412 protein-coding genes, 4 tRNA genes and 7 pseudogenes (2 of these 423 only partly in view) are annotated in these 461,373 nt (G+C 50.7%); 274 read left to right on the top strand and 149 right to left on the bottom strand.

Going from position 1 to position 461,373, the window contains the following annotated elements:
* From Q9L42_RS17625 to Q9L42_RS17610, 4 genes are all read left to right on the top strand, one after another.
* Positions 1-1,156, top strand: partial view of a CpaF family protein gene (locus Q9L42_RS17625; RefSeq protein ID WP_349431517.1) — the 3' portion only. It extends 251 nt beyond the left edge of the window; 1,156 of the gene's 1,407 nt are visible here — the last part of the coding sequence; its start codon lies off the left edge, out of view; its stop codon occupies positions 1,154-1,156.
* 11 nt (positions 1,157-1,167) lie between these two features.
* Positions 1,168-2,142 (top strand): type II secretion system F family protein, encoded by a 975-nt coding sequence (locus tag Q9L42_RS17620; RefSeq protein ID WP_305907114.1) that lies wholly within the window; start codon positions 1,168-1,170, stop codon positions 2,140-2,142.
* Between the two features lie 8 nt (positions 2,143-2,150).
* Positions 2,151-3,122, top strand: coding sequence for a type II secretion system F family protein (locus Q9L42_RS17615; RefSeq protein WP_305907115.1), 972 nt, complete (start codon positions 2,151-2,153; stop codon positions 3,120-3,122).
* Between the two features lie 108 nt (positions 3,123-3,230).
* Positions 3,231-5,039 carry a tetratricopeptide repeat protein gene (locus Q9L42_RS17610; RefSeq protein ID WP_349431516.1) on the top strand — a complete coding sequence of 603 codons (1,809 nt, stop codon included), beginning with the start codon at positions 3,231-3,233 and terminating at the stop codon, positions 5,037-5,039.
* 445 nt (positions 5,040-5,484) lie between these two features.
* On the opposite strand, the gene Q9L42_RS17605 is transcribed toward Q9L42_RS17610, so the two are convergent.
* The 3 genes from Q9L42_RS17605 to Q9L42_RS17595 all read right to left on the bottom strand — a co-directional run bounded on the left by Q9L42_RS17605 (position 5,485) and on the right by Q9L42_RS17595 (position 8,835).
* Positions 5,485-6,744 (bottom strand): IS4 family transposase, encoded by a 1,260-nt coding sequence (locus Q9L42_RS17605; RefSeq protein WP_432648835.1) that lies wholly within the window; start codon positions 6,742-6,744, stop codon positions 5,485-5,487.
* 234 nt (positions 6,745-6,978) lie between these two features.
* Positions 6,979-8,298, bottom strand: coding sequence for an IS4 family transposase (locus Q9L42_RS17600; RefSeq protein ID WP_305907120.1), 1,320 nt, complete (start codon positions 8,296-8,298; stop codon positions 6,979-6,981).
* A gap of 36 nt (positions 8,299-8,334) precedes the next feature.
* Entirely contained in the window at positions 8,335-8,835 is a 501-nt protein-coding gene (locus Q9L42_RS17595) for a creatininase family protein (protein WP_305907121.1), read from the bottom strand.
* Positions 8,836-9,104: 269 nt separating this feature from the next.
* Between Q9L42_RS17595 and Q9L42_RS17590 the strand changes: the two genes are divergently transcribed.
* A complete protein-coding gene (locus tag Q9L42_RS17590; RefSeq protein WP_305907123.1) occupies positions 9,105-10,289 on the top strand; it encodes an acyltransferase family protein in 1,185 nt (394 codons plus the stop codon).
* 70 nt (positions 10,290-10,359) lie between these two features.
* Positions 10,360-10,539 (top strand): hypothetical protein, encoded by a 180-nt coding sequence (locus Q9L42_RS17585; protein WP_305907124.1) that lies wholly within the window; start codon positions 10,360-10,362, stop codon positions 10,537-10,539.
* Between the two features lie 154 nt (positions 10,540-10,693).
* On the opposite strand, the gene Q9L42_RS17580 is transcribed toward Q9L42_RS17585, so the two are convergent.
* On the bottom strand, positions 10,694-11,707 hold the full coding sequence (locus Q9L42_RS17580; protein WP_305907125.1) for an IS110 family transposase: 1,014 nt from the start codon (positions 11,705-11,707) through the stop codon (positions 10,694-10,696).
* A 314-nt stretch (positions 11,708-12,021) separates the two neighbouring features.
* On the opposite strand from Q9L42_RS17580, the gene Q9L42_RS17575 reads away from it, so the two are divergent.
* Together Q9L42_RS17575 and Q9L42_RS17570 are read left to right on the top strand one after the other, a co-directional pair.
* Entirely contained in the window at positions 12,022-12,924 is a 903-nt protein-coding gene (locus Q9L42_RS17575) for an IS4 family transposase (RefSeq protein WP_432648858.1), read from the top strand.
* 194 nt (positions 12,925-13,118) lie between these two features.
* Positions 13,119-14,744, top strand: a complete 1,626-nt coding sequence (locus Q9L42_RS17570) for an IS66 family transposase (protein WP_349431515.1) — start codon at positions 13,119-13,121, stop codon at positions 14,742-14,744.
* Positions 14,745-14,798: 54 nt separating this feature from the next.
* On the opposite strand, the gene Q9L42_RS17565 is transcribed toward Q9L42_RS17570, so the two are convergent.
* From Q9L42_RS17565 to Q9L42_RS21550, 5 genes and pseudogenes are all read right to left on the bottom strand, one after another.
* Complete coding sequence (locus Q9L42_RS17565) at positions 14,799-16,574, bottom strand: creatininase family protein (RefSeq protein WP_349431514.1); 1,776 nt, start codon at positions 16,572-16,574, stop codon at positions 14,799-14,801.
* A 65-nt stretch (positions 16,575-16,639) separates the two neighbouring features.
* Complete coding sequence (locus Q9L42_RS17560) at positions 16,640-17,272, bottom strand: methyltransferase domain-containing protein (RefSeq protein WP_305907129.1); 633 nt, start codon at positions 17,270-17,272, stop codon at positions 16,640-16,642.
* Positions 17,269-18,282: a glycosyltransferase gene (locus Q9L42_RS17555; protein WP_305907130.1), complete on the bottom strand. Its 1,014-nt coding sequence runs from the start codon at positions 18,280-18,282 to the stop codon at positions 17,269-17,271. Before Q9L42_RS17555 ends, Q9L42_RS17560 begins: the two co-directional genes overlap by 4 nt.
* Positions 18,279-19,880, bottom strand: a complete 1,602-nt coding sequence (locus Q9L42_RS17550; RefSeq protein ID WP_349431513.1) for a hypothetical protein — start codon at positions 19,878-19,880, stop codon at positions 18,279-18,281. The genes Q9L42_RS17555 and Q9L42_RS17550 overlap by 4 nt, the downstream gene beginning before the upstream one ends.
* 69 nt (positions 19,881-19,949) lie before the next feature.
* Positions 19,950-20,168, bottom strand: a pseudogene (locus Q9L42_RS21550) (transposase); the annotation flags it as partial.
* A gap of 363 nt (positions 20,169-20,531) precedes the next feature.
* Here Q9L42_RS21550 and Q9L42_RS17545 point away from each other — a divergent pair.
* The 12 genes from Q9L42_RS17545 (at position 20,532) to Q9L42_RS17490 (ending at position 33,428) form a co-directional block, all read left to right on the top strand.
* Positions 20,532-21,638 carry a glycosyltransferase family 2 protein gene (locus tag Q9L42_RS17545; RefSeq protein ID WP_349431512.1) on the top strand — a complete coding sequence of 369 codons (1,107 nt, stop codon included), beginning with the start codon at positions 20,532-20,534 and terminating at the stop codon, positions 21,636-21,638.
* A gap of 351 nt (positions 21,639-21,989) precedes the next feature.
* Positions 21,990-23,516, top strand: a complete 1,527-nt coding sequence (locus tag Q9L42_RS17540) for a hypothetical protein (RefSeq protein WP_349431511.1) — start codon at positions 21,990-21,992, stop codon at positions 23,514-23,516.
* 79 nt (positions 23,517-23,595) lie between these two features.
* Positions 23,596-23,766, top strand: coding sequence for a Flp family type IVb pilin (locus Q9L42_RS17535; RefSeq protein WP_305907138.1), 171 nt, complete (start codon positions 23,596-23,598; stop codon positions 23,764-23,766).
* Positions 23,767-24,545: 779 nt separating this feature from the next.
* Entirely contained in the window at positions 24,546-25,835 is a 1,290-nt protein-coding gene (locus tag Q9L42_RS17530) for an ATP-binding protein (protein WP_305907139.1), read from the top strand.
* Positions 25,832-26,581 carry a Flp pilus assembly protein CpaB gene (gene cpaB, locus Q9L42_RS17525; RefSeq protein ID WP_305907140.1) on the top strand — a complete coding sequence of 250 codons (750 nt, stop codon included), beginning with the start codon at positions 25,832-25,834 and terminating at the stop codon, positions 26,579-26,581. Before Q9L42_RS17530 ends, cpaB begins: the two co-directional genes overlap by 4 nt.
* 69 nt (positions 26,582-26,650) lie before the next feature.
* The gene (locus tag Q9L42_RS17520) at positions 26,651-28,159 is read left to right on the top strand and encodes a type II and III secretion system protein family protein (protein WP_349431510.1); all 1,509 of its coding nucleotides are present in this window, start codon (positions 26,651-26,653) and stop codon (positions 28,157-28,159) included.
* Positions 28,159-28,455, top strand: coding sequence for a hypothetical protein (locus tag Q9L42_RS17515; protein WP_305907143.1), 297 nt, complete (start codon positions 28,159-28,161; stop codon positions 28,453-28,455). Before Q9L42_RS17520 ends, Q9L42_RS17515 begins: the two co-directional genes overlap by 1 nt.
* Positions 28,456-28,506: 51 nt before the next feature.
* On the top strand, positions 28,507-29,928 hold the full coding sequence (locus Q9L42_RS17510; protein WP_305907144.1) for a TadE/TadG family type IV pilus assembly protein: 1,422 nt from the start codon (positions 28,507-28,509) through the stop codon (positions 29,926-29,928).
* On the top strand, positions 29,928-30,422 hold the full coding sequence (locus Q9L42_RS17505; protein ID WP_349431509.1) for a TadE/TadG family type IV pilus assembly protein: 495 nt from the start codon (positions 29,928-29,930) through the stop codon (positions 30,420-30,422). Before Q9L42_RS17510 ends, Q9L42_RS17505 begins: the two co-directional genes overlap by 1 nt.
* 26 nt (positions 30,423-30,448) lie before the next feature.
* A complete protein-coding gene (locus tag Q9L42_RS17500; protein WP_349431508.1) occupies positions 30,449-30,943 on the top strand; it encodes a TadE/TadG family type IV pilus assembly protein in 495 nt (164 codons plus the stop codon).
* Positions 30,944-31,309: 366 nt separating this feature from the next.
* A complete protein-coding gene (locus Q9L42_RS17495; protein WP_305907147.1) occupies positions 31,310-32,383 on the top strand; it encodes an AAA family ATPase in 1,074 nt (357 codons plus the stop codon).
* A 253-nt stretch (positions 32,384-32,636) separates the two neighbouring features.
* Positions 32,637-33,428, top strand: coding sequence for a flagellar basal body-associated FliL family protein (locus tag Q9L42_RS17490; protein WP_349431507.1), 792 nt, complete (start codon positions 32,637-32,639; stop codon positions 33,426-33,428).
* Here the strand turns inward: Q9L42_RS17490 and Q9L42_RS17485 are convergent.
* Entirely contained in the window at positions 33,417-33,836 is a 420-nt protein-coding gene (locus tag Q9L42_RS17485) for an HIT domain-containing protein (RefSeq protein WP_305907150.1), read from the bottom strand. The genes Q9L42_RS17490 and Q9L42_RS17485 overlap by 12 nt on opposite strands.
* 1,000 nt (positions 33,837-34,836) lie before the next feature.
* Here Q9L42_RS17485 and Q9L42_RS17480 point away from each other — a divergent pair.
* Positions 34,837-35,883 carry a hypothetical protein gene (locus Q9L42_RS17480; RefSeq protein ID WP_305907152.1) on the top strand — a complete coding sequence of 349 codons (1,047 nt, stop codon included), beginning with the start codon at positions 34,837-34,839 and terminating at the stop codon, positions 35,881-35,883.
* A complete protein-coding gene (locus tag Q9L42_RS17475) occupies positions 35,880-36,128 on the top strand; it encodes a Rho-binding antiterminator (protein ID WP_305907153.1) in 249 nt (82 codons plus the stop codon). Before Q9L42_RS17480 ends, Q9L42_RS17475 begins: the two co-directional genes overlap by 4 nt.
* 677 nt (positions 36,129-36,805) lie before the next feature.
* Here the strand turns inward: Q9L42_RS17475 and Q9L42_RS17470 are convergent.
* From Q9L42_RS17470 to Q9L42_RS17460, 3 genes are read right to left on the bottom strand one after another with little or no spacing between them, the layout of a single operon-like run.
* The gene (locus Q9L42_RS17470; RefSeq protein ID WP_305907154.1) at positions 36,806-37,012 is read right to left on the bottom strand and encodes a dodecin; all 207 of its coding nucleotides are present in this window, start codon (positions 37,010-37,012) and stop codon (positions 36,806-36,808) included.
* Positions 37,005-37,688 (bottom strand): N-acetylmuramate alpha-1-phosphate uridylyltransferase MurU, encoded by a 684-nt coding sequence (gene murU, locus Q9L42_RS17465; protein WP_305907155.1) that lies wholly within the window; start codon positions 37,686-37,688, stop codon positions 37,005-37,007. Before murU ends, Q9L42_RS17470 begins: the two co-directional genes overlap by 8 nt.
* The gene (locus Q9L42_RS17460) at positions 37,685-38,686 is read right to left on the bottom strand and encodes an aminoglycoside phosphotransferase family protein (protein WP_349431506.1); all 1,002 of its coding nucleotides are present in this window, start codon (positions 38,684-38,686) and stop codon (positions 37,685-37,687) included. Before Q9L42_RS17460 ends, murU begins: the two co-directional genes overlap by 4 nt.
* A gap of 93 nt (positions 38,687-38,779) precedes the next feature.
* Between Q9L42_RS17460 and Q9L42_RS17455 the strand changes: the two genes are divergently transcribed.
* From Q9L42_RS17455 to Q9L42_RS17445, 3 genes are read left to right on the top strand one after another with little or no spacing between them, the layout of a single operon-like run.
* Complete coding sequence (locus Q9L42_RS17455) at positions 38,780-41,380, top strand: LPS-assembly protein LptD (RefSeq protein WP_349431505.1); 2,601 nt, start codon at positions 38,780-38,782, stop codon at positions 41,378-41,380.
* Between the two features lie 14 nt (positions 41,381-41,394).
* Positions 41,395-42,681 carry a peptidylprolyl isomerase gene (locus Q9L42_RS17450; RefSeq protein WP_305907157.1) on the top strand — a complete coding sequence of 429 codons (1,287 nt, stop codon included), beginning with the start codon at positions 41,395-41,397 and terminating at the stop codon, positions 42,679-42,681.
* Positions 42,682-42,695: 14 nt separating this feature from the next.
* On the top strand, positions 42,696-43,211 hold the full coding sequence (locus Q9L42_RS17445) for a DbpA RNA binding domain-containing protein (protein WP_305907158.1): 516 nt from the start codon (positions 42,696-42,698) through the stop codon (positions 43,209-43,211).
* Positions 43,212-44,172: 961 nt separating this feature from the next.
* Here the strand turns inward: Q9L42_RS17445 and Q9L42_RS17440 are convergent.
* Genes Q9L42_RS17440 through Q9L42_RS17425 form a run of 4 tightly spaced genes read right to left on the bottom strand, consistent with a single transcriptional unit; the run spans position 44,173 to position 50,325 of the window.
* Entirely contained in the window at positions 44,173-44,817 is a 645-nt protein-coding gene (locus Q9L42_RS17440) for an MBL fold metallo-hydrolase (RefSeq protein WP_305907159.1), read from the bottom strand.
* A gap of 9 nt (positions 44,818-44,826) precedes the next feature.
* Positions 44,827-46,266 carry a dihydrolipoyl dehydrogenase gene (gene lpdA / locus Q9L42_RS17435; protein ID WP_305907160.1) on the bottom strand — a complete coding sequence of 480 codons (1,440 nt, stop codon included), beginning with the start codon at positions 46,264-46,266 and terminating at the stop codon, positions 44,827-44,829.
* Between the two features lie 7 nt (positions 46,267-46,273).
* Complete coding sequence (gene odhB / locus Q9L42_RS17430; RefSeq protein ID WP_349431504.1) at positions 46,274-47,497, bottom strand: 2-oxoglutarate dehydrogenase complex dihydrolipoyllysine-residue succinyltransferase; 1,224 nt, start codon at positions 47,495-47,497, stop codon at positions 46,274-46,276.
* On the bottom strand, positions 47,497-50,325 hold the full coding sequence (locus tag Q9L42_RS17425) for a 2-oxoglutarate dehydrogenase E1 component (protein WP_305907161.1): 2,829 nt from the start codon (positions 50,323-50,325) through the stop codon (positions 47,497-47,499). Before Q9L42_RS17425 ends, odhB begins: the two co-directional genes overlap by 1 nt.
* A 144-nt stretch (positions 50,326-50,469) precedes the next feature.
* Here Q9L42_RS17425 and Q9L42_RS17420 point away from each other — a divergent pair, with 144 nt between their 5' ends.
* Entirely contained in the window at positions 50,470-51,186 is a 717-nt protein-coding gene (locus tag Q9L42_RS17420) for a DUF2914 domain-containing protein (RefSeq protein ID WP_305907162.1), read from the top strand.
* A 66-nt stretch (positions 51,187-51,252) separates the two neighbouring features.
* Positions 51,253-51,567 (top strand): H-NS histone family protein, encoded by a 315-nt coding sequence (locus Q9L42_RS17415; protein WP_305907163.1) that lies wholly within the window; start codon positions 51,253-51,255, stop codon positions 51,565-51,567.
* A gap of 258 nt (positions 51,568-51,825) precedes the next feature.
* Here the strand turns inward: Q9L42_RS17415 and Q9L42_RS17410 are convergent, their stop codons facing one another.
* The 4 genes from Q9L42_RS17410 to Q9L42_RS17395 form a co-directional block, all read right to left on the bottom strand.
* Positions 51,826-52,716 (bottom strand): carbon-nitrogen hydrolase, encoded by an 891-nt coding sequence (locus Q9L42_RS17410; protein ID WP_349431503.1) that lies wholly within the window; start codon positions 52,714-52,716, stop codon positions 51,826-51,828.
* A complete protein-coding gene (locus Q9L42_RS17405; protein ID WP_305907164.1) occupies positions 52,713-53,735 on the bottom strand; it encodes an agmatine deiminase family protein in 1,023 nt (340 codons plus the stop codon). Before Q9L42_RS17405 ends, Q9L42_RS17410 begins: the two co-directional genes overlap by 4 nt.
* Positions 53,732-55,411, bottom strand: coding sequence for a DNA repair protein RecN (gene recN / locus Q9L42_RS17400; protein ID WP_305907165.1), 1,680 nt, complete (start codon positions 55,409-55,411; stop codon positions 53,732-53,734). Before recN ends, Q9L42_RS17405 begins: the two co-directional genes overlap by 4 nt.
* A gap of 345 nt (positions 55,412-55,756) precedes the next feature.
* Positions 55,757-56,644, bottom strand: a complete 888-nt coding sequence (locus tag Q9L42_RS17395) for an NAD(+) kinase (RefSeq protein WP_305907166.1) — start codon at positions 56,642-56,644, stop codon at positions 55,757-55,759.
* A 94-nt stretch (positions 56,645-56,738) separates the two neighbouring features.
* On the opposite strand from Q9L42_RS17395, the gene Q9L42_RS17390 reads away from it, so the two are divergent.
* The 9 genes from Q9L42_RS17390 (at position 56,739) to greA (ending at position 68,905) form a co-directional block, all read left to right on the top strand.
* Positions 56,739-57,371, top strand: coding sequence for a DUF3047 domain-containing protein (locus Q9L42_RS17390; RefSeq protein WP_305910158.1), 633 nt, complete (start codon positions 56,739-56,741; stop codon positions 57,369-57,371).
* A 502-nt stretch (positions 57,372-57,873) separates the two neighbouring features.
* Entirely contained in the window at positions 57,874-58,914 is a 1,041-nt protein-coding gene (hrcA, locus tag Q9L42_RS17385) for a heat-inducible transcriptional repressor HrcA (protein WP_305907168.1), read from the top strand.
* Between the two features lie 54 nt (positions 58,915-58,968).
* Positions 58,969-59,637 (top strand): nucleotide exchange factor GrpE, encoded by a 669-nt coding sequence (gene grpE / locus Q9L42_RS17380; RefSeq protein ID WP_349431502.1) that lies wholly within the window; start codon positions 58,969-58,971, stop codon positions 59,635-59,637.
* Positions 59,638-59,705: 68 nt separating this feature from the next.
* Complete coding sequence (dnaK, locus tag Q9L42_RS17375) at positions 59,706-61,646, top strand: molecular chaperone DnaK (protein WP_349431501.1); 1,941 nt, start codon at positions 59,706-59,708, stop codon at positions 61,644-61,646.
* Positions 61,647-61,740: 94 nt separating this feature from the next.
* Positions 61,741-62,877, top strand: coding sequence for a molecular chaperone DnaJ (gene dnaJ / locus Q9L42_RS17370; protein ID WP_349431500.1), 1,137 nt, complete (start codon positions 61,741-61,743; stop codon positions 62,875-62,877).
* A 2-nt stretch (positions 62,878-62,879) separates the two neighbouring features.
* Complete coding sequence (gene dapB, locus Q9L42_RS17365; protein WP_349431499.1) at positions 62,880-63,686, top strand: 4-hydroxy-tetrahydrodipicolinate reductase; 807 nt, start codon at positions 62,880-62,882, stop codon at positions 63,684-63,686.
* A 318-nt stretch (positions 63,687-64,004) separates the two neighbouring features.
* Positions 64,005-65,135, top strand: coding sequence for a glutamine-hydrolyzing carbamoyl-phosphate synthase small subunit (gene carA / locus Q9L42_RS17360; protein ID WP_305907170.1), 1,131 nt, complete (start codon positions 64,005-64,007; stop codon positions 65,133-65,135).
* A gap of 25 nt (positions 65,136-65,160) precedes the next feature.
* Positions 65,161-68,376, top strand: coding sequence for a carbamoyl-phosphate synthase large subunit (gene carB, locus Q9L42_RS17355; protein WP_349431498.1), 3,216 nt, complete (start codon positions 65,161-65,163; stop codon positions 68,374-68,376).
* A gap of 52 nt (positions 68,377-68,428) precedes the next feature.
* A complete protein-coding gene (gene greA, locus Q9L42_RS17350) occupies positions 68,429-68,905 on the top strand; it encodes a transcription elongation factor GreA (protein ID WP_305907171.1) in 477 nt (158 codons plus the stop codon).
* A gap of 44 nt (positions 68,906-68,949) precedes the next feature.
* On the opposite strand, the gene yhbY is transcribed toward greA, so the two are convergent.
* Positions 68,950-69,216: a ribosome assembly RNA-binding protein YhbY gene (gene yhbY / locus Q9L42_RS17345; RefSeq protein ID WP_305907172.1), complete on the bottom strand. Its 267-nt coding sequence runs from the start codon at positions 69,214-69,216 to the stop codon at positions 68,950-68,952.
* Positions 69,217-69,263: 47 nt separating this feature from the next.
* Between yhbY and rlmE the strand changes: the two genes are divergently transcribed.
* The 20 genes from rlmE (at position 69,264) to Q9L42_RS17245 (ending at position 84,299) form a co-directional block, all read left to right on the top strand.
* On the top strand, positions 69,264-69,884 hold the full coding sequence (rlmE, locus tag Q9L42_RS17340) for a 23S rRNA (uridine(2552)-2'-O)-methyltransferase RlmE (protein ID WP_305910159.1): 621 nt from the start codon (positions 69,264-69,266) through the stop codon (positions 69,882-69,884).
* Positions 69,885-70,053: 169 nt separating this feature from the next.
* Positions 70,054-71,973, top strand: coding sequence for an ATP-dependent zinc metalloprotease FtsH (ftsH, locus tag Q9L42_RS17335; protein ID WP_305907173.1), 1,920 nt, complete (start codon positions 70,054-70,056; stop codon positions 71,971-71,973).
* 72 nt (positions 71,974-72,045) lie between these two features.
* Positions 72,046-73,386, top strand: a complete 1,341-nt coding sequence (gene glmM / locus Q9L42_RS17330; protein WP_305907174.1) for a phosphoglucosamine mutase — start codon at positions 72,046-72,048, stop codon at positions 73,384-73,386.
* A 55-nt stretch (positions 73,387-73,441) separates the two neighbouring features.
* A complete protein-coding gene (gene tpiA, locus Q9L42_RS17325; RefSeq protein WP_305907175.1) occupies positions 73,442-74,188 on the top strand; it encodes a triose-phosphate isomerase in 747 nt (248 codons plus the stop codon).
* Positions 74,189-74,211: 23 nt separating this feature from the next.
* The gene (gene secG, locus Q9L42_RS17320; RefSeq protein ID WP_305907176.1) at positions 74,212-74,595 is read left to right on the top strand and encodes a preprotein translocase subunit SecG; all 384 of its coding nucleotides are present in this window, start codon (positions 74,212-74,214) and stop codon (positions 74,593-74,595) included.
* A gap of 26 nt (positions 74,596-74,621) precedes the next feature.
* Positions 74,622-74,706 (top strand) — tRNA-Leu (locus Q9L42_RS17315).
* Positions 74,707-74,935: 229 nt separating this feature from the next.
* Positions 74,936-76,117, top strand: coding sequence for a tyrosine-type recombinase/integrase (locus Q9L42_RS17310; protein WP_349431496.1), 1,182 nt, complete (start codon positions 74,936-74,938; stop codon positions 76,115-76,117).
* A gap of 97 nt (positions 76,118-76,214) precedes the next feature.
* On the top strand, positions 76,215-77,006 hold the full coding sequence (locus Q9L42_RS17305) for a hypothetical protein (protein WP_349431495.1): 792 nt from the start codon (positions 76,215-76,217) through the stop codon (positions 77,004-77,006).
* 103 nt (positions 77,007-77,109) lie between these two features.
* Positions 77,110-77,328, top strand: coding sequence for a helix-turn-helix transcriptional regulator (locus tag Q9L42_RS17300; protein WP_305907178.1), 219 nt, complete (start codon positions 77,110-77,112; stop codon positions 77,326-77,328).
* Positions 77,328-77,816: a hypothetical protein gene (locus Q9L42_RS17295; protein ID WP_349431494.1), complete on the top strand. Its 489-nt coding sequence runs from the start codon at positions 77,328-77,330 to the stop codon at positions 77,814-77,816. Before Q9L42_RS17300 ends, Q9L42_RS17295 begins: the two co-directional genes overlap by 1 nt.
* A gap of 3 nt (positions 77,817-77,819) precedes the next feature.
* On the top strand, positions 77,820-78,044 hold the full coding sequence (locus Q9L42_RS17290; protein WP_305907180.1) for a hypothetical protein: 225 nt from the start codon (positions 77,820-77,822) through the stop codon (positions 78,042-78,044).
* Complete coding sequence (locus Q9L42_RS17285) at positions 78,041-78,379, top strand: hypothetical protein (RefSeq protein WP_305907181.1); 339 nt, start codon at positions 78,041-78,043, stop codon at positions 78,377-78,379. The genes Q9L42_RS17290 and Q9L42_RS17285 overlap by 4 nt, the downstream gene beginning before the upstream one ends.
* Positions 78,376-78,816, top strand: a complete 441-nt coding sequence (locus Q9L42_RS17280; RefSeq protein WP_305907182.1) for a hypothetical protein — start codon at positions 78,376-78,378, stop codon at positions 78,814-78,816. Before Q9L42_RS17285 ends, Q9L42_RS17280 begins: the two co-directional genes overlap by 4 nt.
* A gap of 82 nt (positions 78,817-78,898) precedes the next feature.
* Positions 78,899-79,819 (top strand): toprim domain-containing protein, encoded by a 921-nt coding sequence (locus Q9L42_RS17275; protein ID WP_305907183.1) that lies wholly within the window; start codon positions 78,899-78,901, stop codon positions 79,817-79,819.
* Positions 79,816-81,240: a DUF3987 domain-containing protein gene (locus Q9L42_RS17270; protein ID WP_305907184.1), complete on the top strand. Its 1,425-nt coding sequence runs from the start codon at positions 79,816-79,818 to the stop codon at positions 81,238-81,240. The genes Q9L42_RS17275 and Q9L42_RS17270 overlap by 4 nt, the downstream gene beginning before the upstream one ends.
* 690 nt (positions 81,241-81,930) lie before the next feature.
* Complete coding sequence (locus tag Q9L42_RS17265) at positions 81,931-82,356, top strand: hypothetical protein (RefSeq protein WP_305907185.1); 426 nt, start codon at positions 81,931-81,933, stop codon at positions 82,354-82,356.
* Between the two features lie 85 nt (positions 82,357-82,441).
* A complete protein-coding gene (locus Q9L42_RS17260; RefSeq protein WP_349431493.1) occupies positions 82,442-82,936 on the top strand; it encodes a hypothetical protein in 495 nt (164 codons plus the stop codon).
* 11 nt (positions 82,937-82,947) lie between these two features.
* Positions 82,948-83,451, top strand: a complete 504-nt coding sequence (locus tag Q9L42_RS17255; RefSeq protein ID WP_305907187.1) for a hypothetical protein — start codon at positions 82,948-82,950, stop codon at positions 83,449-83,451.
* A 21-nt stretch (positions 83,452-83,472) separates the two neighbouring features.
* Entirely contained in the window at positions 83,473-84,114 is a 642-nt protein-coding gene (locus Q9L42_RS17250) for a head decoration protein (RefSeq protein ID WP_305907188.1), read from the top strand.
* A 20-nt stretch (positions 84,115-84,134) separates the two neighbouring features.
* The gene (locus tag Q9L42_RS17245) at positions 84,135-84,299 is read left to right on the top strand and encodes a hypothetical protein (protein WP_305907189.1); all 165 of its coding nucleotides are present in this window, start codon (positions 84,135-84,137) and stop codon (positions 84,297-84,299) included.
* A gap of 1,614 nt (positions 84,300-85,913) precedes the next feature.
* Here the strand turns inward: Q9L42_RS17245 and Q9L42_RS17240 are convergent.
* The 10 genes from Q9L42_RS17240 to Q9L42_RS17200 form a co-directional block, all read right to left on the bottom strand.
* Positions 85,914-86,456, bottom strand: a complete 543-nt coding sequence (locus tag Q9L42_RS17240) for a FlgO family outer membrane protein (protein WP_305907190.1) — start codon at positions 86,454-86,456, stop codon at positions 85,914-85,916.
* A 1-nt stretch (position 86,457) separates the two neighbouring features.
* Complete coding sequence (locus tag Q9L42_RS17235) at positions 86,458-87,120, bottom strand: hypothetical protein (protein ID WP_349431492.1); 663 nt, start codon at positions 87,118-87,120, stop codon at positions 86,458-86,460.
* 388 nt (positions 87,121-87,508) lie between these two features.
* Entirely contained in the window at positions 87,509-87,943 is a 435-nt protein-coding gene (locus Q9L42_RS21545; protein WP_349431147.1) for an IS66 family transposase, read from the bottom strand.
* Positions 87,937-88,320 carry an IS66 family transposase gene (locus tag Q9L42_RS21540; protein WP_432648905.1) on the bottom strand — a complete coding sequence of 128 codons (384 nt, stop codon included), beginning with the start codon at positions 88,318-88,320 and terminating at the stop codon, positions 87,937-87,939. The genes Q9L42_RS21545 and Q9L42_RS21540 overlap by 7 nt, the downstream gene beginning before the upstream one ends.
* A gap of 23 nt (positions 88,321-88,343) precedes the next feature.
* The gene (locus Q9L42_RS17225; protein WP_349431491.1) at positions 88,344-89,078 is read right to left on the bottom strand and encodes a DUF6444 domain-containing protein; all 735 of its coding nucleotides are present in this window, start codon (positions 89,076-89,078) and stop codon (positions 88,344-88,346) included.
* Between the two features lie 468 nt (positions 89,079-89,546).
* Positions 89,547-90,218 (bottom strand): respiratory nitrate reductase subunit gamma, encoded by a 672-nt coding sequence (gene narI, locus Q9L42_RS17220; protein ID WP_305907193.1) that lies wholly within the window; start codon positions 90,216-90,218, stop codon positions 89,547-89,549.
* A gap of 15 nt (positions 90,219-90,233) precedes the next feature.
* On the bottom strand, positions 90,234-90,944 hold the full coding sequence (narJ, locus tag Q9L42_RS17215; protein WP_305907194.1) for a nitrate reductase molybdenum cofactor assembly chaperone: 711 nt from the start codon (positions 90,942-90,944) through the stop codon (positions 90,234-90,236).
* 9 nt (positions 90,945-90,953) lie between these two features.
* Positions 90,954-92,510, bottom strand: a complete 1,557-nt coding sequence (gene narH, locus Q9L42_RS17210) for a nitrate reductase subunit beta (RefSeq protein WP_305907195.1) — start codon at positions 92,508-92,510, stop codon at positions 90,954-90,956.
* On the bottom strand, positions 92,511-96,251 hold the full coding sequence (locus Q9L42_RS17205) for a nitrate reductase subunit alpha (RefSeq protein ID WP_349431490.1): 3,741 nt from the start codon (positions 96,249-96,251) through the stop codon (positions 92,511-92,513).
* 79 nt (positions 96,252-96,330) lie between these two features.
* Positions 96,331-99,009 (bottom strand): nitrate/nitrite transporter, encoded by a 2,679-nt coding sequence (locus Q9L42_RS17200; protein ID WP_305907198.1) that lies wholly within the window; start codon positions 99,007-99,009, stop codon positions 96,331-96,333.
* Between the two features lie 221 nt (positions 99,010-99,230).
* Between Q9L42_RS17200 and Q9L42_RS17195 the strand changes: the two genes are divergently transcribed.
* Both Q9L42_RS17195 and Q9L42_RS17190 read left to right on the top strand, forming a co-directional pair.
* On the top strand, positions 99,231-99,449 hold the full coding sequence (locus tag Q9L42_RS17195) for a hypothetical protein (protein ID WP_305907199.1): 219 nt from the start codon (positions 99,231-99,233) through the stop codon (positions 99,447-99,449).
* Between the two features lie 484 nt (positions 99,450-99,933).
* Positions 99,934-101,133 carry an IS4 family transposase gene (locus Q9L42_RS17190; protein WP_305907200.1) on the top strand — a complete coding sequence of 400 codons (1,200 nt, stop codon included), beginning with the start codon at positions 99,934-99,936 and terminating at the stop codon, positions 101,131-101,133.
* A 384-nt stretch (positions 101,134-101,517) separates the two neighbouring features.
* Here the strand turns inward: Q9L42_RS17190 and Q9L42_RS17185 are convergent.
* Positions 101,518-101,605, bottom strand: a tRNA-Ser gene (locus Q9L42_RS17185).
* Positions 101,606-101,913: 308 nt separating this feature from the next.
* Between Q9L42_RS17185 and Q9L42_RS17180 the strand changes: the two genes are divergently transcribed.
* The 4 genes from Q9L42_RS17180 (at position 101,914) to Q9L42_RS17165 (ending at position 105,974) form a co-directional block, all read left to right on the top strand.
* The gene (locus Q9L42_RS17180; RefSeq protein ID WP_349431489.1) at positions 101,914-102,804 is read left to right on the top strand and encodes a LysR family transcriptional regulator; all 891 of its coding nucleotides are present in this window, start codon (positions 101,914-101,916) and stop codon (positions 102,802-102,804) included.
* Positions 102,805-102,848: 44 nt separating this feature from the next.
* Positions 102,849-104,111 carry a sulfite dehydrogenase gene (soxC, locus tag Q9L42_RS17175; protein ID WP_305907202.1) on the top strand — a complete coding sequence of 421 codons (1,263 nt, stop codon included), beginning with the start codon at positions 102,849-102,851 and terminating at the stop codon, positions 104,109-104,111.
* A gap of 497 nt (positions 104,112-104,608) precedes the next feature.
* Positions 104,609-105,151: a c-type cytochrome gene (locus Q9L42_RS17170; protein ID WP_305907203.1), complete on the top strand. Its 543-nt coding sequence runs from the start codon at positions 104,609-104,611 to the stop codon at positions 105,149-105,151.
* Positions 105,152-105,167: 16 nt separating this feature from the next.
* Positions 105,168-105,974, top strand: a complete 807-nt coding sequence (locus Q9L42_RS17165) for a response regulator (protein WP_349431488.1) — start codon at positions 105,168-105,170, stop codon at positions 105,972-105,974.
* An 11-nt stretch (positions 105,975-105,985) separates the two neighbouring features.
* Here the strand turns inward: Q9L42_RS17165 and Q9L42_RS17160 are convergent, their stop codons facing one another.
* Entirely contained in the window at positions 105,986-106,420 is a 435-nt protein-coding gene (locus tag Q9L42_RS17160) for an NUDIX hydrolase (protein WP_305907205.1), read from the bottom strand.
* A 2-nt stretch (positions 106,421-106,422) separates the two neighbouring features.
* Entirely contained in the window at positions 106,423-108,054 is a 1,632-nt protein-coding gene (gene nadB, locus Q9L42_RS17155) for an L-aspartate oxidase (RefSeq protein WP_305910161.1), read from the bottom strand.
* A gap of 161 nt (positions 108,055-108,215) precedes the next feature.
* On the opposite strand from nadB, the gene rpoE reads away from it, so the two are divergent.
* From rpoE to Q9L42_RS17135, 4 genes are all read left to right on the top strand, one after another.
* Entirely contained in the window at positions 108,216-108,806 is a 591-nt protein-coding gene (rpoE, locus tag Q9L42_RS17150; RefSeq protein ID WP_305907206.1) for an RNA polymerase sigma factor RpoE, read from the top strand.
* An 11-nt stretch (positions 108,807-108,817) separates the two neighbouring features.
* Positions 108,818-109,414 carry a sigma-E factor negative regulatory protein gene (locus tag Q9L42_RS17145; RefSeq protein WP_349431487.1) on the top strand — a complete coding sequence of 199 codons (597 nt, stop codon included), beginning with the start codon at positions 108,818-108,820 and terminating at the stop codon, positions 109,412-109,414.
* 2 nt (positions 109,415-109,416) lie between these two features.
* Complete coding sequence (locus tag Q9L42_RS17140) at positions 109,417-110,355, top strand: MucB/RseB C-terminal domain-containing protein (protein ID WP_305907209.1); 939 nt, start codon at positions 109,417-109,419, stop codon at positions 110,353-110,355.
* Between the two features lie 88 nt (positions 110,356-110,443).
* Positions 110,444-111,841 (top strand): DegQ family serine endoprotease, encoded by a 1,398-nt coding sequence (locus Q9L42_RS17135; RefSeq protein WP_349431486.1) that lies wholly within the window; start codon positions 110,444-110,446, stop codon positions 111,839-111,841.
* A gap of 37 nt (positions 111,842-111,878) precedes the next feature.
* On the opposite strand, the gene Q9L42_RS17130 is transcribed toward Q9L42_RS17135, so the two are convergent.
* Positions 111,879-113,828, bottom strand: coding sequence for a helix-hairpin-helix domain-containing protein (locus tag Q9L42_RS17130; RefSeq protein ID WP_349431485.1), 1,950 nt, complete (start codon positions 113,826-113,828; stop codon positions 111,879-111,881).
* A gap of 295 nt (positions 113,829-114,123) precedes the next feature.
* Between Q9L42_RS17130 and Q9L42_RS17125 the strand changes: the two genes are divergently transcribed.
* Both Q9L42_RS17125 and Q9L42_RS17120 read left to right on the top strand, forming a co-directional pair.
* Positions 114,124-115,257 carry a sensor domain-containing diguanylate cyclase gene (locus tag Q9L42_RS17125; RefSeq protein ID WP_349431484.1) on the top strand — a complete coding sequence of 378 codons (1,134 nt, stop codon included), beginning with the start codon at positions 114,124-114,126 and terminating at the stop codon, positions 115,255-115,257.
* A 581-nt stretch (positions 115,258-115,838) separates the two neighbouring features.
* Positions 115,839-116,621: a pentapeptide repeat-containing protein gene (locus tag Q9L42_RS17120; protein WP_349431483.1), complete on the top strand. Its 783-nt coding sequence runs from the start codon at positions 115,839-115,841 to the stop codon at positions 116,619-116,621.
* A gap of 939 nt (positions 116,622-117,560) precedes the next feature.
* Here Q9L42_RS17120 and Q9L42_RS17115 read toward each other — a convergent pair.
* Complete coding sequence (locus Q9L42_RS17115) at positions 117,561-118,139, bottom strand: Maf family protein (protein WP_305907213.1); 579 nt, start codon at positions 118,137-118,139, stop codon at positions 117,561-117,563.
* A gap of 49 nt (positions 118,140-118,188) precedes the next feature.
* Between Q9L42_RS17115 and Q9L42_RS17110 the strand changes: the two genes are divergently transcribed.
* The 16 genes from Q9L42_RS17110 to Q9L42_RS17035 all read left to right on the top strand — a co-directional run bounded on the left by Q9L42_RS17110 (position 118,189) and on the right by Q9L42_RS17035 (position 133,757).
* Positions 118,189-118,716 carry a YceD family protein gene (locus Q9L42_RS17110; RefSeq protein ID WP_349431482.1) on the top strand — a complete coding sequence of 176 codons (528 nt, stop codon included), beginning with the start codon at positions 118,189-118,191 and terminating at the stop codon, positions 118,714-118,716.
* Entirely contained in the window at positions 118,716-118,898 is a 183-nt protein-coding gene (gene rpmF / locus Q9L42_RS17105) for a 50S ribosomal protein L32 (RefSeq protein WP_305907215.1), read from the top strand. Before Q9L42_RS17110 ends, rpmF begins: the two co-directional genes overlap by 1 nt.
* 82 nt (positions 118,899-118,980) lie before the next feature.
* Complete coding sequence (plsX, locus tag Q9L42_RS17100) at positions 118,981-120,009, top strand: phosphate acyltransferase PlsX (protein ID WP_305907216.1); 1,029 nt, start codon at positions 118,981-118,983, stop codon at positions 120,007-120,009.
* Positions 120,006-120,974 carry a beta-ketoacyl-ACP synthase III gene (locus Q9L42_RS17095; protein ID WP_305907217.1) on the top strand — a complete coding sequence of 323 codons (969 nt, stop codon included), beginning with the start codon at positions 120,006-120,008 and terminating at the stop codon, positions 120,972-120,974. The genes plsX and Q9L42_RS17095 overlap by 4 nt, the downstream gene beginning before the upstream one ends.
* A gap of 53 nt (positions 120,975-121,027) precedes the next feature.
* The gene (fabD, locus tag Q9L42_RS17090) at positions 121,028-121,978 is read left to right on the top strand and encodes an ACP S-malonyltransferase (protein ID WP_305907218.1); all 951 of its coding nucleotides are present in this window, start codon (positions 121,028-121,030) and stop codon (positions 121,976-121,978) included.
* Positions 121,971-122,699: a 3-oxoacyl-ACP reductase FabG gene (gene fabG, locus Q9L42_RS17085; RefSeq protein WP_305907219.1), complete on the top strand. Its 729-nt coding sequence runs from the start codon at positions 121,971-121,973 to the stop codon at positions 122,697-122,699. The genes fabD and fabG overlap by 8 nt, the downstream gene beginning before the upstream one ends.
* Positions 122,700-122,843: 144 nt before the next feature.
* Positions 122,844-123,074 (top strand): acyl carrier protein, encoded by a 231-nt coding sequence (acpP, locus tag Q9L42_RS17080; RefSeq protein WP_305907220.1) that lies wholly within the window; start codon positions 122,844-122,846, stop codon positions 123,072-123,074.
* A gap of 89 nt (positions 123,075-123,163) precedes the next feature.
* Positions 123,164-124,408 (top strand): beta-ketoacyl-ACP synthase II, encoded by a 1,245-nt coding sequence (gene fabF / locus Q9L42_RS17075; protein ID WP_305907221.1) that lies wholly within the window; start codon positions 123,164-123,166, stop codon positions 124,406-124,408.
* Positions 124,409-124,429: 21 nt separating this feature from the next.
* Entirely contained in the window at positions 124,430-125,260 is an 831-nt protein-coding gene (gene pabC, locus Q9L42_RS17070) for an aminodeoxychorismate lyase (RefSeq protein ID WP_305907222.1), read from the top strand.
* Between the two features lie 167 nt (positions 125,261-125,427).
* Complete coding sequence (mltG, locus tag Q9L42_RS17065) at positions 125,428-126,426, top strand: endolytic transglycosylase MltG (RefSeq protein WP_349431481.1); 999 nt, start codon at positions 125,428-125,430, stop codon at positions 126,424-126,426.
* Positions 126,423-127,043: a dTMP kinase gene (gene tmk / locus Q9L42_RS17060; protein ID WP_305907224.1), complete on the top strand. Its 621-nt coding sequence runs from the start codon at positions 126,423-126,425 to the stop codon at positions 127,041-127,043. Before mltG ends, tmk begins: the two co-directional genes overlap by 4 nt.
* Positions 127,043-128,023 carry a DNA polymerase III subunit delta' gene (holB, locus tag Q9L42_RS17055; protein ID WP_349431480.1) on the top strand — a complete coding sequence of 327 codons (981 nt, stop codon included), beginning with the start codon at positions 127,043-127,045 and terminating at the stop codon, positions 128,021-128,023. The genes tmk and holB overlap by 1 nt, the downstream gene beginning before the upstream one ends.
* 4 nt (positions 128,024-128,027) lie before the next feature.
* Positions 128,028-128,378, top strand: a complete 351-nt coding sequence (locus Q9L42_RS17050) for a PilZ domain-containing protein (protein ID WP_305907226.1) — start codon at positions 128,028-128,030, stop codon at positions 128,376-128,378.
* A gap of 26 nt (positions 128,379-128,404) precedes the next feature.
* Positions 128,405-129,211 (top strand): TatD family hydrolase, encoded by an 807-nt coding sequence (locus Q9L42_RS17045; RefSeq protein WP_305907227.1) that lies wholly within the window; start codon positions 128,405-128,407, stop codon positions 129,209-129,211.
* Positions 129,212-130,284: 1,073 nt separating this feature from the next.
* Positions 130,285-133,149 (top strand): bifunctional diguanylate cyclase/phosphodiesterase, encoded by a 2,865-nt coding sequence (locus tag Q9L42_RS17040; RefSeq protein WP_349431479.1) that lies wholly within the window; start codon positions 130,285-130,287, stop codon positions 133,147-133,149.
* Positions 133,150-133,175: 26 nt separating this feature from the next.
* On the top strand, positions 133,176-133,757 hold the full coding sequence (locus Q9L42_RS17035) for an N-acyl amino acid synthase FeeM domain-containing protein (RefSeq protein WP_305907230.1): 582 nt from the start codon (positions 133,176-133,178) through the stop codon (positions 133,755-133,757).
* Between the two features lie 340 nt (positions 133,758-134,097).
* On the opposite strand, the gene Q9L42_RS17030 is transcribed toward Q9L42_RS17035, so the two are convergent.
* From Q9L42_RS17030 to Q9L42_RS17020, 3 genes are all read right to left on the bottom strand, one after another.
* Positions 134,098-135,315, bottom strand: coding sequence for a hypothetical protein (locus Q9L42_RS17030; protein ID WP_349431478.1), 1,218 nt, complete (start codon positions 135,313-135,315; stop codon positions 134,098-134,100).
* A 1-nt stretch (position 135,316) separates the two neighbouring features.
* On the bottom strand, positions 135,317-135,781 hold the full coding sequence (locus Q9L42_RS17025; protein ID WP_349431477.1) for a hypothetical protein: 465 nt from the start codon (positions 135,779-135,781) through the stop codon (positions 135,317-135,319).
* An 86-nt stretch (positions 135,782-135,867) separates the two neighbouring features.
* Positions 135,868-136,995 (bottom strand): aminotransferase class V-fold PLP-dependent enzyme, encoded by a 1,128-nt coding sequence (locus tag Q9L42_RS17020; protein ID WP_305907234.1) that lies wholly within the window; start codon positions 136,993-136,995, stop codon positions 135,868-135,870.
* 562 nt (positions 136,996-137,557) lie between these two features.
* Here Q9L42_RS17020 and galU point away from each other — a divergent pair.
* Complete coding sequence (galU, locus tag Q9L42_RS17015; protein ID WP_305907236.1) at positions 137,558-138,439, top strand: UTP--glucose-1-phosphate uridylyltransferase GalU; 882 nt, start codon at positions 137,558-137,560, stop codon at positions 138,437-138,439.
* A 536-nt stretch (positions 138,440-138,975) separates the two neighbouring features.
* On the opposite strand, the gene Q9L42_RS17010 is transcribed toward galU, so the two are convergent.
* Together Q9L42_RS17010 and Q9L42_RS17005 are read right to left on the bottom strand one after the other, a co-directional pair.
* The gene (locus tag Q9L42_RS17010) at positions 138,976-139,950 is read right to left on the bottom strand and encodes a DMT family transporter (protein WP_349431476.1); all 975 of its coding nucleotides are present in this window, start codon (positions 139,948-139,950) and stop codon (positions 138,976-138,978) included.
* Positions 139,951-139,966: 16 nt separating this feature from the next.
* Positions 139,967-141,255, bottom strand: a pseudogene (locus Q9L42_RS17005) (transposase).
* A gap of 306 nt (positions 141,256-141,561) precedes the next feature.
* On the opposite strand from Q9L42_RS17005, the gene Q9L42_RS17000 reads away from it, so the two are divergent.
* The 5 genes from Q9L42_RS17000 to Q9L42_RS16980 are packed head-to-tail and all read left to right on the top strand — an operon-like array spanning position 141,562 to position 147,508.
* On the top strand, positions 141,562-142,695 hold the full coding sequence (locus Q9L42_RS17000; protein WP_305907239.1) for a Glu/Leu/Phe/Val family dehydrogenase: 1,134 nt from the start codon (positions 141,562-141,564) through the stop codon (positions 142,693-142,695).
* A 29-nt stretch (positions 142,696-142,724) separates the two neighbouring features.
* The gene (locus Q9L42_RS16995; protein WP_305907240.1) at positions 142,725-143,636 is read left to right on the top strand and encodes a 2-oxoacid:acceptor oxidoreductase family protein; all 912 of its coding nucleotides are present in this window, start codon (positions 142,725-142,727) and stop codon (positions 143,634-143,636) included.
* Positions 143,633-144,880, top strand: a complete 1,248-nt coding sequence (locus Q9L42_RS16990) for a hypothetical protein (RefSeq protein WP_349431475.1) — start codon at positions 143,633-143,635, stop codon at positions 144,878-144,880. Before Q9L42_RS16995 ends, Q9L42_RS16990 begins: the two co-directional genes overlap by 4 nt.
* A complete protein-coding gene (locus Q9L42_RS16985) occupies positions 144,877-145,797 on the top strand; it encodes a thiamine pyrophosphate-dependent enzyme (RefSeq protein WP_305907242.1) in 921 nt (306 codons plus the stop codon). Before Q9L42_RS16990 ends, Q9L42_RS16985 begins: the two co-directional genes overlap by 4 nt.
* Entirely contained in the window at positions 145,730-147,508 is a 1,779-nt protein-coding gene (locus tag Q9L42_RS16980; protein ID WP_305907243.1) for an AMP-binding protein, read from the top strand. Before Q9L42_RS16985 ends, Q9L42_RS16980 begins: the two co-directional genes overlap by 68 nt.
* A 25-nt stretch (positions 147,509-147,533) precedes the next feature.
* On the opposite strand, the gene Q9L42_RS16975 is transcribed toward Q9L42_RS16980, so the two are convergent.
* Positions 147,534-147,755, bottom strand: a complete 222-nt coding sequence (locus Q9L42_RS16975; protein WP_305907244.1) for a hypothetical protein — start codon at positions 147,753-147,755, stop codon at positions 147,534-147,536.
* A gap of 94 nt (positions 147,756-147,849) precedes the next feature.
* Here Q9L42_RS16975 and Q9L42_RS16970 point away from each other — a divergent pair, with 94 nt between their 5' ends.
* The gene (locus tag Q9L42_RS16970; protein WP_305907245.1) at positions 147,850-148,431 is read left to right on the top strand and encodes a hypothetical protein; all 582 of its coding nucleotides are present in this window, start codon (positions 147,850-147,852) and stop codon (positions 148,429-148,431) included.
* Positions 148,432-148,445: 14 nt separating this feature from the next.
* Positions 148,446-149,099, top strand: a complete 654-nt coding sequence (locus Q9L42_RS16965) for an SOS response-associated peptidase (protein WP_305907246.1) — start codon at positions 148,446-148,448, stop codon at positions 149,097-149,099.
* A gap of 146 nt (positions 149,100-149,245) precedes the next feature.
* Here Q9L42_RS16965 and Q9L42_RS16960 read toward each other — a convergent pair whose 3' ends face one another.
* Positions 149,246-149,611 carry a DUF6164 family protein gene (locus tag Q9L42_RS16960; protein WP_305907247.1) on the bottom strand — a complete coding sequence of 122 codons (366 nt, stop codon included), beginning with the start codon at positions 149,609-149,611 and terminating at the stop codon, positions 149,246-149,248.
* A 698-nt stretch (positions 149,612-150,309) separates the two neighbouring features.
* Here Q9L42_RS16960 and Q9L42_RS16955 point away from each other — a divergent pair.
* The 8 genes from Q9L42_RS16955 to Q9L42_RS16920 all read left to right on the top strand — a co-directional run bounded on the left by Q9L42_RS16955 (position 150,310) and on the right by Q9L42_RS16920 (position 156,713).
* Positions 150,310-151,221 carry a hypothetical protein gene (locus Q9L42_RS16955; RefSeq protein ID WP_305907249.1) on the top strand — a complete coding sequence of 304 codons (912 nt, stop codon included), beginning with the start codon at positions 150,310-150,312 and terminating at the stop codon, positions 151,219-151,221.
* Positions 151,222-151,227: 6 nt separating this feature from the next.
* Complete coding sequence (locus tag Q9L42_RS16950; protein ID WP_305907250.1) at positions 151,228-151,548, top strand: hypothetical protein; 321 nt, start codon at positions 151,228-151,230, stop codon at positions 151,546-151,548.
* Between the two features lie 164 nt (positions 151,549-151,712).
* Complete coding sequence (locus Q9L42_RS16945; RefSeq protein WP_305907251.1) at positions 151,713-153,008, top strand: esterase; 1,296 nt, start codon at positions 151,713-151,715, stop codon at positions 153,006-153,008.
* Between the two features lie 111 nt (positions 153,009-153,119).
* The gene (locus Q9L42_RS16940) at positions 153,120-153,614 is read left to right on the top strand and encodes a cation transporter (RefSeq protein WP_305907252.1); all 495 of its coding nucleotides are present in this window, start codon (positions 153,120-153,122) and stop codon (positions 153,612-153,614) included.
* Complete coding sequence (locus tag Q9L42_RS16935) at positions 153,611-153,817, top strand: SlyX family protein (RefSeq protein WP_305907253.1); 207 nt, start codon at positions 153,611-153,613, stop codon at positions 153,815-153,817. Before Q9L42_RS16940 ends, Q9L42_RS16935 begins: the two co-directional genes overlap by 4 nt.
* Positions 153,818-154,037: 220 nt before the next feature.
* Positions 154,038-154,430: a hypothetical protein gene (locus tag Q9L42_RS16930; RefSeq protein ID WP_305907254.1), complete on the top strand. Its 393-nt coding sequence runs from the start codon at positions 154,038-154,040 to the stop codon at positions 154,428-154,430.
* 964 nt (positions 154,431-155,394) lie between these two features.
* Positions 155,395-156,402, top strand: a complete 1,008-nt coding sequence (gene ltrA, locus Q9L42_RS16925; RefSeq protein ID WP_349431474.1) for a group II intron reverse transcriptase/maturase — start codon at positions 155,395-155,397, stop codon at positions 156,400-156,402.
* A complete protein-coding gene (locus Q9L42_RS16920) occupies positions 156,399-156,713 on the top strand; it encodes a hypothetical protein (protein ID WP_349431473.1) in 315 nt (104 codons plus the stop codon). The genes ltrA (Q9L42_RS16925) and Q9L42_RS16920 overlap by 4 nt, the downstream gene beginning before the upstream one ends.
* 270 nt (positions 156,714-156,983) lie before the next feature.
* On the opposite strand, the gene ppdK is transcribed toward Q9L42_RS16920, so the two are convergent.
* Entirely contained in the window at positions 156,984-159,728 is a 2,745-nt protein-coding gene (ppdK, locus tag Q9L42_RS16915; RefSeq protein WP_349431472.1) for a pyruvate, phosphate dikinase, read from the bottom strand.
* A 122-nt stretch (positions 159,729-159,850) separates the two neighbouring features.
* The gene (locus Q9L42_RS16910) at positions 159,851-160,783 is read right to left on the bottom strand and encodes a histone deacetylase family protein (protein ID WP_305907256.1); all 933 of its coding nucleotides are present in this window, start codon (positions 160,781-160,783) and stop codon (positions 159,851-159,853) included.
* Between the two features lie 109 nt (positions 160,784-160,892).
* Here Q9L42_RS16910 and Q9L42_RS16905 point away from each other — a divergent pair, with 109 nt between their 5' ends.
* From Q9L42_RS16905 to Q9L42_RS16890, 4 genes are all read left to right on the top strand, one after another.
* Complete coding sequence (locus Q9L42_RS16905) at positions 160,893-162,074, top strand: NAD(P)/FAD-dependent oxidoreductase (protein ID WP_349431471.1); 1,182 nt, start codon at positions 160,893-160,895, stop codon at positions 162,072-162,074.
* 78 nt (positions 162,075-162,152) lie between these two features.
* On the top strand, positions 162,153-164,489 hold the full coding sequence (locus Q9L42_RS16900) for a caspase family protein (protein WP_349431470.1): 2,337 nt from the start codon (positions 162,153-162,155) through the stop codon (positions 164,487-164,489).
* Positions 164,490-165,355: 866 nt separating this feature from the next.
* Positions 165,356-166,669, top strand: coding sequence for a group II intron reverse transcriptase/maturase (gene ltrA / locus Q9L42_RS16895; protein WP_305906644.1), 1,314 nt, complete (start codon positions 165,356-165,358; stop codon positions 166,667-166,669).
* A 627-nt stretch (positions 166,670-167,296) separates the two neighbouring features.
* Entirely contained in the window at positions 167,297-168,727 is a 1,431-nt protein-coding gene (locus tag Q9L42_RS16890; RefSeq protein WP_349431469.1) for a serine/threonine-protein kinase, read from the top strand.
* A 4-nt stretch (positions 168,728-168,731) separates the two neighbouring features.
* On the opposite strand, the gene Q9L42_RS16885 is transcribed toward Q9L42_RS16890, so the two are convergent.
* Positions 168,732-169,619 carry a GGDEF domain-containing protein gene (locus Q9L42_RS16885; RefSeq protein ID WP_305907260.1) on the bottom strand — a complete coding sequence of 296 codons (888 nt, stop codon included), beginning with the start codon at positions 169,617-169,619 and terminating at the stop codon, positions 168,732-168,734.
* Between the two features lie 290 nt (positions 169,620-169,909).
* On the opposite strand from Q9L42_RS16885, the gene Q9L42_RS16880 reads away from it, so the two are divergent.
* The 4 genes from Q9L42_RS16880 (at position 169,910) to Q9L42_RS16865 (ending at position 173,663) form a co-directional block, all read left to right on the top strand.
* Entirely contained in the window at positions 169,910-170,467 is a 558-nt protein-coding gene (locus Q9L42_RS16880; protein WP_349431468.1) for an ATP-dependent zinc protease family protein, read from the top strand.
* A gap of 126 nt (positions 170,468-170,593) precedes the next feature.
* The gene (locus Q9L42_RS16875; RefSeq protein WP_349431467.1) at positions 170,594-172,114 is read left to right on the top strand and encodes an inactive transglutaminase family protein; all 1,521 of its coding nucleotides are present in this window, start codon (positions 170,594-170,596) and stop codon (positions 172,112-172,114) included.
* A gap of 2 nt (positions 172,115-172,116) precedes the next feature.
* Complete coding sequence (locus Q9L42_RS16870; protein WP_349431466.1) at positions 172,117-173,073, top strand: alpha-L-glutamate ligase-like protein; 957 nt, start codon at positions 172,117-172,119, stop codon at positions 173,071-173,073.
* 62 nt (positions 173,074-173,135) lie between these two features.
* Positions 173,136-173,663 (top strand): MBL fold metallo-hydrolase RNA specificity domain-containing protein, encoded by a 528-nt coding sequence (locus tag Q9L42_RS16865; RefSeq protein WP_349431465.1) that lies wholly within the window; start codon positions 173,136-173,138, stop codon positions 173,661-173,663.
* 31 nt (positions 173,664-173,694) lie between these two features.
* On the opposite strand, the gene sufT is transcribed toward Q9L42_RS16865, so the two are convergent.
* The 5 genes from sufT to Q9L42_RS16840 are packed head-to-tail and all read right to left on the bottom strand — an operon-like array spanning position 173,695 to position 177,736.
* The gene (sufT, locus tag Q9L42_RS16860; protein WP_305907266.1) at positions 173,695-174,243 is read right to left on the bottom strand and encodes a putative Fe-S cluster assembly protein SufT; all 549 of its coding nucleotides are present in this window, start codon (positions 174,241-174,243) and stop codon (positions 173,695-173,697) included.
* 5 nt (positions 174,244-174,248) lie between these two features.
* A complete protein-coding gene (locus Q9L42_RS16855; protein WP_305907267.1) occupies positions 174,249-174,980 on the bottom strand; it encodes an SDR family NAD(P)-dependent oxidoreductase in 732 nt (243 codons plus the stop codon).
* Complete coding sequence (locus Q9L42_RS16850) at positions 174,971-175,648, bottom strand: HAD family hydrolase (RefSeq protein WP_305907268.1); 678 nt, start codon at positions 175,646-175,648, stop codon at positions 174,971-174,973. The genes Q9L42_RS16855 and Q9L42_RS16850 overlap by 10 nt, the downstream gene beginning before the upstream one ends.
* A gap of 2 nt (positions 175,649-175,650) precedes the next feature.
* Positions 175,651-176,361, bottom strand: coding sequence for a bifunctional 2-polyprenyl-6-hydroxyphenol methylase/3-demethylubiquinol 3-O-methyltransferase UbiG (gene ubiG / locus Q9L42_RS16845; protein WP_349431464.1), 711 nt, complete (start codon positions 176,359-176,361; stop codon positions 175,651-175,653).
* Positions 176,362-176,413: 52 nt separating this feature from the next.
* Entirely contained in the window at positions 176,414-177,736 is a 1,323-nt protein-coding gene (locus Q9L42_RS16840; protein WP_305907269.1) for a TRZ/ATZ family hydrolase, read from the bottom strand.
* Positions 177,737-178,286: 550 nt separating this feature from the next.
* Here Q9L42_RS16840 and mtnA point away from each other — a divergent pair.
* The 3 genes from mtnA to Q9L42_RS16825 all read left to right on the top strand — a co-directional run bounded on the left by mtnA (position 178,287) and on the right by Q9L42_RS16825 (position 180,436).
* Positions 178,287-179,327 carry an S-methyl-5-thioribose-1-phosphate isomerase gene (gene mtnA / locus Q9L42_RS16835; protein WP_349431463.1) on the top strand — a complete coding sequence of 347 codons (1,041 nt, stop codon included), beginning with the start codon at positions 178,287-178,289 and terminating at the stop codon, positions 179,325-179,327.
* On the top strand, positions 179,324-180,049 hold the full coding sequence (cysZ, locus tag Q9L42_RS16830; protein ID WP_349431462.1) for a sulfate transporter CysZ: 726 nt from the start codon (positions 179,324-179,326) through the stop codon (positions 180,047-180,049). The genes mtnA and cysZ overlap by 4 nt, the downstream gene beginning before the upstream one ends.
* Before the next feature lie 75 nt (positions 180,050-180,124).
* Positions 180,125-180,436 (top strand): hypothetical protein, encoded by a 312-nt coding sequence (locus Q9L42_RS16825; RefSeq protein ID WP_305907270.1) that lies wholly within the window; start codon positions 180,125-180,127, stop codon positions 180,434-180,436.
* 40 nt (positions 180,437-180,476) lie between these two features.
* Here Q9L42_RS16825 and pyrC read toward each other — a convergent pair whose 3' ends face one another.
* Positions 180,477-181,511, bottom strand: coding sequence for a dihydroorotase (pyrC, locus tag Q9L42_RS16820; protein WP_349431461.1), 1,035 nt, complete (start codon positions 181,509-181,511; stop codon positions 180,477-180,479).
* Positions 181,512-181,618: 107 nt separating this feature from the next.
* Between pyrC and Q9L42_RS16815 the strand changes: the two genes are divergently transcribed.
* The 11 genes from Q9L42_RS16815 to Q9L42_RS16765 all read left to right on the top strand — a co-directional run bounded on the left by Q9L42_RS16815 (position 181,619) and on the right by Q9L42_RS16765 (position 190,715).
* Positions 181,619-181,888: an FmdB family zinc ribbon protein gene (locus Q9L42_RS16815; RefSeq protein WP_305907271.1), complete on the top strand. Its 270-nt coding sequence runs from the start codon at positions 181,619-181,621 to the stop codon at positions 181,886-181,888.
* Between the two features lie 65 nt (positions 181,889-181,953).
* Positions 181,954-183,747: an aspartate--tRNA ligase gene (aspS, locus tag Q9L42_RS16810; RefSeq protein WP_305907272.1), complete on the top strand. Its 1,794-nt coding sequence runs from the start codon at positions 181,954-181,956 to the stop codon at positions 183,745-183,747.
* A 306-nt stretch (positions 183,748-184,053) separates the two neighbouring features.
* Positions 184,054-185,154 (top strand): quinolinate synthase NadA, encoded by a 1,101-nt coding sequence (gene nadA / locus Q9L42_RS16805; protein ID WP_305907273.1) that lies wholly within the window; start codon positions 184,054-184,056, stop codon positions 185,152-185,154.
* A gap of 17 nt (positions 185,155-185,171) precedes the next feature.
* Positions 185,172-185,435 carry a hypothetical protein gene (locus Q9L42_RS16800; protein WP_305907274.1) on the top strand — a complete coding sequence of 88 codons (264 nt, stop codon included), beginning with the start codon at positions 185,172-185,174 and terminating at the stop codon, positions 185,433-185,435.
* A 162-nt stretch (positions 185,436-185,597) separates the two neighbouring features.
* Positions 185,598-186,188, top strand: coding sequence for a GNAT family N-acetyltransferase (locus Q9L42_RS16795; protein ID WP_305907275.1), 591 nt, complete (start codon positions 185,598-185,600; stop codon positions 186,186-186,188).
* Positions 186,189-187,289: a histone deacetylase family protein gene (locus Q9L42_RS16790; RefSeq protein ID WP_349431460.1), complete on the top strand. Its 1,101-nt coding sequence runs from the start codon at positions 186,189-186,191 to the stop codon at positions 187,287-187,289.
* 344 nt (positions 187,290-187,633) lie between these two features.
* Positions 187,634-187,828: a type II toxin-antitoxin system VapB family antitoxin gene (locus Q9L42_RS16785; protein WP_305907277.1), complete on the top strand. Its 195-nt coding sequence runs from the start codon at positions 187,634-187,636 to the stop codon at positions 187,826-187,828.
* Positions 187,828-188,208, top strand: coding sequence for a PIN domain-containing protein (locus tag Q9L42_RS16780; RefSeq protein ID WP_305907278.1), 381 nt, complete (start codon positions 187,828-187,830; stop codon positions 188,206-188,208). Before Q9L42_RS16785 ends, Q9L42_RS16780 begins: the two co-directional genes overlap by 1 nt.
* A gap of 592 nt (positions 188,209-188,800) precedes the next feature.
* The gene (locus Q9L42_RS16775; protein ID WP_305907279.1) at positions 188,801-189,490 is read left to right on the top strand and encodes an IS4 family transposase; all 690 of its coding nucleotides are present in this window, start codon (positions 188,801-188,803) and stop codon (positions 189,488-189,490) included.
* Positions 189,457-189,999 carry a transposase gene (locus Q9L42_RS16770; RefSeq protein ID WP_305907280.1) on the top strand — a complete coding sequence of 181 codons (543 nt, stop codon included), beginning with the start codon at positions 189,457-189,459 and terminating at the stop codon, positions 189,997-189,999. Before Q9L42_RS16775 ends, Q9L42_RS16770 begins: the two co-directional genes overlap by 34 nt.
* A gap of 53 nt (positions 190,000-190,052) precedes the next feature.
* Positions 190,053-190,715 carry a hypothetical protein gene (locus tag Q9L42_RS16765; RefSeq protein ID WP_349431459.1) on the top strand — a complete coding sequence of 221 codons (663 nt, stop codon included), beginning with the start codon at positions 190,053-190,055 and terminating at the stop codon, positions 190,713-190,715.
* A gap of 481 nt (positions 190,716-191,196) precedes the next feature.
* On the opposite strand, the gene Q9L42_RS16760 is transcribed toward Q9L42_RS16765, so the two are convergent.
* From Q9L42_RS16760 to ylqF, 3 genes are all read right to left on the bottom strand, one after another.
* Positions 191,197-192,048, bottom strand: a complete 852-nt coding sequence (locus tag Q9L42_RS16760) for a helix-hairpin-helix domain-containing protein (RefSeq protein ID WP_305907281.1) — start codon at positions 192,046-192,048, stop codon at positions 191,197-191,199.
* Between the two features lie 34 nt (positions 192,049-192,082).
* Positions 192,083-192,397 (bottom strand): DUF504 domain-containing protein, encoded by a 315-nt coding sequence (locus Q9L42_RS16755; protein WP_349431458.1) that lies wholly within the window; start codon positions 192,395-192,397, stop codon positions 192,083-192,085.
* Between the two features lie 218 nt (positions 192,398-192,615).
* Positions 192,616-193,536: a ribosome biogenesis GTPase YlqF gene (gene ylqF, locus Q9L42_RS16750; RefSeq protein WP_349431457.1), complete on the bottom strand. Its 921-nt coding sequence runs from the start codon at positions 193,534-193,536 to the stop codon at positions 192,616-192,618.
* 109 nt (positions 193,537-193,645) lie between these two features.
* On the opposite strand from ylqF, the gene Q9L42_RS16745 reads away from it, so the two are divergent.
* From Q9L42_RS16745 to Q9L42_RS16665, 16 genes and pseudogenes are all read left to right on the top strand, one after another.
* Positions 193,646-194,779: a methyltransferase gene (locus Q9L42_RS16745; RefSeq protein ID WP_305907284.1), complete on the top strand. Its 1,134-nt coding sequence runs from the start codon at positions 193,646-193,648 to the stop codon at positions 194,777-194,779.
* Positions 194,780-194,855: 76 nt separating this feature from the next.
* Positions 194,856-199,691, top strand: coding sequence for an NAD-glutamate dehydrogenase (locus Q9L42_RS16740; protein ID WP_349431456.1), 4,836 nt, complete (start codon positions 194,856-194,858; stop codon positions 199,689-199,691).
* Between the two features lie 940 nt (positions 199,692-200,631).
* Positions 200,632-201,117, top strand: a complete 486-nt coding sequence (locus Q9L42_RS16735; protein ID WP_349431455.1) for a hypothetical protein — start codon at positions 200,632-200,634, stop codon at positions 201,115-201,117.
* Positions 201,021-201,532 (top strand): annotated as a pseudogene (locus Q9L42_RS21535) (reverse transcriptase domain-containing protein). The gene Q9L42_RS16735 and the pseudogene Q9L42_RS21535 overlap by 97 nt, the downstream one beginning before the upstream one ends.
* The gene (locus tag Q9L42_RS16720) at positions 201,529-201,942 is read left to right on the top strand and encodes a group II intron maturase-specific domain-containing protein (protein WP_349431453.1); all 414 of its coding nucleotides are present in this window, start codon (positions 201,529-201,531) and stop codon (positions 201,940-201,942) included. The pseudogene Q9L42_RS21535 and the gene Q9L42_RS16720 overlap by 4 nt, the downstream one beginning before the upstream one ends.
* A gap of 253 nt (positions 201,943-202,195) precedes the next feature.
* A complete protein-coding gene (locus Q9L42_RS16715) occupies positions 202,196-203,659 on the top strand; it encodes an NAD(P)H-hydrate dehydratase (protein WP_349431452.1) in 1,464 nt (487 codons plus the stop codon).
* A 362-nt stretch (positions 203,660-204,021) separates the two neighbouring features.
* Positions 204,022-204,489: a tRNA (adenosine(37)-N6)-threonylcarbamoyltransferase complex ATPase subunit type 1 TsaE gene (gene tsaE, locus Q9L42_RS16710; RefSeq protein WP_305907285.1), complete on the top strand. Its 468-nt coding sequence runs from the start codon at positions 204,022-204,024 to the stop codon at positions 204,487-204,489.
* Between the two features lie 33 nt (positions 204,490-204,522).
* On the top strand, positions 204,523-205,863 hold the full coding sequence (locus Q9L42_RS16705) for an N-acetylmuramoyl-L-alanine amidase (protein WP_349431451.1): 1,341 nt from the start codon (positions 204,523-204,525) through the stop codon (positions 205,861-205,863).
* Positions 205,864-205,940: 77 nt separating this feature from the next.
* On the top strand, positions 205,941-207,749 hold the full coding sequence (gene mutL, locus Q9L42_RS16700; RefSeq protein ID WP_349431450.1) for a DNA mismatch repair endonuclease MutL: 1,809 nt from the start codon (positions 205,941-205,943) through the stop codon (positions 207,747-207,749).
* Between the two features lies 1 nt (position 207,750).
* A complete protein-coding gene (gene miaA, locus Q9L42_RS16695) occupies positions 207,751-208,683 on the top strand; it encodes a tRNA (adenosine(37)-N6)-dimethylallyltransferase MiaA (RefSeq protein ID WP_349431449.1) in 933 nt (310 codons plus the stop codon).
* Between the two features lie 141 nt (positions 208,684-208,824).
* On the top strand, positions 208,825-209,064 hold the full coding sequence (gene hfq / locus Q9L42_RS16690) for an RNA chaperone Hfq (protein WP_305907287.1): 240 nt from the start codon (positions 208,825-208,827) through the stop codon (positions 209,062-209,064).
* 26 nt (positions 209,065-209,090) lie between these two features.
* Entirely contained in the window at positions 209,091-210,356 is a 1,266-nt protein-coding gene (gene hflX, locus Q9L42_RS16685; protein ID WP_305907288.1) for a ribosome rescue GTPase HflX, read from the top strand.
* A gap of 155 nt (positions 210,357-210,511) precedes the next feature.
* Positions 210,512-211,702 carry an FtsH protease activity modulator HflK gene (gene hflK / locus Q9L42_RS16680; protein WP_305907289.1) on the top strand — a complete coding sequence of 397 codons (1,191 nt, stop codon included), beginning with the start codon at positions 210,512-210,514 and terminating at the stop codon, positions 211,700-211,702.
* A 1-nt stretch (position 211,703) separates the two neighbouring features.
* On the top strand, positions 211,704-212,561 hold the full coding sequence (gene hflC / locus Q9L42_RS16675; protein WP_305907290.1) for a protease modulator HflC: 858 nt from the start codon (positions 211,704-211,706) through the stop codon (positions 212,559-212,561).
* A 90-nt stretch (positions 212,562-212,651) separates the two neighbouring features.
* Positions 212,652-213,842, top strand: a complete 1,191-nt coding sequence (locus tag Q9L42_RS16670) for an ATP phosphoribosyltransferase regulatory subunit (RefSeq protein ID WP_349431448.1) — start codon at positions 212,652-212,654, stop codon at positions 213,840-213,842.
* A gap of 13 nt (positions 213,843-213,855) precedes the next feature.
* Positions 213,856-215,154, top strand: a complete 1,299-nt coding sequence (locus Q9L42_RS16665) for an adenylosuccinate synthase (RefSeq protein ID WP_349431447.1) — start codon at positions 213,856-213,858, stop codon at positions 215,152-215,154.
* Positions 215,155-215,280: 126 nt separating this feature from the next.
* On the opposite strand, the gene Q9L42_RS16660 is transcribed toward Q9L42_RS16665, so the two are convergent.
* Positions 215,281-216,294 carry a formylglycine-generating enzyme family protein gene (locus tag Q9L42_RS16660; RefSeq protein ID WP_349431446.1) on the bottom strand — a complete coding sequence of 338 codons (1,014 nt, stop codon included), beginning with the start codon at positions 216,292-216,294 and terminating at the stop codon, positions 215,281-215,283.
* 302 nt (positions 216,295-216,596) lie between these two features.
* Here Q9L42_RS16660 and Q9L42_RS16655 point away from each other — a divergent pair, with 302 nt between their 5' ends.
* Positions 216,597-218,570 (top strand): GumC family protein, encoded by a 1,974-nt coding sequence (locus tag Q9L42_RS16655; protein ID WP_349431445.1) that lies wholly within the window; start codon positions 216,597-216,599, stop codon positions 218,568-218,570.
* On the opposite strand, the gene Q9L42_RS16650 is transcribed toward Q9L42_RS16655, so the two are convergent.
* The 3 genes from Q9L42_RS16650 to Q9L42_RS16640 all read right to left on the bottom strand — a co-directional run bounded on the left by Q9L42_RS16650 (position 218,564) and on the right by Q9L42_RS16640 (position 221,688).
* Positions 218,564-219,262, bottom strand: coding sequence for a hypothetical protein (locus Q9L42_RS16650; protein ID WP_305907296.1), 699 nt, complete (start codon positions 219,260-219,262; stop codon positions 218,564-218,566). The two genes, Q9L42_RS16655 and Q9L42_RS16650, sit on opposite strands and share 7 nt — an antisense overlap.
* 259 nt (positions 219,263-219,521) lie before the next feature.
* On the bottom strand, positions 219,522-221,186 hold the full coding sequence (ettA, locus tag Q9L42_RS16645) for an energy-dependent translational throttle protein EttA (protein ID WP_349431444.1): 1,665 nt from the start codon (positions 221,184-221,186) through the stop codon (positions 219,522-219,524).
* Between the two features lie 40 nt (positions 221,187-221,226).
* Positions 221,227-221,688, bottom strand: coding sequence for an SRPBCC family protein (locus Q9L42_RS16640; RefSeq protein WP_305907298.1), 462 nt, complete (start codon positions 221,686-221,688; stop codon positions 221,227-221,229).
* Positions 221,689-222,229: 541 nt separating this feature from the next.
* Here Q9L42_RS16640 and cydD point away from each other — a divergent pair.
* The 6 genes from cydD to Q9L42_RS16610 are packed head-to-tail and all read left to right on the top strand — an operon-like array spanning position 222,230 to position 228,320.
* Positions 222,230-223,936 carry a thiol reductant ABC exporter subunit CydD gene (gene cydD / locus Q9L42_RS16635; RefSeq protein ID WP_349431443.1) on the top strand — a complete coding sequence of 569 codons (1,707 nt, stop codon included), beginning with the start codon at positions 222,230-222,232 and terminating at the stop codon, positions 223,934-223,936.
* Entirely contained in the window at positions 223,933-225,612 is a 1,680-nt protein-coding gene (gene cydC, locus Q9L42_RS16630; RefSeq protein ID WP_349431442.1) for a thiol reductant ABC exporter subunit CydC, read from the top strand. Before cydD ends, cydC begins: the two co-directional genes overlap by 4 nt.
* Before the next feature lie 19 nt (positions 225,613-225,631).
* On the top strand, positions 225,632-226,042 hold the full coding sequence (locus Q9L42_RS16625) for a hypothetical protein (protein WP_305907302.1): 411 nt from the start codon (positions 225,632-225,634) through the stop codon (positions 226,040-226,042).
* 27 nt (positions 226,043-226,069) lie between these two features.
* Positions 226,070-226,990, top strand: coding sequence for an SAM-dependent methyltransferase (locus Q9L42_RS16620; RefSeq protein WP_305907303.1), 921 nt, complete (start codon positions 226,070-226,072; stop codon positions 226,988-226,990).
* A gap of 8 nt (positions 226,991-226,998) precedes the next feature.
* The gene (locus Q9L42_RS16615) at positions 226,999-227,928 is read left to right on the top strand and encodes a bile acid:sodium symporter family protein (RefSeq protein ID WP_349431441.1); all 930 of its coding nucleotides are present in this window, start codon (positions 226,999-227,001) and stop codon (positions 227,926-227,928) included.
* Positions 227,929-227,951: 23 nt separating this feature from the next.
* Positions 227,952-228,320 carry a hypothetical protein gene (locus Q9L42_RS16610; protein WP_349431440.1) on the top strand — a complete coding sequence of 123 codons (369 nt, stop codon included), beginning with the start codon at positions 227,952-227,954 and terminating at the stop codon, positions 228,318-228,320.
* Between the two features lie 42 nt (positions 228,321-228,362).
* On the opposite strand, the gene Q9L42_RS16605 is transcribed toward Q9L42_RS16610, so the two are convergent.
* The 6 genes from Q9L42_RS16605 to queF all read right to left on the bottom strand — a co-directional run bounded on the left by Q9L42_RS16605 (position 228,363) and on the right by queF (position 232,421).
* Positions 228,363-228,926, bottom strand: a complete 564-nt coding sequence (locus Q9L42_RS16605) for a YqaA family protein (protein WP_349431439.1) — start codon at positions 228,924-228,926, stop codon at positions 228,363-228,365.
* Between the two features lie 530 nt (positions 228,927-229,456).
* Positions 229,457-230,131: a hypothetical protein gene (locus Q9L42_RS16600; RefSeq protein WP_349431438.1), complete on the bottom strand. Its 675-nt coding sequence runs from the start codon at positions 230,129-230,131 to the stop codon at positions 229,457-229,459.
* 310 nt (positions 230,132-230,441) lie between these two features.
* The gene (locus Q9L42_RS16595) at positions 230,442-230,660 is read right to left on the bottom strand and encodes a hypothetical protein (RefSeq protein ID WP_349431437.1); all 219 of its coding nucleotides are present in this window, start codon (positions 230,658-230,660) and stop codon (positions 230,442-230,444) included.
* 217 nt (positions 230,661-230,877) lie between these two features.
* Positions 230,878-231,738: an archaetidylserine decarboxylase gene (gene asd, locus Q9L42_RS16590; protein WP_305907310.1), complete on the bottom strand. Its 861-nt coding sequence runs from the start codon at positions 231,736-231,738 to the stop codon at positions 230,878-230,880.
* The gene (locus Q9L42_RS16585) at positions 231,735-232,025 is read right to left on the bottom strand and encodes an EscU/YscU/HrcU family type III secretion system export apparatus switch protein (RefSeq protein WP_305907311.1); all 291 of its coding nucleotides are present in this window, start codon (positions 232,023-232,025) and stop codon (positions 231,735-231,737) included. Before Q9L42_RS16585 ends, asd begins: the two co-directional genes overlap by 4 nt.
* A 6-nt stretch (positions 232,026-232,031) precedes the next feature.
* Complete coding sequence (gene queF, locus Q9L42_RS16580) at positions 232,032-232,421, bottom strand: preQ(1) synthase (RefSeq protein ID WP_305907312.1); 390 nt, start codon at positions 232,419-232,421, stop codon at positions 232,032-232,034.
* A gap of 250 nt (positions 232,422-232,671) precedes the next feature.
* Here queF and smc point away from each other — a divergent pair, with 250 nt between their 5' ends.
* The 9 genes from smc (at position 232,672) to pdxJ (ending at position 243,514) form a co-directional block, all read left to right on the top strand.
* Positions 232,672-236,175: a chromosome segregation protein SMC gene (smc, locus tag Q9L42_RS16575; RefSeq protein ID WP_349431436.1), complete on the top strand. Its 3,504-nt coding sequence runs from the start codon at positions 232,672-232,674 to the stop codon at positions 236,173-236,175.
* Complete coding sequence (locus Q9L42_RS16570) at positions 236,175-236,873, top strand: cell division protein ZipA C-terminal FtsZ-binding domain-containing protein (RefSeq protein WP_305907313.1); 699 nt, start codon at positions 236,175-236,177, stop codon at positions 236,871-236,873. Before smc ends, Q9L42_RS16570 begins: the two co-directional genes overlap by 1 nt.
* 482 nt (positions 236,874-237,355) lie before the next feature.
* Positions 237,356-239,155 carry a translation elongation factor 4 gene (lepA, locus tag Q9L42_RS16565; RefSeq protein ID WP_305907314.1) on the top strand — a complete coding sequence of 600 codons (1,800 nt, stop codon included), beginning with the start codon at positions 237,356-237,358 and terminating at the stop codon, positions 239,153-239,155.
* 62 nt (positions 239,156-239,217) lie between these two features.
* The gene (gene lepB, locus Q9L42_RS16560; protein ID WP_349431435.1) at positions 239,218-239,997 is read left to right on the top strand and encodes a signal peptidase I; all 780 of its coding nucleotides are present in this window, start codon (positions 239,218-239,220) and stop codon (positions 239,995-239,997) included.
* A 43-nt stretch (positions 239,998-240,040) separates the two neighbouring features.
* A complete protein-coding gene (locus tag Q9L42_RS16555) occupies positions 240,041-240,418 on the top strand; it encodes a DUF4845 domain-containing protein (RefSeq protein ID WP_305907316.1) in 378 nt (125 codons plus the stop codon).
* A complete protein-coding gene (gene rnc, locus Q9L42_RS16550; RefSeq protein WP_305907317.1) occupies positions 240,415-241,098 on the top strand; it encodes a ribonuclease III in 684 nt (227 codons plus the stop codon). The genes Q9L42_RS16555 and rnc overlap by 4 nt, the downstream gene beginning before the upstream one ends.
* Positions 241,095-241,982 carry a GTPase Era gene (gene era / locus Q9L42_RS16545; RefSeq protein ID WP_305907318.1) on the top strand — a complete coding sequence of 296 codons (888 nt, stop codon included), beginning with the start codon at positions 241,095-241,097 and terminating at the stop codon, positions 241,980-241,982. The genes rnc and era overlap by 4 nt, the downstream gene beginning before the upstream one ends.
* A 9-nt stretch (positions 241,983-241,991) precedes the next feature.
* On the top strand, positions 241,992-242,699 hold the full coding sequence (gene recO / locus Q9L42_RS16540; protein ID WP_349431434.1) for a DNA repair protein RecO: 708 nt from the start codon (positions 241,992-241,994) through the stop codon (positions 242,697-242,699).
* A 71-nt stretch (positions 242,700-242,770) separates the two neighbouring features.
* Entirely contained in the window at positions 242,771-243,514 is a 744-nt protein-coding gene (gene pdxJ, locus Q9L42_RS16535; protein ID WP_305907319.1) for a pyridoxine 5'-phosphate synthase, read from the top strand.
* Positions 243,515-243,781: 267 nt separating this feature from the next.
* Here pdxJ and Q9L42_RS16530 read toward each other — a convergent pair whose 3' ends face one another.
* A complete protein-coding gene (locus tag Q9L42_RS16530) occupies positions 243,782-244,741 on the bottom strand; it encodes a sigma-54 interaction domain-containing protein (RefSeq protein WP_305907320.1) in 960 nt (319 codons plus the stop codon).
* Between the two features lie 16 nt (positions 244,742-244,757).
* Positions 244,758-245,474 (bottom strand): sulfite exporter TauE/SafE family protein, encoded by a 717-nt coding sequence (locus tag Q9L42_RS16525; protein ID WP_349431433.1) that lies wholly within the window; start codon positions 245,472-245,474, stop codon positions 244,758-244,760.
* 218 nt (positions 245,475-245,692) lie between these two features.
* On the opposite strand from Q9L42_RS16525, the gene Q9L42_RS16520 reads away from it, so the two are divergent.
* The 11 genes from Q9L42_RS16520 (at position 245,693) to Q9L42_RS16470 (ending at position 255,627) form a co-directional block, all read left to right on the top strand.
* Complete coding sequence (locus Q9L42_RS16520; RefSeq protein ID WP_305907321.1) at positions 245,693-247,744, top strand: TonB-dependent receptor; 2,052 nt, start codon at positions 245,693-245,695, stop codon at positions 247,742-247,744.
* A gap of 110 nt (positions 247,745-247,854) precedes the next feature.
* Positions 247,855-247,931, top strand: a tRNA-Val gene (locus tag Q9L42_RS16515).
* Between the two features lie 56 nt (positions 247,932-247,987).
* Positions 247,988-249,895 carry a threonine--tRNA ligase gene (thrS, locus tag Q9L42_RS16510; RefSeq protein ID WP_305907322.1) on the top strand — a complete coding sequence of 636 codons (1,908 nt, stop codon included), beginning with the start codon at positions 247,988-247,990 and terminating at the stop codon, positions 249,893-249,895.
* 22 nt (positions 249,896-249,917) lie between these two features.
* A complete protein-coding gene (gene infC / locus Q9L42_RS16505; protein ID WP_305910167.1) occupies positions 249,918-250,442 on the top strand; it encodes a translation initiation factor IF-3 in 525 nt (174 codons plus the stop codon).
* Positions 250,443-250,679: 237 nt separating this feature from the next.
* Positions 250,680-250,877, top strand: coding sequence for a 50S ribosomal protein L35 (rpmI, locus tag Q9L42_RS16500; protein WP_305907323.1), 198 nt, complete (start codon positions 250,680-250,682; stop codon positions 250,875-250,877).
* A gap of 24 nt (positions 250,878-250,901) precedes the next feature.
* The gene (gene rplT / locus Q9L42_RS16495; RefSeq protein WP_305907324.1) at positions 250,902-251,264 is read left to right on the top strand and encodes a 50S ribosomal protein L20; all 363 of its coding nucleotides are present in this window, start codon (positions 250,902-250,904) and stop codon (positions 251,262-251,264) included.
* A 142-nt stretch (positions 251,265-251,406) separates the two neighbouring features.
* Positions 251,407-252,426, top strand: a complete 1,020-nt coding sequence (pheS, locus tag Q9L42_RS16490; RefSeq protein ID WP_305907325.1) for a phenylalanine--tRNA ligase subunit alpha — start codon at positions 251,407-251,409, stop codon at positions 252,424-252,426.
* Positions 252,427-252,440: 14 nt separating this feature from the next.
* Positions 252,441-254,816, top strand: a complete 2,376-nt coding sequence (gene pheT / locus Q9L42_RS16485; protein ID WP_305907326.1) for a phenylalanine--tRNA ligase subunit beta — start codon at positions 252,441-252,443, stop codon at positions 254,814-254,816.
* 4 nt (positions 254,817-254,820) lie between these two features.
* The gene (gene ihfA, locus Q9L42_RS16480) at positions 254,821-255,117 is read left to right on the top strand and encodes an integration host factor subunit alpha (RefSeq protein ID WP_349431432.1); all 297 of its coding nucleotides are present in this window, start codon (positions 254,821-254,823) and stop codon (positions 255,115-255,117) included.
* Positions 255,101-255,454, top strand: a complete 354-nt coding sequence (locus Q9L42_RS16475) for a MerR family transcriptional regulator (protein WP_305907327.1) — start codon at positions 255,101-255,103, stop codon at positions 255,452-255,454. Before ihfA ends, Q9L42_RS16475 begins: the two co-directional genes overlap by 17 nt.
* 96 nt (positions 255,455-255,550) lie before the next feature.
* Positions 255,551-255,627, top strand: a tRNA-Pro gene (locus tag Q9L42_RS16470).
* Between the two features lie 206 nt (positions 255,628-255,833).
* On the opposite strand, the gene Q9L42_RS16465 is transcribed toward Q9L42_RS16470, so the two are convergent.
* From Q9L42_RS16465 to Q9L42_RS16450, 4 genes are all read right to left on the bottom strand, one after another.
* A complete protein-coding gene (locus Q9L42_RS16465) occupies positions 255,834-256,265 on the bottom strand; it encodes a YqaA family protein (RefSeq protein ID WP_349431430.1) in 432 nt (143 codons plus the stop codon).
* Positions 256,262-256,927, bottom strand: coding sequence for a gamma-glutamyl-gamma-aminobutyrate hydrolase family protein (locus Q9L42_RS16460; protein WP_305907329.1), 666 nt, complete (start codon positions 256,925-256,927; stop codon positions 256,262-256,264). Before Q9L42_RS16460 ends, Q9L42_RS16465 begins: the two co-directional genes overlap by 4 nt.
* The gene (locus Q9L42_RS16455; protein ID WP_349431429.1) at positions 256,900-257,889 is read right to left on the bottom strand and encodes an amidoligase family protein; all 990 of its coding nucleotides are present in this window, start codon (positions 257,887-257,889) and stop codon (positions 256,900-256,902) included. Before Q9L42_RS16455 ends, Q9L42_RS16460 begins: the two co-directional genes overlap by 28 nt.
* 141 nt (positions 257,890-258,030) lie before the next feature.
* The gene (locus Q9L42_RS16450; protein ID WP_305907331.1) at positions 258,031-258,318 is read right to left on the bottom strand and encodes a hypothetical protein; all 288 of its coding nucleotides are present in this window, start codon (positions 258,316-258,318) and stop codon (positions 258,031-258,033) included.
* 428 nt (positions 258,319-258,746) lie between these two features.
* Between Q9L42_RS16450 and Q9L42_RS16445 the strand changes: the two genes are divergently transcribed.
* Together Q9L42_RS16445 and Q9L42_RS16440 are read left to right on the top strand one after the other, a co-directional pair.
* Positions 258,747-259,985: a hypothetical protein gene (locus tag Q9L42_RS16445; protein WP_305907332.1), complete on the top strand. Its 1,239-nt coding sequence runs from the start codon at positions 258,747-258,749 to the stop codon at positions 259,983-259,985.
* A gap of 12 nt (positions 259,986-259,997) precedes the next feature.
* On the top strand, positions 259,998-260,822 hold the full coding sequence (locus Q9L42_RS16440; RefSeq protein WP_305907333.1) for a mechanosensitive ion channel family protein: 825 nt from the start codon (positions 259,998-260,000) through the stop codon (positions 260,820-260,822).
* 13 nt (positions 260,823-260,835) lie between these two features.
* Here Q9L42_RS16440 and tssJ read toward each other — a convergent pair whose 3' ends face one another.
* On the bottom strand, positions 260,836-261,333 hold the full coding sequence (gene tssJ, locus Q9L42_RS16435) for a type VI secretion system lipoprotein TssJ (protein WP_305907334.1): 498 nt from the start codon (positions 261,331-261,333) through the stop codon (positions 260,836-260,838).
* A 670-nt stretch (positions 261,334-262,003) separates the two neighbouring features.
* Between tssJ and tagH the strand changes: the two genes are divergently transcribed.
* From tagH to Q9L42_RS16310, 25 genes are all read left to right on the top strand, one after another.
* A complete protein-coding gene (gene tagH / locus Q9L42_RS16430; RefSeq protein ID WP_349431428.1) occupies positions 262,004-263,395 on the top strand; it encodes a type VI secretion system-associated FHA domain protein TagH in 1,392 nt (463 codons plus the stop codon).
* A 13-nt stretch (positions 263,396-263,408) separates the two neighbouring features.
* The gene (tssK, locus tag Q9L42_RS16425; RefSeq protein ID WP_305907337.1) at positions 263,409-264,746 is read left to right on the top strand and encodes a type VI secretion system baseplate subunit TssK; all 1,338 of its coding nucleotides are present in this window, start codon (positions 263,409-263,411) and stop codon (positions 264,744-264,746) included.
* Positions 264,747-264,752: 6 nt separating this feature from the next.
* The gene (icmH, locus tag Q9L42_RS16420) at positions 264,753-266,087 is read left to right on the top strand and encodes a type IVB secretion system protein IcmH/DotU (protein ID WP_349431427.1); all 1,335 of its coding nucleotides are present in this window, start codon (positions 264,753-264,755) and stop codon (positions 266,085-266,087) included.
* Between the two features lie 10 nt (positions 266,088-266,097).
* A complete protein-coding gene (tssM, locus tag Q9L42_RS16415) occupies positions 266,098-269,658 on the top strand; it encodes a type VI secretion system membrane subunit TssM (RefSeq protein ID WP_349431426.1) in 3,561 nt (1,186 codons plus the stop codon).
* Positions 269,640-271,220, top strand: a complete 1,581-nt coding sequence (tagF, locus tag Q9L42_RS16410; protein WP_349431425.1) for a type VI secretion system-associated protein TagF — start codon at positions 269,640-269,642, stop codon at positions 271,218-271,220. The genes tssM and tagF overlap by 19 nt, the downstream gene beginning before the upstream one ends.
* A gap of 322 nt (positions 271,221-271,542) precedes the next feature.
* Positions 271,543-272,607, top strand: a complete 1,065-nt coding sequence (gene tssA, locus Q9L42_RS16405; RefSeq protein ID WP_305907343.1) for a type VI secretion system protein TssA — start codon at positions 271,543-271,545, stop codon at positions 272,605-272,607.
* A 79-nt stretch (positions 272,608-272,686) separates the two neighbouring features.
* Positions 272,687-273,217, top strand: a complete 531-nt coding sequence (gene tssB / locus Q9L42_RS16400) for a type VI secretion system contractile sheath small subunit (RefSeq protein ID WP_349431424.1) — start codon at positions 272,687-272,689, stop codon at positions 273,215-273,217.
* Between the two features lie 3 nt (positions 273,218-273,220).
* Positions 273,221-274,711, top strand: a complete 1,491-nt coding sequence (tssC, locus tag Q9L42_RS16395; RefSeq protein WP_305907345.1) for a type VI secretion system contractile sheath large subunit — start codon at positions 273,221-273,223, stop codon at positions 274,709-274,711.
* A 67-nt stretch (positions 274,712-274,778) separates the two neighbouring features.
* On the top strand, positions 274,779-275,261 hold the full coding sequence (locus Q9L42_RS16390) for an Hcp family type VI secretion system effector (protein WP_305907346.1): 483 nt from the start codon (positions 274,779-274,781) through the stop codon (positions 275,259-275,261).
* Between the two features lie 66 nt (positions 275,262-275,327).
* A complete protein-coding gene (locus Q9L42_RS16385) occupies positions 275,328-276,125 on the top strand; it encodes a type VI secretion system accessory protein TagJ (RefSeq protein WP_349431423.1) in 798 nt (265 codons plus the stop codon).
* A 5-nt stretch (positions 276,126-276,130) separates the two neighbouring features.
* The gene (tssE, locus tag Q9L42_RS16380; RefSeq protein WP_305907348.1) at positions 276,131-276,634 is read left to right on the top strand and encodes a type VI secretion system baseplate subunit TssE; all 504 of its coding nucleotides are present in this window, start codon (positions 276,131-276,133) and stop codon (positions 276,632-276,634) included.
* A 2-nt stretch (positions 276,635-276,636) separates the two neighbouring features.
* Positions 276,637-278,514: a type VI secretion system baseplate subunit TssF gene (gene tssF / locus Q9L42_RS16375; protein ID WP_305907349.1), complete on the top strand. Its 1,878-nt coding sequence runs from the start codon at positions 276,637-276,639 to the stop codon at positions 278,512-278,514.
* Complete coding sequence (tssG, locus tag Q9L42_RS16370) at positions 278,514-279,497, top strand: type VI secretion system baseplate subunit TssG (protein ID WP_349431422.1); 984 nt, start codon at positions 278,514-278,516, stop codon at positions 279,495-279,497. Before tssF ends, tssG begins: the two co-directional genes overlap by 1 nt.
* A gap of 492 nt (positions 279,498-279,989) precedes the next feature.
* A complete protein-coding gene (tssH, locus tag Q9L42_RS16365; RefSeq protein ID WP_305907352.1) occupies positions 279,990-282,725 on the top strand; it encodes a type VI secretion system ATPase TssH in 2,736 nt (911 codons plus the stop codon).
* A 444-nt stretch (positions 282,726-283,169) separates the two neighbouring features.
* Entirely contained in the window at positions 283,170-283,487 is a 318-nt protein-coding gene (locus Q9L42_RS16360) for a hypothetical protein (protein ID WP_349431421.1), read from the top strand.
* Positions 283,488-283,592: 105 nt separating this feature from the next.
* A complete protein-coding gene (locus Q9L42_RS16355) occupies positions 283,593-284,195 on the top strand; it encodes a hypothetical protein (RefSeq protein WP_305907354.1) in 603 nt (200 codons plus the stop codon).
* Between the two features lie 23 nt (positions 284,196-284,218).
* Complete coding sequence (locus tag Q9L42_RS16350; protein ID WP_305907355.1) at positions 284,219-286,099, top strand: type VI secretion system Vgr family protein; 1,881 nt, start codon at positions 284,219-284,221, stop codon at positions 286,097-286,099.
* Positions 286,100-286,672: 573 nt separating this feature from the next.
* Positions 286,673-287,254 (top strand): DUF6931 family protein, encoded by a 582-nt coding sequence (locus Q9L42_RS16345; protein WP_349431420.1) that lies wholly within the window; start codon positions 286,673-286,675, stop codon positions 287,252-287,254.
* An 18-nt stretch (positions 287,255-287,272) separates the two neighbouring features.
* Entirely contained in the window at positions 287,273-287,566 is a 294-nt protein-coding gene (locus tag Q9L42_RS16340; protein WP_305907357.1) for a PAAR domain-containing protein, read from the top strand.
* Positions 287,567-287,754: 188 nt separating this feature from the next.
* Complete coding sequence (locus tag Q9L42_RS16335) at positions 287,755-289,011, top strand: glutamate-5-semialdehyde dehydrogenase (protein WP_349431419.1); 1,257 nt, start codon at positions 287,755-287,757, stop codon at positions 289,009-289,011.
* On the top strand, positions 289,011-289,631 hold the full coding sequence (nadD, locus tag Q9L42_RS16330) for a nicotinate-nucleotide adenylyltransferase (protein ID WP_305907358.1): 621 nt from the start codon (positions 289,011-289,013) through the stop codon (positions 289,629-289,631). Before Q9L42_RS16335 ends, nadD begins: the two co-directional genes overlap by 1 nt.
* Before the next feature lie 14 nt (positions 289,632-289,645).
* The gene (gene rsfS / locus Q9L42_RS16325) at positions 289,646-289,993 is read left to right on the top strand and encodes a ribosome silencing factor (RefSeq protein ID WP_305907359.1); all 348 of its coding nucleotides are present in this window, start codon (positions 289,646-289,648) and stop codon (positions 289,991-289,993) included.
* A 222-nt stretch (positions 289,994-290,215) separates the two neighbouring features.
* Positions 290,216-290,905: a hypothetical protein gene (locus tag Q9L42_RS16320; protein ID WP_305907360.1), complete on the top strand. Its 690-nt coding sequence runs from the start codon at positions 290,216-290,218 to the stop codon at positions 290,903-290,905.
* An 8-nt stretch (positions 290,906-290,913) separates the two neighbouring features.
* Positions 290,914-292,095, top strand: coding sequence for a flagella assembly protein FlgT middle domain-containing protein (locus Q9L42_RS16315; protein WP_305907361.1), 1,182 nt, complete (start codon positions 290,914-290,916; stop codon positions 292,093-292,095).
* Positions 292,096-292,117: 22 nt separating this feature from the next.
* Complete coding sequence (locus Q9L42_RS16310; protein ID WP_349431418.1) at positions 292,118-292,702, top strand: lipase family alpha/beta hydrolase; 585 nt, start codon at positions 292,118-292,120, stop codon at positions 292,700-292,702.
* Positions 292,703-293,171: 469 nt separating this feature from the next.
* Here the strand turns inward: Q9L42_RS16310 and Q9L42_RS16305 are convergent, their stop codons facing one another.
* The gene (locus tag Q9L42_RS16305) at positions 293,172-294,353 is read right to left on the bottom strand and encodes a pyridoxal phosphate-dependent aminotransferase (protein WP_305907363.1); all 1,182 of its coding nucleotides are present in this window, start codon (positions 294,351-294,353) and stop codon (positions 293,172-293,174) included.
* Positions 294,354-294,446: 93 nt separating this feature from the next.
* On the opposite strand from Q9L42_RS16305, the gene uvrB reads away from it, so the two are divergent.
* From uvrB to Q9L42_RS16275, 6 genes are all read left to right on the top strand, one after another.
* On the top strand, positions 294,447-296,453 hold the full coding sequence (uvrB, locus tag Q9L42_RS16300) for an excinuclease ABC subunit UvrB (RefSeq protein WP_349431417.1): 2,007 nt from the start codon (positions 294,447-294,449) through the stop codon (positions 296,451-296,453).
* A 271-nt stretch (positions 296,454-296,724) separates the two neighbouring features.
* The gene (locus tag Q9L42_RS16295; protein WP_305907364.1) at positions 296,725-297,168 is read left to right on the top strand and encodes a PGPGW domain-containing protein; all 444 of its coding nucleotides are present in this window, start codon (positions 296,725-296,727) and stop codon (positions 297,166-297,168) included.
* 405 nt (positions 297,169-297,573) lie between these two features.
* Positions 297,574-298,086: a DUF3465 domain-containing protein gene (locus Q9L42_RS16290; protein ID WP_305907365.1), complete on the top strand. Its 513-nt coding sequence runs from the start codon at positions 297,574-297,576 to the stop codon at positions 298,084-298,086.
* An 88-nt stretch (positions 298,087-298,174) separates the two neighbouring features.
* Complete coding sequence (locus Q9L42_RS16285) at positions 298,175-298,534, top strand: hypothetical protein (protein ID WP_305907366.1); 360 nt, start codon at positions 298,175-298,177, stop codon at positions 298,532-298,534.
* Positions 298,535-298,987: 453 nt separating this feature from the next.
* Positions 298,988-299,320 (top strand): hypothetical protein, encoded by a 333-nt coding sequence (locus Q9L42_RS16280; protein ID WP_349431416.1) that lies wholly within the window; start codon positions 298,988-298,990, stop codon positions 299,318-299,320.
* Positions 299,232-299,999, top strand: a complete 768-nt coding sequence (locus Q9L42_RS16275; protein ID WP_349431415.1) for an IS110 family transposase — start codon at positions 299,232-299,234, stop codon at positions 299,997-299,999. Before Q9L42_RS16280 ends, Q9L42_RS16275 begins: the two co-directional genes overlap by 89 nt.
* Positions 300,000-300,617: 618 nt before the next feature.
* Here the strand turns inward: Q9L42_RS16275 and Q9L42_RS16270 are convergent.
* Positions 300,618-301,274 (bottom strand): hypothetical protein, encoded by a 657-nt coding sequence (locus Q9L42_RS16270; RefSeq protein ID WP_305907367.1) that lies wholly within the window; start codon positions 301,272-301,274, stop codon positions 300,618-300,620.
* A 377-nt stretch (positions 301,275-301,651) separates the two neighbouring features.
* Here Q9L42_RS16270 and Q9L42_RS16265 point away from each other — a divergent pair.
* Both Q9L42_RS16265 and Q9L42_RS16260 read left to right on the top strand, forming a co-directional pair.
* Positions 301,652-303,266, top strand: a pseudogene (locus tag Q9L42_RS16265) (ISNCY family transposase).
* A gap of 262 nt (positions 303,267-303,528) precedes the next feature.
* Positions 303,529-304,254, top strand: coding sequence for a glutathione S-transferase family protein (locus tag Q9L42_RS16260; protein ID WP_349431414.1), 726 nt, complete (start codon positions 303,529-303,531; stop codon positions 304,252-304,254).
* 26 nt (positions 304,255-304,280) lie between these two features.
* On the opposite strand, the gene def is transcribed toward Q9L42_RS16260, so the two are convergent.
* Positions 304,281-304,808, bottom strand: a complete 528-nt coding sequence (gene def / locus Q9L42_RS16255) for a peptide deformylase (protein ID WP_305907369.1) — start codon at positions 304,806-304,808, stop codon at positions 304,281-304,283.
* A 192-nt stretch (positions 304,809-305,000) separates the two neighbouring features.
* On the opposite strand from def, the gene Q9L42_RS16250 reads away from it, so the two are divergent.
* The 5 genes from Q9L42_RS16250 (at position 305,001) to Q9L42_RS16230 (ending at position 308,522) form a co-directional block, all read left to right on the top strand.
* A complete protein-coding gene (locus Q9L42_RS16250; RefSeq protein WP_305907370.1) occupies positions 305,001-305,618 on the top strand; it encodes a methylthioribulose 1-phosphate dehydratase in 618 nt (205 codons plus the stop codon).
* Positions 305,615-306,175 (top strand): 1,2-dihydroxy-3-keto-5-methylthiopentene dioxygenase, encoded by a 561-nt coding sequence (locus Q9L42_RS16245; RefSeq protein WP_305907371.1) that lies wholly within the window; start codon positions 305,615-305,617, stop codon positions 306,173-306,175. The genes Q9L42_RS16250 and Q9L42_RS16245 overlap by 4 nt, the downstream gene beginning before the upstream one ends.
* Positions 306,172-306,870, top strand: coding sequence for an acireductone synthase (mtnC, locus tag Q9L42_RS16240; protein ID WP_305907372.1), 699 nt, complete (start codon positions 306,172-306,174; stop codon positions 306,868-306,870). The genes Q9L42_RS16245 and mtnC overlap by 4 nt, the downstream gene beginning before the upstream one ends.
* Before the next feature lie 347 nt (positions 306,871-307,217).
* A complete protein-coding gene (locus tag Q9L42_RS16235; protein WP_305907373.1) occupies positions 307,218-307,706 on the top strand; it encodes a cytochrome P460 family protein in 489 nt (162 codons plus the stop codon).
* Positions 307,707-308,153: 447 nt separating this feature from the next.
* Positions 308,154-308,522: a group I truncated hemoglobin gene (locus Q9L42_RS16230; protein WP_349431413.1), complete on the top strand. Its 369-nt coding sequence runs from the start codon at positions 308,154-308,156 to the stop codon at positions 308,520-308,522.
* Between the two features lie 100 nt (positions 308,523-308,622).
* Here Q9L42_RS16230 and gloB read toward each other — a convergent pair whose 3' ends face one another.
* The 9 genes from gloB to Q9L42_RS16185 all read right to left on the bottom strand — a co-directional run bounded on the left by gloB (position 308,623) and on the right by Q9L42_RS16185 (position 321,257).
* Complete coding sequence (gene gloB, locus Q9L42_RS16225) at positions 308,623-309,387, bottom strand: hydroxyacylglutathione hydrolase (protein ID WP_349431412.1); 765 nt, start codon at positions 309,385-309,387, stop codon at positions 308,623-308,625.
* A gap of 121 nt (positions 309,388-309,508) precedes the next feature.
* Positions 309,509-311,371 carry a 1-deoxy-D-xylulose-5-phosphate synthase gene (dxs, locus tag Q9L42_RS16220; RefSeq protein ID WP_305907374.1) on the bottom strand — a complete coding sequence of 621 codons (1,863 nt, stop codon included), beginning with the start codon at positions 311,369-311,371 and terminating at the stop codon, positions 309,509-309,511.
* Positions 311,372-311,373: 2 nt separating this feature from the next.
* Entirely contained in the window at positions 311,374-313,005 is a 1,632-nt protein-coding gene (locus Q9L42_RS16215) for a copper resistance D family protein (RefSeq protein WP_305907375.1), read from the bottom strand.
* A gap of 5 nt (positions 313,006-313,010) precedes the next feature.
* The gene (locus Q9L42_RS16210; RefSeq protein ID WP_305907376.1) at positions 313,011-313,388 is read right to left on the bottom strand and encodes a copper resistance CopC family protein; all 378 of its coding nucleotides are present in this window, start codon (positions 313,386-313,388) and stop codon (positions 313,011-313,013) included.
* A 69-nt stretch (positions 313,389-313,457) separates the two neighbouring features.
* Positions 313,458-314,846 carry an aspartate aminotransferase family protein gene (locus Q9L42_RS16205; protein ID WP_305907377.1) on the bottom strand — a complete coding sequence of 463 codons (1,389 nt, stop codon included), beginning with the start codon at positions 314,844-314,846 and terminating at the stop codon, positions 313,458-313,460.
* Positions 314,847-314,862: 16 nt separating this feature from the next.
* The gene (locus tag Q9L42_RS16200) at positions 314,863-317,469 is read right to left on the bottom strand and encodes an MMPL family transporter (RefSeq protein WP_349431411.1); all 2,607 of its coding nucleotides are present in this window, start codon (positions 317,467-317,469) and stop codon (positions 314,863-314,865) included.
* A gap of 6 nt (positions 317,470-317,475) precedes the next feature.
* Positions 317,476-318,198, bottom strand: a complete 723-nt coding sequence (locus Q9L42_RS16195; protein WP_305907379.1) for a phosphorylase — start codon at positions 318,196-318,198, stop codon at positions 317,476-317,478.
* Positions 318,195-320,150 (bottom strand): squalene--hopene cyclase, encoded by a 1,956-nt coding sequence (shc, locus tag Q9L42_RS16190; protein WP_305907380.1) that lies wholly within the window; start codon positions 320,148-320,150, stop codon positions 318,195-318,197. Before shc ends, Q9L42_RS16195 begins: the two co-directional genes overlap by 4 nt.
* A 12-nt stretch (positions 320,151-320,162) precedes the next feature.
* Positions 320,163-321,257 carry a phytoene/squalene synthase family protein gene (locus Q9L42_RS16185; RefSeq protein WP_305907381.1) on the bottom strand — a complete coding sequence of 365 codons (1,095 nt, stop codon included), beginning with the start codon at positions 321,255-321,257 and terminating at the stop codon, positions 320,163-320,165.
* Between the two features lie 480 nt (positions 321,258-321,737).
* Between Q9L42_RS16185 and hpnH the strand changes: the two genes are divergently transcribed.
* From hpnH to Q9L42_RS16165, 4 genes are read left to right on the top strand one after another with little or no spacing between them, the layout of a single operon-like run.
* Positions 321,738-322,835, top strand: coding sequence for an adenosyl-hopene transferase HpnH (gene hpnH / locus Q9L42_RS16180; protein ID WP_305907382.1), 1,098 nt, complete (start codon positions 321,738-321,740; stop codon positions 322,833-322,835).
* Complete coding sequence (locus Q9L42_RS16175; protein ID WP_305907383.1) at positions 322,835-323,959, top strand: glycosyltransferase; 1,125 nt, start codon at positions 322,835-322,837, stop codon at positions 323,957-323,959. Before hpnH ends, Q9L42_RS16175 begins: the two co-directional genes overlap by 1 nt.
* Positions 323,960-323,996: 37 nt before the next feature.
* Positions 323,997-324,620 (top strand): ABC transporter substrate-binding protein, encoded by a 624-nt coding sequence (locus Q9L42_RS16170; RefSeq protein WP_349431410.1) that lies wholly within the window; start codon positions 323,997-323,999, stop codon positions 324,618-324,620.
* A 17-nt stretch (positions 324,621-324,637) separates the two neighbouring features.
* Complete coding sequence (locus tag Q9L42_RS16165; protein WP_432648855.1) at positions 324,638-325,783, top strand: MlaA family lipoprotein; 1,146 nt, start codon at positions 324,638-324,640, stop codon at positions 325,781-325,783.
* Positions 325,784-325,955: 172 nt separating this feature from the next.
* Here the strand turns inward: Q9L42_RS16165 and Q9L42_RS16160 are convergent, their stop codons facing one another.
* The 4 genes from Q9L42_RS16160 to Q9L42_RS16145 are packed head-to-tail and all read right to left on the bottom strand — an operon-like array spanning position 325,956 to position 328,240.
* A complete protein-coding gene (locus Q9L42_RS16160; protein ID WP_349431409.1) occupies positions 325,956-326,366 on the bottom strand; it encodes a CBS domain-containing protein in 411 nt (136 codons plus the stop codon).
* Positions 326,363-326,713, bottom strand: coding sequence for a P-II family nitrogen regulator (locus Q9L42_RS16155; protein ID WP_305907384.1), 351 nt, complete (start codon positions 326,711-326,713; stop codon positions 326,363-326,365). The genes Q9L42_RS16160 and Q9L42_RS16155 overlap by 4 nt, the downstream gene beginning before the upstream one ends.
* A gap of 16 nt (positions 326,714-326,729) precedes the next feature.
* Positions 326,730-327,509 (bottom strand): DUF1538 domain-containing protein, encoded by a 780-nt coding sequence (locus tag Q9L42_RS16150; RefSeq protein WP_349431408.1) that lies wholly within the window; start codon positions 327,507-327,509, stop codon positions 326,730-326,732.
* Entirely contained in the window at positions 327,506-328,240 is a 735-nt protein-coding gene (locus Q9L42_RS16145) for a DUF1538 domain-containing protein (protein WP_305907385.1), read from the bottom strand. Before Q9L42_RS16145 ends, Q9L42_RS16150 begins: the two co-directional genes overlap by 4 nt.
* Before the next feature lie 1,031 nt (positions 328,241-329,271).
* Between Q9L42_RS16145 and Q9L42_RS16140 the strand changes: the two genes are divergently transcribed.
* From Q9L42_RS16140 to Q9L42_RS16135, 3 genes are all read left to right on the top strand, one after another.
* Positions 329,272-329,490, top strand: a complete 219-nt coding sequence (locus Q9L42_RS16140; protein WP_305907387.1) for a hypothetical protein — start codon at positions 329,272-329,274, stop codon at positions 329,488-329,490.
* Positions 329,451-329,585: a universal stress protein gene (locus tag Q9L42_RS21530; protein WP_432648854.1), complete on the top strand. Its 135-nt coding sequence runs from the start codon at positions 329,451-329,453 to the stop codon at positions 329,583-329,585. Before Q9L42_RS16140 ends, Q9L42_RS21530 begins: the two co-directional genes overlap by 40 nt.
* Positions 329,586-330,063: 478 nt before the next feature.
* Complete coding sequence (locus Q9L42_RS16135; protein ID WP_349431407.1) at positions 330,064-330,357, top strand: hypothetical protein; 294 nt, start codon at positions 330,064-330,066, stop codon at positions 330,355-330,357.
* Positions 330,358-330,433: 76 nt separating this feature from the next.
* Here Q9L42_RS16135 and Q9L42_RS16130 read toward each other — a convergent pair whose 3' ends face one another.
* The 5 genes from Q9L42_RS16130 to Q9L42_RS16110 all read right to left on the bottom strand — a co-directional run bounded on the left by Q9L42_RS16130 (position 330,434) and on the right by Q9L42_RS16110 (position 334,729).
* Complete coding sequence (locus Q9L42_RS16130) at positions 330,434-330,733, bottom strand: DUF1488 family protein (RefSeq protein WP_305907389.1); 300 nt, start codon at positions 330,731-330,733, stop codon at positions 330,434-330,436.
* A gap of 311 nt (positions 330,734-331,044) precedes the next feature.
* Positions 331,045-331,560 carry an adenine phosphoribosyltransferase gene (locus Q9L42_RS16125; protein ID WP_305907390.1) on the bottom strand — a complete coding sequence of 172 codons (516 nt, stop codon included), beginning with the start codon at positions 331,558-331,560 and terminating at the stop codon, positions 331,045-331,047.
* Positions 331,561-331,673: 113 nt separating this feature from the next.
* Complete coding sequence (gene dxs / locus Q9L42_RS16120; protein WP_305907391.1) at positions 331,674-333,536, bottom strand: 1-deoxy-D-xylulose-5-phosphate synthase; 1,863 nt, start codon at positions 333,534-333,536, stop codon at positions 331,674-331,676.
* Between the two features lie 70 nt (positions 333,537-333,606).
* Positions 333,607-334,503: a (2E,6E)-farnesyl diphosphate synthase gene (ispA, locus tag Q9L42_RS16115; RefSeq protein ID WP_305907392.1), complete on the bottom strand. Its 897-nt coding sequence runs from the start codon at positions 334,501-334,503 to the stop codon at positions 333,607-333,609.
* Complete coding sequence (locus tag Q9L42_RS16110) at positions 334,496-334,729, bottom strand: exodeoxyribonuclease VII small subunit (protein WP_349431405.1); 234 nt, start codon at positions 334,727-334,729, stop codon at positions 334,496-334,498. The genes ispA and Q9L42_RS16110 overlap by 8 nt, the downstream gene beginning before the upstream one ends.
* A gap of 112 nt (positions 334,730-334,841) precedes the next feature.
* Between Q9L42_RS16110 and parE the strand changes: the two genes are divergently transcribed.
* A complete protein-coding gene (gene parE, locus Q9L42_RS16105; RefSeq protein ID WP_349431404.1) occupies positions 334,842-336,731 on the top strand; it encodes a DNA topoisomerase IV subunit B in 1,890 nt (629 codons plus the stop codon).
* A 534-nt stretch (positions 336,732-337,265) separates the two neighbouring features.
* Here parE and Q9L42_RS21525 read toward each other — a convergent pair.
* A complete protein-coding gene (locus Q9L42_RS21525; protein ID WP_432648853.1) occupies positions 337,266-337,643 on the bottom strand; it encodes a cell wall hydrolase in 378 nt (125 codons plus the stop codon).
* 85 nt (positions 337,644-337,728) lie between these two features.
* Between Q9L42_RS21525 and Q9L42_RS16100 the strand changes: the two genes are divergently transcribed.
* Both Q9L42_RS16100 and tnpC read left to right on the top strand, forming a co-directional pair.
* Positions 337,729-338,274 carry a DUF6444 domain-containing protein gene (locus Q9L42_RS16100; protein ID WP_349431337.1) on the top strand — a complete coding sequence of 182 codons (546 nt, stop codon included), beginning with the start codon at positions 337,729-337,731 and terminating at the stop codon, positions 338,272-338,274.
* A 168-nt stretch (positions 338,275-338,442) separates the two neighbouring features.
* Positions 338,443-339,297 (top strand): IS66 family transposase, encoded by an 855-nt coding sequence (tnpC, locus tag Q9L42_RS16095; protein WP_349432745.1) that lies wholly within the window; start codon positions 338,443-338,445, stop codon positions 339,295-339,297.
* Here tnpC and Q9L42_RS16090 read toward each other — a convergent pair whose 3' ends face one another.
* Positions 339,298-339,651, bottom strand: a complete 354-nt coding sequence (locus Q9L42_RS16090) for a hypothetical protein (protein ID WP_305907393.1) — start codon at positions 339,649-339,651, stop codon at positions 339,298-339,300.
* A 685-nt stretch (positions 339,652-340,336) separates the two neighbouring features.
* Complete coding sequence (locus tag Q9L42_RS16085) at positions 340,337-342,163, bottom strand: cyclic nucleotide-binding domain-containing protein (RefSeq protein WP_305907394.1); 1,827 nt, start codon at positions 342,161-342,163, stop codon at positions 340,337-340,339.
* Between the two features lie 230 nt (positions 342,164-342,393).
* On the opposite strand from Q9L42_RS16085, the gene Q9L42_RS16080 reads away from it, so the two are divergent.
* The 8 genes from Q9L42_RS16080 to Q9L42_RS16045 all read left to right on the top strand — a co-directional run bounded on the left by Q9L42_RS16080 (position 342,394) and on the right by Q9L42_RS16045 (position 351,360).
* Positions 342,394-343,233 carry a CvfB family protein gene (locus Q9L42_RS16080; protein WP_305907395.1) on the top strand — a complete coding sequence of 280 codons (840 nt, stop codon included), beginning with the start codon at positions 342,394-342,396 and terminating at the stop codon, positions 343,231-343,233.
* Positions 343,230-343,727: an acyl-CoA thioesterase gene (locus tag Q9L42_RS16075; protein ID WP_305907396.1), complete on the top strand. Its 498-nt coding sequence runs from the start codon at positions 343,230-343,232 to the stop codon at positions 343,725-343,727. Before Q9L42_RS16080 ends, Q9L42_RS16075 begins: the two co-directional genes overlap by 4 nt.
* Before the next feature lie 2 nt (positions 343,728-343,729).
* The gene (gene parC, locus Q9L42_RS16070; protein ID WP_349431403.1) at positions 343,730-345,967 is read left to right on the top strand and encodes a DNA topoisomerase IV subunit A; all 2,238 of its coding nucleotides are present in this window, start codon (positions 343,730-343,732) and stop codon (positions 345,965-345,967) included.
* Between the two features lie 118 nt (positions 345,968-346,085).
* A complete protein-coding gene (locus Q9L42_RS16065) occupies positions 346,086-346,808 on the top strand; it encodes a DUF445 family protein (protein WP_349431402.1) in 723 nt (240 codons plus the stop codon).
* 10 nt (positions 346,809-346,818) lie between these two features.
* Positions 346,819-347,589, top strand: coding sequence for an alpha/beta fold hydrolase (locus tag Q9L42_RS16060; protein WP_305907397.1), 771 nt, complete (start codon positions 346,819-346,821; stop codon positions 347,587-347,589).
* A 56-nt stretch (positions 347,590-347,645) separates the two neighbouring features.
* Complete coding sequence (locus tag Q9L42_RS16055) at positions 347,646-348,803, top strand: OmpA family protein (protein WP_349431401.1); 1,158 nt, start codon at positions 347,646-347,648, stop codon at positions 348,801-348,803.
* Between the two features lie 462 nt (positions 348,804-349,265).
* Positions 349,266-350,474: an argininosuccinate synthase gene (locus Q9L42_RS16050; RefSeq protein WP_305907400.1), complete on the top strand. Its 1,209-nt coding sequence runs from the start codon at positions 349,266-349,268 to the stop codon at positions 350,472-350,474.
* Positions 350,475-350,862: 388 nt separating this feature from the next.
* Complete coding sequence (locus tag Q9L42_RS16045; RefSeq protein ID WP_305907401.1) at positions 350,863-351,360, top strand: hypothetical protein; 498 nt, start codon at positions 350,863-350,865, stop codon at positions 351,358-351,360.
* Positions 351,361-351,447: 87 nt separating this feature from the next.
* Here the strand turns inward: Q9L42_RS16045 and Q9L42_RS16040 are convergent, their stop codons facing one another.
* The 5 genes from Q9L42_RS16040 to Q9L42_RS16025 form a co-directional block, all read right to left on the bottom strand.
* Complete coding sequence (locus tag Q9L42_RS16040) at positions 351,448-351,783, bottom strand: c-type cytochrome (RefSeq protein WP_305907402.1); 336 nt, start codon at positions 351,781-351,783, stop codon at positions 351,448-351,450.
* A 182-nt stretch (positions 351,784-351,965) separates the two neighbouring features.
* Positions 351,966-352,931, bottom strand: a complete 966-nt coding sequence (locus Q9L42_RS16035) for a WD40 repeat domain-containing protein (protein WP_349431400.1) — start codon at positions 352,929-352,931, stop codon at positions 351,966-351,968.
* A gap of 536 nt (positions 352,932-353,467) precedes the next feature.
* Entirely contained in the window at positions 353,468-353,791 is a 324-nt protein-coding gene (locus Q9L42_RS21520; RefSeq protein WP_432648851.1) for a transposase, read from the bottom strand.
* A 23-nt stretch (positions 353,792-353,814) separates the two neighbouring features.
* A complete protein-coding gene (locus Q9L42_RS16030) occupies positions 353,815-354,213 on the bottom strand; it encodes a hypothetical protein (RefSeq protein ID WP_349431399.1) in 399 nt (132 codons plus the stop codon).
* Positions 354,194-354,691, bottom strand: a complete 498-nt coding sequence (locus tag Q9L42_RS16025; protein WP_349431252.1) for a helix-turn-helix domain-containing protein — start codon at positions 354,689-354,691, stop codon at positions 354,194-354,196. Before Q9L42_RS16025 ends, Q9L42_RS16030 begins: the two co-directional genes overlap by 20 nt.
* A 71-nt stretch (positions 354,692-354,762) precedes the next feature.
* On the opposite strand from Q9L42_RS16025, the gene Q9L42_RS16020 reads away from it, so the two are divergent.
* Positions 354,763-355,377, top strand: a complete 615-nt coding sequence (locus tag Q9L42_RS16020; RefSeq protein WP_349431398.1) for an IS110 family transposase — start codon at positions 354,763-354,765, stop codon at positions 355,375-355,377.
* Entirely contained in the window at positions 355,374-355,727 is a 354-nt protein-coding gene (locus Q9L42_RS16015) for a transposase (RefSeq protein WP_349431397.1), read from the top strand. Before Q9L42_RS16020 ends, Q9L42_RS16015 begins: the two co-directional genes overlap by 4 nt.
* A 461-nt stretch (positions 355,728-356,188) precedes the next feature.
* Here Q9L42_RS16015 and cysG read toward each other — a convergent pair whose 3' ends face one another.
* Positions 356,189-357,634 carry a siroheme synthase CysG gene (gene cysG / locus Q9L42_RS16010; RefSeq protein WP_349431396.1) on the bottom strand — a complete coding sequence of 482 codons (1,446 nt, stop codon included), beginning with the start codon at positions 357,632-357,634 and terminating at the stop codon, positions 356,189-356,191.
* Between the two features lie 83 nt (positions 357,635-357,717).
* Between cysG and Q9L42_RS16005 the strand changes: the two genes are divergently transcribed.
* The 5 genes and pseudogenes from Q9L42_RS16005 to Q9L42_RS15990 all read left to right on the top strand — a co-directional run bounded on the left by Q9L42_RS16005 (position 357,718) and on the right by Q9L42_RS15990 (position 365,349).
* Complete coding sequence (locus tag Q9L42_RS16005) at positions 357,718-357,948, top strand: sulfurtransferase TusA family protein (protein ID WP_305907405.1); 231 nt, start codon at positions 357,718-357,720, stop codon at positions 357,946-357,948.
* A 444-nt stretch (positions 357,949-358,392) separates the two neighbouring features.
* On the top strand, positions 358,393-362,310 hold the full coding sequence (locus Q9L42_RS16000) for an FAD/FMN-binding oxidoreductase (RefSeq protein WP_349431395.1): 3,918 nt from the start codon (positions 358,393-358,395) through the stop codon (positions 362,308-362,310).
* A gap of 357 nt (positions 362,311-362,667) precedes the next feature.
* Positions 362,668-362,912 (top strand): annotated as a pseudogene (locus tag Q9L42_RS21515) (DUF4160 domain-containing protein).
* Complete coding sequence (locus Q9L42_RS15995; protein WP_305907407.1) at positions 362,909-363,118, top strand: DUF2442 domain-containing protein; 210 nt, start codon at positions 362,909-362,911, stop codon at positions 363,116-363,118. Before Q9L42_RS21515 ends, Q9L42_RS15995 begins: the two are co-directional and overlap by 4 nt.
* Before the next feature lie 890 nt (positions 363,119-364,008).
* Positions 364,009-365,349 (top strand): c-type cytochrome, encoded by a 1,341-nt coding sequence (locus tag Q9L42_RS15990; RefSeq protein WP_305907409.1) that lies wholly within the window; start codon positions 364,009-364,011, stop codon positions 365,347-365,349.
* A gap of 221 nt (positions 365,350-365,570) precedes the next feature.
* Here Q9L42_RS15990 and Q9L42_RS15985 read toward each other — a convergent pair.
* The 3 genes and pseudogenes from Q9L42_RS15985 to Q9L42_RS15975 all read right to left on the bottom strand — a co-directional run bounded on the left by Q9L42_RS15985 (position 365,571) and on the right by Q9L42_RS15975 (position 367,278).
* A pseudogene (locus Q9L42_RS15985) lies at positions 365,571-366,523 on the bottom strand (IS1595 family transposase).
* A gap of 145 nt (positions 366,524-366,668) precedes the next feature.
* The gene (locus tag Q9L42_RS15980; protein WP_305907410.1) at positions 366,669-367,013 is read right to left on the bottom strand and encodes a hypothetical protein; all 345 of its coding nucleotides are present in this window, start codon (positions 367,011-367,013) and stop codon (positions 366,669-366,671) included.
* Entirely contained in the window at positions 367,006-367,278 is a 273-nt protein-coding gene (locus Q9L42_RS15975; protein WP_305907411.1) for a toxin-antitoxin system TumE family protein, read from the bottom strand. The genes Q9L42_RS15980 and Q9L42_RS15975 overlap by 8 nt, the downstream gene beginning before the upstream one ends.
* A 53-nt stretch (positions 367,279-367,331) precedes the next feature.
* Here Q9L42_RS15975 and Q9L42_RS15970 point away from each other — a divergent pair, with 53 nt between their 5' ends.
* The 3 genes from Q9L42_RS15970 (at position 367,332) to Q9L42_RS15960 (ending at position 371,191) form a co-directional block, all read left to right on the top strand.
* Complete coding sequence (locus Q9L42_RS15970) at positions 367,332-367,475, top strand: hypothetical protein (RefSeq protein WP_305907412.1); 144 nt, start codon at positions 367,332-367,334, stop codon at positions 367,473-367,475.
* A 363-nt stretch (positions 367,476-367,838) separates the two neighbouring features.
* Positions 367,839-369,155 carry an ATP-grasp domain-containing protein gene (locus Q9L42_RS15965; protein WP_305907413.1) on the top strand — a complete coding sequence of 439 codons (1,317 nt, stop codon included), beginning with the start codon at positions 367,839-367,841 and terminating at the stop codon, positions 369,153-369,155.
* Between the two features lie 2 nt (positions 369,156-369,157).
* Positions 369,158-371,191 (top strand): CocE/NonD family hydrolase, encoded by a 2,034-nt coding sequence (locus Q9L42_RS15960; RefSeq protein WP_349431394.1) that lies wholly within the window; start codon positions 369,158-369,160, stop codon positions 371,189-371,191.
* A gap of 38 nt (positions 371,192-371,229) precedes the next feature.
* Here Q9L42_RS15960 and Q9L42_RS15955 read toward each other — a convergent pair whose 3' ends face one another.
* A complete protein-coding gene (locus Q9L42_RS15955; RefSeq protein WP_305907417.1) occupies positions 371,230-371,433 on the bottom strand; it encodes a (2Fe-2S)-binding protein in 204 nt (67 codons plus the stop codon).
* Positions 371,434-371,457: 24 nt separating this feature from the next.
* Entirely contained in the window at positions 371,458-372,114 is a 657-nt protein-coding gene (locus Q9L42_RS15950; RefSeq protein WP_305907418.1) for an HAD family hydrolase, read from the bottom strand.
* A gap of 237 nt (positions 372,115-372,351) precedes the next feature.
* Here Q9L42_RS15950 and Q9L42_RS15945 point away from each other — a divergent pair, with 237 nt between their 5' ends.
* Positions 372,352-372,876 (top strand): RNA pyrophosphohydrolase, encoded by a 525-nt coding sequence (locus Q9L42_RS15945; RefSeq protein WP_305907419.1) that lies wholly within the window; start codon positions 372,352-372,354, stop codon positions 372,874-372,876.
* Between the two features lie 365 nt (positions 372,877-373,241).
* Here the strand turns inward: Q9L42_RS15945 and cpdA are convergent, their stop codons facing one another.
* From cpdA to Q9L42_RS15915, 6 genes are read right to left on the bottom strand one after another with little or no spacing between them, the layout of a single operon-like run.
* Positions 373,242-374,033 (bottom strand): 3',5'-cyclic-AMP phosphodiesterase, encoded by a 792-nt coding sequence (cpdA, locus tag Q9L42_RS15940; protein WP_305907421.1) that lies wholly within the window; start codon positions 374,031-374,033, stop codon positions 373,242-373,244.
* Positions 374,034-375,368: an amino-acid N-acetyltransferase gene (gene argA / locus Q9L42_RS15935; RefSeq protein ID WP_349432764.1), complete on the bottom strand. Its 1,335-nt coding sequence runs from the start codon at positions 375,366-375,368 to the stop codon at positions 374,034-374,036. It abuts the gene before it with no gap.
* Between the two features lie 40 nt (positions 375,369-375,408).
* The gene (ilvD, locus tag Q9L42_RS15930) at positions 375,409-377,106 is read right to left on the bottom strand and encodes a dihydroxy-acid dehydratase (protein WP_305907422.1); all 1,698 of its coding nucleotides are present in this window, start codon (positions 377,104-377,106) and stop codon (positions 375,409-375,411) included.
* 41 nt (positions 377,107-377,147) lie between these two features.
* Positions 377,148-377,819 (bottom strand): TIGR04211 family SH3 domain-containing protein, encoded by a 672-nt coding sequence (locus Q9L42_RS15925; RefSeq protein WP_349431393.1) that lies wholly within the window; start codon positions 377,817-377,819, stop codon positions 377,148-377,150.
* 46 nt (positions 377,820-377,865) lie between these two features.
* Entirely contained in the window at positions 377,866-378,771 is a 906-nt protein-coding gene (argF, locus tag Q9L42_RS15920) for an ornithine carbamoyltransferase (RefSeq protein ID WP_305907424.1), read from the bottom strand.
* Positions 378,772-378,776: 5 nt separating this feature from the next.
* Complete coding sequence (locus Q9L42_RS15915) at positions 378,777-379,949, bottom strand: acetylornithine transaminase (RefSeq protein WP_305907425.1); 1,173 nt, start codon at positions 379,947-379,949, stop codon at positions 378,777-378,779.
* 199 nt (positions 379,950-380,148) lie between these two features.
* On the opposite strand from Q9L42_RS15915, the gene grxD reads away from it, so the two are divergent.
* Entirely contained in the window at positions 380,149-380,469 is a 321-nt protein-coding gene (grxD, locus tag Q9L42_RS15910) for a Grx4 family monothiol glutaredoxin (protein ID WP_305907426.1), read from the top strand.
* Positions 380,470-380,518: 49 nt separating this feature from the next.
* On the opposite strand, the gene rnt is transcribed toward grxD, so the two are convergent.
* Complete coding sequence (gene rnt / locus Q9L42_RS15905) at positions 380,519-381,145, bottom strand: ribonuclease T (protein WP_349431392.1); 627 nt, start codon at positions 381,143-381,145, stop codon at positions 380,519-380,521.
* Between the two features lie 93 nt (positions 381,146-381,238).
* Here rnt and Q9L42_RS15900 point away from each other — a divergent pair, with 93 nt between their 5' ends.
* On the top strand, positions 381,239-382,003 hold the full coding sequence (locus Q9L42_RS15900) for an MlaA family lipoprotein (protein ID WP_349431391.1): 765 nt from the start codon (positions 381,239-381,241) through the stop codon (positions 382,001-382,003).
* Positions 382,004-382,392: 389 nt separating this feature from the next.
* On the opposite strand, the gene Q9L42_RS15895 is transcribed toward Q9L42_RS15900, so the two are convergent.
* The 6 genes from Q9L42_RS15895 to Q9L42_RS15870 all read right to left on the bottom strand — a co-directional run bounded on the left by Q9L42_RS15895 (position 382,393) and on the right by Q9L42_RS15870 (position 389,999).
* Positions 382,393-383,781, bottom strand: a complete 1,389-nt coding sequence (locus Q9L42_RS15895) for an IS4 family transposase (RefSeq protein WP_305906436.1) — start codon at positions 383,779-383,781, stop codon at positions 382,393-382,395.
* Between the two features lie 153 nt (positions 383,782-383,934).
* Entirely contained in the window at positions 383,935-385,227 is a 1,293-nt protein-coding gene (mtaB, locus tag Q9L42_RS15890; RefSeq protein WP_305907427.1) for a tRNA (N(6)-L-threonylcarbamoyladenosine(37)-C(2))-methylthiotransferase MtaB, read from the bottom strand.
* A gap of 9 nt (positions 385,228-385,236) precedes the next feature.
* Positions 385,237-386,466 (bottom strand): nucleoside recognition domain-containing protein, encoded by a 1,230-nt coding sequence (locus Q9L42_RS15885; RefSeq protein WP_305907428.1) that lies wholly within the window; start codon positions 386,464-386,466, stop codon positions 385,237-385,239.
* Positions 386,467-386,771: 305 nt separating this feature from the next.
* Positions 386,772-388,133 (bottom strand): adenylosuccinate lyase, encoded by a 1,362-nt coding sequence (purB, locus tag Q9L42_RS15880; RefSeq protein WP_349431390.1) that lies wholly within the window; start codon positions 388,131-388,133, stop codon positions 386,772-386,774.
* 305 nt (positions 388,134-388,438) lie between these two features.
* Positions 388,439-389,545, bottom strand: a complete 1,107-nt coding sequence (mnmA, locus tag Q9L42_RS15875; protein ID WP_305907429.1) for a tRNA 2-thiouridine(34) synthase MnmA — start codon at positions 389,543-389,545, stop codon at positions 388,439-388,441.
* Positions 389,538-389,999, bottom strand: a complete 462-nt coding sequence (locus Q9L42_RS15870) for an NUDIX hydrolase (RefSeq protein ID WP_305910172.1) — start codon at positions 389,997-389,999, stop codon at positions 389,538-389,540. Before Q9L42_RS15870 ends, mnmA begins: the two co-directional genes overlap by 8 nt.
* Before the next feature lie 173 nt (positions 390,000-390,172).
* Here Q9L42_RS15870 and clpS point away from each other — a divergent pair, with 173 nt between their 5' ends.
* On the top strand, positions 390,173-390,496 hold the full coding sequence (clpS, locus tag Q9L42_RS15865; protein WP_305910173.1) for an ATP-dependent Clp protease adapter ClpS: 324 nt from the start codon (positions 390,173-390,175) through the stop codon (positions 390,494-390,496).
* An 11-nt stretch (positions 390,497-390,507) separates the two neighbouring features.
* The gene (gene clpA, locus Q9L42_RS15860; protein WP_305907430.1) at positions 390,508-392,781 is read left to right on the top strand and encodes an ATP-dependent Clp protease ATP-binding subunit ClpA; all 2,274 of its coding nucleotides are present in this window, start codon (positions 390,508-390,510) and stop codon (positions 392,779-392,781) included.
* A gap of 41 nt (positions 392,782-392,822) precedes the next feature.
* Here the strand turns inward: clpA and infA are convergent, their stop codons facing one another.
* The gene (gene infA / locus Q9L42_RS15855) at positions 392,823-393,041 is read right to left on the bottom strand and encodes a translation initiation factor IF-1 (RefSeq protein ID WP_305907431.1); all 219 of its coding nucleotides are present in this window, start codon (positions 393,039-393,041) and stop codon (positions 392,823-392,825) included.
* Between the two features lie 217 nt (positions 393,042-393,258).
* On the opposite strand from infA, the gene Q9L42_RS15850 reads away from it, so the two are divergent.
* Both Q9L42_RS15850 and Q9L42_RS15845 read left to right on the top strand, forming a co-directional pair.
* Positions 393,259-393,483 (top strand): hypothetical protein, encoded by a 225-nt coding sequence (locus tag Q9L42_RS15850; protein WP_305907432.1) that lies wholly within the window; start codon positions 393,259-393,261, stop codon positions 393,481-393,483.
* A gap of 490 nt (positions 393,484-393,973) precedes the next feature.
* Positions 393,974-394,387 (top strand): CopD family protein, encoded by a 414-nt coding sequence (locus Q9L42_RS15845; protein WP_305907433.1) that lies wholly within the window; start codon positions 393,974-393,976, stop codon positions 394,385-394,387.
* A 45-nt stretch (positions 394,388-394,432) separates the two neighbouring features.
* Here Q9L42_RS15845 and Q9L42_RS15840 read toward each other — a convergent pair whose 3' ends face one another.
* A complete protein-coding gene (locus tag Q9L42_RS15840) occupies positions 394,433-394,885 on the bottom strand; it encodes a DUF2231 domain-containing protein (protein WP_349431388.1) in 453 nt (150 codons plus the stop codon).
* Between Q9L42_RS15840 and coxB the strand changes: the two genes are divergently transcribed.
* The 6 genes from coxB (at position 394,817) to fae (ending at position 401,767) form a co-directional block, all read left to right on the top strand.
* Positions 394,817-395,626, top strand: a complete 810-nt coding sequence (coxB, locus tag Q9L42_RS15835; RefSeq protein WP_349431387.1) for a cytochrome c oxidase subunit II — start codon at positions 394,817-394,819, stop codon at positions 395,624-395,626. The two genes, Q9L42_RS15840 and coxB, sit on opposite strands and share 69 nt — an antisense overlap.
* Positions 395,619-398,135 carry a cytochrome c oxidase subunit I gene (ctaD, locus tag Q9L42_RS15830; protein ID WP_305907437.1) on the top strand — a complete coding sequence of 839 codons (2,517 nt, stop codon included), beginning with the start codon at positions 395,619-395,621 and terminating at the stop codon, positions 398,133-398,135. The genes coxB and ctaD overlap by 8 nt, the downstream gene beginning before the upstream one ends.
* Positions 398,135-398,488 (top strand): hypothetical protein, encoded by a 354-nt coding sequence (locus tag Q9L42_RS15825; protein WP_349431386.1) that lies wholly within the window; start codon positions 398,135-398,137, stop codon positions 398,486-398,488. Before ctaD ends, Q9L42_RS15825 begins: the two co-directional genes overlap by 1 nt.
* Complete coding sequence (locus Q9L42_RS15820) at positions 398,479-399,285, top strand: cytochrome c oxidase assembly protein (RefSeq protein ID WP_349431385.1); 807 nt, start codon at positions 398,479-398,481, stop codon at positions 399,283-399,285. The genes Q9L42_RS15825 and Q9L42_RS15820 overlap by 10 nt, the downstream gene beginning before the upstream one ends.
* A 402-nt stretch (positions 399,286-399,687) precedes the next feature.
* Positions 399,688-400,887 (top strand): NAD(P)/FAD-dependent oxidoreductase, encoded by a 1,200-nt coding sequence (locus Q9L42_RS15815; RefSeq protein WP_349431384.1) that lies wholly within the window; start codon positions 399,688-399,690, stop codon positions 400,885-400,887.
* Positions 400,888-401,248: 361 nt separating this feature from the next.
* Positions 401,249-401,767, top strand: coding sequence for a formaldehyde-activating enzyme (fae, locus tag Q9L42_RS15810; protein ID WP_305907442.1), 519 nt, complete (start codon positions 401,249-401,251; stop codon positions 401,765-401,767).
* Positions 401,768-402,067: 300 nt separating this feature from the next.
* Here fae and Q9L42_RS15805 read toward each other — a convergent pair whose 3' ends face one another.
* The 6 genes from Q9L42_RS15805 to Q9L42_RS15780 all read right to left on the bottom strand — a co-directional run bounded on the left by Q9L42_RS15805 (position 402,068) and on the right by Q9L42_RS15780 (position 409,549).
* A complete protein-coding gene (locus Q9L42_RS15805) occupies positions 402,068-404,002 on the bottom strand; it encodes an aconitate hydratase (RefSeq protein WP_305907443.1) in 1,935 nt (644 codons plus the stop codon).
* Positions 404,003-404,938: 936 nt separating this feature from the next.
* Complete coding sequence (locus Q9L42_RS15800) at positions 404,939-406,222, bottom strand: dicarboxylate/amino acid:cation symporter (protein ID WP_349431383.1); 1,284 nt, start codon at positions 406,220-406,222, stop codon at positions 404,939-404,941.
* Between the two features lie 111 nt (positions 406,223-406,333).
* Positions 406,334-407,065 carry a (5-formylfuran-3-yl)methyl phosphate synthase gene (locus Q9L42_RS15795; RefSeq protein WP_349431382.1) on the bottom strand — a complete coding sequence of 244 codons (732 nt, stop codon included), beginning with the start codon at positions 407,063-407,065 and terminating at the stop codon, positions 406,334-406,336.
* Positions 407,062-407,628, bottom strand: a complete 567-nt coding sequence (locus tag Q9L42_RS15790; protein WP_305907446.1) for a DUF447 domain-containing protein — start codon at positions 407,626-407,628, stop codon at positions 407,062-407,064. The genes Q9L42_RS15795 and Q9L42_RS15790 overlap by 4 nt, the downstream gene beginning before the upstream one ends.
* Positions 407,625-409,013: a DUF6513 domain-containing protein gene (locus Q9L42_RS15785; RefSeq protein ID WP_349431381.1), complete on the bottom strand. Its 1,389-nt coding sequence runs from the start codon at positions 409,011-409,013 to the stop codon at positions 407,625-407,627. The genes Q9L42_RS15790 and Q9L42_RS15785 overlap by 4 nt, the downstream gene beginning before the upstream one ends.
* A complete protein-coding gene (locus Q9L42_RS15780; protein WP_305907447.1) occupies positions 409,010-409,549 on the bottom strand; it encodes a flavoprotein in 540 nt (179 codons plus the stop codon). Before Q9L42_RS15780 ends, Q9L42_RS15785 begins: the two co-directional genes overlap by 4 nt.
* Before the next feature lie 81 nt (positions 409,550-409,630).
* Here Q9L42_RS15780 and folP point away from each other — a divergent pair, with 81 nt between their 5' ends.
* The 5 genes from folP to Q9L42_RS15755 all read left to right on the top strand — a co-directional run bounded on the left by folP (position 409,631) and on the right by Q9L42_RS15755 (position 415,647).
* Entirely contained in the window at positions 409,631-410,455 is an 825-nt protein-coding gene (gene folP, locus Q9L42_RS15775; RefSeq protein ID WP_305907448.1) for a dihydropteroate synthase, read from the top strand.
* 4 nt (positions 410,456-410,459) lie between these two features.
* Positions 410,460-411,353 carry a 1-aminocyclopropane-1-carboxylate deaminase/D-cysteine desulfhydrase gene (locus tag Q9L42_RS15770; RefSeq protein ID WP_305907449.1) on the top strand — a complete coding sequence of 298 codons (894 nt, stop codon included), beginning with the start codon at positions 410,460-410,462 and terminating at the stop codon, positions 411,351-411,353.
* A 118-nt stretch (positions 411,354-411,471) separates the two neighbouring features.
* Entirely contained in the window at positions 411,472-413,574 is a 2,103-nt protein-coding gene (gene ppk1 / locus Q9L42_RS15765; RefSeq protein WP_305907450.1) for a polyphosphate kinase 1, read from the top strand.
* Between the two features lie 4 nt (positions 413,575-413,578).
* Positions 413,579-413,974 (top strand): DUF4405 domain-containing protein, encoded by a 396-nt coding sequence (locus tag Q9L42_RS15760; protein ID WP_305907451.1) that lies wholly within the window; start codon positions 413,579-413,581, stop codon positions 413,972-413,974.
* 473 nt (positions 413,975-414,447) lie between these two features.
* Positions 414,448-415,647, top strand: coding sequence for an IS4 family transposase (locus Q9L42_RS15755; protein WP_305907452.1), 1,200 nt, complete (start codon positions 414,448-414,450; stop codon positions 415,645-415,647).
* Between the two features lie 402 nt (positions 415,648-416,049).
* On the opposite strand, the gene Q9L42_RS15750 is transcribed toward Q9L42_RS15755, so the two are convergent.
* The 3 genes from Q9L42_RS15750 to Q9L42_RS15740 all read right to left on the bottom strand — a co-directional run bounded on the left by Q9L42_RS15750 (position 416,050) and on the right by Q9L42_RS15740 (position 420,749).
* A complete protein-coding gene (locus tag Q9L42_RS15750; RefSeq protein ID WP_349431380.1) occupies positions 416,050-418,410 on the bottom strand; it encodes a xanthine dehydrogenase family protein molybdopterin-binding subunit in 2,361 nt (786 codons plus the stop codon).
* Positions 418,407-418,874, bottom strand: a complete 468-nt coding sequence (locus Q9L42_RS15745; RefSeq protein WP_305907454.1) for a (2Fe-2S)-binding protein — start codon at positions 418,872-418,874, stop codon at positions 418,407-418,409. The genes Q9L42_RS15750 and Q9L42_RS15745 overlap by 4 nt, the downstream gene beginning before the upstream one ends.
* Positions 418,875-420,191: 1,317 nt before the next feature.
* A complete protein-coding gene (locus tag Q9L42_RS15740; RefSeq protein WP_305907455.1) occupies positions 420,192-420,749 on the bottom strand; it encodes a carbohydrate porin in 558 nt (185 codons plus the stop codon).
* A 622-nt stretch (positions 420,750-421,371) separates the two neighbouring features.
* On the opposite strand from Q9L42_RS15740, the gene Q9L42_RS15735 reads away from it, so the two are divergent.
* On the top strand, positions 421,372-421,617 hold the full coding sequence (locus Q9L42_RS15735; protein ID WP_349431379.1) for a hypothetical protein: 246 nt from the start codon (positions 421,372-421,374) through the stop codon (positions 421,615-421,617).
* A gap of 203 nt (positions 421,618-421,820) precedes the next feature.
* Here Q9L42_RS15735 and Q9L42_RS15730 read toward each other — a convergent pair whose 3' ends face one another.
* A complete protein-coding gene (locus Q9L42_RS15730) occupies positions 421,821-423,602 on the bottom strand; it encodes a glycoside hydrolase family 15 protein (RefSeq protein ID WP_305907456.1) in 1,782 nt (593 codons plus the stop codon).
* 400 nt (positions 423,603-424,002) lie between these two features.
* On the opposite strand from Q9L42_RS15730, the gene Q9L42_RS15725 reads away from it, so the two are divergent.
* Positions 424,003-424,719: a Crp/Fnr family transcriptional regulator gene (locus Q9L42_RS15725; RefSeq protein WP_349431378.1), complete on the top strand. Its 717-nt coding sequence runs from the start codon at positions 424,003-424,005 to the stop codon at positions 424,717-424,719.
* Positions 424,720-424,737: 18 nt separating this feature from the next.
* On the opposite strand, the gene Q9L42_RS15720 is transcribed toward Q9L42_RS15725, so the two are convergent.
* Together Q9L42_RS15720 and otsB are read right to left on the bottom strand one after the other, a co-directional pair.
* Entirely contained in the window at positions 424,738-427,155 is a 2,418-nt protein-coding gene (locus Q9L42_RS15720; RefSeq protein WP_349431377.1) for a glycoside hydrolase family 65 protein, read from the bottom strand.
* Positions 427,148-428,725 (bottom strand): trehalose-phosphatase, encoded by a 1,578-nt coding sequence (gene otsB / locus Q9L42_RS15715; protein ID WP_305907459.1) that lies wholly within the window; start codon positions 428,723-428,725, stop codon positions 427,148-427,150. The genes Q9L42_RS15720 and otsB overlap by 8 nt, the downstream gene beginning before the upstream one ends.
* Positions 428,726-428,944: 219 nt before the next feature.
* On the opposite strand from otsB, the gene ftsH (Q9L42_RS15710) reads away from it, so the two are divergent.
* From ftsH (Q9L42_RS15710) to Q9L42_RS15690, 5 genes are all read left to right on the top strand, one after another.
* Complete coding sequence (gene ftsH, locus Q9L42_RS15710) at positions 428,945-430,834, top strand: ATP-dependent zinc metalloprotease FtsH (protein ID WP_349431376.1); 1,890 nt, start codon at positions 428,945-428,947, stop codon at positions 430,832-430,834.
* A 247-nt stretch (positions 430,835-431,081) separates the two neighbouring features.
* On the top strand, positions 431,082-432,182 hold the full coding sequence (amrS, locus tag Q9L42_RS15705; RefSeq protein WP_349431375.1) for an AmmeMemoRadiSam system radical SAM enzyme: 1,101 nt from the start codon (positions 431,082-431,084) through the stop codon (positions 432,180-432,182).
* A gap of 653 nt (positions 432,183-432,835) precedes the next feature.
* Positions 432,836-433,156 carry a hypothetical protein gene (locus tag Q9L42_RS15700; protein ID WP_305907463.1) on the top strand — a complete coding sequence of 107 codons (321 nt, stop codon included), beginning with the start codon at positions 432,836-432,838 and terminating at the stop codon, positions 433,154-433,156.
* 73 nt (positions 433,157-433,229) lie between these two features.
* On the top strand, positions 433,230-433,730 hold the full coding sequence (locus Q9L42_RS15695) for a BCAM0308 family protein (protein WP_305907464.1): 501 nt from the start codon (positions 433,230-433,232) through the stop codon (positions 433,728-433,730).
* A 133-nt stretch (positions 433,731-433,863) separates the two neighbouring features.
* On the top strand, positions 433,864-435,252 hold the full coding sequence (locus tag Q9L42_RS15690; RefSeq protein WP_305907465.1) for an MBL fold metallo-hydrolase RNA specificity domain-containing protein: 1,389 nt from the start codon (positions 433,864-433,866) through the stop codon (positions 435,250-435,252).
* A gap of 454 nt (positions 435,253-435,706) precedes the next feature.
* Here Q9L42_RS15690 and Q9L42_RS15685 read toward each other — a convergent pair whose 3' ends face one another.
* Complete coding sequence (locus Q9L42_RS15685) at positions 435,707-436,126, bottom strand: CheR family methyltransferase (RefSeq protein ID WP_305907466.1); 420 nt, start codon at positions 436,124-436,126, stop codon at positions 435,707-435,709.
* A gap of 174 nt (positions 436,127-436,300) precedes the next feature.
* Between Q9L42_RS15685 and Q9L42_RS15680 the strand changes: the two genes are divergently transcribed.
* The 3 genes and pseudogenes from Q9L42_RS15680 to Q9L42_RS15670 all read left to right on the top strand — a co-directional run bounded on the left by Q9L42_RS15680 (position 436,301) and on the right by Q9L42_RS15670 (position 438,628).
* Positions 436,301-437,074 (top strand): thiopurine S-methyltransferase, encoded by a 774-nt coding sequence (locus Q9L42_RS15680; RefSeq protein WP_305907467.1) that lies wholly within the window; start codon positions 436,301-436,303, stop codon positions 437,072-437,074.
* 41 nt (positions 437,075-437,115) lie between these two features.
* Positions 437,116-437,681: pseudogene (locus Q9L42_RS15675) on the top strand (YceI family protein).
* A gap of 89 nt (positions 437,682-437,770) precedes the next feature.
* Entirely contained in the window at positions 437,771-438,628 is an 858-nt protein-coding gene (locus Q9L42_RS15670; protein ID WP_305907470.1) for a pirin family protein, read from the top strand.
* Between the two features lie 402 nt (positions 438,629-439,030).
* On the opposite strand, the gene Q9L42_RS15665 is transcribed toward Q9L42_RS15670, so the two are convergent.
* The 3 genes from Q9L42_RS15665 to Q9L42_RS15655 all read right to left on the bottom strand — a co-directional run bounded on the left by Q9L42_RS15665 (position 439,031) and on the right by Q9L42_RS15655 (position 441,455).
* Positions 439,031-439,561 carry a transposase gene (locus tag Q9L42_RS15665; RefSeq protein WP_432648850.1) on the bottom strand — a complete coding sequence of 177 codons (531 nt, stop codon included), beginning with the start codon at positions 439,559-439,561 and terminating at the stop codon, positions 439,031-439,033.
* Positions 439,562-439,792: 231 nt separating this feature from the next.
* Complete coding sequence (locus tag Q9L42_RS15660; protein WP_349431374.1) at positions 439,793-440,854, bottom strand: alkene reductase; 1,062 nt, start codon at positions 440,852-440,854, stop codon at positions 439,793-439,795.
* A gap of 97 nt (positions 440,855-440,951) precedes the next feature.
* The gene (locus Q9L42_RS15655; protein WP_305907472.1) at positions 440,952-441,455 is read right to left on the bottom strand and encodes a hypothetical protein; all 504 of its coding nucleotides are present in this window, start codon (positions 441,453-441,455) and stop codon (positions 440,952-440,954) included.
* A gap of 876 nt (positions 441,456-442,331) precedes the next feature.
* Here Q9L42_RS15655 and Q9L42_RS15650 point away from each other — a divergent pair.
* A complete protein-coding gene (locus Q9L42_RS15650) occupies positions 442,332-442,712 on the top strand; it encodes a type II toxin-antitoxin system death-on-curing family toxin (protein ID WP_349432762.1) in 381 nt (126 codons plus the stop codon).
* A 427-nt stretch (positions 442,713-443,139) separates the two neighbouring features.
* Positions 443,140-443,322, top strand: coding sequence for a hypothetical protein (locus tag Q9L42_RS15645; protein WP_305907473.1), 183 nt, complete (start codon positions 443,140-443,142; stop codon positions 443,320-443,322).
* A 67-nt stretch (positions 443,323-443,389) separates the two neighbouring features.
* On the opposite strand, the gene modC is transcribed toward Q9L42_RS15645, so the two are convergent.
* From modC to Q9L42_RS15615, 6 genes are all read right to left on the bottom strand, one after another.
* On the bottom strand, positions 443,390-444,472 hold the full coding sequence (modC, locus tag Q9L42_RS15640; protein ID WP_349431373.1) for a molybdenum ABC transporter ATP-binding protein: 1,083 nt from the start codon (positions 444,470-444,472) through the stop codon (positions 443,390-443,392).
* 116 nt (positions 444,473-444,588) lie between these two features.
* Positions 444,589-444,912, bottom strand: a complete 324-nt coding sequence (locus tag Q9L42_RS15635) for a hypothetical protein (protein WP_349431372.1) — start codon at positions 444,910-444,912, stop codon at positions 444,589-444,591.
* A gap of 280 nt (positions 444,913-445,192) precedes the next feature.
* Entirely contained in the window at positions 445,193-445,873 is a 681-nt protein-coding gene (gene modB, locus Q9L42_RS15630; protein WP_305907475.1) for a molybdate ABC transporter permease subunit, read from the bottom strand.
* Between the two features lie 16 nt (positions 445,874-445,889).
* On the bottom strand, positions 445,890-446,642 hold the full coding sequence (gene modA / locus Q9L42_RS15625; RefSeq protein WP_305907476.1) for a molybdate ABC transporter substrate-binding protein: 753 nt from the start codon (positions 446,640-446,642) through the stop codon (positions 445,890-445,892).
* A 29-nt stretch (positions 446,643-446,671) separates the two neighbouring features.
* On the bottom strand, positions 446,672-447,451 hold the full coding sequence (locus Q9L42_RS15620; protein WP_305907477.1) for a TOBE domain-containing protein: 780 nt from the start codon (positions 447,449-447,451) through the stop codon (positions 446,672-446,674).
* A 212-nt stretch (positions 447,452-447,663) separates the two neighbouring features.
* Entirely contained in the window at positions 447,664-448,023 is a 360-nt protein-coding gene (locus Q9L42_RS15615; protein WP_305907478.1) for a HesB/IscA family protein, read from the bottom strand.
* A gap of 184 nt (positions 448,024-448,207) precedes the next feature.
* Between Q9L42_RS15615 and Q9L42_RS15610 the strand changes: the two genes are divergently transcribed.
* Entirely contained in the window at positions 448,208-448,426 is a 219-nt protein-coding gene (locus Q9L42_RS15610; RefSeq protein WP_305907479.1) for a nitrogen fixation protein NifZ, read from the top strand.
* Positions 448,427-448,441: 15 nt separating this feature from the next.
* Here the strand turns inward: Q9L42_RS15610 and Q9L42_RS15605 are convergent, their stop codons facing one another.
* Entirely contained in the window at positions 448,442-449,191 is a 750-nt protein-coding gene (locus Q9L42_RS15605; RefSeq protein ID WP_305906955.1) for a transposase, read from the bottom strand.
* Positions 449,172-449,669, bottom strand: a complete 498-nt coding sequence (locus tag Q9L42_RS15600; RefSeq protein WP_349431252.1) for a helix-turn-helix domain-containing protein — start codon at positions 449,667-449,669, stop codon at positions 449,172-449,174. The genes Q9L42_RS15605 and Q9L42_RS15600 overlap by 20 nt, the downstream gene beginning before the upstream one ends.
* Positions 449,670-449,782: 113 nt before the next feature.
* Here Q9L42_RS15600 and Q9L42_RS15595 point away from each other — a divergent pair, with 113 nt between their 5' ends.
* The 9 genes from Q9L42_RS15595 to Q9L42_RS15555 all read left to right on the top strand — a co-directional run bounded on the left by Q9L42_RS15595 (position 449,783) and on the right by Q9L42_RS15555 (position 459,533).
* Positions 449,783-451,366 (top strand): nitroreductase family protein, encoded by a 1,584-nt coding sequence (locus tag Q9L42_RS15595; protein ID WP_305907480.1) that lies wholly within the window; start codon positions 449,783-449,785, stop codon positions 451,364-451,366.
* A 1,162-nt stretch (positions 451,367-452,528) separates the two neighbouring features.
* On the top strand, positions 452,529-453,530 hold the full coding sequence (gene dusA, locus Q9L42_RS15590; RefSeq protein WP_305910176.1) for a tRNA dihydrouridine(20/20a) synthase DusA: 1,002 nt from the start codon (positions 452,529-452,531) through the stop codon (positions 453,528-453,530).
* 42 nt (positions 453,531-453,572) lie between these two features.
* Positions 453,573-454,118, top strand: coding sequence for a GTP cyclohydrolase I FolE (gene folE / locus Q9L42_RS15585; protein WP_305910177.1), 546 nt, complete (start codon positions 453,573-453,575; stop codon positions 454,116-454,118).
* A 3-nt stretch (positions 454,119-454,121) separates the two neighbouring features.
* Positions 454,122-455,102: a ferrochelatase gene (hemH, locus tag Q9L42_RS15580; RefSeq protein ID WP_305907483.1), complete on the top strand. Its 981-nt coding sequence runs from the start codon at positions 454,122-454,124 to the stop codon at positions 455,100-455,102.
* Entirely contained in the window at positions 455,099-455,290 is a 192-nt protein-coding gene (locus Q9L42_RS15575) for a hypothetical protein (RefSeq protein WP_305907484.1), read from the top strand. The genes hemH and Q9L42_RS15575 overlap by 4 nt, the downstream gene beginning before the upstream one ends.
* Before the next feature lies 1 nt (position 455,291).
* Positions 455,292-456,887: a MutS-related protein gene (locus Q9L42_RS15570; protein WP_349431371.1), complete on the top strand. Its 1,596-nt coding sequence runs from the start codon at positions 455,292-455,294 to the stop codon at positions 456,885-456,887.
* Positions 456,884-458,089: a formate-dependent phosphoribosylglycinamide formyltransferase gene (purT, locus tag Q9L42_RS15565; protein ID WP_305907485.1), complete on the top strand. Its 1,206-nt coding sequence runs from the start codon at positions 456,884-456,886 to the stop codon at positions 458,087-458,089. Before Q9L42_RS15570 ends, purT begins: the two co-directional genes overlap by 4 nt.
* A gap of 2 nt (positions 458,090-458,091) precedes the next feature.
* Positions 458,092-458,664, top strand: coding sequence for a lytic transglycosylase domain-containing protein (locus tag Q9L42_RS15560; RefSeq protein ID WP_305907486.1), 573 nt, complete (start codon positions 458,092-458,094; stop codon positions 458,662-458,664).
* Positions 458,665-458,669: 5 nt separating this feature from the next.
* Positions 458,670-459,533: an HDOD domain-containing protein gene (locus Q9L42_RS15555; protein ID WP_305907487.1), complete on the top strand. Its 864-nt coding sequence runs from the start codon at positions 458,670-458,672 to the stop codon at positions 459,531-459,533.
* A 538-nt stretch (positions 459,534-460,071) separates the two neighbouring features.
* Here the strand turns inward: Q9L42_RS15555 and Q9L42_RS15550 are convergent.
* Together Q9L42_RS15550 and Q9L42_RS15545 are read right to left on the bottom strand one after the other, a co-directional pair.
* Positions 460,072-460,458, bottom strand: coding sequence for a hypothetical protein (locus Q9L42_RS15550; RefSeq protein WP_305907488.1), 387 nt, complete (start codon positions 460,456-460,458; stop codon positions 460,072-460,074).
* A gap of 209 nt (positions 460,459-460,667) precedes the next feature.
* Positions 460,668-461,120, bottom strand: a complete 453-nt coding sequence (locus tag Q9L42_RS15545) for a DUF302 domain-containing protein (protein ID WP_349431370.1) — start codon at positions 461,118-461,120, stop codon at positions 460,668-460,670.
* Between the two features lie 29 nt (positions 461,121-461,149).
* On the opposite strand from Q9L42_RS15545, the gene mobA reads away from it, so the two are divergent.
* Positions 461,150-461,373: the 5' portion of a molybdenum cofactor guanylyltransferase MobA gene (gene mobA, locus Q9L42_RS15540; protein WP_305907490.1), read on the top strand. Its footprint extends 436 nt past the window's final position; 224 of the gene's 660 nt are visible here — the first part of the coding sequence; the start codon lies at positions 461,150-461,152; the stop codon falls past the right edge of the window.

Raw genomic sequence — 461,373 nt, 5'->3', positions numbered from 1 at the left:
GCGCTTGATCGATGAGGAGCCGGTACCCATTGCCGCGCAACGACGGCAACTGATTGTCAATGAGGTCATTAACGATATTCTCGGCTTAGGGCCGCTGGAACACTTGTTATATGAACCGTCGATAGCCGATATTCTGGTCAATGGCCACAATTCCATATATATAGAACGTTTTGGCACGTTAGAAAAAACCCCCGTTACCTTTAAAGATGACGAGCATTTATTAAAAATTATCGACCGAATCGTCACCCAGGTCGGGCGCCGAATAGACGAGTCATCGCCGTTGGTCGATGCGCGCTTGAAGGATGGCTCTAGGGTGAATGCAATTATTCCGCCGTTGGCCATCGACGGCCCCTCATTATCCATTCGTCGTTTTACCCAGGATAAAATGCAATTAGAAGACATGGTGGCGATCGGCAGTTTGAGCGAGGCGATGGCCGAGGTGTTCGCCAATATGTTGAAAGTCAGGCTGAATATTATCGTCTCTGGCGGGACGGGCACCGGTAAGACGACCATGCTCAACGCGCTTTCAAACAACATTCCTAAAAAAGAACGGGTGGTGACGATCGAAGACTCCGCCGAATTACAGCTCCGGATGGACAATCTGGTGCGTCTGGAAACGAGGCCGGCGAATATCGAAGGCAAAGGCGAAGTCAATCAGCGCGACTTGGTCAAGAATGCCTTGAGGATGCGGCCGGACCGAATCATCCTCGGCGAGGTCAGGGGCGAGGAATCGTTCGATATGCTGCAGGCGATGAATACCGGGCATGATGGTTCGTTGACGACGGTGCACGCCAACTCGCCTCGGGATGCGCTGGCGCGGGTGGAGAATATGGTGACGATGGCGGGCTTCGACTTACCGGTCAAGACCATCCGCTCGCAAATTTCATCGGCCATCAATGTGGTGATTCAGTTGGAGCGCATGGAAGACGGCAAGCGGCGAGTCGTCAGTGTCAGCGAAATCAACAGCATGGAAGGGGACATCATCACGATGTCGGAAATATTCAGATTTGAACGCACGGGACTCGATGAACATGGCAATGTCCTCGGTAATTTTATTTCTACCGGTATAGTGCCGAGATTCCATGAGCGGATGAAAAAACGCGGCATGAATGTCAGCATGGACGTTTATAGCGATCAGAGTATGCAGACTATTTAAGGCAAAAAATTATGGATCAAAAGACGTTAATTATCTTCTTGCTGCTGATTGCCGGCGCGGTGTTCTTATTGTCGCAGCTTATTTTAGTGCCCTCGTTTGGCACGCGCTCCGTCGAAAGTCGCTTGATTAAAAGGCGCCTGAAGAATATGACCGAGGCGGGGCGGGCTGGAGAGTATTCGCTGGTTCGGAAAAAATATTTACGCGAATTATCGACGCTGGAACGCATACTGGAGAGCCTGCCGGGAACGGATCGGGTTCAGGATTTGTTGGAGCAGGCGGGTAAAACCTATCCCGCTTATCGGGTGATACTCGCGATGATTGGGTTGGCGATTATCGTCGGGATCATTACCTGGATTTTTACAACCAATATCATTGCCGCTCCGCTGGCGGGTTTATTCGCCGGCTTCGTGCCCTATATGAAGTTAAAAAGCGATCGCAAAAAACGCTTGGATTTGTTCGAAGAACAGTTGCCGGAGGCGTTGGACATGATGACCCGGGCCTTGCGGGCCGGTTATCCCTTCAATGAAGCGATGCATTATATCGCAGAGGAAATGGAAGAGCCTATCGCACATGAATTCGGCATTACCTTTGAAGAAATCAATTATGGCCGCGATGTCAGACAGGCGTTTAACTATTTGTTGATGCGGGTGCCGAGCACCAATCTGGTGGCGGCGACCACCGCCATTCTGATTCAGCGGGAAACCGGCGGCAACTTAGCCGAATTGCTCGGCAAAATCAGCGGCATACTGCGGCAACGTTTCCGATTTCAACGACGCGTGAAAACGATTACCGCAGAGTCGAGAATGTCGGCCTGGGTGCTGTCGCTGTTGCCTTTCTTTGTGTTTCTGGTGATTACCTTAAGAACACCTGATTATGTCAAGCCGTTATTCGATACAGAGATGGGGAACCTTATCTTGGGCGGAGGACTGGTGTTGCAGGTGATCGGCGCCTTGTGGGTCAGGAAACAGATCAATTTTGATATTTAGGCGGGATTATGGGGCAAATTACACAATTTTTTGAACAGCTGACGCAATTCATCATCGGCGTCACCGGCGACCCGGTGATCGGTCGTTACGTGGTGATCGGCTTGTTCGCCTTGTCGGTTTTCGCACTGGTGTTGGCTTTTTATTTTTTAATCTTTGGCATGTACAACCCGGTCAGGACCAGGCTGCATGCCGTTACCGGCACCCAGCAAGAAGGCCACTTTTTCCGCAATACCACCGAGCAGCTCGGGGGGTATTTTGTCATCAGGGACAGAGCCGGCGAGAAAATGTCTTACGATCGCGAGCGATTGTTGCATGCCGGTTATCATAAAAAGAACAGCCTTTCGCATTACTACGGCGTCAAGATTCTATTGACATTATTTTTGCCGGTGCTTGTGTTTGTCGTGTGTTCTTTTTTTCCGAAAATTCAAGGCAATGTTCTATTGATGATGGTGGCGGCGGGTTTCATGTTGGGTTTCATCGGCCCCAGCTTTTATCTGGACAACAAGGTAAATGCCCGTCAACGCATCATTCGCAATTCCTTTCCGGATGTGGTCGATCAGTTGATTGTATGCACCGAGGCAGGGTTGGGGCTGGATGCCGGCTTGCAAAGGGTCGCCAGGGATTCGGCGCTGAGCAATGAAGAGATGGGCTATGAGTTAGGACTGGTGAATGCCGAATTGCGCGCCGGTGTCGATAGAGAGCGGGCCTTGAGAAACCTGGTGAGCAGAACCGGGGTAGAGGATATCCGGGGATTGGTTTCCGCCCTGTCGCAAAGCATGCGCTTCGGCACCAGCATCGGCGATACCTTGCGGGTCTTCGCCGATGAACTGAGAGATAAGCGGATGCAAAAAGCCGAAGAAGAGGCCGCGAAACTGGCGGTCAAGATGCTGTTTCCGCTGGCGTTTTGTTTTTTTCCCGGGATTTTTATCGTAATTCTCGGGCCGGCCGTTATTTCTATCTACAAAGCCCTGGGGATTTAGGCTTAAATTGACCTTATGATAAACATCAATAAATTTTGCCTGTTTGCCATCGTTGCCGTTGCAATGGCGGGTTGTACGCAAAACGTCCGTCATCCTCCCGAAGCCGGTTTGAAAAAATCAGGCGATATATTAACGCTGTTGGACCCGGAAACCAAGACCGAACAACAGGCATTGGCAAAGGCGGAAAATGCGCTTAGGGAAGGCAACACAGAAGTCGCGCGTTTTTATTTTGCCAAGGCCTTACAGTTCAATAACAAAAATGTCCATGCGCTGGAGCAAATCGCGGCGATACATGGACGTAACGGAAATCATGAGTTAGCGGCTAAAATTTACAAACAAATTTTAGCGATCGATAGCTCGAATCAATCGGCTAATGAAAAACTCGGTCTTTATGCCTTAAAAAATGGCCGGGTGGAGAGCGCCAAACAATTTTTATCCAAGGCGGTGCTAAAAACCGATACACACTGGCGATCCCATAATGGTTTAGGCATCATCGCCGACTTGGACAAAGACTATGTTTCGGCAATTTATCATTATCAGGCGGCCTTGAACGTTCAGCCGAATAATCCGCTATTGTTGAATAATCTTGGCTATTCCTATTATCTTTCCGGAAATCTTGCCAAAGCCAAAGAGTTTTTCAATTATGCGTTGAGGTTCGATCATCAGTATGAAAGAGCCATTCACAATCTGGCCTTGATCGAGATCAAGCATAACGCCTTTGCCAATGCCTATGCATTGTTTAACCGTGTCATGAAGCCTTATGAGGCGTGGAATAATATCGGTTATCTCTGCATGATCAATGAGCAATATGGCCCCGCGGAAAAGTTCCTGCGAAGGGCGATTAGCGAATCCCCGGTTTATTTTCCCAAGGCGCATGAAAACTTGAAGACCCTGGTGTCTTTAAAAAAAAGCCTAAAAGAGAATAGCGATCAAATTTCATCCACCAGCGATTCGTTGTCTAAACAGCAGAATGTTCAGGTTGTTACCGGGACAGCTCATAAGCGTAGCGCTGGTAAAAGCAAAGCCAAGGCGGTGAGCGCAAGGAAAGAAGTTGTTTCTTTAAAAATGTTGAAGAAAGAAAAACTTCCGGCTAATAAAAAGCCTGTCAAATCCACGGTAAAGACGCTAACAACACAATCGTCAATCAAGGAAACAGTAAGTCAGCGCTCGGTTGAAGTAGGGGCTAAGCAAATATCCGCGGAGAAAAAAAGCGATGATTCACCGGTAACAAAATCACCCCAGCCTCTACCTGCTTCAGCGATAAAACAGGCGCAAGCCCAGTCAGTCCCGGACATACCGGTAAAGAGTGGCGAGTCAACGACTAATGCCGTTGGCAAGGATAGTGATTTAGAAAATAAGTCACAAAAGACGCAGGCGGCCCCGGTGAAAAAAATAAATAATGAAATGATAGCGGAAGCAGAGTATGAAAAATCGGCGGATGGGCTCAATGAGGAGGCGTTGAACAGCGATAGTGTTAGCAAACAAGAGAGTTCTTCGGTTCCCGGCATAACAGGCAAAAGCAGTGCGCATAAAAAAGAGAACCGGATTAGTAAAGCCGAAAATCAGGAGCCAACAACGGTCGAAAGGCCGATAATAGAACGTGACCATGATCGACAGGCTGCGCCAGTGAATGAAGCTGAAGCGAAAAATTCGACGAGCGAGTCTGTCGCTCCTGATTCGGCGCCGAATCCGCTGATTAAACCCGAAATAGTTCAGTTTAGTTCCACGACGAAAAATTCAGAATCCCAGGCGACGGAAGCAAAGCAAGATAAAGAAGAGTTGGAGAGGGGGTTGACCAGTGATTCAGCACAAGCAGGTCCAGTTGAAAACATGGCTATGGGCGATAAAAAGGCCGTATCGATCAAGGCGAAGCCAATAGCGCAGGATAAGCAAGAGAGCGTAAAACTTACGGAATAGAATAAATGGAACAGAGAGTTGGTATTCTAAGAATCATGTAGGAGCGGCGCCCTCGCCGCGAACAAATAAACGGGAAAATTCGCTCTTCCCTGACGGAAAAGCGAATTTATGAAGTTTTTAATACAAAGACTTGACGCCTTTTAATTTATTCCTCTTCTGATTTTCCGAGTCTTACATAAATCAAGCCTAACTCGCAAGCAATTACGACTAAAATAAGTGATTCTAGACTTATGTTCATATTGCAGACCTCAATTTTATTATTAAAAGGAAATTTAATTAAAGCATGTTGATTAAAATAGGTCAAAAAAAATCAAGGAAAGAGTGAATTAGATAATAAAATGTCGATATTTTGGCCGCGAGAATTAATATTACTTAATTCTAAAGGAATAAGTTTTTAAATTGTCGCTGACATAGAAGTGGTCTAGGCCACACGATTACCCACATCTCACCCCGAAGCGAAAACAGCCTTTCCAATCTCCAGGCCAACGGCATAATGCCTCACTTTTTCCATCCCTTCCCAAATCGCCTTAGGGCCGGGTTGACCATCGCTCTTTCGCCCCAGAAAACCACCAAAACCGGCAATAATCCGGATCATGTCGTTTAACGACGGTGTCGTTTCGGGTGGCTGACTGCGATGCTTGACAATCCAGGCCGCTTGCCATTCTTCGGGGTCGAACACCACATCACAAGGTAAATCGGGGCACTGTTGCCCCAATGTGACAACGTGTAATATACGCCAAGCAATGATCAAATAAATCATCAAAGCGCGTTGCAACCGGTCAATTTCAGACAATTGCAACTTTTCGACTCGGCAACCGGTTTTGAGAATCCGAAAGAAGATTTCAATCAACCATCGACGCCGATACCAATCGACCTGTTCCGCCGCCTGTTCCAAGGTGTCTATCAACCGGTTGGTGAGCAAGCGCCAAACAATCGGTTCAACGCCTTCTGGCGGATTGTCTTCTTGCGCTAAAATGATCGTGACCGATAAGTCGGAATCCGTTTTGCGTTTGCGTTTCAACGTCACTCGTTGTGCGTAGAGGCTTTGCCTGACCTGACGCGCTTTGCGCTCACCATTCGCTTCCAGGGTAAACTCAATTTGACCCAGCGGCGAACTCGCCGCTACGCTATCCCACAGCTTATCGTCTTCATCGGCCAGCTTGCGGTTGTGTCGCGCCCGGATTAAATAATCGGCGGCATGGTGACGACGCTGGGCTTCTTCCAGCAAGTCTCTCAGGTCGCCCTCTCGATCCGCCACATAAACAAAACGCGTGCCGGGTGTTTGTTCGGCCAGGTCGGCAAGCCTGCCATAGCCTTCTATCCAACGCAGACTCTCTTTGATGTCCGGTTCATCCTTCGGTTTGCGCGACCACATCCAGGCGTCGGTTACCCCCAGTGCTTGACCGTCTGGCGTCACGAGCAAGGTGGGATGCACATAAAAACCTTGTCGCGCTTCGTAGTTTAAGCGACCCAACCCGGCAATTCCCGGTTGACTACTGAAGTCCAATTCGGTCGTATCTTGAAGGCCCAACACAACGGGATGGGCTTGCGCTCTTTCCAGGCTACGATCCGCATGTCCTTTGAGAATATCCAAAGGCTCAATCGCTTCATTACCCAGCAAACGATAGGCGGCCTTCGTTTCGCCCCAACCCATCGCCGCTAATGGCAAACTCGCCTGTGGTTGTACGGCTAATTGCTCTGTCAATTTGATCAACCTATTCGTTCTCCGTGCATCGCCCAAATCGACGCCCCCAATTCCTGTGCTACCCAACTCATCTTAATTCAGACAAAAACATCTATTTTATCGAATGTTTCCAATTTGTGGGTAATCGTGTGGGTCTAGGCTTACAGGGTTACTATTTTGGCTTTACGAATCGATTAACTTTAGCTAATGACTCTTTTCTCGTATCTGTTTTACCGCATCCCTTTATACATAAACCTAGGTTTCCCTCACAGCGCGTATTCCCATGGCGAAGTCCATGACACGCTGCAATCCTTGCCAGAGTGATTTGGCGCCAGGCTCACCATCGCCTTTGCGCCCCAAGAATCCACCAAAACTCGCAATCAGTCGAATCGCTTCATTGAGCTTGGGTGGATCTGGTGGCAAGGGTTTACGGGCCACTAACCAAGCCGCTTGCCATTCTTCTCGATCAAACACCACTTCGCAGTCCAACTCCGGACATTCCCGCCCTAAGCGCATCAAGTAACCAATTCGCCAGGCAATAATCATAAACAAAGCCAATGCCAATTCGATCCGTGAAATGGCCGATAACTGCAAGGCTTCCACTTGGCAGCCGTTCTTGAGGATATTAAAGAACATTTCAATCTCCCAACGGCAGCGATACCAGTCCACATATTCTGCCGCTTCGGATAGCGTGTTCGCGGCACGGTTCGTCAGCAATCGCCATTCCAAGGGCTTTTCACCCGCCGGCGGATCGATTTCTTTGGCTAAAATCGCGGTCGCCTCGAACGTTCCTCCATTTTCGGCGGGAAAACTGATGCGCAGTGTTCGCATCTGTTGGACAATCTTTCGCCCTTGGCGGCCAGCGCGTGGTGGTAGGTAAAAACTCAGCTCGCCGAGGGTATCGGTTTTGGCGACTTTATCCCATAGCTTGTCCGTTTCTCCGGTCAACTTACGGTTATGCTTCGCTCGAATCAGCCAATCCGCCGGATTGCCAAGCGCATCCGCTCGTTGCATTAAAGCCAAGATATCGGCCTCTCGATCCGCCACGTACACCAAGCGGGTCTCCGGCAACTCGGTCGCTCGTTCGGCTATCCGTTCGTAGCCCTCGATCCAGCGTAAACTCTCCAAAATACCGGGGCGTTCACCTTGTTCATCTTTCGCTTCGCGCGCCCACATCCAAGCATCCAGGACGCCTAAGGGTAAACGCTCTGGCGTCACCGCATAGGTCGGATGCACATACATTCCGCGTTGCGCTTCATACGATAACGGGCCCAACCCTTGCGTTTGGCGACCGTTGAAATCCAACTCCGTGGTATCTTGTAAACATAACACCACCGGTTGCGCACGCATCCGCGTGAACGAGCAGTCTATATGCGGCTGCAGAATATCGCGCCAATCGATCTCTTCTTGAGCAAAGAAGCGATAGGCGGCTATGGTTTCCGCCCAGCCGCCACAGGCCCCAGGAATACTGGTCGCCGGCTTTGCGGCAAACTGTTGAAGCAGTTTGATTGAACGTGCATTCAACCGTTGATCTCCAAGATCGATCCGTGATAATTCTTCCTTTGCCCATCCCATGGTGATTCACTGCTCCTCATGCAAAAAATTAAAAATTCAGATCATACCGTTTTTAGTGACTTGTGTATAACGGGATGGTTTTACCGCGGCCTCTACTTTAAGTTTTAATAAATACCGTCCTAAAATCGCATTCGCTTTGCTTGCATCGCCATTAGCTCCGGTTTTAAGGAAAGTCGACTGAGAATAATCCTGCAATGCGAACGTTCTAACTCCGTCCGGAAAAATAGCCAAAAGCTCTGAGGTGTCTCGAATGCCTGCATGGCCGCCTATTTGTTTTGCCGAAAAGCCATGATTGCTTAGGTATTCAATTTGATGATTATTGTTATAGTAATCATCAATGTGTAAGACGCGAATGTCTTCTTTTTGCCATAATGCATTTAATTTAGCCGCTACTAGCGCTTGCATCGGCTGATTGCCGCCGCTATCTCCAATAAAAGCTATCGTTTTAAAACCATGTTGTTTCAAGCTTCTTACCGTAAATTCAAGCGTTTGCGAAAAAACCTTATCCGATACCGATAATGTTCCGGAAAAACGCATATGCTCATCGGGAGGGGGGTGGTACGGAAACATTGAAAATTTAGCCGTTACAGTAAGAGGTAAAATTATATATCCATCTGTGAAAAAATGTCACTCCGACTAAGGATTATCTGCTGTCAATTGACTTTTTGACAACGGGGAGGACACAGGAATTCTGGATATAAAGTCATATTTGGACTTTGGTCTTTTCGCGATACTCAAGGATTGCAATTCATTCAACCGAGTTCGTGTGTCATTTGACACCATAGAGTGGGATTTAAGAACAGACCTTGATCCAGAGTTTGTATGCAACAAAAGCCAGTGTTCGGTCGCGCAATAAGGCACCGCAGCCGACGCGAAAAAGCCGAGCGGCTGAGCGAGACGTTAAACATCAAAGAAGCGGGGTACTGTATTTGAAATCATCAACAGGAAAATATTATATTGGACTAGACCATGTGAGAGCTCTTGCTGCTTTTATGGTATTTACATGGCACTTCATCCATGTAAATAATGGTCATAATGCTCCACCGCCGACATTTCCATTGTCGCTATTAACAGAAGGGCATACTGGAGTAGCCTTATTTATGGCTTTGAGTGGTTATTTGTTTGCAAAGCTATTGGATGGAAAAAGTATTATATATACTCAGTTCATATGGAATCGCTTTTTACGTCTTGCCCCTCTGCTATTAATTATAATATTCATTGTTGGGCTAAAAAATTATTTCGCGGGTCAGGATATATACTCTTATGCAAAAAGTATTTTGGCTGGATTTATAAGGCCTTTGCTACCGAATGGCGGCTGGTCAATCACTGCCGAGTTTCACTTCTATTTGATTTTTCCGCTTCTGTTATTTTTGACTAGTAGATGGAAATATTCTCTGCTGCTTGTTCTTATGCTTGCTGTTACTATGAGAGCTTTTCTCCATCATGAACTTGGTCAAATACAAACTCTTTCATACTGGACAATCATAGGTCGTGTCGATCAATTCGTATTAGGTATTTTAGCCTTTCAATTCAGGAATAGTATTGCCAACAAACACCTTGTAGTATTTTTCTGTTTTTTTATATTTGCATACTTCTATTGGTACTTTGACTCTATGGGTGGGTTCTATAAAAGTCCTTCATATCCATCTCCAAGCTCAATATGGATTTACATGCCAACGATTGAGGGCTTTACTTATGCTTTGTTAATCGCCTGGTATGATAATTCTTTTAGACACTCTACTGGGAAAATATCGCGGTTTATTGCTCTCATTGGGACATATTCATATTCAATATATTTACTTCATTTTTTTGTTGTGTTCCGAATGTCAAAAGCAATTAATGCTCATATTATTGATCTATCTAATATTAACTTAGCTATACTATTTTCTATTTTATGTTTTCTAGTGATGGTGCCAATTGGTTATATCAGTTATAGATTTATTGAAACACCTTTCTTACGTTTTCGCAAAGTATATTGTCGCTCTCTGTAAGAACCTAGCATAAAGCCAGCAATTCCCATATATGGACTCCTCTCCAATTGCAAGCCAAGATTGTTCAAAAATGATGTTTCCAACAGAGATCGAGATTGCCGCCATCCATATATTCGGCCTCTTGATGAAGGTATTTATCGACCTTCGGGCCCTGATGAAGCTATCCGCGCGCTTTTATCTCTATCAATTTGCCGATTTCAAGAAATCTTTGGGAATAACGGATTTTAAAAGCGCCGGTCTGACCTGTTGAATGTCATCACTTTGAGAGTCTTGCCTCCGCAATTTGGTTGAACTCGTTTACTACAGTGTTGTTAGGGTTATCCACGCTTTGTCCACATGCGTAGAGCCCTTCAATCGTGCTCGGAGCTTGTGGGCAAAGGGTGGATAACCCGGTTTTCATCGGCTTAGGCCATTTGTGGCACGTAATCGCCGCCACGCGTTGCCAGCGCCCAAATGATCCGGGCGTTCTTGTTGGCCAAAGCCACGGCCGCTTTGTTGAAGCCTCGCCGTTCAATCAAGCCTTTGAGCCACAGGCTCAAGGGGTCACTCTTGTCACCGCAGTATTTCAGCACCGCTCTTGCCCCGTGAATCAAGGATGTGCGCAATTGGCGGTTGCCGCGTTTACTGATGCCCAGTAATACCTGCTTATCGCCGCTGCTGTGCTGCCTTGGCACCACGCCCAAGCTAGCTGCATAATCTCGGCTCGAATCATAACCCTTGCCATCGCCGACGTCAGCCGTGGCCAAAATGGCGGTCAAAGGACCGATACCCGGTATGTCAAGCAATCGTCGGGCTAAGGCATTGTTTTGGCATACTGCCGTAATTTCCCGGTCCAGAGCCCGGATCGCTTCGTCCAAGGCTTTCAGCGCTTGATACTGCTCGGCAAACAGCTTCCGGCTCAGCGTGCTGAGGTCATTTTCCCCGTCCTCCAGAATACTGGGCAGTTGTTTTCTGAACTGATTCACGCTACGCGGCAGCACGATGCCTCGTTCAGCCAGATAACCGCGCATTTGATTGACCAAGGCCGTGCGTTCGTCCACCTTACCTCGCCGGACACCTTGCAGCATGGCTAAGTCTTGCTGCTCAATGCCTTTGATCGCCACGCTGCGTTTGTTCGGCTGGCAGGCCGCCGTGTAAATCGCCTCGGCGTCGTTGTAATCGTTTTTATTGCCAACCACGAATGCCTTCACGAAGCGAGTATTCAACAGCACTACTTCGTGGCCCAGGGCCTGAAATGCCCGGGCCCAATAATGGGCACCGCCGCAGGCTTCCATCGCGATCACGCTCACCGGCATCTGAGCCACAAAGGCCAACAGTTCCGACCGTTTCAATTTCTTTTTCTTTGCTTTGCCGTCTTGCATCATGAACATATGAAACACTAGTTTTGCAATATCTAAACCCACTACGTTAAGATTCATCTCGAACTCCTCTTTGCTCTGTTTAATTTATTGTAGGTGCATTGTGACACCGTTGGAGGGTGGAGAGGAGTCCATGTCATCAGTTTGGCGTTCAAAAAGGGCATGGGGTGTGTTTGGCGAGGATGTCGGCAGCAAGGATGCTGCCGTCAAGCCCCCAGGGATGGGTATACGGCGCTCCTCGACGGACACACCCCATGCCCTAAACACAGCAAAAATGCTCAAACTGAGAATTGCTGGCATAAAGCATCCCGTTATACACAAGTCACTAAAAACGGTATGATCTGAATTTTTTGCATGAGGAGCAGTGAATCACCATGGGATGGGCAAAGGAAGAATTATCACGGATCGATCTTGGAGATCAACGGTTGAATGCACGTTCAATCAAACTGCTTCAACAGTTTGCCGCAAAGCCGGCGGCCAGTATTCCTGGGGCCTGTGGCGGCTGGGCGGAAACCATAGCCGCCTATCGCTTCTTTGCTCAAGAAGAGATCGATTGGCGCGATATTCTGCAGCCGCATATAGACTGCTCGTTCACGCGGATGCGTGCGCAACCGGTGGTGTTATGTTTACAAGATACCACGGAGTTGGATTTCAACGGTCGCCAAACGCAAGGGTTGGGCCCGTTATCGTATGAAGCGCAACGCGGAATGTATGTGCATCCGACCTATGCGGTGACGCCAGAGCGTTTACCCTTAGGCGTCCTGGATGCTTGGATGTGGGCGCGCGAAGCGAAAGATGAACAAGGTGAACGCCCCGGTATTTTGGAGAGTTTACGCTGGATCGAGGGCTACGAACGGATAGCCGAACGAGCGACCGAGTTGCCGGAGACCCGCTTGGTGTACGTGGCGGATCGAGAGGCCGATATCTTGGCTTTAATGCAACGAGCGGATGCGCTTGGCAATCCGGCGGATTGGCTGATTCGAGCGAAGCATAACCGTAAGTTGACCGGAGAAACGGACAAGCTATGGGATAAAGTCGCCAAAACCGATACCCTCGGCGAGCTGAGTTTTTACCTACCACCACGCGCTGGCCGCCAAGGGCGAAAGATTGTCCAACAGATGCGAACACTGCGCATCAGTTTTCCCGCCGAAAATGGAGGAACGTTCGAGGCGACCGCGATTTTAGCCAAAGAAGTCGATCCGCCGGCGGGTGAAAAGCCCTTGGAATGGCGATTGCTGACGAACCGTGCCGCGAACGTAAGCGTTCACGGGGTTTAATACCAACATGACGTACACAGCTAAAACAGAAGCATCAATATATTGAATTTGAAGCTGTCTTTTGAACCTTGAAACTTGTTTCCTAGTAATTAAACCTCATGTAAATCAATCAGTTAATCCCGGGAGCGGTAACTTCTCAAAAAGTCGAGGCAACTTCTCGCAAAATAAGCAACATTATGCGATGCTAGCACCCTATGAGTAAACGTCTAAGCCTCCCAGAGATTCCGGATTCCGAACGCACCCCATTAGTGGATGCGTTGCTGGGCATCATCGAATCTTTGTCAGAAACAGTCCAGCGCCAGGACGAAGAAATCGGCTGCTTGAAAGACGAAATAGCCATCTTGAAGGGCGAAAAAGCGCGTCCAAAATTCAAGCCGAGTGGCATGGCGCAAGAAACCGATGGCAAACCGACGTCGGAAACCGGCAAGGACAAGAAAAAACGGGCGGGCTCGAAGAAACGGAGTAAGACGCAACAGCTGGTTATCCATGAAGAACAAGTGATTCGCCCGCCCGATCTGGCCTCTGGCTCGCGTTTTAAGGGCTATCGGGACACTGTCGTCCAAGATTTGCTGCTCGAATCCCGTAATACCCGTTACCGACTCGAATGCTGGCAAACGCCGGAAGGCCAATTCGTGAGCGGTGAATTACCGCCCGAGGTGGACGGGCATTTTGGCCCGCATTTACAGGCGACCGTCAAATACCTGCATCACCACAGTCGCATTCCGCAGCCGCTGTTAAGGGAGATGCTGCTGGAATGGGGCATCGACATTTCGGTCGGTCAAATCGATGCGCTGTTGACAGGACAGCAGGCGCGTTTCCAGTTGGAGAAAGAGGAATTGCTCAGGGCTGGGCTTGAAGTTTCGCCGGCCATCACGGTGGATGACACAGGGCACCGCCATCAAGGCCAAAACGGCTACACCACCCACATAGGCAACGACGATTTTGCCTGGTTTGCCAGTACAGCGCATAAAAACCGTCTGAATTTTCTGACCCTGCTGCGAGCCGGCGAAACCCAGCGCACAATCACCCTGGAAGGCCTGGCCTACATGCAACAGCAAGGCTTACCGCAGGAACTGATCGAGCGTTTAGCAACGCATGCAGTCCAAGACTTTGCCGATGAAACCGCCTGGCAAGCGCATCTGGCCGCATTAGGCATCGACAAAGAACGCCACCAACGGATCGCCAGCGAAGGCATACAGTGCGGCTGCCTGTTACAAAACGACCTGTGGCGGCGACTGGTGATCGTCAGCGATGATGCCGGCCAATTCCATGTGCCGGGACTCCTGCATGCCTTATGTTGGGTCCATAGCGAGCGCTTGATCCACAAATTGATTCCGCTCAACGAGCCGCACCGCCAAGCCCAAGCCTTAGTGCGTGGCCAACTGTGGGAACTTTACCGTGACCTCAAACAGTATGCCATGGCGCCGGATGCCGCTCAAAAAAGCGCATTGGGCGCCCGGTTTGACGCTATTTTTACCCAGAAAACCGACTTTGCCACATTAAATAGCCTACTCAAGCGGCTATACCGCAATAAAGCCGAGTTGCTGCAAGTGCTCGATTATCCGCAGACACCGCTCCACACCAATGGTAGCGAACGGGATATTCGCGAACAAGTCATTCGGAAGAAAATCAGTGGCGGTACCCGCAGTGATTTGGGGCGACAGTGTCGAGACACGTTTTTGAGCCTCAAAAAGACCTGCCGAAAACTGGGTATCTCGTTTTGGCAATATCTATTGGACCGGACCAAGGGAACGAATACGATTCCGCCACTACCCGAACTGATACGTCAACGCGCGGCCGCTCGTGCCATGAGTTATTGAGAAGTTACCGGGAGCGCTTGCGATACAATTTGGTTAACCGGACACTAGTGATATTTAATGACTCTTTTCTCGTATCTGTTTTACCGCGGCCTCTATTTTAAGTTTTAATAAATACCGTCCTAAAATCGCATTCGCTTTGCTTGCATCGCCATTAGCTCCGGTTTTAAGGAAAGTCGACTGAGAATAATCCTGCAATGCGAACGTTCTAACTCCGTCCGGAAAAATAGCCAAAAGCTCTGAGGTGTCTCGAATGCCTGCATGGCCGCCTATTTGTTTTGCCGAAAAGCCATGATTGCTTAGGTATTCAATTTGATGATTATTGTTATAGTAATCATCAATGTGTAAGACGCGAATGTCTTCTTTTTGCCATAATGCATTTAATTTAGCCGCTACTAGCGCTTGCATCGGCTGATTGCCGCCGCTATCTCCAATAAAAACTATCGTTTTAAAACCATGTTGTTTCAAACTTCTTACCGTAAATTCAAGCGTTTGCGAAAAAACCTTATCCGATACCGATAATGTTCCGGAAAAACGCATATGCTCATCGGGAGGGGTGATGGTGCCCTCTGGGACATACGTTAAAACGGGGGCAACCAAGGTATCTCCCAGTTGTTCGGCAATTTTTCCAGCTGTATATTTCACGATGTAATTGTGCTTGCCGAGCACCATATGTGGGCCGTTTTGCTCCGTTCCGCCTGTCGGGATTAACACGGTATTCGTTCCGGAGTTGATTGCTTTTTGGATCTCCTTCCAAGTCATGTCTTCCATGAAAACGTCTCCAGGAGCTTCCAATGGCTTTGCGCTTCGTAAATTTAAATAAACTGAGGGAAAAACAATCGATAAAAAAACTAAAACGGAAAGATAGCGTTTTGGTTCAAGGAACATTGAGAGTCGAAATGAGCTGGCAAGATTCTTAAAAGGCATTAAATAAAGGCTCCAAAAGCTGGAAAATTGTTTATTTTCATGGCCTCCCAGGCCAAATAACAGAATTTCCCGTTGTTTAGGAATATACAAAGATCTAAATAAGGCATCCCAGATTGCAAAAATAAAACCAAAGTTTTTATCAAAGTGAGTCGGGTTGGCGCTATGATGAATTTGATGTTGAGCCGGGCTGATCAGCAGTTTGCTGAAGAAGGGGCCATAACTGAGCCAAATATGTGAATGTCTTAAGTTATATCCAAATAAATAAAATAAGATTAAAACCACGCTGGAACCGGCAATATTTACAAAATTAAAATTCTCGCCAATGAAAAAAAAGATAGTACCTAGAGCTAAACCATTTAAAATACCGACAGTGCTTGCGGTGAAAATGTTATCAACAGGGTGCATCCTATAGACGGTGATTGGCGTCATGACTTCCGCGGAATGGTGAACCTTATGGAATTCCCATAGCCAAGGAAGCTTATGTTGGCAATAATGGCTAATAAATAAGGCGAAATCACCAATAAGGGTTAATATAACGACAATAATAACGTCTTTGTAGGCAATATTGCTAAAGATCCCTTTATAGTGGAAAAGTGACGCCGTTAATAGATTTTGTGTATGACCAGAAATGATTATGGAAGTTGAAGAAAAAAAGACCCCCATGAACATAGCTTGAAACAATGTATTGGCGTAAAAGAAGAAATAATCATTAATGGCGGAAGGATGTAAGATGACTTTTTTGGGGAAGAGAAACGCAAAAGGACTTAAGATGACTCCAGTATGCTTGTTTTTATAAGAAACATATAAAAAGTATGCAACCGTGATAGATGAAAGAATGTATAGCCAGTACAGTCTATCGTTAACGGAAAGAAATGACTGAAAAGGGGAGGCTAGATTGTCAAGCATTGATAGATGTTACATATGATAAGAGATCATTGATTCATTATTTAAGATGATTTTATAAGCTAAGTCTACAATTTTTTTGCTCTTACAAACATCTGTTTTCCCATAGGTTTAATAGGAAGTTTTAGGTATAACTTAATTAAGAATGGTATCACAGGAATCTTTGATTTTATTGTTAAAGGTAGGAATCGAGGTTTACAATAAATAACTTTAAATCCATTAGATTCCAAAAAATCAACTAAACTTCTATCTGAATAAATTGATATATGGGTATAATCGTCAAAATATTCACGATAAGCAAAGCGAAAATTTGGTTGAAGGATATTCAAGGTGCCATGTTTGCTTAATTTATTGTGAAGATTTTCAAGAACTAACGAAAACTCATCTTGTGTTAAATGTTCGAATAAATTGCTGGCAAATACAAAATCTATAGATTGATCTTCTATAAAATCAAGATTGGCTGCATTTCCAATATGATATTCTATCTCTGGTTTAACAAAATTTGGAAAATCCTTCCATTTGTCAATAGCAATACGACGTTTGCATTGAATATTGTTAATAAAATGGCCGTAACCTGCTCCTAGCTCTAGTACAGAAGCATCTTCTGAAACTAAATTCTGAAAATATGATTCACAAAGTGTTTTCCAGAGCAGTTCTCTACGGTCATCGTAGGCTAAACGTGTATTGTGATATCCTGTCATTTTTCTCTCCAGCCAAATAGAATTCCAAGTATCATATTAGATCCTACCTTCATTGCTCGATAGTTATTTATATTACCTCCTTTGCTTGCACCTATTCGGTTATGAAAAGTTATTGGGCATTCAACTATTTTTATTCCATTAGTCAGTGCGGTATCTAAAAAATGAGCATTAAATTCGAGGTTTATGTTTTTATTAAGAAGCGGCAATAGATGTGTGAGGGTGCTTTTTCTACATAACTTATATGTTGTTCCAACATCGGTAAAAGTGCCTTTACTAAGATGTTTTATCTCAAGAAGTTTGCCGACGAAAAAATTTCCGTAATACATGAAAGTAGTCAGCTGAGTGTTTTTTGCTCTAAGTTGCTCGCAAATTCTTGTTCCATTAACTATCTCGGCATGAGGTAAGTAAGCTAGAAATTTATCAATGTCATAAGAGCGAAACGTCATATCTCCTTCACATAATAATATGAGGTCGGTGTCATCAAATTTACAGCCTTCTTTCAATGCACGCCAGACGCAATGACCATACCCTTGCTCATATTCTTTAAATACTAATGCCCCAGCTTCTAAGGCAACTTTTGATGTATTATCAGTGCTGTTATTGTCGATCACTATGACTCGATTGACATTGGGGTGGTTATAAAAGTCTTTTACAGCTAAGGCAATACTTGATTCATCATTATAAGCAGTAAGAACTACAGTAAGTGAATTATTTTTTAAAGGGGCCCATTTTATCCCATTTTTATTGCGTTTTTTTGGTAGAAATAAAAACAGGTCGACGATAATTAAAATTAGACCCAAAACAACAGGGGAGCCGCTATACCATATGGTTCTATCTATAACCCATAATAAATGACCAGAAGGGTCAAAAAAAATACGAAAGAATCCAAGTAGAACGCCAAATATATATAATAAAAGTCCAAGGCTGGAAATTAAAAGGCCATAAAGACAAAATGGAAATCTATAAAATTTATCTAAATAGATATTTAAAGTATTGTTATTTATTTTCATTTTTTTCGATAAAAGTACCAGAACTTTGATTCAGCTATAAGCTTGAACTTTTTTTTAATTGAAGGCTGGTATATTTTGTAGAAACCATCGTAAAAGATATTTGGTGATGCTGGTCTTTTCGGTACCATTAAAATATCAGAAGTTCCAAAAAACTTATTTTCAGAAGGGTGGTATTTGTCACTTATAGTGTAGTTAAATGCGGCCGCTGCAATACCACCTTTGGCTGGCTGTCTTCCTAAAGCATACGAGAATGGATTAAACATTTCCATTGCTAATACTTTTTCATTAGGTTTGCTGTTTTTTTTAATTAAGTCTATGCCATCGTTAATATATTCAGTATATAAAGAGCCATTGGTTTTTGGCTCTGTGTTATTGTCAAATAGAATAAGTGAAGAAATTCTTGATTCAGAAAACCTTTTTGTGGAAAAGGTCTCTGGGTCTTTTGACTTTTGTAAAGCGCCATAGCTTAAGCCAGATATGTCAAATCCAAAGAAAATTAGGAAGAATATGATTTCAGGAGTAATAAGATGTAACTTAATTGTACTGAAGTAGCTAGGGCTTTTGTTTTTATTAGGGGGTGGTAATGTGTTTATGTTATTATACAGTAGTAAGGAAAAAATAATGCTGAGAGGTAGAGTTAAGTATTGTTGGTTGCTTGATATAATTAATATGTCTACGAATAAAATAACTAGACAAAAATAAATTATATTGAAGCTAAGTGAATATGATTTGTTTGGCTCAGCATGATGTGATTTTATTCCTAGTAAAATTATAAAAAATATAACTGGAAGGTTGTATAATATTTTAATGAGAATGATATTTATAAAAACGCTGTTTGATCTAGCGCCTGCTGCTATTTTTAAATCATTAAGTATAGCTATAATATCATATTGAATAAAATATAGAAGAAAAATAGTGGTGATTGTGAAACTTGCAATGATTCCAAGTAAATAAGGTCTTGATATATTTTTAGATAACAATGAAAAAAGTGTAAGAATGATAGCGGCTCCAAAATAGCTGGCTTTTAAAAATAAAGCAATTGCTATAGCTATCCCAGATGATGCTCCAACTATTAATAAATCTTTATAATTTTCTTTGTTTTCTTTGAAGCAATATATGTCTATTAAAATAAGAGCAAGCAAGGTATAGCCATATCTGTTATATACCATTGCATGACTCGACATTTTAAAGTTAACGCCCAGTGGAAAGGGTGCGACTGCTAAACATACGAGATAAAGACAAAGTAGAATTCGTACCGCTGGTACCAATCTATTCCCACATAACCAATAACTCCATAAGCCTATTATCAATCCATATAGTGCGCTCCCATAACCAACAGCATCAATAGAGCCTCCAGAAATCTTCATTCCCAGAGCCGTGATCAAAAATGTAACTGGACCCCATGCGCTCGTGAAGTCGACATGTGGCGATTGTCCATTATAAACCCTCCATCCATTATCCAGTAGAAAGAAAATATCATGACCAAAAATATGAGTGGGTACAGTGCCTACAAAGAATGTTAATGAAATAATTAATGCTAAAAAAAATAGAAAATATGAATGTTTCCTGTTATTTATAATTAAATTCAATAAATTCATAATAAGATTATTTTAATTAAAATGTATATATAAGCGCCGACCAAAAAAGACAACATTGATTATGTTTCAATCACTCTCCTGGGCAGCCTTAGCTAATTCCTTTTTTAACCGTTTCAACTCTTCATAAAGATGTTCATCGGTTCTTTCGGCGACTGTAATAGGTTTCGAATATTTGTTGATCCAGCAATATAACGTATTCGGATTTGCGCCTAAGTCTTTAGCAGTTTGGGCGATGGATTGATTTGATTCAATCGCTAACTTGACTGTTGGCTCTTTAAATTCTGAGCTAAGTCCTTCGAAATAAGTTTAATTGGTATAAATCATCTTCCATGATAACTGGGTTCCGGAAATTCATGCCGGAACGACGTAGCCAATGACATGCAAACTTTTGTCAGGCCACTTCACTTATAGGTGTTAGGTTTCGTCTTTTTTCGTTCATTTGGGAGACGCTGTTTTTCTTCCGGTTTATTTATGTGCTGTATCCTGTTTAGTGTAGTCGCTCCAGGGCATGATTGCGTTTTTTCTTGTTTTTGCTGTTTTTCTTGTCGTTTGGAATTGCATTAAAGGAAATTTATAACTTAAGGCGGTGCTGTATAAATGCTCTGGTATGATATGAAATCATATCATACCAATCACTGAGATTTATTAAGCATGAAGACTGTCATAATTATTCCCACCTGGAATGAACAAAAGAATATAAGCCGCTTGATTGAAGAACTTCAGCAACAGTTCCTCAATATCGCGCACGATATGCACATTCTTGTTGTTGATGATAATTCCCCTGATGGAACCGCAGAAACCGTTAAACAACTTCAGTCTATGTACCCCAATATCCACTTGTTACGAGGTCGTAAACAAGGTCTAGGTGCTGCTTATGTTCGTGGGATGACTCATGCGTTGAATGTACTAAAAGCCGATGTTGTTTTCGAAATGGATGCTGATTTTTCACACAAGCCATCTGATGTGCCTCGGCTTCATCAGGCGCTAGATGAGGGGGCTGATTTTGTTATTGGCAGTCGCTATGTGGAAGGGGGAAGCATACCCGATGAATGGGGGTGGCACCGTAGAATGAATTCTCGCTATGGGAATATTGTGGCTAGATATTTGGCAGGTCTTTATCAAGTACGCGATTGTACTGCCGGTTTTCGCGCTATTCGGTCAACATTGCTAAAAAAAATTGATCTTTCTAATTTGAAAGTACAAGGCTATGCTTTCCAAGTTGCTTTATTGTTTGAGGCGCTCATCCATAAGGCAAAAATAAAGGAAATTCCTGTAGAGTTTGTTGATCGTATTCATGGGGAATCAAAGCTTGGCATGTCCGATATCATTGAATTTATTATCAATGCTTGGTGGTTGAGGTTTAGGGCTTCTGCCACGTTTTTGAAATTTCTAATTACCGGGGCCTCGGGCGTTATTGTCAATCTTGGCATGTTTACAGCGCTACTTTATTTTGGCGTCAACAAATATATTGCCTCACCGATTGCCATTGAAACTTCGATATTGTCAAACTTTGCCTTAAATAATGGCTGGACTTTTCGTTCGCGGCAAACTAAAGATACCCTTCAAATTCGAGGTCTCAAGTTTAATTTTGTGTCGTTGCTGGCGCTTAGCCTAAGCTATAGCACCTTTGTCTTTCTTTCATTTATGTTTCCAACATGGCCGCCTCAGCTAAATCAGTTCATCGGCATTATGCCAGCCACTTTAGTTAATTATTTTTTAAATTCATATTGGACCTTTAAAAACATGGAGGAGCTATGATTATTTATGATCTTTAAGTTGAGACGAGGGGCTATAATCTCATCTTTATACATAAATTGCGGGATGTCTTGAATTTGTGTAGATTGAGCTAAATAAAATGAAGCCCAACAAATTGAGGTGCGCCGGAAATGTCGGGCTTTGCTGTCGCTCAGCTCGATCTACGGCATAATTGTGTATAACGCAAGGGCTATAACCTTTGAACTTAGTTGTTCATCTAAATCCATGATAACTGGATTCCGGCAATCCATGCCGGAATGCCGAAGCGCCTAAGGCAGTCATATTTATTTCTAAGCTCTTAGGCATCTAGATGATGCAGTATCAATAAATAATAAATTTTTAAATAGTTAAGATATGGTAGAAAAGCAGAAAGATAACTTGCACTTGCTGGTTTGGGGGGTTTTGTCGTTAATGATTGCGTTGTCAGCTGTAAAACTTGGCGTCATTGATGACACTTATTGGCATGTTAAAGTAGGAGAGTGGATTCTGCAGCATCATGAAATACCCTCTACGGGTATATTTTCATATAGCAATGCAGAAACACCTTGGACTTCGCATGAATGGCTAGCTGCCGTATTTCTGCATCTAATTTTTCACAACAGTGGCTGGGCTGGGCTTTATACGGCCATGATAATCAGTCTTTTCCTTTCGATGGTGCTGTTACTACAATTTTTATTAAAGCGCCTCAATACCGTCCAAAGCCTAATTTTTGTATTGTTTGCATTCTTATTGGTGGCATTTCATACATCACCAAGGCCGCACTTGTTTGTGATGCCTGTCATGATCTATTGGAGCATCCAGTTGGTCGAGGCGAGTGAAAAACAAAGTTCTCCCCCCTTTTTCATGTTGCCGTTAATGATCTTTTGGGTTAATTTTCATGGAAGTTTTATAGTAGGTATAGCATTTAGTGTTTTCTTTGCGGTGGAAGCTATTTTTAACGCTAGCATAGAAAAAAGAAAAGTCTTGATTCTGCAATGGAGTTGCTTTACTTTTATTTGCATTATCTGCGCGATGATTAGCCCGCATGGAATCAACGGTCTTCTGTTGCCGTTTCAGTTGGCTGACCAAGGCGTGGCGTTAAGTAGAATAGTTGAATGGCTGTCGCCTAATTTTCATAAATTTCAGCCATTGGAAGTGTGGCTGCTGACATTTTTAGCGATCGCCTTATGGCGAGGCATCAAGCTACCTTTATTTCGACTTGTTTTCATGCTGGGATTGATTCATTTGTCTCTGAAGCATGTTCGTCATGCAAGCGATTTGTTGTCGGTGTTGTCGCCCTTGATATTGGCTACTCCATTAGCGAAACAATTAGAAGTTCAATCGGACCTTAACTTTCGAGAATTGGGTTTTAGAGGCTGGAAGGCTTGGTTATTTATTGGGGGGAGTTTTGCGGGAATATTCTTTTATTTAGCTGAAGTTAGGAAGATAGAAAGTGATCAGGCGATGCAAGTGCAAAAAGTTCTTAAAACGCTTAAGAGGGAGCAGGATGTTTTGGGTAACGCTTTAAATGATTATAATGTTTCACAATTTATGATATATGCCGGTTATTCAACCCTCATCGATACCCGTGCAGAGCTCTATGGTGATAAATTTATTAAAGCATATTTTGAGGCCATGTCGCTAGGTGAAGATGCGACGAAATTGGAATCAATTCTCAAAGAGTATCAAATTAAATGGACATTACTTTTGACGTCGTCACCGGCTAACACTTACTTTGGCTTGCAACCGCAATGGTTAAAACTCTACAAAGATAAGTATATTACAATATTTATACATCAATCAGTAAAATTAAGCTCAGAATCGATAGCTGCAATCAGGTCATTGGAAATTCGGGCTTTAGAAACTCAGAAAAATGAAGACTTAGAAATTGTTTATCATTAAATATAGGAGAGTCAAAAATTCCTTGCTATACTTAGATCTGCATACATGAAGTATTTCTTATAAAACTTTGGAGGTCGATATGAAAAAACTTATCACAAACAAAAAACAACGAGGCGCTACCATGGTCGAATATGCCATTATGGTTGCCCTTATCGCCATCGTTTCAATTACAATTATTACTAGTTTAGGTCAAGAAGTTAGTACAACATTTAGCACTGTTGAAAGTTCTCTCTCTAATGCTAACGGCTAACGAGGGCAAATGAGATTGGGCGGGGCTAGAAATTCTGACTCCGTCCATTTTCTGTAATTGTTGGTTGCGTTTGTTTGTCAAGGTCAAGATGGTTGGCAGGCATCGTTTCTGATAGACGATGCTTTACCGTTAAGATATCAAGATCCTTTTCACCTGCTTTCAGCAAGTTCAATTCAATATCAGTTAATGGGTTTTTTCATAAAAACCAAACAGTTGCATAAGATATCTAGCATGATGGCTGGTTTCCGGTAACCCATGCCGGAATGACGAAGTCCATCTAAGGCGGTCTGACTTTTTTCTAGACACTTAACAGTAACGTTAACAACATCGCAATAAAACATCCGTGCGGTACTTGATCCCGTCAACATGTCCTTTTGAAATTCATCTCAGTTCATCGCTGTGTCCATTTTACCCTCCGGGTCAGCCGCAGCGAGCGAAACCAATTTACGATGGGGTTCAAGTTTTTTATTAGTCTCTATGTTAAGCCAATGTCTTAGGCTTCTTTGTTGAGTACAGAAGACCGTTTTATAATGAGAAACAATTTGACTCTCTCGTTGGGTGTTTGTCATTAATGGATTACATAAACAAGAAATAGAGTTGTCTAATTGTTTGATCAGAAAATCTTTGTTGCTTAAATTCTAATATTGGCTCATTAAGGAAATGCATTACGACTCATCATTGAATTCCAGCCTATTATTTTCAATTATCATGCAGACAAATTGGGCTTTCTGTACTATCTTAAAATATAATTAAAAAAATTGAGTCAAACGGAATCGCCTATGCCCATTTACAACTCTATAGCGCCTCGACCTCGCAATCCGGCGGAAACCGGTTTGTCCGAGGAATTCGTCAGGGATTTGCTGTGCAAGCACCTGTATTTCAATGGCGTTATGGACCTCCATCAATTAACGGAAAGCATAAAACTGTCCGGCACGTTGCTGGAACAAGCGCTGGATTTCTTAAGAAAAGAGCATAAAGTGGAGGTGTTGGCGCCGGTCAAAGGCAATAGCGAGCGCTATAATTTGACCGACAAGGGCAAAGTGGAAGCCTTATCGGCCAGTAATAAAAGCGGTTATGTGGGGCCGGCTCCTGTTCCTCTCGAACAATATAATCGCGTCGTCGCGTCGCAATCGGTGCAGAACTGTAAGATCACGCATGATCAGGTTCAAGCCCAATTTAAAGAGGTTACCATCAACCCCAGACTGCTGGATCAGTTGGGTTCCGCGATGCACTCGGGGCGCGCGATCATGATTTATGGTCATGCCGGCACCGGTAAAACCTATATTTGTAAACAATTGACCAAGTTACTGGGCGAATCCATATTGATTCCCTATGCGATCACCATTGGTGAGAGCGTGATACAGATGTTCGATCCGGTGGTGCATTTCCCGATTAAAAAAGAAAGCACTAGCACCAGCGCGCTGCTGCATGAGGGACATGATCCACGCTATGTCGAATGTGAAAGGCCGGTGGCGATCAGCGGCGGTGAGTTGACGTTGGATATGTTGGAAATCGATCACAACCGAAATACCCGCCTTTCCACGGCGCCATTGCAGCTGAAAGCGAACAATGGCATGTACATCATCGATGATCTCGGCCGACAACGGGTTTCTCCGCTCGAATTGTTCAATCGCTGGATCGTGCCCTTAGAAGAAAAGCATGATTATTTAAGCCTCGATACCGGCAAACGGGTTCAATTTCCTTTCGACGTCATTTTGATTTTTTCGTCCAATATTAATCCTGTCGATCTGGCCGATGAGGCTTTTTTGCGTCGTTTAGGCTATAAAATAAAATTTTCGCCAGTCAGCGAGTCAGAATATAGAGAGATTTGGCATCAGTATATGCAAGAACTCAACGTGGCATGTTCCGATGATCTTTTGGCAAGATTATTTGCCCGCTATAGGCAAGATAATAAGCCCATGTTGCCTTGCCATCCCCGGGATTTATTGGGAATCGTCAAGGATCAGTGTCAATATGTCGGCGATGAAAATATGGCCACCGCCGAACGACTGGATATAGCTTGGGACACATATTTTATTAATTTGGAAAATGCAAGGGTGGATATATGAACAGTCGATTTGCAGTAATGCTGATTATCGCCGTCGTCATGGCGGGCGGGGCGGCTTGGTTGGCAAAACGTTGGGTCGATTCGCAGACCGGTAATGTTGAAGTCGCTCAGCCCGACACGACCTCGGTGGTGGTGGCCGCAGCCAGAATTCCGTTTGCGACGCGCATCGAGGCGACTCATATCAAATTGACGGAATGGCCTAAGGATAATGTACCCGAGGGCGTCTTTACCGAGTTGGAGCCGGTGATAGGCAAAGTCACCCAGCGCGACTTTTACGCCAATGAACTTTTATTGCAACCCCAGGTGACCGATCATGTCGGCGGCAGCACCCTATCCGCCATCATCGAGCAAGGCAAGCGCGCGATGAGTGTGCGAGTCAATGATGTCGTCGGGGTGGCGGGTTTTATTTTGCCCGGCAACCGGGCCGATATAATCGCCACGCGTAGAGGGGGAAGCACGTACACGCTGCTTAGAAATATCAAGGTATTGGCCATCGACCAAACGGCGTCGCGGGATCAAGACAAGCCGGCCGTGGTCAGAGCGCTCACCCTGGAAGTGACTCCGCAACAAGCGGAAACCTTGGTGCAAGCGATGAAAACAGGCACGTTGCAGTTTACCCTCAGAAATCCGATGGATGATACTGAAGTTAACTTGGCCATCAAAGAAGACACGCCCGCTCCAGCTGTTAAACGTAAGGTGGTCCGTTATTCGGCGCCGGCAAAATTTAAGGTCATTCGTTGGCCTTGATGACATGCGCATTTTGCTAGAGCAGATGGCTAAATTAATTATCCAAATTCAAGTAAGGGATCGTTTACTATGAACATCGAATTCAAGAAGCCCATTAATTTCCTCGTGATGATGTCGGCTTTTCTATGGCAAGGGCAGGCGTCGGCTTATGACCATTCCATCGAGCCGATTAGCTATCAGGTTCCGATCAATAAATCCAGAATCATCCCCTTGGACAGTAGCGATAGAGGCGTCACCTCCAGCAAGCCGGAAATCGCCAAATTGAGAATGGAGCTGATCAGAGGTGGACGAAAGCTGTTGGTTTATGGCGAGCAAATGGGCACCACCAATTTGATGATTCTGGACGCTAATCAAAATGTGACCAAAGTATTCGATATCGAGGTGACGCATGATCTAGAAGGCTTGAAGCAGAAACTCTACGAATTGATGCCGAATGAACGCATCGAGGTTCGTAGCGCGCAAAAATGTATCGTGCTGAGTGGCGAAGTCTCCAACCTGGTCAATATGGATTTCGCGATGAAGATTGCCCAAGGCTATGCGATGCCCTCGTTACAAGGCGGTGGCGGTGGCGGTGGAACCCGCGGCGGCTGCACCAATTCTTCCGGCGGCGGTGGCGGCGGTGGCGGCGGTGGCGGCGGTGGCGGCGGTGGTGGCGGCAGCAACCAGGCCAGACAATTCGTGGTCAACATGATGCATGTCGGCGGCGAACAGCAGGTGATGCTGGAAGTCAAGATCGCCGAAGTGCAGCGCACTATCGCACGGGAATTGGCGATCAACACTAGCGCCAGTAAGACCGGTGGTAATGACGGCACGTTTTTTTGGGATGTGCTTTCCGTCGGGGCGGGGCTTTTCACCGGTTCCTATGTCGCCGGGGAGGCAATGTTCAGTTGGGATTTGCTTTTCAGCCGTGACTCGGATATCGCCACGATATTGGCCGAACCCAATCTAACGACGATAAGTGGCCGAAAAGCGGCATTCCTGTCCGGCGGGGAGTTTCCGTATGCGGCCGATTGTAGTCTAGGCAATTGTGAGGTGGACTTCAAAAAATTCGGTGTCGGACTGGAATTTACTCCTATTGTGTTGGATGCCAATCGGATCAGCTTGAAAACGCATGTTTCGGTCAGTTCATTGACCAATGATGCCGCCATCGTGACCGAAGTCGAAAGCGTAACGCCGAGTTTGTCGACTCGCGAAGCCGATACGACGTTGGAGCTGGCCGATGGGCAGACCATGTCGATTGCCGGTTTGATCAGCGAGCAAAACGATCATACTCAGCAGCATACCCCGGGCTTGGCCGATCTGCCGTTGCTGGGTTCGCTGTTTCGCAATCGACAGTCGTTCAATGAGAAAAAAGAATTGGTGATACTGGTGACGCCTCATCTGGCGAGGCCAATTCCGCGTCACCAAATCCGCCTGCCGACCGATAATTATGTACAGCCCGACGATATCGATTTCTATTTGCTGGGACGAATGGAAGGCCGGGCAACTGAAAAAACGCGTTCGGCGCCGACCTATAATCCATCATCCGGCGGAACGGTAGGGCAGTTCGGTCACCAAATCAATGCGGAGGGCATGTAATGAACAGTCAATCACTAGTGTTAGTCGGCACAGTCAGCATCATTTTGGCGGCCTGCGGCGATGCCAATCACCGGCCCGTTGAGATGGACCGCAATTTTGGTCAATCGGTCAGGCAATTGACACGGGCCCAGATCGCAAATCCGGATGCGGCCGAACATCCGCTTCCGGATTCGCCGCGCAAGATGGACGGCGAGTCGGGCACCAATACGATGCAAGGCTATCGGGATGCTTATGGCCAACAGGTTATTTCTCAGCCGGTGATCATCGATGTGGGCGGCTCATCGAGCGGAAATTAATGCGCTTATCGTTTAATCCAAAAACACGAGCTTTCTCGAAAGGTGGCTGCTATGAACGCGAGGATTAATAAAATTCCTAAGAAGGAAAAGGGCGCGGTGCTGGTTTTTACCGCGCTCGCCCTTGTGCTTTTGGTGGCGATGGCCGGCCTGGCCATCGATATCAGTCATGCCTATGTCAATAAAACCCGCTTGCAAAACCTGGCCGATGCGTTGGCTCTGAGTGCGGCAATCTCGCTGGCCAAACAGGAAAGCAGCAGCACGATACCGGATGTCGAAACGTTCGCGGAAAACTTTGCTAGGAACAATACCTTTCCCGCCTTTACCGGTAGTGACGGCAATGGCGAGGTTGCATCGGGAATCAGCGGTGCCGAGTTGGCTTTCACCTTTTCGAAAAAAACGCCGATAAGTGCTAATGCGGCTGATTGGGGGGCTGCAGGTGCTGTTGATGATGCGATATTCGCCCGGGTGGTCGTCAGTCCGATGTCGATCGGCACCTGGTTCATGAGTGTGTTGAGTATCATGATACCCGGCGATTTCAGTCAAATGACCGTCGCCGCCACCGCCGTCGCCGGGACGGCGCCGATCGCGCCTTGCGATCTGACTCCAATCATGATGTGCACCGACAATCCTTCGGCGCCGGACACGGACTGTTCCGATGGTGAGTGTTATGGTTATACGATGGATAATCTCTATTGCATGTCTGCGGAAATAAGTTCGGGGACAGGAGGTGCGCCTAGTCGTTGTGCGGCGACTCACAATTCACAGTACGGGGCGGGCAATATCGGATTAGCTAATTTTGGTTCGGCTTTTCCGGATGCAGGTTTGGATAATGGCGCCAATACCGTCAAAAAATGTCTGGCGGGCGCCCCTGAATGTAAGAAGCTTTGTGAAGTGCCTAGTCCAGGCACGATTCCCTCTAAAACGGGTGTTGATTGGGGGCCACTCCGAGAAGGCCTGGGAAGTCTTTTTAATGAGGATAGCCCTGATTTGGGATATACATCCGATAAACTGACAGGCCTCGGCACGACGACCTCTCCCACGACCGAAGATACTTATCTCGACTATAGCGATCTTGAGGCTGAATTTGGCGCCTCCTATGTCGTACCTACTGCGGGTATTTCCTTGTCCGGTACTGGCTTGGTTGATCCGTACGCTAAATACGAGAGTTTGAAGGGGCAGGGCACGGTAGACAGTGATATATCGCCCGATGCTGAATATGGTAAGCGGATTTTAGGCGTGCCATTTGTCGATTGCACTGAATTTGGAACGGGCGGCACCGCCGATTTACCGGTGAAAGGCTACGGTTGTTTTTATCTTTCCGCGTTGCCGGAAAAAAATGGCAGCGAGGTGTTTATCTTAGGTCAGTTTGTCGGCGATGAAGTTTGCAGGGCGACCGGAGATCTAACATCGGTCGACGATTTCGGTTTTTATAAAGTGATCTTGTATAAAGACCCTATGGGTGGGCATTCGTGATGTCGATGGTTGTGTTAGATAAGCTTCACAACCAAAAAGGCGCGGCCTTAATAGAGTTCGCTATCATATTGCCGTTGCTTATGCTGTTGGTGATAGGTGTGGTGGAATTTGGCTTCGCCTTTTATCATCTCGATATCTTAAACAAGTCGGTGCAGGACGGTGCGCGCTATTTTGCCGATCCGAAACAGGCTAGAAACGGCGTTATAGACGACGCAATCGATGTGACAGGTAGCAATCAGGATAACGTCGATGCGACGACCAACCTGATCATCTACGGCTCGACAGATGCCTCGACCGATTCATTATTGCCTAATGTCGCCAATTACACGCCTGTACCTTCGATAACAACCGATGCGACCTATACCGATCATATCTTCGTGACCGCCAGTTATGATCATCAATTGATTCTGGGCGGTCTGCTGAGCAACTTGACCAATGGGACGGTGCCGGCGACTATGACGTTAACGGCATCAACTGCGATGAGGGTTGAATGATGAGGAAACTGCAACGGGGTGCATCGATGGTCGAATTCGCGTTGATCGCGCTGGTGTTTTTCACCCTCATCTTTGGCATCATCGAGTTCGCCCGGGTGATGTTTGTTTATAATACTCTGGTCGAAGCGACACGGCGGGGCGCCCGGGTCGCCGCCGTCTGTCCGGTGTCCGCCGGGGGGATACTTCAAGCCCAGCGGGTCACGATTTTCGATGACCCCGCCGGCGGCGGCAATCCTTTGCTAGGTTTGACAACGGCAGATGTCGATGTGAAGTACTATGAGGATGATATGACGGAAGTCGCTGCGCCGATCGGAAATATAATCTCGGAAGATTATGATAAAATTGATTTTGTACAAGTGGAGATCCTTCCTACATTTACTCATACGTTAATAATACCGTTAATTGGCAACACATTTTCGGTGCCTCCGGTTGTGACGAAACTGCCCAGCGAAAGCCTGGGCCGGGTTTCTCCGGAGAATCCGGTGACGCAACGATGCTGCTACGGGGTGTGCGTCAGTTAATAAATAACCGCAATCGCTAAGCAATATTTGTTGTTTCCGATCTTCCAGAAAACAAGGCATTCCTTCTGAAAATTAGAATTTTTTAGTTAATTTTGAACGGGTTTAGAGTTTTCATTTGTCAGCTATACTAGCTTTAATAACGAGTGTTTGACGTAGGTTGGGTCAGCGTAGCGTAACCCAACAGTCTTAGCGCTCGCTTAAGCGAGATTTCAAATCTCTTAATGATTTTTATTGTCAATGAACATTTATTAAATGATGCATACGAATCCCATATCAATACAAATACTGGGAAGTAATCAGGCTAAGATTACACAATACCACTCAATGGTTTCTAATTTTATCCATCAGGACATTGAGCAGCATTGTGTGGATGGCAATAAATCAACCAGTTATGTGAATGACAGGGAACTGCCGAAGATTTTGATCTTGCTGCTCGATGAAGCCACGCTTCCGGTGCTCTATGAACTGACTGCGTTACCCAGCATAACGCGTCCCATGCTGTTGATTATTTCGGCAAAAAACGACAATCATCAGATGCGGTTGGCGATGCAGGCGGGCGCGCGTGATTTTTTCACCGACCCGGTCGATTCAGATGAATTGCATAAGGCATTGGAGCAGATTATTCATGATTGCCAACGAACCGGAGCCAAGAAGGGAACGTTGACGACCTTGATCAATGCCAAGGGCGGCTCGGGCGCCAGTGTGATCGCCTGTAATTTGGCGCATATCGCGTCGATAGCCTCCGATGAATCGGTTGTTTTAATGGATATGGATTTTCAGTTTGGCACCCAATCGTTAAACCTGGATTTGCATCCCCAGCATACTGTCGTCGAAGCCTTGACCGAAATCAACGATCTCGATTTCGACGCCATCGATGGTTATATGACGCGGACCCAAAGCGGTTTGCGTCTGCTGTCGACGTTACAGCAGCAAATCGTCTTACCGGGCGATATTCCGGTTGAAAACTTGGATAAAATGTTATCGCTTTGCGCCGAGCGTTATAACAGGGTCTTTATCGATCTGCCTCGCCATATCGATTTGTTAACGGCTTCGGTCTTGGATAAGTCGGATCAGATTGCCATTGTGATTCAACAAAGTTTGGCGCATTTGCGTGACGCGAAACGTTTGGTGCAGATCTTGAAGCTGGAATTGAATGTCAGCGACAAAAATATCATCATCGTCGTTAATCGCTTTAATCCAAAAGCTAATTTACAAATTAAAGATATTAAATCCACGTTGAATTGTTCCAGGGTATATTTGATTCCGAATGATTATGACCGGGTGGCGAATGCTTGCAACTTGGGCGTGCCTCTATTCGATTATTCCCCTAAGGCGCCGATTACCAGAGCGATGATTAAATTGGCCAGCCACCTGGATGTCGATATCAAGGAAAAGTACAAAGAGCATAGTTTCTTTAAGCGGCTAGTCAGCTTTTTCTGAAAGTGATTTGTAGGGTGTGCTGACGATAGGAAGCGCACCTTGTTTCTGGAGCCGCCGTAGGGTGGATTCGCCGCCAGGCAATCCACCTGGATACGCACAATGCCAATTTTGCCCCGGCGCGTGTTTTGGTGGCTTGCTTCGCGAAGCCACCCTACATTGGTGACGTTGGCATCGCAACCGTAGGGTGGATTCGCCGCTAGGCAATCCGCCTGGATGCGCATAATGCCAATTTTGCCTCCGGTGGCGGGGTTTGGTGGCTTGCTTCGCGAAGCCACCCTACATTGGTGACGTTGGCATCGCAACCGTCGGCTGGCCCGCCGTAGGGTGGATTCGCCGCCAGGCAATCCGCCTGGATGTGCACAATGCCAATTTTGCCCCGGTGGCGGGGTTTGGTGGCTTGCTTCGCGAAGCCACCCTACGTTGCGAAGCCGCCCTACGCGTCTACATTGGCATCGCAACCGTAGGGTGGATTCGCCGCCAGGCAATCCGCCTGGATACGCACAATGCCAATTTTGCCTCCGGTGGCGGGGTTTGGTGGCTTGCTTCGCGAAGCCACCCTACGTTGGCCACGTTGGCATCGCAACCGTCGGGTGGATTCGGCGCGAAAGGCGATGACTGTATTGTTTTAATTTCAAGAGGAGTCTCGGTGCGAGTTTTTGTTTTGTGGTTTTGTTTATTGACGTTCTCTTCCTTCGCTTATGCCGAGGAGGCCGCGGAGCAGGAAAAGGCGTCGGAAATGGCGTATCTGGAAATGAAGCCTAAGTTCACCGTCAATCTGGCGGAGCGCAGAAAATATCTGATGATCAATGTGCAATTGCTGATCGAAGGCGAGCGCTATATTGAAAAGGTGAAAAAACACATGCCTTTGTTGAGGCATGAATTGATTATGTTATATAGCGGTCTGCCCGCCGATCAGCTGCAAACCATGGAGCAACGCGAGGCGCTGCGGTTGAAAACGAAAAGACGGATCGTGAACGCCTTGGATAAATATGAAAACAGCGATGGCTTTCGCGATGTCTTTTTTACCGAGTTCCTAGTCAATTAAGGCGGCTTTCATGGCCAGTTTGATCACAGAGATCTGTTCTTTTAGTTGTTTTTTACCGTAGGGTATCGCATCGAATTGTCCCCAAACCGGAGCCGGCCAGGCACGGTCGTTCCGGTATCTGACGATGTGATGAATATGTAGTTGAGGGACCATGTTGCCGATGGCGGCAATATTCATCTTATCGGCATTGTAAATTTCGGCCAGCGTTTTGCTGAGTAAACAGGATTCCTGTTGTAATTGCTGTTGATCGGTTGGCGAAAGCTGATAAATTTCGCTGATATCTTCTCTTTCCGGCACCAATATGCACCAGGGATATTGGCTGTCATTCATCAACAAAAGGCGCGACAAACTAAGCCGGCCTATTTCTATGCAGTCCTGTTCCAGGCGGGGATGTAGTTGGAAATTCATGACGGCTCTTTTTATTGTGTCGTTCCGGTCATGATAAATTAACAACCTTATTAGCGCAATTATAGGGTTAATCATTCAGGGCGACGCGAAAAGCGGAGTGCATTGAATGCTTTTGGTGGATCCGCTTGCGCTTGATCCACCCTACAGGGCTACAGGGCGTGTAGGGTGTGCTGACGATAGGAAGCGCACCATGTTTCTCAACGCCGGACGGAGTTTGCAACTCCGTCCGCAACCTTTCATCGTAGGCCTCTGCTTCGCGAAGCCGCCCTACGCGAATTTATGTGGCCCAAGCCCCGAATATCGCCGATTGATGGATTCGCCGCCAGGCAATCCGTCTGGTACGCACGACATCAATTTTCCTGATTAGCAAGTTTCTTCAGCTAAAGCCCAAAGATCAGCATATCCCTAGCAGGACGGGGTTCGCAAGCCATGCGCGTCAAGCTAAAAACGGCCAACCCACATCACGCTCTTTCCCAAGCTCCAGCTTGGGAAAGACACCCCGGAAGCTCCAGCTTCCTGAGACCGACACAACCTCCGCACATTCTCAATCAACCCTGACTCGCTCGTTCAATCTTTCTTGATTGTCGGGAAGCTAGAGCTTCCTGAACAGGTTACCCAAGCTGGAGCTTGGGTAACAGCATAAACATGTGTTTGGCGGAGCCGCTGCGCTTGATCCACCCTATCGGTGCGGGTAGGGTGTGCTGACGCGAGGAAGCGCACCATGTTTCTCAACGCCGGACGGAGTTTGCAACTCCGTCCGCAACCTTTCATCGTAGGCCTCTGCTTCGCGAAGCCGCCCTACATTCGCTACGTTGGAATTGCAGCCGTTTTTGATGCGCTTCGCGCTGTTCAGCACGTATTACGAAGGTAAGGCGGCGGTTTGCGTAACATAGCCTCCCTTAAGGCTTGTTTTATGTTGGACGATTTAGTTAATTATTGACCTATATTCGGTTAAACTCTTCTATCGGTCCAATATAACTATAAAAACAAAGGTCTTGATATGTCAGCGCAAAGTTTTTCCATTCAGCGGGATATTAATGAGAACAAACTGGCGGTCTCGTTTCGGCTGTTGATGGGTTTGTATCTCATCATCCCCTTATGTTTGTTGATTAAGTGGGTCGATGGCTGGTTTTGGGGCGGCTATTTGCTGACCCATCTTCCCAGCAGTCCGACCCATTATCTGTTGTTTCAGATTTTATTCGGAACGCCGCATATCGTCGCCAGCGCAATTCTTCTGGCGAGCAACAGCGAATATGTTCACTTTTACAAAAACAAAATATTGGCGATGACGGCCTTTATTATTGTTTTTTTCGGCATAGGCAGTTTGTTTATTCCCTATAAGGTGCTGTATTTAATTACCGCCAGTTGGACGGTTTATCATGTCTTGAAACAGCAGCATGGCATCGGCAAAGGCGTCTGCCGATTGCCTGCATGGGCCTTTTATCTGTTGCTGTGGCTAAGCGTCGCGGCCGGAATTTTTATTTATGTCGGTATTTTTCTGAAGAACAGTCTCGATGCCCAGCAGTCGGAATGGATCAGGCAGATTGCCGCGACGTTGACGGCGCTGCTGGTCGTCGCATCGATTGCCAGTCAGCGTCAGGTGCAGACAACCTTCGGAAAGTTTTTCATGTGGGGGAATACGCTGTTGATCGTTAGCAGTTTTTATCTCTACACTCAGCAGTATTATTTCCTGGCGATTCTGATTCCGCGGCTGGTTCATGATGCGACCGCCTATATTTTCTATGTCACCCATGATTACAATAAACATCACCGGCAGCCAAGGAATTGGTTGTATCAATATGCGGCGCGCTGTAATGTCCATGTTTTCATCGTGCTGCCGGTGCTGTCGTTTTTGTTGGCTTTTTTGTTGCAGGCCTATGGCGATGAGCTGGTCAATTTCATCACGCAAACATTGTTCGGCACCGAGATTTATAAGGCGATCACGCTGGGGTTGTTAGGTTATCTGGCCTTGATGCATTATTACACCGAATCCTTTGTCTGGTCTGCCGGCTCCCCGCTTAGGCAATACATCCGTTTCAAGTTATGAGTAAGCTGATTTCCTGCCAGTTACATGATTACATCGAAATAGCCTGTATGTATCATTATCGGATCAGGCTGACGCTAAAAAACAGGGAAGTAATCGAGGGGCGGGCGCTAGACACCTGCGTCGATGCCGATAAGCGCGAATATTTGTTGCTCGATGACGGCGAAAAACGCCAGGTCGAGTTGAACAAGTTAGCAGGAATGGAGGTGCTTTCCGCTAATCCGGCGTTTAAGAAGGTGGATTTCTAGTTTTTTGGCGGATCCATTACGGCTGCGGCCAACGTAGGGCGGCTTCGCGAAATATTGCGGACGGAGTTACAAACTCCGTCCAGCTTAGGGTTGAACAAGTTGACCCTCGTTCCCACGCTCCTGCGTCCTAAGCGGGGCGGGTTATTCAACCCGCCCCGAACGTTTCGGTTTTTAGTTTGGCATAGGCTTGAAAGATTCAGGCCGGGGCTACAAACCCCGGCCTGCTCAGGTTACAAACTCCGTCCAGCTTAGGGTATGGGTTCCCACGGAGGACCGTGGGAACCAGGAAACGGTGGGTCTAACCGACGTTTGGGATGAACGCGTAGGGCGGCTTCGCGAAGCAAGCCGCCAAACATCGCCACCGGGGCAAAAATTCCCAAAGCCGGACGGAGTTTGCAACTCCGTCCGCAACCTTTTACCGATTGCCTGGCGGCGAATCCCTACATTGTTGTCTTGATGTCGCCCTGTAGGGTGGGACAAGCAATACAATTCCATGTTTCGGCATGGATTTTTACGGGGCTTATAGGTGGATCCGCTTGCGCTTGATCCACTCTACGGATGCGGGTAGGGTGTGCTGACGATAGGAAGCGCACCTTGTTTCGATGCGCTTCACGTTGTTTAGCACTTAAGGTGAGGCGGCGGTTGGGGCCTGCCGCCGGGGCGACAGGCCGTTTCCATTATTCGATGGTGAAGCCGACCTTGATGGTGACCTGCCAGTGTGCCACTTTGCCGTCTTCGATATGACCGCGAGTTTCGACGACTTCAAACCAGCGCATGTTCTTGATCGTTAGCGCGGCTTTCTCTACGGCATTTTCGATGGCTTGTTGTATGCCGGCGCTGGAAGAACCTGTTAATTCGATTTTTTTATAAACATGTTCAGACATGGCGTGTTCCTCGGTGTTGATAATGATTGTCCAGTTCCTTCAGGCGTTCGGGCGTGCCGACATCCATCCAGAAACCGTGGTGTTTTACGCCGCTGATGCGGCGGTCTTGCATAAAGCGTCTTAATAGCGGGCCCAGCTTGTATTCGCCGGGAACGATTCCGGCAAAGAGTTCCGCTTTGTAAAGGCCGATGCCGCTGAAGGTCAGCATGTTCTCCCCCTGTTCCGATAGATGGCCGTCATTCGCCAGATGAAAATCGCCATCGCGATGATGAGGCGGATTGTCGACTAGGACCAGATGGGCCAGATCAAAACGTTGCCGTCTTAGTGAGGATAAAGGAAAATCGCAGGCGATGTCACCATTGACGACTAAAAAAGCTTGTTTTCCCAGCAGAGGCAATGCATTGATAATGCCGCCGGCCGTTTCCAGTCCCTTTTCTCCTTCGTCACTGTAGGCGATGTTCGCCCCCAAGGCGTGGCCGTTGCCGAAATAATCCTTGATCTGCTGACCAAGATGGGCAAGGTTGATGACGATGTCGGGGTAACCGGCGGCGACCAGGTTTTCTATCGTGTATTGAATCAACGGCTTATTGGCGACTGGAAGCAGCGGTTTTGGGGTGAAATCGGTGAGCGGACGCATTCGTTCGCCGCGTCCGGCGGCCAGTATCATCGCCTTCATAGTCTGTCCGGGTAAATCGGCAAAACTCGATCTTGCAAAAATTGGTAAAAATCCGCCAGTTCCGGATAAATCCGGCTGATCTGCACGATATAGCTCATTGTGCGGGGGATGTCGGCCAAATAGGTGGATTTGTCGTCGCGTAGGTTCAGACGGGCAAAAATACCGACGGCTTTCAGGTGGCGCTGAAGACCCATCAGATCAAACCAGCGTCGGAAGGTGTCGAGATCGGCGTCGATGAGTTCGGCGTCATCGAGGCGTCGATAATAGCGTTGCATCCATTGTTCGACTTGCTCCGGGGGCCAGCTGATATAGCAGTCGCGCAATAATGACACGAGGTCATAGGTGATCGGGCCGATGACGGCGTCCTGAAAATCAATGACGCCGGGGGAATGCCGTTTCAGCACCATCAGGTTGCGGGAGTGGAAATCGCGATGCACGCAGACGCGCGGTTGCGCCTGCGCCGAGTCGATTAATGTTGTGGTCAATGAGTTTTTTAGAGGGGCTGGCAGGGCAATGGCAAGCAGCTCGCCAAGAAACCATTGTTGAAAAATCTCCAGTTCGCGTTGCAACAGGTCGGCACTGTATTCCGGCAACTGAGCATAGGCTAAATCAGATTGTGTCTGTAGTTTGAACAGGCTGTCGAACGCCGACTGATAGAGTATATCGGCGCTTTCCAGCGTGAGTTGATCGAGAAAACTGCGGGAGCCTAAGTCTTCTAACAGCAGAAAGCCCTCGGCCAGGTTTTGCTGATAGATTGCCGGAACGTGTATGTTCATTTTTTTCAACAAACCGGCGATGCGTATGAAAGGCTCGGTATTTTCCTTGTCCGGTGGCGCGTCCATGACGATATGTTGGCCGCCTGCGTGTTTGACGCGAAAATAACGCCTGAAGCTGGCATCACTGGAAGCGGGTTCGAAGCTATTAATCTCGAAGCGTAGTTCTTCGTTGAGCCAGTCCATAATCGCATCCGCGCGGATATCTGATGATGCCGGGAACATTATTTATTATTCAGTTAGTAAACTAAGGTAAAATACAAAACTGCATTTTATTCGATTTCTGACCCGTTAAGCCACTATAACCCTAACGCTTTTATGCATTTCCGTTTCTTTTTTGTTTTTTTTCTTTGTCTTTTTGCCAGGTCGGTTATTGCAGAAGACAATGTTTGGGATTGTGAAAAAAACAAAGCGGGCGAATGGTCATGCGTCAGTCAGGGGCAAAAAGAACCGGTCGAGACTCAACCGGCGCCCGACATGCCGGTGCCTCAGCCTTTGGCCGAGAGCGAGCCGGCGGCTGAAAAAGCGCGTCCGGTTTTCATGAAGCCGCCGCGCACCGTCGCCAAACGTCCGGGTTGGACGTGTAGCGCCAATGAACAGGATGAAACCTGGAATTGCAGCCTGATTGGGGCCGATCCGAAGGGTAGGGCCAGAGTCGTCGAACATGCCGAACATGACGCCGGCTTGCTGGACCCTGCCTATGATTTCTCGGAGGAGGAAATCTTTAAAGCCCTGCAAGCGCAGCTGCCCTATGATCCCTGGCAGAATTGTCTGGGCCCTTCCGTTTCCCAGCCGGCCTTGGTTGGCGATAAAGACCTGCGCAATACCGCGCCGATGGATGTGCATGCCGATTATTCGGAGGTTTTCGATAAGGAAATCACCAGCTTCTTCGGCAATGTCGATATTACCCGCGCCGATCAACATGTGCAGGCCGATATGGCCAGTTATGATACCGTCTCCGAAACGATGGACGCGCAGGGCCATGTTTTTTATTCCGAAAATGAAATTTCTCTCTACAGCGAAACCGCGCTGTTGAATCTGGCCACCGATGAAGCGCGATTGCGTGAGGCCTTGTTCATTTCGCCGTCCGGCCCGATTCGTGGCAGCGCCGATGTCGTCTACCGGGACAGCAAGGTCTTGTCGAGATACACGGAAGCATCGTTCACCAGTTGTCGGCCCGGTAATCAGGATTGGGTCGTTCATGCCGATCGCTTGAAGATGAACCGGGCCACCGGGCAGGCGTCGGCCAAGCACGCTTGGCTGGAATTCAAGGGCCTGCCGGTGCTCTATACGCCCTATATCTCATTTCCTCTGGATGATCGCCGTCTATCCGGCATCTTGCCGCCAAGCTTCGGCAGCACCGAGAAAAACGGCTTCGATTTAGAGGTGCCTTATTACTGGAATATCGCACCGAATTACGATGCCACCATCACGCCTCGTTATATGACCAAGCGCGGCGGCATGTTGCGCACTCAGTTTCGTTATCTGACCGAAATCTCCCGCGGCAATATCGGCCTCGAATATATGCCCTATGACAGCTTGAGGGAAGAGTCGCGTTATTCCGCCAGCGTGCAGGCGCAATCGAATTTCGGTTATGGCGTCTCCTCCAATCTGGATCTGAATTACGTGTCCGATGACGATTATTTCAATGACTTGAACAACGCTCTCGGCTTTTCCGACACCCGTCATGTCAGAAGCCTGGCTGATCTGCGCTATAATCAGAGTTGGATGTCGTTTGTCGCCCGCCTGGAAAATTATCAGACCATCGACCGCAGTATCCCGCCCGGCGCCCGACCCTATCAGAAATATCCTCAGCTGCAACTGAATTTGCATCATGAGATGGACGATTTCCCGTTGAATTTGGCGATGGAAAATCAATATACCTATTTTTACCGCAGCGGACGGGTCAGCGGTCAGCGTCTCAACCTGAAACCGTCGATCAGTTTTCCGTGGCAGACCGCGGGCGCTTTTTTCACTCCCAAATTCTCGCTGCAACACACTCAATATGCGCTTGAAGACCAGCTCCCCGGCAGGGCGGAGGATATTAGCCGCACTTTGCCGATCGTGTCGGTGGACGGCGGCCTGTTTTTTGAGCGCGATTTCGATTTCGGCGATAGCTCCTATCTGCATACCCTGGAGCCGCGCGCCTTCTATTTGTATATCCCACATGAGGACCAAAGCGATATCCCGCTGTTCGATACCTCGCTCTACGATTTGAATTTTTTCAGCTTGTTCCGGGACAATCGCTTCAACGGTCCTGACAGAGTGCAGGATGCCAATCAGGTGACGCTGGCGTTGACGTCGCGTTTGATCGACAGCGACAGCGGCCGCGAACGCTTGAAGCTCAGCGTCGGGGAAATTTTCTATTTCCGTGATCGGGAAGTGCTGCTGCGCGGCAACACGCCGGAAACCAACAGTCTGTCTAATTTGATCGCCGAGCTCAGCGGCCAGTTGACCGATCATCTGTCTTTCTCGTCATCCGTGCAGTGGAATCCCGATGTAAACGATATTACCAGGGGACAGGGAACTATTCGTTATCGGAATCAGCCTGAACAAATTATTAATCTCGGATACCGTTATCGCCGGGATAACCCGAACCTGGAGGCGACCATCATCCAAAGCGATATGTCGTTCCGTTGGCCGCTTTATGATAATTGGTTTGCCGTCGGGCGCTGGCAGTATTCATTGAAATTCAATCAGACCGTGGAAAGCTTTCTGGGACTGGAGAAGGAAAGTTGCTGTTGGCGTTTTCGCGTGATCGGCAGGCGTTTTGTCAACAATATCAGTAATTCCGAGGAAGCCAAGGCGGAGAATGGCGTGTTCGTTCAGCTGGAGCTGAAAGGGTTGGCCAGCTTCGGCGACAAGGTCGATAACTTCCTGGAAAAAAACCTGTATGGCTATCGTAAGCCGGAAAATTAAAGTTTAAGCGAACTATGAAGAAAATTTATCTACTGGCCATGTTGCTGTTGTTATCGTTTAGCGTATTCAGCGTCAGGGCCGAATTATTGGACAGAATCGTCGCCGTCGTTGAGGACGACATTATTCTCGATCGGGAACTGTCCGAAGAAGTCTATGCGATTGCGCAAAAATTGCGCGCCAACAATGTCATGGTGCCGCCCGAATTCGTACTCCGTAAACAAGTGTTGGAGCGCCTGATTATCGATAGGCTGCAGCGTCAGATGGCGGAAAGATCGGGGATTCGGGTCAGCGATGAAATGTTGCGCAGTTCCGTCGTCGATATCGCCGCCCGCAATAATATGACGGTCGAACAGTTTCGCCAAGAGTTGGAAAATCAAGGCATGAGCTTTGCAAAATTCCAGGAAAGCATACGCAGTGAAATCATTATCAACCAGCTGAGGGCGAGGGAAATCGGCTCCCGCATCAAGGTGACGGACAGAGAGGTCGCCCATTACCTGGAAACGCAAGGACGGGTCGGTCAGGAAAAGATCAAATACCGACTTGGACATATTCTCATTTCAGTGCCGGAAGCGGCTTCGGCGACGGTAATCCAGAAAGCGCGCGACAAGGCTAATCAGGTGGTCAAGGATCTGCGTAACGACGAGAATTTCAAACAAATGGCGTTGACCGTTTCGGATGGCGGCAATGCGCTTAACGGCGGTGATTTGGGCTGGCGCACCTTGGGACAGATCCCGACCTTGTTTGTGGAAACGGTGAGTAAAATGAGTCGCGAAGACGTTTCGGAACCGATACGCAGTCCCAGCGGCTTTCATATCATTAAAATGCTGGAGATGGAGGGGCTTAACAAGCATATCGTGACTAAGACCAAAGTGCGGCATATTCTGATCAAAACCAATGAACTGATCGATGATGAGGAGGCCCAAAAACGGTTGTTGGCGCTGAAGCAACGGATTGCCGATGGCGATAATTTCGCGACCTTGGCGAAAGCGCATTCCGATGATAAGGGCTCGGCGATTAACGGCGGTGATCTCGATTGGGTTGGGCCTGGCGCGCTAGTGCCTCCATTTGAGGCGGCGATGAATAAGTTGTCGATTAATGAAATCAGTGAGCCGGTGCAAACGCAGTTCGGTTGGCATTTGATTCAGGTATTGGATCGCGAGAACCGCGACGACAGTGCGGAATTTAAGAAGCAGCAGGTGCGCGAGGAGATCCGCAAGCGTAAGATCGAAGAAGAAACCGAATTATGGCTCAGACGTATGCGTGACGAAGCATTTGTCGATATAAACCTGGATCGTTTGTAGGACATCGAATAGACATGCAGGCAAAAGTTAGAAAAGAACAAAAATTTAAAAAACGGCTGCAAAAGGTATTGGAGTCGGAAAACCTGCAACTGCAGCGCGAATTAATCCAGCGGATATCGGCAGAGCTTGATTTGACGATGCTTGATTGCGCTGCGGCGTTAGTTTATTTGAGCCAGCCTAACCTGTATCAATCTATTGGTAAAGCCGCGGCCAGGAGCGATACTGATTTGGAAATACCGTTGACCGCGCCGAAAAACAGAACGGTGCGTTATCGTCTGGATATAGGGCATAAACATCAAGTCAGGCTCGATGATATCAAGAACATTCTGGTGGCGGAATCCGGCGTCGAAAGAAAGCGGATAGGTCGAGTCGATATTCGACATCATTACACCATTGTCGAATTGCCGGAAGGCATGCCGGCCGATATTTTTCAATTATTGGCCGAGGTGGAAATAAGACAGCAAAAGCTGAAAATCAAACGACTGAGACCGCAGCGCAAGTTCCGTCAGCCTCGCAAGCAAGAGCATTGAGGCCTACGATGAAAGGTTGCGGACGGCGTTGAGAAACATGGTGCGCTTCCTCGCGTCAGCACACCCTACCCGCACCGGTAGGGCGGATCAAGCGCAGCGGCTCCGCCAATCACATGTTTCCGGGGGTAAAAATTGACCTGATTAGCAAGATGCTTCAGCTTGCCGAAGCCACGTGACCGAGCAGGGGCCAGTCGTAGTCGCAAAAACTAAAATATGCTGTTACCCAAGCTCCAGCTTGGGTAACCTGTTCAGGAAGCTCTAGCTTCCCGACAATCAAGAAAGATTGAACGAGCGAGTCAGGGTTGATTGAGAATGTGCGGAGGTCGTGTCGGTCTCAGGAAGCTGGAGCTTCCGGGGTGTCTTTCCCAAGCTGGAGCTTGGGAAAGAGCGTGATGTGGGTTGGCCGTTTTTAGCTTGACGCGCATGGCTTGCGAACCCCGTCCTGCTAGGGATATGCTGATCTTTGGGCTTTAGCTGAAGAAACTTGCTAATCAGGAAAATTGATGTCGTGCGTACCAGACGGATTGCCTGGCGGCGAATCCACCCACCGGCGATATTCGGTCTTGGGCCACACAAATTCGCGTAGGGCGGCTTCGCGAAGCAGAGGCCTACGATGAAAGGTTGCGGACGGAGTTGCAAACTCCGTCCGGCGTTGAGCATTCACACGACGGTGGCGATGTCGTAGGGCGGTTTCGCGCAGCAAACCGCCAAATCCCGCCTCCGGTGCAAAAGGGGCGTTGTCCGTATCCAGGCGGATTGCCTAGCGGCGAATCCACGATTGTGATGGCTGGTAGGGCGGCTTCGCGAAGCAGAGGCCTACGATGAAAGGTTGCGGACGGTGTTGCAAACTCCGTCCGGCGTTGAGCATACCGGGGCTTAAAGTGGCAAAGTATGGGTTCCCACGGAGGACCGTGGGAACCAGTTTTGAAACATTACTTCCACGGAGGACCTTATGTTGAGATTAATCCCGGTTGCCGACGAAAGGGTTCGTACGCATTTCCTCGCCGAAGGTCGACATCGGTCCATGGCCGGGGATGAAGGCGACATCCTCACCCAGCGGCCAGAGTTTATGCTGAATCGATGCAATCAGAGTTTGGAAATCGCCTTTCGGAAAGTCGGTGCGGCCTATCGAACCGTTGAATAAGACGTCGCCGACCACCGCCAGACGGGCGCTTGGGCTGAAGAAAACAATATGGCCGGGGGTATGACCGGGACAGTGCAGAACCTGCAGCGTTTCATTGCCGACTTCAACGCTATCGCCATCGTTCAGCCAGCGGTCCGGGATAAAACTATCGCAATGCGGAAAGCCGAAGGAACGGCATTGTTCCGGCAGCGAATCTATCCAGAAGGCGTCCTCGGCTTGCGGGCCGTATATCGGCAGAGTTAGTTTGTCGGCCAGTTCGGCAACGCCGCCGACATGGTCGAGATGGCCATGGGTGACTAGAATGGATTCCAACGTGACATTTTCCTTGGCCGCCTTTTGTAAGATAAGTTCAAGTTCGCCGCCGGGGTCGACGACGGCGGCTTTGCCGGTTTGTTCGCAGATCAGCAGCGAACAGTTTTGTTGATAGGGCGTGACTGGAATAATGGAATATCTAAGACTCATATCTTTGGGTTAATAACCTGGCGGCAAATGCAGGGCGCGGTCGGCCAATGCCAAAGCGGCTTCATGCAGGGTTTCCGACATAGTCGGGTGGGCGTGTATCGTTCTGGCCAGGTCTTCGGCGCTGGCGGAAAACTCCATCGCTAGCACCGCTTCGGCGATCAGATCGGAGGCGCGTACGCCGATGATGTGTACGCCCAAGATAATATCGGTATCGGCCTGGGTGATAATTTTGACCATGCCCTCGGGTTTATCCAAGGATTGCGCTCGGGCCGAGGCCTTAAAGGGAAAAATGCCGACCCTGTAGTTTTCGCCGATGGCTTTTAGGGCCTGTTCGGTTTGTCCGACCCAGGCGATTTCCGGATCGGTATAGATGACATTGGGGATGATGGCATAATTGATGGAGTTGTGTTGTTCGGCAATCTGTTCGGCAACAAAAACGCCTTCTTCCAGGCCTTTATGCGCCAACATCGGTCCCAGCAGCGTCAGGTCGCCGATCGCATAGACTCCGGGTAAGGAGGTGCTGCAGTTTTCATCGACATGCACGAAGCCATTTTCGTCCAGCAGCAAATCGACTTCCGCTGCCGTCAGGTTATCCGAATTGGGTTGCCGCCCGGAGGCGACGATCAGTTTATCGAGCTGCAGACTATGTGTGCCTTCGTGATCCTGGTATTCGAGTTTGACGCGGCCATCCTTGACAAGGGTGGAAACGACTCTAGCGCCGAGACGGATATCGAGACCCTGTTGATTGCAAATCAGATAGGCTTCCTGGGCGATTTGCTGGTCGGCTGCGGTCAAGAAAGATTCCTGCGCTTCCAGCACCACTACCTTGGCGCCCAGTTTATTCCAGATGCCGGCCAGTTCCAGACCGATGATGCCGGCGCCGATGATGCCGAGCTTCTTCGGCACCGATCTCAGATTCAAGGCTTGGGAGGAATCGATGATCAAATCATGGTGTTGAGCCGCGCAGGGCAGTCCTATGGGTTTCGAGCCGGTCGCCAGTATGATGTTATCCGCTTCGACAACATAACGCGGCTGCTCGTTCAACGGGTTGATTTCGACCTGTTTAGCAGACAGTAATTTGCCATGGGCATGGATGCATTCGATCTCGAGGTGATCGAAAATATCCTTGATTTGGCGGCTCAATTTTGCCGTGGTCTGGTTTTTTCGCTCTACCATCTTGCCGACGTCCAGCGTCAAGTTATCGAATTTGATGCCGTGTGATTTGATATCCCCGCGCAGCAATTGATAAATTTTCGCCGACTCCAATAAGGCCATCGAGGAAATGCAGCCGGCGTTAATGAAAGTGCCTCCGAGTCTGGCGTCGCCATTATGGTTGCGCCAATTGTCCACGCAAGCGGTTTTCAGGCCCAATTGCGCGCAACGAATCGCGGCCACGTAACCCGCGGGTCCGGCACCGATAACTATGACATCATAATGGGCTGTAGACATAAGCTTTCTATATATTTAGTAACAGGTGGGCGGGGGCTTCCAGGCATTCCTTGATAGTTCCTAGGAACTGCACCGCTTCTTTGCCGTCGACGAGGCGATGATCATAGGATAGCGCCAGGTACATAATCGGACGAATGACGATTTCGCCGTCTTCGACGACAGGGCGCTCCTTGATGGCATGCATGCCCAAGATCGCGCATTGCGGCGGGTTTAGAATCGGCGTGGACAACATGGATCCGAAAATACCGCCATTGGTGATCGTGAAGGTGCCGCCGGTCAAATCGTCGACGCTCAGCGAGCCTTCGCGCGCCTTGTTGCCATATTCGGCGATGCATTTTTCGATGCCGGCGAAGTCCAGCTGGTCGGCGTCCCGCAGGACCGGCACGATCAGGCCGCGAGGCGTGGTGACGGCGATGCCGATATCGTAATAGCCGTGATAAATAATATCGTTGTCGTCAATCGAAGCATTGATCGCCGGAAAACGCCTCAACGCCTCGATCGAGGCCTTGACAAAGAAAGACATGAAGCCGAGTTTGACCTCGTGTTTTTGTTCGAAGCGCGCTTTGTATTGGTGTCTCAGGTCGATGACGGCCTGCATGTTGACTTCGTTGAAGGTGGTCAGCATGGCGGCATTCTGCTGGGCTTGCAACAAGCGCTCGGCGATCTTTGCCCGCAAGCGCGTCATCGGCACGCGTTGTTCCGGACGCAAGCTGGAGACGGCAGTCGATGGCTGCGGGCTTTTTTTCTGCTCCGTTTTTGTCGTTTCCTTGGCTTTTTCTTCGCCTTTGGTTTTTTCAGTACTGCCGGCTTGTTTTTCCAAGTATTCGAGCACATCGCTCTTCAGGATGCGGCCATGTTTGCCGGAACCCAGTATCGCGCTCGGGTCGAGTTGATTCTCCTGGATCAGACGGCGCACCGCCGGACTCAGAGGAATGTCGTCGACATGGGTCTCGCTGATTTGCATGCTTTCGGCGGGCGCTTTTTCCGGTTTTTCCTTTTCTTCCAGCAAGGCCAGCAAATCGCCGCCGATCACCGTCGAGCCGTTGGTTTTTAATATCTTGCTCAAGATGCCGGACACCGGCGCCGGAACTTCGAGCACGACCTTGTCGGTTTCCAAATCAACCAGATTGTCATCTTTGTCGACCCAATCGCCGGGTTGTTTATGCCAGCTGACCAGGGTTGCATCGGAGACTGATTCGGGAAGTTCCGGCACCAAAATTTCAAAGCTCATTATTGTTTACCTTTGTTTTGTCCGTATAAGGCCGCATGCACGACGGCTCTTTGTTCTTTGATATGGGTTCTGAAGTTGCCGACCGCGGGCGCCGCCGACGGGGCCCTCCCTGCATAGGTAATGGTGATGTCTTTTTCCAGGTTATTGTAGAAGTGATGTTTGCTTTGATACCAGGCTCCCTGGTTTTTCGGCTCTTCCTGACACCAGACGATCGATTCGAGATTCGGATATTTTTTCAATTCTTTTCTGAAAAGTTTATCGGGAAAAGGGTATAGCTGTTCGATACGGACGATGGCGATATGTTTCAGCTCATCCTGACGCCGCACTTCCAGCAAGTCATAATAAATTTTTCCGGCGCATAAGATCAAGCGGCTGACTTCGGCCGGCTTGATGTCGTCCTGCTCTCCAATGACCGTTAGGAAGCGGCCATTGGTCAAGTCTTCCAGCGTGGAGACGGCCAATTTATGCCGCAGCAGGCTTTTCGGGCTCATGACGATCAACGGTTTGCGGTATTGTCTGATCAGCTGTCGTCTGAGCAGGTGGAAGATCTGCGCCGGCGTGGTCGGATAACAGACCTGAATGTTATGGTCTGCGCACAGTTGCAGGAAACGCTCTAGACGGGCCGATGAATGCTCGGGCCCTTGGCCCTCAAAACCATGCGGCAGCAACATGACCAGGCCGCTCAAGCGGCCCCATTTGGTTTCGCCGGAGCTGATGAACTGATCGATGACGACTTGCGCACCGTTGGCGAAGTCGCCGAACTGCGCTTCCCAGACCACCAGCTTATTCGGCTCCGTCGAGCTGTAGCCATATTCGAAACCGAGTACGCCGGCTTCCGAGAGTAAAGAATCGAAGATTTGCGCCCGGGCTTGGTTTTTGTCCAGATGCTGAAGGGGGATATAGGATTCGCCATTGATTTGATTGTGCAGGATGGCGTGACGATGGGAAAACGTGCCGCGCCCGACATCCTGTCCGGTCAGGCGGACTTCGTGGTTTTCCAGTAACAAGGTGGCGTAGGCCAAGTTTTCGGCGAAGCCCCAGTCCAGGGGCAGGGCGCCGGCCGCCATTTTATTACGGTTTTCCATGACCTTGGCAACCCGGGGGTGCATTTCGAAGCCGGCGGGCAAGCATTGCATCTTATCGTTGCAATAACGGATACGCTCCAAGGCCACTCGAGTATCGGCGGGACTGTCCCAATCGCTGTGCAGAAAAATATCCCATTGTTGCGAATATGAATACATTTCACTGCCCAGAATCGGTCTGGAAACGACTTGCTGTTGGTCCAGCTTTTGTTGATAATCGGTTTCCATCGCTTGGGCGTCTTGTTCGCTGATGATGCCCGCCTCAATCAGTTTTTGCGCATAGAGTTGGCGTGTGCTGGAATGATGTTTGATTTGTTTGTACATCATCGGTTGAGTCGTCGACGGTTCGTCGGCTTCGTTATGGCCCAGTCGGCGGTAACAGATCAGGTCGATGACGACGTCCTTGTGAAACTGCATGCGATAATCCAATGCCATTTGGGTGACATATAACACCGCCTCCGGATCATCGCCGTTCACATGAAAGACAGGCGCCTGAATCATGTTGGCGACATCGGTGCAATAGAGGGTGGATCGGGCGTCGAACGGATGGCTGGTAGTGAAGCCAATCTGGTTGTTGATGACGATATGCACCGTGCCGCCGGTGGAAAAGGCTCGGGTTTCCGACATGTTCAGGGTTTCCATGACGATGCCCTGGCCGGCGAAGGCGGCGTCACCGTGGATCAGCACCGGTATCACGGTATCGATACTGCCTTTGCCGCGCCGGTCCTGTCGAGCCTTGACCGAGCCTTCAACCACCGGGTTAATGATTTCCAAATGGGACGGATTGAAGGCCAAGGTGATATGTATCGGTCCGCCCGGCGTGGCGATATTGGAGGAAAAACCCAGATGATACTTGACGTCGCCGGTCAAAACGCCGGGCGAGGACACATGGGTGCCTTCGAATTCCCCGAATAAAGCGGCCGGACTCTTGCCCAGGATGTTGACCAACACATTGAGGCGGCCGCGATGGGCCATGCCTATCACGACTTCCTTGGCATTGTTTTCGCCGGAACGTTGAATCAATTCGTCCAATATCGGGATCAGGCTTTCCCCGCCTTCCAGGGAAAAACGTTTCTGCCCGACATATTTACGATGCAGGTGCTTTTCGATGCCTTCCGCCGATGTGAGCTGTTTCAGCAGCCATTGTTGTTTCTCGGGATTGTCGGCCAATCCCGGCTTGCTGCTTTCCAGCTTGTTTTTAATCCAGCGCTTCGATTCGGTATCGACGATATGCATGTATTCGGCGCCGATACTGCCGCAATAAATTTCTTTAAGCGTTTTAATAATTTCCCGTAGCGGCAGGCGGTCAACCCCATATAGGGTGCCGGCGTCAAACAGCGTGTCCATATCGGGTTCCGCTAAGCCGTAATAGGCCGGCTCCAGATCGGACGGAATCTGAATGTCTTTATTCAGCGGATTGTTCGCCGCGATCTGATGGCCCCTGACCCGGTAATGGTTGATCAGGCGGGCGACGGCCGATTGTTTCTTGACGCTTTCTTCGGTGAAGCCTTGTAACTTGGCCAGTCTTCCGGGAGAGCTGATGGCTAATTGCTCAAAGCGTTCGACAATCGGGCTATGGGGAATGTCGACCTTGCTTTTGTCTTGAATCTTGCTGAATTTCTCTCGCCAGCTTTCCGGAACCGAGTCGGGGTTTTCCAGATATTGCTCGTACAAATCTTCGATATAGACGGCATTGTTGCCGTACAACGCGGAAGAATCTCGAAACAGTTTAAGAAGGTTGCTCATGTAAAGTTCCAGTTTTTCAGCAAGTCTTAACCCGTATCTTAGGGCTAAAATGATATATTACCAAGTCCAATCAGGCGGATAAATTGGAAAATTATTTTTCTCGGCGTACAGACGCCGGCGAAGCGATTAGTTTGCAGGAAAAAAATGACAAAAAATAAAGTTGTTGTAAAGATTAATTACGATAAAACCGAGGACGACAAGGCGGTGATGCAGCCTAAAATGATCACCGAATGGCATGTCGGCAGAATTGTCGGCGCCATTGTTTTTTTACTGGTGATTTTAGTCGGGGGAGGGTACTTATTATTAGCGCCGGAGCAGGCTGAACAGAATCAATTTGAACAAGATAAGCCGATCAAGCCCGTTTCCACAGCAAAGTCGGCGGCGAAAAAGTCGCCGCTTATTGAGGCGCCTCCGGAGAAGAAAGAGCGTAGTGCACCGGTCAAAGATATTCGCCATGTTGATGAAGAAAAAGACGAGATTGCGGACGTTGATAATAAAACGGTTAAAGCGATTGTTAAGTCCTCTATATATGATTCGCGTGTTTCGCGGGCATTACTGACGGATACTTTAATTAATAAAGAGCCTGGCGGTAAAATATCTCAATCTATTGTGGCCGATAAAAATAAGGCGGTTGCCGTTATTTATTTCACTGAAATAAATAACATGAAAGGTGAGTCGTTATTTCATCAGTGGTTTCGCAATGATAAATTGATATTCAAAAGGAAAATAAAAATTTTGGGTAACCGCTGGCGGGCATCGACTAGCAAACTGATAACTTTTTCACAAAAAGGAAAATGGCTTGTTAAACTAGTCGATTCAAAGGGCCATATATTTAGCGAAATTAAATTTGAAGTTATTTAATGCTTGTTATTTTATTTGGAATTGGTGTTATAATAATCCAGTATTTTTATTGATAAGAGGATGATTATGACCGAGTATGAGGAGCTTTCTGAAACTGAGTTGCAAAAAGTTATTCAAAATGCCGAGAAAGCGTTAAAAGAAAAACAGGCCAGTAAGCGGAAAGAAGTCATAGCCAAAATCAATGAGCTGGCTGCTTCAATCGGTGTTACTGTGGATATTCGCGAGGAAAAGGAAAAACCAGCCCGTAAAGGCAAGAAGGTGGCGCCTAAGTACCGAAATCCGAATGATCCGTCACAAACATGGACCGGCAGAGGTGTTGCGCCTAAATGGATGCAGGCCCTGTTAAACTCAGGAAGAGATAAGTCTGAGTTTTTAATTTAACAAACACGCCAACTATTCAGATAAAATTCTTATCGGTCCTCAGTGAGGAATCGTGCAATTAGAGATACGCTGAATAGCTGCAAGGCTTGTTATAAAAGGCAGGGTTTTCCTGCCTTTTTTTATGCGTTTGATGATTCTTAATGTCCTTCGTTATGAGATGTGGGCTGTGCTGACGATAGGAAGCGCACCCGTGTTCGGCGTGCTTTACGTTTCAGTGCATCTCATGGATCCAGGAAACGAAGGCGGCGCGAATAGGCATTAATCGATAAAACGCCGGCTTAAATCGGTAAATTCATCGATTCTACGATCTCTCAGAAAAGGCCAGATATTTCTGACCTGGGTGCTTCTTTCTGTGTCGAGTTGATAAATTAATAAGGTATCATCGTGAGAACCGGCGTGCGTCAGTATTTCTCCCTGAGGGCCGGCAATAAAACTATTCCCCCAGAATTCAATTCCGCCATTATTATCCGGATCCGGCGCCGGTTCGAAACCGATTCTGTTACAAGATATCAGCGGTAAACCGTTGGCGACGGCATGGCCGCGCTGCACGGTAATCCAGGCGTTTTTCTGCCGTTCTTTTTCATCATCGCTATCGTTGCGGTCCCAACCAATCGCGGTCGGGTAAATTAATATCTCGGCGCCGGACAGCGCCATTAAACGGGCCGCTTCCGGATACCATTGATCCCAGCAGATCAATACCCCTAATTTGCCGATTGACGTATTAATCGGTTTAAATCCCAAATCGCCCGGCGTAAAGTAAAACTTTTCATAATAGCCGGGGTCGTCCGGTATATGCATTTTCCGATATTTACCGGCGATACTGCCGTCTTTATCGAATACCACGGCGGTATTGTGATAAAGCCCGGGGGCGCGGCGTTCAAATATCGTCGAAACTATGACGATATTGTTTTTTTTGGCGACCTCGCTTAATATCTCTGTCGCCGGACCGGGAATGCTTTGCGCCTGCTTGAATACCTCGGTGTCCTCGGTTTGACAAAAATAGGGGCCGAGATGTAGTTCCGGCAACACGACGAGGTCGGCTTTTTTTGCGGCGGCCTGTTCGATTTGCTGTATCGAATAGTTTAGATTGGATTCCTGGTCCAGCCCGCAAGGCTGCTGAACCGCGCTGACGGTTAGAAGGGTGCTCATAGTTTTAAATCCACGATAGCGGGAAACTGCATGGTCATGCAATGCAGGCTTCCGTATTGATGAATCAAGGGGCGACAGGGGGTGGCAATGATGTCATGCTCGGGAAAGCATTCGGTCAACCTAGCTAAGGCCACGTCGTCCATGGGATCATCATAGACAGGCGCCATCACGGCGCCGTTGATGATCAGGAAGTTGGCGTAATTGCCGGGCAGACGTTGTCCGTCGTCGTCATAAATGGCTTGCGGCAGTGGCAGGGGGGCCAGTTGGTAAGGTTCGCCCGCGCATGTTCTGAACGACCGTAATTGGGTTTCCATTTGCTTCAGGCTGGCGTAATGCGGATCTGCGCTATCTTCGCAGGCGCTATAGGCGATGGTGTCCGCGCTGCAGAAACGCGCCAGGGTATCGATATGGGCGTCGGTGTCGTCGCCGGCCAGGTTGCTTTGTTGCAGCCACAAAATGCGTTCGGCGCCTAGTGTTTTTTCCAGTTGCCGGGAAATGGCTTGCTGGTCCATGCCGGGGTTTCGGTTGGGGTTGAGCAGGCAATTAGCCGTCGTCAGTAAGGTTCCTTGGCCGTCGGATTCCAGGCTGCCGCCTTCCAGGACAAAGTCGATGTCGCTGGTGGGCAGGCCTTGGAAAATGGCGTGTTTCAGCAGATTTCGGTTTAGCGCGTTGTCGGCGCCATGTTCGTATTTGTTGCCCCAGCCGTTGAAGCGGAAATTCAACAGTCTGGCTTGGCCTTGATCTTCTATCGTTAAAAAAACGGTATCGCGCAGCCAGATGTCGTTATAGTCGGCCTGAATGAAGGAGATGGCTTCGGCGTCGGACAGTAAAGAATTGATATGTTGTCGGTGCCGAAGATCTTTGCAGACGATCAGCAGCGGTTGAAAACGGCTGATCGTTTCGGCGATGAAACGGTAACTGTTTTCGACGGCCTGCAAATTGACAAAATCGCCGTCGGGATGCGGCCAGGCGATGATGACGGCGGATTGAGGTTCCCATTCTGCTGGAAAACGGATCATCGATGTTGATCTCCTAGATTAAGCATTTCCTCGGCATGGGCCAAGGTGTTATCGGTCATGTTGACGCCGCCCAGCATGCGCGCGATTTCGGCGACGCGCTCCTCTCGATTGAGGGCCCTGACGCTGGAGGAGGTCATGTTCTTGCTGTTGTTTTTGGCGACGAATAAATGATGATGCGCCTGCGCCGCGACTTGAGGGAGATGGGTCACGCACATGACTTGGCGACGATCGCTGAGGCGGCGCATTTTTTGGCCGACGATCTCGGCAATGCCGCCGCCGATGCCGGAATCGACTTCGTCAAAAATCATCGTCGGCGTGGTTTTGTCTGTGCTGGTGGTGACTTGTATCGCCAGGCTGATGCGCGACAATTCGCCGCCGGATGCGACTTTGGCCAGCGGCTTGGCGGGCAGGCCGGGATTGGCGCTGACCAGAAATTCGATGTTATCGTTTCCGTACGACGTCGGTTTGTCGTTTTGCTGCGGTTTGATGTCGACGATGAATTCACCGTGCGGCATGCCTAATTCCTGGATCATCGCGGAAATTTTATCGGCCAGTTCGACGCCATGACGTTTTCGCTTCTGACTGAGCTTATCGGCCAGCTCGGCGTATTCTTGCAACAGTTGCTCGCAGTGTTCCTGCAGTTTGTCGATGCGTTCACTGCTATGAGTGAGGTTGTCGAGCTCTTCAGCAATCTGCATGGCGACCTCGGGCAGTTTTTCGGCGTCGACATGATGTTTGCGGCTCAGGTTCAGAATGATGCCGATTTGTTCGTCCAGCCAGCTTAGCCGTTGCGGATCGGCTTCCTGGGCTTCCAGGTAACGGCGCAACTGTTGTGAGGCTTCGGCGATTTGAATTTGGGATTCGTTCAGCAATTCGGCGACTTCGCCGAGGTCGGATGAATATTGACTTAATTCGGTCAATTCGTGAATGCTGTGACTTAGCATCTGGATCATCGACTGCTGTTCGTTTTCGTAAAGCAGATCCAGCTGTTGCTGGCCGACGCTCAATATCTGGCCTAGATTGGCCAAGGTGTTATGTTCCTCTGAAAGGGCTTGATAATTGAAATTTTCCAGGTCGAGTTGCTGCAGTTCATCCAGTTGATAGCGGAGCAGTTCTTCACGCTCAGTCTGGTCCTCGCTGGCCTTGACGAGGGCGTTGAGTTCCCGATTCAGCTGCTTCCAGGTCTGATAAACCGTATTGATTTGTTCGAGCAACGCCTGATTGCCGGCGTAGCTGTCGAGCAAGCGGCGTTGTTCCTCGCCGTTCAGCAGCGTCAGGTGAGCATGTTGGCCGTGAATTTCCACCAATAAACGACTCAAACCCTGCAGCGTCTGCAAGGTCACCGGGCGGTTGTTGATATAGGCTTTGGAGCGACCATCCTGATTGATGATGCGACGAATCAGGCAGTGTTGCTCGTCATCCAGTTCATTGTCTTCCAGCCACTTTTGCGCCAGCGGCGCGTCGCCCAGGCCGAATTCGATATTGATTTCGGCGCGCTTGCTGTGCGGGCGGATATAGCCGGCGTCGGCGCGGTCTCCCAGGGCCAGTCCCAGCGCGGTCAGCAGTATCGATTTGCCGGCCCCGGTTTCGCCGGTCAGCACCGACATGCCGGTTTCCAGATCCAAATCCAGCTTGTCGACGACGGCCAGGTCGTTGATGTTGATATTAAGTAGCATAATCAATTAAGGTGAAGCGGGTTATATGAACGGATTGTTGTAATTATTCACCCAGCACCTAAATTAACGAAGATTATTAATCATAGCCAATAACCTAGGGTATTTAGGTGCTGGGAAATCAATGACCTACTGCCTAAAACCCGAAAGATACTGAATAGTTACGGATTGTTTTTATCATGTCGTCGGCACAGCAGGCTTTGTCTACTCGTTATCCTACTACAGGCCATTAGTCGTATTATAGCGGTCGCAGTTCAAAATTTAGCCGCCGGCGTCGATTGCAGGCTGTGGCAATGCCTGCTCGTCTGAGGATGAGGGTGCCGTGGATGGGCGGTATTAATAGCCGGTTTAAATGTGGTAATCTCGGCTCCAATTCAGTTTGCCTCTGAGTATGTGGAAGAAGTCGTGGTCCTCGGGGTGGAGAATTGTAATCGGTTTTACTTCCTTTTTAATCATAATTTTATCGCTAATCAAGACTTCCGGAATTTCCAGATGGTCGCAGGTGACTAGCGCATTGATTTGTTTGGCCTGGCTGAAGCGGATTTCTATTTCCGAATCATCGTCGATCACTAACGGGCGGTTGGATAAGGTATGCGGATTCAGGGGCACCAACACCAAGGCGTTCAATGACGGGTGGATGATGGGGCCGCCGGCGGATAGGGAATAGGCGGTTGAGCCGGTCGGTGTCGATACAATCAGGCCGTCGGAGCGTTGAGTATTCAGATAAACGCCATCGATGGTGGTGATGATTTCAATCATGCTAGGGGTGACCCAACGATGCACAACGACTTCATTGACGGCCGTTTGTTGATGGATGACTTCGCCGTCTCGAATGATTTTGGCTCGCAATAGATAGCGATTTTCCTCGCGATATTTTCCTGCCAATATCGGCCCGAGTTTGGCGGACAATTGCTCCGGTGAAATGTCGACTAAAAAACCCAGCCTGCCCAGGTTGACGCCGATTAACGGGACGCCATAGGCGACAATGGCTCTTGCCGCGGCTAGGAAAGTACCGTCGCCGCCCACCGCAATGATGACGTCGCAATGTTGCCCCAGTTCTTCCATAGGGCAGCGTCGAATTGCCGGCTCGTGAATGAAATCGCCGCTGCGTTGATCGATATATACGGTGTAATGTTTGTTTTTCAGAAGTTGGTAAAGATTGTTCAGTGTTTCCGCAATGCTTGGATCGCTGGGTTTGCCGATAATGCCGATGGTCTGAAAAGAGTTTTTTTGCATCGCTTGCTGTGATGAAAGGATCGATGATCAATTATACAAAAAAAAGGGAATTGTTTTTTATAAAGACGAAAGTGGGGGGTTAAGCGTGAAAATAATGATTTTGATGGGGGTGTTACTCAGTTTCGGGATGGCGGGCGCCAATGAGAAGGTTGAGGTTGGGCGTTTTTCTGCTGGCGACCTATCCGGCTGGGAGAGTAAGCGCTTCGAGGGGGACACTCGATATCGGCTGATCGACATCGATGGCCTGTCGGTTTTAAAGGCTGAAAGCCAGGCGTCCGCGTCCGGCTTATATAAGAAGCAGCGTATCGATCTCTTTAAAACGCCTTATTTGAATTGGCGATGGCGAATAATGCGGCGTTTGTCGAAGAGAGATGAATTGGAGAAGTCCGGCGATGATTATGTTGCTCGCGTCTATGTGGTGGTCAGCGGTGGTTGGGCTTTCTGGAAAACCCGGGCGATTAATTATGTCTGGTCCGGCAATCAAGCAAAAGGGATGGTATGGCCCAATGCGTTTGCCGGCGATCATGCGATGATGATGGCGTTGCGTGATCGCCGGGACAGCGTCGCCGTTTGGTATCGAGAGCGTCGTAATGTGTTGGAAGATTTGCAGCGTCTGTTTGGCGAACGGATTCGTTATGTGGATGCGGTTGCGCTGATGACCGATAGCGATAATGGCGGCGGTCAGGCGGAAAGTCTTTACGGCGATATTTATTTTTCCGAGCGATAAGCGTGCGACCGGATAATGTAGGGCGGCTTCGCGAAATATTGCGGACGGAGTTACAAACTCCGTCCAGCTTTGAGAATTCATTCGGCGGTTGCCATGCGTGACCCTCGTTCCCACGCTCCTGCGTGGGAATGCATACCAGGCTTAAGGTGGCACAAAGTATGGGTTCCCACGGAGGACCGTGGGAACCAGGAACCGGTGCGCTTCCTATCGTCAGCACCCCCCCTACCCGCACCGGTAGGGTGGATCAAGCGCAGCGGATCCGCCAACGTAGGGCGGCTTCGCGAAGCAAGCCGCCAAAACCCGCTACCGTGGCAGAATCCCAAAGCGGGACGGAGTTTGCAACCTTTTCCGAAAAAACCGGTGCGCTTCCTATCGTCAGCACACCCTGCCCGCACCGGTGGGGTGTTGCGCCAGGGCGGTTGACATTAAATTGAGTTGCTGATAGTTTTGCGGCTAGCACTCTCCGGTGAAGAGTGCTAATTATTAAACCTTGGGTGTCAGCGTGAGAAATAATCAGGATTTAAACGAAAGATCCCTTCATTTACTAAAAGCGTTAGTCGAACGTTATATTCAGGAGGGTCAGCCGGTAGGCTCGCGGGTGCTGTCAAAGGATTCTGAGTTAAAGCTCAGTCCGGCCACGATACGTAATGTGATGGCGGATCTGGAAGACTTGGGGTTGATACACTCGCCGCATACTTCGGCGGGACGCGTGCCGACCGTCCGGGGTTATCGGCTTTTTGTCGATTCCTTGATCACCGTCAAGCCGCTCGAGTCTCAATTGTTGGAGTATTTGTCCGAAGGCCTGGAGCATGAAGATGAGGATTCGGCGGCGCTGCTCGAGAAAGCCTCGAAATTATTGTCGGACGTCACCCATATGGCGGGCATTGTCACGTTGCCGCGGCGCGAAGTCGTCAGTTTGCGTCATATCGAGTTTTTGCCTTTATCGAAGACGCGGGTATTAGTGATTCTTGTCACCAACGATCAGCAGGTTCATAACAAAATCATCAATACCGATAAGGAATTTAGCGCCGCGGAACTGCAGCAGGCTAGCAATTACCTGAATTCGATTTATTCGGGCCGCAGCATCAGCGAGGTGCGTCAGGCGCTGCTGAAGGAATTGGAGCAGGATCAGAAAAGGGTCAATCAAGGCATGATCGATGCGGTCAACATGGCGCAATTGGCATTTGATCACAAGCCCCAGGAAGATTATGTGTTGAGCGGGCAGACCAATTTGATGGGCTTTTCCGAATTGTCCAATATGGAGCGGCTGAAGCAATTATTCGACGCCTTCAATCAAAAACGCAGCATCATACATCTGTTGGATAAATGCCAGCATGCCGATGGCGTGCAAATTTTCATTGGCGAGGAGGCCGGCTATCAGGCATTCGAGCCCTGCAGTCTAGTGACTTCGCCTTATATGGTAAACAAAGAGGTAGTGGGCGTATTAGGAGTGATCGGTCCGACCCGTATGGCCTATGAAAAAGTGATTCCTTTTGTCGATATGACTGCAAAATTATTGGGTGCGGCCTTGAATCCGAAATGATAATCCCCATCTTAAAAAACATCTTGAAAAAACATTAATAGCCGGGAGTAATAAATGACTAAAGAACAGGGGCAGCCTGAAGCTCAATCAGACAGCGAGCTGATTGAGGAAGTTCTTGAGCAAACCAATAACAGCGCAGCGGAAGAACGCGTCGTTGAGGCGGGGGAAGCCGAGCAAAAGGGAAAGCAAGCGGAGCAACCGGAAGCGACGATAGATGAGTTGCGTAAGCAGTTGGCGGCGGCGGAAAAAAAGGCCGAAGAAAACTGGGATAAATTAATGCGCGTTCAGGCCGAGATGGAAAATCTGAAGCGTAGGACACGCATCGATGTCGAGAATGCGCATAAGTTCGCATTGGAGAAATTCACCAAGGAATTGTTAAGCGTTATCGATAGTCTGGAGCTCGGCATACAAGCGGCCTCCGGCGACAGCCCGGAAGTGGTCAAGCTCAGAGAAGGCAGCGAATTGACGATGAAGCAATTCGAAGCGGTCTTTGCAAAATTCAATATCGAAGCCATCGATCCCCTCGGTGAGCCGTTCGATCCGGAAAAACATCAGGCGATGAGCATGATGCCGTCCGCCGACGTAGAACCGAATACCGTATTAAATGTTTTTCAGAAAGGTTACATGCTCAATGGGCGCTTGATTCGTCCAGCCATGGTGGTTGTTTCTAAGGCGGAAGACAAGCCGGAAGGCGATTCGACAAAAATTGATGAGCAGGCTTGAAATTAAAGCAACTAACCGCATATCTGTATTAACTTTATTAAAACAAACAATCAAGTCTGGAGAATTTAATGGGTAAAATAATTGGAATTGATTTAGGCACCACGAACTCTTGTGTTGCCATTCTTGAGCATGGGACGGCGCGGGTTATCGAAAACAGTGAGGGTGCGCGTACAACGCCTTCGATCATTGCCTTCACCAACGACAACGAAGTCTTGGTGGGTCAATCGGCAAAGCGTCAGGCGGTCACCAATCCCGACAACACCTTGTTTGCCATCAAGCGTCTGATCGGTCGCCGTTTCAAAGACGACGCGGTGCAAAAAGACATCAAGATGGTGCCTTATAAGATCATCGAGGCGGAAAACGGTGACGCCTGGGTCGAATGTCATGGTAAAAAAATGGCGGCGCCCGAAGTCTCTTCCCGTGTGTTGATGAAACTGAAAAAAGATGCGGAAGCGTATCTGGGTGAAGAAGTCAAAGAGGCCGTGATTACCGTACCGGCTTACTTTAATGATTCCCAGCGTCAAGCCACCAAGGACGCCGGTCGTATCGCGGGTCTGGATGTCAAACGCATCATCAACGAGCCGACTGCGGCGGCGTTGGCGTTCGGTATGGACAAGCCAAAAGGCGACAGCACGATCGCCGTTTATGACCTCGGCGGCGGCACCTTTGACATTTCCATTATCGAGATTGCCGAAGTCGAAGGCGAGCATCAGTTTGAAGTGCTGTCGACCAATGGCGATACTTTCTTGGGGGGTGAAGATTTTGACTTGCGAATCATCGATTATCTGGCCGAAGAGTTCAAAAAAGAAAACGGCATCGACCTGCACAGCGATCCTTTGGCGCTGCAGCGTTTGAAGGAAGCGGCGGAAAAAGCCAAAATCGAATTGTCATCTTCGACCCAAACCGATGTCAACTTGCCTTATGTGACCGCCGACGCCACCGGTCCGAAACACCTGAACGTCAAATTGAGTCGGGCGAAGCTGGAAGCCTTGGTAGAGGACTTGATCGATAAAACCAGACATCCATGTGAGCAAGCTCTGAAGGATGCCGGTTTGTCCACGTCGGAAATCAGTGACGTGATTCTGGTGGGGGGGCAGACTCGTATGCCTAAGGTGCAGGAGTTCGTTAAAGGGTTTTTCGGTAAAGAACCACGTAAAGACGTTAACCCCGATGAGGCGGTGGCGTTGGGGGCGGCGATTCAGGCCGGCGTTTTGGGTGGCGATGTCAAAGACGTACTGTTGTTGGATGTGACTCCGCTGTCGTTGGGTATCGAAACGATGGGCGGCGTGATGACCAAGTTGATCGAAAAAAACACCACGATTCCGACCAATGCTTCGCAGGTGTTCTCGACTGCCGAAGACAATCAGACCGCGGTGACGGTGCATGTGTTGCAGGGCGAGCGTGAAGTTGCGGCCGGCAATAAATCATTGGGTCGTTTTGATCTCGCCGATATTCCACCGGCGCCGCGCGGCATTCCGCAAATCGAAGTCTCTTTCGATATCGACGCCAACGGCATCTTGAACGTGTCGGCGAAAGACAAGGCGACCGGAAAACATCAGTCCATCGTGATCAAGGCTTCCAGCGGTTTGTCGGATGACGAAGTCGAACGCATGGTTAAAGATGCTGAGGCGCATGCCGATGAAGACAAGAAGGTGACCGAATTGGTTGCCGCCCGTAACTCGGCGGAAGGCATGATCCATGCAACGGAAAAATCGTTGGAGGAACTGGGCGACCAGGTTCCTGGCGATGAAAAGTCTGCGATCGAAGCGGCGATCAACGAGTTGAAGGAAGCCGTTAAAGGTAACGATAAAGAGGCTATCGAAGCGAAAACGACGGCGTTGACCGAGCTGTCAGGCAAACTGGCTGAGCGCATTTATGCGCAGAAAGGCGGCGCCGAAGGTGCGGCTCAGGCCGGAGCGGAAGCAGAGCAAACGTCTCAGCATTCTGCGGCCGATGACGGTGTCGTCGATGCGGAGTTTGAAGAAGTCAAAGATGACGATAAAAAATAATTAATAATTTGCGGGGCTGTTCATATCAGCCCCTTTTTTTCCTTTAGACAGGATATAAGAAAACCGCCGGTTATTGCTGGCGGTTATTTACGTTATGGCAAAAGAAGATTTTTACAAACTGTTGGGTGTTGATAAAAACGCCAGCGATGCCGAGATCAAGAAAAGTTATCGGCGCATGGCGATGAAGTATCATCCGGACAGGAATAAGGACAATTCGGAGCAAGCTGAAAAAAAATTCAAACAAATCAAAGAAGCATACGAAGTATTATCAGATCCGAAGAAGCGTTCGGCTTATGATCAGTTCGGTCACGCCGGCGTCGATCAGTCGATGGGCGGCGGTCATGGTTTTGGCGGCGCCGAGAGTTTCAGCGACATTTTCGGCGATGTATTCGGCGATATCTTTGGCGGCGCTGGCGGTCGTCAACGCAGCAACGTGCAACGGGGTTCGGATCTTCGCTACAACCTGGAATTGACGCTGGAAGAAGCCGTTGGCGGCGCCGAAGCGACCGTGAAAGTGCCGGTGTTGGTGGCGTGTGATGAGTGTGGCGGCAGCGGTGCGCAAAAAGGCTCCAGTCCGGTAACCTGTTCAACCTGTCACGGCCAGGGTCAGGTCAGAATGCAACAAGGTTTTTTCTCTGTGCAGCAAACTTGTCCGACCTGTCGTGGCGCCGGTAAGATCATCAAAGACCCGTGCCGTAAATGCTACGGTCAAGGGCGGGTGCAGGAAACTAAAACCCTGTCGGTCAAGGTGCCGGCCGGTGTGGATACCGGCGATCGTATTCGTTTGGCCGGAGAGGGTGAGGCGGGCGTCAACGGCGGGCCGGCCGGCGATCTGTATGTTCAGGTCCAGGTCAAGGATCATCCGATTTTTACTCGCGATGGCGCCAATCTTTATTGCGAAGTCCCTATCAGCTTTCCGACGGCATGTCTGGGCGGCGAGCTGCAGGTGCCGACCTTGGACGGCAAGGTCAAGTTGAAGATACCGGCGGAAACTCAGACCGGTAAGCTGTTTCGGTTGCGCGGCAAAGGCGTGAAGCAGGTGCGTGGCGGCGCGGTCGGCGATTTGTTATGTCGTGTGCAAATCGAAACGCCGGTGAAGCTGACCAAGGAGCAGAAAGAGTTGGTGGAGAAACTGCGCGACACTTTATCCGGCGGCGGCAAAAAACACAGTCCCCAGGAGCATTCTTGGACCGATGGCGTAAAAAGCTTTTTTGATAAATTGACGGGATAATCATGATACGAATAGCGGTGGTCGGGGCGTCCGGCAGAATGGGCTTATGTTTAATCAAGGCGGCCATGATGTCGAAACAGACGGAATTGACGGCGGCGATCTCTCGCCCTGAGAGCGCGGCGATCGGCTGTGATGCCGGTGAGTTGGCGGGAGTCGCCAATGTCGGCGTCAAAGTGGTCGAGGATCTGGCGGCGGTCACCGATCAGTTTGACGTGCTGATAGACTTTACTCGCCCGGAGGCCTCGCTGGAATATATCGAGCTTTGCCGGCAAGCGGGTAAAAAAGTAGTGATCGGCACCACCGGTTATAGCGAGGCGCAAAAGGATGTGATCAGGCGAGCGGCGAAGGACATTGCCGTGGTGCTGGCGCCGAATATGAGCGTCGGCGTTAATTTATCTCTGAAGCTGCTGGAGATGACCGCCAAGGTCATGGGAGATTATACCGATATCGAGGTGATCGAAGCGCACCACAGGCATAAAGTCGATGCGCCGTCCGGCACGGCATTGAGAATGGGGGAAGTGGTCGCGGAAACGCTGGGACGAGATTTGAAGGATTGCGCGGTCTACGGCCGCGAGGGCGATACCGGTGAGCGTGATCGTAAAACCATCGGTTTTTCCACGATACGCGCCGGCGATATCGTCGGCGAGCACACCGTGATGTTCGCCGATGAGGGGGAGCGGGTCGAAATCACTCATAAAGCCAGCAGTCGAATGACTTTCGCCAATGGCGCGGTTAGAGCGGCCGTTTGGCTAGCCGACAAAGACAAGGGGTTGTATGACATGCAGGACGTGCTGGGTCTGAAAGGCTAGTATCCAGCCGACGGTTGCGATGTAACGCGTAGGGCGGCTTCGCGAAGCAAGCCGCCAAACCCCGCCACCGGGGCAAAATTGCAAAGCCGGACGGAGTTTGCAACTCCGTCCGCAACCTTTCACCGATTGCCTGGCGGCTAATCCACCCGTCAAAAACCTGGAATGCTTATCTTGCATAATCGATGAATCTTCCAAGAAATAGTAAATTGTTAATGAATTTCTAGCCATAATTTCGTAAAATTACAATTATTTTTGTCTACTACAACGGGATCGGCCTGAGAGGCTTATCCCGTTTTGCACATTTAAAGGTGGCTAATCTTGAACAATCCTGCATTGCTGGTATTGGAAGACGGCACGGTATTTCACGGCGTGTCGATAGGCGCGGACGGCTATTCCGTTGGCGAAGTGGTTTTTAATACTTCATTGACCGGGTATCAGGAAATCCTCAGCGATCCCTCCTATGCCCGTCAAATTGTGACGTTGACATATCCGCATATCGGTAATGTCGGCGCCAATAGCGAAGATAACGAGTCGAATAGTGTGTACGCCAGTGGCTTGGTGATTCGTGATTTGCCGCTTCTGGCCAGCAACTGGCGCTCTGAAAAAACCTTGTCCGAATATCTACAGGACAACGACGTCGTGGCGATTGCCGATATAGACACGCGCAAGCTGACCCGTATTTTACGGGACAAAGGCGCGCAACGAGGTTGTGTCATGGCCGGTGGCAGCATCGACATAGAGCGAGCGACGCAGGCGATACAGGAGTTTGCCGGTTTGAAAGGCATGGACTTGGCCAAGGAAGTGACGACTGCGGAGGTTTACGAGTGGAATGAAGATATTTGGCGTCTGGGGCAGGGCTATGGCGTCGCCGAAAATCCAAGCAAGCATGTTGTGGCTTACGATTTTGGGGTTAAGCGCAATATTCTCAGGTTGTTAGCCAATCGGGGCTGTCGAGTCACGGTGGTGCCGGCGACTACCGACGCGGCCGATGTGTTGGCGATGAATCCGGATGGTGTGTTTCTGTCCAACGGTCCCGGCGACCCCGAACCCTGTGTCTATGCGATTGAGGCGATAAGGACCATCCTGGAAAAGAAAATCCCCGTGTTCGGCATTTGTCTGGGACATCAGTTGTTGGCCTTGGCCAGCGGCGCGAAAACCGAAAAAATGAAATTCGGCCATCATGGCGCTAATCACCCGGTGCAGCAAAGATCGACCGGGCGAGTCATGATCAGCAGCCAGAATCACGGTTTTGCGGTCAATGAGAATTCGCTGCCAAACAATGTCAAAGCGACTTATCATTCTTTATTCGATGGCAGCCTACAAGGCATCGAGCGCACCGATTGTCCGGCGATGAGCTTTCAGGGGCACCCCGAAGCCAGTCCCGGGCCGCACGATGTAGAAGCCCTATTTGACGATTTCATCGCGATGATGAATCAGGCCGCCCAATAACTCCGCAGAATAAAGCTTACCCAATATGCCAAAAAGAACTGACATAAAATCCATTTTATTATTAGGCGCCGGCCCTATCGTGATCGGCCAGGCCTGTGAATTCGATTATTCCGGGACGCAAGCCTGTAAGGCGCTGCGCGAGGAAGGTTATCGAGTGATTCTGGTCAACTCCAATCCGGCCACGATCATGACTGATCCGGATATGGCGGATGCGATTTATATCGAGCCGATAGACTGGCAAACCGTCGAAAAAATTATCGAAAAAGAGCGTCCCGATGCCGTTTTACCGACCATGGGTGGACAGACGGCGCTGAATTGCGCATTAGATCTGGACGCCAATGGCGTGTTGGCTAAATACGACGTCGAGATGATCGGGGCGAGCAAGGAGGCGATCAGAAAGGCGGAAGATCGCGACCTGTTCAATCAGGCGATGCGAAAAATCGGCTACGATGTCGCCAAATCCAAGGTGGCCCACTCTATGGAGGAAGCCTTCGCGGCGCAGAAAGAAGTTGGTTATCCGACCATTATTCGTCCTTCGTTTACGATGGGCGGCAGCGGTGGAGGCATCGCCTATAACAAGGAAGAGTTCATCGAGATTTGCGAACGCGGCCTGTATTTGTCGCCGACCAATGAGTTATTGATCGAAGAATCGGTGTTGGGCTGGAAAGAATTTGAAATGGAGGTGGTGCGCGACTCGAAAGATAATTGCATCATCGTTTGCTCGATCGAGAACTTCGATCCGATGGGTGTTCATACCGGCGATTCGATCACCGTGGCGCCGGCGCAATCGTTGACCGATAAGGAATATCAGATTTTGCGGAATTTATCGCTGGACGTGTTGCGTGAAATCGGCGTCGACACCGGCGGCTCCAATGTGCAGGTGGCGATCAATCCGCACGACGGTCGATTGGTGGTGATCGAAATGAATCCGCGAGTATCGCGTTCTTCGGCATTGGCGTCTAAGGCGACCGGTTTTCCGATTGCCAAGGTGGCGGCGAAACTGGCTGTCGGTTATACCCTGGATGAATTGCGCAACGAAATCACCGGCGGCGCGACCCCGGCTTCTTTCGAACCGACCATCGATTATGTCGTCACCAAGGTGCCGCGCTTCGCCTTCGAGAAATTTCCTCAAGCCGACGATCGCTTGACCACGCAAATGAAGTCGGTCGGCGAGGTGATGGCGATAGGGCGAACTTTTCAGGAATCGCTGCAGAAGGCGCTGCGCGGATTGGAAATCGGCGTCGACGGATTGGATGAGATTGCTGATCTGGAGGAAGAAAACAGTCAGGACATTATTCAACGTGAATTGCGCCATCCGGGCCCGCATAGACTGTGGTACCTGGCCGACGCCTTTCGCGCCGGCATGAGCTTTGCCGATATACACGAGGCCTGTAAAATCGATCCCTGGTTCTTGTCCCAGGTCGAAGACCTGGTGCTAACCGAGAACACCCTGGCCAGCAAGACCTTGGCGACGTTGGAAGACGGCGAGTTGCTGCGCCTCAAGCGCAAGGGTTTTTCCGACGCACGCTTGGCCAAATTGTTGGATACCAAGGAAACGGAAGTGCGTAATGTAAGGCACAAACAGCATATCCGGCCGGTGTTCAAGCGCATTGATAGCTGCGCCGCCGAATTTGCCTCCGATACCGCTTATCTATATTCCACTTATGAAGAGGAATGCGAGGCAAAAGCCACCGATAAGGATAAGATTATCATCCTGGGCGGCGGCCCGAATAGGATCGGTCAGGGCATCGAATTCGATTATTGCTGTGTGCATGCGGCATTGGCCTTGCGTGAAGATGGTTTTGAAACCATCATGATCAATTGCAACCCAGAAACGGTTTCCACCGATTTCGATACTTCCGACCGGCTTTATTTTGAACCGCTGACGCTGGAAGATGTGCTGGAAATCATTGATCTGGAGCAACCCAAGGGCGTGATCGTCCAGTACGGCGGGCAAACGCCGCTGAAACTCGCGCGAGCGCTGGAAGCCGCCGGAGCGCCGATTATCGGCACCTCCCCTGACTCTATCGACCTGGCGGAAGACCGTGAACGCTTTCAGAAGTTGTTGGAGCGACTCGATCTACAACAGCCGCCAAATGCGACGGCGCGTTCGGTCGAGCAGGCGGTTAATTCGGCCAAGGAGCTGGGGTATCCGTTAGTGGTCAGACCGTCCTATGTATTGGGCGGGCGGGCGATGGAAATCGTCATTAACGAGGAAGGTTTGCGCCGATACATGAAAGAGGCGGTGACGGTGTCGAATGATTCGCCGGTGTTGCTCGATCGCTTCCTCGATGATGCGGTGGAAATGGATGTCGATGCGATCTATGATGGCGAAACGGTGTTGATCGGGGGCTTGATGGAACATATTGAGCAGGCCGGCGTCCATTCCGGTGACTCGGCCTGTTCCATTCCGCCCTATGATTTGCCGCAGGCCATTCAGGATCAACTGCGCGAGCAGGTTGCTAAGATGGCCGAAGCCTTGGGGGTGCGTGGTTTAATGAACACTCAATTCGCTATACAGGGTGAAACCATTTATGTTCTGGAGGTCAATCCGAGGGCGTCGCGGACAGCGCCGTTTGTCTCCAAGGCGACCGGCTATCCGTTGGCTAAGATCGCCGCGCGTTGTATGGTGGGGATCTCGTTGAAAGAGCAGGGCGTTACCGAAGAACGCGTCCCCGAGTATTATTCGGTCAAGGAAGCGGTGTTTCCGTTTGTTAAATTTCCGGGCGTCGATCCGCTGTTGGGGCCGGAAATGAAATCAACCGGCGAGGTGATGGGCATCGGCAAGACTTTTGGCGAAGCCTTCGCCAAGTCTCAACGCGCCGCCGGCATCGATCTGAGTCTGAGCGGCAAGGTGTTGATGAGCATTCGCGATACCGACAAGCCGAAGATCGCCGAAATCGCACAGATGCTGATCGATAAAGATTATCAGATCGTCGCAACCCGAGGGACGGCGAGAGTCTTGAGGGAGGCCGGTATTCCTTGTGAAGAGGTTTTCAAGGTCAATGCCGGGCGTCCGAATACCGTGGATATGATCAAAAACGATCAGATACAGTTGATCGTCAATACCACCGAAGGCATCAAGTCGATCGCCGATTCGTTCACGATGAGAAGAGAAGCCCTGCAACATCGCGTGACTTATTACACCACGATCGCGGGCGCGAAGGCGGCCTGTTATGCATTGGGTGAATTAAGCGCCGGCGATGTAAATTGTTTGCAGGATTTGCATGATACCTTTTAGACTTGATCTTCACTGATTAGACAACAGCTAAAAAGAAATTTTGGAGTAGTTAATGAATAAAGTGCCTCTGACCGTAACCGGTGCAAATAAATTGCGTGAGGAATTGGATGAGCTGAAATCGGTGGTTCGTCCAAGAATTATCGCGGCCATTGCAGAAGCGCGCGAACACGGTGATTTGAAAGAAAATGCCGAATATCATGCGGCCCGTGAACAGCAAAGTTTTACCGAAGGGCGCATCGCCGAGATTGAAGCTAAATTATCCAACGCCAATATTATCGATGTGACCAAGATGGACGCCAACGGCAAGGTGATTTTTGGCGCAACGGTTGAAATCGAAGACCTGGACACCGAAAAGGTGGTCACTTATCAAATCGTCGGTGAGGATGAGGCGAATATCAAAGAGGGGCGCATTTCGGTCGGTTCGCCGATTGCCAGGGCGCTGATCGGTAAGGAAGTGGAGGATGTCGTGACCGTCAAGGCGCCGGGAGGTGATGTCGAATATGAGATCCTGTCGATTAAATATATATAAAGCGCCCTGAGTCCGGTTGGAAAAAGGGCGATTTTCGCCCTTTTTTATTGGTCGGGGTTTGCCCGATAGATGACGATGATTTGGCCGATGGTTTGCACCAAGTCGGCGCCGGTTGACGCGCATATTTTCTCGCTAATCTGCTGACGATCTGCTCTCTCGGCGCGGATTTTTACCTTGATCAGTTCATGAGCGTCCAGAGCCAGTTCAATTTCATTCAAGACCGCATCGCTAAGCCCGGCTTGGCCGATGAGGATGACGGGTTTTAATGGATGGGCCTGGGCTTTCAGTTTCTTTTTGTCCGCAGAATTCACTCTGTTTCCTTAAAATTAAAAAATAACGCAATTTTACACCACAACAAATTATGGCGCGAAGTAAAAGTAGTCGACAATGGATGCAGGAACATTTCCAGGATGAATATGTCAAAAAAGCTCAGATCCAGGGATACCGCTCACGCGCAGTATTCAAGCTGATGGAGATTCAGGACAAGGATAAGATCATACGGCCGGGTATGAATGTGGTAGACCTAGGCGCCGCACCGGGAGGCTGGTCGGAATATGTCAGGAAGATTCTCGCTAAAAAAGACAAGGTCATTGCGCTGGACTTATTGGCGATTGAGCCGATCGAAGGGGTCGAGTTTATTCAAGGCGATTTTCGGGAAGATGAGGTGCTCGATGAATTGTATCGCGTGTTGGATGGCGAACCGGTGGATTTGCTGTTATCAGACATGGCGCCGAATATGAGCGGCAACAAGGCGATGGATCAGCCCAGAGCAATTTACCTAGGCGAGCTGGCCTTGGATACCGCGCAAACCGTCTTGACCAAGGGCGGTACTATGTTGATCAAGATGTTTCAGGGCGCTGGTTTCGACGCTTATCTCAATGACGTTAAAAAATACTTCAATAGTGTGACCATTCGGAAGCCGAAAGCCTCCAGGGCGAGGAGCAATGAGGTTTATATTTTGGCGAAAGGGTTTAAATAAACCGAATAGCCCTTATATTTAACTAAAGGGTGATTGTAATGAGTGACGGGGGCGGAATTGATGAGGCGTGACAAGCCAATTAAACGATCAGGGCCTACATTTCCTGATACAATTACTAGGATTTTTATAGTGAAGACTGTTCCGGTCTGGAGCGTGTAACTTGAATGATATGATTAAAAATATAGTGTTATGGGTTGTCATAGCTGTCGTTTTGATGTCCGTATTCAATAACTTTGGGGCGAGGTCGAATCTAGCCGATTCTGCATTGTCCTATACTCAGTTTCTGTCGTCGGTGAAATCCGGTCAGGTACAGCAGGTTGTTATTGATGAAAATTCGATTAAAGGCAAAATGCAGACTGGCGAGAAATTCAAGACTTATGCGCCGAATGATCCGCATTTAGTCGATGATCTGCTTGCCAATGGCGTTGAAATCAAGGCTCAGCCTCCGGAAGAGCCGTCGATGTTGATGCAGATTTTTGTTTCTTTTGGGCCGATACTGCTGTTGATTGCGGTCTGGGTGTTTTTTATGCGTCAGATGCAGGGCGGCGCTGGCGGCGGCCGTGGCGGCGCTATGGGCTTCGGCAAAAGCAAGGCTCGGATGCTGGAGCAGGATCAGAATAAGATTACCTTCGCCGACGTCGCCGGTTGTGATGAAGCCAAGGAAGAAGTTGAGGAAATGGTCGATTTTCTGAAAGATCCGGCTAAATATCAGAAATTGGGTGGCAAGGTGCCGCGTGGCGCATTGATGGTGGGGCCGCCGGGCACCGGTAAGACCTTGCTGGCTCGTGCGATTGCCGGCGAAGCGAGAGTACCGTTTTTTACGATTTCGGGTTCCGATTTCGTCGAAATGTTTGTCGGCGTCGGCGCCTCGCGGGTGCGCGACATGTTCGAGCAGGCCAAGAAACACGCGCCCTGCATCATCTTCATCGACGAGATCGACGCGGTCGGTCGTTCCCGCGGCGCCGGTTTAGGCGGCGGCAATGATGAGCGCGAGCAGACTCTGAATCAATTGTTGGTTGAGATGGACGGCTTCGAGGGGCATGAAGGCATTATCGTGATCGCGGCCACTAACCGCGCCGACGTGCTGGATAAGGCGTTGTTGCGTCCCGGTCGTTTTGACCGTCAGGTCACGGTCGGTCTGCCGGATGTGAAGGGTCGTGAGCAGATCTTGAAGGTGCATATGAAAAAAGTGCCGTCTGCCGACGATGTGGAAATCAAGTATATTGCGCAAGGTACGCCCGGGTTTTCCGGCGCCGACTTGGCCAACCTGGTCAATGAGGCGGCATTGTTCGCAGCGCGTCTAAACAAGCGCTTGGTTAGCATGGTGGACTTGGAAAAAGCCAAGGACAAACTGATCATGGGCGCGGAACTCCGCTCGATGGTGATGAGCGAGAAAGAAAAGAAAATGACCGCTTATCATGAGGCGGGGCATGCCATCGTTGGGCGTCTGGTGCCCGACCATGATCCGGTTTACAAGGTCAGTATCATGCCGCGCGGGCGCGCCTTGGGTATCACGATGTTCTTGCCGGAAACCGATCAATACAGCGCCAGTAAGCGTAAATTGGATAGCATGATATCCAGTCTGTATGGCGGGCGTATCGCCGAAGAGCTCATCTTTGGTTGGGAAGAGGTGTCTACCGGCGCTTCCAACGATATTGAAAGAGCCACCGAGTTGGCCAGAAATATGGTTACTAAATGGGGCCTGTCGCAACGCCTGGGGCCTCTGGCTTATAGCGAGGAAGAAGGCGAGGTGTTTTTGGGGCGTTCCGTGACTCAGCATAAAACGGTTGCCGAAGAAACTTCTCATACCATCGATGAGGAAATTCGCTCCATCATAGACAGGAACTATGAGCGGGCGGAAAAGATTCTGAAGGACAATGAGGATATACTTCATGCGATGGCCGCGGCTTTGATGAAGTACGAAACCATCGATAAGTTCCAGATCGAAGACTTGATGACGAGAAAGCCTGTCAGAGAGCCTCAGGGCTGGGACGATACGCCACCGAGGAGCGGTGGCGTGAAGGCCGACGACGATAATAAGGCCGATGGAAAAGAGGCGCCAATCGCCGGTGCGACCGAGCAGAGCTAAACTCTGTTAAAATGAAAAGGAGAGGCTTTGAGTCTCTCCTTTTTTTTGGTTTGAAGAAAGATGGATTGATCGATGGCAAAAAAATATTTCGGTACAGACGGTATCAGGGGTAAGGTAGGTTCATATCCGATTACTGCGGATTTTATGCTGAAACTGGGTTGGGCAACCGGCCGCGTCTTTGCGAAAGAGGGGAGCGGCTTCGTCTTGGTCGGCAAGGATACCCGTATATCCGGTTACATGTTTGAGTCGGCGTTGGAAGCCGGCTTGTCGGCAGCCGGCGTGGACACCCGCATGCTGGGGCCAATGCCGACCCCCGGCATTGCTTATTTGACTCGGACCCTGCGCGCTAAGGCGGGTATCGTGATTAGCGCCTCCCATAACCCTTATTACGATAACGGCATTAAGTTTTTTTCCGTCGATGGTACTAAGTTGCCGGACGGGTTGGAATATCAGATCGAAAAATACCTCGATTCGCCGATGACGACCGTTGAATCGGCCCATTTGGGCAAGGTCAAGCGGGTCGGTGATGCGGCGGGTCGCTACATAGAATTTTGCAAGGCGACCGTACCTACCAGGCTGGATTTCAAGGGCATGAGGATCGTTATCGATTGTGCCCATGGCGCGACTTATCATATCGCACCGCATGTCTTTAGCGAGGTAGGGGCCGAAGTCGTCGCCATCGGCGCCGATCCGGATGGTTTGAATATCAATGACGAGTGCGGCGCCACTAAACCTGAGAACTTGGTTGCTAAGGTGCGGGAGTACCGTGCCGATCTCGGTATAGCCTTGGATGGCGATGGAGACCGCCTGATCATGGTGGATCATAAGGGGGAGATCGTCGATGGGGATGAATTGATTTATATCATCGCCAAATCGCGCCTCAAGGCCGGAAAATTGGCCGGGCCGGTCGTAGGTACGCTGATGACTAATTTGGGCATGGAGCACGCTCTGAATAAGGAAGGGGTCAAATTGTTGCGCGCCAAGGTCGGGGACCGCTATGTGATGGAAATGCTGGTCGAGCAAAATGGTATCTTGGGCGGTGAAGGTTCCGGTCATATCATTTGTTTGGACAGAACGACCACCGGAGACGGTATCGTTGCCGCGTTGCAGGTGCTGGCGGAAATGCGTTATAGCGGTAAAAGCCTGCATGAGCTCAAGTCCGGCATGGAAAAATATCCCCAGGTTTTGCTCAATGTGCGGGTCGAAAGAAAGGTTGATCTCGATAAGCTCGATAGCGTGAAAAAAGCGGTCGGCGCCGTTGAGAAGAGTTTGGGGAGCAATGGTCGAGTGTTGTTGCGAGCATCGGGCACCGAGCCTTTAATCAGGGTGATGGTTGAAGGGGTCAATGAAGATGAGGTCAAGAGGTACGCCAATCAGTTGGCTGATGACGTCAGGAAGGCAATCGTTGCTTGAATTGCATGACGGTAACCTATATCATACCGAGTTTTATTTTTGCCTGGAGTAAGTGATGCGACAATCTTTGGTTATGGGAAATTGGAAAATGAATGGTTCTCGCGCGGAGAGCCTGGCGCTTGCGCAGTCTATCGTTGCCGGTTTGGAATCGGGTGATCAGGGTGTTGCGGTTTGTGTTCCATTTGTCTATTTATCCGATGTGCGCAGCGTTATCGAATCCACTCCACTGGCTCTGGGCGCGCAAAATGTGGCCGACCAAGAAAAAGGCGCTTATACCGGCGAAGTTTCGGCGGCTATGTTGAAAGATTGTGGTTGCACCTATGCTTTGGTTGGACACTCCGAGCGACGCTCTTACTACGGCGATAGCGATCAGTCGGTCGCGGCAAGATTCTGTCAGGCGCAGAAACAAGGTATAATACCAGTATTATGTGTCGGAGAAACTCTGGAAGAGCGCGAACAGGACAAAACCTTTGCCGTTATCGACAAGCAATTGGATGCCGTCATCGATATGGCGGGAATTGACGCCTTAGCGAACTCTGTGATCGCTTACGAGCCGGTTTGGGCGATAGGCACCGGTAAAACAGCGAGCGATGATCAGGCTCAGGAAGTCCATAAATATATTCGTCAGCGTATTGCTGAGAAAAGTCAGGAAATAGCCGATAAGATCCAGATTTTATACGGCGGTAGCGTTAAGCCTGATAATGCCAAAGCGTTGTTTGCGATGCCTGATATCGATGGTGGGTTGATTGGTGGCGCTTCTCTAGATGCTGACTCCTTTTTGAGCATTTATCGCTCGATTTAATTTATAGCGGTTATAAAAAACATATGTATCAGGTTATTATTGTTGTCCATGTTTTATTGGGCTTAGGTGTGGTCGGTTTGGTTTTAATGCAGCAAGGCAAGGGCGCCGATGCTGGCGCGGCTTTTGGTAGCGCTTCCTCTGGCTCGGTGTTTGGTGCTCAGGGTGCGGCTTCGTTTTTATCGAGAACGACAGCGGTCTTTGCAACATTATTCTTTGCGACCAGTCTGGGTTTGGCGGTATTAGGCGGTTATCAGGAAGAGCAAACCGACATCATGGATGCCCCGGCAGTCGAAGATGTTAAAGCTGACGTGCCTTTAGTGGAAGGTGGTGCGGCGCCAGTTGCTCAGGAAGAAGTGCCTCAGCAAGTGGTTAATGAAGCTAAGGAATCTGCCAAAGGCGGCGAATAATTGATACAGACAGGTAAAGAAAAAAAGCCGATGTGGTGAAATTGGTAGACACGCCATCTTGAGGGGGTGGTGACTTAGGTCGTGCCGGTTCAAGTCCGGCCATCGGCACCAGATGCAAGTCCGGGAAGCCCGGAAAAAACCCAGAAAGCCCAGAGTTATCAAGACTTTGGGCTTTTTTATGTCCGTTAGTGTCCGGTAAAAACCACTGGCAGCCGGGCATTTTTGATGGTATTTTTGATGGTATCGAGAGTATAAATTTTTACGATACCATCAAAATCGTTAAAAGCCTATTAATAACAATGGGTTGCAGCGTTTAAAATTTTAAAGGCGATACCATCAAATGTTGACGAATACAGCTATCAAGAACGCCAAGCCGAAAGAGAAGCCTTATAAGCTCACTGACGAGAAAGGGCTTTATCTGCTCATAAATCCCACTGGCAGCAAGTTGTTTAGGTTTAATTACCGCATTCAAGGCAAGCAAAAAACCATGTCCATCGGGGGGTATCCCGATGTAACGCTTGCCAAGGCCAGAGAGAAGCGCGACGAAGCAAGGAAACAAATTGCTGACGGTATCGACCCCATGCAGGAAAAGAAAACCGATAGTAACTTGTTTATCGATTTGGCTATGCTGTGGTTTAAGGCAAAACAAAGAATCATCGAGCCGATGACGCACAAGAAAAAACTTCGACGCTTTGAACTGCATGTGTTTCCGGTTATTGGGCAAACCCCGGTTAAAGACGTGAAGTCGCCGGATGTGTTCAACGTGGTAAGGCCATTGGTCGAAAAACACAAAATAGATTCGGCACACCGTATCCGGGCCGAAATAAGCGAAATTTACGCCTATGCCATAGCGCACGGCTTAACTGGGTACGACCCGGCGCAAGCGGTCGCCAAACAAATACCAGCGCATAAGGCGAAACATCGCACGGCATTGACCGAACCCAAGGACGTGGGTCAGCTTATGCGGGCAATTTATGCCTATAGCGGAACGTTTGTGGTTCAGCAAGCTTTAAGAATTTCACCGTTATTGTTCCAGCGCCCTGGAGAAATCAGGGCAATGGAGTGGGCTGATATCGACTTTACAGCAAAGGAATGGCGATATCTGGTCACAAAAACGAAGATTCAGCACATTGTCCCGCTTTCCGATCAGGCTATCACGATTTTGCGCGAGATCGAGCCGCTTACCGGGGCCGGGAGGTATGTTTTCCCTTCCAGCCGTAACGATGGCCGTCCCATGTCCGATAATGCGGTTAGAACGGCGCTACGGGCGATGGGTTACACCAATGACGATGTAACGCCGCACGGGTTCAGAACAACGGCAAGTACACTATTGAACGAACAAGGCTGGAGTCCTGACGCGATCGAGCGGCAATTATCACACATGCCAAGGGATCAGGTGCGGGCGGCCTATAACCGGGCGCAATACCTGGACGAACGCCGCCGCATGATGCAAGCCTGGGCCGATTACCTGGACGGCCTTAAAAACGGCGCTGAGGTGATACCGATCAGGAAACAGGTATAATCATATTGCCGGGCTAGGTTTAGCGGCTGAAACGCTGGATTCATCACCCAGCTTGCCCGGTTTCCTTTCAGTGATGATGCACTTTGATGGGGTGCGTATGAGTTCCAGATTGCCTAAAAGGGCGCATTCTGTATTGGCCGATTCTGAAAAACATTTCATGAAGCGTGATGGTCCTGTGGTTAAGCGTTTGCTTGATTGTCAGGATTCAGGTTTTATCAAGGCTTTCTGGCATATAGATAAAAATATCAAAAAATCTCAGGGTTCAGAGGGGTTATATTGGGCTATTTTTCTGCAAATATTGGTTGAATGTTCAAGCGATTATGCACGGGAAAAGAAAAAAGAAATTAGTGATGCTAAGAATGAATATGATGAAAAACTGGCGGAAATATCAAAGACGGCGGATAGCTTATCGAGACAAATAAAAGCGGCTCAATTGTTGGGCTCAAAATATGGCTTTTTCGAGAGTGCAGATTGCTGTCCATTTGAATTAATAAAGAATGCGGCTGATAATCAAGCGGATTCTGAAACTCGCCATAGGTTTAATGATCGGATAGCTGGTGGAGTTAATGAGGCTATAAAGGGAATTGAATTTAAATACTTCCCAGATATTCCAAATATCATCGATGAAATATCCCGCCAGTATTCAATGGGTTTTAAGGTTTCAGATGACGCGATGACGCCAAAAAAAGCCGGTAAAATCAATTTTTTCTGCGAGCATTTTTTTAAGGTTATTGACCATCAAATTGAAATAAGGCAATTGCCTTCAACAATCCTTAATATTACAGAACAGGAATTAGCGGATGTTTTGCAGGTTTCGCTAGGAGATGAATCAATTTGTGTTCAAGATGTGAAAAACTTCAAACAAAGTCAAAAAAAGAAAAAAGTTTAAATATGAGTCGTTTTTTCTAAACGTATTCATACCGACAAAAAATAACCTGTCATTCAAAATACACTCACGTTCAACTAAAGCCGTTAAAGGCAAGGTGTTTTACATGAGTGTTCATCAATTACCCAGTACGGGTTATCTTCGATTGCCGCAAATAATCGGCGATCCAAAAAAAGGCATTCCTGCCGTTATTCCTGTTTCAAAAACAAGCTGGTATGAAGGCGTAAAAGCCGGTCGTTACCCAGCGCCGGTGAAGCTATCGCCGCGCTGTTCCGCCTGGCGGGTGGAAGATATTAAACGCCTCATCGATGAGGTGTCCGCGTGATGTTGGCATTGACAGCGAACAAAACGGCGGCTAAGATTAACCCGCACTCGCAAAAAACGAGTGCCGGGATTGAGACCCCGGAAATTACAGGCCAAAAGGCCGCGATTCATGCGGTTTTTTATTGCCCATCAAAAATTAAAGCGGGATTCATCCGCTTAAAATCTGTCATGGTGGGCTGCATTGGGCAGGCTTCGGCCTGGCCGGTTCCTGTATCCGGTAGTCTCAACCCAGTGCAGCCCGCCTCCCAACGATTGAGACCAATGAGAGGCGGTTACATCCTCAATACAGGAGCTACCGTCATGGTTAATCACACCCAAAATCCGCCCAAACCTCAGGGCAACATTCAATCAAAATTCGACCTTTTCAAACACGTCAACGGCGTTAAGACGTTAGTCTGTCGCGGCCTATCTTCGTCGCAAATCCAAGCCTTATTGCCAGAACTGCAAGGCCGTTATGGCTTGAAGTTCATCGGCATGATGGAGGGTTGAATCATGGCTATATCAACCACAGAAACACAAGCCAAGGAATTGGCGTTAATCGATGTATGCCTGGAGATCGGCGACATTGCCGGGTCAAACTGCCATTACACCGCCGGATTAAACCGCCGTATTGAGCAAACCGGGAAATCGGTCGAGCAATTGACCGTTGCCGAATTGCTGCAACTGCATCGGGAATTCAACACCCAGTTCAATGCCATTTATGGGGGTGAATCATGAACCCTATCACCATTGAAGCACCCAGAAAGCGATCACTTGATGAGATTCTAGCCAGGCAGGCCCAAGAGCGCGGCCTCGATCCAATGCCCTTGGAAACGGATTTATTGCTGAAACGCGTCAAGGACGGCGGCCACAGTGGGCAATTTCTAGCTGATGCCTTTATTAGCGCCTACCGCACCGATCAACCTTTCAACCATTCCCTGGGTGAACTGATCCGCCTGGATGCGGAAGGCTTCCGCCTGTTCCATGAGATATTGCATATCCGCCATGTTTCCCGCTGGCTTGATTCCGAGTATTACGAGATCGAGCAGCAAATCAAGGAGGTGATGCCGTGAATATTAGCGCCACTAGAAAATTATTCCCCGCCGCTGTTTTTGCCTACCAGGTCAAGATGGATAAAGGTAACGAGATTGGTATTGCGTTGTCGCCGATGTATGCAACAGAGGCCCAAGCAAACACGGTTTTGCAGAAAATCAAGAAAATACGACCAGGCGCCTATGTCGCGGGTATGACTTTTTTGTTTTCATCGATCGATGAGCCAGGAAGGGCCGCGATATTAGCAAGTATTCAGCAGCCCATCGGTGATGTGCGCGGTCATGCGAAACCTATTGCTTGGCTAGGTCTCGGTGAGAAAACAGGTAAGGGCAGAAAAGGTGATGCCGTGTTTGTGGTGGATGACTTCAAGCCCAGCGTTAATGCGGCAGAAGCGGCCAAGCTGCACGGCAAGGCCGAGCGGTTTATCCGTAGGCAACAAAAAACCCGACTTAATTGACCAGATTAAGCCGGGTTCATATCCCAAAAAACTACAAAGCAATTGTAACGGATTTTGAACCCGGCGAAAAGGAGTTTTAAAAATGACTGATTCTAATGAGGCCTGTCGCGGCGTTACGTGCGCGGAGACAGGCGTAATCGATAAAAGCGGCCTGGAGAATGTTATCGAGCAGATGCTTGCCGTAGGCCTAACAGGGCTGACTGAGCGTGATCTTATTGTGGACGGTGCGTTGCATCGTTTCCGGCCAGACTGGGAACCGAAGAAAAACAAAAAGCGGGCCTGGTACGTTCTTTTTCCATTCAGACTGGATGATGGAAAAGAGTTAGTTGCCGGGTCGTTCGGCTGGTTTAAAGGGGCTGAAACTTTTTCCTACAATGTCGGATTGCAGGCTATTCGGACTTTTTCAAAAGAAGAACGCCGGCGATATGCCGCAGAACAGGAACGCAAGCGTATTGAAGCGGAGCAAGAGCGACAAAGCCAGATCGAGGAAACGGCACAACGGGCGGCGGAGATTTGGGCAAAGTTGCCGTGTCGTGGACGATCAGCCTATCTTCAGCGTAAAAAAGTGGCGGCGTTCAATACGCGCTTTACGCGGGGATCCATCGTTTTGCCGGTTTATGGTTTTGATAAAAAGCTGACCGGATTACAGTTCATCGATGGCGATGGCAATAAAAAATTTCTAACTGGAACTGTAAAAAAAGGGCGTTTTTGCATTCTGGGTGAGCGTATCAAGTCAAATGATTTTCTAGCAATTGTGGAAGGGTACGCGACCGGAGCCAGTATTAGAATGGCAACAGGGTGGATCGTATTCATTGCCTTCGATGCCGGAAATTTACGGCCTGTCGCTGTCGCCGTGCGTGAACGCTATCCGTTGGCGAAAATTGTTTTATGCGCGGATGACGATATCGATAATCAAGATAATCCTGGGAGAACCAAAGCGACTGACGCGGCGCGCGCGGTTGGCGGGATTGTGATCTATCCCACCTGGAGATCAGCGACATGACAAGACAAGTGAAATCTGTCGATTTTAACGATGTGCTTGTTGAAAAAGGAATTGATGCAACCAAGGACATAATCTTAGATCAGGTGGCGGAAGTGGGACACGATGCACAGATAGATCAGGAGATTGAAAAACAGAATGCTTTGTTAAACCCGCCGCCAGTGCTGGCGGCGGCGGCTTATCACGGTTTTTTAAAGGACATTGTGGAGGTGGCAACCGCTCATAGTGAGGCGTCCCAGGTGGCGGTTGCGTCGAATGTGATTGCGTTATTTTGCGCTTCAATTGGCCGTGTCGCTTATCAGGACATCGGTGATGGATTATGCCATGCAAGGCCATTTTTTCTGCATGTGGGTAAAACCGGCAAGGCGAGAAAAGGCACGGCGGAGCATACGCCACGGCGAATTTTTCAAGAAGTTGGGCAACTATTGGGCGATGGTTTCCCAAGTCTTAAACGTCACGACGGCGGCTTATCGACCGGAGAAGGCTTGGGTTGGGTGATTCGTGATCCAATCGAAGGCAAGGGCGGCGATAACATTGATGATGGCGTGAGCGACAAGCGGTTGATGGTTGTTGAGGCTGAGTTTGCCGGAGCAATGGCGGCGGCTTCACGAGAGAAAAACAACTTATCGGCCATTATCCGCACGACGTGGGACGGTCGGACGATCAGCCCGCTAGTGAAGAATGCGAAATGGTCGGCAACAGATCCGCATGTAGTCCTAACGGGGCATATTACGGCGCCGGAATTGATAGAGAAAATGACGGCGGTTGATGCGCAATCCGGTTTCATGAATCGATTCATCATTTTGCACGTAGCTAGGCCGAAACTCGTTCCTTTACCGAAGCGAACGCCAAACGAAGAAATCAAACGCTTGGCGGTCAAGATTGCCGAAGCGGTGGAATATGCAACCAATGGCGATGTTACGAAACCGGGCCGTCTTGAAGTCAGGTTATCGCCCGATGCGGCGCGATATTGGACGCACCATTACCCAGAGATTACCAAAGATCATGACGGCATTGTCGGCGCGTTGCTGGTGCGGTCCGAAATCTATACCAGAATGTTGGCAATGATCTTTGCCTTGTTCGATCAGAAAAGCACTATTGAACGCGTACATATCGATGCGGCGTTGGCCTGGGTGAACTATTGGCAAGCATCGGTTCGTTACATATTTCAGACACTAGCGGCCAAAGCCGAATCTGAAAAGCTTAATGAAACGTCAAAAACATTGCTGGAGTTTATAACCAAAAACGATGGATGTACTCGGACGGCGATTACGAGCAGCTTCAGAAATAAGTTATCAGCGGCGGAGATTACCACTGCATTAAATGTGTTGCTGAACTCTGCACCGCCATTGATTAAGCAGGAAACCAAGCCAAGACCTGATGGAAAAGCCGGAAAGGGAACCACTGTTTTTTATACGGTGTAACAAATATTAGAAATCCGCGTAGAACTTTAAGAACTTAGTAACTTAGAGAGTTTACAAGGCTTACAGCTAGTAACTTAGCAGAAACTTAGGCAGAAACTTAGCTTTTATTTAAACAGGCATTTTCCTAAGTTCTTGCTAAGTTACCTAAGTTTCTTCGGCTGTAGGCCGCGTCATACCTCTAAGTTACCTAAATTACCTAAGTTCTGGCCTAAATATAAATAGAAAGTTTGGTTTGATTAAATCCAATTGGTGAAACATGACACTGATACAGAAATTAGGCTTTGCTCATTATTCAGACTATTGGTTGCATAGAAACCATAAGCCAAGAGCAGCAATAGAAATGAAACACACTAAAGCTCTGGGAAGAATAAAAACGACTGAGGTTAGTTATGGATCGGCGGCTGGTCATGCTCTCGACTGCAAGACCAATTAGCCGGGGACCCTGTACCTATATGCCACCCTAGCGGGTAATTCGAACCCCGGTTTTTTTGAATTTTTGTGGCTCTATAGTCTCGGCAGCAAGATACGGTTATGCTCTGTATCCCTTGTTAATCAAGGCATTAGATAGTTTTTATAAATATTAACCGAGAGTGTTTTCTCGGGCTAATTATTCTAATGATGTCGTTTTTCTCAAATTTTATTAATAAGGTGTTCATACAGATGAACGCCTAAGATATTAGGAAATAGCAAATGATTGATAAGGTCCAAAGCCTATTGAGGTCAATTGACCAGGGTAAACCGCTTAGTCCTGATGTGGCCGTCTGGCTTAAGCAAGGCATTGAACGGAAAATTAAGGTCGGTTACTCGCTGGATTCAACGTTAGGGTTATCTAGCCTCTATTATCAATTCCGGCGCGAAAAAAGAAACCGGCATATCAAGGCGGCCTGGACTTCCATTAACGACAATGATTTAACGGAATGGGGTAGATCGGAAAGGCTTGCCGAAATATTAAGAAATTTTGAGGCGGGGCGCTGGGAAAATATCAAATATGACAAGGAGCCACCAAAAAACCTGCCTGATACGCAGCGCCATTTATTTTGGGCGCTTAAGGCTGGTATCAAGATGCCGCATTCAGATAAAGGGCTGCACGATATTGTGAAGAAAGAAAGCGCCTAATTTTTCACTAATGCCGATATATGATGGTTGTGAATATCTTCCCTACGGGGCGATCCGAGAAAACAACTTAAAACAGGTGTCAATAGTGGCTAAGTACAACATTGCGAAGCTTAAGAAGCTGCAAAGAGAAGCGAAATCTCTACACGCTGAATATATGGCGTTATCTGACGAATATTTGCATTTTAAAGAGAATGTAGCGGAGCTGAGAAGAAATATTCAAGAGCATGATGGTTCTGCGGAGATAAATCAAAACAAACTTGAATATTTGGTCCGGACCGGGAAATTAAAAAAAGACGTTTTAAAACCGGGTTCAATCAGGTTTTTAGACTTCCCTTTAGAAAGCTTGCTCAATGCCTACGAGTTTCATCCAATTAACAATACCTTGGCAAAGGTCACGCTAGAAAGATACCTGGCGGCCGTCGAAGAACTAAACGAGCTATATGCCTACCGAGAAGAGGTTTTAAAAAAACATCAATTAATCCTTGGCTTACGTCAACGCTGTGAAGATTTTCTGAAAGAAAACGGCGTTAATATAGGCGGGACAGGCACTCACGGCTTAATCATTTCAGGCGGGATATAAGGGCGGTCAATATGGCAAATTTCAATGCAACAACAGCGATCTATGACGTTAAAAAGATTCGGGATCAAATAACCGAATTGCAAGACGAAAAACAATGGTTGGAGACAGCCAACCCCAACAAGGAAGACCTTATAAGCCGGTTTAACGCAAAAGTGGATTCTTACGCAGACGACGCCGGCCTTGTTCGTCGGCTGTTTGCCGATGTGGATATATTTACAACGGGCTTAAGAGGCCTCGGCGATGGAATCCAGGGGGTTAATCTTAGCGAGATGCTATGCAGCTTATTTGGCGAAGAAATCAAAAAAAACGTTGCTCAAAGAATCAGCGCCTTAGATTATGAAGCAGGCCCACCTAACGCTGAACGGAAATCATTGATTGCAAAAATTAATGCCGAGCTGGATAAATTGGAAACGAATGAAGAGCGCCTTATTCATCAAGCCGAATCTATCGGGATGAATATCCCGAGGAGAGAAAATGTTAGGCCGGAAATCTTCCTAGAATTCGCGGCAAATTAAAGTTTTTGGGGAGTGGTAAAGATGGCTATTTTGACAGAGAAAAACCGTGCCGGTGAGTTTCTTTTAAGCGAAGTTGACCCAACTTTTAGAGAGGCAATAACTTTGATTGCCGGGCAAAACCTGAAGGCTGGCGCCATACTGGGCAGAATTGAGACCGGGGCGGCCTCATCATCAGCTGACGGCGGCAATACCGGCGATGGGACGCTTAGCGCCGTTTCCCTTGTAGAGGGTATCCAAGCGGGTGATTATGTTCTGACAGTTACCACGTCGGCGGTTGATGGCGGTGAATTTCAAGTGACTGACCCACAAGGCGACGTGATTGGGATCGGTGCCGTAGGCGCTGCATTTACCGGCGGCGGGCTTTCGTTCACTTTATCCGATGGAACGATTGATTTTGTTGTGGGTGACCGTTTTATCATCACTGTGGCTGAGGGTTCCCTGAAATACACCCAGCTTAATCCCGCCGGGATCGATGGCAGCCAGTACGCGGCGGCCATTTTATATGATGATGTGGACGCTTCTTTAGCTGATTCTGAAGCCATAGCAATAGAACGGTTGGCTGTTGCTAATGACAGCTTGCTGGTTTGGCCGGCCGGCATATCGGCTGATGAAAAGGCGGGCGCGATCGGACATCTTAAAAGCAATCATTTAATGATTCGATAATACTTAGGAGCGAAATTGTAATGAACGATACCGAAATCAATGCCTTTTTAGACAAGATCGAGCATTATTTAGAAGTTTATGACGCCAGATACCGGCAACAAGGAAAATCAACCGATCTTGGGAAAATCGATTTTGTTAAGTTGCTGATCGATGAGGAGCGTTACCAGGCTTCAATTGCCCCATAGCTGAGGCTTGGTAGAGTTTTTGTAAAACAGCCTGTGCTCGCTGGCTGTGTTGCTTTGAGCCGGTTTTTACCGGCTCTTTTTTTGTTTGAGGGTTCTACACCAGTCGTTGACCCACTGACACATAGACCCACTGTCACATAGACTCGGTTGGGCCGTTGGATCTATCGGCGGTAACGGCGATGGCCGCGTGATTGGGCAGGCTGAGCCTATTATTTACTAACAGGAAACATTACCTATATCAAGAATCATGCCGGCCTGTATCCTATGAATATAAAGGCCTGTATGAAGTTGGCATGAAATCATGCTAGGGAATCGATTGTTTCCATATAGTGTGCTAATAGACTGGATGCCGGTAAAGTCAGACTGACTTAGGACGGAGCCAGGGGCGTCTTTGCGGCAACAGCATGTGGGTTAAGGCCGTCTGCCGAACGGTGTTATGTTAGAGGGGGTGTGGATAAGGTTAATTTCTTGATGGTATATTTGATGGTATCTTATGAATTTTGATTTTATAAGATATTGTATTTATAGATTTAATTAATCCTATTCAAGACAGGCCATCGCACCAATTTAAAGTTCGGAGTGATCCGGTAAAATTTAAAAACCCGCAAGTCATAAGGCTTAGCGGGTTTTTTTATTGGTTAAAAGTTTCGTTATTCTAAGAGTCTGGGCAAAAAGTGCGCGTTATTGGTGTAAATAGAAACTCTCTCAAAAACGCTTTATTACCGTGTGCATGAAAAATGAGCCAGCATCGTCAAAATTTTGCATTTATGGGGTGTGGGGAGGCAAAAGAAAATATGGCTATTAGCCCTATGACAGATCGGCTATTTGGTCTATAAGACACTGGCCTGCATCCAGGGCTCCCTCATTAAAAAATATCTGAACCAACACATTGGTTAATATTGCGTCATCCCTCTGGTCGGGGCGGGTTATTTAACCCGCCCCAAACGTTTAACTTACTCTAGTCACGGTTGAATCGTTCAGGACCTCGTTGACCTGCATTTCGCAGCGACATGCGGACTACTTGCGCCGCGGCTCTGCATCGTAGGGCGGCTTCGCGAAAACCCCGCACCGGAGGCAAAATTGGCCGTTGTGCGTATCCAGTCGGATTGCCTGTCGGCGAATCCACGGCTGCGATGTCAATGTAAAGCCGATCGTCGTCCAGCGTCGTCTTCCTGCGTAGGATGTGCTGAACAACGTGAAGCGCATCGAAACAAGGTGCGCTTCCTGACGTCAGCACACCCTACCCGCACCCGGTAGCCAACGTAGGGCGGCTTCGCGAAGCAAGCCGCCAAAACCCCGCACCGGAGGCAAAATTGGCCGTTGTGCGTATCCAGTCGGAAAAAGGGGACAAGGAAAAAGGGGACAGCGGAAAAAGGGGACAGGCTGCTTTTATATCAAAACAAATTGGTTAAGATATGTAATAGCGTCAGCTGGAAAGCGCCGCGGAAGACCCAGAAAAAGAGTGGAGCATGAGAAAAGTAGCCTGTCCCCTTTTCTCCTGTCCCCTTTTCTCCGCATCCGCTATGACGGCAGGCACCTTGAGGCGCCCACCGAAGGTGATTGAGAATAGGTGTAGAGAGAGTGTAGAGCTTGAAATATTTTAGGCAACAAGTGCTATTGTTTCAGCATCATGCTTGTATTAGGGTCGAGTGGAATACTGAAGTCTACAGAAGCAATAACAAGATTTGATGCTACGTCGACGACTTTAGCCGTAACAAAGACCGTGTCAATGCCGGCAGCGTAAGAGCCGACAACCACGGCGTTAGCTTGATGTTTATTGCTAATGCTTTTGACTTGTCTTGATAGGAGAAACTCTCCGCCTTTTTCAGTAATATAGATATTTTTCCTTAAAAGCAGTTCAACTACATTATATTCATAGTTTGTGAATTGTGTAACAAACTGTTGGCTAAGTATGCGACCTAACGCCGTTGAGCGCGTCAAGTCGTTGACATCTACAAAGCTTGCAACGATGATTGAGCTTCCTCTACCCAGTCTATTTTGGGCTTGTTTAATTAACGCTTGCGCAGCAAGCTTTCCATGGGAAACGGTTAACCTATCTTTCGGCAGTTGGCTATATGGGGTTGGCTTTGGTGATGAAGAGCAGCCTAAAAATATTAGGCTGGCAAAGCAACAAATAATTATTTTTCTATATTTCATTTTAGTCTCCTACTACGTCAAAATTTATTGAGGAATTTCCAGTAGTAGGGGAGGTACCTAAATAATTCATGCTATTTTTGGTTTCTATGTAATAAATATTCGAATTAGATGAAACGACAAGATTGTCCTTATGTGCCTGAGTGGTTACAACAACTTCTGTAATCGAGCTCAAGTTTTTTAATAGTTGATCTTTTATTGCATAGAAAGGGGCTTTGACGACTTCGGTTGCCTCTGCAGTAACATAATAAACAAAAGTGGAGAGTGGGAGAAAAGTATCCGGTCTTGATGAGGATTTGTTATGAGTCACCACATTTATTTTATAGGAGATGGTTGTGGCTGATGGGATGGGGTCTTTGATAACTGCGGCATTATTTTTGACTAGGTTGCTAGTTAAGAGGTCGTAATATGTTTCGGAGAAAACAGTCGCGAAGTTTGGTTTTTTTATCATCACTGGCCCTTTAACCCGCTGTAGCAAATTCTTCGCTTCATTCTCGGCTAATAAATTCCAGTGGGATGCGGAAGCTGATTTAATTTGTTGGCTTTTTTTGATAGTAAGGGCGTCTGTAGAAATTCCATCGGGTCGCTCATATTTTCCTGCCGGTTGATAAGCGCACCCTGATAATGTGTAAGTCAGGGTAAGACACATTATTGTTTTTATTTTCATGATATTTCCTTCGATCAATTGATAAAGTTGTTATGCAGTTTTCTCGCATCATGCCGGATTTCAGTATACAGGCTAAGTGTTTTTAATAGAAGTCGTCCTAAGATCACGTATGTAAGCAAATACTTTCTTTATATAAATTAAGTGAAAAGGGGACAGGCTGCTTTTATATCAAAATAAATGGCTATGTCACCGTTAGATATTGAAAATTTTTTATTTTTTGTGAAAAGTCTTATTTAATGCGGAACATGGCATTTGCTCAAAGCCGCATGAATTAAGGATTCCACATTTAACGGTGACATAGCCTAATTTAAAGGGCGGTACACTTTTCGATAGCCGACTTCATTGAGATACGACTCATTTTAGACCGTACCTACCGCTCCATTTGTAATTATTCAGACACCCTAACAATTGGCAAGGCCGGTACCGGCAAGCCTGACCGCTGACTTGCGATCACTTGTGCCAAATAAATCCACGGTGACTGATTTCTTTTGCGGCAGGTTTCAATGACGCTGATTAAAATAGCGAACACACGCGTCCCATTTTCCGAGCGCGTGCCATAGCAAATGCCGCGTAAAATAACCCAGTGGCGCAACGCTCGCTCCGCTTCATTATTCGTTAAGGGCTGATGCGGTTGATCCAGAACTTGAAAAATAGCTGTCCAGTCATTTAGCATTTCCGTGGCTAATGCTGCTGTTTTCTTATGTTCATGGGTTTTCATTTGTATACACATCTGCTGATAGAGCAGTAATTGCAGGCGATAAGTTTCAGAAAGTGGCGTATCAGGTGGTGTTATTCGCGCTTTGCGTACCGCACCTATCAACACAGCCAGTAAATCGTGCGTTTGTTGACCAAAAGCTGGGCGTCTCTGTTTAAGCTTTCATTGAGCCCTTTCGCTTTACGCAGAAGATGAGCCCAGCAACGTAACCGACTCAGATATTTGCGATAAACCGTGTAGCCATCGCTCATTAACCAACCATTAAAGTCGTCGCCTAAAAGATTTTCCAATAATTCAGCGCTACGCGTAGCAATCCAATAGGCTGTGACGCGATTCGTACTGAACACCCATAACCAAAGAAAAGTCGTGTGCTCCATCCAGGAGGTTTCGTCTACATGCAGCAATTCGCTGTTAATGATTTCTTGTGCAAACTCATCTTCAAGCGGCATAGCCGCTGCGCCACTTTCATGTAGGGTATTATTGATGGTGCCAACACTTAATTTAATACCTAACCAGTCATATAAAATTCCTGAATACGCTCACGCGATAGGCGCATACGGTAGGCAAGACAAACAATCATTGCTGCCAGTCCAGGCCCCACTAAACGCCATTCAGTTCGGCTAATACCCGGCAATTGAGCATGACTGCTACGACTGACTTCTTTGCGCGTGATATGTCCATTGGCGCACACTACTTCATAGAGAGTGTGCTTGGTATGGGTGACTAGAATGCCTGGATGCTCAACATCGCCCCATTCGACATTGATTGTTTCATACGCGGCATAGGCGATAGCATGACGCGGCTCTAATGTTTGATGGCAGCAGGCACATATTTCAGGGTAATGATCTTGATAGTGGGTAATGGCTAGCTTTTGTGTTCGGCCAAAGCCTTGTGCGCCTGGTTGTTTGCCGGGTTTGCGGGGTTCTTGATGTTCATTGTTAGGATCAGCGGACTGTTGCTGATCTTTTTTAGAAGGCGACGGGGGGGTGACGGTGTCTTCCGTTTCAGCAGACTTATCGATCTCCGTTTGTTCTTGATCGTTTGTATTATCTGTAGCTGCTTTATCCCAAGGCGCTTCGCTGCTAGGTGGACGAGAGCTGTTGCGCGAATTTTGGCTTAAGCGCTCACGCGCTTCTTTTAGGTCGTTAAGTAACTTAATCGATAGGTAACGTAATTCCTCTTCCGGTAAATTGAGAAGCTCGTCTTCATCGATTTGGCTTAGGTCCTGGTTACTGAGTTGCATGGGATAAATACTAAGGCTTCTTAATGGATTTGTACAATGTTCTTGTGTCGGTTTGTCAATTATTTTGTATTTTCAGCTAGGGTGTGTGAATACTTACCTCCATTTTGCAATCACTTTCCTGATCTTTAAGTGAACAACCGGAATCTTTACTGTATATGACGAGGGCTCAACAATGACCGATACAAAGGAAAAACCAATCAAACCCAAGAACCGAACAACAGCTCATCTCACAATACTTCTTTCGGATACGGGCACGGGGAAATTACCGACGATTTTAGCGCGTTACTCAGCGTTTTCGGTTTCGATAATTTTTCGACCAAACTGAATCGGAAAGCACTCAAGATTGTCCGCCGCCAACCCCTGAATCAACCATTTTCCATGAACAAGAAACAGGTTTTAGAAAGACTTGGCGAAACGCAGACAGCAGGGTGACTTGTTATTTCCTGCTGCTATGAGGGTTATGGCCGATCAACGTTTACGCACAACCTGATAGGGGCGATTGAAATAGCCTAGCGGTACGCTCCAGATATGCACCAAACGGCTGAATGGAAACACCAAAAAAAGGGTGATACCAAAAAACAAATGCAGTTTAAACAGGAAATTGATATCGGCAATCACATCGGCCGCGCCGCTTCTAAACGTGACGATGCGTTGCGCCCATTCCGACAGCAGCAACATACTGGAGCCGTCGTAGTGATAAATAGACACCGGTAAGGTAAGCAGGCCCAATACCAATTGAAAACCGATCAGCAGCAGGATGAAAATATCCATGCGACTGCTGGTCGCGCGCACCCTGGGGTCGGTCAAGCGGCGGCGGATTAACGGATAAATCCCGGCCAGGCAGATACCGCCGAAGATACCGCCGGCGATTACCGCCAATATTTGCTTGGCAGAGGTGGAAATACCTAAGCTGTGATAGACAGCCGGCGGCGTCAACAGACCGATGAAATGTCCGAAAAATAACAGTAAAATTCCGATATGAAACAAATTATTGCCGCGACGAAAAGCATCGTCAGAGCTTAATAATTGACTGGAACCGGTACGCCAGCTAAATTGGTCGCGCTCGAAACGCGCCAGACTGCCGAGTAAAAACACCGTCATCGCGATGTAAGGGTAATAGCCGAACAAGAGCGTATTCATTGAGGTAGTCCTTCTTCAGAGAGAGCGATTTCGCGGCGACTTCAAAATTTGATCGCGCGGCGTGATAGTAATCGGATTGACGGTTCCGGTTTGGGTTTGGCAAGGTTCGCCAGCCGCCATGAAGCTGACGGCTTCTTCCTCCCAGATGGCATCCATATTAACCAGCGACTCGTCTTCGCCTTCCACGGCGGCCTGTCGCCGGATATCGGCAATATCTTCCGGCTCGCCGGCAATATCCGCCAAGGCATCGAAAATGACATGAAACCTGCTGCCGCGCTCCGCTAGGCGGGCGCCTAAAAGGCTAAGCACCGGCATGGCATCGCGCAGCAGTTGCAGGGCTTGTTCGCGCGAGGCGAGTTGAGTCAGAAACTCCAAGAATAACGGAATGAAATCCGGCAGTTCCCGGGCACTCAATTCGAAACCATGGGTTCGATAGAGTTCAAGCAGATCGATCATGGCCTGGCCGCGATCCCGCGATTCGCCATGGACATGTTCGAAAATATGCAGCGATAAGAATCGGCCGCGGTCGAACAACGCCACATAACGCTCCTGCAGGTCCAGTAAATCGGCGCCGCGATAGGAATCGATCAGGGACTGGACCGCTTTTTTGTGGACGTTGGACAGATGCGTTTCGCGTTCGATAATCTCCGCCATTTCACCGAGCGCATCCAGTGTCTCTTGTTGCGGATAAGTGAGCAACACCGACAGAATTTTAAAAGTATGCATAATGATCTCCTATTTGACCGGTTCTACTTTCACCGGAATTTTGATCGGGACCTTACCGCGCTGTTTCCATTTGTCGCCACCGAACAGATTGACCTTGTCGTCCCCGGAACAGCCGTTGCCGAAACTGAAGCCACAGCCGCCTTGTTCGCTGTAGGCATCGAATGCGGACCCTGCATATTCGCGGTGGCTGGTCGGAATGACGAAACGGTCCTCGTAGCCGGCGATGGCCATGTAACGGTACATGTCTTCGACCTGCGCCTGCGTTAAGCCAACCTGCTCCAGCACCTCGGTATTGATTTGGCCATCAACGGTTCTGCCGCGCATATAGACGCGCATCGCCAGCATGCGTTCCAGCGCCAGCGCCACCGGTTCTTCCTTGCCGGCAGTCAACAGATTGGCGAGATAACGTACCGGTATGCGCAATGAACGGACGTCCGGAATATTGTCGTTCATACCGATTGTGTCGTTTTCAGCCGCAGCTTGAATGGGAGACAGCGGCGGCACATACCAAACCATCGGCAGGGTCCGGAATTCCGGATGCAACGGAAACGCGACTTTCCAATCCAACGCCATTTTGTAGACCGGCGAGGCCTGGGCGGCGGTCAGCCAGGACTCCGGTATGCCTTCCTTGCGCGCCTCGGTTAACACGGCTTCGTCGAAAGGGTCCAGGAACACATCTAGTTGTTGCTGATATAAATCCTGTTCCGACTCGCAGCCGGCCGCCGCTTCGATGCGGTCGGCATCGTACAGCAGTACGCCTAAATAGCGGATGCGGCCAACGCAGGTTTCCGAGCATACGGTGGGTTCGCCGGCTTCGATCCGCGGATAGCAGAAGACGCATTTTTCCGATTTACCAGTTTCCCAGTTGTAATAAATCTTTTTGTAGGGGCAAGCGGACACGCACATCCGCCAGCCGCGGCATTTATCCTGGTCGATCAAAACGATGCCGTCCTCTTCGCGTTTGTATATCGATCCGCTGGGACAGGCGGCGACGCAGGTCGGATTAAGACAATGCTCACACAGCCTCGGTAAATACATCATGAAGGTGTTTTCGAATTCGCCGTACATATCCTTTTGCACTTGCTCGAAATTGACATCGCGGGACCGCGATTCGAATTCGGTGCCGAGAATTTCCTCCCAGTTCGGGCCACCTTCGATTTTTTCCATGCGTTCGCCGGTGATCACCGAATAAGGTCTGGCCGTCGGCGCCGTTTTCGATGTCGGTGCATTTTGCAAATGACTATAATCGAAATCGAAGGGTTCGTAATAATCTTCAATGCCCGGCATGTTGGGATTGGCGAAAATATTGGCCAGGGATTTCAGCTTGCCGCCCTGTTTCGGCTCGATCTTACCGTTGATTTTGCGTACCCAGCCGCCGTTCCATTTTTCCTGATTTTCCCATTGCTTGGGAAAACCGATTCCGGGTTTGGTTTCCACGTTGTTGAACCAGGCGTACTCGGCGCCGGTTCGCGAGGTCCAGACGTTCTTGCAGGTGATGGAACAGGTGTGACAGCCGATGCATTTGTCCAGGTTCAGGACCATGCCGATTTGTGCGCGAATTTTCATTTATGCATCCTCTCCCTGTTCGGGGCTTCGACTGGGTTCATCCATCCAATCGACTTTGTTGGTTTTGCGGACAATGACGAATTCATCGCGATTCGAACCGACGGTGCCATAGTAGTTGAAACCGTAACTTTGCTGGGCATAGCCACCGATCATATGGGTCGGTTTCAGCGTCACCCGGGTGACCGAATTATGGATGCCGCCGCGACGACCGGTAATTTCCGAACCCGGCGTATTGAGGGTTTTTTCCTGGGCGTGATACATCAGGGTCATGCCTTCCGGCACCCGTTGACTGACCACTGCCCGCGCCGTCAATGCGCCGTTGACATTGAACGCTTCGATCCAATCGTTGTCTTTGATATTCGCTTTGGCGGCATCGATTTCGCTGATCCAGACGATAGGCCCGCCGCGTGACAAGGTCAACATCAGCAAATTATCGGTGTAAGTGCTATGGATGCCCCATTTCTGGTGAGGGGTCAGGAAATTCAATACCACTTCGGGATTGCCGTTGGGTTTCTTTTCCAGCATCGGTTCGATCGTACGGGTGTCGACCGGCGGTTTATAGACGCATAAGGTCTCGCCGAACGCGCGCATCCAGGCGTGGTCCTGAAAGAACTGCTGGCGTCCGGTCAAGGTGCGCCAGGGGATACGTTCATGCACATTGGTGTAGCCTGCGTTGTAACAGACTTTTTCGGATTCCACGCCACTCCAGGTGGGCGAGGAAATAATCTTGCGCGGCTGCGCCTGAATGTCGTGGAAGCGAATTTTGTCATCTTCGCGCGGCAACGCCAGAGGAGTGTGGTCGAGCCCGGTGACCTTACCGAGCGCCGCCCAGGCTTTGACCGCGACCTGGCCGTTGGTTTCCGGCGCCAGCGAGAGTATCACTTCGGCTGCGTCGATGTCCGAGTCGATGCGCGGCAGGCCTTGGCTGATGCCTTCTTCGGTCACGCGATGATTCAGGTCGCCCAGAAACTCGACTTCGTCTTCGGTATTCCAGGCAATGCCTTTGCCGCCGTTGCCGACTTGGGTCATCAGCGGGCCCAGTGCCGTGAACATCTTATAGGTATTGGGATAGTCGCGTTCGACGACCACCAGGTTCGGCAGGGTTTTACCGGGGACCGGTTCGCACTGGCCTTTTTTCCAGTCCTTGACAGCCATTGCTTGAGCAAGTTCTCCCGGAGTATCGTGCAGGGTGGGAACGGCGACAATGTCCTTTTCGATGCCGAGATGGCCGGCCGTCAACTCCGAGAATTTGCGCGCGATGCCCTTGTAAATTTCCCAGTCCGAGCGCGATTCCCAGGCCGGATCGACGGCTTTGGACAAGGGATGAATGAAGGGGTGCATGTCCGATGTATTTAGATCGTTTTTTTCATACCAGGTCGCCGTCGGGAGAACGATATCGGAATAGAGGCAGGTAGTGGACATCCTGAAATCCAGCGTCACCAAAAGATCGAGCTTGCCTTCCGCGCCTTCGTCGCGCCAAACCACTTCGGACGGTTTGTCGCCGCCTTCGGCGCCCAAGTCCTTGCCTTGAAGGCCATGCTGGGTACCCAATAAATACTTAAGGAAATATTCATGGCCTTTGCCGGACGAGCCGAGCAGGTTGGAACGCCAGACGAATAGGTTGCGCGGAAAGTTGTGCGGATGATCCGGGTCTTCGCAGGACATTTTCAGACTGCCGTCCTTCAAGCCGGCCACGACGAAATCGACCGGCTTTTGTCCGGCTTTTTCGGCCGCTTTAGTGATTTCCAGCGGGTTGGTCTGCAGTTGCGGCGCCGATGGCAGCCAACCCATGCGTTCGGCGCGGACGTTATAATCGATCAGGCTGCCCGGCCAATCCTTGGGGTCGGCCAGCGGCGACAGGATTTCGTTGATTTTGAGCTTCTCGTAACGCCACTGGCTGGTGTGATTATAGAAAAACGAGGTGCCGTTCATATGCCGGGGCGGACGTTTCCAGTCCAGGCCGAAAGCCAGCGGCAGCCAGCCCGTTTGGGGGCGCAATTTTTCCTGACCGACATAATGCGCCCAACCGCCGCCGGATTGCCCGATACAACCGCACAGCATCAGTAGGTTGATGATGCCCCGGTAATTCATGTCCATGTGATACCAGTGATTGATGCCGGCGCCGAGAATCACCATCGATCGGCCTTTGGTTTTCTCCGCATTGGCGGCGAATTCGCGGGCTACCGCGATGACATTTTGGCGTTTGACACCGGTGATTTTTTCCTGCCAGGCCGGCGTATAAGGGACATCGGCATCGTAGGAATCGGTGACATTGGCGTCGCCCAGGCCGCGATCGATACCGTAATTGGCGATCAGTAAATCGAATACCGTGGTAGCCAGTACCTCGGTGCCGTCGGCCAGGGTGATTGTTTTGACCGGGACATGGCGTTGTTGAATGGGATCGTGCGCTGAATGGGTGAAATGCGGATGCTGCGAGCCGCCAAAGTAAGGAAAGCCGACCGCGGCGACATTATCTTTGATTTCGTTTAAACTCAAACGCAATCTGACCTCGGTCCCGGCCGATTTTTGTTCGATATTCCAGCGCCCGCTTTCGCCCCAGCGGAAACCGATGGAGCCGTCGGGCGGTACGATCTGACCGTTGATTTCATCGTAAGCGACGGGTTTCCAGTCCGGGTTGTTCTCTTGCCCGAGCGACCCTAAAAAATCCGAGGCTCTCAAGAAACGGTCCTGCACATAGTAACCGTCTTGTTCTTTCAGCTGCACCAAAAACGGCAAATCGGTATTTTCCCGGACATACTCAGTGAAATAGTCGCTTTGTTTTTGGATGTAGAATTCTTTAAGAATTACATGGCCCAGTGCCATCGCTAAGGCGGAATCGGTGCCTTGTTTGGGATGCAGCCATAAGTCGGCGAATTTGCTGGCTTCGGAATAATCCGGTGTGACCACCACGACCTTGGCGCCTTTGTAGCGGGCTTCGGTCATGAAATGGGCATCCGGGGTGCGAGTCTGCGGCACGTTGGAGCCCCACATCATGATGAAGCCGGCGTTGTACCAATCCGCCGATTCCGGCACGTCGGTCTGCTCGCCCCAGGTTTGCGGCGAGGACGGCGGCAGGTCGCAGTACCAGTCGTAGAAGCTCAGGTTGACGCCGCCGATCAACGACAGATAACGGCTACCGGCGGCATAGGACACCATCGACATGGCCGGAATCGGAGAAAATCCGACAATACGATCCGGACCGAACTTTTTGGCGGTATAAACATTGGCGGCGGCAATGATTTCGTTGACTTCCGCCCAGTCGGCGCGAATCAGGCCGCCCATGCCGCGCTTGCTTTTGTATTCCTTGGCTTTGGACGGATTCTCGACAATGGAGGCCCAGGCCTCGACCGGCTCCAGAGTTTTTCTGGCTTCGCGCCATAAGCGCACCAGGCGGCTCCGAATCATCGGATATTTGAGCCGGTTGGCGCTGTATAAATACCAGGAATAACTGGCCCCGCGCGGACAGCCGCGCGGTTCGTGATTGGGTAGATCGGGGCGGGTGTGAGGATAATCGGTTTGCTGCATTTCCCAGGTAACCAGGCCGTTTTTGACATAGATTTTCCAACTGCAGGAACCGGTGCAATTGACGCCGTGGGTCGAACGGACGATTTTGTCGTGTTGCCAGCGTTGGCGGTAGCTGTCTTCCCAACTTCGATCTTCATTGGTGACGACGCCATGATCGCCGGAATAGGTGTCTACTGTTTTCTTGAAAAACATCAAGCGGTCGAGGAAATGGCTCATTATGTGTACCTATTATCGTAGGCTAGCGTGAGAAAACTTATCGGATTACCTGGCGTTAACCCGATTCTTGAAAACCATATCAACACGGCATCAGCGCATTTTTGCGGGCGTAATACCACCAGGTGATGCCGATACAGCTCAGATAAAAACCGATAAAGCACCAGAAAGCGGCATCCGTTGTACCGGTCAAGCTGATCGATGTGCCGTAACTTTTCGGTATGAAGAAAGCGCCGTAGGCGGCAATGGCCGAGCTGAACCCCAAGACGGCAGCGGACTCCTTGGCGGCATTGCGCCGGGCCTGGTTGATGAAGGCTTCGGCTTGACCCTCGGCTTCACGCAAGCGTTCGGTCATGAAGATGACCGGAATCATCCGGAACGTGGAGCCATTTCCAATGCCGGTGGTCAGAAACAACAGCATGAACATCATGAAGAAGCCGGCAAAACTGCCCGCCGTCCCGTCGTGCGGCATGAAATGCAAAACACCGAACACTGTAGCGGTCATGACGATAAAATTCCATAAGGTTACCCGGGCGCCGCCCAGTTTATCGGCCATCCAACCGCCGACAGGCCGGCTCAGCGCACCGACCAGTGGCCCTAAAAAAGCGAACTGGGTGGGGTTCTGTTCAGGAAACAAGATTTTGATCAACATGGGGAAACCGGCCGAATAACCGATGAACGAACCGAAGGTGCCGGTATAAAGCCAGCACATCAGCCAGTTGTGTTTACGTTTGAAAATGACGGCCTGATCTTTGAACGAAGCTTTGGCCGAGGCAATGTCGTTCATGCCGAACCAGGCGGCCAGTGTGGTAAGCAGAATAAATGGCACCCAGATAAAACCGGCATTTTGTAACCAGATCGATTTCGTCACACCGTCTTTAACCCATACTTGCGGCTCGCCGCCTAGACTACCGAAAATGCCCGACGCAATCACCAAAGGCACGACGAATTGCACGGTACTGACGCCAAGATTACCCAAGCCGGCATTCAATCCCAGCGCCGTACCTTTTTGCGCCTGTGGATAGAAAAAACTGATGTTGGCCATGCTGGAAGCGAAATTGCCGCCACCAAAGCCGCATAACAAGGCCAAAACCACCATTAATAAATAGGGCGTCTGCGGATTTTGTACGGCAAAGCCTATCCAGATAGCCGGTAACAATAAAGATCCTGTACTGATGCTGGTCCAACGACGACCGCCAAAAATAGGCACCATGAAGGAATAGAAAATCCGCAACGTGGCGCCGGACAAGCCGGGCAATGCCGCCAACCAGAACAATTGATTGGTGGTATAAGTGAAGCCGATGTTCGGCAAGTTGATGACCACCACGCTCCAGACCATCCAGACTGCAAACGCCAATAATAAGGCCGGGATGCTAATCCAGAGATTACGGCTGGCAATTTTTTTACCGCTTGTCGCCCAAAAAGTTTTATCTTCCGGATTCCACTCGGTCAACAGCAGATCGGATGGAGAACTGAGTTCGGGCAAGTCGGTGGATATTTCAGCCAGACCCGGTACGGCGCTACGTTCGGAACGAATGATAGCAAAGTGCATCCAGGTCAACGCAATCATCACCAGCACGAACATCAACATGAAACAGCTGCTCCATAGATTGGTCAAGTCGTTCAACATGCCGAAAGTCAACGGCAGCAGGAAACCGCCCAGGCCGCCGATCATTCCGACGGCGCCGCCGACCGAACCGACATTGTTGGGATAATAAACCGGAATATGTTTGTAAACGGCCGCCTTACCGAACGACATGAACAGACCCAGCACCGCCATCAGAAAAACAAACCAGCCGGGTTGGATCGCGAAGCTGAAGCGAATATCGCCTTCGATTCCATGCACGATGTAATCGGTCGGCGGATAGGACAGCACAAAGGTACAAACGGCTGCGACGATAAAGGTCCAGTACATGATAGTACGAGCACCGAAGCGGTCAGCCAGCCAACCGCCGAGCGCCCGGAACAAACTGGCGAAAATCGAGTAAATAGCCGCCAGCATGCCGGCAGTCTTAATATCGAATCCGTAAGCGCCGATCATGTAGCGCGGCAACCATAAAGCTAACGCAACAAACCCGCCGAAGACGAAGAAATAATACAGCGAGAATCGCCAGACCTGGATATTCTTCAAAGGCTGGAGTTGCGCCATGAAACTAACGCCTTTGATATGTGCCGCTTGCCGGGTTTTTAAGGACGGGTCGTCTTCGCTCACCAGCCAGAAAATGACGGCGGTCAAGAGTAAAACGCCTGCCCACACTTGGGCAACAGCATGCCAGCCATAAGCTACCATCACGAACGGTGCGCTAAATTTTGTGATTGCCGCACCGATATTGCCCAAGCCGAAAATCCCCAGGGCGGTGCCTTGTTTTTCAGCCGGGAACCAGCGTGAGACATAAGCGATACCCACCGCAAACGAACCGCCGGCAACCCCGACGCCCAATGCCGCAAGCAGATACATAATGTAAGTATGGGCAGTGGTTAATAACAAGGTGGAGATCGCGGCGGTAATCATCACCAGCAAGTAGATGATACGTCCGCCGTAGATATCGCTCCAGATACCTAACAGCAGCCGGACCAGCGATCCCGATAAAATCGGCGTGCCGACCAAAAGCCCGAATTCCGTTTCGCTTAATTGCAGCTCTTGCTGAATTTGAATACCGATAATGGAAAAAATGGTCCAGACCGCAAAACAGACGATAAAGGCCAGTGTGCTAGTGGTTAAGGCGCGACATTGCTGTGGCGTATTCGTACTGCTGACCATTGACTGTCCTTTAATTATGGTGTTGGTTATTACTAAAGTTTCGGAGTTCAGGGAATAGAGTAAGCCTTTGATATATAAGTAAATAAGCGTTCTAAAGAGGTATAATATTGGGTGTCTTGAATCCAACATCAAACCCCAAATAGAACGCCTATGCATCGTGCCACACAACTCACCGAACTTCCAGCCCTGACCGTTGATTTTTGGATCGCGGCGGCATATTAATGGATAACGTCTTTGCCAGTCTTTGGAAACAGGTCGGGATGAAAGCCGTGTTGAGTCGGGCCGGTTTCAGGAAGCGCTCGGGTACGTCCATCGATGAAGTGCTTTATGCCTTGACGTTATGGCTGTGGTTGAAAAAGACGTTTGTCCGCGAAGATCTACAAGGAGGCATGGGCAAAGATGTGCTCTATGACACGATGAATCGGGAGGATCTGAATTGACGTAAGGTTCATGAACAAATCGCGCATAAGGCCGTGCGGACTGTCAAGGCAAGCGAGGTGAAAAGGGGACAGGCTGAAAAGGGGACAGGCTGCTTTTATATCAAAACAAAGTAATTATTCAGCGTATTTTTATCAGAGGGGAGTAGGCTATTGATTTATCGGGCTGTCTGCAACAGGACGTTGCAGCCAGAGCTTACATGGATGTATTCACGCGTCCCGAGAGATCAATGGTCTACTCCCTAAACCCTGAAAGATACTGAATAGTAACAAAACTAATTGGTTAAGATATGTAATAGTGTTAGCTGGAAAGCACCGCGGAAGGCCCAGAAAAAGAGTGGAGCATGAGAAAAGAGCCTGTCCCTGAGGTATCCCCACAAAATAGTCATATAAAACAATTTTCTATAGCTAAAAATTGATAGATAAATTGTTTATTCGGGTCTAATTGTTGAAATACATAATCTTTCAGCTTCGCCGGGAAGGCCCTATGTCGACCATCAGTTTACTCCATCATTTGATCAAACTGGCACTTCCTGAGCTTCATCGAACCCGGCTTAAATCGCTCATGGCGACCGTAGAGGCTGGCTTGACAGGCGCCTCGGTATCGCTAACGGCCCTGGGGCGCGCACTTTCCGGCCCGTCTTATATCAAACACAAAATCAAGCGCATCGACCGTCTCCTCGGCAATCCCAATCTCAAGTCTGAGCGCCAAAAGCTCTATGGGGTCATGACACAGTGGTCATTACAGTCATTGTCCTTACCTTTGATTCTTATCGACTGGTCACCGCTCACCGCCGATCAAAGTCAACAGTTATTACGCGCGGCGCTACCGACCGGCGGTCGTACCATTACCTTATACGAGGAAGTCCACCCACGCAAAAAACTGGGGAACCCCAAGGTTCAACAGCAGTTTCTGCGTCGTCTTCAGGAACTGCTTCCGCCCGGCGTTCCCCCCATCATTGTCGCCGACTCCGGGTTTCGCACCCCGTTTTTTCGGGCCGTCGAAGCCCTCAATTGGCATTGGTTGGGTCGGATTCGCGGCCGAGATTTTATCGCTTGGGCCGATGAGCCCAAGCAATGGCTCCCCGCCAAATCCTTGCATGCTCGCGCTACACGCAAAGCCAAATGCCTGGGTAAGGCTCTTTGGGTTCGCAGCAATCCGTTACCCGGGACCTTAGTCGCGTTTTACCGTGCCCCCAAACATCGTAAAGATCTGACAGTTCAACACCGCCCCGCTCAATCCAGATCCAGTCGGAAACAGGCGACACGCGAAAAAGAGCCCTGGTTACTGGTCGTTTCGCCCTCGTTGAAGGATTATACGCCGGTTGATGTCGTGAATTATTATCGTTCCCGCATGCAAATCGAGGAAGGTTTCCGAGACACGAAAAGCGCGCATTATGGCGCCGACTTAACTCAAGACAGCCGAATAAACGCCGAACGACGTGCGAATTTATTATTGATTGCAGCGCTTATCATTTTTGCGCTTTGGCTGATTGGGCTGGGCTTGAAAGGCACTGCCATCGAACGGCAAATCAAAGTCTGCAGCAATCGTGATCGTTCACCTTATTCGGTCATTTTTCTTGCTCGTATCGCCTGTCAATATGTGGTATTTGAGTTGCAGGAAAATTTATTGGAACACGCTCAAGCTCTCTTGGTTGGTTATTTCAGCACCCTGGAAAAAGCGTAATTTGTGGGGATACCTCAGAGCCTGTCCCCTTTTTTGATGTTAAAGAGAACTATGAGGGGTATACGGGATCGTAGATGAAACCAGTGGCATCAATTAGCTGTGGTTGTGTGTTGGGATTTAATCTTTTTACGCTATTGAGAATCTATCTTAGCTTGTTTTGGAGCTGGGATGGTGTGGATTTTGCTGGAAATCAGGTAATCTGCTTTGCTGCGGATAGTTTGGTAATATAAAGGTTAGTTTCGGTTCCAAGCAGTTGGTGTGTTTTTATGCGCGGCAATAGCGCTATCGGCGAAAATTGACGATCTAGAATGATATCGAGCTGATTGATTTGGATAGGTGCGGGGCTTACGAATTGAATCGTAATTCAGGATCTGGGGATTTTAATGGCGGAGAGGCAGGGATTCGAACCCTGGGAACCTCTCGGTTCAACGGTTTTCAAGACCGCCGCTTTCGACCACTCAGCCACCTCTCCGCAAGAGCCGACTATAATACCCTAAAGATTTGTGATAATCCAGTACTAAATGCGAGATTGATGAATTTTTTTCGATTGTGGGGCTAGGTCACTGAATTTTGATTTTTCAGTTGAAAAAAGATCCGCTCAGACATCCTCAAAGATTTGTTCATGGTCACTCAATTAAGAACGACCTAAACAATCTAAAGAGAAAATCCAAACGGATGCTCTACTATCTCCGAGTTCAATTATATAGAAGAGAAATTTTGGTATAAATCATAATATAGTTTATAAATTATATATTAAAGATTTATAAGACGAGTGCGTTTATGGATAAGTTAAACAATATGCGTGTTTTTTGTCGTATTGTGGAGTTGGGTACTTTTGCAGCGGTCGCCAGGGAGATGAATCTGTCTGCGATGATGATTAGCAAATACGTCGCCCAGCTTGAACAGTCCTTAGGGGTTGTGTTGTTGAATAGGACTACCCGAAGCTTGAATTTAACGGAAGCGGGAGAAGCCTATTACACCAGAAGTAAGCAATTACTGGAAGATCTGGCCGAACTCGATGAAGCCACGGCTCAATTGGGAGGCAGCGTTAAAGGGGTCATGAAAATTAGCGCACCGATTGATTTCGGGGGGATCTACATGGTGCCTGCTATCGAGGCTTATCAAAAAGAATACCCGGATGTGAAAATTTTGATGTCTCTGGACAACAAATATCAAAATCTAAGGGATGGCTTGTTTGATATGGTGATTGTCGTCACCGATTGCCTGGATCAGGGAGTCGTGGCCCGAAAAATTACCTCGACCGAACTAGGCACTTATGCGTCGCCTGAATATATCGCCCGGCATGGCGCTCCCGAGACCTTGGCGGATTTGTCCGCTCATCGTTGTTTGCATTATGTCAATACGCCGCATGGCGATTACTGGGTATTCAATAACAACGGCAAGACAGAGAAAATTAAGATCGATTGGTATTTCGCCACCAATAATGGTCGGGCATTGTCGCAAGCGGCTACGATGGGTATGGGAATCATGCGGGCCCCGAAGCTGTCGGTGCATGATTATTTGCAGCAAGGCCGCCTGGTGGAAGTCTTGCATGACTACCGAATTCCGTCCTTGTCGGTCTACGCGACTTATTTGCAAAGACGATTTTATCCGGCGAAATTGTCCAGCTTCGTGGATTTTTTAATTAAATATTTTGCTCGGCAGTATTGATAGTCTGTTATGTTGAGAGGAGTCAAGTCAAGGGTGGAAGAAAAGTGGACAGCAGTGAATTAAAGCCCATTGCTGGCGGCGGGCTGTTGGACCGTCGTTTGTTTATGCAAAAAGGGCTTTGTTTTTCGTTAGCGGCGATGGCTGCTGGGTCATCTGAGGCTTCAATGTCTTCAAGTCAGCGTTTGCCCTGGATGCGCGAGCCGGGGAAGGCGTTTTCCAATTACGGACAGCCTTCGCCGTATGAAAGACGGACGATACGCTGGACGATGGGCAATGAGATGGCGCCAGGCAACGGTGTGTCGTGGACTCCTTTGCATGATCTGGAGGGCATGATTACTCCGAACGGTTTGCATTTTGAGCGCCATCATAACGGAGTGCCGCAAATCGATCCGCAACAACATCAGTTGTTGATACATGGTTTGGTGAGACAGGCCTTGGTCTTTGATTTACAGGATTTATTACGTTATCCGATGACATCCTGTTTGTGTTTTGTTGAATGTGGCGGCAACAGTAATGCCGGCTGGCATCGTCGTCCTATTCAGACGGCGGCGGGGTATTTTCATGGCATGGCGTCATGCAGCGAATGGACCGGTGTGCCGCTGCGCATTTTGCTGGAAGAAGCGAAAGTCAAAGGCGGTGGCAAGTGGATGATTGCAGAAGGCGCCGATGCGGCGGCGATGAATATCAGCATTCCTCTGGAGAAAGCCTTCGATGATTGCATTCTGGCCTTGTATCAGAATGGTGAGCGCATTCGCCCGGAGAACGGTTACCCATTACGCTTGATCGTGCCCGGCTGGGAGGGCGTCGTCAATGTCAAGTGGTTAAGGCGCCTGCATATCACCAACCGGCCTACGATGGCGCGTAATGAAACGGCCAAATATACCGATTTGTTACCTAGTGGCAAGGCGCGGCAGTTCAGTTTTGTCATGGACGCCAAGTCGTTGATTACCAGTCCTTCATTCGGACAACGGCTGTTGGAACCGGGGCTTTATCAAATCAGTGGATTGGCTTGGAGCGGCAGAGGTCGAATTGCCAGGGTCGAAGTTTCCGCGGATGGCGGCGAAAGCTGGGCTGAAGCGGAGTTGCAGGCGCCGGTGTTGGCGAAATGTTTTACACGGTTCAGAATTCCCTGGCAATGGGAGGGTGATAACACCGTTATCAAAAGCCGTGCGGTTGATGAAAGCGGCTATGTGCAACCTGAACGCGAGGCGTTAATTGCTCGGCGTGGGAGGCATGGTTATTTTCATTACAACGCTATAGTCAGCTGGAAAATTTCGGCGCAGGGCGACATCAGTCATGTTTATTGATAAAGTAAATGCGACTATATTGAAACTCATGCCGGCCTTGGGCCTTGCTGGCGAGAATTACGCTAAGGCGCAAATGCGTAGGCTCTGCCGACTCTTGTCGGCGCTTCACGCGGGGCGGGTTATTTACTCGCCCCGTAACTGTTCGCCTCACTTATCGAACGCGGCAGGGCCGATTTTTGCTCCTCGGCAATTGCTCCTGCATTGCTCTACTACATGCCATCCTTGGCATTATCGGCAATTGCTCCTGCATTGCTCTACTACATGCCGTCCTTGGCATTATGGCAAAATCGGCATTTCCGCCATCCATGGTGGTCAGCATGTAGGGTGGATAAGCCTGAAGGGCGCATCCACCAAAGATGCCGACCCGGTGGATGCGCTCCGCTTATCCACGAATGGGGTGAGTAGTTACCTCGCCCCGAACGTTCAACTTGTTTATGGAACGGTTGAATCGTTCAGAACGGGGGTTGCAAACCCCGTTCCGCTCAAAGGATGAAAATATGATTAGGCAAAAGTGCAGGCGACGCGTCATCGTGATGGGGGTATCGCTTTTGACTGCTTGCCATGGCGAAATCAGGCAGCAAGGTCCCGGCTTAGGTCGGCCGGCGTCGGAAGCGATGGTTAAAAACTGGAATATCGATGTTTTCCCGGACGGCGTCGGCTTGCCCGAGGGGCGGGGCAGCGCGATGGAAGGCAATGTGGTTTATCAACGCCATTGTCAGCAATGTCACGGTGTCGAAGGGAGTGGCGACAGCGCCGATGAGCTGGCGGGCGCGCTGCATGGCTTGACTGATGAGCCTCCGGATAAGACGATCGGCACTTATTGGCCTTATGCGACGACGCTATTTGATTTCACTCGCCGCGCCATGCCATTAACTGCGCCCGGCAGTTTGACGAACGATCAGTTATACGCCGTCACCGCTTATCTACTCTATTTAAATGGCATTATTCAGGAGCGCGAGGTGATGAACGCAGCCACGCTGGCAAACGTTAAAATGCCGAATCGACACGGTTTCATCAATCATTATCAACAAGAAAAATAATCAACCCGGCTAAGCCATGCATTCCGTCAACATTTCAGATTTGTCTATATTGCTCATTGAACCCTCTAAAACCCAGTTGAAGGTGATCGTTAAACATCTAAACGAGCAGGGGGTGAGCCGTATCGATGGCGTTGCAACAGGCGAAGCCGCGCTTGAGAAATTAACGCGACACCAGTGCGATCTGGTGATCAGCAGCCTGTATTTGCCTGATATGATGGCTACGGAGCTGGTTGACCGTGTTAAGAATACCGAAGCATTCAAAGAAATACCGTTTATGTTGATTTCCAGCGAGACTCGATTTGCGGTGTTGGACGAAATTCGTCAAGCCGGGGTGGTTGCGATTCTGCCGAAACCCTTCGACCGAGCCGATTTAAAACGGGCGCTGCGGGCGACGATCGATTTTATCGATCCTCGGGAAATGGAATTGGAGCATTATGATGTCGAGAGCATTCGGGTGTTGGTCGTCGATGACAGCAATCTAGCCAGAAAACATATTACCCGCGTGCTAAGTAACATGGGCATCAGGCAGATCCATCAGGCCGCCGATGGCAAAGAAGCCTTGCAAATATTCGAGCAGGCGCAGCAATCGTTTGATTTGATCGTGACCGACTACAATATGCCGGAAATGGATGGTCGGGAATTGATCCAAGCGATACGCGACGAATTACACAATGCCTATATTCCGATACTGATGGTGACCAGCGAACAGAACGAGGCCCGTTTAAGCAATATCCAGCGAGCAGGGGTTTCCGCGATCTGTGATAAGCCTTTCGAGCCTCAAACCGTGAAGGAAATGTTATATCGGGTGTTGGAAGAAGGATGAGAGGCGGCTAGTCAACGCAATGGGGCAATGCGTCCGCTTTCGCGGAAACGGCGATAATCGGCCAGCACCAGGGCATGATCAAAGGCCAGTTCATTCGGCAGGTCGTCCAAGGTGAAAATGGCGCAATGCTTGGCGTCATCGGCCGCTACCGGCTGGCCATGCGCCTGGGCGACATAAACGGCGGTGACGGTATGATTGCGGGGATCTCTGGCCGGGTTGGAATAAAGTCCCAGCAACGCGGATAATTCCACGCTCAGGCCGGTTTCCTCCTTGGCCTCGCGGACGGCTGCCTGTTCCATGGTTTCACCCAGGTCGACAAAGCCGCCCGGCAACGCCCAGCCGTAAGGCGGGTTGGCGCGCTCAATCAGTACCAAGGGGCGGCCGGGTTGGTCCGGCAACTCAATCAAGGTATCGGCGGCTAGCAGAGGGGTTACGGGTTTCGTCATGATCAAGTGCGGTGGTTAGGGGGTGAGTGATAGCTGTCCGGCGTCAGTACGGTGTTTTGCGGGGGATGACTGTCGTCGGGTTGCGGATAATCACGGGTGTAGTGCAGGCCGCGGCTTTCTTTGCGCTGTTGGGCGCAGCGAATAATCAATTCGGCGACCGTGACTAGGTTGCGCAGTTCCAACAGGTCGCTGCTGACGCGGAAGCTGCCATAGTATTCGGCGATTTCTTCTTTTAATAGGTTCAGCCTGTGCATGGCTCGGCTCAAGCGCTTGGTGGTGCGGACGATGCCGACGTAATCCCACATGAAGCGGCGTAATTCATCCCAGTTATGGGCGATTACGACTTCCTCGTCGGAATCGCTGACCTGGGATTCATCCCAGGTCGGTAGCATGACGGGGGCGGGCAATGAGTCGATAATGCGTCTGATATCCTCGTTGGCGCGTTCGGCGAATACCAGACATTCCAATAAGGAGTTGCTGGCCATGCGATTGGCGCCGTGCAGACCTGTGCAGGCGACCTCGCCGACGGCATAAAGGCCGGGAATGTCGGTGTGGGCGTGACTGTCGGTGACAATACCGCCGCAGGTGTAATGGGCCGCCGGCACCACCGGTATCGGTTGCTTGCTGATATCGATATCCAGCGCCAAACATTGGCGATAAATATTGGGGAAGTGTTGTTCAATGAATTCCTTGGGCTTGTGACTGATGTCTAGATAAACACAGTCGATGCCATGCTTTTTGATCTCGCTGTCGATAGCTCGGGCGACGATATCACGCGGGGCCAGTTCCAGACGCTCGTCATATTTTTGCATGAACGGCGAGCCGTCCGGCAATATCAAGCGCGCGCCTTCGCCGCGCACTGCCTCGCTGATCAGGAAGGAGCGGGCGCTGGGATGATAAAGGCAAGTGGGATGAAACTGCATGAATTCCATGTTGCTGACTCTGCAGCCGGCTCGCCAGGCCAGGGCGATGCCGTCACCTGTCGAAATATGCGGATTGGTCGAATACAGATAAACCTTGCTGGCGCCGCCGGTGGCCAACACGATAATCTTGGCGGCGATCGATTTGATCTGGCCGGCCTTGGCGTCTAGCACATAGGCGCCGCGTATAGCCTGTTTGGGTTCGCCTAGCTTCTTCGCAGTGATCAACTCGATGACATTGTGGTATTCCAGCAGATCGATATTCGGGTGTTCCTGCGCCCGTTCGATCAGGGATAATGAAACGGCTTTGCCTGTGGCGTCAGCAGTATGTACAATTCGTCTATGCGAATGGCCGCCTTCGCGGTTTAAGTGTAACTGTCGGGTGCCGTTTGCGGTTTGTTCTTCGGTGAACGTGACGCCTTGCTCGCGCAACCATTCAATGCTTTGTCGACCTTTTGAAACAGTCAGTCTAACGATTTCCGGGTCGCAAAGGCCAGCTCCTGCGATTAAGGTATCTTCTATATGAGATTCCAGCGAATCCTGCTCGTCAAAAACGGCGGAAATGCCGCCTTGGGCGTAATAAGTGCTGCCTTCGGTCAGGGCGAATTTAGACAGCACGCCAACGCGGGTTTTATCCGCCAGCTTTAAGGCTAGGCTGAGGCCGGCGCCGCCGCTGCCAATGATGAGGACATCGTAATTTTGTTGGGACTGAATGGGGGGGTAATGTTGAATCAATGGTATGTAATTGTTAGTGGCTAACGGCTTTGTTGAAGGCTAGCGGGAATCATAGCGTTTTTTAGGATGATAGCAATTTTTTTTGTAATCACAGAACTAATAAGGTTTAATTCTGTCCATTCAACCATAAAAACAGAACAGTGAACGAACAATCAAGGAATAATGCAGAGCTGGATAAAGAACTGGTCAAGCGAGTCCAGGAAGGGGACAAATCCGCCTATGATCTTCTGGTCATTAAATATCAGCACAAGATTGTGCAGCTGGTAAACAGATTTGTCAAAGATCCCAGTGAAGCTCAAGATGTCGCCCAGGAAGCGTTTATCAAGGCCTATCGCGCGTTAGGGAATTTTCGCGGTGACAGCGCTTTCTATACTTGGCTGTATCGTATCGCCATCAATACGGCTAAGAATTATCTGGTTTCCAGGTCTCGACGTTATTCCGATTATGAAGTGGATGTGCAGGATGCCGAGCAAGTGGAGAATGCGCCGCAATTAAAAGGCATGGATACGCCTGATAGCATACTGATGAACGAGCAGATTATTGAGGCGATCAAAAGCGCCATTGAAAAATTGCCGGATGAGATGCGTACTGCGATTATGCTAAGGGAATTTGAGGGTATGAGTTATGAAGAAATAGCTCAAGCCATGGATTGTCCGGTTGGAACGGTACGTTCACGCATTTTCAGAGCGCGTGAAGCGATTGATGAAAAATTAACCCCATTGCTCGATTAAAGGTGTTTTCGATGCAAGAAGAATGTAACAAAACAATTTCCCAGTTTATCGATGATGAGCTAGACCTGCAACAGGCTATATCGCTTATGCAAGGTGTGCAGAAAGAGACGGCATTGAGAAATAAATTAAACCGTTATCAGGTTATCAGTCAGGTATTAAAGTCCGAGCAGGTGGTCGTGCTGAAAGATGATTTTGTCGAACAAATTTCCGCACAGATCAAGGAGGAACCGGTTTATTTGTTGCCATCAAGAAAGGCAATGATTTCCTGGAAAAAAACTTCTTTGGCGGTTGCCGCTTCATTGGTCTTGATGGCGGTGTTTGTACCCAAGATATTGCAGCAGTCCCCCTCTGGTATCAGCGATAGCCTAGTCGTCGCCCAGCAGCGATCGCCTGCTGTGGATAACAAAGAAAATCTAGTCGTTGCCCAGCAGTCCTTGCAAATCCCTGAGCAGCGTCCGCAGGGTCGACCCGTCTCCAGGGCGTCTCGCTATTTGGCGAATCAGCGTTTTAATGACTATTTACAAGCCCACAGCAACAGCGTGTACACCATCGGCGCCTCCAATTACCAACCTTATGCACGGGTAACCGGTTACGACCAGGGAAGATAAACGTGTTACAACGATTGTTATTTCTGTTAGTAGTCTTTAGCTCCAGTGTTTTTGCCGAAGAGCAGGGCGGCCTGGAGTGGTTGGAAAAAATGAGCCGCGCGATGAAGGAGCTCAATTATCAGGGCACGGTCGCATTCATGAAGAACGGCCAGCTCGATACCATGAAATACAGTCATGCCGCCAAGAATGGCGTTGAGCAGGAGCGGTTATTGTCACTGAATTCGCCGATGCGCGAAGTGATCAGGGATTCAGGCAAGATTAGCTGTACCTTCAAGGAATCTCAAAAACGTATTGTCAATCATCGTCCGGTCAGTCAGTCTTTCATCATCGATTTGCCGCAACAGATTTCTCAATTGGCGGCCGTCTACAAGATTGTTGTCAGCGGGGAAGAAGCGGTTGCCATGAGGCCGGCGCGCGTCCTTGATATTCAGCCGCGCGATGATTATCGCTATAGTCGCAAGGTGTGGTTGGATAAGCAGCGCTTATTGCCGTTAAAAATTGAAGTTTACGACCTGAATGGGGCTATTTTGGAACAGGTTGTCTTTACCGATCTAAGTGTGGAGCCGCAGATTCCCTTCCTGGCGATTGATAATCATGAAGGCGATATGGATGTCCAACACATCCATCGGGTGCAGTCCGAATCCTTCGATAAGATCCCCTTTCAATTGCATAATCTGCCGGTCGGTTTCAACAAGGTGTTTTTTACCCGTATGTCGATGCATCAGTCATCGCAACCGGTTGAGCATTTATTGCTGAGTGACGGTTTCTCTTCGATATCCATTTATCTGGATGAAAAAACCGAGGATATGGAGGTTGGATTGCAAAACGTCGGTTCGGTCAATTCATTTACCCGCATCATCGCCGATTCGCAGGTGACAGTGCTGGGCGAGGTGCCGGCGAAAACCGTCGAGTATATTGCCCAAGGCATCACATTCAATTAGCCTTCATCTGGCGAGTTTGATCGAAACCCAATTCTTTGAAAGTTTTAGTCTTAATTAAACCATCATAGCGTATCTCAATGGAGCTTATATGCTGAAAAAAATTGTTTACCTTATTGTCGGCTTCGTATTAATCGGTGAGCCGGCGTTGGCCCAGTTGCCTGATTTTACTCAAATGGTGAAAGAAAACGGCAGCGCGGTCGTCAATATCAGCACCACGCAAAAGACCGAACAACCTGACGGTAATGCCGCGATACCAGAAATTCCGGACGACGTGCCGCCGCAGTTGGAAGAATTTTTCAGACATTTTTTCCAAGGTCCCGGTCGTGGCTTTATGCCCAGGGAAACTAAGTCGTTAGGTTCCGGTTTTATTATTTCCGAGGATGGTTATTTGTTAACCAATCACCATGTGGTTAAAAATGCCGATGAAATTATCGTCAAGCTGAATGATCGGCGGGAATTGGAAGCGAAATTAATAGGCTCGGATGAAAACACCGATGTCGCCTTGTTGAAAGTGGAGGCCAGCGATCTTCCTGTGGTCGAAATCGGCTCTACGAAGAAATTGCAGGTCGGAGAATGGGTGCTGGCCATCGGGTCGCCTTTCGGTTTCGAGCAATCGGTGACCGCCGGTATCGTTAGCGCCAAGGGTCGCAGTCTGCCGGGCGGCAATTATGTGCCGTTTATTCAAACCGATGTCGCGATCAATCCGGGTAATTCGGGGGGGCCCTTGTTCAATATGAAAGGCCAAGTGGTCGGCATGAATTCGCAGATCTACAGCCGTTCCGGTGGCTATATGGGGCTTTCGTTTGCCATTCCCATGGATGTGGCGATGAACGTCGTTGAACAGATCAAGACCACCGGTAAGGTCTCTCGTGGCTGGCTCGGCGTGCAGATTCAAGATGTGACCCGGGAGTTGGCGGAATCCTTCGACATGGACCGGCCTTTCGGCGCCTTGGTTTCCAGGGTGATCGAAGACAGTCCGGCGGAAAAAGCGGGGTTGCAGATCGGCGATATCATCATCGAATTCAATGGTCATGACATTGAAACCTCGGGAGAATTGCCGCCTGTCGTAGGTATGACTCCCGTCGGTGAAAAGGCCAAAGTCAGAATCATCAGGGAGGGACACAGAAAAACGCTGAGCGTGGAGATCGGTCTGTTGCCTGATCAGGAGCAGCTCGTCGAAGCGACGACGGGGCGGAAGATGGCGGTCAATCGCCTGGCCGTGGTGGTGACCGATTTGACTGCGGCACAGCGCAAACAGCTGCAGGTCGAAGTCAATGGGGTGTTGGTTCAGGAGGTGGATAGAGGTCCGGCCTTCGATGCCGGCGTGCGCCGCGGCGATGTGATTCTGCGCATACAGAACCATATGATCCGCGATGTGGCCGATTTCGAAGAAACGGTCGCCAATCTGCCCGCAGATAAATCGCTGGCGGTGCTGATTCAACGCAGAGGCAGTCCGGTATTTTTGGCTTTGAAGATAGACGAATAGGACTGAAGGCGAGGCGCTAAAAAGCGCCTCGCCGTGACTATTGCTTAATCATTTCCAGATATTTCTGCTCGCTGATGATGGTCACGTCTTTGTCGCGAGCGGCATTCAGTTTGCTTTCCCCGACCTTTTCACCGATCACCAGATAATCGGTTTTACCTGTTACCGAGCTGCCGACTTTGGCGCCAAACGCTTTGGCTTCCTTTTTCATATCGTCGCGCGTTCCATGCTGCATGCTGCCGGTGAAAACCAGCAACTTGCCGGACAACGGATGCGCCGGCCGATCCGATTCGGAAGTTTGGCTGCTGATCAGATTAAAGCCCAACTGATAGAGTTTGTTGAACAGCGGACGAATCTTCACTAACCCTTGGGTGACGATGGCCGCGGTTTTCTCGGCAAAGCCTTCGACGCCGACGATATCCTGTTCCGTCAATTCGAAAATTTCCGTTAAGCGATAATGCGATAGTAATTTTTCGCAATTGCCCAATCCCATTCTAAATACGCCAAATGCGGCCAAAAAACGCCAATCTTCAATCGCTTCGCTACGGCTGCGTTCCAGTTGGTCGACCAGGTTTTGTGATTGCTTGGGACCGAATCCCATCGCCTCAAATTGTTCTGCGGTCAGTTGATAAATCGCATCGACGCTACGAATATCATGGTCATAGAGCTTTCTGATCGTGGCCGGGCCAAAACCGTCATTATTTTTGAGCACCCGAAAAAAGTGCTCCAGGCTGTGGGTGATTTGCGCCGGACATTCCAGGTTATTGGTGCAGATTAAAAAATCATTATCCCAAACCAATTCATGTCCGCAGCTAGGGCAATGGGTCGGAATCTGCGGCTCGGCTTCCAGAATGACCTCTTCGATCTTCGGAATGACCTCCCCGGAACGGGCTAGGCGGATGATGGCGCCTGGGCCTATGCCTTTGTGCAAGACCATCTTGTAGTGATGGGCGGTGGCGCGGGACAGCAGGGCGCCGCTCAAGCGTGTCGGTTCCAGCTCGGCCACCGGGGTGATTCGGCCTGAGCGCGATGTTTGCGGCGTCACATTGAGGACTTCAACCTCGGCGGTTTCGACATTTTCCTTGAAAGCGATCTGCCAGCGATGATGATGGCGGGTGGCGCCCATGTATTCCTTGATTTCAGCATCGGTGATTTCCAGGATGACGCCGTCGACATCGTAATCGACTTTATGCCAGATCGATTCAATGATGTCCTTAAACTGGCTGCTCAATTGTTCCCAGTTGCCGGTCCAGTCCGGCAGTTGCGCGAAGGGATAAAACACCGCCGCCTTATCCCTGATGGCTTGTTCGGCATGTGCTTCCAGTTGTTTTTCTTTGATCACGCTGGCCTGGAAGTTTCGCGCATTGTCAAAATGTTCCGCCAGATGTCGCTGGAAATAGCTTTTACTGATGACGATTTCGCCCGCTCCCATGCCCCGTTTTCCGCCATTAGCCACGTTCAGGCCGCGGTCAAAGACCCGGCTGATATCGGTGCCTCTGCGTCCGTCGCCGCGGGTATAGAGGGTTTGGCCGTCGTCATAAGCGGCATAGCCGTCCAATTTCGGGGTGACGCGAAAAACGATATCGGCAAAGGGTTTATTTAAAGCGGTGGCCGCTTTTTCAATGCGGCCGGCCCAGCGTTCAATTTCCTTGAAACTGTAAGCTTTGTCGGTGGATAGCATGTGTACCGGTAATTCCACCGTTTTGCCGGTAAATGCGCTTTCCGGTTCGACGGTATGTAATAACGGATGGTTAGGCTGTCTCTTCCTCAGTTCGGTCTGAAAGACAAAGTCGTAATCGGCGTCGCTGATCATCGCTACGCCGCCGCGATACAAAGCATTGGCGACGGTCAGAAATTCGATCAGTTCCGAATCGGTCAAATCTTTGCTCAGTTCGGGGTGCTTTGCGATATGACAAAGCTTTTTTTCGTCGAGATGGTTAAGTTGCAGCCCGCTGCGGGCTAATAGCTCTTTCTGCTCTTGTGTCAACATGGGTAAGATTCAATAAACAAACGCGGATGCCTGAATGCTCGATAATTATATAACGAGCGATCGGCCTAAGCTGGATCATTTGTTGAATATCTTTGGAAATTTTACGGGCTGACTCTCGTTGTACTTACCCGGCCTTGTTCGGTGGTCGCTTTCGAATAAATCAATAACCTGGTTAATATATGGACACTTCGCTGCAAGCTTATAATTTTGCCAGACGTTAACATAATTATGTTAGTAATTTTTCAGGAAACTGCTAACCTTATCGCATTGTTGTCTGTCTTATGAGATTGTCGGTTTGGAAGAAGATTTAACGACTGACTTATTAGTCCTGCAAAGTCATTTGGATGGTATGTTGGAGCGCGTCCAACATAACAGTCTGGCATTAAGACGTTTCCAGGTATTTGAAATGGGGTTGTTGCGGCTCAATTCGTTGGCCGAAATGATTGAACATATTCTGAATGACGCCAAGGCATTTTTTGATCTGGATGTGATCAGCTTTTGTTTATTGGATGAGAAGGGCGATATCGCTAAATATCTTGAAGAAGACGGCTATGACTATCGCAACACCGAAGGTTTGATCCTATTGCAGGATAAGGGCAAATTGCAAGGCATTCTCGGTGCATCCGGACGTCCGTTCCTGGGGCGTTATCAGCCTGATAATTGTTCGGTTTTTTTTTCCGAAAGCCAGAAGCCTGCTTCCGTGGCCATTCTTCCGTTGACCCGGCGCGGCAATTACATGGGGTCCTTGAATTTAGGCAGCTATAAGACCGATCGCTTTATTATCGATATGGCTACCGATTTTGTCGAACATATGGTTTCGGTCGTCAGTATTTGTTTGGAAAACAACTTGAATTTTGAAACGATGCGCAGGACGAGTCTGGTCGATACCTTGACCGGAGTCAACAATCGTCGTTTCTTGGAGCAGCGTATAGGCGAGGAGCTTGATCGCAGTCAGCGGAATGACCAACCTTTGACTTGTTTGTTTCTTGATATCGATTATTTCAAAAAAGTTAATGATACTTACGGACATCAGGTCGGTGATCAAGTGTTGATGGCGGTCGCCGGCGCCATCAAGAAACAGCTTAGAAGTAACGATGTGTTGGCTCGCTACGGCGGTGAAGAATTTGTCGCCTTGTTAACGAACATAGGCGAAGATATGGCTTGTGCTATCGCCGAAAGAATCCGTATCAGTATTAAGGAGCTGCCTATTCAGTTTAATGATGAAGGGATAGCGGTAACTATCTCGATCGGTTCGGCGACCTATCTGCCGGGACGAAGAGTACAGATGTCCAGCGCCGAAATTGCCGCTAAGTTGATTCAGAACGCCGATGCGGCGCTGTATCAGGCTAAGAATAACGGGCGCAACCGGGTCGAAATAGGCGGTATGGTGTTGGCAGTCAAAGATCTGCCGGACTCGAAAATTGCCTAAGATTTCATGCTTCAGAGTCGGGGTTATCGATTTCCGGTCGATGTATGTTGCGTGGTTTCATGATCTCACCAATAGCGATAAACAGTATGTTCTTGGATTTAAGTAATCGTCTTCCGTAGTCTCATCGCAAGTTAACTCAATGTTCGTATGGTTATCGGTGGACTCCCTGCCCAGGGCTACCTCATTAAAAGAATGAGTGGCAAAACAGAAAATTAACAACAAATACGCCAGGCAGGATGATGATATGGATTCCTCTCCTTTCCAAGGTGTCATAATGCACCGGTAATTTTTAAACGAAATAAAAGAGGAGTCCGACATGAATCATAACGTAGTGGGCCTTGAGCAGGCCGGGGTTTAACCCCGGCCTGAATCTTTCAAGCCTATGCCAAATAAAAAACCAAAACGTTCGGGGCGGGTTGAATAACCCGCCCCGCCCAGAGTTAACTTAATGTTCGTGCGGTAATCGGCGGACTCCCTGCCGCCGCCCCTAAGCCTTCTTTGTGACCCAAATTAGGAATTGCTGAATTTATATGCTCAAATTGTTTTTACTATAAACTGTGCATAAACATAGGAGAGCGAAGATGAAATACCTCGGGCATATTTCTCAAATTTTAGTTTTAGCTTGTTTCTTCAATTCCTCGCTATTTGCGGCTGATTTGAACCGGGAACAAGTCGTGCAACGATTGAAGACCGCCGGTTCAAAGGCAACGGTTGATTTGCGCAGAAAAGATTTGGCCGGAGTGGATTTGTCGGACCTGGATCTTAGGCAGGCGGATTTATGGGGGGCGGACTTAAGAGGCGCTGACTTGAGCCGCAGTAATTTGTCCGGATTGAATTTGGATTTGACGGTGATGGTCGGCGCTAATCTGCAGCAGGCCGATTTGTCAAACGTTAGTATTTTTGCCGTTAGCATGATGCGTACAAATTTAAAAGGCGCAAATTTTACCGGTAGCAGGGTCATCGCCAATTTAGACAATGCCGATCTCAGCGGAGCGAATCTATCCGGTGTCAATTGGGGAGCGGATATGAAAAATCAGCCGATGGGGCTAATGAGGGCCAGTCTAAAAAAAGCCAAGTTGAAAGGCGCGAATTTAAGCGGCGCCAATCTGAGTCGGGCGATGTTGATGTTCGCCGACTTGAGTGATGCTGATTTGAGCGGGGCGCTGTTGTATGCCGCCGATCTGCGCGCCGCTAATCTCTCCGGCGCCAATTTGACGGGGGCGGATTTATCCGACAGCCAAATGGGCGGTGCTAATTTAACGAATGCAAATTTATCAGGCGCGGTGTTAAAGGGAATCAAGGGTATGGATTCCATGCGCGGTCTAGATCAGGCCAAAAATAAAAATACCGCGACGTTTGATTGATGATGGAGGTGTAAGACGAAGGGCAACCGAAGATCGCCGGTGGGTGGATTCGCCGTCAGGTAATCCGCCTGGATAGGCACAACGGCCAATTTTGCCCCGGTGGCGGTTTTTGGCGGCTTGCTTCGCTTCGCGAAGCCGCCCTACATGGGTGGATCCGCTGCGCTTGATCCGCCCTACGTTGGTATCGCAACCGTCGGATTGACCCATCGTAGGGTGGATTCGCCGTCAGGCAATCCGCCTGGATACGCACAACGGCCAATTTTGCCCCGGGTGGCGGTTTTTGGCGGCTTGCTTCGCGAAGCCGCCCTACATGGGTGGATCCGCTGCGCTTGATCCGCCCTACGTTGGTATCGCAACCGTCGGATTGACCCATCGTAGGGTGGATTCGTCGCCAGGTAATCCGCCTGGATAGGCACAACGGCCAATTTTGCCCCGGGTGGCGGTTTTTGGCGGCTTGCTTCGCGAAGCCGCCCTACATGGGTGGATCCGCTGCGCTTGATCCGCCCTACGTTGGTATCGCAACCGTCGGATTGACCCATCGTAGGGTGGATTCGCCGCCAGGCAATCCGCCTGGATACGCACAACGGCCAATTTTTCCCCGGTGGCGGGGTTTGGCGGCTTGCTTCGCGAAGCCGCCCTACATGGGTAGATCCGCTGCGCTTGATCCACCCTACGTTGGTATCGCAACCGTCGGATTTGATGCGCTTCACACTGTTCAGCGCATCCCAAGGCAAGACGGCGCTTTGCGAAGGAGCGCCGCCCAGAGGGATGACGCGATATTAACCAATGTGTTGGTTCAGGTATTTTTTAATGAGGGAGCTCTGTGACTTACGGCGCTCCTTGACCGCGCCCTAACCGCTAAAATGCTCAAGCCGAGAGTGGCTGTTCCTACCTTCCATGATACGCCTGAACTCATGATGACACCGCGATTAATCGGCGTTAAAGTACTGGATAGTCGAATTGTTCCAGTAAATTCACCAGTTTGATTAGCGGCAGGCCGATCAGTGCATTGGGATCCTCGCTGTCAATTTTTTCGAACAAGGCGATGCCTAGCCCTTCTGATTTGAAGCTGCCGGCGCAATCATAAGGTTGTTCGCGGTCGATATAATGTTGGATCTGGTTGACGCTGAGTTTTTTGAAATAAACCGTGCAAGTATCCAGTGCGGTCAGATATTTGCCGCTGGCGCTGTCGAGTACGCATAAGCCGGTATGGAATTTGACGGCATGGCCAGACTGTTCAGTTAATTGCCTGAGCGCATTTTCCCGATTGCCGGGTTTGCAGAGTTGTTTATGCCGGTGCACGGCGACCTGGTCGGAGCCGATAATCAGATGGTTGGGGTGTTTTTTGGCGACCGCTTCGGCTTTTGCTATCGCCAATCGAATGGCGAGTTGTTCCCCGGATTCAGAGGGTTTTGCCGATTCATCGATATCGGAAGAGCAGGTGAGAAACGCTATCTTCAATTTTTGCAGCAGTTCGCTACGATAGGGTGAACGGGAAGCTAGAACCAGTTTTTTCATCGCGTATTGGATTGACTGCTTAGTTAATAAACTATATCATTGTACAGTTATGTTAGACAGGTTACCTGATTTTATCGATCCGATAGCGTTCGCCGAAAGGCGAAGGGAGTTGTCGGGGACAATCAAAATAAGTGAGTTTGCTCGGTTATCTGAGTTTCTAGCCGATAAGCAAGGGGATGTGCAAGTTGAATTTTCTTTTGCAAAAGAAGGTCGGCAGGCAATTATTCATGGCAGGATTAAGGCAACGCTGGCTTTAACCTGCCAGACATGTTTGCAGGAGGTTTTGTGGCCTCTTGAGATCACTGTCAATTTAGGCGTTGTGTCTTCGCTGGAACAGGCGGACAGACTGGCCGCTGAATATGAGCCGTTATTGCTGGACGCCGAAAAGATCTCGTTGCGGGAGTTGGTCGAGGACGAGATGTTGCTCGCGTTGCCTGATTATCCCAGGCATGATTATGACTGTATCGCGCGCGAACAAAGTCAGGCAAAATTGCCGGTTGAGGATGATAATGAACAGATCAGGTCTGACAATCCATTTTCCGTTTTAGCAAAACTTAAAAATACTGGAGATAAATAATGGCTGTACAAAAAAGTAAAGTGACTCGTTCCAGACGTGGTCAACGTCGCTCTCACGATGCATTAACCAGCAAAACGCTGGCTCAAGATCCGTTAACCGGTGAAACTCATTTACGTCATCATATGACCCCCGATGGTTTTTTCAAAGGTCGTCAAATCATCGCGAGCAGCGACGAAGATTAAGATCATCTAAGCGTCTTCAATAATTAGCCGGCCTGCTTTTGCAGGCCGGCTCTTTTCTAATATCCAGGAGTTAATCCTAAGCGTGAGCTCAACTATAGCAATTGATGCCATGGGCGGGGATTTTGGTCCTCAAGTCACTATTCCCGCCTCCTTGGCGTGTCTGAAGGCAAATCCAGACTTGAAACTTATTATGGTTGGCGACGAAGCGGTTTTGGCTGAGTTGTTGACGCAGGCGCTCGTCGATTATAAAGACAGGATTAGTATTCAACATGCATCGCAGATTGTTGAAATGCATGAGTCGCCGCAAAAAGCCTTGAAAAATAAAAAAGATTCTTCGATGCGTGTGGCCATCAATCTGGTCCGCGACGGCATCGCCGATGCCAGCGTCAGCGCGGGCAATACCGGCGCGTTGATGGCGACGGCCCGCTTTGTGTTGAAAATGATTCCCGGTATTGATCGGCCAGCCATCATTTCAACGATGCCATCCATTTTCGGTCATACCCATATGCTCGATCTGGGCGGCAATGTCGATTGTAGCGCAGAGCATCTATATCAATTTGCGATCATGGGGGAAGAGGTCGTCAAGGCGGTGGAAAATATCGACAAACCCAAGGTGGGGCTGCTGAACATTGGTGAAGAGGATATGAAAGGCAATGGGCAGGTTAAGGCAGCCGCTAAATTGCTGGAAAACTCGGCGCTGAACTATATCGGCTACGTGGAAGGCGATTCGATCAATGCCGGACACGTTAAGGTCGATCTGATCGTGACCGATGGTTTTGTCGGCAATGTGGCGTTGAAATCGATCGAGGGCGCCGCAAAAATGATCGGCAGTCAATTGAAGGCTTCATTTTCCCGCAATATGTTCACTAAACTTGCCGGTTTTTTAGCTTATCCTGTGCTGAAATCATTCAGGGATAGCATCGATCCGAGATTGTATAACGGCGCCAGTTTCATTGGTTTGCGCGGTCTGGTGATTAAGAGTCATGGCGGCGCCGATGCGCTGGCGTTTGAAACGGCGATTCACCTGGCTGAAGTGGAAGTGGCGAAAGATGTGACTCGTAAAATCAGCGAAAAGGTCGAAAACGCTTTAGCTCGGAGGGAGGCTGTATGAAACGCAGCTCGAGAGTCATAGGAACCGGCGGCTATCTGCCGGAAACGGTGCGCACCAATGACGATATTTCGCAAATGGTTGATACCTCCGATAGCTGGATCTACGAGCGCACCGGCATCAAGTCGCGTCGCATTGCCGGTCCGGAGGAGACTGCCGCCAGCATGGCGGAAATCGCCGCACGTCAGGCGATAGACATGGCCGGCATCGAGGCGGCAGATATCGATTTGATCATCGTTGCGACGGGCACGCCCGATAGAGTTTATCCCAGCACTGCTTGTCTGTTGCAGCATCGTTTGGGCATCAAGGATTGTGTGGCTTTTGATATTCAAGCGGCTTGTTCCGGTTCCATTTTTGCGCTCAGCATTGCCGATCAGTATATCAAGTCAGGCGCAGCGAATAAGGTTCTGATCTCCGGAACGGAGATCTGTTCGCGCATTGTCGATTGGACCGATAGGGCAACCTGTATCCTCTTCGGCGATGGCGCCGGCGCGGCATTGCTCGAGGCCAGCGATAAGCCCGGCGTTATGTCGACTCATATTCACTCCGATGGCGGTTTTGAGGATTTGTTGTATTGCCCAAATCCTCAAGTAGCGGCGGATGCAAATAAAGAACAATTAGGCTATATCAGCATGCGCGGCAATGAAGTTTTCAAGATGGCCGTTAACACCTTAGGGCGCATAGTCGATGAGACTCTGGCTGCCAACGGTCTGGATAAAACCGATATAGACTGGTTAGTGCCGCATCAGGCTAATACCAGAATTATCGCGGCAACCGCTAAGAAGCTGAAGATGTCGATGGATCAGGTGGTGATGACGCTGGAAAATCAGGGTAATACCTCATCGGCCTCTGTGCTGCTGGCGCTTAACGAGGCGGTTAGAGATGGGCGTATACAACGAGGACAGGTAGTGCTGTTGGAGGCTTTCGGGGCGGGCTTTACCTGGGGTTCGGCATTGTTAAAATACTAGTAACTATTCCGCTCGAAGAGTGCTGATTAGATACAAATATTAAAAGAATCAAGATGAGTGAACAGAATTATAATTTAGCGTTTGTGTTTCCCGGTCAGGGATCGCAATCTGTCGGCATGATGTCGGGTTTGGCGGACATCTATCCAGTGGTCAAGCAAACATTTGAGCAGGCTTCCGAGGCGCTGGGATTAGACTTGTGGGCGTTGGTGGCGAATGGTCCGGCTGATGAGTTGAATCAGACTCACAATACTCAGCCGGCGATGCTGACGGCTGGCGTCGCCATGTGGCGGGTTTGGTGCGAACAGAGTCAGATCAGACCGGCATGGATGGCGGGTCATAGCTTGGGTGAATACACGGCATTGGTGTGCTCCGCAGCGATCGGCTTTGAAGATGGCGTTAAACTGGTAGCCGAGCGTGGTCGTTTGATGCAGGAGGCTGTCCCTGCCGGTGTCGGTGCGATGGCGGCAATCATTGGTCTCGATGATCATCAGGTGGTGAAGGCTTGCAATGACAGCGCCGACAATGAGATTGTCTCGGCAGTCAATTTCAACGCCCCAGGGCAGGTGGTTATCGCCGGCCATGCCGCGGCGGTGGAAAGGGCGATGCAGGCGGCCAAGGATATGGGGGCCAAGCGCGCCTTGAAGTTGCCGGTTAGCGTGCCTTCGCATTGTGCTTTAATGGAGCCGGCGGCGGAAAAGCTGGCGGAAAGGTTGGCGGAAATTGCGGTGAACATACCGAACGTCACTTTGATTCATAATGCCGACGTGGCCGCGCACAGCGCTGCCGAAGTGATTCGCAATGCCTTGCGCGAACAATTGTTCAAGCCGGTGCGCTGGGTCGATAGTGTTAAGTTCATGCATGATCAAGGCGTTTCCGAATTTGTTGAATGCGGTCCAGGGAAGGTATTGATGGGCTTGAACAAGCGTATCGTCAAAGAGGCGACTCATGTGACTATGTATGATCCTGAAACATTAAATCAAGTGTTGGAGCAATTGAATGGATAAGAAAATAGCGTTGGTGACAGGCGCTAGTCGCGGTATCGGTCGTGCGATCGCCGAAAGACTGGCGGCGGACGGTTTCTTTGTGATTGGTACGGCAACCTCCGATAACGGCGCCGAATCGATTTCCGCCTATCTGGGCGATAGCGGTAAGGGGCTGAAATTGAATGTCGCCGATGCCGATTCGATCAGCGACGTATTGAAAAGCATTAATGATGAGTTTGGCGTTCCGGTCGTTTTAGTGAACAATGCCGGCATTACTCGTGATAACTTGTTAATGCGGATGAAAGATGAAGAATGGGATGACATTATCAACACCAACCTGACGTCGATTTATCGCATGAGCAAGGCGGTGTTGCGCGGCATGATGAAGGCGAAGGGCGGACGCATCATTAATATTTCGTCCGTTGTCGGGGTAACCGGCAATGCCGGGCAGACCAACTATGCGGCGGCGAAAGCAGGCATGATCGGCTTCGCCAAATCGATGGCGAAAGAAGTCGGTTCGCGACATATTACCGTGAATACCGTCGCCCCTGGCTTCATCGATACCGATATGACCAAGGAATTGGCCGATGAACATAAGGACGCGTTGTTATCGTCTATTGCCTTGGGGCGTTTGGGTCAACCGGAAGAAATTGCTCATGCGGTCTCTTTTTTAGCCTCTGAAGGCGCTTCTTATATCACCGGTGAGACGATTCATGTGAACGGCGGCATGTTTATGCCTTAATATTGTGACTTTGAGACAAATTCAAGTATAATTCACCCGCCGTCTGGGATAGAGCCAGTCACGGGATTTCTAAATAATTAAATAATGATACTATGGTAAGTGTTTTGCTTTGGCAGACACTTGCATTGTTTGGGGAAAATAACTATGAGCAATGTTGAAGAACGAGTAAAAAAGATTGTCGCAGAACAATTAGGTGTTAAAGAAGATATCGCAAATGATGCTTCTTTCGTTGATGATCTTGGTGCTGATTCTTTGGATACAGTCGAACTCGTCATGGCACTTGAAGAAGAATTTGAATGCGAAATTCCAGACGAAGAAGCTGAAAAAATTACGACAGTACAGCTAGCAATCGATTACATCAACGCCAATCTGTAATCCATTGTCACTTGAGTCTAGTGGATGCTCACCATCCACTAGAATGCAATAATTCCTTATCTTTCTCGAAAATCTAACGGTACACCATTTTGAGCACACGTCGGGTTGTTATAACAGGTTTAGGCGCCGTTACGCCTTTAGCTAATAATGTCTCAGAAACCTGGGACGGAATTGTTAACGGAAGAAGCGGTATCACGCCGATTGATTCCTTTGATATTTCGCCGTTTGCTACCCGGTTTGGCGGTGTGATCAGAAACTTTGATATCAGTGAGTATATTTCGGCGAAAGATGCGAAGCGTATGGATGGTTTCATCCATTACGGCATTGCGGCCGGTTGTCAGGCGATCGAGGATTCAGGCATCGAGGTGACCGAGGCGAATGCCGAACGTATCGGCGTCGCCATCGGCGCCGGGATTGGCGGCGTAACAGGAATTGAAGAATGTTACGCCACTTATGAAAAGAGTGGGCCGAGAAGGATTTCACCTTTTTTTGTTCCGGGCAATATCATTAACATGATTTCCGGAAACCTTTCCATTAAATATGGTTTAAAGGGACCTAATTTCGCCATTGTCACCGCTTGCACCACGGGGACTCATAATATCGGCGATGCGGCGCGTCTGATCAAATATGGCGATGCCGATGTGATGGTGGCCGGCGGTGCAGAGCGTTGCACCACATCGCCGACGGCAATGGGCGGTTTCGCCTCGGCGAAAGCCTTGTCACGTCGTAACGATGATCCTCAAGCGGCCAGTCGTCCATGGGATAAAGATCGGGACGGCTTTGTCCTGAGTGATGGTTCCGGCGTCGTGGTTTTGGAAGAACTGGAGCACGCTAAAGCCCGTGGGGCAAAAATTTATGCCGAGGTGATCGGTTATGGCATGAGTGGCGATGCTTATCACATGACAACGCCTTCGGTTGGCGGCGAGGGAGCGGCTCGTTGCATGAAAAACGCTCTACGCGACGCCGGTCTGAATGCAGAGGATATCGATTATATCAATGCGCATGGCACGTCGACGCCAGCCGGTGATGTCGGTGAAACGCAGGCAATGAAATCTGCGCTAGGCGACCATGCCTATAAGGTCGCCGTTAGCTCGACTAAATCGATGATTGGCCATCTGCTAGGTGCGGCTGGCGGTATCGAGGCGGTATTGTCGGCATTATCGATTCAACATCAAATTGCGCCACCTACCATCAATCTGGAAAATCAGGACCAGGAATGCGATCTGGATTATGTGCCTAATACGGCAAGAGAAATGAAAATTGACGTGGCCATTTCCAATTCTTTCGGCTTTGGTGGAACCAACGGCTCGCTGGTGTTCAAGCGCTATCAATAGCTTTATGCGCAGTGTTTGCCAATGTATTTATTGAATGGCGAAAGCAAACACTGTGTCGATGTATCAGACCGCGGCTTTCAATATGGTGATGGTTTGTTTGAAACCATCGAAATATTAAATGGAAAGCCGCTGTTTCTCAGTTCTCATCTCGATCGTTTGCTAGCCGGCTGTGAACGCCTGCTGATTCCGCCGCCTGATAGAAAAATTCTGACTCAGGAGGCTAGGCGGATGTCTAGCGAAGTCGATCATGCCGTATTGAAACTGATGGTCACTCGCGGCTCGGGCGGGCGAGGTTACCGACAACCGGCCGCCATTCATCCTACCAGATTGTTCTCACGTCATCCTTACCCGCAATATCCTGAAACGTTACAGAACCAGGGCGTCGCTGTCCGTTTCTGTCGAAATCGTTTGGGTCTCAATCCGACTCTCGCGGGCATCAAGCATATGAACCGGCTCGAACAGATTTTAGCGCGCGCCGAATGGCGAGACGACGATATTCAGGAGGGGCTGATGTTGAGTCATGAGGGTTATGTCATCGAGGGCACGATGAGCAATGTGTTTTATGTCAAAGACCAACGCTTGATTAGCGCACCTGTGGAACGATGCGGCGTAGCCGGTATTGTTCGGTCGTTGATATTCAATTTGGCCGATCAACACGCCATCGAGGCGAGGCAAGACTATTTCTTGCCGGAGCAATTGCTGCAAGCCGACGAAATATTCTTGACCAATTCCATCATCGGCATCTGGCCTGTCAACAAGCTGGAGCAACAAGCGTTTACGATCGGGCCGCTGACAAAAAAACTGCAAACGGCTTATCAACAGTTAAAACAGCGGGAAGCTCAACATGATTAAACCAGAAATTCCCAGTTTGAGTATTTTTGCGGTGTTTAGGGCATGGGGTGTGTCTGTCGAGGAGCGCCGTAAACCCATCCCTGGGGACTTGACGGCAGCATCCTTGCTGCCGACATCCTCGCCAAACACACCCCATGCCCTTTTTGAACGCCAAAGTGGGAATTGCTGTGATTAAACGCTTGTTGTTGGTGTTTGTTTTGCTAGCTGTCATAATTGGTGGCTGGCTATGGTCGGCTTATCAGAGCGCATTGCATGAACCGGTTGTCAAGGAAAGCGGCCATTTGATCGAAATCGTCAAAGGTGACTCATTTAGGAAAATTACCGCCAAACTGCAAGCCCAGCGGCTCGACATCGATTCCTTCTGGTTTAAACTGATTGCTTATCAAAATAAGGTTACCGATAAGCTGAAGACGGGAGAATACGCCCTAACGCCAGGCATGACGATGCCGGATTTACTGGCGCTGTTCGTCTCCGGCAAAGTCAAGCAATATTCGATTACCTTTCCGGAAGGGATCACTTTCAAACAATTGGTGCAGATGATCGCCGCCAACCCAAATCTGAGGCACACGCTGGAAAACTCCGATGATCAGGCGATCATGACGCGACTGGGGGACAAGCAAAAACATCCGGAAGGTATGTTTTTTCCGGAAACCTATTTCTTTGCAAAACACAGTAGCGACCTTGATTTGTTGAGACGCGCCTATGCCAGGATGCAGCGGGTGCTGCAACAGGAATGGCAAAATAGGCAGGAAGGCTTGCCCTTGCAAAGTCCTTATCAAGCCTTGATCCTGGCTTCTATTGTGGAGAAGGAAACGGCGGTGGCGGAGGAGCGGGCTCAGATTGCCGGCGTCTTCATCCGGCGCTTGCAAAAAGGGATGTTGTTACAGACCGACCCGACCGTTATCTATGGCATGGGAGAACGTTATCAAGGCAATATCCGTTATCGCGACTTGAAAGAATCGACGCCATACAATACTTATGTGATTAAAGGCTTGCCGCCGACGCCGATCGCGATGCCGGGACAGGATGCGATTCATGCGGTATTGCATCCGATCGAAGACGGCAGCTTGTATTTCGTTGCCCGCGGCGACGGTAGTCATGTGTTCTCGGAAAGCTTGCGAGAGCATAACAGGGCGGTTAACAAATATCAGAAGAAACGAAGATGAACAGAGGAAAGTTTATTACCCTGGAAGGCGGGGAGGGAGTCGGTAAAAGCACTAACCTGGATTTCATTCGTCGCTCATTGGAACGGCAAGGCATGTCCGTCGTCGTAACCCGGGAGCCGGGCGGCACCGAACTGGCTGAAAAAATTCGCCAACTGTTGCTGGATAATAATACTGAATCGATTACCCCGACAGCGGAATTATTAATGATGTTTGCGGCCCGTTCTCAGCATATCGCCCATGTCATCGAGCCGGCCTTACAACAGGGGCGCTGGGTGCTATGCGACCGCTTTACCGACGCTACCTTTGCCTATCAGGGCGGTGGGCGCGGCATGGACTTACAAGTGATCGAATGGCTGGAGCGCTGCGTACAGGGCGATTTAAGGCCGGATCTGACGCTATTGTTGGATGCGCCGGTGGAAATCGGCTTGCGGCGAGTGCGGCAGCGCGGCGATTTCGATCGTTTTGAGCAGGAAAAAAGCGATTTTTTCGAGCGGGTGCGGCAGAGTTATTTGCGCCAGGCGCAGCTTTATCCTAGCCGTTTCGAGGTGATAGATGCCTCGCAAGCGCTTGATCAGGTGCAGCAGGCTGTCGCCGTGGCCCTTAGCGCGTTAATATGATGCAACAGATGACGATTTATCCTTGGTTGAAAGATAATTGGCGGCAATTGGACGCTTATATCAGGCGACAACGAATTCCTCAGGCTTTATTAATCAATGCCGCAAAGGGAATGGGGAAGCTGCAGTTGGCGGAGGCTTATGCGAGGGCGTTATTGTGCGAGGCGCGTAACGAGGCGGGCTTTTGTTGCGGCAGCTGTCACAGTTGTCGTTTGTTTGATGCCCAGACTCATCCTGATTACCTGTTTATCGAGCCGGAAGAGGTGGGTAAGGGGATCGGTATCGATCGCATTCGGCAATTGATCGCACAATTGGCGTTGAAACCCCAGTTTCAGTCACAACGGATCGTCGTGATTAATTCCGCCGATTCTTTGAACAATGCGGCGGCAAATGCTTTTCTAAAATGCTTGGAGGAGCCGACCGAGCGCACTTCGATTGTGTTGTTGGTGGAAAAAATGACCAAATTGCCGGCTACCATTAGAAGTCGTTGTCAAATCATGACCATAGCGCAGCCGGATAATGCCGTTGCTCTGGAGTGGTTGCGACAGCAACAGGTGCAAAGTGGCGATAGTTTGTTGAAGATGGCTCAGGGAGCGCCATTACTGGCCAAGCGTTATGGCGAAGAAAATCTTTTGGCTTTGCATCAGCAGTATTTCAATGACTGGCTGAAGGTCGCGCAAGGTCGGGCGAATGTCGTGCATTTGGCGGAGCAATGGCATAAACAGGAAGCTGTCGCCTTGTCGATTGTGCTGTGTTGGGTGATGCAATGGCTGGTGGCAATCGTTAAACTCGCCCATCGTGTCGATTTTGATATTGAACATAAAAATGTCTTGCAAGAACTGTTGAAAAAGCTAGACTTAAAAAAGGTTTATCGATTTTATGATATGTTGCTTTCGAGTATCAGCAAATTGGATACCCAACTCAATAAGCAGCTAATGATCGAAGAAATTTTAATCGAATGGTCGAGACTTAATACGCGATAATATCATGGCAGAAAATTCCTCCAGACAAGGCATCTTGTCCTTGTCTATTAAAGATAAAAATGCATTGTATGCGGCTTATATGCCTTTCGTGACCAATGGAGGTCTGTTTATTCCGACGAAACGGGACTATGATATGGGCGAAGAAGTATTTATGCTGCTTAATTTAATGGAGGAAACCGAGCGTTTGCCGATTGCCGGTAAAATCATTTGGAAAACGCCGGTGGGGGCGGAAGGTTATCGCGCGACCGGCATCGGGGTGCAGTTCAGTGATCAAGACGGTGGCACCGCCAGAAACAAAATTGAAACTTATTTGGCGGGCAGTTTGGAATCCGATCGTTCTACCCATACCATGTAAGCAGCTTTTTTTCTTTTTTATCCATTATGTTTATTGACTCCCATTGTCATTTAGATCGTATCGATCTTGCCCCCTATCAAAATGATTTCAACCTGTTTATGCAAGAGGCTGAAAACAGCCGCATCGACCATATGTTGTGTATCGGAATCGATCTCGAATCTTATCCAGCCATGCAGGAATTGGTCAGGCCTTATCCTTCCATTTCATTGTCGGTAGGCGTGCATCCAAACGTCACCGAAGGAAAAGATCCTAGTGTCGAAGAATTAATCCAGTTAGCGGATAACGATAAGGTGATTGCGGTCGGTGAAACCGGACTGGACTATTTTCGTAGCGAAGGCGATTTGGAATGGCAGCATCAGCGTTTCAGAAATCATATCAGGGCGGCGAAGGCCGTGACTAAGCCGTTGATTATTCATACTCGTGAAGCCGGGCACGATTCTCTTGATCTGCTAGCGGAAGAAGGGGCGGAACAAGTTGGGGGCATTATTCACTGTTTTACCGAAGATTGGGCTTACGCGAAAAAAGCCTTGGATCTGGATTTCTATATTTCTTTTTCCGGCATAGTGACTTTCAAGAATGCCGAACAAATTAAAGAGGTGGCGAGAAAAGTGCCGGCAGAGCGTTTTTTGATAGAGACCGATTCACCTTATCTGGCCCCCGTTCCTTTTCGCGGTAAACCCAATTATCCAATTTATGTTCGCTACGTCGCCGAGCACCTGGCTGAACTTCGATCGACCTCTGTCGAAGAAATCGCCCGACAATCCAGCGAAAATTTCAATACATTATTTAATCGCGAGGTAACTATTCAGTATCTTTCAGGGTTTAGGGAGTAGACCATTGATTTCTCGGGACGCGTGAATACATCCATGTAAGCTCTGGCTGCAACGTCCTGTTGCAGACAGCCCGATAAATCAATAGCCTACTCCCTCTGATAAAAATACGCTGAATAATTACATCGCGAGTATGCTTAGTTTAGGGAAATGCTAGTTAACCTCAGTTCGGATGGAAGAGCTATCTGATACAGGCTGGTTTGCCAACGGCAAACGCCGAAAAATCGTAACTACTCACCCCCATTCGTAGGGTGGATAAGCGGGAGCGCATCCACCGGGTTGGAATCTTTGGTGGATGCGCCCTTCAGGCTTATCCACGCGTTATATCGCAACCGTAGGGTGGATTCGCCGCCAGGCAATCCGCCTGGGATACGCACAATGGCCAATTTTGCCCCGGTGGCGTTTTTTGGCGGCTTGCTTCGCGAAGCCGCCCTACGATGCGGTAGGGTGTGCTGACGATAGGAAGCGCACCGGTTTTTGATGCGCTTCACGCAGTTCAGCATATCCGAAGGCAAGACGGTGCTTTGCGTAGGAGCGCCGTCCTCGGCGCGAAAAGAGCCATTCGGCCCGAGGGCGGGCCTCCTACGGGCAGACTTTGGCGGAGCCCCGCCCAGAGAGCTATCTGATACAGGCTGGTTTGCCAACGGCAAACGCCGAGAGATCTAAGAATGAATTCGGCGTTTTTGTTAGGATTAAGCTTTTTAAGCTGACAAGCAAGCTAGGGCTGAAGGCTGAGGCGTATCGGTTTGCATTTTAATGCGAATGCTGTTGGTTTGCGCTAATTTTAACTCCATCACGGTATGGAACCGGTTTTAGCTATAAAATTAAAAAATTTGTGTGGTAATTCACGACTGATCAGTTGGCGGCGGCGATAGATTTATGATTTAAACAAGTTTTAGTGTTCGCGCACTTTAGGAGTGAAAGCTAGGGAGCAATTATTGATTTGACTGTACGTGGAAATTTTACGCTGTCTTGCGATATGGGAAGCGGCGCATGTCGATAACAAAGGGTTGATCGGGTTAGCAAGAAAAGGAATAAGAACAATAGACGCTTTGTTGCATGGAGTTTTGGATATCTTGTACCAGTTTATAAAAAAAAAGATTTTTTTCAGTTTAACCTGGAAAGCGCTGTTCGCCGTCAGCATCTCAACATTGTTGGCTTCCGGCAGTATTTTTGTTCTTGGCAATTACACCCATGATAAAAATTATGCCTTAACGCGCTCGGCTAGGCATCAGCAGTATCAACAGGCATTTGCCAGTGTGCTCAAGCAATTGCAACAGAAGGAGACCGAATTAAGCTGGCTGATCCCGGCTTTGGTCGTTCCCGCTAATGGCAAGGAAGTTCTGACCGAAATCCAGCAAATTATCGACAATAACTGGTTCAAGATTGAGCTTGAGTCCGATATTCGCTCGATTTGTCTTGCCTCGACCTCCGGTGATATTCGGGCTGAGTGGGGCGAGCCCATCGATAGTCGACTCTTTGCCGTTTCCTGGTTGGAAACGGTCGTCAAGAATGAACAGCCGATCAACAAAATTGTTTGCGACACGGAGTGTGTTCAATATCATGCCTTGCCGTTTTTATATCGGGGCAAATTCAGCGGCGTCTTTGTTTTCGGCTCCAGCATTACCGATATTGTGATCCACATGAAGGGAATTACCGGAGCCGATATTGGCATTCTGGTTCATGCAAAAAAAAACTCAATGGAGTCGCCTTCCTCTTTACCGTTTTGGCCGTTCAGGATAGGGGCTTTAACCGACTTTTCCGTTAATCAACCTCTATTGGTCGCCTTACAAAAGCGTTACCCCGACAATTTGCCGGATCAAATCCTATCATTTGTTTATTCCGGCAATACCTATGATATTTTTACCATTCCATTTGGTGAAAAGCCCTATCAAGCCAAGTTGCTGGTCATCGACAATGTTTCCCGGGAGCTCGAGGATAAAAACAGGGCTATGAATCTGTATGCGATCAGTGGGCTGTCAAGCATACTGCTTTCAGGGATCATTCTATTTTTATTGTTTGTCCGGCCGACCAGAAAGGTTAATAAGATTATCAATTTATTGCCTTTAATTGCGGAGAAACGCTATGGCGAAGTCAGGCAGAGCCTTCCCTGTGGGCACAAGACAAAATTAGTGACCGACGAAATAGATATTCTTGATTCGGCGGCGCATAATCTGATTAATACCCTGACTCGACTCGATGATGAGGTAGAACAAAGAAATCTGAATTTGCTCGAGCGTAGCAGGGAGCTGAAAAATGAACGGAATTTTGTTTCCAATATTCTCAATACGGCTCAGGTTATTATCATACGATTGGATCAAGAGGGACAGATATTATCGATTAACAAGTTCGGGGAGAACTTAATCGGCTATGGTGAAGGGGAACTGGCTAACAAGCATCTGTTTACCGATCTGATTTATGATAACGAGAGTTATGAGGCGGTTAACGAAGCGATACCGGCCTTGCTTAACAAGCAATACAACACCTTTCAGCATGATTGCATATTGTATTCGTTGGATGGGGTGAGGCTGTATGTCTCCTGGTTTTTTACCATCATCAACAATCCCGATACCCAGCCCGAGATACTGGTGGTTGGCCTTGATTTGACCGAGAGACGGGCGGTCGAAACCGAGCTTGCCTGGCTTGCCGATCATGATCCGTTGACGCGACTTTTTAATCGTCGTCGCTTCGAAAATGAATTGCGCCGTGTATTGAAGGAAGCCGAACGCTTTAATCACACCGGCGCGTTGATATTCTTCGATATCGACCAGTTCAAATACATCAACGACAGCAGCGGCCATCAAGCCGGGGACGAACTGTTGTTGAAAGTCGCTGAGACATTGCGCTTAGCAGTGAGAGGCACCGATATCATCGCCCGCTTCGGCGGCGACGAGTTTGTCGTGTTGGCGCCGGAAATCAATCAAGCCCATGCTGAAGTTTTAATTAGTAAAATTTTCCAGAGCATGCAGGAAGTTGATATCATCATTCAAGGCAATTTGCATAAGGTATCGATCAGCGCAGGGCTGCTCATTTTTCCGGTGGACGGATACACGGAGCAGGACCTAATGGCTAGCGTCGATATCGCCATGTATAAGGCAAAAGAGAGTGGCCGGGGGACCTGGTGTATGGCTTCGATTGATGATCTTAATCGCGTCGATATCAAACAGCGGGTCAACTGGAAAGCCAAAATCGAGAAGGCCCTGCTGGAAGACCGCTTCGTGCTTTATTTTCAGCCGATCATGCACATCGTCGATGGGAAAATCAGTCATTATGAATGCTTGCTGAGGATGCTCGATGAGCAAGGGAAAATTATTCCGCCCGGTCTTTTTATCAATGTCGCCGAGCAAACCGGTTTGATTAGCCTGATTGATAAGCGGGTGTTGGAGTTGGCTATCAAGGCGCAAGAGGACTTTATTGCGGCCGGACATGATATCGTTCTATCGGTCAATTTATCGGGCGATATGATTTCAAATCCCGATACTTTCACCTTGTTTTCCGAACTCTTTGAGTCTTCCGATGTTCCGCTGGGCAAGTTCATTTTCGAGGTGACCGAAACTCAAGCGGTGACTAACTTGGTGGCGGCAAATAGCTTGATTACCGCACTCATCGAGATGGGGGGGCAATTTGCCTTGGATGATTTCGGCGTCGGCTTTTCATCGATGAATCATTTGAAACAACTCCCGATACAGTATTTGAAGATCGATGGTGAATTTATCAAGCATTTACCTGGCAGCAAAGAAGACAGGCTATTCGTCAATGCAATTCATGAAGTCGCTCATGGCTTGAATATCAGAACCATCGCCGAATTTGTCGAGAATGACGTTGCGCTTAAAGTGCTGTCTGATATCGGTATCGATTATGCCCAGGGCTATGGTATCGGTAAGCCGATGCCATATCCGGAGTTTCATCAGACCGCAAAAATAAATCCCTTTAATCTATAAAAAATGACGCTATAAGGAAAAAGACGTTGAAAAATAAAGACTACACGATATCGGTATTAGAAGATTATTCAAGACTAGATGAGATTTATCGGCTGACGCATGATACTCTAGCTGAGTCAGGAAGTATAAAGCGATCAGAAAATGGAAGATTAAGGACTTGCCCTCATTTAGACAAAATACCTGAAACTACGATTTTGATCGCGGAAAAAGATAATAGAATTATTGGAACTATTACATTTACTTTAGATGGTCCAAATGGTGTCCATACAGATAGTTGGTTTAACATTGAGACAGAAGAGGTGAGGAGAAAAACAAATGGCATTATAGGTTCATCTTGGAGGGTTGCAACGGAAAAAGATTATAGAAATAGTAGAATACTTGTTTTGGATTTAATGAAAAATGCATTTAAAGTTGGTTTGGAAAATAACTGTACTGTATGTTTATTTACTTTTTTAAACAAGCATATAAGAATATATCAAAGGATTATGGCGGCTGAGGTATTAGCAAAGAAATCAGTTTCCATAGATGGAAATATTCAAACTGAGTTAAATTTTATGAAAATAGATGTGAAAAATGGTTGGAATAGATTCAAGCAGGTTCATGAATAAATTATAAGTGCCTGGAAAAAAGTCAGATGGTCTTAGGTGCTTCGTCATTCCGGCATGGATTGGCGGAATCCAGTTATCATGGATGATGACTTATACAACTATATTTATTACCAATCACTTAGCCTCCATTTTCAGCTAATATTGAAAGTGGTTGAAGCTGAAAAAATCAAATGATATACAAAGCCAATTTCTATGTGATTATCCTATTCTTCAGTCTTCATTCTTTTTGAAAGTTATTTTTAGCAATCAGAATTATTTTTAATGATGCGATGGTTTTGGAACTTTATTACGTTCAAATTTCCTAAACAAATATTTTTTGAGGTTAATTGTCGGGTTTTGATTAAAAATTGTATGAAATCATCATAGTATATAAGTCCCAATGTTGTGTGGGGTTTGAGTTCTCTAGTGATGATAACCAACCGGTGCCATTAATACGGTGGTATTCCGCACTAATCAATAGTGAAGGGGTTAATTCGGTTCTTAAACCAAATGTCCAGTCCTTTGCAAAACGTGTATAGTTAGGAACATTAAATCTTTCAGCAAAGCGTTCTCCATTTTTATCGTTTTTATCGGCGCTATACTGATCATAGCGTACAAGCGCTTCAAGGTAAGAAGTTAGCTTGTAAGTTCCTTGTATATAGAAGCTTTCTCCCGTTGTTTTACTATCTTGTCGGCCGAAGTTTTTTAATTGGATTTTTCTTAAGGCGTATTCAGCCGTTAATGACCATTTTTCCGCATTGTACTGAGCTGAGAAAATCAGCGGATTAAATTTGAATGAACCGGGTAGTGAATTGATGGTTTCAGTATGTGATTGAAATTCTGCATTAAACTCTCCATAGGTTACCGCTAAACGAACCAGCCCCCCTTGCCATTCATAATTCAGTCGGGTTATCCAGGAAGTGTCTCCGGTCATTTCGCCAGGAGTATCGCCAACAATGGCATGCTTAAAGCTGGGGTCATCGGTGCGAGGGTTGATGACGCCGATATTAAAGAGAAAGTCCCCGTAATCGGTTCTCTGTTCAGCATAGAAATACCCACCATCCGCAGACAAACCGAGATTTCTGTTGCGGTCAAAATAAATCGATTGCGGCAGCAAGACGCTGGGCCTAGTAGAAGCGACATCTCGCGTGTCATTATACAAACCTGCAGGGGTTGGCACTCGGCCCGCCTTGATGCCTAACAGCGTAGATTCCGAGGAATAGAAACTATAATTGGCGACCCCGTAATCGATGCGTAAATCATCTTGGTCTGTTTGACCGGCGTTACGCCAGACTACTTGTAGGGCGACTTGCAGCTCGGGCATGATTCGCCACGAAGCATTGAGGCCCAATTCGCGAAAATCGACGGAAATATTGTCATCGCTATGACCGAATAAGTTGTTGTCGGAGGTATGCAGGAATCCTTGTGACAAAAAGCCATGAATTTGCAACGATTTTGGTAAGGTGAAATTATCGTTTTCTTCTGCAAACACGGCGCTGCCGGTTAATAATAGGCATGCACAGCCAAGTATGTTGGAAGCGAGGTGGTAGCGAGTTTTCCTGTCGTTATAAAAAAACATGTTATTGATTTCTTCCCGATTGAATTCTCAGGGCTTTGATGCCCTGTTTTATGTCACTAGATCTTAAATAGCCTATTGCTCCGGGCGTGGCAGTGAGCATTCTGATCATCTCTTCTTTGTTATCGAGTTCTATCGGCGCCTGTCCGGCGCCGCTGAAGACTAGACGGTCCCAGGTACGGCGCATTTGATGAGGAAACACATTGAGTACTTCCTTGCAAAAGGCCTTATGCAGAGGGTCTTGGTCCGCTAAGACAAAAACAGTAATGGCCGAATCATCTTTCCATGTATGCAAGCGCATTTTGAAAATAGCGCTTAGGCCGTGCTTGGAGATGGCGTTTTGTTTGACCCGTTCATTAACGACCGGAACCAGTGTTGATTCCGAAGATTTGTCACTCTCATTTGCAAAGCAGGTAATTTGCCATATCAAAAGAAACAGTAATACGATGCTTTTAATCTTTGAGAGCATGGAACAGGGTTATAGGTGTCAGCATTATCCTTGCTTGTAGGTGTTAAATTACAATGGGCGTAAGGATAGACGATACTGGAGGACTTTCAAGTAAAATTTTCTGCAATATCGAGAGCTCGCGCTAGTTCTTCGGATGAATTGTAAAAATGTGGTGAAAAACGGATGCCTTGTCCGCGCATGGCGCAGGCGACGTTTTGATCCGATAAACATTTAAACAATGTCGAGTTTTCTGCATATCGATGTTTAAAAACGACGATGGCCGATTTTAACTTATTTTTATGGCTAGATAATAGGGTCAGTTTTTTGGAATTCTCGATCCTGTCGATTAAATAATCGCTGTGATCGATGGCTTGCTTTTCCACTGTTTTCATGCCTGTTTCCAGCAACAATGACAGACTCGCGGACCAGGCGTGAATCCCGAGCATATTGGGACTACCGCATTCGAAACGTCGTGCGCCGGGGTGGATAGACCAGGGCTTGTTTTCGTAATGATGGGTGTCGGCCACCATATGCCAGCCGTACTGCGTCAGTTTCAACTTTTCCCTGGAGGAGGGGGAGGTGTAAAAGACGCCTAGCCCCTCCGGCCCCAACATCCATTTATGTCCATCGGCCATGACAAAATCGGCCTGATAAGCCTGAACATCAAATTCAACGCAGCCCAGGCTTTGAATGGCGTCTATGCAGAACAGAATATTATGTTGTTTGCAGAATTCGCCGATTTTCTCCAGATCCAGGCGTAACCCCGTAGCAAACTGAATCGAACTGATGGTGAGCAGGCGGGTGTTGTGGTCGACCAGATTGAATAAGGCTTGTTCAGGCGCATCCGTTGAATTTAATTCTGCCTCCCTGAACTCAACGCCTTGATCGGCCAGTGATTGCCATGGGATGCGATTGGAGGGAAATTCCTGGTTGCTGCTGACAATGTTGTCGCCGGCTTGCCATTGCAAGCCATAGGCGACAAAAGACAGAGCTTCCGAAGTATTCTTGACCAAGGCGATATCGTCCGTTGACGGCGCGTTAAGCAATTGCGTTAACTGCTTGCGTAATTGCTGTTCCTTTTGCAGCCATTGCGGATAGAACTGAGAGCCATAAATGCTGTTTTGTTCGGCAAATGCGGTGACCGCTTGAACGGCTCTTTGCGGCCAAGGGGAGACGGCGGCATGGTTCAGATAAATCAGCTCTTTATCAAGAGGGAATTCAGGGTGTCTGCTCATATCGGTTATTTTGAAAGTGAATAATAAAGAAATCAGCGGCTATAAAAAGATTATCGTCTAGTATACATAGTCAATGTAATTTCCCTGTCTGGAGCTCAAAAAGGGCATGGGGTGTGTCTGTAGAGGAGCCCAGCACCTAAATCCCATGGCTACAGGACTATATTTTACATTCCAGGATAATTTAGGTGCTGGGTAAACCCATCCCTGGGAGTTTGACGGCAGCATCCTTGCTGCCGACATCCTCGCCAAACACATCCCATGCCCTAAACACGGCAAAAATGCTCAACTTGGGAATAGCTGGCGCCCGCCGAGTTCCCGTCATATATAACATGAATGAGTAATAGTGCATAACTGGCGCCGCTGTCCATTAACATGATAATGTCATACTCATAGGTTATCATCTGCATGACTTGCTAACGATTCATAAAATAGGTAATACTTTGATACGGCCTGAAAACGACGTTCGCTATTTCTGAGTGGAAACGTCCGATCAGAATATCTCCATCAACGGCGTTTGTGGATGGAAACAAATTACACTGCTAAATCGAGAATAAACGCAAATATGAATAACAAAATCACTAAAGCCGTTTTTCCGGTTGCTGGTTTAGGCACACGCTTTTTGCCAGCTACCAAAGCCAGCCCGAAAGAAATGTTGCCTATCGTAGATAAGCCCCTGATTCAGTACGCCGTGGAGGAAGCCATTGCGGCGGGCATCGATACGATGATTTTTATCACAGGTCGCAACAAGCGCGCAATTCCGGATCATTTCGATAAATCCTATGAACTGGAAATGGAGCTGGAGCAGAGCGGTAAGACGGAAATGCTGAAAATGATCAGGAATATTTTGCCTCCCCATGTGTCCTGTGTCTTCATTCGCCAACCGGAGGCGCTGGGTTTGGGGCATGCCGTGCTTTGCGCGAAGCCCGTTATCAACGATGAACCGTTCGCGGTCATTCTGGCCGATGATTTGATTGAAGATTCGACGCGCGGTTGCATGGCGCAAATGACCGAGCTGTTTAAACGCGAGCAACGCAGCATTTTGGGCGTGGAGCGAGTCGATCCCTCGCAAACCGATAAATACGGCATCGTGGAAACGGAAGAAGTCGAGGAGAGAGTCGGTCGTTTGCAATCTATCGTTGAAAAGCCTGCGCCGGACAAGGCGCCTTCCAATCTGGCGGTTGTCGGCCGTTATATTTTAACCCCGGGCATTTTCGACAAAATCGAACAGACGGGACGCGGGACAGGCGGAGAGATTCAGTTGACCGACGCCATTGCCGAATTGATGAACGAGCAAACGGTCATGTCGTTTGAGTTTGAAGGCAATCGCTATGATTGTGGTTCTAAGCTGGGCTATTTAATCGCCACGGTAGAACATGCCTTGCTGCATAAAGATCTAAAGGACGATTTCCTAAGCTATCTAAAAGAGTTGTCGACAAAATATTAGCGGCGGCGCCATGCATTAGGCCGGGGCTCCCTCATGAAAAAATACCTGAACCAACACATTGGTTAATATCGCGTCATCCCTCTGGGCGGGGCGGGTTATTTAACCCGCCCCAAACGTTTAACTTGCTCTAGTCACGGTTGAATCGTTCAGGACCTCGTTGACCTGCATTTCGCATCGCGAAATGCGGACTACTTGCTTTTCGCGCCGAGGGAGGCGCTCTTACGCAAAGCACCGTCTTGCCTTCGGATGTGTCGAACAGCGTGAAGCGCATCAAAAACCGGTGCGCTTCCTATCGTCAGTACACCCTACCCACATCCGTGAGGTGGATCACGCGCAGCGGATCGGCTAAAAGCTTTCAATGCACGCGGGGCGGGTTATTTAACACACCCCAAACGTTTAACTTACTTTAGGCGTATTTGTTGTTAATTTTCTGTTTTGCCACTCATTCATTTAATGAGGTAGCCCTGTGCATTAGGACGGCACGGGTCGACATTGACTGTTGAATTATTAGCTTCCTGGATCCAAGGCGCAAGCCATCATGCGCCTTCTTGTTGATGCCTGAGTCTGATTTTTTGCCTGCGTTCGATGAATTGATGTGCGATGAGGGCGGCCAGTATCATCGATGTGCCGACCGCTACTTTGATTGTCAGTGTTTCGCCATTGACGAAATGACCCAGCATCAACGCGAGAACCGGTGAAATGATGGTAATCATCGCGACATTAGTGGCCGATAAATGGGTCAGCACATAGTAATACAATGCGAAGCCCAGCGTAGTGGCGACGATGCCCAGGTAAACGATGGCTAGCAAACTGCGCATCGGCAGCACCGCAGGCCATTGCGCCTGGTCAAGATAAAACCAGCTGCACAAATAAAGCGGCATTGCAATCAGCAGGCCACCGGCAACCTGAGTCATCGCCGGTAGTTTGCCGTCTATGCGTTTGATACAGACCGCGCTTAGTGAATGCAAAAAGGCGCCGAGCAACACCCCCACCATGCCTTGAATGGCTTTTTCATTGAGTTCTATTGCCGAGCTGAACATCATTGCAAGCCCGCCGATCCCTAGGAAGTAGGAAAGAATCTTTGTCGGACTCAGGCTTTTTTCTTGCAGGAAAATGGCGGACAGCATCGCCGTCATAAACGGCGCCAGGCCAAAGATCACCGAAACCCAACCGGAAGGAATGAAGCGTGCGGACCAGTAAACCGCCATCATCGCGCCATAAATCTGTAGCGCGACGGCCAGGTAGGTTTTTATGGCGCGCTTATGCAACGGCAAACCTTTTCTCGAACCGGCTAAGATCAAAAACACACAAAGCGTGCCGATGGACATGCGTAAAGCGGCGCCAAAAATAAACCCCGCGCCTTCGGCGCTCCATTTGATTGCTAGCGGCGTTGTCGCCCAGAGCAGAATGACGCCGAGATAGGCGGCGAAGAGACGTAACGTGTTCAAGGTGCTTAAACCAAAACCAAACCGATCATTATAGACGAAACCGCCGTCAATAAGTTTCAGCAATTCCCAATTTAAAACCTTACGTTTTCCTGGGTATTAGATTTTCACCATATAGCATGAACCGCATCAGATGCTGCCAATTATCAAAAGGCATGAACTGAAGCAAGGTTCGGAATTGTTCGAAGAAAGTGCGCCTGGAGGGCGCCGCATGGCGGACGGCCCGGTAAGCCTCGTCCAACCATTCAAGCGCGGTATGAGCGAGGAAAGCCAATAAGTTAAGGGTCGCCAAGAAGTTGGACAAATGCTGCTTGCCGTGGGCAAAGTTATGCTCGAAATGATAGCCGTGATTCTTGAGAACATTGTTGTTTTCGTTCTCTATTTTCCAGCGCGCGCGGCCTGCAGCGACCATGTCGATCACATTGTGTTCGTCGAGGGTGTGTGATGTCGCCCAGGCATTACGGTAGACCACTTCTTGTTTGGCATTGAGGATCGTCACTTCGCACCAATTGACCATTAACGCATCGTCGCTGTTGCGGAGCGGGACTTGATTGAGGTAACGGTAGCGTTCGGTCAGGCGTTGTTTGCCGTTCCAACGGCTTTTTTCGAGCGTTTGGACCTCGCCGGTCCGGGTAAAATCGTCGAGCCATTCGTACAATAACGCATGGGAATCAGGCTTGCAGACGAACAGAAAATCCAGGTGCTGCGCACGCACGGCCTCACAAAACGGCTGGTGACAATACAAATCATCGCCCAGCACGGTGATGCCTCGAGGAGCGTAATGAGCACCCCACGTGGTGAGCCAGCGCTTGGCCGCCGCCAATTCGCAGTCTTGTTTGTCGACGCCGTCTTGGACGCGAACAAATTCCGGCGGCAAAGGCACCACGCGGCTTTGCCCGGGGGCGACAATCACCGGTGTCACGACGGTGTGACGGTATAAGGTTTGGCCGTTTTTCAGCGTTTGTTGAGTACAGCACGGACAGGAAATCTTTCCGAGCTGAAGGAATCGGTGCCGTCCATCGCCACCAACAAGGTGCCGCCAACACTCATGAACGGCTTCAGACAACCCTGCGTGTAAAGCTGGTCACCCACCTCGGCCAACACCGGATAGAGTGTTTCCGGTGCAATCGGATCCAGCAGGTTGCCGATTTGGCTGGTCGAAGGAATTTGATGGACACCAAAAATTGATTGCGCATTATTTCGATTGTGAAGCTTTTGCATTCGCTGCTGATAGTCCAGAAAAGACGGGCTTTGCGTAAAGAAGACCGAGAAGGCGCTCAGGGCGGCATCTTCCACCGCATATTTCCGATTGTTGCCGGGTTTGCGGTGGTCAGGCAGGTTTTCGAAGGTAGTGCGAATCTGGTTAATTATTTCCAAGTCCATTTGAATTGACCTATGGGATTATGGGGGGTGATTTACAGGTTTAAAATTGCCACTATTTTACCAGGGTTTTAAATTGGGAATTGCTGCAATAAGTTTAGCGATAATGGCATTTTTCAAATGCAAAGCACCATAGGCTCGCCGATGTCGATGGTGCGTGGGCACTTTTTGATGGCCTAATGTCATGGCTGAAATTCTGTGCGCATCTCCATTATCAGAATTGCCGAACGGTGATTGCTGGATCGAGGCATCCAGAGTACACTCGAAATAAAAAGCGGAAAAAGAACGAGGACATTAATGGATAACTTGTTTGGTTTTGCCGATGATTTGGGACCGGCAAAAATAATTCACGTCTACGAGCCGAGTGTCGGTTTGAGAGGCATTCTGGTGATCGATAATGTTGCCAGTGGTCCTTCGATCGGCGGTTTGCGTATTGCCCCGGATGTCAGCGTCAATGAGTGTTTCCGTCTGGCCAGGGCGATGACGCTGAAAAATGCCGCGGCTGACTTGCCGCATGGCGGCGGCAAAATGGTCATTTACGGCGACCCGAAAATGCCGATGCAGCAAAAGCAGTTGATCATACGCGCCGCCGCCGATTCGTTGCGTAATGAAGAAAGCTATATTTTCGGGCCGGATATGGGGAGTAATGAAGAATGCATGGCTTGGGTGAGGGACGAGATCGGTCGATCGGTTGGTTTGCCCACAGAAATGGGCGGGATACCACTCGATGAAATCGGGGCGACCGGCTGGGGCGTGATGCATGCAACCGAACTGGCGATGAGTTACCTGGGGCTCGATTTAAACGGCGCGCGTGTGGTCATTCAGGGCTTCGGTTCGGTAGGTAAGCATAGCGCCCGTTTCTTGCAGGAGAAAGGCGCCAGCATCATCGCCGTCAATGATAGCCGTGGTACGGTCCATAATCCACAGGGCTTGGACTTGGAGGCCTTGTTCGAATTGAAACGTCAAGGGCAAAGCGTGGCCGACTTCGAAGGCGGCAAGAGTCTGGAACGCGATGCGATCATCGATATAGATTGTGATATCTGGATTCCGGCGGCGCGTCCCGATGTCATCAACGAAAGCAATGTGCAACGCCTGAATGCCAAACTCGTTGTTCAGGGCGCCAATATCCCGGTGACCGAAGGCGCGGAAAAATATCTGTATGAGCATGACATCCTCTATGTGCCGGACTTTATCGCCAACGCCGGCGGAGTGATCTGTGCGGCGATGGAATATCGGGGCTCGACTAAAGAGACGGCGATGGCCGCTATCGCCGAAAAAGTCAGTAACAATACCCGAAGGGTGCTCGATATCAGCTTCAACGAACGCGTTCCGCCCCGGGTAGCGGCGATGAAGATGTCGAGGGCCAGGATCAAGAAAGCGATGTCGATGCGGCGTTGGTCGTTGTTTTCCTCGGCGCCGCATTTCCTATAGCGAGGCTAAGGCCGAGGCGGTGAGCTGCGATGTTTACGATACGATTTCATGGACGCGGTGGGCAGGGCATGAAAACGGCCAGTCACATGTTAGGCAACGCCTTTTTTATGGCCGGTTTCGAGGTTCAGGATGCGCCGCGCTATGGCGCCGAACGGCGGGGCGCGCCGATGACCGCCTATGTCCGCGCCGACAAGCAGGACATCTATGCTCGCGGCATCATTCGCAAGCCGGGCTTGGTGGTCGTGGCCGACGACAGCCTGGTGCCGGTGGCCGCCGCCGGTGTAATGAGCGGATTCACGGCGGAAACGGTGTTGTTGATAGTCAGCCGGGAAGGCTCCGAAACCTGGCGGCAGCGCTTAAATATAAGCAGTCCAGTCAAGGTGCTAACGCCGTTAACCTCCAAGCTGCCGCTGGTTAGCGCCGCCTGCGCCGGCGCGGCCGCCAGCCTCTGTGGGAAGATCGAGGTCGAGCAGTTGATCGAAGCGGTAAAACAGGCCTTGACCGGGTATGACGACAAGTTGATCGAGATCAATGTCGACGCCGCGGTGCGGGCTTTCGAGGTCGTCAAACAGGACCGCGGTATCGTCAAGCAATTGCCGGAGAGTTCGGCGTCCGATTATGCCAGGCCGGATTGGATCGAATTACCGTTGGAAACGGCCGACCGCTCGGCGCCGGTGATACATGCGGCGCAAACCAGCGTCAAGGTCAGAACCGGCCTATGGCGCACGCGCAGGCCAGTCATCGATGAGCAGCGTTGTAATCAGTGCTGGTGGATCTGCAGCAGCAGTTGTCCCGACAGTGCGATCAATATCGATGCACAAAACCGACCGGTGATCGATTATGAACATTGCAAGGGTTGCATGATTTGTGTCGCCCAATGTCCGGCGCATGCGATCGAAAGCATCCCCGAAGCGCAGGCTCAACAGGAGGAAAAAACATGAATCGGCAGCTGATGACCGGCAACGCCGCCGCGGCCTGGGGCGCCCGTCTGGCCGATATCGATTATGTCCCGGCGTTTCCGATTACCCCGCAGACGGAAATCATCGAAACGCTGTCATCGTGGTTCGACAGCGGGGCCATGCAAGGGCGGATGACGGTGTTGGAATCGGAACATTCGATGATCACCGCGGCCGGGGCCGCGGCGGCGACCGGGGTCAGGGTGTTCACCGCGACCTCCAGCCAGGGGCTGTTGCATGCGATGGAAATGATTTATACGGTCGCCGGTTGGCGGGCGCCCTTTGTGCTGGTCAATGTGTCCCGAGGCTTGAGCGCGCCGATTACCTTGGAGCCCGATCATAACGATGTGCTGGCGGCGCGGGACAGCGGCTTTCTGCAATTGCATTGCAGCACCTGCCAGGAAGTGTTGGATAGTGTGTTGATGGCCTATCGTCTCGCCGAACATGCTGAAGTCAGGCTGCCGGTCATCGTTAACCAGGACGGATTTTATCTGTCGTTTACCCGGGAACCGGTGCAAATCCCCGACCAAGATCAGGCGAAAGCCTTTGTCGGTCCATATGACGGCGCCAATATTCGTTTCCGGGCCAGCATGCCGGAGAGTCAGGCGGTGGCGGTTCTGGGCGGGTCGCCGTATTCCTATTTTCGTTATGAATGTCATCTGGCCATGCAGCAGGCCTTGTCGGTTTATGCCGAAGTCGCCGAGGAATTCGAACAACGGTTCGGGCGTTATCACGGCATTATCGAAAGCTTTCAGGCTGAGGATGCCGACTACCTTTACGTGATGATGGGGTGTTTCGCCACCAAGGCCAAACAGGCGGTTCTGAGTTTGCGCGAGGCGGGGGTGAAAATAGGTCTGCTGCGTCCGCGCCTGCTCAGACCGTTTCCGGCCCAGCAACTGATAGACGCTTGCGCCGGTAAAAAGGCCTTAGCGGTCATCGATCAAAACCTGTCGATGGGCAAAGGCGGCGTATTGCACGCCGAATTAACGTCGGTGCTTTACGGGCAAAGCGATGCGCCACCGGTAGTGGCCAGTTTCATCGGCGGATTGGGGGGCCGCGATATCTCTCAGGAAGAATTTTTTCGTATCGCCGAGGTTCTGCAGATAGCGGGCAAAAGCGGGCAAACGCCGCAACCCAGGCTCTTGTACACGCAAGAGGAATGGACGGAATTCAAAAAACTGCAGAGCATCGCCGTTTATGAGCGCCACGAACAGAAGGAGCAGCCATGAGCGAGACGATTTATCGACGCATGAAAGATCTGCCGTCTACCCATTTGCTAGGCGCCGGCACGGCTACCTGCGCCGGTTGCGGAGGCTTGCAGGCGCTGCATCAAATCTACGACGTATTCGGCGACAAAACGGTTTTCATCAATGCCGCCGGCTGCATGACGCTGCTGTCGGTGTATCCGTTCACGCCGTTTAGCGGCTCCTGGTTATATACTGCGATGGGCTCGGCGCCGGCCGGCGCTCAGGGGGTTCGCGATGCGCTGGATATACTCCAGGCCAAGAAACGTATGCCGGCTAGCGAGGATTTGACCGCCGTGGTCCTCAGCGGAGACGGTTCGGCTTACGGCATGGGCGTTTCATCGACTTCCGGCGCCATCGACCGTAATCTCGATTTCCTCTATATTTGTTACGACAACGAAGGTTACGGCAACACTGGTCAGCAGTTTTCCTGCGCCACGCCGCACGGCGCTAAAACAGCGACCAGCACGGGAGCAAGCGGTTATCCCGGTTTCAAGAAAGATCTGTTTTCGCTGTGGGTCGCGAACAAACCGGCCTATGTCGCCACCGTGATCGGCAGCGAACCGCTGGATCTGGCGCGCAAGGTGGAAAAAGCCAAGAAAATTAAAGGCCCTAGGCTGCTGATTGCATTGGCCCCTTGTCCGACCGGTTGGGGCTTCGATCCGGAACAGAGTTCGGAAATCGGTAAACTGGCGGTGAAAACCGGGATCTGGCCGCTCAAGGAATATAGCGACGGTCAGGTCGTGCATAGCAAAATACCCAAAAACCGGTTGCCGGTGGAAGACTATCTGCAAAGACAGGGACGTTTTGCCCATTTGTTCAAGCCGCAACGCAATGAAGCATTGCTGCAAGGGATACAGCGGCGCATCGACGATTATTGGCGCGATATCGACGGGACATGATATGGCGAAAAGCTATTTTCATCGCGGCGGCGATGCGCCGCTGCTGGGTAAGACAATCCCCGAACATTTTGCCGACATGGTCGAACGCCATGGCGATCGTGAAGCCGTGGTCGGCATTCCCCAGCGCCTTCGTCTCAGTTACGTTGAACTGGCCGGCGAAGTCGATCGCTTGGCCAGAGGCTTGCTCGCCTTCGGTTTTAAGCGCGGCGACCGCATCGGCATCTGGTCGACCAATAATCTGCAATGGATATTGGTGCAATTGGCTAGCGCGCGAATAGGCGCTATTCTAGTCAACATCAATCCCGCTTATCGCATTCAAGAACTGGAATATGCGCTAAAACAATCGAGGGTACAGTGTCTGCTTTGCATTCCGACATTTAAAAACAGCGATTACACTCAGATGTTGATGGCGCTGCTGCCGGAATTATCCTGGCAGTCTGCCGAACAATTGAGTTGCGAGCGCTTACCTGATTTACGTAGAGTGGTGATTTTTAACCCGCACGATCCTTTGCGGACTGCGGCGCCGGCCCAAGGTTTCACCCGCTGGACGGAGCTGGTAGAGGCTGGGCGAGAAATTGCCCAATCCCGGCTGGAACGTCTCAGCGCAGAATTGGATATCGATGACGCCATCAACATTCAGTACACCTCCGGAACCACCGGTTTTCCCAAGGCGGTGGTGCTGAGTCATCACAATATTTTGAACAATGCCTGGTTTTCCGCCCGCGCGATGCATTTTTCCGAGTCCGATAAGCTGTGCATCGCGGTGCCGTTCTATCATTGTTTCGGCATGGTGTTGGCCAATCTGTTGTGCTTCTCGGTCGGCGCCTGCGCCGTGATCTCCTGCGAGCATTTTGATGCCGGCGCAGTATTGCAGACGATCGACGAGGAGCGATGCACGGCCCTTCATGGCGTGCCGACGATGTTCATCGCCGAATTGGAGCATCAGGATTTTGATCGCTACCGGCTCGATTCGTTGCGCACCGGGATCATGGCGGGCGCGCCTTGTCCGGCGGAATTAATGCAACAGGTTATGCAGGACATGCATTGCCGCGACATATTGATCGGTTATGGCGAAACCGAAGCCTCGCCATTGACTCATTTGACCAGCCGTGAGGACAGCCTCTACCGGCGCACTCAAACCGTCGGCCGCAATTTACCGCATCAGGAGGTCAAAATCGTCGGCATAGCCGGCGATCAGACGCTGCCGTTGGGCGAAAACGGTGAGATCTGTTTTCGCGGCTATCATATCATGCAAGGATACTACCGCGATCAAGCGGCGACGGATGAGGCCATCGATGCACAGGGCTGGCTGCATTCGGGTGATGTCGGGATGATGGATGAGGAGGGTTACGTCAGTATTACCGGCCGCCTGAAGGAAATGATTATTCGCGGCGGCGAGAATATTTATCCGCGCGAAATCGAGGATTTGCTCTATAGCCATCCCAAAGTAGCCGCGGTGGCGGTATTCGGCGTGCCGGACCGTTATTATGGTGAACAAGTGGCGGCGTGGATAAGGCTACGCAGTGGCCAGCAAAGCAGCGCCAAGGAAATGCGGGAATTCTGCGGCGCCAAGCTGAGCCATTTCAAGATTCCCCGCTATATCCGTTTCGTCGACAGCTTTCCGATGACTGTGACCGGGAAAATACAAAAATTCCAGATGCGTAAGCAAATGCTGGAGAGTATGGACGCTACGACAAGCGATGCGAAATGATTATGACACATCGATTGTCGACGGCTTACAAGCCAATATCTTGATGGTCGGTCATGTCTCTAAGCTGCCTGGCGGTGCCTTCGACCAGAGTGGCGGCTTGTCCTAAGTGCTGAGACAAGGCTTCTCGAACGATCAGGTTCAGCTGATGGAATTCTTGTTCCGAAATATGTGACAGCGCTTCGTCGGTTAGGACACTTTTGAAGGCCGTCACGACTTTTTCGGCCAGTTGATTGTTCTCGGTGGTCATTGTTCCTCCTTGTCCAGGGGCTTAAAAAATTATACTGTCGAGTTTGAGCCGATTTTCGTTACAATGCAAGACATTCCACCGTCATGCCGCAGCTATGAAAAAATCATTTCCGTTTTTTGCAATCTTATTTATTTTGTTACCGGCCTGTTCGACTCCGCCGGTCCGCCAGGAGTCTGTTGAACAGCCTACTGTTGCAGACCAGGCAGAGGAGGGCGCGTCACTTAGGCGAGCATTGCCGGCCCCCGATCTCTATCGTGAAAAAGCCGGCAAGACATTGAAATTGGTCAGAATCATGGAAGGTGGCGCCTGTCAAACCGAGCAATACGGTGTGGTGGGCATGTTTATGCTCTATGCCGATCCCGACGACATAGAACGCATCAAACAAGACAGGGGCGCCGGTGTCTTTGCCGAATATGAGAAGATTATCGAACAATTCGCCATGCTGGCTTTGGAACAAGCGGTTAATGAGCTTCAATTTTTCGACAACCCGTTCGCATTGGATGAAGAGGATGTGCAACGCGAATTGGCCGAGCAACTGATACCATTGTTCGATGCTTCGGTGGCCGAGGCCATTACCGAGTTTGAAGCCGAAACGACGCTGACGATCGATTTGGCGCCGTTAAGCGATTCTTTTTATTTTTATTTGCACGGTTGTGAAATACCTCATCAGCACTGAGCCAGACGATATACATGTGTGGACGATTTAATCTGCTTGCCGAACCTGAAGGATTGATCGAGAATTTTCAGCTGCGGCGCCTAAGTCGTTACCAGAGGCGTTATAACATTGCGCCGGGGCAAAAAATTCTGACCGTGGTGGCGCTGCAAGATGGAAGTCTTAAAGGGGTTAATTTGATCTGGGGCTTGATTCCCCGCTGGGCCAAAGAACGCAAGATCGGCAGTCGACTGATTAATGCCAGAGCGGAAACGGTCGATGAAAAACCGGCGTTTAGGGAAGCTTATCGGCAAAGACGCTGTCTGATTCCGGCGAGCGGTTTTTATGAATGGCAAAAAACGGACCAGGGTAAACAGGCTTACCATCTATGTAAGAGCGATCAGCGTCTATTTGCATTTGCCGGTTTATGGGAGTCTTGGCAGCAAGGCTCGGAGACCCTTTATTCCTGCACCATCGTCACCACGGCCGCCAATGCGCTGATGCAGCCTGTGCATCAGCGCATGCCGGTGGTTATCGCCGAGCAAAATTATCGATCTTGGTTGGCTCCGCAGGCGTCCAGCGGTGAGTTGAGATGCTTGCTGGGGTCGGATGGCTATCAAGATTTTACCGTCTCGCCGGTCAGCGATTGGGTCAACAATCCTCGCCATGACGATCAATACTGCCTGACTTGAAGGGGATTAAGGCTCATTAATGCGTAATTGGGTTGAATGAAACCTAACCGGAGCTATCAACGCCCCTAGGAGCGCCGCCCTCGGCGCGAAAAGCTGCATTAGGCCCGAGGCGGGTCCTACGACTAATGATGTATAACGGCGAGGGGTTAAAGTCCCAGTTCAAACAATAGTTTGATCGAGACATAGACAATCAAGGCGATGAAGCCGCTATAGAGCAGAAACTGTAACGGTTTTTCTTTTACGACATCGAACAGGCGTTTGTTTTTGCCTTCTTTTTTCAATTGCTCGTAGAGAGCACGCTGCTCGGCGCAGCGTTTTTGTTGGTAAGCGTGCAATAACCGTTGCGCTGTCGGCAGTTCGTCCGGGTCTCTCAACCATAAGGCCGGCATCGAGATGCCCCAGTTACCCGCCGATGTTTCATAAAAATCGATGCCGTTGTCAGATAATAAGGCGCGTACCTCGTCGGCTTCGTCTTCCGGTACACCTTGTAAAGAGAAGAGCAGTGTTGACATGTTTGCTTGTTCATAAAATATCGTTAACGTGATAATACCTTATTTGCCAGGGCTACCTCATTAAATGAATGAGTGGCAAAACAGAATTTAACGACAAATACGCCTAAAGTAAGTTAAACGTTTAGGGCGTGTTAAACACCCCGCCCCGTGTTCACGGCCAATTTTGCCCCGGTGGCGGTTTTTGGCGGCTTGCTTCGCGAAGCCGCCCTACGATGCGGTAGGGTGTGCTGACGATAGGAAGCGCACCAGTTTTTGATGCGCTTCACGCTGTTCAACATCCGAAGGCAAGACGGTGCTTTGCGTAGGAGCGCCGCCCTCGGCGCGAAAAGAGCCATTCGGCCCTAGGGCTGGCCTCCTACGGGCAGTCGCCCTTGGCGCGAAAAGCAAGTAGTCCGTATGTCGCTATGCGAAATGCAGGTCAACGAGGTCCTGAACGATTCAACCGTGAGTAGAGTAAGTTAAACGTTTGGGGCGGGTTAAATAACCCGCCCCGCCCAGAGGGATGAGGCGATATTAACCAATGTGTTGGTTCAGGTACTTTTTAATGAGGGAACCCTGCCTTATTTGCATTCGTCCTGGCAGCTGAGGTATTTTTATGGCAGGATCAGAGTGATGGTTGATTGCGGCTTGTCGAAATAAGCGGCGTAAGCTCTAGCTGCCTGTAGTATGCCCCGTTGGATATTGAAGGAGAGTGGAATATGACCGATTGCAAACTGATTTTAGCGTTGCCGTTGCTTACGCTGACCTTGTTAAGCGGCTGCGCCAACTTGGACGCAGTCGGCAAGTTTGCCGATGGCGCGCAAAAACTGTCTTGGGCTTCGGCCGAATTTTATCAGGCCGAGCTGGAAACAGACCGTGAATTGGCCGGTTTGACCGTGGATCTTGCTGAGCCCGTCGTCGCCGGAGAATCCGCCTGGGTGAATGCCAGCAAAGGCGAAAACTTGATCGCCGAAGCACGCAGAAACAAGGCCGCCGTGATGGCGTTGGCGAATTATGCCGGCAGTTTGAAGACTATCGCAACATACGATGACGATAAGGCGTTGCAACAGTCGGCTAGCGACCTCAGTCATAGTCTTATCAGTCTGAGTCGAGAATTGGATGGCGATATCGACCCCAATGAATCGGCTTTAGCCGAAGCCATCAAGCGCTTGGCGACCCTGTACAGCCAGCTTAAAAGTCGAGACATTGTTCGTAGCAAGGTCAAGCAGGCGCATCCGCATGTGGAAACGATAGTCAGGACGATGATCGACGATATCGAACGTCAACAAGTGCGTTTTTCCCTGACCCGCTTGAACGCCAACGTCAACCGAGAACAGTGGTTCAACGCTTTTAAAAAGGACTATCAGTCCGGCAACTTGTCGGCATCGCAAAAAGCGTTGATTAGCATTGCCGCCGGTCAATTAGTGGAAGATGAGCTGCGAGAAAGACTTTCCGAACTGCCTAAACGCCGGTTTCTGTCGCAGCTAAAGAGAACCGCTAATAGCTGCTTGGCCGCTCATCGGGCCATACACGATAGCGATCTAAAAGACGACGCCGAAGTGCTGCTTGAGTTGGCCGCCGATACGCGCAAACTTTACCGGCGTCTGAGAGATGTCAATAAAGGGGAGTAAACGCAGATGATAACGACTGAAGAAATACTCGATTTACTGTCGGCGCTGATTCTGGACCTGGGGGCTATTCGCGAGAAAACTCCGGATGCGACCGATCGGGCGGCAATCAACAATCAGATCATGGCGCTGACCAAGTTATGGCGTAAGATTGACGATGTTAGGGCCAGTGAATCCTATGAACAGCTCACCGAGCCTAAAGCCGCGCTGGAAGCAATCAGCAAAGATCTGAAGAAAGAAAAGAAAAAATTGGACAATGTCGCCAAGGTGATATACCGCGCCGCTCAGGCGATCGCGATCGCCGAAAAGGTCGTCAAATTTGTCGCCTGATTGTAGATAGGCTGGGGTTTTCCCGGTTTTAGCGGGCTGTCTTCAAGCAGGAAAACCCTTCAAGCCTGAGTGGCGAGACGGCTTGTCGCCGCTGGCCCAACGAAAAACAAGGTGTTTTGTTGTATTCCCATTCCCGGCAACGACATTGCAATGAGGTATTTATCATGACTCTACCGCGCCATGCATATCACGGCCTGATTTTTTTACTCGCGCTTTTGTTGATGGGCTGTGCGCCAAACATCGTTTATCGCAGTGATTACGCCAGTTGCACCGTTACTGAAGGAAATGCCTGTGAAACCCATGCGATACAAATTCATCATGCCGGCAGCGACCGGGAATTTCAACTCGGTTTTGTCGAAATCGACGATCAGGGCCTGCTACGTGACCGCAAGCAACTGTATGCCTTGTTGGATCGCTTATATGCAACGGCGTCTAAAGATAATTTGTTGATTAACGTATTTGTTCATGGTTGGCATCATAATGCCGCACCCGGTGACAGCAATATCGAAGGCTTCAAAGACAATCTCGCCAAACTCGGCCAGATCGAAAGCCTTCTGAGTCAAAATAAAAAACGTCAGGCGCGCAAAGTGATCGGCATCTATGTGGGTTGGCGGGGCGAATCGATCGATTTTCCGGGGCTCAGACATCTGACCTTCTGGGATCGTAAGAATACCGCCGAAGATGTCGGTTATCTCGGTATCAGCGAACTTTTATTGAAACTGGAGCAAATCACTCATATCAAGAATAGCCAACAAGACAGCCTGAAGAGCCGACTGATTATCATAGGGCACAGTTTTGGCGGCGCCGTGGTCTATAATGCCGCTGCGCAAATTCTGGCTAGCCGTTTTGTTAACAGTAAAAAAGGCAAGAGCTATGTCGGGAGTGTTGAAGGCTTTGGCGATTTAGTGGTGTTGCTCAACCCTGCATTTGAAGCGCTTCAATTCGCTCCGCTTTATGATCTGGCGCAATCGCGCTGTAGTTATCCGTTCTCCAAGCAGCCCCGTTTAGCCGTCCTGACCTCGGAAACAGATTATGCGTCCAAATATGCATTTTGGGTGGGAAGGGTGTTTTCCTCATTATTTGAAAGCCACAAAACCATCGTGCGTGAGGAATGCGATGGCAAGCGAAAACTGATTCTTGACGAGGGTGAGGCCGATCGTAATACCATCGGTCATTTTCCGCCGTTGATCACTCACCGGTTAACGAAAGCGACAAATGGCGATAAGACCGCGAATACCGAACCGGACAAACTGAGCGCATTATGGCGCCGGCAATGGCAAGGCGCCACTATACGTTATGGCGCTATCGAGCTGACCGATCTGGAAAAAACCGCAGCGTACAGCCCTTATTTAAATATCGAAGTCAGCGAGGAAATCATGGATGGGCATAACGATATCTTTACCGATGATCTGATGGAATTTATCCGTATGCTGATCGTTCTGTCGGCGATGACCGAATAGCGCTTTTGTCGTCAGTAGTTCAATTTGTTAATATTAGTCGTTTGAATAGGCTTAATTTGCTTACGCCGATTTATCGGTGTGGCGTTGCTTAGCGTATGTCGAGCGGAATCCTTGGATACAAAGAACTTCACATTAGTTAAAACTTGGGAAAACAGAATCAAGGCGGTATCGCCGGTTTTAAAAGACGAACCGGACAGGGCTTATATCTTCCAGATTTTGTTGAATAAAAGACCGGAAATCAGCGAATTGCAGATTTCCGTGAAAAGTGGCGAGATCGATATACGCTACGATGCGGAAAAAATGCCCCGCGCCGCGCTGTTGAAGGCTATGGACGCCATGTTGGCAAATGTGGCTAAAAAGCCTGTCGCTGCGGTAAAAAAACAGTTGCCCGGAACGCCCGAGGAAATCGAATTGCTGGTCGAAGGCATGAGTTGTCCGGCGTGCGCCTTGTTGATAGAGATGTCCTTGAAGAAAGAGGAACAAATCGTCGATGCCAGCGCCGATTTGGAGACCAAGAGAGTCAAGGTCTACGGTACGCAGAGTAAACGCCAGGTGATCGAAAAAATTGAAAAATTGGGTTATAAACATATAGTCGAGAGCAAATGAGCGAAGAACGAATCATAGAGCTGGAGATCAAGGCGGCTTATCAAGAAGAGCTGCTGGAAAGCTTGAATTCGATTGTTGCGCAGCAGCAGCAACAGATCGATAAGCTGGAAGAAACCTGCAAGTTATTACACGATAAAATCGAGTCATTGTCGCCAACAGAGGCGGGCAAGGCTTTGCAGGATGAGATTCCTCCGCACTATTGAGGTGATGCTAATCACAGTTGTTATAAATTAATGAGTTACGCTGATAAATTAAGCTAAAATATCAACGTAACTACTCACCCCCATTCGTAGGGTGGATAAGTCGGCATCTTTGGCGGATGCGCCCTTCAGGCTTATCCACCCTGCATGCTCTGCCGCGTTCGATAAGTGGGGCGAGCAGTTACATATCAACTTGCATTTGGTTTTTGGGAAATAACAGATCATGACAACCCTAGCGATAGACGGGAAAGTGTATAGCGAACAGGATATTGTGCAGGAAAAACAGGAATATATTCGCTTGGAAGCGGTTGATGCCTGCTTCGCCTTACACGCTTTGGTTAACGATAAATCGGCGTTGGTCAGGTCCGCCGTTGCGCGTAAAAAGGTGGGCCATGAGTATTTGGTGTTTGATAAAAACTGGCGGGTGCGAGCCACGGTGGCGCAATATTGCGATGATGAGCATTTGTTGGATCAATTGAAAAATGACAGCAATGAATTCGTCCGTTTCATTGTCGCCAAGCGCGGTTATGCGTTGGAGCAGTTTGTCGACGATGTCGATGAAGAAATCGCCTCGCTCGCCCGCTATCAACTCCAGAACCGATGGGTCGCGGCATAGCTTCGCGTAACTATTCAGCCAGCAATTCCCACTTTGGCGTTCAAAAAGGGCATGGGGTGTGTTTGGCGAGGATGTCGGCAGCAAGGATGCTGCCGTCAAGCCCCCAGGGATGGGTTTACCCAGCACCTAAATACCATAGACTATTGGCTATGATTTATTATCGTCGTTTATTTAGGTGCTGGGTGAACGGCGCTCCTCGACAGACACACCCCATGCCCTAAACCCCGCAAAAATACTCAAACTGATGGGAATTACTGCTATTCAGCTTGATACTGAGAAAATATTTCTTTTACTATCAATTGCTTGTGGAAGAAGTGTATGCGACAGAGATGTCGCATCCAAGCCTATAGGGACATATTCACCCAGCACCTAAATTCCATAGGCTAATGGCTGCGATAAATTATCTTCGTTTATTTAGGTGCTGGGTGAACGGCGTCTTCTGGAGCAAGTAACTGATAGTAAATGCATTTTTATACTGAATAGTTAGTGCGGCCAGGCAAGGTCGTTTATTCCAGCGGGCGAGAATCCCGTCCCAGAAGGCCGGTCAGCCACTGGGTAGAGTCTTTGGGTCGGCGGGGGTAACCCCAAAGATTAAGCACAAAGCAACTCAAGACAACAGGCCGTAAGCGAAAGCTGAAGTGATTGAGCCTCGAAAGCAGAGACAAGAGAGGGATGACGTAGTTAACTATGCGGAAATCAACACAGAGTGAGGCGTCATGACAAGTCTTACTCTGCCTCTCCGGGGTCGAAGAGCATGGCATGTTGGACACCGGGAATAAACGGCAACCTGGGAGAACCTATCAGGCCTCACAAGGAAGCGAGTATGTCGGACAAGCGATCATAAAGTAAGAAAGACAAATGCCTATAGGTAGTCGGATAACGGTGTAGTACCGATGAACGCGGGTAATGCTGCGGGAGGGAAGACCGTTACATTAAGAAACAACGTTAAGGAGACATACCGAACGTGCCCAGAAACGAAGAAACGGTAACCACGAAACTGCAACGTATAGCGGAGAAAGCCCGTAACGAACCGAACTGTCAGTTCACCAGCTTGTTTCATCTGATGACAGTGGAAATGTTATGGGGATGCTTTGACGCGCTGAGGAATCATGCTGCGTCAGGTATTGATGGAGTCACCAAGCAACAGTACGAGAACAACTTACTGGAAAACCTTCAGCAGCTAGTTGGTAAACTGCACCGAATGGCCTACATACCCCAACCGGTGCAACGGGTTTACATCCCCAAGCCCGGGACTGATAAGTTAAGGCCCTTAGGGATACCGGCGCTGGAAGACAAACTGGTGCAAGCCGGGCTGGTCAAAATCTTACAGGCTATCTATGAGCAAGACTTTATAGACGACTCGTATGGATTCAGGCCGGGTAAAAGCTGTCATGATGCGCTGCGAGCGTTAAGCCAAACAGTCGAAAATCGACCGATAAACCACATTGTGGAAGCCGATATAAAAGGCTTTTTCGATACGGTTGACCAAGAGCAGCTGATGACTTTTCTCGCGCATCGTATCGCCGACAAACGCGTATTGCGCTACATCAAACGCTTCTTGAAAGCGGGTATCGTCGAAGACGGACAGTTTAAAGCCAGTGAAACAGGTACGCCGCAAGGTGGCGTGATATCGCCCTTGCTAGCTAATCTCTATTTGCACTACAGCCTAGACTTGTGGATGACCCGCAAGTTTGCGAAAAGCTGCGGTGGAGTCGCCCGAATGATACGCTATGCGGACGACTTTGTCGTCTGCTTCCAGCAGGAAGCGGATGCCAAACGATTCCGGAACGAGCTAGAAGCACGGCTCGCCCTGTTTGAGCTGACGTTAGCACCGGAGAAAACGCAATGCATTGAATTTGGCCCGTTAGCGGTCAAACGTGCGAGACGCGTGGCGAAAAGGCGGCGACCTTTGATTTTCTGGGGTTTACCCATTACTGTTCACGGACGCGAGACGGAAAACGCTTTCGGATGAAGCGGAAGACGATCGGTAAACGCCTAACGGCGAAGCTGAAAGCCTACCGTGCATGGCTTAAAGCAAACCGAAACCTGCCGACCGCCGAAATACTCAAGCGAACCGCCCGCAAACTGCGAGGCCATTACGGCTACTATGGCGTCACCGATAACAGTCGAGGAATAAACCTGTACTTTTATCAAGTGCAACGCATTCTACACAAATGGCTGAATCGGCGAGGTCGGAGAAACTGCTGTAGTTGGGCAAAGTTTGCTCTATTGTTAGCGCGTTTTCCACTGCCGAAACCTAAAATCTTGGTGAATCTATTCTGAATCCGTGAATAGGGTTCTTAATGAGGAGCCGTGTGCGTAAATAGCGCAAGCACGGTTCTGTGAGGGGCTTGGTAACAATTGATGAAATAACAAACTATTTGCAATCACGTAGTAGCCGCGTGCGGCGGGGCGTTCCAGAGAAGCATGGCAAGTACGATGTTATTTGGTCGAAAGAAACCGGTCTACTCAACCAGCTTCGCTTATAAACTCACCGTCGCTGCCATTATTTAGGCCGGTTGGGCGAATTTAATCGCCTAACCGGCTTGCTCATTATAGGCTGTAGTCAAGCTCCAACAATTTGGCATGTGCGGCCGCCAGTCTGGCGATCGGAATTCTCGGCGCCGAGCAGGATACGTAATTCAGTCCGATATGGTGGCAAAAGCGGATCGATTGAGGGTGACCGCCTTGCTCCCCGCAAATGCCGATATGTATATCGGGACGGGTTGCATGTCCGAGATCGGTTGTCATTTTCATTAGATTGCCGACACCTTTGACATCGAGTGTTTCGAACGGATTGTCCTGCAGCAAGCCGGATTCATTATAAAGCGGCAGGAATTTGTTTTCCGCATCCTCGCGCGAGAAAGAAAAAGTCGCCTGGGTCAGATCATTGGTGCCGAAAGAGAAAAATTCCGCGACATTGGCGAGGTCACCGGAACGCGTGCATGCGCGTACGGTCTCGATCATCGTGCCAAACTTGAAATTGAGCTCAAGCCGGTATTGGGCCTCCACCTCGTGACGAACCTGGTCAACGATTTCCTTCACTTTTTTCAATTCCTGGGACGTAATGACTTGTGGCACCATGATTTGCGGTTCTATCGGAATACGCTTCTTGGCGCACAAGGCCGCTGCCTCGAGAATAGAGCGTATCTGCATGCGATAGATTTCCGGGTAACTCATGCCCAGTCTTACCCCTCTATGGCCGAGCATCGGATTGACTTCATAAAGTTCCCGTACTTTACGCAGCATTAATTCCTTTTTACTGATCGCCTCGTTGATGACTTCATCGTTGAGCAAGTTCAATGGTGAGGGCAAGGCGTCGTGAGTCCCCAAAGTCTCCAATGTGACTCTCTGGCCTTGGACGATTTTGGCGTAGTGCTGCAAGGCGTCTATTTCTTCCAATAACTGATGTTCGTTGGGAAGGAACTCATGCATCGGCGGGTCCAGCAGACGGACGGTGACCGGATGCGGCGACATCGCTTCGAATAACTGGCGGAAATCGTCGCGCTGTATCGGAAACAGTTTCGCCAGCGCGAGTTCGCGGGCTTCGACATCGTCGGCGATGATCATGTCGATCACCAGCGGCAGGCGGTCGGAAGCATTGAACATGCGTTCGGTGCGGCATAAGCCGATGCCTTTTGCGCCATAGCTGGCCGCCAGCTTTGCCCCATCCGGGGTATCGGCATTGGCATGCACCTCGATTGTGGCGACATCATCGGCCCAGGCCAATAGGGTTTTTAGTTCTTGTGAGAAACTCGGCGGAATGGTCGGGATTCGGCCTAAATAAATATTGCCGCTACTGCCGTCTATCGTGATGATATCGCCTTCGCGAATATGGATGTCGCCGACTACCGCGGTGCGCATTCTGACATCGACGGCGATATCCTCGGCGCCGGCGACACAAGCCTTACCCATGCCGCGCGCGACGACGGCCGCGTGCGAGGTTTTGCCGCCGCGGCTGGTCAAGATACCCTGGGCGGCAAAGAAGCCGTGGATGTCTTCCGGTTTGGTCTCCTCGCGCAGCAGAATAATGTCTTCGCCTATTTGCCCTAAACGCTCGGCGGTATCGGCATCGAACACGCACTTGCCGCAGGCCGCGCCGGGTGAGGCCGGGAGACCTTGGGCCAATGCCGGATGAGCATGATCGGGCGCCAGCTGCGGATGCAATAACTGCTCCAGCAGTTCGGGATTGATTCTCAGCAGTGCTTGTTCCTTACTGATCAGTCCTTCGCTGACCATGTCGACCGACGTTTTGACCATTGCCGCGGCATTCATCTTGCCGTTACGAGTTTGCAGACAATACAGCACACCACGTTCTATCGTGTATTCATAGTCTTGGACTTCCTTGTAATGCGATTCCAGCTTGTTGCGCAGTTCGACCAACTGGCGGTATTGTTCCGGCATTTCATGCGCCAGTTCCTGCACCGGCTTGGGCGTTCTGATGCCGGCGACGACGTCCTCGCCTTGGGCATTCACCAGATATTCGCCATACATCTCATTGAATCCGGTGGCGGGATTGCGGGTAAAACCGACGCCGGTCGCGCAGTCGTCGCCCATGTTGCCGAATACCATCGTGACGATGTTGACGGCGGTGCCGTTGGCGACATCGGGGGTAATGTGAAATTCGCGGCGATAATCGATGGCCCGTTTGCCCATCCAGGAGTTGAATACTGCTTTGATCGCCAATTCCAGCTGTTCAAAGACATCTTCCGGGAAATGATGGCCGGTTTCATCATGAACGACCCGGAGAAACATTTCACTGATTTCTTGCAGCTGATCGCTGGAGAGCGCCACGTCGGCCTTGATGCCGGCCTTACGCTTGGCTTCATTGAAATGCACGTCAAATTTTTCATCATCGATGCCCAGCGCCACCTTGCCGAATAATTGGATGAAGCGTCGATAAGCATCATAGGCGAACCGTGGATCGCCGGTTTGTTCGATCAGTCCTTGCAGTGTCTTTTTATTCAGTCCCAAGTTCAGAATGGTATCCATCATGCCGGGCATCGAAATGGCCGAGCCGGAACGCACCGAAACCAGCAATGGATCATTGGCGCCGCCAAATTCCTTGCCGGTGGCTTGTTCGATTTTCTTGACTTGCTGACGCACTTCATCGAGTAAGTCTTCCGGCAGTTTGCCCAGCTCCAGATAGGTTAAGCAGGTTTCGGTGGTGATGACAAAGCCCGGCGGTACATTTAAGCCGATTTGTGTCATTTCACAAAGATTCGCGCCTTTACCGCCTAATAAGGCCTTGTTTTTTCCATCGCCGTTGTGAAACGAATAACTGTATTTTGTCTTCATTGATTAGCCTTGTGTGTATGGATTGGTTAGCGAAATTGTAATGAATTTTTAAGTGCCTGGCCGCACTGTTTAGATATAATTGAAGCGAATTTTTAGCATGAATTTATAACGCGTTGAATTGGTTAACTATTCATTAAAGCTTTGATATGGGCGCCGACGCTTTCCTGCAGGGCGGCCAGGTTGTAGCCGCCTTCCAAGATCGAGACGATGTGTCCCGAGCACTCGCGTTCGGCTATTTCCACCAATTGGCGAGTTAGCCATGCATAGTCGTCGGCTTCAAGCATGATCGAGGCTAACGGATCATCTTTGTGGGCATCGAAGCCGGCCGACAGCAGCATCAGCTGCGGTTTAAACAATTTTAATGCCGGTAAAATGATGTCGCGATACTTCTGCCGAAACTGAGGCCCGCCATCTCCGGCCGCCAGTGGAACATTGACAATGTTGCCGACTCCGGTTTCGCTAGGGTGGCCGCTGCCGGGGTAATGGGGCATTTGATGGGTGGAAGCATAGAGTACCTCGGCCTGCTGATAGAAGGCTTGCTGGGTGCCGTTGCCGTGATGCACATCGAAATCGACAATGGCGACTCGCTGTAAATCATACTGCCGTCTAGCATAAGTGGCGGCGATGGCGATGTTGTTGAACAGACAAAATCCCATCGCCCGCTCTGCTTCGGCGTGATGCCCCGGCGGTCTGACTGCGCAAAAGGCGTTATCGGCCTGTCCCGTCAAGACTCGGTCTACCGCGTCGCAAACGCTGCTAGCGGCTAGCAGGGCGGCCCTTCCGGAACCAGGGGATAGTACCGTGTCTTGATCGAGATAGGCATGGCCTTGTTCGGGAATCATCGCGAATATTTTTTCGATTAGGGCCGGGCTATGTAGCCGTTGGATATGGTCGCGGATGTTTTCCTTTAACGTGGGCGTGACTTTGACCAGCGAGGCGAAATCGGCGCCGGCCAGTTCCGCATTGATATGGGTCAGCCTTGCCGCGCATTCCGGATGGCCAGGGCCGGTATCATGTTGCAGGAAGTCATCGTGATAATAGTAAAGTGTTGTCACAAGAGCCGATGCCGGATTCTGCTAAAATCATCTTCATTTTTACCGTCTTTTGCTTTTTATTACAAGGTGGCGATGAAAGAATAATGTTTAATGACCGAGGAAAATTATCATGAATAACCCGGAAGTCGTCATTATCGGCGCCGGCGCAGCGGGGTTGATGTGCGCGATCGAAGCAGGAAAGCGGGGACGTCGGGTGTTGGTGTTGGATCATGCGAATAAGGCCGGAAAGAAGATTCTGATGTCGGGAGGCGGGCGTTGTAATTTCACTAATTATTCGGTCGAGCCGGAGAATTACCTGTCGCAAAATCCGCATTTTTGCAAATCGGCATTGAGCCGCTATACGCAATGGGATTTTCTGGCGTTCATCAATCGCTACCAGATACCCTATCACGAACGCGAGCATGGCCAATTATTCTGCGACCGCAGCGCCAAGGATATCGTCAACATGCTGTTGAGCGAGTGTGACCATCATGGCGTCGAGGTACGCTTGCGCTGCAAAATCTTAAAGGTTCAGCGCAAGGAGCAGAGCGGCTTCAGTCTGACTACCGACGGCGGTTCCATCGACGCAGAAAAGCTAGTGGTTGCGACCGGAGGCTTGTCGATACCGAAAATGGGGGCGACGCCATTCGGTTATCGACTGGCCGAGCAGTTTGGCATTTCAGTTATCGCGACCCGGGCGGGATTAGTGCCGTTCACCTGGCGCGAAGAAGACAAGGTCAAGTTCGCCGGTTTATCGGGCATCGCCGTGCCGGCTGTCGTTAGCCATGCAGGCAAGCATTTCCGAGAAAACGTGCTGTTTACGCATAGGGGGTTGAGCGGACCGGCCATCTTGCAGATATCCTCCTATTGGCGATCCGGCGAGACGATCGAAATCAATTTATTACCCGATCTCGATTTAATCGAGGATCTGAAAAAACGGCGCGATCGCCATGCCAACGTCAAGGTCAAAACGTTGCTGACACACGTTTTACCTAAACGTCTGGTTCAGGCGCTGGTGAACGAAACATTGTTGGAGCTGACCCTGCAAAACTGCGCAGACCGACATCTCAAGGAAATTGGCGCACAGCTCAATCATTGGGTCTTGAAGCCCAACGGCACTGAGGGATATCGCACCGCCGAAGTCACCGTCGGCGGCGTGGATTGCAATGCGGTTTCCTCAAAGACGATGGAAAGTCGTCGCGTGCAAGGTCTGTATTTCGTCGGTGAAGTGTTGGACGTCACCGGGTGGTTGGGAGGCTATAATTTTCAGTGGGCTTGGGCGTCGGGCTGGTGTGCAGGGCAGTTTGTATAATGATCGGGCCATTTGTTCGGCTGCTGTGTTAAATTATCCGAAAGCGCCGTTTTTCCGGCTATTTCATAGGGGGTCGCAATGCTGGAGTCACAAACAATTTCGTCTATTTTTCTGCGATTACTTACCAAACCTAAGCTAATCGTGCTGCCTATCGCCTTATTGTTAGGTTGCCAGTCCGGGATGGTCAGCGACCGCGCCGATCTGACCGCGACCGAAGGCTATAGCGCCGAACAGACCGATAAATTGTTTGTCGTCGATTGTTTGCTGCCCGGGCAAATTCGTAAACTGGGCAGCCAAATGACTTATTTGTCGGCGCGGAGGCCGGTGAAGACCACCGCCGGCGACTGCGAACTGCGCGGCGGTGAATATGTCGCCTACGATCGCGCTAATTATGCGTCGGCATTGCGTGTCTGGCTGCCACAGGCTAAGCAAGGTAACGTCGAGGCGCAGGTTATGATGGGTGAAATTTATGAAAAAGGATTGGGAGGGATGGCCGATCCCGCACTGGCCGCACAATGGTATCGCAAAGCCGCGGAGCAGGGCAGTTCCAGGGCGCAAATCAATCTTGGTCATCTCTACGAAAAAGGTTTGGGGGTAGAGAAGAATTTGGCCGAGGCGCTGAACTGGTACCGTAAGGCTTCGGGCCTGGAAAACACCGATCTGCAATTCGCCTCGGTCACCGAGGCGGCGGTTTCCTCCAGCTATGAAGAAAAGCTGCAGGGTCTACGTCAAACCAGCCAAAGTTATCGGCGACAGGCCGATAGTCTGCGCAAGCAGCTCAGTCAGGCTCAACAAAACTATGCCACCCAGCAGCGTAAACTGACGGCCATCGAAAACAAACTGGAACAAACCCGGCAACAGCTGCAACGGGAAAAAAATAAGACGGACGGCAATCAGGAATTGATCGAAAAACTGGAAAATGATCTCCACGATAATCAGTCTTCCTATGATCGGCAGAAACTTGCCTTATCGCAGATGGCGGCATCGATGCAACGGGAAAAAGGCGAACAGACCAGGGTTTCGTCTTCCAGAAAGAAGTTGGACGAGCAAAAGCGGCGGCTTAAAGAGATGGAGTCGGCTTATCACCGAGCCTTTATCGGCATTAAAAGCGATATGAAGCTGATCGAGGAAAAAGCTGGGCGGGCAGTGACGACCCAGGACAAACTGGCGGTCGAGCAGCTGCGTGGCAAACTCAAGATGGCCAAGGCGGATTTGTTGAGGATGGGCAGGCAGATTAAACAGCTGAAAGCGAGCGTTGCCGAAAACGAAAGTATCGTTGCCAGTCTGGAAAATGACTCTGCCGACAAAGTCACGCTCGCTAAGGCAGGCATCGAAATCATCGAGCCGGTTATGGTGTTGACGCGCGGAATACCGAGTTATCAGCTAAGGTCGATTAGACAGAACAAGAAAATTATCGGCAGAGTGGCGTCCTATCAAAACCTGATCTCGTTAACGGTCAACGGCAAAGCGGCTCAGGTCGACGATAGGGGGGTGTTTCAGACGATTGTCGCCGTTAACGACGATTTAAATCCGGTGAAAATCGTCGCCACCTATAAAAAGGGCGAGCCTCGTGTATTGAATTTCAATTTATTGGCGAAGACGTCCACCGATAGCGTCATCGATCAAGCGCCACCCGTTAAGGCGGTTGCCAAAATCTATCCGTCCGTTGATTTCGGCCGTTTTTATGCGTTGGTGATCGGTAATCGCGATTATCGGCAATTGCCTTCATTGAATACGTCGGTGGAGGATGCCAAGGCGGTCGATGAGGTGTTGCGCAACCGTTATGGTTATAAAACGACGCTGTTGATCAATGCCAATAGGCATCAGATCATGACGGCATTGAACGATTTGCGCAAGGTGTTGACCGAAAAAGATAATTTGCTGATCTATTATGCCGGGCACGGCGAAATCGATAAGACCGACCAAAGCGCTTATTGGCTGCCCACCGATGCCGAACCCGACAATTCGGCGAATTGGTTATCCAGCCATAGCATCACCCAGTTTTTGAATATCATATCTGCCAAGCATATCTTGGTGGTCGCCGATTCCTGTTATTCAGGCGCGATGACACAAAGCGCCATTGCCCGTCTGCCCGGTCAGATGGCCGAGGAAAAACGCAAGAAATGGCTTAAATTCATGGTCAAACGTAAAGCCAGGACGGTGATGACGTCCGGCGGCGTCAAACCGGTGCTGGATAGTGGTGGTGGCCGGCATTCGGTGTTTGCCAAGGCTTTTTTGAATGTGTTGAGAACGAATGGCGGTTTATTGGAGGATTATGAATTGTTCCGTTCGGTTTCCAGTCAGGTACAGGAATCCGCCGCCTTGGTCGGCTTTCAGCAGTCGCCGCAATATTCGGCCATGTTGCATGCCGGGCACGAAGGCAGCCCGTTCTTTTTCGTGCCTAGGGTTAATTAGTCCAAGTGTCTACGGCGCTTCTCGACAGACACTCTGTGCCCTAAACACAAGTTCAGTTCGGGATAAAAGAATCATGTATTGCCAAGGGTTAAGACGGTATCAAGCCACAGGAACGTATTCCCCCAGCACCTAAATTCCATAGGCTAATGGCTGCGATAAATCATCTTCGTTCGCTGAAAATCTTGGAAACGGAGCGCCAGCGAAGTGGTGTGACTGGCATGGTAGTCAGCTAGCTGGTGAAAGTCCAGCCTTTGCCCTGTGAGAAGGGAAGAAGTAGGCGAAAGCAAGGGTGTCCAAAGAAACTCCCGGTAGCTACCCAACAGGGAAGCACGGTTACCGAGAGCCAATGCGGAATCTGAAAGAAGCTCTAGCCGAATCGGTCACCTAAACGAGAGTGAACCTTCGTAAGGCGGCAGCAAGAGGATGAGGTGCCCGCGTCCACCGAAGTCCGATATTCTCACCGTAACTTGCTGTTGTATTGAAGGTAGGTGGACCGAGATAAAGTTGACTATCTTACCCAGTGAAGGGCCGTCGGCTTCGGGTCGGTGTAACTGCGACACCTTAAGCCCTAAGCGCAGCAGTAATGCTGACGTGATGAACCGAGGGTCTGCAGATGAAGCCGTAGTAATCGTAAAGTTCGATGCCGATGAGGTTATGGTGACATAGCTGAGGGAAAAACATCGAACCAGTGACAGGAAGTTGGAGGTGAAGGGTGGAACACGTAAGCGGCCATGGCCGTTGATTATAAACTGAGGGTCTGAGATCAGCCTGACAGGAGCAATCGACTATTCGCGTCGTAAACAGTGAACGAATCGATTGCGCGAGATTGAAGAAAGGCCATTGCAAGAGAGAGAAAAAAAAGTGAAATGAACGAACATGACCGATTGATTGAGGAACCAAGACTCTTTGACCAACTGTGCTCAACGTTGTATTTGAGTGCGGGATTTGAACAGGTGAAGAAGAACAAAGGCAAACCCGGCATTGACGGGGTCACGATAGCCGACTTTGAAGCCCGTTTAGACGAAGAGCTAAGTCGTCTGCAACAGGAATTGCAGGATTGGACTTACCAACCCTCGCCGGTTCGCCGAGTGGAAATACCTAAGCCTGGCGGCAAGGGCGTACGTCTGCTCGGCATACCGACGGTGCGGGATCGTGTGGTACAGACGACCCTGAAATTGTTGCTGGAACCGATCTTTGATCCGCATTTTTCAGGGCACAGCTATGGCTTTCGTCCGGGACGGAGTCAACACCAAGCGGTGCAAGCGGCGCAACGGATCGTGGAAAGCGGTAAACCCTATGTGGTGGACATCGACTTATCGAAGTTCTTCGATCGTATTCACCACGACCGGCTGATTGGCCGGATGGGGCAACGGATCGCCGACAAACGCATCTTGCGCTTGATCGGCATGATGCTGCGCAGTGGCGTGATGATCAACGGCGTCGTCAACCCCAACAAGGAAGGTGCGATGCAGGGCGGACCGTTAAGCCCCTTGCTGAGCAACATTGTTCTGGACGAACTGGATCAGGAATTGGAAAAGCGCGGACTGGAATTTTGTCGGTTTGCCGATGACTGCAACATTTTCGTTGGGTCGCAAAAGGCGGCGGAGCGAGTGATGGAGAAAGTCAGCCAATTCATCGAAAACAAGCTGAAACTGAAGGTGAACCGGGAGAAAAGCCAAGTGGCTAAATCCGATGCGGTAAAGTTCTTAGGCTTTACCGTGGTCGACGGGACGGTGGCGATTGCGCACAAAGCCCTGCAAACGGCCATGAGTAAAGTCAAAGCCTTAACGCCGCGAGGCACCCATCAGACGCTGAATCACACCCTGGCCGACCTTAATCAGTGGTACGTGGGCTGGGCCAACTACTACAGCTTGACCCAATACCCGTCCCAGCTGAGGAAAATCGAAGCCCATATCCGGCGACGATTACGAGCGAGGCTGGTGAGTCAGCAGAAGCGGAAACAGCATCTGTATCGAAACCTGGTCAAACGGGGCGTACCGCGAAAGCAAGCCGCCCAGACGGTCTTTTCCAACAAGAAACGGTGGGCGCTTTCCGCAACCCGAGCGGTGACGAGAGCCTATCCGAACAGTTGGTTTATCAACCTGATGGGACAGGAAATACGATCCGACCGACAGTTAGCGCATTGGTTTGAGGTATCTCAATGGATTCGTCTTACGTGAGGAGCCGTGTACGGACCCGTACGCACGGTTCTGTGGGCAGACGGGAGCTGCGGCTCCCTCTGACCCGATAAGATTTTTAGTCCCCGATAGGCGTAGGGCCGATTGTTTTGTCGGAATCGAAGCGAGAGCGAAGGTGGAGACAAAATAAAAGGTCTCCCGAAACGCCGTCAAGTCATTTGTGGGAGTGCGACGGAGCCAGCATCGAGTTTACGATGATATGGCGGAGTGGCACGGACGCAGGACGAATCGGGGCCGCCGGAGGCAATAATCGCCACGTAATTTCTGCCGCTTGCTTGGGCTGGGATGCCCAAAACAAGCTTTCGCAGAAATAGTGGCGCGCTAGTATTTAGGTGCTGGGTGAACGGCGTCTTCTGGAAGCGCTACCTGATACAGGCTGGTTTCTTAACCCTAACTCAGGTAAACACAGCAAAAATGCTCAACTGGGAATTGCTGGCGCCTGCCGAGCACCCGTCATATATTAAGATGACTGAGTGCCAGAGACTCGTGCTTGGAAAATATCAATGAGATGCAAATATGTCGTAGATCAGGGTGCGCGATGGTGTTCTCTGATCTGCAATTAATATAATAATTTCTATCAGAATTCATGAATCCGCAAAGCACAGAGTGATGAATAAGCCAGAACAGAACAGCGACGACGCGACGGTTATCAATACCTTGATGTCCGAAGCGCCGAACGACGAAACGGTGATGCAGTCGCCGCTAAACGATGACGCGACTCGATTGTCGACAGCAGCGGCCGAGGAGCCGGCCAAGACGTTGCAAGTGGGAACGGTTCTGCAAAATCGCTTCGTGCTGAAAGAAGTGCTGGGCAGTGGCGGGATGGGTACCGTCTTCAGGGCCACCGATTTGCGCAGACAGGAGGCTCAGGATCATCAGCCCGATGTTGCGATCAAGGTCTTGAACGAAGAATTTAGAGACGATCCTGAACTGTTCATCGCTCTGCAACGAGAAACCAAGAAGTCGCAAATTTTAGCCCATCCCAACATCGTGACGGTGTATGATTTCGATCGCGATGGCCATCATGTATTCATGGTTATGGAGTTGTTGCAAGGGAAGCCGCTGTCTGCGTACCTTCGGGACGAAGGCGCCGGCGGGATTCCGTTCAAAAAGGCCTGGCACATCATCAAGGGATTGGCCCTGGCCTTGGCCTATGCGCATAAAAAAAATATCATTCATTCCGATTTCAAGCCCGGCAATGTCTTCATTACCAGCGATGGTGAGGTCAAGGTGCTCGATTTCGGCATCGCTTGCGCGGCGGTAAGGTCGGATTCGCATGCCGATGAAACGGTGTTCAACGCCCGTGATTTAGGGGCATTGACGCCGGCCTATGCCAGTCTGGAAATGCTGCAAGGGGCGGACCCTGATCCCGCCGATGACGTCTATGCATTGGCGTGTGTGAGCTATGAGATACTGGCCGGAAAGCATCCGTTCGCTAAGCTGTCGGCGCAAAAGGCCCTGGATGTCAATCTTCAGGTCCCGGTCATTCCCGGACTGGATCGTCGTCAGCGCCAGGCTTTGGCCCATGCGTTGGCTTTCCGGCGCGAGCAGCGCACCCCGACGGTGGCCGCGTTCCTCGACGAGATCGAATCTAAGTCGGTTTGGCCGAAAGTTTTTGCCGGCGCGGCCATCGTGGCCATCATCGCGGTCGCAGGCAGTTATTTTTATGTGTTTCAGGAATGGGAATTCGTCGATGATGAAATCATTCAATTAACGCCGGAGCAGGAACTGGCGGTTAAAGACTTTTTGGAATTGGCGCAGATTCATTTTGAAGTCGGTTATTTGACGGCTCCGTCCGGCAGCAATGCGATGTGGGCCTATCGGCAGGTGCTTAAGATAGACCCTTATAATCAACCCGCTCAGAAAGGCCTGCAAAAAATTGCCGATGCGGTGGAGCAGCAGGCGTTGGGGCTTTATGCCACCGGAAACTATCAAACCAGCTTGGCGAAAATTGAAGAGGGCCTGGAAGCGGTGCCCAAACATGAACATCTGCTGAAACTGAAAGATCAGATATTAGAGTCGCGCAGGGCAGGCGGTTAAGGCCTCATTTGGCCAGCTTGACGTTGTTTTTACCATTCATCTTGGCTTGGTACATGGCGCTGTCGGCGCGGTTAATCAACGATTCGATGCTGTCGTTGCCGCGCAATGAACTCACCCCGAGACTGGCCGTCATATTGAGGATTTCCAGGCCGTAGGCCAAGGTGTGATTTTCTATCGCCATGCGGATCCTTTCGGCAATGATACCGGCATCCTCGAGATTGGTTTCACTGAGCAAGACGACAAATTCTTCGCCGCCGTAGCGGAAAACCAGGTCGCTGCCGCGCACGGAATCCTTGATCAGATTGGCGACCGAAGTCAGGGCGGTATCGCCGCCTTCATGGCCGCAGCTATCGTTGATGGTTTTGAACCAGTCGATATCCAGGAATATCAGAGAAAGATGATTGGCGTTGCGATTGGCCAATCTATATTCCCGTTCAATCGTATCGTTGAACGCCGTCCTATTTTTTGTTTTTGTCAATGGATCCGTATAGGCCATTTGCAAGGCCTGGCGATAAAGCGTTGCATTTTTTAACGGATAGATCAGGCAGCACAGCAGTGTTTCCAGATAGTTAAGTTCCTTGTCGCTGAAGCGTTGCTGGCGCATCAATTTTAATTCACCGAGGCTTTGTTCCTCGAGACTCAGAGAATAGCTACAGGAATGCCGGGTGCTAATGCCGGTATGGTACTCAAGGTTAAATAGCGGGTTACGATAGAGCACGCCGTTATGGGGGATCATCGCTTGGATTTTGTCGCAAAAAATGGCGATTAACTCATTAAAATCCAAAGTGGTTTGTAAAGCGCTGCTGATGTCATAGTGATGTAAATTGGCTGTTTTTGCAGCTTCATAGGTTTTGTTATTGACGAGGGCTAAATTGGTAATTTTCTTTTTCATCGCAACTTTCTCGTGTCCGAACAAGGCTTGAGTAAAAATTAAGCGTTTTTTATGCCAATCATTAATAGTTCTTTAAAAAACAATGGGTAATAAATTCTATCTGGCGTGGTTTCTCGATGCGTCAAAAAAACGGCAATGCATTGCCGTCTTGCATCGACTAAAAAGGAAAGGTCGCGGAGATTTTTTGCCTCGCCGGGTGTCAAATTTAAATTTAAGATTCCTTTAAGTCGCAATTACGGATAATATCCACTTTTTTCAAGAGCTATTATTAAACTTTTCTTAACGAAGTGATGAAACGATATTCACGAATCCTATTTTTGTTGACCGCTTTGCTGGCATCTATTCCCGCTTTTGCAGAAGAGCAGGCTAATGAGCGCATTATCGCCGGCTGGCTGGAAATGGTGGTCCTGAGTCCCGGGCAGATACAACTTAAGGCTAAGCTGGATAGCGGCGCAAAAACGTCGTCGATACACGCTGAAAATATCGAGCGGTTCGAACGTGATGGTAAAACCTGGGTCCGTTTCGACTTGCCCAAGGGACGGAATAAAAATGAGGTGCAGCACAGCATCGAGAAGCCGTTGTTCAGAGAAGTGAAGATTAAACGGCATAAGCTGCCGCCGATGAAGAGATCGGTCGTGAAGTTGCCATTTTGCATCGATGGCTATCACTATACGGCTCAGTTTACGCTAGCTGATAGGGGGAATTTCAATTATCCGGTGCTGTTGGGAAGACGTTTCTTAAAGGGCAATATCTTGATCGATCCGGGGGAAACCTTTTTGCACAGTAACAAATATGACAGCAAACAATGTAGTCAGCCCAAGACTAGCCAAGCCAGTGATAATCGTTAACCTAACGATCATGAAGAAGTTTTCATCACTCCGGATACTGAAAGTGCAAAATTTAGGAGGAGGGGCAGTTACTCGTCTCCCCTTATCATCTTATACTTTCAAAGTAATCGGAAAGGGAAGGATAGCTTGAAGAATCTGCATGTAATACTGTTGGCCCTGACCTTAGTGATTATCAGTACAGCCTTATGTGTCTACAAGGTCGTCGAGCTGAAGTTGCCGTTGCTGCCGGCCGAGCAGGCCCATGTCTGGGCGGTAGAGGCGAGAGTCAGTTTTAAGCCGACAAAAGGTCCGGCAAAAGTGGATTTACGGCTGCCTAAGAAGCCTCAAAGTTACATGATTCTGGATGAAAATTTCATTTCCGGCAGTTATGGCATGACCTTGGAGGAAAGCGATGAAAACCGTGTCGTGAAATGGACGCTACGCAGACCGCGTGGCAATCAATTCCTGTATTATCGCATGCAGTTAATCGCCGACGAGATGCCGATTAGCGAACCGATCAATGTCCGCTATCCGCAAAAAAAAGCCTATCCGGAGATGATGCAGACGGCGGTCGATGCGCTGCTCGATGAAGTGCGCAGCAAATCGGCGGATACGCGTTCTTTCACTCATGAATTGTTATTGCGCCTGAACGAGAAGAATGCCAGCGACAATATATTGCTCTTGCGACAAGGGGCGGAGAAACCCGAGATGTGGGTTCAGCGCATCATCAGTATATTGGCGGGCGCGAGGATTCCAGCGCGACAAGCCAATATTTTGTTGTTAAAGGACGGCATCCGCCACGGCAAATTAACGCCGTGGCTACAGACCTATAATGGCACTGAATGGATGGCCTTCGATCCCTACAGCGGCGCATCAGGTTTTCCCGACGATTCATTGATCTGGTATATCGGTGATCAACCGTTGCTGACGGTGAAGAACGGCAGGGCCGGAAAAATAGAATTCTCGGTGCACAAACAGTTTCACGAGGCCGAATACATTGCCCGACAACGTTCCGATGTCAAGAATTCCAGCGTGATGGCTTTGTCGCTGTTTCAATTGCCGATACAAACTCAGAATGTCTATCGGGTTTTGTTGATGATGCCGTTGGGGGCATTATTGATAGTCGTGCTGCGCAATGTGATTGGGATCAAGAGTTTCGGGACTTTCATGCCAATATTGATCGCTTTGGCGTTTCGCGAAACCGAGTTGCTGTGGGGCCTGGTGTTATTCAGCATCCTGGTTGCATTGGGTCTGATGTTGCGTTTCTATCTGGAATATCTGCACTTGCTGCTGGTCCCGCGCCTGGCCTCGGTGTTAATCATCGTCGTCATTCTGATGGTATTGGTGAGCTTGTTGACCCATAAATTGGGCATAGAGCGAGGACTTTCGGTAGCGCTGTTTCCGATGGTCATTATCAGCATGACCATCGAGCGTATGTCGCTGGTGTGGGAGGAATTGGGACCCGCTGAAGCGCTGCAGCAGGGGATAGGCAGCCTATTCATCGCAAGCCTGGGTTATTTGCTGATGACGAATGCGGTACTGGAGCATATGATCTTCGTGTTTCCTGAAATGCTGTTGTTTCTATTGGCTATTACCCTGCTATTGGGCCGTTACACCGGTTATCGATTGACCGAATTGTGGCGTTTCCGGGCGCTATTGAAAGACTGATCATGGGCTGGAAAAAATATCTATTCCCGGGACGGAAGCTTCGCAGCTTCGGGCTGATGGGCATGAATCAGCGCAACGGGGATTATATTTCCCGCTATAACCGACGAAAATTTTACCCGCTGGTGGACGACAAGCTGTTGACCAAGCAATTGGCGATGGAGGCCGGCATTGCGGTGCCGGCATTATATGGGGTGATCGAAATCGAGCATCAGATCGGCAATCTTGCCAAGATCTTGGCCGATTATGACGACTTTGCTATCAAACCGGCCCACGGCAGTGGCGGCGAAGGCATACTGATTGTGAAGGGGCGCAGTAAACATCTCTACCGTAAGTTAAACGGGGTTCTGCTTAGCGAAAGAGAAATCGGTCATCATATTTCCAATATACTTAGCGGCATGTACAGTCTGGGAGGGCAGCCTGATAAGGCGCTGATTGAATATCGGGTGGAATTTTCCTCGCTGTTCGAACATGTCAGTTACCAGGGGGTGCCGGATATTCGCACGATCGTGTTCAAAGGCGTGCCGATCATGTCGATGCTCAGACTGCCGACCCGGCTTTCCGATGGCAAGGCTAATTTGCATCAGGGCGCTATCGGCGTCGGCATCAATTTGGCCAATGGCAGGACGCTGCAAGGAGTTTGGTGCGAGGAAATTGTTTATCATCACCCAGATACCGGCTATGCGATTGAAGGTATGGAAATACCGAATTGGGAGCAGATCATGCGGCTGGCGGCCGGATGTCAGGAGTTGGTTTCCCTTGATTATATCGGCGTCGATATCGTGCTAGATGCCGCGTTAGGGCCTTTGATGCTGGAAATCAATGCTCGCCCCGGCTTGAGCATACAAATCGCCAATCAGAAGGGCTTGTTGCCATTTCTGCGGCAAATAGAAGACGTCAAGAAGATGCCAGAGTCGGTGCTCGAGAGGGTGAGACTCGGACAAAAGCTGTATGAAGCATGATTAATGACGATCATCGCTGCTGTTGGAGTGCTCGACCGGATGAATCCGAAGGAGGGTGACGGGTGGCCACATTAACTTTTTTGGGCGGCGTCGGCCAGGTGACCGGCTCCTGTTACCTGCTAGAGACCGCATCCGGCCGTATCCTGCTGGAATGCGGCATATACCAGGGCGGGCGCGAGGCTGATAAGGTCGAAGGCGGAGCGGTGATCATCGCCGGCAGCGGCATGTGCACCGGCGGGCGAATTCGTCATCATCTGAAATACAATCTATGGCGTCGCAATGCCCATGTCGTGTTTGTCGGCTTTCAGGCGCAAGGAACACTCGGCCGGGAGTTGGTCGATGGTAGAAAGGATTTCAAAATCGTCGGTAGCGAAATTCGGGTGGAGGCCAGTATACACACCTTAGGAGGGTTCAGCGCTCATGCCGATCAGAGCCAGTTGCTGGCCTGGGCGATGGCCTTCGAATACCCCAGGCCTGAGCTGTATCTGGTGCACGGCGAGCCGGCGGCGGCAATGTCGTTAAAAACCAGTTTTCAACGTTCGGGCTGGCCGGCGACGATTCCGCAACCCGGCCAGCAGATTGATTTTTGACGATATCGCGTCCGGGCAGGGCAATGGCTTGTTAGAACAAGCCTAGTTGCACCTGGGCGACTTCGGACATCATGTCGCGCGACCAGGGCGGGTCCAGCACGATTTCAACATTAACCGAACTGACGCCGGGCAGGGCGCGGATCGATTTTTCCACATCGCTTTGAATGACCGGTCCCATGCCGCAACCCGGCGCGGTCAGCGTCATCATGATGTGCACGTCATTGCCGCCTTCTTCATTCGGGGTGACATTGCAATGGTAAACCAGTCCCAAATCGACGATATTGACCGGAATTTCCGGGTCATAGACGGTCTTCATCACTTCCCAGCAGTTTTTTTCGACCGCTTCCGGATCGGTTTCCGAAACCAGGGTATGCAGTTCGTGGGTTTCTTTGCCCAGGGCATCGGCGTCACTGTTGGCGATGCGAACCATGTGGCCGTGTTCGGTCACGACCGTATAGCTGGAGCCTAGGGCCTGATGTATGGTCACTTCATGGCCCTTGCTCAGCGTGCCGTGATTGCCGTCGGGGACGGTGATGATATTGACATCTCGGGTCAATGTAACTACTTCTCTTTCTGACATAAGAATTATCTACGTTGAAATGTTTGTGCATCAATGGTCTGGCCGTTAAGACCCAGACTGTCGTCAGTAAATAAATACTGATAGACCTCATCCAGCGAATTCATCGCCGCCAGCCGGCTCTTATCCTCGGCCGGATAGAGTTTTTTGCGCAGCGGAGAATCGATGGGGCCGGGAACCAAAGTATTGACGCGGATTTTTTGTCCGGCTTCCACTTCTTCGGCGAGAATTTTGGCAAAGCCTTCCAAGGCGATCTTGGAGACACCGTAAGCGGCGCTGTAGGCGCGCGCATTTCTGGCCGAGGAATCGGAGGTAAAGACGATGGAGGCGTGCTGACTTTTCTGCAGCACCGGCAACAATACCCGTGTCAATAAAAAAGGCGCATTCAAGTTGACGTTCAGGGTATGGCCCCATTCCTGAGTCCTGATGTTGGCGACCGGGCTGTAGGCGCTCAGATCCACCGCCGAATGCAGCAAACCTTGCAGTGAACCGTATTGCCGATCGACCACATCGGCCAGTTCCTGGTAGTCATTTTCATTGGCGCCGGCCAAGTCAAACGGGTACATGGTCGGTTCCGGACCGCCATGCTCGACGATGGCGTCGTAAACCTTCTCCATCTTGGCAATATTCTTGTCCAGCAGGATAATGTGCGCCCCCTGTTTGGCCAGCGCAATGGCCGCGGTGCCGCCCAGGCCGCCACCGGCGCCGGTAATGAGTATGACTTGATCGTTTAATAACATGCTGATGATTGAATCCAGGAAGTCAGTTGTTCGGGGGATGAAATTAAACCGTCGGCGCCCCATGCGTCCGGCTGATCATCATTTTTTAAATATCCGTATAACGCAGCCAGCGTTTTCATGTTGGCGCACTTGCCGGCGGTAATGTCATGTGCGGCGTCACCGATATAGACACAGTTTTCCGGTTTCACGTTGGCCTGTCGGCAGGCAGCCAGCATCGGTTCGGGGTGGGGTTTGCTGTTGGCTGTGGTGTCGCCGCTGACGATGCAGGCGGCCCGCTCGGTCAGCTTCAACGCCGTCATCAAGGGCAGCGTGAAGCGTTCCCGTTTGTTGGTGACCACGCCCCATTTCAGGCCCTGATTTTCGATGAAACTGAGAGCTTCGGGCATGCCGGCAAAGAACCGGCTGTGGGCCACTAGATTGTTTTGATAATCGTTCAACATATCGGTCAGCATCTGCTTCTGCAAATCCTCGCCGGCCCCCTTGGTGGCCCACGCTATCATCGCTGCGGCGCCATAGGAAATATAGGCCCTGATCTGTTCGACCTCGAAGCTGGGGTAGCCGTGTTTGCCGATGGCTCGGTTCAGACAGGCGACCAGGTCGGGCGCCGTATCGACCAGGGTGCCGTCCAGGTCAAATAACACGCAGGCCAGTTTAAATTTACCGTTCATGCTTATTTTTCAGGGCGTTTGAAAGCGGCGATGTAATTGACGTCGATATCTTTACCCAGATAGAAGCGTTTGCTGAACGGATTATATTCGATGCCGACCAAGGACTGCAGCTCGAGGCCGGCATCCCTGGCCGACTGACTCAGTTCGGAAGGTTTGATAAAGGTTTTGTAGTCATGCGTTCCCTTAGGCACCATCTTCAGTAAGTATTCGGCGGCGACGATGGCCAGCAGGTAGGCTTTCGGAACGCGATTCAACGTGGAGAAAAAAACCATGCCGCCTGGCTTGACCAGCTTGGCGCAGGCGCCGATGATGGAGCCGGGATCGGGAACATGCTCCAGCATTTCCATGCAGGTGACGTGATCGAAGCCGGCCGGTTGTTGCTCGGCTAGCGCTTCCACGCTGATTTTCTGGTAACGGGCTTTGACGCCGGATTCCAGGCTATGCAGGTCGGCGATATCGATCAGTTCTTCACTGAGGTCGATGCCGAGCGCATCGGCGCCCAGTTTGGCCAGGCCTTCGGTCAGGATGCCGCCGCCGCAACCGACGTCGACAATCTTCTTGCCCGCTAATTCGGCATGCTCCTGAATGAAACGCAGGCGCAATGGATTAACATCGTGCAGGGTTTTGAATTCACCCTGTGGATCCCACCAACGCTCGGCTTGGGAGCCAAATTTGTGAATTTCATGGGCGTGTACGTTTTCTGTCACTGTCATCGTGTTGATTCCGTTGAATTGGATATAGTGTACTATATTACTAGGTTATTAGTCATTTGTTGTCATCGGCATACAGACGTTCCCGCCAAATGCCGATTCTTTCGTGTAAATCGCTCAGATTGATCGTGGTCAGCTGGCGTTGTTTCAGCAACTGCCTGCCGCCCACCCAGACATCGGTGACCTGGTTGCGGCTCGCCGAATAAACAATCTGCGACAGCGGGTGATATAGAGGCTGGGTTTCCACCTCGGAAAATTCGATCGCCACCACGTCGGCCGCCTTACCGATCGTCAACGAGCCGGTTTGCTGGTCGATGCCCAAGGCTTTGGCGCCGTTGAGGGTCGCCATTTGCAGCGCGGTCATTGCCGGCACTGCGGAAGCGTCGCCGCTGACGCCTTTGCCCAACAGGGCGGCGCTGCGCATTTCCGCCAGCATATCCAGGTCATTATTGCTGGCGGCGCCGTCCGTGCCCAAGGCGACATTGATGCCTGCGTTCAGGCACTGCGCCACCGGGCAGAAGCCGCTGGCCAGCTTGAGGTTGGATTCAGGGCAATGAACGATGTGGCCGCCGGTTCTGGCGTAATCATCGATTTCGGCGTCGGAGAGCTGAGTCATGTGCACCGCGATGAAGGCAGGCGACAGCAAGCCGAGTTCATCCAGGCGCTGTAGAGGCGTTTGTCCGGTTTTTTGGCGTTGCTCGTCGACCTCGTGGCGGGTTTCATGCACATGCATATGCACGGGCAGGTCGAGCTCATCGGCCAGCATGCGGATCTTGCTCAATGGTTCATCGGAAATCGTATACGGCGCATGGGGGGCGAAGGGCGTGGTGATCAACGGCTCATGCCTTAGTCGTTCATGCAAGGCCAGGCCTTTTTCCAGATAAGCGTCGCTATCTTCGGCCCAGGCCGAGGGAAAATCTATCGCGATCAGGCCGATGCCGGCGCGAATGCCGTGTTTTATGGCCTGATGGGCAGTGATTTCCGGAAAAAAATACATATCATTGAAACAAGTCGTGCCGCCGCGTATCATTTCGGCGATGGCGAGATCGGTGCCGTCTCTGACAAAGGCCTCGCCGACCCATTTCTGTTCCAGTGGCCAGATATGCTTTTGCAGCCACTCCATCAACGGTAAATCATCGGCGATGCCGCGCAACAGCGTCATGCTGGCATGGGTGTGGCAATTGATCAGGCCCGGAATCAGCGCATGATTATGCAGCTCTCTCAAGGTGTGGGCTTGGTATTGATGTCTTGCCGTATGCTGCGGTAACAGATCGATGATTTTGCCGTCGTTGACGATCAAGCTGTGGTTTTCATGGATTACGGATTCCGGCTCAACGGGTATAATCCACCGGGCTTCGATAATGAGATCAACTTGCATAATTTCTTCCTGAATTAAGATGGACGGAATTATACTTCGAATGACCTCGTTTGCGGATTTTCTGCAAAGCTATTTCGTGCTGAAGCAAGGTTTAAAAATGTGGGTAGGGTGTGCTGACGATAGGAAGCGCACCGATTTTTGATGCGTTTCACGCAGTTCAGCACATCCGAAGGCAAGACGGTGCTTTGCATAGGAGCGCCGACCTCGGCGCGAAAAGAACCATTCGGCCCGAGGGCGGGCCGCCTACGGGTAGACTTTGGCGGAGCCGCGGCGCTTGCTCCGCCCTACGGTGCGGGTAGGGTGTGCTGACGATAGGAAGCGCACCGTGTGTTGATGCGCTTCACGCTGCTCAGCACATCACAAATGTTCGGAGCGGGTTAAATAACCCGCCCCGCCCAGAGGGATGAGGCGATATTAACCAATGTGTTGGTTCAGGTATTTTTTAATGAGGGAGCCCTGAATAGGGTGATGGCAACCCTTGAGTAACAATGAAAACGTTCGGAGCATGGTTTGCTCGTGCGTATCAGTATTAATATAAGTTTCTTAAGTCATGAATGTGAAAAATGAAATCGGTGTACAGGCGCTGAAATGGACGGGAAGTAGTTTGCAGGTATTGGATCAGCGTCTGCTGCCCGAACAAGTCAGTTATCACGAATATCGCGATGCCGGCGGCATCGCCGAAGCGATCAAGGTCATGCAGGTCAGGGGGGCTCCAGCGATCGGCATTGCCGCCGCTTATGCCGTGGCGTTATCGGTGATGCGCCACTGCCAGGATGGTGCGGCCGATTGGCGCGTGGAGGTCGAGCATGATTTCGAGGCGTTAGCGGCTTCCCGACCGACGGCGGTCAATTTGTTCTGGGCATTGGATAAAATGCGGCAAGCCCTGGATTACGAAAATGTCGATCCGGTTGCCTCCGCGGTAGCCACCGCCGAGCAGATTCATGATGATGACTTGGAAGGTAATCTGCGTATGGGGGAGCTAGGCGCAGAGGTGTTAGGCGATGCTAATAGCGTGATGACGCATTGCAATGCCGGGGCATTGGCGACCGGCGGCTATGGCACCGCCTTGGGGGTGATTAGAAGCGCCCATAGACGTGGTTTGAAACGCGTTTACGCCTGTGAAACCCGCCCTTGGCTGCAGGGTGCGCGCTTGACCGTCTGGGAGCTGGCGCAGGATGGCATTGAAGCGACGCTAATTGCCGATTCGGCGGCAGCCTGGCTGATGAAAAATGGCAAGCTGGACTGGGTCGTGGTCGGGGCCGACCGAATTGCCGCTAACGGCGATGTGGCCAATAAAATAGGCACTTATTCGCTGGCGGTGCTGGCCAAGCAGCATGGCGTCAAGATGATGGTGGTCGCCCCGATGTCGACGATCGATTTTGCCATCGAAACAGGCGACGGTATCGAAATAGAACAACGCAATCAGGCAGAATTGTTGCCGGATTGTTATTTGAGGGAGGATTCTCTGGTGCATGCCTGGAATCCTGTTTTTGATGTGACGCCGGCGGAACTGATCACGGCAATCGTGACAGAGCGGGGTGTCGTGATGAACCCGGCGCAACAAGGCGGGGTGAGGAGTTTAAAAACATGATGAAGCTGGCCGATAAAGGCAAAAATCCACTGAATGCGATCAATTGCCTGTTCAAAGGATTCACATTCTTGCCGCGCAAAGAATTGCGCAAATATTTATTGATGCCGTTGTTGATCAATATTGTGCTATACAGCGCGGTGTTGGTTTTGGGTTATTACTACCTGTCGGATCTGATCGACCATTTCATCCCCGGCTGGCTGTCCTGGCTGGAATGGTTGTTATGGCCGCTGTTTTTTGTCAGCTTCTTGATTACCGGTTTTTTCACCTTCACAGTGCTGGCCAACCTGATTGCCGCGCCGTTTTACAATCGGCTGTCGGCGAAAACCGTCGAGCTGTTGTCGGGACAAGCGTCGGACGCGGTCGAGCCGCCGCTGATGAAGGTTATGTCGGCAGAACTTAAACGCGCAGGCTATATGGTGAGTCGGATGATTCCATTGTTGATCTTGTTCATCATACCGGTGGTCAATGTGATCGCGCCGATCGTCTGGGCTTTGTTCGGAGCCTGGAGCATGGCGCTGGAATTCATGGCTTATCCGCTGGAAAATCGGGGACTGTTGTTTGCCGAACAAAAGCAAATGTTGAAAGATGTTGGGGTTGCCGGGCTGAGTTTTGGCGGCTTGACGGTCATGGGATTATCGGTGCCGCTGTTTAATCTGATCGTTTCTCCGGCCGCGGTGATCGGCGCGACTGTCTATGTCCATGAATATTTAGACCAGGAATAATGAAATAAATGCCTGGACAAAATGGCGGTTTTTGACTAGCTTAAAGCCATCATTATTTAAATATGGGACGTTTATATGAAGTTTTTAAAAGTGATTTTTCTGGCCGGTGCAATGCTGTCATCAAGCGCGAGTTTTGCGGAACAGGACAGGGAGGCCGATGGCTATGATGTGATGTTGGATGCCGTCATCGTCAGACCGTTATCGTTCGTTGGTCTGGTGACTGGTTCCGCATTGTTCGTCGGTTTAAGCCCGTTGACTGCGATCGCCTCGATCCCGGCGCCACATGATGCCTTTGAATTGTTGGCCGACACCATCGTGGTGAAGCCGGCCAAATATACTTTCGTCAGGCCCGTGGGCGATTATGACTACAATGAAGGCTTGAATTAACACCCGATCCTGGCGGCATGCCGCCAAGGTCGGGGATCTCTTAATCGACCAGCTTCCAGTTCAGCGTTTCTTGCGCCTTCAGTGGCGTGATGCGGAAATCATCGTGTCCGTAATAAGCCGGCACCCGCCATGTGTTTTTTTGCAAGGTGACCGTTTTACTGTTTCTGGGTAGGCGGTAGAAATCCGCGCCATGGAAGCTGGCGAACCCCTCCAACTTGTCTAGCGCATTTTCTCGTTCGAAGACTTCGGCATAAAGCTCCAAGGCGGCGTGGGCGCTATAGCAGCCAGCGCAGCCGCAGGCATTTTCCTTCAAATGGGTCGGATGCGGGGCGCTGTCGGTGCCGAGAAAAAATTTCGGATTGCCGCTGGTGGCCGCTTTGACCAAGGCCTGGCGATGATGTTCTCGTTTCAGTATCGGCAGACAGTAATGGTGCGGGCGTAGCCCCCCGGCCAGCATTGCGTTGCGGTTGAACATCAAGTGTTGCGGGGTGATCGTCGCGGCGACCCGGTTGGAGGCTGTTTCCACGAATTTCACCGCCTCCTCAGTGGTTAAATGCTCCACGACGATCCGCAAGTCTGGAAATCGTTGTACGATACGGCTTAGCTTTTGCTCCAGAAAGATTTTTTCCCGATCGAAGATGTCATAACGTTCCTCCGTCACTTCTCCGTGAATCAATAACGGCAACTGATGTTTTTCCATCTGCTCCAGCGTCGGAAAAATATGCTCTAAATTCGATACGCCCGAATCGGAATTGGTCGTGGCCCCGGCCGGATACAATTTAAAGGCGTAAACATGTTCCGATTCGGCCGCTTTTTTGACCTCCGTGGCCGTAGTGTTGTCGGTCAGGTAAAGCGTCATCAATGGCTTGAATGTGCTGCCCGCCGGCAGCGCCGCTAATATTTCCTGCCGATAAGTCAGGGCTTCGTTGACGTTGGTCACCGGCGGTTTCAGGTTGGGCATGATGATGGCCCGACCAAATTGTCGCGCGCTATGAGCGATAACCGTTTTTAAAATCGCCCCGTTTCTGACATGCAAATGCCAGTCATCCGGCTGAGTGAACGTTATTTTATCCATTCTGTCGCGTTTTCTATTAAAATAACCTCGTTATTCTATAGTAGGGACTTGAAAAAACAAATTATGTCCTTATTAACAGATTTGTTTGTATTTTTTCGGAGAGGCACATGCCAATTTATGAATATCAATGTGATGCTTGTGGTCACGCGCATGAAGCGTTGCAAAAATTAAGCGATGCACCGTTAATGATTTGCCCGGCCTGCAATGAGCCGGAATTGAAAAAGAAAATATCGGCGGCGGGCTTCAGGCTGAAAGGCAGCGGTTGGTATGAAACCGACTTCAAAAGCGGCGCCAAGAAAAACATTGCCGGAGAGAGTTCAACGCCCGCCAAGTCAGGCGGTAGCTGCTGTTCGGGCGGGACTTGCTCCAGCCACTAACCTTGCAGCGATGGCGATAAACACGTAATATCGACAACTTTTTTTGAGTAAACAGAGAACAGAGTATGCGTACCCACAAGTGCGGAGAATTAAATACAAAACATTTAGGTGAAGAGGTTTCATTATGCGGCTGGGTACATCGTCGCAGGGATCATGGCGGCGTGATTTTTATCGATTTGCGCGATCGCACCGGCTTGACGCAGGTGGTTTTTGATCCCGATTCACCCGACACGTTCGCAATCGCCGAAAGTGTCCGCAGCGAATATGTTCTCCGTGTCGAAGGGGTGGTCAGACCACGCCCAGAAGGAACGATCAATAAAAATATGGAAACCGGCGAAATCGAAGTGCTGGTAAAGCAGGTCGAGGTGTTAAACGAGTCCGAAACGCCGCCGTTTCCGCTGGAAAGTGAAATCGACGTCAACGAAGAAACGCGGCTGCGCTATCGGTATATCGACCTGCGTCGCGCCGACATGCAGAAAAAAATGCGTGTGCGTCGTGATGTCACCCGTCATTTACGTCATTTCCTCGATGAGCATGAGTTTTATGAAATCGAAACGCCTTATTTGACCAAGGCGACGCCGGAAGGCGCTCGCGATTACATCGTGCCGAGTAGAACTCATGAAAATGCCTTCTTCGCCTTGCCGCAATCGCCGCAATTGTACAAACAGCTGCTGATGATTTCTGGCATGGATCGTTATTATCAGGTGGTGCGTTGTTTCCGTGACGAAGATCTGCGCGCCGACAGACAGCCGGAGTTTACCCAGCTGGATATCGAAACATCGTTCATGAACGAAGATCAGATCATGGAATTGATGGAGGAGATGATTCGAGGCCTGTTCGCGGAGATCCTGGATGTTAAGTTGGATGACAAATTTCCGGTGATGACTTATCAGGAAGCGATGAACCGCTATGGTTCGGATCGTCCCGATCTCAGAATTCCGCTGGAATTGGTCGATATCGCCGACGAAATGATGGAGGTCGATTTCAAGGTGTTCTCGGGACCGGCCAAAGACCCGAATGGCCGGGTGGTCGCGATGCGGGTGCCGAATGGCAGCGAAATGAGCCGTAAGGAAATCGACGACCTGACCAAATACGTCTCCATCTATGGCGCCAAGGGTTTGGCCTATATCAAAGTCAACGACCGCGATGCCGGAGTCGAAGGCCTGCAGTCGCCGATCGTCAAATTCGCCCCGGATGAAGTCTGGGAAAAAGTGTTGACTAAAACAGGCGCACAGACGGGCGATCTGATTTTCTTCGGCGCCGATAAAACCCATGTCGTCAACGAATCGATGGGGGCATTGCGGGTCAAGCTCGGCATAGACCGGAATCTATTGGAAGGTAAATGGAAGCCGTTGTGGGTGGTTGACTTCCCGATGTTCGAATGGGACGACAAAAGCCAGCGTTGGAACGCCATTCACCATCCGTTCACCGCGCCCAGCTGCACCATTGAAGAATTGGAAGCGAATCCAGGCGCCGCCTTGTCGCGCGCCTACGACCTGGTGTTGAACGGACTGGAAGTGGGCGGCGGCTCGATTCGTATCAACCGCACGACCATGCAGCATAAGGTGTTCAGAATTCTCGGCATCGACGAACAAGAAGCGCGAGAAAAATTCGGCTTCCTGTTGGATGCGCTGAAGTACGGATGTCCTCCGCATGGCGGCGTCGCCTTCGGCTTGGATCGTCTGGTCATGTTGATGACCGGCGCCACATCGATCCGCGATGTAATCGCTTTCCCGAAAACGCAGACCGCGGCATGTCCGTTGATCGATGCGCCGGCGATGGTCAACGATGCTCAGTTGAGGGAACTGGGGATCCGGTTGCGTAAGAAAGCGGTCAAGGAAGAACCCAAAAACAGCTAATCACGCTGTTCGTCACGGCAAGCGGCCACGGCCTCGATAGCGAGACTGTGGCCTTTTTGATGACAATGCCGCCTTTGGGGAATAAATCGCCGCATTGCTTGTCATACCTTAAACGCTCTCCATCAACAATGCTGCGTATAGCGGCGGGAATCGTCCTTAAATAGCATTGTTTTAGCGTTTATTCTATTGATTTATAGGGTCGTTAACCTTCCGGTTGCTAAGCTGAACGGTATAAGATGCTGGTTTTTCAGGCAATGCCAAACCGTGACACGTTAATGACCATTTTAATTTATTGGCAGGTCCGAAATGAATTCAACTACAACAATACCGATACAAAATTATGCCTTACTTGATGACGCTGAGTGCGAGGCGCGCATTGTCGCGGCCAAGGAAAAATTGGGTAGTCGTTGTATCGTACTAGGACACCATTATCAGCGTAATGAAGTCTTTAAGCATGCCGATATCACCGGCGACTCATTGAAGCTATCCCGGGAAGCCGCTCAGTCCGATGCCGAATATATCGTCTTTTGCGGTGTCCATTTCATGGCGGAAGTCGCCGATATCCTGTCCCGTCCAGAACAGATCGCCATCTTGCCGGATATGGCGGCGGGTTGTTCGATGGCCGACATGGCCAATCAGGTCAAGGTGCAAAAATGTTGGGATGAGCTGGCTCGGGTGATCGATGTCGAAAATGTGGTCACGCCGGTCACTTATATTAATTCGGCGGCCGATCTGAAGGCGTTTTGCGGCAAGCATGACGGAATCGTCTGCACCTCGTCGAATGCCGAGAAAATTCTTAACTGGAGTTTCGCCAGAAAGGAAAAAGTGTTGTTTTTCCCGGACCAGCATCTGGGCAGGAATACCGGCTACAGCATGGGAATTCCGCTGGAACAGATGGTGACCTGGGATTTCACCCAGCCTCTGGGCGGTTTGACTGAGCAGCAAATTCGCGACGCCAAAATCATTCTTTGGAAGGGTTATTGCTCCGTGCATCAGGCGTTCAAACCCGAACATATCGATGAATTCAAGAAAAAATATCCGGAAACCAAGGTCATCTCCCATCCGGAAGCCTGTTTCGAAGTGTGTCAAAAATCGGATTACATCGGTTCGACGGAAAATATCTTGAAAATCGTCCGCGAAGCCGAACCGAACACGCGTTGGCTGGTTGCGACCGAGCTGAATCTGGTCAATCGTCTGCATGAGGAATGTCAGGCTGAGGGCAAGAACGTCCATTTCATGGCGCCTACCTTGAGCATGTGTTCGACGATGTTCAGAACCGACTCCCAACATCTGGCCTGGGTGCTGGAAAATCTGGTGGAGGGTCATGTCGTCAATCAAATTTCCGTGCCTGCGGAAGAGGCCGCCTTGGCTAAAAAGGCACTGGATAACATGCTACAGGCGAGCTAGTCGTCACGATTTCTGGCATGTGCAAATCCGATCCCATCCAGGCTTTCTTGAAGACCTGTAAGGAACTCAACGCATTTTGCAGTCAGAACGGTTGGATCATCGATGATTCAATCCGTTATGAAATTTTGCAACGACAAGAAGAAAGCCTACTGATTTACGTCACTTTCCTGGAGAGCATCATGGAGGGCTCCGGGTGTCAGTGTGATCAGAAGTCCTGCTACGGACGGTTAATGCTTACGCTCGATGATCAAGGTGAAGTCATCTCCGCCGAGATCGTTTGAGCATACGCTCTCTTCAAACCGAAGAAGGCAGGCCTTACATTTGACATTTTTCCGGTAAATAAACATGAGTCAATGTTGATTTGAATTGAGTCTGATCCCGTGCGATCCTTGGCAATTGGCAATCAAGTGGCTCCACGATGAACCTGCAGCAAGGCTAAACAAATGGTCCCATCCAAACAGAATACCGGCAAGTTCAGCATACGTAAGGCGACGGAGACCGACTTGCCTGTGCTTGTCGATTTCCTGGCCAAGCTGGCACTTCACGTCGCGGGAGCACCCCCGCACACGCTCAAGATAGAAGAGCGGGAACGACTTATGGATGCACTGCGCTCGTCCCTTTCAGATCCAGACAAGCTGATCGTTGTGGCAGAATCGACCAGTACCCGGCTGGTGGGTATGGGCTATTTGTATGCGTGGCGTAATCAGGGTATTTGGGAGCAGGCGGGAGATGTTGAATTAAAGTCTGGAATCATTGATGATGTTTGGGTAGAGCCGGATTTTCGCAAGATCGGCGTTTTCAGTGCGATACTCCGGGAGCTGGTGGCATTCGCGGAAAGTCACGATATCGATGAACTGGTTCTCGAATACGCCGTTTCCAATCAAGAAGCGGCAGCCACCTGGACCCGGCTCGGATTCAAACCAACCGGGGTCCGTGCTGCCGCCTTTACAACAAATGTGCGGAATGCCCTGGCAAAGCGGCAAAGAATTCGTAACCTGCAATCAGGCAGTATCGAACAGCCAAAGGGGAATTGAGTGATAGGCGATCGGAAGGTCAATGTCTTTTTTGACGAAGTGATGCTGGGCCATGACCCGCAGGTGGATCTCCCCTTTATACCCAGCCGGGTGGAAAAACGTGTGAGGACCGTCCTGCAGGCTCTGGATTTCAAGTGGAGCTACCCCGAACACCCCGGGCGGCTGACGGCTATCAAAAAGTATCTGGATGAAAATCCGGTTCCGGGCGTACACTTTACGTCAGGTCCCAGCGCTACATACGAACAACTAAGCCGCGTCCATACCACGTCCTACCTGGACGATATTTTCTCACTGGCAGGCAAACGTGTCTGGCTGGACAGGGATACCACGGCTGTCTCACCCGACAGTATCCAGGCGGCCACTGCGGCGGCCGGTAACGCTATCGCGGCAGTGGAAAGTGTCATCAACAAACAATCACAAAGTGCATTCGCCCTGGTTCGGCCGCCGGGTCATCACGCCGAGCCGGTTAGGGCTCGAGGTTTTTGTCTGTTGAATAACGTCGCCGTGGCGGCAGCCCATGCCCAGGCGAAACTGGGTTGCGAGCGTATCCTGATCGTGGACTGGGATGCACACCATGGTAATGGTACCCAGGGCATATTCTGGGCGGATGCCGATGTACTGTTCTTTGATACCCATTGCGCCGCGCCCTTCTATCCCGGTTCCGGCCATCTGCACGAAGTGGGTGCCGGCTTCGGCGAGGGCTATACCATTAACGTGCCGTTACCTGAAACCGCCGGTGACATCGCTTTTGAAAAGGCTTTTCGTGAGATATTGCTGCCCGCCGCCGAATATTTTGAACCCGACCTGGTTCTGGTTTCGGCCGGCTTCGATCCGCATCACAATGATATGGCAATGAACCTGAGCTATGACGGATTCAAGGTCCTCACAAGTATCGTTCAGGGTATCGCCGACCAGTACTGTGATGGCAGACTCGTGCTTGTGCTCGAAGGCGGCTACAATCTGACGTCGCTTTCCCGGGGGGGGCATGCTGTGCTGGAAGTGCTGGCCGGTGGCGATGCACCAGAACTGCAAGAGTGCGGCGTGAAGGAAGTGACAGAAGCTGCGGAATTCCATCGCTCGGCATTTACCAGAGATGAATAAAAGCGGCAGCGTAGGCGTTAATACTGCTCAGGCAACCTTGTCGGCCATATCATGCAGAGAACAGAGGGTTATACGGATCCAAAGGTGTCTGGATCCAAAAGGGTTTCAAAGGTGTCTGACCCTTTTGGGTTTTTGTCCAACGAAAGCTGCTTACCGGCACCAGTCGTTTTACCGATCAGATAGAAAAAATTATTGGAATGGGGATCGAGAGCAGGGGGAAGGGAAGGCCGCAAAAAGAAACTGAAGACATGAAAAATAAATCTGTCCCCTTTTTTTTACCTTTTTTTTCTATTGAAAGAGTATGCATACTAAAATATAATTTTATGCATAACATAGGGGGGTGAATGAGAACGACACTGGATCTACCTGAGAACTTGCTCAATGAAGCAATGAAAGTCACAAATACTGACACTAAGACTGCCGTTATAGTCAAGGCATTAGAAGAATTGGTCAGAAAATCAAAGATTTCTGGTCTAAAGAAATATCGCGGCAAGATTGATTTGGAAATCAACCTGAATGAATTAAGAGACCGTCATTAATGGAAGTGTTGGTTGATACTTCGATATGGGTTGACTATTTCAGAGACGGCGGCAACTCTAAAGACCTGGATTATCTAATAGATGAGAATCTAATAGTCACCAACGATATTATTCTTGCCGAGTTGATCCCGTATCTAAAAATTAAAAAGCAGAATAAAGTCATTACGCTTCTTCACGAGATAAATAAGGTTTCACTTTCTATTCACTGGGAAGAGATAATTGAGTATCAAGTAAAGTGTTTAAAAGGTGGAGCTAATGGAGTGGGCATTCCTGATTTAATCATCGCCCAAAATGCGAAACAAAATAGCTATAAGATTTACTCGCTCGACAAGCATTTTCGCTTACTTAATCAGGTGTTGAGAGTTAAACTTTATGGATAAAGGGCTAACAAGTGCGAATGAAAAGACGGTGTTAGTACGTGTGAGGTCTTGCAATCAAGCGTCTCTGGTTAAATTGAATGACAAGTATATTCCATTGCTATCACTCAGAGAGGAAACGTTGAAGTCTACTAACGGCTGAATCAAGATCGTCATTGCTATATAAAATCAATTATCGTTAGGACTAGGGATTACCGCGACTGCCCCGCATAGAGATCCAAAGGTGTCTGACCCTTTTGCGTGCTTTTGAGAGATCCAAAGGTGTCTGACCCTTTTGCGTGCTTTTGCGTGGATTGAGCGGGGCGGTGTTGAACTGTCAGATCTTTACGATGTTTGGGGGCACGGTAAAACGCGGAAAATGTCAACGTAGTTGTCGGAATCTAAAGGGGAATCTAAAGGTGTCTGACCCTTTTGGCATGAAACGGAATCTAAAGGTGTCTGACCCTTTTGGCATGAAAAATAAATCTGTCCCTGAGGTATCCCCACAAAATAGTCATATAAAACAATTTTCTATAGCTAAAAATTGATAGATAAATTGTTTTTTCGGGTCTAATTGTTGAAATACGTAATCTTTCAGCTTCGCCGGGAAGGCCCTATGTCGACCATTAGTTTACTCCATCATTTGATCAAACTGGCGCTTCCTGAGCTTCATCGAACCCGGCTTAAATCGCTCATGGCGACCGTAGAGGCTGGCTTGACAGGCGTCTCGGTATCGCTAACGGCCCTGGGGCGCGCACTTTCCGGTCCGTCCTATATCAAACACAAAATCAAGCGCATCGACCGTCTCCTCGGCAATCCCAATCTCAAGTCTGAGCGCCAAAAGCTCTATGGGGTCATGACACAGTGGTTATTACAGTCATTGTCCTTACCTTTGATTCTCATCGACTGGTCACCGCTCACCGCCGATCAAAGTCAACAGTTATTACGCGCGGCGCTACCGACCGGCAGTCGTACCATTACCTTATACGAGGAAGTCCACCCACGCAAAAAACTGGGGAACCCCAAGGTTCAACAGCAGTTTCTGCGTCGTCTTCAGGAACTGCTTCCGCCCGGCGTTACCCCCATCATTGTCGCCGACTCCGGGTTTCGCACCCCGTTTTTTCGGGCCGTCGAAGCCCTCAATTGGCATTGGTTGGGTCGGATTCGCGGCCGAGATTTTATCGCTTGGACCGATGAGCCCAAGCAATGGCTCCCAGCCAAATCCTTGCATGCTCGCGCTACACGCAAAGCCAAATGCCTGGGTAAGGCTCTTTGGGTTCGCATCAATCCGTTACCGGGACCTTAGTCGCGTTTTACCGTGCCCCCAAACATCGTAAAGATCTGACAGTTCAACACCGCCCCGCTCAATCCAGATCCAGCCGGAAACAGGCGGCACGCGAAAAAGAGCCCTGGTTACTGGTCGTTTCGCCCTCATTGAAGGATTATACGCCGGTTGATGTCGTGAATTATTATCGTTCCCGCATGCAAATCGAGGAAGGTTTCCGAGACACGAAAAGCGCGCATTACGGCGCCGACTTAACTCAAGACAGCCGGATAAACGCCGAACGACGTGCGAATTTATTATTGATTGCAGCGCTTATCATTTTTGCGCTTTGGCTGATTGGGCTGGGCTTGAAAGGCACTGCCATCGAACGGCAAATCAAAGTCTGCAGCAATCGTGATCGTTCACCTTATTCGGTCATTTTTCTTGCTCGTATCGCCTGTCAATATGTGGTATTTGAGTTGCAGGAAAATTTATTGGAACACGCTCAAGTTCTCTTAGTTGGTTATTTCAGCACCCTGGAAAAAGCGTAATTTGTGGGGATACCTCAGAATCTGTCCCCTTTTTTTGTCCCCTTTTTTTTAAGGTGTCTGACCCTTTTGGGGGTTTCTTTTGGGTTTTTGTTCAACGAAAGCTGCTTACCGGCACCAGTCGTTTTACCGATCAGATAGAAAAAATTATTGGAATGGGGATCGAGAGCAGGAGGAAGGGAAGGCCGCAAAAAGAAGCTGAAGACATGAAAAATAAATCTGTCCCCTTTTTTTCCTTGAAAAATAAATCTGTCCCCTTTTTTTCCTTCTATCCCGGTTCCGGCCATCTGCACGAAGTGGGTGCCGGCTTCGGCGAGGGCTATACCATTAACGTGCCGTTACCTGAAACCGCCGGTGACATCGCTTTTGAAAAGGCTTTTCGTGAGATATTGCTGCCCGCCGCCGAATATTTTGAACCCGACCTAGTTCTGGTTTCGGCTGGCTTCGATCCGCATCACAATGATATGGCAATGAACCTGAGCTATGACGGATTCAAGGTCCTCACAAGTATCGTTCAGGGTATCGCCGACCAGTACTGTGATGGCAGACTCGTGCTTGTGCTCGAAGGCGGCTACAATCTGACGTCGCTTTCCCGGGGGGGGCATGCTGTGCTGGAAGTGCTGGCCGGTGGCGATGCACCAGAACTGCAAGAGTGCGGCGTGAAGGAAGTGACAGAAGCTGCGGAATTCCATCGCTCGGCATTTACCAGAGATGAATAAAAGCGGCAGCGTAGGCGTTAATACTGCTCAGGCAACCTTGTCGGCCATATCATGCAGAGAACAGAGGGTTATACGGATCCAAAGGTGTCTGGATCCAAAAGGGTTTCAAAGGTGTCTGACCCTTTTGGGTTTGACCCTTTTGGGTTTTTGTTCAACGAAAGCTGCTTACCGGCACCAGTCGTTTTACCGATCAGATAGAAAAAATTATTGGAATGGGGATCGAGAGCAGGAGGAAGGGAAGGCCGCAAAAAGAAACTGAAGACATGAAAAATAAATCTGTCCCCTTTTTTTAAAGGGCTAACAAGTGCGAATGAAAAGACGGTGTTAGTACGTGTGAGGTCTTGCAATCAAGCGTCTCTGGTTAAATTGAATGACAAGTATATTCCATTGCTATCACTCAGAGAGGAAACGTTGAAGTCTACAAACGGCTGAATCAAGATCGTCATTGCTATATAAAATCAATTATCGTTAGGACTAGTGATTACCGTGACTGCCCCGCATAGTAGTCCCGACATTCACCTTCTCGGCCTCGCACCACCCTTTGTCCCTTCAGCGAGCCTTTCGTTTCCGTGACCACGGTATGCTGGCCTTCATGATGTTCGTCATCGTAAAAAAACAACACCACCCAGTCGTCGGTTTTTTGCAATTGATGGGCGCGCGGCGTGTTGGAAAATAAGGCGGTAAAATGCCAGCCTTTTTTAGTCACATGCATGATCGGCAGCCAGGCTTGGCTGCTCGGGTTAAAGCGTTTCGGCGCAATTTTAGGCAACTCATCGGCGCCGGCTTTTTTGCGATACAGAAAATCGATTTGCAACAACAGCGCGACTTCGGGTTCGGCGATCGCTTCCTGTCGTTTTGTCGCGGGTCGACGATAACCGAACACATGGTCCAGCCAAGCTTGCACCATTTCGACTTTATTGGCGCTGAAGCCGGGAACTTCGGACAAGCGTCCATTATGCGCCGCGACTTCCAGCGCTTCCAGCGTGTCGATATGCAATACTTCGATCAGGCGATGCGCCAACGTTGGGCCGATGCCGGGAATCTGTTCGAACAATTCGATCGGGTCGTGGCCGGCCTTTAGGCTTTCCAGTCGACTCATGCGTCCGGTGGCGACGTATTCATATATCGATCGCGCGATGCCTTCGCCGATTGCAGGCAGTTCGATTAATCCGGCAACCCCTTGGTGATCGATGATTTCGGTCGCAGGCCGCGTTAACTGTGCGATGGTTTTTGCGGCGCGCAGATAGGCGTTCGAGCGAAACGGATTGGCCCCTTGTTGTTCAAGCAATTCGCCTATTTCGTTCAGTTTGTCGGCAATTTCTTTATTTTTCACGATAGTCACCGCTGTTCAATCAGATGGAGATGCTTCAATGTTCACGATGCCAGATTAAGCGATCATCCTGATAAATGGCCTTGACTCGGTGATAGGGTACCGAATGTACTCGTCCCTCTTGGTCGACCACCTCGAAGGAAAAATGCTCGTTCTTGGGGAAAATGATCTCCTTGAAGGGGACGACGATCAGTCGCCGTTCGACTCGGTCATAATAGCCGATCTTGAAATCATGGCCGGCTAAATGTTCATCCCAACGAATCCGACTGAGTATTTTCTGTACCGGTTGCATCGATCTCTCGTGTTCGATTTTTTCAATATCGACGTTGAACGTCAATATTTTGCGATGCAATTGAGGCCGCTAGGTATAGGGACTGGCAATGCTGTCATCATGTTATTTTCCCCGTTGTTGCCTGTTGATTTATCGGGCTGTCTGAAACAGGCAATTTTCTACCTGCAAAATCTGCCTTGCCCCATACACTTATTCCGCAAGTAACTGATAGTCAGCGATAACTACTCGCTCCAATCGTAGGGTGGATAAGTGGAGCGCATCCACCGGCTCGGCTGTATTTATCGAGCGGCTTTCCATTTTTGTTTTCTGGCCGTCTTCTTGGCTGCTTTTTTTTCCCGTATCGCCGCCAGTTCGATGAGCTCGGCTTCCATCATCGCCGGGGTTTCCAGCGTGATCTGGCCGAGCGTGCCGTTGCGAAATTCATTTATCAAGATCTTTGCCGTTTTATCCAGGTCGACCTGCTTGCCGGCGCGCAGACAGCCGCGTTTTCGGCCGATGGTCTCCATTAAGTCCGCTTCGTTGTCCGGTAATTGTTCTATTTGATAACGCTGTTTGAGTAAGTCGGGATAGGCTTCCAGCAAGTATTCCGCGGTGAAGTAGGCGACGTCATCGTGACTGATCGCGGTATCTTTGATTGCGCCGGTGGCCGCTAAGCGATAACCGCTGTTTTTGTTTTCGACATTGGGCCATAGTACGCCCGGGGTATCGGAAAGAACGATGTTGCCGGGCAGGGTGATGCGTTGCTGGCGTTTAGTGACGGCCGGTTCGTTACCGGTCTTGGCGATGACTCGGTCGGCCAGTATGTTGATCAGGGTGGATTTGCCGACATTCGGTATGCCCATGATCATAGTGTGTATGATCTTGCCCACGGCGGTTTTTTCCGGCAGCATCTTGCCGCACAGCTCGATGATTTGCTTGATCTTGTCCGCTTGCTGGTTGGTGGCGGCCAATGTCTTGACGCCGCGTTCCTGTTCCAGATAGTCCTGCCATTCCCGGGTTCGATCCGGGTCGGCCAAGTCGTGCTTGTTCAGCACGCGGATGCAGGGTTTGTCGCCGCGCAGTGTCGATAACATCGGGTTTTGACTGCTGAAAGGAATGCGTGCGTCCAGCACCTCTATGATCAAATCGATCTTCGGCAGGGCTTGTTTGATTTCCTTGCTGGCCTTGTGCATGTGGCCCGGATACCATTGTATCTGCATGATTTCGGGTGACAATTGTTTACAATTGACCATTCTAACGTATTTCCCCCGCTCTTGTATCGGCCCGTGATTTGTTAGAATAGCGCCTCTGTACAAACCTGGAGTAGGCATGGAAACATTAATGCGGGCGCCGCAGGGCGAATTTACCTTACGGCGCTGGCCGATACGGGTCAATGATGTGCTGCGGGCATGGGACGCCGCCGATGAATACCTGTTGCATGAGCTGGCCGAGGAAAAACTAGAGGACGATGCCAATATCGTCATTTTAAACGACAGCTTCGGCGCTTTAGCCGTCGCCTTGCATCGTTACCGACCGCTGGCGATATCGGATTCTTGGCTGTCGCAGCAGGCCACCCGCAGCAATTTGGATGGCAACGGCTTGAGCCAAGCTTCCGTGACGCTGCTTAACAGCCTACAGGCGCCGGAGCAGCCCATCGATTATTTGCTGATCAAGGCGCCCAAGACCTTGGCCTTGTTGGAGTATCAGTTAATCAATCTGCAACCGTGGCTGAATGAGCGGACTCAGGTGATCGTCGCCGGCATGATCAAGAATCTGCCGCCTTCGCTGTGGAAATTGATGGCCCGTTTAGTGGGCCCGGTGACGACTTCATTGGCGAGAAAGAAGGCAAGGCTGCTTTATGCGAGACCGGCGCCGGACAGAAAGGTCGAGGACAATCCTTATCCGGTCAGGTATCGTCTGGAAAACAGTTCTTTTACCCTGGTCAATCATGCCAATGTCTTTTCCCGCGATAGTCTGGATATCGGCACGCGTTTGTTGCTACAACATTTACCGGACAATACGGATTACAACGATTTTATCGATCTCGGCTGCGGCAATGGCGTCGTCGGTTTGATGTTGGCTCGGCAAAACCCGGTCGCCTGCATACGCTTCATTGATGAAAGTTTCATGGCGGTGGCGTCGGCGCGGGAAAATTTCATCGCCGCTTTCGATCAACAGCGCCAAGCCGAGTTCATTACGACCGATTGTCTGAGCGGCATAGACGACGATTCTGCCGACTGTATCGTCTGTAATCCGCCGTTTCATCAGCAGCATGCCGTCGGTGATCATATCGCCTGGCAAATGTTCAAACAGTCGCGAAAGGTATTGCATCAGGGTGGGGAATTGCGCGTCATTGGCAATCGCCATCTCGCTTATCACATCAGTCTGAAGAAGTTATTCGGAAACTGTCGACTGGTCGCATCGAATAAAAAATTCGTTATTTTATCGGCGATCAAACGATGAAGTTACCACCGTGGGCCTGGAAATTTATGCCGGACCCCGCTAGAGTGGGAAGCAACGCAGCAGTTAAGTGAAATCCATGGAAAACAATGTCAGTGAAAAAGTCTTCAATCATTTAAACCGTTATATCAGGGAGAAGTTGGATGCCGAATTGGCGGCGACGCTCATCGCCTTCTGCCAGCAATATTATGAGGCCGTGCCGTTTGATGACCTGGAGACTATCGAGGTGGCTGATTTATACGGGGCGGTGTTGTCGCACTGGAATATGGCGCTGCGGTACCAGGCCGGCACGCAGAAGGTCAAAGTCTACAATCCGACGCTGGAGGATCATGGCTGGCAGTCCCCTCATACTATCGTCGAAATCGTCATCGAAGATATGCCGTTTCTGCTGCAATCGATCAGCATGGAAATCAATCAGCAGGGCTTGACCAACCATCTGGTCATTCATCCCGTCTATAACATGCTGAGGAACGAGCGGGGCGAGTTTGTTGGCTTTGCCGAAACTTCCGATCAAGCGAGTTCTAGTGAATGTTTATTGCACTTGGAAATTGACCGACAGGTGGATCAGGCGCAATTGGATTTTCTGCGTCGGCGATTAGTGGATATTTTGATTGATGTCCGTGCGGCAACTCAGGACTGGCAACCCTGCCTGAGCAAGATGCGGGAGGTCATCAACGCGTTGAGCGCAGCCGAGCAGGCCGAATCTGAAGCCGGAGCCGACATCATCGCTTTTTTACAATGGCTTTGTCAGGATCACTTTGTATTTCTGGGCTATCGGGAATATGAATTGGTGCAACAGGAGGGGGCAATGAGTTTTAAGCCGGTCGCCAATAGCGGCCTGGGTGTGCTCAGAGACAGCATCGCCAAGTTACCGGAAAACGGCTTGTTGCCGATCTCCGCCGATGCCTTCGCCAAAATTAATAATGCCGAACCCTTGTTAGTTACCAAGGCGACTTCGAAGGCAACGGTGCATAGGCCGGTGTTTATGGATTACATCGGCATTAAGCAATATGGCGCGGACGGCGAGTTGAACGGAGAAAAGCGCTTTCTGGGACTTTATAGCTCTAGGGCTTATCTGACCGAGTTAAAAGCCATTCCGATGGTCAGGGATAAAATCAGCTATGTCATGCAGCGCTTTGCCTTTCGTAAGAGCTCTCATCGCGCCCGTTCATTGATGTTCATCTTGCAGTCTTTGCCTAGGGACGAAATTTTCCAGGCCGAACCGGAAGAGCTGTTTCAGTGTGCGGCCACAGTCATTCAATTACAGGAAAGACAGCGCATCAAGGTCTTCGCTCGCCACGATGTCTATGGCCATTTTATTTCGCTGCTGGTGTTTGTGCCCAGGGAGCGCTATCACACCGAATCGCGCAAGAAGATCCAACGGATCTTATTGGAGACATTCGAGGCTCAGAACGTCGATTTCAGCGTCCAATTGTCGGAATCGATATTGGCCCGCATCCATTTCATTATTCGCACCGAAAGCGGTTGTCGCATCGACTATGACGTCAAGGATATCGAGCAGAAAATTATCGAGGTGCTGACGGAATGGAAGGATGATCTACGTCATGACTTGTTGGGCTACCATGGTGAAGCCAAGGCCAACGAGTTGTTGGAACACTATCAAGACAGTTTTACCGCGGCATATCGCGAGGAGATGTCCAGTCGTACGGCTATACTCGATATCGAACGTTTCGAGCATTTGCTAAGCAGCGGCGCTCAGGTGGAAACGCTGTTGTACAGCCCGCTGACCGCGAAGCGTAATAAGAGTTTGCGCTTCAAACTCTTCAGCAAGGGACAGGCTTCCTTGTCCAGCAGTTTGCCGATGTTGGAAAACATGGGGGTCAAGGTCTGCGATGAAAGGCCTTATGAGATTCGTAAAAAATCCTGCCAAGATGAATTGTGGATGCATGATTTTGGCTTGCACATCGATACCGATACCGGCAGTCTGAATCTGGAAAGCCTGAAGCCGCGTTTTCAGGAGGCCTTCGAGCAGTGCTGGCTCGGTAGAAGCGAAAATGACGGTTTTAACCAGCTCATTATTAAGGCCGGCATCAGTTGGCGTCAAGTGAATATCTTTCGCGCCTTTTATTTATATCTGCGCCAAATCAGCATCGCCTTCAGCCAAGCCTATGTTGAAACCACATTGGCCAATAATCCCGAAGTGGTGCGTCTGCTGGTGAATTTCTTTAATCAGCGTTTCGACCCCGCTTTGCAGCAGGATGATGACAGCAATGCCGAACTTTATGCGGCGATAGGCAAGGAAATCGATCAGGTTAAATCATTGGATGAAGACCGGATACTGCGCCGTTATCTAAATCTGATCCAGGCGGCGGTGCGCACTAACTATTTCAGGGCGCCGGTCGATGAACAGGGCATTCCTTATTTCGCGATCAAGTTTGACTCCTCGGCAGTCGCCGAGATACCGAAGCCGGTGCCTTATTTCGAAATCTTTGTTTATTCGCCGCGCATGGAAGGCATACATCTGCGCGGGGGGCCGGTAGCCCGCGGAGGCTTGCGCTGGTCGGATCGCCGCGAGGATTTTCGCACCGAAGTGTTGGGCTTGATGAAGGCGCAGATGACCAAGAATGCGGTGATCGTACCGACCGGCGCAAAGGGCGGCTTCGTCGTTAAAAACCTCGGTAAGTTGGAGGCCGCGGAGGCGCGTAAACAGGAAGTCGTCAGTTGTTATCGGATTCTGATTAAGGGGTTATTGGATTTGACCGACAATCTGCAAAACGGTCGGGTTATTAAGCCCAATGCCGTCAATTGTTATGACGATGACGATACTTATTTAGTGGTCGCCGCCGACAAGGGGACCGCTACTTTCTCCGATTATGCTAATGGTTTGTCCAAGCAATATGGTTTTTGGCTCGGCGATGCCTTTGCCTCGGGCGGATCGTATGGCTATGATCATAAGATGATGGGTATTACCGCTCGCGGAGCATGGGAATCGGTCAAACATCATTTCGATCGCTTGGCGATTAAGTATATGAAGAAGCCGTTTAGCGTCATCGGCATCGGCGGTATGGCTGGTGATGTATTCGGCAATGGCATGTTGTTGTCCGATCAAATCAAACTGATTGGCGCCTTCGACCATGAATATATCTTGTTGGATCCCGATCCCGATCCGGAAGTCAGTTTCGAGGAGCGCAAACGCCTGTTCGCCTTGCCGGGGGCGTCTTGGTCCGATTATGACCGGAACTTGATTTCCAAGGGCGGAGGGGTCTATTCGCGGCAGTTAAAATCGATTCCATTGAGCGAGACGATGAAAGAGCGCCTGAATATCAATCACGATCGTATGACCCCGAATGAGTTGATCAAGAGTCTGCTGCGCGCGCCGGTGGACTTGTTATGGAACGGCGGCATAGGCACTTTTGTTAAGGCGAGTCGAGAAAGCAACGGGGATGTGGGAGACAGGGCTAACGATGCGGTGCGGGTTAATGGCAGGGAGCTGAATTGCAAGGCGGTGGCGGAGGGCGGAAACTTGGGCTTCACCCAAGCCGGACGCATCGAATATGCGCGCAAAGGCGGCCTGATTAATACCGATTCGATCGATAACTCGGCCGGCGTCGATTGTTCGGATCATGAGGTCAATATCAAGATTCTGTTGGATAGTCTGGTCGCTCAGGGCGATTTGACCGTTAAACAACGTAATCGGCAGCTCGAAAGCATGACCGATGCCGTCGCCGAATTGGTGTTGGTCAATAATGCGTTGCAGAATCGGGCGATCAGCATGATTGAGCGGACTTCGGTCGGCGAATTGCAGGGCGTGCAATGGTTGATTGAAATTTTGGAAAAAGAAGGCCATTTAAATAGGGCGCTAGAGGGCATTCCTTCCAAAGAGATGTTGGTTGATCGCCAGAGCAAGGGCAAAGGCTTGTACCGGCCGGAGATCAGTGTGCTACTGGCCTACAGCAAGCAGTTGCTGAAACAGCGATTATTGGACGACCTGCCGAGTTTGGATGAGGCCTTGTTGCAACAGGAATTAAGTGCGTATTTCCCGGAGCCGTTGCGGCAAAATTTTCCCAATCAGATTCAACAGCATTATCTGGCTCAGGGCATCGTGGCCAACTGCATGGTCAATGCCTTGGTTAACCGGATGGGTATCGTGTTCCCATTCCAGGTGATCGATGAAACCGGTTATTCGATCAGCGCGATTGTCGCCGTGTATAAACGTGTTTGTCATATTTTTGTCATCGACGCGTTGTGGTCGGAAATTCAACATCTGCAATTACAGTTGGCCGATGAGGTCGTCGAAGAATTGTATGCTCGCCTCAGGGAGTTGGCGGAAAGAGCGATGCAATGGTACTTGAGTATCGACGATCGCTTGCAAGGCGAAGAGGAGGTCAAATCCTACCTACAGGGCATTGCTCAGCTGAAAGAATCTCTGCCGGAGATTATCTCCGATCAGTCTAACCAACGCATCGATCAAGAGGTCGATCACTATATTCAACAAGGGGTGCCGGCCGGTTTGGCGTTGAATATCGTCATGATGGATATGATGTATTTATCTCTCAATGTGATTTGGCTGCATAAAAATAGCAACAGCACGTTACAGGAATGCGGCCAAATTTTCTTTCAGCTGATAGAGTCTTTGGAACTGTTGTGGTTGCGCGAACAAATTTATCAGTTGCCGGGAGGAACGATCTGGCAAGCTTTGGCGCGCAGGACCAGCCGAGAAGAATTCAATGCCGTGTGTTGCGCTTTGTCGCTGTCGGCATTACAGCAGCCGGATAATAGTATGACCGACAAACTGGAAAGCTGGCTTGCTTGTTATGAAGATTCTATACAGCGTTATCGTAAGTTATTGGCAATGGTCAAATCGGAGCCTGTGATTGAGTTGGAGAAGGTGACGGTGCTACTGAAAGAGCTGCAGGATATCGCCAGCAGTTCCAAAAAAGCCGGTAAAAATTGATATAGGTCAAGATGGCGGGAGTGCGTCTCATTATAATGAAACCCATGTTATCGAATGTTTAACTGACAGTTCGGACATACTCCTCTTTGAAGATATTCTGTAAGGCAGGCGCTGTTGCACCTGCCTTTTTTTTATCGCCAAAACAACCCTATTCCGCCGAAATCGTGGTAAATTATTTTTATTTAGGTTAAAAAGATTCAGGACGGGGTTGCAAACCCCGGCCGGCTCAGAGTTGGGGGATTTTTATCCTGAACTGTAACTACTCACCCCCATTTGTAGGGTGGTGTGACTGGCATGGTAGTCAGCTAGCTGGTGAAAGTCCAGCCTTTGCCCTGTGAGAAGGGAAGAAGTAGGCGAAAGCAAGGGTGTCCAAAGAAACTCCCGGTAGCTACCCAACAGGGAAGCACGGTTACCGAGAGCCAATGCGGAATCTGAAAGAAGCTCTAGCCGAATCGGTCACCTAAACGAGAGTGAACCTTCGTAAGGCGGCAGCAAGAGGATGAGGTGCCCGCGTCCACCGAAGTCCGATATTCTCACCGTAACTTGCTGTTGTATTGAAGGTAGGTGGACCGAGATAAAGTTGACTATCTTACCCAGTGAAGGGCCGTCGGCTTCGGGTCGGTGTAACTGCGACACCTTAAGCCCTAAGCGCAGCAGTAATGCTGACGTGATGAACCGAGGGTCTGCAGATGAAGCCGTAGTAATCGTAAAGTTCGATGCCGATGAGGTTATGGTGACATAGCTGAGGGAAAAACATCGAACCAGTGACAGGAAGTTGGAGGTGAAGGGTGGAACACGTAAGCGGCCATGGCCGTTGATTATAAACTGAGGGTCTGAGATCAGCCTGACAGGAGCAATCGACTATTCGCGTCGTAAACAGTGAACGAATCGATTGCGCGAGATTGAAGAAAGGCCATTGCAAGAGAGAGAAAAAAGTGAAATGAACGAACATGACCGATTGATTGAGGAACCAAGACTCTTTGACCAACTGTGCTCAACGTTGTATTTGAGTGCGGGATTTGAACAGGTGAAGAAGAACAAAGGCAAACCCGGCATTGACGGGGTCACGATAGCCGACTTTGAAGCCCGTTTAGACGAAGAGCTAAGTCGTCTGCAACAGGAATTGCAGGATTGGACTTACCAACCCTCGCCGGTTCGCCGAGTGGAAATACCTAAGCCTGGCGGCAAGGGCGTACGTCTGCTCGGCATACCGACGGTGCGGGATCGTGTGGTACAGACGACCCTGAAATTGTTGCTGGAACCGATCTTTGATCCGCATTTTCAGGGCACAGCTATGGCTTTCGTCCGGGACGGAGTCAACACCAAGCGGTGCAAGCGGCGCAACGGATCGTGGAAAGCGGTAAACCCTATGTGGTGGACATCGACTTATCGAAGTTCTTCGATCGTATTCACCACGACCGGCTGATTGGCCGGATGGGGCAACGGATCGCCGACAAACGCATCTTGCGCTTGATCGGCATGATGCTGCGCAGTGGCGTGATGATCAACGGCGTCGTCAACCCCAGCAAGGAAGGTGCGATGCAGGGCGGACCGTTAAGCCCTTGCTGAGCAACATTGTTCTGGACGAACTGGATCAGGAATTGGAAAAGCGCGGACTGGAATTTTGTCGGTTTGCCGATGACTGCAACATTTTCGTTGGGTCGCAAAAGGCGGCGGAGCGAGTGATGGAGAAAGTCAGCCAATTCATCGAAAACAAGCTGAAACTGAAGGTGAACCGGGAGAAAAGCCAAGTGGCTAAATCCGATGCGGTAAAGTTCTTAGGCTTTACCGTGGTCGACGGACGGTGGCGATTGCGCACAAAGCCCTGCAAACGGCCATGAGTAAAGTCAAAGCCTTAACGCCGCGAGGCACCCATCAGACGCTGAATCACACCCTGGCCGACCTTAATCAGTGGTACGTGGGCTGGGCCAACTACTACAGCTTGACCCAATACCCGTCCCAGCTGAGGAAAATCGAAGCCCATATCCGGCGACGATTACGAGCGAGGCTGGTGAGTCAGCAGAAGCGGAAACAGCATCTGTATCGAAACCTGGTCAAACGGGGCGTACCGCGAAAGCAAGCCGCCCAGACGGTCTTTTCCAACAAGAAACGGTGGGCGCTTTCCGCAACCCGAGCGGTGACGAGAGCCTATCCGAACAGTTGGTTTATCAACCTGATGGGACAGGAAATACGATCCGACCGACAGTTAGCGCATTGGTTTGAGGTATCTCAATGGATTCGTCTTACGTGAGGAGCCGTGTACGGACCCGTACGCACGGTTCTGTGGGCAGACGGGAGCTGCGGCTCCCTCTGACCCGATGATAAGCGGAGCGCATCCACCGGGTCGGCATCTTTGGTGGATGCGCCCTTCAGGCTTATCCACCCTACATGCCCTGCCGCGTTCGATAAGTGGGGCGAGCAGTTACCCTGAACTTTAAATTAAGCACCTTTCGCGATGCGCTTTGGCATTGCGCTGTTGGGCTTTATAAACAACCGATTGGATCATGCAAGCACTACCGGAAAACTTATATACGGCGGCTCAGGTTCGTGAAATGGATCGTATCGCCATCGAAGAAAAAGGCATTCCAGGCATCGGCTTGATGGCTAAGGCCGCGGGCGCGGTATTCGAGCAAATCCGTTTGCGTTGGCCGGAACTTAACAAGCTGGTGGTCTTTTGCGGCGGCGGCAACAACGGCGGTGACGGCTATGTGCTTGCCAGGCTCGCGTTAGCCGCCGGCTGCCAGATTGAGCTGGTTTCTTTGACAGGGATCGACAAGCTGCGCGGCGACGCCTTGACCGCGTGTCGGGATTATCTTCAGAACGGCGGCCCTATCGATTCCTTGCGAGCGCAGACTCTGGCGGAACCGTGCGTCGTCGTCGATGCCTTATTGGGTACCGGCCTGGATCGCGAAGTCGTCGGCGCATTTGCCGAAGCGATACAGGCGATCAATGCTTGCGATTGGCCGGTCATCGCCGTCGATATTCCGTCAGGCCTAAATGCCGACAGTGGGCAGGTGATGGGTTGCGCGGTGAAGGCGGATTGCACGGTTTCCTTCATCGCCCTGAAACGGGGGCTCTTTACCGGGGAGGCGAACGAGTATCGCGGTGAACTGGTGTATTCCAGTCTGTTGGTTCCGGCGGATGTCGCGGCGACCCAGGCGCATGCCGCGAAGCTGATACGCAAACCGGTGTTGCCGCGGCGTAATCGTTGCGCGCATAAGGGACATTACGGCCATGTGTTGCTGGTTGGCGGCGATTGCGGTTATAGCGGGGCGATCAGAATGGCGGCGGAGGCTGCGCTGCGGAGTGGGGCCGGTTTGGTCAGTGTCGCCACCCGCGCCGATCACAGTCATGCGATCAATATCGGTCGACCGGAAATCATGAGTCATGCCGTCGAAACGGTGGAGCAATTAAATGCCTTGCTGGACAAAGCGAATGTGGTCGTCATCGGACCCGGTTTGGGGCAGAGTTCCTGGGCTCAGGCGCTTTTTTCCCGGGCCATGGCTGAAGACGTGTTGTGCGTGGCCGATGCCGATGCGCTCAATCTGTTGGCCAAACAGCCGGCTTTGAAACATAATCGCGTGATCACCCCGCATCCTGGTGAGGCGAGCCGCTTACTCGGCTGTTCAAGCGCCGAAATCGCCGCCGACCGTTTTGCCGCGGTGACGGAATTGCAGCGACGCTATGGCGGGGTCGCCTTATTGAAAGGGGCGGGAACCCTGGTCAAGGACAGCCAAGATATTTATCTGTCGACCACCGGCAATCCGGGCATGGCTTCGGGAGGAATGGGGGATGTGTTGTCCGGCTTGATTGGTGGCCTGCTCGCTCAGGGAATGGCGATGGCCATGGCCACGAGGTTGGCCGTCCATGCCCATGGCCAGGCGGCCGATATCGCCGCCGCTAATGGGGGCGAAAGAGGTTTATTGGCTAGCGATTTGCTGGCGCATATCCGAACGGTGTTAAATTAACCTGAGTTCGGGTTAAGAAGCCAGCCTGATACTGTCTTAACTCTTTGGAATATATGATTATTTTATCCCGAACTGAGGTTGAATTAATGGTGTATTCAGTATCTTTCAGGGTTAGGCAGTCGGTCATTGATTTCTCGGGACGCGTTCACCCAGCACTAAATAAACGAAGATGATTTATCGCAGCCATTAGCCTATGGAATTTAGGTGCTGGGTGAATACGTCCAGGTAGGCTTGAGCGAGGAATCTGATCGCCAGGGAGGATGAAAATGCCGATTTTTCAGCAAAAATCTGCCTGTTGCAGACAGCCCGATAAATCAATAATCGATTCCCTTTGATAATACTACGTTGAATAATTACAATTAATGAAGATAACGTTAGAGACAACCGAAGATACCGAACAATTTGGCGCCCAATTATGGCGGATGCTGCCCGAGCGCTGCCTGATATTCCTACGGGGTGATCTAGGCGCCGGTAAAACCACCTTGGTGCGTGGTGTGTTGAGGGCTGCAGGGCATCGCGGGGCGGTCAAAAGTCCGACTTATACCTTGGTGGAGGAATACTGCTTAAATGGTCGGGCGCTGTTTCATTTTGATCTTTACCGCATAAAAGACCCAGAGGAATTGGAGTGGATCGGGATCAGGGATTATATGCAACAGGGAATCTGTTTTATCGAGTGGCCGGAAATGGGCGTAGGCTTTTTGCCGCCGGCAGATATTGAGCTGACTTTGCAAGTTGCCGGTCAGGGGCGGGTGATGGAAATCAAGGGCTTGTCCGAGCGACTGATGAAAAATGTTATTCTGAACTGGAAAAACAAGGACATACTGTTATAATTTAAACAAAAATGTTGCTTTGGTTGTTCAGTCATGATTCGATTCCGGTTATTTTTTGCATTTTCTCTGTTACTGGCGATGTCGGTGGCCTGGGGAGCAGAACAGATTAAAGTCGATTCGTTACGTCTCTGGACCGCGCCGGATCATACCCGTTTGGTGTTCGATGTGTCGCAAGCCCCAATGCACACGATATTTCCGCTGCATAATCCGTCACGGCTGGTGATCGATATCAGCAATGCCAAACTGAATCAGCCCTTGCAACAGCCTCCGCATGACCATCCGTTGTTTACCAAGGTGCGCGCCGGGGTTAGGAATAAAACCGATTTAAGGGTCGTACTTGACTTGAATGGCGATGTCACGACCAAAAGCTTTGCCTTGAAGCCCAGTCATAAATACGGCAATCGCCTGGTGATCGATTTATTTCCCAAAGGCAATCAGGCGGTCGTCGCTAATGGGGGACAGAGAAACGCCGCCATCAAAACGGTAAAAAACAAAGCCCGGGATATTATCGTCGCCGTCGATGCCGGTCATGGTGGTGAGGATCCAGGCGCCCATGGCCCAAGAGGCACACAGGAAAAGAAGGTCGTTTTTTCGATAGCGCAAAAGCTGGCTGAGTTAATCGATCGTCAGCCCGGCATGAAGGCGGTGATGGTGCGCAAAGGCGATTATTACATCAAACTGAGGAAGCGGATGGAAATCGCCCGTCAGGCCCGAGCCGATCTTTTTGTATCAATACACGCCGACGCCTTCAAGAGTTCCAGGGTTAAAGGGGCTTCGGTCTTTACCTTATCCAGGCGCGGCGCCTCTAGTGAAGCGGCGCGTTGGTTGGCCTATCATGAGAATTCCGCCGATTTGGAGCTGGCCGGTGGGGTCAGTCTCGACGATAAAGACGAAATGCTGGCTTCGGTGTTGTTGGATTTGTCGCAGACGGCGACCAAGGAAGCCAGTCGTAAAGTCGGCGCCAATGTATTGAACAATTTCAAGCGCATAGGTCATCTGCATAAAAACACCGTGCAAAAAGCCGGCTTCATGGTGCTGAAGTCCCCCGATATTCCGTCGATTTTGGTGGAGACCGCCTTTATTTCCAATCCGACCGAAGAGAGAAAACTGCGCAGTCGGACTCATCAGCAGAAAATGGCGCAAGCGATCTTTAACGGAATCCTCAGTTATTTCAAAGATTATGCGCCGGCCGACACCTTGATGGCATCGGTCTCTGCCGGTCGTCAGGCCAAGCATGTCATTACCCGCGGTGAAACGCTGTCAGGCATCGCCCAGCGTTATGGCGTCAGCATGCGTTCCCTGAAGGCGGCGAATGCATTGGGCAATAATGTGATTCGCATAGGCCAGGTGTTGAAAATTCCGGCCGATAGTTAGTTCTTTTTCAAGGGTTTTGCCCGGTAAGGTTTTCAGTTGCTTCGCCGTTCAGTAGAATAGGGCCTTTTGGCTGTTTCATGCGCATACATTCCTTACCGACTCAATTAGTCAATCAGATTGCGGCTGGCGAAGTGGTGGAAAGACCCGCTTCGGTGGTCAAGGAATTGGTGGAAAACTGTTTCGACGCCGGCGCCACGCAAATCCAAATCGATATCGAGCAGGGCGGCGCTCGTTTGATCAGAATACGCGATAATGGCTGCGGCATTATCAATGAGGATTTGGGTTTGGCGCTGTCACGACATGCGACCAGTAAGATCAGTAGTTTGAAGGACTTGGAACAGGTCGCCAGCATGGGGTTTCGTGGCGAAGCCTTGCCTAGCATCAGCTCGGTGGCAAGGTTGACCTTGATCTCACGGACCGAGAACGCAGAGTGCGCCTGGAAGGTCGGCGCCGATGGCACGGAAAAAGACTTCGACCCGCAACCCGATCCACATCCGCAGGGCACGACGATCGAAGTGCGCGATCTGTTTTACAATACCCCGGCTAGGCGCAAATTCCTGAAAAGCGAGAAAACCGAGTTTTCTCATATAGAAAACCTGATCAAAAAGATGGCGTTAAGTCATTTTGATATCGGTTTCGTGCTGACTCATAATCAGCGCGAAATCGTGAATCTGAAACCGGCTAGTTCGCCGGCGGAACAGGAAAAGCGCATAGCCAAGATCTGTGGTTCGGCCTTTATCGAAAACGCAGTCAGAATCGATTTCGCCTCATCAGGCCTGCATTTGACTGGCTGGGTGGGTTTGCCGACCTTTTCGCGCAGTCAGCCGGATATGCAGTTTTTTTATGTCAATGCTCGATTGATCAAGGATCGTTTGGTTTCGCATGCGGTCAAACAAGCTTATCAGGATGTGTTGTACCACGGCCGGCACCCGGTGTTTGTGCTGTATTTGGCCTTGGACCCTAAACTGGTCGACGTTAACGCACATCCGGCTAAACTGGAGGTGCGTTTTCGCGAAGGCCGCTTGGTTCATGATTTTCTGTTCAGCGCCTTGCATCGTTCGTTGGCCGAGCAAAGGCCCGAGCCCGCTCAAGCCGAGGTCTTAGAGGTTGAGGCATTTGCGCCGCCACAGGCCGAAGCGCAAACGGCGGTTCGGAGTCGAACCCATGATCCGCGTCCTCCGCAACAATCGAATCTGCCGCTGTCGGTGGAAGAGGAAATCAAGGCTTATGCCTCGTTATATCCACAGACAGAACCCGCCATTGTCGAACCGGCGCCGGTACAGTCTGCGCATAGACAACAGATACCGCCATTAGGATTTGCCGTCGCCCATATTCATAGCATTTATATTCTCTCCGAAACCCCCAATGGCGTCATCTTGGTCGACGCTCATGCGGCTCATGAGCGGGTCACTTATGAGCGTCTTAAAAAACAATACCATCAGGGCGATGTGCCGACCCAACCGTTATTGTTGCCTCTTAAAATTCAGGTGTCGACGGCGGAAGCCGATTTGGCGGAGCAGGAGCAGGGCTTTTTTGCTTCGTTAGGCTTTGAAATCAATCGTTCGGGGCCAGAAACCCTGGTCTTGCGCGCAACGCCTGCGATTTTGGGCAAGGCCGATATGGATAGCCTGGTCCGGGATATCCTGGCCGATATCCTCACCAACGGCATGAGCCGAAGAGTGGAAGAGAAATCGAATGAAATTTTGGCGACGATGGCCTGTCATGGTTCGGTTAGGGCGCGGAGAAAATTGACGATAGATGAGATGAATGCATTGTTGAGAGAGATGGAACAAACGGAAAGAATCGGGCAGTGCAATCATGGCCGCCCCACTTGGGTTGCATTGAGTCATGCCGACCTGGATAAGTTTTTTATGCGTGGACAGTAGTATGCAAAATTCTCAATGGCCGCCGGCCATTTTCTTGATGGGGCCGACGGCCTCGGGTAAAACGGCGTTGGCCGTGCAACTGGCTCAGACGCTGGACGCGGAAATCATCAGTGTCGATTCGGCGCTGGTCTATAAAGGCATGGATATCGGCACCGCCAAGCCCACTTTGGAGGAACGGGCAGGGGTGCCTCATCATCTGATCGATATTCTGGAGCCGACGGAATCGTTTTCCACCGGACAATTCAGGAAACAGGCGTTGCAGTTGATGGATGATATCACGCGACGTGGTAAGCTGCCGTTGTTGGTCGGCGGAACGATGCTTTATTTCAACGCCTTGCTGCACGGTTTGGCCGAATTGCCGCAGGCAGACGAAGAAATCAGAAAAAAACTCGACCGCGAGTTGGCGCAAATGGGAAAACAAGCCATGCATCGGCGTTTACAGCAAGTTGATCCGCAGGCGGCCGCCCGCATACACCCCAATGATCCGCAAAGAATTCAGCGCGCACTTGAAGTTTACGAAATTAGTGGTAAACCCATTAGCAGTTTTTTTACCCAAGCCGAGCAGCAGCAGATTCCTTATCGACAAATCAAGCTGATGGTGGCGCCGGAGGATCGCAAAATACTGCATGATCAAATAGCTCGGCGTTTCAAGCTGATGTTGGAGCAAGGTTTGGTCGCCGAAGTCGAAGCGCTTTATCGGCGAGGGGATGTCGACGTATCGATGCCGTCGATTCGGGCGGTTGGTTATCGCCAGGTTTGGTCCTATTTGTGTGGTGAGCTAGATTTCGAGACGATGACCGACAAGGCGGTCGCCGCCACCCGGCAATTGGCGAAAAGACAGTTTACTTGGTTGCGCAGGGAAAAAGATGCGGCGAAGCTGGCGAGTGGAGACAGCGATTTGCTCTCTAGGGCTTTAGAATGCATCCGAATTTAAAAAAATGTGGCGATGAACTTGAAAACAATTGATTTGTCCCAACAATAGTTCTGAGCCAGAAATATTATTTTATGCTCAGTTGAAATATAAAAATTAAGCGGGTAATGTATCCACAGGCTGAAAATAATAAGGAGAAATCGGATGTCAAAAGGTCAAAATCTGCAGGACAATTTTTTAAATACGCTTAGAAAAGAGCATACGCCCGTCTCTATCTTCCTCGTTAATGGCATTAAATTGCAAGGGCGCGTGGATTCCTTTGATCAATATGTCATCATGCTGAAAAATACCGTCAGTCAGATGGTGTATAAACACGCCATATCAACCATCGTGCCGGGGAAGCCGGTCAAATTAAGCCGAGATAGCGAACTCATTGAAGACTAATATTACTGATAGAAAGGGGTGTTTTTTTGTTTGAACGTCCTGATGCCGGTGAGCGGGCGATACTCGTTCACCTTAACCTGCATGCCGGGCAGGAAGATCTTTATGAACTTAAAGAATTAGCCAAATCCGCCGGTGCAGAGCCCGTTTATGTATTGAGCGGCAGTCGTTATCGTCCCGACCCTAAGTATTTCATAGGCTCCGGTAAAGTGGAGGAGCTCAAGGCGGAGATCGAATCGCAGCAAGCCGATATCGTATTAGTGAACCATCCGTTATCGCCGAGTCAGGAACGAAATTTGGAACAGGCCTTAGACGTCAGGGTGGTTGATAGAAACGGTCTGATTTTGGATATTTTCGCGCAACGGGCGAAGACCTTCGAAGGTAAGTTGCAGGTCGAACTTGCCCAGCTAAAGCACCTGTCCACGCGCCTGGTGCGGGGCTGGACTCACTTGGAAAGACAAAAGGGCGGCATAGGTTTGCGGGGGCCCGGTGAAACACAGTTGGAAACCGATAGGCGGTTATTGGGGATGCGCATCAAGCAGATTCAACGTCGCTTGGAAAAGGTGGAAAAGCAACGCCATCAGGGGCGCAGTAAACGCAAGAAGGCGGAAATTCCCTCGGTTTCTCTAGTCGGGTACACCAATGCCGGGAAATCGACGTTATTCAATACCTTGACCCAAGCGGACATCTATGCGGCAGATCAGTTGTTTGCGACCTTGGATCCGACGTTGCGCCATTACACCGCCAGTAGCGGTAATGAACTGGTTCTGGTCGATACGGTAGGGTTTATTCGCCATTTACCTCATGAATTGGTTGCCGCCTTTAAATCGACGCTGCAGGAGGCGAGCGAAGCCGATTTATTATTACATGTGGTCGATGCCAATGCCGAGGATCGCGACGAAACGATTTTTCAGGTCAACCAAGTGTTGGAAGACATCGGCGCAGATGAAATTCCACAGTTACAAGTTTTCAATAAAATAGACTTGCTGGACGGCGTTGAGCCTCATATAGACTATGACGATAACGCTAAACCGGTGAGAGTTTGGATGTCGGCTCAAACCGGGGCCGGTTGCGAGCTGCTCGATCGGGCCTTGGGGCAAATTTTCGCCGACAGCCGAGTGAAAAGACGATGTTATTTGATGCCGGAACAAGCCGCGATCCGGGCGAAACTGTTTAATTTCGCGCGCATCATAAATGAAAAGGTCAACGAACACGGTGGCTGGGAATTGGCGGTGGAAATCGATAAAAAGCATTTAGGCTTGCTAAAAGACGTCAGAATTGAAAAGATCGGTTAAATTTCTCAGTTAATTGATAAGAAATTGTTAATTTGCGATAGAATAAAGCTTTTTAGGCCGAGGCCTGTTTTATTGACGGGAAAGTCAATATGACTAACGCGATAGGGAAAAAATCATAATGATATTTTATAAAACATCCAATTGGAGCATTGAGTATGTCCTGGAATGAGCCCGGTGGCGGCAATAAAGATCCCTGGAGTGGTCGTAACGATAAGAATGGCCCGCCAGACCTTGATGAAGCAATTCGTTCTTTACAAGAAAAATTAGGCGGAATATTTGGCGGCGGTTCCGGCGGTGGCGGTCCCGCTGGCGGTTCATCGATGAAAGGTTTGGGTTTTATTATCGCCGCCGTACTCGCGATATGGGGCTTAAGCGGTTTTTACATAGTCGATGAGGGAACCCAGGGCGTCGTGACGCGTTTCGGCGCTTATACGGAGACGACGCAGTCGGGTTTGAACTGGCATTTGCCGGCGCCGATAGAACAGGTGCAGGTCATCGATATCATGAAGCAACGCTTTATCGAAGTCGGTTACCGTTCCGGCGGCCGCCAGGGCATGGGGTCAGTGCCCAGGGAAGCCTTGATGCTGACCAAAGATGAAAATATCGTCGATGTGCGCCTTGCCGTTCAGTATCAGGTTAAAGACGCCAAGGATTTTGCCTTCAATGTGCTGAATCCGTTGGCGACCTTGAAACAAGTGACCGAAAGCGTCGAGCGTGGCGTCGTCGGCAACAATAACATGGATTTTGTGTTGACGGAGGGGCGCAGCGAAGTCGTTTTGGAAATCAAGAAAGAAATTCAGGAAGTCATGGATGCCTACAAGGCCGGGGTGTTGATCACCAGTGTCAACCTGCAAGATGCCCAGCCGCCCGAACAGGTCCAGAGCGCTTTCGAAGACGCCATCAAGGCGCGGGAAGACAAACAGCGCCTGATCAATGAAGCCGAAGCCTATTCCAATGACGTGATCCCTAAGGCCCGCGGCGCCGCTTCACGTAGAGTTCAGGAAGCCGAAGGTTATCTAAGCCAGGTGGTCGCCGAGGCTACTGGTGAAGTGAGCCGTTTCACCCAGATACTGGAGGAATACAAAAAAGCGCCGAAAGTGACCCGGCAGCGGATCTATCTAGAATCGATGGAACATGTACTGGCCAATACCGATACGGTCATGGTCGATGTTAAAGGTGGAAACAACTTGCTTTATTTGCCCTTGGATAAAATGAGCAAGCGACCCAATGTGCAGGCGCAATCATCCAGTGTCGAGCCGGCGAGTAGTTTTACGCCAAAATCGACACAGATAGTGAACAATAACCTGAGAACCTCGAGTCGGGGTCGTGATGTGAGAGGGCGCTGATATGGGATTTAATAAAATTTTAGTGATTGCTGCCGCATTGATTATCTTGTTGTCAATGTCGGTATTCACCGTGAAGGAAACCGAGAGAGCGATCAAGTTCCGTCTTGGTGAGATTGTCGAAGTGGATTTCAAACCGGGGCTACATACCAAGATTCCATTCATCAACAATGTTAAGAAGTTCGATGCCCGCATCTTGACGATGGATTCGAAAGCGGAGCGTTTTTTGACCGCGGAAAAGAAAAACGTCATGGTGGACTCTTTCGTCAAATGGCGCATCGACGATGTGAAAAAGTTTTACACCTCGGTCGCCGGCGACATCAATCAGGCGAATATCCGCCTGGACCAGATCGTCAAGGACGCCAGCCGCAGCGAGTTCGGTAAACGCGAGATCAAGCAATTGGTGTCCACCGATCGTCAACTTATCAGTCAAACCTTGATTGACAGTGTGGAACCGGTCGCAAGAAACTACGGCATAGACATTATCGACGTCCAGGTGAAACGCATTGATTTGCCGCCCGATGTCAGTTCCTCGGTGTACAGAAGGATGGAAGCGGAGCGGGAAAGAGTCGCGAGCGAATTCCGCTCTCAAGGGGCTGAAGCGGCCGAACGCGTCCGCGCCGACGCCGACAAGCAACGCGAAATCATTCTGGCGAACGCCTTCCGCGACGCCGAGATCCTGCGCGGTCAAGGCGATGCGAAAGCGGCCGATATTTACGCCACAGCCTATGGCGAGGATGCCGAGTTCTATAGCTTCTATCGCAGCATGGAGGCCTATAAGCAGACCTTCAGAGGTTCTGGCGATATGCTGGTGCTTGAACCTGATTCTGATTTCTTCAGGTATTTCAAGAATCAGAAATAATAGCGCGGGAATGGTTTAAACCATTCATATTAAGCAGTGACTGAAACGCTCCACCTTGTGGGGCGTTTTGTGCGAGAGAGACAGACAAAAATGCAAAAAAAAGACTCCTGGCTTTTGCCTGAGGGAATAGAAGAAGTATTACCGGAAAATGCCAGACACTTGGAGCATCTGCGCAGAAAATTGCTCGATGTATTCGCCTGTTGGGGGTACGAATTGGTGATTCCGCCGATGGTCGATTTTCTGGATTCATTGTTGACCGGCTCCGGTCATGATCTTGAATTACAGACGTTTAAACTGACCGATCAGGTCAGCGGCAAGATGCTGGGCGTCAGGGCCGACATGACGCCTCAGGTCGCCAGAATTGCCGGACACAATTTAAAACATGACTGGCCTACGCGCTTGTGCTACGTAGGCACGATTCTGCATACCTTGGGCGATAATCTGGAAAAAACCCGCAGTCCGATGCAAATCGGCGCCGAACTCTACGGCCATTCTGGCCTGGACAGCGATCTTGAAGTCATTCAGTTGATGCTGGAAATGCTGGCGATGTCGGGGCTGGTGCATGTGCATCTGGATCTTGGCCATGTCGGCATTTATCGCGCCCTGTCCAAACAGGCAGGTTTGAGCGAACAGCAAGAAGCGGAGCTGTTCGATGTGTTGCAGCGCAAAGCCAGAACCGAATTGACCGAATTAGTGGACGGTTTTGGTCTTGCCGATAAACATAAGCAGATCTTCATGACCCTGCCGAAACTGAATGGCGGACGCGAAACGTTGACTCGGGCCGTCGAACTGTTAGCCGACAGCGATGACGCCGTCAAACAGGCATTGAGCGATCTACACTTCATCGCCGATAAACTGGCGGAAAGATTTCCAGACTTGCCGGTCAACTTTGATTTATCGGAATTACGCGGCTATCACTATCACACCGGCGTTGTTTTTGCGGCGTTTGTGCCTGGTGTCGGCAAGGAAATCGCCAGAGGCGGCCGCTATGATAATATTGGCGAATTTTTTGGTCGGGCCAGGGCGGCAACCGGTTTCAGTGCGGATTTGAAATTGCTGGCGAGATTGTCCGTGCTGAGCGAGGGGGTAGCGGGCAGAGAGCGGGTGTGTGCGCCTGACAGCGCTGATGCCCAGCTGCAGGAAGTGGTCAGAGACTTGCGCGCGGCGGGCAGAGTCGTGATTCAACAGTTGCCGGGGCAAACAGGTTCAGCGGAAGACTTGGGTTGTACCGCTATTTTAGAAAAACAAAATCAGAATTGGGTTGTAAAACCTTTAGTCTAAAGTTGGAATAGTTATGGGAAAAAATGTCGTTGTCATCGGTACTCAGTGGGGTGACGAAGGAAAAGGTAAACTGGTTGATCTGTTGACCGATCATGCTGGCGCGGTCGTGCGTTTTCAAGGTGGGCATAACGCCGGACATACACTGGTCATTAATGGCAAAACCACCGTATTGCATCTGATTCCATCGGGCGTGTTGCGTGAAAACGTGCAATGCATGATCGCTAACGGCGTCGTGTTGTCGCTCGATGCACTGCTCGATGAAATTGACATCTTGGAAAAATCCGGTATTCCGGTTAGGCATCGTTTGAAAATCAGCGAATCCTGCGCACTGATCCTGCCGATTCATGTCGCCATCGATCAGGCCAGGGAAAAGGCGCGCGGCAATAAGGCGATAGGCACCACCGGCCGCGGCATCGGACCCGCCTATGAGGACAAGGTTGCGCGCAGAGGGCTGCGCGCCGGTGATCTGTTGAATAGCGAGGAATTCGCATTGCGGTTGAAAGAGCTGGTGGCCTACCATAATTTCATGCTGACCGAGTATTACCACGCCGAGCCGTTGGATTATCAGGAAATGCTGGACAAGACGCTAAAACTCGGTGAGCAGGTCAAACCGATGTTGACCGACGTCTCGGAAGAATTGAAAGTTTTACAACAACAAGGGCAGAATATCCTGTTCGAAGGGGCTCAAGGGGCTTTACTGGATATCGATCACGGCACCTATCCCTATGTGACTTCTTCCAATACCACGGCCGGTGGGGCGGCGACCGGCACCGGGATCGGCCCGCTCGATCTCGACTATGTGTTGGGCATCACCAAGGCTTATTCCACCCGGGTCGGCAATGGGCCGTTTCCCACCGAGCTCAATGACGAGTATGGCGAACATCTTGGCGTGAAAGGCCATGAGTTTGGCGCCACCACCGGACGTAAACGACGCACCGGTTGGTTTGATGCCGTTTCGATGCGCAAATCGGCGCAAATGAACAGTCTAAGCGGCATGTGCCTGACCAAACTGGATGTGCTGGACGGCCTCGACAAGATCGGGATTTGCACGGCCTACAAGATTAACGGCGATATTACCGAAACCGCGCCATTGGGAGCCGATCAATATGAGGCTTGTGAGCCGATTATCGAAGAAATGCCGGGCTGGAGTGTGTCGACCAAAGGGGTGACCAAGCTGGAGGATTTACCGGATAACGCCAGAGCCTATATTAAAAGACTGGAGCAGTTGGTCGGGGTGCAAGTATCGATATTGTCGACCGGTCCGGATCGCAACGAAACGATCATATTGGAAAACCCTTTTAATGGGAATTAAGAAACAGCCCAAGTCAAATTCACTTGTGGTTTGTTCATAGTCGTAGGTCACGTTGCCGCGTTAGCGGTTACGTGACGCTTCTAACTTATCTCAAAGGCCTAGGCCTTTGTGATATATCTGGGTTAGCTAACGCCGATCATTATCTTTGACCAGGCGGAAACCCCAGGTCGCCAGACGCACCCAGGGACTGTGCCAGTTCCGGTAAGCGGCGCGAACACGGGCGGGGTCCGCATTCCAGCCGCCGCCTCTGACGGCGATAAACAGCGCGTTGTTATTCTCGTCGCCGTTAAGACAGCGTTGTTCCTGGCCTTGATAGTCGTTGAGAAATTGCGAACAGGTCCATTCCCAGACATTGCCTAACATGTCATATAAGCCGAACTGATTGGGTAAAAACTGTTTAACCGGCGCGGCGAAAAAATATTGATCTATACATTGATGGGGGATCGGCCAGCCGACGCCGGAAAACTCGGATAAATCCGCGGCATTGGCGTAACGACAGGACAGGTCGGCATTGTTGCCCCAAAAATAACTCGTGTTGCGGCCCGCTCGGGCGGCATATTCCCATTCCGCTTCGGTAGGCAGACGATAATGTTGGCCGGTAGTTTGATTCAGCCAGGCGATATATTGATTGATGTCATAGAAACTGACACAGGTTACCGGTTCGTCGTCGCGGACTTCTTTTTTCACAGGCTTGCGCCAATCGGCCCAAGCTCGCCAAGCCCAGCTCTTTTTTTGTTCATGATCAAAGGACCAGCAACCCCGGGCTTGATAGTCGATTTCCGCATCGGTCACATAACCGGTGTCGGCGACAAAGGCCTTGAATTCGGCGAGGGTGGCCTCGTGAGTCGCCATGCTGAAACCTTTGACGCAGACTCTATGACGTTTTTCGTTGTTGCTGCGATGGTGCTCATAGTCCGGGCTGCCCATTTGGAAACAGCCGCCAGGGATCGCTACCGTTTTGGGGATGAGTGGATTGATGGCGACCGGTCTTCTTGCTCGCTTTGGCGGGCTAAAATCTCTCGTTGCGGTATCAAAAACCTCATCGGGTTGCGTGATTTGTTGTTTCGCAACCGCCGAGATCGATGCTACAGTACAACAGAACAAAACCAGGATTTGACGGTGAGAGTGCATTGATGTCATAAAGGTTATCGTAAGCAATACACTATCATAATAGATTTCACAACTGACTATAAACGCACTGGTCAACTTGTTTTGAGTAGCTATTTAGCAAAATGATTTAACAGCAGTTTGATCGCTGACTTATTGAGCTGATTGCAGAACCGGCATTTCCACCCACGCGGTGGCTCTGTTGTCGCAGACGCTATTTGTGCGTCGGGCATGGACCGTGCGAATGAGGCAGGGCAAGGAAGCGTTCCGAATGCTGAATAGTTACTGTGCTTGAGTCGTGTAGCGTCCAACATGCCCGCAACCGGGGATAGACTATGAAACAGCAGCCACAAATTGAGTATTTATCTCAACAAGAACGACAGTTTAGCGGGCCCGAAACGCCATCCGATAACCATAGGATAAGCTCTAGACTGAAAATATTCGTGCCGACCTTTGTCATATGTCTGGCATTCGGCATGTTGATCAATTTCGCTCGCCCGGCACAGTATCAAAGCAGCGCAACGCTATTGACTTCGGCGGCCACGGCGATCGATCAAGTCAGTCGCGATGTCGATTTTCAACATGTCGCGATCCAGAAACAGAAGCTGCTGGGTCACGAGTTGCTCAACGAAACGCTGAACCGTCTGCATCAAACGAAAGATCCGCAATTAGCGGAATTGACATTAGCCGATATTCGCACGATGTTGACCGTCGAACCTATCGAACAGACTAATTTATTGAGCATGCTGGCCCGGGGCGCGCAGCCGGAAGTTCTGCCAATGGTGATCAATACCTGGATTGACGTCTATCTCGAGGCGCGTGCGTTGAGCGTTGAAAATGCGACTCATAATACCAAGACCTTGGTCGGCAGCGAACTGGAAGAATTAGACTCGAAGGTCGAACAGGCCAGAGCGGATCTGGATCAATTCAGAAAAGCTCACGATATCAGTTCGATCGCCCGGGAGGAAAACGAATCATTAACGAAACTGAATGGCTTGACCCAAGCCTTAAATAACGCTAATGAAGAGGTGGTCAAGGCCAAGGCCAGACTTGAAGCCGTTAATCAGGCGATCTCTAATGGCGAGGCCGTGGTCCCGGAACAGGAGCAGCGTAGCTTAAGCAACCTCGAGCGTCGTTATCAAGAGCTTAAAGAGAAGCTAGCCGAATTCGATAAACGCTATACGCGTGAATATTTGGCGTTGCAGCCGTCGTTGAAATTCATTCCCGAACAAATCAAGCAGTTGGAAGCCGAGATCAACAACAAACGGCAGGTCGGAAAAAAAGTGGTTTGGACCGAGGCGAAACAGGATTATTATGCGGCCCAACAAGTCGTCAAAGATCTCAGGCAGCAACTAGACGAACATAAAACGAAAGCGGCGGAATTCACCAGTTTGTTTTCGCGTCATGAAAAATTGATGGAAGACTTGACCGCGCTGGAAGAGCTGCAACGGGAAACGCGGGACCGCTTGGTCAAAATCGAAAGCAAACAGTATGAGAAATACCCTCAGGTTGACATCGTGGAACGGGCCAGCGTCAATTGGCAGGCGATTAGTCCCGATTATCAACTGGGCGCGTTGATTGCTTTTATCGCCGCGTTGCTGATCGCGTTTTTCACCGTTTGGCTGGTCGAGTTTCTCAGTCGGGGGCAGCCTGAGCAGAGTCATTTTGTTTTTCCGCTGCAAGCCTGGTTCGGCTATACGCCGCCTAAAGAAAATCTTGATAATTATCAGCAGGATAAGATCGTCGAACAAAGACCTCGCACCGCTTTGCCCCAGGTTCCCCATTACCAGCCATTGTCCAATCAACAAATTGAAAGGCTATTGGAGCATGCCGATGAAGACAGCGAACAATTGATCTTGTTGCTGTTAAGCGGTTTGACACTGGATGAAATCGTCGATCTGACCTACGCGCGAGTCGATCTGGAACGAGCAAAAATTGTGGTCGGCGGAAAAAAAGCCAGAGTCATCAAGATCGGCAAACGTTTGCAAGAGGTGATGCGCAAGGCGGTCGAGTCGGGAACGCTATGGGCCTTGCGGCACTATCTCGAGGTCGATGACCTGAAGGCGATGCTTTATTGTGTCAGCGTCGATTCCGGTTTTAGTGAAATGGGGGATGAATTGGCCGAGACGCTAAGACAGTCTTATATAATTTTTCTGGTTGAGCAGGGTTTGCGGCTGAGCTTGCTGGCGAAAGTCGTCGGCCCGCTAGCGCCGCTGGAACTGGCCGCGTACGGAGAGTTTTCACCGTCCGGAACAGGTTGCGAGCTGGGTGATGTTCAGTTGGTCCATCCGGTCTGCGGTCCTCAATAGATTCTGTTGACGACATAATGGACGACCTTGAAAAAACCCGTTAATAAGAACAACGAAATGCCGAGGATGATCAGGTTCTCGATGTCGAACAGGTAGCTCGGCAACTTCAATAACCAGGCAAAAAAACTGTCCGATTCATCGTAAGCGATGTCCTCCAAATCGAGGCTTTCGAGAGGGTCGCCTGCCGACAGTCCGATGTTCGCTGTCGACGGGGCTTGAAATGATGAGGGCATAAGATTGTCTTCGCCGGTTGCGGCAAACAAGTCTTGTATAATGAAGAGTTGTCCCATCGCCGGTGCGAGTTGCTGTTCTATGTTTTGGTTCAGGCGGTTTAAATCCTCATTGACCTCTTTCACGATCAATACCGCCTCATCCAAAGTATCATCTGCGAATAGTGCATTGAGCTTTTCATAACCATGTTTGACGACATCGGCGGAAGGCGGTGGGATCGTTTTTCGAGAAAATGAAGAAGACTGGGGTAGGGAATTGGAAATGCGGTGATGATTGCTGCTGGGAAATGGTTCGTTTAATCGCTCGACGCTATCTTCGGACTTGAAAACCAGCGCCGTCGTCGAGTCGTCTGAAAAAACAGCGTCTTCAAGGGGCGCCGTCGCCGCATCGAGATTTGCCGTGTGCAATAGGCATAACAGTGGGATCAGACTTCGCCTGAATAATGAAGCAGTGTTCCACATCGTAAAGTCCGGACAGAAAAGGGATTATTCATCAAAACCATCAGTTTGGATTCTAGTGATTAATCTTTGCGCTGTCCAGTTTGAGTGATCGTCGGTCTATATGCGGCCAGCAATTCTCAATTTGGCGTTCAAAAAGGGGATGGGGCGTGTCTGTCGAGGAGCCCAGCACCTAAATTATCCTGGAATGTAAAATATCGTCCAGTAGCCATGGAATTTAGGTGCTGGGGACTTGACGGCAGTCTCACTGCTGAAGACGACGTTAGCCGATCTTCTTATACTTGATCCGGTGAGGATTGTCGGCATCGGTGCCGAGTCTGCGATGACGGTCCTCCTCGTAATCGGCATAGTTTCCTTCAAACCAGACCACCTCGCTATCGCCTTCAAACGCCAGCATATGGGTTGCGATTCGGTCCAGGAACCAGCGATCATGCGAGATTACTACCGCACAGCCTGGGAAAGCCAGCAATGCCTCTTCCAGGGCCCGCAGTGTTTCCACATCGAGATCGTTGGTCGGTTCATCCAATAGCAACAGGTTGCCGCCGCTTTTCAGCAGCTTCGCCAAATGGACACGATTGCGTTCGCCGCCGGATAAGTCGCCGATGCGTTTTTGTTGGTCGGAACCTTTGAAGTTAAAGCGGCCGACATAGGCTCTCGATGGCGTTTCATATTTGCCGACGGTGATGATGTCCAAACCATCGGAAATCTCTTCCCAAACCGTTTTGTTCGGGTCCATGTCATCGCGCAGCTGATCGACATAGGCCAGTTGTACGGTTTGACCGAGTGTTACGGTGCCGGCATCAGGCTGTTCGAAACCCGCCATCATCCGGAACAGCGTGGTTTTACCGGCGCCGTTCGGGCCGATGATGCCGACAATGCCGCCCGGCGGCAGTTTGAAACTGAGGTTATCGATTAGCAAGCGATCGTTGAAGCCCTTGCTGATGTTGTCGGCTTCAACGACCACGTCGCCGAGGCGTGGGCCGGGCGGAATATAGATTTCCTGGGTTTCGTTGCGTTGCTGAACCTCTTGGGAAGAAAGTTCCTCGAACCTCGCCAAACGGGCCTTGCTTTTCACATGGCGGCCTTTGGGGTTGGAGCGCACCCATTCCAGCTCGGCCTTCATGGCTTTTTGGCGGGAGGTTTCCTGTTTTTCTTCCTGTTCCAGACGTTGCTCTTTTTGCTCCAGCCAAGAAGAATAGTTGCCTTCCCAGGGTATGCCCATGCCGCGATCCAGCTCCAGGATCCAGCCGGCGACGTTGTCCAGGAAATAACGGTCGTGAGTGACGGCGACGACGGTGCCGCTATAGTCGTGCAGGAATCTTTCCAACCAAGCGACCGATTCCGCATCCAGGTGGTTGGTCGGTTCGTCGAGCAGCAACATGTCGGGTTTCGACAACAACAACCGGCATAGCGCCACGCGGCGTTTTTCGCCGCCGGATAATTTAGTGACATCGGCTTCCCAAGGAGGCAGGCGCAGGGCGTCGGCGGCGATTTCCAGCGTTCTTTCCAATTCCCAGGCGCCCGCGGCCTCGATTTTGTCCTGCAATTCGGCTTGTTCGGCTAGCAGGGCGTCGAAATCGGCATCGGGATCGGCGAAGGCGTTATTGACTTCATTGAAGCGATTCAATACCGCTTTGATTTCGGCGACGCCTTCTTCGACATTGCCGCGCACGTCCTTGTCAGGGTCGAGTTGCGGTTCCTGAGGCAGGTAACCGATGTTAATGCCTTTTTGCGGGATCGCTTCGCCTTCGATTTCCTGGTCGATGCCGGCCATGATTCTCAGTAAAGTCGATTTACCCGAACCATTCAGGCCCAGAACGCCGATTTTGGCGCCGGGAAAGAACGACAGGGAAATATCTTTCAGGATATGTTTTTTGGGGGGGACAATTTTCCCCACCCGATTCATTGAATAGATATATTGCGCCATAGTTTTGTTACGGAAACGGAAAACAGACTATTATTTCATGTTATGGCTCCGAATTTAATCTCTTAATGAAACTTTGTTCGCCTTTTTTCATCACGCGGCGGTGATTCCAGCTGAAAACCGGGCGAGCGATGACGGCTATTTTGTTCATCCAGGCTTTGTTGGTGCTGACGCGCCAGTCGAATTGCAATAGGGTGTGTTGACGGTCAATGTGTAAGCGACAGGCGCCGTGTCCGCGTACATCTCCGTCGACGCTAAAGCCGATATATTGAAAAGGGACCAGTTCGGTGACGGTGATGTCGACGACTAATCGATAGGGCAGGCAAGTATGCCAGTAATAGCGGCAGACATTGCCGACGCCATTGGCTTCGCCTAGGCGTAATTGTTCCACCTTGTCGACATAGGGCCACCAATCCGGCCAGCGTTCCTTTTCCAGCAGGCAGAACCAGCAACGTTCAATGGGGGCGGGTATAGTCCAGATTGAAGTCAAGGCAAAATCAGCCATGCGGCAAGCTCAGCAAGTTGTAGGGTAGGGTTTAACAAGTCGTCCGGATGATGGCTAAAGTATCGGTCAGGCATCGCTTCGATGCAAGGTCGTCTATGGGAATATTGATCTGCGCTTGGGGAAGGAGCATAGTACGATAATCTCATTTCGGGTTGATATTCATCTATCTGGGAATTGCTGATCTGAAGCCGTAGGGCGATTGTTTCCCCGAATTCAGGTTAAGATAAAATGGTAATTAACTGATTATCGAACGCGGCAGGGCATGTAGGGTGAGTAGTTCAGCAATTCCCAATTTGAGTATTTTTGCGGTGTTTAGGGCATGGGGTGTGTCTGTCGAGGAGCGCCGTAAACCCATCCCTGGGGGCTTGACGGCCGCATCCTTGCTGCCGACATCCTCGCCAAACACACCCCATGCCCTTTTTGAACGCCAAAGTGAATTGCTGGTGAGTAGTTACACCATATGTAGTATTTTTATCAATGGACTACTCCCTAAAGCCTGAAAGATACTGAATAGTTACAACCATATAAGGCCAACAATCTCGTGAAACTGAAGCAGTCCGTCAATCAAGCGGCGTTTGACGCCAGCAAACAAAGAGAGCAGCATTGCGCGCAATGGCTGAAGTCGTTGCATGAGCCGGTGCGCAGTGCGCTTAGGTTAGCGGTTTTGGCGGGCGGCGGCAACGGCTTGTTGATTATTGCTCAGGCCGCGCTGCTGGCGTCGATACTGCATCGGTTGATTATCGATCAGCGCCATTGGCCAGAGTTGCAGCTTAATTTGTTGTTGCTGTTGGCGGTTGTATTGCTGCGCGGCATAGCGGTCTACTATGTTCGGGTCTGCGCTTTTTCCGCTGCGACCAAGATTAAACAAAAGTTGCGCCGACAATTATTGAACCATCTGTCGTTGTTGGGGCCGGCTTACCTGAAACAGCATCACAGTGGTCAATTGGCGACGGCGACACTGGAACATTGCGAGGCGATGGAAAAATATTTTTGTCGTTATGCGCCGCAGAAGTCGATTGCCGTGATCGTGCCGTTATTGATTATGCTGGCTGTTTTTCCTGTGAACTGGGTAGTCGGCGTCATATTCTTGGTTACCGGGCCGCTGGTGCCTTTATTTATGGCCTTGATCGGCATGGGCGCCGCGGCGGCGAATCGTAAACAGTTTCTGGAGCTGGCATGGATGGGAGGATATTATCTAGATCGTCTGCAGGGCCTGACGACGCTGAAACTATTCGGTCAAGCGTATAAGGAATTAGACGCTATCGGCGATATTGCCGACAGTTTTAGAGAAAAAACCATGGCGGTGCTGCGCATCGCCTTTATGTCGTCGGCCGTGCTGGAGTTTTTCAGCGCGGTGGCCGTGGCGCTGGTCGCGGTCTATGTCGGGTTGGGATTGCTGGGGCTGATCCATTTCGGTCCGGCCCGGGATATCAGTTTGCAGAACGCCTTGTTCGTGTTGTTGTTGGCGCCGGAGTTTTTTTTGCCGCTAAGACAATTGGCGGCCAATTATCACGACCGCGCCGCTGCGTTGGCGGCCGCCGACCATCTTCTGGAAATCCTCGACCATGAAGTTGGTTTCGTCGATCAGTCGAAATATGTCAAGTCCGATTACTGTATCGAATTGATCGAAGTCAGTAAGCATTATCGGCAAAGGCGGGTTCTGGAAAAAATCAATCTGCGTATTCAGGCCGGGGAGAAGCTGGTATTGGTCGGGGAAACCGGGGCCGGAAAGTCGACGTTGCTGAATCTGCTGTTGGGATTCGAGTCGCCGTCCAGCGGCCAGGTGCTGATCAACGGCTGTACGCCGACCCGGGAAACGGCGGCGCAACAACTTTGCTGGCTCGGTCAGCGAACGACTGTTTTTTACGGCAGCATTATCGATAATATTCGTTTGTTCGATCCGGACATTGCCCGGCAGCAGGTGATCGAAGCGGCGCGGGCGGCTGGCGTCATGTCGTTTGCGGAAACGCTGGAACAAGGATTGGACACGCTGATCGGTGAGCAAGGCTATGGATTGTCCGGCGGACAGGTTCAGCGTATCGCCATGGCCAGGGCATTGTTGAAAGATGCGCCGATCGTGTTGCTCGATGAGCCTACCGCCAATCTGGACCGGCAGACCAAGAGGCAATTGCTGGACAGCATAGACCGAGTGTTCAAACAAAAAACCGTCATCATCGCCAGCCATGACCCGGAGGTGGTAGAACGCATGGGCCGCCAGGTTAAACTGGTTAACGGAGCGATACGATGAAGGATTTGTGGTTTTTTCTGCGTTTGTTCAAGCCTTACCGGCTCTGGCTGCTTGCCGGCCTCATTTTGTCGTTGCTGACCGCGCTGGCATCGATCGCCTTGCTGGGACTGTCCGGCTGGTTCATCTGCGCCGCTGCCGTCGCCGGTGTGCTGGCGCCGGACGGTGTGGCCGTCACCTTTAATTTTATGCAGCCGGCCGCGCAAATTCGCGCCCTGGCGATTATTCGCACCCTGGCGCGTTACGGCGAACGTCTGCTGACCCATGAAGCGACATTCCGAGTATTGGCGAAAATCCGCTGCTGGTTTTTCGCCAAGATGATTCCGCTGGCGCCGGGGCGTTTGGCTATGCAGCGCAGCGGCGATTTGCTGAACCGGATGACCGGCGATATCGATGCGTTGGATGCGCTGTATCTGCGCCTGTTGGCGCCGCTAGCGGTTGCGCTGCTGGCGAGTTTAGCGCTGACAGCCTTTATTGGTGCTTATTCGCCGCTGTTGGCGACATTGCTGATGGGCATGCTGTTGATTGCCGCGGTTTTTGTGCCATGGCTGTTTAACCGACTGGGCAATAAAGGTGCGGAGCAGGAGTCGGAATATACCGCGGAGTTCAAGGGGCGCCAGATTGAAATCCTGCAGGGTTTCAATGACTTGAGCGCGTTTCAGGCTTATAACCGCTTTAAGGACCGCTTGTTGACAGTCTCGGAAAAATTGTTGATCGTCCAAGCCGATAATGAAAGGCTGGCGTCGTTGTCGGCCGCCTCGATGCAGGTGTTGGCGCAGTTGACCGTGATCATCATGGTGATTGTCGGCGCCTCATTAATGGAGCGGCAAACGCTTTCCGGTCCGGTGGTGGCATTGTTGGTTTTCGCGATATTGGCGTTGTTCGAATGGCTCAATCCCTTAGCCCAGGCCACGCAAATGCTCGGCAAAACCCGAAATGCGGCGCGGCGTATTCGTACATTGGCCGAATCGGAGCCGGCGATTGGCGAACCGTCAAACGCCAGACCTTTGCCGCCCGGCAATCGTTTAGCGTTGGAGCAAGTCAGTTTCCGCTATCGGCAGGACGGCGATTGGGTATTGCAGCATATCGATCTAAGTTTGGCGGAAGGCGATAAAATCGCCATCAGCGGTCCCAGCGGCGCCGGCAAATCGACCTTATTACATTTGTTAATGCGTTTTTTTGACCCGCAGCAAGGGCGCATCCTGTTGGACGGCGTCGATATCAGTCAAATCCGCAGTGAGCGGTTGCTCAGTCGCATGGCTCTGTTATCGCAGCGCAGTCATCTATTTAACGGCAGTATTCGCGACAATTTGTTATTGGGCGATAGGGAGGCCGATGACGGCGAGCTGATGGACGCGATAAAATTGGCCGGTTTGTCGGCAATGCTGAGCAGACTGCCGGCCGGCATCGACACCCTGGTTGGCGAGCAGGGGGCCAAGGTTTCCGGCGGCGAAGCCCGGCGTATCGCATTGGCGCGGGTGTATTTGAAAAACGCGCCGATCTTGCTGTTGGATGAGCCGACCGAAGGATTGGATGCGGAGACGGAAGACGATGTGCTGAGCGCATTGCAGCAGATCAGCGAAAACAAGACCTTGTTGATGGTGACCCACAGGGCCGCGGGATTTAGGCTGGCGCAGCGAGTTTATCGGATGGAAGCGGGAGAGCTGATTGAGGTTTAATGCAGACGAAAGACGAAATATGAAGAAATCGGATTTAAAACCGGGCGCAAGTATGACCAGTCATTCCTTGCTCGATCAAGGTAAAAGCACGCGTTTGCTGCAAATGCGGCGCAAGGCGCTGGGTATCGAAGGGCAAGAAACATCAGTTCCGAAAGATCATGTCGTACGCGAGAAAGCGGTCGAGGCCGAACTGACGCTGGCCAGAAAAATGATCGATCAGCGTCTGAAGCAAATCTTGAGCGCTTATCCTGCTGACAAGCAACGGCGTTTTTTCCGGATTCGTTTCGGCCTCTCGCCCGAGCAGCTGAAGGAATTGCCGATCAAGGACATCCTGACCTTACTAAAGCTCAAACAAAATCGCTTAGCGGACATGAAGGAGATAGTCGATCTGGATTATAATGGCCGGCCGACTAGCAATCGGGCCGATTAATGATGGCCCACACCGTTTCAAACACTCATGAAAAACTACACGATAGAACCGAACCAGGATTACCGCGACCAAAGTTTAAGACAGAGCTCGGAAATATTTAGCGAGGAATTGCAGCAGGATACCGCCAAACATTACGATGATTGTTATCGCGATTATCTGGCGGCTTGGTGTAACCGCGATAATTTGGCCTTGCATTACGGTTATTGGGATGAAGACCAGCCTTATGCTCATCATCAGGCGCTGTTGAACAAGAATCAGCAGTTATACGACAAAGCCGGCATCAAAGCTGACGATCATGTCTTGGATGCCGGCTGCGGCATCGGCGGCAGCTCAATCTGGATGGCCCGAGAGCACGGAAATCGAGTCACCGGCATCACCATCAGCGCCAAGCAGGCCGATTATGCGCGCAGCCACGCCAAGCGCCACGGTGTCGCCGATAAGGTCGATTTTGAGGTCGCCGACTTTTGCCGAACGCCTTTCGCCGATGAATCGTTTGATGTGGTCTGGGCCTTGGAAAGCTCCTGTCATGCGTTGAACAAGGGTGAATTTCTGCAAGAAGCTTACCGGTTGTTACGCAAGGGCGGTCGGTTGGTGGTTTGTGACGGTTTTTTGTTGCAACGGCAATTCAATGAAAACCAGTGGCAGGCGGTAGTGACCTGCCTGAATGGCTGGGCGGTGCCGAATCTGTGCGCTCGCGATGAATTTACCGGTTTGCTGCAAGACAGCCAATTTCAGGATATCCAAGTGCATGATATTACCGCACAGACGCTGCCTTCGGCCGAGCATATGTATAAAGTCGCCAAGCGTTTATATCCGGTGCAGAAAATCAGTCAGTGGCTGGGTTTGCGTTCCAAGGCGCAAACGGCTAATTATTATGTGGGGTTGGCGCAACATCAGTTATTCGCCGAGAATCTGACCGAATACTGCATATTTACCGCCGCCAAATAACGCAAGTCATGCAACGCCTGATCAATCTGTTTCCGCTCTGGGCTGTAACCTTGGCTCTGCTGGCCTATGTTCGTCCGCAGCCGTTCGCCGAGCTGAAAGACGGCATTATTCCGTTGTTGGCGATGGTGATGTTCAGCATGGGCATGACGCTGAGCTGGCGCGATTTTGCCGCCGTGTTGACCCGGCCCCTGATCATTGTTATCGCGGCGTCGATACAATTCGGCTGCATGCCGTTGTTTGCCTGGCTGATTTCGCACGCGTTGGCATTGCCGCCGGAACTGATGACCGGCATGGTGCTGGTAGGCGCCAGCGCAGGCGGAACGGCGTCCAATGTCGTGTGTTATCTGGCCAACGGAAACGTAGCCTTGTCGGTGCTGATGACGACTTTTTCGACGCTGTGCGCGCTGATCATGATGCCGTTGCTGTCGTGGCTATATCTGAATCAGGTGGTGACGGTGCCGGTCGTGGATATGCTGAGGAGCATACTGTTAATCGTCTTGCTGCCGGTATTGTCCGGCACACTGATCAACAGTTTTTTTGATCGGCGCTTGAGCAGAATGCGAAAGATTTTTCCATTGTTGTCCAGTCTGTCCATCGTCGTGGTTATTGCGATCATCATCGGCTTGAACCAGCATCAGTTGAGCGGTGTGGCCTTGCCGGCATTGGCGGCGGTTTGTTTGCATAATTTATCGGGATTGGCCTGTGGTTACTGGCTGGCGCGTTTGTTAAATTATGATCGACACATCGCCCGTACCGTCGCTATCGAAGTGGGCATGCAAAATTCAGGTCTCAGTGTCGCGCTTGCGGTGCAATATTTTTCGGCCCTCGCGGCGTTGCCCGGCGCCTTATTCAGTATCTGGCATAATGTGTCCGGCAGCATGCTGGCCTATTATTGGCGATATAAAGACAAAAACAACGGCCATTCGCGGCCATATTGATTTTTTATCCAACAATTCCCCTGATGACCCTGCAAAAACATGTAAAAAACCTCGCAGCCATTTTGTCGCTATTCGTGTGTCAAGGATGCGCCGAGATTAAAACCCTTGGCGGCAACGATGAAATAGCCGAATATGCCGAAGCGGTGTTTCGCCGTCAAAATGCAATCACCGGCCGGATTATGATGTCGACGAATGAGGCCTTACTCGAGGATGAGCGCTTGCATCAGGCCGAAATGGCGATGTATGACGCTTGTAAGCTACTTAATGAATACAGTTCCAGAGAAATGGATGGAGAGCCGATGGATGTGTTGTTCAAGCGTAAGGTCAGGGCCAGTATTAAAGGCTGTGACGACAGCATCAAGCGGGTCGAGAAAATTCTGCAGAAATATTAATTGCCAATTATGGCCTTATTTTGGCTGACGAGTATAGGGCATTTAGGCGAATAAGCCGCCCGTTGATGCAATTAGCAGATAATAAAGGATCATGCGCGGAATACGAAAAAGCAGCGAAGCTGCGAGCACTTTCGGCCATCGGAGTCCTATGACGCCGGCGGTCCAGCAGGTGAACGAATAAGGCAGCGGCGTGATGGCGCCCAAGGCGACGCCCCAGAATCCGTATTTGCGCACAAAATCTTGCTGCTCGGCAGTGATTGGCCCATAGAGGCGTTGGGTGAGGCTGAAATGACCTAGCCAACGGCCGATGGACCAACCTAACATGCCGGCGCATACAGACACGGCGCCAAGAATGAAAACATAGGCTAGCCAATGCTCGGCAAGATCGCTCTTGGCAATCACGAGTAATAGGATATCCGGCAGGAAAGGCGTTACAAAGGTGTCGGTTATCAGCAATATTAGGCAGAGTCCTGTAAAACCGATGCGATCAACCACCCAATTCGTCAGCATGCTCATTTCTTCCTCGAGCCAAAAACCAAGCCCACCCATCACGATGAGGATAATTAAGAGACTCAGCAAAGCCTTCAACAAATTCTCCCTAATCATTAATTTTCTCCGGCAATAGAAATGCGCTCTGAGTAAGTTTGGAGCCGAGCGAAAAAGTTCAGCATTTTATCAACTAATAGTGCTCTTTGCAGCGCTCGCCTGGTTTCTCAGCAATTCCCACTTTGGCGTTCAAAAAGGGCATGGGGTGTGTTTGGCGAGGATGTCGGCAGCAAGGATGCTGCCGTCAAGCCCCCAGGGATGGGTTTACGGCGCTCCTCGACAGATACATCCCATGCCCTAAACACAGCAAAAATGCTCAAACTGGGAATTGCTGCTGGTTTCTTGAACGGGCGGCTCCGTAAACTGGCTTGGCATCGTCGGCAATAGCATATATCAGGGGGAAGAGCAGCGAGCGCGACCGTTGCGCCTAGTTCTTCGGCAGCGTTCTATCGCGTATACAACCAGCAATGCCAAACACACCCCATGCCCTTTTTGAACTCTAAACTGTGAATTGTTGGTATACAACGATCTTTCGCCCTTGAGATTTTAGATAATTTAGACTGGGCGTTTCGGGTCAGATTTTCTTGCGGTCAGTTGATGTTAATTTCTTTAAGTAAGTCGCTCCAGTTTTCGGCCCAGCAACAATGGTGGTCAAATTCGGGCAGAGGGTGAAACTGGGCGCTATGCTGGCGTTCGGAGTAGTGTTTGATGATTGCCGCCGGCACATTTTGGTCGCGCAAGCCGGCAAAATGGATTTGTCTGATGCGCGCGGGGAGGGGGGGAGAATCGACCGGGTTCAGCGACTGTGGCAAGGGGCGGTAGTTGTGCTGCCGGCTCCAGGCGGCGACATCGAGGTTCGCGGCCACGGTGATGAGCGTCTCGACTTCCTTTAAATCATACGACATCAGTACCGATAGCACTCCGCCGCCACTGAAGCCGATTAAAGTCAGTTTAGGGTGGGAGGTTTTTGCCGCCCAGCGTCGCAGCGCCGTCTTCATGCTGTCGACGACAGCTTGCGCATAGCGATGAGAGGTCCAGTAGCGAACATCGCAAGCGTTGCTTTCGCCGAGGCCATGATAGCAAGGGCGGCCCAGCAATATCGCCGGTGACGGATCGGCTTGCAGTATCTTCAGGATCATCGGGTTGCGAGCTGTGGGGTCGCTGGTCGGCCAGCGACCTCGCATCCAAGGTGTGCCATCGCCGTCGATGTAGATATGCAGGTTGTCCTGATGACTGGGCTGCTGGGCCGCCGCATTGATAAACACGCGATGTCGAAATGTTAGTCCTTGAACCGTTTGTTGGCTAATGCCATATTCAGCGGCGGCGAGGCTAAACTCTCGCGCGGGGATGCTGCAAGTGGTCGTTAGGCTAGCGCAGAATAAAATCAGGCAAAATCTTCCGACCTTCTGTTTGATGCGCATCAATAATCGAGTACGACATGTTGATCTGTGATGAAGCGTAAGCGGCCCGCCCCGTGCATAGGTGATATTCGACCTCTGCATTGTGGTTTACATCGATTTCGATGTCTTCATGTCGTCGACCCGGCATAGGGCGGTAATCGTTTACTAACAGTTTTTACATAGTCGCAAACTGGGCGTTTCTGACGTAAACTCTGGCAAACTCCCTCAGGGGGGTGCCGTGTTGTAGATATTGTCTGAATAGACGATTGATGTCTAAGGGGTTTAAATAAGCATAGACGCCGTAGCCGGTAGTCGCGATAAATTCATCGCTTAACGTTTCAATAAATGCCGTGCGGGCATCGCTAAGTTCTTCTGGTTGGTTGAGAAGTTTCATGATCGTAAACCTCCTAATTCATTCTTTAATTTCAATCATGCATAAAAAGTGCCCGATTGGAAAAAGAAAAAATAATCATAAGCTTGCCGCGCCGAATTAGACTTAAAGCTGAAGCGCGAGCAAAGGATGTAAAAAAAGTTGACGCCCAGGCTAGGAATGCCTGGAACGGATAGAACCCGGACCAGCCAGGCGCTGGCTTGTCCGGGTTCTGTTAAGGCTATTGAGCGAGGGACCCGATCGTTTCGCCCAGCTTGACTTCTTTGCCGGCGACAAACTCTTCCTTCCATTTCGCGACGTCTTTGCCGAATAAGACAATAATGGTCGAACCCATGTTGAAGCGTCCCATTTCCTGGCCTTTTTCCAGCGTCGGGGCGTCATCTTGATAGTCCCAGTGACGCACCGAAGAGAGGGTCGGCGGCGTCACGACGCCGTGCCAGACCGTTTCCACGCTGGAAACAAAAATCGCGCCGACCAAGACTAGCGCCATCGGCCCGGCATCGGTATCGAAAATACAGGCGACGCGTTCATTGCGGGCAAACAGTCCCGGCACCGTATTGGTCGTTGCGTTGTTGACGCTGAATAGACGGCCGGGGATATGCACCATTTCCTTCAGCGTGCCCGTCAATGGCATATGCAGGCGGTGGTAATCCTTAGGCGACAGATAGATCGTCGAAAAAACACCGTCGGCAAATGCTTCGGCGCGTTGTTCGTCGCCGCCGAGCAGGTCGATCGCAGAGAAACTTTTGCCTTTAGCCTGGAAAATTTGCCCATCGCTGATGATGCCGGCCTGACTCACGGCGCCGTCGGCCGGACAGGCAATGGCGTTGGTCTCGCTTGGAAACGTGCGGGCGCCTGGTTTTAGTTCACGAGTGAAAAAATGATTGAAGCTGGCGAAATGGTCCAGATTCTGCTCTTTCGCATCGTTCATGTCGACGTGGTAAAGCTTAATCACCAGTCGAATAAACAGGTTTTTCCAAATTTTGCATTCCGCATGCGTCAGCTTTGCCATTAGCTTGGATAAAAAATGGTGCGGCAGGATATATTGCGGGTAGGTGGTTAGTGCTTCTTTGATGGTCATGATTCGGTGTCGTCGGCGGCGGTTTTGCCGCTCAGAAAATAGGCGAAGGCGATGACTTCGGCGACGGCGACATAGAGTTGCTGCGGGATTTCATCGCCCAGCGGAACCTGGGCCAGTATCCTGGCAAGTTCCGGTTGGTTTTGTAACGGTACGCCGTGTTGTTCGGCGAGTTCCAGAATCTGTTGAGCAGTCACGCCTTCCCCCTTGGCGGTGACCTTGGGGGCGTTTTCACCGTCGTATTTCAGGGCGACCGCCAGATCGCTAGTGTAGTAGGTGTGACCGCTCATAAAGATTTATGGCAGCGTGACTGTTTCCGGCGCTTGCCAGCTTGGATTGCGGTGCTCGGCCACCACGGTGGTATAAATGCCGCCGCGGACGTTGAATTCGGCGCGGATGCGCATGAAGTTGGGTTGGGTGGCCTTAACGATATCATCGAGGATTTCGTTGGTGACGGCCTCATGAAAGGCGCCTTGTTCGCGGAATGACCACATGTATAACTTCAGCGCCTTCAACTCCACGCACAGCTGATCGGGGACATATTCGATGTTGATCGTGGCAAAATCGGGCTGCCCGGTTTTTGGGCACAGGCAGGTAAACTCGGGGATCTCGATGTGTATCGTGTAATCACGGCCGGGGTTCGGGTTGACAAAAGTTTCCAGGTCTTTACTCGGTTTCGTAGTCATTAGGGTTCTATAAGTGAAGTATTATTCAGCGGTTTTTAAGACTGAGTGTATAAATTATTGACAGGTTTAGTCCGGCGTTCGACATTTTTATATCGGCTAGGTTCTAAGGCCGGTCGCGGCAGCCTGCTAAATCAATAACCTACCTCTTAACAAAAAAAATTTTCAATAATTACAAAAAAACAAAAATTAAGCAAAACTCGTGTAATAATACACGGTTCTTTAAAACATCAGGTGGAATATTCTACCAGTTATGAAGCTGGAAAAAATCAAACTTTCAGGTTTTAAATCATTTGTCGACCCGACCACGATCCCGATTAGCGGCAATTTGACTGCGGTAGTCGGGCCGAACGGCTGCGGCAAGTCGAATATTATCGATGCCGTGCGCTGGGTGATGGGGGAGAGTTCGGCCAAACACTTGCGCGGCGGCAGCATGGCCGATGTGGTATTCAATGGTTCCTCGACGCGCAAACCGGTCAGCACGGCCTTTGTCGAACTGGTATTCGATAATAGTGAAGGCAAGGCCGGTGGCGAGTATGCCAAATACAACACCATTTCCATCAAGCGTCAGGTCAGCCGCGATGGCCAGTCGCTTTACCAGTTAAACGGTTCTCGTTGCCGGCGCAAGGATATCACCGACTTGTTTTTGGGCACCGGTCTGGGTGCGCGCAGCTATGCGATTATCGAGCAGGGCACGATTTCACGGATGGTCGAGGCCAAGCCGGATGATTTGCGCGTGCATATCGAAGAAGCGGCCGGCATTTCCAAGTATAAGGAGCGCCGTCATGAAACCGAAACGCGGATGCGTCATACTCGGGAAAATCTGGAACGTCTGGATGATTTGCGCGAGGAAGTCGAGAAGCAGCTGAAGCATTTGCAAAAACAGGCGGAAAAGGCGGAAAAATACACCGAACTGAAAAAGCTGGAACGGCGGTTCAAGCAGGAACTGCTGGCGATGCGCTGGAACAGTTATCACCAGACATCCCAGCAACTGGAAAACAAATTGCAGGACATTGCCGCCGAACATAATCGGCTGTTCGTATTGCTTAGAGAAACCGATCAAAATATCGAGGCTAAAAGGAACGAGCAAAAACGGCAACAGCAGAAACTCGATCAGGCGCAAGGCGACTATTATCATGTCGTTTCGGAAGTCAGCCGCCTCGAACAGACGATACGCCATAATGAACAAAGCCATGAAGAAACGCTGGTTGAAATCAATCGTCTGAAACAGCAAAGCGAGCAATCCGTCGCCGAATATCAGCAGGACATGCAGCAGCTGGAGGAAATCAGGCAGGCGTTGCTGGAGGCCGAAGAGACCCTGGTCATCGCTCGGGAACGAGAGGAGGAGACGGAGGTTATTCAACAGGAATCGCAGCAACAGAAGTTCGAATGGCAACAGCGCTGGGAGACGTTTTTGGCCGAAAACGCCCGTTATCGCGAACAAAGCGAGGTGCAGCGGGCCAAGTTGAGTCAACTGGAAAACCAGCGCCGGCAGCTGCAGATGCGGGTCGACAAATTGCAAGGAGAACAAAGCGAATTGACCAACACCCAATTGCAAGCCGATATGGAGGCACTGGAGAGCAGTATCGATCTGCTCGAGTCGGAACGCGACAGTCTGCACCAGCAACTGGAGCAGCAACATCAGCGGATCGGCGAACAGCGCCAGCAAGTCAAGCAGTTGCACGATCAGTTGCACGACCAGCGCGCGGAACTGCACGGCGTCAGCGGTAAAATCACCTCGCTGGAGCTGTTGCAACAGCATGCGATGGGTAAAGATAAAAAGGATCTGGCCCCCTGGCTGGAACAGATGCATTTGAGCGGCCAGCGGCGTTTGGCGGAATTTCTCGAGGCCGATGCGCATTGGGAAACCGCGGTGGAAACCGTGTTAAGCAGCTATCTGGAAGCGGTTTGCGTCGAGAATGTCGAGCGGATCGTGCCCGGCTTGCAATCATTGGGCGCACAATCGCTGATCTTGTTCGAGACCGAACAAGCCACTGGCGGCGGCGATGAGGATTCGCTGCTGTTGACGAAAATACGCTCCGATTGGAACTTGTCGACCTTGCTGAGCGGCATCCATTGCGCCGAAGACATCGCCGCCGCGCGCAACATGTTGGCGCAGCTGCATGATTATGAGTCGGTGGTGTTGCCTGACGGCACCTGGCTGGGTAAAAACTGGATCAAGGTGACGCGCGGCAGCGACAGTAAAACTGGCGTGTTGCATCGGGAAAAGGAATTGCGTGAACTGAAGCAGCGGCAACTGGAGTTGCAGGCGCTGATCGAAGAGTCCGAGCAACGTCTTGAGGATACCGAGCAGGCGTTAAAGCACAGCGAAAGCCAGCGTGAGTCGATCCAGCAGCAGGATAAGCAGCTGGGCGGCGAATTATCGAGCAAAAACGCCGAATTCAGCGCCCAGTCGGCTCGCCACGAACAACAGCAGCGGCGTTTGCAACAGGTCTCCCAAGAGATTGATGAAATTGTCGCCGAATTGACCGATAATGCAGAAGCCGTTGCCGAGGCCGAACACTTGAAGCAGGAAGCGGAGCAACGGTTGGAGCGACTGGAGTCGCAAAAAATGGACTTGGAGCAGATGAACGAGGAATTGCAGGCGCAGCAGCACGATAATGATCGAACCGTCAATGAGGCGCGCAGACAGGTTCATACCTTACAGGCGCAAATCGATTCGCTGAGATCGTCGGAGCAATTGACCGCCAGACAAATCGAAAGACTGCAATTACAGAATCGGCAGGCGGCGGAACGTATCGAGGAACTGGAGCAAAAGCTGCAGAGCACCTTGTCGCCGATGGACGATGAAAAAATGGCTTTGCAAGGTTACAGCGACAAGAAACAGTTGTTGGAGCGGCAACTGAAACAGGAACGAGAAGTCCAGCAGGAAAACGAAAACATCATAGCCGAGCTGGCGGAGCGGCATAGTCGCACGCAACGTGAAATGGAGCGGCAAAAAGAAGCGTTGGACAAGGTCAGGTTTCAGCAGCAAGACAGCAATGTCAGGCAGCAAACCCTGACCGAACAGCTGGAGGAGGTAGACGCCGATCCTGAAAAGATATTGCAGTCATTGTCTGACGAGGCCGATGAGCAGGCATGGAAACGCAAGGTCGATGACTTGGGCGCACAAATCGAGCGTCTCGGCTCCATCAACCTGACTGCGATTGAGGAATATCAAGCACAATCCGAGCGAATGAATTTTCTCAACGAGCAGCATGACGATTTGATGGAGGCGTTGAACACGTTGGATCAGGCCATCAGTAAAATCGACAAGGAAAGCCGTCATCGCTTCAAGGAGACCTTCGACAAGATCAATAGCGGCTTACAGGAGAAGTTTCCGCGTCTGTTCGGCGGGGGGCAGGCTTATTTGGAGCTGACCGATCAGGATTTATTGGAGGCCGGCGTCAATATCATCGCTCGTCCTCCCGGAAAACGAAACAGCTCGATTCATTTATTGTCCGGCGGAGAAAAGGCCTTGACTGCGGTCGCCCTGGTGTTTTCGATTTTCGAGCTCAATCCGGCGCCGTTCTGTCTGTTAGACGAGGTCGATGCGCCGCTAGATGACGCCAATGTGGTCAGGTTTTCACAAATGGTGGAGGATATGTCTAAGACGGTACAGTTTTTATACATTTCCCATAACAAGGTGACGATGGAAATTGCAAAACAATTGGCAGGTGTTACCATGAAGGAACCCGGGGTTTCCCGGATGGTTGCGGTTGATATTGAAGAAGCGGTCATTATGGCGGAAAGCTGATGGATAAAGAGATTTTGAGAATAGTCATTATTGCGGTAGGCGCGCTTGTTATCGTGGGTATGATCTTGTGGAGCGTGTTCAAGAACAAACGCAGGCGCGGCGGAATCAATTTTTATGATCGTGGCAATCCACTCGACAATGTAGACGAGTCGTTGATGATGCACACGGAGAATGACGATTTTGATGTGGTGCCGTTAGGCTCGGCATTGGATGAACAAGAGTATGGCGTCGATCCGATTACCGCGATGAGTGAATCCGAGCAGGAGCAGGCCTCCGAACGGGAGCGAGATCAGCAACACGGCGCAGAAATTCCGCAGCTGATTCAGTTCAGTCTGGTCGCTACGGCCGATGAAGGCTTTAACGGCGCCGATCTGGTCCAGGCGTTCGAAAGAGTCGGATTGGAATATGCGAGCATAAAAGTCTATGAGCGGGTCGATGACAATAGAATGGTCGATTTTACCGTCGCCAGCATGGTCGAGCCGGGCACGTTTCCGGATACTAATGTAGAGGAATTTTATTGTCCCGGCATCGTGTTCTTCATGCAGCCCAGAGAGGTCGATGATCCCTCGGCCGTTTTCGAGGATTTTGTACAAACCATCGATATGTTGGCGACCGAACTCGACGGCGTGAAATGGGATCATCAGCGCCAACCCTTGTCCGACGAAACCATTCAGGAATTCAGGCGGATTCTGGCCTGATGTCTCTCCTGTGGGCTTACGACGCGAGGGACCGTCGTGGCAGTCTTCCTTTCTCTGCATTCTGCGCGTTTACCCCCCGCCCGGCTGGGTCACTGACCGACAGAAGGCGGCAACGCCCAATGTGAGGAGCGAAGAGGGAGAATGTTATGCCTGGGCGAGGAACGCCGTTCATCCAACCGCTAAATTATCCTGGAATGTAAATTATAGTCCATTAGCCATGGAATTTAGGTGCTGGGTAAACCCATCCCTGGGGGCTTGACGGCAGCATCCTTGCTGCCGACATCCACGCCAAACACACCCCATGCCCTTTTTGAACGCCAAAGTGGGAATTGCTGGGGTTAATAGCCATATATTTTTATATCATAGCTATCTGATACAATAGCTGGATTACTGTGTCTACGTCGACACTGCTCCGGTCCCGGTCGACTATGGCTCGAATTCGGGGCATGATTTTAACCTAAATTTTTAGCAGTAAATATTTCGTGGATCAAAAAAATATTAGAAATTTCTCCATTATCGCGCATATCGATCATGGCAAATCAACGCTGGCGGACCGCTTTATTCAGATCTGTGGGGGATTGACCGAACGGGAAATGGCGTCTCAGGTATTGGATTCGATGGATTTGGAACGAGAACGCGGTATTACCATCAAGGCGCAAAGCGTGACCTTGAACTATAAGGCCAGCGATGGAGAAATTTATCAGCTGAATTTTATCGACACCCCGGGACATGTGGATTTTTCCTATGAGGTGTCGCGTTCTTTGGCCGCCTGTGAGGGAGCGTTATTGATCGTTGACGCCGCCCAGGGCGTCGAGGCGCAAAGTGTCGCAAACTGTTATACCGCGATCGAGCAGGGCCTGGAAGTAGTGCCGGTGCTGAATAAGATCGATCTGCCGTCGGCGGAACCGGAAAGAGTCATGGCCGAAATCGAGGACGTTATCGGCATTCCGGCTGACGAGGCCTTGCATATCAGCGCCAAAACAGGCTTAGGCGTCGAGGATGTGCTTGAACAGTTGGTGCGCAAAATACCGCCGCCGAATGGCGATAAAAATGCGCCGTTAAAGGCCTTGATTATCGATTCCTGGTTCGATAATTATCTGGGCGTGGTGTCATTGGTCAGGATCGTGAGCGGAAGTTTGCGGAGGAAACAAAAAATCACCGTCATGTCGACCGGCAAGTCCTTTCTGGCCGAGAAAGTCGGCGTTTATACGCCTAAGCAGACCGAGATGGAGGTGTTGAACACCGGCGAAGTAGGCTTCGTCGTGGCCGGCATCAAGGATATTTTCGGCGCTCCGGTCGGCGACACGATCACCTTGACCGATAAACCGGCTCAAGAGGCATTACCCGGTTTCGAAAAGGTCCAGCCCCGGGTGTTCGCCGGGCTTTATCCGGTCAGCGCCGATGACTATGGCAATATGCGGGAAGCCCTGGATAAATTACGCCTGAACGACGCCGCATTGAATTTTGAACCGGAAACCTCGCAGGCGCTGGGTTTCGGTTTTCGCTGCGGTTTTCTGGGCATGCTGCACATGGAAATCGTTCAGGAACGGCTCGAGCGCGAATATAAAATTGATTTGATCACGACCGCGCCGACAGTGGTCTACGAGGTCGAAGTCAATTCCGGCGAGGTCCTTATGGTGGATAATCCGGCTAAATTACCCGATATTGGCATGATCAGCGAGATTCGCGAGCCGATTATTCTGGCCAATATCCTGGTGCCCCAGGACTATTTGGGTAACGTGATCAATCTTTGTATAGAGAAGCGCGGCGTGCAAAAAAACATGCAATACAGCGGCAGCCAGGTGTCATTGAGCTATGAAATGCCGATGAGCGAAGTGGTGTTGGACTTTTTCGATCGTCTGAAATCGGTCAGTCGGGGTTATGCTTCCTTCGATTATGAATTTATCCGTTTTGAGTCGTCTCCACTGGTCAAGTTGGATGTGCTGATCAATGGCGATAAGGTCGATGCCTTGTCGGTGATTGTGCATCGAGACCTGAGTCAAAGTCGCGGCCGCGAGTTAGTCGATAAAATGAAAGACCTGATTCCAAGGCAGATGTACGAGGTGGCGATTCAGGCCGCGATCGGCTCGAAGATTATTGCCCGCTCGACGGTGAAAGCGATGCGTAAGAATGTCACGGCCAAGTGTTATGGCGGCGATATTACCCGTAAGAAGAAGCTGTTGGAGAAACAAAAAGCGGGTAAGAAGAGGATGAAACAGGTAGGCAACATTGAAATTCCGCAGGAGGCGTTTTTGGCGGTATTGAGGGTTGACAAAGACTGAGTCATGGCCAATAGCGGAAAAACGCCGAATCATTATCAATTTTCTTAATTAATACCTTTATCATGGATTACGATTTTTCTTTCTTTCTGGTTGTCGCAACCTTTATCACTGGCTTGATTTGGGGCTTATACCTGGTGTATCTGAAGCTGAGTCGGCAGCCTTTCGATTATGAAAAAGAACCGATGTTGGTCGAATACGCCCGTTCTTTTTTTCCTATCGTCTTGGTCGTCTTGTTGCTGCGCTCATTTGTAGTCGAGCCTTTTCGGATTCCTTCCGGTTCGATGATGCCGACGTTGTTGATCGGTGATTTTATTTTGGTTAATAAATTCAGCTACGGCGTGCGATTACCGGTGTTGAATAACAAGGTGGTCGATATCGGCGAGCCGGAAAGAGGGGATATCGTCGTTTTCCGTTATCCTAAGAATCCCTCGGTCGACTATATCAAGCGCGTCATCGGTTTGCCGGGAGACCGCATCGCCTATTACGATAAAAAAATTTATGTCAACGGCAAGCCGGCTAAACAAGTCTCGTTAGGACGTTATCAAGGCGTCGGCCAAGGCGCTAACATGACCGGCGCCGAACATCTGGTCGAAAACCTTGATGGGGTTGAACACAGCATCTTGATTACCCGTGGTCTGCCGTCTAATGTGGAGGGGGTTTTTGTCGTTCCGAAGGGGCATTATTTCGTCATGGGAGATAATCGCGATAACAGTAATGACAGTCGCTACTGGGGGACGGTTCCTGAACAGAATCTGGTCGGCGAGGCTTTTCTGATCTGGATGAGCTGGGACTGGCAGCATCAAGGCGTTGGCTTTGATCGCATTGGCACTGTGCTGAAATAGTCTATGCTTTATTCGATATGATTATGATTACGCAGGAGTCAAAATGAAACAGTTAGCCCAGAAGCAGCGAGGATTAACACTGATCTCGCTGGTGCTTGTTCTCGCCCTAATCGGGTTTTTCACCTTGTTGGTTTTAAAAATCGGGCCGATTTATCTGAATCACAGCAAGGTGACCAATGCATTGGCCGCGCTGGAGCAGACCACCGATGTGGAAACCAAAAGCAAATACGAAATTGAAACGATTCTGGATAAACGCTTCAATTTGAATTACGTCGAACATGTTGATAAAGATGATATCAAGATCTCTAAACACGGCAATTATCTGAAGGTTGAGATAGAGTATGAGCGGATCGAGCCGATTATGGGCAACCTCAGTGTGCTGGTGGATTTTTATGAAAAAATTGAGGTGGGAAACGAGTGATCAGGAAACCTGAAGAGCTTGCTAAAAAGCTGGGATTAACCTTTAATAATCCCCAGCTTTTTACCCTGGCCTTGACGCATCGCAGCATGGGAGCAAAAAACAATGAAAGACTGGAATATCTAGGCGATTCAGTGCTCGGTTTTGTCATCGCTCGACAACTCTATGAAATGTTCCCTGATGCGGGCGAGGGGATCTTGAGCCGGTTACGGGCCAGCCTGGTCAATCAGAGTTCGTTGGCCGAATTGGCCAGGATGCATAACGTAGGCGAATATCTGATACTGGGGGCGGGCGAACTGAAGAGCGGCGGCTATCGGCGCGATTCGATCCTGTCCGATGCGATGGAGGCGATCATGGGGGCCTTGGTGAAGGATCAGGGCATCGAAACATGCCGGCTATGGATCCTGGATTTGTTTGCCGATAAGTTGTCCGAATTGAGCGCCGATAACTGGAGTAAGGACCCGAAAACGCAATTACAGGAACTGATGCAAGCCAAACAACTGGAGCTGCCGGTTTATGAGTTGGTGACCCAAACCGGCGCTGCCCATGCTCAGACGTTCAAGGTCAAATGCAGCGTAGAGTTGATTGAGCAGAACTGTGTCGGTGAGGGGGTCTCTAGAAAGAAGGCGGAGCAAGCCGCCGCTGAAAAAATGTTGCATTTGTTGAAGAGTAAAAATACATGAATTGTGGCTATGTCGCTTTGATAGGCAGACCGAATGTGGGGAAATCCACATTAATGAATCATATTCTGGGTCAGAAAATCAGCATTACCTCCAGGAAGCCGCAAACGACTCGGCACCGTATTCTCGGGATCAATACCAGCGATGCCGGTCAGGTGGTCTATATGGATACTCCGGGCATGCATCAGGACGAAAAGAAAGCATTGAACCGTTATCTGAATCGAACCGCCGATACCACATTGCTGGGGGTCGATGTCGTGGTTTGGTTGATCGATGGTTTGTCATGGCATGAGTATGATGAACAAATTTTCAAGAAACTCAAACGGGCCGGTTTGCCGGTGATCTTGGCGGTCAATAAGGTCGACAAGGTCAAGGATAAGGAGGCGATCCTGGCTTTTTTCGATCAAGCGCAACAACGCTATCCATTTGAGTATCTCATACCGATTTCAGCCCTAAAGGGGACGAACCTCGATGAATTGCAGCAGCGAATACTGCAGTTATTGCCCGAAGGCGGTCTGATTTATCCCGAGGACCAAATTACCGACAGACCGGAACGATTTTTAGCGGCCGAAATCGTCAGGGAAAAGCTGACCCGCAGACTCGGCGATGAATTGCCTTATGCGATCACCGTCGAGATAGAGCGTTATCAGGAGCTTCCGAATATCACCAAGATTTATGCGATTATTTGGGTGGAACGCAGTACTCAGAAAAATATCGTCATCGGTAAGCAGGGCGAAATGCTGAAAAAAATCGGCTCCGATGCTCGCGCCGACATCCAGAAGCTGATTGATCAGAAGGTTTATTTGCAGCTTTGGGTCAAAGTGAAAAAGGGTTGGTCCAACAGTGAGCGTTCGTTGCAGAGTCTGGGTTTTAGCGAGATAGAGTAAGCACTTGCGATGACTGAGAGTGCGGTCTTGCTGCAGCCGGCATTCATCTTACAGCACAGAAAGTATCGGGAAAGCAGTCTGATTCTCGATGTATTGACTCGCGATCATGGTGTATTGTCAATTTTGGCCAAAGGCGTCAAAAAAAGGAAATCGACGACCGCCGGCTTGCTATTGCCCTTCGCGGCGTTGAGACTGTCGTATCAGGGTCATTCCGATTTTAAAGTTCTGACCGCATGCGAATTAAATGCTCCTCCTCAATTAACCGGCTTGGCGCTGTTTTGCGGCTATTACGTCAATGAGCTCGTGTTTCATTTCCTGCATAAACATGATCCCTGTCCGGAAGTTTATCGGCTTTATCATCAGTGTCTGCAACAGCTGCAAGATGGCGCCGCTATCGAGCAAGCATTGCGGAGCTTCGAGCTGAAGTTGATCGAAGATGCCGGCTATGCGCTGTCGTTGGATTGCGAGGCTGAAGGCGGAAAACCGGTGTGTAAGGACAGGCGCTATCGTTATGAAGCCGGAGTGGGGTTGCTCGGGTGTGATAATGGCTATATCCGCGGCGATACCCTGCAGGCGTTACAGGCTGGAACGATGTTGGATGGCGTGGGGCTGGCTGAAGCCAAACAGTTGATGAGACGGGTGTTGGATGATCATTTGCAGGGTAAGCAATTAAAAAGCAGGGCGGTATTGGCTAAGGTGATTCAATATCTACACTGAGCCGAATGGAGTGAGGGCCTGGCTTTCAAAGCTTAAGTAAGGCGTAATCAAACAACACAGAATTGGATGACATGGAAAAACAACATATATTATTAGGCGTCAATATCGATCATGTGGCGACTTTGCGTCAGGCCCGCGGCACCCGCTATCCAGAGCCGGTGCAGGCGGCCTTGGTCGCCGAGCAGGCCGGCGCGGACGGCATCACCGCGCACCTGCGGGAAGATCGCCGTCATATTCAGGACCGGGACATCTATTTGCTGAAACAGATGCTGCACAGCCGTCTTAATCTGGAAATGGCGGTCACCGATGAGATGATCGCGATAGCCGCCGAGGTCAAGCCCGAAGCCTGTTGTCTGGTGCCGGAGAAACGTGAGGAGCTGACCACGGAAGGCGGGTTGGATGTCGCTGCTTCGCTGGCGCGGATGAAGGACGCCTGTGCCGAGTTGGCCGCCGCCGGTGTCGAGGTTTCCTTGTTTATCGATCCCGAAGAAAAGCAAATTGATGCGGCCTTGGAGGCGGGGGCGCCGGTCGTGGAGCTGCATACCGGCCGCTATGCCGATGCCGAAGACACGGAAACGCAGGCCCGGGAGTTGCGGCGCATACAGCAAGCGGCGGATTATGCCCATAGAGGCGGTCTGCAGGTCAATGCCGGCCATGGCTTGCATTTCCATAATGTCGAGGCTATCTGTAAGATCCCGAGTATCGTCGAGCTGAACATTGGGCATTCCATTATCGCCCAAGCCGTTTTTTCCGGCCTAGAGCGTACGGTCAGGGAGTTAAAGGCATTGATGCGACAGGCAAGGCATCATAGTTGAAGCGATGCAAATAAAGGCTTATCGGTTAACCACTGGGACTCAGCCATGTTATATATGACGGGTACTCGGTAGGCGTCGGCAATGCCCTTTTTGAACGCCAAACTGATGCAGCGGTTGGTGAGGATTTATTCGCATTGCACGGCTAAATCCGCACCTACATTCACAATTGCCGACAGAATAATACTGACTATGTACTAGTTTTGTTCAAAATCCGAAGCCAGTAAGGCGGATCAAGCGCAGTTGATCCGCCTTTGGGTTTGGGCTGCCTTATTGGGTCGCCAGACCGTGTTTTTGAATGCGATAGAGCAAGGTGTCTCTGGATATTCCCAATAGTCGGGCCGATTTACTGCGGTTGCCCTTAGTGCGGGCCAGGGCCTGGTATATCATGTTGGCTTCCAAGGCGTCCAATTGCAGTCCGGTTTCAGGCAGCGTGAATTCGTTGTCGCTAGCCGTCGATGTTATGTTTGTGTTGAATTCCGGTGGCAGGTTTTCCGGTTCGATGGTTTTGCCGGCCAACAGGATGCTCAAGCGTTCGCAAAGGTTGCGCAATTCGCGAATATTGCCCGGCCAGTGATAGGCGCGTAATTTTTTCAGCGCCTGCTTGCTGAATTTGGGGGATTGAATCGAATGTTCTTGAGAAAAATGCTTGAAGAAGTGGTTGACGAGCGCCTCGATATCTTCGCTGCGCTGATTCAAGGCCGGTATTTCCAGAGGGACGACATTCAAACGGAAATATAAATCCTGACGAAACTCGCCTGCGTCAATTTGCGTTATTAAATCGGCGTTAGTCGCCGCGATGACGCGAACATTCACCTTATAGGGTTTGGTCTCGCCGACCGCCAAACATTCGCCCGACTCGAGAAAACGCAGCAATTTGGCTTGAATCGATAGCGGCAGGGAATTGATCTCGTCCAGAAACAATGTGCCTCCGTCGGCTGCTTGAAATAATCCCTGTTTGTTACTGACGGCGCCGGTGAAAGCTCCCTTCTTATGGCCGAACAGTTCCGATTCGACTAAGCCTTCCGGCAACGCCGCGCAATTTAAGGTAATAAACGGTTTATGCGCCCTGGAGCTATCTTTTTGGATGGCGGTTGCCAGAACTTCTTTTCCAGTACCGGTTTCACCTTTGATCAGCACGGTCACATCGGTGGTCGCGACGACTCTGGCGCTGCGCAGCAATGATTCAAATGCCGGGGATTGACCAATAATTGAATTGAAATGATCCACAGAAAACCTCTCCACGTTAAAAATGTTGTAAACGCATGGGGTAAAGCCAAGGGAAGGCAGCAAGAATGGCGACGATAATGAACATCACGCCTATCACCTGTTTAAAACGCTGCATCCGCGATAGCTTCGCTAAAATTTCAGCCATTATACCGACACCCATAACGGCGGGTAAAGTTCCAAGTCCGAAAGCCATCATCGTCAGACTGCTGCGCGCAACATCACCTGTAGTGGCGGCAAGGGCGAGGGAAGTATAAACCAGTCCGCAGGGCAGCCAACCCCAAACCATGCCGAATAGTAAAGCGTGGCGCTTATTTTTTACAGGAATCAGTTTTCTGCCGTATGGTTCTATCAGCTTCCACAGACGAGAACCGGCCTTTTCGATATAGGCGAAGCGGGGAAACCAGCCGGCAATATAGAGCCCGGCGCTGGTCATGAACACGGCCGAAAGCAATTGCAAGACTCTGTGTCCCTCGGCTTCGCTAAGGGGGAGGGTGATGAAATGCTGAAAAACGCCGACTAAGGCGCCAGCCAGCATATAACTGATAATGCGGCCGATATTGTAATTGAGTACAAAGGGAAACAACTTGCCTTTGTCGTTGCGGATTTCTGGGCTTAGGCTCAGCGTCAGCGTGCCGATGATGGAGCCGCACATGCCTATGCAGTGCAGACTGCTGAATAATCCCATTGCAAACGCGAAAAGATAGGAGGTGTTGAATGCCAGTTGGTAATCCATGGCGCGAACATTAACACAAAGTCTAAAGTTAGAGTAGCGAATTATCCGGGCCAAAATCGCATCTGTGTGATATGACCTATTGCGGGTGTGTTATTTAACATAGTTTAATTAATCTGTGCTGTTGTTTTTTTGCAAGTTATTGTTGTTAAGAAGTATATTTTTGTGGCCTGATATGTGCATGATTAATAATTTTTCAACATTCTAAAGAGGGGTAGAGATTGAAAACTAAAATCAGCCTGGCGGTTGCATCCGCACTGGCGATTCCGCTGCAGGCGTCTGCCGAGCATCAGGAATTGCCGACCATCGTCGTCGAAGGGACTTACGAGAGGCCTGGTACATTCTCGACTGCGCCAGATTCTTCAGGGTTGAAGGACACGGCATCGTTATTGGAGCGAGTGCCGGGGGCGAATGTCAATCGCAACGGACCTTTGACCGGGATTGCCGCCTATCGGGGTATGTACGGCAATCGCATCAATATTTCTGTTGATGGCTCGAATATGAAAGAAGTTGGGCCGAACAGCATGGATCCTCCGTTAAGTCATATTCCAGCGGCTTTGACCGGTTCACTGAAAGTACATCGAGGTATTGCGCCGGTCAGCAGCGGCATCGACACCATCGGTGGTGCAATGAAGGTGGAGTCGCGTAAAGGGGATTTTGCCGAAGGCGATGGCATCGAGACCAATGGCGTGGCATCGATGGGTTTCAGTTCCGTCGAGGACGGTCATTATGGCGTGTTATTAGGTTCGGTCGCCAATAAAAATCATAAGGCGTATCTGAGTGGCAGTCAGGAAATGGGTAACGACTACCGGATCAAGAATAATCAGGAACAGGCGCCGACCGAATACGATCGCAACGCCTTTACCGCAGGTTATGGCTATCAACGCGACGGTCACGAACTCGGTATCAATTACAGCAACAACGATACCGGTCATACCGGAACGCCGTCGCTGCCGATGGATATCATCTATGTTAGAGGCGGTTTGTATGACGCAAATTACAGCTGGGATATGGGTAACGGCTCGCGGCTGAAAACCAATGTCTATTACCAGAAAATGCGTCATTTAATGGATAACTTTACATTGCGTAAGAGTATTAGGCCGATGAGTGTCATGATGGATATGCAGACACGGGCCGAGGTAGAAGCCGGCGGCATCGATTTAGCCTATTCATTCGGTTTGTTTGACGGTGAGCTGACAATAGGCGCGAACGGCGACCAATCCAATCATGATGCAACGATGGATAACATCACCGCGGGGTGGCAGGCAAATTTCTTCAACGATGTGGAGCGCGACAGATATAGCGCCTTCGCCGAATGGACCGGTGAAATTGCCGACAAACTGGAGCTGGAGTTGGGCGCGCGTTACACTCATACCTGGACTAATGCCGGTGATATAACTGGCCCTGCAGCTGGTGTGGTGAATCAATTTAACAGCAGTGAGCGCACCAGAAACTTCAATGATGTCGATTTGACCGCGATCTTCCGTTACGCGATGTCATCGCGATTGGATTTGGAGGTGGGCTTCGCCCGGAAAAATCGTGCGCCGACTTATCAGGAGCTGTATTTAGCGCTTCCTTCGGAAGCGACCGGCGGTTTGGCCGACGGCAAGACTTATGTCGGGGATTTGGATTTGGAGCATGAAACGGCCTATCAGTTTGAATTAGGCGTGGATTGGCATACCGCTAAAGCTTATGTGAGTCCTCGAGCCTTCTATCATTATGTCGACGACTATATTCAAGGAGATGCGACTGCGCGAGCTCAACAATTAAGAGCTATGACGGGTAGGGCGGATCTTCTTCAATTTGCTAACATTGAAGCTCAGTTATTCGGCGTCGATGTCGAAGCCGGTTATGAAATCGATGAAAACTGGCGCCTGGATGGTGGCTTGAATTACGTTAGAGGTATGCGCATCAATTCGCCGACCGGCGATGACGATTTGTATCGCATCGCGCCGCTGAATGGTCGTACGCAGTTGACCTATCAGCATTCAGACTGGATGGGCTCTATCGAAGGCGTGTTTGTCGCCGATCAAGGCGATGTCGCAGGTTACAACGACGAGCTGAAAACCAAAGGCTATATGTTGATGAACCTGCGGGGGCAATACAAACCATATAAAGGCATCGTGATCGGGGCCGGTATCGAGAATGTATTGGATACCAAGCATTTTGATCACTTAAACGGTCTGGATAGGATAAACAGTACTGCAACTGATCCGGTCCGTGTAGCGTCCCAAGGGCGTAATGTCTATGCGACCTTGAGTTATAAATGGTAGATTAATCTATGAAAGCGCGGCCCCGTGTCGCGCTTTCAATGGAATTGAAAAAAAACTGTTGCAATCAGCGAAAAGAGTTGTCATAATACGCAGCTCGAACGGTAGGCAACAGGCGCGTAGCTCAGTTGGTTAGAGCACCACCTTGACATGGTGGGGGTCGGTGGTTCGAATCCACTCGCGCCTACCAAGTATATAAAGCATCCTTAGTGGTGCTTTTTTTTATTGTGGAAAAAGAAAATAACGATGCCAGTAATTACTCTTCCTGACGGTTCCCAGCGACAATTTGATCAGGCAGTCTCCGTAATGGATGTTGCGCGATCTATTGGTTCGGGTTTGGCCAAGGCGACCCTGGCGGGCAAGATCGATGATCGCCTGGTCGACGCCGACACCTTAATAGAGCAGGATGCGGAGCTGAAAATTGTCACCGCCAAAGACGAAGAGGGCATAGACGTTATTCGCCATTCCACGGCGCATTTGTTGGCTCAGGCGGTCAAGCAGTTGTTTCCGGAGGCGCAGGTCACCATCGGTCCGGTCGTCGAAAACGGCTTTTATTACGACTTTTCTTACCAAAGACCGTTTACGCCGGAAGATCTGAAGGCGATCGAAAAGAAAATGCAGCAATTGGTTTCTGAGGATATCGAAATCAATCGTTCGGTTTTGTCCAGAGACGAAGCGGTCGAATTCTTCAAAGACCTGGGCGAAGCCTATAAGGCCGAGATCATCGAGTCGATTCCAAGCAACGAAGAATTGTCTCTATACCGGCAGGGCGATTTTACCGATCTGTGTCGTGGGCCGCATGTGTCTAGCACTGGGAAGCTTAAGGCTTTCAAGTTGATGAAGATTGCCGGCGCTTATTGGCGCGGGGATTCCAGCAACGAAATGCTGCAGCGCATTTACGGCACGGCTTGGGCCGATAAGAAGCAATTGAAGGAATATTTGCATCGTTTGGAAGAGGCGGAAAAAAGGGATCATCGTAAGCTCGGCAAGACGCTGGATCTGTTTCATTCCCAGGAAGAAGCGCCGGGAATGGTGTTCTGGCATGATAAAGGCTGGACTATTTATCAACAGGTTGAGCAATATATTCGCGAAAAATTGCGGGTCAATGGCTATGGCGAAGTCAAGACGCCACAGGTCGTGGACAGGTCTTTATGGGAAAAATCGGGTCACTGGGATAAATTCGGCGACATGATTTTCACCACGCATTCGGAAAATCGTGATTATGCGGTCAAACCGATGAACTGCCCATGTCATATTCAGATTTATAACCAGGGCATCAAAAGCTATCGGGACTTGCCGATTCGCATGGCGGAATTTGGTTCTTGCCATCGCAATGAGCCGTCGGGCACGCTGCATGGTTTGATGCGGGTGAGGAACTTCGTTCAGGACGACGCGCATATTTTCTGTACCGAAGACCAGATCCAGGATGAGGTCTCGACATTCATCGACTTATTGTTCGAAGTTTATAAAGACTTCGGTTTCGAGGATGTTATTATTAAATTGTCCACGCGTCCGGAAAACAGGGTGGGAGATGATTCGGTTTGGGATAAAGCCGAACAAGCCTTGGAGCTGGCTCTCGATAACAAAGCTCTGGATTGGGCGTTACAGCCTGGAGAGGGCGCCTTTTACGGGCCGAAGATCGAATTTTCTCTGAAAGACTGTATAGGCCGGGTTTGGCAATGCGGTACAATACAGGTTGATTTTTCCATGCCGGGGCGTCTCGACGCCAGTTATGTCGCCGAAGACGGTTCCAGGCAAGTGCCGGTGATGTTGCACAGAGCCATCCTGGGCTCATTGGAGCGCTTCATCGGCATACTAATCGAGCATCATGCCGGAACGTTCCCGTTGTGGTTGGCGCCGGTGCAGGCGGTGATCATGAATATAGTCGACCGCCAAGCCGAATATGCCGAGCAGATCAGGCGGACGCTGGAAAAACAGGGATTAAGGGTGAAAATGGACTTGAGAAATGAGAAGATAGGCTTTAAAATTCGCGAGCATTCAATGCAGCGCGTGCCGTATCTTCTGATTATCGGTGATAAGGAACTGGAAGAGAAAACCGTCGCGGTACGCACGCAGAAAGGCGAAGATCTGGGCAGTCTGACAATCGATCAACTCGGCGAACGCTTGAGGAACGAAGTTGCGGACAGAAAATAATAATTACTTGGAGGATTAGGGCATCGCTTCTAAAAAAGATAAAACGCGTCTGAATAATGATATTACCGCAAGGCGCGTAAGAGTCATTGGCGCTGAAGGCGAACAAGTCGGTGTGATTTCGCTGGCGGAAGCTAAGCAGCTTGCGTATGAGGCAAATATGGATTTGGTTGAAATTTCACCCAACGCCGATCCTCCAGTTTGCAAAATAATGGACTATGGCAAATATCTGTTTGAGCAGAACAAGAAACAACAAGCCGCCAAGAAAAAACAAAAACTGATTCAGGTCAAGGAAGTGAAATTCAGACCGGGAACGGAAGAAGGGGACTATCAGGTCAAATTGAGAAATCTGACCAAATTCCTCGGCGAAGGTAATAAAACCAAAGTCACCATTCGTTTCCGTGGTCGGGAAATGGCCCATAGAGAAATCGGCATGGAGTTGTTGAAGCGGATCGAACAGGATTTGGAAGATTTGGCCGTGGTCGAACAGTTTCCTAAGATGGAAGGCCGTCAGATGGTTATGGTCATGGGGCCGAAAAAGAAAAAATAAGGCTGACTCATCAGCATTTTTCTTTTTTAAGAACAGGCCATTGATCGATCAGGACGCTTGCATGCGCTTCTGAATGGTTGCAAATAATTTTGGGTGTTTTGTAAAACACCCTGATGACGCTGGAATGAGTCATTAAGCAGGTATCTTGAATGATACATAGATTCGGCCGGGCCAAGCATTTTGCCTTGTCGGGTTTCAGTTTCATGGATGTTTTATTTATTTAATCGGAGAAAACAAATGCCAAAAATGAAAAGTCATAGCGGCGCCGGTAAACGGTTTAAAAGAACCGGTAACGGTAATTTTAAATGCAATCAGTCGCACAGACGTCATATCCTGACGAAAAAATCGACTAAAAGAAAAAGACAGTTGCGTAAAGCGGCGACTCTTCATGCTTCAGATGCGCCAATGGTTGCGCGTTTGTTGCCTTACAGTTAATTTTTAGTGTAAAGAGAAGAGATTATGCCTAGAGTAAAACGCGGCGTCACCGCCAGAGCAAGACATAAAAAAATCCTAAAGCAAGCGAAAGGCTATTACGGCGCCAGAAGTCGGGTCTATCGCGTTGCTAAACAAGCGGTAATCAAGGCGGGTCAATATGCCTACCGCGACCGTAAGCAAAGAAAACGTCAATTCCGCGCCCTGTGGATTGTGCGAATCAATGCGGCTTCCCGTTTGTGCGGGACTTCCTACAGTCGCTTGATCAATGGCTTGAACAAAGCCAATGTCGCCATCGATCGTAAAGTCCTGGCTGACCTTGCCGTGCGCGACATGGATGCTTTCGCCGAAATCGCCGAAATCGCCAAAGCGAATCAAAGCCAACCGTAAGGAAATTGACGAGCATAACCGCCAACCGGTTATGCTCGCGCACTCCCTTCTCGGCTGAGCAAGGCGCGTTTGACAAAAATAACGAATCGTTATTTTTTTCCATATTCCCCCCTCCCACTTAACAACCATAGTGAGCTGAGCTGTGTCGGCTAACATCGAAGAAATTCTTAAGCAGGCCTTAAGTGAGCTTGCACAAGCAAAAGATCTCAATCAACTCGACCAAGTGCGGGTTAATTACCTGGGTAAGAAAGGCGCTTTCACCCTGCAAATGAAAGAGCTCGGTAAGTTGGATCCGGCACAACGCCGGGAAGCCGGGCAGATCATCAATCAGGCCAAGGGGCAGTTTCAGCAAGCCTTGGAAGCCAGCAAACAGCAGATGCAGCAGGCGGCCTTAGAGGCCCGTCTAGCCAGCGAGGCGATCGACGTCAGCTTGCCTGGCAGAGGGCAAGATGTTTGCGGTTTGCATCCGGTGACGATCACGTTGAGACGCATCGCCGAGATCTTCGCCAGCGTCGGCTTCAGGGTCGAAGAGGGACCGGAAATCGAAGATGATTATCATAACTTCGAAGCGCTGAACATTCCGGCCCACCATCCGGCCAGGGCAATGCACGATACCTTCTACTTCGATGCCCACACCTTGTTGCGGACTCATACCTCGCCGGTACAGATCAGGGCCATGGAGGCGAATAAGCCGCCTTTGAAGGTGATCGCCCCCGGGCGCGTCTATCGTTGCGATTCCGATTTAACCCATACGCCGATGTTCCATCAGGTCGAGGGCTTTTTAGTCGATAACGACGTCAGCTTTGCCGATTTAAAAGGGGTGGTATTTGAGTTTTTGCGCGCGTTTTTCGAAAAAGACATACAGGTGCGTTTCCGGCCTTCATATTTTCCATTCACCGAGCCGTCCGCTGAGGTGGATATCGAATGCGTGATGTGCGACGGCGAAGGCTGTCGTGTCTGCGGACAGAGCGGTTGGTTGGAAGTGATGGGCTGCGGCATGATACACCCCGAAGTGTTCAAGGCCGTCGAGATCGACAACGATCAGTACAGCGGTTTCGCCTTCGGCATGGGGGTCGAGCGCCTGGCGATGCTGCGTTATGGCATCAACGATTTGCGTCTGTTTTTTGAAAATGATCTTAAATTTCTGGAACAATTTAATTAAGGAAGGGTTGAATCATGCAAATTAGTGAAGCTTGGTTAAGAGAACTGGTCAACCCTCCTGTCGATAGCGATCAATTAGTGGCGCAATTGACGATGGCTGGATTGGAAGTCGATTCGGTGGAACCGGCCGCCGCACAATTCAGCAAGGTCGTCGTGGCCCAGGTCGTGTCCTTGGAGCAACATTCGAATGCCGATAAGCTGAGAGTCTGTCAGGTCGATGTCGGCGAAGCCGAGCCGATTCAAATCGTCTGCGGGGCAAGCAATGTCAAAGCGGGCTCGAAATTCCCGGCTGCCTTGGTGGGCGCGGTATTGCCCGGCGATTTCAAGATTAAAAAATCGAAACTGCGCGGCGAGCTTTCCTTCGGCATGCTGTGTTCGGAAAAGGAGTTAGGATTGGCGGCCGATGCCGACGGTTTAATGGAATTGTCCGATTCCGCGCCGGTTGGCGCCGACATCCGAGAATACCTGGCTCTGGACGATACGATTATCGAGATCGATTTGACCCCGAACCGCGCCGATTGTCTCAGTGTAGAAGGCGTCGCCCGAGAAGTGTCGGTGCTGAACAAAACGCCTTGGACCGCGGTTGAATTTGCTCCCGTCGAAATCAGCCATCAGGAGCGCCTTGAGGTCAAGGTTGAGGCGCCGGAAGCCTGTCCGCGTTATCTGGGTAGACTGATTAAGAATGTCGACCCGCAGGCGGAAACGCCGATGTGGATGCAGGAGAAGCTGCGTCGTTCCGGTATCCGCAGCCTGGGGCCTTTGATCGATGTCACCAATTATGTGCTGTTAGAGCTGGGACAACCGCTGCATGCCTTCGATGCCGCCAAGTTGCATGGCGCCATCGTGGTCAGAAAAAGCCAGCAGGGCGAAGCGTTGAACCTGTTGAACGAGCAAACCATCAAGTTGGACGGCGAAGCGCTGGTGATTGCCGACCAACAGCAGGCCTTGGCCTTGGCCGGCGTCATGGGCGGCAACGATTCGGCGGTCGGTGATGATACCCAGGATATATTCCTGGAATGCGCCTACTTCAGCCCGATCAGTATCGCCGGAAAGGCTCGCCAGTTCGGCTTGCATACCGATTCTTCGCATCGTTTTGAACGCGGCGTCGATTTTACCTTGCAACAGCGCGCGATCGAGCGGGCGACTCAGTTGATCGTTGAAATCAGCGGCGGCAGCGTCGGGCCGATTATCGAAGTCAGCAGCGACGAACATTTGCCGCAACGCGAAGCGGTTAAATTGAGACGGCAGCGCATCGAAAAGATGTTGGGAATCGACATTGCCGAACAAGAAGTCAGCGCCATCTTTGAAGGTCTTGATATGCAGGTCGATGCGGTCGCCGATGGCTGGGAAATCACTCCGCCGGGTTGTCGTTTCGATATCGCCATCGAGGCCGATCTGATCGAGGAGATCGCTCGAATCTATGGCTATAACAATCTGCCAAATAGCAGCTTGCTGATGCGTTCTGAATTAGGCAAGGCGCCTGAAGCGGTGTTGCCGCAGGATAGAGCCAAGGATCTTTTGGTCGATCGCGGCTATCAGGAAGCCATTACCTATAGTTTCGTCGACGAGGAAATCCAGAGAATCATAGCGCCCGATGATGAATTCATTCGTTTGCAAAATCCGATTTCCTCCGAATTGTCGGTGATGCGCACGACCTTGTGGTGCGGTTTGCTCAATGCAGCCCTCTACAATACCAAGCGTCAACAAAGCCGGGTCCGGTTGTTTGAAAGCGGCTTAAGCTTTGTCAACAAAGCGGGCGAAACAGTGCAACAACCGATGCTGGCCGGTTTAGCCTTGGGCGGCGTCCATGCCGAACAGTGGGGCGAGAAAATCCGCAAGGTCGATTTCTTTGATGTCAAAGCAGATCTGGAAGCCTTGTTTTCATTGACCGGTTCCGTCATCTCTTATCAGGCGGAAAAGCATCCGGCCTTGCATCCTGGCCAGTCTGCGCGTCTGTATAATACGCGGGGCGACGCCATCGGCTGGTTGGGGATGTTGCATCCGACCCTGGAAAAACAATTGGGTTTCGATACCCAGGTTTTTCTGTTCGAACTGGATTTGAACAAAGTACTGGAAAAACAGATTCCGGTGTTTAAATCCATGTCCAGATTTCCATCGGTAAGACGTGATCTGGCGGTGATCGTCGAAGAAAACGTAAGCGCGGCCGATATCATCGCGAGTATCGAGAATTGCCAGGAACAGGCGATACAGGCTGTGCGTATTTTCGATGTTTATCGCGGTCAGGGTGTTGATCAAGGTTGTAAAAGCGTGGCGTTGAGCTTGGTATTACAAGATTTTTCACAAACACTCACAGATTCTGAAATTGATGCTATATTTAGCAGAGTGTTGCAGACTTTAACCACAGATTTAAGTGCAAAACTGAGGGACTGATTGAATGGCATTAACTAAAGCCGATTTTGCAGAAAGATTATTCGATGAACTAGGATTAAACAAACGTGAAGCCAAGGACATGGTGGAGCTGTTCTTTGAAGAGATTAAAGGATCTTTGGAAAGGGGGGAGCAGGTTAAAATTTCCGGTTTCGGTAAATTTGAATTGCGCGACAAAAGCAGTCGCCCCGGCAGGAATCCTAAAACAGGCGAAGAAATCCCCATTACTGCCCGGCGTGTGGTAACATTCAGATCAGGTCAGAAATTAAAAGCCAGAGTGGAATCCTATGCTGGAGCCCAGTAATAATAATGAATTGCCGGCGATACCGGCGAAACGCTATTTCACGATCGGAGAAGTCAGCGAACTCTGCGGCGTCAAGCCTCATGTGCTGCGATATTGGGAGCAGGAGTTCTCCGAGCTTAAACCGGTCAAGAGACGCGGCAACCGGCGTTATTATCAGCGCCACGACGTGTTGACGATACGCCAGATACGCTCGTTACTTTATGAGCAGGGTTATACGATTGGTGGTGCGCGGGCGCATCTTGCCAGTGACGGGGCCAAGGAAGATTCTACCCGCACCAAGCAGTTGATACACCAGATGATCGGCGAGCTGGAAGATATTCTGGAGCTGCTAAAGTAATTAACATTATGCGGGCAATGTGTTAACATATGCCCGTTTCATGTCTCGGGCCAAACTCTTGGCCCGTTCAAAGAAAACATCCGTTTGATTCAACTTCGGGGCGTAGCGCAGTTTGGTAGCGCACTATACTGGGGGTGTAGGGGTCGTGGGTTCGAATCCCGCCGTCCCGACCAAAAAAATATTTGGTTGTAGAAGTTGAAAAGTCCTAAAAATCGTTTTTGAGATGATTAAAAAACGATCCATATTGATTCTTATATCCCGAACTGAGGTTGTTATGAATGCTCACTATTCCAAAACACCAATAGTCGCACTGATAAGGTTAATATCGTTCGTTGACTTTCAATCTTGGTTTATATCCCCGCTTTCATTAGCAACAATGTCATATCGGCGATTGCATCTCGAGATAAACAATTAAAATATAGCGCAGCGCCTTGCCGGAGCCGACTAGCAGCAAAAAGTGCCATAAGCGGACTTTCATGATGCCGGCGATCAGCGTCAACGCATCGCCGCCGATTGGCATCCAGGCAAGCAGCAGGGACCAGAAGCCGTAACGTTGATACCAGTTTTGCGCTTGTTCGATTTGTTTCTTGCTGAAATAAAACCAGCGCCGGTCTTGGAAATGCAGTAGATAAAGGCCCATGAACCAGTTGACAACGGCTCCCAGGGTATTGCCAAGGGTGGCGGTCATCACCAGTGCGTAAGGATCTCCGCCTTCGCGCAACAAGGTAAACAAAATCACTTCTGAATAGAAGGGAAAAAAAGTCGCCGCTAGGAAGGCGGAGCCAAATAACAAGAGGTGGGATGAAATCATCGATAATTTTTCAGCAGTGATTGAAAGATTGAAAATTGCGACGGCATGTAGATTAGGTATTCCGGATGCCACTGTACGCCGATGATCCGGTTGTCCGAGAAGCCTTCCACTGCTTGGGTGATCAGGTCGAGATCACGGCCGACCGTGTTAAGCCCTACTCCCAATTTATTGATCGCTTGATGGTGCAGGCTATTGACTCTAATGTGTGTTTTCCCGCAGATCTGCGCCAGTTTTGAGCCGCCATCTATATGGACTTGCTTGGTCGGCAGCAGGCCGGGACGGTTATAGGTGCGTTTGCGTAACGGACGGATATCTTGATAGAGGGTGCCGCCTAATACCACATTGATCAATTGCGCGCCGCGGCAGATTCCCAGCAGCGGGATTTTGTTATCCAACGCCTTGTGGATCCATTCGATCTCCAAGCGGTCGCGCTTAGGGTCGAGTTTGACCTTGGCCTCGATATCGTGGTTGTAGTGTTCCGGACTGATATCGTTGCCGCCGCCGATGATCAGCGCATGCAATGGTTTTCCGCTGGGTTGGTGTTTTACACTGATCCGTTCCGGCACGGCGCCGGCCAGGCGCAGCGCCAGAGCGATGCACCACCAGCTAGGGGCCCAGCGCCGATCGTTGCCGGTTACGCCAACGCGTGGTCTTTTAGCCATCGGCCGATATACTCCACCCATTCTTTGCGGTTGACGCCGATCACCGGCCGCTCGGCCTGCAGAAAGTCCTGGCTGAGCTCATTGAGGTCGTCGCTCCGGGACGCTAATTGCTCCACGACCCACCAGGTATTCCAGGAAGCGGACAACGACCAGTCCGCCCGCTCGATATGGCAGTTCGGTAAACGATAATGGAAGGTGGGGCGGGCCTGAATCTTCGGATCATCGACGACGCGCAGCACCGCGTCACGGTCGATATGGGCCAGCAACGGCAATAAATCCAGTGCTCGGTTGCGGCTGGCGTTGTGTTCTAGATAATCGGCAAAAAGCTGTTCCATAGTCGGTTGCGGTGCGGATAAAAGCTTTTTGAGATAGGCTTCCGGATAAAGGTCGATGTAAGGACTCATCTTTCGGGTGACATCGACGTCATGGGCATCGACCAACCACCATTGGAGAACGGCGAACGCTCGTAAGTAAGTAAATAGTGTTTCGGCATCCTGACGCGGAATTTCCGGATTGATATGAACGCCGTAAGCCGCCAGCAATGATTCCTCGGTGCCGACGGCGCCGGCCTTGCGTAAGTCATCGACCATCGGTGTCAACGCTTCAAGCTCGCCGACCGGAATCGGAGGACAGGCGATTTCGACGGGAACCAGCAGGTTCGCTGCTTGGCTCAGTAAATTGACCCAGTCGCCGTTTTGTTGTGAGTGCTCATTTTCTTCGGCGGTGCGCTTCAGATAATTCCAATCCAACTCGATAGTAAAGTCCCCCAATGCATCGACGTGCAGCACCGACTCGGCTACGGACAGCTGTTCCAATTTTCCTCCTAATGATTTGCGGAGCGCCACGCCGGTTTGTTCGAGGCTGAGCCCGGAAAATTCTAATTCGAATCCCACCAGTCTAGGGCTGCCGTCATCTTTAACGGCGATCGCTGGAGAGTTAAAAGAATTTGTTTGATTCGACATAAAGACCTTTAGCTAGCTTACTGTTCATCGGGCTGAGTTGGAAGTCTCGGCCGCTTTCACAATCATGCTCAGATTCGAATGGTAAAAGAGGATCGTGAGCATGATCATAAAAGCGCGTTCTTAAAAAAATAGTGCGGCTGATTATTTGAACCTGGAAATCGCCGAATCGACGGCCGAATGCAGCGAAGTCCAGGCCATTTCGACACCTGACTTGATGTCTTCCCAGGCCTCGTCGCTGGCGGCTTCCAGGGTCTTAAGCTTGGCCGCGGCCTCGTCACGCTCTTCCTTCAGGGCTTCGATTTGTTGCTGGTATTCGATCTGCAGGTCGGCTTGCGCCGCTTCCGCCCTGGCTTCCAGTCTGTCGATGTCGGCATTCCATTCGTCGAGTTTTGCTTTCATTTTTTTCACATAATCGCTTCGGTTACTCATTTCGCTCTCCTGATAGAAAAATCATAGCCAGACCAAAACTCGGCCTGACAGTAGGTGCATGAATCGAGCGGATGCCCGTGCATGCGAATGACGGGGAAAAAATATGCAGATCGAGCAATGTTTGCGACGAAGCTTGCTATCAACACCTTCGGCTTAAACAAAAGTGTTAGCAGGAAAACCCAGCTTCGTTGATCGAAGTCGTGTTTCTGGTTTGTCGTGACTCTGAAAGCTCAATCCGGATAGTTAATCAAAGTAGGCTAATACTGATTTTCCAAGTTATCGCATGATCATCAATAACTAACCAAAGCAGGCGTCTGAGTGGTTTTATGAAAATTCATTTCCTTCAGCATATATCTGGGTTAAAGTAATATTCATATGTTACTCCCAGCATGGCGGAGTTTGTCAAGTGAGAGTTTGGGGTTGAAAAGATGAAGGAGAGGCAGTCGGCACAAAATGAGGGTCTGCTTGCGCAAACACCGCTGTGGGAATTCGTCAGGCTGACCGATTACCGTCAGCCCAGCGCCACCGGCGCCAGCGCGGCGCGGTTAAAATGGGCCTCGTTCAAGCGGTTTTCTTTGCGTTTCGAAGCGGAAGATTTGGCGCCATTGAAAGAGGAAAGCGAGTTGCAGTCCTTATCCAAGGTAGGCCTTGCTCATTTGGTGGCGGAGATCGATTGGGATAAGGTGGCGCAGGCGTTTGATGCGGCGCTGGGTGACTGGAGGAAGACATTGCCGGCCGATAGTCCGGTCAAGTTCGTCGTCGGGCCACCATTTACCGGTCACGGCGAAATGCTGGGGAAATGGGCGGCGAGGCATGGTCTTTGTCGTGTCGATGCGCCCGATGTCGAACAAATCCTAGGGGCTCATCAAGGTTGGTTAATGGGCTGGCCACAGCCAGATCGCCAGTGGGTGTTGCCGCATCTTGAACATTGTTATCTGCGTCACGCCAACGGTCTGGGTTTGGTTCGGCAGCTGTTAGAAAGGGCGGTCGCCGGCGAATTGGGGCATGGGATCATAGGCTGTGACAGTTGGGCCTGGGCATATCTGCAGCATGTCTGGCCGATTCCTCAGTGGGATGTGCTGACTCTGCAAGGATTCGATGGCGCTCGTCTGGCGCGCTTGTTTTTTCAATTAGCGGCTGGCGCGGAGCGCGAGCAACTGTGCTTCAAAAATGCCCGTACCGGGAAAATCGTGCTGGCCGAACCGGATGACGAAGATCATGAAATCAGCCCTGAATTGAGTCAGCTGGCCGCCTATTGCCGGGGAAATTTCGGGCTTGCCAGAAACTACTGGCGGGAAAGGTTGAGAGCGGAGCCGGAACAGGAAGAAGACCAGGCCGAGGATGACGAGGAAAAAAGACCGTTATTGGGCGCCCGGGAGCAGTGCATCTGGGTATCCGATGTGCCGCAGGAACCGGTATTGCCGGTCGAAAAAGAGGAGGACATGGCTTTTATCATGCATGTGTTGTTGCTGCACAACGGGCTGCCGGCATCGATACTGCCCGAGCTGCTGCCCTTGCCTTTTCACCGCATCATGTCTTTGCTATTGCGCTTGAGGGCGCTGGGCATCGTCGTTTCGCACAATGATGTCTGGCGGATATCGGCAATGGGCTATACCAGCGCCCGGGAGTATTTGCGCGCCCGCGACTATAGTCTGGATGGTTTCTGAAGGGGGGATAACATGGAAAAGCGTCAATTAGAGCAAATCTTTAAAGCGCCGGACAGCGGTACGATACTGGAGTTGATCCTGATCGTGATCGGGGCGGCCTTGCTGATCATGGCGACGCAAAAACTACTGCCCTGGATCGCTAACCGCTTACACGGCAAGCCACGCTTCTTCCTGTTAGCAATGGTGCCCTTATTGCGTCTGATTTTCATCGTAATGGCGATTCTGTTGGCCGTACCTCGGGTGATCGAGCCGTCCTTGCAGAACATGGTTGCGGTGTTCGGTTCTCTCGGCTTGGCTCTTGGTTTTGCGTTGAAGGATTATGCCGGCAGCCTCATCGCCGGGGTGGTTGCGGTCGGCGAAAGGCCTTACCGTAACGGCGATTGGATCGAGATCAATGGCAATTATGGTGAAGTCACCCACGTCGGCATACGCACGGTACAGATCGTCACTCCCGACGATACGGTAGTGTGTATTCCTCATCTGAAACTTTGGAATCAAGCCGTATCAAATGCCAATAATGGTACGCCCAAGCTGCAATGCGTGGCCGATTTTTATCTTCATCCTCATCACGATGCCGCGAGGGTCAAAGATTTGTTGCAGGATGTGGGCCTGACCAGTCCCTATCTTCGTTATAATGAACCTGTCTTGGTCATCGCTCAGGAAAAGCCCTGGGGCAGTCATTACCAGTTGAAGGCCTATCCGATCGATCCGCGCCAACAGTTTCGCTTCGTCACCGACCTGACCGTCAGAGGTAAGGAATGCTTGCTTGCGCAGGGCGTCGGCTTTATCTCGGCGCCGGTTACCGCAGATCGGAGCTCTGGGTCAGAGAGTGTATAGAAATCACCCTGGGTCATTGATCGGCGCTATTCACCGTCAGTTTTACGCTGTTTTCATTCAGTTTGATTGTCAGTGATCGATTGCTGTCGATCTGGAAGGCGGTCATATCCTTCCACTGCGAATTATCCAGGTCGCGAAACGCTGCCAGCACCGCGATAAAGCGGGTATTAGGTTTGATTTCGAGCCGATGTTGATAGTTTTCGTCGGGCTTGACTTCCAACTCGATCCTGCTGAGCAAATCATTGCCGAGCAGCGCTTGGTCGTTTTCGTACAAGGCGAAGAAACCGCTATTATCGAATTTCGCCGTCTCAGCCAGTTGATAGACTCGGGTCACGATCGGCGATGCGCGGCCATCGATGGCGGGATTCAGATTGGCATCGGCAATGACGGTTAGGTTGGCAAAAATGGCTTCCCGTTCGACATCGCCGGATGTCGAACAAGCGGTCAGTAACGAGAGTAATACAAGGTGAAGGCCGGTTAATAAATATTTAGAGAGATATTTGCGGGTCACTTTTGTTCCTTAAAGCTGTAAAATTTTTGCTTACAGTCTATTCTGTAATAGTATAAATAGCATAGCACTGATAATAAGAACTCTTGTAGCTATTCAGTATCTTTCAGGGTTTAGGGAGTAGACCATTGATTTCTCGGGACGCGTTCACCCAGCACCTAAATAAACGACGATTATAAATCATTGTCAATAGTCTATGGTATTTAGGTGCTGGGTGAATACTTCCATGGCAGCTAACGGCATTCTGCCTCACGCGGCACTTGCACTTCCCTGTGCGGCGTAAGCTCAGACTGCAACGTCTGACCGCCAGGGAGGGTGGGAATGCCACACCGGTCGGGAACCGGTGAGGTAGACCGCCAGGGAGGGTGGGAATGCCACACCGGTCGGGAACCGGTGAGGTAGACCGCCAGGGACGATGGAAATGCAGATTTTGCAGGTAGAAAATTGCTCCTGCATTTTCTACATTTCCGCCTTCCTTGGCGGTCAGAGCAAAAATCTGCCTGTTGCAGACAGCCCGATAAATCAATAGCCTACTCCCACTGATAAAAATATGCTGAAATAATTACGAACTCTTTTCATTAGATTGTATCTGGACGGTTTTTTAGCCAATGACCATCGCAATCAACTGACGGCTGTTAACCGTAAGCCTATACCAACATACGCCATAAAATATATGCCTGTTTCTTTAAAAATTGTGGCCTTCAAGGGGCAGCCTTATGAAAATGGTGAAGCTGTCATCATAGATAGAGAAGGCGGAACCATCGGGCGTCAAGATTCATGCGATTTGTTTCTTCCCGATACCGAAAAAATCATTTCCAGACATCACGCGAAGATCGGTTTTGAAAATGATGCCTTCATGCTTTCGGATACGAGTTTAGGAGGAACTTTTATCGATGAAAATCCGGCGCCGATCAAGCAAACATCGATCAAACTGGTTGACGGCATGATTTTAGGCATTGGTGAATATCAGATTCAAGTTAGTCTGTTGCCAGATAGCGCCGGTGCTGATGAAGGGGGGGGCGCAGGGCCTTTTGCGGAACCGGATACCAGTCCTTTTGCCGAGGATGACGACCTGTTAAATTTGTCTGCGGAAGCTGAGCCGTCCGCTGAGATGCCGGCGGAAAGCCCGTTTGCAGAGCAGATGGAAAATCCTTTTTTAAGCGAACAACAGGATGATTTCAGTCCCGATTATGAAAAGCACGATCAATTTTCCTCGTTGCATGATAGCTACATAGCGCCGGAACCGACCGGGGAAAAACATGCCAATGATGAAATTCCCGAAGACTTCAATTTCGAAGAACTTTTTAATCTAGAGCCGCAATCTTCGAATAATCAGCCAGCCGCTCCGGCAATCGAGCCTCAACAACAGGATAATGCCTTGCTGGACCAGCAAGCGCCACCCATTGCCGACGAATCGTTGCGCCCCGCTGAACCTGAGTTGGTTAAACCTTCTCCCGCGCCATCCGTTAGCGGGGCGGCCGAAGGCGCTGCGCCGAATCTCTATCAAGCCTTCTTAGCAGGGGCCGGGCTGGATCAGGCCGATATACGGCCCGCCCAACAGGATGACAAAATGCGGCGCATCGGCTCGATGTTTCGGCAGTTTGTCGAAAGCACCGTCGCCGTGTTGAGAAGCCGGGCGGAATTCAAGAGTCTGTTCAGGGTGACAGTGACGACGATCAAGAAGGCCGACAACAATCCCTTGAAGTTTTCCGTGACTACCGATGAAGCGTTGCAGCATTTGCTCAATGACGGCAAAGGCGGTTTTATGGATTCGGTCGATGCGATTGATGAAGGATTCCAGGACATGCTGAATCATCAAATGGCGATGCAGGCCGGCATCCAGGCCTCTTTATCGGAAATTCTCAGACAATTTGAGCCGGACAGGATCGAGAAACAATATGAAGAAGGTCTGGTGCTGAATAAAAAGGCCAAATGCTGGGAGAAATATTGTGACGTCTATGCTCAATTGGCCGAGCAGGCGGTTGAAGATTTCTATGGCGATGCATTTGCTGAGGCTTATGAACAGCAAATGAAACAAATTAGAGCCGTCAATCCAAAAAAATAATCAAGAGAACAATATGTCTGAAAATAACCGCGTGGTCTGGTCGGAAGGAATGTTTCTGCGGCCGCAGCATTTTCAACAACATGACCGCTATATCGAGGCATTGCTGAGGGGGCGTTGTGAAGGCTTGCAAAGCTATGACTGGGGGGTCGGCAAGCTGAGAATAGATCAGCGCCAATTGGGGATGGGCAAGTTGGCGCTGGCCGAGTGCAAAGGCATTTTTCCCGACGGTACGCCCTTTAATCTGCCGGTCGATGACAATTTGCCGGAGCCGATAGAAATTCCCACCGATGTGCAAAATAGTATCGTCTATCTGGCCTTTCCGGCGCGCTTGGAAGGGGCGGTTGAGATAGATAGCCAGGAAAAGCCGAATAATTTGGCGCGCTATCACGGCCATGAAACCGAAGTCAGGGATCATAACAGCAACAGCAATGAAACCGCGACCGTCGTCGTCGGCAAGTTGAATTGTCGCTTGTTATTGGAGCATCAGGAGCGGGCCGGCTATATCTGCATTGGCGTCGCCAGGGTGATCGAATCGCGGGTCGATAAAAATATCATTCTCGATGATGACTACATCGCTCCGGCCATCAATTGCCAGGCGCTGCCGCGACTGCAGGATTTTATCAAAGAGATTACCGGTTTATTGCATACGCGCGGAGAGGCGCTAGGCGGCCGGGCCTCGGAGGCCGGACGCGGCGGTGTGGCGGAAATTTCAGATTTTTTGTTGCTGCAGGTGGTCAATCGAACGGAACCGTTGTTCCAGCACCTACAGCATATTGCCACGTTGCATCCCGAGCAGCTTTATCGCATCGCGGTGCAACTTGCCGGCGAACTGTCGACATATGCCAAGGCTAACAAACGTCCGGTTGCCTTGCCGCCTTATCAACATGAGGATTTGGAAAAAACTTTTTCCTATGTGATGGAAGAGATCAGGGATTGTCTCAGCATGGTGCTGGAGCAGAACGCCATTCCGATTCCATTGACGCCGCCGAAATACGGTACTCGGGCCGCCAAAATCCCAGACTATAATCTGTTGGACAACGCTTTTTTTGTGCTGGCGGTAAACGCCCAGGTCTCGACAGAACAGTTGCGCAGCCGTTTCCCCGGTCAGGTCAAAATCGGCCCAGTGGAACAAATCCAACAACTGGTCAGATCGGCGTTGCCGGGCATTACCGTCCATTCGTTGCCGGTCGCGCCCAGACAGATTCCTTATCATGCCGGCTTTTCCTATTTTGAATTGAATAAACAGGGCGAGCTTTGGCAGCAAATGCGTCATTCCGGCGGTTTTGCGATTCATATTGGCGGAGATTTTCCGGGATTGGAAATCGAATTTTGGGCAATCAAAAATGGGTGATGAATCGTGAATCAAGATGACCCTTTCGCGAATTTCGAGGATGACGACAAGACGGTTCTGAAACCGTCGCCGGGTCGTCAGCGTAAACCACAAGCCTCCCCTACACCTCCGCCGGAATCGTTGCCTCCGGTGACACCGCCGGAAGGGGGCGTGCAGCAGCAATTGCAGCTGCAGTCGGATACTAATCCATTGCTCGGCAGCGCCTTGCCGATTCTGGCGCTGGTGATGCCGTTGCGCAATAGCGCCTCCCACCATGACATCGGGGGTCTGAGAAATGCCGTGATCAATGAAATCAAGGCTTTCGATCAGCAGGCGAGAGGCAAGGGCTGTGCCGCGGCGCAAGTGCAAACCGCACGCTACCTATTATGCTCGTTGGTCGATGAAGTGGTGTTGAATACGCCTTGGGGAGGCAATAGCATCTGGGCGACGCAAGGTATGTTGATTACTTTCCATAAGGAATCCTGGGGCGGGGAGAAATTTTTCCAGGTCTTGGACAACGTCATTGGTCAGCCGGGCATCTATCTGGATTTGCTCGAGGTGTTTTATTATTGCTTGAGTCTTGGCTTCGAGGGCAAATACCGCGTCCTGCAACGCGGTTCCGATCGATTGCAAGAAGTCAGGGAAAATCTTTATCGGGTGATACAGCGGCAAAAGGGCGATTTTGACAGAGAATTGTCTTTGCAATGGCGCGGCATCACCGATAAACGTAATGTCTTGGCCAAATACGTCCCCTTATGGGTGATCGGTTTGGCGACGGCGGCTTTTTTGATGTTGTTGTTCTTAGGCTTTCTTTATTCGATTAATCAAACTTCCGGGCCGCTGATGGGGCAGCTCTATCAGATCAAGGATGCCATCAAGGCGCCCGCGCCTGCACCGATGGTCGTCGAGCAAAAACCGCTTGAAGTAGCGGTGGTCGAGCCGACGGTATTGGAGAAAATCAGGTCGTTTCTACAGCCGGAAATAGAGCAGAAAAAGGTTGCCGTGCTAGATCAGGACGGGCAAACGATGATCCGGATTTTAGCCAAGAGTTTCTTTGCCTCCGGTTCCGACAACATTCGCGATCGTCATCTGCCGTTGTTGAATAGAATCGCGCAGGCCTTGGAGGTGGTCAAGACGCCGATTACCGTGGTCGGGCATACCGACAATGTGCCGATTTTCACCGCGCGTTTTCCGTCGAATTGGGATTTATCACGCGCCCGCGCTCAAGCCGTCGCCGATGTATTGAGAAAGCATCAGTTAAAGCATGTCATTGCCGAGGGGCGGGCCGATACGCAGAGCCTGGTCCCCAATGATACTGCGGCGCACAGAGCCCTGAATCGGCGCGTAGAAATTAATTTTTAATGGGACCATCGTGAAGAAAGTCATTAATTTCTGTAAAAATAAGTGGGTGATACAGTTCTTGGGCATCACCGCGCTGTGTCTATTGATCTGGTTTTTGGCGCCGTTGATTGCGGTGGGCGGAAAAGTATTGCTTGAATCCGAGTTGTCGCGTTGGGTAGTGATATTGATTATTTTCATCGGCTGGCTGCTTAATATTCTGCGTTTGCAGATTAAAGCCGGTAAAACCAATGCGCAATTGACCGATGAATTGAGTCAAACCTCGGAAAAAACCGAATTGCAAGGCGCTCCAATTGCGGATCAGGAAGTCGGCGATCTGAAAAACCATTTCGACAACGCCTTGCAAACGTTAAAAACGGCCAAACATAAAACCAGTGCCGGTAATTTTTATTTATATGAGCTGCCCTGGTACATCATAATCGGGCCGCCAGGCTGCGGTAAAACCACGGCGCTGGTTAATTCGGGATTGGAATTTCCATTGGCGGGGCGTTTCGGCAAAAATGCCGTGCAAGGTATCGGCGGCACGCGCAACTGTGATTGGTGGTTTACCGATCAGGCGGTGATGTTGGATACCGCCGGCCGTTACACCACCCAAGACAGTCACGAGGCTACCGACAAGGCGGCATGGTCGGGTTTTTTGCAATTGCTGAAAAAATACCGGCCGAGAAGACCTCTGAACGGCGTGCTGGTGGCGATGAGTTTATCGGACCTGCTTAAATTTACCGAACAGGAACGGGCCGTTCATGCTCACGCGATCAGACAACGAGTCCAGGAATTAAACGAACAGCTGGGTATCCGGGTGCCGGTTTACATGATGTTCACCAAGGCCGATCTGGTCGCCGGCTTCATGGATTATTTTGCCGACCTGGGCAAAGAGGAGCGTGCCCAGGTCTGGGGCGTCACTTTTCCAGAATACGGGGAAGGCGGAAATGACAGTTTTATCGAGCGTTTCGGCGATGACTACCAGCAATTATTATCACGTCTGGATAAAGGCCTGCTCAAACGCATGCAGGAAGAACGTGATCTGGGGCGGCGGCAATCAATTTTCGGTTTCCCGCAGCGCATGGCCTTGTTAAAAGAACCGCTCAACGCATTTTTGCAGGATTGCTTCGGCGCCAATCGTTATCAGACCCCGCCATTGTTGCGCGGAGTTTATCTGACCAGCGGCACACAGGAAGGCACGCCGATCGATCGCCTGATGGGGGTGCTGGCCAATACCTTCAAGCTGCAACGCGCTTCGATGCCGGTGTTCAGCGGCAAGGGCAAGAGTTATTTTTTGACTCGCCTATTGAAGGAAGTCATCTTCGCCGAATCCGAGCTGGTCGGTTTGAACAAAAAAGTGGAACAGCGCCGGACCTTATTACAGCGTCTGTTTTACGGGGCGGCGGTCGCGACGGTGGTGGTGTTTTGCGGATTGTGGACCCACAGCTTTATTCAGAATGATGACCGGATCGATCAATTCGTCCAGCGGGCTCAACACTATCAGACTTTGCCGGCGCTCAGTCAGGACGGCAACGCTACCGACTTCCTACCGCTGTTGGCGAAAATGGACGCCTTGCGCTCGCTGCGCGACACCTATCCGAAAGACGATGTACCGCTGACGATGCGCATGGGCTTGTATCAGGGCGGGAAATTAAGGCCGGTGGCGGAGTCGGCTTATATCAAGCTGTTGCAGCAGCGTTTTTTGCCGATGATCAAGACCCGTCTCGAACATCGGTTACTGGGCACCGAATCTAGCAATCCCGAAATTCTTTATCAATTGCTAAGGGTCTACCTGATGTTGGGCGCGACCGATAAGGCCGAAATCAGCGTCATACGACCATGGATTAGAGTGGACTGGAGTAATCAATATCCGCAGGAGACCGAGCAACATTTATCGGCCCATTTGGATGCGTTGTTGGCTAGGCCTTTGCCGCCTCAAAACGTCGACCGGCAGTTGATCGGCGAGGTCAGAAAAATTCTGACTAGGGTGCCGGTGGCTCAACAGATTTATATGCGCATCAAGGAAGAGGCGCTGCGCAATCATGACGATGATTTCAGGCTCAGCGAGGCGCTGGGGATCAGCGGTAGTCGGGTGTTTTCGGCGACCAGCGGCAGTCTTGACGAGGTGTTTATACCCGGTTTTTTCACCTATCGGGGATTTCATCAGGTCTTTCTGAACGAAAGCAAGGATCTGGCCAAGCAGACGGTCGAGCAACGCTGGGTGCTCGGTGATGAGAATGTCCTCGGAGTCGGTGATTCCAAGCAATTGGAAGGCAAGCTGATCAAATATTATTACAACGAATTCATCAAGCGTTGGGATGATATGTTGGCCAGTCTGAGAATTCGCAGAACGGCCAATATCCATCAATCGGTCGAGGTCCTGGAAACCGTATCCAGCTTCGATTCGCCGCTGCGCAAACTGTTGCAGGCGCTGGATAAACAAACGTCGTTGACCCGGGTTTCCGCGTCTGCGCCGTTGGCCGCGGTGGATAAATTGAAACAAGGCGTCGAAGCGGGCGGCGGCGACAGGATGCAGAAATTATTGAGCGCGGCGAAATCGGCTGGTGTCGAGGTCGACAGTGTCGATCGTTCCGGCAAGGAGGTTGAGCGTCATTTTCAACCCCTGGTGAGCTTGGTCAGGCAAAGCGGACCTGACGCGCCCATCGATCAAATCATCGCCAATCTGGGACAGTTGTATGCTTACATGGCCGATTTGGGTACGACATCGAATACCGGCGAGGCCGCGATGAATCTGGCGATGCAACGTAGCGGCGGTGGCGGCAACGATATCATCGCCAAACTGCAGTTACAGGCTTCCCGCTTGCCGGAACCGATGAAAGGCTGGGTCAAGACCCTGGCTTCCGCGAATTGGGGATTGATTCTCGGTGGCGTAAAAGGGCAATTAAACAAGGCTCTGCAAAGCGAATTGGGCGACCTGTGCAATGCCGGGCTGGAGGGGCGCTACCCTCTCGTTAAAAGCAGTCAAAGCGAAATCACCCTGCAGGACTTCGGTAAGTTTTTTGCGCCGAACGGCTTGATCGACCAATTTTTCAATACCCATCTGAAACAGTTTGTCGACACCAGCGGCAGGCGCTGGAAATTGATTTCCCAGGATAATCAATCGATCGGCATTTCCGCATCGACGCTCAGAACCTTTCAGAATGCCGCCAAGATCAAAGAGATTTTTTTCTCGTCAGGTGGAGCCTTGCCTAGGGTGCATTTTCAATTGAAACCGCTTTATCTCGATGCCAAAGCGGCCAAGTTCTGGTTGAATTTGGAAGGTCAACAGGCCACCTATCGTCATGGTCCGACCCGGGCGGTTCCTTTTCAATGGCCCGGCAGTCAGCCCGGTCTGGTCAGATATGGCTTTGAAACCTTGGACGGCAGGCAGTTGAGCCGCTCGGAAGAAGGCGCATGGGCCTGGTTCAGGGTGCTGGATAAGATGCAAATTTCCCAGATCGCCAGCAATAAATTCGATATTACTTTCACCTTGGAAGGGCTAAGCGCACGCTATGAGTTAACGGCGAATAGCGTCATCAACCCCTTTGTCGCGAAAGAGCTGAACGGTTTCCGATGTCCGAACAGAATTTAACCGAGTCATCCGTATCAGCACCGGGCTTTTACGGCAAGTTGCCGGTGTTGGGTGATTTTGTCTCGCGGCGTATCGGGCATGATTTTATTGCCGGTTGGGATCATTGGATGCAAAGCGCCCTGGCTTGCAGTAAGGAGGCGTTGGGCGAACAGTGGTTGGAGTGTTATTTAACCAGCCCGATCTGGCGTTTTCTGTTGTCGCCAGGAATCTGCGGGAATCAGGCCTGGGCCGGGGTGGTGATGCCTAGCGTGGACAGAGTCGGCCGTTATTTTCCGTTGACGATTGCGGTCGCCGTTGAGGACATCGCCGATTTGATGCTGTTCACGCCTGCGGCCGAGGCCTGGTATGTGGAAATTGAAAATATCGCCTTGTCGGCCTTGGAGCAGGATCTGACGGCCGATGAAATCGATCGGCGCTTGATCCGGGTCGACAGCCGTTGCTGGCGTGATAAAAGCGTCATTTCGCTAGAGGATGATAACCATGCCGGCCAGGCAACCGGCAAAATGGCTTGTTTTATCCAGTCACAGAGCGCCGAACCGTCATTGAACGACAATCTTGCGGGATTGAATAATTGCTTGATCAATCATTGTCTTTTAGGCTATAGCTTATGGCATACTCGGGGCTCCGAAACGATCAAGGCCGGGATGCTGATGTGCGAAGGTTTGCCGCCGGTTCATGCTTATGCTGGCCTGTTATCCGGTCACATGTCAAATCGGGGCTGGAATTTGCAAAAAAAACTGATTGCCGTTCAAGCTGAATCACGACCAATGATGGAAGCTTCTCCGGCTGATGATGTGTTATTGACCGAGCCTCTGGGCGAGCAAAAAACCTTGGTATGGCGCTCGCAATCGGCGATTAATCGTGGTAAACGCAGGAAATTGAATGAGGACGCCTTGCTCGATCGGCCCGACAAGGGACTGTGGGTGGTTGCAGACGGCATGGGAGGGCATCAGGCCGGCGAAGTGGCCAGCCACATGATCGTTGAAGCGATGGCCGAAGAGCAGCCGGGATACGATTTAGAACAATCGGTTGAGCGGACCATGGCGTGTTTACGCCAGGTCAATGCGCGATTGCGTCAATTGGCGCAGTCGCGCTATGGCGATCAGATCATCGGCAGCACCGTCGTCGCACTGATTGCCGGCGGAGACCGTTTGGCATGCATTTGGGCCGGAGACAGTCGTCTTTATCGCTTACGCGAGCGGCATTTGCAGCAGCTGACGGTTGATCATAGCGAAGATGCGACGCCGTTGGCGGCGTTATCCGCTGGCGACATGCAATCGCTGAAAAGCAACAATGTCATCACGCGGGCGGTCGGCGCCTTCGATGAGCTGGAATTGGACTGCGAATACCTCAGTTCTCGTCCCGGTGATAAATATTTGCTCTGCAGTGATGGCGTGGATAAGGAGTTAAGTCCGGTTGAAATAGAGCGTATATTGAATCAGGATAATGAGGATGATGCCGAGGCATTGATGGGGGAAGTATTGGCCAGGCAAGCCAGGGACAATATCAGTATCATCGTCGTCGAAGTCAGTGGAAAGGATTCGTGTTTATTTCAGCTTTAGCGCTATACTCGAAAGCTAGATGTCGACAACCGTTGTGAATGAAACGCTGGTTACAATGAGTCTCGTCAGACAAAGAACGGCGCATTTTTTTCTCGACGTAGAGCGATCTTAGCAGGATTTATTCGCCGTTTCTTTTTCTATCTATTTAGGGTCTTGCAGTCTTTAGGGAGCAGGTCATTGATTTCTCGGGACGCGTGAATACATCCGTGTAAGCTCTGACTGCAACATCCTGTTGCAGACAGCCCGATAAATCAATAACCTACTCCCTCTGAAAAAAACTATACTGAATAGTTACTCAGTTTGATCAATAGGAGTTATTTAGGTGAGTGTCGAAATAGAGGACTATTTAAATGAAATTGATGCCGAACAGTCTTGTGGTGAAGATTTGGAGTACGATCCTGATTTCATTGCCCTAGAACAAGCGATTAAAGGCAAGCCTGAGCAACAGATCGGCGACACGATACAGGAAGCGGAGCCGCCCAATTGGAAGGAAGTTAGGAAAGCGGCGGAGCAATTGCTGGCGCGCACCCGAGATTTTCGCGTGTTGATTTTTTATCTACGCGCGTTGGCTGCATTGGAGGGATTTGCAGGTTTTGCCCAAGGACTGGAATTGCTGAAGAAGTTGACCGAATCGTTTTGGCAGGATATTCATCCGCAGTTGGATCCGGACGATGATAACGATCCGACCGAGAGGATCAACATCTTGATGTCATTATGTGATTTCGAGACGCTGCTCAGGCCTATACAGCATATACCGTTGGTGGAATCACGCGCGTTCGGTAAATTCACCCTAATGGATATTCATGTCGCCGAAGGTCAGGCGACGGCGTCGGAAGGCGAGGCTCCGCAGTCGTCGGATATCGATGGTGCGTTTCAGGACTGCGATGGTGAACAATTAGTCAAGACTGCCCGGGCAATCGCCGACAGCCAGCAGTATCTAAACGATCTGGAGAATTTTGTCACCGAACAGGTGGGCGTCGGTGATGCTCCCAGTTTTGCCGATCTCAGGAAGCTATTGAAAGAAATCGACGTCATTTTATCCGCATGGATCGATAGACGCGCTCTGCAAGCCGATGATGCCCCCGAGGCTGAAACGGCGTCAGCGGAAACGGCGCAAGGCGAAACCGCTGCGACGCCAAGTCGCGCTGCGCCCCAGACTGCCGTCAGCACGATCAATAACAGTGAAGATGTTCGCAAGGCGCTGAATTTGATTTGCGACTATTATAAAAAGCACGAGCCTTCCAGTCCGGTGCCTATTCTACTGCATCGCGTACTTCGTTTAGTCGGCAAGGATTTTATGGAAATCATGAAGGACATGGCGCCGAATGGCGTCGAGCAGGTTGAGTTCTTAAGCGGAGCAGCGGATCACGAATCATCCCCAGAATAATCGTTTGTCGCAATGCTGATTGTCAAATATGAAGTTATCACTATTGTTCCAGTAATACCCACTATCCCAGGAGTCTATCATGGCTGAAAGTAGTCAAAAGTTTATTGCGCGCAATCGTGCGCCCAGAGTTCAAATCGAATATGACGTCGAGCTTTACGGCGCGGAAAAAAAAGTTCAGTTGCCTTTCGTGATGGGGGTGATGGCAGACTTATCCGGCAAGCCGGTCGATCCGCTAGCGCCTGTCGCCGATCGTAAGATGTTGGAAATCGATGTCGATAATTTCGATGAGCGTTTGAAGGCGATGAAGCCGAGAGCAGCCTTCAACGTGCCCAACACGCTGACCGGCGAAGGTAATCTCAGTGTCGACATTACCTTCGACAGCATCGATGATTTTTCTCCGGCCGCAGTAGCCAGCAAGGTTGATGGGCTGAAGCAATTACTGGAGGCCAGGACGCAATTAGCCAATTTAATGACCTATATGGACGGCAAGACCGGCGCCGAGGATCTGATTGCCAAGGCCATCAGCGATCCTGCTTTGTTACAATCTTTGGTCGCGGCGCCTAAACCGGACGACTCACAAGCATCAGAAAAGAAAGAAGGAGAGGAATAAACCATGGCTGAGTTAGAAAAAGAAGAAGCCCAGGCGGAAGCTCAAGTTGGCGAAGCCGGTGATTTCTCCGCATTGCTGCAAAAGGAATTCAAACCCAAGTCTGAACGCGCCAAGGAGGAGGTTGAAAATGCGGTGCAGACCTTGGCCGAATATGTCTTGAAGGATACCTCGATCGTTTCCGAAGACGCGCTGAATTCGATTCAGGCCGTCATCGCTCAGATCGATAAAAAATTGACCGAACAAGTCAATCTGATTATTCATCATGAAGATTTTCAGCAGTTGGAAAGCGCCTGGCGGGGACTGCATTATCTGGTGAACAATACCGAAACCGATGAGATGCTGAAAATCAGGGTGATGAATATCTCTAAAAAGGAACTCGGCAAGACGCTGAAAAAATTCAAAGGCACCGCCTGGGATCAAAGTCCTTTGTTCAAAAAGCTCTACGAAGAGGAATACGGTCAATTCGGTGGCGAACCTTTCGGTTGTCTGGTTGGCGATTATTATTTCGACCATTCGCCTAAGGATGTCGAGATGTTAAGCCAAATAGCGCAAATCTCCGCCGCCTCGCATTCGCCATTCATTACCGGCGTCGCGCCGACGACCCTGCAGATGGATTCCTGGGGCGAATTGGCCAATCCACGCGATCTAACCAAAATCTTCTCCACGCCTGAATACGCGTCTTGGCGTTCACTGCGTGAATCGGAAGATGCTAAATATCTGGGTTTGGCGATGCCGCGTTTTCTGTCGCGTTTGCCTTATGGCGCCGGAACTGATCCGGTCGATGAATTCGACTTCGAAGAGGATACCGCGGCCGCGGACAGCAGCAAATACACCTGGTCCAATGCCGCTTATGCAATGGCGACTAACATCAATCGCTCATTCAAGCTATATGGCTGGTGTTCGCAAATCCGCGGTATCGAATCCGGCGGCGCGGTGGAAGGCTTGCCGGTCCACACCTTTCCGACCGACGATGGCGGCGTGGATATGAAATGTCCGACTGAAATCGCGATTAGCGACCGCAGAGAAGCGGAACTGGCTAAATCGGGTTTCATGCCCTTGATTCATAAGAAGAACTCCGATTTCGCCGCATTCATTGGCGCGCAGTCGTTGCACAAACCAGCCGAGTATGATGATCCCGATGCGACGGCGAACGCCAATCTTGGGGCGAGACTGCCTTATTTGTTCGCGACCTGTCGCTTTGCCCATTATCTGAAATGTATCGTGCGCGACAAGATCGGTTCCTTTAAGGAACGTCAGGATATGGAATCTTGGTTGAATAGCTGGATTAGCAATTATGTATTAAGCAATCCGGCCGTAGCGTCGGAAAAGGATAAGGCGCGCCGTCCGTTGGCCGGCGCCGAAGTCGTCGTCGAAGAAGTCGAGGGTAATCCCGGTTATTATCAGTCTAAGTTCTTTCTGCGGCCTCATTATCAATTGGAAGGCTTGACGGTATCGTTGCGTTTAACGTCTAAGTTGCCTTCGCAAAAAGGCTAGTTTTTGGAAATATCGTTGTAGAGCGATTGTTTCTTGGTTTTGTATTTAAATTTTTGGAGGAAATACCATGATCTTGTTAAATTTCGAGACAGCAATTAAAGGCGACAGCACTGTTGCAGACCACGCGGACTGGATTACGATTGATTCGTTTCAATTTGGCGTGGGTCGAGCGATCACTGCGAGCGGCGGCGGTCAAGACCGGGAAACCAGCAACCCTTCATTTTCCGAGGTCACGTTAACCAAGTCCATGGATAAGGCATCTACGGAATTGATGATGCAGGCGACTTGCGGCAAATCGCTGGGTAAGGCCACGATTCATTTTATCCAAACCGGCGGCGCAGACGCCAAGGGTCAAGAATATCTGGAATATGTGCTGCATGATGCGATTATCAGCAGCTATAGCGTATCCAGCGGTGGTGAGCGGCCGTCAGAATCGATTTCCATCAACTTTAACGGTTTCCAAACCAAGTATAACGCCTTTACCGAAGGCGGGACGGTCAGTAAAGGCGAACAAAAAGGTTGGGATTTGATGAAAAACGAAGCCATATAAACAACAAAGTCACGGAGAACAATCCCATGTTGTTCTCCGTTTTTTTGTTTGCCAAAAGGGGCAATGATGGACATAACGCAATTATTAACGGAAGGCGATCTGCAAGCGGCGCTCAAGGAAGTTCAGCAGCAAATTCGCAGCAACCCGGCCGAAGCCAAGCATCGTATTTTGCTGTTTCAAATTCAGGTGTTGCTGGGGCAATGGGATAAAGCCAGAACGCAACTGGACGTACTGAAAGACTTGGATGATTCCGCCCGCTTCATGGTGCAGACCTATCAGCAAGTATTGTTATGCGAAGGCATTCGTAAGGATGTGTTTGCCGGCAAAAGAGCGCCTTTGATTTTCGGAGAACCCGATCCTTGGATCGCCTTGCTGCTGGAAGCCTTGTATCTGGATGCAGATGGCAAGCATGCGGAAGCCGCTAAATTGAGAGTCGATGCCTTGGAACAGGCCCCGACCAGCGGCGGCCGGATCGATGAACAGCCATTTGCTTGGATTGCCGATGCCGATAACCGCATCGGGCCAATGCTCGAGGTCATTGTCAATGGTCAGTATTATTGGGTTCCATTTCAGCGTCTGAAACAGATTAACCTGATGGCGCCGGCCGATTTACGCGATTTCGCTTGGGCTCCGGCTGAATTCATCTGGGTTAATGGCGGCGAGGCGATGGGCTTCATTCCGAGCCGCTATTCCGGATCTGAGGACAGTAGCGATGGCGCTATTCAGCTCGCTCGTAAAACCGAATGGCGACAGGTTTTCGACGATACCTATTATGGGCTAGGGCAAAGGATGTTAATCACCGATCAGAATGACTATTCTTTGTTGGATATTCGTCAGATTCAGTTTGCCGGCGAAGGCGAATAATTGTTATGGCCGAGCTGACGCCGAAAGAGAGACTGCAGCCTTCATTATTGGACCGGCTGACCGATGACGAGCCGGGGAAGAAGCAGGAGTCACGAGACAAAAGAGTCTTATCGATGCATAAATTGCGGCAATCGGTGCTGCGCGATATTTCCTGGCTGATGAACGCCAGTTCGCTGGATACCGTGGAGAATCTGGATCAATACCCGGAAGTCGCGCGTTCCGTCGTCAATTACGGCATTAAAGACTTGTCGGGTCGGTTATTATCGGGCAGCAATTTGGCCGAGATCGAACGAAATGTGAAACAGGCTATACAGCAATATGAGCCGAGGATATTGCCCCATACCTTGAATATTCATATGACTTCATCGGACGATAAAATGAGCCAAATGGCCATTGTTTTCGATATTGAAGCCAGTCTATGGGCGCAACCGCTGCCCTTGCATCTCTATTTGCGCACGGAAATCAATAAGGTGACCGGAGACGTCGATTTGCGTGATTTGGACGGTTAGGCATGGACCCACGTTTGCTTAAATACTACAACTCGGAATTGCACCATCTGCGTGAGATGGGCGGAGAATTTGCCGCGGAATTCCCGAAAATCGCCGCGCGTTTGGGTATGGACGGCTTCGAATGCGCCGATCCCTATGTCGAAAGGTTGCTGGAAGGCTTCGCCTTTATGGCGGCCAGGGTTCAACTTAAGGTCGATAGTGAATTTCCGCGTTTCACTCAGCATCTGCTGGAAATGGTCTATCCTAATTATCTGGAACCGACCCCTTCGATGACCGTGGTTCAGTTTCAGCCCGATTTGAGTGAAGGTTCGTTGAATGAGGGCTTCGTTATTCCCAGAGATACCGCGCTACGCAGTCAAATCGGCAAAGGCGAACAGACCGCCTGCGAATACCGCAGCGCACATGATGTGACGTTATGGCCGCTGGAAATCAGCGAGGCCGAATATCTGCCCAGTGTCGGCGCGGTCGCCAATCTGGGGGCGCCGAGCCTGAACGGTCTGAAGGCGGGGATTCGTCTCCGGCTTAGAACCACGGCGGGGTTGAAATTCAATCAAATTAAATTGGAAAGCCTGCCGGTTTATTTGCGCGGTCACGGCGAATTGCCGATGCAGCTATACGAACAATTATTGAGCGATGCCTTCGCCGTCTGCATGCAGCCGGTGGAAAAAACGTCGGACCGCTGGCGGCATCTCGTCAAAGAACAGCCGGTACGGCGGTTAGGGTTCGGTGACGATGAAGCCTTGCTGAAATATTCGCCGCGCTCTTTTCAGGGTTATCGCTTGCTGCAGGAATATTTTGCCTTGCCTGAGCGATTCATGTTTGTCGAACTGGGCGGATTCAAACAGGCGGTACGACAATGCGACAGCCAGGAAATGGATTTGATCGTGCTGCTTAAACGCAGCCATTCTAAATTGATCAATTCGGTCGACGCATCGCAATTTGCCTTATTCTGCAGTCCGGCGATCAATTTGTTTCCCAAGCAGGTGGATCCGATTCATATCAATCAAAAGCTCTCGGAATACCATGTTGTTCCCGACCGCTCGAGACCGATGGATTTTGAGGTTTGCCAGGTCAGACAGGTCGTCGGTAGCGGCAATGGCGAAGAGACCGTCGATTTTCAACCTTTTTATCAATATAGCGACGAGCGCAACCATCAACGGCAACCGGCTTATTATTCATTGCACCGTGCGCAGCGTGTCGTTTCATCCAAACAGAGACGGCACGGGCCGCGTTCGAGTTATATCGGTAATGAGGTGTTCATCACCTTGGTCGATGCCGAGGCGCCGCCTTATAGTAGTGAACTCCGGCAGTTATCGATCAAGACCCTGTGCAGTAATCGTGATTTGCCGTTGTTGATGCCGCTGGGCGCTGCAAAAACCGACTTCACGATGCAAAAAGGCGCGCCGATTGCGAGCATACGCTGTCTGGCTGGGCCGACCAAGCCCCGACCCTCGAATGCCTATGACAATACCGCCTGGAGTTTAATCAATCATCTGACGCTGAACTATCTGAGCTTGATCGACCACAGCGAAAAAGAAGGGGCGGTCGCGCTTCGTCATTTGTTAAAGCTCTACGGAGACTATGGCGATGCATCGGTTAGCAGGCAAATAGAGGGCTTGTTATCGGTTAAAGCGGATAATATCGTTCGCCGGGTTAACAGCCGAGGGCCGATCGTTTTCGCGCGCGGCATGGAAATTTCGTTGAATTTCGAAGAGGCGGCTTTCGAAGGCAGCGGCGTTTTTTTATTGGGCGCGGTATTGGAGCAGTTTTTAGCGCGTTATGTTTCCATTAACTCATTTACAGAAACCGTGATCCGCTCGACCGATCGCGAGGAAATCATCAGATGGCCGGCGAGAACAGGGCAACGAAAGATCATTTAATGCGGATTCTGCATCAACAGACCTATCAATATGGCTTCTTTCATGCGCTGCGTCTGATCGAGTGCGCCTATCCGGAAAAACCGTTGATAGGGCAGTCGAAAAGGCCGGGCGATGATCCGGTCAGGTTTGGCCAGGAGGTGTCGCTGGCTTTTGAAGCTTCGACCCTGAGCCGATTCGTTCCCGGCAATGACGGCAGGCCTGCGCGCCTGAATCAGCTTTTTTTCGGTTTGTTTGGGCCGAATGGGCCGATGCCGTTGCACATTACCGAATATGTCAGGATCCGCCAACACAATTATCATGACCATACCCTGGCTAGATTCGCCGATATTTTCCACCACCGGATGATCAGCCTGTTTTACCGGGCCAAGGCCAATACCGAGCCGGCATATAGCTTCGACAGACCGAATCGAAACCGTTTCGGTCATTATCTGGGCGCATTGACGGGAATCGGTGATGCCGCCTGTCGGCAACGCGATGCGATGCCGGATCTGGCCAAATTCCATTACGCCGGCTTCTTGTCTGCGCAGGCCAAGAATGCCGACGGATTGATCGCCATCCTGACCGATTTTTTTAAATTGCCGGTTCAGCTCGAAGATTTTATCGGCGAATGGCTGGGTATCGAACAAAATGAACAAACCCGTCTGGGCGATTCGATCAACACCGGTCAGTTAGGCGTCTCGGTCGTGTTGGGCAGCAAGGTCTGGGGGTGTCAGCATAAGTTTCGCATTGTGTTCGGACCCTTGACGTTGGATGAATATAACAGTTTGTTGCCGGCCGGACAGCGTTTGGCGACCTTGATCGCGATCGTACAGAATTACACCGGCTTTGAATTTAGCTGGGATGTCAATCTGGTATTAAAAAAGGATCAGGTGCCGATGAGCCGTTTGGACGGCGATTCGCGTCTGGGCTGGAACAGCTGGTTGGGGCTGCGTTCGGCCGACAACGATGCCGATGATTTGCTGCTGAATCCTTTACAGATCTGAGCGATGCACAGCGTGAAGGTATCCCAGCAATTCCCACTTTGGCGTTCAAAAAGGGCATGGGGTGTGTCTGTCGAGGAGCGCCGTTCACCCAGCACCTAAATTATCCTGGAATGTAAAATATAGTCCAGTAGCCATGGAATTTAGGTGCTGGGTGGGGGCCTGGCGGCGGACTCCCTGTCGCCGACATCCTTGCCAAACACACCTCAAGCCCTCTTTGTTATCCAAATATGGGAATCGCTCGAAGGTATAGCCATGCAGTTGAATTTGTAACTATTCAGTATCTTTCAGGGTTTAGGGAGTAGACCATTGATTTCTCGGGACGCGTGAATACATCCATGTAAGCTCTGGCTGCAACGTCCTGTTGCAGACAGCCCGATAAATCAATAGCCTACTCCCTCTGATAAAAATACGCTGAATAATTACTTGAATTCTTGAAAAACAGTCTAACGCCGGATAATAACAATTGAATAACCATCAAGCTGGGAGTGAAGTATGAGCGAAATTAGCCGTGTCGCATTGTTCGGTAAGCTGAATAATGTGTGTTACAAAGCCATTGAGGGCGCCACCGTTTTTTGTAAAATGCGCGGCAATCCCTATGTGGAGTTGGCTCATTGGCTGCATCAGATTTTACAGTTGCAGGACTCCGATCTGCATAAGATCATCCGCCACTTCAATCTTGAGCCGGCCCGGGTCGCCAAGGACTTTACCGATGCCTTGGACAGCCTGCCGAGAGGGTCGACGTCGATTTCCGATCTATCCTCACATGTCGAGGAGGCCGTGGAACGCGGATGGGTATTCGGCACCCTGATGTTTGGCGAGTCCCAGGTTCGTTCCGGTTTCCTGGTGGTTGGCATATTGAAGACCAAGGGACTTAATCACGCCTTGCTGAGCATTTCCAAGGAATTCGACAAAATCAAACTCGATAGTTTGACCGATGGCTTTTATGACATCGTCAGCGGTTCTCCGGAAGATGGCTTGTCCGCCTCCGATGGCTCTCATGTCGGCGGGGGCGCCGTGCCCGGCGAAGCCAGCGGCGCCATGGCGCCGGCGCAGATGGGCAAACAGGAAGCGCTACAGCAATTCACCGTCGATCTGACCGAACAGGCGCGTTCCGGAACCATGGACCCGATTGTCGGCCGGGATGAAGAGATCAGGCAAGTAATCGATATTCTGATGCGCAGACGGCAAAACAACCCAATGCTGACCGGTGAGGCCGGTGTCGGTAAAACGGCTGTCGTCGAAGGCTTCGCACAAAAGATTGTCGCCGGCGATGTGCCGCCGCCGCTGCAAGACGTGACGCTGCGGACGCTAGATGTCGGTTTGTTGCAGGCTGGCGCCAGTATGAAAGGGGAATTCGAGAATCGCCTGCGTCAGGTGATCGAAGAGGTTCAGTCCTCGGAAAAAGCCATCATCCTTTTCATCGACGAAGCGCATACGCTCGTCGGCGCCGGCGGGGCGGCCGGCACCGGAGACGCGGCCAACTTGTTGAAGCCGGCTTTGGCGCGTGGTACGTTGCGTACGGTCGCCGCGACCACCTGGGCGGAATACAAGAAACACATCGAAAAAGATCCGGCCTTGACCCGCCGTTTTCAAGTGGTGCAAATCGATGAGCCGAATGAGGAGAAAGCCATCCTGATGATGCGCGGTGTCGCGACGATGATGGAGAATCACCATAAGGTGCAGGTGCTCGACGAGGCTTTGGAAGCCGCGGTCAAATTATCGCATCGTTACATTCCGGCCCGACAATTGCCGGACAAATCGGTCAGCCTGCTGGATACCGCCAGCGCCCGCGTCGCCATCAGTCAGTTCGCGGTGCCGGCCGAAGTCGATGACAGCCGTAAACGCATTGCCGCGTTGGAGACGGAATTACGCATCATCGACAGGGAAAAAACGGTCGGTGTCGAAATCGGTCAACGCGAACAGCTGGCGCTGGAAAAGATGGAGCAGGAAAAACAAAGACTGCAAGTATTGGACAAGCGCTGGAACGATGAACGCGAACTGGTGCAGAAAATTCTCGATTTGCGCAAACAGTTACGAGAGGCCACCGGCAAGGTGGAAAGTTCCGACAGCGATCTGGAGAAAGCCGTCGATCAAACCGCAGAACAAGGTGGAACCGAAGCGACGGTCTCGACCGAATCCAGTCAACAAATGTTGAGCGAGTTACAGGATTTGCAGGGCCAGTTGCATCAGTTGCAGGGCGAGGACCCTCTGATACTGCCCAGTGTCGATGCACAGGCCGTCGCTTCGGTGGTCGGCGACTGGACCGGTATCCCGGTCGGCAAAATGGTCAAAAACGAAATCGAAACGGTCCTGCATTTGGCAGATACCCTGGAGAAACGCATCATCGGTCAACGTCATGCGCTGGATATGATTGCACGGCGGATACAGACATCCAGGGCCGGGTTGGATAACCCCAACAAGCCGATCGGCGTGTTCATGCTGGCCGGCACGTCCGGGGTCGGCAAGACCGAAACCGCGCTGGCGCTCGCCGAAGCCTTATACGGCGGCGAACAGAACGTGATCACGATCAACATGAGTGAATATCAGGAGGCTCATACCGTCTCGACGTTGAAAGGGGCGCCTCCGGGCTACGTCGGCTACGGCGAGGGCGGAGTCCTGACCGAGGCGGTCAGACGCAGGCCTTATAGTGTCGTGTTGCTGGATGAAGTGGAAAAAGCCCATCCCGATGTGCATGAGATTTTCTTTCAGGTCTTCGACAAAGGCTGGATGGAAGACGGCGAAGGACGGATCATAGACTTTAAGAATACCCTGATTCTGTTGACGACCAACGCCGGTACCGACTTGATCGCCAATCTCTGCAAAGATCCGGATTTGATGCCGGATCCGGAAGGCATCTCCAAGGCCTTGCGGGAACCTTTATTGAAAGTATTTCCGCCGGCATTATTGGGACGTTTGGTCGTCATCCCTTATTATCCGTTAAGCGATGAAATGATCGCGACGATTGCGAAACTGCAGTTGAAACGCATCGAAAAACGCATCGAAGAAAGCCATAAGGTTCCGTTCAGTTACGATGACGACGTAATCAAACTGATCGCTGAACGTTGCACCGAAGTGGAAAGCGGCGGGCGTATGATCGATGCGATTCTGACCAATACCGTGTTGCCGCGCATCAGTGAAGAATTTCTGCAACGAATGATGGAGGGGCAGACTGTATCTCGGACTCATGTCAAGGTCGATAATGGGGAATTTGCTTATGAATTTGACTAGAATGATCAGGATGTCGTGATGGGTTGCTGCGGCACGAACCCAACGCAGTCAAAGCTGATTCCGACCTAATACATAGTCAATATTATTTTGTCGGCAATTGTGAATGTAGCTGCGGATTTAGCCGCGCCATGCGATTGAATTCGCACCTACCGCAGCCATTCACATCAGTTTAGGCGTTTTTACGGTGTTTAGGGCATGGGGTGGGCTGTCGAGGAGCATCCTCGCCAAACACACCCCATGCCCTTTTTGAACGCAAAACTGGGAAGGGCTGGCGCTTACCGAGTACCTGTCATATATAAAATGACTGAGTACTAGGCGCCGATCTGAAAATCGGTCTAAGAATTTTACCTAACCGGTGTTTTTCGGCGCGTCAAATGCTAAAGGCGGCCAAAACTATCGCTCATGGCCGTCATGTTTCGGTAACTGGACATTCCCTCGGGGGGATTGGCTCAGGTCATCGGCAGATGGGAAGGCGTTCCATTTGTCGCCTTTGATGCGCCGGCGATGAAGAGCGTAATGGCGGCGGCGAAGGTCAATATCTTCAAACCGATGATGATGGTTCGGGCCTGGAAAGCGCAAAAAGCCAGCGATCTCTCCGGATTGAATTTCAGAATCGCCGATGATGTGGTAAGTTCCCATATTCAGGGCTTGGCTGGGAATCATCTAGGCATGGTCGTTGATTTGCTTAATGTAACGGGAGGCGGCTCACAGGGTAAGGAAATTGCCGGCAAACCGTCTTACAGTCGGACTGGGCGAATGTAGACCCTTTTGAGGCCTTATAATCATGATCGATCCGCGCGGACATTTGGGCGCTTCATTAGGAGGTTAAGTTGGTTAATTGTGTAAAACTAGATCGTCGGAGAGTCGATGGCTAGAGCAAGAAAGTACAGCCGGCAGGATGTCAACGATATTTTGTATGCCAGTGAGCGTCGCTTAAGCCCGGTCAGCGGGGAACGTGGCCATGCCTTGGAAAAACATGTAGGCGTCGGTGGTTTGCAGATATCGGATCGATTGCGGGGGACATTGACAACCAGCACTACCCGTCCTCTGGTGATGGATGAATTCGGCAAAGTAAGACCGGAAGCAGAACATCGCGATATCTGGCGCAGACTGACTCCTGGATCGACAACCAAGCAATTAAAACAGGACTTTAGAACGAATATCGAGAATTTTGTTTCACGCTCCGGATCGTTTATCGATTTACAGCAGGCTATCATCGTCGGCAAATATGTGCTTAATTGTCAGGAAGGCCAGGCGGCTTTGGCTAAACTGGATCAAGGGCTTGAGAATAGAGTCGCCGTGACGGTTTCAATGCATAGTCTGGAGTGGACACAGGGGGCGTGGAAAATGAATTTTGCCAGTAGAGAAAATGATATCACTCACGAAGAAGAGTTCGGCAAGGCCTTCATGCTGATTGATAAACTGGATCTGGATCAGATTCATATTCAGACATTTTTTCCGCTTAAATAAACAGTACCAGGAAGCTTTTAGTTATGAATCGCACTGTAAGAGTCATCACGCCGTTACCCGAAAATGAGCTCATTTTTGTCAGCATGAACGGTCGTGAGGAAATGGGACGGTTATTTGAATTTGAAGTCGATTTGCTCCGCGATCTGGAACAAGGCAATGTCGCCGTTAATGAGCTGCTCGGCAAAGGCATGACCATCGAGTTGGATTTGTCCGCCGGTGAAAGACGTTATTTTCATGGTGAGATCGTCAGCTTCAAGCATACGGGGTTACGTAATCGCTATAGCTGTTATCGGGCGTTATTGCGGCCTTATTTGTGGAATTTGACGTTGAATGCCGATTGCCGGATATTTCAGGATAAATCGATCAAGGAGGTGATCAAGGCGGTTTTGGCCACATACGGCTATGTTGATTTCGAAGATAAGTTGAACGGGACTTATCCGACCTTGGATTACTGTGTGCAATATCGGGAGAGCGATTTCGATTTTATCAGTCGCCTGATGGAGCAGGCCGGAATTTTCTACTATTTCAAGCATGACTCCGGTAAGCACACCCTAGTGCTTACCGATTCGAACAATAACTTTCAAACGGTGACCGGGTACTCGACGATTCCTTATTATCCTCCCGAAAACAAGGAGGCCCGAGGAAGGGACCATATTCATCAATGGTTGCAGGAAAATCAGATTACGACCGGTCAATACGAACTGAACGATTTTGATTTCGAATCGCCTAATTCGGATTTGACGGCGAGAAGCAAAAACATTGGAAGCTATACAAACAGCGATCAAGAGATTTATGACCCTCCCGGTAAATATACCGTCGTGTCTGAAGGAACGCAAATTACCAACACCCGCTTGGAAGAACAGCAAATGGCTTATTCCAGGAAGCGAGGTCAGGGCAATGCGGTCGGTTTAGCGCCTGGTATGAAATTTACCCTGGAAAATCATTATTTTGCCGAAGAAAATATCGAACATGTTATCGTGGCGGCATCCTATATCGTTCAAGGCGACGATCCGGCGGCTGCAATGGGAGGCAGTGGTGAGATTTTTCAATGCAGTTTCAGCGCCATCGACATTAACCAGGCCTATCGTTCGGCCAGCTTGACGCCGAAACCGGTGATTGCAGGCTCTCAGACGGCGATCGTGGTCGGCAAGGAAGGGGAGGAGATTTGGACCGATCAATATGGTCGGGTCAAAGTTCAGTTTCACTGGGACAGGGAAGGCGAAAACAATGAAAACAGTTCCTGTTGGGCCAGAGTCTCCCAGCCGATGGCCGGCAAGAATTGGGGATGGATCTCATTGCCTAGAATCGGTCAGGAAGTTATTGTCAGTTTCTTGGAAGGCGACCCGGATCGGCCGCTGATAACCGGGAGGGTCTATAACGACGAGCAAATGCCGCCCTATGAGCTGCCGGCCAATCAAACTCAGAGCGGCATCAAGACGCGCAGCACGAAACAAGGCGCGGCCGACAATTTCAACGAAATCCGTTTCGAAGACAAGATCGGCGAGGAAGAACTGTACATCCATGCGGAAAAGGATTGCAACCGGGTAGTGGAAAATGACGATACCTTGAAAATCGGTTTCGACAAGATGGATCCGGGCGATCAGACCGTGGATATCTACAATCACAGAACCGTGACCTTGGATCAGGGTAATGATACCTTGACAGTAAAAATGGGCGATCATTCGATCGATGTCGGCGCTGGAAAAAGCACGATTACCGCGGCTACCTCCATTGAATTAAAAGTCGGCTCCAACAGCATCAAAATCGATCAAAGCGGCATTACCATTAAAGGCATGATGGTGAAGATCGAAGGAACGACCAGTGCGGAAATGAAAAGCTCGATGACCACGGTGAAAGGAGATGGCATGCTGACCTTGAAAGGCGGCGTCATCATGATCAATTAGCATGCGAATTAACAGAGATGTGTGATAATCACCCAGCACCTAAATTATCCTTGAAGGTAAAATATAGTTATAGTCCTGTAGCCATGGAATTTAGGTGCTGGGGGCTTGACGGCAGCATCCTTACTGCCGACATCCTCGCCAAACACCCCCCAAGCCCTCTTTGTTATCTAAATTGGGAATTGCTAAGGTGACTTGTGGAGAAAGTGTATGCAGTATTCGAGCTTACATGGATGTATCCAAGGCGTCTTTCGGAACAAGTCGCCTGGGCCAGATTGCAACTCAATGATATTTTTCAAGAACGTAACTATTCAGTATCTTTCGGGTTTTAGGCAGTAGGTCATTGATTTCTCGGGACGCGTTCACCCAGCACCTAAATTAACGAAGATTATTAATCATAGCCAATAACCTAGGGTATTTAGGTGCTGGGTGAATACATCCATGTAAGCTCTGACTGCAACGTCCTGTTGCAGACAGCCCGATAAATCAATAACCTACTCCCTCTTAGTAAAACTACGCTGAATAATTACTCAAGAACGAACTTTAGCTCTTAATTCGTATTAAAGACTTGTTGCCATGACTGCGCAGAATCTAAAAAAAATAAACCAACCGATCGCATCAGAGATCGCCAAACTGTTTGAGCTGGACGAGCAGGGACAGGTGCTGTTGAGCGCCGAGATGACGCCGGCCGAATTCATCCGCGTTCTGATTGAAAACGAAGATTATCCCGATGTCGTCAGATTCATCGCCTATGCCTTGCCGAAAAGGGAAGCGACATGGTGGGCCTGCTTGTGCGCCCGTTCCTGTTTGAGCGAGCACGGTAAAGCAACCGATCAGAAAGCCATCGAACTGGCGGAGGCTTGGGTTTACAAGCCCACGCCTGAGCATTGCCAACCGAATTATCAGGCGGCCGAAGCCACCGCTTTCAAGACGCCAGCCGGTTGGGCGGCGATGGCGGCTTTCTGGAGCGGCGATAATATTTCCCCGGTGAAGGGCAATGTCGTGCCGCCGTCCGCCGACTTGCCGGCTAAAGCTGTGAGCGGAGCGGTCATGCTGGCGGCGGTGCAGGAAGGACCCGAAAAAATCAAGGAAAGATATCAGCGCTTCATACAGCAGGGTATCGATATAGCCGGTGGAGGCGATGGCAGAAAGATTTAATACGATTGAGAGGATGATATGGGACAACCTGCGGCAAGATTGACCGATATGCACACCTGCCCGATGTTCAACGGACCGGTTCCCCATGTCGGTGGCCCGATTACCGCCCCCGGAGCGCCAACTGTGCTGATCGGTTCAATGCCGGCCGCCCGAGTCGGAGACATGGCGACTTGTGTGGGACCGCCGGATAGCATAGTTAAAGGTTCTGCGACGGTATTGATCGGCTCGATGCCGGCTGCCAGGCTTGGTGATAGCACTTCTCACGGCGGCGTCATCGTCGTCGGCTGTCCGACGGTCCTGATCGGCGGCTAATCATCTTCCTCAGTTTTGCAGGAATGCCAAAAGCTGGGCTCACCATAGGATGCCGTCGACATCCTCGCCAAACACACCCCATGCCCTTTTTGAACGCCAAAGTGGGAATTGCTGGGATTGCTGTTTGCGGCTATCCAAGCAGCCTGGCTAACGTTATAATGCTCTATTTTTCCAGAGTAATAGCTAAAATGGATATAAAAGCCTATATGGGTCAGCTGGGGCAGCAGGCCAGAAAAGCAAGCAGGGAAATGGGCCGGGCGGACACCGGTAAAAAAAATCTGGCGTTGATTAAAATTGCCGAGGCGATCGCGGCGAACAGAGAACAACTGAGCATTGAAAACCAGAAAGACTTGCGGGCGGGCCAGGAAAATGGCCTGGAAGCGGCGCTGCTGGATAGACTGGAACTTAAGCCTTCTACCATCGATGCGATGACCGAAGGCTTGAAGCAGGTGGCGGCGCTGGCCGACCCGGTGGGCGGCATCAGCGACCTGAATTATCGGCCCAGTGGCATTCAGGTCGGTCAAATGCGCGTGCCTTTAGGCGTCATCGGCATCATCTACGAGTCTCGTCCCAATGTCACGATCGATGCGGCGGCCTTATGTCTTAAATCCGGTAACGCCTGTATCTTGCGTGGCGGCTCCGAAGCGATTCATTCCAATCAAGCCATTGCGGCCTGTATCGCCGAGGGCTTGGCCGCCGCCGGCTTGCCGGCCGAGGCGGTGCAGGTGGTTGAAACGACCGATCGTGCGGCTGTCGGCGAATTGATCTCGATGGACAGCTATGTCGATGTCATCGTGCCACGCGGCGGTCGAAGTCTGATCGAGCGTATCAGCAACGAGTCCACTATTCCCGTGATCAAGCATTTGGACGGCATCTGTCATGTCTATATCGACGACAAGGCGGACCTGAACAAGGCGGTGAATATCGCCGTCAATGCGAAAACGCATCGCTACGGCGTCTGTAATGCGATGGAAACTTTGTTGGTGGCGGAAGGCATCGCGACAAAGGTTTTGCCGCGACTGGCCGAACAGTTGCTCGTCAAGGGCGTCGAATTGCGCGGTTGTTTGAAGACCTGTTCCCTATTGCCGGACTGCGTGCGGGCGACCGAACAGGACTGGGTTACCGAATATCTGGCGCCGGTGCTGTCGATTAAGATCGTCGAAAGCCTCGATGAGGCAATCGAGCACATCAATCGATACAGCTCCGGCCATACCGAATCTATCGTCACCGAGGATTACACGTTGGCGCGGCGTTTTTTGCGTGAAGTCGATTCCAGTTCGGTGATGGTCAATGCCTCGACTCGATTTGCCGATGGCTTCGAATACGGCCTGGGTGCGGAAATCGGCATCAGCACCGATAAGCTGCACGCTCGCGGGCCGGTGGGCTTGAACGGCTTGACCACATTGAAATACATCGTGCTCGGTGACGGCCAAATCAGACAATAATGATTGGTGTTTATGGCGGCACGTTCAATCCGGTACATTACGGTCACTTAAGAACGGCGCTGGAAGTTAGCGAAGCTTTCGCGCTCGATGAAATCAGGCTGATTCCCTGCCGCTTGCCGCCGCATCGCCGACAGCCGCAAGCGTCGGCGGAACTTCGCTTGCGCATGTTGCAATTAGCCCTCTCCGGTGTGCCGGGTATGCGCGCCGATAGGCGAGAGCTGGATCGGGAAGGACCATCCTATATGGTCGATACTTTGCGCTCATTGCGTCGCGAGCTGGCCGATCAATCGATTTTGCTGTTTCTTGGCGTCGATGCCTTTGCCAAGCTGAAAACATGGCATCAATGGCGGCAATTGTTCGATTATGCGCATATCGTCGTGATGACTCGGCCCGGTCATCGGCATGATGAGCTGGATGATTTTTTCGACCGCCGCCTGGTTGAGCGGCCCGCGTTATTGCGCAAACAGCAAGCGGGCTATCTTTATTTTCAGCATGTCACTCAGCTCGATATTTCGGCCACCGCGATCAGAGAATTGATTGCGTTAAACAAAGATCCGCGCTTTTTATTGCCGGACTCCGTGATAGCCTATATCACAGAACACAAACTTTACCGAGGTTAACCATAGGAAATTGAATGCAAGCAGAAGAGTTAGTTAAAATCGTCGAAAAAGTCGTCGACGAACGTAAAGGTGCTAATATCACGGTCCTCGATGTTCGAGGCAAAACCACGATTACCGATTACATGGTGCTGGTAACCGGCACTTCCGAACGACATGCCAAATCATTGTGCGAGTACGTCTCTGAAAAGGTTAAAGAGCTGGGGATTCGTCATCCCGGCTTAGAAGGCCAGGAAGGTTCTGATTGGCTGTTGCTGGATCTGGGAGATGTGATCTTGCATGTGATGACGGCCCAGGCGCGGGAATTTTATCAGCTGGAAAAACTATGGTCGATGGACAGGGCTGAGGAAGCCGTTCAGCAATAAGGAAACATCCCGTTGGGATGAAGCCAACGATTGGGAAGGGGTATGCATCCCCTCCCCAATCCGCGCCCGATAAAGCAACATCGCTTCGCTTGTTGCGGGGCGCTCCTTTCGGCCTGAAGGCCGAGGTTTAAACCAGCAAGGAAGATTGATTAATTTGCTTTGCCGACTCAAGAAAAGTCATCCCGGGCCGATTAAGTAGCTGAGCAATAAGGGGATGCGGCGGTGACACAGATTATTTCCAGGTTATTATTCTTTTCCTTAGCGGCGATGATGCTGACCGCTTGCGCCGGATCCGGCGCAAGAATTAGCGAACAAGCCCAAGAAACCACTAAGGTTATGACGGCTTCCGGACAAGGCCGCTTCATTGAAGATGCGTCGCTGACTCGAGAACAGACCAGGTTAGCGGCGGAGCAGGCGGCCAAAATGGATGCCTATCGAGAGCTGGCAAGCTTGCTTTATCGAGAAGATCTTGGAGATGGCGGCACGGTCGGCGCCCAGGTCATGCGGGATGAAAGCTATCGCGTTTATTTCGATACTTATTTGCGCGAAGCAAAGGTCTTATCGTCACAAACCTTGGGAAAGGTCGTTCATGTCGACTTGACATTGGCGCTGACGGAACGTTTCTACCACTGCATGGCCGGTGAGACAAGGCGGGTGAGACAATGTTTGCTACAGGACGATAAAATTCCTTTTACCCGCATCGGCTATCGCAGCGCCGAGATCAAGACCGTCAATCTGGGCTGCGGCAGCGTCGATTGCAGCGGCCTGCTACACGTCAACGGTTTCGCCGACGGCAAGAATGCCTTCGATCGCGGTTTATTGAATGCTGGCTTGTATGACAGTGAATGGACGCTGAATACCGCCGGGCGCCTGTTCATCAACTATATCTTCCTTAACAGTATCCCCAAATAATTGTTTTGATGAAATTATTATGTCGCGCCTTGTTGCTTGCTGGTTTGTTATTGCAGGGGTGTGCTTCCACGACACCGGGATCGTCGGCGGTTTCCGGCAATGACGATCAATCTAAGGCGAAAGTTTTCAGCGCCGAAGGCCAGGCGGCCATCGTCGATAGCGATGTGTTTCAGGCCAGGCGGCAGGCGATACAAACGGCGATCAACAATGTCGCCGCTCAAGCAGGACATGGAAATGTCGATGTACTGACCAGCAATACCAAGGTGGTTGATGAGTGGCGGGAAGGCCGTGCTTATCATGTCCAAGTCTTGGCGAAGTTGTCGGAAAATCAAGCTTGCCAGGCGCCTTACCGGAAAAGAATCGTCGCGACCGCCTTTCCCATCGTCACTTCGGGGCAAATCAGCGGCAATGAATCTCAGGATATTTATGGCGGAATACCTAGAGAAATCAATAATTTGTTGTTGGAGTCAGGCGATTTCATCGCCCGTAACAAAACCGATATCTCCTTGTATTCGCGCCCCGATCTGGCGCCGGAAATCATGCGGGCCGACGACTATTTCGGTTCCAGCATTATCAATGTCGCGAGGCAGGCCGAGGCCCAGTTTGTCTTGTCTGGGGTGATCCGCGATTTCGAAGTGGAATCGGGCGAATATATCCGTGGCGCAGGCGTATTCGCCCAAATCAAGTCGGCCTTTCGTGAGGTAGTCGCCAGAAGAGGCATCACCCTTGATGTCTATGTACATGACGGTTTCAGCGGCGCCCTGTTGTTCCAACATCGTTATTCGGATTCGATACTCGGCGATGTCTGGATACCCAGCGGCTATTCGGTGGGCAGCGAACGCTTCAAGTCGACGCCGGCAGGAAACAAAATCACCGCCATCATTGAAATGGCGAGTGAGGATATCAGGCGTCTATTCAGCTGTTACCCGTTCGCCGCCCGCGTCGTTAAGGTGGACAACGATCGCATCGTGATCGCCGCCGGCTCTCAAGATAAAATTCAACGTGGCGATAATCTGGTGGTCTATGCGGCCGATAGCGCGACGCACGGACTCGGTGTGTCCGGGACCAATAAGGAGTCCATCGGCATGGTCAAAATAGACAGCGTCAATGCCGCGTTCGCGGTGGGTAGGCTGGCGCCGCCGCTGACCATTCGTAAGGTCAGGGTCGGCGATTGGGTTAAAAGCTGGTAGCCAATGGGGTAGGTGGCAGACTATGAGTCATCGTACTGTGTTAGTGCATGGCATCTTCAATTCGGCCTACGTCTTTACCGTCATGCGTAAACGCTTGGAAGCCCGAGGCATAGAGTGCTTCGCGCCTAGCTTGAAACCCCGGGACGGTCGTCACGGCATCGAGGATTTGGCGCTAAAATTAAAAACAGCAATCGATGAACGATTTGGCGAAGACCAGTCGATTCATCTAATCGGTTTCAGCATGGGCGGCATTGTCGCCCGTTACTATCTGCAAAAATTGGAAGGTCATCAACGCGTTAAGCTTTTTTTCACCATTTCATCGCCCCATCATGGCAGTTATTTGGCCTATTGCTATCCCGGCAAAGGCGCCAGGGATCTACGTCCGAACAGCGTGCTGTTGCAAAATTTACAAGGTGATGACGACAAATATCAGTGCATGCGTGTTTACTCATACTGGACTCCGTTCGATTTGATGATTATTCCGCCCAGCAGCTCAATTTGGCCGCTGGCCGAAAATAAACAATTCCGTTCATTGCTGCATATAATGATGCTATTCAATCGTTCGCTGACCGAGCATATAAGCCGCGTAATACTTGGCCAGGCGTAATTTTTAGCAATTCCCAATTTGGAGAACAGAGGGCATGGGCGTTCCTCGACAGACACTTCCCAGGCCGTAAACATGGGAATTGCCGCTAATGATTAGAATCGCTGGGCGTTGTGGTTTTAGCTTGGCGCAGGATAGACAGATTCAGGACGGGGTCGCGCGCCTCCGTCATACACATGAGTTTTCTTTCCTACGGCCTAAACCCTGACAGATACTGAATAGTTACCAGAATTGTAACTATTCAGTATCTTTCTGGTTTTAGGCAGTAGGTCATTGATTTCTCGGGGCGCGTGAATACATCCATGTAAGCTCTGACTGCAACGTCCTGTTGCAGACAGCCCGATAAATCAATAACCTACTCCCTCTTAGTAAAACTACGCTGAATAATTACCCAGAATTTTACTAAAGGGGGGGGCGGCGACGGAGGAGGCGCCGTTTGGCTTCTCCTCCGTTCGCATGATCGGCAAGCGGCTTAGATTGCTTGCTTGATGCGATCCAAGGCCTTGGAAAGGTTTTCCATGCTGGTGGCGATCGAGATTCTGATGTGGCCCGGGCAACCAAACGCACTGCCTGGAACCAGCGCGACGCCGGCTTTTTCGATTAGATATTCGGCGAAGTCCAGATCGCTGTCGATGCCGTCGAGACGCTTGATCACGCCGTCGACATTAGGGAAGACATAAAAAGTGCCGTCGGTATGTAAGCAATCGACGCCCTCCAGCTTATTCAATTCTTCGACGACAAAATCGTGGCGCTTCTTGAACTCGACCAGCATCGTGTCGATGCAGCCTTGATCGCCGTTCAGCGCTTCCTCGGCCGCCACTTGTGAAATCGAAGTCGGATTGGATGTGCTTTGCGACTGAATTTTGCGCATGGCGCCGATCAGCTCGGCGGGGCCGGCCGCATAACCGATGCGCCAACCGGTCATCGAATAGGCCTTGGATACACCGTTCAGCACCATCGTGCGATCGTAGAAATCCGGATTGGCGTTCAGGATGTTCACGAAGCTGCCTTTTTTCCATAGGATATGCTCATACATATCATCGGTGGCGATGAGGATGTCGGGATAATCTCTCAATACTTCACCCAGCGCCTTCAACTCCTCCAGGGTATAAGCCGAGCCGGTAGGATTGGAAGGGCTGTTGATGACCATTAAGCGGGTTTTGTCGGTGATGGCGGCGCGCAATTGTTCCGGAGACATCTTAAAATTTTGCGCCTGATTGGTTTCCACGACAACTGGGACGCCGTCGGCCAACAACACCATGTCCGGATAGGAAACCCAATAAGGCGCCGGCACGATGACTTCATCGCCCGGATTCAACAAAGCCTGGGCCAGGTTATAGAAACTTTGTTTGCCGCCGCAGGAAACCAGAATCTGATTCAGTTGATAGTCAAAGTTGTTATCTTTGTTGAATTTATTGATGATGGCCTGTTTCAAACTGGGAATGCCATCAACCGCCGTATATTTGGTAAAGCCATTTTTCAGCGCTTGAACGGCTGCAGCCTTGATGTGTTCAGGCGTGTCGAAATCCGGCTCGCCGGCGCCCAGGCCGATGATATCGTTTCCGGCGGCGCGCATTTCCGCGGCTCTTGCCGTGATTGCCAGGGTCGGTGATGGTTTAACGGCTTTAACTCTATCTGAAAGTTGAATGCTCATAATTACTCAGTCGAAGTCATTATCAAAATAACCAACTATTATACTCCATGTATAATAATGAACCAGATGTCCAGAGCTATTAAAGTCCAATAAGTGAAAAAAAAATTTAGAATTCAAAGCCGCTATCAACCGGCCGGCGACCAACCGGAAGCGATCAGACAACTGGTGGAAGGCGTCAACGACGGCGAATTGCATCAGACTTTATTAGGCGTCACCGGCTCCGGGAAGACTTTCACCGTCGCCAATCTGATCAACGAAACCCAGCGGCCGGCGATGATTTTGGCGCCCAACAAAACCTTGGCCGCTCAACTCTATGGGGAAATGAAAGAATTTTTTCCCGAGAACAGCGTCGAATATTTCGTCTCCTATTACGATTATTATCAGCCGGAAGCCTATGTGCCGGCTTCGGATACCTTCATCGACAAGGATGCGTCGTTGAATGAACATATCGAGCAGATGCGCCTGTCGGCGACCAAGGCCCTGATCGAGCGGCGCGATACCGTCGTTGTCGCCACGGTATCGGCGATTTACGGCTTGGGTGAACCGGAATCCTATTTCAAGATGGTGCTACATCTGGTGCGCGGCGACATCATCTCCCAGCGCGATATCGTACGGCGTCTGGCGGAAATGCAATATACCCGTAATGACACCGAATTGCGCCGCGCCACTTATCGGGTCAGAGGCGAGGTTATTGATGTGTTTCCGGCTGAATCGGAAGAGCAGGCGCTCAGAATCGAATTGTTCGACGATGAAATCGAACGTCTGTCGATGTTCGATCCATTGACCGGAGAAGTCTTGCATCGATTGGCGCGGTTCACTATTTACCCGAAAACGCATTATGTGACCCCCAGGGATCAATTGTTGAATGCGGTCGAAGCGATCAAAGTGGAATTGGCCGAACGATTGGAGCAACTGCGTTCGTTGAACAAGCTGGTCGAGGCTCAACGTCTCGAACAACGCACCTTGTTCGATATCGAGATGATACTGGAAGTCGGTTATTGCTCCGGCATCGAAAATTACTCGCGCTATTTGTCGGGAAGAGGGCAAGGCGAATCGCCGCCGACCATGTTCGATTATCTGCCGCCCGATGCGTTGGTTATCGTCGACGAAAGCCATGTCACCATCCCGCAAATCGGCGCGATGTACAAGGGCGATCGCTCGCGCAAGGAAACCTTGGTCGAATACGGATTCAGGCTGCCGTCGGCGTTGGATAACCGGCCGCTCAGGTTTGAAGAATTCGAGCAGAAAGCCGGTCAGCGCATTTATGTATCGGCCACGCCGGGGCCTTATGAGAGAGAACACTCCGGCGTCTTTGTCGAGCAGGTGGTCAGGCCGACAGGGCTGTTGGATCCGGTTGTCGAAGTACGCCCGGCCAGCACCCAGGTCGACGACTTGTTGTCGGAAATCAATAAACGCGTCGACAAAAAAGAACGCGTGCTGGTCACCACCCTGACCAAGCGCATGTCGGAGGATCTGACCGATTACCTGATGGAGCATGACGTCAGGGTGCGCTATTTGCATTCCGACATCGACACCGTCGAAAGGGTGGAGATTATTCGCGACTTACGTCTGGGTCAGTTCGATGTGCTGGTCGGCATCAACTTGCTCAGGGAAGGCTTGGATATACCGGAAGTCTCGTTGGTGGCGATCCTCGATGCCGACAAGGAAGGCTTTCTGCGCTCTCAGGTTTCGCTGGTGCAAACCATCGGTCGCGCCGCCCGCAACTCCAATGGCATGGCGATACTCTATGGCGATAAAATCACCCGCTCGATGCAGTATGCCATCGATGAAACCGAGCGTCGCCGGGAAAAACAACAGGCCTTCAATCGTCAGCACAATATCCAGCCCACGACCATTTTTAAATCGGTCACCGACATACTGGAAGTCGCTATACCCGGCTCCGGCGGCGCCCTGGCTCACGTCAAGACCAAGGTGGCCGAATCGGCCGCCGAATATCAGGCCCTGACCCCGAAACAGGCGGCGAAGAAACTGAAGCAGCTGGAAGACAAGATGTACCAGCACGCCAAAAACCTGGAATTCGAAGAGGCGGCCAGAGTCCGCGACGAGATCAAGCTCTTGCAGGCCGAAGTGGTGGTTTGATAGTTTAAAGTCCAACAACCATGCTTGGTTGCCTCAGTGTAGAGGGGGGCAATGAGGATTAATATTAACTTATCAGGGCTGATTGACTTGATAAGCAATTGCTTTTGCATCTAATTGGAAATTACGGCCTGCCCAATGAGGCAGGCGAACAATGGGTGATAAAATGTCGAGCGTAAGGCCAGGGTTGATGGCTGGTGAAATTGAGTCGCTTTCCCAGGGTTAAAACGACTAAGTCAGGGTTATCCTTATTATTGTTTTCGAGGTGCAGAATTTGTCTTTGGTCGAGTTTTTGGATTTTCTTTGGGAAAATGAGACGGTTTTATGGCTGTTGAGTGCATTCTCCCTGATATCGTTTCTTGCATCCATCGTGTTGATTCCTTTTCTGGTCATTCGTATCCCGGTGGATTATTTTGTCGAGGAATATTGCCATCTGACTCCATGGGCATGTCAGCATCCGGTGATTCGCTGGATAGTCCTTGTCGTAAAAAACTTCTTGGGCGTGGTTTTTATCATTTTCGGCCTTGCCTTGCTGTTATTACCAGGGCAGGGTTTGTTGACGATCTTTATCGGCATCCTCTGTTTGAATTTTCCGGGTAAAAAACGGCTGGAGCGCTGGTTGATTCAGCGTTCGTCGGTGAGACTCGCGGTTGGCTGGTTGAGGCAGAGAGCGGGGCGGCAACCGCTAAGGTTTCAAAACAAGCGTGACGGCAGGTAGGTTGGGTTTGAGCCTATCAGAAAGCAGAACTTTTGGCTGTGTAAAAATTATACAGTCCTGAATAGTGTTTTTAATTCAAATAAATAGAAAGTTTTTAACGTGTTATCCACAGGTTTATGCTCAGAAATTGTGAAGAACTGTGTGTTTGATTGTCGATGGTCGACAACCGTCCACACCGAACTAACAGCTTTTCGAAAGACGTTCGAACAGTCCTTAAGCCTTGTCAGTAAAGGCTTGGGCAGGATTTTCCCCATAAAGTCCGCTGACTAATAATAATTGTTATTGGCTGTGGACGATGAGAGGGAGGGCAAATATCTGTGGATGGGGAGAGCAGGGAGCTACTTTTGCTCCGTTGAGCAGAAGCGTAATTGCCGGTTTACTGCATAACATCACCGGCCTTATGCGATGTCCATCGTTATTTCGCCTGAGATTGGTGTTTATTATTGTTGGGGCTCGATCCTATTTCCCATTAATGGTCATGATATGAAAAAGATTGCATTCCTCATTGTTGTTGCGGCACTGACCAATAGTTACCTCCAAGAGCAAGGCATCTCAATGCCAAGCCTTGCTTCGGCGTACGAAGGTTCCGACAATACGCTACAAATAGCCTACGAAAACCGGCAGAGTGATATACAGGTTCGAGGGAAAGGCGCTGTCATCAGGCTATTGCCCGATGACCTGGACGGGTCCAGACACCAAAAATTCATCTTGAAAATGAGTAGCGGTCAAACATTATTGGTGTCGCACAACATCGATTTGGCTCCGAGAATAAACGGAATAAGATCGGGTGACAGCGTTGAGTTTTATGGTGAATATGAGTGGAATTCAAAAGGCGGCGTTATCCATTGGACACATCACGATCCAAATAATGTCCACACTGAAGGTTGGCTGAAACATCAAGGCAGAACATATCAATAAAGCAAGCTGCTGAACTGATATTTGGCATTTCCGCTTTACTTATGCTGATGTAGACTATGATTGAGACGGATATAATTAGAGAGGCATTATGACATTTAAAGACCGTTGGCAACGCAATAAAGCTAGAAAAGCAGCAAGAAAACACCGTAAGATCGACAGCTCGGAGCCAATGTGCTTTGGATTCGGCTGGTACAGCGAAGAGGAATGGACAAAACTTATCGAGGTTGTGTCGGATCGATCAGAACTGGATGACACCTATCAGGACTGGGAAAAGAACGCAACAAACGCGCTTCAGATGTTACGTAATCAAGGAATCGAAGCGACGAAGGTGATGGTTAAGGTGGCAGACCTTCAGCAGTGGTGTCAAAAGCAAGGCCGGCCTATCGATGGGGAGACGAGGGCCGAATATGTAAGTCATCTGCTGTCTTCCCAAGATGAAACGACCTAGTACTGCATCCATTTTCATCTGACGAGTTGTCTGCTTTAGCAAGCGCATAAATTCTTAGGTATTTTTTTATGTCTTTACCCGCCATTAGAATAACGGTGCTGTACCGGTACTCAATCATGTCATATATGACGGGTACTCGGTAGGCGCCAGCGATTCCCTGTTTGAGCATTTTTTCGGTGTTTAGGGCATGGGGTATGTCTGTCGAGGAGCGCCGTTCACCCAGCACCTAAATTATCCTGGCATGTAAAATATAGTCCAGTAACCATGGAATTTAGGTGCTGGGTAAACCCATCCCTGGGGGCTTGACGGCAGCGTCCTTGCTGCCGACATCCTCGCCAAACACACCCCATGCCCTTTTTGAACGCCAAAGTGATGATATGGACTCCTCTCCACCCTCTAACGGTGTCACAATACACCTACTAACAACTTAAACAGAACAAAGAGGAGTTCGAGATGAATCTTAACGTAGTGGGTTTAGATATTGCAAAACTAGTGTTTCATATGTTCATGATGCAAGACGGCAAAGCAAAGAAAAAGAAATTGAAACGGTCGGAACTGTTGGCCTTTGTGGCTCAGATGCCGGTGAGCGTGATCGCGATGGAAGCCTGCGGCGGCGCTCATCATTGGGCCCGGGCATTTCAGGCCCTGGGCCACGAAGTAGTGCTGTTGAATACTCGCTTCGTGAAGGCATTCGTGGTTGGCAATAAAACGATTACAACGACGCCGAGGCGATTTACACGGCGGCCTGCCAGCCGAACAAACGCAGCGTGGCGATCAAGGCATTGAGCAGCAAGACTTAGCCATGCTGCAAGGTGTCCGGCGAGGTAAGGTGGACGAACGCACGGCCTTGGTCAATCAAATGCGCGGTTATCTGGCTGAACGAGGCATCGTGCTGCCGCGTAGCGTGAATCAGTTCAGAAAACAACTGCCCAGTATTCTGGAGGACGGGGAAAATGACCTCAGCACGCTGAGCCGGAAGCTGTTTGCCGAGCAGTATCAAGCGCTGAAAGCCTTGGACGAAGCGATCCGGGCTCTGGACCGGGAAATTACGGCAGTATGCCAAAACAATGCCTTAGCCCGACGATTGCTTGACATACCGGGTATCGGTCCTTTGACCGCCATTTTGGCCACGGCTGACGTCGGCGATGGCAAGGGTTATGATTCGAGCCGAGATTACGCGGCCAGCTTGGGCGTGGTGCCAAGGCAGCACAGCAGCGGCGATAAGCAGGTATTACTGGGCATCAGTAAACGCGGCAACCGCCAATTGCGCACATCCTTGATTCACGGGGCAAGAGCGGTGCTGAAATACTGCGGTGACAAGAGCGACCCCTTGAGCCTGTGGCTCAAAGGCTTGATTGAACGGCGAGGCTTCAACAAAGCGGCCGTGGCTTTGGCCAACAAGAACGCCCGGATCATTTGGGCGCTGGCAACGCGTGGCGGCGATTACGTGCCACAAATGGCCTAAGCCGATGAAAACCGGGTTATCCACCCTTTGCCCACAAGCTCCGAGCACGATTGAAGGGCTCTACGCATGTGGACAAAGCGTGGATAACCCTAACAACACTGTAGTAAACGAGTTCAACCAAATTGCGGAGGCAAGACTCTCAAAGTGATGACATTCAACAGGTCAGACCGGCGCTTTTAAAATCCGTTATTCCCGAAGATTCCTTGAAATCGGCAAAGTGATAGAGATAAAAGCGCGCGGATAGCTTCATCAGGGCCCGAAGGTCGATAAATACCTTCATCAAGAGGCCGAATATATGGCGGCAATCTCGATCTCTGTTGGAAACATCATTTTTGAACAATCTTGGCTTGCAATTGGAGAGGAGTCCATATATGGGAATTGCTGCCTTTATGACCATTCATTTGATATCTGGCTGGAAACAGGGTACTGCGCCAGTAGGCCGCCTGGTGAGAAACAGGGCCCCTAGAACGGATGATGAAGGCTGTATCGTGCTGGAGATTTCCTTTCCCAGCAAGATCAATGAATGACAAGCGGTCTCGCTGCATCATTTTAATTGCCGGGCAAAAAAGCACAGCCGACAGAGAAAACAGCGGGTGTGAGCCTATTTAAAAACTGAGTTCAATCGATTTCTTCGATAATTTTCTTGATTTTGTTCAGCACTTGCTGCCGTTGTTTCGGGGAAAGCGCTTTAATGTCCCGTTCAAAATCGGCCAGATTGTATCCCGGTTGCTGGGTCTCCCCATTTGACAAAGTCACCCCGCAGTCAGCCAAGACCTTCTGAATCGGCTCGGCGGCGCCGTCTAACGGTATCTTGCTGGATAATACCGTCTTGATCAAGGTATGGGCGCGGATGAAAATCGCTTTACCGGATAGCATGTCCTCGACGATGCCGACAACGTTCTCATCGGTATATCCGCGACGCTTGCTGTCCGGATAGGTTTTCATGGTAATGGACACCGGTCTTTTTTGGTCTATTTGATAGTCAAAATCAAAAGAGCTGCCGCGAGAGGTAAGCAGGCTGTAGGCATCTAGCGCAAATTGCAGGTTATGGTCTTTACAAATGATCTCAAGCCTGAGTGTGTCATTAACACCTCGTTGGGGCAAGGGCGATCGCACGAAGCTGAAGCTGGCATTAGTCCAATTATCCGCTTCCTGATGATAGGTCCACGAATCCATCTCTTGCCGTGTTTCCGCAAAACCAGGCGCCGGCGAGGCGATCGCTAGCGCCAAAAATAATCGTGCGAGGGATGAGCGTATCAAACAGCTATATTTCATCATGCAATCCTGAATAATGGCGAAAGGGGATAGCCCGGGTATGTAAGTTTATGACAAAACGCCGGTCGTAATCTCGTGATAGCGATAAGTCACCTTATCTTAACGTGAGCCGGTGATTAGTTTCTCGTTTATTTGTCACTTTCATTTTAATCTTTTGGCGGTCATCAATATTGATCTGCTTAAGTCGAGGTTGAATTAGTGCCTGACCGAAAATTGATTATCCCTAAAATAATCAATGGGATATAATGAATTCCGGGAAATGAGTTTGCAGCCCAAAATCACGATTGTTGCGTTGCTCAATCCGTAAGGTACTGATTTTGGGTGAGCGCCGCCATAAAAATTTACGAAAACCAGAAATCTTCGTCCGTTGAAATCCTATGCGCACCGTCAAGAATCCGCAAATGAGCCTCGGTCAGGTCGATATTGCCGACATCGAGATTAACCTCAAATCCAGAGACGACATCCCGCAACTGCTGCTAGGGTTGCAGTACATCTATACCACGCCCGAACTGCGCGACCGTGTGTTCGCCATCCTCGAGCAGGTTATCCCCTACCGAAGCGGTCAGGGCCTTAGCGAAGCAGAGCGTCAGCAACCCGCTGACCCAGGGCGCGGTCGGCCCGGCCTGGAACAATGGAAAATTCTGGTGCTGGGCGTTTTGCGTCTGGGCCTGAATACCGACTATGACCGCATCCATGAACTGGCCAACCACCACAATACCATTCGACAGATGCTGGGCCATAGCGACTGGTGTGACGACACGAAGTATTCTCTCCAGCGCATCAAAGACAATCTGAGGCTGTTCACCCCGGAACTGTTCGATCAAATCAACCAGGAAGTGGTCAGAGCCGGCCATGCCCTGGTAAAAAAAAAGCCAAACGCTGGGCCAACCGTCCGCAGTGACTCGACTGCCGCCGCGACGGTCGACCACAGCGATAAACTGAGAGGGCGGTGCGATTCCTTTGTGGTCGAAACCGACGTCCATTTTCCGACCGACATCAACCTGCTGTATGATGCGATCCGCAAAGCCATTGAAGAGAGTCATACGCTGGCGAAACACTATGACCTGCCGGACTGGCGTCAATACCGGCACAACATCCGGCGACTCAAACAACAGTACCGAAGAGCTCAACAGCTCAAACGCTCCACCAGCCAGGATGAAAACAAACAAGCCGTACGGGAACAAGCCATCCAACAGGCTCATCAGACCTACCTGGACCTGGCGAGCGCCTACCTGGGCAAATCCGAGCGCACCTTAAAACAAGCCCTGGACCGTGGCGCCCTGGCCGATGAAACGCAGCCGTTGCAATCCTACCAGGCCTATGCCCGCCTGCTGCTGGACCAAATTGAGCGCCGCGTCATACGCAGCGAAACCATCCCTCATGCCGAAAAGATCTTCTCCGTGTTTGAACCGCACACCGAATGGATCAGCAAAGGCAAAGCTTCCGCTCCTGCTCACGCTCCTTACCTACATCCCTGTAGGCAAAGCAGGCGTCCCGGTTGAGTTGGGTTTAAGGGTCTGCGTGATGGAGGACCACCATCGCTTCGTTCTTCACCACCTAGTGATGGAAAAGCAAACCGATGACAAAGTCGCCGTCGACATGGTCACCGAAACGCGCCGGCGCTTCCCCGAACTGACCGTGACCAGCTTCGACAAAGGCTTTCACAGCCCGGCTAACCAAAAGGAACTGAAAAATCATCTGGAACAGGTGATTCTGCCCAAAAAAGGCCGACTCAGCGCCGCGGATCAAGCGCGGGAAGGCAGCAATGCTTTTAAACAACTACGCCACCAACACTCCGCCGTGGAATCGGCCATCAATGCCCTGGAGCATAACGGCTTGGATATCTGCCCCGACCACGGCCTCGATGGCTTCAAACGCTATGTCGCACTGGCGGTCGTCTCGCGCAATATCAAACGGTTGGGCGCCATCCTGCGTCAGCAGGCGCAGGCGAAAGAAAAACGCAAGCGCGGCCCCTACCAACAAGCGGCCTGAACAATACCATCGGAGCGAGAAAAGGCTCACTACAGGATAGTTGCGCCCGCAGACCGGTGAATGGCCCGCTAATGAAGAAATCAGACGAGACAGCGATGGATTTTTTCCGGAAAATGGCCTGGGTTGATCAAAATGAGTGTGGCAAAAGTTGGGTATCGGTTGAAAAAAAGGCTTTTTCTGTCAGACACGAATTAACTATTAATGACTCTAATCCAGATATCAATTTCTGTATAATTTGAAGTCCCGCTCTCAGGAAATCAACATGTTGACCTTGTATCAATTCCCGATCTCGCATTACTGCGAAAAAATTCGTTGGGCGCTGGACTATAAACAACTCGACTATAGGGCCATAAACCTGTTGCCTGGCCTGCACACCAGACAGGCCAGAAAACTGGTCGGATCGACCTCGTTACCGATTCTGCTGCATGATGGTAAAGCCATTCAAAATTCCAGCGACATACTCGATTATTTGGATCAGCAATTTCCCGATTCGCCGCTGGCGCCCGAGGAGGCGGGGCTAAGGGGACAAGTTTTGGCCTGGGAAAAATTTGCCGATGAAGAGATCGGAGTTCCGGTCAGGATGGCTTGTTACCATGTGCTGCTGGACTATCCCGAAGTCGTCATTCCTTTGTTTACCGACAATGGCCCGTGGTATGGACCGTTAATGATGAAGATCATATTTCCTAAACTCAGGCAAAAAATGCGCGCTATGATGAAGATTAATGAGCGAACGGTTCGGATTGCGCATAAACGTTTGGAAAAAGCCGTCGATAAGGTTTGGGTTCGTCTGCAAAACCGCGAATTTTTGGTCGGCGATCATTTCAGTCGCGCCGATTTAGCGACCGCGGCTTTACTGGCTCCCTTATGTTGGCCGCAAAAATACGGCCTAAATTGGCCGCGAAACTTTCCGGAGCGGCTTGAAACGATTGCCGCGCCATATCGGGAAAAATTAGCCTGGGTGGATGGCTTATATGATCAATACCGATAGCAAGGTGAAAAAAGCGCAAAGACGGTTCAAGAGTTAAATAATTTCAAATACTCGCTTTCGGCAATGATGTCGCGATTATTTTCCACCCTGTCCAAGTAGACCAAGCCATGCAGATGATCGTATTCGTGTTGGAAAATGCGGGCGACAAAGTCATGCAGCACCATTTCATCATTTTGGCCGTCGCTGTTTTGATAGTTGACTCGGACCGAGAGATAGCGAGGAACCAAGGCGCGAATGCCGGGGATGCTTAGGCAACCTTCCCAGTCTTTATTCAGCGTTTGATCGATGACCTGGTAGATCGGATTAATCATCACCACCGGCTCCATCTCGGGCGCTTCGGGGTAACGGGGCGTAGGCCTGGAGGCAATGATCATGATGCGCAACGATTCGCCGATCTGTGGCGCGGCAATGCCGACGCCGTTGCTCTCGGCCAAGGTCGCGAGCATGTCGGCAATAATTTGCTGCACCGACGGAGAACGGCCATCGTTGACCGAGCGGGCATGCTCTCTTAATAGTGGGTTGCCCAGTTGGATAATGTCTCTTATGTTGGTCATCAAGCTACCACGCTTCATACATGAATTGGTCGTCATTGACCGACAAACTAAACTGAAATACTGTGTCGGTCAAATCGGGATTGCAGGGCAAGCGCGAGGGTTGCGCTCAATAATTTTTTCTCATATCCCCGCGCGTTTGAGCGTAAAATACGCCAAATATTTACAGTGTCAACAGGAGCATATCTCGCGGATATGACAAACCAAGATGAATTTAAGCGCATCGCCGGGCAATTGATCGCGGCAGGGCGCTTTATCGACAGCAAAGGCTGGGTGCCGGCCACCAGCGGTAATTTTTCCGTCAGACTCAGTGACGGCCGCATCGCAATTACCGTGTCCGGCAAACATAAGGGACAATTAGAGACCGAGGATATCATGCTGGTCGATGGCGACGGTCAGTCGCTGGACGGGAAAAAACCGTCTGCCGAAACATTGCTGCATACCTCGCTTTACCAGCGTTTCCCGGACGTTCAAGCCGTTTTGCATCCACATTCGCTGCATGCGACGCTGGCGGCGCGGTTATTTAAGGATGAAATGGTGTTGGAAGACTATGAATTGCTGAAAGCCTTGTCCGACATCGACACCCATCAAAGCCGGATAGTCATTCCCATCTTCGCCAATGATCAAAATATTCGGCGTTTGGCGGCGGTTGTCAAAAACTACTTGGATCATCATGACGCTATTCATGCTTATATCATCGCCGGCCACGGCTTTTACACCTGGGGACGTTCGCTGGAGGAAGCATTGAGACATTTGGAAGCGCTGGAATTTTTATTTGAATGTGAAATACGCCTGCATGGAGTCAAAAAATGAGTCGATTAACTATCTACAATGACCGTAATCCCGAGCTAAACAGCCGCTTTACCGATTTTGACGCCATCGCTGGCAAACTGAACGAGATCGGCGTACAGTTTGAACGCTGGCAAACCGATGCCGAATTTGCCGCGGATGCCGATAGCGATACGGTGTTAGCCGCTTATCAAGACTCTATAGAACGGCTGAAACAACAATATCAGTTTCAATCGGTCGACGTGATCGCCCTGAAACCCGATCATCCGGACAAGGCGACGCTGAGACAAAAATTTCTCGATGAGCATACCCATGCCGATTTTGAAATCCGTTTCTTCGTCGAAGGTTGCGCCTTGTTTTATTTACATATCAAGGACAGGGTTTATGCGGTTTTGTGCGAGCAGGGCGATTTGATCAGCGTTCCGGCCAATACGCCGCATTGGTTTGATATGGGAGAAAATCCCGATTTCAAATGCATACGCTTTTTTACCACCGATGAAGGTTGGCAGGCTCAATCGAGCGGTGACGACATCGCTAAAAGATTCCCGACTTTTGAACAATATAGGGCGGATCACGCATGATCAAGGCGATAGTGACCGATATTGAAGGAACGACATCGTCGTTATCGTTCGTCAAGGATGTTTTGTTTCCCTATGCCAGAGAACATATCGCCGATTTTGTTCGCCAACATAAGCAGCAAGCCGAGGTTGCCCGCTTGCTGGACGAGGCTAGGCAAGAAGCGGGACGGAAGTTGGCGCTTGAAGCATTGATCGATCAACTGATTAGTTGGATAGATCAGGATAGGAAGGTCACGCCGTTGAAGTCGCTACAGGGCTTGATATGGCAAGCAGGTTACCGGCAGGGCGATTATCAAGGCCATGTCTATGAAGATGCTTACAATGCCTTGCTGCGTTGGCGGCGGCAGGGAATCGCCTTATATGTCTATTCCTCCGGTTCGGTTTATGCGCAGAAATTATTGTTCGGTCATAGCGATCATGGCGATTTGACACCGATGTTCGAAGGCTATTTCGATACCCATATCGGCGCCAAGAAGGAAATGCAATCGTATCGGCGCATTGCCGAACACATTAATATGCCGCCTAGGCAGCTGTTATTCTTATCAGACAGTAAAGAAGAGTTGGATGCCGCCCGTGAGGCCGGTTTTCAAACCTGCTGGCTGGTTAGGGAGCAGGTTGAAATCGATCGGGATGCCGGTCATCTGCAGGCAAGAAGTTTTGCCGAGATCGACGTAGCGGCCATCGCAAGTAATGCTTGAATGTTCAGTGCTTCTGCTTAGGAATCCATATCGCAACTATTCAGTATCCCTGTCGCTTGCACTTCTTCCGCAAGCAATGGATAGTAAAAGAAATATTTTCTCAGTGTCTAGCTGAATAGTTACTCCATATCAATTGAAGCTTGTCGAGCCGAGGACGGCGCCCCTACGGGTGTTGTGATTAATTTAAATGTTCGAAGGTGCGCTTTACAGCGCAGCGGATCCGCCAACAAGGTTTTAAGTCATGATATGACTTTGCCCACCATAAAAACCTAGGTTTTAACTTTGTTATTTGATATAAATTAAGTTGATTAATTCAGTTGGTTTTATCTTAATTAGGGAGTAGCGAAGTGAAAATAAATTTATTGAAAAAGTCTTTGGGGATCGGGGCGATTTTCTTGGCGTCCACGGTCTGGGCGGAATCAGAGGTCGCCAACAAACCTGTCCATGGAGAATATAAGGATTGGCGTTTACTCAGCGTTTCCCATCGACTGGAAAAGAAAACATTGCGAGCTATATTAGGAAACGACAAGGCCATCGAGGCGGCCCGTCAGGGTAAAACCACGCCATGGCCGGATGGCGCGATATTGGCCAAAGTCGTCTGGAAAGAGCGTCAACATCCCAATTGGCCGCAGGCTATCGTTCCGGCGGATTTCGCCGCGGCCGAGGCGATGATCAAGGACAGCAAGAAATATGCTAGCACCGGTGGTTGGGGGTTTGCCCATTGGCAGGATAACAAGCTGGTGATGCATGACAAGGAAACCGCCGCCAAATGCTACGCCTGTCATGTGCCAATGAAAGATCATGACTATGTCTATACCTTCAATGCCTTGCAATGATGTTTGCTAAGCGCGCATTTTCCACAGAAGCAAACCTTTAGACTGAGGGAGCAGCTGAAGCCGACGGTTTTTCCGCTGCTCTCAAGCCATCCTATAAGCCCGCCAGATTCTCGGCGTGGCTGTTAGCCTTGTCGTCAGATTTCTCTAAAACGCCTGGTTTTCCGAATTCATACGATGTTTTCAATAGCCTGTATACCGATGAAAACGGCTTTCATCGTTTGCCGTTCAGTCGGCAGTGCTAGGATTTTTTAGCGCTAATTTCCCAGAACAGTCTATTCATTGCTTATGACATATTTATATTGTATAAGCGCTGTTTATTTGTTACGCTCACGCATGAGTTGACAACTTGTCGTCAGCTTTAGATGCATCGGTATGTCGGAAGCTAGACTCAGTATCATCGAAGAAGCCGGCATCTCGATGACGATAAATCAGACATGAGGAAACGCGATGAGCGAAACGTTATACGAAAGAATAGGGGGCGAAGCCGCCGTCAACGCAGCGGTTGAGGTTTTTTATAGAAAAGTGTTGGAAGATTATCGTATCAATCGTTTTTTCGACAAAACCGACATGGATCAACAAATTGCCAAGCAAAAAGCTTTTTTTACCATGGCTTTTGGCGGACCGAATGAATACAGCGGCAAGAATCTGCGCGATGCCCACGCCAGATTGGTGAAAATGGGCATGGATGATTCACATTTCGATGCGGTCATGGAGCACCTCGGCGATACGCTGGTCGAATTGAACGTGCCGGAAGACTTGATTGGCGAAGCGGCGGCGATTGCGGAAAGCACCCGTGACGACGTGTTAGGCAGGTAATATACTGTTGCCGTTGAATTAGCATACTCAGCGGCGCAAGTAAGCGCGATGCTGAGTAATCTTCCAGCGCTATGATTAGCGCTGGAGCCGTCTTGTCAGTTCAGAAATTATCCTTGAGCTGCCTGATTTTGGCAAACACGCTAGACGGTGTCTGATTCAGCATGCCGACGGCTTGTTGCACTGCGGTGCATTGTTCCCTCAAAAAAGGATTGGTGGCCAGTTCCTGCGCCAGCGTCGAAGGTATCGTCGGTTTGTTTTCCGCGACCAACTCCGTGACTTCGGCTAATCTACGCTGCAGGGCGGGGTTGTCGGCCTCGATCGTTAAGGCGAAGTTGCCGTTGGCTTTGGTGTATTCATGGGCGCAATAAATGCGAGTCGATTCAGGCAAGGCCTTAAACAACTGCAATGAGTTCCACAGCTGTTCCGCAGTACCTTCGAACAAGCGGCCGCAGCCCATAGAAAACATGGTGTCGCCACAAAATAGCGCTTGGCTATCGGGACAAAAATAGCTGATATGACCGTTGGTATGGCCGGGTGTCGCGATGATTTCTATTGTTTCGTTCCCCAGTGTCAAGCGGTCGCCATGTTCGACGGTGCGATCGACGCCCGGTATGCGCTCTTTGTCGTAGGCCGAGGCGATGATTTGACAGCTGGTGTCTTTTTTCAGCTCTAAATTGCCGTTGACATGGTCCCAATGATGGTGGGTATTGAATATGTAATTTAATCGCCATCCCTTTTCCGTTAATGCCTGACGTACCGGTTCAGCCAAGGCTGGGTCGACCACTGCCGTTTCGCCGGAAACCGGCTCATGCAGCAAATAAATATAATTGTCGGTAAGCACCGGTAGCTGGACAATTTCTAGCATTTGTTAATCCTAATTAACTGGAAAGCGGTATTGCAAAATACAGGCGCAGTAGTCATGGCCGCGGTGGCGGGGCGCTGAGTATATCTGCTGTGGCAAATTCTGCGCCTCGAAGGTGAACATCTCAAGCGCAGAAGTTCTCGATTTGAGCGGTGATGCCCACGGCGTCGAGTTTGCACAGGCTGAGCAGTTCCTCGCGGCTGCCTTGCTCGATGTATTCGTCCGGCAGGCCGATGTTCAATACCGGCATCAGAATCCGCTGGCGATGCAGGAATTCGTTGACGGCGCTGCCGGCGCCGCCGGCGATGACGTTTTCTTCGACGGTGATGAAAGCATCGTGGGTTTTGGCCAGTTCCAGGATCAGCGCCTCATCGATCGGTTTAACGAAACGCATGTTGGCGACGGTGGCGCCGAGCTGCTTGCCGGCTTCCAGCGCCGGGCTGACCATTGAGCCCCAGGCCAGGATGGCGATGCGGCCGCCCTGATGACGGATTTCGCCCTTGCCGATTTCCAGTGTCGACAGCTCGCAATTGACGGCGACGCCGGGCCCTTTGCCGCGCGGATAACGCACCGAGGCCGGGCCTTCGTAGTGGTAGCCGGTGCTCAGCATCTGCCGGCATTCGTTTTCGTCGGCCGCCGCCATCACCACCATGTTGGGGATGCAGCGCAGGAAACTGTGGTCGAAGCTGCCGGCATGGGTCGGGCCGTCCGGCCCAACCAGCCCGGCGCGGTCCAGCGCGAACAAGACATCGAGATTCTGCAAGGCGACGTCGTGGATCAGCTGATCATAGGCGCGTTGCAGAAAGGTCGAATAAATCGCCACGACCGGCTTGGCGCCCTGACAGGCTTGGCCGGCGGCCAAGGTGACGGCATGCTGCTCGGCGATGGCGACATCGAAATAACGCTTCGGGAAACGCTGGGAAAATTCGACCAGGCCGGAGCCTTCGCGCATCGCCGGGGTGATGCCCAGCAGACGCTCGTCCTGTTCGGCCATGTCGCACAGCCAACGGCCGAACACCTGAGTATAGGTCGGGTGCGGCGACGGCGCGGCCTTCGGCAGGCTATCCTTGCTCGGGTCGAAGGCCGGTACGCCGTGATAGGCCAGCGGATCCTTCTCGGCCGGGGCGTAGCCCTTGCCTTTCTTGGTCACGACATGGAGAAACACTGGGCCGGTCAGATCCTTGATATTCTCCAGCGTCGACACCAGCATCTCCAGATCATGGCCGTCGATCGGGCCGATATAATTGAAGCCCAGTTCCTCGAACAAGGTGCCCGGCACGATCATGCCCTTAACGTGTTCCTCGGTCTTGCGGGCCAACTCCCACATGCTCGGCATGCTGCTCAGCACCTTCTTGCTTTCCTCGCGCACCGACGAATACAGCTTGCTGGACAGCACCTTGGTCAGATAATTGTTCATCGCGCCGACATTCGGCGAAATCGACATGTCGTTATCGTTCAGAATCACCAGCAAATTGGCGTTGACGTCACCGGCGTGGTTCATCGCCTCGTAGGCCATGCCGCCGGTGATGCTGCCGTCGCCGATGATCGCCACCATCTTCTTGTCTTCGCCGCGCAATTGCGAGGCGATCGCCATGCCCAAGGCGGCGCTGATCGAGGTGCTGGAATGGCCGACGCCGAAGGCGTCGTATTCGCTTTCCGCGCGCTTGGGGAAGGCTGAGACGCCGCCGTAAGTACGGATGGTCGGCATGCGTTCTTTGCGGCCGGTCAGAATCTTATGTGGATAAGCTTGATGACCGACATCCCAAACCAACTGATCGGACGGGGTGTCGAAGATATAATGCAAAGCCACCGTCAATTCGACGGTGCCGAGACCGGCGGAGAAATGGCCGCCGGACAGGCTGACGGTATGGGTTAAATATTCGCGCAGTTCCTTTGCCAGTTCCGGCAATTGTGACTTGCTCAGTTTGCGGACATCGGTCGGCAGATCGATATCTTTAAGCAGTGGATAATCTTTAGTCAGGTTCATAATCAATATAAAGGTTCACGATAGAACAACAGAATGATGCCTATCTGAAATAGGGCGAATACCGAGATAAACCCGGCGATCTCTTTGCCCGGAGAGTCCAGTTTTAACTCCAGCCAGCGGCCACAGGCCAGAATCAAGGCAAACAAGCCCATCAAGGTGTGGCCGACCTGGATTAGAAAAGCCGTTTTAGGTTCAAACCCGACATGGGAATGCGCCAACAGCATCAGTCCGCCGAAGGCCGCCAAAATTGGAAATAAATAGGGCAGCTTGCTATCCGGGTCTTGGGTCAGTCGGGCTTTCATTTCCAGCAGCCCCAGCATAAATACCAACAGAGTGGCGATGCGATGTTGTAAGACTTCGCCGTTGTTGAAGGTGCTTTCCCAGAAGCCAATAGGACCGAGCGGCCAGGTTTCTGCATCGCTGCGGAAAAACAAAAAGATACCCAACAGGACAAAACCGATCGGCCAATATTTCGCCCAGGTTAATTTTTTATAATAGGACAGCATGGCGAAAATGCTCATGATCGTCAGGAAGATGCCGGAAACATTATGGTTATAGTCTGACCATGCCGTTGCCGCTTCTGACGGGACCTGGCCGACAATCGCGACGCGCCCTTCTTCACCGGCCAGTAATGCCTCGTGCGACGGCGATTCGATGCGGGGTATGCGCGGCGCAAAAGTATTTAAGACTTCCTGCCAGCTAGCGGTCAGATGGGGAATATCGATCGCCGGAGGTTGCGAAGCCAGACTGGCGGCGGTAAACAGCAGGGTGACTAGGACAAATGCCTCGGCTTCGATGTAATAGGGCACCCGATAATTGACGTCATGATTGTTGGCGCTGAGAAAATAATCATGCACCGCGCGTCGGTTCATGCCGGCAAAAAACAGCGCGATGCCTAACATTAGAATTTTAACCAATAAAAGGTTGCCGTAGCCGGTGCCGATAAGACTGTTCAAACTATCGAAATAATGTAACGCGATCGGTAGGCCCGAAGCGACGATCGATATGACCGCGACGATACCGATCGGAGAAAAGCGCCATAACAACGCCGGCCATAATTGCTCATTGATTTGGCCTTTGCTTTTCATTCGCCAGACGCTGAGCAATTGAAAGACGCTGCCCACCCAGACCGCAGCGGAAACCTGATGGATGACGGTAAACAACATCAGCAATTCGCGGTCTTCCAGTCGGCTAGCGCCATGCACTAGCCAGGCGCCAGAAATCACCATCGGCAGCGCCAAGACAATGCCGATCAGCCAGTATTTGGTGATGCGAAAATTATGTTTTAAGACGTTGCGGATATACAAGGCCAGGATCAGCGCGAAAAAGGCGCGAATCAGGCCGGCTTGGAATTGCACGGTGTTGGCGAAAGCCGGGAATGGCCAACGCTCCAGCGTTGCCGTCATGAGCCAGATTTTCAAGACGATTTTCGCCAGCTGGGTGATGACCAGGGTATAGGCGCCAACATAGGTTAGATGAACGCTTTTGCTCAAAAACTTATTGGTGTAATGCGCCATCGGATCCCAGGGCCTTAGCACAAAAATTCCCCAAATCAGGCCGCCGACAGCCAGCGAGTAAAAGGTGAGGTCGACACCGCCGATTAATGAATCGAGAAAATCAGCAATTCCTTCCATAGTGTTCACTTGCCCTCAGCCACAAAAAAACGCACGATATCTTCGCTCAAGTGACCGTCTGCGGCAAAAATGCTCAGTTTTAAGGCATATTCTCCGGGCGTTAAAGGCGGAATGTCGATGATGACGTTGCCTTGATGCCCGCCAGGTTCGGCATTGAGAAGTTGCATTTTATCGCCGGCGCTGACTAGAAAAATTTGCGACAGGCCCAGTTCGACCTGGGAGTTGAATGTCAGGCGCACTTTTGTCGCCTTATTCGGCGCGATTTTCTCGACATTCAATGATGTATCGGTGACGACGGCATGAGCATGCAGCTGACTGTAAGGTAATAAAATGAGTGCAAGTAGTGCCGTTAACTTGAAATGACGTGAAAGTTGATTAAGCATGATTCCTCTCAAATTGTTGGTTATTGCCGCAAAGCACTTGAACGATTATTGCGGCAATTAAAAGGGGGATTACTTCTTTTTGTTTTTCATCGCATGGCTGGCCAGGTTTTTCCCCAAATCCCAAATTGATCCGGGAACTTGATGGGTATCGGCAATCGCTTGGTCGAACGAATTAACGATCCAGTCACGATCTTTTTGCGTCAAATTCAACGGCGGCAGCAATTTGACGACATTCATGCCGTGGCCGGCAACTTGGGTCAGAATGCGATACTCCTTGAACAAAGGAATCGTAATCATCTGGCAGAACAAGCCTTTATTCGCGGCTTCCAACATCGCCCAGGCGGCCTTCAGTGACAAGCTTTTCGGAGATTGAAACTCGATCGCGATCATCATGCCTTTGCCGCGCGCTTCCTTCAGGAATTCGTAGTTGGAAGCCATGGCATTGATGCTGTTGATGATGTCCTCGCCGACCTTGGCGCTGTTCTCCACCAGTTTTTCATCTTCCATGACCTGAAGGGTGGCGAGACCGGCAGCCATCGCCATGTTGTTTTTCGAAAAGGTCGAACCATGGACAACGGCTCTATCCATGCGGTTGAAGACGGTGTCCATGATTTTTGAGGTCATCGCGACCGCGCCGACCGGAACAAAACCGCCGGACAGGGCTTTGGCCATGCAGATCATGTCCGGTTGCACGCCCCAGTGGTCGATGGCCCAGAATTTTCCAGTGCGACCCAGGCCAGTCTGGACTTCGTCGGCAACGAACAAAGTGCCGTATTTCTTACATAGGCGTTCCACTTCAGGCAGATAGTTGCCATCCGGCACGTTGACGCCTTTGCCTTGCACCGGTTCGACGATGAAGGCGGCGACGTCTTTGTTGCTCAACGCCTTTTCCAGCGCCTCCAGGTCGTTAAAAGGGACCGCATGACAGCCGGGTAGCAAGGGACCGAAGCCTTCGCGAAAAATCTGTTCGCCGTTCAACGACAGCGAGCCCATCGTCAGACCATGATAGCCGTGCTCGCAAAAGACGATTTTTTCGCGTTTGGTGACATAACGGGAAAATTTGATCGCCGCTTCCACCGATTCGGTGCCGGAATTACAGAAAAACATCTTGCTGAGATTATCCGGCGTCGTCTGTAGAATTTTTTCGGCCAGCAAGCCGCTGAGCAAGGATACGTCCATTTGCACCAGATTAGGTAATTCCAGCGTCAAGGTTTCTTGCAGGGCGCTGACGACGGTCGGATGGTTGCGGCCGATGGCAAAGACGCCGAATCCGCTTAACAAATCAAGGTATTCGTTATCCTTTTCATCGTATAAATATTGACCGATCGCTCTTTTATAATCACGGTCGTAGCCTATGGTCCGCAATACGCGAACCATTTGATTGTTGAGATGCTGTTCGTGCAAATCAAATTTCTTTTCAAAATGTTGAGAAAAAAGATTAGCGATGCTGAATGACATGAATTACCTCTAAAAATTAAACTCGTTTGCCGTAGAAAGCCGGCAAAACAATTAAAGTGCATAACAACGTAAAAGTAATGCCTATGGCCAATAACAAGCCCATGCTGGCGGTGCCCAAATGAGGCGTGAAAGCCAGGCTGGAAAAGCTGCATAGCGTCGTTAAAGAGCTGAAGAATACGCCTCGGGCGGAACTGCTTTCCAGTATATTGGCGCTGTTGAATTGCTCAGACTGCAGGCGATGCAGGATATGGATGCCGCTGTCTACCCCCATGCCCATCAGTAACGGCAGGGCGATGATGTTGGCGAAGTTGAACGGATTATTCAGCAACACATTGGCGGCTCCGGTCAGCAAACCGGCCAGTAATAAAGGGCCTAGCACCAATAAGCTGTTTTTTAGACTCTTCAGAATCAACAATAACAAGATGAAAATGGCGATCAGTGCGCCGCCGAATGCCTCTATGAAAGCCCTGACAACGGCGTTGCCCGAGGCTTGGTCGGCGACCGGCAAGCCGCTGACTGACGGATCCACGCTCTGAGCTTCGGCGACGAACTGTTTCAGGTTTTCAACCTTATTCTGGTCGTATTCCGGCGTAATCAAGATTTTGTACAGGCCGTTGTCGCTTAGCCAATGCGACGACAGGTAGCCGGGAATGTTGTCAATTTGGAATGGCTGCGCCGTCAGACTTGTTCTCAAGCGGTTCATCGTGAAAGGCAGCAATCCCAAAATCCGTTTTTCCAGCGCCTTGGCCTGGTCCGATGCATTTTCGCTATTGATCAGCGTACGCAGGTCTTGGGTCAGTCGTTCAAGCTCCGTCTTGCTGGGGGCTTGCCGATGTGTGCTTAAATAGCGTTCACTGTCGGCAATAAAGTCCTTGATAGCAGCCAATGGCTGGGTATTGTTCAATTGTTTTTTGTCAAAGTTACTGAGCTGATTACCCAGAATCAAGGCCAGTTCTTCGATAATGTAGAGTTTTTCGTCTTGGTTCTCGGGGACCAGATTGCTCAATACGATCGTGTCGTGCACCGAAGGCAAGGCCTGAAATTGTTCGGCCAGCTGTTGGGCGGTTTTCAGATCAGGGGCCAGGGACGCCAGCGAAAAAGGCGAGTCCGTTTTCGATTTTAATAATTCCTTGATCGTGGACACCGACTCGCTGTCCGGGTTCCTAAGGTTGATCGGGTTCGAGTCGAATCTCAACTGCGTCAAGATCGCCGCACTGGCCAGTGCAAAGATGACCGAATAAACGCGTATCCGGGTGGCATGGTGAAAAGGCAGCGTCGTCAAAAAGGAGGGTTTGAACGATGAGCGTATCGGCTTGACGTTTTTGACGACCAGGATCTTTAATAAGGCCGGCAGTATCGTGAGTGAAATAAGCAAGCCGATAAACATGCCGGCGCCGGAGATGATGCCCAGTTCCGAGACGCCGGAATAATCGGTGGGGATGAAGGCCAGAAAGCCCAATGCCGTGGTGATGGCGCAAAGAAACAGCGAGACCCCGATCGTTTTTACGCTATTATTGATCGCCTCATTGTTTTCCATGCCCTCGGCTCTACATTCGCGATAATGCAGACACAGATGTATCGCGTAATCAACGCCTAGGCCGATATACAGTACCGCAAAGGCGATGGAAATCAGGTTCAGGTGGCCGATCGCGACGGTGGCGAAACCGGCGGTCAAGATCAAACCTAAGATCAGCGAGATAAAAGTCGCCAGCAGTAATTTGAATGAGCGCAGGGCGATCAGTAATGCACTGCAGACCAGGATCAAGGAGGCGATGCCGGCAATTTCGGCGCCCTTGGCGACGCTTTCCAGCTCTTCATGCTCCAATGCCGTTTCGCCGGTGATGCGTATTCTGACCGAGGGATTGGCCTTCATGATGTCGCTGGACGAAGTCCGGGCGGCGGTCAATGCATGTTCGGCCGGCATGATTTCGTCAAACCTCATTTTCGGCTTGGCGATGACGATGGTGCGGTTGCTGTCGGTATTCAATTTGCCCGCCGCCAACAGGCTTTGCCAGGACATGTTGCCGGGCCGGCCCTGCAATTGTTTGACGACAGTCTCATCGATTGATTTCAGTAATGGATTCAAATCCATAGGCAACTCATCTGGCTCTTGTTCCAGCGCCTTGATAATGATGCTGAATAGGCCTTCAAGATGATAGTGCTGAGACAGATAACCGATGAACGGCTGGGCGTCGGTTAGTTTGCCGGCCAGGTCGTCCAGTTCATCGACGTCAAGATAGAGCAATGCCTGTTGCCTGAAAAATGCATTGTCAGTCGGAATGTAGGCCGATTCAAAATGATTCGTCTGGGCGATCAGTTGCTTCTTCAGACGGCTGGCGGCAATCGAGGTTTCTTCCGGTGTCGTGGCTTCGACCACCAGAATAATGGCGCCGGCATCTTGAGGAAATGCGGACTCCAGGCGCATACGGTTTTTTTGAAACGGTAAGTCGGGCGACAGCATTTGCCCGGTGTTGGTGTTGACACCCAGGTTATTGATCGTGTAATAAAGACTAAAGCCCGCGAAGATGCTGGTCAATAAAATCAGCGTCAACGGAAAACGCAAAACTCTACTGCTCCAGCAGCAGAGAAAGGATTCGATGTAAGATGATGGATGACGGGCCATGAAAATTCAATCCGTTTGTAATTGGCTAAACTCCGTTATTTTACCAAGGTATTTGGCGATTGACCTTAGTGTCTTCTTTGCGGCATTAAAATGCCGCCCTAACGTGATTAAGCTGGGGATTTCCGATGGGTGAGTCAGAACATAGCCGATCAGTTTGGGCAATTCAACTTCACCCTCCGCGTTCAAGGCGTGACTGACGGCTTGAGGAAGGCTCATGCTGACCGGATCTGCTATGGTTCTGATGGCCAGAAAGGGCAGGCCAGCCTTAGTCGCCGTTTCGGCGATCGCATAGCTTTCCATATCGAGGGCTAGCGAGCCCGTTTTTTCATAAATCGTTCGTTTTTTGTTGCGGTCGGCAACGAGTGTTGCGCTGGTCGTCAGGCTGCCGATATTGATCGAGAGTTCGGAGCCGATAATGCTGCGAACGTGATCGATCCAGTCGCGGTCGCAGTCGATCGCGGGTTGGTCGTCGGCCTTGACGACATCGGCTATGACCAGGCTGCCGGGCATAAGTTCAGCCGACAGCGCCGCGGCGCAACCCCAACTAATCAGTTTATTCGCGCCACGGTCGATCAATAATTCAGCTGCTGCGCGGGCGTTCTCGGCGCCGGCGCCGCCATGAGCGACCAGTATGTCGTTCGTTAACGGCGCGTAATGACCTTTTTCAACTTTTCCGGAGACCAGGGTGCCGAGTTCTTCGGGTAAGGCAACGATAATCCCCGTAATCACTGTTTATTCAGCTCATTTCGATATCTGGCTAGCGCCCATAATGGGAAAAACTTATCGTAGCCGTGATATTTCAGATAAAACACGCGAGGGAAGCCCGGCGCAGTAAAGCACTCATCGTTCCATGCGCCGTCGTCCAGCTGATTTTTCAGCATGAACTCGATGCCGGCTCTGACTTCCGGGCTATGCACTTCACCGGCGGCGATCAGGCCTAATACCGCCCATGCCGTCTGGAATGCGGTGCTGAAATGATATTTGCCGCGATATTTTTGATCGTCATGGTAGCTGTTGTTATCTTCGCCCCAGCCGCCGTCTTCGCGTTGTACGCTTTTCAGCCAGTCCGCCGCTTTACGGTACATCGGATCGGTTTTAGGGACATTGGTTTGTTCCAGGCCCAATAACACCGACCAGGTGCCGTAGATATAATTGGTGCCCCAGCGACCGAACCAGGAGCCGTCTTCCTCTTGTTCGCTGCGGATGTAATCGAGGGTGCGCTCCAATGCCGGCAGATACTCGTCATGATCTTTGGCGACCCGGGCCATCAACATCGCGCAGCGGGCGCTGACGTCAACGGTTGGCGGGTCGAGCAAGGCGCCGTGGTCGGCAAACGGAATTTCGTTCAGATAGTAATTGGTGTTATCGACATCGAACGCGCCGTAGCCGCCGTTTCGGGATTGCATGCCGACGATCCAGCGCGTGGCCTGATGAATCGATTGTTCCAAGTCCGGCAGGCCGGATTCGGCCATACCAAAGGCGACCACGGCGGTATCGTCGACGTCAGGATAGTAGGCGTTGTTAAACTGGAACGCCCAGCCGCCGCCCGGCAGACCGGGACGGGAAATCTGCCAGTCTCCCACTTGGTCGGATAGTTGTTTGGTTTTCAGCCAGTCGTAGGCGCGTTTCAGGCTGGCGCTGTTACCGTTATTATCGGCTTCAATCAACGCTAGGGCAGTCAAACTGGTGTCCCAGACCGGCGACAGGCAAGGTTGGCAATAGGCGTATTCATCATTGACGACCAATAGTTTGTCTATCGACTTTCTGGCGATCACGACATTAGGGTGATCCTTGGGCATACCCAGCAGCAGCATGGCCTCATAGGCGTTGACCATGGCTGGGAAAATGCCGCCTAGCCCGTCTTCGCCGTTCAAACGTTCGGTAAACCAGTCCAATGCCTTTTGAATGGCGCGTTCATGCATGCTGCGTGGAATCAGCGGGCGGGTAACCCGACCCAGTTTGTCCAGCCCTAGGAAAAATTTATTAAGCAGAGTGCGCTCGGGAAAATAGTGCCTCTCCTTATCCGGATGCACGACGAACAATTCCAGGACGTCGACATTGTGCGGATTCTTGGCCTTGGCTTTTAGCGTACAGAGTATGAACAGCGGCACCATCACGGTGCGCGACCAATAGGAAACCTTGTCCAGGTGGAAAGGGAACCATTTCGGCAGCAGCATGATTTCCACCGGTATGTATGGTACGCCGCGCCAAGGCAGCTGTTCGAACATAGCTAGCGCGATGCGGGTGAATACATTGGCCTTGGCCGCTCCGCCTTGACTCAGAATCCAGTTGCGCAATTTTTCCATGTGCGGCGCATCGATCGAATCGCCGGCCATCTTCAAGGCGTAATAGACTTTGACGCTGCAGCTGAGGTCGCCGTCTCCGCCAGTGAACAGTGGATAACTGCCGTCCTCGGACTGGCGGCTGCGCAGATAAACGGCGATTTTGGATTGTAATTTCTTATCAATATCATCAAGATAATGCATCATCATGATGTATTCGGCGGGAATCGTGCAGTCCGCTTCCAGTTCGAACAGCCAGTATCCTTCTTCATCCTGCAGCGTGAGCAGGTGTTCTTGCGCCTTGATTATGGCCTGTTCCAGCGCGTTACGGCCGATGCCTGTCGAGGATGTCGTGTTAGAGGGTACGTTGCTAATCTCTATGTCGGATTCTGTAAACATAATGATTCCTTCTTATTGTCCTGGTGAGGGCAATCTGGGTGAATATTGCCAATCGGGTGTTTTCAGTTTTCGGCTGGTAATATTAAAGAGTAAAGACAACAATGTGTTGCTGCGCACCGCCAATTTTGTCGCGAAAATAGTCGCTTTAACGCTGTTGCGGGTGATTTTTACCTGGCTGGAATCGTTAAAGTCCAGGTTTTGTTTGATTTTCTTCAGGGTCAGTACGGCCATGCCCAGCGCCCATAAGCAGAAATTACGAATGCCGGTTTCATGAGACGGAATCAGCTGGGTGTAGAGCAGGGCGTCATGCAGATGACCTTGGGCAATGCTGATTAAATGCTCCAAACCTTGGCGAAAACGTTCATCATCGGTTTCCGGGGTCAGGTCTTTCAGGTCGAAGCCGGTTTCGCTGAAAATATCCTGGGGCAGCCAGCATACGCCACGTTTGGCGTCGTCCCAGATATCCTTGAGGATATTGGTCATTTGCAGGCCTTGGCCAAAAGAGACAGAGAGTTTCAGTAATTGTTCGCGGTGTTGATCGATTTCAGGCGAGTAGTGACAGAACAATTTAGCCAGCATTTCACCGACGCAACCGGCCACGTAATAACAATAGTTATCCATATCGGCCATCGTTTCCAGACCAGCATGCAAATCCATGGCCTGAAATATAGGCATGCCATTGGCCATCGTTTCTACGCATTCGGCGAGGGCTTCGATTTGCGCGGGGTCAAACGAATGGGTGATGGCGATGACTCGAGGAGTCAGGTGTATCAGGCTGTGTTCGGCGGGTAGGGTTTGCTCGGAAAGCAATGGCGCCAATTGTTCGGCAAACGCTTGGGAATTTTTTCCCTTTTTGACGATCTCGATGAACTGGTTGCAGAAATATTTTTTCTGCTCCGCCGACAACGACACCTCATCTTCGATCGTGTCGACGATACGACATAACAGATAGGCATTGGCGACGGCCGGATAAAGCTCGTTCGGCAGTTGCGGAATGGTCAAGGCGAAGGTGCGAGAGACGCCTTCCAGTAAAATAGCCTGCAATTCTTTATCGGATAGTGGCTGCAGTGTTTCCGGCTTGTCGATGGAAATCTGAGGTCCGTTCATGTGTTTTGATTGGCGAGTTACATTAATTAATGGTTGAGATAATGATAGACTGTTTGTTGGTATTTTGCAAAGCAATGTTGCTTGAATGCAAAAGCGCTGTCCGTTGGGATTGCCGTGCATGCGAAAGCTAACCAGAATAAACTTAATAATCGCTTAATTTTGATGATTATCGACTGTTTTCGCCGCCAATCATCAGTGTCGGAGTCTGTTGTAATTAGGCTATAATTTTTGCTGAAAAAACATCTTGCAGGGTCGCTTGTTGCTGTTTTTTCCTTTTTTTGCTGGAGTCGGCGGTGAAAAAGTAGTATTCTTGGGACGAAATTGCTCGATAAAACCCCTGGCTTGCGGGATTATAAGCATTATAAATTATAGGGTTATGTTTTATTGATGGGTATTTTCGGTGGCTTTTCGCTTTGTTGTTATGTCACAACAGGCGGGCGCCGACTGAATTTTTTTTCGTGGTTTTTGGAGATTAAGCTTGTGAGTGTTCCTTTACGTCAGCAATTAACTGTGGGTAGTTATTTAATCAAGCAGAAGCTAAAAGGAGTCAAAAAATATCCTTTGGTATTAATGCTGGAGCCATTGTTTCGATGTAATCTGGCATGCGCGGGCTGCGGGAAAATCGATTATCCGGACGAAATTCTGAATAAACGTCTGTCCGTGCAAGAATGTTTGGACGCCGTTGACGAATGCGGTGCGCCGATGGTGTCCATTCCGGGCGGAGAGCCTTTGATTCATAAGGAAATGCCGCAAATTGTCGAAGGCATCATCGCCAGAAAGAAGTTTGTTTATCTGTGCACCAATGCATTGTTATTGAAGAAAAGGATCAAGGATTACACACCTTCGCCTTATTTAACGTTTTCCATCCATCTCGATGGCAACCGGGAAAGACATGATGCTTCTGTCTGTCAGGAAGGGGTTTTCGACCAGGCGGTCGAGGCGATTAAGATCGCGTTGGAAAAAGGTTTCCGTGTGACGATTAACTGCACCTTGTTCCAGGGCGAAACGTCGGAAGAAGTCGCGAAATTCCTGGACTATGCAATGGAGTTGGGTGTCGAAGGCGTGACCATCGCGCCAGGCTTTAGTTATGAACACGCTCCTCATCAAGATGTCTTCATTAAAGGTCGCGATATCAAGGAGCTATTCCGCGGCATCTTTAAAATCGGCAAGCAACGTAAGTGGAAGTTGAATCACTCTTCCCTGTATCTGGATTTTCTGGCTGGCAATCAGAACTACGACTGCACGCCTTGGGGTAATCCGACCCGTAATGTTTTCGGTTGGCAAAAGCCCTGCTATTTATTGGCCGATGAAGGTAATGCGGAAACCTTTCAGGAATTATTGGATGAGACTCCGTGGGATAAATACGGCAGCGTAAAAAATCCGAAATGCGCTAACTGTATGGCGCACTGCGGTTATGAAGCAACCGCCGTTGAAGACACTCTGCGCAATCCTTTGAAAGCGTTAGTGGCCAATTTCCGCGGCCCAAGAACGGAAGGGCCGATGGTGCCGGAAAAACAACCGGAACTCGCCGAAACAAAAAGTTCCATTAAAGATATTCCGGTGAAAATTGAATCCTGATGGCTGAGCTGTTTTTTGATCTGTCGGCGCTGGCGTTGTTGATTTGGGGCATTACCTTGTTATTGCCTTGGCAGCCTTGGCGGAGCCGGGAAGTTCTGGAGGCGGTTGATGCCGATGCTAATTACGCCTTAGAGGACGTGACGGTCGTCATTCCCGCCAGAGACGAGGCCGAAGTCATCGCCGATACTTTGGCGGCGCTGAGTAAGCAAGGACGTGGCTTTAAGGTTATTGTCGTCGATGACGATTCCAGTGACGGCACCGCCGAGATCGTTCGATCCAGCGGCTTGCCCGATTTGCAAGTGGTGGAATCGAAAACGCTACCGACAGGCTGGAGCGGTAAATTATGGGCGCAGGAACAAGCCTTGCAGCTGGTCAAAACCCCGTTGACCTTGCTGTTGGATGCCGATATCGCCTTGCGTCCGGGTATGCTTAAGAGTCTGAAACAAAAGTATCTTGCCGGCAACGTGCAGTTTATATCGCTGATGGCCGTGTTGCGTTTCGATTCGTTTTGGGAAAGATTGTTAATGCCGCCCTTTATCTACTTTTTCAAGATGATTTATCCTTTTTCACTGGCCAATGATCCGAATTCTAAAATGGCGGCAGCTGCCGGTGGCTGTATTTTGGTGGAAACGGCCGCGCTAACGGAGATCGGCGGCATGGCGGCGATTAAAGACGCATTGATCGATGACTGTACGTTGGCGAAAACGATTAAGCGGTCCGGCTATAATATTTGGGTTGGTTTGACCCATGGGGTGGTCAGTCAGCGTCCATACGGAACGTTGTCGGAAATTTGGGATATGGTCGCCAGAACCGCCTATACGCAATTGTACTATTCCGTGTCTTTGTTGTTGGCGTGTACTTTCATCATGCTGTTGATGTATTGGTGGCCATTATTAGCGTTGTTTAGTTTACCGGGCGTGGCGACATTGTTGAATCTGTTGTCGCTGTCGATGATGATGGCGCTCTTTTTGCCTACACTGCGTTTTTACGGATTTAATCCGCTTTGGGCGATTTTAATGCCGGTGGTGGCCGGCTTGTATTTAATGATGGTATGGACATCTGCAATACGTTATTGGCGCGGAGAAAGATCGCGCTGGAAAGGGCGTAGTTATCTGACAGACTAAATGAGATACCGTTCAAGGGGTTTTGATGATTAATAAAATGTTTAAAATGACTATTGGCGCGGCAGTTATTTTACTGTCATTGATAGGCGGCAGCGTGTTTGCGCAGTCAGAATCGGCCGACGAACAAGAAGTGACAGCCAGACAGGTTGTCGAAAATTTTCAGCAGGTGCTGATTACGGTGATGAAGCAAGGCGAAAAGCTAGGTTTTCAAGGCCGTTATGACAAGATGGAAGAGGCCATCAAGGACAGTCATGATTTGCCTAAGATAGCCAGAATTGTGGTCGGCAGAGAATGGCTGAAATTGTCGCCAGAACAACAGGATAAACTGACCGATGTGTTCAGTCAGTTAAGTATTTCCGCCTATGCGCATAACTTCAAAGAATATTCGGGGGAGTCGTTCGAATTCGTTTCCGAGGACGAAACCGCCAGGGGGGGAGTCATTATCCACACCTTATTTGTGATACCGGATGATAAAGACGTCAAATTTGATTATATGTTGAAGAAAAAAGGCGACAGTTGGCGAATTATTAATATAATTGCTAATGGCGTCAGTGACTTGGCATTGAAGCGATCAGAATATACCAGTGTCCTAATGCGAGAAGGGTTTGATGCGTTGATAGCAAAAATAACCGAAAAGATAGATAATTACAGAGAACAATAATCCGATTAAGGTTAGTCATGATGGTTAGTGAAAATCTGCAAAATAAAAATATTTCAGGGGCGCTGTTAGCTCTGATGGTGGCGGTCGCTTTATCCTTGAGCGGCTGCGCCGGCACTCAAGTTGCCGAACAGGAAGCGGTGGCCGAAGAAGTAGTGACTGAAGCCGTTGCCGAAGCGGAAGCAAGCAAAACAGACGAGCTCGAGACCGATGTTGTTGAACAAGAAGACGAAGTTGATCCCTATGAAGGTTTTAATCGGAAGGTTTTTGTTTTCAATGATAAGCTGGATACCTATGTCGCCAAGCCGATTTCAGACGCCTATTTGTGGGTGACGCCGGAATTTGTGCAAACCGGCGTTGCCAACTTCTTTAGTAATTTGAAAGATATTAACGTCGTCCTGAACGATGTCATGCAAGGTAAACTGCAGCAAGGCTTGGAGGACACCGGGCGTTTCACGATGAACAGTACGGTCGGATTGTTGGGGCTGTTCGATGTCGCGAAGGAAGTGGGTTTGGAAAAACACGAAGAAGACTTTGACCAGACATTGGCGGTCTGGGGAGTCCCGGAAGGTCCGTATCTGGTGTTGCCGATCCTCGGCCCGACTACTTCGAGAGGCCTGCCTGGCGGGGTGTTTGATGCGGCCGCTAATCCGACTACTTATGTCGGTCTGCCGGTACAATTGATCGCGATGTTGAATGCCCGTGCGAATGCCGAGGGGGCGTTGAAATTCATCGATGAAGCGGCGTTAGACCCTTATGTGTTTACCCGGGAGTCTTTTTTGCAATATCGCAGAAACCTGGTCGCAGACGGCAAAATCGACATCAGCGATGATGTGTTTGATTTAGAAGACGAATTCTACGAGGAAGAGTTATATGAAGAAGAGGGCGGCAATGGCGCCGATATAACCGAGCAGCAGCAAACCGCCGAGGTAGAAGAAGATATCGATCTTATTTCCGACCAACAACCACAAGAAGTCGTTACGACGGTCGATGTTGCGGAAAATAAATTAGCTCAGGCGGAAGGTTTTAAATTAAGGTTGAGCGCCGATATCGAGGAATTCGACCAGGCTTCGGGGTCTTTCGATAGCGCAGTCCGCTCGTTTGACGAGGCGACGCGTTCCTTTGAACAAGCAGTGGAAAAGCTCGATCGCTTAGAAAATAATTAACAGTTTTAAATATCTGGTTTCAGGTATTTCGCGCAAACCCCTTATTGTTAGGCAATAAGGGGTTTTTTTTGGTTCTTTGCCAGGCGATCGAGAAATTTCATTTTCAATGATTATAGCGGGTTGGATGGCCGATCGAATTCTCGTTTCGAATCGGCTCGGTCTGTTGTTTGCTTCATCGAATGATGCGGTAGAGCCCATCCAACACAAGGGAATTGGGGCTGACCACGCCGATAATGATATTGTTTTCGATAACCGGCGCCCTGACCAAATCGTAGCGGGCGAACAATCGCGAACAATAACGTATGTCCATGTCAGGACTGACGCTGATCAGCGGCTTCAGCATGATTTCAAAGACGTTGACGCGGTCCGGCGCGCGATCTTTGGCGAGGACGTGACGGGCGATATCCCCCGAGGTGACCATGCCGTACTCGTCGTTCTCGTCACGCTTGTTGACGATCAGCACGGAGGTTTTACGGGATTTCATTTTTTTTAGCGCGTCGCCCACGGTGGCGATGCCGTCGATGGTGCTGAAATCGGTTTTCATGACATCGCGGACGCGGATGACGGCAGGAGTGGTGTTCATAGTTTATCCTCGATCTCACTGGTTAAGGCTTCGACTTGATGCATGACCCCTATGGCGTCCTCGACATCGATCTGGAAGGCGATACCGGTGCCTGGCGCGGAGTCGAATTGAGCCACGCTGGCTATTTTCTCAAGGATGTGGCGGCTCAGATGTTCTTCCACCAGAAAAAACAAGATATCTCGCTGGGTTTCCAGCGTCAGTCCCAAAAAGGTTTTCGAGCGTTGCATGCCTTCGCCCCGGGCGTTGCTGACGACGGTCGCGCCTTTGGCGCCTTCCTGACGTGCGGTATCGAGTACCAAATCGGTTTTGTCGTCCTCGACAAAGGCAATGATGAGCTTAAAATGCATGGCATATCCTGACGATTCAATAGGTTGTTGTGGAGTTGCGCCTGGCGCGCCACTCGGCCAATTTGGCATAGGCGAGCACGGCGATAATCGGAAACAAGCACGCGAAGGCGATCAGGCCGAAGCCGTCCAGCAACGGATTACGCCCTGGCACCTGGGTGGCTAGGCCGAGTCCCAGTGCGGTAACCAAGGGGACGGTGACCGTCGACGTCGTGACGCCGCCCGAATCGAACGCCAAGCCGACGATCAACTTAGGCGCAAACAGTGTTTGGATGATCACAATCACGTAACTCGCCGAGATGAATAAATACAGATTGCTGCCGGTCACGATTCTAAACGTGCCCAGCGCCAGTCCCACGGCGACGCCGAGGGCGACCGCCAGCCGCAAGCCCCAAGCATTGATGGCGCCGGCCGAAATCTGTTGCGCTTTGAGGGCGACGGCCAGCAACGACGGTTCGGCCAACGCCGTGGCGAAACCGATACATGCTGCGAACGCGTAAACCCAGGCATAAGCATGCCAGGCCACGCTCTGCGATTGTGGATCGATGCCCAGAAACTCCGCGGAAGTGAGCTGCTCCGCCATCAGGCTGCCGAGCGGAAACAGCGCGATGTTCAATCCTTCCAAAAAGAACGCGATGCCGAGCAGTACATAAATAAAACCGATCAGCATTTTTTTTGGATGGGCGACGCGCTGCCGAATCACGGTTACCTGAAACAACACGATGATCGCCGCAATCGGCAGGACATCGCGGCATGTGGCCAGCAGGGTCGAGGCGAATTGCGCTAGCCAGCCGTTCATACCGTAAAACCGTAAACCATGACGAAGATAATGGGTGTCAACGAAGCGAAAGCGATCAGCCCAAAACCGTCGAGCATCGGGTTGCGGCCTTTGATCGACGACGCCAGGCCTACGCCCAAGGCGGTAACCAGCGGCACGGTAATGGTGGAGGTCGTGATTCCGCCCGAATCGAATGCCAAACCGACGATCTCGGCCGGCGCGAAAGGCGTCATCGCGATCACGCAGCCATAGCCGCCGATGATCAGATAATGCAAAGGCCAGCCCTTAATGATTCTTAACACCCCGAGAATGAGCGCGAAACCGACGGACAAGGCGATCGTGACGCGCAGCCCCAACGCATAATGGCTTTTAGCGTCGACGCTGTTTTCGATGATATCGCCCTGACCGGCCATATTGGCGGCTTCGTCGGCGACCGCAACCAGTGCGGGTTCGGCGATGGTGGTGCCGAAACCCAGGCAAAATGCGAAAACCAGTAGCCAGAACAGACTCCCTTTGCGGGCGAAGGCATAAGCCATCGACTCGCCGATCGGGAATAGGCTTTGTTCCAATCCCTGGATGAACAAGGTTAGCCCCACCACGACAAAGAACATGCCGGCGAGCAAGCGTCCGACATCGGGTATCGGTTGCCGGATGATCAACAGTTGAAAAATCACCACGACAATTAAGACCGGAAGCAAATCCAGCATACTCCTGAAAAATTGCTTGCTGAAGCGGTTGTGCCGAATAGGCATGCGATTACCCGATGTCACGAATCAGAGCGCCAAGTATAGCTTAATATGCCTGATTGACTCCATACCGGCGCTAAAACGCCAGCAATTCCCATCAGTTTGAACGTTTTAGCGGTGTTTAGAGCATGGGGAGTGTCTGTCGAGGACATCCTCGCCAAACACATCCCATGCCCTTTTTGAACGCTAAACTGATGGGAATTGCTCAGGGCTCCCTCATTAAAAAATACCTGAATCAACAGACTGGTTAATATCGCGCCATCCCTCAGGGCGAGGCGGGTTATTTAACCCGCCCCGAACGTTTAACTTACTCTAGTCACGGTTAATTCGTTCAGGATCTCGTTGACCTGCATTTCGCATAGCGACATGCGGCTACTTGTTTTTCGCGCAAAGGGTGACTGCCCGTAGGAGGCCCGCCCTCGGGCCGAATGGCTCTTTTCGCGCCAAAGGCGACGCTCCTACGCAAAGCACTGTCTTGCCTTCGGATGTGCCGAACTGCGTGAAACGCATCAAAAACCGGCGCGCTTCCTCTCGTCAGCACACCCTAGCGCATCGCAGGGCGGCTTCGCGAAGCAAGCCGCCAAAACCGCTGTTGCATGCCAATGTAGCCTTGCCTTCGGATGTGCTTCACAGCGTGAAGCGCATCAAAAATGGTGCGCTTCCTCTCGTCAGCACACCCTACCCACATCCGTGAGATGGATCACGCGCAGCGGATCGGCTAAAAGCATTCAATGCGCGCGGGGCGGGTTATTTAACACACCCTAAACGTTTAACTTACTTTAGGCGTATTTGTTGCTAATTTTCTGTTTTGCCACTCATTCATTTAATGAGGTAGCCCTGGGGAATTGCTGCTAAAACGCATACAGGAACGCGCGCAACTGAAGCTGCAGCTGAAGACCAACAAACCTTAGACAGCCCCCATAATCAAGCACTACAATCTGAATAGTATGAGGTAGCATCGAACCTTAAATGATTTCGGTTTTTGGTGAGCAGAGAGCCGGTCCGAAATCTGCAGCTTCTTCTCTTCCGGTAACGACATGGCATTCGAAGGCGTATTTTTACAAATAGCCGCGATTTTGGCGTTGGCCGCCATCGGCGGCGCACTGGCTCAATTATTGCGGCAACCGCTAATCGCCGCGGTGGACTTCGATCCCGACGAACCCGATCTTGGGGAACAGGCGCTAAACGGCGACGCCTATCGGTGGACTTGGTCGTTATGGGAACGTTGGGCCAGACGGGTATTTCCGGATTCCTGATCGGCAATACCGCGGAAGCGATACTCGACCAATTGCAGTGCTCAGTGCTCGCTATCAAGCCCCCTGGCTTTCGTTCTCCGGTGACAATTGAGTAGGCAGGGAGGCATGCGATCCCGACAATGTGTCGGCGATGCTCGCTCAACGCGTGTCACGATAACACATTGTACGACTCAAGGCGTCGTCCAAAACCGGCCGGCAGCAATTCTCACTTTGGATAGCAAAGAGGCCGCTAAACACCACGAAAACGCTCAAACTGATTGCTGACCGGCCTGGCAGGTTCTTGCAAGGTTCGATCGTTTATGGCCAGGAAATTAAGGTTTGCCGGAATAAACTTTACGGCCGCATCGCTCCAGCGGCATAAGCCGGTTCAAGCGGCGACGCGGAAACGACGAATTTGCTATAACTTCTCGCCATATCCGCACCAGTTCACATTCGACGCAGACTCAAGAGCGTGAGGTCGTGTGACTGAACCCGACGAACATTCGGACTAAACAAACACAACCATGCCGGCGAGAACCTTGAAACTGCCAGTGCTGAATTTGGCCTAAGTCGCTGTATTCGTTGCTATGGCTGATGCCGATCCTGTTGGTGATCGGTTTGCAATCATGGACCGAGAAGCCGGTTTTGGTCAGAGAAATCGAAGCCGGAGATTGGCGTAAGGTGTGGGTATTGGCGATGTCCGGTTTAATCTGCGGACTATGCTGGGAAATGTGGAATGCTTGTAGCCTTACCCATTGGAAATATGATGTCCCATATGCGCAGCGTTTCCAGATTTTCGAGATGCCGTTACTGGGCTATTTGCCATTCGGTATTTTCTGCGCTCTGTTTGCCGATTTCATGCTTCCTTCCTCGCTAAGGCATGCTTGAATTTATCGAGAAGAATGCTGGGTCTCTTACTGCCGTAAGAGAGGGCTATGGTTCACTGAGGGGCTCGATTTAGCGGTTAAAGATCATTGGCGCGGATCAGAACGGAGCCATCGGCTTCATAGTGTTCGTTTTCGATCAGGTTTCTTGCGGCTTCCTCGACGATTGTTCGGTGTCGGGCCAGCAAGCGCATGGGCTCTTCTTCCGAGGCGCCGAATTTAGTGTTCAAGGTCTTAAGTGATATTCGGCAAAGCACTCGTTTTCTATCGATCTCCGCCGCAACGGTGGCAACTTCGGTCATGGCGTTCCAGCATTCGAGTCTGGGGAATGTCACGCCCTTGTTTTTTGAGTCGGCTGTACGTGGATAGGTTAATTTCATACGCCGTCCTGTTTTTTGCAGACGCGTAAGGCATCTGCATTCTGGGGCTTCGAAAAAAATGTTTGTGCTCGATTCTTTAAACGTTCACGGTACATAGGGTTGGTCTCTAAAAAGTGGATGGTTAAGGTCTCCTGCGGTCGCTTTTCGTTCTAGATAGCGGAACGTCATCATTGTCGCGGGCGCTGATGCGCTGATTGGCCAAAAAGGGCGGAGTCCTTCGTCATCAGGCAGGGAATCAATACCCTACTATACCCTAACATCAGTTGAATTGCTGATTTATATTTAATATCAGCATGATAGCGGCCTTGCTGTCAGTAATGCAACAAGGAATGGACTTGATAGTTGTCCAGGGCCTTGCGGCCATCTAAGAAATCGAGTTCCACGACAAAGGCGCAGGCGACCACTTGGGCGCCGAGTTTTTCGACCAGTTCGCAACTGGCTTTCGCGGTGCCGCCGGTCGCTAGCAGATCGTCGATCAACAGCACCTTGTCGTTGCAGTCGAAAGCGTCGATATGGGCCTCCAAGGTTGCCGAGCCGTATTCGAGGTCGTAGGAAACGCTTTGCACATCATAGGGGAGTTTGCCCGGCTTGCGCAGCGGCACGAAAGGGATGCCCAATTCCCAGGCCACCAATGAGCCGAAAATGAAGCCGCGCGCCTCCATGCCGGCAACGGCGGTAATATCGCGGCCCAGGAACGGGCTCAGTAGTTGATGCACCGCGAGTCTCAGAGCCGCTGGGTCTCTGACCAATGGCGTGATATCTTTGAAAATAATGCCGGGCTTGGGAAAGTCCGGAATATCGCGAATTTTGTTTTTTAATCGTTCCATAGCGTCATTGTCGGGTTGTGAAAATTTTCACCGCAGGGCGGGAAGTCGCTGAGACTGTTGGTTTTTATCAATCTCTGCGTCTTCGCGCCTTTGTGATTTATCCTGAGTCTTTATCAGGCGCAGAACGCCTCGATTTGAGCGGTGATGCCCACGGCGTCGAGTTTGCACAGGCTGAGCAGTTCCTCGCGGCTGCCTTGCTCGATGTATTCGTCCGGCAGGCCGATGTTCAATACCGGCATCAGAATCCGCTGGCGATGCAGGAATTCGTTGACGGCGCTGCCGGCGCCGCCGGCGATGACGTTTTCTTCGACGGTGATGAAAGCATCGTGGGTTTTGGCCAGTTCCAGGATCAGCGCCTCATCGATCGGTTTAACGAAACGCATGTTGGCGACGGTGGCGCCGAGCTGCTTGCCGGCTTCCAGCGCCGGGCTGACCATTGAGCCCCAGGCCAGGATGGCGATGCGGCCGCCCTGATGACGGATTTCGCCCTTGCCGATTTCCAGTGTCGACAGCTCGCAATTGACGGCGACGCCGGGCCCTTTGCCGCGCGGATAACGCACCGAGGCCGGGCCTTCATAGTGGTAGCCGGTGCTCAGCATCTGCCGGCATTCGTTTTCGTCGGCCGCCGCCATCACCACCATGTTGGGGATGCAGCGCAGGAAACTGTGGTCGAAGCTGCCGGCATGGGTCGGCCCGTCTGGCCCAACCAGCCCGGCGCGGTCCAGCGCGAACAAGACATCGAGATTCTGCAAGGCGACGTCGTGGATCAGCTGATCATAGGCGCGTTGCAGAAAGGTCGAATAAATCGCCACGACCGGCTTGGCGCCCTGACAGGCTTGGCCGGCGGCCAAGGTGACGGCATGCTGCTCGGCGATGGCGACATCGAAATAACGCTTCGGGAAACGCTGGGAAAATTCGACCAGGCCGGAGCCTTCGCGCATCGCCGGGGTGATGCCCAGCAGACGCTCGTCCTGTTCGGCCATGTCGCACAGCCAACGGCCGAACACCTGAGTATAGGTCGGGTGCGGCGACGGCGCGGCCTTCGGCAGGCTATCCTTGCTCGGGTCGAAGGCCGGTACGCCGTGATAGGCCAGCGGATCCTTCTCGGCCGGGGCGTAGCCCTTGCCTTTCTTGGTCACGACATGGAGAAACACTGGGCCGGTCAGATCCTTGATATTCTCCAGCGTCGACACCAGCATCTCCAGATCATGGCCGTCGATCGGGCCGATATAATTGAAGCCCAGTTCCTCGAACAAGGTGCCCGGCACGATCATGCCCTTAACGTGTTCCTCGGTCTTGCGGGCCAACTCCCACATGCTCGGCATGCTGCTCAGCACCTTCTTGCTTTCCTCGCGCACCGACGAATACAGCTTGCTGGACAGCACCTTGGTCAGATAATTGTTCATCGCGCCGACATTCGGCGAAATCGACATGTCGTTATCGTTCAGAATCACCAGCAGATTGGCGTTGACGTCACCGGCGTGGTTCATCGCCTCGTAGGCCATGCCGCCGGTGATGCTGCCGTCGCCGATGATCGCCACCATCTTCTTGTCTTCGCCGCGCAATTGCGAGGCGATCGCCATGCCCAAGGCGGCGCTGATCGAGGTGCTGGAATGGCCGACGCCGAAGGCGTCGTATTCGCTTTCCGCGCGCTTGGGGAAGGCTGAGACGCCGCCGTAAGTACGGATGGTCGGCATGCGTTCTTTGCGGCCGGTCAGAATCTTATGTGGATAAGCTTGATGACCGACATCCCAAACCAACTGATCGGACGGGGTATCGAAGATATAATGCAAAGCCACCGTCAATTCGACGGTGCCGAGACCGGCGGAGAAATGGCCGCCGGACAGACTGACGGTATGGGTTAAATACTCGCGCAGTTCCTTTGCCAGTTCCGGCAATTGTGACTTGCTCAGTTTGCGGACATCGGTCGGCAGATCGATCGTGTCGAGAAGAGGATATTTTCCTGAAAAGGTCATGGGTCAATCAGTTCCTTTATGTTTTTGCCGCTGATTATGAAGATTAATAACCAACTCTTCAAGTAGGTTATTAATGATCGCGCTCGATGATATATAACGACAGGTCGCGCAGCAAGTCGGCTTCGGCGCCTAAATCGCTTAGGCTCTCCAGGGCTTGCTCGTGCAATTCCTGGGCTTTTTGTTTGGCCCCGGACAGGCCTAATAAAGCCGGGTAAGTCGGCTTGTCATTGTCTTTGTCTTTACCTTGGGTCTTGCCCAATGTCTCGGTGTCGCTTTCTTCGTCGAGTATATCGTCTTTAACCTGAAATGACAGACCGATGCATTTGGCGTAGTGATCCAGTTTTTTACCGACAGTTGGGTCCAAATCTTCCTTGCACAGCGCCGCCATGTTGACGCTGGCGCGAATCAAGGCGCCGGTTTTGTGAATGTGCATGTTTTCTAGTTCCGGCAGCGTCAGCTGGGTTCCGACAGACTCCAGGTCGATCGCCTGACCGCCGACCATGCCTTGGGAGCCACTGGCTTTAGCCAGGCTGGTGATCATGTTCAGACGAGCGGCGGGCGTAGCGTTGATGCTGGGGTCATGGGCCAGGGTTTCGAACGCCAGCGCTTGTAAGGCATCGCCGGTCAGAATGGCTGTCGCCTCGTCATAGGCGACATGGCAGGTCGCTTTGCCGCGGCGCAGATCGTCATCATCCATGGCCGGCAGGTCGTCATGGATCAAGGAATAGACATGAATGAATTCAACGGCGCAGGCGGGGCCATCCAGTGTGTCTTCGGCAATGTTCAAGGCTTTGCCGGTGGCATAGGTCAGCAATGGGCGCATTCTCTTACCGCCGTCCAGCACGGTATAACGCATCGCTTCATGCAGTTTTCTGGGCAGAATGTTGTCACTGGGCAGACGAGCCTCCAAAGCTCTTTCGACGCGGTTTTGACAGGCTGTCAGATAATCTTTTAATGCATTACTCATCGTTAAATGGCTCCAGGGTTTGTTTGCCGTCTTTTTCCAGTAAAACCTGAACCTTCTGTTCAGCATCCTGCAACGCTTTCTGGCAGATACGGGTTAATTTGATACCGCGCTCAAAGGACTGCAGCGACTCTTCCAGGGTAATGTCGCCTTGCTCCATTTGTTCTACCAGCTGTTCCAGTTCCGCCATAGAATCTTCAAATAATGTCGTACTTTTTTTTCTCGGCATATAAATAAAGGGTGTTGTGATACGATGTACCGCCTGCCGGCATGGGAGAGATGCCGGAAAGCAAAAGTAAACAAACTATTATATATGAATTTATCCCGAGTGATTAGGAAGTATGAGCAACGAATATAACGCGGCAGCGATTGAGGTTTTAAGCGGTTTGGATCCGGTGCGTAAAAGACCGGGCATGTATACCGATACCACGCGCCCCAATCATCTGGTGCAGGAAGTCGTCGACAATAGCGTCGATGAAGCATTGGCGGGCCATGCCGATAGCATAGAAGTCGTTTTATATAAGGATGGATCTGTGCGGGTTAAGGACAATGGCCGCGGGATGCCGGTCGATCTTCATCCAGAACAGGGCATCCCCGGTGTCGAAGTGATTCTGACCCAGCTGCACGCCGGTGGTAAATTTTCCAACAAGAATTATCAGTTTTCCGGGGGGCTGCACGGTGTCGGCGTTTCTGTCGTCAATGCGTTATCGAAAAAATTGGACATCGAAGTCAAACGCGGCGGCAGCGTTTATCAGATGAGTTTCGCCCATGGCGATAAACAGACCGATTTGCAGGAGACCGGCTCTGTCGGCAAAGCCAATACGGGCACGACGATCCATTTTTGGCCCGACGAAAGTTATTTTGATTCCGGCAAGGTTTCCGTCAACAAACTGAAGCACGTGCTCAGGGCTAAAGCGGTGTTGTGTCCAGGCTTGAAGATCTCATTACAGTCAGAGACCAGCGACGAGGAATGGACTTGGTGCTATCAAAACGGTCTGGAGGAATATTTACTCGATCGTGTCGGAGAAGTGGAACTCTACCCGGAACAGCCCTTTATGGCTGAGTTGTCCGGTCATGACGAGGCGGTGGAATGGGGAATCGTCTGGACTGCGGAGAGTCTGCCGGAGACCATTGCCGAAAGTTATGTCAACCTGGTGCCGACCGCCCAGGGCGGGACTCATGTCAACGGCTTGAGAGCGGGGTTGACCGAGGCGATGCGGGAATTCTGCGATTTCAGAAACCTGTTGCCGCGCGGGGTCAAGATCGCGCCGGAGGATGTCTGGGAAAATTGTCATTTCGTGCTGTCGGTCAAGCTGGAAGATCCGCAGTTTTCTGGACAAACCAAGGAGCGTTTGAGTTCGCGCGAATGCGTCACCTTTGTTTCCGGAGTCGCGAAAGATAGTTTCAGCTTATGGTTGAATCAGCATCCTCAGGAAGGCGAGAGGATCGCCGAGATCATCCTGGCCAGTGCGCAAAAACGCCTCAAGTCCAGCAAGAAAATCGTTAGAAAAAAAGTGACCGCCGGTCCGGCCTTGCCGGGCAAGCTGGCGGATTGTTCGGCGCAGGATATAAGCCGTACCGAACTGTTTCTGGTCGAGGGGGACTCGGCCGGCGGTTCGGCCAAGCAGGCGCGGGACCGTGAATTTCAGGCGATCATGCCGTTGCGCGGAAAAATTCTCAATACCTGGGAAGTCGATTCGGCTCAGGTGATGGGGTCGCAAGAGGTGCATGACATCGCGGTGGCCCTCGGTATCGAGCCGGACTCCGAGAGTTTGGAAAACCTGCGCTACGGCAAAATCTGCATTCTGGCCGACGCCGATTCAGACGGCAACCATATCGCCACGTTGATTTGCGCGCTGTTTTACCGACACTTCCTGCCGTTGGTCAAGGCCGGGCATGTGTTTGTTGCGATGCCGCCGTTGTATCGCGTCGATGTCGGCAAGAAGGTTTTTTATGCCTTGGATGAATCGGAGAGACTGGGGGTTTTGGCCAGGATCGAGGCGGAAAAACTGAAAGGCAAAATCAATGTTCAACGCTTTAAAGGCTTAGGGGAGATGAACCCGGCGCAATTACGGGAAACGACGATGAATCCGGATACCCGCAGATTGGTGCAATTGACCGTCGAAGATATCGAGGCGACCCGCGAGCAGATGGATTTGCTGTTGGCGAAAAAACGCGCCCAGGACCGCAAAAGCTGGCTAGAAGCCAAGGGCGACCTGGCGGAAATTTAAGCCGGTTGAGGTTGATGGCAATATAAAGGCCGGCCACAAAGAACCGTAAATCATCGGCTATTTGCACGAACCGAACTGGGCGGATTATTCAATCCGAAGCCATACTATCTAGACTACCATTGGGGTAGTGACAAGCGATATGGCTAACGCCAAGCTTAATCCGCGAAAGCTAAGTGCTTGGCAATAAGTTTTTTTGCAAAAACGCTCATCCATGAGCACTGGATTCCGGCATTCCATGCCGGAATGACTGTGTTTATTTACGGTCGAATTATTCGCCCGACACTTAGCAAAGTGGGGGTGCGTTTGCTATGTTTCTCTCATATGCAAGCCATTATGTTATGGTATCTTGGTATTTCATAAAGACGGTGATTATTTAATTTTGACTGATCTTTATGTTTAAATGCTTATCGAATAAAAATAAATCCAGTTTGTTCTTTTCGGTATCGAAATAATTAATGATCTTTGATTCAATCATATTTTATTTCAGGTCTAGGAGTGAGTTTTCTTGGAATAAGAGTGAACCATGTATGGGTTCTAAGTGCTAGCGGATTTATTGTTATCACGATCTGCTGATGTAATCCGGCCGGTATCTTTATAAAAAATGTGTTTCCCGATTTTTGGACCACGTAACAAGGCCTTTTTCCAATACGGACTAACATACTCGGCATGATACCAAAGCGAACCTTGTGTTGGATCGCTAGACTTTCTAAAATAGATTTCCCGGGCTATGCGAATGCTTTGATGCCATGAAGTATGATTTGTCGGCCTGTCGGAGCGACCGTCGCACCACCAGGAAAATTGACAGCGATTCAATTTACGCTCACCACCTTGCTTGACCACTTCACAGACTGTGTTTGGGAACTTGGTGTCATCGACACGGTTCATCACAACGTGGCCTACGTAAGTATTCACACACCCTAGCTGAAAATACAAAATAATTGACAAACCGACACAAGAACATTGTACAAATCCATTAAGAAGCCTTAGTATTTATCCCATGCAACTCAGTAACCAGGACCTAAGCCAAATCGATGAAGACGAGCTTCTCAATTTACCGGAAGAGGAATTACGTTACCTATCGATTAAGTTACTTAACGACCTAAAAGAAGCGCGTGAGCGCTTAAGCCAAAATTCGCGCAACAGCTCTCGTCCACCTAGCAGCGAAGCGCCTTGGGATAAAGCAGCTACAGATAATACAAACGATCAAGAACAAACGGAGATCGATAAGTCTGCTGAAACGGAAGACACCGTCACCCCCCCGTCGCCTTCTAAAAAAGATCAGCAACAGTCCGCTGATCCTAACAATGAACATCAAGAACCCCGCAAACCCGGCAAACAACCAGGCGCACAAGGCTTTGGCCGAACACAAAAGCTAGCCATTACCCACTATCAAGATCATTACCCTGAAATATGTGCCTGCTGCCATCAAACATTAGAGCCGCGTCATGCTATCGCCTATGCCGCGTATGAAACAATCAATGTCGAATGGGGCGATGTTGAGCATCCAGGCATTCTAGTCACCCATACCAAGCACACTCTATGAAGTAGTGTGCGCCAATGGACATATCACGCGCAAAGAAGTCAGTCGTAGCAGTCATGCTCAATTGCCGGGTATTAGCCGAACTGAATGGCGTTTAGTGGGGCCTGGACTGGCAGCAATGATTGTTTGTCTTGCCTACCGTATGCGCCTATCGCGTGAGCGTATTCAGGAATTTTATATGACTGGTTAGGTATTAAATTAAGTGTTGGCACCATCAATAATACCCTGCATGAAAGTGGCGCAGCGGCTATGCCGCTTGAAGATGAGTTTGCACAAGAAATCATTAACAGCGAATTGCTGCATGTAGACGAAACCTCCTGGATGGAGCACACGACTTTTCTTTGGTTATGGGTGTTCAGTACGAATCGCGTCACAGCCTATTGGATTGCTACGCGTAGCGCTGAATTATTGGAAAATCTTTTAGGCGACGACTTTAATGGTTGGTTAATGAGCGATGGCTACACGGTTTATCGCAAATATCTGAGTCGGTTACGTTGCTGGGCTCATCTTCTGCGTAAAGCGAAAGGGCTCAATGAAAGCTTAAACAGAGACGCCCAGCTTTTTGGTCAACAAACGCACGATTTACTGGCTGTGTTGATAGGTGCGGTACGCAAAGCGCGAATAACACCACCTGATACGCCACTTTCTGAAACTTATCGCCTGCAATTACTGCTCTATCAGCAGATGTGTATACAAATGAAAACCCATGAACATAAGAAAACAGCAGCATTAGCCACGGAAATGCTAAATGACTGGACAGCTATTTTTCAAGTTCTGGATCAACCGCATCAGCCCTTAACGAATAATGAAGCGGAGCGAGCGTTGCGCCACTGGGTTATTTTACGCGGCATTTGCTATGGCACGCGCTCGGAAAATGGGACGCGTGTGTTCGCTATTTTAATCAGCGTCATTGAAACCTGCCGCAAAAGAAATCAGTCACCGTGGATTTATTTGGCACAAGTGATCGCAAGTCAGCGGTCAGGCTTGCCGGTACCGGCCTTGCCAATTGTTAGGGTGTCTGAATAATTACTGGCCTACAGCTTTCTTGCCTATTTCTGATTCTCCCCTAGCTTCGAAATATATATTCAAAGCGAGGCAATAAAGCTCATTTAAGTCTTCTTCTTTGTCGATATTTTTGGTATCTATAATATTTGAACTACTTATAGGGTTAACAGTTTTCATGGCATAATTAGTATTTATAGCAGAGTGTTTTGCCATGTTTTTTTGTGCATTGATATTCTGAATTATGTTGCCGAGCTGTAATATCTTTTTATTATGGATATGTAATTTAAAATCATGATCAGATTGGGTGTATCTAACTTGATACCCGTTCAATAATAAAATCATTAAACTTGCATAATTAAGTGTGTTTATATTCATAATGAACCCCACTTTGTATTACTGCATTGAATACTCAAATATGAGTGAACTAAAATTTGGACTCAGCAGATAAATGCATCATTATGTTAGGTCAATCATTATTAAGTCGATTCACCTAATTAGATAACTACATGTTGATAGGGATTCTGACATATTGTCTAATCCGATGATATTGTACATAGGTACTAAATATATTTAGTACCTATGTACAATATCACGCTTAATTTCAGCGATTTCTGTGTGCTGGCTAATTTTTGAGGGTGCATTCATATGCGTGGTTTAGAAAAAAGGGGACAAGGGAAAAAAGAGGAAAAAAAGGGATAGGCAACTTTTACTGAAGTTTCCCAGTTTGAGTATTTTTGCTGTGTTTAACCCGAGTTCGGGTTAAGAAACCAGTGTGTATCAGGTCGCTTTGTTTAGGGCATGGGGTGTGTCTGTCGAGGAGCGCCGTTCACCCAGCACCTAAATTATCCTGGAATGTAAAATGAGCCCAAAAGCCATGGATTTAGGTGCTGGGGGCTTGACAGCCGCATCCTTGCTGCCGACATCCTCGCCAAATGGGAATTGCTGCGGTAGGCGAGAATTTATTCGCATGGCGTGGCTAAATCCGCAGTTACATTCACAATTGCCGACGGAATAAGATTGACTATGGACTAGTTACACAGCTTGGAGCCTTGAACCTTGTCTATTCCAGCGTTTTAAAGAAAATGGCTGCCAGAAAGCCGAGCAGGGTCGAGAAACCGATGATTTCGCCGCCTTTGAAATAGGCTTCCGGCAGCATCGTTTGGGCGATCATCGTCAGCATCGCGCCGGCGGCGACGCCTTCGGTGAAGGCGAAGACGTCATGACTGAAGCCGGCGAAATAAATGTTGCCCAGGGCGCTGAGCAGTCCGGTGGCCAACATCAGACTGGACCACATCAATAAGATCACCGAAAATTTCATTCCTTGGCGGCGCATGCCGACCGAACTGGACAGGGCTTCCGGGTAGTTGGATAAAAACAAACCGGCCAACAAAGAGAAACCTAGGCTGGCGTGTATTAGGCTGGCGCCGATCACCAGCGCTTCCGGAATGCCGTCCAGCATCAATCCAAGCCAGATCGCCAAGGGCGCGCCCTTATGTTGACTGATGTCGGCATGAAAGGCCATGATCGGTTTGATATCCTTGCCATGATTCAGGCTTTTGATCGCATCACGACACCAAAGCTGGGCGTTGTCGAGGCTGAAATTTTGTCTGGAAACAAGATAGTCCTGGATCTCGGGGCTTTGTAAATGCGCTTTAAAGCGCCTAGCCAGTTCCGGTAGGATTCTGACCAGATAATTGAAGTCTTTGCGACGCAGCACCCATGCCGTCGTCGGCTCACGGGCCATCGCCGACATCGTGTAGCGGCTGCCGGTCATGAAGGCGTTATAGCCGAAGGCATCCTGCGCGATCAAATCGATGCTGTGGCTGAAACGGCCCTTGGCATCGATGATGGAAACGGACCCATCGGCGATAATGAACATGTGGTCGGCCGCTTCGCCTTCATGAAAGAAGGTATTGCCCTTGGCGTAATGCTTGTAGACCAGATGATTGGCGATGATTTCCAGTTCGTTGCTCGGAAGGCCGTCGAATAATTCAAACCCGCCGATACTGTGGACGATCTTTTTAAAGGCTTCGTCGTTATGTTCTATATGCACCGCGCTATAGAAATAACCTTTACGCCTGATTTGCTTGCTGGCGTCGTGACGCCAGCGATCGATCGCTTCATTCGATAGGTGATGCTGGCGATGCAGATAGTTGATGACTTTGGGATTTTGCAACCAGCGTTGCACCGCTGCGGCCAGTTCCGGAGAGTCGGACAATAAATTGTTGAAGGCGGTTTTCGGCAGCACCCACAGGCTGGTATTTTCAATGGCCCTGGCGCTGAAACGGTAAGGGGTGCCGGTGACATAGGCCAGCCAGCCGAGGTCGTCGTTTTTGGCGAGAAATAAGGAGGGGTTCCGTTCCTCCGGATCGAGCAATTCGACCCGACCGGATGCAATGATGTACAGTTCATCGCAAGGCTCGCCTTGGCTGAAGATCAACGTGCCTTGTTTGACTTCCCAGTTGTAAATCGCCTTTTCCAGGAATTTAAAGTCTTCGTCCGGCAATTGTTTGAAAACATCGACCCGTTTCAGAGCCGACAGTATGCCGCGGAAGCGGCGATGTTCGAGCCGTCTAATATGATAGAACTGGGTCGAGGCTTTTCTGACGAAGCCGCCGAAATCATTGACAACCTGGTTCAGGGCGATAAAGATTAGGCCGCCGACGATGCAACCGGAAGCCAGCGGATAAAAGGCGCCTTTGGCGAGCGTGCTGGCCACTAGGTCTATCGTCAATGCGGCCAACAGGGCGCCGCCGCCGAAAGCCATCAGGAAGGCGATGGCGCGGTCGGAGGGTTTCCAATACAGCGTCGTCAAGGTGCCCAGCGGCAACGATAGGGCGCTGAGTATGCCGAATGAGAAGGCTTCGTAGGTGGCTGGCTCTAACATCGGGGGTATGAATAGTCAGGGGATGGCAGTATTGTTTAAGGAATCTATCGCGCAAAGGTGATAGACTTTCGCATCATTTGATTCTACAGCTATTCCTTAATACGGCCAATGAAACCAATCATGCTCAAGACCGGACCGACGCGCCCTATGCTCATCCAATATCAGAATGCTTGCAATAACGCTGCCGGCTTTTACGTTTCCTGTTCCTGCACTCATTAAACTGAAGCTAGATGATTAATATCGGTAAATTCAACACCTTAAAAATTTGTAAGCGAGGCGATAGGCATCTCTATCTTGATGGCGGAGAAAGCGGCGAGATTCCATTAAAGTTAAATGAAACAAAGGGACAGCATCGAGTCGGCGATGAACTCAGGGTCTTCGTCTATACCGACGGTAAAGGCGATCTGCTGGCGACGACGCAAAAGCCATTGGCCCAGGTCGATGAAGTGGCTTGGCTGAAGGTGGTGTCTTTAAGCCATGCCGGCGCTTTTTTAGATTGGGGCTTGCCGAAGGATCTGTTGGTGCCGTTCAGCGAACAGAAATACAAGATGGTGGAAGGACGGCATTATCTGGTCAAATTGTTTCTCGACGAACAAAATCGTATTGCGGCTTCGACATTGTTGGACGATTTCATCAGGGATCAGGCGGTCTATTTAAAGGAAGGACAAAAGGTAGACTTGGTCATCGCCGATGAAACGGACTTAGGCATTAAGGCCGTTGTCAATAATCAATTTTGGGGCGTGCTTTATAAAAACGAGGTTTTTCAGAAGCTCAAGAAAGGGCAAAAAATGACCGGCTTCATCAAAAAGATCAGGGATGATGGAAAACTCGATCTGAGTTTGGATCAGGATAAGTACCAGGACAAAGTGGATTTGGCCCGCCAGAGTATTCTGGCTTATTTACAGCAACACGGCGGGGAAATGAACATCGGCGAGAAAAGTCCGCCGGAAGTGATTTACGCGCGCTTCGCGGTCAGTAAAAAGGTGTTTAAACAGGCGGTCGGCGGTTTGTATAAACAGCGGCTGATTACGCTCGATGATCATGGCATCAAGTTAACAGACAAAGCATGAAAAAACAGGAAAAGTCATTGACGATGACGGTGTTGATGACGCCGGATATGGCCAATTTCAGCGGCAATGTACATGGCGGTTCATTGCTGAAGCTCCTCGACCAGGTGGCCTATGCCTGCGCCGCAAAATACAGTAAAAGCTATGTCGTCACGGCGACGCTGGATCAGGTGTCTTTCAAGGAAAAAGTGCGGGTCGGCGAACTGGTGACCTTTTATTCCCACATCAATTATGTCGGCCGCTCGTCGATGGAAGTCGGCGTCAAGGTCATGGCCGAGGACTTGCGCAGTCAGGAAAAGAGGCACACCACGTCTTGCTATTTCACGATGGTGGCCGTCGATGACGACGGCAAATCCCTCTCACTGCCGCCGTTGCAGATAGAAACGGAGGTCGAACGAAAATTATTCGAAGCTGCGAAAATGCGAAAACAGATACGACAGGAAATTATGGAAAAGAACAAAGCATTACATGTTGATTTATCGAAGGAAAGTTTATAGGTATGGGTGTGCAGGAAAATTTTGAACAATTACCGTTAAAGGATTTTACCGAAAAAGCGTATCTGGATTATTCCATGTACGTGATTCTGGACCGGGCCTTGCCGCATATCGGCGATGGCCTGAAGCCGGTGCAGCGGCGTATCGTCTATGCGATGTCGGAACTGGGTTTGACCGCGCTGGCGAAGTTTAAGAAATCGGCGCGCACCGTCGGTGACGTGTTGGGTAAATATCATCCGCATGGCGATTCCGCCTGCTACGAGGCGATGGTGCTGATGGCGCAGGATTTCTCCTACCGTTATCCGTTGATCGACGGGCAGGGCAACTGGGGGTCTCCTGACGATCCCAAATCCTTTGCCGCGATGCGTTATACCGAATCGCGCCTGACTGCTTATGCGCAAACCCTGCTTAGCGAGCTGGGGCAGGGCACCGTCGATTGGACCGATAATTTCGACGGCACACTGAAAGAGCCGCATTTGCTGCCGGCGCGGCTGCCCAATGTGTTGCTTAACGGCACGATGGGCATCGCCGTCGGCATGGCCACCGACATACCGCCGCATAATCTGCGCGAAGTGGCGGCCGCCTGCATCCAATTGTTAGACGATCCCGAGACGCCGCTGGACCAGTTGTTGGAATTCGTGCTGGGGCCCGATTATCCGACCGAGGCGGAAATCATCAGCGCCAAGGAAGATATCCGCAAGATGTATCTGAGCGGCAACGGTTCGATCAAGATGCGCGCGCGCTATGAAAGGGAAGACAATAATATCGTCATCACTGCGTTGCCGCATCAGGTGTCAGGGGCCAAGCTGCTGGAACAGATCGCCGCCCAGATGCTGGCGAAGAAACTGCCGATGATCGAGGATTTACGCGACGAATCCGATCATGAAAACCCGACTCGGCTGGTCATCATTCCCAAATCGAAGCGTATCGATGTCGAGTCGGTGATGTCGCATCTGTTCGCGACGACGGATTTGGAAAAAAATTACCGGGTCAATCTGAACATGATCGGCCTGAACGGCAAGCCTCATGTCAAGAATCTGAAACAGATTCTGAGCGAATGGCTGGCGTTCCGCACCGAGACCGTACGCAGACGTTTACAACATCGTTTGGACAAAGTGCTGGCGCGCTTGCATATCTTGGAAGGTTTGCTGATCGCCTATTTGAATATCGACGAGGTGATTCACATCATTCGTACCGAGGACCATCCCAAGCCGGTGCTGATGGAGCGCTTCGGCCTCACCGATCTGCAGGCGGAAGCGATATTGGAATTGAAACTGCGCCATTTGGCCAAGCTGGAGGAAATGAAGATTCGCGGCGAACAGGACGAGCTGGAAAAGGAGCGGAAGGCCCTGGAAAAAACCCTGGGTTCCAAGCGTCTGTTGAACCGGCTGATTCGCAAGGAAATTGAGTTCGATGCGGAAAAATATGGCGATGACCGGCGCTCGCCGATCGTCGAACGCGGCGCCGCGCAGGCGCTGAACACGACGTCGTTGATCGCCAACGAGCCGTTGACCATCATCCTGTCGCAGAAAGGCTGGATCAGAGCGGCGAAAGGTCATGATATCGACGTGACAACATTGAACTATCGTTCTGGCGACGGCTATCTGACCTCGGCCAAGGGGCGCACCACTCAGCCGGTGTATATTCTCGATACCACCGGCCGGGTTTATTCGGTCACGACCCATGATCTGCCTTCGGCCAGGAGTCAGGGGGAACCGTTGACCGGGCGCCTTAAACCGCCGGCCGGCTCGTTGTTTAGCCACTTGTTGGCCGGCAATCCGGAAGACTGGTATCTGATGGTCAGCAGCGCCGGTTATGGTTTCCGGGTGCAGTTGCAGGATTTGTACAGCAAAAACAAGGCCGGTAAGGCATTGATCACGTTGCCGTCCGGCGCCACGGTGATTGAGCCGGCGCCGATTCGGCAGGATTCCGATCTGCTGGCCGTGGTCACCCAGCAAGGGCGCTTGCTGATCTTTCCGGTGCAAGAGCTGCCGGCGCTTAGCAAAGGCAAGGGCAATAAGTTGATACAGATCCCTCCTAAGGATTTCAGTTCAGGGAAAGATGCGGTGATTTCGGTCATTGCGTTTCCGTTCGACGGCGATTTGAAGGTGTTGTCCGGTAAGCGTCATCTAACTCTGAAGAATATCGATATCGAGCATTATTCCGCTGCCCGCGCCAAGCGGGGCGCGGCCTTGCCCAGAGGTTTTCAGCGGGTCGACAGGCTGGTGTATGAAGCCGATTAGCGCCATATCTTGGTAAGTCGTAGATCAGGTTAGTTGTCAGGAAACGCTATCGCGCACCCTGAACGGCTACTGTTCAACGCTCATTGTTTGTATTTGATAGAAAATAGTTTTAACGACGATGAAGAAGATCTTTAACAAGAGTTTTATCACCAATCTGATCGCGGTAGCGATCATTGCAACCGGTTATTTGTGTCCGTTGCAGCCGGCATTGATGAAATCCATCGGTTTTTTTGCGCTGTCGGGCGCGATCACCAATTGGTTGGCCGTGCATATGCTGTTCGAAAAAGTGCCTTTATTATACGGTTCCGGTGTGATTCCGAACCGTTTCGACGAATTCAAGTCTTCTATTAAAGCGCTGATGATGGAGCAGTTCTTCACCGCGGAGCATGTCGAGCAGTTTGTCGAGAAGGAAGAGCAACAAGGCGGCAAGGTATTGAATATCGAACCCTTATTGAATGCGGTCGATTATGACAGAATCTATGACGGTCTGGTGACTTCGATCATGGAATCCTCGTTCGGCGGCATGTTGCAAATGATGGGCGGCGAAGAGGCATTGACGCCGCTGAAGGAGCCTTTTACCGAGAAGATGCGGGCGACCTTGACCGACATGGTCGAGTCCGATCGTTTCAAGGAAGCCTTGCAGCAAGGACTGGATGCGCGCAAGATCGGCGAAGATATCGTTACTAAGATCGAAACGGTCATCGATAAACGCCTGAACGAATTGACGCCGCAAATGGTTAAGGAAATCGTCCAGGCGATTATTCGTCAGCATCTGGGTTGGCTCGTGGTTTGGGGCGGCGTGTTCGGCGGCGTCATGGGTGCGTTGTTCAATTTTGCCTGAGGTGATAACGATGAAGCCGTTGCCATTGGCATTCGATGAATTTGGCGATCCGGCGGCACGCCCGCTGGTCATCTTGCACGGATTTTTCGCTTCTTCGCGTAATTGGCGGACTATCGCCAAAAAACTGGCCGTGCGTCATCATGTCTATGTCTTGGATATGCGCAACCATGGCGCTTCTCCGCATTCGCCGCAGATGGATTATCCGGTCATGGCCACCGATCTGAAATACTTTCTCGATCAGCAAGGCGTCGAACGAGTCAACCTGCTCGGTCATAGCATGGGCGGCAAGGCGGCGATGTGGTTTGCCTTGAATTGTCCCGACTCTGTCGACAAGCTGATTGTCGCCGATATTTCCCCGACGCGTTATCGCCATAGCTTCGACCAAACGATACAGGCTTTGCAGAACCTCCCGCTGCATGCGATCAATAATCGCAAGGAGGCGGATGAGATTTTGGCCGAAACGATAGGCGATAGCAGTTATCGACAGTTTTTATTGCAAAATCTGCAATTGGAGGCGGGTGAATACCGCTGGCGGGTCGATTTGGATATTTTTTATCGGACCGCAGACAATATCATTGGTTTTCCCGACGTCGAGGGCGTGACGCCCTATTCGGAAAAGACGTTGTTTTTGGGAGGAGAGCATTCCGATTATATCAGGCGGGAAGATGTGCGGCGCTTATTCCCGGCCGCCCGGATCAAGACGATTCCCGATGCCGCCCATTGGTTGCATGTGCAGGCGCCGGAGCTGTTCTGCGATGAAGTCGATAGTTTTTTAGCTTAAAAAAAACCTCGGCTTGCCGCTATCTAACTCATCAAAATGGGTAGCAGATCAATAGCATGAGATTGTCCGGATTCGTTGTCATCATCGCCGTATCGACTGCTTTTTGTCGTATCGGCTATGCCGATTATATAGTGGCGCCGCTGCAGCAGGCCGTTTGGCGGAGCGAACAAAGTAAAATAGCCTGTCGATTATGGCAGGACATTGGTAGTTTCGGACATGCGGAATTTTTGCATTATGCCGGCGATCCCTTGCAATTCTTTGTTCAGGAAGCGGAAAGTCAAGCGCGCATCGGCAAGGCCAGCCTGTTTGTCGAGCCGCCTTCTTGGCGCGATAGTCTGGTTTATCAGCAGGATTACCGGGTGTTTCTTGAACAGTCGACGGCAAGGCAAGTCAATCGTCTTATCGTTTATGACGGGGTCGCCGAAACGATGTTGGATGCGCTGCGACTAGGCCATAATCCGGTGTTTAGTTTTGTGCGTCAAGGCAAGGAAACCCGGGTGGCGGTCGCGGCGGTTAATTTTCTTGAAGCCTATGCGCAATTTATTGATTGCCGTAAGTTGTTGCTGCCGTTTGGAAAAAGGCAGTTAACCCAACCGAGTCTGTTTTTTTTGCCGCAAAGCCAAGTTTTGTCCGCTCAGGTCGATCGGCGCCTAAGCCAGGTTGCCGACTATTTGCAGGCCTTGAAAACGCAGCGTCTGGTCATCATCAGTGAAACCGCGATCGCCGGGCGGGCCGATCATAAATGGTTTACGCGCAGAGCCGAACAAGTGAGCGAACGCCTGATCAAGTTAGGGCTCGCTAAAAGCCGCATACGTATCGAAACCGGTTCTTATCATCGCGGCAATGACAACGAATTGGTGCTGAAACTATTCGGTCCCGATGCGCTCGGTTTGATTTATTATCGCAAAGGCAATACCGCGCTTACCGGCAAGGAGAAGCAACGATTGCGATTATTGGCCCGCTATCTGCAGGACTATTATCGGGAAGGCAGGGTGTTGATCAGCAGTCATACCGACAGCAAGGGGCGTCGAGCCGCTAATCTGAAAATATCGGAGCAGCGCGGCAATGTCGTCAAGGCCTATCTTGTCGACCAAGGCATCGCCTCCGAGCGTCTTTTAGTCAAGGCTTATGGCGAGAGCAGGCCGGTAAAAAGCAATCGTTTTCCCAGGGGCAGGGCTCAGAATCGCCGTGTGGTGATTAGTTTTCTCGATTAATTCCTTTAAGCAGGCGGGGCGGATTCTGTCGTTCTTTTAACCGGCGAGTCAATGCGCTATGCGCTGTTCATTTCAGTTTGCATCGCTGATCATATGCCAAAATGGCTATAAACTACAGGTTACCTGAAACAGAGGCTGTTCCAATTTTGAGCGTTGTAGCGTTGTAGCGTTGTAGCGGTGTTTAGGACTCGGGGAGTGTCTGTCGAGGAACGCCGTTCACCCAGCACCTAAATTATCCTGGAATGTAACATATAGTCCAGTAACCATGGAATTTAGGTGCTGGGTAAACCCATCCATGGGGGCTTGACGACAGCATCCTTGCTGCCGACATTCTCGCCAAACACACCCCAAGCCCTCTTTGTTGTCCATATATGGGAATTGGGAATAGATATAAGTTATCCAAAAAAGACGTGGATTTCCGGTATAATTAAGGCCTTTTGAATTCAATGGTATTGATACATTATGACGGAAATTAATAAAGTCGTTTTGGCCTATTCAGGCGGTCTGGATACTTCGGTCATTTTAAAATGGTTACAGGACACGTATTCTTGTGAAGTCGTCACGTTCACTGCGGATATCGGTCAGGGAGAAGAGGTTGAACCGGCTCGCGCCAAGGCCAAGGCCGCGGGAATCAAGGAAATCTATATCGAAGATTTGCGCGAAGACTTTGCTCGCAATTACATTTTTCCGATGTTCCGCGCCAATACCATCTATGAAGGCGAATATTTATTGGGCACGTCGATCGCGCGTCCTTTGATTGCCAAGCGATTGATTGAAATCGCCAATGAAACGGGGGCCCAGGCCATTTCCCATGGCGCGACCGGCAAAGGCAATGATCAGGTTCGTTTCGAACTGGGCGCTTACGCCTTGCGTCCCGATATTAAAATTATTGCGCCTTGGCGTGAATGGGATTTGAATTCGCGGCAAAAGCTGTTGGCCTATGCGGAAAGTCATGGCATCCCCGTTGAAATGAAAAAAGGCAAGGCTTCGCCTTATTCGATGGATGCGAATTCGCTGCATATCTCCTACGAGGGCGGTATTCTGGAGGACCCTTGGGCGGAACCGGAAGAAGACATGTGGCGATGGACGGTGTCCCCGGAACTGGCGCCGGATCAGGCGACCTATGTCGAACTGACCTATCAAAAAGGCGATATCGTCGCGATCGATGATGTGCCGCACAGTCCGGCCGAGGTGATGGATAAGTTGAATGAAATTGCCGGCGCTAACGGCATCGGTCGATTGGATATCGTCGAAAATCGTTATGTGGGCATGAAATCGAGAGGCTGCTACGAAACACCGGCCGGCACTCTGATGTTGAAGGCGCATCGCGCGATTGAATCGATCACGCTGGACAGGGAGGTGGCGCACTTGAAAGATGAATTGATGCCGCGTTACGCGACTTTGATTTACAACGGTTATTGGTGGAGTCCCGAACGTGAGATGTTGCAGGAAATGATCGATGCCTCGCAGCGTACCGTCAATGGTAAAGTCCGCTTGAAGCTGTATAAAGGAAACGTCTCTGTCGTTGGTCGTGATTCCGCAACCGATAGCTTGTTCGATGAAGCGATTGCAACTTTCGAGGAAGATGAAGGCGCCTACGATCAGAAAGACGCGGAAGGTTTCATCAAGCTGAATGCGTTAAGAATGAGGATTGCGGCCAAAAAACGTTAAGGGTGAAATGATCCCGGGCCAATTTTATGCGCCCGGGGCTGGATTGAGCCTGCAATTTCGGCGATACAGCTTGGTGGCGGCCGTGTTTATTGCGAACCGGGTAATATTTTTGTTCGCAGGCATCATAAAATGCAGGACATTTTCAATTTAACTTGTATAATGAAAACATTTAGTTGCATTTTGACTTTTAGTTCCTGTCCTCTCAGAGAGGAGGGTAAAAGTGCTTGCCATCGGAGTTCGGCGGTGACTGGGTTCCACGATAAATATAATAATGAGCAATATGCGTAAGGTTGACCCCGAAGTTGTTAATGCCCAAGGACGTGAAGTCGTGTTGCTTCACGAATCACCTCATCACCAGAGTTTGGTAAGAACGAACCGATTCTTATTAATGCTGGTTTTTGCATTGATGACGTTTGTATTTGTTCTCGGTTTTTTGGTTTTGCCCAATTATGATCTGGTTGACCAGTTGAAAAATCGACAGGCCTCTTATCCCGCCGCCGCTTATGCCGTGCAAAACCCCGCTCTTTCCCACGAAATCAATGCCCTGAAGAGTCAGTTGGTCGGATTGGTCAGCGGATCGATAGAGAGTAAGCTGAGGATACTGGAGGAAAGCATCAAGATCGGCAGTCTTTCCGCGTCATTGGGAACCATTCAAGACTTGAAGAATGATGTTAAGGTGTTGCGGTCTTATTCGGAGCCGCCAATCAAAGAAAGGGAACAGCAGGTGAACGAAAAACTGATCGCCGAGTTGTCCCATCTAAAAAATCTCATTTATCTGACTTTCGCTTCCTGTGGGCTGATGATTGCCGCGATTGCAGGCTTCTGGCTGCGTAATCGTTTTCGTTTGCCGCATCAGCGGGTGAAGTCCTATATAGGCCGTAAATAGCGTTATAAAACGCATCTTGGCTTTAAATTCAGGGCATAAAAAAAGCCGCCACCAATAAAATGGGGCGGCCTTTTTTGATTCTGAGTCTTATTCGCTCAGGTATTTATAGACGGCGTCGATCGCTTGGTCTTCGGTGTAACCCGCTTTTTTAACAGGACCAACGGCCATGATGGCGTCGATCGCTTTTGGCATACCGTTTTTGCCTTCTTTGATAACTTGAGCGAATTTGGCTTTATCCAGTTCGCCAGCTTTGATCAACTCTTTTAATTGTGGGTTGGAAGAGATGTCGTGACAAGCGCCACAGCCGCGACCGAATGCACGGTCATAGATTTTTTTACCGATTTTTGTTTCTTGGTCTGCGAATGCTTGACCGCTTAATGCGATTAAAGCAACGCCCGCTAATAAACCTAATGATTTTTTCATGGTTATCTCTCACTGTTATTAAAGAAATACTGCATATCAATCTGTGATATGCAAACGGTTTGGAATTAATTGCGTAGGATAGGCGATTTCGAATCAAAACTCAATCAATTTCATAAAAAATCGATTACCTATCGCTGAGTTCAGATTATCCGTAAAAACACTGAACAATAACTGAACCGTTTTTATTGTCGTCTCCAGCGCTGTAAATAACCGTTGGTGGCGATGCTGTTAAATTTTTTTCCGTTGCTGACAAAGGCCAGGGCCAAAATCGTCGCCGCGGTGGGACGCCATGCGTCGGCTTTTTTAGCGCGCCAGAATTTTTCCAGTGAGCCGTTCTCGGTATTCCATAATTCGATTCGTTGCGATATATGTCCCGCCAGCAGATATTTGTCATCTGCGGAAAAAACGGCGGCCGATAACGTGGTTCGTTGTGGGCCGATATTTTTGTAGGCTTCGCCGCTGACGATGTCCCATAACCGACTCTGACTCAATACGGCGCTGGTCAGCGCATAGCGATCTCCGTGTCCTAGCGCGACGGTCGCCAGTTTATTGTCATGTCGCCAGGAGTATTTCAATCTGCCGTTAGTCAGGTCCCAAAGCTTGGCGCTGTGGTCTTCGGAGCCGGTTAATGCGTATAGACCGCTGTCGGATAGATCGCTTGCGACAACAATGTCGTCATGTCGGAAAGCATAAAGCGTGCGGCCATATTCCAGGGCGAGATAAATGGCCTTGTCGATCAAACCGACCAGTGCATATTGACCGTCCGCGGAAATGCTGACGCTGTAAATATCCGGTAGGCTCCAAACAGCCAGCAATATGCCGTCACTGACGCGCCACCAGGCTATCGAATTTTTTTCCGCCGTGACGGCGTACTCTTCATTACTGGAAATATCCAGGCCGATGATGCCGGCGCTGTCATCGGTATGTTGCCACTTATGCAGCAAAGACTTGGGTTTTAGCTGCCACAGTTCCGCATGGCCAGTGAGCGTGCCGATTAAGGCATAATGCTCCGATAAGTTGGCGGAAAATACGCCATTTTCCGCCAATCTGGTGGTTTTTTCAGGTTTTTCGGTTAAATCGCAGCCGCTGATCAGGGCAAAGCCCAACAGCAGGATAATTAGCGGATACGGTGTTGTTCGCCTATTCATGACCTATTTGCTTCGGATATTGGATGAGTGCTTACATCAGCTCGATGAGCTACTTTCTATTTAACCCGCGTTTTTCGCGTTGCATGATTGGCTAACAGTATAGTGGTTAGCTATTTGCTTTACTGACAAAATTCAGCCAAGCCCTCTTTGTTCAGCAATTCCCATGTCATCAGTTTGAGTATTTTTGCGGGGTTTAGGGCATGGGGTGTGTCTGTCGAGGAGCGCCGTTCACCCAGCACCTAAATTATCCTGGAATGTAAAATATAGTCCTGTAGCCATGGAATTTAGGTGCTGGGTAAACCCATCCCTGGGGGGCTTGACGGCAGCATCCTTGCTGCCGACATCCTCGCCAAACACACCCCATGCCCTATTTGAACGCCAAAGTGATGATATGGACTCCTCTCCACCCTCTAACGGTGTCACAATACACCTACTAACAACTTAAACAGAACAAAGAGGAGTTCGAGATGAATCTTAACGTAGTGGGTTTAGATATTGCAAAACTAGTACTCGCCTTCTGAAATACCTTCGATAATTTAGACAAGTAGAGGCTTACCAATATAGGTCCATCGAAACGGTTTTGCCAATGTTTCATTAAAAAATGCAATGAACGCCTGAATTCTTTGATTCAGAGCCTTAATCGAAGGGAAACTTCCGCGTTTGAGTAAGCGACGGCTTAAAATGCCGAACCAAATCTCGACTTGGTTCAGCCATGAACAATGTTTTGGTGTATAAACAAAACGGATACGGTGCTCGGTGCATTGTAAAAAGTCCGCGCGCGACGCCATGTTCTCTAAAATGCCGGATTGTCCTTTCTCGCCCAGCGGGCTTCGATGCCGCAGAGTTCTGCCACATTTCACCAATGAAGCGGATTTATGCGTATTCAGTTGGTCGGCAATAAATACCCATTTTGCCGTGGGTCAGTAGCGACGGTCGCCTGGATATGGGCCACAAAATCGTTTTCTGTTCGGGTGTCGCCCAACGTTGGACACAGGATTTTTCCGGTCGCTACTTCAAAATTGGCTATCAGGGTTTGTGTGCCATGCCGTTTGTACTCAAATTCGTGTAATTCCAGTTTTCCTTTGGACATCGGGTGATCCGGATGAATCCGTTCCAGCGCCTGAATACCGGTTTTCTCGTCCACACTGATCACATGTACACCGGATTCGTGTAGCTCTTGAGCTTGATGGTAGAGCTTGCAAACGTCTCTCACTTCTTGTCGAAAGGTCGCTTCATCTTCGGCTTTGTGGTTGAGCCAATATTTAGTGCGATGCGGTTTCAAATCCCCCTGATTTTAAAAAACGCCCGATACTGCTGAGCGAAATGGTGTCTACAATCCCCCTATCAATAGCGGTTCGGACGAGTGCCGGTTGCGTCCAATGACTGAGATGCTCGGGAGGCGTTTCACAAGCGAGCGCCAATAACTGGCAAATCTGCTCCGCAGTAAAGACGCCGGGGCAGCCAGCGCGTGGTTTGTCGGCCAACACGTGACTGATCGCCTCGCGCAACTTTTTTGATTGGTCGGCATATTTTTCCAACTCAATACTGTCGCCTAACCAACGCTTTCGCCAAAACCCGACCGTTTCTTCACAGAGCCCCAGGTTTTGAGCGATCGATTTATTGGTGTTGCCGACGTGGGCCAATAACACGATTTGAGCACGTTGCACCAGACTGTGTGGCGCTTCGCGACTTCGAACAATGGTTTCCAAAATGCTCTGCTGTTCAGAGCTCAATGTCAGTGGGAGGAGTGGACGTGCCAAGGGATTATTTTATTGGTTTCAAATCGTTGTATTATCCAATATATTTCAAGTTTATTGTACTAGTGTTTCATATGTTCATGATGCAAGACGGCAAAGCAAAGAAAAAGAAATTGAAACGGTCGGAACTGTTGGCCTTTGTGGCTCAGATGCCGGTGAGCGTGATCGCGATGGAAGCCTGCGGCGGCGCTCATCATTGGGCCCGGGCATTTCAGGCCCTGGGCCACGAAGTAGTGCTGTTGAATACTCGCTTCGTGAAGGCATTCGTGGTTGGCAATAAAAACGATTACAACGACGCCGAGGCGATTTACACGGCGGCCTGCCAGCCGAACAAACGCAGCGTGGCGATCAAAGGCATTGAGCAGCAAGACTTAGCCATGCTGCAAGGTGTCCGGCGAGGTAAGGTGGACGAACGCACGGCCTTGGTCAATCAAATGCGCGGTTATCTGGCTGAACGAGGCATCGTGCTGCCGCGTAGCGTGAATCAGTTCAGAAAACAACTGCCCAGTATTCTGGAGGACGGGGAAAATGACCTCAGCACGCTGAGCCGGAAGCTGTTTGCCGAGCAGTATCAAGCGCTGAAAGCCTTGGACGAAGCGATCCGGGCTCTGGACCGGGAAATTACGGCAGTATGCCAAAACAATGCCTTAGCCCGACGATTGCTTGACATACCGGGTATCGGTCCTTGACCGCCATTTTGGCCACGGCTGACGTCGGCGATGGCAAGGGTTATGATTCGAGCCGAGATTACGCGGCCAGCTTGGGCGTGGTGCCAAGGCAGCACAGCAGCGGCGATAAGCAGGTATTACTGGGCATCAGTAAACGCGGCAACCGCCAATTGCGCACATCCTTGATTCACGGGGCAAGAGCGGTGCTGAAATACTGCGGTGACAAGAGCGACCCCTTGAGCCTGTGGCTCAAAGGCTTGATTGAACGGCGAGGCTTCAACAAAGCGGCCGTGGCTTTGGCCAACAAGAACGCCCGGATCATTTGGGCGCTGGCAACGCGTGGCGGCGATTACGTGCCACAAATGGCCTAAGCCGATGAAAACCGGGTTATCCACCCTTTGCCCACAAGCTCCGAGCACGATTGAAGGGCTCTACGCATGTGGACAAAGCGTGGATAACCCTAACAACACTGTAGTAAACGAGTTCAACCAAATTGCGGAGGCAAGACTCTCAAAGTGATGACATTCAACAGGTCAGACCGGCGCTTTTAAAATCCGTTATTCCCGAAGATTCCTTGAAATCGGCAAAGTGATAGAGATAAAAGCGCGCGGATAGCTTCATCAGGGCCCGAAGGTCGATAAATACCTTCATCAAGAGGCCGAATATATGGCGGCAATCTCGATCTCTGTTGGAAACATCATTTTTGAACAATCTTGGCTTGCAATTGGAGAGGAGTCCATATATGGGAATTGCTGCTCTTTGTTATCCAAATTGGGAATGGCTGGACAAAATTGGTGTAATCCGCTTGAGTCGTCATGCGTATTATCGGGTGTTATTGCGATAGGGCTTCGAGCTCCGCTGACGATTTGCCGGAAGTTTTATCTCCTTGAGACGAATTCGGATTGAACCAATCCAATTTATGCTGCAAAGTCACGACGGAGCCGACAATGATCAGCGTCGGCGCCTTGATGTTTTGTCCGGCGACTTGTTCCGGCAGCGTCGTCAATGTGCCGGTAATGACGCGTTGATGTTGGGTCGTGCCTTGTTGGACGATGGCGATAGGATGATCTTCAGGGCAACCGTGTTCGATCAACGACGCGCAGATTTTTTCCAGACCGATCAAGCCCATATAGATCACGATCGTTTGATTAGGCGCGGCCAGTTGCGCCCAGTTCAAGTTGATCGATCCGTCTTTCAAATGACCGGTGACGAAGGTGCAGGATTGGGCGTGATCCCTGTGGGTCAGCGGAATGCCGGCATAACTGGCGCAGCCCGATGCCGCGGTGATGCCGGGCACGACCTGAAAATTGACGCCTTGCTGCATCAACGTTTCAATTTCTTCGCCGCCGCGGCCGAAAATGAAGGGATCGCCACCTTTCAGTCTGACCACGCGTTTGCCTTCCATGGCCAGCTTGGCGAGCAGTTCATTGATCGATTCCTGCGGCAGGCTGTGATAACTGCGTTGCTTGCCGACATAAATTTTTTCCGAATCGCGCCGGGCCAGATCGAGAATCTCGGCGGACACCAGGCGGTCGTAGACGATGACGTCGGCCTGCTGCATCAATCTTAAAGCTCTGAATGTCAGTAGATCGGGGTCGCCTGGCCCGGCGCCGACCAAGTAAACCTCGCCCTTCTCGGGGCTGTGATCGCCGCTTTCCAGCATCGTTTGCAATTGTCGTTCGGCTTCGTGCTGGCGGCCGGCAAATACCAGTTCGGCGATGCCGCCCTGTAATACATTCTCCCAGAAAATTCGCCGTTGTCCCGGATCTTCGATATGCTGCTTGACCGCGCTCCTGAATTTGTTGGCCAGTTGTGCGAGTTGGCCGTAGGCGGGGGAAATCATGCTCTCGATCTTGGCTCTTAATTGTCGGGCCAGCACCGGCGACGCGCCGCCGGATGAAATCGCCGCGACGATCGGCGAACGGTCGATGATCGACGGAAAAATAAAACTGCACAAATCGGGGTTGTCGACGACATTGATCAGCAGTTTGCGCTCTTTGGCCAGTTTCGCGACTTGAACATTGGTTTCCCGATTATTAGTCGCAGACACTACCAGGAATTTATCCTCTAGATCGGCCGCTTCGAAGGCTTTTTGCTGCATGCTGATAGGGGCTTGCTGCGCCATGTCGATTACAGTTGCGCTCATCTGCTTGGCGACTACTGTGATATTCGCTCCCGCTCTCGTCAACAGGTCAATTTTGCGCGCCGCGATGTCGCCGCCTCCAACTACCAGACAATTTTGGTCTTTCAATTCTAAAAAGAGGGGGAAATAATCCATGAGTGTCTACGATTCTCGCTAGTGAATGAGAAGTGGTATTATAAGCACTCTTTTTTTTCATGCCCGGAATTTTTTAACTGTTTATGATTGAGTTTGTTGTAGAAGTCGATGCCAGCGGATTAAACTGTCCCTTGCCTTTGCTACGCCTGAAGAAAGCCTTGATGGAGATGGGTAGCGGCGAAGTTGTGAAAGTCATTGCGACCGATCCAGCCGCTCATCTGGATTTTGGTGTTTATACCGAGCAAGTTGGCCATCAGATCATCGAATTCACTAAAGAGTCCGACCGGCAGATTTTTTATATTCGCAAAAAGTGAACCGCTGTGGCCGCATTGTGTATCCCCCTTTCGCCCGCCGTTGCGTCAGCAATTCCCAATTTGAGGGTCGAAGAGGGTAGGGATGTCTGGCGAGGATGCCGGCGTCAAGACCCCCAGCACCTAAATTTAGGCTACATTTTACGTAACTATTCAGTATCTTTCGGATTTTAGGCAGTAGGTCATTGATTTCTCGGGACGCGTGAATACTTCCCTGTAAGCTCTGACTGCAACGTCCTGTTGCAGACAGCCCGATAAATCAATAACCTACTCCCTCTTATAAAACTACGCTGAATAATTACCATTTTACATTCCAGGGTAATTTAGGCGCTGGGTGAATATCGCTAAATTGCTGAAAATGGGAATTGCTGTCTTTGCTCCGTTTCAATGTTCGTGCCGATAACGACAGTGTTACAATAAACCTTTTTAACCCCGCCATTACCCCGTATGTCAGTGGATTCCGAACTGTCCCCCCTAATTACCGATGAATCGCCAGCGAGGCTGCGCGAAATTCCCTACAACTATACCTCTTTTTCCGATCGTGAAATCGTCATTCGCCTGCTCGGCGAGGAAAACTGGCGCATTTTGGAGTCGCTGCGCGACGAACGCGTGACCGGTCGTTCCGCGCGCATGCTGTTCGAAGTGCTAGGCGATATCTGGGCGGTGCAACGCAATCCTTATCTTGAAGACGATTTGCTCGATAATCGCAAACGGCGTAAGGCGCTGCTGGAGGCGATGCGTCATCGTCTGCGCCAGATGGAAAAGCGTCATCAAGAATATCAGGACGAATATCCCGATCGGGCCCGAAGAGTGGCGCTGTTGATCGAGGCGGCGCATCGGGCCGTCGATGCGTTCGCGGCGCACTTCAAGGATACCCGCGATATGCGTCGCAAGGTGTCGGCTCTGCTATCCAAACATACCCGCAAAGACAATATCTGTTTCGATGGCTTCGCGCGAGTGTCGCATGTCACCGACGCCACCGACTGGCGGGTCGAATATCCGTTTGTCGTGCTCTATCCGAACAGCGAGGAAGAGGTCGGCCATTTGGTGCGCGATTGCATCAAATTGGGATTGACGATCATTCCGCGCGGCGGCGGCACCGGCTATACCGGCGGCGCGGTGCCGCTGACGCCTTATTCGGCGGTGATCAACACAGAGAAGCTGATCGAGATCGGTGCAGTCGAACAGCAAGCGCGCTTGCCTGGCGTCGAGCAAAGTTATGCGACGATTTACACCGGCGCCGGTGTGGTGACCCGGCGGGTCATGGAAACGGCCGAAAACGCCGGTCTAGTTTTTGCCTGCGACCCCACCTCGGCGGACGCTTCCTGCATCGGCGGCAACGTGGCGATGAATGCCGGCGGCAAGAAGGCCGTGCTATGGGGGACCGCCCTGGATAATTTGGCCTCATGGCGCATGGTGACACCGGACGGTTTGTGGCTGGAGGTCGAGCGGCATAACCATAATCTCGGCAAGATACACGACCAGGAACAGGTCACCTTCATGCTGAAACGTTACGATGCGACGGGGCGGACGCTGTTGTCCGAGGATGCGTTGGTCATGAGCGGGGCGCAGTTTCGCAAGGGCGAGTTGGGCAAGGATGTCACCGACAAGTTTCTCGGCGGCCTGCCGGGCATACAAAAAGAAGGCTGCGACGGCATCATCACCTCGGCGCGCTGGATCTTGCACAAGATGCCGTCGCACACCCGCACTTTCTGCTTGGAATTCTATGGTCAGGTGCGTGAGGCGGTGCCGGCCATCGTCGAAATTCGCGATTTCTTGGCCGCGCTGCCGAAAAACGGCCATAAGAGGGTGATGCTGGCCGGACTGGAGCATCTCGACGAACGTTATGTCAAGGCGGTCGGTTACGCCAGCAAGGCCAAACATCAGGGACGGCCGAAAATGGTGTTGATCGGTGATATCGTCGGCGATGACGAGCATCAGGTTGCATTGGCTGCATCGGAAGTCGTGCGCCTGTGTAATGCCCGCGGCGCCGAAGGCTTCATCGCGGTCAGTCCCGAGTCGCGCAAGACCTTCTGGCTGGACCGGGCCCGCACCGCCGCCATCGCCAAGCACACCAACGCCTTTAAGATCAACGAGGACGTCGTGATCCCGCTGCCGCGCATGGGCGATTATTGCGACGGCATCGAACGCATCAACATCGAATTGTCGCTGCGCAATAAACTGCGCCTGTGCGATGCATTGATCGAATTTCTGGAAGGCGATCTGCCACTGCGTTCCTACGAGGACAGCGTCGAAAAAGACGAATTGATCGGCGACCGTCGCGGCCAGGCGCTCGCGGTCGTCGCGGAAGTGCGCGAACGTTGGCAGTGGCTGTATGACAGTCTCGATCTGCCGTTGTCCCAGGCCGAAGAGCGTTTCGGTGGTTATGGCATCGCCGTTTCCGCATCGACCAATCGCGCCGAAAATCCGATTTTGTTTCATCGGTTGCAGGATCGTTCCCTTAGAGTGTCTTGGAAACAGGAGCTGTTGCCGAATTTACAGGAGATCTTCGTCGGCGATAATTTCCGCCCGGTGATCGAGCGGATAAAAGCCGTGCATCAAGAAGTTTTGCGCGGCCGCGTATTCGTCGCGCTGCATATGCACGCCGGCGACGGCAATGTGCACACCAATCTGCCGGTCAATTCCGATAATTACGCCATGCTGCGGGAAGCGAATCAGGCGGTCGCCCGCATCATGGCGTTGGCGCGCTCTCTGGGCGGCGTCATTTCCGGCGAGCACGGCATCGGCATCACCAAGTATGAATTCCTAGACGCGGAAGAACTGGCCGGTTTTCATGATTACAAACGCCGAGTCGACCCGGATGGTTACTTCAATCGCGGTAAGTTGATGCCCGGCGCCGACCTCAGTGCGGCTTATACCACCTCATTCAGTCTGATGGGCTACGAATCGCTGATTATGCAGCAAAGCGACATCGGCGCAATCTCGGATTCGGTCAAGGACTGTCTGCGCTGCGGCAAATGCAAGCCGGTATGTTCGACCCATGTGCCGCGCGCGAATTTATTATATTCGCCGCGCAATAAGATCCTCGCCACCTCGTTATTGATCGAGGCCTTCCTGTATGAAGAGCAGACCCGGCGCGGCATTTCCATCACTCATTGGAAAGAGTTCGAGGACGTCGGCGATCATTGCACCGTCTGTCACAAGTGTTACAACCCATGTCCGGTCGATATCGATTTCGGCGACGTGTCGATGAACATGCGCAATCTGTTGCGCAAGATGGGCAAGCAAAGCTTCAATCCGGTCAAAACGGCGGCGATCGCATTCTTAACCAGCACTCACCCGAACAACGTCAAGCTGATGCGCAAGCTGTTGATCGAATGGGCTTATAAGGCGCAGCGGCTGGGCAACTTTTTTCTCCGGCCCTGGGGCAAGGCGCAGCTCGCGCAGCCGCCTTCTTCGATCGGCAAGCCGGAAATGCGCGAATATGTCGTCCACTTCACCAATCGGAAGATGCCAGGCAAGCTGCCTGCCAAAACGGCCAGGGCATTGCTCGGCATCGAGAGCGATCAGATCGTGCCGATCATCCGCGACCGCAACAAAACTCAAACCGATTCCGAGGCGGTGTTTTATTTCCCCGGTTGCGGTTCCGAGCGCTTGTTCTCGCAAGTCGGTCTGGCCACTCAGGCGATGCTGTACGAGATCGGCGTACAGACGGTGTTGCCGCCGGGCTATCTATGCTGCGGCTTTCCGCAGCGCGCCGCCGGCCAAGACGACAAGGCGCAGCAAATTACCACCGACAATCGAGTCTTGTTTCACCGGGTCGCCAATACCTTGAATTATCTCGATATCAAGACCGTCGTCGTCAGTTGCGGCACTTGTTTAGATCAGTTGCTCGATTACGAATTCGACAAGATTTTTCCGGGTTGCCGGATGATCGACATTCATGAATATTTGCTCGAGAAAGGCGTCAAGCTCGATGGCGTGAGCGGGCAGCAGTATTTGTATCACGACCCCTGCCATACGCCGATGAAACAGCAGGATGCGATGAAGACCGTCAACGGCCTGATTGGCGCGACTGTCAACAAGTCCGAGCGTTGCTGCGGCGAGTCGGGCACATTGGCGGTCGCGCGTCCGGATATCTCGACCCAGGTGCGTTACCGCAAGGCCGAGGAGCTGCGCAACGATACCGAGAAACTGCGCGCCGGCGGCAAGCAAGGGCCGGTGAAGATGCTGACCTCCTGTCCGTCCTGCATGCAAGGTCTGCAACGCTATCAAGGCGAGGTTGAGCAATTGGAAGTCGATTATATTGTCGTCGAGATCGCCAAACATGTGCTCGGCGAGAACTGGATGAAAAACTATATCAAGCAGGCTTCCAATGGCGGTATCGAACGCGTGCTGGTCTGATGGCATTAAGGTCGAATTCTGTAGGGAACGCATTACAGGGAAGTGCAAGTGCCGCGTAAGGCAGAATACCATTAGCTGCCAGGGCTGATTGACCCAGCCTTAAAATTTAATCGCAATCAAGATCGTACACCGAAATGTCATTATTGGCCCTGCAGCGAGTTCGATAAATATTCTGAATGGCTGCAATTGGGCGAACAAAAGACAATGATAATTTAAACGTTGGAGTTATCCAGATCTGGTTAACATGACAAAAATGTAGGTTATCTCGTTTAGTGTTTTTTAGCATATAAGATATGCTGGCCTAGATAATGGCTGGTTCGGCATAAAGAAAGAGGAAATACAGTGCCAACAATTTCAATGTTCTATGGCATTCTCATAAGAATGTTTTTCTATGACACAGACAAACATCATGTGCCACATATTCATGCGGAATACCAAGGACAATTTGCGGTCTATGCAATTTGTTGGCCGGAGAGTTACCGAAGAAGAAACATAAACTCGTAGTAGCCTGGATTGAAATTCATCAGGAAGAATTGGTGGCGGATTGGCAATTGGCTGTTACTGGTAGCAAGCCGTTCCCTATACGAGGGCTGGATCAATGATTATTCAACAAGTTATTCCAAAAGAGAATTTCATTCTTTGTATCGTGACTGAAAATGGAAGATCGGGTGAATTTGATGTAAGTCCCTACCTGAAGGGAGAGGCATTTGAGGCATTAAAAAACCCGGAAGAATTCAAGAAAATACATAATGGAAAATATTGGTTCTTCCGGGTTTCCCGTGGGAGACCACAACATATAGTATGTTAGAAGACCGGTAATCGTTTAGCCCCCCCCTTTAAAAAGTAGCATTCCAAGCCAAAACATGAAAAGCTATAGGACATGACGTTGAGCGACCGAGATCTTAGCCAAATGGATACGGATTATCTGGATGATTTGCCGGAGGATGATCTACGTTCATTGAGTAAGCGGTTGTTGGCGGATCTAAAGGAAGCCAGAGAACGGCTAAAGCAATCCCCGGAAACGAGCTCGCGTCCGCCGTCATCCCGTGAGCCGTGGCAGTTAAGCCAACCCCGGGACGAACCGTCGGAAGACGCGTCGGCACCGGAGGAATCAGAGCCCCCGGCTTCGACGGCGCCTTCGGCGGAGGAATTACCGAACCCGGATGCGGCAACGTCTGCGGAGGCCGGTGACACCCGTCAACCCAAGAAAGCCGGGCGCCGACCGGGTAGCGAAGGCCATAGTCGCAACCTGACTTTGCCGGTCACACAGACGATCGAACATCGCCCGGCTTGCTGTAGCGCTTGCGGAAGGCCCTTTGCCGACCACACCGATTATCGGCTATGGAACGCCCGCTATGAACTGGAACTCGAAGTCGGCAGCGCGGGAAACCAAAAGGGTCAGACACCTTATGGAAACCAAAAGAAAAAACCAAAAGGGTCAGACACCTTAGGAATCTTGAGGATTCTCAATGGATTCGTCTTACGTGAGGAGCCGTGTACGGACCCGTACGCACGGTTCTGTGGGCAGACGGGAGCTGCGGCTCCCTCTGACCCGATGAAATTCCAGAACCGTAGGTGCGATTAGCCCAGCGTAATCGCACCTACGGTCCTGTCCTTAATGATATTGGCATTAGTTAAGAGTAATTTAATAATTTACAACTATCCTTATTTTTTCCATAAAAAAAATAGGGAATAGCTATGGCGATCAGAACAATTTTATTGTGTTTCATTCTTGTTTCTTCATCGGTTGTTTTTGCGAAACCACCGACTTCAGACGGTTCCTCGAGTAGAGGTAAGAGTAATAGCACTACAGGCAGCCCGGGGGTTCATATCATCGCAAATCCAGATGATTATTTTCTTAACGGGGATTTAGAACTTTTTGCGAATGAAGACGCTAGCGAAACGGTAACTATACCAAGCGGAACGCAATGGTATCAGGCTCCCGATGTTGAAAAACTCAGAGATGAATTAAACGCGGGGATGTACAGCGGAGCAGAAAAGGAGGAAAAAGAAAAAATCCTTTTCGGTTATGACATTATGACCAAGACTTATGAAGTGTTGGGACCCAACCGCACCGACGGCAGACCCGCATTATATACCGGGCAAATTATGAATTGCTCCGCTTGTCACGCTCAAGGTGGCACCGTTCCGCATTCGTGGCCCTTGACACGAACCTATTCTCATTTTCGCCTGAGGGCGAATCTTGATGCGCCTCCACAAGACGGTGAGGGGGAATTTTATGGACCGTTGGGTTATTGGCGCGACACGATTACTGTAAATCGCGATTGCGGCATTAACTGTGCGGGTCAAGGTGAGATTCCAAAAGACTCATATGAAATGGATGCGTTGGTGGCGTGGACTAAAGCCGTACAAGAGGGTATCTACCCAGGTGAAGGGATACTGATCCCCGAACTTAAATTGAAATCCAATAACACCAAAATCCCGGGTGCGCGTATTCCAATCTTCGAGAAAGTGTTGAACGATCCAGAGTTTAAGGCAGACCCCAAAGCCGGTAAGGTTGCATATGATCGTACCTGCGCCTCTTGCCATGGCAAAGATGGATTGGGTAAATGGAGCGAAAAATCGGGCTACACAGTGCCGCCAGTGGCCGGTGGCGGATCACATACTAAAGCGGGTGGCCCCTATATGGTGCCAGTGTTAGCCGCGTTTATTCAACGCCAAATGCCATTATCACAACCGGGGTCTTTGACTGAACAAGAAGCTATCGATATTGCCGCCTATCTGAGCGATATGCCTAGAGACAGTCGTTGGTGGGAAGATTATTACTATGATCACAACCCTTGTAAGCGGTCTGCTTTCTTGTCCCTTGATGTCGGCGTAACACCGGTAGGTTTTCCTTTTTCAGATGCCGATACTCGATATGGCCCATGGCAACCCATCAAAGAATGGTTAGCTAATGAATGCCCTAATATTGAAGGCAACGAACCATCGGAACCGATTCTGCCGGAAGATTTCGATGCAGGTTTTGATGGCGCCGATTTCATCAATCCAGGTATTTATGCCTTACCAAGAAACTAAGGGACATCGTCACGATCCTTATCGGCGTTAGTTCATTAGAGGCGTATTGTACTGTCGTAGAAAGATGGGCGTCGATAGTGATTCGGCCCTGAAAACCAAAAGGGTCAGAAAACCAAAAGGGTCAGACACCTTAGGAATCAGACACCTTAGGAATCTTGAAATCGGCCATCATTTTGGCGTGAGTTATGCTACTGTCAGTAGGGCTGTAAAAGCAGTCCTGATTAGCAAGATGCGTCAGCTTGCCGAAGCCAATAATCCGGGCGGGGTTCAGTCGTAGCCGCAGCCACGATAAGGCGCGTCGTAATGGTATCGAGACGGAAGCGTCGGTTAAAGCGGTATGCGAACGCACCTAAGTAACGGGTGCCGTATTTTGCGAAATCGAAAGCATGGTAGGCGCCGCCTAGACTGGTTTTGAGATTGCCCAGCACCGTATTGATCCAACAGAATTCCGGCAGGTCCCTGGGTTTCCGGCCACCGGCGATGATCACCTGGTGTTTGCAATCGGCATCGGTCACGCCGGAAAAACAGGCCAAGCCATCGGACCGCACAACACAGCCGGGGCTGAGATCATCTTGTGCCCAATTGGCAATGGCTTTGCGGGTAAAACCGGGAATCGGCGCCATCTTGATAAACCTCGGCTGTCCCTCGGGGGTGAGTGAGAGTGCCGCGATAAACCGGTACCTTGTTCTCCGAACCGCGACCGGCCTTGCCGCCAGCCAATTCGCCCCCGAGATAGGCATCGTCTACCTGGATGTCGCCATCCAAGGTGTATCGGGCATCCCGTTCGACCATCGCTTGCATCAGTTTCTGCTGGATCAACCATGCAGTGAGGTAACTGACGCCCAATTGCCGTTTCAAAGTGGGGCAGACAAGCCGGTCTTAGCCTGGCTGATCAAGTAGATCGCCAGAAACCAGACCGTCAGTTTAAGGTGGTGCTCTGGAATAAAGTGCCCGCAATCAGCGACGTCTGTAACCGGCAGGACCGACATTAGAAGGTTTTGCGCCTGCCAGATTTAAGCACATAGTGTTCGGCATCCCCGCAGCCGGGGCAGCGAAAGCCCTGGGGCCAACGGGACTGTTCCAGGCTGACTTTACATTGCGCTTCGGTGCCGAATTGCGCTAAAAAGGCAGGCAGTGACAGGCCTGTTTGAAACTGAATTTTATTCATGGCCATGAGTTGGACTCCTGGGGGAATTAAGTGGCCAGTATGCGCCTTCTGGCCGAGAATATCCTGGTTTTTGGGCTTTAGCTGAAGAAGCTTGCTAATCAGGCTAAATATTGTGCCTAGAAAACTGAGATTGCTATTCTCGGACAGCCTCCTAGGCGACCTGCAACATGAAATCGACATGAACGGCGTCGTAAGGAAAGATGACCTTGCCGCTGTCCGTTTTGTCGATCAGGCCGCATTGTAACAAGGCGGTCACATCGCCATGCACGGCTTTGACATCGCGTTCCACCCGGCGCGCAACTTCACGGATGGAGAGTTCGCCGGCGCCGGTCATGGTTTTCAGGATTTGCCAGCGTTTCAAGGTCAGGGTTTGAAACAGGATGGTTTCCGAGGCGAAGTCGATGCGCGCGCCTTGTTGCTTGCCGTTCTCGATCGCATCGAGAAAGCGTGAGTTTAAGGCGTTGCGATTACTGATGCCGAGTGTCAGTTCATTCATGGGATTGTCTCCAAAGGTCAACGTCGCGCCAAAAATCGGCCAGCAGTTGCCGAGGCGTGGTGAATGTGTACGGAACTTCCTGGTCGTTTATATGTTTATGATCGCCTTTGCCGGCTTCGTTGTCGTAGCGGAGTACGCAAGCGCCATCGACTATGAAGGCTAATCGGTATTTCACATCGTGCGCGCTTCCAGCCAATGGCGACGGCACGCGCCAAACAACCATTTCTGCAAAACTGTTGTTGGCGAGTATTAAGCGATCTTTCATGAGTAATTCCGCTTTCATGTTGGATATTGTAACAACAGATAGCGTGTAGTCAATTGTTCCAACGCTATGCCACCCATCAATTGGAAGACGGCATGCCGTTGTATCAATTGCAGCATCAGCTGGGCCACCAAGTCATCCGTCTGACCTTTCTGTTGGCGATTGACAACAGAAACGAAAATCGGGAAAAGTACAGATGAACCTCACAAAATGGGGGAAATCATGCCCTAGAAGACAAATTAGACTCACAGCTATTCCCCGCAAAAGAGCCTAGTGTCCAGAAGAGGTTGATTAATCTTAGACAGTTTTGTTCGAAAACAATACAATCTTCTTTAATAGAGCATGTCGCTAAGCAAAACATGGAGGGCTGCATAGTTCAACACTCGTTGATCCATCGTGCTCGCGCGCAATAGACAAAATGCTTACTTGGGGTGGTCAGGACGAACACGTTACTCCTGGTGGGTATCATCAATATCCGTGGTATCAGGAAGACATATTGGCGCCAGAGTGGTTTCCGGTAAATAGAGTGGGGTCTTTGAAGACTCCAGCGAGGTCAGTTGGTGATGGCGAAATTGCAAAGAAGAAATGTCTTTGTGCTAGGTTACGACGAGCGACATGGCCCGGATCTATTACAGATATCCGATGTAGACCGGGTTGAGTTCCATCCTCTGTTGCGATCTGACGAGGTCGTTTATCAACACAATTACGTGATTGACAAAAAATTGGACAAGGCCCGGCGGATTTTACGTTCGTTCAGCGGGTCTGTGGATGCCATTGTCTGTCACTGGGATTTTCCGGCCACCTCCATGACGGCGATACTTTGCGAGGAATGGGGGCTTCCTTCTCCCACCCTCCATGCTGTTCTCAAGTGCTCCCACAAATACTGGAGCCGGATTGAGCAACAAAAAATTGTGCCGGAAAACACGCCGGCTTTTTGTGCCCTAAACCCGTTTGATGAAAGCGCGGTGGCCAGCGTCACGCTGGATTACCCTTTCTGGATAAAGCCGATCAAGGGCTACGGCTCGATGCTGGGCTTCCGTATTAACGGGCCTCGGGATCTGGCGCGGGCGTTGAAGATTGTTCGGCAAAAGATTCGGCGTATCGGCGATCCGTTCAATACCATCCTCATCAGGGTTGATCTCCCTCCCGAAGTCGAAGGGGTCGATGGTAACTGTATGATCGCCGAGGAACTGATCCACGGTCATGAAATTGCGCCTGAAGGCAGCGTTCAGCGGGGACGGTTTCACGCACACGGAATGATAGATATGGTGCGCGACCATAATCACAAGAGTTTCCTGCGCTATGAATATCCCTCGCGTGCTCCCCTCGCTATTCAACAAAGAGCACTCGAAGTGGCTGAGAAAGTGTTGCAGCAGATCGGTTTTGACAAGGGCTGTTTCAACATGGAGTTTTTCTGGGATAAGGAAACCGATAAATTGTGGATCATCGAAATCAATCCACGGATTTCCCAATCCCACTGCTATCAATTCGAAAAAGTCGACGGAATGTCGAACCACGAGATTGCCGTTCATGTAGCCCTTGGCGAGCAGCCTCATTTTCAGCACGGAAAAGGTCCCTATAAACACGCGGCCGAATTCCTGCTGCGTCACTACAGCCAGGAGGATGGCATCGTGGTCCGGGCGCCGCTCGATGAGGAACTGGAGCAGTTGAAAACATTGCAGCCGGACACTAATGTACGGGTAAAAGTGAATAAGGGGCAGTATCTCTCTTCTCTGGTGGACCAGGACGCCTACAGCTACGTGCTGGCGGAAATTAAGGTGGCTGGACAGACCGAGCACGAGATGTTGGCAAAATACCACCAGGCGTTGGGGTTGCTGCCCTTTGAGATTCGCCCGGTCGAAGGGGGCAGGAAAGAATAGCTATGCGACAGTTCGAACCTTCCGATCTACCCTGTCGGGTCGATATCATCGAGAACCTTTGGATACCCCTGGCGGACGGCGGACGGCTGGCAGCCCGGCTATGGTTGCCGGCCGGAGCCGAGCAGAGCCCGGCGCCCGCCATCTTCGAATACATTCCCTATCGAAAACGGGATATGACCCGGGTCCGAGATGCTGTCAACCATGGCTACCTGGCCGGCCACGGCTACGCCTGTATTCGTGTCGATCTGCGGGGTAGCGGCGATTCCGACGGTGTCATGGTGGATCAGTATCGGGAGCAGGAGCTCAGCGACGGTGTCGCGGTTATCGAATGGCTTGTCCGGCAACCCTGGTGTGACGGTAACGTCGGGATGATGGGTATCTCCTGGGGGGGATTCAATGCACTGCAGATAGCTTCGCGGCGGCCCGAAGCGCTCAAAGCGATTGTGACGGCCTGCTCCACCGACGATCTCTATGCCGACAATATGCACTACATGGGCGGCTGTCTATTGACGGACAATCTCTCCGAATCCACTACCATGTTTTCCGTCAACAGTTGCCCCCCGGACCCGGAGATTGTCGGCGAGCGGTGGCGAGATATGTGGCTGGAACGGCTGAATGGCAGCGGCCTGTGGCTGGAGACCTGGCTTCAGCACCAGGCCCGGGACGGGTACTGGCGGCACGGCTCCGTGTGTGAGAATTACGGCGCCATCCGCTGCCCCGTGATGGCTGTGGGAGGTTGGGCGGATGGATATACCAACGCAATATTCCGCCTGCTGGAACATCTGCAGGTGCCGCGACAGGGACTGATCGGTCCTTGGGGACACAAATATCCCCACCAGGGAATTCCCGGTCCGGCCATCGGTTTTTTGCAGGAGACCCTGCGCTGGTTTGACCACTGGCTGAAAGGACGGGATAACGGCATCATGGCAGAGCCGATGCTGCGGGCCTGGATGCAGGATAGTGTGCCTCCGACCAGCTATTATCACGAGCGGCCCGGCCGCTGGGTTGGGGAGCGGGAGTGGCCTTCATCACGCATCGAAACCCTCGAATTTCGGTTGGCTCCCTGGCGATTATTGCGGGAAGAGGAGAGCCGACCGACAGATGCCGGTGGGGAATTGTCAATTCAGTCGCCCTTGAGCGTCGGTCTCTTTGCCGGCAAATGGTGTTCCTACACCGCCGCGCCGGACCTGCCCCACGATCAGCGGGAGGAAGACGGCGGTGCGTTGGTTTTTGAAAGCGGGACACTCACCGAGGATCTTGAGATTCTTGGCGCGCCGAAATTGGAACTACGGGTGTCCAGCAACAGGGCCGTTGCGATGGTGGCGGTGCGGCTTTGTGACGTCGCACCCGATGACAAGATCACCAGGGTCACCTATGGTCTGTTTAATCTCAACCACCACCGCGGAAGTGATCGGCCGCAGGCTCTGCCCCCCGGGGAATTTATCACGGCAACCGTGCCGCTGAATCACATTGCCCAAGTTTTCCCCAAGGGGCACCGTCTCCGGTTGAGTGTTTCCACCTCCTACTGGGCCCTGGCTTGGCCTTCACCGGAACCCGTGCGATTGACCATCAGGCCGGCGGATTCTGCTTTTCGACTGCCGGTCAGACCGCGCAGCGAGATTGACGTGGCAATTGCATTTGAGGAGGCGGAAGGGGGACGGCCATTAGATATAACCCTCCTGGAGCCGCCACATCACAATTGGCTGGTGCATCGCGATCTGGCCGACGATCGCTCGATACTCGAAGTCATTCAGGATCAGGGGCGTATTTTCATCAATGAAATCGATCTCGAAATCATCAATTCAACTCGCAATTGGTATACCTATCAGGACGATGACTTCACTTCACCGAAAGGCGAGACGAAAACAAAGCGCGTTTTCCGTCGCGGCGACTGGCGGGTAGAGACAACTACCCATACGATATTGACCGCAGACGCCGACAATTTTTACATCTGGGCGGAGCTGGATGCCTGGGAGGGAGAGAAAAGGGTTTTTTCCCGGAACTGGGATCTCACAATCCCACGGTATTACCTATAGGCCTTGCGCAGCTGGCATTGAATACCTTCCTGTAAGTTCTAAGAATGCGTCTCGCCGTATTCGGCCAGCAGCTCCATGACGTTATATTCGCATCCACCGCAGCCTGAACAAGCGCCGGTGATTCTCGAAAGTCTGTCCAGGTTGTCGACACCTTCATCGATCAATGTTTTGATTTTCTCTTCGGTGGTGCCGCTGCAATAACAAATCACGTTCTGTTCTTGGTCCGGGCTCATATCATTCATATCGTTTTCTCGTAGTCTTTGCATTTATCCTCTAAGGCTGATCACCGGCCAGCCGGCCTGTTCGGCGTGTTCCCGCAGTATGTCGTCGGGGTCCACCGCGACCGGATTGTCCACCTGCTGCAATAGCGGCAGATCGTTATGGGAATCGCTGTAGAACCAGCTGTTTTTCATGCTCTCGTTGGAATGTTGCAGCCATTGCTGCAGTAATTTGACTTTGCCATCCTGATAGCAGGGGATGCCGTTAAATCGCCCGGTATAGCGGCCGTCGACGAATTCCGGCGTGGTCGCCAGCAGGTTGTCGATGCCGTAAAGCTGGACGATCGGTTCGGTGACGAAACGGTTAGTCGCGGTGATAACCAGCAAGGTGTCGCCCTGATCGCGGTGTTTGTTCACCAGGTCCTTGGCCGGTTGCAGCAAGATGGGGTTGATGACTTGTTCGACGAATTGGCGACGCCATTGAAACAATTGTTCTGCGTCGTGTCTGGCCAATGGCGCCAGCGAAAAGTTTAGAAATTCGACGATATCCAATCGGCCTTGTTTGTAATCCTGATAAAAGCGGAGATTGGCCTGTTCATATTGCTCCTTGTCGACGATGCCTTGATCCACCAGGAATTGGCCCCATAAAAAATCGCTGTCATCCGCTATCAGCGTGTTGTCCAAATCAAAAATCGCTAAACTCACGTGTCAACCTGTTGTCGTAAAATATTGGTATTAAAAAATTTGCTTTTATCGGTCGGGTTCCAGTCCGAAGCGGCGAATGGTGAATCAATCGTGCAAAAAGTAAAAAAATCAGCGGACTATGGCGTCCACCGCGGTTTTATGGAACAATGTCATCAATAATTTTAATCACTGATCTGTTTTTAATTTTACCATTTACAGTAGTTTAAAAATAGACGGACTGACTAGACAGGTTTTGACATGATTGACTCAAAAGGATACCGACCGAATGTCGGCATGATCCTTTGCAATGACGATGGTCGTGTTTTTTGGGCGAAACGAAAAGGTGCAAACTCATGGCAATTTCCGCAGGGTGGTATCGATGGCGATGAAGACCCGGAAACAGCGATGTATCGTGAATTGTGGGAAGAAACAGGGTTACGCTCGGAAGATGTCGAGCTGCTGGGGCGCACCCGTTATTGGCTGAGATATAAACTGCCGGACCGTTATATCCGAAAAAACTCGATGCCGTTATGCATAGGCCAGAAACAGATCTGGTTCATCTTGCGTATGATATCAGATGAATCCAAGGTGCGGTTTGACTGTGGTCACAAACAGGAGTTCGACAGCTGGAAATGGGTGGAATATTGGCATCCGTTGAAGGATGTCGTCTACTTCAAGCGCAAGGTTTATCGCAAGGCGATGATAGAGCTGGGATCGATGCTGATTTCCGATGCCGTGCCTGTCAGGGCCGATGGTTATTTGTCGATACGCAAGGGTCAATAACCGTCTGAATCGAGGTTCAGCATCGTAGGGCGGCTTCGCGAAGCAAGCCGCTAAAATCCGCCGCCGGAGGCAAAATTGGCATTGTGCGTATCAAAGGCGGATTGCCTGGCGGCGAATCCGCCCTACGGTTGGGATGCCCATGTAAAGCCGATCGTCGTGAAGCGCATCGAAACATGGTGCGCTTCCTCTCGTCAGCACACCCTACCCACATCCGTGAGATGGATCACGCGCAAGCGGATCGGCTAAAAGCATTCAATGCGCGCGGGGCGGGCTATTTAACACACCCTAAACGTTTAACTTACTTTAGGCGTATTTGTTGCTAATTTTCTGTTTTGCCACTCATTCATTTAATGAGGTAGCCCTGGTCAATAACCGTCTGAATCGAGGTTTAGTTCGGTGAGTCGCAACGGCAACCACTGAACTTCGGTGCGAATGCCGCCGTCATCGTCGAGTTCTAAAACTCGGTAGCCCGGCGGCTTGTCGTCCAGGGCGAATTCTCGGCAGCCCGGCTTGAATTGAAAACAGCTGGCCGGGGTAGTGTAAATCGCGATGTCGTCGTATTTTTTCTCCAACGCTTGATGGACATGACCGCAAATAATGGCTTTGATCCGTCGGTGGGGAGCTAAGGCTGCTAAAAATTCATCGCTGTTTTCGATGATCATCGTGTCCATCCAACTGCTGCCACTGCTGATGCAGTGATGATGCACGGCGATCAACGTGTATAGGTGCGGATGCAGTCGCAGTTGATTGCACAAATAGTCCAGTTCGCTCTGAGCGATCAGACCGCCGGCATGCCCCGGTTTCTGGCTGTTAAGGCTGATAATCTGCCAATTTCCTAATTGTTTTCTCTTATCGCAATTGATGGTGTCCGTATCGAGAACGGCCTGCATTTGGCTGAGATCGTCGTGATTGCCGGGCAGGCATAGGCACGGCGTCTGATAACGGCTCAGTATTTGCCGAATCCGCCGGTAGCTTTCCGGGCTGGGATCCTGAGTCAGGTCGCCGGTCAGCAACATTAAATCAAAGCGTTCGTGGTGTTGAAAAGCATGCGCCAGCACCTGCCGGAAATATTTATCGGTATTGACGCCCATCATCGTTTCTTCAGGCTTCGGCAGAATATGCGAGTCGGTGACTTGCAGGATTTTGAGCATGGCCATCTAAATATCCTTATAGAATACTTTGGAGTTTCTTTTATAGTTATAAAAGCTCTTCATTCGTTCCGGCAAGGTGTCGACATCGGTCGCGACAAAACCGCGTTCGATAAACCAATGCATCGTCTGCGAAGACAACGCAAACAGGCGTCCGATGCCGCGCTGTTTGGCCTTGTGAACCAGATATTCCAGCAAATGATTGCCGCGCGATTTTTTTTGGTAATCCTGATGGACCGCGAGACAGGCGATTTCCGCGGATTGGCCGTCTTTCATGTCATGCAGCGCGGTGCAGCCGATAATCAGTCCATCCCGTTCAATGACGATGTAGTCATTGATTTCCATTTCCAGTTTCTCGCGGGAGCGCTTGACCAGCTGGCCTTTCTGTTCCAGCGGTTTAATCAATTCCAATATGCCGCCGATATCATCGAGATTGGCGGAACGAATCTCCTCGAACGGGGTCGCGCTGATCAGCGTGCCGATGCCGTCGCGGCTGAACAATTCCAGCAATAACGAACCGTCGACGTGATGGTTGATCAGATGGACGCGTTCTACGCCGCGCTGGCTGCTTTCGATCGCGGCATGCAGGGATCTGACGATAGCCGGCGCAATGTCGTTATGGCGTTGGAGAAAGTTTTTCGCCTCGGCCGTCGTCAATTGCCGCACGATTTCGCCGCTATCCGGAGACAGACATTCCTGCTCGGTCAGTAAAATCAGTTTTTCCGCGCTCAGGGCGATGGCGATCTCGGTGGCGACCTGTTCTGCGCCCAAACTGAACACTTCGCCGCTGGGAGAATAACCGAGCGGCGAGACCAGCACGACGTTGTCCTGGTCTAGTTGTTGGTGTATGGCTTTTTGTTCGATGCGCCTGACCTGGCCGGTATGGCAATAATCGATGCCGTCGATGACTCCCAACGGTCGGGCCATGACGAAATTACCGGAGGCGACTTTGATTTTGGCGCCGGCCATCGGCGAATTGGCCAGGCCCATTGACAGCAGCGCCTCGGTTTCGATTCTGACCGTTCCAGCCGCTTCTTTGACATAAGGCAGGATCTGATCGTCGGTGATGCGCAAATTATTATGAAATTGCGGCGTGATGCCTTGCTGCTGCAATCGCTGGTCAATTTGCTGGCGTATGCCATGCACCAGCACCAGGCGTATGCCGAGGCTTTTCAGCAGGGCGATATCGTGGATTAGTGCGGCGAAATTCTCGGTGACCGCGGCGCCGCTGAAAAAGACGACAAAGGTGCGGTTGCGGTGCGCATGGATATACGGCGAGGAATTTCTGAACCAGTTGACAAAGGCGGCCTGAGCGCCAATGTCTTTAGAGTCGAGGATGTTCATCGATGAATTGAGCCGGCCCGGGCGGGCCGGCTGCAAGGCTTTAGTCGAGGTTGTCGGTAACCGCGCCTTTCGAGGCGGAGCTGACCAACTTGGCGAATTTAGCCAGAACGCCTCGGTTATAGCGGGGCGCCGGCGCTTGCCATTTTTCCAGGCGGCGGGCGATTTCGTGCTCGTTGACATGCAACGTTAATTCCTTGCTTTCGGCGTCTATGGTGATTTTGTCGCCGTCCTTGACGATCGCCAGGGCGCCGCCCACCTGAGCTTCCGGCGTGATATGTCCGACCACGAAGCCGTGCGTGCCGCCGGAAAAACGTCCGTCGGTGATCAGCGCGACATCCTTGCCTAGACCCTTACCCATGATTGCCGAAGTCGGCGACAGCATTTCCCGCATGCCCGGTCCGCCTTTAGGGCCTTCATAACGGATCACGATGACATCGCCTTTGACGATATCGCCGTTCAGGATGCTTTGCAGCGCCTGTTCTTCGGCGTCGAACACCTTGGCGGCGCCGGTGAAAACGAGACCCTCTTTGCCGGTTATTTTTGCGACCGCGCCTTCGGTAGCCAGGTTGCCGTAAAGTACGGCCAGATGGCTGTCTTTTTTGATCGGGTTGTCCAGTGAGCGGATCATGTCCTGACCTTCTGGATAAGGCTGGACGTCGGCCAGGTTTTCCGCCAGGGTCTTGCCGGTCACGGTCAGGCAATCGCCGTGCAACAAGCCTTGATCCAACAAGGTCTTCATCAACGGTTGGATGCCGCCGATCTCGATCAATTCGGCCATTTGATAGCGGCCGCTGGGTTTCAGGTCGGCCAGCATCGGCACATTGGCGCCGATGCGGGTGAAGTCATCCAGCGTCAAATCAACGCCGGTAGCGTTCGCCATCGCCAATAAGTGTAAGACCGCATTGGTCGAGCCGCCGAGTGCGATGACGACGGTGATGGCATTCTCGAACGCCTCTTTGGTCATGATATCGCGCGGCTTGATGTCTTTTTCCAGCAGTGCCAGCACCGCAGCGCCGGCCCGTTCGCAGTCCAGGCGCTTGTCTTCCGAGACTGCGGCTTGAGCGGAGCTGTTCGGCAGGCTCATGCCCAGGGCTTCGATCGCCGAGGCCATCGTGTTTGCGGTGTACATGCCGCCACAGGAACCGGCGCCGGGAATGGCCTTGGCTTCGATGGCCTCGAGTTCGGCATCGTCGATTTTATCGTTGGCGCGCGCGCCGACCGCCTCGAATACCGAGACCACATCCAATTTTTTGCCTTTATGGCAACCCGGCAGGATGGTGCCGCCGTAAACGAAAATCGCCGGGCGGTTCAGGCGCGACAGCGCGATCATGCAGCCGGGCATGTTTTTGTCGCAACCGCCGATAGCGACGACGCCGTCAAAACCCTGGCATCCGGTCACCGTTTCGATCGAGTCGGCGATGACTTCGCGGGAAACCAGCGAGTATTTCATGCCTTCGGTGCCCATCGAGATGCCGTCGGAAATGGTAATGGTGTTGAAGATGACGGCTTTGCCGCCGGCGCCGTCAACGCCTTTGGCGGCATCGTCGGCCAATTTATTGATGTGCATGTTGCAAGGCGTCACCATGCTCCAGGTGGAGGCGATGCCGATTTGCGGCTTTTTGAAGTCTTCGTTGCTAAAACCGACTGCATGAAGCATCGCCCGGCTGGGCGCGCGTTCCATGCCGTCGACAACCTTGGATGAGAAGGTGCGTGTGCTTTTGTCACCTGAATTTGCCATGTAAGCGTTTCCTGAGGTTACTGTGGATTTAAGGAATAAGGTTAAAACGTGTCCCAATTGCTGGTTTTACGGCGCCAGCTCAACTTGGGCAGTATGAAGCCCAAAATAACGCCAAACAGGGCGAGCAGGCCGCCATATAAAAACCAATCCTGATTGGTGCTGTCTACCAGGGCCTGGTTTTCGCGTTTGACTTGCTGCAGCTCTCTTTCCACCGATATCACGCGTTCTTGTAACTGATCGCGTTGATGTTTCAGTTGCACGGCATTGGCGGCCGTTTGTTTCAAGTCATTCAGTTCGTTGCTTAAGCGGTCGCGTTCCTGGGTCAAGGTCTGGTTGCTGGAAAGGGCTTGGGTGTTATTGCCCTTCAATTGCTCCAGTTCTTCCTTGAATAATTTGTTTTCCTCCTGCAGTTCCGCCAATTTTTTATTGGCCCGGTCCAGATACCAGCGGCTGATCGGCTTCGGCGAGGTGTGCCGGGTCAGGATGTAGCCTTCGACGCCGCCGTTGGTCCGCACCTTGCTGTAGCCGCTCTCGCTGTTTTCCTCGAGGACGGTCAAGGGGGTGCCGCTAGGCAGCATTTTTAGGATCTTGCTGCGGTTGCTGGGGGTGCTTCTCAGCGTAAATTTGATGTCATCGGTGACATACACCGTAGCGGCATCGACATTTGCGCTTAAGATCAATAGGACGAATAAGGAACTGAGTAAATTTTTCACGAGTTGGCTCGATAGAATTCAATTTAAAGGGCCGATTCTAGCGAATTTATCGGCAGATGAGAAATTCCAGTAAGGCTTTTTGCGCATGCAGGCGGTTTTCCGCCTCAGCAAAAACAACGCTTTGCGGACCGTCGATGACCTTGGCGGCCACTTCTTCACCGCGGTGTGCCGGAAGGCAATGCATGAATAGGGCGTCGGTGTTGGCGGCCTGCATCGTCCTTTCGGTGACCTGATAGTGTTTGAAGGCGATTTCCCGTTTTTTCTGTTCGTTTTCCTGACCCATGCTGGCCCAGACATCGGTGACGATCAAGTCGGCTTCGCTGGCGGCTTCTTCCGGCGTGGCGAAAAATTGCACTTTATCGCCGGCGCTGGCGACGATGCTTTGATCGGGCTGATAATCGTCGGGGCAGGCGATGTTTAAGCGGAAGTCGAAGGCTCGTGCCGCATTGATATAGGAATGGCACATATTGTTGCCGTCGCCGACCCAAGCGACCGTTTTCCCCAAGATATCACCGCGTTGTTCAAAATAGGTCTGCATATCGGCGAGTAGCTGACAGGGGTGCAGCAGGTCGGTCAGGCCGTTGATCACCGGGACGTTGGAATGTTGGGCGAAAGTGGTCACGGTGTCATGGTTATGCGTTCTCAGCATGATGCAATCGACCATGCTGGAAATGACTTTGGCGCTGTCTTCGAGCGGCTCGCCGCGGCCTAGTTGGGTATCGCGAGGCGACAGAAACAAGGCGCTGCCGCCGAAGTGGGCCATGCCGGCTTCAAAGGAGATGCGGGTGCGGGTCGATGATTTTTCAAAAATCATCGCTAACACCCGGCCTTTCAGCGGTTGAAATTCTGGGTCTCGATGATTTTTTAATTCAATGGCCCTGTGGATTAACGTGCGTAATTCGTCGCTCGTCAGATCCTGCAGGCTGATGAAGTGTCTGGGTTGTTTGATCATTATTGTTATTGGCTATGTTCGCTAATGAGCTGTGACAAAATATCGGTCAACAGATTGATTTGTTCGTCGTCGATAATCAACGGCGGCAGCAGACGGATCGTTTTTTCCGCCGTGACGTTGATCAGCAGGCCATGAGACAGGGCCTTGGCCACCAGGCCGGCGCAAGGCTGGTTCAGATCGACGCCTATCATCAGGCCTTTGTGCCGAATATTGGTGATTTCGGGGGCGTGTCCGGTTTTCGCGCTTAACTGTTCGCAGATGCGCCGGCCTTTTTGTTCCGTCGTCTCGATCAGATCGGAATTCTGCAGCGTTTCAATCACGGCCAGCGCCGCGCTGCAGGCCAGCGGATTACCGCCGAAAGTGGAGCCATGGCTTCCGGCGCCTAACAATTGCGCCGCTACGCCCTTGGCCAGGCAGGCGCCTATCGGCACGCCATTGCCCAGTGCCTTGGCCATCGTGCAGACGTCCGGGATGATGCCGTTATGCTGGTAGGCGAGAAATATTCCTGTGCGACCGACGCCGGTTTGGATTTCGTCCAACATCATCAACAACTGATGTTCATCGCAGAGCGCACGAATCTGATTCAAGTAATCTGATGAGGGAATGTTAACGCCGCCTTCCCCCTGTACCGGTTCGACTAGGATGGCGACGATGTTGCTGTTGCCGGCTATTGCTGCTTTGATCGCGTCGATGTTGTTGAAGGGGACGTGCAGAAACCCCTGTAATAGCGGCGCGAAGCCTTGTTGAACCTTGCTGTTTCCGGTCGCGCTTAAAGAACCTAAGGTGCGGCCATGGAAGCTTTTTTCCATCGTTAGCACGACCGGAGTGTCGATCCCGCGTTGGTGACCGTATAGGCGCGCTATTTTTAATGCGGCTTCGTTGGCCTCGGCGCCGGAATTACAGAAAAAGACGTTATCCATGCCGCTGAGGTGGATTAATTTGTCGGCTAGTTTTTCCTGTGATTCAATACGGTAGAGGTTTGAGGTGTGCAGCAGCGTTTTACTTTGCTGGCAAATTGCCTGGTGAACAGCCGGATGGGCATGGCCAAGGTTGCAGACCGCGATACCCGATACTGCATCAAGATAACGTTTATTGTTATTGTCCCATAGCCATGCGCCTTCGCCTTTGCTGAAGGTTACGGGCAGGCGTCCGTAGGTGGGCATAATATGACTGGTCATGGTCCGATCGAATCCAAAATTAGTGGGCTGCCGCCTTGAAAAAACCCTCAATTATATTTTTTTAGCGATGAGCAGGCAATCATTAGTTTTTAAGTTGCTATCGAATCGATAGGAATAGAGTGTTGACAGATACGTCTTTTGCAGAGCGAATAAAGTTGATAGAATTACTTGGTTATTATTATTTTTGAGTGTATCAGCAATGGATGTTATAGAAAGAATTAAAGACCAACTGTCAAATCCAGTAGTGTTGTATATGAAAGGGACGCCGGATTTTCCCCAATGCGGTTTTTCCGGGCAAGTGGTTCAGGTATTGTCGGCCTGTCAGGCGAAATACATGTATGTCAATATTTTTGAAGATCCCGAAATGCGTGAAGCATTGAAGGAATATTCCAATTGGCCCACTTACCCTCAATTGTATATCAATGGTGAATTGGTAGGCGGTTGCGACATCATCATCGACATGTACAACAAGGGGGAGTTGCAATCGGCGCTGGCTGCCGTGGATGGCGTACAGGCATAGTTTTAGACTGAAGGGCAGGGGGATGTCCTCCTGCCTTCCGATGAATGTGTTAGTATTTCTCAAGTTCCGCCAGTTTTTTCCAGCGGTTGACCATCATGCAGAACAGTGTCGCCGTTTGTTCGGCGTCATAGAGCGCTGAATGCGCCTTATCGCTGTCCCATGGCAGTCCTGCGGCTTGCGCAACCTTGGCGAGCACCGTTTGACCGTAAATCAGTCCGCCCAAGGTGGCGGTATCAAAACTGCTGAATGGGTGAAAAGGGCTTCTTTTGATATTGTTGCGCTCGATCGCGGCATTGAGAAAGTTGATATCGAAGGCCGGATTGTGACCGACCAGAATGGCGCGATTGCATTCGTTGCGTTTCACGGCATTGCGGATCGGTTTAAAGATTCTGCCTAATGCCTCCTTTTCCTCCACAGCCATCCTGAAAGGGTGGTAGGGATCGATGCCGTTGAATTTTAGCGCGGCTTCATCCAGTTCCGAATTTTTAAAAGGAATGATGTTGCTGGAGTGTTTTTCGGTGATCCGTAAAATACCGTCGGCGTCCGGTTCAACAATGACAGCGGCAATTTCCAGTAAGGGGTTTTTTTTGGCGTTAAAGCCGGCCGTTTCGATGTCGACGATAACCGGTAAATAACCCCTGAAGCGCTTGCCTAGCGGGTTCTGACTGATTTCCATTTGTTGATTAAAGTTGGCTGAACTCGTTAAAACTGTGCTATGTTACGCGAACTTTGAGTTAGATCAAAAAGTATTAGGGAATTAGGAGAAAAAATGCATCAGTCTAAATTAGCGCAGATCGGATTGATTTCGTTGCTACTGCTAAGTGGCTGCGCCACCACCGAAACCGTTCAAGATCCCAGGGATCCTTGGGAAGGATGGAACAGAAACGTGCAGTCCTTTAATGATGGTCTGGATGATTACGTGATGAAGCCTGCTGCTAAGGGTTATCGCTGGGTCATGCCTAATTTTGCCGACCGTGCGGTGTCTAATTTTTTCAGTAACATCGATGATATCGGTGTGACCATTAACGACTTCTTGCAGGGAAAATTTTCTCAATCGGGGCAGGATGGCGCCCGTTTCCTGGTCAATAGCACGGCGGGCATCGCTGGTCTGATCGATGTCGGCACGATGATCGATCTGCCCAAGCATAAAGAGGATTTTGATCAAACGCTGGGCGTTTGGGGGGTGTCGACCGGTCCTTATCTGGTGCTGCCGTTTTTTGGCCCAAGTTCTCCGCGGGGTGTCGGCGGTCTGGTTGGCGATGCGGCGATGAATCCGATTTCCTATATCGGCACGTATGTGTCAACTGGCTTGTTTGCTCTGAATGCGATAGATCAGCGCGCCGATAATCTGGCCACTGAAAGAATCGCCGATGAGGCCGCTTTAGACCGTTATAGCTTTTTCAGAGATGCTTATTTGGCGCGACGCCGATATCTGGTTTATGACGGTAATCCGCCCGAGGAGGTGGATGTGCTGGAGTTGGAGGATTTTGAGTTTGAGGGCGAGGATGGCATGGGCCCTGTGAGTCCTTATTAAAAAATAGGTCACTATTCAGCATAGTTACCAATGCATCATAATTGGTTTGGCGACGTCGTGAGTTTCGCTCCCTGGCGGTCAGATTCCGCGCTCAAGCCTACGCCGCACAAGGACGTGTAAGTGCAGCGGTAAGCAGGAGCTGTTAGCTGCCATGGACGTATTCACCCAGCACCTAAATTCCATAGGCTAATGGCTGCGATAAATCATCTTCGTTTATTTAGGTGCTGGGTGAACGGCGTCTTCTGGAAGCGCTACCTGATACAGGCAGGTTTCTTAACTCAAACTCAGGTTTAAACACAGCAAAAATGCTCAAACTGGGAATCTTCAGTAAAAGTAGTCTGACCCGAATGGCACTTACTTAAGCTCATAACTCTTTTAATAACAACCACTTATTTTACTTTCTTTGGGTGGCCATTCTTTCTAATATCTGCTCTTGCTTCATTTCTAGGTTTTGTTAGTAAAGAGAACTGTTTTGGCCTCCTTTTTACTGCACGGGGCTCTATTCGTCCCGAACGATTTCCAATTCGTCTTTGAGCAATTAATATGAATAACAGCTCTTCACTTGTTCCGATATCAATAAAAACACTTTGTTGATTCCAGGCTAACCAGCATTGTAATGTATGTTTAAAACTCAGCTGGCGAGGCAATATATCGGCTAATAATGCGGACTGAGCCATCAATAGCCGTATTAAGTTATACGCTAAAAAATAAACCCATATTTCTTTCTCAGTCATTTCGGGCGTTTTACAGCTTAAAGTTTCCATTCCCATGGTTGTTTTTATATTGCGAAAATCAACTTCAATTTGCCAGCGTTTTTTATATAACGCTTTTAACTCAGATTTAGAAGCCTCTTTAGGTGAAAGGAGTGTGGTTATAAGTAATTTTCCTTTTACGCTTACCTCGCGAATAAGGAGTGTCTCAGGCGCATCATCATATTGGCTTTGCTCCATCCAGTCAGGTTTTTTCTTTGGTTTTTTGAGTGTCACCAGGTGGTCTTCGTCACCTAACTGTTTGCCTTTACTGAAATCTGTTGTCCGTTTACGTGCTCCCATTTGTTCAAATACGGCATCAACACCTTTCTCCTGTAGCGATGCCAACAAAAAATAAGTGCCATAATAGGCATCTCCTAGAACAAGGTCTCCGGTATTAAAGGTTCCCAGCATGTTACGAAGTAGACTTTGTTCATCGCCTCCTTTCCCTTTGAAAGGTCCGATAGACGCATTTAAAACGGCTCCACTCGCCAGACAGATGACGCCTACAAGACGGCAGATAGGAAAACCAAGCCCAGGCTTCTGACAACTTTGCTGGGGATAAACGGCCTGGTTTTCTGCTGTGTCAGGCATCGTAACAGTCGTTCCATCTATTAGATGAACACGCTTTCCTCGCCAACGCCATTGAGTAGGCACTTCCTTATCAATAAGTTCGCCTGTTCGACAAACTAATTCAGAGATCATGGCTAATGGTAGTCGCTGTCTTGCTCGACAATAGCCGCCCGTCGTTGTGCTTATCGCGGGCAAACCTGCTGCAATTCGTTGTATGGCGGCATCATTAACGGCCTTTTGACACGAGCGGTCTTGGTTCATCCCTTGAGCCAAAAACATGGAAAGTGTTTCTGTCGGAGGATAAAGTCTTTCCCGATGTTCGGGCAGCAACCCTTCAATTGAGGATAATAATTCCGGACTGGTTAGAAGATTAAAAAAACTATACGAATGAGTTTCTTTTCTGTACTTCTGAATTCTTTGTTGCTGGGCGTGAATAAGTTTGTTATTAATGAACATTAAGGCAGGGGGCTTGGTGATTGCTTCTTTGTTTCGTCACAATAAGTTTATCACTTCTTCTGCCTTTTTTAATACTTTCAACTAGTTATCGCTTAAGTAAGTGCCATTCTAGTCTGTCCCCTTTTTTTAGTTTTCGCCTAATCCATAGCCAAGCTATTTGGCTATCAATTCGCAATAAATGTATTGTGGTTCTATCGATATCAGCTTGGCCTGAATAATCTTGTTTTCGATCGTTTCATGTTCGTCGATCTCACAGGCGACGCGCAGATAATTCGGGGTATAGCCGAACATTCGAATTTTACCGTTCGCTAAGGATTCTGTCTGACCTTCCCATAATACCGGGTATACCTGGCCCAGGTTCTTTTCGCTAAAGTCGCGCTTCATCGTTTCGGCACAGGCGTGCAATTGTTTGCTCCGCTGTTTTTTGATTTCCTTGCTTAATTGTTCGGGCAGTGTCGCGGCTTTGGTTCCTTCTCGACTGGAGTAGGTGAAGATATGGATATGACCGAAGCCGATCGTCTCGATGTAGTCATAACTTTGCCGCCATTCCTGTTCCGTTTCGCCGGGGAAGCCAACGATGATATCGGTGGTGATATTGAAATGCGGAATCCGGCTGCGGGCCTGTTCGACGATTTGCTTGAATTCCTCGGTTTTACAACGTCGCGCCATGCGTCTGAGCACGCTATCGGCGCCGCTTTGCAGTGGCAAATGCAGGTGCGGCATCAGTCGCGGGTTATCGAATAGGGCGAAGAAGCCGGGCGATAATTCCCAGGGTTCCAGCGATCCCAGCCGTAATCGGGGTATTTGCGTGTTGTTCAGAATGGCTTCGATCAGAGCGGCTAGATTGCTGTCGATGTCGCTGCCGTAACCGCCGAGATGCACGCCGGTTAGGATGACTTCGTTGATGCCTTGTTGCTGCAAGGCGTTGATTTCGTCGATGACGTCATCGACCGGTCTACTGCTTTCTTCGCCGCGCGCCACCGTGACGATGCAGAAGGTGCAGCGATAACGGCAGCCATCCTGGACCTTGACAAACGCGCGTTGTCGGCCGCGGCTGAACAGGGAGGTCTCGCCCGGTTCGGTCGACATCGTCGGCATGGTGTCCATATTCAGGGCGTCAAGAGTTTTTTTCACCAGCTGATTTTTGTCTTGGTTGCCGACGACTAAATCGACTCCCATTAATTGCGCGGCTTCCTCTTCATTAAGGGTCGCGTAGCAGCCGCTGAGCACCAGTTTGGCGGCTGGGTTGTCGCGATGTATGCGGCGCACTAGTTGTCTCGATTTGCGCACGGCATCCTGTGTGACCGCGCAGGAATTGATGATGACCAGGTTGGCCTGATCGAGTTTACTTGTAATGCGGTGGCCGGCTTTTTGAAAAGCCTGCGCCCAAGTCTCCAGTTCCGCCTCATTCAGACGGCAACCTAGGGTCTTAAGATGAATCAGCATTGATATGAGTTATCCAAAAAACCAATAAGCAACAACAATTGCCGCGATAATGCCGGCAAAATCGGCTATTATCCCACAACTGGCGGCATGGCGTATATTTTTGATGCCTGCGGAGCCAAAATAAACCGCTAAAACATAGAATGTCGTTTCGGTGCTGCCTTGGACGATCGATGCGAGCCGACCGGCGAATGAGTCGGCGCCATGCGCCTGCATCGTGTCGACCATCATCGCTCGGGCGCCACTGCCGCTGAAGGGTTTCATCAATGCGGTAGGCAAGGCGTCGATGAAGCGGTCGTCGATGTTAAGATAAAGCGCCGCGGTTCGTAGGCTTTGCGCCAGTATGTCCAAGGTGCCGCTGGCGCGAAAAACGCCTATCGCGACCAACATCGCGACCAGATAGGGGATGATGGTCACGGCGGTCTGAAAACCTTCTTTGGCGCCGTCGACAAAAGCTTCGTAGGCATTGATGCGTCGATAAATGGCGCCGAGCAGGAAGATGATCACCAGCGAGAAGATGATCGCATTGCTGACTACGGCCGATTGTTGCAGCATTTCCGCCCTGCTCATGTCGGAAAAGTGGTACAGGATCGCGGCGATCAGCAGGGTGAATCCGCCGAGATAGGACAGAATCACTTTATCCAGCAAGTTGATTTTTTGCATGAAGGCGACCGACAATAGGCCGATCAGCGTCGATGTGTAGGTGGCGATCAGGATCGGAATGAAGACATCGGTCGGATTGCTGGCCCCCATCTGAGCGCGATAGGTGAAGATCGTGACCGGAAACAGTGTAACCGCCGAGGTGTTGATGACCAGGAATAAGATCTGGGCGTTACTGGCTGTGTCCGGCTTGGTATTCAGCGATTGCATCTCCTGCATGGCCTTGATGCCCAGCGGGGTCGCGGCATTGTCCAGGCCTAGCGCATTGGCTGAGATGTTCATCGTGATTGCGCCCAGGGCAGGATGATTTTTTGGGATCTCCGGCATCAGACGGGTAAACAGCGGGCTTAGCGCATGGGTCAACAGCTGGATGAAGCCGCTGCGTTCGCCGATTTTCATGATACCCAGCCATAACGCCAGCACTCCGGTCATACCCAATGAAATTTCAAAGGCCGTTTTCGCCAGCTCGAACATCGCGGTGATGATGTGGGTGAAAATCTCCTGGTCGCCGAGAACAATTAATTTAAATAAGGCGGTGATAAAGGCCGAAATGAAGAAGAAAATCCAGATGAAATTTAACACATCGTATTGGCGGTAGAGAAAATATAGACTTATTTTAAGCGGGGGGAGAGGATTTGTCTTGGTTTGCGAAAAAAAATGCCGTATTGATTAATACGGCATGAGTTTCCGATGACTAAGCCACTTAATAATGAGGGAGGAAGGAGCTTAAAATAACAATTTCGATTGAAATTATCTCAATACTGCGATTTTAAAACTGCGAAGCTAATCACATATTTAACGCGCATCGATCGTGACCGATGCGCTACGCTTTTGCTTAGCCCATCATTGGACTCTTTCAGTCCCTTTTATGAAATTAGGAAAGTCGTTTAAATATTTTTGGCCAGTTGTTCGGCATAGCCGGTGTAATCGCGCGGCGTCAACTTCAGCAACTCGGCTTTGGCATTTTCCGGTATTTCCAGTTTGTCGATAAATTCACGCATGCCTTCCGGCGTGATGCGCTGGCCGCGGGTCAATTCTTTCAGCTTCTCGTAGGGCTTCTCGATACCATAACGGCGCATCACCGTTTGCACCGGTTCGGCCAGCACTTCCCAGTTGTTGGCCAGATCAGCCTCTATGGTTTCGGCATTGATCTGTAATTTGGAAATGCCTTTCAATGTCGCTTGGATGGCGATGCTGGTGTGGGCGATGCCGACGCCGATATTTCTTAACACGGTGGAGTCGGTCAAGTCGCGCTGCCAGCGAGACACCGGGAGTTTTTCGCTCAAGAAGCCGAATAGGGCGTTGGCGATGCCCAGGTTGCCTTCCGAATTCTCGAAATCAATCGGGTTGACTTTGTGCGGCATCGTCGATGAACCGACTTCGCCGGCGATGGTTCTTTGCTTGAAATAGCCTAGTGAAATATAGCCCCAGACATCGCGGTCGAAGTCCAGCAGTATCGTGTTGAAGCGCGACAGGGCATGGAAGAATTCGGCGATATAATCGTGCGGTTCGATCTGAATCGTATAGGCGTTCCAGTTCAACCCCAGTGATTCGACGAAGTTTTTCGCGAACGCTTGCCAGTCTACATCGGGATAGGCGACGCTGTGCGCATTATAGTTGCCGACGGCGCCATTGATTTTGCCCAATAATTGAACGGCCTGAATTTGTTCTTGCTGACGCATCATCCTGGCGGCGACATTGGCGAATTCCTTACCGGTCGTAGTTGGACTGGCGGTTTGCCCATGGGTGCGGGACATCATCGCTTGGCCGGCCGTTTCCACGGCGATTTTTTTGATCGCTTCGATACAGTCGTTGATTTGCGGCATGATGACGCTGCGGCCTTCTTTCAGCATCAGGGCGTAAGACAAGTTGTTGATGTCTTCCGAGGTGCAGGCGAAGTGAATGAATTCGCTGACCTTTTCCAGCTCTTCGTGGCCGCTGATTTTTTCTTTCAGGAAATATTCCACCGCTTTGACATCGTGATTGGTGGTTTTTTCGATTTCCTTAATACGTTGCGCGTCGGCTTCGTTAAAGTCGCTGACGATGGCGTTCAGTCGTTGCATTGCCGAAGCCGATAATGCAGGGACCTCTTCGATTTGCGGATGATTGGCCAGAGCCTGAAGCCAGCGCACCTCGACTTCGACGCGGTAACGAATCAGACCGTATTCGCTGAAGACGGGGCGCAATGCTTCCACTTTGTCGGCATAGCGGCCGTCGATCGGTGATATTGCGGTGAGGGCATGGGTCATGATGATGTCCTGTTAAAATGTAGTCAAAAATAAATAGCTGTCATTGGATGGGGTGATAGTCGAACGCCATCCTTTAGTTTATTGGTTAGTAACTATTCAGTATAAAAATGTTTTTACTATCAGTTACTTGCTACAGAAGACGCCGTTCACCCAGCACCTAAATAAACGAAGATGATTTATCGCAGCCATTAGCCTATGGAATTTAGGTGCTGGGTGAATATATCCCTATAAGCTTGTATGCGACATCCCTGTCGCATACACTTCTTCCGCAAGCAATTGAGAGTAAAAGAAATATTTTCTCGGTATCAAGCTGAATAGTTACATTGGTTATATTTGCTTTCGATGATGCCGCCGCCCAGGCAGATTTCGCCGTCGTAAAACACCACCGACTGTCCGGGGGTGATGGCGCGTTGCGGTTGATCGAAGGTGACCTTGACTCTATCTTCACCTATTGGCTCCACGCGACATGCCTGGTCGGGTTGGCGATAACGGGTCTTGGCGGCGCAGACGATGGCTTTCGTCAACGGTGTGTCGCTGCACCAGTCCAATTGTGCCGCTTCCAGCGTATCATGCAGCATCAGCGGGTGATCGTGGCCTTGTCCGACGATCAGGACGTTATGGCTCAGGTCCTTATCCAACACATACCAGGGCTCGTCCGGCGCATTCTTGACGCCGCCTATGCCCAAGCCTTGGCGTTGCCCCAGCGTGTAATACATCAGGCCATGGTGTTGGCCGATATATTGTCCTTCCGGCGTGCGCATTTCGCCGGGCTGGGTGGGCAGGTAGCGTTGCAGAAATTCCTTGAATTTGCGCTCGCCGATGAAACAGATGCCGGTGCTGTCTTTTTTGCGATAATTGGCGAAGCCGGCTTTTTCCGCCAGTTTGCGAATTTCGGGTTTGTGCAGATGGCCGATCGGAAACAGCGACTTGGACAAGGCTTTTTGTCCCAGTGTGTAAAGAAAATAGCTTTGCTCTTTGTTCGGGTCCAGGCCTTTTAGCAGATAGAATTCGCCGCTTTCTTCTTTGACTCGCGCATAATGTCCGGTGGCGATGTATTCGGCGCCCAGGTCTTCGATGGCGTAGTTTAAAAAAGCCTTGAATTTGACATGTTTGTTGCACAGTATATCCGGGTTCGGCGTTCGTCCGGCCTCGAATTCGGATAAAAATACTTCGAACACTTCATCCCAGTATTCGCTGGCGAAGTTGACCGTTTTCAGTTCGATGCCGAGTTTGTCGCACACCTGTTGCGCATCGGCCAGATCCTCCATGGCCGTGCAGTATTCGGTGCCGTCATCTTCTTCCCAGTTCTTCATGAATAAACCGGTGACATGATGGCCTTGTTCCAGTAATTTTAAGGCTGTGACCGAGGAGTCTACGCCCCCGGACATGCCGACGATAATGTTTTTACTCATTTGTTAAATCAATAAATGCTTGCAGCATGGACAACGGGTGCCGCTGTCCACTTAGATAGTTGTCGATGCCGATTAATACCAGCGGGCTGCGCAATCGTTGCCGTCTCGAGGCTATTTCGTCGCGGCTTAACCAGTGCGTGGCGATGATGCCGTCGTCGAGCGCCTGCTGCGGGTCGTGGGAATGCACTTGGCCGCTGAAGCAAAAGCGCAAAAAGCTGGGATGGTGCGGTTTTTTGCGCCATAATTGCACCGCGACTAGCGCTTCGGGATTAAATTGCCAGGCGGTTTCTTCCGTGACTTCCCGTTTAACGGCGTCGATCAAGTCTTCGTTTTCTTCCAGGTGTCCGGCCGGCTGATTGAATTGCAGGCCATTGGACGTTTGTTCCTCAACCAGCAGGAAGCGGCTGTCCTGTTCAATTACTGCCGCCACAGTAACATGTGGTTTCCAAACCATCATCAAGCTCCAGAAAAGCAGGCTTAACGACCGTTATAGTGTGATTGTCATCAGCCAGTGCAAATTAAAGGCGTTATTTTACTAGAATTGGCTTTTCGATGTTTGTAAAGATTGAAATTTTGGGTTGAAAGCACTATGTTATCGATTAATTGATGCAATTTTTTACGGTGAAAATGTCTGATATAGACCCTTTTAAAGATAATGACGGTGGTCTTGCTGTTCAGGAAGCAAAACCTAAATTGAAAAGACCGCCCTTGTATAAAGTTATGTTGCTGAATGATGATTTTACCCCGATGGATTTTGTCGTCGAAATACTGACCAATTTTTTTGGCATGAATGAGGATCGGGCGACGCAAGTGATGTTGCAGGTTCATACCCAAGGGGTCGGGGTATGCGGTACCTATACCAAAGATGTTGCCGAAACCAAGGTGCATATCGTTAATGATTATTCGCGGGAGCATCAGCACCCGCTGATGTGCACGATGGAAGAAGCATAAAGAGAGAAACTATGTTAAGTAAAGAACTTGAGGTGACCTTGAATGCGGCGTTTAGCAATGCCCATAGTAAGCGTCATGAATTTATTACCGTCGAGCATTTACTGCTGGCTCTGCTAGATAACGAGACTGCCGTGCCGGTGCTGCTGGCCTGTGGTTGTGATATCAGCGCTTTGCGTGGTGAGTTGAATCAGTTTATCGATGAAACGATGTCGCTGATTCCCGACGGCATACAGCGGGAAACCCAGCCGACGCTGGGATTTCAACGCGTTCTGCAGCGCGCCGTATTTCATGTTCAGGCCTCCGATAAAAAGGAGGTTAGCGGCGCCAATTTGTTTGTCGCCTTGTTTAGCGAACAGGATTCTCATGCGGTGTATTTGTTGAACAAGCAAAATATCACCCGCCTGGATGTGGTCAATTACCTTGCTCATGGCGTGTCCAAGCAAGAGCAGGAAAAGCCTCAGGAAACCGACGACATGGCGACAGAAGAACCCAGTAGTGACTTGTCGGCGAATCCGCTGGAGAAATATGCGACCAATCTGAATAGAGAGGCCATGGCCGGGAAAATCGATCCGTTGATTGGTCGGGAAACCGAAGTCGAGCGCACCATTCAGGTGTTATGTCGGCGCAGAAAAAACAATCCGTTGTTAGTGGGAGAATCCGGCGTCGGAAAGACGGCCATCGCCGAAGGTTTGGCGAAGCGGATCGTCGAGGAGGAAGTGCCGGATGTGTTGCTGGATAACGTGATTTATTCACTGGATCTTGGCGCGCTGGTAGCTGGCACCAAATATCGCGGCGATTTTGAAAAACGTCTGAAAGCCCTGGTCAATCAACTGAAAAAAGAGCCGCATTCGATATTGTTTATCGACGAAATTCACACCATCATTGGGGCAGGTTCGGCGTCAGGCGGGGTGATGGATGCTTCCAACCTGATCAAGCCGGTGCTGGCTTCAGGGCAGCTGCGTTGTATCGGCTCGACCACTTATCAGGAATATCGCGGTATATTCGAGAAAGATCATGCCTTGGCGAGACGTTTTCAAAAAATCGATATCGTCGAGCCGTCGATTGAAGACACCGTGAAGATTCTCAAGGGGTTGAAATCGCGCTTCGAAGAACATCATAATCTTAAATATACCAGTGAAGCCTTGCGCGCAGCGGTCGAGCTGTCGGCGCGCTTTATTACCGACCGTCATTTGCCGGATAAGGCTATCGACATTATCGATGAGGCTGGGGCGAGGCAGCGTTTGTTCAAGGAGGATCAGCGCAAACAGACGATAGACAGTGAAGATATCGAGGAAATCGTCGCTAAAATTGCCCGCGTGCCGGCAAAATCGGTCTCTTCCAGCGACATCGATAAGTTGGAAAATATCGAAAAAAATCTGAAAATGCTGGTGTTTGGCCAGGATGAGGCCATTTCGGAGCTGGCGTCGGCGATCAAATTGTCACGAGCCGGGCTGAGGGATACGACCAAGACGATCGGCTCGTTTCTGTTTGCTGGTCCGACCGGGGTCGGAAAAACGGAAGTGACTCGACAGTTGGCCAAGGTGCTCGGCGTCGAATTGATCCGCTTCGACATGTCCGAGTATATGGAAAGGCATACCGTGTCCAGGCTGATCGGCGCGCCTCCCGGTTATGTCGGATATGATCAGGGAGGGTTGTTGACCGAGGCGGTCACCAAGCATCCGCATGCCGTGTTATTGTTGGATGAATTGGAAAAAGCACATCCCGACGTGTTCAATCTGCTGTTGCAGGTGATGGATCATGGCTCCTTAACTGACAATAACGGGCGTAAGGCGGACTTTCGCAACATCATCCTGGTGATGACCACCAACGCCGGCGCCGAAGAGGGCAGTCGCCCTTCGATCGGTTTCACTACTCAGGATCATTCGTCCGATAGCATGAAGGTGATCGAAAAGGGATTCTCACCGGAATTCCGCAATAGATTGGATGCCATCGTGCAGTTCAAGCCCTTGGATATCTCGATCGTCGGCAGCGTGGTCGACAAGTTCATCTTTGAGCTGGAAGCAGTGTTGGCGGACAAGAACGTGACCTTGACGCTGGATCCTGATGCGAGACTTTGGTTGGCCGAACATGGTTGTGATCCGAAGATGGGCGCGCGACCGATGGCGCGGCTGATTCAGGAGAAGATTAAAAAGCCACTGGCAAACGATCTGCTATTCGGTAGGCTGTCAAACGGCGGTCATGTGCGGGTCTATGTCGAAGAGGATGCGCTCGCCTTTTCTATAGAAAGCAAGGGGTTGGCTGTTACTGATAAGCAGGCGCTATAGTTTGAAAGTTGAAAGCCTGCGCTTTCCCGTTTGGAACGGGATTAGCGCATGCGGAATGTGATGCGACCTTTAGTCAGATCGTAAGGCGTCATTTCAACTCGAACTTTATCTCCGGTTAAGATGCGGATGTAATGTTTGCGCATTTTGCCGGAGATATGAGCGGTAACGATGTGGCCGTTTTCCAGTTCTACGCGAAACATCGTATTCGGAAGGGTATCGATAACCTTTCCATCCATTTCGATTTGATCTTCTTTAGCCATTTTAATACTCTAAGTCTATAAAATTCGCAATGTTAGCATAAACTTTCAAGAAGCGATAGTAGGCGGATGGCTTTGTCGGGGTAAAGCCCTACAATCTATATGTTAAACAAAGACTTGTATCTAAGCTGTTTGCGCGTCATCGATTCTTCTTTGCCTGGGCGGGGCGGGTTATTTAACCCGGCCCCAAACGTTTAAGTGACTCTCGCAAAGCACCGTCTTGCCTTCGGATGCGCTGAACTGCGTGAAGCGCATCGAAACATGGTGCGCTTCCTATCGTCAGCACACCCTACCGCATCGTAGGGCGGCTTCGCGAAGCAAGCCGCCAAAAACCGCCGCCAGAGCAAAATTGGCCGTTGTGCGTATCCAGGCGGATTGCCTAGCGGCGAATCCGCCCTACGGTTGCGATGCCAATGTAGCCTTGCCTTCTGGAATTTGCCGTTAAAACGTTACATTCAAATGCAAAGATCAACTTCCGGTAAAATACCGTTGCCGGCGTCGGTTTATTTTTACTCCATGACATCGTCGTCAGTCGGGGATATGAGCGAAAGACTGTATTGGAACTTGGTGAACGGGGATTGAAAGCGACTTCGAAGCTTTAGCCCTTTAGATTTGGATTCAATAGCAAGTTTTGCGCTTTTGTTCATGGTTTTATGCTATAAGTTTGACAGGATGAGAAAACGATAAAGGTTCTTTTGTCGCAATGAATGACGTTAAGAATGTCGTTAGAATTTTCTAATGATATGCGGTCAGCGACTTAGTCGGCGCCGCGCTAGTACAGCGCCATTATTCTAATGGCGGGTAAAGACATTAGGAAATACCTGAGAATTCATACGCTTGCTTAAGGCGATAACTCGTCAGATGAAAATGAATGCTGTACTAGGCGAGAGAATGTTGTAGATTAAGAATGACTCCAGTAACCGAGAGGGGAGGATATGCTCTGGCTTTTGTTGTTACACATATCGGCGGTGATATGTTGGTGCGGTTCATTGCTTTATCTGCCCGCGTTAATTGCGGAAACCTCTTCACAGGCGACAATCGATGAACCGCAACGCCATCTGGCCTCGACACTCAATGTTTTCACGCTGTTCGCGACGCCAGCCGCGTTGACCGCTATTGTCTCCGGAACCGCCTTGTTCCTGACCGGCGGCATTACCGATCTATGGCTTATACTAAAACTCACATTGGTCGCGGCGCTGGTTTTGTGTCATGCGCTTAGCGGTTGGATTGTTTTGAGTACGGAGAAGGATCCCGATAAAAACGTAGTCTTGCCGTGTGTACTGGTGGGAATCGTGGTCGCGATGTTGATTCCAGCGATTCTCTGGGTCGTGCTGACTAAACCTTTTTAGGAGTTGACGTTGCGATTTCTTAAATCGAATAAGCGGAGCGATGGCTCAGGACTTGATTTTAACGCCGACGGCATGTCCGTAAACCATCTGCCCGCCCAGCACACTGGTGATGCTGATCAACGCCGCTGTCAGCGCCGAAATATACAAAGCCCAGAGATTAAATCCGCTATCGTCGTTAAAGCGCAACAACCAGTTGAACGAAGCCAGCGCCAACGTCATTACGGCCAGCAGGGCATGACTCCAGGCGATCACGAGATTGCGAATGTGCCAAACCAACAGCAAATCAATGAAGCCGGCCAATCCCGCCAACCAGCCCCCCAGAGCGCCGAGGCCCGACAGCCACAATCCGACTCGAATCCAGAAGGGATCGGTCGTGTAAAGATAAGCCAAGTCGGCGCCTACCAAACCGAGCAAGAAAGCGACCGGAAAATGAATCAGCATGGGATGAATCGGATGGCCCCCGACAGACATGCGGCTGATAATAGGTTGTTGCGCCATAGCGGTCTCCTTTCACGGTTGAACTTGGAATCGTTAACGAAAGCTTTCAGTTTAACCTCACCGATGCTAATAATCACTCTTTGTTTTTTGGGCGGCTGTAACGATTCTCCATCACCTCTAAATCCTTCCGGACCGTCGGCTCTTGCTGCAGCGAGACTATGGTGGGGGATGTTCGGTTTTTCGGCACTGCTCATGCTGGTAGTGGTGGCGATATGGCTTTTTGCGCTATGGCGGAAGCCCGTGACATATACCGAGGCGCAAGTCCGCCGGCTCAGTCTGCGCTGGATCGTTGGTGGCGGTTTGGTGTTGCCTATAATCAGTCTCCTGGTGCTGTTGAGTTTCGCTATCCCAATGGGCTATCGCATGCTGCCGTTGCCCGTCAACGGGCAAGCACCGGTGCAGATCGAGGTAACCGGGCATCAGTGGTGGTGGGAGATCCGCTATCCTGATGTCGGTATTAGGATAAAAAATGAACTGCATCTGCCGGCTGGCGTACCGGTCGATCTTCATTTGCACAGTGCTGATGTCATCCATTCGTTCTGGGCGCCTAGGCTGGCGGGTAAACTGGATATGATTCCGGGGCGAACTAATATATTGCGTCTCGAAGCCGATATGCCGGGTCATTTTCACGCTCAGTGTTCGGAATTCTGTGGTATAGGACACGCTCATATGGTACTGGCGGTTCACGTTCATACTCGGAAAGAATATCAAGCCTGGCTAGAGGCGTATAAGCATGAATGAATTCACTAAGAAAGATCGGCAGGCCCTACATAACGACTTTATCAAGGTTTGGGGCAATCCGCGTGGCTGGCGGGCACTGACCATCGTTAATCATACAACGGTCGGGAAACGCTTCATGGTCACCGGCGCTCTGTTCTTTCTGATCGGTGGTTTGATTGCGATGTTGATGCGCACTCAGCTAGCCTTACCGAATCAGAACATTATCGGGCCAAAGCTCTATAATCAGCTGTTTACGATGCACGGCACGGTTATGATGTTTCTGTTTGCGGTGCCGGTCATTGAAGGATTGGCGCTCTATTTAATTCCGAAGATGATCGGCGCGCGCGATTTGCTATTTCCACGACTAAGCGCTTTCGGTTACTGGTGTTATCTATTCGGTAGCCTGATTCTGATGTCGAGTCTGCTGCTGGGGATTGCCCCGGCGGCCGGTTGGTTCATGTATACGCCTTTGAGCAATGCCGTGTACTCGCCGGGACCCAATGTCGATTTCTGGCTGCTCGGCATCACTTTTGTCGAGATTTCGGCGGTATCGGCCGGTGTTGAGCTGGTCGTGTCGATCTTACGCAGCCGCACTTCCGGTATGGCGCTGCTGCATATGCCGCTTTATTGCTGGTACATTTTAGTCATGGCATTAATGATTGTGTTTGGATTTCCTCCGCTGATTTTGGGCAGCATTTTGTTGGAACTGGAGCGTACGGCCGGCATGCCTTTCTTCGAAGTCGCCCGCGGCGGCGATCCGATTCTTTGGCAGCATCTATTCTGGTTATTCGGCCATCCTGAAGTTTATATACTTTTTCTGCCGGGCGCAGGCATTGTCTCGACTCTGCTGCCGGTATTCTCACGTCGGCCTATTGTGGGCTACCGCTGGATCGTGCTGGCGATTATCGCGACAGGCTTCATCAGTTTCGGGTTGTGGGTGCATCATATGTTTACCATTGGGATTCCGCAATTGGCGCAGGCATTTTTCTCGGTGGCCAGCATGTTGATCGTGATTCCTACCGGTATTCAACTGTTCGCTTGGTTGGCGACGCTATGGACCGGGCGACCGGTCTATCATGTGCCGATGCTCTGGTTAGTCGGGTTTCTGGTGGTTTTTATGATCGGCGGGTTGACGGGGGTCATGTTGGCTTTGGTGCCGTTCAACTGGCAGGTGCACGACACGCATTTTGTCGTTGCGCATTTACATTATGTGGTCGTCGGCGGCATGTTGTTTCCATTTGTAGCTGGTCTCTACTATTGGTTGCCACATTTTTCGGGACGCATGCCGTCGGAAAAGCTATCACGCTGGGGCTTCTGGCTGACTTTCATAGGTTTTAATACCACTTTTTTGGTTATGCATTTGACCGGGTTGCTCGGCATGCCTCGGCGTGTGTATACCTATCCGGCGGGATTAGGCTGGGATTTGCCAAACGGCATTTCATCAGCGGGCGCCTTCTTGATCGCGATGGACGTTGGGATGGTTCTGCTCGATATCGTCCTGCATTTCCGCTTCGGCCGCTCGGCCGGCGCTAATCCTTGGCAGGCCGATACCCTGGAATGGGCCACCAGTACCCCGCCTCAGCCTTACAATTTCATTAGTCTGCCAGACTGCGCTATGCGACATCCGATGTGGGCGCAACCGGATCTGCAAGCAAAGGTAGCCGAGGGCCATTATGCATTATCGGAGATCGATCATGGCAGGCGCGAAACTTGGGGAACGGACCCGATTACCGGCAAGATTCGCGAAATCATCCATTTGCCCGGAAATTCCTGGTTGCCTTTGTTCGCCGCATTGGCGTTGTCTGCGCTATGCATCAGTTTATTGCTACGGACTTATAATATCTCCGTGGCTACGGCATTAGTCAGCTTGATTTTGTTGCTGCGATGGTCCTGGGTAAACGGAGCACATCTTGGGACGGCTCCCGATGCCAGTGTGATGCCGGGCTATCCTCCCTTGCATTTTCGTACGTTCGATGGGCCGGGATTATGGGGTATGATCGTAACGCTGCTCGCCAATGGCGCACTGTTTTTGTCCATAGTGTTTGGCTGGCTGTATCTATGGTTTGTCGCTCCCCATTGGCAAGTGCCCGATGTGCCGCCGCTGGCTTGGTTGCCGCTGCTGGTCAGTGGAGGACTGCTTAGCGGGGCGACGATCTGGTTTTATTATATAGAACTCAACTTGCGCAGGGCGACGGGCGGGCATCTTCAGCATCAGCTAGCGGGCGTCGCGGTCACCGGCTTGGTCCACTGTTGCGTATTGATCTGGGTTTGGTCGACTTCGACCTTGGCGCCAACACAAACTGCCCATGATGCCATTATTGCAGTGTTGCTGATATATCAGTTGTTTCAAAGCGGACTCGCCGTGATCATGACGGCATTGCAATCCCTACGCGTCGCTTTTGGCTATGTCGGCAAAACTGCCCCTTATGAAATCACGGTCGTGAATCCCTGGTGGATTTATACGACCGTGGTATTTTGGTCAAGTTACGCCCTCATCATTCTATTGCCTATTGCATGGAGAATTGACTGATGTTGTCACCATATCATCCCATGCAGCTGGCATTTGGATTGATCATCTGGATTGTCTGGTTCTTATTTAAATACGGTGCCTTAGCACTGATCTGCGAGCTGTCTCCGCCTCCAGTCGAGCAGGGCCCCGTTACCTGGATCAATGCGGCATTGCTAGCCGGCTCTTTGGTCGTAACCAGTTTGCTGCTGTATTGGGCAAATAACTGTTGGCGTGCGGCGCGAGCGGGGAATGGCGGGAACACCGAGTCAATCGATCAGTTTATCGTCAGATTAGGCGCCGGCATCAATTTGTTGGGCGCCATAGTGACATTCAGCCAAGGAGTAGTCTCGCTGCTATTGCCGCCATGTCTGTGATAGTTTTTCTGTCGGCGGCAATGGCTCTTCTATTAATGGATTCGGCGCTGGCGCATGGTTTGGTTGAAGACTTGGAAGAGTCTCGTATCCCGTTGATACTCGGCGGATTGTTGCCAGTCGTTCTCTGGCTGATCTATGCTGTCGGAGCATGGCGCGTACCCCCGACAAGGGGTCGATGGTTGGCGTTTCACGCGGCCTCTTTGGCCGCGGCATTGACTATGTTCGGAGCCTTCGGCGGCTGGAGTGCTAATAGCTCGGCCATCCACATGATCGAGCATATGTTGATCATGGTCTTCATTGCGCCGTTTTATGTCATGGCGCGACCGTTGCCGCAATGGCGGGCGATCAGCGGCCGGACAAGCATTTGGTTGTGTATGCCTTTATTGCGCCTGAGCCGTTATCCGCTGAGGGCGGCCTGCCTGCAAAGCGGCGCGATTTGGTTCTGGCATACGCCGAAGCTTTACAACCTGGTGTTGGCAAGGCCTTGGTGGCACCTTGTCGAGCATGTCTGTTTGGCGCTCATCGCCGGTATATTCTGGTGGTCGATATTGCACAGGCGTAGCGCTTTAGCCTTGCTAGCCTTGCTGCTAACCCTGATGGCTACGGGCATGCTCGGCGCCGTTCTGACCTTCGCACACATGCCGTTATTTGACGATTCAAGCAGTCTTCAAGATCAACAACTGGCTGGGCTGATCATGTGGGCGCCGGCCGGGTTGCCTTACCTGCTTGCCGGAGCTTGGTGCGGTCGGCGTTTGTTGTCTAGTAAATATGCACCGTCTTCTATCAAATGGGAATAAGGCGGTGTTTGTTTCAAACACGAGACTGTTTGAATGCCGATAATGAAGGGGGGTTTTAGGAAAACGCTGAATAATTACCAATTCGTTACAAAGCGTTAGGATCGGTCGGATGGATGTTTTTCTGGGCTTGAGAGACGGGGATTCGGAACCGTTTAAATCTTTATGTGTCTGATTTTTTGAAGATGCAATTTAGTTATTCAGCTTCTAGGAGCAGGTTATTGATCCCATCAAACGCGTGAATATACCCCGGGAAGCTGTGCTTGCCAGCCTTTTGCAGACAGCCAGATCAATCAATAATCGAATCCTTTTTCGAAATTTACACTGAATCGAGACAATAACAAAATTCACTTTAGGGGATATTTATCCTCCTAAAGGTTAAGTTCAGTAAAGAGGAGGGGGAATATGACAGACTATCAATATCTCATCATTGGCGGCGGAATGACGGCGCATGGCGCGATACGCGGCATACGATCCGAAGACCCAACCGGTTCCATAGGCTTGATCAGTTCGGAATCTCATCCTCCTTACAAACGTCCTCCGTTGTCCAAGGGGTTATGGCAAGGGAAGTCTATCGAAAAAATCTGGTATAAGGATGAAGAACTGAATGTGTCGATGCATTTGGGGCGTACTGTTCAGAAGCTGATGCTTGAAAATAAACAGGTCATTGACGATGAAGGAAATCTCTACCATTTTGACAAGTTGCTGCTAGCGACAGGAGGAGCTCCCGTGCGTCTTCCCTTTGGAGGTGAGGACATAATTTATTTTCGCGACCTAGACGATTATCAGAAGTTACGCTCCCTTAGCGAAGAAAAACAGCATTTTGCCGTCATTGGAGGCGGTTTTATCGGATCGGAAATTGCCGCGGCATTGGCCATGAACGGAAAACAGGTCACGATGCTTTTCCCCGAAGAGGGCATAGGCGCGCGCCTGTTTCCCCCTGACCTGAGTCAGTTTCTGAACAACTATTACCAAGAAAAGGGAGTTGAGGTTTTGTCCGAAAAGCTAGTTACAGGCGTTGCACGACAAGGGGAGCGCCTGTCGCTGAATGTTCGTAGTGCCGCCGATGAAGGTTCGAAAGAAGAGATCGTCGGGATTGATGCCGTGGTAGCCGGGATCGGCATCTGGCCAAATGTACATCTCGCCGAACAAGCCGGATTGTCTGTGGATGACGGCATCGCCGTGGACGAATTGCTGCGCTCAGGTAACCCTGATATTTACGCTGCCGGCGATGTAAGTAACTTCTATAACCCAAGTTTGAACGCTCGTATTCGTTTGGAGCATGAAGACAATGCGCTTACGATGGGTAAGTATGCCGGTCGGAACATGGCGGGGAAGGAGGATTTCTATCATCATCTTCCGTATTTTTATTCCGACTTGTTCGATTTGGGCTACGAAGCAGTTGGGCTTACGGATTCACGCCTGGAAACGGTGGCGGATTGGGTCGAGCCTTATAAAAAAGGCGTTGTTTATTATATGCAAGATGGACGGGTGCGTGGCGTATTGTTATGGAATGTCTGGGAGCGTGTCGATGCCGCTCGTGACCTCATCGCTCAACCTGGCCCCATTGACATTAAGGGATTGAAAGGAAAATTTTTGTCATGAAAATCTCCCATTTTTCAGCAATTCCCGCTTTGGCGTTCAAAAAGGGCATGGGGTGTGTTTGGCGAGGATGTCGGCAGCAAGGATGCTGCCGTCAAGCCCCCAGGGATGGGTTTACGGCGCTCCTCGACAGACACACCCCATGCCCTAAACCCCGCAAAAATACTCAAACTGATGAATTGCTGCCCATTTTTAATGTCTACAGATGATTCAGTGATGCGGTGATATGATCCTTTGAATAGAGGTATCGAATAGTTTCTCGATTTAGCCTTGCCAAATTTAAATTATCGTATCCATGGCTCTCTGAAATCAGATGAAACTAGTCAATATATGGCCAGTTTTGCAAATTTAACAGGAGAAAAACATGAAAGCACTAAAAATCGATAAAGTCCAGGTAGGCGAAGCTTTGGTGGGAGACGGGAATGAAATGGCCCACATAGATCTGGTGATGGGACCGCGGGGCAGCGCTGCAGAAATCGCCTTTTGTATTGCTCTGACCAATCAGAAACGAGGTGATAATGCCCTATTGGCATTGGTGGCTCCCAATCTTATGGCTAAGCCTAACACCGTCATATTCAACAAGGTGGAAATTAAGAACGAGAAACAAGTAAACCAAATGTTTGGGCCGGCAGAACATGGTGTGGCAAAGGCTGTGACCGATAGCGTCAAAGAAGGGGTCATACCCATAGACGAAGCGGGTGATGTATTCATTTGTGTGGGGGTCTATATTCATTGGGATGCCCAGGACAAAAATAAAATACAAGACTGGAATTATGAAGCCACGAAGTTGGCAATTCGGCGCGCGGTCGAAGGAGAACCAAAGCCTAAGGAAGTCATCGCCCAGGAAGATGTCATGCATCATCCCTTGGCTGCGCATGATTAAGGAATATGCACAAAATAACTTTCCGAAACAGTAGGCTTTGTGGAGGTTCGGTAACTCGCTTGTCAGGACGCCGTGAATACATCCGTGTAGGCTTGACGGCGGCTATCCCTGCCGCCGACACCTGTCAATCGAGCCACCGATTCCTCTTCCGACATTTGGAAAAATTATTTCATACTCGTTCCTAAGTCCTTACCTACGTCAATACCCGGAGTTGACCGAGAAACAACTCCGGCGTCAAGTTCAAACGATTCGCCGAGCGGTAAATCTTTTTCTGCCTAAAACCCGAAAGATACTGAATAGTTACCCTTTTTGGTTGACTAAATTGATCAGACTGCCCGCCAGCACCATTTTCACTTGATATGCTGACATCCTATGTTCCGTCTCATACGTCTCGTTTTTGGTTAGATTGTCTACTTGGACGAGACTTCCTCTGGCAATGGCATTGCGTACATCGGAAATGCAAAGCCGGTCGCCTGGCTCGATTTTATTCCAAGCAGATGGATCGGTAAATATCAGAGCCAGGATCCCGAAGTTGCTTAGATTCTGCATATGAATTCTGGCGAATCCTTTGGCAATCACCGCCTTAACTCCAAGATAACGGGGAGCTAGAGCGGCATGTTCACGGCTTGAGCCTTGACCGTAATTATCCCCGCCAACTATGAATGATCCCTTTTTCTGGTAGTTCATCGCTCTATCAAAGTAGGTGTCGTCGACTTGGCTGAATACAAATCGGCTGATGGCCGGAATATTGCTGCGATAAGGCAGCACCTTAGCGCCAGCCGGCATAATTTCGTCTGTAGAAATATCATCCCCCAGCTTCAATAACACCGGACCTTCGAGTTTCTCTTCCAAAGGTTCTAATACAGGCAATGGTTTGATATTAGGTCCTTTCTCCAATTCAAACTGTTCGCCTTTCGATGCGGGTGGCGCCAACATATCCTTATTAAGCAATAATGAATCGGGTTCTTTGAAGCTCGGGTATTCCATATCTAATGTGCGGGGATCGGTTATCTTCCCCGTTAAGGCCGAAGCTGCCGCGGTTTCCGGGCTACATAAATAAACTTGATCTTCTCGTGTACCCGAACGTCCCGGAAAGTTACGGGGGACAGTCCGTAAACTGATGCGTCCCGTCGCCGGAGCCTGCCCCATGCCAATACAGCCTCCGCAGCCCGCTTGATGAAGACGCGCACCGGCATGAATAAGTTTTCCTAGCATGCCCATTGCCATCATGTTTTCCAAAATCTGCCTAGATGTCGGGTTGACGTCAAATGAGACGCGATCGTTAACCTGTTTGCCATCGACTATCATGGCAGTGATAGCAAGATCCCTCAGTCCAGGGTTCGCCGACGAGCCGACATAAGCCTGGTAAATATCCCTGCCTTCGACCTCGCGAACCGGCACGACATTGCCAGGACTGCTGGGCAGAGCGATCAACGGTTCCAGTTCCGATAGATTAATTTCCTCGTATTCGTCATATTCCGCCTCATCATCCGCGAGTATGCAGTTAAAATCTTCTTCTCTTCCTTGTTTTTTCAAGAACTCGGACACCGCTGCATCGGCCGGAAAAACGGTCGTCGTGGCGCCTAGTTCCGCACCCATGTTGGCTATCACGTGCCTGTCCATGGCTGTCAGCGAACTCAATCCGGGACCGAAATACTCAACGATCTTACCCAGGCCTCCGTCGACATCGTGCCGGCGCAGCATTTCCAAAATCACATCTTTAGCACTGACCCAGTCGGGAAGTGTTCCGACCAGTTTGACGCCCCATATCTTGGGCATCTTGATGTAAAAAGGTTCTCCCGCCATCGCCATCGCTACTTTCAGTCCCCCAGCACCAATGGCCAGCATTCCTAGGGAACCGGCGGCGCATGTATGGCTGTCCGAACCTAACAAACTTTTCCCCGGTATGCCGAATCGCTCCATATGGACTGGATGACTGACGCCATTGCCCGGACGGCTATACCAAAGACCGTATTTCTTGCAGGCGCTACGTAAAAATAGATGGTCGTCTGGGTTTTTGAAATCCTCTTGGAGAAGATTGTGGTCAACATATTGTGCGGAAAGTTCGGTTTTCACTCGTGGAAGGCCAATCGCTTCAAATTCAAGCATAACCAAGGTCCCTGTCGCATCTTGGGTAAGTGTCTGATCAATTTTCAAACCGATGTCTTCACCTGGAGCCATACGCCCCTCAATCAAGTGATTCGCGATCAGTTTCTGCGTTACGTTTTTAGCCATGGCCGTGTCCCCCTTGCATGAAATGCAGTCGTGATTTAGGAAAGCGCTGGATAAATTTTCCCCTGGATTTCTCAGAAGCTGCCAAAAACAACAGCAATTCCCAATTTTGGAGTTCAAATAGGGTATAAGGTGTGTTTGGCGAGGATGTCGGCAGCAAGGATGCTGCCGTCAAGCCCCCAGCACCTAAATTTCATGGCTACAGGACTATATTTTACATTCCAGGATAATTTAGGTGCTGGGTGAACGGGCGCTCCTCGACAGACACACCCTATGCCCTAAACACAGCAAAAATGCTCAAACTGGGAATCGTTGCAAAAACAAGGATTTGCAATCACTAATTTTGGTAGTGTCGATTTAACCAGCACTTCCTTAGTAGAATTCGACTATTAGATAAGGATAACACTCGTTCAGTTCATACCAATGCTGTGTGTTAATGCTTATTTCAGCGTAACTATTCAGTATCTTTCAGGGTTTAGGGAGTAGACCATTGATTTCTCGGGACGCGTTCACCCAGCACCTAAATACCCTAGGTTATTGGCTATGATTAATAATCTTCGTTAATTTAGGTGCTGGGTGAATACTTCCCTGGCAGCTAACAGCATCCTGCTTCGCGCGGCACTTACACTTCCCTGTGCGGCGTAAGCTCTGGCTGCAACGTCCTGTTGCAGACAGCCCGATAAATCAATAGCCTACTCCCTCTGATAAAAATACGCTGAATAATTACATTTCAGCAAAGTCGCCTTGGTGAAATAATCGGTCTAGAGAGAAAGATTTCGGAATAGCAAGCAAGGCGGCGGTGGAAAACAGATCGATTACACAGTTCGCCGGTAGGTGACGATTGAATTTATAATGGTCTCAGGATGTTAGCGATCACCGAGCAGGCGCGGGCATGGATAAGCTTGATGCGGGCGCTAACTTTGTAAAACCCTTTCGAGGTTAACGTTTATGGGGTAACTCGATCTCGGTGATGACGCCTGCATCGGGATCATTGAACACGGCTTCATCGATTTCGTTTTCGCCGCGGGCGACGATCGAGGTGACGGTGGCGTCGCCGGTGACATTGACGGCCGTTCTCAGCATATCCAACAGGCGGTCGACGCCGAGTATCAGGCCTATGCCTTCAACCGGCAGGCCGACTTGATTGAAAACCATGGCCAGCATGATCAGGCCGACGCCGGGCACACCGGCGGTGCCTATCGAGGCCAGAATCGACATGCCGACCACGGTGGCGTAATCGGCGATACTCAGGTCGATACCGTAGACATTGGCGATGAACACCGTGGCGACGCCCTGCATGATGGCGGTGCCGTCCATATTGATGGTCGCGCCCAGCGGCACGGTAAATGAGGCTGTGGCGTTGTTGATGCCGAGGCGTTTTTCGACCACCTGCAGGGTCACCGGTATCGTGGCGTTGGAACTGGCGGTGCTGAAGGCGAAGATATGAGCCGGACGCATTTTTTTAATGAATATCAGTGGATTGAGTCTGGCCAGTAACATTAACAGTAGGCTGAAGGTGCCGAAGGCATGCAGCAGCAGGCAGAGAATCACCACCGAAAAATAACCGATCATCGGCATGATCAAACCGATGCCCTGTTCGGAGAAAGTCTTCGCCATCAAAAAGAAAACGCCGATCGGGGCGAAATCCATCACTACCGTGACCACCCGCATCATGACTTCATTCAATTTTTCTGCGCCGCTGGCCAACTGTAATCCCGCTTCTCCGGACATCAGCATGGCGATTGCGAACAGGATGACGAAGAAAATGATTTGCAGCATATTGCCTTCGGCAAAAGCTTGTACCGGGTTGCTGGGAACGATGTTGATAAACACCTCGGTCAACGGCGGGGCGGGCGGCGGGGAGAAGTCGGACAAGGCCTGGACATGCTCGAAGCCTTGTCCCGGCGCAATCAGCAACGCGACCGTTAACGCCAAGATAACGGCCAAACCGGTCGTTAACAGGTAGAGGGCAAATGATTTGAGGCCTACCCGGCCCAGTATCGTTACATCTCCGAGTCCGCAGACGCCACAGATCAACGAAAAAGTGACCAGCGGGACGACCAGCATTTTCAACGCATTGACAAAGGCCGAGCCGATGACATGAAAAAGACCCTGAACCAGATAGTTTTGCACAAAGCTGCTATCAAGGGCGAAGGCATTGAGCAGGCTGCCTATCACCAGGCCGATGAGCATGGCGATCAGAATTTTTGTGGTAATGGTCATTTTATCAAGCATCGGTAGCTATCCTGTCTGATCGAATGAAATTGCGGACCGTTATGGGGATTTGTTAATGGGTGATCGTCATTAAAAGGCCATGAAACTAGATGAAAAGAACTATAAGGTTGGTTCGGGGGTGTGTTTGTTGGCCTGGGCAATTTTTTCCATCGCCGGAGGAGCGTGAAAGCAAGCGATTAACGCGGCGATTTTATTGGGGGCGAGAGCGGCGATGCGGTTATGATGTGCGCATAAGGCGCCCCTGAAGCCCAGATAGTCGGCATGCAATGGTAACAGCGTTGCAATATCCGAGCTTTTCAATGAACCGGCCAATCCGGTCAGCAAATCCAGTTGTTTGGCTAATTTGATGAACTGTGCGATTCGGGGCATGGTCATGATATCGTTCAGTGAGCCCTTGCGTTTGTCCATCGTGTCGAGCATGACCCCGGTAAAACCGGCTTGCTTCAGTTGGCGCAGAACCGAAAAACTTGGTTGGCAATCGGCAAACAATACCGCAATCAGGGCATGATCGTCGCTGAATTGGGATAACGCTTCGATGCAGGCGAGCCAGTCATGGCCGGGAAAAAAACCGATCTTAATATAATCGACCCCGGTCTCAGCCATGTCGGCGACGGCCGGTGCGACACGGTGCGGCAACATCGGCAGATCGCCGATGGTCGCGCTGACCGGGCAGCGACCGGCGATCTCGGCGATGATCCGTTGCACCGTACCCTTGTCCAGTGCGCCCAATGCGCCCTCGGCAGGCTGCTTAAGATCAATGATGTCAATATCGAATGTCTGAATCAGCTGTGCTTCTTCAAGGCTGTTGATACTGGCCAGTATTCGCGTCATGCCTGTATCACCTCGTGTTTATAGTCTTCGATCACTGCCATCAGCCAACGCCAAGCCTCCATTTCTCTGTCGCCGGCCGTTTTTTCCAGGCCGATATGCAGATATTCCAGTTCCGATTCGACTTTTTCCCAAGGCAGCATGTGCAGGCGACTGACCAGTATCGCCGCCTCGATCACCGAAAACTGGGCCCGGTTAAAGCCGCGGAAGGGCTTGTGGTTGACGGTATGCAGGGCCTTACAGAAGATCATCGGGCGCACTTCATCGTCTTCGATGCGAACGATTTCCAGCTCACAATGGGCCAATGCGGCCTCCAAGTATTGGCCATTGATTTTCTCGGCGTTTTTAAGAGGCCAGTCGCGTCGGCCGGTGATGCAGCCGGCGAATATCCTGACGTCATCGCAATAATTGATGACGGCGGCGTTGGTTTCCAGGATATTGTTGAGCGTGTTGCAAGGCCGAAACGGCAAGATGACAAATTTGTCGTCGTTGACATGGATGCCCATCGGCGCAATGTGCGGGACGCCCTTGCTGTTGATGGTGGTGACTATGGTTTCTTGTATCATTTCTTTTGTAATGTGGTTCCGGCGGGTTTAAAGGTATGCAGATCGACTGTCGCTTCATTATGTTCCGATGCGCAGCCCCAGTCCAGCGCCTCATCCTGGGTGAAGCGTTTGCCCAGTTGCCAGGCGATTTCCGCCCGGGCCAGTTCGACGCCGAGATAGAAGGCGTGACCGCCGTCATGCTCCACGCCTAAGCTGGGATACAAATCGAAAGGGTCCTGGGCGCTGTACAGGCCGTCACGATTGAAGATGTGTATGCCTTCCCCGCTGGTCTGGATCCGGTAACTAGGATCTTTGATTTGGCTGGCCAGCTCTTTGATTTCTTCGAAATTATAGGGGAAGGGCGAGGTATCGTGCACCGTCATCAAGCCCGGGTCGATATGTTTCGGCAGGGTGTTGTGTTGTTTGGCGGCATACATGATGCGCCTGGCCCGATCGGCTTCCCGGATCGCTCGGCAGGCATGCTGACTGACTTCGGTAGCGAGTATATGATTGATATTCAGTTCCGAACAGATACCCAACAGCAGAGCATTCATGCCGGAGGTGTCGGCGTGGGTCAGTTCGGTGATATTGCCGACGCCCAGCATCATTTCGATGTCGGGATAGTTTTCTCTGAATTGATAATTGCGAACGATGGACTCGGTAAATCCGAAATGTAGCGGGTCCAGAATTGGGTCGACGATGAAGGGCCGCCGCTTGTCTTGCAAAACCGAAATGGCGGGTTCCAGCGTGCTTAAGTCGCCGTGTTTTTCCGGTATCAGTATCGGCGTTGAATCGACTTCTTCGGCGATCCAGAGGCTTTTGTTGGTCAGGCTGAGCAGATAATCGGCGCCGGCCTTGCCGCCGCGCAATAGGTCGTCATCTTCCAGTGAATCGATGCTGACCTTGAAGCCTTGCTGTTTCAGCGTGCGTATGCAGTCTTCCAGATGCGGAAAAGCGGTATCGGGCAGACAACCGATATCGATGACGTCGGCGCCGTTTTGTTGATAATAATGGGCGCGGGCGACGACTTCGTCGATGCCAATATTGGGCGCATCGGTGATTTCGGCAAAAATTTTCACCTGATACTGGCTTAAATCCATCTGCTGCGCTTCCTGGCCGAAATAGACCGGCAGGTCCTTGATTTCTTCAGGGCCTCTTTCCACCGGCAGACCGAGGTGGGCGCTCACCGTCTCGAGATCGCCGCGACAGCGGCCGGGGACGATGATGCGGTCGGCCCCGAAGGTGTCCTTCAGTCGGCGGATGATCATGTCGGCGGTCATCAGCGCGGCGACTTTCAGGCCTAGCTGATGAACGGTGTAGTTGAATTCCGGCTGCATATTCTCCAGCACCTGGTGTACTTGTTTTTCGGCCAGTTTGCCGGTTAAAAACAGGATATGTTCGCTCATGTCAAGGACGCCAGACGTTGATGCACTGCAATTTTCAATTCCTCCACGCTTTCGACGACATTCGTATACGGAAAGGTGCGGATTTTATCGGTCGCTTCCAAGTCGATGGGGCGCGGATAGACCATGACTTTTTTGCCGCGCGGCGCTGTAGTTTCCATTTCAGGTGCTATGTCGCAAGGGTAGACGATGCTCGGCACCCGGCATTTACCAGCTTGTGAATAAAGATTGGTCACCAATGAATCGGCGATGCCCAACACGCATTTGGCAATGGTGTTGGATGTGGTCGGCGCCATCACAAAGGTATGATAATAGCCCGTATAAAAATGCCCGACCGGCGGCGCCGAGGCCGCCTTGTCGCGATAGACCGGCATTTTATGTTTGATGTCTTTTAGGTCGATGCCATACATTTTCAGTACTTCTTCGCCGGCCTGGCTCAAATAAAGGTCGACGTGATCCAGTGTCAGCAAAAATTCGATGCATTCTTCTATATAATGGCCGGAACCGGTAACCGCCCAGGCCAGTCGGGGTTGTCTCATTCTGTTCAGGTTTTTTCAAGATGTCGGCCATTATACCTGAATAGGGAGGCGGTTCCGTTAACACAGGAGTTTTTTAATTACATGTTTGAGAATATCACCAAACCCCTGATTATGGGGATTTTAAATGTCACGCCGGACAGTTTTTCCGATGGCGGACAATATACTGCCGTAGATTCGGCGTTGAAACAATGTGAAAAAATGCTGGCCGAAGGCGCCGACATCATCGATATCGGCGGCGAATCGACGCGCCCGGGCTCCGACCCAGTATCTTCAGAAGAGCAGATTATGCGCGTAGCGCCGGTGGTCAAGGCGATCAGGCAACATATCAGTTCCGACATACTGATCAGCATCGACACCACTTTGAGTGATGTAGCCGATGCGGCCTTACAGGCCGGGGCCGATATCATCAACGATATTTCCGCCGGCCAGGGCGATGATAAAATACTGCAACTGGCCGCGGCGACCGACACGCCGATCATTCTGATGCACATGTTGGGAACGCCTCTAACGATGCAGGACAATCCTTATTATGACGAGGTGGTGAGCGAGGTTCTGGCCGCCTTGCAACGCCGGATCGATGCGGCCTTAGCCGCCGGGATTGCTAAACAGCGCATCGCCATCGATCCAGGCATCGGTTTCGGCAAGCGTAAACAGGACAATATCGACTTGTTGGCGCATTTGCATGATTTTGTCGCCACCGATTATCCGGTGTTGCTCGGTACCAGTCGCAAGCGTTTCATGGGCAGTATTTGTAGGGTCGAGCAGCCTTCCGAACTGGTGACGGCGACGGCCGTGACGACCGCCCTGGGGGTGATGGCCGGCGTGCAGATGTTCAGGGTTCATGATGTCAAGGAAAATCGCCAGGCCGCCGATGTGGCCTGGGCGATCAAACAAGCCGCGACTTAATGCGATGCGATTGCAGGAATTGGAACGACGCCTATCGCCATCGCCGTTGATTCGCATCGAGGATACGCTGCTGCGGGAGCAAGGCGTCGAATTGTGGTTGAAGCGCGATGATTTATTACATCCGGTCATTTCCGGCAACAAATGGCGCAAGCTGAAATATATCCTCAATCATGCGTTGAGCCTCGGTTGCAGACGCATCATCAGCATGGGCGGCGCCTATTCCAATCATCTGCATGCCTTGGCCTATGCCGGAAAGCTGTTGGGTGTGGAAACATCGGCCTTTATTAGGGGAGAGCGGCCGGAAACTTTCAGTCCGACGCTGAAGGATATTCGGCACTGGGGCATGGACTTGAACTTTGTGTCGCGCGGCGACTATCGCGAGTTGAGAAGCTATAAGCGTCACGACAGCTTGCCGGGCTTGAGCGCGGGCGAATACTGGTTGCCGGAAGGCGGTTCGACCGATTTGGCGTTGCAGGGCGTCGCCGAGATCGTCGGCGAAATTGATCGAGATTACGATGTGCTCTGCGCGCCTTGCGGAACCGGCACGACGCTGGCCGGTTTGATTGCCGCCGTTCCCGAAGCGGTCGAGGTCATCGGCATCGCGGCGTTGAAAGGCGCGGATTTTCTCTATGACGACGTCAGTGCATTGCTGCCTGACGGAGTCCGGACAAGCTGGAAAATCGAACTCGATTTTCATTTCGGCGGCTTTGCCAAACGCAACGATCTACTGTGCGATTTCATCGACCATTTCGAAAAGCGACAGGGCATCGCCTTAGAACCTGTTTATACCGGCAAGATGTTATTTGCGTTGTATCATTTGATCGAACAGGGATGTTTCTCGGCCGGACAACGCATTATCGCCGTCCATACCGGAGGATTGCAGGGCAGGCGCCACTGATCGCTGATCTTTTTCTAACGCTTTTGCTCTATAATAAATAGACTCGTAGCTGCGCCGATATCATCAAGGTTGCAGCCAGGATTTTTATTTCAACGCATCAACGATAAAGGCATCAGACATGGCAAACGCCGACATGACAAATGAGGAAGTTGTTGAAAACCCCATCGATTTGACGAATCCCGAATACTATATCAATCGAGAATTAAGTCTGTTGGAATTTAATGACAGGGTGCTGGCTCAGGCGAAAAATGAAAAACTACCGTTGCTGGAACGTCTCAATTACCTCTGTATCGCCTGTTCCAATCTGGATGAATTTTATGAAGTGCGTGTGGCCAGCGTGATACAGATGGCGGAAATGGATCCGGGTGCGATAGGCGCAGACGGCTTCACTCCGCATGAACAGTTAGAGAAAATTGGCGTCAAGGCGCACGACCTGGTCGACGAGCAGTACCGGGTGCTGAACGAGGTATTGATTCCGCAGTTGGAAGAGGAAAACATCCGTTTTATTCGCCGTACCGATTGGACTGAAGCGCAGAATAATTGGCTGGCCAATTATTTCAATGACGAATTGCTGCCGATTTTGACGCCGGTCGGTCTCGATTCCGCTCATCCGTTTCCCCGGATACTGAACAAAAGTTTGAATTTTATCGTTTCGCTGACCGGCAAGGATGCCTTTGGCCGCAATAGTGGACGCGCAATTCTGCAGGCGCCTAGGGCGCTGCCGCGCATCATCCAGTTGCCGGCCGAGGAAACCGCGAGCGGTTCGCATGACTTCGTCTTCTTGTCTTCGATCATCCATGCCTTCGTCGATGAATTGTTCAATGGTATGAAGGTGAAAGGTTGTTATCAGTTCAGGGTGACTCGCAACAGTGACTTTTTTGTCGATGACGATGCGATCGACGATTTGTTGAATGCGGTCGAAGGCGAACTGGCGATGCGCAATTACGGCGATGAGGTGCGCTTGGAGATCGACATCAATTGTCCGGAAGAAACGATAGATTTCTTGAAGGCTCGTTTCGACTTGACCGACGACCGAGTGTTTCTCGCCACCGGTCCGGTCAATGTCAGTCGCATGCAGGCCATCTACAACATGGTCGATAGACCCGATCTGAAATTTACGCCTTTCAAACCCCGTGTGCCCAGTCAGCTCGGTAGAAAGAAAGATCTTTTCGCAGCCATCAAGAATCAAGACATGTTGCTGCATCATCCTTATGAATCGTTTCTGCCGGTGGTTGATTTTATTCGCCAGGCGGCCGTCGATCACGATGTCATCGCGATCAAGCAAACCTTGTATCGGACCGGGGTCGATTCTCCGGTGGTCGGCGCCTTGATCAAGGCGGCCAAAGCTGGCAAGGAAGTCACGGTCGTCATCGAATTACGCGCCCGTTTCGATGAAAAGGAAAATATCGACTTGGCATCCAAATTGCAGGAAGCGGCCGTGCATGTGGTTTATGGTGTAGTGGGCTATAAAACCCATGCTAAGATGTGCCTGGTGTTGCGCAAAGAAGGCAAGACGCTGCGTAATTATGTGCACCTAGGCACCGGCAACTATCATCCTAAGACCGCGCGCTTATATACCGATTACGGTCTCTTTTCCTGTAACAAGGAACTGGGCGAAGACGTACGGCGCATTTTTGGGCAGTTGACCAGTCTGGGCAAGGTCACGAAACTGAATAAATTGTTGCAGTCGCCATTTACCTTGCATACCGGCTTGCTCAAGATGATCGACAAGGAGAGCGAAAACGCCAGAAAAGGCAGGCCGGCGAAAATTATCATCAAGGTCAACGCCATCGTCGAGGAGCAGGCGATACAGGCCTTGTATCGCGCTTCCCAAGCCGGGGTGGACATCAAGTTGATCGTGCGCGGAATCTGTTGTCTCAGGCCCGGCATCCCCGGCGTTTCGGAAAATATCGAGGTGCGCTCGATTATCGGCCGTTTTCTGGAGCATACCCGAGTTTACGCCTTTTTAAATGGCGGCAATTGGAATGTCTATGCCGCAAGTGCCGATTTAATGACTCGCAATATGTTCAGACGCGTGGAAACCTGCTTTCCGATCGAAGACAAGAAGCTACACGCCCGTGTTCTCAGCGACTTGGATTGTTATCTGAACGATAATTCCCAGGCTTGGATTTTGCAGAGCGATGGTCATTATCAGCAGTTGCAGCCTGGCGAGGAAGAGGAATATCAGGCGCAAACTGAATTATTGAAAGCGCTGAGCTAAGGCAATGAAACAATCAATACTGATTAAGGTCGTCGATCTCTGTTCCTTTATTGCTTTGACGTTGATCGTTTCAACCGGCACATTGTTGGAGTTCACCCTGCCGGCCCGGAGCGGAAGATCGTCGGTATGGGGTTTAACCCGTCATCAATGGGGGGATGTACATTGGTATGTTTCTATTTTCTTTTTGCTGATGATGAGCCTGCATTTGTTGACCCATCTCAAATATATCAAGCAGGTGGTTTTAGGGCATGCAAGCAGCGAACGTAAATACAGGGTCGGCATCGGTCTGGTCGGAATGATTGCATTAATCGTTATTTTGCTGGCGCCGGTACTGAGTCCGGTTGAGGAAGGTCAGCGAGGAGGGCGGGGCTATGGCGCCAGACATTGGCAACAAGAATGAAAAAGATTGATACTGGATTCAATGCTGCTTAGGTTGAATGTTGGTATGAGTGTGAAAAAGGGGGGGGCAGATCTTTTCTATTCGATCGGCTAAAACGACAAGTGCCGGTAAACTGCTCTTAGTTGAACTGACGTGTCCATTCCCTTTTCCGGTTGAAACAAGGATCGATGTTTAATCAATCAAATTCAGTTCGGCGACAAATTCCCTGTTTCGTCCTGTATGGTGCCGAAAACTTGACTATGGGTAAGCCGCAGGATCATCTGTCATCCGGGTATGTTTTTGTTTCGATCGGGTCGGAACGGTACTGCCTCAAAGCGTACCCGATCTTCGTCAAAAAATAAATCTGTCCCTGAGGTATCCCCACAAAATAGTCATATAAAACAATTTTCTATAGCTAAAAATTGATAGATAAATTGTTTATTCGGGTCTAATTGTTGAAATACATAATCTTTCAGCTTCGCCGGGAAGGCCCTATGTCGACCATCAGTTTACTCCATCATTTGATCAAACTGGCACTTCCTGAGCTTCATCGAACCCGGCTTAAATCGCTCATGGCGACCGTAGAGGCTGGCTTGACAGGCGCCTCGGTATCGCTAACGGCCCTGGGGCGCGCACTTTCCGGCCCGTCCTATATCAAACACAAAATCAAGCGCATCGACCGTCTCCTCGGCAATCCCAATCTCAAGTCTGAGCGCCAAAAGCTCTATGGGGTCATGACACAGTGGTCATTACAGTCATTGTCCTTACCTTTGATTCTCATCGACTGGTCACCGCTCACCGCCGATCAAAGTCAACAGTTATTACGCGCGGCGCTACCGACCGGCGGTCGTACCATTACCTTATACGAGGAAGTCCACCCACGCAAAAAACTGGGGAACCCCAAGGTTCAACAGCAGTTTCTGCGTCGTCTTCAGGAACTGCTTCCGCCCGGCGTTACCCCCATCATTGTCGCCGACTCCGGGTTTCGCACCCCGTTTTTTCGGGCCGTCGAAGCCCTCAATTGGCATTGGTTGGGTCGGATTCGCGGCCGAGATTTTATCGCTTGGGCCGATGAGCCCAAGCAATGGCTCCCCGCCAAATCCTTGCATGCTCGCGCTACACGCAAAGCCAAATGCCTGGGTAAGGCTCTTTGGGTTCGCAGCAATCCGTTACCCGGGACCTTAGTCGCGTTTTACCGTGCCCCCAAACATCGTAAAGATCTGACAGTTCAACACCGCCCCGCTCAATCCAGATCCAGCCGGAAACAGGCGGCACGCGAAAAAGAGCCCTGGTTACTGGTCGTTTCGCCCTCATTGAAGGATTATACGCCGGTTGATGTCGTGAATTATTATCGTTCCCGCATGCAAATCGAGGAAGGTTTCCGAGACACGAAAAGCGCGCATTACGGCGCCGACTTAACTCAAGACAGCCGGATAAACGCCGAACGACGTGCGAATTTATTATTGATTGCAGCGCTTATCATTTTTGCGCTTTGGCTGATTGGGCTGGGCTTGAAAGGCACTGCCATCGAACGGCAAATCAAAGTCTGCAGCAATCGTGATCGTTCACCTTATTCGGTCATTTTTCTTGCTCGTATCGCCTGTCAATATGTGGTATTTGAGTTGCAGGAAAATTTATTGGAACACGCTCAAGTTCTCTTAGTTGGTTATTTCAGCACCCTGGAAAAAGCGTAATTTGTGGGGATACCTCAGAATCTGTCCCCTTTTTACCTTAAAATAAATCTGTCCCCTTTTATGCTTTTATGCGTCCTGTATGGTGCCGAAAACTTGACTATGGGTAAGTCGCAGGATCATCTGTCATCCGGGTATGTTTTTGTTTCGATCGGTTCGGAACGGTACTGCCTCAAAGCATACCCGATCTTCGTCAAAAAATAAATCTGTCCCCTTTTAAGTCCCATATATTGAAAGCAATCAGGCGGTAGACAAAGTAGTGCTCGAAGGTTTTTAAACCACAAAAAACAAACTCATAGACCCTGCCCTGCCGGCATACTTGAGCGATATAGAGCACCGGCTCACAGCCCGATTCGCCTGATCGAAACGGGCTGTGTTTGAGTTTTCTCGGTATGGTTCTGTTTATCAGTCCTTTCTTAACTGCTCTCTAATCGGAAGCGCCCTGATTCGTTGCCCGGTGGCGGTAAAAATCGCGTTGCATAAGGCCGGCGCAATGGGCGGCACACCCGGCTCACCGACACCGCCGAGCGGCGTGTCGTATTCCTCAGTCGACAGCAGATGCACGCGGATATCGCGGGGGGAGTCATCGATGCCAAGCAACGGATAGGTATGGAAGTTGTCTTCTACGACGGCGCCGTCCTTGAAGCTGATTTCGCCTTGCATCGCCAAGGTCATGCCCATGATGCAGGCGCCTTCCATTTGCGAACGAATACGTTCGGGATTGACTTGAGGGCCGCAATCGACAGCGATATCGACGCGTGGTACCGTCAAAGCGCCTTGCTCGTCCACCACAGCGTGCACGACCACCGCGACATAGGTCACGAAGCTATAATGGGCCGCCAGACCCAAGCCTTGTTCTTTGGGCAAAGTCCGTTCCCAACCCGCTTGGGTCGTCGCCGTTTCGATGACTCGGCGCAACCGCCCGGTATCGACCGGATAAATTTCCGGCGACTCCCCCTGATTCCAGCTGTCGTTCATACTACGCGGATCGATAAGCCGAGGCGGACCGATCAAGTCTAGCAAATAATCCTTGTGATCGCGGCCGGCGGCAGCGGCCATTTCGGCTACGAATGATTGAATCGCGAAGGCGTGCGGAATATTGGAGACCGAACGGAACCAGCCGATACGGGTATGGGCTTCGGCGGCCGGATTTTCGACCCGCAGATTGGCGATCGCAAACGGCACGTTGATCACGCCCATACCTAATTCCGCCGGCATTTGATGTTTGCTGTCGGCGGCAAAGGTCGCGGAAATACTGGGGGCGACAGTTTTATGCAACCAGGCTATTGGCTTGCCTTGGGCATCCAAACCAGCCTCCAAGCGCTCCAGCGATACCGTATGGTAATAGGAATGCTGCATATCGTCTTCGCGCGTCCAGGTCACTTTAACCGGCTTGCCATTCATGGCCTGGGACAGTAATGCCGCTTCGACGACGTAATCGGGCATGGACTTCCGACCGAAACCGCCGCCCAACAGCGTAACGTTTAGGGTCACTTTGTCTTCCGGTAATTTCAACCATTTGGCCACGCGTTCTCTAGCCAACTGGGGCGCCTGGGTACAGGTCCAAACTTGGCAATGGCCTTTGTCGATGCGCGCCGTGGCGGCCGGTGGTTCCATCGGTGCTTGCGTCAAATGCGGTACGTAGTATTCGGCGGCGATACGTTTGTCTGCCGATTGCAACGTGGCATCGACATCGCCCTTATCGCGTACGACTTTGCCGGGTAGGCGAGCCGACGCCTCCAGTTCCTTTTTGTACGCGACCGAATCGTAGGTTGCATGGGGACCGTTGTCCCATTTTATTTTCAGCGCCTTGCGTCCCTGAATCGCCGCCCAAGTATAGTGGGCAATGACCGCCACGCCGCCCAGTGGATGATAATCCGCCGGCAACTGGCTGTTAGGAAGTTCGACGACGCGGACCACTCCCGGTACTTTCAAGGCATCGCCGGCATCGTAACTCAATACTTTGCCGCCCATGACCGGTGGACGGGCAATCACCGCGTACAGCATGTTTTCGAAACGGGTATCTATCCCGAATTGCCCGCTTCCGGCGACGATGTCTTGGCCATCGTAGATTTTCAGATTGCCTTTGCCAATATAACGAAACTGCTCAGGCGTTTTCAGCTTCAGCGTTTCGCGGGCCGGTACGGACAATTTCGCCGCCTCGGCGGCAAGCTCGCCGTAGCTCAAACTTTTTCCACTCGCAGGGTGTACGATGTGGTGCAGTTCGGCTTTGACTTCCTGCACAGGAACCTGCCATTGCGAAGCGGCCGCCGTTTCCAACATTTGCCGGGCGGCCGCGCCGACCCGCCGCATCGGCATGAAAAAATGGCGCATGCTTCTTGAACCGTCGGTATCCTGATTACCGTATTTTTCTTCGTCACCGGGAGCTTGTTCGACTTTGACATGCCACCAGTTGGCGTCGAGTTCATCGGCTACGACCATGGGTAAACTGGTGCGTACCCCCTGTCCCATTTCGGATCGATGGCACATGATCGTGACGGTGTTGTCTTCGTCAATCGCAACGAATACCAGCGGATCGTCCGACCAACCATGCGGCATCGCATCGGCGCCGTACTTTTTTGCCTCCGGTATAGGTTGTTGAGTTTCATCGGCTCTCAGCATCGCAGGAAACCCGGCGGCCAAAACGAAACCCGACAGCGCCAACTCCTTTAAAAAAGTACGGCGACTGACGTTGACGATGCTCAGTGAAACGTCCGAATCTGATGTATCAACGGACAAATCGGTGTGAATGACCGGCTTTTTCATGATTCGACCTCCGAAGACCCAGCGACCCGTTTGATTGCGGCGCGGATACGCGGGTAAGTTCCGCAGCGACACAAATTACCGCGCATGGCCTTGTCGATGTCGGCATCGCTGGGGGATGGATTGTGTTTGAGTAGGGCGGTAGCCGACATGATTTGTCCTGGCTGGCAATAACCGCATTGCGGTACGCTGACATCGAGCCAGGCTTGTTGCACTTGTCTGCCGGTTTCGTCCTGATTTATCGCTTCTATCGTGACGATCTGTTTGCCGGCAACGGCGGAAATCGGTGTCACGCAGGCGCGGATGGGCTGGCCGTCGGCATGCACGGTACAAGCGCCACACATCGAGATTCCGCAACCGAATTTGGTCCCGGTCAGCCCCAGAGTATCACGCAAAGCCCATAGTAGTGGGGTGTCCAACGGTAAATCAATCTGGCGGTGCAAGCCGTTGATGGAAAGTGTAATCATCGGTTTCTCCTCGACTAATATGAATTTGCGTCTTTGCGATTAAGTTTTACGAGTGATGGATAGGTCTGTCTTTCTAAGGATTATATACCTTTCACACTCCAAATTTCGGCAGTGACCTTTTCCGCAGTAATTCCCAGTTTGAGTATTTTTGCAGGGTTTAGGGCATGAGGTGTGTCTGTCGAGGAGCGCCGTTCACCCAGCACCTAAATTATGCTGGAATGTAAAATATAGTCCAGTAGCCATGGAATTTAGGTGCTGGGTAAACCCATCCCTGGGGGCTTGACGGCAGCATCCTTGCTGCCGACATCCTCGCCAAACACACCCCATGCCCTTTTTGAACGCCAAAGTGGGAATTGCTGCCTTTTCCGGAGCCGGTACACATTTGAAGAATCAGGTTTTCCCCGTTGAGTATTGACTTCCCTTGATAGACCTATTGATTCCAGAATTGCTTTCCAACACAACTTGAACAACCGCTTGCAATGCGAAAACCGTAATGTGACTGAAAATTTAACTGTCATACGCCCTGACATGAACACATTTAAAATCCAGAATACCCACTGGCATCGTTAAGTCAAATATTAGCCACAATAATAATCTAGGCCGCATACGGCAACATAGCGTCCCCACGACAGCGAGAACAACCCATCTTCAGGTGTTGACGAAAGAAAATCGTAACTATTCAGTATCTTTCAGGGTTTAGGGAGTAGACCATTGATTTCTCGGGACGCGTTCACCCAGCACCTAAATAAACGACGATTATAAATCATTGCCAATAGTCTATGGTATTTAGGTGCTGGGTGAATACTTCCATGGCAGCTAACGGCATCCTGCCTCACGCGGCACTTGCACTTCCCTGTGCGGCGGCCGCTAGCGATGTCCTATCTCACGCGGCACTTGCACTTCCCTGTGCGGCGGCCGCTAGCGATGTCCTATCTCACGCGGCACTTGCACTTCCCTGTGCGGCGTAAGCTCTGACTGCAACGTCTGACCGCCAGGGAGGGTGGGAATGCCACACCGGTCGGGAACCGGTGAGGTAGACCGTCAGGGACGATGGAAATGCAGATTTTGCAGGTAGAAAATTGCTCCTGCATTTTCTACATTTCCGCCTTCCTTGGTGGTCAGAGCAAAAAATCTGCCTGTTGCAGACAGCCCGATAAATCAATAGCCTACTCCCTCTGATAAAAATACGCTGAATAATTACAGAAAATCTATGTTTAACAATAAGATAAAGTCTCTTGACCGATTCTTATGGCTCTACAAATTTACGTTTATTGTGAAATCAGGCAAAATCCTATTATTGCTCGTTGTTTCTGATCTCTAGAAGGAAAAGCCGATCCAGGCGCCGAACACGACGGCGTCGTCGATATCGCCGGTGCCGCCGGGCTGTAAGATGTATTGAACAGACGGTTGAATGAAGAAGCTGGGAATGATTTGGATGCGGTGGCCGAGTTCGAACACCATTTCGAAGTCCGTGTCTTTGCCGATAGACCGGCCATATTCTTCACTGAGCTGGCCATAGGTTATGAACGCTATGGTGCGGTCATCCGGTCGCGAAGGAATCAGCCCTTTGTAGTTGGCGCCGATATTGGCCTGGATAGGCGTCTTGGCGACTTCATCCTGGGAATAGGTCAGCACGCCGAACAGCCTGAGTCCTTCTGCAACCTCGACATCGGCATGGCCATAAAAGCAGAGGAAATGATCCGTCGTCCCGGCTCCATCGAAATCGTCATATTCAAAAAATGAATTGATGACACCGGCATAGACACGGGCCGGGCGGCCGAATATCTTGGGTGTCCAGCCATACTCGGTCAGAATAGTGACGCCGTCGTCGCTGCGAATGCTGAAGTTGACACACTGTTCGCGAAAGTCCCACATGTCTTCGCCAAATCTGATAGGCTCCGGAACTGATGCTGCTCCGAAAGCTTGTATTTCAGACGGCCGCCCCAGACGGGAAAGGGAAAAGAAGTAGTTACATTTTCCAGCAGCAAGGCGCGGATCGGACCATTGATTGCCGTGCTGAGTGAATACCCGTGGAGTGTTGAGATCGTAAAATCCTGGTCGACGGACATCCGGCCCAGCTTGACCGACCAGGAGTGGCCGAAGGTTTTTTCTTTTCGCGCTTGTCGTGGGTCGCTATACTTTCGGAACAGCAGTTTTAAGACCGGGGAGCGAGGAATTCTGGATATGAAGCCGTATTTGGACTTTGGTATTTTTCAGAGACTCATGGAGCGCAATGTATTTAATCGAGACGGGGTAGTCAGTTAGCTCCTCTACCTACTACATGTTGTGGTGCAACCAATCATAGCCATGGGCAATTTCAGAGTCGATTACTGGACCTGTAACAACCGCTTGCTCGAGCAATCGTCAAATTGTTCCACCACTATATATTGTACTAAGAGGAGCTAACTGACTACCCCCTTAATCGAGTTCGTGTTTCATTGCTAAGCGCCGCGAACCCGCCGGTCAACTCGCACATTAGTACTCTAGAATCAGAGAAATGGCAAAAGTAAAGAAGAAGCTCACTGCCTCACAAAAGCGTGCTAGAAAAGAGGCGAAGGCCGAAAGGCAAAAGAAGTATATGTGGATTTTTATGAACGGAAAGCAGGTGCGAATAAAGCGATCACCCACAGTAGAAGGAGTGGACGCCGACGAATACATTCGAAGAAATGCAGATCCGATATGGTTACACCAGAATGAAATGTGGGAATACATTCAAACGGAAGAAGATGATGATATTCCTTAGCGCAATAGTCTGGAACAATGTCAGTTGGAGTTTGAAGCCAAAGCGAAGGCTGGGTATGGTGGTGTTAGTAAGTTCTCATGTACTACTTAAGGGGGGGCAATTTTTACTGACCTGCGAGTAAGGTCAGTAAAAATGCAGGTTAACGACTCAGACAGTTAAGCTTGCCCAATAACTCTTGTTGTTGGCTATGACCTCGCAGTTGCTTAAAATGCTTCCTCCCACGCAGTCGATAACACCCTGGCCGAATGGATCAAGCCCACCATTGAATAAGTCTGGGGAAAGTTGCCCCAGAGCTCGCCGGTAATGGGGTCGGTATCCTCCGATAGCAGCCCCAGATGGTTGCGGCACTGGAGCATATGTTCGAACATGGCGACGGCTTCGTCGCGTCGGTCAACGGCCGCTAACGCTCCGATCATCCAAAAGGTGCAAATGTTGAAGGCATGTTCGGGATAGCCGAAATCATCGGCCTGTGCATAACGCATCATGTGGTTGCCTCGCCGCAAGGCTTTTTCCACCGCCTCGACGGTGCCGATGAATCTGGAGTCGTCGGCCGACAGGAACTGCAATTCATGTAACAGCAGCAGGCTCGCATCCATTTCGTTGCCTTCGAAGCTATCGACGAAGGTGTTGCGCTCGGCGTCATAGGCGCGAGCGCATATTTCTTTTTTGATGGCCTCGGCCTCGGCGCGCCAATGGATCGCGCGTTCGTCCAGCCCCAGTTCGACGGCGATGCGGCTTAGGCGGTCGCAGCCTGCCCAGCACATCACCGCAGAGAAGGTATGCACCTTGGCGATGCCGCGGAACTCCCAGAGCCCTGCGTCCGGTTGATTATAAAGCCTTATGCATTGTTCCCCGATGAGCTCCAGGCGGTCGAACAGGGGGCGGGTGCCTGGATGAGCCAGACGGCGGTCGAAGAAGATTTGCGATGCGGCTAAAATGATGCTGCCATATATATCGTTCTGGATTTGATCATAGGCCTGGTTGCCTGCCCGCACCGGTCCGTCTCCGCGATAGCCGGCCAGGGTTTCGACCTTCCGCTCCACCAGCCGTTTCTCTAGAGTCACGCCATAGACCGGCTGGAGATGGCTGTTCTCGGCGCTGGCGACGATGTTGACGATGTAGTTTAGGTAGTTTTCCATCGTTCGGGTTGCCCCCAGCCGGTTTAGGGCGTTGATGACGAAGTAAGCGTCGCGCAGCCAGCAGTAGCGGTAATCCCAGTTGCGGGTGCTGCCGGGGGACTCCGGTATCGATGTGGTCATCGCGGCGATGACGGCGCCGCTCTCCTCGAAGCTGCAGAGCTTCAGGGTGATGGCGGAGCGGATCACTGCGTCCTGCCATTGGAAGGGAATGGAAAGTCTGCGCGTCCATTCCCGCCAGTAGGTGTGAGTGTACTCGTATTCCTCGCGCGCCGCACTGGTGATGGGGCGACGCAGTGGCTTGTCCGGACCGAACAGCATGTCGGCCGGCCCCTCCAGCAGAAAAGGGATTTCCTCCAGGACATAGGTGATGGGCAAGTCGGTGGTGAGGCGCAACGTCAGTTCCGGCGCCTGATAACGGATATGGTTGGAGCCGCATACGGCTTTCATTTTTTCCGCCCCGTAGTTATGGGTCGGTCTTACCCGAACACGTAGACGCGGCGCGCCATTCAGGGGACGCAGTCGGCGGACGAGCATGGCAGGCCGGAAAACACGCTCGTAATGGATACGACGGGGGGCAAAATCGGTGATTTCTATTCCGGCGCCGGAGCGGTCGTAGAGCCTAGTCACCAAAATTGCCGTATTATGTTCGTAGCTTTGTTCGGCCCGCTCGAAGTCGTCGATCACTATATCCATGAAGCCACCGGTAGGATCGTCGCCATTGATCAGGCTGTTGAAGACGGGATCACCATCAATGCGGGGTAGACAGCACCAGACGATTCGTCCCTGCCGGTTTATTAGGGTATTGAAGCCACAATTGCCGACCACACCTAATTCGAGACTGCTCACTTTCAATCTCCCATATTTGTATAAAATCGTGCGAGATGCACGGCTTCGAAGTTCGAATGGGCGGCGTTTTCCGCGCACCGCCATTTATTAACGCCTGATGCCAAGCTATAGATTAGCATTGAATCGGCGCCGATGGATAGCTAAACACTTGCGATAATGGTCACGGTTTGAATCAAGAATTTCTGCTTTGGCTGTTTTATCAGTATAGTTAACATCAGAGTGGTTTTTGAGCAATTGACGATTTTTTTTTGCTGCGGTCTGTTGCCGTCGTCAATGCCCCCTTGACAAGGAGGGGAATATGCGGGATCAGAACGGCCTCAGAAATGTTCTGGCCGCGTCCGAAGGGAAATGGTAGGCAATGCGAAACGTTTGCTAGTCAGCTAAATTGAAGAGGTGGTTTATGCCAACAGGGCCGAAAAGAAACACGGGTTGCCGCGATGGCTTGGTGCAGCAGACAAATGAAGCAATGGATGATTGCGGTTGGCCCATCGTTGAGTTTTCAAATTCATTCGAGCAGAGCAAGCCAAAACAATTATCGGCCAAGCAAGTGCTCTATCAACAAGGCGACCGTGTCGACAGGGTGTATAGGATCCAAAGAGGTATGGTTAAGTTGTTCAGTTATCTGTCGAATGGCCGGGCGCGCATCGTTAGATTGCATAATGAGAATCATTGGCTGGGCTTGGAGGGCTTGGTAGGTCGGAGTTACGAGCATACTGCTGTCGCCGTCGGCGATTTGACCGTCGCTTGCATTTCGATGAACAGGTTGCAGTTGCTTGAACGGGATGATCCTCGCCAGTATTGCCAGATTCTGAAACAAGGATACCAATATCTGGCTCAGGCCGACAGATGGATCGCGGATTTCTCTACCGGCGGGATCAAGCCACGGGTGGCGAGGCTGGTCGATTTTCTCGCCAAGCTAGAGCATGGCGAATCATCGAACATGGTCGAGTTATTAACGGTACACGAAATGGCCGATATGTTGGGCGTCACTCCGGAGAGTGTGAGCCGTATTCTGGCGGAGTTCAAACGCAACCATACCTTGCACAAACTGGAAACTCAGTCCTATCAAAGCTATCAAATAGACTGCAAGCTATTGCAATATGAAGCTAGGCAATAATGCTCGTAGCCAATGCGCTCACAATTGGAACTCTCTCACTTCCCCCTGCTTTAGATGATAGATTTTTCCGCCGATGCCGATTTGTATCGGTTGTTCAGCGGAAGGTTCGGTGCAGATGCGTACGCAAGTTGTTGTCATTTGCAGGCCCAGTACGTGTTGCCGATAACGAATATTGAGGTTGAGGCTTTTCAAGCCCTCGGGCAGACTTGGATTCAACCATAACACGTCGCCACGAGTCTCGATACCTGTGAAGCAGCGTTGAATAAGATCGACGGTGCCGGCCATCGCGCCTGTGTGTATGCCCTCAGGCGTGGTGCCTCCTTGGATATCGGCGACATCACTGTTGAGCGCTTCGGTAAACAGCGCCCAGGCGCCGGGACGGTTGGCGCGCGCCAACACCCAGGAGTTGACGACCCGGCTTAGCGTGGAACCGTGAGAAGTGCGTTCAAGATAGTAGTCGATGTTGCGTGGAATGGTTTCATATTCGAAGGAATAACCGAGATGGGTGAGCAGCTCGTCGAGCTCTTCGGAGGATAATAGGTAAAAAAGCATCAGCACATCGGCTTGTTTGGAAACCTTGTAGCGATTCGGGCTGTCGTTCTCCGCTTCCAGGATCCGGTCCAGACGTTGAATGTCGCCATATTTGTTGCGGTAACCTTCCCAGTCGAACTCCGCCAGTTCCTGATAGCCTTCGAATTGACTGATGATGTCATGGCCATGGTCATCCTGGTGGAAGGGAACATGCATGTTGCGGCTGATTTCATCCCAGAGCGCGAACTCCTCTTTCGACAAGTTCAGCGTTTGGCACAGTTCGCTGAAACGCTGGGTCGGCAGGATTTCTCGCAGGTCCAATGCTCTCAACAATACCCAGACGGCCATCAGGTTGGTATAAGCATTGTTGTTCAGACCGGGTTGGTCCTTATCTGGATAAGCGTCATGATATTCGTCCGGTCCCATCACCCGAAGAATCACGAAACGCGCCAGTTCCTCATTGTAGCTGGCGAGACTGGCCCAGAAGCGGGCGATTTCCAACAACATCTCCGCCCCATAAAAGGACAAAAACTCCATATCGCGAGTGACCTGGTAGTATTGCCAAACGTTGTAGGCAACCGCCGCATTGATATGGCGCTGTAAGTGGGAATTGTCCGCTATCCAGTTGCCCGATTTTGGGTTTAGATGCAGATGCTGGCTTTCCTCTCGTCCATTGCTGGCGCTTTGCCAGGGATACATGGCGCCATGGTAACCAGCCTTGCGCGCGGCTCGACGGGCTTCGTCCAGGCGACGGTAGCGGTAGCGCAATAGCGCGCGAGTGATCTCTGGCATGCGCAGATTGAATAATGGAAAAACGAACAGTTCGTCCCAGAAAATATGCCCACGATAGGCTTCGCCATGCAGGCCACGCGCAGGCACTCCGACATCGAGATCCATGACATGCGGGGAAGTGGTCTGAATCAGATGCAGGATGTGCAGCCGTAGTATTTGTTCCGTGCGGTCTTCCTCTTCCGCATCTTCATGGACGATATCGAAATCGAAACGTCGCCATAACTGCTTCCATAATAGGATGTGGCGGCCGGCCAATTGCTCGAAGGTTGCGCTCTGGGCGACCGCCTTGCGCGCTTCCAGACCCGGCTCGCTGATGGCATGGTCGCGGGAGGTATATATGGCAGCGATCTTTTCGATGCGCAATGGTTGGTTTGCATCGAGCTCGGTCTTGTAAAGATGGGAGATAGAGCCCTCGAGCCGATCCACCCGCGGCTTCAGGCCGATCACCTTATCGCCGCGCCAGAAGCGGGTGGTTGCCGCCTGTGCGATGCGAATATGGGACTGGTTGGTTTCGACCTCCAGCCAGCACATATCGTCTGTCACAGATTCGGCGGTCAACGACTTGAGATGAAGGTTGTTTAGGTCACGGTAACGCTCGACGCCGGCATTGACGATATGTCCGTCCAACGCGCTACGAATCTCGATTGCGCCGCTCCAGTCTTCGGCATAAATGAGGGTTTGCAGGGCGGCGAGATGCGGCTGGTCCATCGATACCAGGCGGCGCTGCTCAATGCAGGTATGGCGTCCGGCAGGGCCGCGAAAGCGTAGGGTTCTTGTCAGTATGGCTTGTTTGATGTCTAATTGTTGATGATAGGAAAGGATGTCAGCTTCACTTAGATTAAACCAGTCGCCCCCTTCGATGCGGAAGCTCAGCAACAACCAATTAGGCGCATTAACCAGGCTTTCGTTTTCGATGGTCTCGCCGGCGATTTCGGTTTGCAGGCGATTGTAGCAGCCGGCGATATAGGTGGCCGGATAGTGGACATCATCCGCGGTCGCTTCAGGCGCGGCGCCACGGCAGGCGAAGTAACCATTGCCGAGTGTGCACAGCGCCTCGCGCAGCCCTTGCTGTTGGGGATTGAAGCATCGGTATTCCAGTTTCCAGCTATCCATGTCGCAACCTGATTAATTTGTCGGCAAGCAAGTTCAGGAAACGTTCGACTGCATCGGGATGATCTAGGCGGTAACTTGCTTGGGTCGGATGATTCTCCTGCGATACCAGGATGCCGATGCCATCCGGTTTCAGCTCCCGAAAGGCGTCTTCGTCGGTGACATCGTCACCGATATACAGAGGCATAAACTGCGCCGAATCCATCTTCAGAGTTCGCATCAGCCAGCGTATTGCCTTCCCCTTATTCCATTCGATATCTGGTTGCAGCTCGAAGATTTTCTTGCCGGTTGTCAGCCGCAGCTCCGGATGATCGGCGTGTATGCTATCAACCGCTTGTTTGACGCTTGCTACTTCGTTTTGTGCGACCTGACGGTAGTGGGTGGCGATGGAGAAACGTTTGCGTTCCACCAAGCAACCCGAGATGTTCGCCAGCTCATCGCGCAAGCTTTGTTCCGCGCGATCGAGCGCAGGTAAATATTCACGGCCTTGTTGAGATTCGTTACGCTGGCCCGCCGGACCGGCGATGTCAAAGCCATGACTGCCCGCATACCAGATATTTTTTATTCCGACCCGTTGGCGTACGTCGGCTAGATCGCGGCCGCTGATGATGGCGACCGAGCATAATTCACCGATGCATTGCAGGGTCGTGCGCATGGCATCGCTCAATGTCGCCTGGTCCGGGCGGGGCACGATGGGAGTCAGGGTGCCGTCGTAGTCGAGAAACAGCGCTGGTTCTCGGTCGTCTCGGCCGATAATCGCGTTCAGGCAGTCCAGCGCCGAAGGCAGCCGATTGGCGGCTAGGGTTTCCTCGCAATCGATCGAGATCGGCAGTTCAGCGAGATCGTTGACTACCAGGTCTGCCCCATGCTCGTACAAGGCCCGTGCTTGATCACCGCGATCTATGCCGATGACACAAGCGAAACCGGCGGCCTTCGCGGCCTGCACGCCGGCCGTGGCGTCCTCGATTCCCACCGACCGTTCCGGAACGCAGCCGAGGCGGCGGCTCGCCTCGACAAACATGTCCGGCGCCGGTTTGCCTGCTAAATGGTGTTTCTGTAATTCCACGCCATCGACGCGGGCGTCGAACAGCTCAATGAGGCCAGCCGTCTCCAGGATTGCTTGGCAGTTGCGGCTCGAAGAAACCACGGCGATGCGGATGCCGCGCTGGCGTAATTTACCGATTAAGCTGACGGTCGAATCGTATGTCTCAACCCCGTCGCTGAACAGTTTTGCATGAAATAATTCATTCTTACGATTGCCGAGTCCGCAGATTGTTTGTTGATCGGAGCTATCATCCGGTGTGCCGTAGGGCAGGTCGATGTTGCGGGATGCGAGAAAATCGCGGACTCCCTGATAACGAGGTTTGCCGTCGACGAACCGGCGGTAATCGCTGTCGATATCAAACGGAGCCTGTTGCTTATGCTTTGCCAGGTAGTCGTCGAACATCCTCTTCCATGCCGCGGCATGGAGCTTAGCGGTTTGCGTGATTACCCCGTCGAGATCGAGAACGACAGCATCGAAGCGATCTGCTGACAGCTGGAAACTGGCAATTGTGCTGTTTTTTTCAGTCATTATCGATTTTGTTTGCTTGCATCATCATGTTAGGTGTTAGCCAATCCGGATCAGTCGCGCGATTGAATGATATTGATTGACTATCTTCGTTTATCGAGCCATTGAAGGTCATTGAAAAATATCAATGATTTGATGTAGACCATTATCGGATAATGCCACGATAAAGAAGATTGGGTGTGGTCCGCAAATGTCGATTAATTCCAGAATACAGCAAAACTTATGACAGACGAACGGCGTAAAGACAAGGTTGGGCGTAAACCAACATCTCGGCAGCCTAGACCTGCCGGATGGCGTAGTCTCGTTTGGTTGCTGGTCATATTAGGATTTTATTGGTATTGGGCTAATTACACCGAAAGCCAGCAACCGCAATCTCTTTCTTATAGCGAATTCAAACAAAAGGTTAGAGCCGGTGAAATCGACAGCGTCACGTTTCATGGCGACAGCTTGTCAGGCCGTTTGCGCAAGAGAGAGACGGGAACAGCCGTCGAGTCAACAAAAAAGTCATTCCGTTTTGAGACGACAATACCGCCGATCGACGATCCGAAACTGATTTCCTTGCTAGAGCAACATCAAGTCGACGTCAACGCTCTGTCAGAGCAGGCCGATTGGTGGAAACGTGCGCTGATCGGCGTATTGCCTTGGATATTGATTATCGGCTTATTCTGGTACAGTAGCCGCAAAATGCAGGAACGGATGGCCGGTTCGGGAGGAGGAAACGGCATTTTTGGCTTTGGTAAGTCCAAGGCTAAGCGATTTCGCAAGGGTGAGTCCCAAGTGAGCTTTGATGACGTTGCCGGTCTGGAAAACGCTAAACGGGACATGCGCGAGATCACCGGCTACCTGAAAGATCCGCAGTATTATCGCAAGCTGGGCGCCAAGATTCCTAAGGGCATTTTGCTCATGGGACCGCCGGGCACCGGTAAGACGCTGTTGGCCAAGGCCGTCGCCGGCGAAGCCGATGTGCCTTTTTTCAGCATCAGTGGGTCGGAATTTATCGAAATGTTCGTGGGCGTCGGCGCCTCTAGGGTGCGGGATATGTTCGACAGCGCGAAGAAGGAAGCGCCTTCCATCATCTTCATCGATGAAATTGACTCGGTGGGAAGGGCGCGTGGTACAGGGCTTGGCGGCGGTCATGACGAACGCGAACAGACGTTGAATCAAATACTCGGTGAGATGGATGGTTTCGATCCGCATGAGGCTGTGGTAGTGTTGGCCGCTACCAATCGTCCCGATGTGCTCGATCCCGCCTTGCTTCGTCCTGGCCGTTTTGATCGCAAAATTATCTTGGACTTGCCGGATAAAAAGGCGCGTCGCGAAATTTTACAGATCCACGCCAGCGAGGCGCCGTTAGCCGATGATGCCGATTTAGATCGCTTGGCCGGGCTGACGGTCGGTTTTTCCGGGGCGGACTTGGAAAATCTGCTCAATGAAGCCGCCTTGCTAGCCGGTCGCGAAGGCAAGAGTGCGGTGGATATGGCCGCGTTGCTCAACGCCCGAGACAAGGTCGTGCTGGGTGGCAAACGAGAGATGGTCATCAATGACGAAGAAAAGAAATTGATCGCCTATCACGAGGCGGGGCATGCACTGGCCGCCAGTTTGTTAGTCCATGCCGATCCTTTAGATAAGGTAACGATTATCCCCCGTGGTCGCGCTTTAGGCGTCACCGAGCAAATTCCCGAAGAGGAGCGGCATAATTTTAGACAAGCTTATTTGCATGACCGCATTGGCGTGATGCTGGGGGGACGTGTCTCCGAGCAATTGGTCTTCAATGAAGTCAGCTCCGGCGCCGAAAATGATCTCAAACAGGCGACGCGCCTGGCTCGGCAAATGGTGAGCCAGTGGGGTATGAGCGGTAAGCTCGGTGCGGTCGCCTTCAGCCGGGGAGAAGAACATGTTTTTCTGGGACGGGAAATGGCGCAACCAAGGGATTTCAGCGAGCATACCGCACAGATTATTGATGATGAAATTCGCAGTCTCATTAATGGCATTGAAAAAGAGATTGCCGAATTACTTGAGAAACACCGTAAGCAGTTGGAAGCGTTGGCGGAGAAACTGTTTGACAAGGAGACATTGGAGGCGGATGAAATCCTGTCGATCATCGAACAATAAGATCCGCGTAACTACTCACCCCCATTCGTAGGGTGGATAAGCGGAGCGCATCCACCGGGTCGGCACCTTTGGTGGATGCGCCCTTCAGGCTTATCCACACATGCCCTGCCGCGTTCGATAAGTGGGGCGAGCAGTTACAGATCCGCTAAAATTGCGTGCGCTTAGCCTGTTTAAGTCTGGCTGAATCTTTTCTGGTTTTCCTGAGTCGAACGATGGAGGATCAAACCGCGGCGAACGAGGGGGTAGTATGAGCGCATTACATGAAGCCATGTTCTATCAATCCATTGGAGCAGAGCGCGTTCTCTGTACGCTTTGTCCGCATGATTGCCGAATCGGTCCAGGAGGCCGAGGCGCCTGTGGAGTGCGCTATAATCATGGCGGCAAGCTTTACACCTTGGTTTACGATAAAGTGGTGGCGCGAAATGTCGAGCCGGTAGAGAAGAAGCCCTTGTTTCACTTTCATCCCGGCTCTATCGCTTATTCGATCGCCACGGTGGGCTGCAATTTGCGCTGCGCATACTGTCAGAACTGGACTATTTCCCAATGGCCTAAAGAGCATTTGCCGACACAGTTAGAGGCATCGGGACAAGAGGAAGAGATTGAGCCGGTCTGTCCACAGCTCAATCGGCTCGAGACGGCGGTTCCCGGTGAACGCGTCAGTCCAGAGCAAATCGTCGATGCGGCAGTGCGCTGCGGCGCCAGCTCTATCGCCTATACCTTTACCGAACCGACGATCTTTTTCGAGTTGGCCTATGAAACCGCCAAGCTAGCGCGCAGCAAAGGCCTGAAGAATATTTTCGTGACCAGTGGCTATATCAATGAAGCGCCCTTGCGTGAGTTGTCTGCGGTGCTCGATGCCGTCAATATCGATTTGAAATTTTTTCAGGAAAAGAGTTATCGCCACATTAGTCGGGTAAGAATGCAGCCGATACTCGAGGCGATTCGACTTTATCATCAGTTGGGTGTATGGGTGGAAGTGACGACTTTGATCATTCCGGGCGTCAATGATTCAGCGTCGGAGCTGCGCGATATCGCCGGGTTTATTTGCGCGTTGTCGCCGGATATTCCTTGGCATGTGTCTCAATTCTACCCGGCGCATCGAATGTCAGATGTGCCGGTCACGCCGGTCAAAACGCTGGAACTTGCCGTCGATATAGGTCAGCAGGCGGGCTTGCGTTATGTCTACCAGGGCAATGTCCCGGGAGGCGGTGGAGAGAATAGCCGTTGTCATTATTGCGGCGGCATATTGATCGAACGCTATGGTTTCCATGTGCTTGCGAATCGTATCGTCGATGGTCGGTGTCCGCAATGCGACACCCAGGTGGCTGGCATCGCCATGAGTGCATGAAGTTTGTTGTCGCACTCGGATGTGGGTGTGCTGACGATAGGAAGCGCACCTTGTTTCGATGCGCTTCACGCAGTTCAGCACATCCGAAGGCAAGGCTACATTGGCATGCAACCGTAGGGTGATTCGCCGCCAGGCAATGCGCCTGGATACCACAATGACCAATTTTGCCTCCGGTGGCGGTTTTTGGCGGCTTGCTTCGCGAAGCCGCCCTACCGGTGCGGGTAGGGTGTGCTGACGATAGGAAGCGCACCGGTTTTGATGCGCTTCACGGTGTTCGACACATCCGAAGGCAAGACGGTGCTTTGCGTAGGAGCGCCGTCCTCGGCGCGAAAAGCAAGTAGTCCGCATCGCTTGCGAAAAGCAAGTCAACGAGGTCCTGAACGAATCAACCGCGCCTAAAGTAAATTAAACGTTTGGGGCGTGTTAAATAACCTGCCCCTCGTGAGCGGATTTTGGTAATCTCGCCTGCCTTTTCCGCTGCCAGATTGCAGAGGGCTGGTTTTTAGCTTTGGGAATTGCTGCTAATGATCAGCTTTGTTTGACATCCCTAACCGGAAAGTCATTGACAATTTTCAATTATCGGTGAATGATAAAACCGTTAGACAATTAATAAGCCAATTTAATTGACATTCCATTTCTCCAAAGGGTTAGCAATGGCATTTAATGATGAGATGATTCAGGCCGTATGGGAAAAAGGGCGGGGGACTTCTGAACGAGATTCAAACGAATGGCGTCAGGATCAGTGTGGCGCGTGGTTGAACCGGGAACAGTACGAAAATGCAGAGTCGGAATATGGTTGGAGAATTCTGAACGTCGTTGCAGACGGCAAGGACGAGCTAGACAACCTTCAGCCCTTTCACTGTCAAAATAGTTTTGATATTGCCAATAGCAAGGCGCACTGCTGTGTTGCGGCCGATCGCAGCGGCTTAACTCCGACGCAGAGCGTCGATCAGCCGCGTAATACGAACGTTTAATACTCACTCGCCTCCCTACGTCAGCATGGTAGCGAGGCGCTGATTTAGCGAGACTGTTGAATAGGAGCAGATAATGAGTGGTAAAGAAGGTAATGTCGCCAAGCACGGTAGACATGATCGCTTGCTCAAGGAGCATGTGCATGATCCTTATATGACGCGCAGCAAGCCGACTGATCCGACGGTCTGTTCGGAGTGCGGAGTCGTATTCAGCGAAGGCCGCTGGCAATGGCTGTCCGCTATTCCTGAAAGTCCTCAACATGAGCTGTGCCCAGCTTGCCAACGTATTCGAGACAAGGTTCCCGCGGGAATCTTGTCTCTCAGCGGTGCGTTTTTTCAGCAGCATCGTGATGAAATTATGCGCCTTGTTGACAACAAGGTTGAAGAACAGAAGGCGCAACACCCGATGAAGCGGCTCATGGCGGTCGAGGATCAAGGCGAAAACGTCGTCATCACCTTTACCGATGTGCATTTACCGCGTGGGGTAGGAGAAGCGATCGAGCGTGCCTACGATGGTGAACTGGATATCCACTACACCGAAGAAGCCGGCATCGTGCGCGTTTATTGGCAACGCTAATCGGCGCTTCCGTGTATGGATACCCGGTTAAATCGGCGATCGCCGACAAATACAAGGATTGATTTATGTAGTGTTTCCTTAGGTGCTTCGAGTTTAACTGACACGCTCGTTTGTTATGACAGGAGTAGGTCTGATGCAGATTGAATTTTTAGGCGCAACCCGGGAAGTGACCGGCTCCTGCTTTCTATTACGCATAGGAAAGTATCAGTTGCTGGTCGATTGCGGGTTGATTCAAGGCTCCCATCGCCATGAACGCCATAACCATGATCCATTCTTGTTCGATCCGGAAGCGATAGACGCGGTCGTTTTAACCCACGCCCATCTCGATCACTCGGGTCGACTGCCATTGTTGATTAAACGAGGTTATTCGGGACAAATCTATACCCATAGGGCCACGGTCGATCTATGCGCGATCATGCTCGAGGATGCCGGCTATCTCAATGAAAAAGAGGTCCAATGGGAAAATAGGAAGCGCGAGCGGAAAGGCCTCGAATTGATTGAACCGTTGTATACACGCCTTGAAGCGCGTGAGGCTCACAGGCACTTCCGTTCCGTCGAATATGGCAAAGCCGAGGAAATCTTGCCAGGTATTACGTTGACCATGCATGATGCCGGGCATATTCTCGGGTCGGCAATCGCGGAATTGCGGCTGACCGATGGCCAGCAAACGCGCAACGTGGTGTTTAGCGGCGATCTTGGTCATCGTGGCGCACCTATCCTGCGTGATCCGGAAGCAGTCAAACGGGCGGATCTGGTGATCATGGAAAGTACCTACGGCGACCGGCTGCACCGGAGTTGGGACAAGACTTGGCAGGAAATGGGCGAGATCATTTCCAATGCTCGGAGCGGCAAAGGCAACATCATGATTCCGGCATTTGCGGTCGGACGCACACAAGAACTGCTATATGTGTTCAAACGCTATTTTGTGGAATGGGGCATAGACGATTGGGAGGTGTTCCTCGACAGTCCGATGGCGATAGAGGCCACCGAGGTCTATTCCAATCATGCCAAGATCTACGATCGGCGAGCGAAGAAAGTTTATGAACAGAGTGGCGATCCTTTTATGTTGCCGAATCTGCATCGCACTCAACGCAGTGATGATTCGATGAAGATCAACCGAATCAAATCGGGCGCCATCATCATTGCCGGCAGTGGCATGTGTACAGGCGGGCGGATCAAGCACCATTTCAAACATAACCTCTGGCGCGAGGATGCGCATGTATTGATCGTAGGCTTCCAGGCCAGAGGCACCTTGGGTAGGGCGCTGGTGGATGGGGCCAAGCATATACGCTTATGGGGCGAGACCATACGGGTCAAAGCACAGATACATACCATCGGGGGCTTGTCCGCCCATGCCGACCAGCAAGGCCTATTGAATTGGTATGGTCATTTCGAGAATCGGCCGCCTGTCGTCCTGGTGCATGGTGAACCGGAATCGATGGATGGTTTGGCGCAGCGGCTAAAGAGCGAATATCGCGCCGATGTCGTGCTGGCCGAGTTTCAACAAAAGCTGACGCTGTGAAGGATGCTGGCTAGCCGGATAGAAACGAATTCAACTCCTCTTGCGCATGCTATGAAAAATAAATAATTGAAAATAGAATATCGTTATTAAGCTATTGCAGGTTGTTTTGCTATTTAATCTTCGAGACCCGGCGTGAATACGTCACTGGAAAGAATAGCACTTGTTTCACGTTGCGAAGTTCCCATTCTACGCAATATCAGTTATCCGCGAAGATAAATCGGCACTCGCTGATGCCAGCGCCGCCAATCTCTTACTCCTTCCGGCAAACTTTCATGCGCGCCCAACACCAAGATACCACCTGCCGTCATGGTTGAAGTAAGTAAAAACCAGATTGCGACAGCACACGAGCAAACTTGATGCAAACCATATTGATCTTCGATCTGTTCAAATGCTGCTTGGCGCCATTCCGGCGATACATTCTTTAAACTACTGAATGCATAACAACACGCCAGGGCTACCTCATTAAATGAATGAGTGGCAAAACAGAAAAAAGGCTACATTGGCAATCCACTTGGGTACCGGTACGCACAACGGCCAATTTTGCTGCGGTGACGGTTTTTGGCGGCTTGCTTCGCAGCCGCCCTACGATGGCGGATCCGCTGCGCTTGATCCGCTCTATAGGTGCGGGTAGGGTGTGCTGACGAGAGGAAGCGCGCCGGTTCTTGATGCGTTTCACGCTGTTCGGCACATAACACGCTTTCCGCGCTTGAAGAATCATTTCCGGGTCGATATCGGTCGCTCTCAAAGAAATAGTCATTTCAGGGTAGCGCTCTTGCAAAATAAATTTCCAAAGCAATACTAGGCTATAAGCTTCTTCTCCTCTAGAGCAACCGGCGATCCAACAACGCAATTCTTTTTCGCTTTTCTGACGCAAATCGTCGCAATATGGAGAATCAATAATTCGGATGCTCAGGGAAAGCCCCGTGATCTCGCTATTGACCTAATACCGCATCTCGATGCCGGCGGGTCGGCGCGCTTTTTACGCCGCCTTAAAACAGAAACCCTGAACAACGGTCAAAGACAGACAGGGGCTTATCGAACTTGCTGCTTGAGTCATAGGCAACATTCTTTTCAAGGTTTATACAACCAGTTTATAACTGGAGCTTTTATGGAACATGAATTTTGGCATCAGCGTTGGCAACAAAACCAAATTGGTTTTCATCAAGGAGACATTAATCTCCATCTGCGACAGCAATGGTCAAAACTTGAAGTTGTGCCGAATAGCCGGGTGTTAGTCCCTATGTGCGGTAAAAGTAGCGACATGCTATGGCTGCTCGACCAAGGCTATCGGGTTGTAGGTATCGAACTGAGTCCGCTGGCAGTGGCCGCTTTTTTCTCGGAAAACGATTTGCAGCCAACACTTCGCCAACAAGGCGAATTCATAGCCTATGAAATAGACGAACTGGCAATATTCTGTGGCGATTTTTTTACTTTGCGCTCAGTTGATATTGGCAGGATCGACGCCGTTTATGACCGCGCTGCTTTGGTGGCGCTCCCAGCCAAGATGCGCCTGGATTATGCTGCGCATATGGCCACATTGCTGGAACCTAACGTAAAAATTTTACTGGAGACTTTTGACTATCTTCAGCAGGAAATGTCAGGTCCTCCCTTCAGTGTTCCACACGATGAAGTTGAGAAACTTTTTCACGATTGGTGCGATATCGAATTGCTGGTGAGCGAACAGATTCTGAAAAGGGAAGTGAAATTTAAGGATCGCGGATTGAGTCAATTGCAAGAGCATGTTTATCGCTTGGTCGTCAGAGAATCCGCAAAAAAACACCATTGCACGCAACGGCGCTTTCTGGATGACGCCGAAAAATAACCTTTTTGTTATTCAACCCACCCAAGCACAGGAGCTTTATCATGAAACATACCGCAATATTATCATTGGCTGCATTATTTACCAGCGCGGCGACGGCGGCTCCCGAAACCTTCGTCATCGACGGTTCCCATACCTTACCGCGTTTTTCCTACAGCCATTTTGGTTACTCCACTCAACTGAGCCGGTTCAATAAAACCTCAGGCAAAATCGTCCTCGATCGCCAGGCCCAAACCGGTTCCGTGGACGTCACGGTCGATACCGGGTCTGTTGATACCGGTTATTCATTGTTCGATGAACAAATACAGGGTGAAGATTTTCTAGATACCGCCAACTATCGGACCATGACCTTCATCTCGAAAAACTTAAAATTCGAAGGAGAAAACCTGGTCTCGGTTGATGGCACGCTGACGCTGAAAGGCATCAGCAAACCCGTTCGCTGACGGTGACATCCTTCCAGTGCATGCCACACCCTATGCTGAAAAAAGACGCTTGCGGCGCTAACGCCACGGCGGTAATTAAACGCAGCGACTTCAACATGGGCAAATACGCGCCGCATGTGAGTGATGAAGTCACCATCACGATACCGGTCGAAGCCGTCAAGGAATGAGTCTCAGCATCGCGAGACCTCGTCGGCGGTCATATAACTAATAATGGCAACAGGCTGTCCAGTTGCCGCGCCAGTAACAGGAGCAAGTCATGAGCATACGCACACTACAACAGGTCATTCCATCCATCGCCACGTCCGATGGCGGCGGCGTCAAGCTGCGTCGTAGCCTGGGACAAAGCCAAAGTTTGCGCCTCGATCCTTTTTTGATGCTGGATGAATTTTCTTCAGTCAATGCCGATGACTACATTGCCGGCTTTCCCAGTCATCCGCATCGGGGTTTCGAGACCGTCACCTACATGCTTGATGGCCACATGTTGCATGAAGACCATCTAGGCCACCAAGGTGATTTGAAAAGTGGCGGTGCGCAATGGATGACGGCTGGACGCGGCATTATTCATTCTGAAATGCCGCAACAGGAAAGCGGCCGCATGCGAGGGTTTCAACTTTGGATCAATCTGTCGGCAAAGGAGAAAATGAAACCCGCCAGCTATCAGGACATCCAGCCAGAGGAAATTCCTCAGCTAAGGCTGCCTGACGGCGGCGAAGTTAAGGTGATTGCCGGCAGTGCTGAAATCGATGGTAAAACCATCATGGGCCCGATTCAAGGGATTAGTACCGAACCCTTGTTCCTGGATGTGCGACTGCCAGCGGGTGGACAGTTTAAACATGCGATTGCTTCAGAACGCAATGCCTTTGTTTACCCCTACGAAGGTCAAATTGAAATCGGGTCATTGGGACAAATGCGTCGGTTGAAGCCACAATCGGCCGGCATACTCTCCACCGGCGATAGCATAGAAATACGGACTGCAGAGCAGCCTGCGGCATTCCTGCTGTTGGCTGGACGTCCACTACGGGAGCCGGTGGCTCAGTATGGTCCATTTGTCATGAATACTCGTGCAGAGGTGGAACAGGCGATGAGCGATTATAAAAATGGTGAACTGGTATGAGTGGTTCATGACAAAACGGCCAATGGCATAAGGTTGATAAGACACTGAAGCAATAGCAGGCGGATTGGTGCGTGCTTAGTCTGTCTTCCGAAGCGAGTCGATATCATCTTCATGTCTCGTTGGCCTGTCAGTGGGCTCCTCGCCCTTTGATTGCAGAAATTCTCAGCTTGAGCGTTTTAGTGGTGTTTAGTGTCTGGGGGTGTGTTTGTCGAGGAACGCCCCGTTCACCCAGCACCTAAATTATCCTGGAATGTAAAATATAGCCCTGTAGCCATGGGATTTAGGTGCTGGGTAAACCCATCCTTGGGGCTTGACGGCGGAATCCTTGCCGCCGACATCCTCGCCAAACACAACCCACGCCCTCTTTGCTATCCGAATACAGCTTGAGTAGTAGATAAGCAATCATATCGCAATCAGCACCTGAAGCTGCACGGCATGTACGGTGGCGGCGAAGAAGCATTTGATCTTGAGGTTTTGCTTCACCCATTCGAAAAACAGCTCGATCTGCCAGCGTTGTTTGTAGAGATCCATGAGTTCTTGCGCCGGGCTGTCGAGATCATTGCTAATCAGGATGATGTCCTTTTGATCTTCCTGCCGGATAAAACGGATTCGACGCAAAGGAATAGGGCAGTTTTGACCTTTGGTTGAGGTTAAGCGGATGATTGGATCCTCCAGTTCGGCGTTAATCAACGCATCATAATGTCTGAACAACGTCGAATCAGCAGGACGATTCGGGTGGCTGTCGATAATTTCGGCGCGCAGTTGCGTCACAAAATGATGTCGCAGTGTGGAATCCTCCGGTATGGCTGATAGGGGAGTCGTCTCCCTCTGTTCAAATAAACTGATATGACGGTTGTTTTCGGCCCTGGTTTCATCAGCGGACAATATCGAATAGCCCAAAGGCAGAAAAGTAGTCGTCGCAATTGAAAGCATAACTAGAAAAATTAACATGACTTCAAGCATTGTGGATCACCTATGAAAAGTTTTAAGAAAGGGTGACCTTAATAGCGCGCATATATTGGGCCAATGCCAGAACCCTTATCCATCAATAGGTTTAGAATTTCCATGCTGTTGTTTGGCGGACAAAAGGAGCGAGACGATAGTCGAATCGCCTCAAAAACTATAATATTTTTATGGTTATTTGCCTGAGCCATGCGTTTATGCTTACAGTCGAGGATAATCCGTATAACCCACTTCGGGATTAGAGAGGCCGTAACCATAAAAGGTATCAGGATCATAAGGATTCAAAGCGGTATTCAATTGCAGTCGCCGTACTAAATCCGGATTGGCGATGTAGTCCTTGCCGAAGGCCACGGCGTCGGCATCACCGGCAGCAATTTCCTGTTGGGCGGTATCGTGATTGAAACCCTCATTGGCAATCAGTACGCCGCCGAAGCGTTTCTTCAATGCTGGACTGATCCGGTCATCTCCCAGCGATTCGCGGGTGAAAATAAAGGCGATTTGGCGTCGACCCAGCTGTTCGGCTACGTAGCCGAAGGTCTGCAAGGAATTTGAATCGCCAATGGAATGCATATCTCCCCGCGGCGCTAGATGTACACCGACACGACCGGCCCCCCAAACCGAAATCGCGGCGTCGGTGACTTCCAACAGCAGACGGGCGCGATTTTCGACCGAACCGCCATAGGCATCGTTCCGCTGATTACTGCTGTCCTGCAGGAATTGATCGAGCAAATATCCATTGGCGCCATGAATTTCCACGCCGTCAAAACCCGCTTTTTTGGCATTTTCGGCTCCTTGTCGGTAGCTATCGACGATGTCGGGGATTTCTTCAATCTTCAAGGCCCGCGGCGTGACAAATTCGCGTTGCGGACGCAACAGACTGACATGTCCGGTTGGGGCAATGGCGCTAGGGGCAACCGGTAATTCGCCGTTGAGGAAATAAGGGTCGGAAATCCGACCGACATGCCACAGTTGCAGAAAAATGCGTCCGCCTTTGGCATGGACGGCCTTGGTAACCTTGCGCCAACCTTCGGTTTGTTGATCCGTCCAAATGCCCGGTGTATCAGGGTAACCGACGCCCTGCGGTGAAACACAGGTCGCTTCTGTCAAAATCAATCCGGCATCGGCGCGTTGGGCGTAATATTCGGCCATTAAGTCATTTGGCACTCGTCCGGTACTCGCTCGGCAACGAGTTAGGGGCGCCATGATTATCCGATTTGGACAGTCGATGTCTCCAATTCTGATCGAATCAAACAGATTGCTCATATATTCTCCTGATTAACGGTGGTATTAAGGCCTGGAGGACTGGATTATAACGTTAAAAATCATGAACGCTCACAGATAGGGTCCATCGTGTTTTTGCTCAAGGAAAAAGCCGCAAAATGTCGGAGCTTCTTTCCATATCACCGACGAACCAGATTTCTTCGAACGGATGGGCCCCCGGAAGCGTCACTTGATGAAGATTGGCTTCCAAATCCGAACGGCTCCAAAGCGGGTTGGCATTTTGCAGCACCAACCATACCCGCTCGCTGTGATAAGACTTCTCTGCCTTGTTGGCTAAAATCGTATTCAATGCATTCAGAAGCCTGTGATCGACCGGGACATTAATCAAACGGTGCAAGGTCTCCAGTTTCCGAATCGTGACTTCTCTACCCTGAATCAGTTGGGCTTCTTCCTCGCTTCCATAGAAATGCGCAATTTCAAGGTCCAGACGTTCGCCATCGAGATAGCAGGACACGTCCGGTTTTTTCGGTTCGTTGTGCCAGATATGACGCATCTCAATCCCAAAGCGCTGCTCATAAAGCCGCATGAACAATCGTGCGGCCTCGTGTTCCAATTTGATTTTTTCCAGCATTCTTGGATTCATGGCGCGTTGCTTTAGGTTATTTCTATAAGGTTCTTGCCATGTAATTATTCAGCGTATTTTTATCAATGGCCTGCTCCCTAAGCCCTGAAAAATACTGAATAGTTACCTTGCCATTAAATTAACAACCATTTTGACTGCCCTGTCAATTGTCGGTTTCTTACTCATTAAAATTAGATTTTGTAGCATTTGCTACAAAACGAAGTTGTTTATATTCTATAAAAATCAAATATTTATAGAACCAATAGGGTCAGACTCGATTGATTTTTCATCGAGAACCAATAGGGTCAGACTCGATTAATTTTTCATCGAAAAGTCAAAACAGCTAAGCTCGCGGTTACTGAGGGTTTCCAGGGCTGGGGTTAACGCCAGAGTTTTGCCGGTTCAGTCATTTCCTAGCAACCTGGATCAGCGATTTGATCGCTCATATAGAACTCCTCGATCAGTAAAAATGAATCAATCGAGTCTGACCTCCTTTGATACCGAGACCGACCCCATTGGTTTGCAAGGTGGCGTTCTTTGACCAAAGAGACAATAGAGAGACAATAGGGTCAGACTCGATTGATTTTTCATCAGAACCAATAGGGTCAGACTCGAGAACTAATAGGAGAACTAATAGGGTCAGACTCTGAGGTATCCCCACAAATTACGCTTTTTCCAGGGTGCTGAAAAGCAGAACCAATAGGGTCAGACTCGAGAACTAATAGGAGAACTAATAGAGAACTAATAGGTCAGACTCGATTGATTTTGTGGGAAGGACACCGACATCTGAGAAGAGAAATAATGGGTGCGAATTCGATGCGACCGATGGCTTTTTGAAATGCTGTTTTTTTCAGCAGAGATTTTTTTTGGCTTATTGACACAGGGGGTTAATGGGTTATCCATTGGTTTGTATCATTCGAGTCTGACCCCATTGGTTCCCGTGTATCATTCGAGTCTGACCCCATTGGTTCCCGAGATGCAGCCCTTCTTGAATCAGCGTTGAACCGGCCTCGACAACGATTTGAATATACCAATAATCCTTCAATTTTTGATCTCGCTGCTTCATATTGCTACGGATTAGCCAATAATCACCCTTTCATAGATGGCAATAAACGAATTGCTTTAACTATTGCTGCGATGTTTTTAGAGATAAATGGATATTCCTTCAATGCGTACGAACCTGAAGCAGTTGTTATTATCGAGGATCTAGCTGCCGGTAATTTAACCGAAGAAAGCCTATCTGATTGGTTCTCAAAATGCTCCATTTCAAATGCCTAACGGTATGGGTAAGGTGCGTGCTGATTTTGCGCTTCGCGCTTGACCCATTTTGTGTACGCCCAGCATGGGCATGAACTAATGAGGTGAAAATCCTCTGTTGGAAAATCACCGCCAGAATCCCGTTTTGGTATTATGGCGTTAACAACTAGCGAATGGCAACTGCAACGCCGCGAGGTTTTGTGGGAAGGACACCGACATCTGAGAAGAGAAATAATGGGTGCGAATTCGATGCGACCGATGGCTTTTTGAAATGCTGTTTTTTTCAGCAGAGATTTTTTTTTGGCTTATTGACACAGGGGGGTTAATGGGTTATCCATTGGTTTGTATCATTCGAGTCTGACCCCATTGGTTTCCATTGGTTTCCGCGTGACCCCATTGGTTTCCGTTCGAGTCTGACCCCATTGGTTGACCCCATTGGTTTCCGGGCTTGAAAGGCACTGCCATCGAACGGCAAATCAAAGTCTGCAGCAATCGTGATCGTTCACCTTATTCGGTCATTTTTCTTGCTCGTATCGCCTGTCAATATGTGGTATTTGAGTTGCAGGAAAATTTATTGGAACACGCTCAAGTTCTCTTAGTTGGTTATTTCAGCACCCTGGAAAAAGCGTAATTTGTGGGGATACCTCAGAGTCTGACCCCATTGGTTTTCCCATTGGTTTTGAAGCCCGTGATGTCGTTTATTCAATAATAGCCGCCGATTTGATTTGCGCCCAGACCGATTGGCCGATTTTCAGGCCTAAGGCATCGGCGGAGCGGCTGGTCAATCGACAGAGCAGGGGGGATTCTCCGGCCAATAGGCGAATTTGCTTGATGGCGGGATGTTCGCCGGCGCCGATTTCTTCAATCGTTGCCGGCAGCAGATTCACGATGCTGCTGGGCGTCGTCGGTTGTTCCCGCGCCAGACTGACGTCTCGGGCCATGATCTGTAATCGGACTGTTTCGCCGATGTCGAAGCCCATGTCCCGCAGCCAGAGGCTGCCGCCCGCGAATTCGGCCCGCGCCAGACCCCAGCGGTGGTCCTGTTCGGCGATGCGCGCCTTCAGCACGACCGATGCGTCTTCATCCGGGCGCACCGGGAGATCGATTCTGGCCAGGGTTTCGGTCAGCGAGCCGCTGGCGACGACCTGGCCTTTCGATAGGATCACCACGTGGTCGGCCAGTCTGGCGACTTCATCGCTGGCATGGGTGACGTATAGAATCGGAATGTCCAGTTCGTCGCGCAGACGCTGCAGAAAGGGCAGAATTTCGCGTTTACGCAGTTGATCCAATGAGGCCAGCGGTTCATCCATCAATAAAACTCTGGGGTTGACCGTCAACGCGCGGGCGATGGCGACCCGTTGTCTTTCGCCACCGGAAAGCCGCGTGGTTTTACGGTGTAACAAATGCCCGATGTCCAATAAATCGATCGCTTGTTCCAGAGAAAACTGACGACCGTTGCTCATCGCCCGTTTGAGGCCGTATTGTAAATTGCCTTGAACGCTCAAATGCGGGAACAGGTTGGCTTCCTGAAAAACATAACCTAACGGCCGCTTGTGGGTCGGCAGGAATAGTTTGTCGTTCTGCCAGGTTGAGCCGTTGACCGACAGGCTGCCAACGGCTCTTTCCAGTCCTGCGATGCAGCGCAGTAACGTGGTCTTGCCGGAACCCGAATGGCCGAATAGGGCGGTGACCCCCTTGCCGGGCAAATTAAGATCGACGTCCAGCGAAAAGCCAGAATAATCCAGTTTCAGGCAAGCCTTGATGGTATCTAGGGTTGTCATGGTTGGATTAGCATTTCTGGTTGTTTGTTTGGTCTCGTTAGCAGAGTCTTTATTCGGGTAAATTACGTCACCGGATGTCGTCCCGCAAGCGTTTTTCATAAGCTTCCTCTTAACTATCAGAATGTCAGGGTGCTTTGGGCATAGAAATAATCCGCATCGCCTTTATCCTCGGGGGCGCCGGGTGTATTGTTGGCGAAGTCCCCCTTGAACAGATGCGCCCAGCCGGTTTCCAGCTTGACTAGCTTAGGCGCCACTTCCCATCTGAGCCTGGCTTCCAACAGTTGACCGATATAGCTGCCCGATTGTCCGGTCGTATCCCGTAATTTGGTGCTCGCCCAAGAATCGCGTTCCCGGCCACGGATAGGGGGGGGGCGTTCAGCAATAATGCCAAGGCAGTGTATAAACGTAGTTTCCGTTTCATAGTAGCCCTTGTTTATCATTTAAATTTTCCCGAGAATATGGTCGCCACTCGGGTGAGTCACACGGCAATCCAACAATGTCGTATCGAAATACCGGGCGCAAAGCTCCCCTGTATGCATTTCCATAAAGGCGTATGCAGTATTGTTAAGTGCCTAGAAAAAAGTCAGACGGTCTTAGGTGCTTCGTCATTCCGGCATGGATTGCCGGAATCCAGTTATCATGGATGATGATTTATACAACTATACTTATTACCAATCACTTAGCAAATGCTAAGTGGTGAATATTCTCAGAGGGTCTGCTTCATGAGCCGGGATTTAGCTTGCCCGGTTTAAAGGCGTACAACGCCAACAGCACCAGAAAGGAGAACGCCAGCATCAGCGCCGACAATGCGTGCGCATCGCCATATTCCATGGCTTCGACAAAGTCGTAGATTTGCACCGAGATGACGCGGGTCACACCGGGAATGTTGCCGCCTATCATCAATACCACGCCGAATTCGCCGACCGTATGGGCGAAACCCAAGATGGTCGCCGTCAAGAAACCCGGCCATGCCAACGGCAGCACGACGCTGAAAAAGCGATCCCAGGGGCCTGCGTGCAATGTGGCGGCCGTTTCCAGAGGGCTGTCGCCGATCGCCTCGAAGGCATTCTGTATGGGTTGCACGACGAAGGGCAGCGAATAGAACACCGAGGCGACGACCAGGCCGGAGAACGTAAACGGTAGCGTGCCTAGCCCCAAGGTCTGAGTGAATTGTCCCACCGGGCCGTTCGGACCCATCGCCAGCAACAAATAGAAACCGAGCACCGAAGGAGGCAGCACGATCGGCAGAGCAACCAGTGCCATGATAGGACCTTTGAGTCGCGAGTGGGTTCGGGCCAGCCACCAGGCGATAGGTGTGCCGATCAATAGCAACACGAGTGTGACTATCGTGGCCAGCTTCAGGGTCAGTAGGATGGCGGTCAAATTCGCGTCGCTGAACATCGTTCTTCTCGCTGGGTTATAGTTGGTAACCGTAGGCCTTGATGATCGTCACGGCCTTGTCGGATTTAAGATAATCCAATAAAGCTGTGGCCGCGGCATTATTTTGACCAGTCACTAGCAGCGCGGCATCCTGACGAATCGGGCTGTAGAGTTCCGATGGAATCATCCAGCTGGACCCGCCGGTGAGATTACCGTCTTGCATGATTTGGGAGAGCGCGACGAACCCCAGTTCGGCGTTTCCGGTGGTGACAAATTGATGCGTTTGGGCAATGTTCTCGCCCATAACCAGTTTATCTTGCAGCGCGGACCAGCGCCCCAGTTTCTCCAGTATTTCCTGTGCCGCCAGCCCGTAAGGCGCCAGTTTCGGATTGGCCAGCGCTAAATGCCGGAAGGGCGCTTTGCTTAAAATTTCACCAGCCGCATCGACTAAATCGGGTTGGGCTGACCATAACACCAACGAACCGAAGGCATAGGTGAAGCGGCTGCCGGCAACGGCGAAGCCCTCTTGTTCCAATATTTCCGGTTTCTTGGCGTCGGCGGACAGGAAGATCTGAAAAGGTGCGCCGTTTTTAATCTGGGCAAAGAATTTACCGGACGAGCCAAAGGCGAGTTGCGTTGTGTGACCGGTGTCTTGTTCGAATTCCGCCGCGATCGCTTTCATCGGCGCGGTGAAATTTGACGCGACGGCGACATTGACGATTTCGGCGCCGGCGCCGGCGCCGTAGCCCAAAGAAATCAGCAGTGTAAAGTAAGAGAGTAAACGTTTCATTGATGGACTCCTTGTTGAGTTAAAGACGGTTAAGAGGCGACGGCAAGAATCACATGGGAAGACTTGATCAGGGCGCAGGCGCGCATGCCGGGTTTGAGGCCGAGATCATGATAGCTGTCATTGGTGACGATGGCGGTCAGATGCTTGCCGCCGGGTAGTTCGAGGATGATTTCTGAGTTGACCGCGCCTTCCTGACAACGGGCGACGGAGCCGCACAGGCGGTTGCGGGCGCTGGTCTTCAGGTCGTTATCGGCGCTTAGAATGACCCATTGCGACTTAATCAAGGCATAGGCTTCCATGCCTTCGGTCAGCTCCAGATGCTTGAGACTGTCGAGCGTGATGCCGGCGACCAGTTCATCTCCGCCACCGATATTGAGTATGACCTCGGCGTTAACGGCGCCTTCTTTGATCTTGATAATCTTCCCGAGGAATTGATTACGAGCGCTGGTTTTCATGTCAAATCTCCTGATCATTTCATAGTAGGTGTCGAAGTCGTCCATGACCCGGTTGAGATGGGCCAGAACCCGTTCCCTTTCCTTGTCCAGTCTGCGATAGGCCGCGACCAAGCGTCTGCCGTGTGTCGTCAATACTGCGCCGCCACCGTTGCGTCCGCCAACCCGGCGCTCAACCAGCGGTTGGGCGGAGAGGTTGTTGATGTTTTCAACGGCATCCCAGGCCGCCTTGTAACTCATGCCCAGAGCATTGGCCGCGGCGCGGATTGAACCGCTGGCATCGATGCGTTCCAGCAATTCAAGATGGTTGTGTTTTCTGCCACTGCTGAGCAGATTCGGTGTCGCCGCTTGTTTCACTGTGTTCTCTTGTTGCTTCGATTCATTGTGTAGCCATACTTTATAGCGGTAGGCGCGACAAAAGGACGCGATTGTATCGCAGCTACCTAGCGCTATAAAGTTTTAATTTATAGCGAAGACTGTATTTCCCTTATATGGGAAAGTGTTGTCAATAGCCCAAAAAAGGGGAGGTTTCGATAATCTCTCAGTATCTAAACTGGTTCCTCGCTATCTTATGATGAACAGGTTTTGTTGGCTGCGCCGTTATCGCTGGTCGAGAACGATGTACCGCAGGCGCAGCTTTTAACGGCATTGGGATTGGTGAATTTGAAGCCCGAACCATCCAGGCTGTCGACGAAATCGACCGTCATGCCGTCTAGCATCGGCAGGCTGGTCTGATCGACCAACACCTTGATAGCACCGCAGTCGATCACGGTGTCTTCGTCGCTTTGCTGTTCATCCAGACGCAGGCCGTATTGGAAACCGGAACAGCCGCCGTCGGTCACTTCGATTCTTAAACCGGCCGTAGGTTTTTCTGAACCGGCGATAAAGCGGCTGACCGCGTTTATCGCATTTTCGGTGAGTGTGATCATATTTTTCTCCTGCAAGATTGCTTGGCATCGTTTTTGTAAATGTATTTAGCAACCTGTATGCCATTTGCAGGAATTTTCTTAAGCTTATGTTTTTTAAAGATAAAAAATATTTCCTTAAGATAACCTGAGGTATCTTGGCAACAATCGGTTATTTTTTGTAAGGTTTGCTACAAAGGGGAAGATAATGAATGTCGAAGATTTGGAAGTGGGTGATGTGGTTTATGCGGCGCATGATATAGTCGATGATGGCTCGATGCCGGGCAATCATTTGGGTGATATCCTGGCCGAAGCCGGTGCGCGCGGCGTCATCGTGATGCGAGGTTATATCGAAGAGGAACCGGGAAAGAACGTGTTTCTGGTGCGCTTCGAAGACAAACAATTGAATCTAGTACTCGCCTTCTGAAATACCTTCGATAATTTAGACAAGTAGAGGCTTACCAATATAGGTCCATCGAAACGGTTTTGCCAATGTTTCATTAAAAAATGCAATGAACGCCTGAATTCTTTGATTCAGAGCCTTAATCGAAGGGAAACTTCCGCGTTTGAGTAAGCGACGGCTTAAAATGCCGAACCAAATCTCGACTTGGTTCAGCCATGAACAATGTTTTGGTGTATAAACAAAACGGATACGGTGCTCGGTGCATTGTAAAAAGTCCGCGCGCGACGCCATGTTCTCTAAAATGCCGGATTGTCCTTTCTCGCCCAGCGGGGCTTCGATGCCGCAGAGTTCTGCCACACATTTCACCAATGAAGCGGATTTATGCGTATTCAGTTGGTCGGCAATAAATACCCATTTTGCCGTGGGGTCAGTAGCGACGGTCGCCTGGATATGGGCCACAAAATCGTTTTCTGTTCGGGTGTCGCCCAACGTTGGACACAGGATTTTTCCGGTCGCTACTTCAAAATTGGCTATCAGGGTTTGTGTGCCATGCCGTTTGTACTCAAATTCGTGTAATTCCAGTTTTCCTTTGGACATCGGGTGATCCGGATGAATCCGTTCCAGCGCCTGAATACCGGTTTTCTCGTCCACACTGATCACATGTACACCGGATTCGTGTAGCTCTTGAGCTTGATGGTAGAGCTTGCAAACGTCTCTCACTTCTTGTCGAAAGGTCGCTTCATCTTCGGCTTTGTGGTTGAGCCAATATTTAGTGCGATGCGGTTTCAAATCCCCCTGATTTTAAAAAACGCCCGATACTGCTGAGCGAAATGGTGTCTACAATCCCCCTATCAATAGCGGTTCGGACGAGTGCCGGTTGCGTCCAATGACTGAGATGCTCGGGAGGCGTTTCACAAGCGAGCGCCAATAACTGGCAAATCTGCTCCGCAGTAAAGACGCCGGGGCAGCCAGCGCGTGGTTTGTCGGCCAACACGTGACTGATCGCCTCGCGCAACTTTTTTGATTGGTCGGCATATTTTTCCAACTCAATACTGTCGCCTAACCAACGCTTTCGCCAAAACCCGACCGTTTCTTCACAGAGCCCCAGGTTTTGAGCGATCGATTTATTGGTGTTGCCGACGTGGGCCAATAACACGATTTGAGCACGTTGCACCAGACTGTGTGGCGCTTCGCGACTTCGAACAATGGTTTCCAAAATGCTCTGCTGTTCAGAGCTCAATGTCAGTGGGAGGAGTGGACGTGCCAAGGGATTATTTTATTGGTTTCAAATCGTTGTATTATCCAATATATTTCAAGTTTATTGTACTAGGCAGGTCGATCGGTTGTCTGACGGACGATCTGGCCATAAAGTAGGCAAATATGTTAACGGTTAGCGATTACCATCAGCGTACTAAACACAGTTTCCAGCGTTATGCCCGAGGTCCGGAAACCCTGGATTGGGACGATCAGCCCGATCCGTTTCGACGTTTCGACGGCTGTACTAGCATAGACCTGCCAAAACCCGGGCGCGAACTCGCAGTGAGCTGGTCCGCATTGCATGATCGGGCCGGCGTCACACCTGCACTCTTGAACATGAAAAACCTCGGTCTGTTGTTGGAGCTGGCGTTCGGCTTGTCGGCCTGGAAACAGTACGGTCCGGCTCGCTGGGCCTTGCGCTGCAATCCCTCCAGCGGCAATTTACATCCGTCCGAAGCCTATCTAATCAATGGCGTGAGTGGAATATTGAAGCCTGGTATTTATCATTATGTCAGTCACGATCATAAGCTGGAACGGCGTTGTGCGTTTGGCAATAATGAATTTCCGCATACTTTGTTATTAGGGCTGAGTTCCATCCATTGGCGGGAAGCCTGGAAATACGGCGAGCGCGCCTTTCGCTATTGCCAGTTGGATGCCGGCCATGCCTTGGCGGCGCTCAGTTACGCCGCGTCCGTTTTAGGTTGGCGTATTGAACTGCTGGGGCAATACACGGATAGCGAAATTGCGGCTTTGCTGGGCATAGATAGAACGGAAGAGTTCATCGACAAGGAAAGAGAAAGTCCGGATTGGCTTTGTCGGATTTGTTACAGTGACGCCGAGATCGATAGCGAACGTGAGAAAGATAGATTGATGAGCACGATATCGCAGTCGGTTTGGCAGGGCAGGGCGCAATCGCTGGGATCCTACCATATGTATCATTGGTCTGTGCTCGACGAGATCGCGCAATCTACTCGCAAGACAACTGGAGAGGTTAGACATTGGTGTGGGCAGGCGATTGACAAGGAGGCGTCTGCCTGTTCAATTTCGGCAACCCGACTGATCAGGCAACGGCGCAGCGCGCAACATTTTAATGCGCGGGCCGATGAGATGGGGCAAGTGGCTTTTCGGCGGATTCTGGAATGCTTGCGGGCCAGCGGACAGGCGCCATTCGACGCCTGGAACTGGCGGCCGGCCGTGCATTTATGTCTGTTCATCCATAAAGTGGAAGACTTGCCGCCGGGTCTTTATTGCTGGCCGCGGTCGACAAAAGGGATCGATCTGCTACGAACGAGTTTTAGCTCGAATTTTATCTGGCAGGAAACGAACGGTATTCCCGGTTTGTTTCTGCTGTATCAAGGGGATGTCCGTCAAGCCGCGAAAACCTTATCCTGTCATCAAGCCATCGCCTCGAACAGTGCCTTTAGCTTAGCCATGTTGGCGGAATTCAACCAAACCGTCGCCGAACCTTGGCATTATCGGCGTTTGTTTTGGGAATGTGGGTTGTTAGGGCAAATCTTGTACCTTGAAGCCGAAGCCGCCGGAATGCGCGGTACCGGCATCGGCTGTTTTTTCGACGATGCCGTTCATGGTGTTCTGGGAATTCAGGACGACAGCCTGCAAAGTCTCTACCATTTCACCGTCGGCGAGCCGTTGGAAGACACTCGCATCCAAACCCTGCCCGCCTACGCTCATTTGAATGACCGATGATTAGCCAAAATAAAGTGAAGAAAGGGATGGCGAGTTTGCCGGATCAACCTCGTTGCGGTGCGCCGACCAAATTAACAGATGGCCATCGTAGTCAGCCGAAAGAGTGGGTTGATCAGGGCTACCTCATTAAATGAATGAGTGGCAAAACAGAATTTAACAACAAATACGCCAGGGGGATCCGCTGTGCGTGATCCATCTCACGGATGTGGGTGTGCTGATGATAGGAAGCGCACCGGTTTTTGATGCGCTTCACGCAGTTCAGCACATCCGAAGGCAAGGCTATATTGGCATGCAACCGTAGGGTGATTCACCGTCAGGCAATGCGCCTGGATATCACAATGACCAATTTTGCCTCCGGTGGCGGGTTTTGGCGGCTTGCTTCGCGAAGCCGCCCTACGATGAGGTAGGGTGCGCTGACGATAGGATGCGCACCTTGTTTCGATGCGCTTCACGCTGTTCGACACATCCGAAGGCAAGGCTATATTGGTATGCAACCGTAGGGTGATTCGCCGCTAGGCAATGCGCCTGGATATCACAATGACCAATTTTGCCTCCGGTGGCGGTTTTTGGCGGCTTGCTTCGCGAAGCCACCCTACGTTGGCGGATCCGCTGCGCTTGATCCGGTTTTGATGCGCTTCACGGTGTTCGACACATCCGAAGGCAAGACGGTGCTTTGCGTAGGAGCGCCGCCCTCGGCGCGAAAAGCAAGTAGTCCGCATCGCTATGCGAAATGCGGGTCAACGAGGTCCTGAACAATTCAACCGTGACTAGAGTAAGTTAAACGTTCGGGGTGGGTTAAATAACCCGCCCCGCTCAGAAGGTATTTTTTAATGAGGGAGCCCTGACCGACTGTGTTCAACGTTGTATTTCAGTGTGGGATTTGAACAGGTGAAGTAGAACAAAGGCAGTCCCGGCATAGACGGTAGCCGACTTCGAAACCTGATGTGTCAATACTTTTCCGGACACATCACCACATTATCGCCTTTTAAATCAGCGCAGTAATTGTTCGATTTTGCTTTTTATTCCGGTCAGAGCTCTGTAGGATACCCTGCCTAATTTTGTAGTAGATGATGGTCACATTATTTGTTCATATTCATTGAGCAAATAATGCATTGAATAATCAGAAATGTCTAAAAATATCGCAGAACTTACAAGTCCCATGATGTCTGAAGCCAAGCCAGTAGCGTCATCGTCCTGTCAAGATAGCGCGCATAGATTTTGTGTCGCCCCCATGCTCGATTGGACTGACCGCCATTGTCGTTATTTTTACCGGCTGATGTCGAAGCATGCGCTGCTGTATAGCGAAATGGTGACGACCGGCGCGATCATTCACGGTGATCGCCAGCGTTTTTTGCAATTTAATCATCAGGAGCATCCGGTCGCCTTTCAATTGGGCGGAAGCAATCCTGCCGATCTGGCGACTTGCGCGCGGATCGTTGAGGACTATGGTTATGACGAAATCAACCTGAACGTCGGCTGTCCCAGTGATCGCGTACAAAACGGCATGTTCGGCGCTTGCCTGATGGCGCAGCCCGAATTGGTCGCCGAATGCGTCGCGGCGATGCAGCGGGGTGTCGCTATCCCGGTCACGGTGAAATCGCGGATCGGCATCGACGATCGGGATTCTTATCAACAATTGACGCACTTTATTGCCGTCATCGCCGCGACCGGCTGCCGAAGCTTCATCGTCCATGCCCGCAAGGCTTGGCTGCAGGGCTTGTCGCCGAAGCAAAATCGGGAAGTCCCGCCATTGCGTTATGATCTGGTTTATCGACTGAAGCAGGATTTTCCGCAGTTGGAAATCGTTTTGAATGGCGGCATCACGACTCTGGAACAGGTCGATGAGCATTTGCGCCTGATCGACGGGGTGATGGTGGGGCGAGAAATTTATCACAATCCTTATTTATTGGCGCAAGTGGACGGCGCGTTGTTTTTCGACGAGCAAGCCGTTAAATCGCGACAGCAGGTTGTATTGGCGCTGATACCATATATTCAACAACAACTCGCGGAAGGCGTCAGGTTGAACAGTATTTCCCGGCACATCCTGGGGCTGTTTCATGGCGTTGCCGGCGCGAAGGGCTGGCGGCGCCATATCAGTGAAAATGCGCACAAGCCGGACGCCGATGAAAATGTGATTTTACAAGCGTTAAAATTTACCCAGTGATGCGGTATACTATATTGTCATTTTTTTTACAGAGTAAACGTGATGGAAGAGTATTTTTCCAAGATAATTGAGGCAGTTGGCGAGGATGTGACGCGTGAGGGTCTGGTCGATACGCCGGCGCGGGCCGCGAAAGCCTTTAAATTCTTAAATAACGGCTATGAGAAGAGCCTGGACGAAGTTCTCAATAACGCGATATTTGAGGCCGACACCGAGGATATGGTTATCGTCAAGGATATTGAGCTATATTCACTGTGCGAACATCATTTGTTGCCTTTCATTGGAAAATGCCATATCGGTTATCTGCCCCGGGGTAAGGTGTTGGGTTTGTCGAAACTGGCTCGCATCGTCGATATGTATGGCAGACGCCTGCAGATTCAGGAAAGACTGACCAAGCAGATCGCCGACGCCGTGGAAACAGCGATTGACGCTAAGGGCGTCGCCGTGGTCATCGAAGCCAAGCATTTATGTATGATGATGCGCGGCGTGGAAAAACAGAATTCGGTGATGACGACTTCGGTGATGACCGGTATATTCCGTAAGGAAATCAGCACACGTTCCGAATTTTTGAACCTCATCAACAGGAATTAAACGATGGCGCAAAACCCTGGCAAGAAAGTTGGCGTATTATTGGTTAATTTGGGTTCGCCCGATGCCCCGACGACTTCCAGGGTTAGGCGTTTTTTGCGCGAATTTCTCGGCGATCCTCGCGTCGTTAATCTGCCGCGCGCATTGTGGTGGGTGATACTCAATTTTTTTGTCTTGCCTTTCCGACCACGTAAATCCGCTCGAGCTTATCGTGAGATCTGGACCGACAAAGGATCGCCGTTGGTTTATTACACCCGGCAATTAAGCGATAAGCTGGCCATTGCGCTCGATTCCGACGAGATTCATGTCGATTATGCGATGCGTTACGGAAAGCCGGTGTTGGCGGATAAATTGAACGCCTTCAAGGCACAAATGCTGGATGAGATCATCATTTTGCCGCTCTATCCGCAGTATTCCTCGACTACGACGGCCTCGGTCTATGATGCGGTCGACGATGTGGTTCGTCCCTGGCGCCATATTCCGAGTCTGCAATTTATCGCCGAGTATCACGATCATCAGGCCTATATCGCCGCCGTTGCCGAATCGATCAAGGCGTTTTGGCATAAACACGGCAGAAATGATCTGTTGTTGATGTCGTTTCATGGCCTGCCGGCTAAACTGACCGATCTGGGCGATCCCTATTATCATCACTGCCAAAAAACGGCGGCATTGATCGCCGAGCGCCTGGGGTTGCATGACACTCAGTGGAAGTTGGTGTTTCAATCGCGTTTCGGTAAGGCCGAATGGTTGAAACCTTATTGTCTGGAAGTATTGCAGGATTTGCCTCAGCAAGGCAGTAAAGAGGTCGATATCGTCTGTCCCGGTTTTGCCGTCGATTGTTTGGAAACCCTGGAGGAAATCGCCCTGGCCAACAAGGAAGAATTTTTAGCAGCCGGTGGCAAGTCCTATCGCTATATTCCGGCGTTGAATGACAGCGATGAGCATGTCAAAGTGATGGTTGATTTATTGTCCAGGCGTTTGCGATGAAAGGCTTTGACCGCAGCTGTCCATTTTGTCGCTTCATGCGCAGCCTGGCGTTTACCGGTGTCGGTATGGGGCTGGGCAGTGGAATCGCGTATCTACTCGGTGCATCTAAAGAGAATATCATGATGTCCGGAATCGTCGTGGCCGCTGTACTGGTATTTGGTTTGCTGGATAGAAAAAAGAAGAACTAACATGAAAGAGATTGTATTAAGAAGCTGGAAGGGACAATGGCCGGTCATCCGTTCGAACAAGCCCTTGCCTCTGGGCGAAGGAGTCGTCGATCAGGCCGCTTTCAATACGATCGAAATTAACGAATTGTTTGATACGGTCAACTACGCCGAAACGACGGTCGGTCAATCGATCTTGTATCGTTCCTTGACTCAGCCGCTAGCGGACCGAGAAGCCATCGCCGCCAAGCAAGAGGCAGTCAGAGAAATACGCGACAACCCCGGTGTCAGGGAAAACATCGAGCGTATCGTGCAGCATTGCGCCGATAAAGAAAAAAAATTATATATATTCTTGTACGGAGAGTTCTTAGGTTCATTAGGCACCGCCAGGGAAGAGAACCAGATCGAAGGCTACGGTTATAAACAGTACCGACGCGGCATACGCTTCATGCTCGATCTGGTGGGTTATATCCACGCCTCCGAGTCTCCGCAGAGTCCTTATTTAAAGGGGATCTTCGATAAAATCCGCAGCTTTGCCGAGAGCCGAACCTATTCGCTGATGCTGGGACCGGTCTACAATACCGAAAAAGGTTTTCAGAGCAAGGAAGAACGCAAGGGCTCGTTTACTCCGGCGACGATCTTCAAACCCAGCATATTCAAACCGCTGTTGATCGCCGCCATTTTTGCCGTGGTCTGGGGGATTACCGAATTTTTCCCGACCGACCTGTTCAGTTTCAGCAAGAGTTCCATTCCGGTGGCATCGATATTTTTTATACCGATGTTGTTGATTTATTTTCCGGTCGTCGGTTCCTATGATCGCGATAATTGCATTATTCCGTTGCGGGACGAATTCAGGGGTTCGGAAGAGTTGGGCATCGCGCTGGATGCTTTGGGAGAGCTCGATGAGCTGTTGTCGTTCATCAAGTATGCGGAAAATTACGGCAGCGATATGGTTTTGCCGGAGATGGTTGAAACCGACAACCATGAAATTGATCTGACCGCCGCCAAGAATCCGGTGCTGGGCCATAACAACCCGGACTATGTCGCCAACGATTTTCATTTGTCGCATGCCAACCTGGTGTTCATCACCGGCCCGAACAGCGGAGGGAAAACGGCTTTTTGCAAGACCATCACGCAAATCCAGGTGTTGGGGCAAATCGGCTGTTATGTGCCGGCCGAAAAAGCCACCTTGTGCGTCGCCGACCGCATTTTTTATCAGGCGCCGGAAATCAGTCATCTGGATGATGGGGAAGGGCGGTACGGCACCGAACTGAAAAGGACCAAGGACATCTTCGTTACGACGACATCGAAAAGCCTGGTGGTGCTCGATGAAATGTCCGAAGGCACTACTTTTGAAGAAAAAATGGAATCATCCACCAATGTGTTGGACGGCTTTTATCGCAAAGGCAATAACACCATCTTAATCACCCATAACCATCAATTGGTCGATGTGTTCATCAATAAAGGCATCGGTTTGGCAAAGCAGGTTGAATTCGCCAACGAAGAGCCGACCTATAAGTTGGTCGAGGGCATTTCCCGCGTCAGTCATGCCGACCGGGTGGCCCGCAAGATCGGTTTCTCCAAAGAAGACATCGACAAATATCTGGAAGGATCAAAATGAAACTCGGGACGGCCTTGACGGAAAACGCGACGAAAGCATTGTTATTGGGCAGCGGCGAGCTAGGCAAGGAGATCGCCATCGCATTGCAGCGTTATGGCGTCGAAGTGATTGCGGTCGACCGCTATCAGGGTGCGCCGGCCCAACATGTCGCGCACCGCAGTTACGCGATAGATATGACCGACGCCGAGGCGGTCAAACAGTTGATCATTGCGGAAAAACCGGACTATATTATTCCTGAGATCGAAGCGTTGTCGACCGAGGCCTTGAAGGAAGTCGAAAGCGAAGGTCTGGCGACCGTGGTGCCGAACGCCAGGGCTATCGCATTGACGATGAACCGTGAAGGCATACGCACGCTGGCGGCCGAGCAAGTGGGCGTTCCGACGTCCAGTTACGCATTTGCCGAATCGTTTGCGGAATTGAAAGACGCCGCGGCTCATACCGGCTATCCCTGTTTTATCAAACCGACGATGTCATCATCGGGAAAAGGTCAGTCGATGGTCGAATCGGCCGATCAGCTGGAAGAGGCCTGGGCATATGCCAAATCCGGCGGCAGGACGGATACCGGCAAGGTGATCGTCGAAGGCAAGGTCGATTTTGATTTTGAGATCACGCTGTTGACGGTAAGAGCCATGAACGGTCAAGGCGAGGTGGTGACCCATTTCTGCGAGCCGATCGGTCACCGTCAAGAACAAGGCGATTACCGGGAAAGCTGGCAGCCGCAGGCGATGTCAGTCGAGGCCGGCAGGGCCGCGAAAGAAATCGCCAATAAGATCACCGATGCAATTGGCGGTTTGGGTTTATTTGGCGTCGAACTGTTTGTCAAAGGCGATAGCGTTTGGTTTAGTGAAGTAAGTCCCAGACCGCACGATACCGGCATGGTTACAATGATCACCCAGAGGCAGAGCGAATTCGATTTACATGTCCGGGCCATTTTGGGTTTGCCGGTCTCCTCGCGGCTCAGCAATCCGGGGGCCAGCGCCGTTATCCTAGGCGGCGTCGATGGCAGAGGGGTCGTTTATCAAGGCTTGGATCAGGCTTTGGCCATTCCGGAAACGGAAATAAGATTATTCGCCAAGCCGGAGGCCTTCGTCAAAAGACGCATGGGCGTTGCGTTGGCCGCCGATGAAGATATCAGCAAGGCTAGGGAGAAGGCGGTTAAAGCCGCCGGACTCGTTACTGTGAAAGTCAATCTGATGGAATAGTTATGAATCGATGTGTCTTAGCTCTATTCGTGTTGTTTATTTCGACACCGGCGACGGCCGATGTGTATAAATACACCGCGCCGGATGGCAGCGTTTATTACACCGATGAACCGAAGAAAGGCTTCGATTATAAGCGCATCATTCGTACTAGGCCTCGAAATTACGCTAAGGCGATCAAATATCTAAAACGCAACAAAATAAAATATACGCCGTTAATCGCTAAGGCGGCGTCGAAATACCAGATCGACGAAAAATTGCTGCATGCGGTCATCCAAACCGAATCCGCCTATGATGCTAATGCGGTGTCTTCCGCCGGCGCGGTCGGTTTGATGCAGCTAATGCCGGAGACCGCTAAAAGATACGGCGTTAGCAATCGCAAAGATGCACGCCAGAATATCGAAGGCGGCACCCGTTACCTGAAAGATTTGTTGAAAATGTTCAACTCCAATCTTAAATTGGCAGTCGCCAGTTATAATGCCGGAGAAGGGGCCGTCAAAAAATACCATAACGCCATCCCACCTTATCCTGAAACGCAGAATTACGTGCGGCAGGTATTGGCGCTATATCGAAAATAAAGCACATGGCTCAATTGACGCCCCGGTCTCTGGTCGAAGATAGCATTGAGCTGTTTTCCCTCCCCGACATTTATTTTCAAATCAATGAAATGATTAACGATCCTAAGTTCTCCATCGAGGAGATTGGTCGGGTCGTCAGCAAAGATCCGGCCTTGAGTGCACGTTTACTGAAGGTCGTCAACAGCCCTTTTTACGGTTTTCAGGCAAAAATCGATACAGTCTCCAGAGCGGTTGTCGTCGTGGGCCTTGGGGAGCTGAAGAATTTGGTTCTTGCCACGACCGTGGTCGATAATTTCAGACATATTCCTGCGGAATTGGTCGATATGACTGCGTTTTGGATGCGCAGCGTGCATTGTGGCGTAGTTTGCAAGCTATTGGCCAAGGCCAGTGCGGTGCTGCATTGTGAGCGCTTGTTCCTGACCGGTCTTTTGCATAATATCGGTTCGCTGGTGCTTTATCAGCAAATGCCGAAGGAATCGCTGAATGTATTGTTGGCGGCGGGCAATGATAGAAGCAAAGTCGCCGGTTTGGAGCAGGAAATTATTGGTTTCAATCATGCCGAGGTGGGAAGCGAGCTGATAAAAGCTTGGGGCTTGCCGGAATCACTGTCTGAAGCGATAGGCTGTTATCTGGATCCTCAATTGGCGCAGGTCCATAGGCTGGACGCCTATTTGTTGTCGTTGGCGGTGCGTTTAGTCGACGCGGCCGAATACAGCGAGTCTCCGGAGGTGACGGCCGCTAATTTTAAGGGTCGCGGCTTGTCGATGATGCGCTTGAGCGAAGAACAGATCGTGTCGGTCGCCGAGCAGGCCGCCGATGAGTTTTCTCAGGTGTTTGAGTTGGTGTCGCCCAACAAAAAGTTTCATTGATGGGCGTTCCCATTGTTGCCATTCATCATCACTTAGGCTAAGCGGCGCTACGAGCATAACAATTAATCACAACCTCAATTCGGGATAAGATAATCTTATATTCCAGACGGTTAAGACGGTATCAGGTCGCTCTGGAAGAAGTGTGCGCGGCATGGCCGATTTTTGTTCTGACCGCCAAGGAAGGCGGAAATGTAGAAAATGCAGGAGTAATTTTCTACCTGCAAAATCGGCATTTCCACCATCCCTGGCGGTCAGATGCCGCGCTCAAGCCTACGCCGCACAAGGACGTGTAGGTGCAGCGGTAAGCAGGAGCTGTTAGCTGCCATGGACGTATTCACCCAGCACCTAAATTCCATAGGCTAATGGCTGCGATAAATCATCTTCGTTTATTTAGGTGCTGGGTGAACGGCGTCTTCTGGAAGAGCTACCTGATACAGGCTGGTTTCTTAACCCGAACTCAGGTTAATCACAACGCCGAAAGCGCCGTCCTCGGGCGCGCAAAGCTTCATTCGGCTCGAGGACGGGTCTCCTACGGCATTTATTTTACAAAACACATTCTTTCGGCATAGGCCTCCGCTTCTTCTAAGCGCTTTTTCAGACTTTTAGACTCTTTCGGGTCGCGGAACGCACCGCCTTTCTCACCAGGCGTTTTACGCATGAAACCGTAAGTCGTCGCCGCTTCATATTCTTCGAAGGTCAGTTTTTCGGCAATCTTGTCTATCTTACAGCCACAGGCGTATTGATTGATATAGGTCAGTCCGCCATGTTTGGCGACGCATTGCAACACATACTCCACCCGATCGCGAGTCGGATACTGATTGAGATAGCTGACCTCCTGTTCGACTTTTTCCTGGGTCGTGCTGCAGGCGCTCAGGATCGTTAACATCGCCGCGGCGATTACCATTTTTTGCTTGATAACTCTCATTCGTTATTCCCTATATTCGAAAAGTGTATATTATGCTCCTAACCCGGATATTTCACAAAGGCGACCTTGGTCTTTGAAATAAGTATTAAAAACCCATGCATGAGGATTAATGTGGGACATGTTTTCCTGGTACAGTTTGTATCTGAATGGTTTTCTGAAAAATCGGGCTAAGGAGTAATTAAATCTTGATGTTCGGTGATAAAGTTTGACTATTGTTCGGCTGCAAAGTCGACAATGTCTTTAAGCGTTTGGTTCATTTTGGCGGCGAAATCATTGAGCGCGTCGTTGTCGCTGTCGATCGGCAATAAGTGAGTCTTGATGAGGGTCTTGCCGTCAATCTGATAGGTCACGACATTGCATGGCATGTGGATGACGGCATGGGGGGACATTTCCAGCAGGGCCTTGGCGTGAGTCAGATTACAAAATTGTATCGTGTCGAATTCAGGAAAATTGGCCGAACCTCTTTCCCGTATCACCTTGCCAACCCGACTGTGGCCGGTGATGCGGAAATTATGTTCGGTAATCGCAATCTCCAGTTCGGCCAGCACGTCATCATAGGGTTTTTGGGTTTCGGCCTGATAATAATGAACCAACTGACTGTCGGGTTGCGAGCGTTGCGTGGCGCAGCTTGCAATAAACAGCAGGCTTGCGACAATAATCATCTTCTTTAACATCCATAAAGCTTATCACTATGAGCAAGCAAAACAAAGTCACCGGTGTTGTGTTGGCGGGCGGGATGGCGCGGCGCATGGGACGACAGGATAAGGGGCTGGTGCTTTATCGTCATCAAGCGCTGGTCAATTACGCCTTGTGGGCGCTGTCGGCGGTGGCGGACGATGTCATGATCAACGCCAACCGTAATATCGAGCAATACCAGGCTTTCGGTTACCCGGTGATCTCAGATCTCAACGGAAA

Origin of the sequence: Methylomarinum sp. Ch1-1, assembly GCF_030717995.2 — a bacterium.
Taxonomy (GTDB): Bacteria; Pseudomonadota; Gammaproteobacteria; order Methylococcales; family Methylomonadaceae; genus Methylomarinum; species Methylomarinum roseum.
The sequence above is the reverse complement of the archived record's forward strand: the minus strand, read 5'-3'. Positions and strand labels throughout refer to the sequence as shown.

Coding starts and splice junctions, on each gene's coding strand:
- Q9L42_RS17620 (WP_305907114.1), top strand. CDS start 1,168: ATGGATCAAAAGACGTTAATTATCTTCTTGCTGCTGATTGCCGGCGCG.
- Q9L42_RS17615 (WP_305907115.1), top strand. CDS start 2,151: ATGGGGCAAATTACACAATTTTTTGAACAGCTGACGCAATTCATCATC.
- Q9L42_RS17600 (WP_305907120.1), bottom strand. CDS start 8,298: ATGGGATGGGCAAAGGAAGAATTATCACGGATCGATCTTGGAGATCAA.
- Q9L42_RS17595 (WP_305907121.1), bottom strand. CDS start 8,835: ATGCGTTTTTCCGGAACATTATCGGTATCGGATAAGGTTTTTTCGCAA.
- Q9L42_RS17585 (WP_305907124.1), top strand. CDS start 10,360: ATGATGTTTCCAACAGAGATCGAGATTGCCGCCATCCATATATTCGGC.
- Q9L42_RS17580 (WP_305907125.1), bottom strand. CDS start 11,707: ATGAATCTTAACGTAGTGGGTTTAGATATTGCAAAACTAGTGTTTCAT.
- Q9L42_RS17575 (WP_432648858.1), top strand. CDS start 12,022: ATGGGATGGGCAAAGGAAGAATTATCACGGATCGATCTTGGAGATCAA.
- Q9L42_RS17570 (WP_349431515.1), top strand. CDS start 13,119: ATGAGTAAACGTCTAAGCCTCCCAGAGATTCCGGATTCCGAACGCACC.
- Q9L42_RS17565 (WP_349431514.1), bottom strand. CDS start 16,574: ATGCTTGACAATCTAGCCTCCCCTTTTCAGTCATTTCTTTCCGTTAAC.
- Q9L42_RS17560 (WP_305907129.1), bottom strand. CDS start 17,272: ATGACAGGATATCACAATACACGTTTAGCCTACGATGACCGTAGAGAA.
- Q9L42_RS17555 (WP_305907130.1), bottom strand. CDS start 18,282: ATGAAAATAAATAACAATACTTTAAATATCTATTTAGATAAATTTTAT.
- Q9L42_RS17550 (WP_349431513.1), bottom strand. CDS start 19,880: ATGAATTTATTGAATTTAATTATAAATAACAGGAAACATTCATATTTT.
- Q9L42_RS17545 (WP_349431512.1), top strand. CDS start 20,532: ATGAAGACTGTCATAATTATTCCCACCTGGAATGAACAAAAGAATATA.
- Q9L42_RS17540 (WP_349431511.1), top strand. CDS start 21,990: ATGGTAGAAAAGCAGAAAGATAACTTGCACTTGCTGGTTTGGGGGGTT.
- Q9L42_RS17535 (WP_305907138.1), top strand. CDS start 23,596: ATGAAAAAACTTATCACAAACAAAAAACAACGAGGCGCTACCATGGTC.
- Q9L42_RS17530 (WP_305907139.1), top strand. CDS start 24,546: ATGCCCATTTACAACTCTATAGCGCCTCGACCTCGCAATCCGGCGGAA.
- cpaB (WP_305907140.1), top strand. CDS start 25,832: ATGAACAGTCGATTTGCAGTAATGCTGATTATCGCCGTCGTCATGGCG.
- Q9L42_RS17520 (WP_349431510.1), top strand. CDS start 26,651: ATGAACATCGAATTCAAGAAGCCCATTAATTTCCTCGTGATGATGTCG.
- Q9L42_RS17515 (WP_305907143.1), top strand. CDS start 28,159: ATGAACAGTCAATCACTAGTGTTAGTCGGCACAGTCAGCATCATTTTG.
- Q9L42_RS17510 (WP_305907144.1), top strand. CDS start 28,507: ATGAACGCGAGGATTAATAAAATTCCTAAGAAGGAAAAGGGCGCGGTG.
- Q9L42_RS17505 (WP_349431509.1), top strand. CDS start 29,928: ATGTCGATGGTTGTGTTAGATAAGCTTCACAACCAAAAAGGCGCGGCC.
- Q9L42_RS17500 (WP_349431508.1), top strand. CDS start 30,449: ATGGTCGAATTCGCGTTGATCGCGCTGGTGTTTTTCACCCTCATCTTT.
- Q9L42_RS17485 (WP_305907150.1), bottom strand. CDS start 33,836: ATGAATTTCCAACTACATCCCCGCCTGGAACAGGACTGCATAGAAATA.
- Q9L42_RS17480 (WP_305907152.1), top strand. CDS start 34,837: ATGTCAGCGCAAAGTTTTTCCATTCAGCGGGATATTAATGAGAACAAA.
- Q9L42_RS17475 (WP_305907153.1), top strand. CDS start 35,880: ATGAGTAAGCTGATTTCCTGCCAGTTACATGATTACATCGAAATAGCC.
- Q9L42_RS17470 (WP_305907154.1), bottom strand. CDS start 37,012: ATGTCTGAACATGTTTATAAAAAAATCGAATTAACAGGTTCTTCCAGC.
- murU (WP_305907155.1), bottom strand. CDS start 37,688: ATGAAGGCGATGATACTGGCCGCCGGACGCGGCGAACGAATGCGTCCG.
- Q9L42_RS17460 (WP_349431506.1), bottom strand. CDS start 38,686: ATGTTCCCGGCATCATCAGATATCCGCGCGGATGCGATTATGGACTGG.
- Q9L42_RS17455 (WP_349431505.1), top strand. CDS start 38,780: ATGCATTTCCGTTTCTTTTTTGTTTTTTTTCTTTGTCTTTTTGCCAGG.
- Q9L42_RS17450 (WP_305907157.1), top strand. CDS start 41,395: ATGAAGAAAATTTATCTACTGGCCATGTTGCTGTTGTTATCGTTTAGC.
- Q9L42_RS17445 (WP_305907158.1), top strand. CDS start 42,696: ATGCAGGCAAAAGTTAGAAAAGAACAAAAATTTAAAAAACGGCTGCAA.
- Q9L42_RS17440 (WP_305907159.1), bottom strand. CDS start 44,817: ATGAGTCTTAGATATTCCATTATTCCAGTCACGCCCTATCAACAAAAC.
- lpdA (WP_305907160.1), bottom strand. CDS start 46,266: ATGTCTACAGCCCATTATGATGTCATAGTTATCGGTGCCGGACCCGCG.
- odhB (WP_349431504.1), bottom strand. CDS start 47,497: ATGAGCTTTGAAATTTTGGTGCCGGAACTTCCCGAATCAGTCTCCGAT.
- Q9L42_RS17425 (WP_305907161.1), bottom strand. CDS start 50,325: ATGAGCAACCTTCTTAAACTGTTTCGAGATTCTTCCGCGTTGTACGGC.
- Q9L42_RS17420 (WP_305907162.1), top strand. CDS start 50,470: ATGACAAAAAATAAAGTTGTTGTAAAGATTAATTACGATAAAACCGAG.
- Q9L42_RS17415 (WP_305907163.1), top strand. CDS start 51,253: ATGACCGAGTATGAGGAGCTTTCTGAAACTGAGTTGCAAAAAGTTATT.
- Q9L42_RS17410 (WP_349431503.1), bottom strand. CDS start 52,716: ATGAGCACCCTTCTAACCGTCAGCGCGGTTCAGCAGCCTTGCGGGCTG.
- Q9L42_RS17405 (WP_305907164.1), bottom strand. CDS start 53,735: ATGATCCGTTTTCCAGCAGAATGGGAACCTCAATCCGCCGTCATCATC.
- recN (WP_305907165.1), bottom strand. CDS start 55,411: ATGCTACTTAATATCAACATCAACGACCTGGCCGTCGTCGACAAGCTG.
- Q9L42_RS17395 (WP_305907166.1), bottom strand. CDS start 56,644: ATGCAAAAAAACTCTTTTCAGACCATCGGCATTATCGGCAAACCCAGC.
- Q9L42_RS17390 (WP_305910158.1), top strand. CDS start 56,739: ATGATTTTGATGGGGGTGTTACTCAGTTTCGGGATGGCGGGCGCCAAT.
- grpE (WP_349431502.1), top strand. CDS start 58,969: ATGACTAAAGAACAGGGGCAGCCTGAAGCTCAATCAGACAGCGAGCTG.
- dnaK (WP_349431501.1), top strand. CDS start 59,706: ATGGGTAAAATAATTGGAATTGATTTAGGCACCACGAACTCTTGTGTT.
- dnaJ (WP_349431500.1), top strand. CDS start 61,741: ATGGCAAAAGAAGATTTTTACAAACTGTTGGGTGTTGATAAAAACGCC.
- dapB (WP_349431499.1), top strand. CDS start 62,880: ATGATACGAATAGCGGTGGTCGGGGCGTCCGGCAGAATGGGCTTATGT.
- carB (WP_349431498.1), top strand. CDS start 65,161: ATGCCAAAAAGAACTGACATAAAATCCATTTTATTATTAGGCGCCGGC.
- greA (WP_305907171.1), top strand. CDS start 68,429: ATGAATAAAGTGCCTCTGACCGTAACCGGTGCAAATAAATTGCGTGAG.
- ftsH (WP_305907173.1), top strand. CDS start 70,054: ATGATTAAAAATATAGTGTTATGGGTTGTCATAGCTGTCGTTTTGATG.
- glmM (WP_305907174.1), top strand. CDS start 72,046: ATGGCAAAAAAATATTTCGGTACAGACGGTATCAGGGGTAAGGTAGGT.
- tpiA (WP_305907175.1), top strand. CDS start 73,442: ATGCGACAATCTTTGGTTATGGGAAATTGGAAAATGAATGGTTCTCGC.
- secG (WP_305907176.1), top strand. CDS start 74,212: ATGTATCAGGTTATTATTGTTGTCCATGTTTTATTGGGCTTAGGTGTG.
- Q9L42_RS17310 (WP_349431496.1), top strand. CDS start 74,936: ATGTTGACGAATACAGCTATCAAGAACGCCAAGCCGAAAGAGAAGCCT.
- Q9L42_RS17305 (WP_349431495.1), top strand. CDS start 76,215: ATGAGTTCCAGATTGCCTAAAAGGGCGCATTCTGTATTGGCCGATTCT.
- Q9L42_RS17300 (WP_305907178.1), top strand. CDS start 77,110: ATGAGTGTTCATCAATTACCCAGTACGGGTTATCTTCGATTGCCGCAA.
- Q9L42_RS17295 (WP_349431494.1), top strand. CDS start 77,328: ATGTTGGCATTGACAGCGAACAAAACGGCGGCTAAGATTAACCCGCAC.
- Q9L42_RS17290 (WP_305907180.1), top strand. CDS start 77,820: ATGGCTATATCAACCACAGAAACACAAGCCAAGGAATTGGCGTTAATC.
- Q9L42_RS17285 (WP_305907181.1), top strand. CDS start 78,041: ATGAACCCTATCACCATTGAAGCACCCAGAAAGCGATCACTTGATGAG.
- Q9L42_RS17275 (WP_305907183.1), top strand. CDS start 78,899: ATGACTGATTCTAATGAGGCCTGTCGCGGCGTTACGTGCGCGGAGACA.
- Q9L42_RS17270 (WP_305907184.1), top strand. CDS start 79,816: ATGACAAGACAAGTGAAATCTGTCGATTTTAACGATGTGCTTGTTGAA.
- Q9L42_RS17265 (WP_305907185.1), top strand. CDS start 81,931: ATGATTGATAAGGTCCAAAGCCTATTGAGGTCAATTGACCAGGGTAAA.
- Q9L42_RS17255 (WP_305907187.1), top strand. CDS start 82,948: ATGGCAAATTTCAATGCAACAACAGCGATCTATGACGTTAAAAAGATT.
- Q9L42_RS17250 (WP_305907188.1), top strand. CDS start 83,473: ATGGCTATTTTGACAGAGAAAAACCGTGCCGGTGAGTTTCTTTTAAGC.
- Q9L42_RS17245 (WP_305907189.1), top strand. CDS start 84,135: ATGAACGATACCGAAATCAATGCCTTTTTAGACAAGATCGAGCATTAT.
- Q9L42_RS17240 (WP_305907190.1), bottom strand. CDS start 86,456: ATGAAATATAGAAAAATAATTATTTGTTGCTTTGCCAGCCTAATATTT.
- Q9L42_RS17235 (WP_349431492.1), bottom strand. CDS start 87,120: ATGAAAATAAAAACAATAATGTGTCTTACCCTGACTTACACATTATCA.
- Q9L42_RS17225 (WP_349431491.1), bottom strand. CDS start 89,078: ATGCAACTCAGTAACCAGGACCTAAGCCAAATCGATGAAGACGAGCTT.
- narI (WP_305907193.1), bottom strand. CDS start 90,218: ATGAATACGCTCTTGTTCGGCTATTACCCTTACATCGCGATGACGGTG.
- narJ (WP_305907194.1), bottom strand. CDS start 90,944: ATGCATACTTTTAAAATTCTGTCGGTGTTGCTCACTTATCCGCAACAA.
- narH (WP_305907195.1), bottom strand. CDS start 92,510: ATGAAAATTCGCGCACAAATCGGCATGGTCCTGAACCTGGACAAATGC.
- Q9L42_RS17205 (WP_349431490.1), bottom strand. CDS start 96,251: ATGAGCCATTTCCTCGACCGCTTGATGTTTTTCAAGAAAACAGTAGAC.
- Q9L42_RS17200 (WP_305907198.1), bottom strand. CDS start 99,009: ATGGTCAGCAGTACGAATACGCCACAGCAATGTCGCGCCTTAACCACT.
- Q9L42_RS17195 (WP_305907199.1), top strand. CDS start 99,231: ATGGATAACGTCTTTGCCAGTCTTTGGAAACAGGTCGGGATGAAAGCC.
- Q9L42_RS17190 (WP_305907200.1), top strand. CDS start 99,934: ATGTCGACCATCAGTTTACTCCATCATTTGATCAAACTGGCACTTCCT.
- Q9L42_RS17180 (WP_349431489.1), top strand. CDS start 101,914: ATGGATAAGTTAAACAATATGCGTGTTTTTTGTCGTATTGTGGAGTTG.
- Q9L42_RS17170 (WP_305907203.1), top strand. CDS start 104,609: ATGATTAGGCAAAAGTGCAGGCGACGCGTCATCGTGATGGGGGTATCG.
- Q9L42_RS17165 (WP_349431488.1), top strand. CDS start 105,168: ATGCATTCCGTCAACATTTCAGATTTGTCTATATTGCTCATTGAACCC.
- Q9L42_RS17160 (WP_305907205.1), bottom strand. CDS start 106,420: ATGACGAAACCCGTAACCCCTCTGCTAGCCGCCGATACCTTGATTGAG.
- Q9L42_RS17145 (WP_349431487.1), top strand. CDS start 108,818: ATGCAAGAAGAATGTAACAAAACAATTTCCCAGTTTATCGATGATGAG.
- Q9L42_RS17135 (WP_349431486.1), top strand. CDS start 110,444: ATGCTGAAAAAAATTGTTTACCTTATTGTCGGCTTCGTATTAATCGGT.
- Q9L42_RS17130 (WP_349431485.1), bottom strand. CDS start 113,828: ATGTTGACACAAGAGCAGAAAGAGCTATTAGCCCGCAGCGGGCTGCAA.
- Q9L42_RS17120 (WP_349431483.1), top strand. CDS start 115,839: ATGAAATACCTCGGGCATATTTCTCAAATTTTAGTTTTAGCTTGTTTC.
- Q9L42_RS17115 (WP_305907213.1), bottom strand. CDS start 118,139: ATGAAAAAACTGGTTCTAGCTTCCCGTTCACCCTATCGTAGCGAACTG.
- Q9L42_RS17110 (WP_349431482.1), top strand. CDS start 118,189: ATGTTAGACAGGTTACCTGATTTTATCGATCCGATAGCGTTCGCCGAA.
- rpmF (WP_305907215.1), top strand. CDS start 118,716: ATGGCTGTACAAAAAAGTAAAGTGACTCGTTCCAGACGTGGTCAACGT.
- Q9L42_RS17095 (WP_305907217.1), top strand. CDS start 120,006: ATGAAACGCAGCTCGAGAGTCATAGGAACCGGCGGCTATCTGCCGGAA.
- fabD (WP_305907218.1), top strand. CDS start 121,028: ATGAGTGAACAGAATTATAATTTAGCGTTTGTGTTTCCCGGTCAGGGA.
- fabG (WP_305907219.1), top strand. CDS start 121,971: ATGGATAAGAAAATAGCGTTGGTGACAGGCGCTAGTCGCGGTATCGGT.
- acpP (WP_305907220.1), top strand. CDS start 122,844: ATGAGCAATGTTGAAGAACGAGTAAAAAAGATTGTCGCAGAACAATTA.
- pabC (WP_305907222.1), top strand. CDS start 124,430: ATGTATTTATTGAATGGCGAAAGCAAACACTGTGTCGATGTATCAGAC.
- tmk (WP_305907224.1), top strand. CDS start 126,423: ATGAACAGAGGAAAGTTTATTACCCTGGAAGGCGGGGAGGGAGTCGGT.
- holB (WP_349431480.1), top strand. CDS start 127,043: ATGCAACAGATGACGATTTATCCTTGGTTGAAAGATAATTGGCGGCAA.
- Q9L42_RS17050 (WP_305907226.1), top strand. CDS start 128,028: ATGGCAGAAAATTCCTCCAGACAAGGCATCTTGTCCTTGTCTATTAAA.
- Q9L42_RS17045 (WP_305907227.1), top strand. CDS start 128,405: ATGTTTATTGACTCCCATTGTCATTTAGATCGTATCGATCTTGCCCCC.
- Q9L42_RS17030 (WP_349431478.1), bottom strand. CDS start 135,315: ATGTTTTTTTATAACGACAGGAAAACTCGCTACCACCTCGCTTCCAAC.
- Q9L42_RS17025 (WP_349431477.1), bottom strand. CDS start 135,781: ATGCTCTCAAAGATTAAAAGCATCGTATTACTGTTTCTTTTGATATGG.
- Q9L42_RS17020 (WP_305907234.1), bottom strand. CDS start 136,995: ATGAGCAGACACCCTGAATTCCCTCTTGATAAAGAGCTGATTTATCTG.
- galU (WP_305907236.1), top strand. CDS start 137,558: ATGAATAACAAAATCACTAAAGCCGTTTTTCCGGTTGCTGGTTTAGGC.
- Q9L42_RS17000 (WP_305907239.1), top strand. CDS start 141,562: ATGGATAACTTGTTTGGTTTTGCCGATGATTTGGGACCGGCAAAAATA.
- Q9L42_RS16995 (WP_305907240.1), top strand. CDS start 142,725: ATGTTTACGATACGATTTCATGGACGCGGTGGGCAGGGCATGAAAACG.
- Q9L42_RS16990 (WP_349431475.1), top strand. CDS start 143,633: ATGAATCGGCAGCTGATGACCGGCAACGCCGCCGCGGCCTGGGGCGCC.
- Q9L42_RS16985 (WP_305907242.1), top strand. CDS start 144,877: ATGAGCGAGACGATTTATCGACGCATGAAAGATCTGCCGTCTACCCAT.
- Q9L42_RS16980 (WP_305907243.1), top strand. CDS start 145,730: ATGAAGCATTGCTGCAAGGGATACAGCGGCGCATCGACGATTATTGGC.
- Q9L42_RS16975 (WP_305907244.1), bottom strand. CDS start 147,755: ATGACCACCGAGAACAATCAACTGGCCGAAAAAGTCGTGACGGCCTTC.
- Q9L42_RS16970 (WP_305907245.1), top strand. CDS start 147,850: ATGAAAAAATCATTTCCGTTTTTTGCAATCTTATTTATTTTGTTACCG.
- Q9L42_RS16965 (WP_305907246.1), top strand. CDS start 148,446: ATGTGTGGACGATTTAATCTGCTTGCCGAACCTGAAGGATTGATCGAG.
- Q9L42_RS16960 (WP_305907247.1), bottom strand. CDS start 149,611: ATGTCAACACTGCTCTTCTCTTTACAAGGTGTACCGGAAGACGAAGCC.
- Q9L42_RS16955 (WP_305907249.1), top strand. CDS start 150,310: ATGACCGATTGCAAACTGATTTTAGCGTTGCCGTTGCTTACGCTGACC.
- Q9L42_RS16950 (WP_305907250.1), top strand. CDS start 151,228: ATGATAACGACTGAAGAAATACTCGATTTACTGTCGGCGCTGATTCTG.
- Q9L42_RS16945 (WP_305907251.1), top strand. CDS start 151,713: ATGACTCTACCGCGCCATGCATATCACGGCCTGATTTTTTTACTCGCG.
- Q9L42_RS16935 (WP_305907253.1), top strand. CDS start 153,611: ATGAGCGAAGAACGAATCATAGAGCTGGAGATCAAGGCGGCTTATCAA.
- Q9L42_RS16930 (WP_305907254.1), top strand. CDS start 154,038: ATGACAACCCTAGCGATAGACGGGAAAGTGTATAGCGAACAGGATATT.
- Q9L42_RS16920 (WP_349431473.1), top strand. CDS start 156,399: ATGAAGCGGAAGACGATCGGTAAACGCCTAACGGCGAAGCTGAAAGCC.
- ppdK (WP_349431472.1), bottom strand. CDS start 159,728: ATGAAGACAAAATACAGTTATTCGTTTCACAACGGCGATGGAAAAAAC.
- Q9L42_RS16905 (WP_349431471.1), top strand. CDS start 160,893: ATGAATAACCCGGAAGTCGTCATTATCGGCGCCGGCGCAGCGGGGTTG.
- Q9L42_RS16900 (WP_349431470.1), top strand. CDS start 162,153: ATGCTGGAGTCACAAACAATTTCGTCTATTTTTCTGCGATTACTTACC.
- ltrA (WP_305906644.1), top strand. CDS start 165,356: ATGAACGAACATGACCGATTGATTGAGGAACCAAGACTCTTTGACCAA.
- Q9L42_RS16890 (WP_349431469.1), top strand. CDS start 167,297: ATGAATAAGCCAGAACAGAACAGCGACGACGCGACGGTTATCAATACC.
- Q9L42_RS16885 (WP_305907260.1), bottom strand. CDS start 169,619: ATGAAAAAGAAAATTACCAATTTAGCCCTCGTCAATAACAAAACCTAT.
- Q9L42_RS16880 (WP_349431468.1), top strand. CDS start 169,910: ATGAAACGATATTCACGAATCCTATTTTTGTTGACCGCTTTGCTGGCA.
- Q9L42_RS16870 (WP_349431466.1), top strand. CDS start 172,117: ATGGGCTGGAAAAAATATCTATTCCCGGGACGGAAGCTTCGCAGCTTC.
- sufT (WP_305907266.1), bottom strand. CDS start 174,243: ATGTCAGAAAGAGAAGTAGTTACATTGACCCGAGATGTCAATATCATC.
- Q9L42_RS16855 (WP_305907267.1), bottom strand. CDS start 174,980: ATGTTATTAAACGATCAAGTCATACTCATTACCGGCGCCGGTGGCGGC.
- Q9L42_RS16850 (WP_305907268.1), bottom strand. CDS start 175,648: ATGAACGGTAAATTTAAACTGGCCTGCGTGTTATTTGACCTGGACGGC.
- ubiG (WP_349431464.1), bottom strand. CDS start 176,361: ATGACAGTGACAGAAAACGTACACGCCCATGAAATTCACAAATTTGGC.
- Q9L42_RS16840 (WP_305907269.1), bottom strand. CDS start 177,736: ATGCAAGTTGATCTCATTATCGAAGCCCGGTGGATTATACCCGTTGAG.
- mtnA (WP_349431463.1), top strand. CDS start 178,287: ATGAATGTGAAAAATGAAATCGGTGTACAGGCGCTGAAATGGACGGGA.
- cysZ (WP_349431462.1), top strand. CDS start 179,324: ATGATGAAGCTGGCCGATAAAGGCAAAAATCCACTGAATGCGATCAAT.
- Q9L42_RS16825 (WP_305907270.1), top strand. CDS start 180,125: ATGAAGTTTTTAAAAGTGATTTTTCTGGCCGGTGCAATGCTGTCATCA.
- pyrC (WP_349431461.1), bottom strand. CDS start 181,511: ATGGATAAAATAACGTTCACTCAGCCGGATGACTGGCATTTGCATGTC.
- Q9L42_RS16815 (WP_305907271.1), top strand. CDS start 181,619: ATGCCAATTTATGAATATCAATGTGATGCTTGTGGTCACGCGCATGAA.
- aspS (WP_305907272.1), top strand. CDS start 181,954: ATGCGTACCCACAAGTGCGGAGAATTAAATACAAAACATTTAGGTGAA.
- nadA (WP_305907273.1), top strand. CDS start 184,054: ATGAATTCAACTACAACAATACCGATACAAAATTATGCCTTACTTGAT.
- Q9L42_RS16800 (WP_305907274.1), top strand. CDS start 185,172: ATGTGCAAATCCGATCCCATCCAGGCTTTCTTGAAGACCTGTAAGGAA.
- Q9L42_RS16795 (WP_305907275.1), top strand. CDS start 185,598: ATGGTCCCATCCAAACAGAATACCGGCAAGTTCAGCATACGTAAGGCG.
- Q9L42_RS16785 (WP_305907277.1), top strand. CDS start 187,634: ATGAGAACGACACTGGATCTACCTGAGAACTTGCTCAATGAAGCAATG.
- Q9L42_RS16780 (WP_305907278.1), top strand. CDS start 187,828: ATGGAAGTGTTGGTTGATACTTCGATATGGGTTGACTATTTCAGAGAC.
- Q9L42_RS16775 (WP_305907279.1), top strand. CDS start 188,801: ATGTCGACCATTAGTTTACTCCATCATTTGATCAAACTGGCGCTTCCT.
- ylqF (WP_349431457.1), bottom strand. CDS start 193,536: ATGCAGATACAATGGTATCCGGGCCACATGCACAAGGCCAGCAAGGAA.
- Q9L42_RS16745 (WP_305907284.1), top strand. CDS start 193,646: ATGGAAACATTAATGCGGGCGCCGCAGGGCGAATTTACCTTACGGCGC.
- Q9L42_RS16740 (WP_349431456.1), top strand. CDS start 194,856: ATGGAAAACAATGTCAGTGAAAAAGTCTTCAATCATTTAAACCGTTAT.
- Q9L42_RS16735 (WP_349431455.1), top strand. CDS start 200,632: ATGAACGAACATGACCGATTGATTGAGGAACCAAGACTCTTTGACCAA.
- Q9L42_RS16720 (WP_349431453.1), top strand. CDS start 201,529: ATGAGTAAAGTCAAAGCCTTAACGCCGCGAGGCACCCATCAGACGCTG.
- Q9L42_RS16715 (WP_349431452.1), top strand. CDS start 202,196: ATGCAAGCACTACCGGAAAACTTATATACGGCGGCTCAGGTTCGTGAA.
- tsaE (WP_305907285.1), top strand. CDS start 204,022: ATGAAGATAACGTTAGAGACAACCGAAGATACCGAACAATTTGGCGCC.
- Q9L42_RS16705 (WP_349431451.1), top strand. CDS start 204,523: ATGATTCGATTCCGGTTATTTTTTGCATTTTCTCTGTTACTGGCGATG.
- mutL (WP_349431450.1), top strand. CDS start 205,941: ATGCGCATACATTCCTTACCGACTCAATTAGTCAATCAGATTGCGGCT.
- miaA (WP_349431449.1), top strand. CDS start 207,751: ATGCAAAATTCTCAATGGCCGCCGGCCATTTTCTTGATGGGGCCGACG.
- hfq (WP_305907287.1), top strand. CDS start 208,825: ATGTCAAAAGGTCAAAATCTGCAGGACAATTTTTTAAATACGCTTAGA.
- hflK (WP_305907289.1), top strand. CDS start 210,512: ATGTCCTGGAATGAGCCCGGTGGCGGCAATAAAGATCCCTGGAGTGGT.
- hflC (WP_305907290.1), top strand. CDS start 211,704: ATGGGATTTAATAAAATTTTAGTGATTGCTGCCGCATTGATTATCTTG.
- Q9L42_RS16670 (WP_349431448.1), top strand. CDS start 212,652: ATGCAAAAAAAAGACTCCTGGCTTTTGCCTGAGGGAATAGAAGAAGTA.
- Q9L42_RS16665 (WP_349431447.1), top strand. CDS start 213,856: ATGGGAAAAAATGTCGTTGTCATCGGTACTCAGTGGGGTGACGAAGGA.
- Q9L42_RS16660 (WP_349431446.1), bottom strand. CDS start 216,294: ATGACATCAATGCACTCTCACCGTCAAATCCTGGTTTTGTTCTGTTGT.
- Q9L42_RS16655 (WP_349431445.1), top strand. CDS start 216,597: ATGAAACAGCAGCCACAAATTGAGTATTTATCTCAACAAGAACGACAG.
- Q9L42_RS16650 (WP_305907296.1), bottom strand. CDS start 219,262: ATGTGGAACACTGCTTCATTATTCAGGCGAAGTCTGATCCCACTGTTA.
- ettA (WP_349431444.1), bottom strand. CDS start 221,186: ATGGCGCAATATATCTATTCAATGAATCGGGTGGGGAAAATTGTCCCC.
- Q9L42_RS16640 (WP_305907298.1), bottom strand. CDS start 221,688: ATGGCTGATTTTGCCTTGACTTCAATCTGGACTATACCCGCCCCCATT.
- cydC (WP_349431442.1), top strand. CDS start 223,933: ATGAAGGATTTGTGGTTTTTTCTGCGTTTGTTCAAGCCTTACCGGCTC.
- Q9L42_RS16625 (WP_305907302.1), top strand. CDS start 225,632: ATGAAGAAATCGGATTTAAAACCGGGCGCAAGTATGACCAGTCATTCC.
- Q9L42_RS16620 (WP_305907303.1), top strand. CDS start 226,070: ATGAAAAACTACACGATAGAACCGAACCAGGATTACCGCGACCAAAGT.
- Q9L42_RS16615 (WP_349431441.1), top strand. CDS start 226,999: ATGCAACGCCTGATCAATCTGTTTCCGCTCTGGGCTGTAACCTTGGCT.
- Q9L42_RS16610 (WP_349431440.1), top strand. CDS start 227,952: ATGACCCTGCAAAAACATGTAAAAAACCTCGCAGCCATTTTGTCGCTA.
- Q9L42_RS16605 (WP_349431439.1), bottom strand. CDS start 228,926: ATGATTAGGGAGAATTTGTTGAAGGCTTTGCTGAGTCTCTTAATTATC.
- Q9L42_RS16595 (WP_349431437.1), bottom strand. CDS start 230,660: ATGAAACTTCTCAACCAACCAGAAGAACTTAGCGATGCCCGCACGGCA.
- asd (WP_305907310.1), bottom strand. CDS start 231,738: ATGACCATCAAAGAAGCACTAACCACCTACCCGCAATATATCCTGCCG.
- Q9L42_RS16585 (WP_305907311.1), bottom strand. CDS start 232,025: ATGAGCGGTCACACCTACTACACTAGCGATCTGGCGGTCGCCCTGAAA.
- queF (WP_305907312.1), bottom strand. CDS start 232,421: ATGACTACGAAACCGAGTAAAGACCTGGAAACTTTTGTCAACCCGAAC.
- smc (WP_349431436.1), top strand. CDS start 232,672: ATGAAGCTGGAAAAAATCAAACTTTCAGGTTTTAAATCATTTGTCGAC.
- Q9L42_RS16570 (WP_305907313.1), top strand. CDS start 236,175: ATGGATAAAGAGATTTTGAGAATAGTCATTATTGCGGTAGGCGCGCTT.
- lepB (WP_349431435.1), top strand. CDS start 239,218: ATGGATTACGATTTTTCTTTCTTTCTGGTTGTCGCAACCTTTATCACT.
- Q9L42_RS16555 (WP_305907316.1), top strand. CDS start 240,041: ATGAAACAGTTAGCCCAGAAGCAGCGAGGATTAACACTGATCTCGCTG.
- era (WP_305907318.1), top strand. CDS start 241,095: ATGAATTGTGGCTATGTCGCTTTGATAGGCAGACCGAATGTGGGGAAA.
- recO (WP_349431434.1), top strand. CDS start 241,992: ATGACTGAGAGTGCGGTCTTGCTGCAGCCGGCATTCATCTTACAGCAC.
- pdxJ (WP_305907319.1), top strand. CDS start 242,771: ATGGAAAAACAACATATATTATTAGGCGTCAATATCGATCATGTGGCG.
- Q9L42_RS16525 (WP_349431433.1), bottom strand. CDS start 245,474: ATGGATTACCAACTGGCATTCAACACCTCCTATCTTTTCGCGTTTGCA.
- thrS (WP_305907322.1), top strand. CDS start 247,988: ATGCCAGTAATTACTCTTCCTGACGGTTCCCAGCGACAATTTGATCAG.
- rpmI (WP_305907323.1), top strand. CDS start 250,680: ATGCCAAAAATGAAAAGTCATAGCGGCGCCGGTAAACGGTTTAAAAGA.
- rplT (WP_305907324.1), top strand. CDS start 250,902: ATGCCTAGAGTAAAACGCGGCGTCACCGCCAGAGCAAGACATAAAAAA.
- pheT (WP_305907326.1), top strand. CDS start 252,441: ATGCAAATTAGTGAAGCTTGGTTAAGAGAACTGGTCAACCCTCCTGTC.
- ihfA (WP_349431432.1), top strand. CDS start 254,821: ATGGCATTAACTAAAGCCGATTTTGCAGAAAGATTATTCGATGAACTA.
- Q9L42_RS16475 (WP_305907327.1), top strand. CDS start 255,101: ATGCTGGAGCCCAGTAATAATAATGAATTGCCGGCGATACCGGCGAAA.
- Q9L42_RS16465 (WP_349431430.1), bottom strand. CDS start 256,265: ATGATTTCATCCCACCTCTTGTTATTTGGCTCCGCCTTCCTAGCGGCG.
- Q9L42_RS16460 (WP_305907329.1), bottom strand. CDS start 256,927: ATGGCTAAAAGACCACGCGTTGGCGTAACCGGCAACGATCGGCGCTGG.
- Q9L42_RS16455 (WP_349431429.1), bottom strand. CDS start 257,889: ATGTCGAATCAAACAAATTCTTTTAACTCTCCAGCGATCGCCGTTAAA.
- Q9L42_RS16450 (WP_305907331.1), bottom strand. CDS start 258,318: ATGAGTAACCGAAGCGATTATGTGAAAAAAATGAAAGCAAAACTCGAC.
- Q9L42_RS16445 (WP_305907332.1), top strand. CDS start 258,747: ATGAAGGAGAGGCAGTCGGCACAAAATGAGGGTCTGCTTGCGCAAACA.
- Q9L42_RS16440 (WP_305907333.1), top strand. CDS start 259,998: ATGGAAAAGCGTCAATTAGAGCAAATCTTTAAAGCGCCGGACAGCGGT.
- tagH (WP_349431428.1), top strand. CDS start 262,004: ATGCCTGTTTCTTTAAAAATTGTGGCCTTCAAGGGGCAGCCTTATGAA.
- tssK (WP_305907337.1), top strand. CDS start 263,409: ATGTCTGAAAATAACCGCGTGGTCTGGTCGGAAGGAATGTTTCTGCGG.
- tagF (WP_349431425.1), top strand. CDS start 269,640: ATGTCCGAACAGAATTTAACCGAGTCATCCGTATCAGCACCGGGCTTT.
- tssB (WP_349431424.1), top strand. CDS start 272,687: ATGGCTGAAAGTAGTCAAAAGTTTATTGCGCGCAATCGTGCGCCCAGA.
- tssC (WP_305907345.1), top strand. CDS start 273,221: ATGGCTGAGTTAGAAAAAGAAGAAGCCCAGGCGGAAGCTCAAGTTGGC.
- Q9L42_RS16390 (WP_305907346.1), top strand. CDS start 274,779: ATGATCTTGTTAAATTTCGAGACAGCAATTAAAGGCGACAGCACTGTT.
- Q9L42_RS16385 (WP_349431423.1), top strand. CDS start 275,328: ATGGACATAACGCAATTATTAACGGAAGGCGATCTGCAAGCGGCGCTC.
- tssE (WP_305907348.1), top strand. CDS start 276,131: ATGGCCGAGCTGACGCCGAAAGAGAGACTGCAGCCTTCATTATTGGAC.
- tssF (WP_305907349.1), top strand. CDS start 276,637: ATGGACCCACGTTTGCTTAAATACTACAACTCGGAATTGCACCATCTG.
- tssG (WP_349431422.1), top strand. CDS start 278,514: ATGCGGATTCTGCATCAACAGACCTATCAATATGGCTTCTTTCATGCG.
- tssH (WP_305907352.1), top strand. CDS start 279,990: ATGAGCGAAATTAGCCGTGTCGCATTGTTCGGTAAGCTGAATAATGTG.
- Q9L42_RS16355 (WP_305907354.1), top strand. CDS start 283,593: ATGGCTAGAGCAAGAAAGTACAGCCGGCAGGATGTCAACGATATTTTG.
- Q9L42_RS16350 (WP_305907355.1), top strand. CDS start 284,219: ATGAATCGCACTGTAAGAGTCATCACGCCGTTACCCGAAAATGAGCTC.
- Q9L42_RS16345 (WP_349431420.1), top strand. CDS start 286,673: ATGACTGCGCAGAATCTAAAAAAAATAAACCAACCGATCGCATCAGAG.
- Q9L42_RS16340 (WP_305907357.1), top strand. CDS start 287,273: ATGGGACAACCTGCGGCAAGATTGACCGATATGCACACCTGCCCGATG.
- Q9L42_RS16335 (WP_349431419.1), top strand. CDS start 287,755: ATGGATATAAAAGCCTATATGGGTCAGCTGGGGCAGCAGGCCAGAAAA.
- nadD (WP_305907358.1), top strand. CDS start 289,011: ATGATTGGTGTTTATGGCGGCACGTTCAATCCGGTACATTACGGTCAC.
- rsfS (WP_305907359.1), top strand. CDS start 289,646: ATGCAAGCAGAAGAGTTAGTTAAAATCGTCGAAAAAGTCGTCGACGAA.
- Q9L42_RS16315 (WP_305907361.1), top strand. CDS start 290,914: ATGAAATTATTATGTCGCGCCTTGTTGCTTGCTGGTTTGTTATTGCAG.
- Q9L42_RS16310 (WP_349431418.1), top strand. CDS start 292,118: ATGAGTCATCGTACTGTGTTAGTGCATGGCATCTTCAATTCGGCCTAC.
- Q9L42_RS16305 (WP_305907363.1), bottom strand. CDS start 294,353: ATGAGCATTCAACTTTCAGATAGAGTTAAAGCCGTTAAACCATCACCG.
- Q9L42_RS16290 (WP_305907365.1), top strand. CDS start 297,574: ATGTCCATCGTTATTTCGCCTGAGATTGGTGTTTATTATTGTTGGGGC.
- Q9L42_RS16285 (WP_305907366.1), top strand. CDS start 298,175: ATGACATTTAAAGACCGTTGGCAACGCAATAAAGCTAGAAAAGCAGCA.
- Q9L42_RS16280 (WP_349431416.1), top strand. CDS start 298,988: ATGAATCTTAACGTAGTGGGTTTAGATATTGCAAAACTAGTGTTTCAT.
- Q9L42_RS16270 (WP_305907367.1), bottom strand. CDS start 301,274: ATGAAATATAGCTGTTTGATACGCTCATCCCTCGCACGATTATTTTTG.
- Q9L42_RS16260 (WP_349431414.1), top strand. CDS start 303,529: ATGTTGACCTTGTATCAATTCCCGATCTCGCATTACTGCGAAAAAATT.
- def (WP_305907369.1), bottom strand. CDS start 304,808: ATGACCAACATAAGAGACATTATCCAACTGGGCAACCCACTATTAAGA.
- Q9L42_RS16250 (WP_305907370.1), top strand. CDS start 305,001: ATGACAAACCAAGATGAATTTAAGCGCATCGCCGGGCAATTGATCGCG.
- Q9L42_RS16245 (WP_305907371.1), top strand. CDS start 305,615: ATGAGTCGATTAACTATCTACAATGACCGTAATCCCGAGCTAAACAGC.
- mtnC (WP_305907372.1), top strand. CDS start 306,172: ATGATCAAGGCGATAGTGACCGATATTGAAGGAACGACATCGTCGTTA.
- Q9L42_RS16230 (WP_349431413.1), top strand. CDS start 308,154: ATGAGCGAAACGTTATACGAAAGAATAGGGGGCGAAGCCGCCGTCAAC.
- gloB (WP_349431412.1), bottom strand. CDS start 309,387: ATGCTAGAAATTGTCCAGCTACCGGTGCTTACCGACAATTATATTTAT.
- dxs (WP_305907374.1), bottom strand. CDS start 311,371: ATGAACCTGACTAAAGATTATCCACTGCTTAAAGATATCGATCTGCCG.
- Q9L42_RS16215 (WP_305907375.1), bottom strand. CDS start 313,005: ATGGAAGGAATTGCTGATTTTCTCGATTCATTAATCGGCGGTGTCGAC.
- Q9L42_RS16210 (WP_305907376.1), bottom strand. CDS start 313,388: ATGCTTAATCAACTTTCACGTCATTTCAAGTTAACGGCACTACTTGCA.
- Q9L42_RS16205 (WP_305907377.1), bottom strand. CDS start 314,846: ATGTCATTCAGCATCGCTAATCTTTTTTCTCAACATTTTGAAAAGAAA.
- Q9L42_RS16200 (WP_349431411.1), bottom strand. CDS start 317,469: ATGGCCCGTCATCCATCATCTTACATCGAATCCTTTCTCTGCTGCTGG.
- shc (WP_305907380.1), bottom strand. CDS start 320,150: ATGTTTACAGAATCCGACATAGAGATTAGCAACGTACCCTCTAACACG.
- Q9L42_RS16185 (WP_305907381.1), bottom strand. CDS start 321,257: ATGAACGGACCTCAGATTTCCATCGACAAGCCGGAAACACTGCAGCCA.
- Q9L42_RS16175 (WP_305907383.1), top strand. CDS start 322,835: ATGGCTGAGCTGTTTTTTGATCTGTCGGCGCTGGCGTTGTTGATTTGG.
- Q9L42_RS16170 (WP_349431410.1), top strand. CDS start 323,997: ATGTTTAAAATGACTATTGGCGCGGCAGTTATTTTACTGTCATTGATA.
- Q9L42_RS16165 (WP_432648855.1), top strand. CDS start 324,638: ATGATGGTTAGTGAAAATCTGCAAAATAAAAATATTTCAGGGGCGCTG.
- Q9L42_RS16160 (WP_349431409.1), bottom strand. CDS start 326,366: ATGAACACCACTCCTGCCGTCATCCGCGTCCGCGATGTCATGAAAACC.
- Q9L42_RS16155 (WP_305907384.1), bottom strand. CDS start 326,713: ATGCATTTTAAGCTCATCATTGCCTTTGTCGAGGACGACAAAACCGAT.
- Q9L42_RS16150 (WP_349431408.1), bottom strand. CDS start 327,509: ATGAACGGCTGGCTAGCGCAATTCGCCTCGACCCTGCTGGCCACATGC.
- Q9L42_RS16145 (WP_305907385.1), bottom strand. CDS start 328,240: ATGCCTATTCGGCACAACCGCTTCAGCAAGCAATTTTTCAGGAGTATG.
- Q9L42_RS16140 (WP_305907387.1), top strand. CDS start 329,272: ATGGCATTCGAAGGCGTATTTTTACAAATAGCCGCGATTTTGGCGTTG.
- Q9L42_RS21530 (WP_432648854.1), top strand. CDS start 329,451: ATGGGAACGTTGGGCCAGACGGGTATTTCCGGATTCCTGATCGGCAAT.
- Q9L42_RS16135 (WP_349431407.1), top strand. CDS start 330,064: ATGCCGATCCTGTTGGTGATCGGTTTGCAATCATGGACCGAGAAGCCG.
- Q9L42_RS16130 (WP_305907389.1), bottom strand. CDS start 330,733: ATGAAATTAACCTATCCACGTACAGCCGACTCAAAAAACAAGGGCGTG.
- Q9L42_RS16125 (WP_305907390.1), bottom strand. CDS start 331,560: ATGGAACGATTAAAAAACAAAATTCGCGATATTCCGGACTTTCCCAAG.
- dxs (WP_305907391.1), bottom strand. CDS start 333,536: ATGACCTTTTCAGGAAAATATCCTCTTCTCGACACGATCGATCTGCCG.
- ispA (WP_305907392.1), bottom strand. CDS start 334,503: ATGAGTAATGCATTAAAAGATTATCTGACAGCCTGTCAAAACCGCGTC.
- Q9L42_RS16110 (WP_349431405.1), bottom strand. CDS start 334,729: ATGCCGAGAAAAAAAAGTACGACATTATTTGAAGATTCTATGGCGGAA.
- parE (WP_349431404.1), top strand. CDS start 334,842: ATGAGCAACGAATATAACGCGGCAGCGATTGAGGTTTTAAGCGGTTTG.
- Q9L42_RS16100 (WP_349431337.1), top strand. CDS start 337,729: ATGCAACTCAGTAACCAGGACCTAAGCCAAATCGATGAAGACGAGCTT.
- Q9L42_RS16090 (WP_305907393.1), bottom strand. CDS start 339,651: ATGAATATAAACACACTTAATTATGCAAGTTTAATGATTTTATTATTG.
- Q9L42_RS16085 (WP_305907394.1), bottom strand. CDS start 342,163: ATGTTAGAGCCAGCCACCTACGAAGCCTTCTCATTCGGCATACTCAGC.
- Q9L42_RS16080 (WP_305907395.1), top strand. CDS start 342,394: ATGATTAATATCGGTAAATTCAACACCTTAAAAATTTGTAAGCGAGGC.
- Q9L42_RS16075 (WP_305907396.1), top strand. CDS start 343,230: ATGAAAAAACAGGAAAAGTCATTGACGATGACGGTGTTGATGACGCCG.
- parC (WP_349431403.1), top strand. CDS start 343,730: ATGGGTGTGCAGGAAAATTTTGAACAATTACCGTTAAAGGATTTTACC.
- Q9L42_RS16065 (WP_349431402.1), top strand. CDS start 346,086: ATGAAGAAGATCTTTAACAAGAGTTTTATCACCAATCTGATCGCGGTA.
- Q9L42_RS16060 (WP_305907397.1), top strand. CDS start 346,819: ATGAAGCCGTTGCCATTGGCATTCGATGAATTTGGCGATCCGGCGGCA.
- Q9L42_RS16055 (WP_349431401.1), top strand. CDS start 347,646: ATGAGATTGTCCGGATTCGTTGTCATCATCGCCGTATCGACTGCTTTT.
- Q9L42_RS16050 (WP_305907400.1), top strand. CDS start 349,266: ATGACGGAAATTAATAAAGTCGTTTTGGCCTATTCAGGCGGTCTGGAT.
- Q9L42_RS16045 (WP_305907401.1), top strand. CDS start 350,863: ATGCTGGTTTTTGCATTGATGACGTTTGTATTTGTTCTCGGTTTTTTG.
- Q9L42_RS16040 (WP_305907402.1), bottom strand. CDS start 351,783: ATGAAAAAATCATTAGGTTTATTAGCGGGCGTTGCTTTAATCGCATTA.
- Q9L42_RS16035 (WP_349431400.1), bottom strand. CDS start 352,931: ATGAATAGGCGAACAACACCGTATCCGCTAATTATCCTGCTGTTGGGC.
- Q9L42_RS16020 (WP_349431398.1), top strand. CDS start 354,763: ATGTTCATGATGCAAGACGGCAAAGCAAAGAAAAAGAAATTGAAACGG.
- cysG (WP_349431396.1), bottom strand. CDS start 357,634: ATGGATTATTTCCCCCTCTTTTTAGAATTGAAAGACCAAAATTGTCTG.
- Q9L42_RS16005 (WP_305907405.1), top strand. CDS start 357,718: ATGATTGAGTTTGTTGTAGAAGTCGATGCCAGCGGATTAAACTGTCCC.
- Q9L42_RS16000 (WP_349431395.1), top strand. CDS start 358,393: ATGTCAGTGGATTCCGAACTGTCCCCCCTAATTACCGATGAATCGCCA.
- Q9L42_RS15995 (WP_305907407.1), top strand. CDS start 362,909: ATGATTATTCAACAAGTTATTCCAAAAGAGAATTTCATTCTTTGTATC.
- Q9L42_RS15990 (WP_305907409.1), top strand. CDS start 364,009: ATGGCGATCAGAACAATTTTATTGTGTTTCATTCTTGTTTCTTCATCG.
- Q9L42_RS15980 (WP_305907410.1), bottom strand. CDS start 367,013: ATGAATGAACTGACACTCGGCATCAGTAATCGCAACGCCTTAAACTCA.
- Q9L42_RS15975 (WP_305907411.1), bottom strand. CDS start 367,278: ATGAAAGATCGCTTAATACTCGCCAACAACAGTTTTGCAGAAATGGTT.
- Q9L42_RS15965 (WP_305907413.1), top strand. CDS start 367,839: ATGGCGAAATTGCAAAGAAGAAATGTCTTTGTGCTAGGTTACGACGAG.
- Q9L42_RS15960 (WP_349431394.1), top strand. CDS start 369,158: ATGCGACAGTTCGAACCTTCCGATCTACCCTGTCGGGTCGATATCATC.
- Q9L42_RS15955 (WP_305907417.1), bottom strand. CDS start 371,433: ATGAATGATATGAGCCCGGACCAAGAACAGAACGTGATTTGTTATTGC.
- Q9L42_RS15945 (WP_305907419.1), top strand. CDS start 372,352: ATGATTGACTCAAAAGGATACCGACCGAATGTCGGCATGATCCTTTGC.
- cpdA (WP_305907421.1), bottom strand. CDS start 374,033: ATGGCCATGCTCAAAATCCTGCAAGTCACCGACTCGCATATTCTGCCG.
- argA (WP_349432764.1), bottom strand. CDS start 375,368: ATGAACATCCTCGACTCTAAAGACATTGGCGCTCAGGCCGCCTTTGTC.
- ilvD (WP_305907422.1), bottom strand. CDS start 377,106: ATGGCAAATTCAGGTGACAAAAGCACACGCACCTTCTCATCCAAGGTT.
- argF (WP_305907424.1), bottom strand. CDS start 378,771: ATGATCAAACAACCCAGACACTTCATCAGCCTGCAGGATCTGACGAGC.
- Q9L42_RS15915 (WP_305907425.1), bottom strand. CDS start 379,949: ATGACCAGTCATATTATGCCCACCTACGGACGCCTGCCCGTAACCTTC.
- grxD (WP_305907426.1), top strand. CDS start 380,149: ATGGATGTTATAGAAAGAATTAAAGACCAACTGTCAAATCCAGTAGTG.
- rnt (WP_349431392.1), bottom strand. CDS start 381,145: ATGGAAATCAGTCAGAACCCGCTAGGCAAGCGCTTCAGGGGTTATTTA.
- Q9L42_RS15900 (WP_349431391.1), top strand. CDS start 381,239: ATGCATCAGTCTAAATTAGCGCAGATCGGATTGATTTCGTTGCTACTG.
- Q9L42_RS15895 (WP_305906436.1), bottom strand. CDS start 383,781: ATGTTCATTAATAACAAACTTATTCACGCCCAGCAACAAAGAATTCAG.
- mtaB (WP_305907427.1), bottom strand. CDS start 385,227: ATGCTGATTCATCTTAAGACCCTAGGTTGCCGTCTGAATGAGGCGGAA.
- purB (WP_349431390.1), bottom strand. CDS start 388,133: ATGACCCATGCCCTCACCGCAATATCACCGATCGACGGCCGCTATGCC.
- mnmA (WP_305907429.1), bottom strand. CDS start 389,545: ATGAGTAAAAACATTATCGTCGGCATGTCCGGGGGCGTAGACTCCTCG.
- Q9L42_RS15870 (WP_305910172.1), bottom strand. CDS start 389,999: ATGGTTTGGAAACCACATGTTACTGTGGCGGCAGTAATTGAACAGGAC.
- clpS (WP_305910173.1), top strand. CDS start 390,173: ATGTCTGATATAGACCCTTTTAAAGATAATGACGGTGGTCTTGCTGTT.
- clpA (WP_305907430.1), top strand. CDS start 390,508: ATGTTAAGTAAAGAACTTGAGGTGACCTTGAATGCGGCGTTTAGCAAT.
- infA (WP_305907431.1), bottom strand. CDS start 393,041: ATGGCTAAAGAAGATCAAATCGAAATGGATGGAAAGGTTATCGATACC.
- Q9L42_RS15845 (WP_305907433.1), top strand. CDS start 393,974: ATGCTCTGGCTTTTGTTGTTACACATATCGGCGGTGATATGTTGGTGC.
- coxB (WP_349431387.1), top strand. CDS start 394,817: ATGAATCAGCATGGGATGAATCGGATGGCCCCCGACAGACATGCGGCT.
- Q9L42_RS15840 (WP_349431388.1), bottom strand. CDS start 394,885: ATGGCGCAACAACCTATTATCAGCCGCATGTCTGTCGGGGGCCATCCG.
- ctaD (WP_305907437.1), top strand. CDS start 395,619: ATGAATGAATTCACTAAGAAAGATCGGCAGGCCCTACATAACGACTTT.
- Q9L42_RS15825 (WP_349431386.1), top strand. CDS start 398,135: ATGTTGTCACCATATCATCCCATGCAGCTGGCATTTGGATTGATCATC.
- Q9L42_RS15820 (WP_349431385.1), top strand. CDS start 398,479: ATGTCTGTGATAGTTTTTCTGTCGGCGGCAATGGCTCTTCTATTAATG.
- Q9L42_RS15815 (WP_349431384.1), top strand. CDS start 399,688: ATGACAGACTATCAATATCTCATCATTGGCGGCGGAATGACGGCGCAT.
- fae (WP_305907442.1), top strand. CDS start 401,249: ATGAAAGCACTAAAAATCGATAAAGTCCAGGTAGGCGAAGCTTTGGTG.
- Q9L42_RS15805 (WP_305907443.1), bottom strand. CDS start 404,002: ATGGCTAAAAACGTAACGCAGAAACTGATCGCGAATCACTTGATTGAG.
- Q9L42_RS15800 (WP_349431383.1), bottom strand. CDS start 406,222: ATGACCATTACCACAAAAATTCTGATCGCCATGCTCATCGGCCTGGTG.
- Q9L42_RS15795 (WP_349431382.1), bottom strand. CDS start 407,065: ATGACGCGAATACTGGCCAGTATCAACAGCCTTGAAGAAGCACAGCTG.
- Q9L42_RS15790 (WP_305907446.1), bottom strand. CDS start 407,628: ATGATACAAGAAACCATAGTCACCACCATCAACAGCAAGGGCGTCCCG.
- Q9L42_RS15785 (WP_349431381.1), bottom strand. CDS start 409,013: ATGAGCGAACATATCCTGTTTTTAACCGGCAAACTGGCCGAAAAACAA.
- Q9L42_RS15780 (WP_305907447.1), bottom strand. CDS start 409,549: ATGAGACAACCCCGACTGGCCTGGGCGGTTACCGGTTCCGGCCATTAT.
- folP (WP_305907448.1), top strand. CDS start 409,631: ATGTTTGAGAATATCACCAAACCCCTGATTATGGGGATTTTAAATGTC.
- Q9L42_RS15770 (WP_305907449.1), top strand. CDS start 410,460: ATGCGATTGCAGGAATTGGAACGACGCCTATCGCCATCGCCGTTGATT.
- ppk1 (WP_305907450.1), top strand. CDS start 411,472: ATGGCAAACGCCGACATGACAAATGAGGAAGTTGTTGAAAACCCCATC.
- Q9L42_RS15760 (WP_305907451.1), top strand. CDS start 413,579: ATGAAACAATCAATACTGATTAAGGTCGTCGATCTCTGTTCCTTTATT.
- Q9L42_RS15755 (WP_305907452.1), top strand. CDS start 414,448: ATGTCGACCATCAGTTTACTCCATCATTTGATCAAACTGGCACTTCCT.
- Q9L42_RS15750 (WP_349431380.1), bottom strand. CDS start 418,410: ATGAAAAAGCCGGTCATTCACACCGATTTGTCCGTTGATACATCAGAT.
- Q9L42_RS15745 (WP_305907454.1), bottom strand. CDS start 418,874: ATGATTACACTTTCCATCAACGGCTTGCACCGCCAGATTGATTTACCG.
- Q9L42_RS15740 (WP_305907455.1), bottom strand. CDS start 420,749: ATGTGGGACTTTCGCGAACAGTGTGTCAACTTCAGCATTCGCAGCGAC.
- Q9L42_RS15735 (WP_349431379.1), top strand. CDS start 421,372: ATGGCAAAAGTAAAGAAGAAGCTCACTGCCTCACAAAAGCGTGCTAGA.
- Q9L42_RS15725 (WP_349431378.1), top strand. CDS start 424,003: ATGCCAACAGGGCCGAAAAGAAACACGGGTTGCCGCGATGGCTTGGTG.
- Q9L42_RS15720 (WP_349431377.1), bottom strand. CDS start 427,155: ATGGATAGCTGGAAACTGGAATACCGATGCTTCAATCCCCAACAGCAA.
- otsB (WP_305907459.1), bottom strand. CDS start 428,725: ATGACTGAAAAAAACAGCACAATTGCCAGTTTCCAGCTGTCAGCAGAT.
- ftsH (WP_349431376.1), top strand. CDS start 428,945: ATGACAGACGAACGGCGTAAAGACAAGGTTGGGCGTAAACCAACATCT.
- amrS (WP_349431375.1), top strand. CDS start 431,082: ATGAGCGCATTACATGAAGCCATGTTCTATCAATCCATTGGAGCAGAG.
- Q9L42_RS15700 (WP_305907463.1), top strand. CDS start 432,836: ATGGCATTTAATGATGAGATGATTCAGGCCGTATGGGAAAAAGGGCGG.
- Q9L42_RS15695 (WP_305907464.1), top strand. CDS start 433,230: ATGAGTGGTAAAGAAGGTAATGTCGCCAAGCACGGTAGACATGATCGC.
- Q9L42_RS15690 (WP_305907465.1), top strand. CDS start 433,864: ATGCAGATTGAATTTTTAGGCGCAACCCGGGAAGTGACCGGCTCCTGC.
- Q9L42_RS15670 (WP_305907470.1), top strand. CDS start 437,771: ATGAGCATACGCACACTACAACAGGTCATTCCATCCATCGCCACGTCC.
- Q9L42_RS15665 (WP_432648850.1), bottom strand. CDS start 439,561: ATGCTTTCAATTGCGACGACTACTTTTCTGCCTTTGGGCTATTCGATA.
- Q9L42_RS15660 (WP_349431374.1), bottom strand. CDS start 440,854: ATGAGCAATCTGTTTGATTCGATCAGAATTGGAGACATCGACTGTCCA.
- Q9L42_RS15655 (WP_305907472.1), bottom strand. CDS start 441,455: ATGAATCCAAGAATGCTGGAAAAAATCAAATTGGAACACGAGGCCGCA.
- modC (WP_349431373.1), bottom strand. CDS start 444,472: ATGACAACCCTAGATACCATCAAGGCTTGCCTGAAACTGGATTATTCT.
- Q9L42_RS15635 (WP_349431372.1), bottom strand. CDS start 444,912: ATGATAAACAAGGGCTACTATGAAACGGAAACTACGTTTATACACTGC.
- modB (WP_305907475.1), bottom strand. CDS start 445,873: ATGTTCAGCGACGCGAATTTGACCGCCATCCTACTGACCCTGAAGCTG.
- modA (WP_305907476.1), bottom strand. CDS start 446,642: ATGAAACGTTTACTCTCTTACTTTACACTGCTGATTTCTTTGGGCTAC.
- Q9L42_RS15615 (WP_305907478.1), bottom strand. CDS start 448,023: ATGATCACACTCACCGAAAATGCGATAAACGCGGTCAGCCGCTTTATC.
- Q9L42_RS15610 (WP_305907479.1), top strand. CDS start 448,208: ATGAATGTCGAAGATTTGGAAGTGGGTGATGTGGTTTATGCGGCGCAT.
- Q9L42_RS15595 (WP_305907480.1), top strand. CDS start 449,783: ATGTTAACGGTTAGCGATTACCATCAGCGTACTAAACACAGTTTCCAG.
- dusA (WP_305910176.1), top strand. CDS start 452,529: ATGTCTGAAGCCAAGCCAGTAGCGTCATCGTCCTGTCAAGATAGCGCG.
- folE (WP_305910177.1), top strand. CDS start 453,573: ATGGAAGAGTATTTTTCCAAGATAATTGAGGCAGTTGGCGAGGATGTG.
- hemH (WP_305907483.1), top strand. CDS start 454,122: ATGGCGCAAAACCCTGGCAAGAAAGTTGGCGTATTATTGGTTAATTTG.
- Q9L42_RS15575 (WP_305907484.1), top strand. CDS start 455,099: ATGAAAGGCTTTGACCGCAGCTGTCCATTTTGTCGCTTCATGCGCAGC.
- Q9L42_RS15570 (WP_349431371.1), top strand. CDS start 455,292: ATGAAAGAGATTGTATTAAGAAGCTGGAAGGGACAATGGCCGGTCATC.
- purT (WP_305907485.1), top strand. CDS start 456,884: ATGAAACTCGGGACGGCCTTGACGGAAAACGCGACGAAAGCATTGTTA.
- Q9L42_RS15560 (WP_305907486.1), top strand. CDS start 458,092: ATGAATCGATGTGTCTTAGCTCTATTCGTGTTGTTTATTTCGACACCG.
- Q9L42_RS15555 (WP_305907487.1), top strand. CDS start 458,670: ATGGCTCAATTGACGCCCCGGTCTCTGGTCGAAGATAGCATTGAGCTG.
- Q9L42_RS15550 (WP_305907488.1), bottom strand. CDS start 460,458: ATGAGAGTTATCAAGCAAAAAATGGTAATCGCCGCGGCGATGTTAACG.
- Q9L42_RS15545 (WP_349431370.1), bottom strand. CDS start 461,120: ATGATTATTGTCGCAAGCCTGCTGTTTATTGCAAGCTGCGCCACGCAA.